Here is a 461,373-nt window from a genome sequence, read left to right on the forward strand (position 1 = left end):
GGAGCAAGGAGAATAGCATCAGCCCGATCGGCGAGATCAATATGTGTGACAACCTCCGGATTACGCTCCTCAAAGGTATCGATATGAACTGGATTTTTCGAGAGCGTTTGGAGCGTAAGCGGCGTAATAAATTTAGCCGCCGATTCCGTCATCATGACGTGAACCTCTGCACCTAAGCTAACGAGCCTGCTGCATATTGTCGCTGCCTTGTAAGCGGCAATACCACCGCTAATTCCAAGTATGATTGTCTTTCCGTTTAACACTATGCCATCTCCTGTCCTAACGTTAAATCCAGAGCGCGCTTACCAGTTCAAGCGCTCCTTCGCGTTTTGTAAATGTGCCAAGTGGTGATAAGCATGCCATCTCGTAAAGCTTAAAAATTGCTTCAAGGACATCTGAGTGCCCTTCTCCGGATGATAAAACTGACGTTCAAATTCAGCAATGCTCATCGATTTAAGTAAAGTAGTCATTCTTGCAAAGGTTCCTTCAATAATTGACAAGCTCGCTGTAATCGGCATGTCTTTCGTATCACTTAACAATGACCAACGATCCTCGAGAAAAGGCTTAATCGTAGGATTATTTTCTGTTAGCGCTAACTTAAAGCGGATTAGTGCATGCATAGAAAAATCAGCAACATGATGTACAACTTGACGTATTGTCCAGCCTCCGGTTCTATACGGTGTATCGAGCTGCTCCTCAGACAGCTGGGCAACGAGCCCACTAATCTGTGATGAGTATTGCTCTAATTGCTGAATCCACTCATCTTTTTGTGCAGCGGTCATGCCTTCAAACACAAATCTTCCAATCGGATAAGTTAAGTTTTCCATCATAATCCCTCCTAGAAAATAAGTTGTGTCATCGCCTAGAATGAAGTAATATGAAGCCTTTAGCAATTTTCCCTTTATCATATCATATTTTCTCGTAAGGTAAGTAATTCAACATATCGTATAAATTAACCTTCTTTTTGTGCAAATAAATTAAAAAAGATGTGTGCAGCCAGCTGCACACATCTTTTTATCGCAACAACAGTATATTACGCCTTTTCCTGTTGACGGGCATCCTTCTGCTCGTCTTTTTCCTTACCAGGAATATACTCAACCTTGATAAGGTCAGCATAAATTTCTTCTAGTGCAAAGCCTACCGCTTTATGTGAGCGAGCACCTGTCAGCTCTGACTTTTCACCGTTACGCAGCATTCTAGCTCGCTTTGATGCTGCAACAACTAATGTATACTTGCTATCTACCTTCTGTACTAATTCATCAATCGATGGGTATAACATCGCACATTCACCTCATTTATGCTTTCTCAGCAGCGGCAGCCATATTCAATATATGGTCTGGTAGACGCTCCCGGCGGCAGTTCTCTGCAATAATAATACTACGAATTTTGTCACACGCTACCTCGATATGATCATTCGTAACCGCATAATCATAATGATTAAGCAGACCCATTTCCTGAGCAGCAACATTCATACGTGTATTAATTGTATCCAATGTTTCCGTTCCTCGTCCGGTAATTCTTGCCTTTAGCTCATCAAACGATGGCGGCAACAGAAATACCATGATCGCTTCAGGGAATTTTTCCTTAACCTTTACAGCCCCCTGGACTTCAATCTCTAAGATGACATTTTTACCAGAGGCCAATGTCTCTTCAACGAAGCTGCGCGGTGTGCCGTAATAATTACCAACATACTCCGCATACTCTAGCATTGCGTCCGCTTTGATTAGCTCGACAAACTGCTCTTTTGTTTTGAAAAAGTAATTTACCCCATCAATTTCGCCTGGTCGCGGCTGTCTAGTCGTAGCAGACACGGAGTATACAAGCTCTGGCATACGTGCACGCAAAGCAGTGCATACGGTTCCTTTACCTACTCCGGCAGGACCCGACAAAACAATTAACAATCCCATTGTTCTAAACTCCTCGTACTATTCATCATTATCATCGTCCTTCGTGGACAATCGGTGTGCAACAGTTTCTGGCTGCACAGCAGATAAAATCACATGGTCGCTGTCGGTAATAATAACCGCACGAGTACGACGTCCATACGTAGCATCAATAAGCATATGGCGATCACGCGCCTCTTGAATAATACGCTTAATTGGAGCCGATTCAGGGCTTACGATCGAAATAATACGATTCGCAGAAACAATGTTACCGAACCCGATATTGATAAGCTTAATGGCCAAGCCAGATCCCCCTTTTGCATGCATCTTTCAATTGTAAGATACAAATGCAACACACCATATTCAGTAGTATAGAAAATGATTCCTATTGCTAGTGTTAACGAAAACACTATTCAACATACAATAATTCATAGCTATACAATAACATAAATTTCATTTTAATTGATTTTTGCAAGCAGAACAAGCTCTAACGACAATTTTCTCGCAATCTGTACGTTAGACGCGTGTTTTCTCATGAATATACTCAGTTAATTGCACAGCCATATTGTAGTGAAGGAATGGCGTCATAATATAAATTCCGTTGAAATGCTTAATCGCACAATCGATAAGCTCCTTAGCAATTTTAACCCCTTCAGCCCGTCCAGCTTCACCCTCTAGTCCAGACATTCGTGCACGAACCTCATCCGATAGCTGAATACCTGGTACTTCATTATGCAGATACTCTGCATTTCTACCGTTCGCAAGAGGCATAATCCCGATAAATATTGGAACAGAAAGGTGCTTCGTCGCTTCAGCAATTCGTTCAATTAGTGCAACGTCATATACCGGCTGAGTCATAATGTAATCTGCCCCAGCTGTAATTTTTCGTTCTAAGCGCTGCACCGCTTTATCCAAATGCTTAACATTCGGGTTGAATGCTCCGCCAACGATAAAATTCGCCTTTTGCTTTAATGGCTTACCGGAAAAAGCGATGCCGTCATTAAGCTGCTTCGTCATACGGATCAATTCAAAGCTGGTCAGATCATAAACTGAGCTTGAGTCTGGCAAATCTCCGAAGCGCGCTGGATCTCCAGTAACGGCCAACACATGATCGATACCTAGAGCGTCAAGACCCATGAGATGAGACTGAGTACCAATCAGATTACGGTCACGACATGCGATATGAATAAGTGGAGTCAATCCGATATGCTCCTGAACGAGCGCCGCTAGCGCCAGGTTACTCATACGCGTTACAGCTAAAGAGTTATCTGCCATCGTTACGGCATCAACGTTGCAATCTTTAAGTGCCTGAGCGCCTTGCATAAATTTCGTAATATCGAGATCACGTGGTGGATCAAGCTCTACAATAACGGTATGACGCTCCTTCACCTTCTTAAGAATATTTTCACTACTGCGACGAGCGCTGCCCCATTTCGCTTGAATAGTCGAAGGCTCGCTTGCTTCGATTGGCTTCTTCTTAGGTGCAATGACAGGTGCTGTAGGTATGTAGCCATGAAGCGCCTCTGCAATCGCAGCAATATGATCAGGTGTTGTACCACAGCAGCCACCAATTAAACGTGCTCCACGATCAGCAAATTGCTGTGACATCTTGGCAAAATAATCTGGACCAGCGGAATATTCATACTTCCCATCCTCAAAGCTGGCAGCACCAGCATTTGGAAAGACAGAATACGTCAGCTTGTCCGAATGGATACCATCAATCAGCTTCAATATCCCATTAGGTCCAGTTCGACAGTTGAAGCCGACAATGTCTGCTCCTTCACTAAGCAGCTGATCGAACGCTGTATCTAGCGCATAGCCATCCACTGTTCTCCCCGAATCCTCAGCTGCGAATTGACAAATAATAGGTACATTCGTCTCTTCACGCGCAATGCGCAAAGCGAGCATCATTTCATCTAGATCATAGAAGGTTTCAAAAAGCAGTCCATCTACACCTTCAGAGAGTAAAGCATGAATTTGACGATGAAGCGCATCAGTTAGCTGCAACGTTCGAACATTTCCTCGCTTGCCATCTCGTATAGAGCCTACCGTTCCAACAACATAGGCATTTTTTTCTGCTGCTTCACGGGCTAGTCGAACAGCCATGCGGTTAATTTCCTCAACTTGATCCTCTATGCCGTAGCGCGAAAACTTCACACTGTTGGCTTGGTACGTGTTCGTTTGGATCACTTGTGCACCTGCAGCAACATACTGACGATGAACATCTAGCACAGCTTCAGGCTTTGTAGTTACATACTGCTCATATGGAACACCAATAGGGAACCCCATCTTATACAGAAAGGTTCCCATTGCTCCGTCACCAACTAAGATGCGTGAATTTAGCGCATCTCTGAAATTCAATTCCATCCCTGCAACGCCACCTATATACTCTACTCGAACCTGCCGCGAAACACCTCTTCCGCAGATCCTGTCATATATACATGATTATCGCTTGAATTCCATTCAATGTAAAGGTCTCCGCCTTGCAAAGATATTTTCGCTTCACGGTCAGTCACGCCGCGAAGAGCAGAAGCGACCAATGTTGCACAAGCTCCAGTGCCGCACGCAAGCGTTGGTCCAGCTCCTCTTTCCCACACACGCATCTCAACATGGTTGCGATTATATACTGTAATAAATTCAACATTTATTTTTTTGGGAAATAGCTCATGCTTCTCCAGCATAGGTCCTATAACAGAATAATCAAAGTTAGCTGCATCCTCCACTGGAATAACACAGTGAGGATTACCCATTGAAACCGCTGTGAAGCTGTACTTCTGACCATTCACATCAATCGGATGCTCTACGATTTGCGGTGCATCGATTAATGTAGGAATTTTTGTACCATTTAGAATCGGTTGCCCCATATCAACGCGAACCTTTTCGACCTTTCCATTTTCAATGGTCAATTGTACCTTTTGTACACCAGCACCTAATGTTTCAATAGCAAGTTCTTCTCGATCAATGAGACCGTTATCGTACACGTACTTAGATACACAGCGAATCGCATTACCGCATTGCTCCGCTTCCGTTCCGTCTGAATTAATGATGCGCATAGAAAAGTCCGCGCGCTCGGAGGGCAGGATATACACTAAGCCATCCGCACCTATGCCATACCAACGATTGCATACGTCAATAGCAAGCTGTGACACATTACTTGGCAGTTCTCTCTCACCATATACAACAATAAAGTCATTACCTAGTCCATGCATTTTTGTAAATTCCATCTTCTCTCTCTCCTCGTCCGTCTAATAAATATCTGTGTAAATAAGCATAGAAAAAGACGAGGAGATTGAGAATAAAGCATTTGTATAAACATTTGCACAATTGTGTGATACGTTCATTGAAGCCGGACGTTGAAGCATCCTCTTCCAATTAAGCTTCATAAGTTCGGCTTTCAGGACCAAGAAGATGGCACGCTAGTAGAAAACGAGGAGCGCAGCGTACGGTGTTGGTACGTGAGCACCAAAGTTTTCGCTAGCGTGCCATATTCGCCGCCGACTACGCTCCAGAGCAACGCATCGTCATCAATGCCGGACGGTTGAAGCATCCTATTCCAATAAAGCTTCATAAGTTCGGCTTTCAGCGCTACACTCATTCCCTCTATCGCTCGAACCTTCCTGCGGAAGGAGGGTGGCTTATATAGCGAATGAGTTCCGCTGTTGCTATTACTAGAAAGCAAGGAGCGCAGCGTACGTACTTGGTACGTGAGCACCAAAGTTTTCGCTAGCGTGCCATATTCGCCGCCGAATCAACTACAACGCAATAACATCGTCATCAATGCCGAACGTTGAAGCATCCTCTTCCATAAAGGTTCATAAGTTCGGCTTTCAGGACCAAGAAGCTTGAGCGCTAGTAGAAAACGAGTAGCGCAGCGTACGGTGTTGGTACGTGAGCAACGGAATTTTCGCTAGCGCTCAAGATTCGCCGCCGACTATGCTACAACGCAATAGCATCGTCATCAAAGCCGAACGTTGAAGCATCCCCTAAGCAGCTTTCGCTGTGGAGCTCCACTTTTTGTTACTCTTCGTCTTCCCACCACTAAGCACGCTACCGACGCCAAAGAACAGCGTAGGGAATGCAGCAGCAACAATGACTAGACACCATTCACGCAGGCCAATAGACACCGTGTTAAATATCGGCTGTAGAGCCTCGATATACATAACGCCCAGCATGAGCACAAGCGATGAAACGACTGCAAGTACAAGATATTTGTTCTCTAAAATATTTCGGTGGAAGATGGAGCGTGAGCTGCGGCAATCAAACACATGAATGAGCTGAGCCATAACAAGTGTTGCAAAAGCTACGGTCTGCGCTCGTACAAGATCTCCCTCCAGCAATGTCACCCAAAATGCACCTAATGTACATAATCCAATTAATACGCCGCGGCTAATGATTTTCCAGCCTAAGCGTCTTGCAAATATATTTTCCTTTGCTTTTCTCGGCTTGTGCTGCATCAAATCATTTTCAGATTGATCCACACCTAAAGCCATAGCAGGCAAGCCATCCGTCACGAGATTGACCCATAGAATTTGAATTGGAACTAATGGTAGCGGCAATCCAGCCATCATCGCAAAGAACATCACTAATATTTCACCGACATTCGATGCAAGCAAGTATCGAATAAACTTACGTATGTTTTCATAGATGCCACGACCCTCTTCAATAGCTGCTACAATGGTTGAGAAGTTATCGTCACTTAGGATGAGAGAGGAAGCTTCTTTCGATACATCAGTACCGTTAATCCCCATTGCAATGCCAATATCTGCTGCTTTAATCGCTGGCGCATCATTCACGCCATCACCTGTCATAGCGACGACATGTCCTTTACGCTGCAAGGATCGTACAATTCGTAGCTTATGCTCTGGCGATACACGTGCATATACATAGATGTTTTCAACACGCTGATCGAGCTCCTCATCTGATAGCTGTTCAAGCTGCTTGCCAGATAATGTCTCGCCTCCGCGCGGGATAATGCCAAGTGAGCCAGCAATCGCCTCTGCAGTAAGCTGGTGATCTCCTGTTATCATCACTGTTTTTATTCCTGCTGCTCGGCAAGTGGCGATCGCATCCTTCACCTCTGCTCGAGGCGGGTCGATCATGCCGGTTAAGCCTACAAAAATTAAATTCCTTTCAGCATCTGCCGCATCAGCAAGACGATTCGATGAAGTAAGATCTCGGTAGGCAAAGGCAAGCACACGCAGTGCTGACTGTGCCATTTTTTCATTCGCCGCTTGACACTTCGCTTTAAGCGCAGGCGTCATGCTGATTACTTTTCCTTGCCACAAAATATGTGTACATTGATCAAGCAGCACATCAGGGGCACCCTTTACGTGCAATATACGGCCGCCCTGATGCTCTGACACCACCGACATGAGCTTGCGCTCTGAATCAAATGGAAACTCCTGAATTCTGCGGTATTGTGTTTCGAGCAGCTTGACGGGTGAGCCTAGCTTAGCGGCTAATACGGTAAGTGCTCCCTCCGTCGGGTCTCCATTCAGTACCCACTCCTCCTGCTCGACCATCGCTTTCCCTTTACGCTGTACCGTCTCTTGCTTTTCAATTCTTGCGTTGTTGCACAGAGCACTAATTTGCAGCAGACGTTTTACCGAATTATCGTGCCTAACATCAAGCTCCTGTTCGTTCTCCAGCACCTTGCCGACTGGTTCATAGCCGTCTCCTGTCACCTTTAAGGTGCGATCACTTAGCCACATTCTTGTTACGGTCATTTTGTTTTGTGTGAGCGTTCCTGTCTTATCGGAGCATATGACAGAAGCACAGCCAAGCGTCTCGACGGAAGGCAGCTTCCGAACAATTGCCTTACGTTTAATCATTCGCTGTACGCCAAGTGCAAGCGCAACTGTAACAATGGCAGGCAGCCCCTCTGGAATGGCTGCGACTGCAAGGCTGACCCCAGCTAAGAACATGCCATATACAGGCTGCCCATGCATAATACCCGCTACGATAACCATAATGGTTAGTGCGATAGCAATACCTATTAATAGCTTGCCCAGCTGCTCTAAACGGTGCTGCAGCGGAGTTTGCATTTCCTCTGTCGCTTGAATCAGGTTCGCGATATTGCCCATCTCTGTGGCCATTCCTGTCCGAATGACAATACCACGTGCTGTCCCGCGCGTTACCAACGTTCCCATAAAGCCGATATTCCGCTGATCACCTAAAGGCAGCTCTGCCTCACGCAGCGTGCTTTCATGCTTAGACACAGGAATCGATTCACCTGTTAGCGCTGACTCTTCTACATAGCAGTTGTTTGCCTCTAGAAAACGAATATCAGCAGGTACACGATCTCCGCTTTCTAGCAGGACAATATCGCCGATGACTAGCTCCTTCGTTGCTACCGTAAACTGCTTTCCTTCACGAATAACTTTAGCGGTTGGAGCCGACAGCTCTTTTAGTGCAACGAGAGAACGCTCCGCACGAAACTCTTGAATAAAGCCAAGAACAGCATTGATCACTAAGATTGCCAGTATCGTTATAGCATCCAAATACTCTCCAAGCAGACCAGAGATTAATGTCGCTCCCATAAGCACTAAAACCATGAAATCTTTAAACTGATTCAGAAACAATGTGAGCGGTGAAAGTTTTTTCGTCTCAGCTAGCTCATTCCAGCCATGCTCGGCAAGACGCTCATTAACAGCCTCTATGCTTAATCCAGACTCTTCCGAGCTATTCAGCGTATCAACGAGCTCCTTTCGATCCAATTGATGCCAAAATAGTTGACTCATCCTCTGCTTCCCTCCTGTTTTTGTCCAGTTTCCTAGACAACCTTTCTAACGTAAATGTATTCGGACAAACAATAAAATATCCCTAAAGCACTTAAGTTTTTACTTTAGTTATGGCATGATAGAATTATGAATTGAGGAAATGAGGACAAAGTCATGGCTTTAGACGGAATTGTAATAAAGAGTCTTGTAGACGAGCTGCAACAATGTATCGGAGCTCGCATCCATAAAATCCATCAGCCAACGAACCAAGAGCTTGTGTTCGGTATTCGCGGAAATGGAATGAGCGGTAAGCTGCTACTGTCTGCTAATCCTACTTATCCACGTGTACATTTTACGAATGCAACCTATATTAACCCTTTAGAGGCTCCAATGTTTTGCATGCTGATGCGAAAGTACTGTGAGGGCGGTGTCATTGAACGAATTACCCAGGTTGGCCGTGAACGGATTATCCATATCGATGTTCGCCACCGTGATGAGGTTGGCGATACATCGTTCAAGCGGATCATCGTTGAATTAATGGGTCGACATTCCAATATAATCCTTATCGATCCGGACACGAATACGGTGCATGATGGCATTCAACACGTAACGCCAGCAGTGAGCAGCTACCGTATTGTCATGCCAGGAAGCAGCTACACGCCGCCACCTGAGCAGAACAAGCTTGACCCGCTGGCAGTAAACACAAAAGAGCAATTTTCTGATGCCTTACATCGAGATGATGAACAAGCCAGTATTACAAGCAAGACGTTAGTAGGCAGCTTCAGCGGTTTCTCTCCACTGCTTGCAAATGAAATCATCTATCGCGCTATAACGAAGCAGCACGACCAATGGCTCGGTGCGACAGAACGTCCGCTTCAGCTTGATGGTCAGCTGCGAGTCGATCATATCGATGACCTATGGTCCAGCTTTAAGCATATGATGGAAACTGTGCAACAGCAGCAGTTCCGCCCAATGATCGTGAAGGAAACTGCTCGTGACAAGCAATATTTCTCTGTCGTTGCACTCACTCATATTGATGGTTCGTTCACAGAATATCGAGCCGTTAGTGAGGTGCTAGAAGCGTTCTATGGCGATAAGGCGGAGCGAGATACTGTCAAGCAGCGCGCTGGGGATTTGATCCGTTTTGTTACGAACGAAATTTCTAAAAATGAGCAAAAGCTTGTAAAGCTGCAGCATACATATGATGAAGCTCAGGATGCAGATCGCTATCGCATTATGGGTGAGCTAATCACGGCTTATATGCATCAGATCAAGCGCGGAGATGAGTCCGTCGATTTAGTTAACTATTACGATGAGAACGGCGCGATCCTCCACGTACTGCTTGATCCACAGCTTACTCCTTCTGAAAATGCTCAGCGGTATTTCAAGCGTTATACGAAGCAAAAAAATTCGCAGGTCAGCGTGATGGAGCAGATCGAGCTTACCAATCGTGAGCTGGAGTATTTTTCTACTCTGTTGCAGCAGCTTGAGCTTGCATCTCTAAGCGATATTGAAGAAATACGTGAGGAGCTCGTAGCTGGCGGTTATTTAAGAGAACGAGTAAAAAAAGGAGCCAAGCGCAAAAAGAGCAACAAGCCTCAGCTGCTATGCTACACTTCCTCAGAAGGTATTGACATCTATGTGGGCAAAAACAATTTGCAAAATGAGTATGTCACCAACCGACTTGCTAACAGTAATGATACTTGGCTGCATACAAAGGATATTCCAGGCTCCCATGTCGTCATTCGCAGCAATGAATTTGGCAATCCAACACTTGAGGAAGCAGCGATGCTTGCGGCATATTATTCTCAAGCTAAATCGTCCAGTATGGTACCAGTTGACTATACCTTGATCCGACATGTGAAAAAGCCAAGCGGTGCTAAGCCTGGCTTTGTCATCTATGATCAGCAAAAAACGGTTTATATTACGCCTGATGAGGAAAAGCTAAAGGCGCTTCCGCATACCGTTAAATAAAAGCAAACAGGCCGGCAGGGTGATCCTGCCGGCCTGTTTGCTTTTTATTCTAAAAAGCTAATTCATTTATTATCTTCTACTTAGCACTTATTTACAACGTAATTTCCTACTTCTCACTATTCTTCATCAGTGCTTTTCTTCTTAAAGCTTACTGCTCGCTGCTGATGGAGTGCAACCAATTGATCGTATACCGATAAATCAGCTGTAACAGAGCCTAGCCCACCATGAAAGCTACTGCCGTCATCACTCGCTCCATGAAAATCTGATCCAGCTGTTTTTATTAATCCAAAGCGATCCGCGAGCTCTATGTAGCGGGTGATCTGCTCAGGAGTGTGATCACTATGCATAACCTCAACGCCATCAGGCTTTGCGGCTAGCAGCTGTTCTACAAGTGTCTCATTATGATAGATACCTGGATGTGCAAGCACACATACGCCACCAGCATCACGGATCCATTGGAAAGCTTCAGTCGGGTGAATACGACGCGGCTGAACAAACGCTTTACCGCCCTCTCCGAGATATTCATCAAACGCCTGCTGCTTCGTCTCCACTATCCCTTTTGCGATAAGCACCTCGGCAACATGAGGACGGCCAATGGAGCCCTGATCTCCACTTACAGCCACAACCTCATCCAGCGTAACGGAAATGCCAAGCTCGTTCAATTTATTGATGAGCAGCTCATTCCTTGCCTCACGCGTTGCACCAAGCTTACCTAGCCGCTGCTGCCACTTTTCATCGTCATTTCTTGTAAAATATCCTAGCACATGAATATCGAGACCATCGGCAACCGTACTAATTTCTATTCCAGGTAAAAATCGAATATTATGCTTGATTGCCGCTGCCCGTGCCTCAGCAATACCTGCAGTCGTATCATGATCCGTTACAGCAACACCTCCAAGCCCGAGCTTTGCGGCCATTGCGACGATTTGCTCAGGCTTGTATTGCCCATCAGATGCCGTTGTATGGACATGCATATCGATGTACTGACTTAGAGCCATTGACTAAGATCCCTCTCTCTTAAAAAATTCAGAAATGTAACCGCACTAATAGGAAGCAGCGATGATTTTAAGTAAACGGAATAAAACTTCCGCTTAAACGTTACGTTTTTAATCGGTATTGTTCGAATAAGTCCTAATGCAATCTCGTGCTTTACGGATGAAACGGACAGAAAGGATATGCCTAGTCCAGCCTCAACAGCAGACTTGATTGCCCCGGTGCTGCCCAGTTCCATGACGATTTTAAGCGATTGTGGATTATGACCATGTGCAATGAGTATATCCTCTGCTACTTGGCGAGTGCCTGAGCCTTGCTCACGAAGGATGAACGGATACTTGAGTACGTCTTCTAGCTCTAGGTCGTCACGTTTCGTTAACGGATGATCTGCTGGGACAACGAGCATGAGCTCATCCTCCATGACGGCTTCAATCTGCAGGTCATGATGTTCAATGGGCGCTTCAATAATTGCAAAATTCAATTGATGATTTTCGATTTCCTCTATAAGATGCGTCGTATTCATAACCTTCATACTAATCCCGATATTCGGATATTCCTTACCGAATGGACCGAGCCAGCGCGGTAGAATAGATTCACCGATCGTTAAGCTAGCCCCGATCAGAAGCCGTCCTTTTTGCTGCTGTGTGAAGCTGGTCATGGCTTGATCGGTGTCACGGATCAGATCAATGCTCCGCTTCGCATAAGGAAGCAGTACCTTGCCTGCCTCGGTTAGCTCAATTTTTTTTGTGGAACGCATAAACAGCTTCGTACCGAAGTACTCCTCCAGAGACTGCACCTGCATCGTTACGGCAGGCTGTGTCATATATAAAGCTTGGGCGGCAGCGGAAAAGCTTCCTCGCTCAGCCACGGTATGGAAAATATGTAACTGATGAAAATTTAATGGCATTCTGATGTCACCTCTCTAATTGAAGCCATTATACATGAAATGGTTGGCTCAGACTATTTTAATTGAAAAAAAGGGGGTGCTCGAGGTCATTACAATGACCTCAAGACACCCCCGTTGTTAACTAAATGCTGTATGCTCTTGTCTTATCTTCTACATCTTTACTGTATTCCGTCTTAAGTTCATTGCGATAAGAACGTTCAATCTTGCGTACATAGGCTAACCTATGCAGCTGCTTCAGATTCTCCTCCACCTTATCTGCATTCATATATAAGACTACATAATGTAGCTTGCGAGACATATAATGCACCGTACCTAGTCGTTCTAAGCCGCGTGCCGCCTTTAGATCACTTACCCACACTATATAACCCGTGCGTTCTGGTAACATAACTGACTACTCCCTCCAGCCAATATGAACTTAACCGCAGCCTCCGCTGCCACAGCTGCATGAGCCTCCGCTGCCACAGCCTCCACCTGCTTTTTCATTGCTTGGAACCTTTATCGTCTCTGATACTGCTCTTGCGATTGTTGTCGCAACTTCATGAAGCAGCTCATCAAGCTGCTTTTCGTGCTCCTTAAACGCTCGCACACACGGAATGTCATTCAGCTTTGCTTCGATCGCTTTCACGCGATCCTTTGCTTCATGGTAGTTTGGATGAAATCTGCCAAAGCGCTGTGTTTCTTCAAACAGCTCCTTTGCTCGTTCAAACTCACGCTGAATAACTTTAACCTCTGTATTTTTAGCAACCTCAGCTTGCCAATATAAATAATTGGCAACGGAGTCAGATGCAATAATGGTATCCCCAAGCTCGTAGGCTTTAAGAAGTAAAGACGCCATATCAATTGACGCAGCTCCAGGTTCGGTGGCAATAGCTTGTCCTTGTTCGTACATTATACCACCTCTTTCTGCATACTACATTTATACGTTATCACACAACTCAGCGAATGCCAATACATTTATTTAATGCTATTGACCCATTGCTAGCTGGATGGCTTCAATCGCTTTTAGCTCGATTCGCAGCGGTGGACGCTTGCTTTCAGGCACTTTATACGATAAAGCTTGCAGAATGCTTTCCTCGCTGTCGTATTCCAGTAATAAAGGGACAAGCTTACAGCTGCCACTCGAAGTCGTAACATTCAAGCATAAGCCTTGCTCGATCGCCGCCTCGACGATTTGCTGCTTCGTGGACAAATGATAACTACGAAGCTCGCTTTGCCAGCTTCTCGGTATGGAAGCCCGTGCCTTAGCCTCTTGATTAAAATACTCCCGCAAAGCACTGTAATCCGCAAGTGGAGTATCCATTAATTGACCAAGCGGATGTCTGCAATACACCCCCCAGCTGCTGAAGGAGCACATCTCGAACCAACCGTCCTGTACTTCACTCATAGATAGCAAATCGATCTCTTCCTGATCAGCATTCGCATTGTTTCCACTCTCGTTGTTCAGTGTAGAATTAGATACAGATCTAGCATCATCTGCCATGAGGAGCAGCTGTTCAACCATTATCGGGAGCTGATTATTAGTATGCCCTTGAAGCCATTCACGAATTCGATCGGTGGAATGACGTGCTTGTTGCAGTGATTTTAATGTTAAACGAAGGCTAACCACCTCTTGTGCCGATACGACTTCAGCTATTTCTAACCCGCTCCACAATACGTACGGCATAATGCCGGGAAGCAAAAGCAGCTCACCATTTTGTTGAATATGAAGCTGGTGCTCTGGCTGAGCGACAGTTGAACGACGTATATATAGGATGCCCTTATCAGGACTGCTGCTGTATGAGAGGAAGCCACAATCAGCACATAGCTCCAGCAGCTCTAGCAAGGAGGATACTGCCTCAGCGGGCATCCTATAGGCATGCCAGTAATTATCCTGTTTGCTATCGAGCATTACAAGTATTGCATCGACAGGAAGGTCCGATAACACAAGCTGCTGGATGAGCCACTGCCAGAGGATGTCCTGCTGCCTTGATTGAGGTAAAGCGAGCCATTCCTTGAGCTTTCCGTAAACTAAACGAATCTGGTTCTCCTTCTGAATAGCAATACCAAGATTGAAGGCAAGCTCTAGAAAAAATTCCACAATTGCTCCAGAGCCTTGCATCAGATTTTTCCACGCAAGTTCAGTTTCTGTCCGCTCATCTAGCAGCTTCAACCGTTTTTGGAGCTGTTTAGTAGAAGCTTTACTTAACTGACCCTGCTTTGTAACCTGCAGCGGCATATTGTGAATTTGCTGTAAAAACATCGTAAGCTGAACAGGCAAAGACAGCTCGTGCTCATATCTGCAATGCTCTATGCTTATAGCGGTCGAATCATTAATCTGTTTATCTTGTAGTACTTCGTGCGGAATAGACAGTGGTACACACAGCTTTTTTCGCCAATTGTTTAATATGGGGAGCGGCATCCACAATATCAAGCCGCGCCATGGATCTTGAAAAGCTAGAACAATTCCCGCTTCTAATAAAAGCTGCAGCGCTTGCTTGCATTGCTGCAATGGGCGGCCTAAACGACGAATTAATATGTGAACAAGCGTGTCCAAGTGCTGCGGTTTTAGCAACAAGCCTTCCTTCAGCAGCTCCAGCAATATATCCTGCTCAAACTCATTGAGTTGCTCATATGTGCTTTCAACGATTTCTTCATCTACGACCGCAAGTCCCCAGATCCACTCGTCCATATAGCTTCGCCAAAGCTTGCTATGCATAAATTGCTCTCGCTGCTCACGAGGAACAACATGAAGCCAGCACTGCAACGTCATCATAGAAACACCTCTTGCTCATGTATGCAACGATATTGATAGCCCTGCTCGAGCATAAACAACCCTCTTTTTAACGCAAATTCAGTTTCCTTACTGCCTTCCGTTACGAGCGTATAGAACCAGGCCTCGTTGGCTCCACGTTTCGGTCTAAGCAATCTACCGATGCGCTGCGCCTCCTCTTGGCGCGAGCCAAAGCTGCCAGATACTTGAATGGCAACTGCTGCGTCTGGTAAATCTACTGCTAGGTTTGCAATTCGTGAGACAACCAAGGTTGAAATTTCTCGATTGCGAAATTTCTTAAATACCGCTTCTCTCTGTTCATAGTCCGTGCTTCCTGTTAGCAATGGGACACCTAGCTCGACTGACATCTCCTCCAGCTGCTCTATGTATTGACCAATAATTAGCGTTGGCAAGTCTGGATGAAGCCTCATAATTTGTTTAACTGTCGCAATCTTATTAGGATTAATAGCCGCGATCTTTAAGCGTAGTCTTGCAGATGCCGTGTTATACTGCTCTTCAGCATGAGCTGGAAGTTGAACTCGAACCTCTGTGCAGTGAACCTTTGCAATATAGGACTGTTCCTCCGCTTTTTTCCAGCTTAGATCGTACAGCTTGGGGCCGACAAGAGAGAATACATCATTCGCACAGCCATCCTCACGAATTAAAGTTGCGGTTAACCCCAGACGCCTTGTTGCTTGAATCATCGCGGTCATGCGAAATATCGGAGCGGGCAGCAACTGGACCTCATCATATATAATGAGTCCCCAATCTCGCTCGGAGAATAACTTCATATGATCATATTGATCAGTAGACTTGTTTCGATGGGTCAAAATTGTATAGGTCGCAATCGTTATCTTCTCTACGGAACGAGCTTTACCCCCGTACAAGCCAATATCCTCTGGACTAAGCGATGTCTTGTCCAGCAGCTCATCACGCCACTGCTTCGCTGAAGTTACACTCGATGTTACGATAAGCGTAGCAGTTTGAAGACTGGCCATGACTCCAATCCCAGTTACCGTTTTCCCGCTACCGCACGGAAGTACGATTACCCCACTACCGCCTACACGATCACGATGAAAAGCAGCGATGGCCTTGCGCTGATAATCCCTCAGATGAAAGCTAGCCCCAGATTGAGCTTGTTGTCTGAGCTCCATATGTACAGCTTCTCCATCGTGATAACCAACTAAATCCTGAACCGCATAGCCTGCTTTCGCAAGCTCCTGCTTAAGAAAGCCGCGACCCTCCTGCTTGATTATCCATCTATTGTTAGGATGCTTAGCTTCTATCCAGCTTGAACCAAGATTCAAGCTTTCCAGCTCTTGCATCATTGCCTCGTCTCCCTGCATAATAAGCTGCTGATCATCTAGCAATAGTGTTAAGCGACCAAAGCGAGAAGCCCAAAGCTTGATTTGACTTTCGCAGGCAGCAGGCAGTGCCCCCTTGGCATATGTATGTAATAAATCAATAATTTTTTCACACTTCAGTCCTTGAGCAAGTGCGTTCCAAACGGTGACTGGTGTACATTCATAGACCTCAAATTGACCAAGCACCTTTAGGAGCTCTGTAAAGCTCCCAATCGCTGAACGTGCCTCAGCGGCGTAATGAGCCTCTCGATCTAATAGTAATGTCATATCTCGCTGCACAATCAAAACGTTCCTACGCTGCATATATCTACCCTTCCTTACTGCATTCTCCTTACGTTCAGTATTGAGGTTTAACAGGTGTTTTATGCCTGTTTTACTTCATATTGCATGAAATCTATATGTAAATACGAAATCTATGGTATAATAGCTATAATTATCGTTCTTTTTTTACGATTTTCGACATTTCGGAGGATATTCTTTACATGAGGAATTTGATTTGTGTCGCCATTCTTGCAGCAGCTTTTATATTCATTAGCGCATGCTCTGGACTACCTTCTGCGACTTCAAATATGAAAGAGAATACCTGGTATCCTATTGGTAAAATTATTAATAACAACACCTTCGAAATCATTGTTGGTGATCATATTGAGCAAGTAACCTTTTTATCTATTGACGTTGTTAATATTAATCATGAAATACTTGGAGATCGGATTTATGAATTTATTTCCGATCAATTAACTAACTCGCAGGAGGTAATGCTTAGCTTTGATCAAGAAATGCGTAATGAAAACGGTCAGCTGCTTGCCATAGTCAAGCTTAGAGACGGTACGATTATGAATGAATTGCTTCTTGAGACAGGCTATGCAAAAGTGCTAGTTACAGAGCCAAATATTAAAATGGAAAACATTTATAAAAAGTTTGAACAGCTTGCGAAAACAAACAAAGTCGGGCTTTGGTTTGATGAGCAGGAAACGAGCAATGATGATGTCACATTAAAGGCTGCACCCTATACAGGTATTCGATTAACAGTTGTGAAGGATGATCAGAAGGCATTGGTTTCAAACTATACTTCTCAGGACTTAGATTTAAGCCAGTGGAAGCTTGTAAGTGTTACTGGGAATCAAATCTATATATTTGAGGACTTGGTGCTTGAACCAGGTGAAACAGCAGCAATCTATGCAAGGAGTATGGAACGTATACCTGAGAAAATCGCTTTCTACTGGGGTAATGATCTCGTATGGGATCTGAATGAAAAGGAAAGCGCTGAGCTGTATAACACAAATAACGAGCTTATCGCTGAGTGGAATGAATAATTCCACATCAGTGATAAGCTCGTTTTTTAGTTTGCTTTATTGAGCTTGAACTTGATTCGCATAATGCTCAGCAGCTTCAACCAGCATGCGAATAGCAAGCTTCATCGAACGCTCATCCAGATCAAAGCGCGGGTGATGATGCGCATATACAGCACCGGCTGCTTCGCTTCCTGCACCAACAAACATAAAACACCCTGGCACTTCCTTTAAGTAAAAAGCGAAATCCTCTGCAATCATAATCGGAGCTGCTTCCTCAGTGTTTTCATCCCCCACAATCGTGCGAGCGACCTCTAACACGCGATTCGCCTCAGCCTGGTCATTAACTACTGCCGGGTAGCCTTTTTTCAGCTCGTAACGATACGTTGCTCCATGCAGCTCACAAAGCTTTTGAATCGTTTTTTCGACCTTATTTTGAGCAATCTCGCGACTTCTCTCATCAAAGGTACGAATCGTCCCCTTCAGCAAGCAACGCTCAGCAATGACATTATTTGCTTGTCCAGCCTGAAAAGTTCCAATGGTAACAACTGCTGGTGAGATCGGATCTATATTTCTACTGACGACCGTTTGCAGGCTTTGTACAATTTGCGAGCCAATGACGATTGCATCAATTGTATGATGCGGTACTCCACCATGACCACCTAAGCCTTGAATTTCTACTGAGAAATCATCGACCGCGCTCATAAAGTTACCGCTTTTTGTTGCGACTTTACCATACGCTAGCGGTGTCCAAAGATGGACTCCATATATAACATCTACTCCACTAAGCGCACCTTCAGCAATCATTGACGCCGCACCGCCAGGTGCCAGCTCCTCTGCTGGCTGAAATATTAGCCTACGCTCGCCTTTGAGCTCATGCTTTCGATGTACATAAAATTGTGCAATAGCAAGCAATGAAGAGGTATGTGCGTCATGACCACATGCATGCATCACATTAGGTACTTTAGATGCATAATCTACAGACTTCTCATCCTGGATCGGCAGCGCGTCCATATCTGCACGTAAAGCAATTGTCGGCCCGGCCAGATCGCCTTTAATTGTAACGATGAGTCCATAATTATGTTGACAGCGTGTTACACTGCAGCCCATTTCCTCTAGACGCTGCTCAATCCATGCTGATGTACGTTTCTCGTGAAAAGAAAGCTCTGGATATTGATGAAGATAACGACGCCATGACACCGCCTGATCAAAAACTTCTTCGGTGTACCGCTCTAGCTGCTGTAATATCGTCATGCAGTTACCTCCTTATCCTTTAGATCAAAATTCTTATTATAGTGTAACAGAAAAATCGTAACAGCGGTAATGCTGTAATGGATGAATCTAGTAATGTTATATCGCGCTCGAGGTATTTTGTCTATCAGTAATGCTTGCACTAGCCAATGAAACATACTATCATTATGAAAGAATAGCTCGATACTAGATTTGTATAGATCATCCGTTCCATCGCATATTGCTTTGGACAGATTGCAGAGCAGCCTACTGCTATGAGAATCGAAACTCGTAGTTAGATGACACTTCACAACTAATGTTATAGGAGGAACAGGAATGATTATCGAAAATTCCGGACTTAACGGGCTCAAAAGTGAGCTTGGCTATCTTGATGAAGCAGCAGAAAAAGCTGGCTTTTTCCGTGGCCAATGGGAATACACTCGTGCTACATATGATTTGAAAATTGAAGACTCGCAATCTGAAGATGTATACTATCTTCGTGTGAACACACGTGCGATTGAAGGTAAGCTTGAAAATCCACATGCTGTGCTTATTATTGAGGACGTATACATTGGTCTTTCTACGTTTCCGCATGGTCTTGACTATGAAACACCTATTCCTAAGCATGTTATGGATGTTGCAAACAAAGGTATTCAAGCTTTATATTCTGCATTAAGCTAATAAAGAGGTAATATTATGAAAGCTCCGCAAAAAACTAGTAAAGGTAGACCAGATTTTCTACTTCTAATTATGACGCTAATACTTGTCGGTTTCGGTCTAGTAATGGTGTTTAGCGCGAGCTCAAGTGTTGCGGTTGTATCTGCAGGAATGAATTTTGATGCTCTTTACTTTACGAAGCGCCAGTTCATATTTGCTGGCCTTGGTGTGTTCATGATGTTTTTCATTATGAACATTCCGTTCCGCAGATTCAAAAAGCTGCAAATTCTTTTCTTTATTCCAGTCATTATTATGCTAATACTCGTACCGATTATCGCGCCGGAAATTAATGGTGCGCGAAGCTGGTTCGGATATGCAGGTCTCGGGATACAGCCTACAGAGTTCGCTAAAATTGCCCTTATAGTATATTTAGGAGCACTGATATCGAAGAAGGGAGAAAAGTTTCGTGACTTTAAGCGCGGACTACTCCCTGTTCTTATCATCATCGCATTTATATGCGGACTAATTATGTTACAGCCTGACCTTGGCGCCGTTATCGTAATTGCTGGTAGTGCGGGTATGATGATCTGGGCATCAGGCGCGAAGCTAAAGCATTTATTGTTAACATTGCTTGGCGGAACCGCTATTCTTACACCGATCGTCACCTATTCGATTCTAACGAATCCAACTGCCTGGAATTATCGAATCGCAAGGTTCACGGCTTTCCTTGATCCAATCGGGAATGCTCAGGACAGTGCATGGCAGCTTGTATCTTCACTGCAAGCCTTTGGGCATGGCGGCTTTATTGGAGCTGGTTTCGGAGAAAGTATTCAAAAGCTTCATTATTTGAAATATCCATACAGTGACTTTATTTTTGCTGTTATTGCTGAGGAGCTTGGCTTTATTGGAGCTGCATTGTTCCTTATCTTTATGATTATTTTCTTATGGAGAGGCTTTATCGTCGCTGTTCGCTGCCCGGATCAGTTCGGAATGTTAACAGGTATTGGCATCGTATCACTGATTGCTTTTCAAGCCTTTATTAATATTGGCGGTGTTTCCGGAGCAATTCCTCTAACAGGGGTTACGCTGCCATTCATAAGCTACGGGGGCTCCTCTATTCTTGCTATGCTCATGGGCATGGGAATATTGCTGAGCATCTCAAGAGAGTATTATCAGGTGATGGACAAGACGACAATTACATCTACGACAACGAAAAAAACGACTGTTCCTATCGATTAGGAGACAGTCGTTTTCTTGTCGTTCAGTTTATTATGTTCCGTTTATTTCAAACGCATTACTACTTCTTCTGGCTCTTCTTCTTTGAAGGCTACTCCTTCAACCTTGACGTTTACTTCAACAACTTGAAGTCCAGTCATGTTAGAAACCTGTTCTCGAACATTAAGCTGAAGCTGACGACAAACCTCTTGAATTGGGATTCCGTAGTGTACGATAATACGAAGATCAATTGCTGCTTCTAGCTGACCTACCTCAACCGATACACCTTTTTGTACGTTTTTTCCACTTAGTCGTTTAGCAAGCCCTTCTGATATGCCACCAGACATTGCTGCAATGCCAGGCGTTTCGAGTGCTGCAAGTCCCGCTATAGTTGCTACTACATCATCAGAAATACGAATTAAACCAGTTTGAAGTTCCTCGGTCATGTCATTCACTCCTCAATAGGCCATATATGTACATTGTATAGGATATCATTTCCTTAATCAAGTTGAAGCACACAAATAAACAAGCTCTTTCATATTTTCCACTTTATAGTAAAACATAAAAATGTTAATAAATAAAAAAAGACAATCTCTATTGAGACTGTCCCTTCTGATCCAACGCTTCATATAATACAGCCAGATTGCGTTCTAGTCGACTTAATATTTCTTTTCCCTCTATCTCGGAAACTAAGCCGATACGAATTGCAAAATCAACCTCACGTGAAAATCCATACATTTGTGTATCAAGTACTTCTTCGTATAATGGACATTGACGGGTAGTAAGATTCGCCATCTGGACTTCAATAAGCTTTTCTATTTTAGCTGCATCCTCCTGCAGAAGACGTAGTGCTCGTTCAGTTAATAATTCAGTGCGCTCTAGTGCAGACATCGAATCCCTCCTTCACTGCTTCTCCAACAACTTTACCTCTCTTTATATTAGACGAAAAACAAGATAAGTACAAGGATAAACTAGTGTGAACATGAATAAAAGCTTGATTCAATAGCTCTAGCCTTGATTACTGATTTACTGTTGTTGATCACATTAAAAAAGCACCTCTCCACTGGAGAAGTGCCCGATTCATCATTTACTCTGAAATAATCGTAACGTTCAAGCTATGCTTAGCAAAAACTTCAGACATTGCTTTTTTAGCTTCTTCTGCGTCTGGTCCATGAACATGCAGCTCATAAGCGTGACCGCCCACTAACGTTGTGAACAAGCCTAAAATACTTTTGACATCAATGTATTTGCTATCAGCCTGTAGCACGATAGACGAAGTAAATTTACTCGCCGCTTGTGAAATTTCGACAATTGCCGCGTTATTCGACATGGGAGATCCCTCCATAGAAAAATAAGTTTTATATAGTTACCATCATACATTGAAATAGAGTAACCTTCAAGCATTTTCCAAATAAAATATTAAGCTTTTAATTGCTCCGGATTCAATGCTTGCAAATCAGGAGTGACAAATTGTCCATCCTTGCGAATGAGCTCGCCATCAAAGTATATTTCGCCACCGCCGTAGTCTGCTCGCTGAATTAATACAAGGTCCCAATGAATCGCACTGTTGTTTCCATTGTCGCAAGTTTTATAGCATTGACCTGGTGTGAAGTGAAGGCTGCCTGCGATCTTTTCATCAAATAGTATGTCATTCATTGGGTGCAGAATATACGGATTAAAGCCGATAGCAAATTCTCCTATGTAACGTGATCCTTCATCCGTATCCAATATCTGATTTAATTTCTCCGTTTGATCTCCTGCTTCAGCATGAACGATTTTACCTTTTTCAAAGGTCAACTTCACATTTTGAAATGTAGTTCCACCATACACCGTAGGCGTATTATAGTGGATGGTGCCTTCCACCGAATCGCGAATTGGTGCAGAGTAAACTTCTCCGTCAGGAATATTGCGATGTCCGGAGCATTTTTTTGCTCCGATTCCTTTTATGGAGAACGAAAGCTCTGTTCCTGGAGCTGTAATGCGAACTTGATCAGCATTGCTCATTCGTTGATAGAGCGCCTCCATTGCCACTTCCATTTTCGCATAATCAAGATTGCATACATTGAAATAGAAATCCTCAAATGCTTCTGTGCTCATACCAGCTAGCTGGGCCATCGATGCATTTGGATAGCGTAGGATGACCCATTTTGTGTGATTCACTCTTTGCTCCATATGCACCTTTTTAAGATGAATCGATTCATACCATTTCATTTGCTGCTCAGGCACATCTTTTAGTTCGTTTACATTATCGCTTGCTCGGATGCCGATATATCCGTGCATTTTTTTCATTTTTGCAAGATCAAGCTCAGCCCATAATTCGATTTGTTCCTTAGACGCATGCTTCAACAAACTGCGAGTAACGGCGCGATGACTAAGCTCTACGAACGGCCGACCACCGCGATTACTCACCTCTTCAACAAGCGCCTTTACGAGCTCTATCTCTTCCCCAATCATTTCAATCAAAATGTTTTCACCCGGTTGTACATCGATCGAATATTGCACTAGATTACGAGCCAATTGATCAATTCTACTGTCACGCATGAATCATTCCCCCTATACGCTTCCTTCAACAAATTCTATCGTACCACTTGAGCTGGACTTAGATCAAACTTGATATTGCTTTTACGAAACTCCTTGATGTCTAAACCATCTTTTATATAATCCATGGAAACATGCTCGTTTAATTGAAGCGGAACGATACGAGTAGGATCAATCGTAATTTCCACATTCATAGCGACTTTCAATTCCTTTAGCATTTGCTCAAGCTCTTGTTGTGAACGATCTACTTCCTGTTGGACAAGTGTAAGATGCTTTTTTTGATCCTTAGCACGGGTTAAAGCGTCCAGTGTCACATTAGTTAACTCTTTTTTGAGCAGCTCCTTCCACCTTGTTGTAGCTGCCTCTGGATCTACGGTTACACCCAGCACTATAATATTACTTTGCTCTGACTCATCAAGTCCATTATACGTAACCTTTGCCTCTGTATAATTTTTCGCAATAAAATCAATTTCATTAACTGGATTACTTACAAAGCTGTTCGATTGCTCTGCAAACATAGCGATCTGTTTATGCTTCTCTATTTCACCTTCAAAGGCAAACGGCTGCAGTGCCACCCCATCCTCAAAACCCATTACAACCGTACCACTAAAGCGAAAGTCGTCCTCTGCAACCATTCCCGCGCGCAAAAGTTCTAGCCACTCATCACCCGTTCGATTATCCGTAATAATGCTGCAGGCTGCTATAATGATACAGCAAACAAACAAGCCAATCAGACTACTATTTTTACGCATAAGCCACCTCGATTATAACTTCATTCCGTTATAGCTTAACTCAAAGCTAGCTTAGTTATGCGCTGATATCTAACATCAATGGGTAGAATAACTCAATCCTCTTGACGTTTGTACGTATGACAAAACAATAAAGGGCAGCTAATTAGCTGCCCTTTATTGTTTACATTATATAATGGCTTAGAAGAAAGTTATTTACCCGATATTAATTCGATTACGGCCACTCTTTTTCGATTCGTAAAGCGCCATATCTGCACGATAGAACAATGATTCAACACTTATTTTTTCATGAGATTGATCCCATTCGCTTACTCCGCAAGAAACGGTTACCTTAGGATTGGTTTCATACTCCACACGCTTGCGAATTCGCTCAGCAATTTGTGCCGCTCGAATAGCAGTTACATTCGGCAAGTAAATCGCCAGCTCCTCACCGCCCCAACGAGCGGCGATATCACCATTACGTATGGAGCTCCGTATAATTGCGCAGACCTGAATGAGCACCCGATCTCCTACCTGATGACCAAACGTATCGTTGATTCCCTTGAAGAAATCAATATCTACAAGGATTAACGACCCTTGCGTATCACTTCGTTGCTTGCGCTGAATTTGTTCATCCAAGTAGTGTCGTACATGCAAATTTGTAAGCTGATCGGTAATGATCATTTTGTGCATCTCGGCGTGCAGTGAGGCATTCGTTACTGCAAGTCCGATATGCGTACTCACAACCTGCAGAAGCTTAAAGTTGTCATAGGAAAAGTAATTGGCTTGAGTATGTGTAACAAGAATGACTCCAACGACTTCCCCATCTATAAAAATCGGCGCACCAATCAATGATCTTGAATTCGTATCTTCCATCAGCTCAGAAGGAACCGTTTGCGTATTCCAATAATCAGATGTAAACAGCGCTTCCTTCGTACGGTAGACAATGCCAGTAAACCCATAATCGTTCGTATAGGTTTTACCAAGCAACGATTCCAAATTACTTGCTCTGACTTTAAATTCGTTGCGATTACGATCAAGCTGCAATACACAGCAGTAATCGGCTTTAAATATTTTAAGAAGCTCTACTGTCGCATATTGATATATTTCTCTTGAACGGAGTGACTGGTTAAGCCTCTTCGTCATTTCGTTAATAATTCTTAATTCGTTAATCAATAAATTTGATTGCTCATAGAGCTTAGCGTTTTCGAAGGCCGACCCTGCAGTATCTGCAATGAGCATAAAGGCTGGAAGATCAGATTCATCCCAATGCGTACGGTTGATTTCGATACAAAGCACACCATATGCCGCTTGCTTCCCATTCATTGGGATCGCCAAGCGAATATAGCCAGGATGATTACGATCTATACAGCATTTTCCTTCTAGGAAAGCTTCTGTTACGATGTCGTTTGAAGAGTTTCTAAACTCTAGAGGACGTACTCGATGATCTCCTTCAAGGTGATCCTGTGAAAGATACAAATAAATTTCAGAATCTTGATACAGCTCTTCAAGGCTATGCAGCATTTCCCGCACAACGCTTTCGGCATCGATTTGATCATAAAGCCGCTTCGATACTAAAAACAGCCGCTCTCGGTGCGTTGCTTCCTTATCCACTAACGTTTTCTGCAGCATAATCTCCTTAACGAAAACACTTTCAAATACACGGTAAAAATGAATACGAAAATGCTTCATATAAGCGCCAAGCTCAGCTTTACTAATCGCGTGCTTATGTTCCACTACATACATAAACACAGCAAATATTTTATTATCCTTCCGTCTTCTGACAGGAACCGCACTAAACTGGACGTCCTGCTCCGTAAAATCAATATATTCTTCTTGTTCAATACATTGAGCAGCCAGCCTGCTTATAGCCTCATTCAACTGTTCCTTGCTTCGCATCTGCAAAACATTCATCGGATCGGTAGGCTCAGTACGATAAAGGGAGGCTGATCGTGTATATAGGCAGAACATTCCATGTCGACATGCATCTATATCTCGAGCGTCTTCATACCATGCATAGAAGCTTTCATTATAAAGCTCTGGCATGTATGGCTCGTCTGCATCATGGAAATCTTCATCGGCAAACCAAATCATAGGCTTATAAATTCCATTCGTTCCGTCCTTCATCATGCACCCAACCCTTTCTTTCACTGCCCTAAGGAGATGAGCTTTCTATCTTATTATCATACTCTATTTTTAAGGATTTTGCACTACGGACGAATAAAATAATAGGACTTTAGACGGTATTTTTGTAAAATGATAGTAATATTGTTACTCTAGCATATCATTTCTTGACTTTTCAATTGGAGACTTTATAATATTAATGATGGTATTATGGGCGTACGGTTTTGTGTCACCCTCAGGATATGCAAGGACTGTCTAGCCTGCGGCTGATGTGCTTGACAGTGCAGTAATTGTGCTGCACCTTCATATCCGCGAAACACAACCCCATCCTCAATAATCTCATTTGATGAAGGAGTTAATCGACACATGTCACGTTATACTGGTCCTAAATTTAAACTAAGCCGCCGTCTTGGAATTTCACTAGCTGGAAACGGTAAAGATCTTAAGAGAGCTTTCCCTCCGGGACAACATGGCCCTAACTCTCGCCGCAAAATTAGCGGTTACGGCCTACAACTTATGGAGAAGCAAAAGCTTCGTCATATGTATGGTATGAGTGAAAAGCAATTCCACAACCTTTACGTTAAAGCTACGAAAATGAAAGGTATTGCCGGTGAAAACTTCATGGTGCTTCTTGAAAGCCGCCTTGATAACCTAGTATATCGTCTAGGTTTTGCTAATTCTCGTGCAGGTGCTCGTCAGCTTGTTGCTCACGGTCACATCACAGTTAATGGCAAAAAAGTAGACATCGCGTCTTATGCCGTTTCTCTTGGCGACGTAATTGGCTTGCGTGAGCGCAGCCGTGGAATGAAATCTGTGAAAGAAGCGATTGAAGGTCGCGTACACCTACCTGCTTACCTTGAGTTTAACGATCAAGCAGTTGAAGGTAAATACGTTCGTCTTCCTGAGCGTTCTGAGCTTTCACAAGAAATCGATGAGAAGCAAATCGTCGAGTTCTACAGCCGTTAATATCGGAACAAAAAGGACTGCAGCTTACTGCAGTCCTTTTTTATTTAGAATTGATTGATTAGTTGTCGCTATCCACTGGCTTATCCTTCGTTAATAGCTGCTGAACAACAGCTTCGACATTACCGTCTATTGGACTTTGCTGCTGTTGGATTCCTTTCCCACTAGCTAGACGGGAAATCAAACCATTCACATCAATCCCTGTAACATTTTCCAGCATTTCTGGTGCAGTTGCCATTAGTGAGGTTACATAATTACTAACTCTTGCCGCCCCTTCTCCATTGCCTGTATCAACAACAGATAGCTTTTCAATATTGCCCATCGGCTCAGCAATTTTTCCAGCTAGCTCAGGAAGCATCTTCAGTACGATGTCGAGAACAGCAGCCTCACCGAATTTCTCGAAGGCAAGGGCTAGCTTCTCTTTCGCTTCAGCTTCAGCCAAGCCCTTTAAGCGGATAACTTCTGCTGTAGCTGTACCCTGTGCTCGCTCAACGTCGGCAATCGCAATACCTTCCAACCGCTTCTGCTCGGCAACAGCCTTCGCCTCAGCTTCAATTCGATATTGTATCGCATCCGCTTCTCTAAGCTGCTTCGCTTTATTCGCTTCTGCCGCTTGTTCAACTGCGTAACGATCAGCATCTGCCTTCTTCTTAACCTCTGCATCATACTGCTTCTCTCGTCTTAGAATTTCTTTTGCTTCTAGATCAATTTCGCGTTCTTTACGTACTAGCTCTACTCGCATCTGCTCTTCAACAACGAGCTGCTTCGCTTTTGCCTCTTGAATCGCATACGCCTGATCAGCTTCCGCCTTCGCAGTATCCTGATCTCTTTTGAAGGATGCTATTTTCATTTCTTTATCGCGTTCAGCTTCAGAGATATTTGTATCTTTTAACAACTCAGCTTTTTGTGCTGCCTCCGTAGCGAGCGCCTTCTGAATCGTTGCATCACGATCTGCTTCAGCTTCAGCGATTTCAGCATCACGCTTTACAGCTGCAATTCTTGGCTTACCAAGGGCATCTAAGTATCCGTGCTTATCACGCACATCCTTAATCGTAAATGATACAATTTGAAGTCCCATCTTTTTAAGGTCACGTGCTGCAACCCCTTGAACTTCTTGAGCAAATTTATCACGATTTCGGTATATTTCCTCTACAGTCATAGTCCCTAATATCGCACGCAAATGCCCCTCCAGCACCTCTTGCGCTTCTACCTTTAACGCTTCAGTTGGCTTTCCAAGAAACTGCTCGGCTGCCGTTGCGATATCTTCTACAGACCCACCAATTTTAATAATCGCAACACCGTTCGAGAAGACAGGTACACCTTGCGCGGAATACACTTCAGGTGTAGCAATATCTAGCTTATGGGATAATAATGATAAAAATTGCGATTGCTGAAATATTGGAATAATAAATGAACCGCCACCACGAATAATTTTTACTTTTCGACCCGATTCATCGACCATCGTATTGCGCGTTCCAAGAAAAGAACCCGTCACTAGCATCGCTTCATCTGGACTAACCGTTTTATATCTTGCCCAAAAGGCAAGCCCCAGTACTACGATAACTCCAACGACAATAATAGGAATTGTTAACCATTCTTCCATTTCTCAGCCTCCTAATCTAAATTTAATTCAGATACTAATAACACACCATCCTGTACCTCAATGACTACTACGGACCGTTCACCATCGATCTCGACCTTTCCAAAGCTCGCTGCGGTGTGACTGACTACACCACCAACAGTTTTAACCATTACCTCGCCATAGCCCTCTGCGGGGATTGGTACAACAACCTGAGCCTCCTTTCCAACCAAGTCATAAATGGAATATCCGATTGAACTCTCTGCATTAGCCATCGGCTTAACGTACACGAAGTAGACGATAATAACACCGACGATTGCTAAACCGAGCGAGGCTAACACAACGATTGTCATAGTTAGTGCAGAAAACTGAAGGAGTACAATGCCTGAACCTCCAAAGATCGTTAATCCACTCATTAACGTCAACGGTTGTATGACTGGTAAATTATCGAGCTGCAGCCATTCTAATGATGCATCTAATGCACCTGCTAATACATCACCAAAGATGACAACGACAATCGTATAAATAACACCAATCAAAAAGCATATCCAAAATACGGCTTCCATGGCCCTCCCTCCTTTGATGTTAATTTCAATAAATGGTTCAATCTATTAGATTATACATCATTTCCCTTATTTAGGTTTCAAATTATTCATTTATTGCTGGCAGCGTGTGTATAGTATTGTTTTCCTTATTCACTAAAACAAGCAACTTTATAATAGTAATGTGCGTCAAAACTAGTGTGTTGTAAGCACTGACCTGTAATATACGCACATGTTGAATTGTGGTATAATACGAATGTTATGCTAGAGGAGGAATGTGAACATATGGAAGAGGAACAAAAATCACAGTCGAGGCCATATGGCGCTTTTCGGTGGTTTAGCCTTATTAGCTTCTTAACCATTAAATGGGTTTTATTATTCGTAGTTTTTGGAGGCTTACTTGCAGGCGGAGCAGTGGCAGGTTATGTTGCTGCTAATGTTAAAGACGAGGAAATTCGTCCTCAATCCTATATTCAAAGTAAAATAGAAGAATATTCTATGACAGGCTATGTTTACTTTAACGATGGAACACTAGTCGGTCAGCTTCGAACAGATGAGGATCGTATCGTTATTACATACGATGAAATCCCACAGAGTGTGTTAGACGCACTTACTGCGACAGAAGACCAAAACTTCTGGGAGCATCCAGGTGTCGATGCATACGGACTAGGTCGAGCAGTTAAAGAACGGCTATTTAACGAAGATACGCAGACTGGCGGAAGTACACTGACACAGCAGCTTGCCCGTCGTGTCTTTTTAAGTCTTGATCGTACAGAAAGCCGTAAAATCAAAGAGATTTTTCTCTCGCTTCGTATGGAGCGTTACTTGAAAAAAGAAGAAATCATAACTGCATATTTAAACAAAATGCCATTCGGTAACGGCTCAAATGGATACCAAGTATTCGGAATTAAAGCAGCAGCTAAAGGTATTTTCGGAATCGAAGACCTTAATAAGCTCAATATTGCACAGGCTGCATACCTTGCTGGTTTGCCTCAATTACCAAGCAGATACACCGCATTTACAGGTACCGGTCAATATAATGAACAAGGCATCGAAAATGCAATTAAACGTCAGAAGCTTGTATTGAGCAGAATGCGAGAGACGAATAAAATTACTGAAGCCGAGTATAACGAAGCATTGGCGTTTGATATACGCTCTTCGATTACAGAGCCTACTGAAAAAGCATATAACACTTATCCTTACCTTATGCTCGAAGCTGAGCGAGAAGCAGCAAAAATATTGCTGCTGCAGAACAACAAAGACTTAACGCTAGCTGACCTTAACAAAGATGAGAATTCCTATCTTGTTGAAGATGCTCGCGAGATGCTACTGCGTGGTGGATATCATGTTCATACGACGATTGACAAAGAAGTGTATGATATGATGCACGAAATCGGCAGTAATCCTGATAACTTTACTCCTGACCATCCAGAAAAAGGGATAGAGCAAGTCGGAGCAATACTCGTTGACCATTCCACTGGCGCAATTCTTGGTATGCTCGAAGGACGAGATTTCTACAAAGAGCAGCTAAATCATGCAACGCAAATGATCCGCCAGCCTGGTTCGACAATGAAGACACTTGCAGCTTATTTACCCGCTCTTGAGAAAGGGTTAATTCAGCCTGCGAGCATTATTGACGATGCACCTCTAATTCTTGAGGATGGCCAAAAGGGTTATCATATCCCGATGAACGCCAATCGAAGATTCGCTGGACTTGTTACAGCACGTACAGCACTGAATCGTTCGTTAAATATTCCGGCTCTAAAAATCTACAATGAGGAATTAACGATTCCAGTAGCTCTTGACTTTATTAAGGAGCTAGGAATTACAACATTAACTGAGTCAGATTATTACGCAAAAACTGGAGTTATCGGTGGCTTGGAACGTGGGGTAACTGTTGAGGAAATGACGAATGCCTACGGCTCCATCCCTAACAAAGGTCAAATCAACAAATCATACATGATCTCTAAAATTACAGATGCTAACGGTAAAGCGATTTATGAGCATGAGTTAAAGCCAAAGCGTGTATTTTCTGAGCAAACGGCATTTCTGATGTCAGATATGCTACGCACCACGATCGCTGACGGTGCAGGTACAGGGGCTGCGCTTCGAGGTCAATTAAAAGCCTATAATACGATTGACTTCGCAGGAAAGACCGGTTCTACACAAAGCTACGGAGATGTTTGGTTCGTTGGCTTTACACCAGATGTTACGCTCGGTGTATGGGCTGGTTATGAGAAGCAAATCCACACGCTTTCTAATAACGCACGAACACGTGCACGTACGATTTGGGCGACCATTATGAATGAATTAACAGAAAACCGGCCAGATCTATTCGAGAATAAGAAATTCGAACAGCCTGAAAACATCGTGAAGGCAACCGTATCCTCAACGAGCGGATTGCTTCCATCAAGCTTGAACAAATCAGCAGGCTTGGTTGTCACAGACTGGTTCAATAAAGAATATTTACCGAAAAAAACAGATGATTCACTCATCAATATGAAGGTCATTGAGTACAATGGCGTTAACTATAAGCCAAATGAGCTTACGCCAGAGGATATGCTGGTGGAAAAGCAAGTTATTGTACGAAAAGCACCACTCGATCAATTGATGCTTGATCTGCAGGCCGCTCAATCCAAGCTTCCTGCAAGCAGCAGACGAGATCTATCCACTTATGTTCCGGCAGATGCAGGTAGGGATGCCCCATCCGTCGTTGATCCTCGGGAGGATGACGGTGCAATTCCAGCTTATCCGCCAAACGTTAGATTAAGCAGTGACTTTGTATTAACATTCAGCAATAGCAGCTCACCTGATGTTGTTGGATATCGGATTTTCCGTTCCGTTAACGGGGGGCCATACGAGAAATATGGCGATTCTATTGTGTGGACGAAAGAAAGCTACGCTGTAAATGTAAATGTGAACCCTGCACAGCATACGAGCTTCTACGTCGTTGCAGTTGATGTCGTTGGTAAGCAATCTGAGCCAAGTCTTAAGGTAGAATACGGAAGTAATATCCAACCGCCAGATCTTGAGTTACCAGAGTTCCCTAATGACACTGATTCAGATTCAGGCAACGTTGAAGGCAATAGCAATGGTAACGGCAATAACGGCAACAGCAATAACGGTAACAGCAATAACGGAAACGGTGGCAATAACGGCAATAATCAGCCTGCGCTCAGCGCTCCATCAGCTCCAGTCGGTCTATATGGTGAATATGTAGGAATGAACCTACTCTTAAGCTGGTCCACTAATTCCGTATCAGAGCAAGTTACTGAATATAATGTTTACTATAGTGCTGATAATGATGGCAACTATACGAAGCTAGGCTCGACTAGCTCAGCATCCTATGAGCATAGCGGTGCGCAATCTGGCGGAGCCTATGTCATCACCGCTGTCAATGAACTAGGTGAATCGGGCCATTCAGCGAAGCTGGTCGCGCAATAGCACCTAACAATGTAACGTTCACGAAGAGTAATACTATGTAAGATCACCGTAATACAATAAAGGGATGGTACAGTGCTCCGGCATACTGTACCATCCCTTTAATTTTGGCTATGTTAAACCTCAATGTTGATATTTAATAATTCCGAACAAACGTTCTATAATAATGGTTATATATCACTTGTTCGAAGATGATTTACCTATGAATTTAAATGAACTGAAGAAGCTTGCCGATACTTTGGACGATAACGGTAAGCAGGAGCTTATCTATTTCTTGCAGTCACGAACCAAGGGCATGTCGGCTCCTGTAAGAGCAATTGATGAGATACAAGAGCAGAAGCACAAAGATGGGCTTGTTTGCCCACATTGCAAAAACCATTCTGTTGTGCGATTTGGGAAATACGCTGTAATAACCCGCACTGGAGAGGTTAAACGTCAACGTTACCGTTGTAAGTCCTGTCGCCAAACGTTCAATGACCTTACGAACACCCCTCTGCAACAAACGAGGCGACCTAATATGTGGGTTCGTTTTATTGAATGCATGATTGAGGGCTTTTCTCTGAGAAAATGTGCAGAGCAGTTAAACGATGAAGTCACGCATGTCACATTGTTTTACTGGCGGCATAAGATTCTCGCCGCTATTAAGCAAATACCAACTGAAGTGTTCCAAGGTATCGTCGAAATGGACGAAACCAATTTTCTATTCTCTGAAAAAGGCAAGCGTAATATAGTTGAACGTAAGCCTCGAAAACGTGGTGGTAAATCCAAATATCGTGACATAAGCAACGACCAGGTTTGCGTCCTCGTAGCCCGTGACCGTCAGAAGATGACCTACTCTGGCGTTCTTGGACGTGGGCGTATTCAGACAACGAAGTTGGATGAAGCAATTGGCGAACATCTTTCCGACTCAAATGTTCTTTGTACCGATTCGTGGAGAGCATTCAGTTCGTACGCAAATACGAAAGGCTTAGCTCATTACCGTTTCAAGTCCGATGGTAAACAGCGTGTGAAGGGCGTGTACCATATCCAAAACGTAAACAGCTATCACAGCCGCTTAAAGAAATGGATGGACCGCTTTAACGGTGTTGCAACCAAATATTTGCAACATTATTTGGCATGGTTTCGTTTTATAGACAGCAAGGAATACGAGAATACCGCATCGAATAAGAAAAATATGTTGGTCAAATCGTGCCTGTTTTCTGTGACCGATACGTACGCCAAACTTCGGCTTTCAGCTTATTCTTGTTAATCTAACGGGAGTTTAGTGAAATATCATTTGTAACATAAGAAAGGCGATTCTGCGTTTTAATACATAATCGCTATACAGGAGGGATTTCATTGAGATTCAAAATTATGACTTTGTTAATTTGTATATTAGCTTTATCCGCTTGTGCATCTAAAGCTGAGATATCAATAGATTCCGAAGTAAACAGTGGTTCGTCTTCGCAACCTGATTTAACTCAAGATAAAAGCTTTAATGATGGATTTGTAGGATTTGTGGTAAAGAAAGAAAATAATCAAGTTCTTGTCACAAACCCAAATGTTCAAGACTTCAGTGCGAACGGTGGGGAAAAACACTATTATTCGGCTTCTTGGTATTCGAATGTCCCCTCCAACATCGAGATTGGTCAGAAAGTGGAAGTATGGGTCGCTGATGGTGCTAAGACAACTCAATATCCAGGTAGTGATACAGCAGTGGGTTTTGCAGTTATTCAGACTCCACAACCAAATGGAGCCAATTTAACCGAAGAAGATGCTATCCGAAAAGCCCTTGCTTCAAAGGAAGTAGCGGCGGCAAATTATTCATATCCAGTTATAAAAGAAGTGAAATATGACGTATCTAAATCTCGTTGGACGATTTTTATAACACAGATGGGCGATGAAAAAGTATTGGAGATAATGGTTGAGGATAAGTAGAATCAATAAGGGCAATTTTTATTAACAGTAAACGATAGCTCAATTAACCGCCTTTTCACAAAGGCGGTTTTCTTATGGTCATAAATCAACATTAGAATTTAACATAGCCTAATTTTTAAATGAACCCCTCATTTATGAAATCGTAAGCTCCATTATATAATCGTCCATCACATAACCATTGCCAATATCCGCTACCTGCTCGTTCACAATGTCGAAGCCAATTCGCTCATACATGGCAATAGAGGATGCATTGTGACGATTCACAGTTAACCAGATCTTGCAAAGCTGGCGTTCAGCCGCCATTTTAGTAATGAGCTGCAGCGCTGCTTTACCGAAGCCTTGACCTCTCGCTTCCTTCTTAATATACAGCTTGCTTAAAAATAGAGACTCTCCCTCCTGCTTAACAGCTGCATATCCTACTATATTTCTTTCTTGCTGGATGAAAAAATAATGATAGCCTTGCTTAAGCTGCTCAGTTATCGCCTGTACCGATTGAAATCGATCAAGCATATAATCTATTTGCTGCTGGGATAATAAACGAATATAGTATTCATTCCAAATCTCATATGCGAGCCGCGCAAGCTTATGTATTTGTTCCTCCGTCTTTGTAGTTATTAGTTTAATATCCATGCACGATCACTCCTATTAACAGTTTATAGCATTATAACGAAATGCTAAAGGATCGACAATAGCACAACAATGCCTGCCGGCTACCCGACAGGCATTGTGTCTGTAAGTTATTATGATTGCTTGTTATTAATCCTCAATGGAGGAGAGATCACCTGTAGGCAGATTCAGCTCCCATGCTTTCAGCACTCGACGCATAATTTTTCCACTGCGCGTTTTAGGTAGCTTTTCCTTAAACTCAATCTCTCTAGGTGCAGCGTGAGCTGATAATCCCACCTTAACAAATTGCTTGATCTCCTTCTCTAGCTCTTCCGTAGGCTCATAGCCGTCACGAAGCGCAATAAAAGCTTTAATGATTTCCCCGCGTACTGGGTCAGGTTTACCGATGACACCCGCCTCAGCGACCGCAGGATGCTCGACAAGCTTAGATTCTACCTCGAATGGGCCTACGCGCTCTCCAGATGTGTTGATGACATCATCTACTCTACCCTGAAACCAGAAATATCCGTCCTCATCGTAGTAAGCCGAATCTCCGGATACATACCAGCCCTGAATTCTAAAGTACTCTGCATACTTCGCATCATTGTTCCATACTTTGCGCATCATCGATGGCCAGCCTGTTTTGATTGCGAGGTTACCCATACGATATGGAGGAAGCTCATTACCTTGATCATCAAGAATCGTTGCTTCTACTCCTGGTATTGGTTTACCCATCGAGCCAGGTTTAATATCCATGCTTGGATAGTTGCAAATTAATTGTGCTCCTGTCTCCGTCATCCACCACGTATCATGAATGCGCTGATTGTATACTTTCATTCCCCAGCGAACTACCTCTGGATTAAGCGGTTCACCAACACTTAGCACATGTCGCAGGCTGCTCAGATCATACTGCTTTACTACGTCGTCCCCTGCGCCCATCAGCATGCGAAAAGCAGTAGGTGCACTATACCATACGGTAACACCATACTTCTGTATCACACGATACCAATCATCAGGACTAAATCGTCCACCTCGTACAACATTGGTCGCACCGTTGAGCCATGGAGCGAAGATGCCATATGCGGTTCCAGTTACCCACCCAGGATCTGCCGTACACCAAAATACGTCATCCTTCTTCAAATCCAATACGATTTGTCCGGTATACAGCTGCTGCACCATGACATTGTGTACGTGGTAAATGCCTTTCGGCTTACCTGTAGAACCCGATGTATAATGGAGGATAAGGCCATCCTCACGATCTACCCACTCGATTGCAGCTTGATCACTATGCTCCTGCATCAGCTTGCTATAGCTGATCACACCTTCCTCTTCTACTACATCATCGCCATAAACGATAATATGCTTAAGCTGAGGCAACTCATCACGCTTAATACGTGAGAGCAAAGCAGGAGTCGTTACAATGGCGACAGCACCACTATCCTGTAATCGATCCTTTACGGCTGTTTCCATAAATGCTTCGAATAGCGGACCAACTATTGCACCTACTTTAATAATTCCAAGCACACTTGCATATAGCTCAGGAGTTCGCGGCATAAAAATAAAGACGCGGTCTCCCTTGCTGATCCCTAAATTACGGAGTCCATTGGCAAAACGATTGCTGGCTTGACTTAGCTGCTCATACGTATAACGCTCTTCACGCTGCTGATCACTGTATATAAGAGCAAGCTTATCACCATTTCCTTGCTCAACATGACGATCTATGGCTTCGTACGCGATATTTACTTTACCAGTCGTGGCCCAGCTAAACTGGGATTCAATTTGATCCCAAGAAAAGTTCTCACGTGCCGCTTCGTAATTTTGAAGATTTCCATTCTTAACTGTTGCTGGTATACGTTCTTGATGCAGGTCAATCATCGTTTCACTCTCCCATCTATTCAATAAAAATCCAAAGAATGCGCTTACAATAAAATTATTATATCATATAACTAATCTATTGCACTATATCTTTCCATATTACGTTGAATTATGTATAGTAGAAGGGAATAACGCCTTTTAAGAAAGAGGTACAACCTATGGAGCATAGAAAGCGGTTTCAATATAGGGAATACTTTATCTCTACACTTAACCAAACACTAGTTATTGAAGGACCGATCCCTCCTGAACGGCTCCGCGAGATGACATTAGATGGCACGCTTGATGCGTTCCGAAAGCCAAGAGATCAGCATGAAGCGCTTGTAGAGATCGCTGGTTTGCCTGAAGGCAGAATCATTGCTGCTCATCTCGAGGGGCACATAGTAGGCTATGTAACCTTTCATTATCCAGATGAGTATGAACGCTGGTCAGAAGGGAATATGCAGGATCTCGTTGAACTTGGTGCGATTGAGGTAGCCGATCACTATCGCGGCTGTGGGCTTGGTAAGCAGCTAATTATGACCGCATTCGCAGAGGGGCAGCTAGATAATGTAATTGTGTATACGACTGAATATTATTGGCATTGGGATTTAGAAGGAAGCGGACTTAACGTATGGGATTACCGAAAAATGATGGAAAAGCTAATGCAATCAGTGGATATGATTTGGTATGCAACGGATGATCCTGAGATTTGTGCACATCCCGCAAACTGTCTGATGGTGAAAATCGGCTCTGAGGTCCCGTTGTCGTCGGTGGAGCTGTTTGATCGGGTACGCTTCCGCAATCGCTTCATGTATTAGAGGAAGTTCAAAAATCTAACTTTGATCACGATGTGTCACTGTTAGGTTATTCGGCATCGAATTTTGAATTCAGCCGGGTCTTCCGGTACTCACGTACCAATAACGTACGCTGCGTTCCTCATTCCCTAGCTTCTTTCAAACTTCTTGGTGCTGAAAGCTAAATTTTTGAACCTTGATTTAACGAGGTAATTCAAAAAATTCAGCTTTGATCACGAAGTTAGACTGATAGCATACTCGACTGCAAATATTAATTTCATCGGGTTTTCCGGTGCTCACGTACAAATAACGTACGCTGCGCTCCTCAAATCCCTAACTTCATTTAATCTTCTTGGTGCTGAAAGCTAGATTTTGTACCTTGAATTAATGAGGTGGGTACAAAAATCTAACTTTGATCACGTAGTGTCATTGTATGGTAACTCGACGTCGAATTTTGAATTCAGCCGGGTCTTCCGGTACTCACGTACCAATAACGTACGCTGCGTTCCTCATTCCCTAGCTTCTTTCAAACTTCTTGGTGCTGAAAGCTAAATTTTTGAACCTTGATTTAACGAGGTAATTCAAAAAGTTCAGCTTTGATCACGAAGTTAGACTGATAGCATACTCGACTGCAAATATTAATTTCATCGGGTTTTCCGGTGCTCACGTACAAAATAGCGTACGCTGCGCTCCTCAAATCCCTAGCTTCATTTAATCTTCTTGGTGCTGAAAGCTAGATTTTTGTACCTTGATTTAATGAGGTAGGTTCAAAAAGTCCAGCTTTGATCACGAAGTATAACCGTTAGGTTATTCGGCATCGAATTTTGAATTCAGCCTAGCTTTCCGATGCTCACGTACCAATTACGTACGCTGCGCTTCTCAATCTCTAGCTTCTTTCAAACTTCTTGGTGCTGAAAGCTAGATTTTGTACCTTGATTTAATGTCGAATTTTGAATTCAGCTGGGATTGTGCTTCTAAAGCATGTTTTATTAGTATCTGTCCAAGCAGAAAGGATTGAATGTGAGGCTATGACGAATCCACAGATTCGCTTTATCCATTCCAAAGCAGCAAGCAGCTACCAATTTGAAAAAGATCATCCGTTCCATCCTATTCGCTATGATCTAACGATCTCGTTATTGGAGCATGTAGGCGCACTATCACAGACAGATATCTTTGAGCCACCTAAATATGATATGGAAGATTTGCTGCTGCTTGGACATCAAGAATCTTACATCGAGGCGATTAAATTGCTCAGCACGACACAGCCTCCAATTCATCTGAAGGAAAATGCTGAGCTATATGGGCTGCAAGCGGACGATACACCTTATTTTGCTGGGATGCATGAGGCTGCATGCAGTATCGTTGCTGGAACAGTATATGCGGTGGAGGAGGTCGTTCAAGGGCGACTACAGCACGCTTATCATATGGCTGGCGGGCTTCATCATGCTCTTCCTAACCGAGCAGCCGGCTTCTGCATCTATAACGATGCAGTTATTGCGATTCGTGCAGCACAACGACAGCACCAAATTAGAGTGCTCTATATTGACACAGACGTGCACCATGGGGACGGTGTTCAGCTTGCCTTCTATGCAGAGCCTTCCGTATGCACCTATTCCATTCATGAAACGGGTAAATTTCTGTTTCCTGGAACCGGTTATCATTATGAGCGCGGTATCGAGCAAGGCTATGGTACTAGCATCAATGTGCCACTAGAGCCTTATACAGAGGATGAGTCATGGCTTAACAGCTTCGAATATACATTGCGGAAAACGATACAGCATTATAAGCCTGATCTAATTGTTAGTCAGCATGGATGTGACGCGCATGCCTATGATCCACTCTCACACTTGCACTGCTCCATTGGCATCTATGAACGAATTCCTCAGCTCATTCACGAGCTAGCACATAGCTACTGCAACGGTAAATGGGTAGCGCTTGGCGGTGGTGGCTATGACCTGTTTCGAGTCGTACCCCGTGCGTGGTCATATGTATGGCTTGAGATGGCAGACCATGCATTCCTTCACCAGCTGCTTGAAGCTAAGCAAAAGCGAAACCTTACCCCTTTACCGAAGGACTGGCTTCAACAATGGAGCACCGTTACCACGCAGCAGCTGCCATTATATTGGCAGGATGAAGCTGGCAGTATCCAAGCGATACCACGTAGAGAAGAAATTACAGCACGCAACAAACATATCGCAGAATTAGCGGTTCAAGATATGTAAACGAGCACCGATCAAATGATTTGACGCAATAATTAAGGGATTACTACAGCAGTTTACTCGTATTAAAACAGCGAGGGCTGGATGAAAGTCATATCCAATGACTTTCATCCAGCCCTCAAATCAGTAATGATATTAGCGGATAGTAGATACGATTCGATCAATCATCGCATAGGAATTGTTTGCAGCAGTCACAACGAATTCCGTATACGTGACTTCTGCGGATCCATCTGCCTTATCCGACATCGAACGAATTATTAGAAAGGGAATATCATTCGCTGCACAGACCTGTGCAACGGCTGCCCCCTCCATCTCGGCGCACGCCCCTCCGAACTGCTCATATAGTTCTTTAACCTTATCAACACTAGCAATAAATTGGTCACCAGATACGATTCGGCCAATTAGCGTACGATTAGGAAACAGCTCATCTCCTGCAGATTTGGCAAGCTTCATTAATGACTCATCTGCTGGAAAATCAGAGATGTCCTGAAAAGGAATCATCCCTTTTGCAAAGCCCAATGGTGTTACGTCAATATCGTGCTGCATCGCGCTGCTCGATATAACAATGTCTCCTACGTTCAAGCTAGGATCTAATGCGCCCGCAACACCTGTGAATAGGACACAATCGACATCAAAGGATAGCAGCACCTGCGTGCACATTGCTGCATTGACCTTGCCTACTCCTGATTTACAATAAACAACGTCAACACCATGCAAGCTCCCTTCATAGTAAGTAACGCTTGCTATGTGCTTCTCTTTAATATTTTGAACATTTTGATGAAGCAATTCAATTTCTTCTGTCATTGCTCCAATAATACCGATACGGTTAAAGCCCATTATTGCTTTCCTCCTACAGATTGACGCACGACAAGCTCGTGAGGCAGCACTACTTGGGCTTGATCAACATTTTCCTTTTTCATCAGCTTTGTCAGTAGACGCATGGATACCGCACCAATATCATACATTGGCTGCGCAACCGTTGTAAGCTGAGGACGAACCATTGAAGCCATTCGGCTATTATCTACACTAATTACAGAAATATCGTTAGGCACTTGCAGTCCGCGGTCAAGGATGGCATGAATTGCCCCGATCGCCATTTCATCCGTTGCAGAGAACACTGCCGTTGGACGCTTGTCTAGATCAAGGAAATAGCGCATTGCGTCTGCCCCAGATTCATAGCGATAATTACCGATACGTACTAACGATTCATCGTATGTAATCCCTGCTTCATCTAATGCTTTTTTGTAGCCGCTAAAACGAGCAAACCCATTGGATGGATCCTCTAACGTGCCACTAATCATCGCAATCGACGTATGCCCTTCCTTAATCAAAGCTTGAACGGCATCATAAGCAGCAGCTTCATGATCGATATCTACGGAAGCTAGATTGCCAGTATCCTCTGATGTTGCACATAGGACGATAGGAACATTCGCAGTACGGAATGCTTGCTGATGATCCTCCGTAACCGCCCCGCCCATAAATAGCAAGCCATCAACCTGCTTCTCAAGAAGTGTGTTAATAACACGAATTTCCTTTTCCTTCTTCTTATCTGCATTACACAAAATAATATTGTAATGGTACATATTCGCAATATCTTCAATACCGCGAGCAACCTCTGCAAAGATCGCATTTGAAATATCAGGTATAACAACACCTACTGTTGTTGTTTTCTTGCTGGCAAGACCACGTGCAACAGCATTTGGTCGGTAGCCTAGACGCTCTATTGCTTCAAATACCTTTTTACGTGTAGCAGGCTTCACGTTAGGATTATTGTTCACTACGCGAGATACCGTGGCCATCGACACTCCTGCTTCTCTTGCTACATCATATATTGTTACCGTCACGTGCACTCTCTCCATTTACTATAAAATAATTGATACGTTCGACACATATTGGAATTATAATACTGTAAAATAACATTTTTCGCAATGTTTCTACGTTACCAAGCGTATTTTAAGCTATAAAATCCGCGTTATGTATACGAAACTTCATCAATATTTCATTTGCGCGCCGATTTGAAGCAGTCGTTTGCGAATAGATTCCAGCCAGACCTCATCCTTCAAATTTTGAGCAAGCAAATACAAATCAAGCAAGTCGTTGGTTCGCTGCTCAATCATTTGCTCCAGTTTATATTGTGCGGATTGAGCTGTTTTTTGAGCTAGCTTATATTCTACTAATATATTTGCCCACTCATTGCACTCGTTAAACAAGTAGCTCTGTTTTTCTGGACGAGCTCCCAGCTCTTGTATGAGTCCAGACAAATCTGCCTTAACCTCTGGAATTACCTCACTATGACTGCAAATCGCACATGTATAGATAGGAACGTTATCGATTTCGACCTTACCTGAAAAAATAACTGTCCTTAATTTCAAACTCATCAATTCTCCACAATTACACATCTTTTGCATGAGAATCCACTCCCTCACACGTTCTAACAACATCATGAATATATTCTTGTCATGTTGTAAGGGATTCGACATTTTTTGATTCATTTCCTGCTAGTCTTCATAACTAAATTTTTTCCAAATGCTTTGAACGAAAGATAGCTTTGACAACAACACCCATAGAGTCGCACCGATGCAGTCATTGCGGATATCGTATAGATCCATCATTCTTCCACCTACAAAATATTGGTGAATCTCATCTGTAACGCCATAAAACGTACAGACACATACGATGATAAGCTTGGTCGACCACCTGGATGCTTTAGAGCCAAATCCATAATCCACCGTCATAGCCAAAATAAAATAACTTACATAATGTCCCCAATTAAAATCTTCGATGAACGGGAAATATTTCTGGATAAATGGCAGCACGGTATTGATTTCATCACCCGTGCGGGATGACATAAAAAAAATAACGCCCATCCATACGATTGCCGGCAGCCATCGCAGTTTTTTCTGCCATTGCTTTCTATTTTCAACAAAAGTCTTGCTCGTCATTTTATGATTCATTTGCCTCTACCTTTCAGCTTCGATACAATGGACTAAGTCCACTTTACAAGGAGGGGTTAAGATGACATTAACAAATAAAACAGTCATTTGCTTATTAGATGATGAATTTGAGGATTTAGAGCTATGGTATCCGGTATACCGAACGCGTGAAGCAGGTGCCACCGTATTATTCGCTGGTCCGAAAAAGGGCGCTACACATATCGGTAAATATGGAGTACCTGCAGTCGCTGATCTATCCTTTGACGAACTTGACGCTAGCCAAATTGACGGATTGCTCGTACCGGGAGGCTGGGCACCAGATAAGCTAAGAAGATATCCTCAAGTGCTTGATCTTGTCAGACAGCTCAACGATGCTAACAAGCCAATTGGGCAAATCTGCCACGCTGGCTGGGTACTGATCTCTGCAAAAATTTTGCAGGGCAGAACCGTGACCTCAACACCAGGGATCCGTGATGATATGGAGAATGCAGGTGCAGTATGGCTAGATGAAGCAGTCGTCGTCGATGGAAATTTAATTTCAGCACGCCGCCCGCCAGATCTTCCACCCTATGCGCTTGCCTTCGTACAAGCACTAGAACAGCGAATGGGTTAACCATTCGCTGTTAGATCGTATATTTCCATATATTGATCAAGAGTCGCCTTAATTTCCTCTGTTGTTCCACATTCAAGCACTTCGGCAAAGATCTCCTTGCATTCCTCTTGCGATGCATAGATTAATCTAGATTTTAGTGGCAATATCGAATGCGCAGACATACTTAACGAATCTACTCCTAAGCTTAGCCATATAGGCAAAGCACGGATGTCGCCTGCTAGCTCCCCACACACACCGACTGGTAAATGATTGCGCTTCGCAGCCTCAACAATTAGGCTCAACATCTTGATTACTGCTGGATGATACGGTTCATACATCTGAGAGATGCGCTCATTCATACGATCGACAGCAAGTGTAAATTGAATAAGATCATTCGTACCGATGCTGAAAAAGTCAACTTCCTTCGCAAGCGCATCAGCAATCATCACTGCCGCTGGCACCTCAATCATACAGCCCACAGGGATCTGCTCATCGAACATAACGCCTTCCTCACGCAGCTCTTGCTTCGCTTCCTCAAGCGCAGCCTTTGCCGCTCTAACCTCATTAACCGATGTAATAAATGGAAACATGATTTTAATCTGGCCATGAATACTTGCGCGTAGAATCGCACGAAGCTGTGTCTTAAATAGCTGCTTTTGATCAAGCGAGATGCGAATGGCCCGATAGCCCATAAACGGGTTCTGCTCTTCATCAATCTCATAATAATCAAGATGCTTGTCTCCACCGATATCAAGGGTCCGAATAACAACAGAATGCTCCCGCAGCTTTTCAGCAACAGTGGAATAAACAGAATACTGCTCATCCTCCGTAGGGAATTGCATCCGGTCCATATATAAAAACTCGGTTCGGAACAATCCGACTCCTTGTGCTCCTCCTCTCAAAGCTATCTCGAGCTCCTTCAAGGAGCTGATATTCGCTTCAAGTCGAACGAACTTGCCATCAGCGGTTACAGAGCGGTAGCCTGCCAGATGCTGCAGCATCTCCTTGGCCTCTCGCTGCTGCTCCTGTAGCTGTCTATAAAGCTCTACAATATGCTCTGTTGGCTCAATGTAGATTGAACCATCACTTCCATCTATGATTACGCTTTGACCCGTTACAAGCGATTCTGTAAGCTTTCCTTCAACACCCACGATGAGTGGAATACCAAGCGCTCTAGCCATAATAGCAGAATGAGAGGTCGTACTTCCTGTAAGCGTGACGATGCCAAGTACGTTCTCAGGATTAAGATGGGCTAGCTGAGAAGGAGAAACCTCCTTCGCAATCAAGATAAAAGGCTGATTATCGCTAGGAAGCTGAATTTCCGGTACACCGAGCAAATGCTTAAGAAGTCGATTGCCGACATCACGAATATCGAGCGCTCGCTCCTTCATATACTCATCCTCCAGCAAATCGAACATCGTCACAAAGTGATCAACCGCTTCTTTCACTGCTACCTCAGCTGCCTTGTATTGGCGCTGGATGATGCCTTGAATCTCGTTCATAAAGATCGGATCATCCAAAATAGCGAGATGTGCATCAAAGATTTGAGTTTCCTCGAGCCCTACCGTATCCTTGAGCTCATCTTTGATTTGATTAATCTCATCCTTGGAGGTTCTTATGCCTTCATATACTCTCTCAAACTCTCTCGCAAAATCTGCAACATCGATACGCTGCTCTGGAACCTCCAGCTCCCAGTTTGGGAGTACAAAAGCTTTTCCAATCGCAATGCCTGATGACGCGCCAATTCCTTGAATCATCATACTTCCCCCTCGTTCTTGCTATCCTCTATAACGACCGACATAATGGAGGACTGGCCCTTTTTCACTGCCATAAACGGAGCGTAGCGCCATGCCTTAACTCGGTCTGAGTTTGTAATAACCATTGGTGTAGCAAGAGACTTACTATCTTTCTTTACTTTATGCAAATTAAAACGAATTAACAGCTGACCAGGCTCAACTTCTTCGCCTTCTTTGACAACAGCTGTGAAATAATCTTTTCCAACAAGCTTGGACGTATCAATACCGATATGCAGCAGTACCTCAAGTCCTTCCTCCGTCAAGAGACCTATCGCATGCATCGTTGGATATATATGCATGACCTTCCCTTTAACAGGCGATACAAGCTCGCCTCGATCAGGAATAAAAGCAACACCATTTCCGACAAGCTGCGCCGAAAAGATAGGATCTGGAACTTCAGACAGCGGAATCATTTTCCCTTGCATCGGGGAATGGAATGAAAGCTGCTGCTGATCCCGATGCATGGTCTTTAACATTTCCTCCCGAATCAGCTCAGAATATGTGCCGAATACGACCTGAACATGTCCACCACCTAGGCGAATGACGCCTGCTGCACCCAAATTGCGAAGTGCATTAATGTCCATACTCTTCTCGGAATTAACCTTCAGTCTAAGCCTAGTTATGCAGGATTCCATTTGCACAATATTATTTTTTCCGCCGATCGCTTGCAAAATTAACGGTGCGCGGTATGGGATATCTCCTGCCCACTCGTCCAGCTGTGAGCCTTCCTCCCGCCCTGGCGTTGGAATTTGAAAGCGTCGTATAGCCCAGCGGAATAAAAAGTAGTACACGATCCCTGTCACGATACCTATCGGAATAATAAGCCAGCCCTTCGTGGCAAGGTGCATGTTGATCAAATAATCAATTGCGCCTGCTGAGAATGAAAAACCATGTAGAATGCCTAGCTCGCTCGTTATCCACATGATGATGCCAGATAGTAGGGCATGTACAACATAGAGATAAGGAGCTACGAATAAGAAGGCAAATTCTACTGGCTCGGTAACCCCCGTCAAAAAGGAGGATAAAGCAGCAAGCGTAAACGTTCTTCTTATTTTGGGCTTTAAGTCCTCACGTGCCTCATGAATAATAGCAATTGCAATCGCTGGCAATGCAAACATCATTGTCGGGTATAGTCCTGCCATGTATACACCCGCGGATGGATCTCCAGCAAAAAACCGCGGCAAGTCACCATATACCATGTAGCCTTGCTCGGTTTCATAGCCTCCGACTTGAAACCAAAACAGGTGACTAACAAGATGATGAAGCCCGAATATAACAAGAATGCGATGAATAAAGCCGTACAAGAACACCCCAAATCCGCCTGCTAATGAGACGACCTCACCTAGCTCGATAAGCAGCCATTCTAGATGCTCTGATAAATTTACAATAAACAAGGAAAACAGCAAAGTAATAAAGCTGACAAAAAGAGGTACGAAACGCGGCCCTCCGAAAAACTGTATATATTCTGGGAGACGTAGATCCTTAAATCGTAAATGGGACACACCTGCTAATATACCAATTAAGGTTCCAATAAGCACAGTTGGTTCTGTCCCTGGTGCATATTGCGTCGTAATACCTGTATAGATAAACATTCCGACTAATGCTGCCATTCCAGCAGCCAGTCCTGAGCTCGTTAAGCCTAGCGCGATTCCAATCGCAAATATATATGGTAGATATTGAAAGATTGCGTCCGATGCAATCTGCAAATAAGTAGTCATGCCTGGCAAGCCGATATGTTCCCACGGAAGCTGAGCCAAGCTTTGAAATACAGCTGCAGCAGGCAATATGATCATAGGCAGCATTACTGCCCGTCCAAGCTGCTGCATTTTCCCAATAAACGCCATCACTATCCCCCGTTCCGATGACTTAAGCGACGAACATGTTAAGCCTATGTAAACCCTATAACGATGTTAAAGCTATTCGTATTATTTGTCAAAACAAGCTTAACGCGAAGAAGCTGCTATTCTTTTGCTTTACAAAAGAATAGCAGCTCCATCATTTACATATAGCCTAGCATAACTCGTTTTTTATGCTTGCTTGCCGGTAGGTAATAGGATTGAATCCTCTACTTTAATACAACGATCCATGACAACCGTCATGCCCGCTGCTTCGGCAATATGTGCCGCTTCTTCGGAGAATATACCAAGCTGCAGCCATAATGCCTTTGCTCCAATCTTCACAGCTTCCTCTGCAACCTCTGGTGTATACTCACTTCTTCTGAATACATTAACGAGATCAACGGGGAAAGGAATATCTGATAACGAAGGGTAGCATGTCTCATCTAAAATTTCAGTCGCATTCGGATTAACGGGGATGATCCGATAGCCCTTTTTTTTCATCGCTTCCGACACCATATAAGACACTCGTTCGCGATTGTCGGACAATCCAACTACAGCAATCGTTTTCGTTTGCTGCAGCAGCTCTTTCAGCTGTTCACGGCTTGGATTACTAAAAGACATTTTTCTTCACCTCTTGTCATAGTATATTCGATTGTTGGATACATATGTAAGAAGGCCTATCCTTTAATTAGGATAAGCCCTCTTAGCTGTTTGTTGCAATATGCTCATTAGCCGATTAAGCTTCCACCCATTCGACCTTTGCACCAAGTGCTTGCAAATGCTCAAAGTAATTAGGATAGGATTTGGCTACATGGTGTGCATCCTTTATACGAATCGGTTCAGCTGAGCGCAAGCCTACGATCGTTAAAGCCATAATAACGCGATGATCGTAATGTGCATTAATTTCCACACCGCCAGGCAGCCCTTCCGGACGACCATGGACAATGATTTCAGCTTGACGCTCTTCCACATTTGCACCGGCTTTGCGCAGCTCATTCAAATAGTCAGTAATTCTGTCACATTCTTTGTAGCGCAAGTTTTCTACATTGTAAAAGCGAGATGTGCCTTCTGCAAATACAGCAGCTGCAACCATGGCAAGTACAGCATCTGTTGCGTGATCGCCATCGAATTCTACCGCTTTTAGCTTGCTATTGCCCTGAACATGAACGATGTTGTTTTCATGCGTTAGTGGTACCTGCATCATTTTCAAAACATCTACAATTGCACGTTCACCCTGCTTACTATTTTCCATTAATCGATGTACAATAACATTAGAGTTTGTTACTGCCGCTGCAGCTAAAATTGCCGCAGATCCAGGATAATCTCCTTGAACGGTATATTCACGTGCCTGATAGGATTGATTGCCCGGAACAGTAAAACGCATGTAATCTTCGCTGGCATGAATAACAATGCCCGCTTGCTCCAGCACTTCTAGCGTTTGACCGATCACAACTTTTGATTTGAGATCATGCAACACTTCAATTTCACTATCTTCTTCAAGCAGTGGGGTTAGGAATAATAGAGCACTTAAAAATTGCGAGCTAATATTTCCAGAGACTTTAATGTGACCACCACGAGGCTTTCCGCCTTTAATTCGAATAGGAAGCTTGCCTTCATTATGCTCGATTTCTACACCCATCGAAGTCAACGAATCAATTAAATCCATATGCGGACGCTTACCTAACGACTCCGGATAACGGTTAATAAACGTCACATCTGGACATAAAGAAGCTATTGCCATTAAAAAACGAAGAACTGCGCCTGCGTTACCAACATCTAGTTCCTTTATATCCTTCGGATTGCGGCCAAAGCCGGTAATAACGATTTTCTCATCATCCTCTTCTAGAGTAGCACCTAGATCGCGGATGCAGCGACGCATCGCGTCACTATCTTCACTATGAGCGGGATAATATATCGTGCTCTTGCCTTCAGCTAAAGCTGCAACAAGCAAATAACGCGTCGTATAGTTTTTCGAAGATAATGCTCCGATCTCACCTTGAAGTTTCGGAGTTGGGGTTACAATAACATCCATGTCTAAATCTCCTTTTCTAATCTATCTTGATTGGCTTTTATGCCAAGCATTAGCTATTTCATTTACGATTTGTGAGATGGATTGATCAGATGTATCGATCGTTAGATGTGCAAAATCGTATGCGTTTGCGCGTGCTTCAAGCAATGTATGCACTCGCTCTGCTACATCACCTTGTAATAGCGGACGGCCGCGATCGTTGGAAACACGAGAAATAATAACATCTGCACTTGCACTTAACTGGATAACAAGGCCACTTGCGAGCATGAGCTCTCGATTGACCGCCTTAAGCACAGCTCCTCCGCCAGTAGCAATAATCGCTGGATGCGGCAGCTCTAACAGCTGCTTAAGTACGTTAGTTTCGATTGTACGGAAGCCATCTTCACCTTCCTGTACGAATATATCAGGAATTACACGACCATCCGAAGCGACAATTTCTTTGTCAACATCGAGGTTTGGCAGCTGAAGCGCTTCAGCTAATGCTTCAGCAACACTTGACTTACCAGTACCCATAAAGCCAATTAAAATAATTTTGTTAAAATCACTCATGCTATCATCCTTTACCAATGCTCATCTTGTCTATCATAACACTTTAGCCCTGTGAAGGGTAGATGTATGTTGATAAAAGACAAACTTTCAACTCAAGGAGGAACAACCATGAAAGAACAAACCATCCGTATCTTTCAAGATCAAACGAAACAAAAAATTAATCAAATTCTTGATCCAACCTATCCCTTGTCACGCGATGATGTTGTCTGGATGCTCGGCTATATAACAAAAAAAGTGGCTGATGCAGACCCAGCTGTACTGGGACTGTCTCAGCCACGATTAATTAAAAATTTCCACGCCTATGCTGAAGCAGCAATGGCGTTGATTCACCGCCGTTCAAGCAGTGAACAAGAAGCCGAGCGGTTACGCGAATGGCTTCGCGAAGCGGTGCACGGACTTCAAACCGATTAAATTAGGACATCCAGTTGAAGTGGAACGAACCTTCTTTATCCACACGTTTAAACGTATGAGCACCGAAGTAATCACGTTGCGCTTGCAGCAGGTTAGCTGGCAGACGCTCAGAACGGTAGCTGTCGAAGTATGATAGTGCACTAGAGAACGCTGGCACTGGAACACCGTATTTAACAGCGATCGCAATAACTTCACGCCATGCTGCTTGATAGGATTCCACAATGTTTTTGAAGTATTCGTCAAGCAGAAGGTTACGAAGGTTAGGATCACGATCGTAAGCATCTTTAATATTTTGAAGGAAGCGTGCACGAATGATGCAGCCGCCGCGGAAGATCATAGCGATGTCACCGTAACGAAGATCCCAGCCGTATTCTTCAGATGCTGCGCGCATTTGAGCAAAGCCTTGTGCATAAGAGCAAATTTTACTTGCATAAAGCGCCTTACGGATTGCCTCGATGAACTCAGCTTTGTCGCCAGTGAATGCTGGACGCTCTGGTCCGCTAAGCACTTTGCTTGCAGCTACGCGTTCTTCCTTCATAGCAGACAAGAAGCGTGTAAATACAGACTCAGTGATGATGGACAATGGAACACCTAGGTCTAGTGAGCTTTGGCTCGTCCATTTTCCTGTTCCTTTTTGGCCAGCAGAGTCAAGGATAACGTCAACCATTGGCTTGCCAGTTTCAGGATCGTATTTAGAGAAGATATCACGAGTGATTTCAATTAGGTAGCTATCAAGCTCACCTTTATTCCACTCTGTGAAAATTTCATGAAGCTCTTCAGTTGATACGTTAAGTACATTTTTCAATAGGTCATACGCTTCACAAATAAGCTGCATATCACCATATTCAATTCCGTTATGAACCATTTTTACATAGTGTCCAGCACCATCTGGTCCAATATATGTGCAGCAAGCATCGTCGCCAACTTTTGCAGAGATTGCAGTTAGAATTGGCTCAACAAGCTCATAAGCTGATTTTTGTCCTCCTGGCATGATGGAAGGACCTTTTAGTGCGCCTTCTTCTCCGCCGGATACGCCCGTACCGATAAAACGGAATCCTTTTTCTTCAAGTTCTTTGCTACGACGCTGAGTATCAGGGAAGTATGCATTACCACCATCGATGATGATGTCACCTTCAGAAAGATGTGGAATTAGGGAGTTAATTGTCGCATCTGTACCCGCGCCTGCTTGTACCATAATTAAAATTTTGCGAGGAACTTCTAGTGATTGAACGAACTCTTCGATCGTATACGTAGGTACAAGATTTTTGCCTTGGCCTGAAATTTCTGCCATAAGCTCATCTGTTTTTTCTTTGGAGCGGTTAAATACTGATACAGTAAATCCACGGCTTTCAATATTAAGAGCTAGGTTACGGCCCATAACAGCCATGCCGATAACGCCAATTTGTTGTTTTGACATTTGGTTTATTCCATCCTTCTTCTTTATTTTTTTGCAATAGCTCTATTTTACTCCTTTTACTACAATAAGAAAACAGTTATCCGTGAATTTGTGATGAATTTCTCATCATAATTATCAATGAGACAGCTAAGTTATGTTTATAGTGTCCAAACATAGAACAAAAAAAACGAGGGTTAGCCCTCGTTTTTGTATATTTTCTATAATTTGATAGTTACATTTCCAGCTGCAACATTTCAAGTCTTAGTGTCTGCAGCTTCTTCGTGATTTGCTCGATTTGGTCTTCATTTTTCTCCAGAATGGCTTCATGCAAATTGCTTAGCTCGTAATCCAACTCCATGCGCAGTACACCGATTCTTTCCTCGGCCCGCTTCGACTGAAAAGCTTGAATCATGTCTTCAAAGGTAACAAAAGGCTTTTTCTGATAAATAATGCGATGCTCCATACCAGACACCTCCACCAATCGAATAATTTCACCAAACATAATGTTTTCAATGACGATTTGGCGATCCTTGATTCTTTTAACTACAGCATGACCACGTGAATCATTAATTAGCTTTTCAAGCAGCTCGGATAATCGTTCATCCTTTATAATGTAATCCCCAACTATACGGTAGCGCTGATTCACCTTTTCGAAGTGAAGCTTCACTAGCTTTCGCCCCGTTCGGATAGAAACAAGAAACTTACCATCTGTCTCACTCCAATATAGAGAGTAACCCTCCTGAATAAGCTCCCGTATTAGATTTTGGATTTGCCGCCGCTCGAAACGAAGCTCAAGGTTGCAATATTCTACTTCATAGTTTCTATTCACGGCAATCCCCCCTAATTTGACTGCTCAGCAAATCGCCTAAATGTTCTGACTATTTGCTGTTACCATTATCTTATACTTCATCTTATGTATTGGCAACTTGGTTTATTGACTATTTTTATCCGTTAAAGCATTTCCTAATCGTATTTACTATAACTTCTTTAGAAACTAATGATAATTTAAACGGTACAGCCTTCTATTATCCCTAACGAGACATGCGCTTATTTATATGTTATAATAATTATTAAATGATAAGACTTCTCAATAATTAAAACAATCTTGAAAGGACGCATGCTATGACAACAACTACAACTACTGGCTTTTCACCGAAAGATTTTGAAGTATTTCATATTCCTGGTCTTGAAGAACGCATGTCAGGCATTATTGAGCATATTAGACCAAAATTTCAGCGTATTGGCGAGCAGTTAGCTGCTGACATTAGTCCAGCTGTTGGCAACGAAATGTATCTTCATATCGCTAAGCATGCTCGGCGCACAGTAAATCCTCCAAACGATACTTGGCTTGCGCTATGTGCTTCAAAGCGTGGTTATAAAGCTCATCCTCATTTTCAGCTAGGACTTTTTGATGATCATTTATTCGTTTGGCTCGCTTTAATCTATGAAGTACCTGGAAAGCGCAATATTGCTGCTTCCTTCCTCAATGATTTAGATGAATTTATCGCTCAAATTCCAGAGCAGTACGTCGTCTCTGTCGATCATATGAAAAAGGAAGCTACTCGAGCTTCGGAGCTTGATACTGAGGGCTGGGAAAAATTATTGACAAGATTCCGTGATGTAGGTAAAGCAGAGCTTCTCATCGGTCAGCATCTAAAACCAAACGACCCGATCGTGCAGGATGAACAGTTGCTCATCGAGTTTGCAGCTAGCACCTATCATCAGCTTATGCCTTTATACAAGAAAGCATGTCTTGCTTATGCTTAATACGAATGAAAAGACTCACCTCATGCCACTTAGCTGCTAGGCATGAGGTGAGTCTTTTTTAATTGATGTGTATCCTCTATTGCTCTACAAGCTTATTCGCATTACGATCTGCTTGCTTATAGTAATAAACGAGCAGCAGTGCCAGTAGGCTCAGTACGCCAGCTACAGCGTAAGGCAGTGTAATGGAGAATGAGAACAGAAACGCTCCAATTAGTGGGCCTGCAATCCTTCCTAGGCTATCCATCGAATTGCTTAAACCTGATGCTACTCCAACGCTTACACGTGTCTTCAATGTAATTAATGACGTAATACACGGTCTTGTAATCGCATTACCAATTCCGAATACAACGATCGAGATCGTCGCCCAAGTAAAGCTATGTGCGCCAAGCAGCATAAAAAATCCTATGGCTGATATAATCAGTCCTGCAACGATAAACTTAGGCTCTTGTCCAGGCTTCACATAACGACGGATGACTCCGCCTTGTATAACGGCTCCGGCAAGTCCTGAATATAAGAACATAAGTCCAACTTGACCAGGAGTAACATCAAATCGCTCAATACCAAACAGCTGCAGTGTTGCTTCGATGAATGCGAGCGTAAAGGTAACGAAAAATGCAAGCACGTATAAATATTTGGACACACCCTCAAATGCCTTCCATCGTGACACTCTCGGCTCGTCCTTAGATACTCGTGCGTCGGTATCCTTTAAGATTGTAATCGCAAGCAGTGTAGTTAAAAGCGAAAGTGCTGCAGCTACGAAGAAAGGCGTTTGATAAGAGATCACACTTAGCATCCCACCAATAGCAGGGCCAATCATAAAGCCAAAGCCAATGGAGATCCCTACGAAGGCCATTCCTTTCGTACGCGTTTCAGCCGTTGTAATATCAGCTACATAAGCGACGATAACCGAGGTTACAGCACCTGAGAATAATCCTCCTAGCGCACGGGCCACATACATCAGTACAAGATTGCCGGCCACTAAGCCAAACATTAGAAAGCTAATACTGAAGCCGATTAAGCCCACAATTATTATTTTACGTCTGCCGATTCGATCAGACCATCCTCCCCAAACTGGAGATAGAATAAATGAAACTAACGAATAGATCGCAAGAATCGCACCATTATGTATTTCTGCATTGCTGGATGCTGTCTCTAATATGATCTCTGGCATAACTGGTATAATAATTCCAAATCCGATAAATGTAATCATTAGAATTGCCATGACGACAAGCATACGTTTATCCATATTTCTATATCCCTCCATCTTATAATCGTAACATAATCGCTCTGCTCTTAACTATGAACATTTCGTCACAACTTTTATCTTCAGTGCAGCTAGCTGTTATTTTTTGTTTTGAAATATATTGCATATCCTTTTGTTTTTGTTATACTCTATATGTTTGTACATCTGAAGAAAGGCAGGGATGTAAACGATGGATCATCATCGTACACCGCTCTTTACCGCGCTAACGAAACATGCAGCGCAGAACCCAGTACAGTTTCATATTCCGGGACATAAAAAAGGATTAGGGAGCGATCCCGAATTTCGTTCTTTTATTGGCGAAAATGCCCTGTCCATTGACTTAATTAACATTGCACCACTTGATGATCTACACCAGCCTACTGGAGTGATAGAAGAAGCTCAGCAGCTAGCTGCAGACGCATTCGGAGCTGATTACACCTATTTCTCCGTTCAAGGCACAAGCGGAGCAATTATGACGATGATCTTATCGGTATGCGCGCCTGGGGATAAAATTATTATTCCGCGCAATATTCATAAATCCGTGCTGTCTGCTATTATATTCGCCGGTGCTCGCCCAGTTTTTATTTCACCAGCTCAAGACAGTAAGCTTGGCATTGATCATGGGATTACGACTCGTTCGGTACGACGTGCGTTAGAGCGACATCCAGACGCAAAGGCTGTGCTTGTCATCAACCCAACCTATTTCGGCATTTGTGCCAATTTGAAGGAAATCGTTGAACTTGTTCACAGCTACCATATTCCCGTTCTTGTCGACGAGGCACATGGTGTGCTTATTCACTTCAATAAAAAGCTTCCAATGTCAGCTATGGAGGCTGGAGCAGATATGGCAGCTACAAGCGTGCATAAGCTTGGCGGTTCTATGACTCAAAGCTCCGTATTGAATGTGAAAAAAGGACTTATTAATCCACAGCGTGTGCAAACGATATTAAGCATGCTGACGACAACATCAACCTCCTATTTGCTGCTCGCTTCATTAGACACCTCTAGAAGACAGCTAGCGCTTTATGGTGAGAAAATTGCAGAACAAGCCATCGAGCTAGCTAATCAAGCACGTGAAGCGATTAACCAAATTCCAGGACTATACTGCTTCGGAGAAGAGATTCTAGGTGATGAAGCAACGTATGATTATGACCCTACAAAGGTGACGATACACGTTCGCCATCTAGGCATTACCGGTTATGATACAGAAAATTGGCTACGCGAGCATTTCAACCTTGAGATTGAGATGAGCGATATGTATAACATATTGTGCCTAGTTACACCAGGTGATAACTCAGAGTCAGTACAGAAGCTCATTATTGCCTTAAAAACATTATCTGAAACGTACTATGAAGGCGCAGAGGCTCGAGAGCTTGTCGTTAAAATTCCAGAGATTCCTCAGCTATCACTTACTCCTCGTGACGCTTTCTATGCAGAAACCGAGGTCATCCCATTCAAGGAATCGGCTGGACGTATTATTGCAGAGTTTATTTATGTGTATCCACCAGGCATTCCAATCTTACTGCCAGGTGAAGTTATTTCACAAAACAACATCGATTATATCATCGAGCATGTAGAGGTCGGCCTGCCAGTAAAGGGTCCTGAGGACCGCACAATCGAGCATGTTAAGGTGATCGTAGAGGAAACAGCGATCTTCTAGCAGCCCTCCTCCAATGTAATAGGAGTCCCTTCAGAGTGTATATAATCTGAAGGGACTCCTTTTTTATACATACCTCGATTTCCAATCTTCACCACATGCTGATCAGTTCTCAACTCTCCCCTAGCTTCCCTAATACAACACAACAATTATAACTAAAAAAATCCCGCTACAAATGCAGCGGGATACAGTGAGAATATTGATTTATCCTAAGATTAGAATACTGGAACCAGTGCTCCTTCATAGGTTTCCTCGATGAATTGCTTTACTTCTTCTGAAGTAAGAGCCTTAACAAGTTTTTGAATCGCCTCAGCGTCCTTATTATCTGGACGAGTTACAACGATATTTGTGTACGGCGAATCTTTATCCTCGATAAACAGTGCATCATTCATTGGATTCAATTGTGCTTCCAATGCGAAGTTCGTATTGATCAGCGCAAAATCAACCTCTTCCAATTGACGTGGAAGCATTGCTGCATCTAACTCAATAATGTCTAGATTTTTCGTATTCTCCGTAATATCTTTTTTCGTTGCAGTAATTCCTGCTTCTGGATTCAACTTAATGAAGCCTTGACTCTCAAGCAGCAACAACGCGCGTCCACCATTTGTTGGGTCATTCGGGATCGCAACTTTAGCGCCATCCTCGATTTCCTCTACAGATGTATATTTTTTAGAATAAGCGCCGAATGGCTCTACATGAATACCTGCTACAGCAACTAGCTCAAAGCCGTTTTGTGCATTTTGCTCATCAAGATAAGGCTGGTGCTGGAAGTAGTTTGCATCAAGCTGTTTTTCTTGCAGCTGAATGTTCGGTTGAACATAATCTGTAAACTCTTTTACCTCTAATTCGATGCCTTCCTCTTCAAGTGCTGGAGCTACAAACTTAAGAATATCAGCATGCGGTACTGTCGCACCAACAACAAGCTTTTCAAGCTGTGCAGGTGCTTCAGCTCCATTAGAGCCCGTTTCCTTATTTGTTGAGTTTGCCGAGTTGTTAGCTGCATCGTTTCCGTTTCCGCAAGCTGCTAAAACGAATACTAACGCTAAAGTAAGTACAGACAAAGACCATTTTTTCATACAGTTACCCCTCCAAAAAATCTTTTTTGTAAATAAGGCTTGATCTATATATATATTTCCTTATTTCCTCGAAAAATAAATCACTAGTCGGTCGCCAACCATTTGTAGTATTTGCACTAAAATGATCATAAACACAACGGAAATGAGCATAATCTCGGATTCATACCGATAGTAGCCATATCGAATTGCCAAGTCACCCAGCCCGCCGCCGCCAACCATACCTGACATTGCAGTATAGGAAACTAACGTAACGACTGTAATCGTCATACCGGCAATAAGACCTGGCAGTGATTCTGGTAGCAGAACTTTACGAATGACCTGCATCGTGGAAGCTCCCATTGCATAAGAGGCTTCAATGACGCCTTTGTCCACCTCTCGTAAAGACGTTTCTACGAGTCTTGCAAAAAACGGCGCAGCTGCAATAACAAGGGGCGGAATTGTCCCTTCTACGCCAGTAGATACTCCCATAATCATGCGAGTGAAAGGAATGAGAGCCAGAATCAATATAATAAAAGGAACGGAGCGGATGATGTTTACAACGAGTGACAATACTCTGTATATGGCTTGCAGCACGATGGAATTGGACTTTGAGAAAACAAATAGTATGATTCCAAGCGGCAGCCCGATAATAAACGTAAACAACGTTGCAAATCCCATCATTTGCAGGGTGTCTATTGTCGCTCCTCCCATTTCATTCCAATCGATTGAAGAGAAATCCATTATTCCATCACCTCCACATCAAGGTCATGCTCCTGCAGCTTTTGAATCGTTTGCTGAACCGCATCCTCTGTACCTTCAAGCGCAACGATCAGTTTACCATAAGGAGTATCCTTAATCGTTGAGATTGCCCCCTGTAAAATAGCAAAGTCTACACCGGTTTCTCTAACCACCTGTGATAGTGTCGACTCATAGGTTTTTGAACCTAAATACGTAATTTGAACGAGTCTTGTCCACTTCTGACCTGTCCGGTATACTGCATGCTCTCCGCTAAACGAATCACGATTGACAAATTCCTTCGTAATGAAATGCTTTGGCTTTAAGAATACCTCTGTAACGGGTCCTTCCTCAACGATGCCCCCAGCGTGAATAACAGCAACACGGTCACATATGCTTTGAATCACATGCATCTCATGTGTAATGAGCATAATCGTAAGGTTAAACTTTTTATTAATGTCTAGAAGCAAGCTAAGAATAGAATCAGTTGTTTGAGGATCCAGTGCAGAGGTTGCCTCGTCACATAGCAGCACGTCCGGATCACTGGCAAGCGCCCTTGCAATACCTACCCGCTGCTTTTGCCCACCAGATAGTTGTGCTGGATATTTATTACGATGCTCCTCAAGGCCAACTAAGCTTAGCAGTTCTTCTACTTTGCTTTTTATTTCAGCTTTTCCAGCTCCTCTTATCGTTAGCGGAAACGCAATATTGTCATATACAGTAGCAGAGGACAGTAGATTAAAGTGCTGAAAGATCATCCCTATCTTTCCTCTGTGCTGCTGCAGCTCTTTTTTTCCTAACCGCGTAAGCTCAACCCCGCCAACCCAAACCTCGCCAGATGTAGGTCGTTCAAGCAGATTAATGCATCTGATCAACGTACTTTTTCCTGCTCCCGAATGACCAATTACACCAAAAATCTCGCCCTTTTCCACAGTCAAATTTAGCCCAGAAAGTGCTGTAGTTTGATTTTTCTTTTTACCATAAACTTTTTTAATATTTTTTAGCTGAATCAAAGGTCTCCCCCCTACTTGCTTGAGGCTATTTTCGTTAACCAATTATTTTATATATATTAAGTCCGTTATATTCATTTATATCCGACTATTCCCATTTGCTTTATTGCAATAACATTACTATACAATAAAATTGTTCTGTTGTCTCTCACATTTTTTCACAAATTTCGAGACGATTCAACGGAAACTTTATGAAATATTCATGAAAACGAGATAGACGCACAAAAAAACGGCCATGCATCAGTATGCACAGCCGCATAGTACATTGTTACTCACCGTTTTCGCTACGAGCAATTTCTTCGTAGATCGCTTGAACACGATCCCATTCCTCATCATCTTCAATACCAACAAGGAATGTTTCCTCTTCTTCTTCCTCGATTCGGAAAATAACACCATCGCGCTCAGGATCTTGACGATCAAGCAGTACAGCATACAATTGATCCTCTGATTCAAAGGTGTATACCATCACCATTTCACGCTCTTCGCCTTCATCATCGGCTATTATAAAGACATGCTCCTCATGCTCATGGTCATGGTCATGTCCGCATCCACAGTCTGGTCCGTGTTCATGTTCACTCACAGTCGTACCCTCATTTCACTAGAAATTTTGATTATGTAAACCATTCTATCCTAACAGAATGTGTGAACACGGTCAAATGAATTTAAGTGGAGGATATGATCTTCTCCGATGTAACGACCCACTCATCGCTAAATTCAGTTTGCATATAACAGCGAATGACATAATTACCGGAGGAACTAAAGCGATAGCTCGTCTCATCAGTAACGAACCAATAATTGTCTCTTTCCTTATCGACAGCAATTTTTTGAATGAGCGTTTCCTTGCCGCTTGGATCAACAATCGCAAATTTTACTGAATTCAGCTTGAATTGTACATTATCTACTTGAGCAAAGATTTTTATTTTCCCGCTAAAGCCTTTTGATACTTCACCAAATGTAGTTTCCGCACCATTGCTGCTATTGTATACAAACATATGGACATTTGGATCATAGATCACTGCGGTTTTGCTGTTAGAGTTCCACTCAACGATTGCATTAAGTGATTCTCCAACTTTTCGCAGCGGTAAATACGTTGTATTTTCAAAGAGCACACCCACTTCGCCAATATTGATACCATTCACTAAAACCTTAATTTTCTGACTGGATGCATTTGCGAATATAATGGTTGAGCTCCATATCATCACTACGCAAACGAGCAGCAATAACTTTTTACCTTTCATGGTCTAACAACCTCCAGTATATGAGCTTCTAAATCGTTAGACTATATTCATATAAAAAAGTTGCGGTTAATGAAAGAAATTTAACGTTGAAAAATTTTACATTAATCATAATTACGCTACAATTTGTAATAATAACTACAATTCATGTTGAATATCCGCTATACTTCCGCTAAAATGCTAGCTATGGAAATATATTGTTCCAAATTTGACCAATTAGCTTCATATTTTGTGATGTACATTACTGAAGTTTTGATCATAAACGACTATCTTTATAGATGAATGTCATGTGAGGAGGCATCTGCTTGAAAATTACGATGATTGGTACGGGAAATGCTTTTGCAAAAGCCTACTTTAATAACAATGCACTCCTTGAATTGGATAATATGAAACTTTTAATCGACTGTGGTATTACCTTGCCACATGCTTTATATCAATCAGGGAGAACATTTGCAGAGTTAGATGGTGTTCTAATTAGCCATATTCACGCAGATCATATAGGCGGACTTGAAGAGCTCGCTTATCAGATGATGTATACTTACGCAAAAAAGCCTACCCTTTATATTGCCGAAACATTAATTGAACCACTATGGAACCACTCCTTACGTGGTGGCCTTGTACAAGGGGAGCTCGATCACATTGAATGCTTCTTCAATGTCGTTCCACTTCAGCCAAACACAGATATCCAGCTTGCAGAGGATTTAAAGATTAAGCTGCTGAAGACAGATCATATTAAAAACAAAGACAGCTACTCATTTATTATAAATGATACTTTCTTCTATTCTGCAGACATGACTTTTAATCCAAAGCTGCTAGAGGAACTACACCAGGCTGGTGTACAAACCTTCTATCATGATTGCCAGCTTGAAGGGCCGGGCCATGTTCATACAACCTTAAAAGAGCTGCTTACTCTTCCACTGGAACTTCAGCGGAAAATCAAGCTCATGCATTATGGCGACACAATAGGGAACTATATCGGTAAGACGGGTGCAATGGAAATTGTAGAGCAAGGCAAACCGTCAATTATCGAATAGGAGGGAGCTAATCTTATGCAGCACGAGGTTGTCGCGGTAAGAAGAAACAGTGAAGGAGATATTATTGAATTCAAGTTTTCCTCTGGAGAAGTTGTTGATTATCTACAAGCGCAGGAAATGGTGAAAAACGGAGAGATTAAAAACTTGCAGCTATTTAAGGGACGAGACCATGAGCAGCATATTCGGTCCATCCCTGACGATACCCCTGATAATAATCTCGATCAATTACCAACCTTTTAAATGAAAAAGGTAGGATGGGTGCATTTTATAACCCCATCCTACCTTTTCTTATTTCGTATGCTGGTTTATTAGCTCTTTACGCATATTCCAAACCTTATCGCTAAGCACAACATCATATTTTTCAGGATTTAACTTGCGCAGCGTCTCAGGCCAAAATAGATCCAACTGTGAACGGTGATAGTCAGCTATTTCCTTTACAGTTGGCAATTCATAAATGAGCTGTCCATTAACGAAAATCGGTGCAAGGATTGCCTGCACGCTGTAATTCTCCACTTTGCGTCTGATGTAGGGATGTGCAGGATCATATAGCATAAGCGGCTCTGCGCTACCCTCGAGCAGCTCATCATGCAGTACTATATAATCAGCCTCTGCCTTACCTGTTTCATTGCTTATAATCCGGTAAACATTTTTCTTACCAGGAGTCGTAATTTTCTCCGGATTACCTGATATTTTAATGACAGGCTCATACTCACCTTCATTCTCTTTGGCAACAAGCTTATAGACTCCACCTAAAGCGGGGTTATCAGCCGCTGTTATAAGCTTTGTACCTATCCCCCAGCTATCAATACGCGCACCCTGCGCCTTAAGCTCCACGATAATGTTTTCATCCAAATCATTAGATGCAACAATCTTCACATCCTCTAATCCCGCCTGATCTAGCATCGTACGTGCACGCTTGGACAAATAAGCAAGGTCACCGCTGTCCAGACGTATCGCCTTCATGCGTTTACCTTTCTCAGCTAATTTCTTCGCTGTTTCAATCGCATGTGGTACCCCATCACGAAGGGTATCGTACGTATCAACGAGCAGCGTTACATCATCAGGCAAAGCCTCAGCGTAACGATCAAACGCCTCCTGCTCACTATTATGAATTTGCACCCATGCATGGGCATGCGTTCCTTTGGCTGGGATATCAAACAACATTGCTGCCCGCATGTTACTCGTTGCATGGAAGCCTACGATACAAGCCGCTCTAGCTCCCCATATCGCTGCATCAGCCTCCTGAGCACGCCTACTTCCAAACTCCATTAGAATGTCATTCGGAGCCACCTGCTTAATTCTTGCTGCCTTTGTAGCAATGAGCGTTTGAAAATTCACGAAATTCAATAACGCAGTCTCAATAATTTGAGCTTCAAATATAGTAGCTTCGACCCGGATGATCGGTTCATTCGGAAAAACTAATGTCCCTTCGATCGCAGCATATAAATCACCGTGAAATTTGAATTGGCGCAGCTCCTCTAGAAATGCCAGATCATAATTTTCCTCTTGCTTTGCTAAAAACGCAATATCTTCATCGCTAAATCGTAAATTCTCGAGATAGCGAACAACTCGCTCTAACCCAGCAGCAACGGCAAAGCCATTGCCAAATGGCAGCTTGCGAAAATATACATCAAATACTGTTTTTTGATGATGCGTATGATGCTTCCAATGCGCGTACATCATATTAATTTGATATTTATCTGTATGCAGCATCAAATGCTGTTCTGTCATCACTTACACCTGCTCCTTCTTACAACCTTAGTCGCTGTAGATATATGTATGGTAATGGTTTTATTATGAAGTTTTTTTGTAAGATGTCAAATAAAACGAAAAGAAGATAGGATTCAATCCTACCTTCTTTTCGTTTTATTATGGAGTGATTAACTTCACTTTATAATGCGATGCAACATAGGTTTCAGCAATAGCTGTAGAGATAACCTGTGGATACATTTTATTTGGATCAGGATCGACTTGTTTAATCTTTACATATGCTGTATCTTGATCAAATGTAATTTCTGTAATAGCGATGCCGTAGCCTGGATGAGGCACAGTTGCACTTACCGTTACTTTATTTACTTGATCCGTAACTTTTTCTGTTTTGAAAGTAACATCCGTAAGTGCAGATGGCTTGTTCTCATCGTCTTTATTACCGAATGTTTCATCAACGAAGGTTAACGCTTTATCTAGCCAAATCGCAGCTTCTTCACGAGTGATCGGCTTAGTAGGATTGAAGTTACCATTTTTGCTTAATTCAGCGAATTTAAGCAATAATAGCTTTTGGATTTCATCCTTGTATTCATCCTTAGCTTTATCAATATCCTTATAGTCGATGTGCATCATAATTAATGCGTAGTCGCCTTTACGGTCAACTTGATTAATTAATAGTGCAGCGAATTCTTCGCGAGTAATGGAAGCGTTCGGATTAACATTTTTGTCTAGTTCAATTCCGTTATAGAACCCATGTAAAAATGCCTCTGAGTACCATTTTCCATCCTTCACTTTTTTGTAAATATCACTTACTTTAGGCTCTTTTACAAATTTAATATGAGATAAATCAAGCTCGAACGCCTCATCAAGCATGACAACTGCTTCCGCATAGCTTAGCTTAGCTTGAGGATGATATGAACCCTTACCCTTTCCTTTGGAATCACCCTTAATTACACCGCGCTCCTTCAAATGAGTAATGTGCTTCTCTCCTTTCAGCCCTTTAATGTCGCCGAAAGCAGACGCAACAGGAGTTAATGCCAGTACCATTAGCAATGATAATACAATAGCTGTTATTCGTTTTCCTTTCACATCAATTCCTCCTTGTAGTTATAATAGCTTCACTCGAATAAACGGTCATAACCGCTAATATGTTGCGCACTAGTACATAAATTAAGTCTAATGCACTATCCTATCAATTTGTAGCCTAACCAGCCTATGTACAATTACTCACAAATAATATGTTGCTAAATGTTGTATGCTATGTTAATATATCTATTGTCGCTATAAATATACAGGACGGTAACTCAGCGGGAGAGTGCTACCTTGACAGGGTAGAAGTCGCGGGTTCGATCCCCGCCCGTCCTACCAGTACATAAACGTTCAAACCCCTTGATAATCAAGGGGTTTTTCTTGTTTTCTTAACTTATGTAAATCTCACTAAACACACTCTAGTAAATTATTGTTGGGGACGAACTGGGGACGAGAATGCACCAAGGTGCAAAAACAAAAAATGGACGACCTTTATTATACCAATTAAAGAGTTCCCACCAATAAAGGTGAGAGCTATATTCACTGATTAACTTTCAAAAATTTGACAATAATATAAGTATTAAATTTAAGGGGGATGTTATATAAAATGAATAAGAATAATCCAAATCCGATGAACGAATGCGAGCAAATGGTTCAGATGTTGATTCAGCAAACGACTCACTCCTACCACGTTTATGAACAATTAAAACAACAAGAACAAAAAAGTGCTCAGCAATTTCAAAATTTAATTTCAAAAGAGCGTCAAGCTATACAAACTATACATACTGCTCTTCAATCTCACCAACAAGCTATTTCTGAAATGGAGCGAATAGTAGAAATGTATAAGCAAATTACACCCTCAGACAACAGTTCATCTTCAGACATTTACAGCTCATCTTCAGACAATCATTTCTCCAGTCAAAGTGGGCAACAGTTAACAAACTAAAATTTTATTGATTTTACCAACAAAAAAGCCCCTCCACCACTAAGGCAGAGGGGCTGTGCTGTAACTATTTAGTAAATTTAGCTATGTATGTTTAGTTGAACACCGTTAAGTTTGGTTAGATACTGAGGGAGGACTTAAATCCTCCTTCTGTAATTCCTATAACATTTGCAAAATCTTAACTAATGGAAGATAGAGTACATCGTCTGAGGTGCAAGCTATACTAGCAAGCGATTATTAGGATTGATTGGATAACCAATATTTTATAGAAGCATTAGAGGTCATGCGTAGTTTTGTTTCAACACCTACATATACATATTAATGGATAGTAGAATTTTACTCTCCTCTTTTTGTTCATTCTATAAATTGAAATTCGTCTTGATCATATTAGCTACTTCGCAGGCAGCTAGACGCGTATTGTTAATTCTTATGTAGTTCTCTCTTGTTATCTCGCCATCAAGGGAGTTCAAGCGATGCTGCTCTGCTGTCCTAATTAATTCCTGCTCCGAACGTGTGACATCTCGTTTGGTTGGTTTGTGCTCTAATCTATGAGGCGTTTTATTCCTTTCTATTCTCTCCTCTAGATCAGCTTCTAGCTCTACAAAATAAACCTCTCCGCCGTTGTTTTCGAATATTTTACAAACCTTATCGACATAGTCCCAGTCACTTTTTAGATCAAAGCCCCAAACATAGGTGAAAATCATTCCATACATATCGCTAGCAGCTGCTGCTTCAAAAACATCTTCACGGAATTTATTCACTAATCTCCACATTTCGTGGTTAAAGCCAAAATAGGGAGCTAATAACTCAATCGTCATATGATTGTGGAACAGCTTTAGATCTGTAATCCTCTCAAGCTCATGTCCTACAGTCATTTTCCCTACTGCTTGCGGTCCAAATATCATCACAAACTTCACCAGCATCGCCACCTTGTAAGATAATTCCTTATAATACCAGAATATACTTTTCAAAGATACGATAATTTCTTAAAATAAAAAATCCATTAAGCTAGGCTTAATGGATGGACATGACTCTATTCTATTAAATATACATTTTCAATCAATGGTGCCGAGGACCGGAATCGAACCGGTACGGTAGTCACCTACCGCAGGATTTTAAGTCCTGTGCGTCTGCCAGTTCCGCCACCCCGGCGTATAAGTATATTTGAATATGTAGAGTTATGTAAAGCAATGGTGCCGAGGACCGGAATCGAACCGGTACGGTAGTCACCTACCGCAGGATTTTAAGTCCTGTGCGTCTGCCAGTTCCGCCACCCCGGCAAAATAAATGGTGGGCCCTGAGGGACTCGAACCCCCGACAAATCGGTTATGAGCCGACTGCTCTAACCAACTGAGCTAAGGGCCCTCGATCATATAATGAATGCTATCATTACCGACTAGAGAATTTGGTTGCGGGGACAGGACTTGAACCTGTGACCTTCGGGTTATGAGCCCGACGAGCTGCCAACTGCTCCACCCCGCGTCATTGAAAATTTGTCCACTCGCAATGGCGACATGAATTAATATACTATAAACAAACATCTCACGTCAAGCATTTTTTACAACATTTTCTTCAGATTTTCGCATTCATGATTTTTCGAGCCCTTAGCATCGTTCTATTGGCGGTGTGCAGGCATATATCTTACACCGTATTTTCCTCGATTTGATTTGTAGATTTCAATTTCTTTGGGGCATTCCATACCATACATCCAGTAATCATGCTCCATACGCTGAACAACACAGCTTGCTTGAAATTTCGATTCATACAATCGAATCCAGTACACCCACATATTCCTTTTCACCTCCATTGATAAGGATAGCGTGCCCAATTTGTGCAGCTTCATTCAGCGCTACGTGAACATTGAGGCTTCAATTGCTGTTGTCCTCTGATTTTAGCGCTCCGTAAACAATGAGGCTCCATTTGCTGTTGTCCACTGATTTCAGCGCTCCGTAAACAATGAGGCTCCATTTGCTGTTGTCCACTGATTTCAGCGCTCCGTAAACAATGAGGCTCCATTTGCTGTTGTCCACTGATTTCAGCGCTCCGTAAACAATAAGGCTCCAATTGCTGTTGTCCACTGATTTCAGCGCTCCGTAAACAATAAGGCTCCAATTGCTGTTGTCCACTGATTTCAGCGCTCCGTAAACAATGAGGCTCCAATTGCTGTTGTCCACTGATTTCTTGAAGAATATTATATGTAGAAATCAGTGGACAAAGGCAAACGCTTCGCTTTTACGCTCTCATTGTTTACTCCGCTGGAGAGTTTGTTGGGGCTTGTGCTTCGTAGTTCTCTTCACCTTACTCCGCTGGAGCGTCTTTGTAGGTTGTATCTGCGTAGTCCTCTTCACCCTGACTCCGCTGGAGCGTCTTTGTAGGTTGTATCTGCTTAGTCCTCTTCACCTTATAATTCACTAGGGCTTAGTTTCTTCGATAACAGTCTCATCGTCCGTTGGAGTGCTTATCATAGACTCTAGCTTCCTTTCTCACACCTAACTAATGTTAGATAGGTATTTATGTTCAGAAGTCGTCGACGTGCCTTATACGGTCTGAGAACGTCAGGCTGACCTGTGCCTTTTCAATATAGTGTGCAACTATGTAAACTTTGCTAGCGTTATTATTAACAACTGGATAATTAAGGGAGGGTGAGTTTTGTGAGTACAAAAATACTCATTATATTGCTTTGTTGTAGTGTTACTCTATTAACTGGCTGTAATAAAGAAACCCCTGATGAATTATTAGATGTCCATATTCAATATTTAGAATCCTATGGATGGCACATTCAAGAGAAGCTTAGTGAGAATAGTGAAGTCATGAATTATTATCCTGAACGTATTGAATCGTTGCGTATTTCTTCAGGTTTAGATTTAGAGCCTTATAGAGGACAAGAACTTTATATTACGGGTTATGTGCTGGAGGAAAGACAGGCTTCTGGAGAGAAAGTGTATGCCTCCATTTATGAATTAGACGGTGAGATCATTGGAGGCAGTGGCGCCTTAGAAAGCTGGACACCAGGGAGATTCGCTCTTACTGATAAAGAAAGATTGATGAAAGAAGGGATTATTACACCATGAATTTCTTAGTGAAACGTTATGCCAACCGCGATATCTATTCCAAATGTGATTGTGTCTGCAAATAGCAATCAATAATTATTGGGCTACAATGTTCCACACAAAAAAGCAGGATGGAAAAAAATGCGTACATTTTTTCCATCCTGCTATGCATTTAGATATTATGATGATTAGTTAGCGCTTATGAGCTACCTCAGCGACGCTCACATCGCTTTCTGCTGTCTCAGCCTTACTATCATTTGCATCACTTGCTTCATCCTTAGGAGCTTCTTCCTCAGCCTGAGATTCAGCCTTTGCCGGCTGCTCTGGAGATGTGATCGTGAGCTTCTCGCCGTCAAACTCCATTAGCACCTTGTCCTTAATGTTCATTGCCTTCAGATACTCTTTAGGCACCTGTAGTCTTCCGACTCGGTCAACGACAACGTATGCGACATGCGCAGCATTGTCGCCACGATGAGATGAGAAGGAAACGAATCCATCCTTAGCTGCTCCAAGTTCTGGATTATGCTTTACGAATTCCGTACTCGTCAATCCATCCCGGATCGCAACGACACGATCAACCTGACTTGCTAGCTCCATATCATGCGTAACGATAACAATCGTAACGCCGATCTCTTTGTTAAGCTTACGGAATATGTTCATGATCATATCTGAGGTAGCCGTATCTACTGATCCCGTCGGCTCATCGGCAAGCAGAAGCTGTGGACGGTTAGATAAAGAGATGGCGATCGCTACACGCTGCTGCTCACCACCTGATAGCTGATGAAGCTTGTTGTTCATACGATGACCTAGTCCGACCCACTCGAGCAGCTGCTTCGCGTATTCGCGATCCAGCTTACCTGAGAGCATCATCGGCATTTCCACGTTCTCAAGTGCGGTTAGATAGGGTAGCAGGTTTCGTGCATTGTTTTGCCAGATGAACCCTACTGTGTCGCGTTTATACTCGACAAGCTGCTCTTCGGTCATTTTAAGCAGATCCCACTTCCCTACTCTTACCTGTCCCGCAGAGGGGCGGTCAAGACCGCCCAGCGTATTCAGAAGCGTTGACTTTCCGCTTCCGCTATTACCGATGATCGCCATAAGCTCGCCTTGCGAGACAGACAGATTCAAGCCCTGCAACGCGACAACCTCTAGATCATCTGTTTTGTATATTTTGACTAACCCTTCACAATGTATCATCCGTTAGCGCTCCTCTCCCATCTTCACTGCCTGATGTACCTTCAGCTTACGAATATGCAAGAACAAGAAGGTAGCACCTATTAGCATCATTACCGTTACGACCATAATTAATTGGTTCGTATCGCTTGCTTGGAAGATAACTCGGAATGGCGGTACCGTCTTCGTTGCAGAATCTGCTGTCTGTAGGAACGGCAGGAAGATATAACTGACTAGCTTACCGATCCCAAAGCCTAAGCCTATCGCAAGTCCAGCTGTAAAGAGCTGCTCAAGAAGCAGCATGCTCGTAAGCTGTGCCTTAGAAAGACCCATCGCTCGCAGCACACCGAACTGTACGACACGACCAGACAAGTTGAAGAACCAATATAACAGATAGCCTGCAAGCGTAATTGCAACAGTAACTAGGAAGCCTAGGCTTAGAATACCAAATACCCCGCCACGTGTAGGAAGCTTGGATTGGATAATAAGTTCATTTCGTACATCCTTCACGCTTGCTACTTCCATATTTGCTGCAATTAACGATTCATAGATCGGAGCAACTGGAGCATCAGGCTCCATCTTTAACCATACTTCATAAGGAATTAAAGGAAGCTGATCATAGATATAGTCCAAGTTGGCAATAAGGAAAGGTTCTTCATCAGGGTATAAGCTAGGCCAATAAGGCACGATACCCACCACCGAAAATTCAACTGAACCATCTGTAAAGTTAACTGTTACATAGTCGCCGACTTTCATCTGATATTTATCAGCAATATTTTGCGGAATAATGGCACCATGCTCGTATTCACCTAAATACGATAAGTAATATGCAGGATGAACGGGATACAATTCATCCCCGAACCAAGCGACCTCAGAAAAGTCTTTATTGTCAATCCCCATAATATTGCCTTTTCCTACTGTCTTACCCGAAACAACAATATTGCTTTGTGTTTGCAGCACTCGTGCTGCAGCAGTTACACCTGGACTGGAACGGAATAGCTCAAATGGCGGCTCACTATACAGTATTTTTGCAGGTGGCTGATTACCGTTGCCACCGCCACCACCAGGACCTCCGCCGGGGCCACCGCCGTTACCGCCACCACCAGGAGCACCACCACCACCGTTGCCGCCACCACCGTTGCCACCACCGCCGCCACCAGTCTGCTGTGTTGGTGTAGGCGTACGTTCTGGAACACCGTCCCATACCGTTTGAATAACGACATCCGTACCGTATTGGTAGAGCGTACGCTCGGTGGAGTTAAGATCAATCGTTCTGGCAGCTGAAGCGTTATATACACCTAGCCCGATCGTTAGAATAAGCAATGTCATTAATGGATAGTAGCCTTTAGAAGAACGAGAAAGCTGTGTAAGTGTTAAATACAACGATACTGGCAAGTATTTTTTACCCAGCCATTTGAACAGCGCTAATATCCAAGGGAATACTCGTAAGCAGACGAGACCAACTGCAAAGATTGCAATAGCTGGAATAAAGAATAAGAATGGCTGAACCTGCATCTCTTCTGCACCAAGTCCTGTATTTAGCGACAGTAATTGACGTTCATTAAATAAATACCATCCATACGCGGATAATAAAACAAGCAGCACATCAAGATACCATTTTTGCCAGAAAGGCTTTTTATCTGAACGAGCCAAATCTTGTTTATAGCTTACGATAGAAGCTCTTGCATATTGTATGGCAGGAACAATCGTAGCCAGCATCGCAATAAAGACTGCTACAAGACCAGCGATTACAGTCTCCACAGAAAAACCAATCGTTATCGATTTACGGTTTACAAGATGGAGAAATCCATCTGCTGAACCGATCGCTTTGGACATAAAGTATCCGAGTAACGGACCAACGATCAGCGCAACGAAGCCTAGCATCAAGCTTTCAATAATATACATCGAGACAATTTGCCTAGTACCGGCCCCCCGACTGCGCAGCACCGCGATATCGCTTCGCTGCTTATCAAGTGCCTGCTTCGCATTCATTGTAATAAAGTAGAACACCATGGCTAGCATAGGTGCAGCTAATGTGAACAATAGCGATTGCAGCTGCGTGCTTTGCTTACGGAATTGATCTAGCGTTTCAGCAAACGACTTATCGACACGCGTATCCTTTAATCGTTGGTACAGCTCAATGTCAAGTCTACTTAATGTAGAAGCAAGCGGGTTAATTTGACTGCTTTGAATTTGTGTAAGATCAAAATTATAATACCAAGCAGCGTTTTGAAGAACGATCTTTTGCTTTTCTAATATATGCTCCTTCATAACCTTCTCGGAGATAAACAACGTTGTAAAATTGCTCTCTAATCCGAGCATCCAGTACGAATCAGTCATGTCAGTCGGTGTAATAGCCCCTACTACTTTTACGAGCAGAGATTGAGAGCTGTTTCCAATCCGGTACTGATAGAGATCTCCTACATGTACATCGTTACGGAACATCCCTTCCTCAAGCATGACTGCCTCGATTACTCCACTGCCATCTACTGTGTCCTTAAACCATTGACCTTGCACAAGTTCATTATGCTCCTGCAGTCCACTCATGCTCTGAATCGCAAGCGTACGCGTACGACTTGCATCGATTAGAGAGGTATCTGTTGGAAGCACGTTACTGCTGCGAATTCCATATTGCTGAGCAAAGGTATGATGGTCAAAACCAATGATCTCTGGCAGGTCAACTTGTATATATTGCTCTACCGCCTTAAGTCCTTCTAAGTTCGTAGGTGTTGATGCGACCCCTTGATATTTCATAAGTAAAGAGCCAGCAGGCGAGTCTACACTGTCATTCTCAAGCTGCTTAGCAATTACACGCTTTAAAGCACCATCCGCATACATCGGTATACTCGTGGCAAATGCGACAGCAACGATAAGTCCAGCTAATGTACTAATCGTGAGCCAGCGAGTATTCCACATTTTACGGAATATAAAGCGAAAGAAAGGAAGTCTCATCGATTATCGACCTACTACTTTCTGACCAGCCTTCAGTCCCTGTAATATTTCGACATCTGTAGCGGTTTGCTGTCCAACCTCTACATCCACCTCACGTTTGTTGCCATTTTCATCAACGACCTGTACATACGTACGATTGCCGATGCTGCGAAGTGCAGAAGGTGGAATAACGATTGCATTTTCCGTACGTTTGGTCACCACTTTAATCGAAGCAGGAATTCCTCGTGTAGCACCTTCAGGCAAGCTGTCCACATCGATAATCATAAAGTCTTCTACTCTTTCAATGTCAGCATTGCCTCCACCTGGGCCTCCGTTACCGCCACCTGAAGATTCAGTTGTTTTTACTGGAAGCTGCTTAACCTTACCTTTAATTGAACCGCCATTAGAAATGGTGACTGTAGCCTCCATTCCAACTGCGATTTTTTCTTGCTCCGTTTTATTAAGCTTTGATGCAGGAACGAGCAGATTTGTATTAGCAACAATCGCGATCGGATCATACGCCTTTACAAGATCTCCCTTCTTCACAGACAAGGAAACGATCGTACCAGAAAATGGAGCTGTAATGGTTGCTTTCGCAATATCAGCTTCCATGTCCGCAAGCTTTTGACGTTTTTCTTCAAACGCTATACGCTGCTGCTCAAAGTCTGACTGATCCATCTCATCACGTGTTCGAAGCAGCTCCTTCATCGCAAGCTCATCACGTTGAAATGACAGCTTTTCCATACGCAGTGTTTTTTCCAGCTCAGTCATATCAAGCACGGCAATCGTATCACCTGCTTGTACTTGATCTCCCGTCTTCACATATACGTCCATCACATTATGATCGCCAGTTGTAAAATATACGGTCTCTTCTTCAAGCGAGATGACCTTACCCATCACGGACACAGTAGATTCTAATGTTTTAGATTGTACAGTATATTCAGGTTTTTGCGATATTTGAGGAGGCTTAATTTCTGGAAGCACCTCTTCTTCTTTTTCACTTGGAAGTAAACTGCAGCCACTTAAAAAAACTGCTGCGACTATTAGTACGATACTAGCTTTACGATATAAATTTTCCATCCACCATCTCATAAACATGGTCTGCAACCTCCAAAATTGTAGGATCATGAGTCGTCATACATATTGATATTTGTTCTGTTTTAATTATGTTTTGAAATAATGCCATCACTTGTGCAGACATCGCTGTATCAAGCTCTGCTGTTGGCTCATCGGCAAGCAAAAGAATGGGTCGATGAGCGATCGCTTTGGCAATGGCGACACGCTGCTGCTCACCACCTGACAGCTCGAACGGCCGATGATGCATTCTCTTTTCTAGGCCTACTAGCGTTAAACATTCTTCTATTCGCTCTTTCCATTCCTTTTTCGGCTTATTCGCCATACGCAAGGAGAGCTCAACATTCTCATACGCAGATAGCAAAGGCATAAGCGCAAATGCTTGAAAGATGAAGCCCATCTCATCTCGCCTAATTGCTGTACGTTGTTTGTCGCTTAATGTACTGAAAGGCTTGCCATTAAAGTAAATCATCCCTTTGCTTGGCGTATCCAGCCCACCCAAGCTGTTCAATAATGTAGTTTTTCCTGATCCAGAGCGACCCTTAAGCATAACGAGCTGCTGTCGCTGAACGACCATATTAATACCTTTCAGTACATGAAGCTCTTTACTGCCGACCTGAAAGCTGCGCTCCATATCCTTTACTTGTAGTAAAGGAGCGTTGCTTGCGGCATCATTATGTACTTCTTGTTCCTTCTTCATTAGATTTCACGACACTCCCCACACGTAATCTATTGTACAGACGTTAACCAAGCCAAAAAGGTTACAGCTTCTGCGATATTTCTGTAAAATTTTACGTATCTTTCATACACCGATGAATATTACATGGAGGCAAACAGCAAAGGCTACTTCATTCGATGCCTACGAATAGAAATAGCCTTTGCTGTATTATTCAGATGTGCTTAACGAAGCTGCTCATTTTCTATATATACTATGCATTTCCAAATGCTTTTGGATTTTCACGCCATGCTTGCAGCGCCGCAACATCTGACTCGGCTATTTTCCCGGAAGCAACGGCCTGCTCAATTAATGCTGTGTAATTAGATAATGTATGAAGTGGAATTCCAGCTTCCGAAAAAGCATCGATTGCTGATTGGAATTGATAAGTAAATATCGCAAGCACCGCGAGAGGCTCCGCTCCTGCTTCCCGTACAGCCAGTGCAGCCTTTATCGAGCTGCCGCCAGTTGAGATAAGATCCTCGATCACGACGACCTTTTGTCCAGGATGGATACGGCCCTCGATTTGATTTTGCTTGCCATGACCTTTCGCTTTATCACGAATGTACGCCATTGGCAGATTTAGCTTTTGAGCCACCCATGCAGCGTGAGGTATGCCGGCTGTTGATGTACCTGCAATAACCTCTGCATCAGGATAAAGCTGCTGGATGAGCGTGACAAAGCCTTCAGCGACTTTATTACGGATGTCAGGATAGGTCATCGTTAACCGATTGTCGCAATATATCGGTGATTTAATGCCAGATGTCCATGTAAATGGATCATTCGGTTTCAATGCTACAGCTTCAATGTCTAGCAATGATGTGGCAATGTCTTTTGCTATTTGCTCTAATACTGTGTTACTCATGTGCAACCAACTCCTCAATAATAGATTCTAATGCTTGGCGTGGATCACTGGCAGCAGTGATCGGTCGACCAATTACCATATAATCCGTGCCTTGTTGAAGTGCCTCACTTGGAGTCATAATGCGTGACTGATCATTGAGCGCAGCTCCTGTTGGACGAATCCCTGGTGTAATCGTCTGAAATTGCTGACCGCACACTTGTTTAATCGATAATACCTCTGAAGGAGAAGCAACGACCCCATCAAGACCTGCCTGCTTCGTCAATTGAGCATAACGAAGCACTGCTGCTTCAACTGTACCCGCGATACCGATCTGTTCATTCATCACTTGCTGAGATGTGCTTGTTAGCTGTGTTACCGCGATGACGACAGGACGTTGCTTCGAACCACAGACAGATTGCACGCCTTCCATCGCAGCTTCCATCATCGCTTGCCCACCTGCTGCATGCACATTGAACATATCTACTCCAAGGGATGCAATGCTAGCCGCTCCACCCTTTACGGTGTTAGGAATGTCATGCATTTTTAGATCTAGAAATACGTTAAAGCCGCGCTTTTTCAAGCCTTCCACGAAGGATGGTCCCGCTGCATAAAACAGCTGCATTCCTACTTTAATATAACAAGGAATGCCGCTAATTTGCTCCAGCAGCTGCTCAGCCTCGGAAGCCTGTGGGTAATCAAGCGCCACCATTACTTTTGCCGCTGCTTCAGCATTTGTTAATGCCATTGTTATTCCTCCTCGGTTTCGTTACAAGCCTTTCGTATAAAAAGCGCTATATAGTCCTCGATGCTACCTCACAAGTGAAGTAGCATCGAGCTTGTTACCTATTATTTTTGATGAGACACAGGCATTGAGCGTGAAGAGAAATTGATCGTTTGCATCATAGATAGCAGTGCGCGCACTGTATCTAGAGAAGTCATGACAACGACACCATTTTCTACTGCTTCACGACGAATGCGGAAGCCATCACGTTCAGGCGTTTTACCCTTTGTAAGTGTATTGATAACAAATTGTGCGCGACCTTCACGAATATGATCTAGAATATTCGGTGTGCCCTCGCTTAGCTTGTTCACACGTTCTACATAAAGCCCAGCTGCTTCAAGTGCATCCGCTGTTCCGCCTGTAGCCATTAGTTTATAGCCACAGTTAGAGAATCCGCGCATTAGCTCAACTGCTTCAGCCTTGTCCTTATCGCTCACCGTTACTAGAATTGTACCGGCATTAGGAATTTTCATTCCAGCACCGATCAACCCTTTGTACAATGCTTTCGCATATTGCTCATCTCGTCCCATTACCTCACCTGTAGATTTCATCTCAGGCGTCAATGTTGGGTCAACACGACGAAGCTTAGCGAAGGAGAATACAGGTACTTTTACCGATACATGATCGTCTTCCTTCCATAAGCCATCCACGTAACCAAGATCAGCAAGCTTCTCGTTCAAGATCGCGCGAGTCGCTACATTAGCCATCGGAATATTCGTTACCTTGCTCAGGAATGGCACGGTACGAGATGAACGAGGATTAACCTCAATCACATATACTTTTTCGTCATGGATTACGAATTGAATGTTTACTAGTCCAATAACCTTCAATGCTTTGGAAACTTTAATCGTAATATCGACAATTTGCTGCTTAATATCATCAGACAGAGATTGTGGAGGATACACGGCGATTGAGTCACCAGAGTGAACACCTGCACGCTCTACATGCTCCATAATACCTGGGATTAGTACAGTCTCGCCATCGCAAATCGCGTCAACTTCCGCTTCCTTGCCGAGCATATAGCGGTCAATCAATACTGGATGCTCCGGATTAATTTTTACTGCGACCTTCATGTAGCTAAGCAGATCAGCATCAGAATAGACGATTTCCATTGCACGTCCGCCTAGTACATAGGATGGACGAACGAGTACTGGATAACCAAGACGTTGCGCAGTTTCTACCGCTTCATCTACAGAGGTTACCGTGCTGCCTTCAGGCTGTGCTACATTCAAGCTGCGAAGTAGCGCCTCGAATTTTTTACGATCCTCGGCTGTGTCAATGCTTTCGAGGCTGGAGCCAAGAATGTTAACGCCTGCTTTTGCTAGTGGTGCAGCAAGGTTAATTGCTGTTTGTCCTCCGAACTGAACGATAACCCCAATCGGCTTCTCTTGCTCAATAACATTCATTACATCCTCGAAAAATAGCGGCTCAAAGTACAAGCGATCAGATGTGCTAAAGTCCGTCGATACTGTCTCAGGGTTGTTGTTAATAATAACCGCTTCATAGCCAGCATGCTGAATTGCCCATACCGCATGTACCGTTGAGTAGTCAAACTCAATACCTTGACCGATCCGGATAGGACCAGAGCCAAGCACTAAAATTTTCTGCTTAGCAGATTCAGTCACTTCATTTTCAACCTCATAGGTCGAGTAGTAGTACGGTGTAACAGCTTCGAACTCTGCTGCACAAGTGTCTACCATTTTATATACAGGCACCATTTGGAGTGATTTACGATACTCACGAATGTCATGCTCGTTCGTATATGCGCCTCCTGCGAAGCCTTCTTGACGAATTTCAGCAATAGAGCGGTCGGAGAAGCCCATACGCTTCGCTTCATACAACAGTTCCTCTGAAAGCTCAGCTGTCGTACGCAGCTTATCCTCAAACTTCACGATTCCTTCAATCTTATCAAGGAACCACCAGTCGATTTTCGTAATATCTTGAATTTCCTGCAATGCATAGCCGCGGCGGAATGCCTCAGCGACCAAGAACAGACGCTCATCGTCTGGTTTAAGCAAACGCGCACGCAGTACATCATCAGTCAGCTCAGTTGCTTCTTTCAAGTGAATACGATGCACACCAATTTCAAGTGAACGAACAGCTTTGTGCATAGATTCTTCAAAGGTACGACCGATAGCCATAACCTCGCCAGTTGCTTTCATTTGCGTTCCAAGCTTACGGTTCGCATCAACGAACTTGTCGAATGGCCAGCGTGGGATTTTTGATACGATATAGTCAAGTGCAGGCTCAAAGCATGCATAGGTTTGACCTGTTACTGGGTTAACAATCTCGTCCAGCGTATAACCGATCGCGATTTTCGCTGCCATCTTAGCAATTGGATAGCCTGTAGCTTTAGAAGCAAGTGCAGATGAGCGAGATACACGAGGGTTAACCTCGATCACATAATATTGGAAGCTATGTGGATCAAGTGCGAACTGTACGTTACATCCGCCCTCAATGTTCAATGCACGAATAATTTTCAATGATGCGCTGCGAAGCATTTGATATTCACGATCTGATAGTGTTTGAGATGGTGCTAATACGATGGAATCTCCCGTATGCACACCGACTGGGTCGAAGTTTTCCATATTACATACAACGATACAGTTGTCGTTCGCATCACGCATAACTTCATATTCAATTTCCTTCATGCCTGCAATTGATTTTTCAATTAGACATTGGTTAATTGGAGAGTAGCGAATACCAGATGCAACCGTCTCACGAAGCTCTTCTTCATTCGCACAAATCCCGCCGCCTGTACCACCAAGTGTGTAGGCAGGACGAACGATAATTGGATAGCCGATTGTGTTGGCGAAGCTTACTGCTTCTTCTACCGTTGTAACGATATCACTCTCTGGAACTGGCTGCTCCAATTCTCTCATAAGCTCACGGAAAAGGTCACGGTCCTCTGCTTTTTCAATTGCAGTCAGCTGTGTACCGAGCAGCTTCACATTTTCTTGCTCAAGCACTCCTGCGCGAGCAAGCTCAACCGCCATGTTAAGACCTGTTTGACCGCCTAGTGTAGGCAGCAAGCCGTCAGGGCGCTCTTGACGAATAATTTGTGATACAAAATCAAGTGTAATTGGCTCGATGTAAACTTTATCAGCCATGTTTGTATCCGTCATAATGGTAGCAGGGTTGCTGTTAATAAGTACAACCTCATAGCCTTCTTCTTTCAATGCTTGACATGCTTGAGTTCCTGCATAGTCGAACTCAGCCGCCTGCCCGATAACAATTGGACCAGAACCAATAACTAGAATCTTTTTAAGTTTCGTATTTTTAGGCATTTGTTAGTTCTCCTCTCAATTTTTCAGACAATACAGCTTGGCGAGGTTTTTGTGGATTCTCTTGTTTATGCTTGCGAATCATTTCGATAAATTGATCGAACAAGTGACTTGTATCATTAGGCCCAGGCGCTGCCTCTGGGTGATATTGCACAGAGAAAGCTGGGTAATTTTTATGTTTTATACCTTCGATTGTTTTATCGTTGTTGTTAATATGAGTAACAATTAAGTCCGTACCTTCAATTGATTGCTCGGTAACAGCATAGCTGTGATTTTGTGATGTAATGTAGCAGCGACCCGTTTCCAATTCTTTAACTGGGTGATTACCGCCACGATGACCGAATTTAAGCTTGTTCGTATCTGCGCCGCAAGCGAGTGCGAACAACTGATGACCTAGACAAATTCCGAAGATTGGGAATTCGCCAAGCAGCTGCTTAATCGTTTCAACGACATGCATATTGTCTTTCGGGTCCCCAGGGCCGTTAGACAGCTGAACACCATCTGGTGCTAGGCGACGAATTTCTTCTGCCGTTGTATTGTGCGGTACGACGATAATATCGCAATTACGTTGAGCCAGCTCATGTACGATACCATTTTTCGAACCACAATCTAGGACAACGATGCGCTCTTTTCTTCCAGGCACAGAGTATACGAATTCTGTAGATGTACGCGCAACTTGATCAGTAAGTACAGGTGTAGCTTTCATGCGCTCTAACAGCTCTTCTACATGCTCTTGACCAGTAGTAAGAATACCTTTCATAGAACCAAACTGACGAATTTTACGTGTAAGCATGCGTGTATCGATGCCAGCAATCGCAGGGATTTCATATTCCTTCAATAGCTCTCCAAGAGAGAACTGTGCGCGCCAGTTGCTTGGAATTGGCTCATAGCGACGAACAGCCATCCCAAATAGGTTAGGACGAATTGCTTCAAAGTCATCGCGTGTAATGCCATAGTTGCCAATTAGTGGGTAAGTCATCGTCACGATTTGCCCACAGTAGGAAGGGTCAGACAGCAGCTCTTGATAGCCTGTCATACCTGTATTAAAAACAACCTCTCCGACTTTCTCGGTTTCAGCTCCAAAGGATACTCCAGTAAATAACGTTCCATCTTCTAACAATAATCTAGCTTGCATCCGTTTCACTCCTCCAAAGTTGTTCTTTCTATTCAGTCCAGACGATATTGCCATCTACGATTGTCGCACAAGGCCAGCCCTTAAGCTCCCAGCCACCGAATGGTGTATTGTTGCTCTTGGATAAGAATGTGCTAGGGTCTACTTTTTTCGTTGTTTGCAAATCTACAATTGTTATATCCGCAGGCTTTCCAACTTCTAATGCCCCTTGCTCTAAGCGGAAAACGCGAGCAGGATCAGCAGTCATGCGCTGCAATAAGAAACCAAGAGTCCAACGACCCGTTTCTACGAATTTTGTATATAGCAATGGGAATGCTGTTTCCAATCCTACGATGCCGAATGGAGCCAAATCTACGCCCTTCGCTTTCTCTTCAGCGCTATGCGGAGCATGATCCGTAACGATCATATCAATCGTACCATCCTCAAGCGCTTCTAGAACTGCTTCTACATCTCTTGGTGTACGTAGTGGAGGATTCATCTTCCAATTCGCATCATCAAGACCTGGAATGTCTTCATCAGATAGGATCAAATGATGTGGGCAAACCTCAGCAGTGACACTCACACCTACCTGCTTCGCAAGACGAATCAATCGAACGGATTGCTCAGTGCTCACGTGGCATACATGATAATGAACCCCTGTTGCCTCTGCTAGCAATACATCTCTACCAACATGAATCGCTTCTGATTCGTTCGGAATTCCTTTGATGCCGTGTTTTCTAGAAAATTCACCTTCCGAAGCCCATGCACCCTTGACTAAGGTATCATCTTCACAGTGCGCAATAACGGGCATATCTAGCGACTTAGCGAGCGCCATTGCATCCTTCATCATCTGGGCATTCTGCACGCCAACACCATCATCTGTAAAGCCTATTGCTCCAGCCTCTTTTAATGCTGCAAAGTCTGTTAGCTCTCGTCCTAATTCATTTTTAGTGATGGATGCATATGGAAGCACCTTAACAAGCTTCGCTTCCTCTGCTTTGTTAATAATGTAGGAAACTGTCTCAGGAGTATCGGTTACAGGCCTTGTATTCGGCATGCAAGCGATCGTTGTAAACCCACCCTTTGCCGCTGAACGCGAGCCGGTTACGATATCCTCCTTATGTGTAAAGCCTGGATCACGCAAATGCACGTGCATATCGATAAAGCCTGGCGATACGAGTTTTCCTGCTGCGTCTACAACCTCGGAGCCTTCCGTCGAGATTTGTTCAGTACTTTCTACAATCGCTTTAATGATGCCATTTTCTACTTGGATATGCTTCGTCTCAAGTGCAGCTGTCGATTCATTCCAAACACTGCCGTTCAAAATCCATAAAGACATTTATATTCCTCCTCATTGTTACGATGTTTACTCTGAACTTAATAAATTCGTAAGTAGATCGTTAGTTACGACATCGATCGTTCTACAACTGCCATTCGAATTGGAACCCCATTAGCCATCTGAGGGAAAATTTTACTGTTTGGCGCTTCTACAAGCTCACTGTCAATTTCCACATTTCGATTCACAGGCGCTGGATGCATGATGATCGCATGCGGCTGCATACGTGATGCTCTTTCAGTCGTTAAGCCAAAGCTTTCACGGTACGATTCTGCTGATTTCAGCATACCGAGTGCATGTCTCTCTAACTGAACACGCAGCATCATGACTACATCTGCATTGATTGCTTGCTCCATACTTACATATTCAGCTTCAAGCTCAGGAGCCTTCATATTATCAGGTGCACAGAAAACAACATTCGCTCCGAACTTGCGTAGGGCATATAGATTACTGCGTGCTACTCGGCTATGGTAGATATCACCAATGATTGCAACATTCAGACCTTTTAATGAACCGAAATGCTTTTGCATCGTATACAGATCAAGCAGCGCCTGAGTTGGATGCTCATTGTTGCCGTCACCTGCATTAATTAACGGCACCTGAATCTTCTCAGCCATCTCCGCAAGCAGCCCTATTGGCTTCAATCGAATCACACCTGCATCGATACCCATTGATTCGAGCGTTCGTACCGTGTCGTAGATCGATTCACCCTTCTCCACGCTGGATGCTGCTGCACTGAAATTAATAACTTCCGCTCCAAGACGCTTTTCTGCTACCTCGAAGGATGTGCGAGTTCGCGTGCTGTTCTCAAAAAACATGTTCGCAATAAATTTCCCTTTAAGCAGCTCATGTGTTTTGCTTGGGTGCTGCTCCCAATAAGCTGCACGATCAAGTATGGATTGTATCTCTTGCTGGCTTAAGTCCTTCAAACCAAGTAAGCTTTTTGTTTGAATGGATATTGCATTCATATAAGGTTCCTCCTAGTCAAAAATCGTCACCTGATCGACCATATCAATCTCTGAAAGCTGTACCTGAATCACTTCATGTCTAGAGGTAGGAACGTTTTTGCCGATAAAATCTGGTCTGATCGGAAGCTCACGATGCCCTCGATCAACTAAAACTGCTAGCTGAATACTTTGCGGTCTCCCTTGATCCATAATCGCATCCATAGCCGCTCGTATCGTTCTCCCCGTATATAGAACATCATCAATTAAGATTACCTTTTTATTTTTCACATTAATTGCTGCTAGCTCAGCTTCACCAGGCTGCTCAGCTGCTTCAAGCGAAAGGTCAGCAGAAAGCTCATCACGATCATCACGGTACTTCGTTATGTCAAGCTCATAGGCGGGAACCTCAATGCCTTCGATATCAGATATTCGAGCTGCAATCCGATTAGCAAGGTAGACCCCTCTTGTTTTAATGCCTACAATGATGCAATCTTCAATTCCTTTATTTCGCTCAACAATTTCATGAGCTATTCTCGTTAATGCTCTGCGAATCGCCGTTTCATCCATTAAAATATGAAGTTCTGCTTCTGACATCTGCTTCACCACTTTCTGCACTTCGCATTATTGTGTTCACATGGCAACGAAAAAACTCCTTGCGAATTCGCAAGGAGTTATGACGATCCGGACAAGGAATACAATTATCCACAGCAGAAGACATTCTGCGTGAATTACGCAGAACTCTTCTAGGAAGAGACAACTATACCATATCCAAATATTCACGTTACCTTGCCAGCCTCACGGGACTGAATTAAAGGTACATCTGTATCGTAGAAATTATCGCATGTTCGACAGCTATTGTCAAGATCCGTTCTATGTTTTTTTGTTCGCGCCGCTTATTGATTCGCCATTCATCTCCACCCATTAACAGACTAATGTAAAAAATCATAAGCTCTAGGGAGAAGCCTCCCCTAGAGCTTATGATTTAATCCTTATCTGTTATCTATCTGTATACTAGTTCTATCTGTCAACCGTCAACTAGCTGTATTTAACTGCTTTAGCTGCAATTAGAAGCTCAGATTTTTAATACGAGCGATCGCCTGCTCTGTATTTTCTCGGCTGCCAAAGCTTGTTAACCGGAAATAGCCATCACCGCATGTGCCGAAGCCAACTCCTGGTGTACCTACAATATTTGCTTCTTTCAAGAGAAAATCGAAGAAATCCCATGATGACATATTATTTGGTGTTTTGAGCCAGATATACGGTGCATTTACTCCTCCATATACCGTGAAGCCCACCTCCTGTAAGCCATCACGTATCATTGCAGCATTTGCCATATAGTACTCGATCAACTCTTTCGTTTGCGCTTGACCTTCAGGTGTATAAATAGCGGCAGCCCCTTTTTGTGTGACATAGGACACACCATTAAACTTCGTCGTATGTCGGCGATTCCATAGCTCATTAATGCTAACGAGATTATCTCCGGAAGCACGTCCTCTTAGCTCCTTAGGTACTACCGTATAAGCACAACGCATGCCTGTAAAGCCAGCTGTTTTGGAGAAGCTTCGGAATTCAATCGCTACCTGACGAGCTCCTTCGATTTCATAGATGCTGTGAGGAACATCCTCCTCAGTAATAAAGGCTTCGTATGCAGAATCGAATAAAATTAAGCAATCGTTCTCAATCGCATAATCTACCCATACCTTCAGCTCATCCTTCGTTAAGGTCATGCCTGTCGGGTTGTTCGGGTAGCATAGGTAGATCAGGTCTACACGTTCTGTAGGCAATGCGGGCTTGAAGTCATTGTCTGCAGAGCAATCTAAGTAAACGATGTTTTTATAGCGACCAAGAGCTGTGTCGAAGCCCCCTGCACGTCCTGCCATTACATTCGTATCGACATAAACCGGATAGACAGGGTCCTGTACAGCTACGATACTGTCCTGACTAAATATTTCTTGAATGTTGCCTACATCACATTTCGAACCATCACTGACGAATACTTCGTCATTACTAAGCTCAATTCCGCGACGATGATAGTCGCCAGTAATAATGGCGTCTACCAGAAAGCTATAGCCTTGCTCTGGACCATAGCCTCTAAAGGAGGATGGATTGACCATGTCATCCACTGCTTGATGCATCGCTTCAATGACTGCCTGCGGCAATCCACGCGTCACGTCACCGATTCCTAGACTAATTACATTTGCATCTGGATGCTGCTCCATATATTTTGATCTACGCTTAGCGATTTCTGAAAATAAGTAGCTGCCCTGCAGCTCTAAAAAGTGTTGATTAACCATTGCCATATGTCTCACCAATCCTTCTACGTCTCTATTATCTACGTTAAAGAATATCGTACATCGCCCTGAAACATAATACAGAATCTAGCCAAATCTTTGTACATATTTACATGGAATAAAAAAATCTGCGACCTATCTTGATCGCAGATTTTTCAATATCGTAGTAAAATCATCAGGCAACGGCACTTCGAACTGATGCCTGTCTCCAGTACGAGGATGTGTAAAACCAAGTACTCCAGCATGCAAGGCTTGTCCAGCAAGTGGTACCGTTTTGTTGCGTCCATATACAGGATCACCAGCAAGCGGATAGCCGATATATTTCATATGCACGCGAATTTGATGTGTTCTACCTGTTTCTAGCTCAAGCTCGACAAGCGTAAAGTCATTGCCTATTCGCTCGATTACTCGAAAATGAGTGACCGCATCCTTCGCATTATGATCAGTAACGGTAAAGAGCTTACGATCATTAGGATCTCGACCAATTGGTGCATCGATCGTTCCTTCATCATGCGGCATATTGCCATGCACAAGCGCAGTATAGCGTCTCGTTACCGAGTGCTCCTTCAGCTGCTCTGCAAGCGATAGATGTGCGAGATCATTTTTGGCAACCATCAACAATCCCGTCGTATCACGGTCGATACGATGAACAATGCCTGGTCTAAGCACACCATTAATGCCGGATAGGTCGGTACAGTGATGCATGAGCGCATTCACTAGCGTACCGCTGGAGTGACCAGGAGCTGGATGCACAACCATACCTCTTGGCTTATTGACAACAATAACATCCTGATCTTCAAAAATAACGTCAAGCGGGATTGCTTCAGCAACGATCTCAAGCTCCGTTGCCTCAGGGATATGTATAACGACTACATCTTGCTCATTAAGCTTGTAGTTGCTTTTAATTGATTGATTATTGACCTGTACGTAATTATTTTTTATCCAATCCTGTACCTGGGTTCTAGATACGGCAGGATCATTGAGCTGATCGGTAATAAACTTATCTATCCTTACCCCTTTATGTACTGCTTCGGATTGAAATTGCAGCATATTGTCGTGCTGTTCCTCATTCTTCATGCTCAAGTGCAACCTTACCTTTCTGTTCACGTCTCATATCAAGAAGTGTATCCAGTAAAATTAATCCTACTCCAATGACGATCGCTGAATCAGCAATGTTGAAGATCGGAAAAGTATAGCTTCCGAAGTTAAACTTAAAGAAGTCAACCACTTCACCAAAACGTACACGATCAATAAAATTACCTAATGCTCCTCCAAGGACCAATGATAGCCCAACAAGCAATGTTTTGGAGCCCTTATCACGCATAATATGTGCGTACCACAGTATACCTACGACTATTGCGACGGTAATGATAATGAAAAAGGTCCGCTGCTCCTGTAATATTCCGAATGCTGCGCCTCGATTACGATGCGAGGTAATAAGAAAGAAATCTCCAATAACACTAAACTCATCACCAATCTTCATATTGGTGGCAATCCATTTTTTCGTTATGTAATCAATAACGAATGCGACTATCGCAATAATGAAAAACAATATTCTCATAACTTCACTCCTACATATGATGTAAGCTTATACCCCCGTTTAGTGTAGCATATCCACGTTTCACATTCTACCTTATCTCCCTGCGATGTCCTGTACACCCAAGCTTTGCCCTATTAGTTTTTCGAAAATCAACACACAATATAGTGCACGTATCAAGAAATGAGGTGATCGATTTGCAATCACACTTAAGCGATGGGCAGCTGAAGCAATTTAAGGAAGTGTTACTCGATGCACGAAAAGAACTGTTAGAACAGATAGATCGGCACTACAGAGAGTCATCCGTTGGCAGTGATCCTAACATAACCTCGGAGCTAGCCAATTATGATAATCATTTTGGTGATTATGGAACTGAGCTTTTCGAGCAGGAAAAAGAAATTGCCTTTCTGCGGAGAGAGCAGCGGCATTTATCAAAGCTCGAGGATGCGATCAAACGAATCGATGAGAATCAATATGGTGTATGCAATGTATGTCAGCAGCCAATTCCTATTGAACGCTTGGAAGCGATACCCGAAACCGCAACCTGTGAGCAGCACTCGCCTCGAATCGAGGAATATAGAGCCAACTATGAGTATGAGCCCATTAAGATGGAGCAAATCAGTATGGACGATATGGACTATGCCGCTTATGACGGTGAGGATACGCTACGCTCCGTACTCGATTACGGTAACTCCTCTTATGATGGCTCAATCATGATGCTCGATACCGAATTCGCAAGAGATCTTGAGGATGAATATGAGGGCTTCGTTGAACCCATTGAAAGCTTTATTGCAACTGATATTACAGGTAAAGATGTATTTGTTGTACGTAGTCAAGCATACCAACGCTATCTAAAAAATGATGAGGGCGATCATGACCTTGAAGATCTGTAACGTTTTCCTTTAATGTTACGGTTGGATATCGAGCTGATTTTGTACAATGCGTACAATATCTGCAATATAGTCTCCAATAATCGGCAAATTAAGTGCACCGAGCATTTGCAGTAAATAAAGGATGAGCGTTGCAAAAATGACTACACCGAGTGCTGAGCCGACTCCTCTAGCGATTCCGGCCATAAAATGGCGCCACATCAGCTTCATTGGTCGATTCATTAGATTGACATAATCAGCAATTTGCGTACGCTCTAAGTCATTCGTAACTTTTATTAGCCGTTCTTCAACAGCATCTAATGATTTTTTAAGCTGTGTAAGCTCCTTATCATCTTGTTCAGGCAACTGGAGTCATCCTTTCTTTATCTTTTATGTATAGGACAAGCCCGCTTGCCACTTTGGCAAGCGGGCTTGTATTAATATATCCCTATTTGCTAATGAAAATGCCAACCGTCTTGTCGCCTAGCTGTACATTTTCCATATGATCTACCTTCTGGTAGGATACTGATTGAAGCAGAACGTTATCACGAAGCACTTCTGAGAAGGCTTCAAGCGCAGCCTTAAGCTCATCATCAACGTCTAATACAAGCTCAATTCTCTTCTCGATTGGAAGATCGAGTTTCTTACGTGTATCTTGAACAGCACGAATCACTTCACGCACCCAGCCCTCTTGCTCAAGCTCAGGTGTAATATCCGTGTTCAGAGCCACCGTAACACCACTGCCAGATGCAGATGCAAAGCCCGATTTCGCTTTTTTCTCTACAAGCATTTCATCTAGTGTGATAACGAGCTGCTCGCCATCTTCTGTTGTGAACACATATTCCCCAGCATTTACAATCGCTCTTGTCTGATCAGCGGTCATATCCTTAAAGGACTGCTGAATTGGAGATACCTGCTTACCAAATTTCCGGCCGGCAACCTTTAGATTCAGCTTCAAGTTGAAATCAACAAAGCCGCTATCTGAATGCTGCACCGTAATATGCTTCACATTAATTTCATCTTTAATGATGTCTTCATAGGAAGAAAGATCAAACTCACGATCCAGTGAAACAATGAGCTCGCTAAGCGGCTGACGAGTTTTAATACCCGTTTCATTACGGACGTTACGAGCAAGCTCAACGATAACTTTGGAGCTTTCCATATCACGCTCTAGCTCAGCGTCGATAAGTGTCTCATCGGCAATTGGGAAGTCAGCAAGATGCACGCTTTCCCCTCCACCAAGATTCACATATACATCTTCAGCTACGAGAGGTGTATACGGCGCAATAATTTTCGCTAGCGAAATAAGCACGTTATGAAGCGTTTGATATGCAGCTACTTTATCCTCAGATAAGCCACTTCCCCAGAAGCGGTCACGTGAACGACGGATATACCAGTTGCTCAGTTCGTCAACGAACGTTTCAATCGCTTTTGCAGGATTTAAGAAGTCGTTAGCCTCGAGTCCTTTTGTTACTGTTACGATTAAGCTGTTCAATCGGCTAATGATCCAGCGATCCAGCTTATTGCTCGATGCCACTAGCTCATGCTCTTCATATTTAAATCCATCGATGGACGCATAAAGCGCATAGAATGCATGGGTATTTACAATCGTATCTACTACCTTGGATTTCGCCTCGGCCACAATGCCCTTCGAGAAGCGTTTGCTATTCCATGGCGCACTGTCCGCAAGCAAAGCCCAACGGAATGCATCCGTACCAAATTCATTAATGATATCCCAAGGGTCAATCACGTTGCCTTTTGACTTAGACATTTTTTGTCCATTTTCATCAAGAATATGGCCTGTGGACAATACCGCTTTATATGGTGCCTTGCCATTGAACAATGTAGATACAGCTAATAGACTGTAGAACCAACCACGTGTTTGGTCGATACCTTCACAAATGATATCCGCAGGATACTGATCAGCGAACTGCTCAGCGTTCTCGAACGGATAGTGCTGCTGTGCAAACGGCATAGAGCCACTATCAAACCATACATCAATAACTTCTGGCGTGCGGCGCATAACTGCCCCTTCAGCGAACGGACTCTTCAGTAGAATATCATCGACATAAGGCTTATGAAGCTCAATATCCTCTGGTACAAAATCAACGGCGCGCTCACGCAAATCAGCGATACTGCTTGGTGCATACTGTTTACCTGTCGCTTCACAGATCCATACATTCAGCGGTGTACCCCAGTAGCGATTACGGCTAATATTCCAATCCACAAGATCCTCAAGGAATTTACCGAAGCGACCTTCACGAATATGACCAGGGTACCAATCTACTTCACTGTTGTTTTTAATGAGCTGATCCTTAACAGCAGTTGTTTCAATAAACCAGCTTTCCGTTGCATAGTAGAGCAATGGTGACTTACAACGCCAGCAGAATGGGTAGCTGTGCTCGTAGCGCTCTTTCGAGAACAATAGTCCCTTTTCACTTAGCATCTTCACGATATCAACGTCGCAATCTTTAACGAAACGTCCCGCAAGATCGGTAACCTCATCAATGTATCGGCCAGCATTGTTCACAACAGCTAGCATGCTAATACCATTTTGACGAGCAACTCGGTAGTCATCCTCCCCGTGTGCAGGTGCGATATGAACAATACCTGTACCGCTCGTATCACTTACAAAGTCGCCTGAGATCACAACATGACCTTTTTCAATCGCTACATAACCGAACGGTGCGGTGTAGCTGCGGCCTACTAGCTCGCTTCCCTTAAGCGTACCAATAACCTCATACTCATCCTTCATAACAGATGTAACTAAATTTTCAGCAACGATATATACTTCGCCGTCCTTGCTCACACGTGCGTATACTAACTCTGGATTAACAGCAAGCGCCACGTTAGCAGGCAAAGTCCAAGGCGTCGTCGTCCAAGCAAGAATGAATTCGTTAGAATCATTCAGCTTGAATTTAACCGTAGCACTTAGATCCTTCACATCCTCATAGCCTTGCGCAACCTCATGTGAGCTAAGTGTCGTTTGACAGCATGGGCAGTATGGACTTACTCGATGTCCGCGATACAGCAATCCCTTCTCATGAATCTTCGAAAGAATATGCCATACACTCTCAATATAATTGTTGTCTAGCGTAATATATGGGTGATCCATATCTGTCCAATAGCCGATCGCTTCCGTAAGCTCACGCCATTGCTTCTCGTATTCAAATACACTTGCCTTACATTCCTTAACGAATTTTTCGATGCCATAGGCTTCGATTTCTTGCTTGCCTGAAATACCGAGCTGCTTCTCAACACCAAGCTCAACTGGCAAACCGTGTGTGTCCCATCCAGCTTTACGGATAACGCGGTACCCACTCATCGTACGATATCGACAAATAAAGTCTTTAATAACACGTCCTAGCACGTGACCGATATGCGGTTTACCATTCGCAGTTGGAGGCCCTTCATAAAATACAAAGTTTGGTTTACCTGCTCGGTTCTCAATCGATTTTTTAAATGTATCTTCCTTTTGCCACTTTTCCAGCACTCGCAATTCACGAGCTCGTGCACGTTCCTTTACGTCAACACGCTGCATGCTTCTATCCCCTCTCGTTCCTCAGAAAAAAAAATAAACCCCGTCCCAAAAAGGGACGAGGTTGCTCGCGTTACCACCCTTGTTCCGTGCAAGCAAAAACAAGCTCAAACGGCACCTTAGTCAGATGATCCTTGTCATCTGCATCCTGTTATCGGTGGACAGCCGTCTACACTTACTGAGCATTCCTGCTCTTGTTCAGCGCAGCTTCTCGGAGATGATGTTCCGTAGATGTCTAGCACCGATTCTCACCACGCATCGGCTCTCTGAGGCATGAACATCTATGTACTTGTTCTCGTCATCGAATTATCAAATATACAATAGTTATATCGAATTACGTTCGTGTTGTCAATTGAAAATGATCTCATATTCTGATACAGTATCGCCCAATTTGGTAGCTATTATTCTACGGCAGCTACTCGATTTTCTGGCTTATTAATATCAAGACTTTCCCATGCTTCCTCGGTCAAAAGCTCAAGCTGTGCTTCTACAAGCGTACGGAAACGAGCACGATAGATCGAAGCTTGCTTTTTAAGCTCATCAACTTCAAGAGAAATTTTACGAGACTTATTCAAAGCCTCGTTGACGATACGGTCAGCATTTTTCTCGGCTTCCTTCACAATAAGCTGAGCTTCCTTCTTCGCGTTGTTGCGTACCTCATCGGCAGCCTCTTGCGCAACAATGATCGTCTTGCTTAACGTATCTTCAATGTTGGAGAAATGATTAAGACGCTCTTGTAATGTAAGAATTTGATTCTGCATTTCCTTATTTTCACGGATCATCGCTTCATAATCCTTAATGATCAAATCAAGAAATTCATTAACCTCATCTTCATCGTAACCGCGAATTCTTCGTGAAAACTCCTTGTTATGTATGTCCAATGGTGTCAATGACATTGGAGCACCTCCTATGAATATAAAAAGCGATACTTTTTTGATCGTCGATTACATTTGTTATTCGACAGCGCTATTCATTTTCCTGCATAATCTTAAATATATTTACCTATTTTCACACGTGTTCGACCTTTTTTTGTGACGCCATCGACCTGAAGCAGCTTAAATCGACCCAAGCCCTTGATCGATACGACATCGCCTTCCTTCAGCTGTGCCGAAGGATCCTCCACCGTTTTCCAATTAAGACGACAGCGCCCCGCCTTAATCGGTTCAACGATTTTCGCACGGCTAATTCGATAAGCATCGCTAGCAATGCCATCGAGTCGCATCGAAGCAACGGTAAAGCTCATTTCCTCTAGCTTCTGCTCAACAGGCTGAAGCTTATCGATATCTAGAACATCAGTTAGCACTGCTAAGCGATGAACCTGTCTAAGATTTAGATCAAAATAACCGGACAATTCTTGCGCCACAACGATATGGCAAAACGTATCATGTAGATGAATATCACCAACTTTTTCACGCTTTATGCCTAATCCAAGCAATGCACCTAGCATATCTCCGTGGTCCAGCTCACTAAATTTTTCACTTTGACTCGTCACTTGAAGAATAGCAAGCTCGGCATTTTCATATTCCAGATCACGATAATCCGGAGCGATAATCGCTCTTCTGCGCTCAGCTGCTTCACTGCCGCCTTCAAATTTCACATTGACTGACCCATTCCGATTGCAAAGCGTCGTAATGACGAACTGCTGTCTTGGATCTAAAAAATCAGTCCGCCTCAGCTCATGAAGCTCGGCGGACCTCTCTATCCATTCTTGCGCTCGATCAACAAACGCCTTCTCCTCGGAATGAAAATGACTATAGAAGCCTGTATTCATCATACACTCACCTTAGAAAAGTAATTAACACGGTACTGCTATCCCCGACCGAACAACAAATCGATTAAGTAGAATACACCGGATTGAATAAATCGAAGTGCAATAAAGGCAACGATCGGTGAAATGTCCAGCATGCCGCCGATTGGCGGAATAAATTTTCTGAAAATCGCTAGATACGGATCTACCAGCTTGCCGATAAATTGACCTATGGAGCTCTCACGAGCATTTGGGAACCATGACATCAAAATATAGGCCAAAATGAGATAGTAATACAGCGTAAAAAGCGTTGATACAATGGAACTAATCGTCATATACAAAAGTGTGTCACCTCATTTGTGTAATTATTATTCGGTCGTTAACTCCGTTATTGAACCATGAACCTCAACGGATTCAGGTGCACACAAGTAAATGTTCGGTCCAAGCTTGGAAATCGACCCATTTAGCGCATAAACTGTACCTGATAAAAAGTCTACGATACGCAAGCCCAAATCTGAACGTACACGCTGCAAATTAACGACAACTGAACGGCGGTTGCGAATCTCGTCTGCAATCTGCTGAGCTTCATCATAGCTTTTTGGTTCACTCAGCACCATACGTGTATTTTTTTGTGTGTGCAAGCTAACAACATTGCCGCCAACGCTTGTTAGATGTGTATTTCTAGATTGTTTACGTTGTTCAAAGGGATTCGTTTCGACTTCTTGCTCGTCTTGTGCAGGAATTCGTTCACGCTCTACAATTTCTTCTTCCTCCTGCAACCCGAAATAATTCATGAATTTACCAAATACGCTCATTGTTCATCCTCCTCTGTTCCAATAAGTATTGTGCCAAGCCGCACGTAGGTTGCCCCTTCTTCAATGGCGACCTCAAAATCATTGGACATGCCCATCGAAAGCTCAGTTAATGTGCAAGCGTCGCCTAATTGCTCAAGCAGGTTATCTCGAAGCTGTCTTAACCCTGCAAATACAGGACGAGTCTCCTCGGCCTTCAGCTCGAATGGCGCCATCGTCATTAATCCAACGGGTATAATTCGATCAAAACGCTCTAATTGCTGTAAGAAGTCCAGTACTTCCTCTGGAGGAAGTCCTTGCTTTGATGCTTCTCCAGAAATATTAACCTGTACAAAGCATTTTACTGTAAGGTCTGCTTTTTCAGCTTGTCTCTGTATAGCCTCTGCCAGCGAAAGGCGATCCAACGAGTGAATGTAGTCGAAGCGACCGACTACCTCCTTGGCCTTATTGCTTTGCAGTGAACCGATATAATGCCAGATCGGATCTGGCAGCTCTGATTTATGCTCATGTATGTATTCCCATTTCGGCTTTGCCACCTGCCAGCGATTTTCTCCTAGCTCGTTAACACCTGCTTGCAAAGCTTCAATTGTACGCTCTGTCGATACATACTTTGTTACGCCCACAACATGAATATCTTCAACTGCTCGTCCAGAGCGAGCTGCAGCGGCTTCAATCCGCTTCTGCACGTTGTATATTCGCTCCTGTATGCTCATCTTGCCTCACCCTTTTCGAATTCCAATCCAGCTTGCCATGCGACCTGTTTTGCCATTCTCCATGCGATGACTATAAAACAATTGTCGAGAGCAGCCGGTACACCACTCACTTATTTCGATATGACTCGGCATTATTCCTGCTTTTATCATAATCTGTCGATTTATTTCTTTCAAGTTAATATGCGCGTGGCCTGCCTGTTTTTTTGTAAAAACAGATGCTAACGCTTCCCCAGGAAGCTCTAGCGTATGCCAAAGCTCCTCGATTCGGTCGATAACGACGTGATTCACTTCATAGCAGCATGCTCCGATTGCTGGTCCAATCGCACAGCGAATCTGCTCAGGCTTAGAATGATAGACCGTACTCATTGTGTCTATCATTTGCTTTCCGATAGCCGCTGTTGTACCCTTCCAGCCTGCATGAGCAAGACCAATGACCTGGTGCTCTGCATCCCAAAAATATAGCGGTACACAATCCGCATAGAAGGAGGTTAGCAATATATCAGGCTCATTCGTAAGTAGGCCATCCACTCCTTTTATCGCATCCTCCATACTGCTGCGGCCACTTCCCCGCTCCTTGCTTGTCACAATCGCGATTTGATTGCTATGAATTTGCTCACCATTGGTCCAAGCCTCAAAGCTCATGCCAACGCTATGTGCTAATTTTTGACGATTAAGCAGCACGTCTTCTGCATCGTCATTGACATGCAATCCAATATTAAATGTATCGAAAGGCGTCTTACTTACACCACCATTGCGAGTAGTAAAGCCTACGGTTAGTTGTTGATTATGCTCCATCCATTGCGAGAGCAGCAGCTGATGCTCCTCAGATTGATGCTTTACAAACGGTTCCAAGCCTCTCACCCCATGTGTGTTCATGTTTTTAGTGTATCCTGTTATGTTTGCACATGCAAATCATCGGTTTCATTTCGAAGATTTTTTGTTTCTTCTAGCCGCACAAGCACGACATCCTGCCCTATTTTTACAATGTTACGCCATGGAATCACAATTTCTGAGCCTGTAGAACCAAAAAAGCCAAACATTCGCTGAAGCTGTGGGACAACGATCGCATCAATCTTTCCTTGTCTAAGATCAAGCTCAATATCACTAACATTACCTAGTTTCTTCCCGTCCACAATATTAATCACATCCTTGGACTGAAAATCTGATATTTTCATGACCTCACGCTCCTTCATCGCTATGCCCTAGTATATGATGGGTAAAAGCAAAGTATTTCTGGAGTTGTACGATAAAAAAGCTGCCTAGGAATATTCCTAAGCAGCTTGACTGACGTTACCATGCTTCGTAATGCAATTAAATTTGTTTTAACTAGCCTCGTACATTGTGTCATCACATATAGTTTGCTCGTATACCATGGATGACAAGCGCTTTGCAGGCAAAGGATCAAGTGTTGACGTATTTTTGCATTTGTCCAATAGCTGACTTTTCCAAGCGCGACACTTGAGCCTGCGAAATCCCGATTTCTTCTGCTACCTCCATCTGCGTTTTACCTTCAAAAAATCGCATAGATAAGATCATTTTTTCCCGCTCATTTAATCGCTGCATCGCCTCACGTAGAGCGATCTCCTCGATCCATGTAATGTCCTTGTTTTTATCATCACTAATTTGATCAAGCACATAGATAGGGTCGCCTCCGTCATTGAAGATCGGCTCGTAAAGCGAAACCGGATCTTGTATCGCATCGAGAGCAAACACAACGTCTTCCTTTGGTACATTTAACAACTCTGATATTTCATGAACAGTTGGCTCACGTGAAAATTGATTCGTTAGGCTGTCACGTGCCTGCAGTGCTTTGTATGCAATGTCACGTAAGCTTCTCGATACTCGTATCGGATTGTTATCGCGCAAATATCTGCGAATCTCACCGATGATCATCGGAACAGCGTAAGTAGAAAACTTTACGTTTTGACCTAAATCAAAATTATCAATAGCTTTCATTAGGCCGATACAACCGACTTGAAATAAATCATCTACGAATTCGCCTCGATTGTTAAATCGCTGAATCACACTGAGAACTAATCTTAAATTCCCGTTAACTAATTTTTCTCTAGCCCCCCACTCATTTCGGGTTTGTAGAGCTGTGAACAATTCGCGCATTTCAACGTTAGTAAGCACTGGCAGTTTAGCGGTATCTACGCCACAAATCTCAACTTTATTACGGGTCATTCTCATTACCTCCCAAGGGGAAACATTAACATTCATTATCTCCTTGGGGGATGATTTTATTCCTATTTTGACATTTTGCGACAGAATGCAGGCTGCCTCTAACGAAGCAGCCTGCTCATAAAAAAGATAATTTTCACATAGGATAAAAATGTTTTATCGTATGTATGAATTGCCGATAAATCATTTTTAATGCAAATTGCTCTGAGCTGTTTACTCGAGGATAACGCATAATAATCGTGCATGCTTCACTTGGCTTTAGCCTTTTCCATGTCCATAGCATGCCTGGTCTGCCAGGCTCACTTAAGTAGCTGGCATGTGGACACACCTCTTGATCATTCGCAGCTAACACAAAATATTTACTGCTTAATACCTTCTCTACGGTTCCGCTATTCAAGATGTTCATTTTAACAATGACTGCCTGAGCATCGCGCTTTAGCTCCAGATTAGATATCGTAAGGTGATAACCGGCGTATTCAAGCGTCATCATGTCCTTGGACATTGTTGTGAACGGCATGACTTGCTACACTTCCTCTCGCATTGTACATCTCAAGTTACAATACCTGAACGTCAAAGCATTTTATTGAATTCTTTTCGAAGACGCTTAATGATACGTTTTTCTAAACGTGAAATATAGGACTGAGATATGCCTAGCATGTCTGCAACATCCTTTTGTGTTTTTTCCTCACCATCAGCTAGTCCAAACCGAAGCTCCATAATCACCCGCTCACGATCAGATAGCTTTTCCAATGCCTTTTGCAGCAGCTTGCGATCTACTTGCTCCTCAATATTTCGATAAATCGTATCGTTTTCTGTGCCTAGTACGTCAGAGAGCAACAGCTCATTGCCATCCCAATCTATGTTCAGCGGCTCGTCAAAGCTTACCTCTGTTCTTGTTTTATTGTTCCTTCGTAAATGCATAAGGATTTCATTCTCAATGCACCTGGAAGCATAGGTTGCAAGCTTAATTTTTTTCTCGGGGTCGAAGGTATTCACAGCTTTAATAAGACCAATCGCTCCAATGGATACAAGATCTTCAATGTTAATGCCTGTGTTTTCAAACTTTCTCGCAATGTACACGACAAGACGCAAATTTCTCTCAATAAGCATCGATCGAACCGCTTCGTCTCCTGTAGGCAAACGCTGCAGTAAATATTCCTCTTCTTCACGAGTAAGCGGAGGTGGAAGCGCTTCACTGCCTCCAATGTAGTAAATGGTCTCGGACTTTAACCCCAGCTTCAGCAATAACTTATAATAGGTAAGCTGCATACGTAATTTGTATTTAACTAGCATGTATCGATTCCTCCCTATCCTACGGATGATGTTTGATTAATCATTAACGATGGATGAACGATCGCTTGATAGGAGCCATCTGCGCTCAGCTGTCCACCATCAAATCCTATCAGTACTTTTGCGGCATCATAAACGATTTCGTTATGCTTAACTCTGACCAGATCAGGTCTAAGAGCAAGCATAAATTGAGCGTTTCGATTTACTCCTCGATAAGGAACGATTCGAATGCGGTCCTGCCATTTCTCCATGTCTTCATGCTCCGTGATCGTGCTTAGCACACGGTTCATGTCCCCTTGCTTGAGCTGCTCTACTAGCGCAAAAGGCAGCAGATGAGCGAGCTGGTTAACTTCAACAATCATGACAGGTGTCTTCGTTAATGGGTCATAGAGCTGATTGCCCGTATCGATAAGTCCATGGCAATGGGTGACCTGTCCAGCTAAGTGAAGCTCTACATCAGCAATATGCTGCTCCATAAGCTGCTGTTTACGTTTACTTCGAACAAAATTCATCCACAAATAGATAATAACCATACTGCATACAATGAGATAGAAGGTACCCATCTGCAGCTTCGTTGTCACTTCGCCACCAATAAAAATAAGATTAGCCCAAACCTGCTGCGAGCTGCTCATGAGCATATAATATATACCGAGCAGTCCTCCAGCTAATACGAAGCTTATGAGATAGAAGCTTATTAAATCTCTTAGGTAAGTTTGCAAGGAATAATAGCCAAAGCTGATATAGATCATCAAAAAGGATATAAAAAGCTTTATCAATATGTGATACATGCCGCCTAAGCTCGGGATGAGCATGGCAAGTGTGTACATGGCTCCTAGTGCGGATGCTGTCAGCAGTCTCCAAGGCTTCGGTCGTACACCGCGTACCCAGCCTGTTAGTAATAATATAATTCCGTCTACTAAAAGCTCTCTTAGAAAGATGATATCAGCATATATAGCCATTTACTTCAACTCCGATGCAGCTGTTGCGTACCTATGCTAGATCTAAACAATGTAAACAGTATAGGTTATATTTATTCCAAAGTCTGTCAGTTTATGTCACGCTATTCACTCTATTTTTGTCAAAGAAGAACGGTAAACTTTCGCATATGCTGTCAGTTGAAGTGTGCGATGATAGGGGATCATCCCCATGCAGTTAATCTTAAAAATGCATACAAAAAATCCCCTTAGCTTCCATTCGATTGTGTATCGAATAAAGCATAAGGGGATTCATCCTACTTATTATTTACGACGTAGAAACGCAGGGATTTCCAAATCGCTCGATAGATTTGTTCCAATAGGTTTAGAAGATTGAGATTTTCCAGCATCGCCAGCATCGCCGGTTGCTTGTGTCACTGGGCGACGTGGAGGTCCTTCCACTTGCTTCGCCTCAAAGCCAGTAGCAATGACCGTTACTTTAATCTCATCCTTCATATCCTCGTCAATAATCGCACCGAAAATCATATTTACATCTGGATCAGATGCTGAAATAACGATTTCAGCTGCTTCATTAACTTCATAAAGAGACAGATTGCTGCCGCCAGTGATGTTCATAATAACACCACGTGCACCATCAATCGATGTTTCAAGTAATGGGCTTTGAATGGCTTTGCGAGCCGCTTCAGCTGCACGGTTTTCACCAGTTGCTAGACCAATACCCATTAGTGCAGAGCCGCGCTCTGTCATAATTGTCTTCACGTCAGCAAAGTCTAGGTTGATTAGACCAGGAACTTGAATCAGGTCAGAAATGCCTTGCACCGCTTGACGGAGAACATTATCTGCCTCACGGAATGCTTCAAGCATTGGAGTTTTCTTATCTACGATTTCAAGAAGGCGATCATTCGGAATAACAATTAATGTATCAACCTTTTCTTTTAACGCTTCAATTCCTGATTCAGCTTGTCCAAAGCGTTTACGTCCTTCAAACGTAAACGGGCGAGTAACAACACCAACAGTTAGAGCACCGCATTCACGTGCAATTTCAGCAATAACAGGGGCAGCACCAGTACCTGTTCCTCCGCCCATACCTGCAGTTACGAACACCATGTCCGCACCCTTCAGCTGGTTAGCAATTAGATCACGAGATTCTTCTGCTGCTTTTTTACCTACCTCAGGATTCGCTCCTGCGCCAAGCCCGCGAGTTAGCTTATCACCAATTTGCAGCTTATGCTCTGATTTAGCTAGATTCAACGCTTGTGCGTCAGTATTTACTGTTATAAACTCTACACCTTTTACTCCGTTTTCAATCATGCGGTTTACTGCGTTACTACCACCGCCACCAACACCAATAACTTTAATTTGAGCTAGCTGCTCAAGTTCTAAGTCGAATTCCAACATCTATTCTCTTCCCCCTGTCAAATAAATTCCTGAAACATATTTTTTATTCGTTCTAACATACGGGGTTTGGACGAAGCTGGATTGTTTCCTTTGCGACTAACTGGCTTCTTCGTTGTAGTGCTAGCTCCTCGGACACCCATGTATTTTGAAACATATTGTATCATTCCAACTCCACTGCTATAAGAAGGGTCCTTTACACCGATAAAATCAGGCAAAGCAATTCTAACACTTGCATCTAGCTCCGCCTGTGCTAATGTTAGCGTACCAGGTAAGGAGACGGAGCCACCAGTCAACACATAGCTATCAACCTTATCACCGTAGCCAAGAGCAGTAACCTCTGCTTTAATAAGCTGGAATATTTCCTGCATACGAGGCTCGATAATACTCGCCAAATCCTTTTGTGAGAATTCTTTTTCTACATTGCTACCCATACGTGTCACTTTGAATCTTACTTCATCAGCTGCATCCTCGATATTCGCACAGCCAAACTTCAGTTTGATTTTCTCCGCGTGATCGCTTTGAGAGCGCAGTCCATAGGCAATATCATTCGTAACAAATTGTCCGCCGATTGGAAGCGATGAGATTGCGGTTATGCCGCCTTGCTCATAGATCGCAATCGTCGTTGAACCACCACCGATATCAACGAGCGCCGTTCCTGCTTCCTTTTCATCCTTAGATAAAGTCATAACGCCAGATGCAAGTGTTAGTAAAATGACACCATTAATTTTTAATCCAGCCTTGTCCACACATCTAACGAGATTATGTACGGCTGACTTTGCACCTGTAATCACTGTTGCTTCTACTTCTAATCTTACTCCTATCATGCCTCTTGGATCAGAGATTCCTTCCAATCCATCTACAATATACTGTTTCGGTACAAGGTTTATAATTTCACGGTCTGGCGGTAACGTAACGACTTTGGCAGCCTGTAGTACTCGTTCAATATCCTCTTCTCCGATCTCACGATCCTCATTCGACACTGCGACGACACCATGATTCGTCTGTACGCCTATATGGCTTCCTTGAATTCCTACATATACCTCTGAGATTTCGATATCTACCATACGCTCTGCATGCTCAATCGCATTTTTAATGGACAGGACGGTTTGATCAATATCTACAATTGCACCTTTCCGAATCCCTTCAGAGTCTGCTGTACCAACACCAATGATATTAATCGAATTATCGCTATTAATTTCACCGATAATCGCTCGAACCTTGGATGTACCGATGTCCAAACTGACAATAATGTCACCGTTGCTCACTGCGCGGCACCTCCGTTTCAAATATTTATAGTTTTAACGATGAATAGTTGATATTCGATCGCTTATACTTTTACTCGTGGAAAGCCCACTATCATCTATTCAACAAATATGTGGGTTTCCCTCTTTTTTCAACATTATTTTCGAAACTTTTAATAAGAAGTAGGAATAATTTCCTATATTTTGAGTTAATCCAAAATAGATAGGTATTAAGTTTCACTTAAAAGATTAGATAGATTCCCACATAAAATTTTACCATTGATTATAGCTGTTGAGTAGTGTCTTTTTGCTTACTTTACTCATTTCCAGATTCATCCTCTTCTGCTTCGATATCGAACGGAACAAATGTATCAGCTAGAAGCAGCGTAAGTCGACCTGGCGCTTGACTCTCGATCACGCCATTCATCGTACCTACCTTCTCACGCAGCAAACTAATTGCTGTAATCACCTCGAATTTTGTTCTTGTAAAAATTAAAATTCGATCGGGAAAAGCAGATGAAGGTATGGGAGATATCTCCGAAATATCGGAAAGCAATGCGTTGTCAATCGTTGAGAGCTGTTTCATCAGTTCTTTTTTATTCATATCGTCCGGCTGCCAGCCCGTTAATATGGGCTTGTCCATAATTTGCATACGCTCACTATTGGTAACGACACTCGCACCGCTTGCAAGTAATGCGATCAAATCACCATTTTCGGACAGTTCGAACGCAACGACCTTATATTCCTGCACATTGATTTTTACTATCCCCGGAAACTTTTTGGAGACATCGACATTTTGTATACTGCTATTTCGTAGCAATGACTCTTTTATCTTTTTACTTGAGCTGAACAGAAATGAATCGCCTACTTTAAGGTCAGCATCATTTATTATTTCAGCATTGCTAGTAAATTGCGCGCCGGTAACTTGGATTTCTGTTATTTTACTTAGCGAGGAGTTAAAAAACACGATGATTAATAATGCAATAAATAAGATGACAATTATCGTTATAAGCTTTTTGTTGCTTTTCTTTTTCGGTTCAGGTACCTTTAGCACTGGCAAATCGGTATTCATCGCTTGTCCACTCCTTAACACAACGCGGCCTCCTCACCAATGATGAGGAAGCCGATTATCATTCCAAAGTCTACTGCGCATAGGTCTCATTCTTAGAAAGTGCTGTTAATCTAGTAATTTTGGCACCTAGCAAGGAAAGCATATCTTCTATACGATCATAGCCTCGATCTATGTGATGTATGCGCTCTACTACAGTTTTTCCTTGTGCAGCTAACCCTGCAATAACTAGAGCTGCACCCGCACGCAAATCAGTCGCCTCTACCGTTGCACCATATAGCCGAGGAACACCTCGAATATAGGCTGTATTCATATCAACTCTTATATCTGCGCCCATCCTTGCCAGCTCATCTACATGCTTTAAGCGACCTTCAAAGATCGTTTCTTTAATGACGCTAACGCCATCCGCAAGAGCAAGCATAACCATCACCTGCGATTGCAGATCCGTTGGAAAGGCTGGGTATGGTGCTGTTACAATTTTCTCAACAGCCTTGCTGCGCAATCTGCTGTCAACTCTAATTATATCACCATCAACATGAATTTGAACACCTGCACGGCGCATCACATGAATAAGCGACGTGAGATGACTAGGCTGGGTTTTGTGTAGCGTAACTTGACCGCGAGTTGCAGCAGCTGCGATCATTAATGTCCCCGTTACGATTCGGTCTGGAATTACTCTATGCTCACAGGCTTTTAATGAGCTAACTCCGTCAATCGTAATCGTATCTGTTCCAGCACCGAGCACCTTGGCACCCATTGCATTAAGAAAATGCTGAAGATCTTGAATCTCCGGTTCACGTGCAGCATTAGTAATCGTTGTTCGACCTTCAGCTAAAACTGCCGCCATCATAATATTCTCCGTTGCACCTACACTAGGAAAATGCAAGTGAATATCGGAACCGATCAGTTTTTCTGCTCTGCAAAGAATCGTATTTCCTGTTTCTTCAATCGTTGCGCCTAGCGCCTTCAAACCATCCAGATGGATATCGATTTTCCGCTCCCCAATTGCACATCCACCTGGCTGATACACTTGAGTTTTGCCGTACTTCGCCAGCAATGGTCCCATCAAAAAGATGGAAGACCTCATCTGTTTCATTAGCCCTTCCGGAACATGTGAAGCAGATGCTCCTTTTGTGTCAATGATAATCGTACTTCCCTTATGCTCTACTCGACAACCAAGTTCTCGTAATATCGAGATCATCACTTCGATATCAAGCAAATGTGGAACATTTTCGAGTACGGTTGTTCCTTCAGCCAGCAGACTGGCAGCCATAATCGGCAGCACCGCGTTTTTGGCACCTTGGATTACAACAGTTCCTGACAAAGGCTTTCCGCCTTCAATCACCAATCTGTCCAATGTATCACCTCCGAATTACCGCTCGCCCACCACCAATACTTCAGGTATTAAGAGGATACCATTACGCTCCTTTATAACGCCTTGAATATGTGTAATAAGAGCGAGAACGTCATTAGCTGTCGCCTGTCCTGTGTTGACGATAAAATTGGCATGAAGCTCGGATACTTGTGCTCCTCCACATTGGAACCCTTTGAGGCCAGCCTCCTCAATTAACCGTGCCGAGTAATCTCCCGGCGGATTGCGAAACACACTCCCCGCACAAGCCATTTGTAGGGGCTGTGTTTGCAATCTGCGTTCCTTATGCCTTGCCATTTCTGCAGTAATATGTTGGCGATCGCCCTTCGCAAGCTCGAAGGTAGCCTCTATGACGAATCCCGATATTTCCTGCATAATGGAGTGGCGATAAGAGAAATTCATATCTTCGCTGTAATAGGTAACCAATTCTCCGTTTGACAGTACAATTTCAGCTGACTTAAAAATACGTGATACATCAGATCCATGCGCGCCAGCGTTCATATAGACAGCGCCGCCAACCGTGCCTGGAATGCCTCCGGCAAACTCCAGACCAGTTAAACCCTGTCTGCCAGCAGTAACGGCTAGCTTAATGAAGGAATACGCTGCACCAGCAGTAACTGTATTGCCTTCAAAATGAGCATAATCCAGGCCTTTACCAGGCTTTATCACTACGCCGCGCAATCCTTTATCACTAACAAGCATATTGGAGCCGCGTCCGATCGTCGTCCACGGCAGGTTATGCTTATTCAGCAATTGGATTAATTTGATGAGCTGTTCCTTGCCTTGAGGAAGGACCATCAGATCAGCGTTACCGCCAATCTTCCACGTTGTATGCTTCGATAGCGGCTCATTGAAGAGATATTCCCCGATTTGATGCTCTTCAAGCTCCTCTATAAATAGATTCATTATGTTCTCCTCCTTTTGAGAATCGCTGCACATCATTCTCAAGCAATCACAGTCCGACGAGTGGAAACACAGGCACCGCATAGCTCTGATCACGAATTATACGGTATCTTATGCCTTACCACTCATTTATGTGACAATCGCCTAAATCAATCTTATCGTTTGTTTTTTCTAATTCTATTTAATGCAAGTGCGATACGATTCGAAGAATCCGGCACCGCTAAAAATAAAGAGGCCTGTGACATTTTAGAAAGTCTGTGTTCATCAAGCAGCAAGGCAGCCATACGCTCCAGCAACGCTTTGCCACTTAGCTCGCGCTCAAGTATGATCTCCGCTGCGCCTACAGATTCTAAGCTTCTTGCATTAGCCTCCTGATGATTGTTCGTAACATTCGGTGACGGAATTAAGATGGATGGCTTACCAAGCGCGGTAATTTCCGCCAACGATGAGGCTCCAGATCGGCTCACGACGATTGAAGCGTCCGTCAGCACCTCAGCCATATTGTTGATATAGGGCATGAGCTTAATGCTGCCGCGTTCAAACGCAGCAGTTCCTCTTAATTTCTCCAAGGTGTTCTCATAGTACGTTTCACCTGTAGCGAAAACAATGACGAATGAGTCGAGCTTCTGCAACAGCTCCTCTTCCTCAGCAAAAGCGATCACAGCTTCGTTAAGTGCTTTTGCCCCACGGCTTCCACCAACGATGAGTGCATAGCGTTGGTTAGGCTCAAGTTCTAGTGATGCTCTGCCACGACCTGGATAGGCCTCCAGCACTTGAGAGGCACAAGGGTTTCCTGTAAAGCTTACCTGCTTAGCCTTAGCGAAGGCAGCTAAGGAATCCTCAAAGCTGACTCCAACGTGGGAAACATAGCGGGTAAGAAATTTATTCGTAAGACCAGGTATTGCATTTTGCTCATGAATAAAGGTGGGCACACCTAAGCGGGCAGCCGCATATACGACTGGCCCACACACATAACCACCAGTGCCTACAACGACATCTGGCTTAAACTGTTTAATTAGCTGCTTAGAACGCGATACTCCCCGTAAAAAACGGATAACTGTCCGTACATTATCGTAGGACAGTTTCCGCTTAAACCCCGTAATTTCTATACTTTCAAAAGGAATGCCTGTTCGTGGAACAATTTTACTTTCCATTCCTTTGTCTGTTCCTATATACAACAGCTCAGTTGCTGGGTCCTGCTGCTTCAAGTATTGCCCAATTGCCAAAGCAGGATAAATGTGGCCACCAGTACCTCCACCTGTTAACAATATTTTCATGTCAGTCACCTCGAATATCGAGAAATATTGAGCAGGATGCCAAATGCCGTTAGTAATAGCGTTAACGATGAACCTCCGTAGCTCACTAGCGGTAAGGTTATACCGGTTACTGGCATCATACCAATAACTACGCCTATATTAATAAGCACTTGTACTCCAATGATGCTCGTTATGCCGATGGCCAGCAAGCTGCCAAACGTATCTGGCGCTGAAATCGCTGTTCGGACACCTCGCCAAACGACGATTAAAAACAATAGGATAAGCGTCGCTCCACCGATGAAGCCGAGCTCCTCCGCTAATATGGAAAAAATAAAATCGGTTTGTGGCTCGGGCAAATAACTGAATTTCTGCCGGCTTGCTCCAAGCCCTAATCCTACTAAGCCTCCAGGTCCTATAGCAAATAATGATTGAATAATCTGATAGCCTCCACCAAGTGGATCTGCCCAAGGATCTAAAAAGGAGGTGATACGTTTCAGACGATAGGGAGCAGCAATAATTAGCCCAACAAAGCCGACAACCCCAATCATTGCAAGTCCACCTAGGTGAATGAGCCTTGCACCTGCGGTAAAGATCAGAATAATCGACGCACCGACCATGACTGCACCTGTACCTAGGTCAGGCTGAAGCATAATTAGGCCAAAAGCTACAAACACGAGAGCTAATGGAGGCATCAAGCCCTTCGTAAATTGCGTAATCTTCTGCTGCTCAATCGATAACCATTTTGCTAGAAAAATAACCATTGCTAGCTTCATAAATTCCGAAGGCTGTATGCCGAAGGAGCCTATGCCCAGCCAGCTGCGTGCTCCACCACGTACGACACCGATACCCGGGATCAATACGAGCAGGAGTAAGCCAAAGCAAACAAGCAGCAAAATTGGTGCTAATTTCTTCCATAATGTATAGTTTACACGTGATAAAAACAGCATCGATACAAGCCCTAAGCCAGCAAATATGGCTTGGCGCTTTAAAAAGTAAAATGGATCACCGAATTCATGAAAACCTTTTACTGCACTGGCGCTATACACCATCATTAGTCCAATTCCCAAAATTAGCAGAATGGATATTAAAAGCCAAATGTCTGGGGCAGAGCGAGCCTTAACCATATCTTACACACCTCTACATATACGAAGTAGGGACTAGCCCCCTACTTACAAGGTATGCACCGATTTCTTAAACATGCTTCCTCTTTGCTCATAAGATGAAAACATATCCCAGCTCGCACACGCAGGTGACAGCAGCACAATGTCTCCCTCGACCGCTAGTTGTGCTGCCAGCTTCACCGCCTCGTCAAGCGTTTCCTCGGCACTAGCTTTAGGTTCGACGAGTCTCACCTCTTCTAAACCTGCCTGACTAGCAACCGCTTCTAGCTTGCTTCTAGTTTCGCCTAAAGCAACAAGTCCCTTTACACGATCACGGAAGATAGGCTCCAGCTCAGCATAATCTGAGCCTCGATCTAATCCGCCTGCAATAAGAACAATAGGCGCTGATAAGGAACGGATCGACATAATTGTCGCCGTTGCATTTGTCGCCTTCGAATCATTATAAAATGTGATGCCATTAGCTTCGCTCACAAATTCCAAACGATGCTCTACACCTCTAAAGAGCTCAAGCGGCTTTACAAGCGCTTCTGGGGCAGCTCCTGCCATAAGACATGCAGCAATTGCCGCAAGCGCATTTGCCGCATTATGACGCCCTGGTATGCCTAGCATGTGCAAAGGCATAAGTGACTTAGGTTCAACGTCTGACGACATGCGATACATAATGTGACGCGCTGCAGCTTCCTCGGCTGCGTCAGGCAATGGCTCCCCTGCCTGAATTGGTTCATATGGCGGGTCGACATATACCCCCTTCTCAAGCGTCTCATAGATCGAGAACGGAAAGCTAATGCCTCGGCAATGAGTAATCATTTCTCGCGTAACGGGATCATCCCAATTCAGAATAGCAACATCATCTTTATTCTGATTGTCTAATATTTTCGCTTTCGAACGGATATAATCCTGCAAATCTCCATGATAATCGAGATGTGTCTCCGCAATATTTAGAATAAGAGCGATTTTAGGTGCGAACTTAGCAGTTCCTTTCAGCTGAAAGCTGCTAAGCTCGGCTACAATCCATTGATCCTTCGTTACTTCTCTTGCAATTTCACACAATGGCAAACCAATATTTCCGCCAACGACAGGCTGCAAGCGGGCTGCTTCTAGCAGCTTGCCAATGAGTGTCGTCGTTGTCGTCTTCCCATTCGAGCCCGTAATACCGATAATCGGAGCTTGACTAACCCAATATGCTACTTCTACTTCTGTAATGATTTCTACATTTAATTGCTGCGCACGTACTATAGGCGGCGCTGAATATGGAATTCCTGGATTTTTTACTAGTAATGCAGTATCTGCCTGAACCAAATCGTCAGGATGATATCCACATATCACTTCTATTCCTAATGCTTCAAGCTCTGCAGCCTCAGGAGACTGCTCACGTGTTTTTCGATCATTAACCGTGACAATTGCTCCAAGCTGATGAAACAGCTTGGCTACACTAACGCCACTTCTAGCTAAGCCTAATACTACTATTTTTTTATTTATATACTGTGACGGATGGTTCATATTAAGACCTCACTTTGACAATATGTACATTTGATGTGTTAATTGAAAATAATCCAATATAGATGTCGAAAATTCTTTCATTACTGCTTCGTGATCAAAGCCGAACTTTTTGACTTCCCTTCAAATAAGGTTCAAAAAGCTCGGCTTTCAGCACCAAGGCATCTGCATCCGATGTGCGTTTTTTTCAAAAACGCTGTAATTGGATGAAGCTAGGGATTTGAGGAGCGCAGCTAAACGTTTTCGAAGAAAACGACTTCGAAAGCATTAACTTGTTTTGGTACGTGAGCACCTACAATGTTTTCGTAGAAAACATACTTCGGAAGCATGTTCCACGATGAATTCAATATTCGTAGTCGAATAAACATTCAGTCCAGCTTCGTGATCAAAGCCGGACTTTTTGACTTCCCTTCAAATAAGGTTCAAAAAGCTCGGCTTTCAGCACCAAGGCATCTGCTTCCGATGTGCGTTTTTTTCAAAACGCTGTAATTGGAAGAAGCTAGAGTCTGAGGAGCGCAGCGTACGTTAGTTAGTACGTGAGCACCGGAAAATCCCGATGAATTCAATATTCGCAGTCGAATAAACATTCAGTCCAGCTTCGTGATCAAAGCCGGACTTTTTGACTTCCCTTCAAATAAGGTTCAAAAAGCTCGGCTTTCAGCACCAAGAAGATTGGATGAAGCTAGAGTCTGAGGAGCGCAGCGTACGTAGTTGGTACGTGAGCACTGGAAGACTCGGCTGAATTCAATATTCGCAGTCGAATAAACATTCAGTCCAGCTTCGTGATCAAAGCCGGACTTTTTGACTTCCTCTATAAAATGAACATTAATCCTATAACTGCTAACAATAATCCCACCGACCAAAACACCGTTACGACCTTCCATTCTGACCAGCCTGAAAGTTCAAAGTGGTGATGAATGGGACTCATCTTGAATACACGTTTTTTACGTAGCTTAAAGGAAGTAACCTGAATAATAACAGAAAGCATTTCTAGTACGAATACACCGCCAATAAGAATAAGCAGAAGCTCCGTTTTTGTCAGGATCGCTACTGCAGCAATACCACCGCCAATACCTAGCGAGCCCATATCCCCCATGAACACCTTCGCAGGATGCGCATTGTAAACGAGGAAGCCAAGCACCGCTCCAACCATCGAAGCTGAAAAGATTGCTGCATCATATTCCACAACCTTCAGCGCGATAATAGTGAAAGCACCAAACGCAATGGCGCTTGTACCAGCGAGCAGTCCGTCAACACCATCCGTAAAGTTCACTGAATTACTTGCCGCGAACATAATAATAACGACGAATGGATAATAGAACCAACCAAGATCTATGCCAGCAGTAGTTCCAGGTATAAGCAGCTCCGTGCTGTGGCCCATATTATATAACTGCCAGCAGACGATGACAGAGAATATAAGCTGACCGACTAGCTTTTGTCTAGCTGTTAAACCTAATGAACGCTTAAATACAATTTTAATATAATCATCTAAAAATCCGACGATACCAAAGCCAAGCGATGCGGTAAGCAACACCCAAAACTCACTACTAATCTCTGCGAACTTAATAAATGTAATAAGCAGCGCAAGCATAATGATGATGCCACCCATTGTAGGTGTTCCGCTTTTTTTCAAATGGCTTTGTGGACCGTCCGTACGAATTTGCTGTCCGAATTTTAATCGTCTTAATAACGGTATGAACAGTGGTCCGAATAAGACTGCTAGTATGAAGGAAACTCCTAATGATAATAAAATGACCATCATGTCCATACACTCACCCCTTTTCCAAAGCTTCGACAACCTGCTCCATCTTCATACCTCTAGAACCCTTGACAAGCACAAGGTCCTCAGGCTTTACACGGGGCAGAAGCCAAGCAATTAGCTCTTCCTTTGTATTAAAATGTTGTAGCTGCTCTTCCTCGTTAAAATGAGCGCGAGCACCCTCTACAATGTACTTACCTAACTCGCCACAAGCGATGACAGCATCGACCTTGGAGGCATCGGCATATTCTCCCATCTCACGATGAAGCTTCTCTTCATCTGGACCGAGCTCGAGCATATCTGCAAGCACTAGCCACTTCTTCCTAAAGCCAGTTAGACTGCCTACTAGCTCGATCGCCGCTCTAGTCGCTGTCGGATTGGCATTATAGGCGTCATTGAGCAGTGTAGCTCCGTTGAACGCTGTTGACGGTGCAATTCGCATGCCTGTAAGCTGCATCGATTGAAAGCCTTCGCTAATTTGTTCCGCAGGAACACCAAACAACCGAGCAACCGCAATAGCGGCAAGGGCGTTACTAACATTATGACGGCCTGGTATCATAATTTGTTGCTGTCCAACACTGCAGGACTTGCCCATATATTGCACCTCGAACGTGCTCTTCACAGGATCAAGTACAATATGATCAGCCGACCACTCATTGGCTTCGCCAAGTCCAAACGTTTTCTTCTCAATTGTGCTTGGCATGAACAGCTTCGCCATTTCTTCCTCTAGCAGCGGTTCATCACCATTGTATATGAATATTCCTTCCTCTCCCAAGCCGTGAATAATTTCAAGCTTCGCTTGGGCGATGCCTCTTCTGCTGCCAAGCTGTTGCATATGCGCATCCCCGATGTTCGTTATAATAGCCACATCAGGCTGCGCGATTTTTGATAGCAGCTCAATTTCGCCAAAACCACTCATACCAAGCTCAACGACAGCAACATCCGTATCCTCATCTAAAGCAAGAATTGTATGTGGCAATCCTATATGATTATTCAAATTACCTTCTGTTTTTCTTACGTTATAAGTCGTACTAAGCAGCGCTGCTGTCATATCCTTCGTAGTCGTCTTCCCGTTACTGCCTGTAATTGCCACAACACGAGTAAACAGCTCGCCACGATAGCTCATCGCTAGCTTTTGCATCGCAGCAAGTGGGTCACGAACGAATAGAAATGGGAAGTGCTCAAGATCGTCTGGAACAGGAACTCCTTTTTTCCACAGAGCAGCCTTTGCTCCATTCTCGATCGCTTGGTGTATAAACTGATGTCCGTCAAAGCGATCGCCTGTTAGTGGAATGAACAGCTCACCCTCTGTCGATCTTGAATCTCTTTTAATTCCCTCTACGATGAGCTCCTTCAGCTCTCCTTTATATATTGCACCACTCATGTCTGTGAGCTGCGCAATGGTTCTTCTTATCAATGTCATTAACTCCTTCATCATGATCTGCATGCAAAGACTAATGATTTCCTTCCACATATAGCCCGAACAATATACTACCGCGCATTAGCTTGCCAATTCAATAGCTTTTTTTAACAATTATGTTCAATAACGCTGAAACATGCTTTTTTATTATAGCATGTGAAAACGACAAGCGAGAGAATCAAATGAAAACTTCTAAGCTATTCTCTCGCTTATGCTTCCAACTGCCTAAAAACAATAGGTCATTAGTTGTGAGAATGAAGCGCTCCTTCCGGTAAATCCGATTCATCTCCAAGGTATATTCGAATCGTAGAGCCGCGCTCCACCCTCTCCCCTGCAGCAGGAGCTTGTTTAATGACCGTATTGCCCGTGCCTGAGCTCGTTAGGTTAAAATTCATATTCAAATCTTCATAAATTTCAGTTATCGTCTTGCCTACTAGATTTGGAACATTAACAACTGGCGTTTCACCGTAGCGGTATAAGCGATCAATTTGTGTTTCACGCTTTGGTACCTCTAAAATTTGTAGCGCATCCTCCATAATATTGCGGACAATCGGGGCTGCCACCACACCACCAAATTGTATCCCCTCTGGATTGTCTACCGCAACATAGACGACAATCTGTGGATCGTCTGCAGGGGCGAAGCCGATGAAGGAAACGATATGCTCCGATGTAGAATAGCGACCGTTTACAACCTTTTGCGCTGTACCTGTCTTCCCTCCAACACGATAGCCATCAATGAAGGCATTTCTACCGGTGCCTAGCGCGACAACGCTCTCTAATGCCTCTCTCACCTGCTTCGACGTAGCTTCTGAGATAACCTCTCTAACAGCTGTAGGCTCGATCTCCTGGACTACTTCACCGCTCTCTCGATTAATCCACGCCTTGGCGACATACGGCTTATACAATGTGCCTCCATTAATCGCTGCTGATACGGCAGTAATTTGCTGGATTGGTGTAACAGAAACCCCTTGTCCGAATGCGGTGGTAGCGAGCTCCACTGGACCGACCTGACTTAGCTTGAATAGTATGCCGTTTTCCTCACCGCCAATGTCTATGCCTGTTTTAGAGCCAAAGCCAAAGTTACGTATATATTCAAATAGCTTATCCTTGCCTAGACGATTACCTAGCTCTACGAAGCCAGGGTTACAGGAGTTTTCAACAACCTGCAAAAAGGTTTGACTACCATGTCCACCTTTTTTCCAGCAACGAAGCCTTGCCCCGCCTATTTCCACTGCACCACCATCATAGAACTTCTCGTTTTTGAGATTGACTTTATTTTCTTCAAGAGCAGCTGCGAGTGTAATAATTTTAAAGGTTGAACCAGGCTCGTAGGTCATCCAGATCGGAAGGTTGCGGTTGTACACGATCGGGTCCACCTCTTGATATTCGCTTGGGCTATAGGTTGGACGACTTGCCATTCCAAGTATTTCGCCGCTATTCGGATTCATAGCTATCGCTATTACCGCATCAGCATTGAGTCCCGTCATCGCTTGATCGAGCTCCCGCTCCATAACCGTCTGAATCTGCTGATCAATCGTTAATTGCAGCGTTAAGCCCTCTTGAGGCGCAACGTATGTATCGGAGGAATTAGGCATCTGCCGACCTGCTGCATCGGATAAGAAGCTCACCATGCCCCCTACACCTTTCAGCTTGTCATTATGCGTTAACTCAAGGCCCGTTAAGCCATCATTGTCGATCCCTGTAAAGCCTAGCAAATGTGCAGCCAACCGCTCATACGGATAATAGCGTTTGTTGTCCTCTGCTACGACGATACCAGGTAGATTCAATGCTCGAATCTCGGCTGCTCGTTCGGGCGACATCTTCCGGCCACCAGGACCGAGTTTTACATTCATTTCTCTTTTCGATATCTTTTCGAGGACGTCCTCTTCTTCCATTCCAAGCAGTGGAGCAAGAGCTTTGGCCGTACCTTCCTTATCCTTGACTTGTACTGGTACTGCCCAAATCGTAGGAGTACTTATACTATATGCCAACCGGACACCGTTGCGATCCCATATCTCACCTCGCTTAGCGACATATGGAATATCACGCCGCCATGAATCCTCTGCCTTCTCTGACAGCTCAGCTCCTTTAATAAGCTGGACATAGCTTAGTCGCACAATAAGTCCGATGAACGCGACGATGGCAATCATCAATATAATAAACAACCTTCTTCTTACCGTTACATTTGATACCTTCATCTCTATCCCCCTATCGCCTGAATCTGCATGATGATTTTAACAACTCTCTTTTCATGCGTATTCAACTGTAGGACAAGATAGAACACTCACGCTGCCAAATAAAATGAAGGAGAAGACTTCTTTCGCCTTCTCCTTCATTACACTGTTCCTTACTAGCCGGTTTCCGTCGTCGACGCTTCGGCTGTAGCCTCGTCTAATCCTTCTTTCTCTTGCTCTTGCTCGTTATCCGCTTCAGCATCAGTATCGAGCGCCTCTGACTCTGCTTCCTCGCCACTAGACTCAATGTCAGATTGCTCTTCAGTGCTTTCCTCAGTCGGCTGCACGAATTCAGAAGATGCGAGTGGCTCCAGCTTGATCGTAACCGTCCGAGAGCCTTTATCCTCGACAAGCTGCTGATCATAAACGTAGCCGCTGCCCTCAATCTTCAGCTTAACACCGAGCAGTGCAGTGATCTCCACTGCATCACGCAACGATGCACCAATCAGATCAGGTATAACCAGGTTTTCCTTTTGCTCGGTTACAAGATAGATCAATTGCGTCGGATGGACAAGCGAGCCTGCTGCAGGAATTTGCTGTTCAACAATAGCCCCATCCCCAATAAATTCATGCTTTAGGCCAGCAGCCTTTAGCTTCTCCTTCGCTAGAACACCCTTCAACCCTGTCACATCTGGCGCTTTAATCAACGCCACCACATTTTCTCCATCACCATTAGCCGAAGGATCTGGAGTGACGTCATAGCTCGGTGGAATTTCCAGCTTACGTAAGCTTTTTAACAATATTTCTCGAAACACCGGTGCTGCAACGGAACCACCACCAGCGTTCTTATCGTTAGGCTCATCAATGATGACAAATACAATTAATTGCGGATCCTCAACAGGCGCATAACCAATAAAGGAAATAACGTATTTATCGGTCGAGTACTCATTGTTTACTACCTTTTGTGCTGTACCCGTTTTACCTGCGACACGGTAGCCTTCAATATACGCATTACGACCTGTACCTCTTTCCCGATCGGCAACAACCTGCTCCAAATACTCATTGGCAAGCCTAGAGCTCTCCTCTGAAATCACTCTTCTCACGACAGTTGGCTCGACCACCGTCGTCGTTTTCGTTGCGGGATCGGTGATGCTCTTCACAATATAAGGCTTCATAAGCTTTCCGCCGTTAGCAACTGCTGCTACTGCGGCAATCTGTTGAATTGGCGTTACCAGGACAACCCCTTGCCCAAATGTAGCAGCAGCAACGTCACGCGGATATTGGAAGCGTATCGTTCCTGTTGCTTCATTAGGCACTTCGATTCCCGTTTTTTGACCAAAGCCAAAATTCGTTAAGTACTCTCTGAATTTTTGCTCACCTAGCCGCTCGTAGCCTAGCTTTACAAATGCAACGTTACTCGAGTATTTTAAGCCTTCTAGGAAGGTGATTTGTCCCCAACCTAAACGATTGTGGTCCCTAATTGGGGTAGGGTCATTAGCAATCTTAATGCTACCAGACTGAAAATACTCATCTGGGTCAAACACGCCTTGATCAATCGCAGCAGCAAGCGTTGCGATCTTAAATGTAGAGCCCGGCTCATAAAGCGAACCTACAGCGTGATTGTACATCGCAGAATAATCCGTATCCCAATACTCATTCGGATCGAATTCTGGCATATTCGCCATAGCTAATATTTCCATTGTATTCGGATTAGCTACAATTGCCGTTGCGCTTTTCGGCGAATATTTCTCTACTACGTCACGAAGTGCTTCCTCTGCATAGTTTTGGATGTCACGATCAAGCGTCAGCTGAATCTTCTGACCGTCCTTTGCTGGAACGTAGTCCACATCACTACCCATAATTTGAACACGTTGGCCGTCCTTCTGATAGGAGATATGACCGTCTTGCCCTTCGAGGATATCGTTGTAGGTCGACTCAAGGCCTATTTTATTCTCTCCATCTAAGCTTATATAGCCAATCACCTGTGAAGCGAACTTTTCATGTGGATAGAAGCGTTCGTATGTTTCTGCTAAGTAAATGCCCGTATCCGTGCCAAGCTTCTTTTTACGAAGCTCTTCCTTCAGCTCATCACTAAAGGCAACAAGCAGGTCTGCTACTTCTTTCTCAATATTCCAGCCTCCCTGGCGCAGCTCACGATTCGCATAATATGTACCATCTTTACGTGTAGCATTGAGGTGGTCTTCAATATATTTACGATCGACTTCTAGGATGGAGGCTAAGCCTTCCTTGATCTGCTCAGCAATTCCGAGATTATGTATAAGCTGCGGGTTGATCGATACATTGTAAGCTAGTGCATCCATCGCAAGCACATTTCCATCTCGATCAGTAATTGTGCCTCGCTTCGCTTGAAACGTTTCGGAGGTGGACCAGCGCTTTTCGGCAAGCTCTCGCCACATTGCTCCTTCTACGATTTGAGTTTTATAGATATGGAACATGAGAAACAGAAAAAGGAGGGTGATAAGCCCTCCAAGCGTTAATGTGCGTAATTTAATTCGCTTAATCATCGTAATCACTTCCTATTCTAGCTTTGCTGTCCCTTCTAGGACGGATGACTTCTTAACGACAATTCCAGATTCTAAGCTGCTTGACATCCCTTGCGCTTCAGCAAACTGACGGATGCGACTTGGATTACTTAACGCTTGCACCTGACGCTCTAGCTGCTGTATCTGAATCTCCATACTTTGCATTTCATTATTCACATTTTTTATATTTAAATTGATATCGTATATGTCTGCATATCTAAAAATAATGAAACTAGCAATCACAACCGCTACTAATACCGTCATTAAGTAGAGCATTTTTTCCGCAACTGGTATCGACTTTCTTCTTACAACTTTTTTTCTCGTTTCGCGTATGACATATTGGTCTTGTTCTCTACGCTTCGGTTTAACTGCTAGATTACCATAATAGGCCACGAATAATCCCCTCCTACAGCTTTTCAGCTATTCTTAATTTAGCCGATCTTGCACGAGGGTTCGCGTCCAACTCTGCGTTACTCGGTACGATTGGCTTTCGATTAACTAGCTTTAATATTCCATCATTTCCACAGACACACATTGGGAAGTCAGGTGGACATGTGCATTTCTCTACGTACTTCGCAAAAATTTGCTTGCAAATACGATCCTCCAACGAATGAAACGTAATGACAGATATTCTACCCTGCGGTGCAACGCAGCGCACCGATGCTTCAAGTGCCGTTTCCTCTGCACCTAATTCATCGTTGACAGCGATACGCAATGCTTGAAACGAACGCTTGGCAGGATGTCCACCCGTACGTCTCGTTGCAGCTGGAATTGCATTTTTAACGATTTCTGCAAGCTCAGCCGTCGTCGCAATTGGTTTTACTTGACGAAGCTTACCGATAGACCTGGCAATATTGCGAGCAAATTTTTCTTCGCCATAGCGATCTAGAATCCGTGCAATATCACGCTCGTCCCACTCATTAACAATATGGTGAGCAGTTAGCTCCTGCTCGCGGTCCATTCTCATATCAAGCGGCGCATCGTGGTTATAGCTAAAGCCTCGTTCCGCCTCATCTAGCTGTGGGCTCGAGACACCAAGGTCAAATAATATTCCGTCTACCTGTGGAACACCATCGACTATTGGAACATTGCAGTTCAGCAGCTCTTCTTCCAGATGACGAAAGTTGCTGCGAACAAGCGTGACCTTATCCATATAAGGAGCTAGTCGCTGCTTAGCATTTTCATGCGCCCAATCATCCTGGTCAAAAGCAATAAGACGACCAAATTCGCCTAGCTGCTCAGCAATGCGCAAGCTATGTCCTGCTCCTCCAAGCGTGCAGTCCACATAGATGCCATCCGGTTTTATATTTAAGCCTTCAACAGCTTCTTCCAATAATACAGTTGTGTGTGCGAACACCTTCATCCCTCAATTCTCGTTGTCATACTAAAAGTTAAAATCAAAATCTACAAGCTTTTCGGCTATTTCATTAAACGTTTCCTCAGATTGTTGATAATAGCCTTCCCAAGTTGATTTACTCCATACCTCAACACGGTTGGATACACCAAGCACCATGCAATCCTTCTCTAGCTTGGCATATTCGCGTAAATGCGGTGGAATATTCACTCGACCTTGCTTGTCTAGCTCACATTCAGTAGCACCCGAGAAGAAAAAGCGTGTAAACGCACGTGCATCTGATTTCATAAGTGGCAGTGCTTTCAGTTTCTGCTCCAATATCGCCCACTCACTGACTGGGTATACGAATAAGCAGTTGTCGAGTCCACGTGTAGCAATAAAGCCGGAACCGAGCTGATCACGAAATTTGGCAGGGATAATAAGCCGACCTTTTTCATCGATCGAATGCTGATATTCTCCCATAAACATAATTTCGCTCCACTCCTTCCCCTATATGCTCCACTTTCCCCCACTTTCCACCACCTAGTCAAACTAATTCGCCACATAAAACAAAAATCCTGCTTTTGTAAGCAGGATTTTAATAAAATATTTAATTGTATTTATTTCCAGCTGTCTAAATAATCAGCCTGTGTCTTCGTTAGTGTATCAAGCCCCATACCAAGCGCTTCAAGCTTATAGCTGGCAACTTGCTGATCAATATCATAAGGGACATTTGCTACCACTTTACCCATGGACTCATAATGGTCATTGACGTACTTTAAGCTTAACGCTTGCAACGCAAAGGTCATATCCATAATTTCTGCAGGATGCCCGTCTCCTGCCGCCAAGTTAACCAAACGACCCTCAGCTAGCAAATAAAACTTGCGTCCATCTTCCATTACATATTCTTCTATATTGCGTCGTACAACACGCTTACTAACACTCATCGCTTCGAGATCCACTTTATTGACCTCGACATCAAAGTGGCCTGCATTAGATAGAATAGCGCCATCCTTCATGACCTCGTAATGCTCCTTACGGATAATATCACGATTTCCCGTTACGGTTACGAAGTAGTCTCCATGCTTTGCCGCTTCAATCATTGGCATAACCGTGAAGCCATCCATATACGCTTCTACTGCCTTGATTGGGTCAATCTCAGTAACGATAACTTGAGCACCAAGTCCTTTGGCACGCATTGCTACACCTTTACCGCACCAGCCATAGCCAGCTACAACAACCGTTTTGCCCGCTACGACAAGATTAGTCGTACGGTTAATACCGTCGAACACGGATTGACCTGTTCCATAGCGATTATCGAATAAGTATTTGCAATACGCATCATTTACGGCAACCATCGGAAAGCTAAGTACCCCTTCCTTCTCAAGCGCCTTTAAACGGATGATTCCTGTCGTTGTCTCCTCGGCTCCTCCACGCAGATTAACGCCATATTGCCCATAATCTGTATGGAGCAAGGTTACTAGATCGCCGCCATCATCAATAATTAGATCAGGCTTGCTTTCCAGCGCCTTTACGTTAAGCTGCTTAAACTCTTCGGGTGACGGATTGTATTTACCGAATACGGTAATTCCATCTTCAACTAGCGCAGCACAAATATCATCCTGCGTAGACAATGGATTACTTCCTGTAATCGTCACCTCTGCACCACCCGCTTGAACAACCTTTGCCAAATAAGCTGTTTTTGCTTCCAGATGAAGTGAAATCGAAACCTTCAGCCCTTTAAACGGCTGCTCTTTCTCGAATTGCTCACGAACACGATTGAGCACAGGCATATGCGCGCTTGCCCAATCAATTTTCAAATGCCCCTCTGGTGCAAGAGACAAATCGGTAATGATACTGTTTTCAACTGAACTCATCTTATCTGTTCCTCCTAACGTCTTCCTTACAATTTTACAGCTTTACAATTTCATGTCCACCCGTTCTTGAGTACGGTGCATTCATAATAGCCTCCAGCCATACAGCATCGTATCGATTCCAATATGAAATCATTGAAAGCACTCTCTCCTGTGGCTTACCGGCTGGCTTAAGAGCAAGCTCTACACGGTCAAGCTGACGAATGGCTGCCTCGAATTGCTTTTCTTGGGCATCGATTGTTTTCGATTCCATAAATGATATCTGTTCAACGATCTTAGACATATTCGTCTCACCAAGCTTCGTCAGACCAGCCTGTATCGAACCCGCCAGCTCGATCAGAGGTTTGTACAGCTCTACAAACTGCTCCTTCACACCTTCGAAGCGATCCTTAATATGCAGCTCATCCTGCTCTTGCAGCCAAGCCTTTTTACGCTCCTGGAAATGCTCCATAACATCCCGGAAGCTTAGATCGTATTTATCCATATTTTTCGCGATAATGCCTTCGACTAATGTGTACGACATACGAGGAACGATAATCGGCATCTCCATATCTAACGTTTTGAACGCTTGTCCTGTTAGTGCCCAGTAAGATATTTCTCCAGGACCTAGTACAGTCGCTAGCACCGGGAACACATAATCCTGCATTAGCGGTCTTGTCAGTACATTGTTGCTAAAGCTAGCTGGATGCTCTTCAAGCAGCTGAAGAAGCTGCTCATAGCTCCATTGAACCTGACCTTTACGATCTTGGAACTTATCCCCTTGCTTATAGAGCAGTGTACGATCTCCGCCCAGCTCTTCAGCGAACAGAAACAGGTTGCTACTGCCTGCATTCACATCTGCCTGAAGGGTGTAGCTCAATTGGCGTACTTGCTCAGCTGCAGCCATATAAGCGGACTCGAGCTCATTATTACGCTGCAGCAGTTGTCTGAACATAGGCTTCTCCAGTGCACGCAGCTCGGCGTAGTCAGAATCAATATATAACAGGCCATACGATGCAAACAGTTTTTGTAGAATAGCTGCAAAAAATTGCGAAAGTGTCTTGCTGTTCTCTGCTATTTCCATTAGCTGCGCAACTAAGCCTTCCTTAAATTCAGAGCCAGGTAGCTGCTCACTAAGCTCTGCAATGGCTTCCTTCCACTGCTCACTGCTTACTTCGGTACGGCTAACGGACGTACGGCTATTATCCGACTTAGCTAAGATCAGCTTCTTTAAGCTTTGATCGGCACCAACAATATACGTATGGTTAACCTCGTCCCAGTCGTGATCTTCACCAGCGATCCAGAATACAGGTACTATAGGACGTTTCAGCTGTTTGCTTGCTGACTCAGCTGCTAATATGATCGATACAGCTTTATGAACAACAAGCAGTGGACCGCTCCATAAGCCAGCCTGCTGACCACCGATTACGACTTGTGCTCCCTGTTCGATATGTAGCAAGTTTTTTTGCTGCTGCTCAGTCCATTCCACATTCCCCATGTAGGAGCGCAGCACAGCTGCAAGCTCAGCGGATGATGCACGCTTTTCTGCATGCTCATCAAGCCGTTTCGAGCGAAGCGTCCAATCCTCCTCATTCCCACTGTAATAGCCATACAACGAGCGAACAACTTCTTCCTTACCATCTATATAATCAGCTGTTAATTGCTGAGCAATCGGCAGCTCATATTTTTGTAGATCAGTCACGCTATCTCTACCTCCTAATCTTTATAAAAGCTCACTCATTTAACGATACATGATCTTACTGTTAAAGTACAATATTTTATTTTAGTTGTAAAAAAACGTCTCCACCGTAGCGGAGACGTCTTTAATATATGTATTATACCGTAAACGCAAGCTTAAGCAGCACATAAATATTAAGTATTAGATATAAGAGTACCATTATGAAAAATGTAACGCGCCATATGACTCGAACAATGCGCTTCCACGGGATATTGCCGCTTTTACGATAATGAATATTCCCCAGCAAGCCCGCACCGATAATCATAACGAGTAGAATTCCATATATACCAAATCCGATATGGAACAATTGATTAAATAGCGCCCCGACATTCAATATAAAAAATATTGTAGAAACGTCCATCGCCATACGAATTGCTCGCTTACGATCTTTTATAAATATTTCATAGCCTATAAAGACAATAATAAATGGAAGAATAGGTATAGTTGCAATTGCTGAAATGATATCCCACATAAGCTCTGAATGCTCACTCCTTATTGTTCAGGATGTAGTGCTTCGATGATATGTACCATGCTTTCATTCAGAGGCGCTTGTTTATTACTGCGTGTCGCAATCCGAGCTACAGCACCATTAATGGAGGAGATCTCGGTCATGTGACCATTTAACACATCTGCACGCATCGAGGATGTATTGCTTGCTGTTGCGCGACAAACGTTAAGCACCTCGTCAAATGTACAATCTACAAGCGAATGTTCTTCAGCTTGTAGGATGCTTTTAGCTTCAGAAAACAGCTCTTTCATTAGCTTTAGGCGTTGCTTTGATTGTGGAAGCTCGCCGTTTGTTACATTAAACAATGCAGTTAGTGGATTAATAATCGAGTTGACCATTAATTTACGATAAATCTGCTCCTTGATGTTTTTCGACACAAATACTGTAAATCCTGCCTTTTGCATAGCATTCTCTAATATATTCTGGTAAATTTGTCCCGTATCCCGACCTAGTTCTTCACCAACCGCAGTTATCCCGCTTCCAGAATGAACAACCTGGTTTCTATTGATCCGTTTCGCCCCTTCGCTCGTTACCGCTGTAATGATTGGACAAGCCACCGTTTCAGCTAGTCTAGCAATATGTCCAACTCCATTCTGAATTGCAACAATCGATCGATAGCGTTTTAGCTCAGTGAGCTTCTTAAGCTGTAGTAGAAATGCTTCATCCATATGCGTTTGCTTTACAGCCACGATCGCATAGGTTTCATCTATAGATTCATTCTCAAGCTCAGGATCGAGCTGTCCGATAGCGTTACATGAGCAATTCAGTTTAATTTTCTCTTCACTGCCAAGCTCGTATAACTCAATGCCTAGGTCGTTAATTAATGCTGCAGTTTCATTAGTGCGTGACCATAGCTGAACTGAATATTGAGCCTGTAATAGTTTTGCAGCGAGCAGCAGCCCTATCGAACCGGTTCCAATGACTTCGAATCTCATTACAATCTCCTATCTAGAAGGTTTTTCCTTTATACAAGCATACATGAACAACAAAAAAAGCGCTACTGAGCAGCACTTTTTTTGTCATGCCTATTCAATTCTTTCTAAGTTTCCGTTCGCGTCCATCTTAAAGCGCGGTTTATTTTCCTCTTCCGTATTAAGAACAGTAAGACGGCGTGCACGGTCCATAATTTGAATCAATGTTTTGTAATCATCATTCACCGCATGATAATCGTTTTGAACCATATTTACTTCCTTCGTTAGCTTCTCATTTTCAATACGAAGCTGATGAAGCTCATCTTCTCTTTCCCTCAATGTTTTCTCATAGCTGCGAATCTGTCGAGTTAAATCTTGATACGTCATCTTCCATTCACGTAGAAAACGAATAACAGCATCGATCGATAGACTTTCTTCAAAAGATGTTTGCTCCGTTTTTAAAGTCCGCTCCTCTGTTTCATAGACGGAAACCGAAGAAACCTGTGGTAGGGAAGAAACCTGTTTTTTCATATAATTTCGTTTGTGACGCTGCTGCTTTGCTATTTGTATCGCTTCTTCATACTGTTTTCTTACAAAGCTGTTCCAACGAAAGCCGCAGGCTGCAGATGTGCGGCCAATGCGCTCTCCAACTTCCTCAAATGCAGAAAGCTGAGTACTGCCCTCTCTAATATGACGCAGAGTTACCTCTGCCAGCATGAGATCATCATCTGGTGTCCATGCGTCCTGTCTAATTGCTGTCATGCAATTTAACCTCCTAACGTAAAGGCGCTTACTTATCTCTATGTTCTTAGTAGAGTTCATAGAATCTATTGTTTACTATTTTGTATTACCATTTTCTAAAAATCTCATACATAGAACTTCATAATGTTGTCCATACTATGAACACGTTCACAATTCAGACGAAATAAATTCATTTTTTCGACATGGGGATAGTTTACACATTTAGTACCTAACGCTATAATGGGATTTAGGAATTTGGGTCGTTCAACAAGAAAGGGGGTAGCGATATGGCACGTATGTATCGTGTACTTGGCTTCTGGTGCCTTGTGATTGGTTTAATGGCATATGCTGGTCATATGTATGAATTTTCATTACTATTTCTAGCACAAGCAGCTGCATTCGTTTTTCTTGGCTATTTGAAATTCTCAGAAAAAACTTACATAGCGATGTTTTGGGGATACATGGTGATCTCATTCGTTGGATTTACGTATTGGTCTGTGTTCAAGATGAGTATACCGTTCTAAAACAATTGCCTTCAAAAGGTCGTACAAGTTCCACTTGTACGACCTTTTGCTATTCACAATAATGCCAAGATATATTAGGCCAACCTGTTGCATACAATGGAAGATAAGGAGGGTCGGTCGTTTTGAATATATGGAGACAACTATTATGCCTTATCTTGATCTCGTCGCTATTGCTAGGTTCTGAAGCATTAGTCATCGCTGAACCAGCAGCTTCATCCACCTCCCCTCTAGCAACAGAAGATGAGGAATTGCATGATATACTACAATCAAGCCTATCTATTGTAGAAATCGATAAAGAAATAGAACGTATTCAAGCAAGGCAGCTTACTCTTCAAGAACAGATTTTGGATACGGAGCTTAAGCTATATGAAGGCGAAGATGCGATAGAGAATAAAAGAAAGCAAGCAGGCAAAGTGCTTGCCGCTTACTATAAGGGTGAGCGTATCGATATTTATTTAAGCATTCTTAAATCAAAAAGCCTTGAGCAATTTTTATACTCTTTAGAGATGATTGAATATATTTTATCTCAAGACCGCCGCTTATTGGATGCATATATTGAAGATTACGAAGCGCTTAGCAGCCTTTATGAGCAATACGCCACGGAAAATGAGCAGCTAATTGCAATGGAGCAGGATCTACAGAATCAACGGCAGCGAATCGTTGAGCTTGAGCAACAAATCGATACTCAGCTAAACGGCCGTACAGACGCAGAACGTGTTACGCTGCTCATTGAGCAGCTCATCCAGTTTTGGGAGCAGCAAGGCATCGTACAGGTAAGAGCTTACTTTGAAGCACTAGCCTCTGCGATGAACGAGCTACCTGGCTGGCTGCAAAAAAACAGTCAATATTTTAGCTACAAAGGCTTCAATTACACGGTTACATTACCGGAAGACGTCCTTAACCAATATTTACAGGATTATGACCCTATGTTTGAATACTTTAAGTTTGATTTTAATGAAGGGTCCATTACAGCGTACGGGAAACGAGATGAAATCGAGATCGAAATTACCGGACAGTATACGGCAGTCGACGAGCCCTCCAACTATATTCAATTCTCAATGGATGAGCTAAAATTTAACGGCTTTGCCTTGCCTGATTCAACAAAGCAGGAGCTTGCCGAACAATTTGACCTAAACTTCTACCCGAACATGCTCATCAAGCTGCTTCGCGCAAAAAACGTAGAGGTGAAGGACGACCAGCTAATTATTGAATTGAAGCTAGCTCTATAGAAGCAATAAGTAATAAAAAATGGATAGAGGATTCAGATGGCGTTCTGAAAACTCTATCCATTCGTTTTGTTTGATAGGAGCTTGCTACTATTGGCTCCCATTAATAAACACCTCAAGCTTTTCTGACAACGAAGCACCCTCTCTCCATTGCTGCTCCAGCTGTTCATATCGATTAACCCAATGTAAATCGACAGCAAAATGCTGACTAGCTAATAGCTTCTGCTGCAATATATCTTTTATGAGCAGTTGCATCGAATCATTGCTATAGGAGGCGTAAATTTTACGATGAACAACTGTTCCCTCTGGCTGATAACGATTTAACGTTTCGAGCCATAGCATAGCAGCTTCAGCCTCCTTCGTGCCTGCACTGATCATAAAGCTTTTCCCATTAAGCCAAGGAAGTGGAATTTGCAGCTTGCTGGTTACATAGTTTGTATCGATTAACTCTTTTTGCTCATAATATTGCTTAAGCGTTACCAGGTATAAAAATGGAATCGAGGATTCATCTATCTCCATAGAGGGCTTCATTAGTTCCACATTTTGTTGTAAAAAATGCAATGCATCATACTGTGTTTCATTGAGCATACCTAGCTGCATAGGCTGGTCCTGATCCTTATACCACATGGATAGCCATACGAGGATGCCATTCATATGTTCCGAATCTATCGACATAAGAGGCCCCTCAAAAGACTTTGCCTGCTGATAACGGTCTAGCAAATACTCAAAGCTTAAATTCATCATCTCAGGTTGATCTTGTTGCTCGTCTTGCTCGGAACTGGGGTTGGTTGGAATCACTCCACCTTTTAATGCCAAGCTTTCATCTAGTACAAAGGGTATCGTTATTTCTGGGGTCAGGTCATTGCTCTCAGCTTCTTCAAATGCCTGTTTATGCATGAAAAGAATATAGGGATTCGTTTCGTAGGGGATGGCCCACATATATCCGTTCCATCTCAAGGCATCAACAACACTTGGAAACTGATCACTAAGCACATCATTATTCATTAAGCGATCTACAGGCTGAAATAGCCCTTGAATCGCAAGTGGGACAACCCACTCGTTATTCACAAGCTGTACGTCACCTAGTCCGCCAAGCTGTGCCAGCTTTTCCCACTCTTCAAAGGTTAAATGATCATCAAAAAAGTTTTTGATCTTTACACGAATATGCGGATGTAATTCGCTAACGCGCTGTGATAAGAGGACAAGCTCGTTATACTGCTCTTCTGGCAGCATAACTCCTAGCTCTAGCTCCACTGTTCGTACGGGCTCAGCATCGGGCACAACGACAACAGCTGGCTCATCTTTATACAATTCAGACACATAGGTCCAATCTAATGCACGCGTTAAAAATAGAAAAGCAACAGCTACTAGCAAAATAGAACCAATTATAAAGGGAATTGTTCTTCTAGTAAACACAGCTCGTCTCCTTTTCATAACGATACATTAAGTATAGCAAGATCTCGTCACTATGTATATCGCTTTCATTGCTTTAGTAACAAAGACTCTTGAGATGAGAGCTATTTTATCGTATAATATCGCGCTCCGTAGATGGTGAGGTTACAATTGCTGTTGCCCTTTGATTTCAGCGCTCCGTAAATAGTGAGGCTTCGATTGCTGTTGCCCTCTGGTTTCTTGAATACTGATCATTGTAGAAACCAGAGGACAAAGGCAACCGCTTCCGCTTCTACGCTCTCACTATTTACTCCGCTGGAGCTCTTCTTGGGTAGTGCTACGTGGTTAAAACCTCTCCATCTGCCTCCGCTGCGGCGTCTTTGTGGGCATCGCTTTGTGGGATCACCTCCATCTACTGACTGAGCCTTCGTGGGCTTCGCTTCCGGGTTATTGAATGAACTGGTAGAGTATGGTAATCTTTTATCGTAAACCCATCTATACTTCTGAAAGAAGGTTGATATCATGTTGTTCATATTGTGTTAATAATAGATAGCGGGTTCCGTTTTGCCTTATAGATATTATATATAAGGAGCGGTGCTGCGATGAAATATGTTAGGGGTAATGTCATTTTCCCTGAAAACTTGCTGAAGGAAATCCAAGAATACATTCAAGGTGAATTCGTATATATTCCACAAAAAGATGGAGCACGTAAACAATGGGGTGAAAAGTCGGGTCAACGAGAACAACTGGCCCGCAGAAATAAAGAGATTCGCGAGAAGTTCAAGATTGGCGAGTCCATTGATCGACTCTCGAAAAGTTATCATTTATCCCATGATACAATAAAGAAAATTGTCTATTCAAATAACTGATTTAAGAAGGCTCGGCAGCTCCTCACACTGTCGAGCCTTCTTATGTATAGGACTTATATAATTGTTCTGGTTATATCTTTAGGCCAAGATTTTTTCTATACTCCATTCAGAAGGTATTGAGTGGAGGGCGAAATATGGATATAAATGAAATAGTTAATATACATAATGAAGAAGAGAATCAACGAATTAAATTTTCAGGTGTAGTTTTATTTGGAGCAGAAAATGGAACAAAGTTTGAAGGTTGTTATGGGTTTGCCAACCGTAGTGACAAGATCAAGAATTCAATGAGTACAAGATTTGGGATAGCATCTGGTTGCAAAATATTTACTGCAATCTCTATTTGTCAGCTTGTTCAGAACGGAATATTAGAATTTGACACATTAATAAGTGATTTAGATATTAATCTAAATCAACTTGATCCAAGAATCACAGTGCACCATCTACTAACTCACACTTCTGGTATTCCTGATTACCACGATGAAGAATCTATGACTGATTATGAAAGTCTTTGGGAAACAGTGCCGATGTACAATATAACTTCACCAAAAAATTTCCTACCATTGTTCCACGGAAGACCAATGAAGTTTGAACCCGGAACGCAGTTTTCATACAGCAATGCTGGATTCATTGTACTTGGATTAATTGTTGAAAAAATAACTGGATTAAATTTTAACGATTATGTCGAAGAAAACATATTTCGAGCTTGTGGAATGAATGATTCAGGATACTTTTCGATGAATAAGTTACCTGAACGTACCGCTATTGGCTATGTGGGTAACGATGATCATTGGAAAACCAACATATTCTCAATTCCAATTGTAGGAGGACCTGATGGTGGGGCATATACTACGGCATATGATTTATCCAAATTTTGGAATGCTTTAATGAGCAACCAATTATTATCGAAAAGTTTAACTGAACGTTTATTATCTCCGCACGTTCAAGAAAGTGAATTTATCCATTATGGATATGGAGTATGGATTACAATAATAAACAACAAAATATTCAAATATTTTGTGATGGGTGGAGATCCCGGCGTTGTCATGCAATCCTCGTATTACCCAGCGTTGAAGGCGGAAGCACACATTTTAGCAAATGTCGAAAGAGGAGCAGGTTTAATTGCCTCCCAAATTGATGAAGTGCTTTTCAGCAAGTAAAAATAACAAACAGTGTAACAAGAAAACAAGCGCTGAGGATTAAGTTGACCCTCAACGCTTGTTATTGATTGCTTTGTTATGAGAAAAGACAACTTTCTTTCCTAGGATAGCTTATGGACAGCTATTATACACCTTACAACAAATCAGCGGCTAGCTGAGCTAGCTTGGAGCGTTCCCCCTTCTCTAATGCAATATGACCGCTTAAGCTTTCTTGCTTAAAGCGCTCCACGACGTATGTCAGCCCGTTGCTCATGGAGTCAAGGTACGGATGATCAATTTGTTCTGGATCGCCTACAAGCACAATTTTACTACCCTCACCTACGCGCGATACGATCGTTTTAATTTCATGGCTCGTTAAGTTCTGTGCCTCATCAATGATAATAAATTGTCCAGGTATCGATCGTCCTCTTATGTAGGTTAATGCCTCGACATGAATACTGCCGAGTCCCATTAGTATTTTATCTATATCGCCAGATTTTTTTGTGTCGAACAAAAATTCTAAATTATCATAGATAGGCTGCATCCACGGTCGGAGCTTTTCCTCTTTTTCTCCAGGCAAGTAACCGATATCTTTTCCCATCGGGACGACCGGCCGTGCAATGAGAAGTTTTTTATACTTGTGCTCATCCTCCACCTTCAAAAGACCCGCTGCAAGAGCTAGTAATGTTTTTCCTGTGCCAGCTTTTCCTGTTAACGTCACGAGAGGAATATCATCGTTCATGAGCAGCTCTAATGCCATTCGTTGCTGAGCATTGCGTGCAGTAATTCCCCATACAGGATCATTACTTAAAAACAGTGGCTCGAGCTTTGTTGCATTATGATTAACCTTGAGCAGAGCAGATTTTGTCGTTCCAAGCTCATCCTTCAATATGACAAATTCGTGAGGATTTAATCGATGCTGTAATCCTAGGCTGTTAATCATTAAATATCGGAACGAATAAAATTCATCAATAATCGCAGGGTGCACATGCAGCGTAAAGTATCCATTATATCGATCATCAGCATGCAGTCCAGGATCACTTATGTAGTCCTTAGCGGCAAGCCCAAGCACGTCTGCTTTAATTCGCATTAAAACATCCTTACTCACTAGCATGACCTGTTTACGCTCGGACTCTGGAAGCTCCTGCTGCTCGACATGATAATTCATTGCTACAGCTATAATGCGATGATCATTCGTGATCTCACCAAATAGCTCTTGCACCTGCGCAAAATTACGGTGATTCAGCTCAACGCGAATGCTCCCTCCACTCGGCAGCTTAATACCGCTGTGAAGCTTACCTTCCTCCTTGATTTTATCTAATGAACGAGAAACTGACCTCGCATTTCTTCCGAGCTCATCAGCAAGCCGCTTTTTCGAGTCAATTTCCTCCAATACAATCGCAGGAATGATCACTTCATCCTTTGGATAAGCAAAAATCGCTTGTGGGTCGTGCAACAGCACATTCGTATCAAGAACTACAATTTGGCTCATAGAGCTCCCTCCTCATTCTCGTCAATGCACATAGAATACGGCTGCTATGGTCATACTACAACTGAAATTAGTATGGTGACTACTCGAGGTGAAACATATGAAAAAGGAACTAGTTGTATTAACGATGATGATAACAATGCTTGTTGGCTGTAACTCGAATGCAACCCCACCCTCCAACAACAATAATAACGATCAGACGATGCAAACACAGCAAGTTAAGCCCCAGTCAATATCAGCTAATCAAGATGAAGCCATTGTGCATCTGGAAAAGCTTGCGAAAGGCATTGAAGGTGTAGAGGATGCTCATGTTGTCATTATGGGAAATAATGCAATCGTAGGTATTAATGTCGATCCAAATCTAGAACGCTCACGTGTAGGTACGATTAAATACTCTGTAGCCGAGGCATTTCGGAACGATCCACTAGGTATTAATGCAATTGTTACAGCAGACATTGATCTGCAGGAACGTATTGCAGAGGTCGGTAAAGATATGCGAGCAGGCAGACCATTTCAAGGGATAGCCGAAGAGCTTGCTGATATTGTTGGACGTATTGTACCGCAAGTCCCAGCGGACCTCATGCCTGCACAAAAGGAACATCAAATCGAAGCTACAGAAAGTAATGGTACGTATCAAACACCTGAGCAGCTAGTCGAGGAACATGAGCAAAACATGAAAGGGAAATAAAAACACAAAAAGCCTAGTCTCTTGTACTAGGCTTTACATGCGAGCTTATGATGCTCCATCCAATTCCAGTTCAATACCATCATAGCTCTGCCTCCTCACATTCTCTCGTGACTGTGGTTGCTTAACTACTTTAGTATATGACGGTACTGGATAACTCATTCTGATATTATCGATTGTAACAATTGCTTAACTTCCGCTAATGAGCTTTCATCTGCTTCAACATATGGACTTTTCCATTTGCCTTGAAGCGTCGTAAACGTAATATCATCAAGGTCAATATTGTAGTAGGTCGTCAGCATTCTTGTTAGCTCTTCACTCGGCATATCGGTATGAACGTCTTCCGTTATTTCATCGATAACCGATCCGATTTTTGTAACGCCGCCTAAAGAAATCATTTTGTTCATAATCGCTTTAATGACAATCGTCTGTCGTGAATTACGTTCAAAGTCGCTGGAAGCATTCGGATTACCTTTTGACTGACGGAAGCGTACAAAGTCTAACGCTTTCTTACCATCAAGTGTTTGCAATCCTGGGTGCAGATCAATATCAGTGCCATCGTGCGAATCTGTCCAGCGCATTCGCATATCTACGTCAACCTCAACGCCACCTAACACATCAACAACATCTTGGAAGCCCTGGAAGTTAGCAGAAACAGCATATTGCAACGGAATATCGTAAAAATCACCGAACAATTGCTTCGCAGCTTCCTTTGCTTTTCTCATCGCTTCTACTTTATCAGCGCCTTCACGCTGAGCAGCTACATAATAGTTCGCATAAAAAGCATTGGCTTTACGCGTTTTCCCATCATAGGTAATCTTTGTGTCACGCGACATTGCAACGACTGCACCTTTTTTAGTGTTTGGATTTAGAGCAGCAACCATCACAACGTCAGTGTTCAATCCGCCCGCTCCGCTGCGTTGATCAATGCCAAGCAGCAGCATCGTTACTGGTTTTTCTTTTACTGATTCCTTTACAGGTATAGAAATTTTCGCACCTGATTCATCCTTGTTCACCGCTATACTAATATTTTTAATTGCATCACTGCCCTTAATATATACATAAGTTCCTATTCCTGCAGCAGCTATTAATATAAAAATAAGTATAAATAATATTGCCTTTAGAAACGGGCGTTTTTTCTTCGCCTTTTTCTTCGACTTTTTAGTTTGAACACGGCTTGCAATCTGCTGCTCGCCAGTGTGCTGAGGCTTATTTGTAGCCATACCATCACCTTCATTCGTTATTCATTTGAAAAAAAGAATAAGACTTAAGTAAAAAAAAGCAGCACCTGTTCACCAACCATAAGGTTAGTAGGTGCTGCTTCACGTGTACACCTTAAAGCTTTACTTTGCTGTCGTAGATTTATCTTTCCACTTATCATACAACTGACGAGCTCTAAGCATAACCATCATAACGATGGCAACTGCCATACACTGAATAATTGGCAATCGGTCGATTTGCATAATGAGCAAAATACCTGCACCAATAATCATCGTCAAATACATGAAGATTGCCTTCAACAAAGGTAGCTTGACCCGTTGAGGTCTAAACACGTTTTGAAAAATGTAAAACGTCATCCCAAGAATGAAAAGATATGAAATGAGCGGATGCTCACTTAACCACGCTTGCATTCATATGCCTCCCTCAAGCAATTATGAATTTGCTTGTGCCATTTTACGATGTTTTTCCGCGCGCTCACGCTCACTTTTGTTTAAGATTTTTTTACGTAAGCGAACAGTTTTTGGAGTAATTTCACAATACTCATCATCATTCAAATACTCCAGCGCTTGCTCAAGTGAGAATAGTACCGGAGTTTTTAGCTTAACGGTATCATCTTTACCTGAAGATCGAACATTAGTAAGCTGCTTCTCTTTACAGATGTTAACGATAATATCGTTATCACGATTATGCTCTCCTACGATCATGCCCTCATAAACCTCAGAGCCTGGCTCTAGGAATAGCAAACCACGATCCTCTACACCTAGCATACCATAGAATGTGCTCACACCGTTTTCACTGCTGACCAGTACACCTTGATGGCGTCCACCAACAGTTGACGGAACGTATTCACCGTAGCTGTCAAAGGCATGGTTCATAATGCCGTAGCCTCTTGTCAATGTTAAGAACGCTGTGCGATAGCCGATAAGTCCACGTGCAGGAATAATGAACTCAAGACGAACTTGACCAGAGCCATCATTGATCATATTGACCATTTCCGCTTTACGCGTTCCTAATGATTCCATTACTGAGCCCATGCTTTCCTCCGGAATATCAATCAGCAATCTCTCATAAGGCTCGGATTTAACACCATCAATTTCTCTAACGATAACTTCTGGCTTAGATACTTGAAGCTCATAGCCTTCACGACGCATATTTTCAATCAAAATACTAAGATGCAGCTCACCACGACCAGATACGATAAATGCATCCGGAGATTCTGTTTCTTCAACCTTTAGTGCAACATCTGTCTCAAGCTCCTTGAATAAGCGTTCACGAAGCTTACGAGAAGTCACCCATTTTCCTTCACGACCTGCGAATGGAGAGTTGTTAACTAGGAATGTCATTTGCAGTGTAGGCTCGTCAATTTTCAGTACAGGCAATGCTTCTGGGTTTGCAGGATCAGCAATCGTTTCACCGATATTAATTTCTTTAATCCCGGCAATTGCAACGATATCTCCTGCGCCTGCTTCTTGAATTTCTTGACGCTTCAAGCCTTGGAAGCCGAAAAGCTTCTCAATTCTTGCTTGCTTTACAACACCTTCGCGGTTAATAACAGCAATAGGTTGACCTTGCTTAATCACACCACGGTTAACACGGCCAATCGCAATGCGTCCCAAGTACTCATTGTAATCAAGTAAAGTAACTAAAAATTGAAGCGGTAAATCTACACTCTCTTTAGGAGACGGAATATGTTCAATAATTGTTTCATATAACGTCTGCATATTATTATTTTGTTTCTCAGGTTCCGGTTCAAGACTAGACGTCCCCATTAGACCCGATGCATAAACGACTGGGAACTCAAGCTGTTCATCATTCGCTCCTAGCTCGATAAACAGATCAAGCACCTCATCGATAACCTCAGCTGGGCGAGCATTTGGACGGTCAATTTTATTAACTACAACAATTGGAGTCAGGTCAGATTCCAGCGCTTTACGCAAAACAAATTTTGTTTGCGGCATGCAGCCCTCAAAAGAATCAACGACAAGCAATACACCGTCGACCATTTTCATAATACGCTCTACCTCGCCACCGAAGTCAGCGTGTCCTGGTGTATCAACAATATTAATTAAATAATCCTTGTAATTAATTGCTGTATTTTTTGCAAGGATTGTAATTCCGCGTTCACGTTCAATGTCGCCGGAATCCATAACTCTTTCTTGAACACTTTCGTGTTCTTTAAACGTACCTGATTGCTGTAACAATTTATCAACCAGTGTCGTTTTACCATGGTCTACGTGTGCAATAATAGCGATGTTACGTAAATTTTCTCTTGCCTTCATTTAGATGTGTCCACTCCATTTGTTTAAATTACCAACGCACGCGAGATCCAAACATCATGTACAGCCCGATTAACATACAAATGATTGCTACGACATATATGCCCCAGCCCCAAAGTGCAATTAATAACAAGCAAACCAATGATGCAGCACCAAGCCCTATGGCAGTTGTCTTTATATAACGCTGCTTAGATGAACCGAATAGATAATATTCAAACAATCCAACGGCTACACCAAATATAAACAGCGGCCAAAGATAACGTAAGCTATCCCAACCAAAAATATTACAGAAAATAAAGAGAATAGCATAGACTACCAACATACCCGCTGGAACTAACGTTACTGCTGGGAGCACTCTGCCAAAATAAAGCACATGAATTAATATGCCAGGAATTAGAACCAGTAAAGGCCAAAACATCATTCCTAAAAAGCTGAATAATCCTGCTTTTCCTAACAAAATGACAGCACCAATAATCAGTAAGATAATTCCGGCGGAATATCTATTATTCATTCTGCATTCCGCTCCTTAAGCTTCTTACATTTTTTGATCTTTTTTAGTTTAACGGAATTGTTGTAAAAAAACTAGGCTTTAGACTATGTTTGCACAAAAAAACATATTCCCATTCATAAAATAATGGAAATATGCTTCTAATTTAATGCTGTCGCCTTTGCTGGCCTAATGCAGCAAAGATAACAAGAGGAATACATAATATTGGAATGATCGTATAATAGTTGTTTAATTTATGCAAGAGTAAGGCGTGCATTCCTACATCTTTTATAAACATTTCCCCTGCAGCATAGGCCAAGCATGCTGCACCCAAATAGCCGAGAATAACAAACTTCTTAAGCAGAGTGTCCAAAAGCTTACTCCCCCAAATGATCATAGGGATGCTTATTGCAATTCCGAGCATAATAAGTACCAGGTCACCTTTGGCAACGGCCGCAATAGCTAATACATTGTCTAAGCTCATAACAAAATCAGCCGTAAATATCGTCCAGATCGCCCCAGTCATCGTAAGCTGCTTCACAAGCTGTTGCTCTTGCTTGTTGCTTCTCAGATCAACTAAAAGCTTAAATGTGATGAATAACAAAGCGACACCACCTGCTGCTTGAATAAATGGAATGCTTAGCAATGGAAGTGCCAATAACACGAGCAGACAGCGCATAACAACCGCTGCAAGCGTTCCGAGCCATATCGCTTTATTACGCTGTTTCTCTGGCAGCTGACTGCTTACCATAGCGATAATAATGGCATTATCTCCGCTTAATAATAAATTGATAAGTACAATTTGCATAAACACTATAAGGCTGTCCACATCTTTCCCTCCCTGTACTGAGGGTATGATTTTGGTTGTCCAAATATGATTCGATCTAGTAAAATTTCACTTCACGTTTAGCATAAATTGGTGTAAGCTTCTATATGGACATTTTATTAAGGAGGAACCGACAGAATGGATATTACATCCGGAGAATGGTGGTTTGCACTGCTTAACATCATTTTTATCGATCTTGTGCTAGCAGGTGATAACGCCATCGTTATTGCACTGGCAGCGCGTAATTTACCAAAGGATAAACAAAAACAAGCAATTATTTGGGGAACAGTCGGTGCCATCACAATCAGAATATTAGCGACATTACTTGTCGTTAAGCTTTTAGATCTACCATGGCTTCATTTAGCAGGGGGACTTTTGCTCGTATGGATTGCATTTAAGCTGCTCGTTCAAGAGGATGAGCATGACGACATTAAGGCTGGCACCACACTTGGTCAAGCAATACGGACTATCATTATTGCCGATGCGGCCATGGGGCTAGATAATGTCATTGCAGTAGCTGGAGCGGCAAGCGGTCATATGATGCTTGTTGTAATTGGACTTATTATAAGTGTGCCAGTCGTTGTATGGGGAAGTACTTTATTTATTAAGCTTGTGAACAAATATAATTGGATTTTATATATTGGAGGAGCAGTTCTTGCTTATACTGCAGCAAATATGATCTCCAGTGAAAAAGCGAAATATTTTAACCTTAGCGCCTTCTTTGAGGACAAGCCCGTGTTGTATTGGGTGTTTATCGTCGCTGTCATGCTCATCGTTCTTGGCACAGGCTACACGTTAAACAAACGAAAACAGGCGAAATCGTCTCAATCTGCAGCTTAACTAATATAAAGAAGCACCTATCACAGCCATTAGTTGTTCTACAGCATAATGACTGGAATAGGTGCTTTTTTAGTACAATAAAGATTAGCAAGTTAATATTTTACAAGGCCTAGAACCAGTCCTCTTCTTCTTTACTCTCCGGCTTAGCTTGTTCGTTCCAGTTAAGCAGTACGGTTTCTGTACCTTCAACTGCCTGCCGAATAAGCTCGTCATAATTTTCCATGTTGCTTTCTACTCGTTCAACAACACGTAGATTAGGATTTGTACTCGGGGATTTTGGCAAAAATAATGTACAGCAATCCTCAAAAGGTAAAATTGACGTTTCATACGTCTCAATTTTTTTGGCAATTTCAATAATTTCCTGCTTGTCCATAACGATTAATGGCTTAATAAATGGCAACGAAGCGACGCGACCAATGACATTCATACTAGAAAGCGTCTGACTTGCTACCTGCCCCAAGCTCTCACCCGTAACAATTCCGTTAGCTTTAACCTGAGCAGCAAGCTGCTCTGTAATACGAAGCATTGCTCTGCGCATTAATGTAATGGTTAAATTTTCTTGATTGCCTTGTACAATTTTGGTTTGAATATCGGTAAATGGTACGAGATGTAGACGAATCGGTACACCACTATAGTAAGAAAGTCTTCTTGTTAGCGTTTTTACCTTCTCTGTAGCCTGTTCACTAGTAAATGGATAGCTGTGAAAATGCACAGCCTCAAGCTCTAAGCCCTTTCGCAAAGCCAACCATCCAGCGACAGGACTATCAATACCGCCTGATAGAAGAAGCATCGCCTTTCCACTCGTTCCATAAGGGAAGCCGCCAGCAGCAGGAATGCTCTCCCAATACAAATAAGTCGATTCCTCATGAATGTCGATTTTCAGCTTTAATTCTGGATTGTGAACATCAACCTTCAGCTCAGGGTATTTTGGCAGAATATGTCCACCTACAAGGTGATTTACTTCATGAGTGACATGAGGGAATCCCTTCCATCCTCGCTTCACGCTTACCTTAAATGTTTTAGGCATAGACTTTAATGAAGCCATAATATCTAAAGCAGCAGACTGAATTGCCTCTAATTCAGAAGGCACGGAAATAACCGGGCTTACCGATACAATACCGAATAAGTCCTTCAAACGATCAATGACAGGCTCGTGAGGCGTGCCGTTCAATATCACGTATAAGCGTCCATATGTTCTCCAATAGGTGACTTGCTCGAATGGCTTCATCGCTCTCTTGACTGATTTTAGCATTTTATCTTCAAATACTTTACGGTTACGACCTTTCATCGTTAGATCACCGTAACGCAAAACTATGCGGTCGAAATTCACTTCGTATTACCCCTCTCCAGCGGTTTCAATGTTTGTATTATATCCTTCATTGCATCAATTAGCCGATCAACATCGGTGATGGTATGCTCTTGCCCAAAGCTAATTCGAATACCACCAGACGCTTCACTTCTTGTCGCTCCGACAGCAAGTAATACTCGGCTAGGCTTGTCATCCTTAGAGGAGCAGGCTGATCGAGTTGAAGCTAAAATTCCACGCTGCTCTAGCATATGAATAACGACCTCGGGCTTCATGCCTGGATAAGAAAAGTGCACAATAAAAGGAGATTGAGGTGCTCCCCCGTTAAGCTTAAGCTCAGGCAGCTTCCCTATTTGCTCTTTTAAATAAGTAGAAAGCTCTTCTGCTTGCTTTGCAGATTGCTGCTGACTTGTTACAGCTAGTCGAAGCGCCTTAGCGCTTGCCACGATTGCTGCTATATTTTCTGTGCCTGCACGAATGCTATACTCCTGAGAGCCACCAGCCTGCAAAGGTGCAAGCTCAAGCCCGTTCCTAATATACAAAAACCCTACTCCGCGAGGTCCTCTTAATTTATGTGCAGAACCACTAAGCAGGTCAATTCCCCAGCCTTCAATATCAATAGGCAGCTTACCTAGGCTTTGTACTGCATCAACATGAAATTGCAGCTTTGGATAGCTTTTCAACAGCTGACCAATTTGAGCGATGGGCTGTATACTTCCAAGCTCATTATTAACATGCATGATGCTCACAAGAATCGTATCCTCGCGTAAAGCCGCTCGAACATCATCTACGGACACATGTCCTGTCGCATCGACTTCAAGCTCAGTGATCTCAAAGCCTTCTTCCTTAAGCTGCTGCATTACCTCATATACAGAGGCATGCTCTATGCTACTTGTAATAATATGCTTGCCACGATTGCTGAACGCACGCGCAACACCCTTTATAGCCAAATTATTCGATTCTGTACCGCCTGAAGTAAAGATCCAGCGGCCCTGCTTCGTGTTCAATAGCTGTGTAGCCTGCTCCCTTGCTTTCTCGATAAGTCGAGCAGCAGCAACACCACCACTGTGTAAGGAGGAGGGATTCGAATAATGCTTTGTCATTACCTCCATCATCGTCCGAACAACATCCTCATGCGGAGGTGTCGAAGCACAATGGTCAAAATAAAGCATAAGCTGTATACCTTCTTCCGTTCAAATTCGATTAACAACCTACAATATACAACAAAAACGGGAGCTACGAAACCCCCACTTCTGTGGAAATATCGTATTCCCGTTTCTAAGTTATGCCAATATAGCCTTGACCTTGCTAATATAGCGCTGAGTCTCTGTTGGCAATAGGTGAAGCTTTTGCTCAAGCTCAGAAGCATTTGAAATCCCTAGACGATCAACACGCCCAGGACCTGCATTATACGCTGCAAGTGCGATCGATTCGTTTCCATTATATTTCTTAAGAAGCATGGCCAAATATTTCGTACCGCCTTCAATATTTTCCAGCGGATCAAAGGAATTAGTCACGCCTAGACCTCTTGCGGTTCCATCCATCAATTGCATTAAACCCTTTGCTCCTGCTGACGACACAGCATTTGGATTAAAGTTGGATTCTGTCTGAATAACCGCTTGAATCAGATCTGCGCTTACTCCATACTTGCTCGCAGCATGCTCGATCAAAGCATCAAAGCTGCTAATCGCAGAGGCTTTAGCTAATGGCGCTGCTGTCTGTGCAGCCGCGGCAGTACCGATATGAACAGCACTTGCTTCGTATTCGCCGAATTTTTGCACATGACTTACTCCACTGGCTTGCAGATACCCCCAAATAACCCGTTCGTTATCATCTTGAGCCGTATCTGCTAGTTTTGGATCCCATACCTTCTGCTCAGACTGCTGCAATAGCTTATCAAATGCTGCATTGTCCTTTGTTTTAGCAACCTTTTTTCCTGTATAGTAATCGAGCTGTGAGGTTTGCTGCTGCTGCATTACAGCTCTAATATCGTTTGCTTCCACTAATATACCTCCATAATATAGTCTTCACTTCTAGAGGAGTTCAAGCGTTATTCAATATGAATAGACACTGTACATTATGTAATATATCGACCATTACATATAAAAAATGAATACTGATTATACATAATTATAACATACGTATAGTGGATCGCACGCACTTGGAATTTACAGTAAAATTTAACCAGTCAAATCTAGAAAACGAAGCTTTTGAACGAAAACTATAGGGTTTTAGGGCAAAATAGCGCCTTTAGCTTCTTCTAATCACCATTTGATGCTTTTTATAACGTAATATAAACCGTTTCACAAGCTTTCTCAGGTTGATAGATAACTCATATTTTCGATATAGTATAATATAAGCACCAAAATATATATAAAAAGGATAGTGAAAATTACAAATGGACATAGGTCTGAAGTTGTTCATGATTGCTTTACTAATTTTTTTGACTGGGTTTTTCGTCGCAGCGGAGTTCGCCATCGTAAGAATTCGTTCTAGTCGAATTGATCAACTTGTGCTAGAAGGAAAGAAGGGTGTCGCATCAGTTCAAAAAATTACAAGTAATCTGGATGCTTACTTATCTGCATGTCAGTTAGGTATCACTTGCACCGCTTTAGGTCTGGGCTTTTTAGGTGAACCAACAGTGAAAGCCATTCTCTCACCAGTATTTCATAACATGGGTATGCCTGATTCACTTAGTCATCCATTATCGATCGGGATTGCATTTATCATCATTACATTTCTTCATGTTGTTGTTGGTGAGTTAGCTCCAAAAACGTGGGCAATACAGAAAGCAGAGCAAATTTCATTCCTAATAGCAAAGCCGCTTATATGGTTCTATAAGCTGTTGTATCCTTTTATCTGGACATTGAATGGATCAGCAAACGGACTTGTCAGACTATTCGGACTTCAGCCAGTCAAGGAGCATGAGGATGCTCACTCAGAGGAAGAAATTCAAATTATTTTGAATGAGAGCTTTCAAAGCGGTAAAATCAATAATACCGAGTATGGGTATGTGAGCCGAATTTTCGCATTTGATGAGCTGTTAGCTAAAGAAATTATGGTGCCACGTACGGATATGATTTGTCTATATACAAATAATTCGATTGAGAAGAATTTGGACATCATTCGCCGTGAGCAATACACTCGCTTTCCTGTTGCAATGGAAAGCAAGGACAATATTGTAGGTATGATTAATACGAAGCAACTATTTTTAGAGTATACGAAAGGTAATAGCTTCGATATTAAATCGCTTATTCATCCTGTATTAAGCGTATCTGAGGTTACACCAGTTAAAACGTTGTTGAAGCGCATGCAGCAGGAGCGCGTTCATATCGCTATACTAGTCGATGAATATGGTGGAACTTCGGGATTAATTACAATTGAAGATATTATTGAAGAAATCGTCGGTGAAATTCGAGACGAATTCGATGCTGATGAACGTAAGGAAATCGAGCTGCTTGATGAAAACTGCTACCTTCTTGATGGTAAGGTTTTGCTCGATGAGATTAAAGAAATGACTGGAGTTTCCTTCGAGGAAGAAGAGGTTGAAACCATCGGGGGATGGGTGTATAGCAACCTTCAAGAACCAAAAGCGAATAAAACGCTAGAATATGAACACTTAACCTTTATCGTACGCGAAACAAGTAAAAACAGAATTCGTAAAATAGAAATGCAAATTAATGAGCGTGTTGAAGTAACAAACGAAGAAACAGCTTAATAACTATACAGACAACAGACTATGCCTGATCTCATGTGATCAGCATAGTCTTTTTTAATGCTCACTGATAGTGAATTTTCGGAAAATTTAATCTTTGAATAGAGGGGTTGATTATTTTATTTATTTATGTGATAATACTTTTTGTGTTCGACACGTGCCGCTTTAGCTCAATTGGTAGAGCAACTGACTTGTAATCAGTAGGTTGGGGGTTCAAGTCCTCTAGGCGGCACCATTGTAACACAATCCGATTCAACTTTATACCGAGCCGCTTTAGCTCAATTGGTAGAGCAACTGACTTGTAATCAGTAGGTTGGGGGTTCAAGTCCTCTAGGCGGCACCACTTTTAACATTGCTTCTTCTGCCGTCGGCGAGGAAGTTTTTTTGTTTAGTGAGTTTTTGTTTAGTGATATTAAATCTAGTTAAAAAAGTACCGTTTTCAGCACCAAGAAGTTTGGATAAAGCTAGGGGCTGAGGAGCGCAGCGTACGTAATATGTACGTGAGCACTGGAAGACCCGGCTGAATTCAAAATTCGATGTCGATTATGCGTTCAGTACTACATCGTGATCAAAGCGGGACTTTTATTAACTTCCGCTAAAATAAAATAACTGCTGCAGGTAGCAGCAGTTACTGTATCTCGTTCTTATCAGATTCATCCCATTTTTTTGAATAAGCCTTTTTTGTGACCCATAACGTGACCCAAGTAACGAGGGCAATAATTACAATGCTAAAAACCCATGCCGACGTTGGTATATCAGACATTTCTCCCCCTCCTTTCTTGTTTATAGTCAGTGTACACGAAAACGCTGTGTAAAATAAATTGAATTTTGAACATTTAATGAACGAAGGAGATTGTTTATGGAATTTCGCCTTGATTTATTAGAAACAAAAGTTGAATTCTACGAAGCCTTTTCATTAAAAGAGCTGGAAGCAAAGATCACCGAGCAGATTGATAACAATAAAGCACTGATGCTCGAGCCTGCAGCCATTCAGCATCAAGCGGTATTTCATCCACTTTTTGAAAAGATGCTGTATACTGCACATGTGCATTATAAGCTGCGTCAGAATCGTTAATTATCTTTATGACTAAAACTTAAAAAGCGCGCCGATTAGTCATCGTTAGTATGACCAATCAGTGCGCTTTTTACTGTTCCTCTAGCTAGATTCAGCCTAAAGTAATGTGATTTCCTTGCTCCACTTCACTTCATCGCCTTGCTCATTACTGAACGTAAAGGTAACCTCTCCTTTTTCTCCAGCTAAAGAGCTGTCATAGAAAAAGCCCATAAATTGTCCATTGCCACTAATGTAGAAGCCATCCTCTCCATCCGCACCATGCTGAATCGCTTCCTGTAAGCTATTCTCGACGTGATGATTAGCCGAGCTCCACTCCATCGTCGTCAAGGCATAGCCTTCAGGGCGTTTCTTAACAACAAAATCAAAGCTACCCTTCTCACCCTCAATCGGTTTTTCCGTCTGATCAATAATAATGAGCAGCTCCTCATTGCTAACGTCATCATGCTGTTCTAGTGCTGTAGGTGTTGGTGTTGGTTCCGAGCTAATTTTATTTGCTCCGTTATTAGCATTGCCGCATCCGCCAAGCACGAATGCTAGTACAGTTATTCCAATGAATACTTTAGTTTTTATCATCATCTTCTACACGTCCTTCTTTTAGTGTGAAATAAAATGCTACGCCATCTAACTGATTCACTGCACCAAACTCACTATGATGCAGAAGTAATATATGTTTGACGATTGTAAGACCTAGCCCAGTTCCTCCTGATCGTCGATCTCGTGCTTGCTCTACTCTGTAAAACTTATCCCATATCCGCTGCAGATTCGACTTTGAAATAGGCTGTCCTTCATTATAAATGGTTACTTTAACCCTTCCGGCATCGATAGGTTTAACGGTAATGGTTATTGTTGAACCTGAATCAGCATGACGAGCTGCGTTGCTTAGTAAATTGACAATTACTTGCTTCAACCGTTTATAATCACCTACAACATATGGCTCGGTTAGCATTGACGTTTCAATATTGGCCTTTAATGCTTTATTCGCTAGATGAATCGCTAAGGCTTGCACTTCAGCTTGCAACAGCTCTACAAGATTAATATTGGCTAACTTGAGCTTGATCGCATTGCCTTCATATTTGGATAGCTCCAATAAATCCATAATTAATTCATTCATCACATCGGTCTCGCGTACGATATGAGCAAGATATGCATCCTGCTTATGTGCTGCAATCCCATCTTGCAAGCCCTCAGCGTATCCTTTCACTACCGAAAGCGGAGTTTTTAACTCATGAGCAATATTTGCAACAAGCTCCTTACGCAGCTCCTCCTGCTGTATCTTATGATCGATTTCAACTTGGAGCTGTTCATTTCTTAGCTTAACTTCTTCAAGCGCTCGCTCCAAATTATGTGATAATGTGACAAGGTGACTCGAAAGCTCACCATACTCATCACGTGATTGAACAGGTGGTGTTCCAGAGAACTGCAGCTGTGCTAATTGAGCTGCAAAACCATTAATTTTAACTAAAGGTCTTGCAATATAACGTGAATACATTACTGCTAGTATAATAACGATCACGACAATGAAAGGAAACAGCACCATCACATACTTACGCAGCATCGCAATGGCTTCGTTGACTGGTTGAAGCGATTCCATCATCACAATACTTGTATTGGACGCCTCTAGTTTGCCTAATGTAGCAATATAGGTGACACCACTCCATGAATCTATCCATTCCGTAGTCACATATGGCTTCGGATTGCTGGTAGCAGCAGGTTCACTTGTGTTCCAATCTTGGATCATATCTGTAATAAGCAAATCCTGATACAGCGGGTTGTACGAGCGCTGCTCTGGCAATAGTAGTCTACTAATTGTTCCACTCACACGTACTAAGCCAGGCTCAGGCTGTGAGGCTTCAGGATTAAAATTAATAGGATGCATAACGGTATCGTGCTGATCCATAAAAATCCCGTCAACCACCAATGTTTGCCCTTGAGAGATACCGCTCGGTAACTCACCGTATCGCATACCCTCTTCATTGATCATCACCTTAATGATTTGCGTACCACTCTGCAAATGAATGAAGTAAACATCCAACGGCCTTACACTGAGATCTTCATTAAGTAGTGCAATACTAGCGTCGTATTCATTCATCGCCCTTCCAATCGTATAAGCAATCTCCTGTTCATTAGACTGCAGAGCTTCTACTTCATCTATCAGCTTCACTATCGCTGTCTCTTGCTCGTGCTGCTTAACTGATTTGTAGAATCGTTCAAAAAACAAGCTTTCTAACATAAGGACTATCGTAAGTAAACCAATAATAATGAACGAAGTAATAATAAAGAGCTTACGTACTACTGAATGACGTTTCATAACGACGAATCAAATTTATAGCCTGCACGAATGACGGTTTTGATGAAGCGTCCTTCGGTTCCTAATTTGGCTCTAAGTTTTTTAATATGGGTGTCAACCGTTCGCTCATCACCTTCATAGTCCATACCCCATATCGCAATTAGCAGCCGCTCTCGGCTTAGCACCTTAAGTTGATGTCTTATGAAATAGAGGAGCAGCTCATATTCCTTCGGAGACAAATGCACCTCTTCTCTATTGACCTTCACTTGGTGTGATCGAGGCCTAATCGATAGCTGTCCAAAGGTTAGCTGATCATCATCAGAACCAATCATTCCTTCTGCTCTTTTTATTAATGCATTTGCTCTGGCAACTAACACCTTGGGACTTAACGGCTTCGTGACATATTCATCAGCACCTAGCTCGTAGCCATAGACCTGATCATCATCAGCTACTCTTGCTGTTATCATAATGATTGGCACATCAGAATGCTTTCTTATATGACGACACACTGAAAAGCCATCAAGCAGCGGCATCATTATATCAAGAATGATGAGATCAAATACTTGCTCATCAAACCTCTCTATCGCAATAACTCCATGTTCAGCCTCCACAACAGACCATTGCTCGGCAATAAAATAATCACTAATAATTTCCCTTAAATGCACATCATCCTCTACAAGTAGCAGTGTGCGTTTCATCCTTCTCACCCCAGACCTCTCACGTATCGTTCGTTATTATTGTGTTCCTGTTACAAGATCATTATAAAAAAAAGATGTGTACGCTATGTGTACACATCTCCTCATATTAGTTTTGTTCAAGCTTAACAAGACTGTAGTTTTTCTTACCCTTGCGAATAATAATAAACTTCCCACCGATTGCAAGATCAGCTGTAACTGCAAAATCAAGCTCTGTAACTTTATCACCATTCAGCATGATCGCACCCTTAGTGATGTCTTCACGTGCTTGGCGCTTAGACGGTTCGATACCGAGCTCAACAAGCCAATCGACAAGATTACTTTCTTCACGGCTTGCCGTAAAAGTCGGCATTTCTTTAAAGCCCTGCTCAATCTCATCAGCGGTTAGGGATTTGATATCTCCACTGAACAATGCGGCAGTAATGCGCTTCGCTTGCTCAAGCATCTCCTCACCATGGACAAATCGAGTCATCTCTTCAGCAAGTGCTTTTTGAGCTTCGCGTTTATGCGGCTCTGTAGCTACCTTCTCAGCTAAAGCATCGATTTCCTCTTTGCCTAGGAAGGTGAAGTATTTCAAGTATTTAATAACATCACGATCATCTGTATTTGCCCAGAACTGGTAAAATTCAAATGGTGTCGTTTTATTTGGATCAAGCCAGATTGCACCGCCAGCTGTTTTACCAAATTTCGTTCCATCGGATTTCAGCATTAGTGGAATCGTTAAACCAAATGCTTTAGTCTCTGTATCTGCACCTTCTTTTTTACGAATCAGATCTAGACCAGCGGTAATATTCCCCCATTGATCAGAGCCACCGATTTGCAGCTGAACATCTTCATGCTGGTATAGATGCAAAAAGTCTAACGACTGAAGAATTTGGTACGAAAATTCAGTAAAGGAAATACCGCTTTCGAGCCTGCTGGATACAACGTCTTTGGCAAGCATCGTGTTGATGCTAAAGTTTTTACCGTAATCACGTAAAAACTCGATAACATTAATCTTCGAAATCCAATCGTAGTTATTCACGAGTCGCACCTGATTGTCTCCATCAGTTACGAACAGCTTCTTCATTTGCTCCGTTAAAGCTTTAACATTTTGCTCAATTTGCTCGAGTGACTGTAAGGAACGCTCAGAAGCACGACCGCTTGGGTCACCTATCGTTCCGGTTGCTCCGCCAATTAATATAACGGGACGGTGTCCTGCAAGCTGGAATCTTTTCAGCATCATAAATGGAATCAAGTGACCGATATGCATGCTGTCGCCGGTTGGGTCAACACCGCAGTATAAAGAAATTGATTTCTCGCTAGTTAGCTTACGTAACCCTTCCGCGTCTGTTTGCTGGTTAATCGCTTCACGCCATTCTAATTCATCGATAATGTTCATTCTTACCACTCCTCTTTCTTTTTATTGCAATAAAAAAGCCCCTTCATCTGCAGTGCAGACAAAGGGACGATGCTTACCGTGTTACCACCCAATTTGCATAGTATGTTACTATGCCACTCTGAGCGAGATATCGTTCGCTTCTTCCGCTTGGCGTTACCCAAGTACTCCAGAGTGTAATTCACAGTCTTTGCATGTATCAGGTTCCATCAACCCCTGACTTTCTATAACAGAGACAAAGCTGCTACTGCGCTCTTTCACAGTATGAATTATTTAGATTACAGACAGTATAGCTGAATCTCAAAAATGTTGTCAACTATTAACCGAAAAATGTTCAGTTAGCGTTTATGTCGATACTCCGTTGGCGTAATGCCTTGACAGCTTTTGAACAATTTATTAAAGTAGCTCGGATTATCATAGCCAAGCTGCTCGCATATTGCCGTGACAGATAGTGTCGTCTGATCAAGAAGCTCCTTAGCTCGCTTCATTTTAGTTCGGATGACATATTCAATAAAGGTTTCTCCTGTTTCTTTCTTAAATAATCTACTGAAATAACTGGCATTGAGATGCAAGTACTCCGCGATATCTTCCAGACCAATACGCTGATCCATATGAGCCTCTACAAATTGATATGCATCCATCACTTCCTTACGCTGTGATCTTGCTTGTTCCTCCTCGACATTCAGCATAAGCTCCATATGCTCTAACAGCCATTTGTGGATTTCTGTAAGCGAACCGAGCTCGTTAACCTCCTGGTGCAAATACTCTACCGTTTGAGCAGCTCGGAAATACGTTCTTGAATGCTGCTTTAAGCGAATATCTAATACGAGCTTTAACAGCCAGTCTTTAACGTTTTCCGGCTCATAACGCTCCGCTGCGATGTGATCGATCCACCATTGAATCAGCTGTAGCAATTGCCGATGATCACGCTTTATTATACATTCTGAAAACTGCTGACATGCTTTATCATAAACGGCAAAGATATCGTTAGGTTGAGTGGTCAGTGATCGCAGCGAGGCGATTGATGCTGGCTGCATATAAAAGTGACAATATCGGTCTTCCATTAGCTGGTTCAAGGACTGCTTGAGTCCAGTCGTATTCAGATCACATAGACTGCCTATTACAAAGTTTATCGACAGCTTAAGCGAGCCTTTTATTGCTTGCTGCAGCTGTAACAAACAATTTCGAAGCAGATCATACGCATTAACCTTCAAGCAAGATGAGCAGCTATATAGCAATACCCATTCATTTTGTCGACTCGGTATTAATAGTAGTTCGTTCGCGTAAGAGGTGACCTGCAACGCTTCCTCCAGCACATTCGTTACCGCAAAGCTAAGAGAATGCTCAGAATGGAAGCGTTGCTTTGCCGTGCGGTAATCAACCAGTCTGCCAATGGCAGCAATTACACCTTGTTTATCGTCTAATGCCAGTCCTAATGCGTTTAACTCACGTTTCCACTCATCTGCATTCCAGTAAGGCTGCTGCACTGCTGACTGCAGCCATTTTGTTTTAAGTGCGTCCCGCGAACGATTAATGAGCAATCTCATTTGCTTCTGCTCATCATGATAACGTTTTTCTTCAGCTAAGCTATAAGCAAAGCGCTGCATAATCCGCTGTAAATCGTCAGGGTCTAGTGTATCCTTCACAATATAATCCTGCACTTGCAGCTGCATCGCTTCTCTGGCGTAATGAAACTCACTGTGGCAAGATAGAATAACGACCTTGAGCTCTCTTCGCTCCCCCTTCAGCTCACGAATCAGCTCAAGTCCATTCATCTTAGGCATACCTATATCCGTCACTAATATATCAGGCATAGACTGCTGTGCAGCATTCCATGCATCGTATCCATTCTCATAAATGCCAGCCAGCTGAAGGCCAAGCTCTTCCCAAGCAATCATCTCCGATAGCAGCTCTAATACAGGATAATCGTCATCTACCAGCATGACACTGTACATCTATGCTTCATCCTCTCTGTATGGAATCAACATTGTAACGGTCGTGCCCTCTGCGGCGCTGCTGTCAATGCGAAATTCAAACTGCTCCGCAAAAAGTATCGATAAACGCTCGTAAACGTTTGCAAGTCCTAAGCTAGATAGGCCTTTCCCTTTATCTTCCTCACTAGGTGGTTCTGCTTGAGCAAGTCTTGAACGTAAGGCTGACAACGAATCCTCATCAATTCCGTGGCCATTATCCTGAATGAAAACTTTTACGAAGTGATGCTCAACGTTCGCGATAAGCGTGATCGTGCCTGCTCTTTGCTGTAAACCATGAATCATTGCATTCTCGATAACAGGCTGTAGCAAGAAACGCGGTACTCTAGCCATCATCGCTTCAGATGACACCTCAAGCTTCAGCTCTACCTTTTCCTTCTGACGCATATTCATCAGCTTCATATAATCGAGAATTGTTACAATTTCCTCATGCAATGTAATCATTTCATCCTTACGATCAATGGTCATTCGTAGTAAGCGCGATAAAGACGAGAGCATCTCTGCGCTTTCCTTATCTCCCTTATACAGCACCTTCATACGTATTGAGTTCAGTACATTGAATAAAAAGTGAGGATTGATCTGTGCCTGTAGCATCGCTAATTCGGCTTTTCTCTTGCGCATCTGTTCAGCTGTAATTTCCGTAATCATTTGCTTAATCCGATCTAGCATCTGATCGATGGAGTTGCCTAGGCGGCCAATCTCATCGCGTCCTCGAATATTAGATCGCACTTCTAGATTACCTCGCTCTACGATACGGGCTACTCTGCCTAGCCTAACTAAAGGCCTCGTAAACGTACGAATTAAGCCAATTAATAGAAGGAGAAAGATAATAAATACAATCACTTGAAGTAAAAAAACCGTCTTAAAATTACGATTAATTTCTCCAATTGCTGTTTCATATGGAATAAGAGACACAAGTCTCCACCCTGCGACCTCTGTATTAGTCTGAGTGACTAATACATCCTTTTGCGCTAGCTGGATAATGGTCGATTCTGCTCCAATATGCTCCAAATAATCTAGGCGCTCACCTAGTCTTTGTTGATCGATATGAGATATGATGGAATGCTGCTCATCAACTAGCATAACCTCTACCTCTGCATTGGTCTGCTCGAACATGCGATGAATATAATTTTCCGTTACCGTAACGACAACATAAGCATAAATCCTCATATTTGCGCTGCGTAATGTTCTTGCTACTGACAGCTGCGAGCGCTGCTTCGTCCGTTCGAATAGATAAGGAGAGGGATGAGTCTTTACCCAATAAAGCTCTGATCCCTTCAAATGCTCTAGCTGCTTAAACCATTCCTGCTGAAAAAGCAGCTTAGGATCATATTCTTCTACCGGATAATTCGTAAAATATCTTCCATTGGGCAGCAGTATCGTGACATACGCCTTTTCTCCAATCATCGAAATATTATCTATTTTATTCGTCACGGTATAGCGATCAGCAAATTCTCGATATTCCGCATTTTCCCCACTATATTGTTTCCCAGCAGCCTGTTCCTTCAAGATCGTATTCATCTCTGGATCAACGAGTATATAGTTAGATATGTAGAGCATATAGCGGAATACATTCGATAAATTGCTATTAATAAGCTGGAGCTGATCCTCTGCACTGGAAGAAACCTGCTGTCGCACCGTTTCTCGCGTAAGCGCATTCGATACGATTAACGTAATAAGGGTAGGAATAAGTAAACAGGCAATAGAAGCCGCAATTAATTTATAACGAAACGCTCCATCCGTTATCCATTGCATCCACTTCCCTTGCATGAACACTCCCCCTTCTACAATAAAAGAGGCGGATGAGCCGCCTCTTAAGGAACATAGTAATCCATTTATTGATTGTTGTCGATAATATTTTGCACTTCTGTAATCATATTCTGCAGCGTCGTATCTAGATCCTGCGAGCCTAGAATCATAAGCTCATATTCCTCATTGATTGCTTTATAAACTTCTGCCTGATACGTTACCGGCGGAATGATCTTTCCTGACTTGGATATCGACAATACATGGATAAGTGATTCTTTATCTACCTTCTCAGGGCTTAACGTGACGCTCAGTATATTATCAATAATCGTACCGAGCTGATCATCTGAGATTTGCTTCCAAGATGGAATATTCAAGCCATATTTACTTAGACCTTCTGTCGTATACCAGCGAATAAATTGATAAGCTTCCTTCTTATGCTTCGATTGTTCAGCTACAGCCATAAAATCAGTCGTCACCATCGTGTAGCCAATCTCATCAGCTGCATTGTTTTTTGGAATAGGGGCAATTGCTACTTGGTGATTAAGTGGGTTCTGCTCCGTACCACCAAGCTCACTGTTCATCCAGCTTCCGATCATAACCATACTTGCTGATTGATTGAAGAACTGTGTGCGATAATGCAATTTTTGCGACAGCATATCTGCATATGGTGTTGAAGAGCCATCTTCTCTTTCCATCTGTACACGCAGCTCTAATGTGCGCTTAAACATCGGATCATCCAAATTCGAGCTGCCATCTCCCTTAAGAAAATCAGTATTATCCGCTCGATTAGCAAGCGCTAAACGCATATATTCCATCCAGCCGCCATTTTGTGGACCGTGGAAATACGTCCCATAACGTTTAGCTGCTCCTTCACCCGTGGTAAGCTGCTTCGCATATTGTGCAAATTCATCCCAGGTCCAATCGGTAGGAACATCTAGTCCAGCTTCATCAAGATGATCCTTGTTAAGCATGACATACCATGGATTAAATTTACCTGGCAGTGCATAGTAGCTGCCATTCATCACTGTATCTACTTTATATTCATTCGTAACGGTATAGCCTTCCTCTGAGATAAAGGAATCAATGGAAGCAACCATTCCTAGTCCAACACGCTGTGCATACGATGCTGGATCACTAAACATTAAAATATCAAGCTGTTCACCCGAAGCAGCTGCTAGGTCTAGCTTCTGCGTTGCTTCCTGTGTGTCACCCTTTTCGCTTAATAGGATGAGGTCGATGCTGATATGTGGAAAAGCCTCCTCAAAAGCAGCTATCGTCTCTTCCCAGTTATATTGAGCCTCGGTACCATGTGTATGAAACTTTAACGTTACCTCCTCCTGCTGCTCCTCAGTAGCTGCAGGCTCAGGACTTGTCTCTGTAGTTGTAGCCGGCGTCTGTTCAGAATTGTTATTGTTTGTCTGATTATTGTTAGTCTGGTTATTATTTGCACTAGAGCAACCTGCCAGCAAACTAGCAATGAGTATAAGGACCATCAATAAACTAAACTTTCCTTGTTTCATCTTAACCCTCCTTGTAAACGCTTTAATATCATTACAGCTTCATTTTACCAATGATGCCCTGCAACTCGATTCATGTAAATTGACTTTTTGTAGCACTATTTTTACTTCTTGCTGCGCCAGCACTATCCTTTTATACCACCAAGAGCAATACCTTCAAGCACTCTTTTTTGTCCAATAACAAACAGAATAAGCAAAGGTACAATAGCCGAAACTGCGGCAGCCATAATTAGAGAATAGAACTCGCCATTAATCGAGGTGAACTTTTGCATCGCAAGTTGGATCGGATAAAGCGCATCTGTACGCAAGAAGATGAAGGGATTCTGGTAATCATTCCATGTCCATATAAATCGAAGAATGGCATAGGTTGCGACAGCCGGTGTAATGAGTGGCAATGCAATTTTAGCGAATATCCGAAAATGTCCCGCTCCATCGATTTTGGCAGATTCAATATAGTCATTAGGCAGCCCCATGAAAAATTGACGCAGCATAAACGTTCCTAATACACTGAAGCCGTTCAGTAGAATTAGCCCAGGATGGCTATCAAAAAGACCGATCATACGATACAGAATAAACTGCGGAACGAGTATCGCCTGCTGCGGCACCATAAAGGTTGCTAGCACGATAAAAAACAGCCATTTGCTCGCCTTAAAATTAATTTTAGAAAAACCATAGGCAGCAAGTGCAGATACTGTGCATGACAATATGGTTGTCGCTACACTTACCTTAATCGAATTCCAATAGTATTTATAGAATGGATGCTTCCCGAACCATACCTCCTCGTAGTTACGAAAGCCAATCCACTCTGATGGAATCCATTGAATAGGATACGTAAACACCTCACCCTCTAGCTTAAAGGATGCAGACAGCATCCAAGCAAAGGGTAGAAGAAATAGAATACCTACTACAGCCATCAACACTGTAATGATTCCTTTAAGTGCGACTTCTTTTTTTCTCATTAGTAGTTCACCCACTTTTTCTGACCAATCCACTGGATAATCGTAATGAGCAAAATACAGCCAAAGAGCACTAACGCCATCGAAGAGGCATAGCCGACCTCTAAGCTTACAAAAGCCGATTCATAAATGCTCCATACCATTACATTCGTCGAGCCTGCAGGTCCGCCCTGCGTCAAAACGGCGATGAGATCAAATACTTTGAATGTGTAAATAATGCCGGTAATGAGTAGAAAAAAGGTTGTTGGTGATAGCAATGGAATGGTGATCCGTGTAAGCCGGTACCAACCGCCTGCACCATCAATCTCAGCTGCCTCGTACAAATCCTTCGGGATCGACTGTAGTCCAGCCAAATAAACAATCATATTAAAGCCAATCGATATCCATACCGAAATCATCATAACGGAAATAAGTGCATATTGCGGATCAGCAATCCACTTCGGCGGGTCATCGATGCCTAACGTCATAAGAAACTGATTAACTGGACCTACAGATGGGTGAAATAAAACACGCCATACGGTTGCTACTGCAACAACACTTGAAATATACGGCAAGAAATAGATTACCTTAAACCACGATTTTGCGTAAACATAGCGGTTAATGATGATAGCTAAAAACAGCGAAATAATCATATATGCGGGGACAGTAAACAAAAACAGGAAATTGTTCTTCAGGGCACGAATAAACTTCTTGTCCTCCACCAGTCTCTCAAAATTATCTATGCCGATCCACTTAATTCCTTTAATTCCACTGATCATATTCCATTCGGTAAAGCTAATATAGAAAGCTGCTAATATCGGTAGCAAAACCATACAGCTGACGCCCAAAAGCATCGGCGTTACAAATATGAAGCCTGCGATTGTCTCTTTCGTCTGCATCGAGCTTCGTCGTCGCTTCACCTTTACTTGTTGGCTATTGTCCATTTAACCACCTCGCTTGACACTTGATGCTACCATTGTACAAAATATACTTTTGCTTGCTGTAACGCTATTTTGATCGAAATGAAACTATTTTGACTTTTATAAGGTTGAATGAAAAAAAGAAACAGCTGAGCAGTCACTCAGCTGTTAGGCTTGCAAGGTCGAATCTGTGCAAATCGTATGATCGTTAGAAGAATCGTGTCCAATATAAAAGTAAAATGGCTATTTACCAGAACAGCTCTGTGTGGCCATTTAGTTGTGCAATAGCCTCAGCAAAATAATAATCACCATAGATGAGCGGAACATCGACATTACGCTGCTCTGGAAAATGACTCGTACCGTGCAGCAGCAAGCCCTCCTCCGCTTCAAGATCCCATGTTCCATAATGCTTATAGAGTGAGTAGATGATTTTTTCAGCTGAATTGCGGTAAAGTGCCTGCTCTTCCACACTGACCATACGAGAGAGGAGCAGTAAGCCTGAAGCCGCGCATGCAGCTGCTGAAGAATCTCTCGGGTTAGCGATCTGCTCTGGCAGACGGAAGTCCCAATGTGGTACGTAATCATCAGGAAGATTAGCTATAAAGAAATGAGCGACACGTTTAGCAGCATCGAGATATCGTTCATCTTTCGTATATTGATAAGCAAGTGTCATCCCATACAGCGCCCATGCTGTGCCTCTAGACCAAGCAGAGTTTGGCGCATAGCCTTGACCGCCAAGCACTTCATGCTGCTCGCCCGTGCTTGGATCAAAACGAACGATATGATTAACCGAGCCGTCCGGTCTAATAAAATGCTGCAGTACCATATTCGCATGCGCTTCTGCGATATGCTTGTATCTAGGATCACCGCTTTCCTGTGTCGCCCAAAACAATAGTGGTAGATTCATCATGCAGTCAATTATGGCTAGACCAGAGTTATCCTCTCCAGGACTCCATGGATTCCAAGCTCGAATATAGTTTCCCTTATTATTAAATCTTGCGCTTAATAGATTGGCAGCAAGCAGCCCTTTTCGTTTTGCCGATGCTTCACCTAATAGCTTATAGCGAGCAACACTCGTCAACGTCCACATAAATCCGATATCATGATCAAGACGTTCATAATCTAAAATGACTTGATCGAGCTGTGATTCGCACGATTGTGCATAGCTGCGCAGTCGATCATCCTTCGTATCGCGATAAATCAGCCATAAAAGCCCTGGCCAAAAGCCTGCAGTCCACCACGAGGCAGGCTCCAATTGATAGACTCCCGCTACACTTGCATGTGGAAAGCGATCCTGAATTCTTTCACTCGTTTTCTCTACCTTCTTAACAATCTTCTCCCAAGCTTCAGCTTGCCATGCTTTCTGATTCATAATCCACACTCCTTTAATATGCTATTGAAATGATGAATCTGATTCTCGCCGTAATTCAAAGGTAAACGTTAGCGTCTTACTTGTTAGCGATGCCGTTGGCCGAAAATCTAATCGGTATAGCACTGTCCGCTTGCCGAAATGATCGATATATTCAAAGGCTTCGCTCTCAAAAGCTAGCTCAGCTGAATCAAAGCTAATGATAACGCTTGCAGATTGGTGTGAAATGATAAGTTGATTAGGATTAAGTGTCTCAGGCTTATGAGCTACAATAAAACGCTCGATCACCGACATGGATTGGGAATTAGATAGAAATTTATCATGCAGGACAAGCCTTCCTCGCGTTTTCTCCCATTGAAATTTGCGGGTGAAGCCTGATAAATGCTTGCTTGCATACGCCTCTCTTAAATCTAGCGTCATCGAATCGACATCATCGCTCGTCTCGCATTGCAGTAGCACTGCTCGGCTGTGTGAGCCCGGCTGTTGCAGCTCCCCATCAATGATTGGCACGGAGTGGCCTGCTGAGCTAGCACATATATACTCATAACGCTTCTCACCAAAATAATCTCGTGTATACAAACCGCTGCCTGCATCAACAAGCAGTGAGTGACCGTCTACTGCTAATATAAAATGACCCAGATCATTATGATTATGTGGCTCTGCATTATGTCCGCCTTTAGCTGCAAAAGCGAAGCTGCTACCAGCTCGTTCTGCTCTAGATACAAGCCATTGTGCTTGCTTCATTATATAGGTTTCAGTAGGCCAAGGAGCACCGTTATCTTCCATCGTCCATAGCAAATTCCTCACTGCAGGTGCCCAGCGTCCACAATGATCCTCATGAAAGGCCGCCGCTGCATTTTCTTCCGGTATATGTACCTCTTTATATTGTGCATGCAGATACTGTGTCAGCCCCATATATACCCCAACCTGGGGCAAGGAATCTGAAAAGTTCACGACTGATTTTCCAGACAGGAAGCATTTTTGCTGAAAAAGTGCGATCTGCTTCACCTTTTCTGTAGCAAGCAGTCTCGATTGACCGTTTCGATATGCTCTCAATAAATCCATAAAATAAATAAAATAGCCAAACCCGTACTGCCAGTAAGAATAGCCTTCCTTGCAAGCTCCGTCATCGTCAAATCCATCAAGATAATGAATCATCGCCTGCTCTGAGCGCTGAAGGATAGCTTCTAGCTTTTCTTGCTCATCCTTCAAGTAATATATTGCCGCTGCACCAATTGATCCAGCACATACTGATGCCCAGTTATGCTCGGCCTTCTCCCACCAGATAGACTCTTCTGCTAGAAATGGCTCAAGTACGCGATGGAGCACCTCCTGCCTCATTCGTTGTCTAAGTGACTCTGGCAAGCGTTCACCGATGAGTTCACTAAGCTCTGCCAGCGTAAATGCTGTCTCCGCTGCAAATAAATCGATGGAGCGAGCATCGTCATAATGAGCTGGTAAGCACCATGTGAATTCCTCACATATCGCCTCAATTATGTTTTGTAAGCCTTTAACATAACGCTCCTCGCATGGTTGGATAATCACCATTAGCGCTAATGCAGTCAGTCGCTTTCTTCTAGCAAAATAGAGCTGTTCATATTGCTGCCTTGAGCCTGTTTTCTTAAACAGATCAAACGTATCCATGTCCAGTGTCGGTATCTGCTCATGAAGTAATTTTTGCGCTTCATGTTCAATTTGCTGCACCATTTCTTTGTTGAGATTGGTTCTACTTTCGGGATTAGCACGTAAGGAATGGATTCCTCTTTTTAGCAGCAATAGGCCATTCGTAAAATGGTAATTGTTCATATCCCCCACCTTCCCACTTCCAAATCGTGAAATGTCTAATGGCAACCATCATCTTGATCATATCAGTAATGAACTATGCTGACATCCTATTTTTTTGACTTGATGGTGCATTATCTTTACATCAACAAGAGCAATGAAGCAAGTGGTCGGACATGTGCACCCTAGCACTTGTTCCGACCACTTGCCTGTTTAGCGTATTGAATGATCATCATGATTGTTCATTCTGTGCTTCAAATGATCTAGAAATGACTGTGGCTCATCCACACGTAATACAATTGCTGAAATGGTCTTACTTATGCCATAGGAGCCCTTTACGTTAATAGGTTCCTTTAGTTGAATATGAAACTGGGGAGTATCGAATCTTAGATGTGCGATGTAGAGGTCTTTTGGCTGCTTCTCACCTAAGCCTATTTCTTTAGCTTTATCAATGGATTGAATACTATGTAGGGGAATAGATATGTCACATTGAATACCTAGACGGATATGAAGTCTATCGTTATGTAATAGGTTAGGTAAATATCGAAATGAGTTACTTAAAGCGATTAGATACAGTATTGCGTAAGCATTCAGCACTAAAGCAATCCATGCAATAATGTCATTCCACATGCTTAACAAAAAGTGCAAGCCTACAGCTTCTAAAGTGATAATGATGATAAAGACAATGACGATGGGCTTAATTTGAGAATGCCTGTGGTATGTATAATAGCTGTCTTGTGGGAGCGAAGGCTTTCTAAACAGCACGCCTATCGAATAATACATGACTTTTATTTCTGTCATCACAATTTCAAGCAAAGCACCTTTACTTAATAGTGGAACTAGCGCTTCATGTAAGCTATCCATCGGTTGTGCTTCATTATTATTCCTCGCTAGCTTATAGCGTTTTATTATGAAGTATAATCGTATCGCGATATACAAAACAATAACGACCTCTAGAAGAGGTATGAGCCAGCGCAATAGCGTTTTAAGAAATTCTTTTTGCTCAACTGGCGTTATCCAATACGTACACGCGATTGACGCTATAAATATGATATAAGTGAACCCTGCCTTACCATTCTTAGGCTTAACAATCAACATATAATACAGTAATGGTAAGAGCACGATCCCCAAGACATTAAAGATGTTTACGGTCATATCATTCACTTTTAGCTGGTGAAATAACATGTACATGCAACCAAAAAACAGTGCCGACACAAATAAAAAGATCATGATCATTCTTCTGTTTACACGTCTATTAGACTGTTGATGCTGCATGATAGGATCTAGCTTGCTCATCATAACACCTCTGCATATGTTGTCAATTATGGTGTAATCCAAGCTTATTGTAACATAGATGAAACAGGTTTTTGACTTAGCTCGTCCTTATAATAGCCCAAAAGATTTTAAAGTTTTCAATCGATCAACTGTAATAAAGCCTCGCCATTCCAAGCCTACACCGGGACTAATCTCAGGCCAATTAATTGGCCATCCGCCATCCTCCATTTGCCCGTTCAACAGGTGAGACAGATGTACATCAAATTCACTCTCTGATATAAACTTCGCAGCATAGCTTTCTCTAGACGGAGCCCAATCTAGAACTTTGTGGGTATAGCCTTCGGCGTTAGGATCCCGTTCTATCGTTTCGGACTTTGATAATGCTGGGTCCAGCTTTGAGTTGATGATTATCTCTGCTCTTTGGCGATCCGGTACATGCTCCAGAAATGTAATCCATTGCACGCCATCATGATATTCTTCTGGATGCTTTTCCTCCATATAGCTCCACACGAATCGAAGAGATTGTTGAAACCATTCTTCATTATAAAAGTCATTAACTACTTGTTGCTTTAACAGAAGTCCCATCATTCGTCCAGTAGGGTTAATATTCGCTATAAGCTCCTTATGATTACTCCACCAAGGGGCATGAGGATACTCATGCAGTACGGGTAATGTAACTGGGAATCCACCAGTTTCAACTGTAATGGATCTGAGATAGTTAACAATTCCTCGGATTATATCTTGATCATAGTATCCGATCTCATCCATTATGAGAAGGGCGACCTCTGTTGCAATCGGTTGGCTATGCGGACATCGAATATCGGGCTCAAGTGAATTTCCAAACCCTCCATCTGGATTCTGATAAGCTGCAAGCGCAGATATGACAGCTTCCTTACTACCTCCTTCAAAAAAATATTCAAAGCGTCGTCTATCCAACAATCTAGCGTTCTTATACATAAATGTTTTCGCTTTATCTATAATCTTGATATCCATAACATCACCTCATAATAAATTTTACGTTCTGTACACTAGATCGCTGTATTTTTGGTTTCAATCATATGATGATGCTGAAGTGCTCTTAAAGCATCCATTGTCCAGATACTTTTCCATGCTACGGCTGACTCTTCAATCGCATGCCAATTCAATACAAAATGACCATCCTCAGCTTGCGTATCAATTTCGTTTTCTAAGCTTCGGATGACATCATGTTGTATACGTAAAAATAACGGACTATTCGGTGAGTGAGCGAAGAAAAACGGTTTTGCACAATAGGTTGTAGCCCACTTTTCACGATTCGTTTCAATGATTTCGGGTATATTATTGGCCAACATTTCCAATATCTTTGTTTGATGGGGCTCATCAATTCTTACTGCTAGACGAAGTAAACATAGAGCATCTAAAAAATAATATTCATCGTCTGAATCTTTGAAAGCAACCATACAACTTATAGCTTTTTCAGTGACATGGGTGAGAAAATCAACTGGGACAAGTTCTCTATACTCATATAAATAACCTACCAATTCAGCGCAAGGATTATCTAACCAACCACGATTCTGTTGGTAAGGTCTCCCCTGCCAACCCTCATGCTCATGATCATAGGCAGCTATTAAATAGTTAATACCTTTCTGAACGATCTCATCGTTGATCGTTGCACCAACCTCACTAAGGTATTGAAAGGCCATACTTGTATCCATTACATTCGTAATGACAGCATGTCCTTCTCCCAAATTCCTAAAGCCCCCATCTTCACCCTGATAATTTTTCAGTGCGTTTATAACATGACCTGAAGAACCATGTTCAAAATAGTAGCGGAATAAATGCTGCTCTATATCTCTACCGTGACTCATCAAGTAATCCTTTGCCCGCAGGAATTGCTCTAATGATAGCTTTTTCTTCACTTCAAGCCTCCTTTGAAGTAACAACTTTTTACATTAGTTGTATTCGATAGCAGGTGGTCATTTCCTTTTACTATGGCTAGACAGAAATATATGCGCCTAGCTATTGATAGAAATGAATTAGCCCCTAACTTGAAAAAACTACGCAATCGGAGCTTTCACACAAATAATTTAGATTTACATTATATATAAACTCTATTATATTTGCCTTCTTGAAGGCTAATTTAGGTTTCACTCGTTTTATGCTTCGAGGGAAATCTAAAGTCGAATATGATATTGGTCTAGCATTAATGGCTGTTAACTTGAGAAAGTATGCGGTGAAGACGTAAGTTTTCACCCATAAGTAACAAGCAATATGCAACAGGGATGAAATCTGAATCGATTTCATCCCTGTTTTGTTTATGAGAAGCTAGTTTTGTCTCAGCCTCTTTATGAGTTTTTATCTAAAGAGCTATTAAATTGCCTTTTAATCTGTCATATATTCGTTAACTAATTCATAACATCTTTCCTTTGTTGACTCGTATGTAGATATATAATAAGCAACATTTTCAAACGTTCCGCCTTCATACTTTTTTCTTTCCTCGTTCGCGGTATCTTCTTTTTGTTCTATCCACTTAATTTGCTCTGTTTTTAAAGTATCCATTGTCTCTGGAGATAACTTTTCTTTTAGCAAAGCATAAATTTCATTTAATGCTTTATCATACATTTCGTAAGAAATTCCATAATAGTTCTTCATAGCGTTTGTTACACCTTCATCGGAATCCTTCTTTTCTGGTAAAGCATCAAGTTCCTTTTGAATGTTATCCAATTTTTCTATAAACTCTTTTTTTCTTGCTTCTATTTTTGATACTGTATCTTCTATAGAGTCTTCCTGTAAGTTTTCATTCTCTGTCGAAACTTCTTTATCTGTGTTATTAGGTGGCTCACTTGAAAATGTATCCGTGCTCTCTGATATTTCATCGTCTTCAATCTGATTATCGATTGATACCTTGTCATCAGATGAATTCCCACAAGCTGACAAACCAATTATTAAGATAACTAACAGAAATGCTGTAATAAAAAATTTACTATTATTCATTGTAGACTCCAATCCTTATTCATAGGTTATTGCTATAGCACTCATTATAACAGAACTGACAATACCTTTTTAATACAAAGAAAGTGCATCTAAATTTAAGATGCACCCTCTTATTTTTATTTCATTATCTATTGTATAAAATTACACTTTACTTATCCACACTTACTATAGCCGCAAGAGCTGCATTGCTTACAACCTTCAATATTAATGAGACTTGCTGAGCCGCAGGATGGGCATAGATCAACGCCGTCTGCGCTCCCTTTGTGCGTGTGAGTTTCAACAGTTGGCGCTACAGTTGACGCCACAGTATCCTCAGCTAGGAAATGTCCTGGAAGGGAATGCTCAGCCGCTGAAGCATGCTCCTTATTCTGCAGGTGAAGCTCTAACGCCTTCGCAACAGCGTCAGCAATAGACTCCACACGATGCTGACCGAAGCCGATTGCACCAGTGCCTCCGATGCCTTTCAAATGCTTAATAAGCAGCTGTACCTTGTTGCCATGATCGCCGTAGCGAAGGAACAATGAGCACACGCGGCCAAGTGCTTCCGCCATAGCAAATACATCAGAGCCTGCTTTACCAACGATAAGGAATATTTCAGAAGGCACATCATCTAGATCATTGATCGTAATATATGCCATACCAAGCGGCGTGTTCATACGATACGTCGCTCCAAGCAATACCTGTGGACGACGCTTATATTGACGATCATCGCTGCTCGCAACGGAGCGAGTCTGACCAGCTACATCCATTGCACCTGTCGCTGGCTCAGTAATGCTTGCAGCAGCTTCTTGAGCAGGCTGCACCTCATCCTTCTTCTCTTCATCCTTTGAAGATGTGGACAGCACCTGTACATCACGGCTACCATCACGATAGATCGTTACACCTTTACAGCCAAGCTCATATGCAAGCTCGTATAGCTTTTCTGTTTCTTCGACAGTAAAGTCGTTCGGACAGTTCGCTGTTTTAGAGATTGAGCTATCCACCCAGCGCTGGATGGCTGCTTGAACACGAATATGATCCTCTGCTGTTAGACTCATTGCCGTAACAAAGTAATCCGGCAGCTCTTGGTTAGGATGTGCATCAAGCCACTGCTGCGCAATCGGAACGTATTGAGCATCGAAGCCTAGACGACTTTGACGATAATATTGGAATGCAAAATAAGGCTCAATTCCGGTAGAAGTACCAACCATCGTACCGGTAGATCCAGTAGGCGCCTGAGTAATAACTGTAACGTTGCGCATACCTGTCGCGCGAATCGCCTCTTCAACCTCAGGGAACTCCAAAATCATATTTTTCATAAATCCGCTTTGCAGGAATAGATCAGCGTCGAACGCTTCGAAGCTTCCTTTCTCACCAGCGATTTCTGCGGAAGCAAGATATGCCTCCTTCGCAATAAAGCCATACAGCTTATCAAGGAATTTCAAAGATTCCGGTGATCCATAGCGTACCTTCAGCTTAATCATCAGCTCAGCAAGCCCCATCGAACCAAGACCAATGCGTCGCTCCTTTTTCTGATTTTTCTCATTTTCTTCAAAATGATATGGTGTACGATCGATAACGTTATCGAGGAAGCGAACAGACCAGCGCGTCACTTTACCAAGCTCGTCCCACGCCACATCATCGTTAGCTTCATCATAAAACTTAGATAAATTGATGGCCGACAGGTTACATACGCCCCAAGCTGGAAGTCCCTGTTCACCACAAGGATTTGTACAAATAATCGGATTGAAGTACCAGCTGTTAGACATATTGTTGTAGCGCTCCATAAACACAACGCCTGGCTCAGCAGATTTCCATGCCGATTCAATTATCGTATGCCAGATCTCTCTTGCCTTCATTACAGAATGAACGTGTACCGGTTTACCAAGCTTACGCCAAGCGTCCAGGTCGCCATTCCACAGCTCATCGTATTCTGGATCTGTCGTATCTGGGAATACGAGCTCCCAATCTCCATCCTGCTTAACAGCCTCCATGAAGGCGTCACTTACACAAACTGAAAGGTTCGCATTTGTAATTTTACCCATTGATTGCTTAACGGTAATAAACTCCATCACGTCTGGATGCCAATCATTAATCATAAGCATCAACGCACCGCGCCGGCTTCCGCCCTGCTCAATCAAACCAGTAGTATAGCTGAATAATCCGCCCCACGAAACGGAACCACTTGAGGAGCCGTTAACTCCTGCAACAACGGTACGCTTTGGACGAAGAGATGACAAGTTAATGCCTACGCCTCCGCCTCGCGCCATAATCTCAGTCATTTCTGTCAATGTTGCCATAATTCCGCCACGGCTATCATGCGGAGATGGGATAACATAGCAGTTGAATAGTGTTAGCTCATCGCTTGCTCCAGCTCCAGCAGCAATCCGACCGCCTGGAACTAGCTTCCAATCATCTAAAATATAGCGAAAACGCTCCTGCCAAAGCTGCTGTTCCTTAGAAGCTTCAACACTGGACATTGCTGCGGCTAATCGATCCCACATTTCTGCTGGTGTTTTTTCCAATGTATGTGTAAGCTTGGCAATCGTTGTCGTAACCGTCTCACCACTTCGCATTAAGACATCTACCTCGTCTCCGCGACGAACGATTACTTCCCCCGCTTCCTTAACCGGAAACGCCAAGTCTTCCTTTAACAAAACAAGTACTGTATCCCCAGGCTGCGCTTGAGAAGCATCAGCATTTTTTCGTGCATAACGGTCTAGAAAAATCTTCTCACTCAAACCTTGCAACGTGCTCATCTAAGTCACTCCTCATCAAATTATCCAATATGTAGTGCCTAAATAATAATAACATACAATATATAGTTTTTATAGTCTTGCTTTTTGAACGTTTTAGTAACTAAGCTTTCCGATGCCCACTCAGATTATGTTTACCATCGTTTGGGGAATACTAGAGCTAAGCAATGATAGATAAAGGAGCAACTATGAATAATCGATTATTTACTACAAATTCTTCGAATGACGATACGCATCAAAAACCAATACATCCTGCTGTTAATGTAAACTTTCAGCGTGAGTGGTTTAAGGAACTGCAGCAGCGCATCGAGCATAATGGACCGTGGGATCAATGGAGCATGTTCCAGCTCGCAATGGAGGCGCGTGAAGCAACCGTCATCCATTCGTTTGATGAGCTGTTATGCCTTCGCAGCTTGCCTAGCATTGAGCCGATGCCTCATCAGCTGGAAACTGCAAAGCGAGTGCTGAATGAAATGGGTGGTCGTGCAATTCTCGCCGATGAGGTCGGCTTAGGTAAAACGATCGAAGCTGGCTTAATTCTTAAGGAATATTTATTGCGCGGGCTTGTAAAAAAAGCTTTAATTCTCGTGCCTGCCTCGCTTGTGCTGCAGTGGGTACGTGAATTGAATACGAAATTCGGCATTGCGGCGGTGGCACAAAAAAAATCCCATAGCTGGGGCTATGAGATTGTGGTTGCATCGATCGATACCGCAAAGCGCGATCCTCATAGAGAAGTAGTGCTAGCTACTGATTATGATCTAATCATTATTGACGAAGCACATAAATTAAAAAATAAAAAGACAACCAACTATCAATTTGCAACACAGCTTAGCAAAAAGTATTGCTTGCTGCTTACGGCTACACCGATTCAAAACAATCTTGAGGAGCTATTTAACTTGATTTCTTTACTGAAGCCTGGTCAGCTAGGCGCTCAAGGGGAATTTAATAGCAATTACGTGGCAGATAAGAGACTTCCAAAAAACGAAGAGCAGCTGCAGCACATCCTATCCTCCATTATGATTCGCAATCGTCGAGGTGACGGAGGGATTCATTTTACAAAACGTATCGTTCGCAATATAACACTGGAGCTCTCAAAGGAAGAGCAGGCACTCTATGACGCAGTGACGGATTTCGTCCAGCAGCAAGCTAATCAAGATGGAATTGATATAAGCAGCATTCTTTCGTTAGTGACGCTTCAACGAGAAGTGTGCAGCAGTCGAGATGCTGTTTTTTTAACCCTTGTCAATATGTTCAAAAAAACAGCTGAGGATTCTCCAGTTCGTGCTCGCGTATGGGAGCTCGTTGAAGTCATTCGTGCAATCACCTCCAACACGAAAGCAGAAAAAGCGCTTGAAATTATTAATGAGTGCGAAGGTAAGGTCATTCTATTCACAGAGTATCGAGCGACGCAGGAGTATTTGCTTCAATTCTTCGAGAAGCATAACATTCCAGCTGTTCCTTACCGTGGTGGCATGAATCGCGGTAAGAAGGATTGGATGATGGATATATTCCGCGGCAGAGCACGCGTGCTGATCGCTACAGAAGCCGGAGGTGAAGGTATCAATCTACAATTTTGCAACAATATGATTAACTTTGATCTTCCGTGGAATCCAATGCGTGTTGAGCAGCGTATTGGCCGTGTACATCGTCTTGGTCAGACCGAGGACGTAAACATTTTTAATTTGTGCACTAAAAATACAATCGAAGAACATATTCTTCATCTGCTGCACGAAAAAATAAACCTGTTCGAGCTAGTTATCGGCGAGCTTGATCATATTATCGAGCGGCTCGAATCTAAAGAAGGCTCGATCGAGCAGCGCTTAGCTAAAGCCATTCTTCGCTCTCGCAGCAGTCAGCAGTTGCATGAAGAGATTGATCATATCGGCGCAAGTATTACGACCTATCAAGAAGACAAAATTAATAATTAACCGAGGTGACTTATGAATACAAAACAAATTCATCGCTTCGTCTTAAAGTATTTAGAAGCCACTCAATGTGAGATATTAGATAAATCACCATACCATATTAAAGTAAAGCTTTCGCAAGCAGCAGATCGAGAGCTAACTAATCGGCCGTATTATTGGAGCTTCATCGATCGTCTGAATGAAACGCCTGAAACGATGAGCTTTTTGTTTGTAACGGACGAAGAAAAATACGAGGCGACAGTAGCACAGCAGCCTGTCGAGGAGCCTAAGCTGTTAACCCCGGAAGAAAAAGCGATGGAGCGAGCTTACGGAATCGTTCCAAAGCCTCTTCCACGTATACCAAGAGAGCATCTGCACTTTGGGTCTAGCAGGCTTAAACAGCTGTTTGAATCAGCGGAGAATAATGGCAGCTATGTTTGTCTATATCAGGAGCCACAGACTCGTACACTCCATCCTTATGACTCAAGACCATATACCGTATGGCTTGGCATTAACTATATGGTTGAATTCAGCTGTGATCTTAAGCGTGAGGAGATTCATAGCCTAGGCATTTCGTTAGTGACTGGTCATTGCCAGGAGCAGTTTTACGATCGACTCACTTCGATGCGCCTGTCGCCTCGGCTGCCAGCGAATGTACATATCGCGAAAAATGGAATTTCTTATACAAAGGCGTTGTCTATTGCAGAAAGTCATCTAGAAAAAAGACTAAAAAGCTACAATTACGAATGGGCTGAGAAAGCACAGGCACGGCTACAAGAGGAGCTAGAGCGACTAGAAGGATTTTATAAGCCTCTGCTTGCTCAAGCAACAGACGAGGAGCAAAAGCTCGAAATCGAGCAATTAAAGGAAAAAAGAGAAGAAGAAATTCGCTGGCAATATGAGCCTCGTGTTACGGTTTCCGTCATTAATAGCGGAATATTTCATCTTGATGGAATTGATTAATGCAGATATGACGAGATCCTCCCTAGCTCAACAAAAAAAGAAGATTTACACAGGCTAACGCGTGACAAGATGTAACACTCTTTTTTTGGCTTGTCCAGTACGATTGTAAAGAGGTGATTTGATGAAAAAAATGATGCTTCGAATCGTGATTGCTCCATTATTAACGTCTATACTGCTTTCTAGCTATCTGCCGCTAAATTCGTTACTAGCTTCACCAAAGGAAACTATTCAAAGCGATCAAACGGAAATAACTAAGGCTGCTAAGCAGTGGCATGAGCAATTAATGCAGCAGCCGAGCTTCTCGCACTGGAAGAATGCTTCCCTTACGATCTCTTCTTTAGGGCCAGGCACCCATGGCTGGCTTGTGCTATTAAAGCAAAAAAATGAAGTGGTCGGTTATATGATAATCCATGCCGTAGAGCAAGGCGGGTATGCACTTAGCGAATACGGTACAGGTGATCCAGCTTCGCTCCAATTTCTAGCTGAGCACTCGGACCAGTTGATCTATACAGGGCCATTCCACAGCATTATTCCCGTAAGTGAGGAGAATGATGCGATTGCATATATTGAACCTTTTTTATTAGAGGATTTTCCAATTCAGAAAAGTGATGTAGAGGCTGCTTCAAAACAACATACACAAATAGGGCAAGGCGCATCGAAGCAGCCTGCCCTAATTACTGGTATAGATTCTGTTACTTATTTTTCTCCTTATGACGTCATGCCTTGGCTGACAACTGAACCACTCAATTACAGCTTTGAGGACGATACATCAGTTGAAGTGATGATTGAGCTAGGCAGTCAGCTGCGCTATACAACAGAAAGCTGGAATGATCTTGTTTTTTCTGTCTACTCTATTACCGGCTATCATGAATGGAATGAATTTGATTTATATTTGGCGTTGCAAAGTGAAAATGATCAGCTAACACGTTATATCCCATACGACACCTTAATGGACCAAGGTTCATTTTATGATCGTGCACAATATGAGCTTTAACGTGACTCTCGCCTTTTATTAAGCCATAGCTGCAGAGATGCTCCACCAGCACCAAACCATCTAACTAGCCATTGCTCCTTCTGAGCTTTGGCTTGTTTTTTTGCCTCAATTTTCTGCTCGGATGGCTTTTCAATGTACTCAACAAACTGCTCTGTTAAATATTGTACATATTCCTGGCCAGAAATTTTTTTAGCCATGTCTGCACCCCCTTATAGGTGTAGTATTGCCCTGTATACTGTAATTCAATCGATGAATGAAATAACAAATCATCAGCCATTATAATCTAGACAACGGCATAGAAGCGAAAGGCAGTGAACTTATGACTTTGATGAAACATTACCGCATACTATACGTTATCGCATGGTTGTTTCTTCTCACATTATGTGGACCTATAAGTGATGCTGCTGATGCAAGGTCCCTAAATGCTTTACAGCCCTCACATGCAGACTCAGCGTTGCACTGGGATGAAACTAATCCTGATCACAACGTCAACAATGAGGTTCCTATCACCCCTTATTTACCAGCAACAGCCGTCATTATTGATGTTGGTCACGGTGGTGTCGATGGTGGTGCTTCACATGGCAGCCTTTATGAGAAAGACATTAATTTAGAGGTTGGAAAACGACTATACGCCCTATTGCAAAGTCGTGGAATTCCGGCCATTATGAATCGCACGCATGATTATGCATTAAGCGATGACAATCGGTGGCATCGCACGTCTTCTAGGCATTTAAGGGATCTGTCACAGCGTATGGGACTAACGAGAGAAATTAAGCATGTTATTTTTGTCAGCTTGCACGTTAATTCAGGCACTCCAAGAGCACATGGACCACTCGTGCTTCACCAAAAAAGCGGTGAAAGCTATTTACTAGCAAGCAGCATTCAAACTGAGATGAACAACCTGTACAATACTGCTAAACGTCCAATAGCTGTAAAAACCTTTTACGTGCTAAAGCATGTAAAGTCACCAGCAGTGCTCATCGAGCTAGGCTTCATTAGTAATAGCGAAGATCGTGCCCGACTAACCTCCCCGCCTGAACAAACTAACATTGCGCGGTCGATCGCAGACGGTATATCACAATACTTCTGGATCAATTAGGTTTGCTTTTATTAGCTCGCTTAAATAGACGAGCTTCCCAAACTGCTGCAGAGTTGGAATGGACTTAACCAGCTCTGCAGAGGTATATTTCCCCGGAGGACCGACATGTCCTATAATAACCGTCGATTCTCGTTCCTGTAATAGCTCGAATGCCTTCTGCATTTGTCTATGTACATGCAAAGCAGTATATTCATCATCTAGAAATAAAGAATTTTCCGCGTACGGAACCCCTAATTCTTCAGCGAGCTTTCCAGCTACTGTCTTAAATGACGTTTTACTATCCAAATAATATAGGTTCCGCTCTTTACAAACCTCAAGAATAATGCGCATCACTCGCTCATTCTCTGTCACTTTAGAGCCCATATGATTGTTCATGCCTACCGCATAAGGTACCTGATCGATGGCTGCTTCTACTCTGGCCCTTACTTCCTCATTGGAAAGATCAACCGTTATAGCACCGGGACCCAGCCATTTTTTCAAGCCTTTCTTTGGCTCCATGGGCATATGAACAATTACTTCATGACCAGCAGAATGTGCGGCCTCGGCGTCGCGTTTTGTTGTCGGTAAGAAGGGCATCACTGCAACGGTAACAGGCATTTCAATCGATAAAATTTCGTCTGTACCTTCCATCTTGTTCCCAAGATCATCAATTACAATAGCCATCCGGTGCTTATCTTGCTTCTCATTCTTCGTTGCTTGTCGTTCAGCCTCTTGTTCAGCATAAATCATATCGCTTTGACTCATATTGAAAAGTACTAGCACGATAGCTAGAGCAATTATGTTCTTCATTACATTACCCCTTTCATTCTAAAAGACATGAAATTAGGTTAACCAAATTGTTGCTCGCTATGTATTTATCGGAAAAACAAAAATGAGCGAGAGGCTATTTTGCCTCTCACCCATTCTTGTTAGTCAAATAGATCTTCAAGCATATTAAACACGGATTTCTTCTTGCGATATGGTCGTCCATATTTATCGTATTTGACATTCTTATTGTATTTGTAGTTATCCTTGTAATGAGGATGATACCCGTGACTCGTAGGCGGGTAAGGTGCCGCCTGATATGGCGGAGGGGATGGTTGACGATGTGACTGCCGCTGCTGGGAAGCAGCATAAGCCTGCAACTGATCATACTCCTGGTGGGCAGCATGTACATCCTGCATCAGCTTATCCAATTCTCCTCGATCAAGCCAGACTCCCTTGCACGACGGGCAGATATCAATCAAAACCCCATTCTTCTCAACTTCTCTTAAAGCAATTCCGTCACATATTGGACATAGCATATCATCATCTCTCCTTAATCAACAATGGTTGGTCTGTCTTCAGATGCCGCTATATATTGATACGCACGACTAAGCTTTACGACTCGTTTATTTGGTCTTCGTACCAAAACAATTTCATCATCCCATGCAACTACGATTCCTTTAACATCATTACTCTCTATATTATCTCGAACCACTCTTACGAGTTCACCGGATACACGAAACTCGTTCAGTTTATCCTCAGTTATCATAACTTCCTCCTTGGATTCATAAAGCGAATGAATAAAAAGTCTTAATGAATGAAGCATTCATTAAGACTTTCAACAACATTATTCATTAATTGCGTGTTCCTTCGAATCATTCGTTTCGTACCATTCATCTAGCACCTTTGAAGACATCACTCTGTCCTCGATATAAGAAGCCTGCTTTTCTGTAAATTGCTCTTTCCATGCGATGGACAGCTCTTCACATAGCTTTACAATCGTAAGTAATTCAGACCAAGCCACATAACGTTTGTACCAGAAAAATTGAGGATGCTCAATCATATACGGATATAAATCATCAAACTCAGTATGCTTGCAATCCAATGCACGCTCGAAGGCTACCTTTGCATCCGTAATTTTTTCGTTCATAAATTGATTCGTTAAATGTTCCATTACTTACGCCCCCCTTCGCTCTTCCTTTTATTATAAGGAAGATAAAGTGAACTCTCAACCATAATCCAATGGAAATTAATCTTTAAATACAACTTCTCCTGATTCAAGTGAAGCAATTTTCACTAGAGATTCGACACGATAGCCTTGCTCGCGGAAATAATTCGCACCTGCCTGGAACGACTTTTCAACGACGATACCCATTCCTACAAGCGTTGCCCCAGCCTGCTGAATGATCTTTACAACACCACGAGCACCATCACCATTAGCAATTATATCATCGATAAATAATATACGGTCATCTTCACTCAAAAACTGCTTTGTTATAACTAAATCAGAGACCATACCTTTTGTAAACGATGGAACTCGCTCCACATAGGAGTTAGGATCGTTAATAACGGTCTGCTTGCGTCTAGCAAACACTAGAGGAATATTGAGTTCATATGCAGCTGCGAAGGCAGCTGGAATCCCTGAGGACTCTATCGTTAATACTTTCGTTACACCTTCATTCTTAAATCGTTCAGCAAATTCTTTTCCAATCTCCATGATGAGCGAAGGATCTACCTGTTGATTAATGATTGAATCCATTCTTAGAATATCGTTCGAAACGATGTCCGCTTCCTGTAAAATACGTTGTTTTAATTGTTCCATTCCTATAACCTCCGCTTCATTCTCTTTTACGTAAAATAACATATGTCGCTTCTTCTAGCAAGCAGTAAGATTATAAGATTTTGGGACCATCCGATCTAAGCATATCGTAGACTGCTTGTCATGCTTGTCAGCACCTATACATATAATGGATATCAGTAAAGTAGAGGTGAGGGTCGGTATGAAACTTAGAGACTGGATGAAATCTTTGCAAATCGCTGCCATTTACATGGGGACGATCGTTGGTGCAGGCTTTGCAACTGGGCAAGAAATTTTGCAGTTTTTCACACGATTTGGCAACTGGGGAACCTACGCAATTATAGCTGCCACTTTCTTTTTTATTTGGCTTGGGAATAAGGTAATGCTGCTTGCACATCAGATTCAAGCCAAATCCTATGAGGACCTAAATATTGCTTTGTTCGGAAAAAAACTTGGCTCTCTAATCAGTTTATTTATGCTTGTCGTATTGCTCGGTGTATCTGCCGTTATGCTAGCTGGTGCTGGAACCGTTTTTGAAGAAAATTGGAATCTTCCCTATCAGCTCGGATTAATTGCTACGTGTGTGATCTGCTTCCTATTGCTTCGTCGTGGCATGCATGCCATCATTGCTGTTAATTCCATTGTTGTGCCGATTATGCTTCTGTTTACACTTATTATGTTTTTCCACACGCTCAAAATGCCTAATACGATGAGCTTTATGACCATAAAAACAGACTTTCCGCTTTGGACGGCACTAAGTACACCCTTTTTGTATACTGCGTTTAATCTTGCACTAGCACAGGCCGTACTTGTGCCTATCGGGGCTCAAACGACAAATCCAGCCGTTATTAAATACGGTTCCTTACTTGGTGGCTTAGGAATTGGTTTTATGCTTGGTGTCGGTCACATCGCCCTTTCTGCTCATATGCCTGGCATCCAACAATTCTCTATCCCTATGGGCGGCATTGCGCTGAATATGAGCTCCATTGTGTACTATATTTATATAGCGATCATATTCTCGGAAGTGTTTACGACGCTGCTTGCCGATATCTATGGACTTGCACTGCAAGTCCATGAGCGATCGAAGCTTTCTACGAACCTCATTATTTTTATCGCTCTCATATGCTGCTATTTTCTTAGTCAGCTTGGCTTTGGCAAACTGCTAGCTACGCTCTACCCGTTGTTCGGATTTATAAGTCTAGGCTGGTTTATACTTATTGCTAAAAAGCGACTATCACCGCTTAAGAAGCCTTAATGCGAAACAGAAAGAGCAGAACCGAGCTACTGTACCGTATCATTTTACTAAGCATGCGTAACGTTAGGTACACGAGTAGTTGGTGTTCTGCTCTTTTTTAGATTATGGATTATTGCTCGCAAGCTCCTCACGGTAAACCTTTTTTAGCTGAGCAATGACTCGCTCCAAGGAATAATCCTTTTTAGCTTTGTTCGATGCTGCAAGCGCAAGCTGATAACGAAAATCAGGATCGATAACGACAGACTCTAACGCTTCTGCTAATGCCTCATCATCCTCTACAGGTACGAGCAGTCCATTTACTCGATGTTGGATCTGCTCAGCAATACCTCCAACATCGGTACCTACTAACGCAAGCTGACATAATGCAGCTTCTGCAAATACAGAGCCGAATGCTTCAGCACGTGACGGCAGCACAAATACATCGAAAAATGGCATGAACTGCTCAGGGTGAAGCATATAGCCATAAAAAATAATATCATCATAAAGACCTAGGCTCTGTGCTAACGCTTCTAGCTCCTTGCGAATCGGACCATCCCCTATTATATGAAGCATAAACGGATGTCCCTTCGCCTTCAATCTTGCGCATGCCCTTAGCAGCACATCTAGCCCCTTCGCTGGAACAAGTCGACATACTGTAATAAACTGTGTGACTTCGTTCTCATGAGCCGTAGGACGGAATCTCTTTTCGTCAAAGCCATTATGAATGACTTTAATACGGTCTACATGCTCAACATAGTCGGCTAAGTAATTCTTAAATGCGTGCGACACCGTCAATATACGGTCTGCGACCACCTCAAGCTCCCGGTAGATTTTCGTTAAAAATTGCTGCTCCACACCATCAGGCTCAATCGCTTTATTCAAGATCAGCTCTCGCTCATAGCTTGAATGCAATGTTAAGACGAGCTTCGTATTAGGAAATACTTGCTTCATGACCATTGCGGCAATCGGATGATGAGCATGAATGAGATCATACGATTGATTAATTCTCATTTTTGTCCACCATAGATAATCACGATACGTTTGAATATACTTATCTACCAGCTTATTTCCGATATAAGGTGTATAGTCGAACGTTTTGAAGGATACCTGCTCGCTTCCCTTGTTACGAATTCGTTTTGGAAGAGAAAACAGCTCCATTTCATCATCGACATGATTAAAGCGCTCCTTAATGTAAGGTACCATAGAGGAAACGCCGCCTGGCTGCTCAGGTGGGAAAAACAATGCTTGTAAAATTTTCACTGATACCAGCTCCTTATATCTGTAATTAACGTTCTATCATACGACAATTTATGATATATTAGAACATATGTTTCTGTTACCATAAATATAATGCATAGAGGTTATACATATGAATCTAACAACTACGAACATGATAGCTTTACTCCCATTTATTAGCTCAATGATATGCTGTGTTATTCTCGCGATCACGCTTTTAACTTCGATTAAAATTATGGTCAGTTATCGCAACAAGCAAGTATTCATATTACTCATTAGCAGTCTTATTACGGCAGGGCTGCCACAGCTTTTGAATCTTTATCAAGTCTCGACACAACAGCAAATCCCAGATCTACTTTATATTATTTCGACAATGGCAGTCATCATTTCCTTTATTCTGATAAATTTTGTGCTGATGAAGATGTATGCAGTAGGAATAAAGCTGCGCATAGCACCGATGATAATGCTGTTACTTGGAGCAGCAGCTGCGTTTGCAGCAAGTTTTTTTGTCGCGCCATATGAAATTGGTACTGGACTTGCTTTTCCTATACTTGATTTCTATATGTTTATTCTCATCATTACGATGCTAGTCGTCACACGACAAATCGATATGCCAACATCTTATTACTATAGCTTGCTCGTTATGTTTATTTATCAGCTTGGTTTAATGCTGGATCGATATGTTTTTGAATGGTCACAAGCTTGGCTGCATACGTTGGTCGAGCTGCTTCCAATTATGTATTACGCTATACTATTTTATCTACTGCTTGATTGGGTAATGGATCGACTATTGTCCACTTACCAATCTGCGATTATTGATGGCTTAACAGGCTTGTATATCCGAAGACATTTTCAAAAAAAGCTGCAGTCGATGATGCAGCGAAAGCCTGTAGCCGTCATATTCTGTGATATCGATAACTTTAAGGCTTTAAATGACACGAAGGGTCATCAAGTGGCTGATGAAGCATTACAGCAAGTTGCCGCTATATTAAAGGAAGAAGTGGCTCCCTATGGAGTCGCAGGACGATATGGCGGTGAAGAGCTGCTCGGCGGTATTGCGATAGATAGTGTAAAGCCGATGGCGGTCGCTGAAAAAATACGGGCAAGAGTAGAGCTGGAAACCATCGTAACGATAAGCGTCGGATTTAGTACGAGCAAGGAAGCAACAGAGCTTATGCAGCTTGTGAAGCAAGCAGATGAAGCGATGTACTTCTCTAAAACGACAGGAAAAAACAAAGTAAGCAGCTACCGCTCACTCCCAGCCTCGATTAAACAAAAGATGTGACAAAAGTAAAAGCTGTCCTGTGTAGCAATTAGCTCACCCTCATCAAGGGTAAGCCGCCTACCAACTGGACAGCTTTTTATATGCACAACTTAATCATTAATCAGCAATAGGGATATATAAATCTACAACCTCTTCCTCCAAATGCGGACCTTCTATATAAAAGATTTCCATCGATACAGCATGCTCAAGCTTTTGATATCCTTGCTCATGAATCCAAGTATTCAATAGCTCATAGCCCTCTCCAATACGTTGCGAAGTACTGCTTACGACAGCATATCGATGTGGTGGTATCGTAATGGCTACCATTCCCTCTGGCAAAGTCTCATCGGATCGCTCCCATTCTACACATGTCCAATATGTAGCAAAAGACTCATTACCAAAGTAAGGGCAATACAAAATATTAGGTTGTATAGCATGAGTCAGCTCATGCCTTCTTGCCAAAAAATCTGATTGCAGTCGAATCGCTTCATCAGGAAAAGATGAATAAGGACCACAATACGGAATACCAACGAGGTGCAGGGTTGATTTATTCACAATCGAGCAAGCTTCCATACTATACTCCTCCTCCTATTCCACCTGTTCGTACATTCTTGTTAGTCTCGAACATTATTGTAGCATAAACTCCCATTAAAAGGATAGGTTGTGAGTTACCCATTAAGTTTTACCATCTCTTCTCGAATTCATTCATGAAAAGCACTAATTCATATCAAGTCGTTTCATGAAATCCTCCATCGCACTGTAACCTTGCTGCTTGAGATACCAGTTATTGCAAGCAGCTTCGATAAGTCCTGCAACATCACGTCCAGGCTGAAGCTGGATTTCGACGTGAGGGATGTTCACGCCCATATATTCAACAAACTGAGGCTCTAAATCAAGGTCGTTATTGAGATCATTATCGCGCCAACGCGTCAATTCAATATCAAGTGAAATTCTCGTTTCTTCTTGGAATGCTCTGCGTCCGTACAGCCGGACAACATTGACTAACCCAACACTGCGTAATGCAAGAAATTCCTTCGTCTTCTCATTATGCGTCCCAAGCAGCGTGTGCTGGCTTAGCTTCTTCAACACAATGATATCGTCTGCGACGAGCCGGTGCCCACGTCTAATAAGCGTATGCGCCGTTTCACTCTTACCAACACCTGATTTCCCACGTATTAGAATTCCAATTCCAGAAACATTCATGCAGACACCATGTATCGCTTGCTCTGGTGCTAATACTTTAAGCAGGTAATGATCAAGCTTGCCGATAAACGCTGCCGTATTCTCGGTTGTTCTCAGCAGTGGAATGCATTCTTCATCACAGTATTTTTTAAGATATTTTAATCCGTCCTGCCCTGCAGTAACAATAAAGCAAGGAGGATGGTACTTTACAATGTTGCCGATATGATGATTTCGTTCCTCTTCAGTTAAACCGTGTAAATATGTAATTTCTTTACGTCCCAAAATTTGTATATGCTGCTGTGGAAAAAAATCAAAGTAGCCTACAAACTCTAATCCTGGTCGATAAACGCGTGCCTTCATAATGCTGCGATCGAGCTGATTAGAGCCTGCCAGCACTTCAAGCTGAAACTGCTGCACAAGCTCTTGCACTTGTATCGTCTTCATAGCGGATCCTCCCCTTTGTCAAAAAACGCTCTCGTAGCTATGTACGAGAGCGAGTTGATAAAAGTCTTTAATTAAAAATTAAACACAAAATCTTCATCTGTCAATGGTTCAACATTTAGCGTGCGAATATAGCCATTTCCTTTTTTCGAGAAGAAGTCATGCTGCTTCGTATGTGTACTAATTCCGTTAAATACGATTGGATTAATCGGCTCTTCTGGGAAATGAGGCTCTAATCCTAGATTCATTAAAGCTTTGTTCGCATTATATCTTACGTATGCTTTGACTTCTTCCTCAAGACCGACAGAAGAGTAAAGGTCATCAGTGTAGATAACCTCATTTTCATATAGCTCAAGCAATAAATCAAGTACTTCTTGTGCAAGCTTCTCTTGTTCTTCCTGAGGGAAGGTTGCCATTAGCTCCTGTGCAAGCACACCTACGTACAGGCCATGAATACTTTCATCACGTAGAATGAGATCGATAATTTCACCGCTGCTCGTCATTCTTCCTTGACCAGCCAAATACAGCGGATAGAAGAATCCGCTATAGAACAAGTAGCTTTCTAGCATAACAGAGGCTGCCATCGCACGATACAGATTACGAGGTGTATCGATGCTGTTGTACCATTCTGCAATAACGCTTGCTTTCTTCTGAAGCTGAGGGTTTGTTTCAATCCAACGGAAGATCTCATCAATTTCCTCTGTAGAAGCAAGTGTGGTGAAGATACTACTATATGATTTTGCATGGATTTGTTCCATCATCGCCATAAAGCCAAGCACGGCTTTACGCTGCAACCCATCGACATGCTCTAAAATTTTCGGCATGCCTATACCGCCTTGAATCGTATCTAGCAGCGTAAGTCCACCTAAGACATGCTTATATAATTTGCGCTCTTCGGGCGTCATAAGCTCCCAGTCCATCTTATCATCAGATAACGGAATCTCTTCATCCGTCCAAAATTGCATTACATTTTGCTGCCAAAACGTTTGTGTAAAATCGTCATCAGGACGGTTCCAGTTAACTGCTTTCATAATTAGCATACTCCTCTTTGCAAGATGAAATATAGCTGCGCTTATACAGCGCAGCTTGTGCATTCCTCGACAGATAGTCGTTTCGTTCTTGTATAATATAGAGATTTCAAGCCCTTTTGCGCAGCATAAATATAGAATCGCGCAAGCTCACGAGTTGTAACATTACTGTTCACATGAAGAACCGTAGAAACCCCTTGATCAATATGCTGACCTAATTCTGCGATTAGATCGATAAGCTTAAATTGATCGATATTGTAAGCAGATTTGTAGAAGAAGAAATTATCCTGAGAAAGATAAGGCATTGGATAATATGTTGTAGAGTTCGCATACGTACGCGTCTCAATATGCTCTACGATCGGCATTACACTAGAGGTAGCGTTTTGAATGTAGCTAATGCTTTGAGTTGGAGCAATCGCCAAGCGATAGGCATGATATAGACCATGCTTTTGCACCTGCTCTTTAAGCTGAGCCCACTCTGAAGGTCCTGGAATTTCCATTCCCTCGAATAGCTCCTGTACACGAGCTAGCTGTGGACGAAAATCCTTCTCAAGGTAACGATCGAAGTAAGTGCCTTTCGCATACTCAGAACGTTCAAAATCTTTAAACGTTACTCCGCGTTCCTTCGCAATTTCCATACTTTTCTGTAGTGAATAGTAGTTCATCATCATGAAGAACACACCAGCAAATTCACGTGCTTCAGGGCTTTCATATGAAATTTTGTTTTTTGCCAAATAGCCATTCAAGTTCATTGCACCAAGACCGACGGAATGCAGCTCTTCGTTCGCTTTACGAACACCAGGAGCATTGTCAATTTGAGACAAGTCACTGACTGTTGTCAATGCTTCAATTCCGACAAGTACGGAATCTTTTACCGCTTTGCGCTCCATGACATTAACGATGTTTAGTGAAGCTAGATTACAGCTAATATCGCGGCGAATCATATCTTCATATCCATAATCGTTAATTTCAGATGTTTCCTGCAGCTGGAAGATTTCCGTGCATAGGTTGGACATTTTAACTGAGCCAATGTCCTTCAATGCATGCATACTATTCGCATTCGTTTTATTCATAATGTATGGGTAGCCTGACTCAAGCTGAATGGAAGCAATCTTAGTCAGCATGTCACGCGCACTCATCACAACTTTTTTCTTCACATTGTCATTAGCGAGCAACTCGTCATACATTGCATCGATATCCATATCGTCAAGATGTGTACCATATTCCTTATACACCGAGTATGGTCCAAATACATGCAATGGTTTATTTTGAGCAGCTAGCTCGTAAAATTTATTTGGAATAATAAGACCGATCGAAAGCGTCTTAATACGAGATTTTTCATCAGCATTAATTTTTTTACAATCAAGGAACTCTATAACGTCCCAGCCGAAGATGTTGTAATAGCCAGCTCCAGAGCCTTTTCGCTGTCCCATTTGATCAGCATAAGAGAATGCATCCTCCATCAGCTTAAGCACTGGCATAATTCCTTTTGCAGCGCCCTCTACACCTTTAATCGGCTCTCCGCGTCCACGTAGCTTAGACAGGTTAACGGCAACACCGCCGCCAATTTTAGAAAGCTGCATACAAGTTCCAATCACGTAGTTAATTGAGTTCAACGAATCGTCCATCTCAAGCAGGAAGCAGGAGACCATTTCACCGCGACGGCTTTTCCCTGCATTAAGGAATGTAGGTGTCGCTGGCTGAAGACGTTGCTCAATCATTGCTTGTGCAATTCTTGTAGCTCGTTCATAATCACCTTCACCTAGATGCAATGCAACAATTGCTACACGCTCATGATATTGCTCTAGATATTGCTTTTTATCATTTGTTTTCATGGCATAGTCTTTATAAAACTTTGAAGCAGCCATATACGATTGAAATTGGAAGTTTTCTTTTGCTGTTAGATCAAAGATAGCCTTTACTTGATCATATGTATATTGTTCATATACGTTAACATAGAAATCGTTGTCGATAAGATACTTCATTTTCTCCTCGAAGGAGTCAAACTTCATCGTTTTTTCTTCAACTTCCGTCATAAATGCGGCTACTGCTTCTTTATCTTTTTCAAGCTGATAGAATCCGTCAGCTCCACGCTGCATTAGTTCATTATTCAACTCAATATGATTCAATGGATTGCACCCTCTCGATAAATTGTAACGTGTCTTGCGTCGTTCCTGATAGCTCAAACTTTGAAATAACAGGCACATTGTAGGCTGAAGCGATCGTGTCAGCACTTTTGGCGAATCCTGTTCCCCAGTTTCGATTCCCGCTAGCTGATACCCCTCTCAACATCTTGTGGTTATGCTGTAGGAATTCAGTTACCTTTGGTGGGACTTGTCCGAAGCCAGTTGTATATGTAATTAATACGTAGGGTTCTTCCACCTTCGGCATTTCATCAATGGACACCGCATGCATATTAAGTTTTTTCACAAAACGCTTAACGTTTCCCGTTTTGGAATCATACACAACCAACATATCTCGATCTCCCTCTCTCATTTATCGCAATCAAAAAGCGCTCTACCTTACTATATGATTGGTAGATGCGCTTGCTTGTCCGCATACTAGATGATTGCTGTTTTGACTACAACTGCAACTAGATATAGTCGCTGAATAGAATAATACATCAATATATAGAAGGAGTCAATTCAAATTCATAGTTTTCTGCTATGAAAATATTTTCAAAGCGGCGAGCCCAATTACAGCAAGGCTTTACAAGAAACTCGACTAGTCTTGCAAAATTCGTTATGATAAATTCATGCTTTATTCGTCCGAAGGAGGGACCTCATGCAACCGATCAGAACCGCCCAAGAGGCTATATCAAGGCTTGAACATTTATTCCACACTAGCGGTATGAAGGATGAAGCCTTGCTTGCTTATATCGAGCAGCTTGCAAGTGAAAACAACAAATTAAAGCTTTCGCTTCACAAACTGCGTGCCAGCCAATCCAGCAAAGCACATACTACATCTAGTATGCATAGTAAGCTTACTGATGCATTGCGAGAATAGCTGAGAGTCTGAATATAATGCTCGACCATTGACGAAATTCGTCCCAACTACTGGAATATAATAGGCGATGACATAAGCTTCAGCTTTGTCATCGCCTTATCCATGTGCCAAGCCTCATATTATATTTACGAACCTTTATTATTTCAGTGCAACGAAAAAAAGCCGCTCTGCATCAGCTTCAGCCTGCTCAAGTGCAAAATTTTGATAGATATGTACCTCATGAAACCCGATCTCACGAAGTGCTCCAACTAGCCACATATGCGGATATGCGCGCTGAATGTGCTGTTCATCAATCCGGCTATATCTGCCGTCTTGTCCCAACACAAAAATAGTTAAATGGTGCTCGATGATATGCTCATCCTCGTCATAATCAGATATCCACTGATAAGCAATCCCATCCTCATCGTAAACAAAGGGCTGCTCCGCTGCATATTGCTCAAAACGCGACACCGGATGCACATCGAATATAAACGTTCCCCCAGGCTTCAGACCTTCATAGGTAGCCTGCAGTGCCGCTAGCAGTTCATCCTCGTCAACGATGTAATTTAAGCAATCACAGAAGGAAATGATAGAATCAGCTGAATTATCCACACTCCAGCTGCTTATATTCTGCTGCTCAAGCTTAAGGCTTCCACGTGCGGATTCACATTGCTCGTTCCACTTACTTAATGCAACCTCCAGCATATGAGCGGACAGATCAATGCCCGTCACGTCGAAGCCTTCACTAGCTAAAGGTATTGCTATCGCCCCAGTTCCGCAGCCTAGATCAACGACATGCTGTGGAACTCCGTAACGCTCCCATACAGCTTTAGCGAAGCTTAACCATCGATCATAGGGCATATCGGCCATAAGCCGGTCATAGACCGATGCAAATTGCTCATAGGATGACATTATTGATCATCCTCTCGCTCATCCGGCTTATTGAGCTTGTTAGGTGCATGCTCGGCAAGATAGGTCCAACTCCCGTGCTGCGAAACAAGACCATCTCGCATTAGCTTACCAAGCGCACGCTTAAAGGCACTCTTGCTAATACCAAAGCGATTACGGATAATCTCCGCTTCCGTCTCATCAGAGTATGGCATGCCACCGCTAGGACGCTCTTTTATAAAAGCTAAAATTCGATCTGCATCTTCAATTCGTCCATATTCCTTTTGCTGTGTCATAGACAAATTAACTCGTCCATCCTCACGCACGAACGTCACTCTAGCGTGCACTCGCTGTCCAAGGCGAAGCGTCTCCAGTCGCTCTGAGCTTGGAATTAAGCCATAAGCACCAAAGCCAACTACGCCTCCATCAATAACAACAAATGAGCCCATCTGCAGACTTTTCGTTACCCAGCCATCAACCCATTGATTTTTCCAAGCAGCTGGAGCAGGGAATGTTAACGGTGCAAGCTCTTGCTCTTGCGCAAGCTTAGCAATTTGTCTGCCGCTTTTATCATGCGTCAGAAATACAAATACTTCATCCCCTGGTACTGGACGATACTCAACCTTCTCTGGAAGTTCGCTCAGTGGCAGTAAAAGCTGTCTACCGAGACCCATCTCCAAGAAGCAGCCCAGTCTTGGGTGCACGTCAGCAACAGCTAAGCGAGCCATCTCGCCTAGTGTAATGAGCGGTTTATTCATCGTTGCACATATACGGTCCTCAGAATCGTAGAACAAAAATACGTCAACCATATCGTTGACATGAGGCTTCGAGCCAACTAGCTCTGTATAAGGCAACAAAACCTCATCCACGCCATCTGTTAGAAAATAACCATACGGAGATACTTCTCTCGCTACCTTCAGCGTATCCAGCGTTCCCGCTACAAAGCTCATCCTAAATCCACAACCTTCGCATCTGACCAAATTTTCTCGATATTATAATACTCTCGCTCTTCGCGATGGAAAATATGCACAACGACATCTCCAAGGTCAATTAGCACCCAGCGCGCTGTTTTCTCCCCTTCGATTCCGCGGATTGGAACACCTAGACGATCCGCCAGCTTGCGAATTTCAGTCGTGATGGCAAGCACTTGAGTATCAGAGTTTCCGCTGCAAATTACAAAATAATCTGCGACTAACGATACACCGCGTAGATCTAGCGCAATAATATCATGTGCTTTTTTATCCTCAGCTGCTTCTACTACAGCATCCATTACTTTTTCAATCGTTACGTTCATAAGATTCCTCCTAAAGATTCATTATGTGTATAAGGTCGTTTCGTGCAGCAAGCGTACCCGGGTAGATGATCCGCTGCTTCTCAACCAATAAAATAATGGTTGCATTAAGTCCAAATAATATAGCTTCCTCTAGGCTTTGATCTGCAAGCCTTCTTGCTTCTTCCACTCCAGGAAAATCACGATTGGGCTCGATATAATCAGCAAGCCATACGATCTTCTCAATGGTGCTCATGCCTGCACGTCCCGACGTATGATAACGGATCGCATCTCTAATTCCCGCGTCCTCTACCCCGTATTGTACCCACGCAACATGATAACCAATCTCGGCATGCCACAATTCCTTATTATACTGCAACAGCTCATTGTCCAGCTGATGGTCTATAATATACTGACGCTGCTGCTCAATGGGCCAATACTTGGCAACATCATGAATAATCGCTGCGAGCTCAGCTTTTTCCGGATCTTCTCCATACTTTTCTGCTAGCTTTCTGGAGGTGCTCATTACACCTTGCGTATGAATCCACCGACGTAGCGGCATCTGCTCTGACACCGAGGTCATAATCTGATTCTTATCCATACAAGCGAAACCTCCTTATATATTGCTCCACTTCATCCGTAACATAATAGCGCAGTGGCAGGCCTTCCTTCGCACGCTTTCTCAATTCCGTTGATGAAATGTCAATCAGCGGCATCGAAGCAAGGGTAAGCTTTTGTCTCCATCGCTCAGGCAGACGAAGAAGGTCTAACGGCTCAGAAGGTCGATTCAGCCCAACAAACCCGATCAGCTGAAGCAGCTCCTCTGCGCGATGCCACTGCGGCAAATCATGGATGCGGTCCGAACCTACAATATAATAAAAATAATGCCCAGCATACTGCTCTAATAAATCCATTACCGTATCAATGGAATAACTTATCCCACCGCGATTCAGCTCAATATCAAGCACTCGGAACCTTGGCTCGTGCTGTGTTGCAAGCTTGACCATCTCAAGCCGCTGCTGTTCTGTAGCAAGCGGGGAATTGGGCTTTAAGGGAGGAGAGGCAGCTGGTATAAACCAAACCTCGTCAAGTGACGCACTTTCCATTGCCCGTGATGCAGCAATTAAATGTCCAATATGAATTGGATCGAAGGTTCCTCCCATAATTCCAATCTTTCGCATCATGCCAGCTCCTTAGATGTATGCGTTGAACAGCCTACTATGGCAGTTCAATTGTTTTGTAATCCTTAGATTCCTTGTATAGGACGATCGTTTTCCCAATGACCTGAACAAGTTCACAGCCAGCCGCTTCTGCCACCTCTTGTCCAATTTCTTTTGGGTCCTCTGCACAATTGTTAAGCACAGACAGCTTAATAAGCTCTCGCTTTTCGATCGCTTCTACAATATGACGAATGAGCTGCTCGTTCGTTCCGCCCTTCCCAATCTGAAAGATTGGAGTTAAATGATGTGCTTCTGCACGCAAAAATCGTTTTTGTTTTCCTGTTAACATAATTATAAACCTCTTTCGTCTCTGTATGTGAAGCCGTAAATTGATATAACGTATTATGACTTGTTTAAGTCAACGCCTGTAGCACTGCTTTGCGCATGACGTCCACTGGAGCTTGTCTGCCCGTCCAATATTCAAAGGCATAAGCGCCCTGGTATATAAACATTCCTAAACCGCCATGCTTCAGACAGCCATGCTGCTCAGCGTCTAGAACAAAGCGAGTATATAAAGGGTTATAGATAAGATCACTTGCAACAGCGCCCGCTTTAAGCCATTCTCCTTGCGCTGGCTGCTCCTCTTCATTAGGATACATGCCTACAGAGGTTGTATTAATAACAACATCCGCGTCATTGCATACTTTCTGAAGCTCCTCAGAAGGATGTACAGCAATCGCTCCGTTATGCTTCAATGACGCTGCAAGCTGCTCGGCTCGATCAATCGAACGATTCACGATCAAGATGCGATCAGGCTTCTCCTTAAGTAAAGCATGAATAATACCTCTTGCAGCTCCTCCAGCACCAATGACCACAATACGCTTACCGTCAAGGGATTCTATCGCTTCCTCCTTCAAGGAGCGAACATAGCCAATGCCATCGGTATTGTAGCCTATAAGCTTGCCGTCACGATTTACAATCGTATTTACTGCTCCAAGCTCCTGTGCATCCTGATCGATCTCGTCCAAAAATCCCATCACATTGAGCTTATGCGGAATGGTTACATTTAAACCAGCTATACCGTACTCTCTTACCTTTTGCATAAAGTCGGCAAGCTCAGTATCCTTGACCTGAAAGGCACCGTAAACAGCGTTCAAGCCAAGCTCTTGAAAAGCATGATTGTGCATCAATGGTGATTTCGACTGAGAAATCGGATCACCGATAACACAATAGAGATCAGCGCCATTGTTTTCTTCCTGCCATCTTTTTAATTCCATTCAAGTCTCTCCCATAATTCATTAAATCATCGAGTCACGCGCCACAACCTTAATGCCTTTCGGTGCGTAAAGATCAATCAAAGCGCCGCGATCACTATTCACTTGTATCCAGCCTAGACCAGAAATATATACATCGTTAAAGCTACCGCGCTTGATGCGAATCGAATGGCGTGTCCATTCTGGCAGCTCCTCCAGCTGTTCTTTAGATGGGCCGCCAAGCAAGCCCCCTTGATGCTCTGCATATAGCTCATCCGCTCGCTCAATTTTAGTACGGTGGATATTCATCGCGTTCGACACATATAGAGTAAAGGATTGTCGCTCTCCTTCCACGAAGTCGAATCGAGCAATGCTTCCCATAAACAAGGTCTGTCCTTCATTCAGCTGATAAACTAGCGGTTTAATTGGCTTTTCAGGAAGCAACGTTCCTAGGAAGCTTCGCGGTACAATCTCTGTCATACGGCTGCTATACACAATGCCTGGCGTATCAATAATCGCTTTACCGTCATCCAGCGGAATGTGAACCGCATCCAATGTTGTACCCGGGTAGCGTGACGTTGTAAGCTCCTGTTCTAAATCACTGTAGTCATTGATTAGACGATTAATCAACGTTGATTTTCCAACGTTGGTAGCTCCAACCACGTAGACATCCTTGCCATCACGATATCGATCAATCTCTTCAATCACTCGTTCAAATCCAATGTTGCGCTTTGCGCTGCAGAGTACGACGTCAACCGTTCGCAAGCCTTCTTTTTTTGCTTGCTGCTGAACCCAATTGCGAATTCGGTTCGTATTAATTGATTTAGGCAATAGATCAATTTTATTAACGACTAACAGGACTGGATTATTACCTACAAATCGCTGCAAGCCAGAAATTAAACTGCCTTCAAAGTCGAAAATATCTACAATATGAACGACTAATGACTTCGTATTGCCTATTCCACCTAACAAACGTAAAAAGTCATCTTGATCAACCGCTACAGATGCAGCTTCATTGTAATGCTTAATTCGAAAGCAGCGCTGACAGATAAGCGGTTCCTTCTCAAGTGCTGCTTCAGGGACAAAGCCTGGCAGCTCTTTATTCTCTGTTTGTATACGAACACCACAGCCAGCGCAGCTAGCATGCTCTGTTTTTTGATTCACTAATTACTCCTCCTCTTGCCATAAGCCACGTTTACGCAGCTTTGCAATCGCAATACGTTCCATTCTGCGATTCACTTTAGTCATAAATCCTTCATCATTCGGTGAGATTGGTGCAACCAATACCGTATGTAGTCCCATACGATTGCCACCTAATACATCGGTCATTAGCTGATCGCCGACCATTAGCGTTTGACTTGCTTCCAGCTGTAGCAGCTCTAAAGCTCTACGGAATGCACGCTGTGCAGGCTTGCGTGCAGCATGAATATAACGCAAGCCTAGCGGAGCAGCAAAAGCCCCTACACGGCTATCGTTATTATTAGACACAATGACAACGTCAATTCCTCTTTGTTTTACGGTTGCTAGCCACTTCACTAGCTCATCAGTAGCAAGCGGAGCCTTCGCTCCAACTAACGTATTATCCAAGTCTGTAATCAATCCTCGAATTCCTTGAGCATACAGCTCATCCAACGGAATATCGTAAATGGATTTTACTCTTAGCTTTGGTAGAAAAACTTCAACCATTCAACGAACTCCTTCGCACTTTGTATCTTACGAATATACCATAAATTCACTTTGTTTCAAAACAAAATCCCGCCCGCATGCTAGGCTTGCGGACGGGTAAATTCGTTGCACACAATCTTCTCTATATATAATAGAAGAAAAAATTTAAATTAGCTACTAGTTTTTACTTCTCCACACCTTTTTCACGCGTTGAATATGTTCTCTTACTTGCTCTACATCCTTACTAGTCATCGAATTTTTACTGTATTGAGCTGCTTCAAACGATACGAGCAGCTGCTCCAGCGTCTGCTTCAGTTGTGGATAGTGCGCTTTCCAGTGCTCGATCATCTCTCGCATCGTCATAGATGTACCAACAGGCAGACCAATTCGCTTACCTTTGTTCAGTAGACGATTAATTTCTAATACAATGATCTGGTTGTCCGTATACGAGATATAGCGGAAGTTCCGCAGTTTAAGCACAACTTGCTTTCTGTAACGAATAAGTGCAAAAGCCGTAACAGCAATTAATAGAAGCGCGCAGCTCCACCAGATCAGATTTCTCTGTGCATCAGTTAAGCTCCAGCCTTCATCAGCCGCTAAAGTATCCTCACCCGATACTGGAGGTAATAACAAATCGCTAAGTAAGTCTACCTCTTCCTCCGCTCCGAACTGTAGCGGCATAGAGAAGCCAGGAGTTGGCTCAAAGCTTACCCAGCCATAGCCATCAAAATAAATCTCTACCCAGGAATGAGCATCTGAGTTGCGAATTGTAAACGTTCCACTCGTTTCCTGTAGCATCTGTTCAATCATATAAGGATTACTTTCGTACATCTCTTCAATATTATTAGAGCCTGCTGTGTACCCGATTACCCAACGAGCTGGCATACCTAATGTCCTTGCCATCATAACCATTGCTGTTGAAAAGTAATCACAATAGCCCTGCTGCAGCTCGAATAAAAATTGGTCAACGAAGTCTTCAGATTCTCCTGTTAGTAGCGAAAGATCCGGCTTATTTGTATATGAATAATTCATACGCAAATGCTGCTCGAGCAGCAACGCCCGTTCATAATCATTCTTTCCTGCCTCCGTCACTGTTACAGCTAGCTCATGGACACGTGCAGGAACGATATCGGGAACGGATAGATACGCCTGCCGCGCTTCCTCATCCTCCAAGCTGGACAGTTCTCCAAACTCAGCCTTCGCTTCCTTCAAGCCTTGCTGATCGATAATTAATGCTTTGGATGCTAAGGTGTAGCTTGTAATCGGAAGATATCGTTCTTGTTCAGCTGATACAAGCGAGGATGTCGTGTCGTTCCACGTATAATCATCAAGTGGATAGTTGTCTGGTAGTAGCTCTATCCGTTGTTCCTCATTCGGGTTGGATGCGTCATATTGCATCTCTGTCAGCATTTGCGGATCGCCGTTAGAAAACAGCGCAAGCTGCTGCTCCTCCCGATGCACGATCACCTTTTGTTCTACGATGGAGTAGTCCGCTAGCGGTTCTGACGGAGGGTCAATCGGGACTTGAAGCCGAATCGACCTCTCAGTGCCAAGCTTGTCATCAATCCAGCCCTTTCCATCATAGAATGCCTTCGTTTCACCCTTCAGGTAGCCTTTATGAGATGTCGTCACCGTTAATGCGGGAGAGTAGTCATAGTTAAATCCACCACCGAGCTGAGAGCTGTCTCTGCTATATCCTGAGCTAGTGTTCAGATCAGGCGTAGATCCCCCTCCATAACCTTTGTTTCCTAAAAAGGCTGGAACTGATTCTCCTTTTGATTTCTTCCATAATGCATAGGGGTCTTCGAGTAGTGGAGGACCATGTGGCAAACTAATCGCGATCATCGTAATGACGGCGAGTACAGTAACAAACGGTACAAAAATAGCATGTGGTCTTTTCATGAGCTTACTAAAAGTACTATGATCTAACGAGCGATAATGCAAAATCGTGTGCCAAAGTAAAAAAATCACAACAAGCAGGATAACATTCATCCAAAGCTTTAACGGTGAGAACGAATCCCGTATCGTAATGATCAGTAATCCAATTGCAAATACAATGATTAGTCTTCGTTTATTTACGACGAATCGTTCCAATAGCAATAAGATCAAAACGACAGCCATCGTTATTTCTATAAAAGGAGAAAGTGTCGGAATGCGCTCAATAAAGCGCTCAACAACTTCTGGTTGCCGGTGCCAGGTTACTCGGAACGTCAGGAATACCGCTATACACAGATCCATCGGAATTCGAAGCATCATCGGTCGTTTAGGAAAGATTAAATTAATCACCGTTATAACACTTAATGTCCAATAGATCGACCGATAAGTATCCTTCCACCAATAGCCTTGAAATACAGATAATATATCAACGATAAATAAAACTGCTAACAACGGAAGCAATCTTAAGAAGTGAGAACCTACGCGATTCATTAGCCCTCACCTCCCGCTGCTGCCGACCAATCCATATGAGCGGATAAGTCATAGAACGGGATGCCAGCATAAGCATACTGTGAAGCTATACGATGCTGCCCTGCGTTCTTGTTGGTGCTTTGTCCACTAAAGAAAACAATCGGCAAAAATCCTTTTTGCTTAAGAACATTAGCAGCTGCCAGCATATCCGTTGTAGCGTCTGAGGTAACAACCATCACCGTGCTTGCTAGCGGAAGCTCTACAACTGCTCGCTGCAGCAGTAAGCTGAGCGGACGCTCTCCATCTGGCTCAACCGTAACCAAATGCTTCATCGCTTGCCAATAGCCCGACGTTCCGTGAAATTGACTACTGCTCCAAAGCTCCTTGCCTGGCGACAGTAAAGTAAATAGCTGTTGCTGCTGCATGCCGTATTGAAGCAACGATGCGCTGATTGAAACTAATGCCTCAAAAGCATCGTCCTCTAATGAACTTGAGGGTTTTCCTGAGGGCTTTCCTAGATAACGATCCAGAATAACAATCCCTTTCGGCATCGCTTCTTTTTCAAAATCCTTGGATTTCCATTGACCTGTACGAGCTGTCGCGTTCCAATGCACGCGACTTAGACGGTCACCATGTACATAGTCTCGAATGCCACTCTGCTGATTACTCTCTTTCGCATATCGATCCTTGGAATGAAGGTGAAATTGCCCCTTTCTTCCGCTAAGAAGCTGCTCCCAATTTACATTATTTAGTATACGGGGCAGCACTTGAAGCTGATTCTCTTGCTTCAACGTACGCTTGAATTCAACCAAGCCGAACACATCAAAGGTCGAGCAGCTAAGCTGCTTAAAATGATATATGCCCCGCTTCATGTTTTTAATCTGATAGCCCCATTCCATCTCTCGAAATAAATTAGGAATTACAAGCCCTTCATGCGGAACAATATGACCGTTATGTCTAATTAACGTATCTTCAATCTTCATATATGGCATCGGTATAAAGCTACGATGCTCTAAACGTACAGTAATGTTAATCGTTTGTCCTGCCATAAACTGCTGGTCAATAGAGCCAATCGTTCTTGAACCTGACAGCTTTCGCATACCTAGTACACTAACGAGCAAGAGATATAGTAATAACGCGTTCAGTATACCGAACAATAGGACAGAGCTGCGCCCCCCTTGAAATAAATAAAATAACAAGCTTGAGCTATAACAGGTTAGCAGCATGAACCATTTTACTTTTGACATTTGCCTGCCCCCTATCTAAGCACAGATAGCGGAATGGGGGTTGATTCCAGCAGCTGCATTAGCACTTGTTCCGTAGTTACTCCTTGCATCCTTGCCTCCATACTAGGCAGCACACGATGACCAATAATATGCAGAAAGAGCTCCTTTACGTCATCTGGAATGACATATTCACGCTTATGCAAAAAAGCGCGAGCGCGAGCAGCCTTCGCAAGGGAAATGGAAGATCGTGGGCTTGCTCCTAGCCGTAAATGAATATGATCTCGTGTCGCCTGAATGAGCGACATCAAATAGGATGCAACAGAATGATCAAGGTGAATAGCATCAACGTATTCTCTTATTAATAGAAGCTCATTAATCTCAATACATGGGGTAATATGATCTGATGGATGAATGCGATCTATGTTTTGAACCATTGCCATTTCATCTTTGGCGGATGGATAGCCAAGCGACAGCTTCATCATAAAGCGGTCTAGCTGCGCTTCTGGAAGGGAATAGGTGCCTTCAAATTCGATTGGATTTTGCGTGGCCAATAAAATAAATGGCTCTGGAAGCTTATAGCCTTCTCCATCTACTGTTACATAGCCTTCCTCCATCGCTTCAAGCAGTGCGGATTGGGTTTTCGTGGTGGCTCGATTAATTTCATCGGCAAGCAGCACATTCGTATGCACTGGTCCGCTACGGAACACGAACCGCTGCTCGGCGGGATGAAAGATCGATACCCCCGTAATATCGGTTGGAAGTAAATCCGGATTACATTGAATTCGTCGGAATTGACCGCCTAAAACGGTTGCGAGTGATTTCACAAGCTGCGTCTTACCTGTGCCTGGAACATCTTCTAGCAGTACATGGCCTCCAGCTAGGACCGCTATCATTAATCGCTCAATTTCACTTTCTTTTCCGAGAATAGCTGTGCTTAATTGCTGCAACATTTGATTACAAGCCTGCATGGCAATTGAACGATTGTTCATAAGATTTCCTCCTACATCTAATCTTTCAAGGCGCTTATTCATGGCTGTATATTCCAATTATAGAGCAATTAAATAGCGATATATATCAAAAACATAGCAATTCTGATTTATTGTAATTAGTTACAATTTCCTTTGTTACTTTGTCTAAATGTAAACCCAGCAATATGTACAGACTAGGTAGATGCACAGATTTCAATTTATTTAATACTATGTAGTATTCCTCGAAATTTGAAAAGAAAGGTGTGTGAGCACTTGTCACAGCTACATTACTTTTTAACAGGCAATACAGCACAAGGACATATGAGTCTCATCCCTGAAGCATTAAAATCGATCCAATATTTATGCATTGTCGATGGACCTTATTTATCTGACAACAGTGTAATTATGCAGCGATTTTACGAGTCGTTAAAGGACGAAGGTGTGGAGCTCGAGCTGATACATCACCCCTCTGATCCCGATCATCTGCAAGGAATAATATTTCCTGCGATTAATTTAGCGATATTAAGCTCAACACCACCCAACCGAATATTGGCAGAAAAGCATCAGGAATCTGTTACTACGTTGAATGTGTATGACTTTTACAATATGGAAGTCATTGATGCACAGCGCGCTGCCCTTGATGACTTAACGGTTCGCATTACGGAATTGCATCAGGAAGCATACAAAGGCTATGCCCAGGCACTGAACATACATGATGAATGGGAAAAAATATATATTGATCAAAGCAGCTTTAAAGCGGCCAATGCTTTTGCTGAGCAGCTGATGCATAAGCTACTCCCAGATCGTGAACCACGTGGTCGCTCATCAGATACGAAGTACCGCTTTCTTGGAGCCGCGACGCCAAAAGGAGCTGTTGACTTTGTTCCAGAGCTAACGTTGGGGCTTAAAAGGTATTTAATTAAGGGTAGACCCGGCTCTGGAAAATCAACGCTGCTGCGCAAGCTTGTGGCACGCGGCACTGAGCTGGGCTATGATCTAGAAATTTATCAGTGCGGACTAGATCCAAAAAGCTTAGATATGGTCATATGTCGTGAGCTTGGTTTTGCTATTTTCGACAGCACCGCTCCGCATGAATATGAACCTACTTTTGATACGGATGAAATCATTGATATGTACGAAATTTCGATTAATCCAAGTACAGATGATCAATTCAAGGATGAGCTAGCGGAAATATCAGCACGCTATCGTGAGCAAATGAAGCAAAGCAATAAGCTGCTTAAAGAAGCAGAAGTGCTAGAGCATAAACGAGCAGAGCTGACACAATCAGCCTTAAACATGGATAGCCTTAACCAAGCTGAGAATTTGATCGTACAAAGCATTAAAGCCTTCATTAATAGGAGTAAATAATAAGAAAGGTCAGATCACCAATGAAGTGCTCTGACCTTTAATTATTTTTCAACTCGTCTGCATCATTAACCCTTTGGCTTAACAATTAGCGCTGCTAAAAACGAGAAGATAATGGCAGAGGAAATCCCCGCACTCGTTAGCTTAAATATTCCTGAGATGACACCAATCCATCCGGTTTCCTGCAGCTCAGTCAATGCGCCGTGCACCAAGGCATTCCCGAAGCTTGTAATAGGAACAGTTGCGCCTGCACCAGCAAAATCGACTAATGGCTCATACCAGCCTAATCCATCAATAATTGCTCCTGCAACAACAAGAATAGACATCGTATGACCGGGTGTTAGCTTTGCAACATCAAACATAAGCTGGCCAATGACACATATAAGCCCACCTATAATAAACGCCCACACATAGATTAGCATTTATTCCACCCCCTTGCCCTTTAATGCAACGGCATGAGCGATACAAGGGATGCTTTCGCCTTGCTGGAAAGATACTGGACTAAGCAATGCTCCGGTCGCAACGATAAGCACCCGACGCAGATGCCCTTTATTAAGCTCATCGATAATATGGCCATAAGTAACGACGGCTGAGCATGCACATCCACTACCACCTGCTTGTACGGGTTGGTTAGCAATGTCATAAATCATTAACCCGCAATCATTAAATTGAGTTGTTTGAATAGGCACCTGCTCTTTCATGAGTAGATCAGTTGCAATTGGATGTCCAACCGATGCTAGATCTCCCGTTACGATTAGATCATAATCCTTCGGTGTACGATTCATATCATTCAGATGTGCGATGATCGTATCAACAGCTGCTGGTGCCATGGCAGCGCCCATATTAAAGGGATCAGTGATCCCAAGGTCAATCACTTTACCAATTGTCGCAGCTTCAATTGCGGGGCCATCTCCATCTAAAGCTACAACGGCCGCACCTGCACCTGTAATCGTATATTGTGCAGTAGGAGGCTTTTGTGCACCATACTCTGTAGGATAGCGGAACTGCTTCTCAGCTGTACAGTTATGACTGCTCGTAGCAGCCATGCCTTTTTTAACTGCGCCTGTACTAACGAGCTGTGCAACGATTGCTAGAGATTCCATTGAGGTGGAGCATGCCCCGAATACACCTAAGTATGGAACGCTTAATTCTCTGGCAACGAAGGTGTTGCTAATAATTTGATTAAGTAAGTCTCCACCTACATAGATCTGCAGGTCATCCTTAGTAAGATTTTTTTTGGAGAGTGCTAAGGATGCAGCCTCTGATAGCAGCTGCCGCTCTGCCTTTTCCCATGTTTTTTCATTAATATCAAGTGAATCATAGCATTTATCGAAGGTATCCTTCAGCGGCCCTTTTGCCTCATCGGGACCAACAACGGTTGCAGTACTAATAATGTGAGGCTGCCTTTGAAATTTCCATGTTTGTTGACCCGTAAGCATGTCAATGTCCTCCTATTCCAAATACGAAATAAACGATCCCTACAAAAAACGCGGCAACGGTACCAAATACAATGACCGAGCCCGCTAATTTAAACATATTGCTGCCTACGCCAAGGACAAGCCCTTCACTTCGATGCTCAAGAGCAGCAGAGCATACAGAGTTTGCGAATCCAGTTACAGGAACTGCTGATCCTGCACCAGCAATCTGCGCAAATTTGTCGTAAATACCAAGCGACGTTAAAATAACCGAAATCAAGATTAAGGTAGCTACCGTTGGATCAGAAGCCTGCTCCTTTGTCATTTTGAACGCAAACATGTAAAATTCAGTAACGCCTTGGCCGAAGCAGCAAATAGCTCCACCAATGAGAAAAGCTCTGATGCAATTTTTCAGTAGGCTTCGAGGCGGTTCTTTTGTTTTAGCAAAGTTTTGGTATTCTACAGCACTTAAATTGGATTTTGAGTATTTTGTAGGTGGTTTTCGTTTTTGTTTACTCATATTTACCCTCCTTGCTTTCACTCTTATTGTTTACCACTTAAAAAAATCTATGTAAAAAAAGATGCTGCTCCGTGAGATGGAACAGCATCTAAATTAAAGGGTTGTATATAATTGCTACAAAAAAAGTTTTACACGATGGTATTGTTTCCAGTTTTTGGTTTTTCGTTCACTGCTTCGCTTGCGTCTGCTGTCATAATCTCTACTGGCTCAGTAACAAATATCGTGTACAGCTCGTCTCAACATATATAACAAATGTAAAGAGGTCACTTATGCCGATCAAAACCTTTATGTCTTATGTTTATCACCCATTTTTAAGTCTTCTGTGTATGTCCTTTTTATGTATGGCAACTGTTCTGATGCTTGATGATCTTAATTATTCATTGCAGTCTTTTTCTGTTAATGATTCAATTCTAATGTTGTTATACAGCGCTTTATTTATGCTTTATCCAATCCTTGTTACAGCCTTTGCACTACCTTCATTAATGGTGGATTACTTCCAGGTTAAATATTGGGCTCGCACCGTATGTTTTATTGTACTGGGAGTAGTATGCATGTTTCTCAATACGATTCTAAGCGACTACGGCTTCCTATATGTCGTCATTGCCATCAGCTTTTCGGTGGTTGATTATTTCGTCCATAAATACCAACGTCGTTCCGCGCGCAATAACCATCATCGCTGAACATTCAGCGTTCCGCACAAATACCTCCATCGCTGAACATTCAACGTTACACACGAATACCTCCATCGCTGAACATTCAACGTTACACACAAATACCTCCATCGCTGAACATTCCTGCGGAATGAGGCGCTGATAGAGGTATTGTGCTTCACTGAGGCTTTATTCTTCTTTCGCTTATACTGAGATGTTTTCTTGTTGGACGAATCAGGTTGTTGCTGAACATTCAGCGTTCCGCACGAATATCTCCATCGCTGAACATTCCTGCGGAATGAGGGGCGCTGATGGAGGTATTGTGCTTCACTGAGGCTTATCGACTAAACTGCAGCACGTTACTTCGTAATCAAAGTCGGATATTTGAACTCCCCCTTACAATGAAGGTTCAAATATTCGGCTTTCAGGACCAAGAAGATGGAGCGCTAGTAGAAAACAAGTAGCGCAGCGTACGTTTTTGGTACGTGAGCAACGGAGTTTTCGCTAGCGCTCCATATTCGACGTCGACTAAACTACACCGCGTTACTTCGTCATCAAAGTCGGATATTTGAACTACCTCTTACAATGAAGGTTCAAAACGTTCGGCTTTCAGGACCAAGAAGATGGGGTAAAACTAGAAAACGAGGAGCGCAGCGTACGTTTTTGGTACGTGAGCACCAGAGTTTTCGGTTGAACCCCATATTCGACGTCGACTAAACTACACCGCGTTACTTCGTCATCAAAGTCGTGCGTTTTGAACTTCCCCTTACAATGAAGGTTCAAAACGTTCGGCTTTCAGGACCAAGAAGATGGGGTAAAACTAGAAATCGAGGAGCGCAGCGTACGTTTTTGGTACGTGAGCACCAGAGTTTTCGGTTGAACCCCATATTCGACGTCGACTAAACTACACCGCGTTACATCGTCATCAAAGTCGTGCGTTTTGAACTTCTGCTAATACCTTTTAATGATCATTACGCCTTTTTGAGGTACTTGAACCTCCCCACTAACCTCCCGATCCGTTAGCAGATCGACACCTGCGATACTTCCCAAATTCACTTTAGCTTCTTCGGCATTATGATTAAGCACGAACAAGTAACGATGCTCGCCTTTTACTCGCTCAGTTACCTCTACTCCAGCTACAGGCTCAACAAGCGGCTTAATTCCACGCTGGTCGATGATTGTTTCTACGAGGTCAGAGAGGAATGCATCGTCTCCATTCGTAGCAACATACCATGCATCTCCTTTACCAAATGCATTGCGAGTCAGCGTCGGCATGCCTTTATAGAAATCTGTACCATACGTGGCAAGCACCTCTGCACCCTCACTATGGATGAGGTCACATAGGATGTTGCACGAATAAGTTCCGTTCAATTTTCCGTATTGCTCATTCATGACGATTTCATTGCTTTGCGATGGTAGCAGTGCATCGATTTCCTCTGCCCAAATGCCTAGCACCTTGCGCAGCTCACCTGGATATCCACCAATCGTTACAATATCATTCTCATTAACAATCCCGCTGAAGAAGGTTGTAATAAACGTCCCACCACCAGCAACAAATGCTTCAACCTTTTCTGCGAAGCCAGGCTTCACCATATACATGACCGGAGCAACGACGATTTCGTATTTATCGAATTGCTCTTCTACGCTTATCATGTCTGCTTGAATATTATGCTTGAAGAATGCATCATAATAGCGATGAACTTGATCAACATATTTCAAATCGATCGTTGGGCCGCTCGTTAGATCAAGTGCCCAACGGTTTTCCCAGTCGTACACGATACCAACCTTAGATTGATGGCGTGAATCTAGCAGCTCATCTCCTAGCTTAACAAGCTCATTGCCAAGCTCCGTCACTTCACGGAACACACGAGTATGCTCATGTCCAACATGCTCGATTACTGCTCCATGATACTTTTCGCAAGCACCGATCGAGCGTCTAAGCTGGAAGAACATTACCGTATCTGCACCATGCGCTACCGCCTGATAGCTCCACAGTCGCATAACTCCTGGACGCTTTAAGGAATTGTACGGCTGCCAGTTTTGCTGGCTCGGTGTTTGTTCCATTAGCATGAACGGCTGTCCGCCTTTTAGTCCACGCATAAGTGCATGGGACATTGCCGTAAAGCTAAACGGAGTATCTAAGGATGGGTAGTTATCCCAAGAAACAACATCCATTGCTTTCCCCCACTTGAAGTAGTCCAGCTCAGGGTACGTTCCCATCAAATTCGTTGTAATTTGAACATCCTTAGAATGCTGACGGATAGCATCATATTCGAGCTTAAAGCATACTAGCAAACTATCAGATTGGAATCTGCGGTAATCTAGTGAAATCGTTTGGAAATTCGTACGATTGCCTGCCCATTCCTCACTAATCGCGTTCGGTGGAACGATTTCTGCCCAATCATAGAATGTATGCCCCCAGAATGACGTGTACCATGCTTTGTTCAATGCTTCGATCGTTTGATAACGCTCTTTCAGCCAACCGCGGAACGCTTCAGCACAATTGTCACAATAGCAGTAACCGCCATATTCATTGGAGATATGCCAGACGACTAATCCCTCGTGCGAGCTATAGCGTTCTGCCAAGCGAGAAGCCAGCTCTACGGAATATTTACGATACGTTGGGCTATTCGGGCATGAATTATGCCTTCCGCCAAATTTACGCTTACGCCCTTCATAGTCAACACGTGTTACATCAGGGTAACGATGAGCCATCCATGCTGGATGGTGTGCTGTACTTGTTGCAAGACAAATATAGATATTATCATGAGTCAATCGCTCAATGATAGAGTCAAGGCGTGAAAAATCATACGTATCCTCCGAAGGCTGTATCGCAGCCCACGAAAAAACGTTCACCGTTGCAATATCAATATTCGCAAGCTTAAACATGCGAATATCTTCTTCCATAGTTGCAGCATCCCACTGCTCAGGGTTATAGTCGCCGCCATACCATAGCTTAGGCAATTTATCATTAATCATCTTATCTCTCCTCTTAATACAGCGAAGAGCCCATCGCTGGGCTCTTGCCTATAAACTATGCTATTACTTAGACCACATTTCAACGCGTTTCTTAATAAGCTCTGAATATTCAGCGTTCATTTTAGCTACGTTGATTTTATCTAGCTCAGCCATGAACTCATCATATACTTTATCAAAGTCAGCTGGATCAGCTAGAATCGCTTGTGGAATATATTTCTTCATAATGTCTTGAGATTTTTGGAAGATAACGTTAGCGTCAGAAGCAGTATCGAAGTTAATTGTCCAACCTGCACCGTATGCACGCTCTTTGAATGCATCATCTGCTGGCCAGAAATCTTTGTATACTGTTTTTCCGTATGCAGCAAGAGTTTTCTTATCTGCTTCGGAGTATTGAGCAACAATTTGGTCTGGGAAGTTTGTAGTGAAGTAGTTGCCTGTAGAATCAAGCACACCATCACCATAACGAGCAGACATAAAGTAGTTACCAATACCTGTTTGCTTTTTGAACGTGTTGTTGTCATTTACTTTCATATCTAGAACTTCAGGAATGATTACACGTTTACCGTCTTCCACAGTATAGTGTTGACCTTCAATACCCCAGTTTACAAGAATTTGACCTTCTTCAGAAGCTAGGTAGTCTAGGAATTTAATGATACGAACTGGATCTTTTGCATCAACTGTAATACCAATACCATAGCTCGCTAGGTAACCAGTACCCATGAACGAAGCATCTTGATAGCTTTCGTCAAGCGTTACAGGGAAGTTTGCATACGTTTGTTCGAACTTGCCTTCAGCTTTCAATGCGTTTTCAGCTTCAGCATAATCCCAGTCTTGGTCGATAATACCTAGTACGCGACCAGATGCAATTTTAGATTTATATTGATCGTATTTTTGAACGAAAGACTCTTTGTCAAGCAAGCCGATATCGTTCATATGGTTCAACCAACGGAAGTACTCTCTTTCTTCAGGACGTTGGTAGTGCATAATAACTTCATACGTGTCTTGGTTAACATAGAACTCACCATCATCTGGTGCACCTGTTGCATAGAACGCAGGGTTTGTAACAGAGATAAGGATCTGCCACTCACCACCATTTAGAGATAGACCAATACGAGGTTGACCATCCTCAGTTGTTGGGTTTTTCTCTAGGTATGTTTTAATTGCATTTTCGTAGTCTTTTACAGTTTTAATTTCTGGGTAACCAAGCTCTTCAAGCACTTGGTGCTGAATTTGGAAGCCGCCGCCAGCATCAAAGTATGTTTGACCAACACCATCAAGCGGAAGAACATAGATGGAATCGTCTTCTGCACTGTGAACAAGACGGTTGATATACTCACCATATACTTTCATGATGTTAGGTGCATGCTCTTCAAGCAATGGACGAAGATCGATTAATGCACCCGCATCAACTAGCTTGTTCACATTACCTTTAGGCATAACTAGATCTGGATACTCATCACTTGCAACCATAAGTGCGAACATATCTGCATCAGAGCCGCCAACAGGGAACTCCTGCTCGATCGTAATACCTGTTTTCTCTTTAATGAACTTACCGATATCACTTTGCATGTTATCCCATTGCGGGTTTGCATCTCCAGATGCAAGGCGAAGCGTCATTGGTTCAAGGCTAGCTTCTTCACCAGAATTGCTGCTGCCTGAGTTTGTTGAACCTGCATTGTTGCTGTTGTTGCCGCAAGCTGCCAAGAACAACATTGTCATAACTAGCAGCAAGCTTAGACCCAATTTTACTTTCTTCATGTTAGTGCCTCCCTTTTTATGTGTGTTTGTATATTATGAGATGCTTAGCTTTAGGTCAAGCATCTCAGTAATATCAATGAAGCTTGATTAGCTTTTTACTGCTCCAAGAGTCATCCCTTTAACAAAGTATTTTTGAAGGAATGGGTAAACGACTAAGATCGGAACAGTTACAACGATAGTAATCGCCATTTTAATGGACTCCGGAGAAACGGATGCAATGGCTTGCTGTGCATTCGGATCACGGTAGTTTGTACTCGATGAGGTAGATTGTAGAACCTTCATCAGCTCATACTGCAACGTCGTTAATTCTGGACTACGACTGTTGTACAGATACGTATCAAACCAAGCGTTCCAGTGTCCTACCGCAACGAACAGTGCGATAGTAGCCAATACTGGCGTACAGAGCGGAAGGATGACCTTCCAGAAGATTACGAAGTCATTGGCTCCATCCAGCTTAGCAGATTCTTGCAGCGCAAGCGGCAAGCCGTCAATGTAGGAGCGAACAATAAACACGTTCCATACACTTAATAGTGCAGGCAGTAGATAAACCTCGAATGTACCAATTAGGCCAAGGTGACGCATAAGCATGTAGCCTGGGATTAATCCGCCAGAGAAGTACATCGTTGTCGCGAATAACGGTGACATCCATTTACGAGCTTGGAAATCTACGCGGCTAAGCGTGTAGGCAAGCATCGAAGCCGTTAGTACACCGATCAAAGTACCTAATACGGTACGAATGACTGTGTTTTGTAAACCAGTTAATAATGTGTCATATGCAAAAATGGTTTTATAGTTTTCAAGTGTGAACTCACGCGGATAGATCGAGATCCCGCCGCGAACGGTATCAACGGAGTCATTAAATGAAATCGCTAATACGTTAAGGAATGGATAAAGCGTTACAATACCTACGACAATCATGAAGAGGATATTGAATACATCAAACGATTTATCCCCAAATGAGCGTTGATTCAACAGACCTTTTTGTGTACTCATCGTTATCTCCTCCTAGATGACAGATTCTTTCGTAACCTTTTTGTAAATAAAGTTGGCAAGGAATACGAGAATGATGCTGACTACCGAGTTGAAAATACCGATTGCCGTACCATAAGAATACCTACTTAAATTTATCCCGTAATTCAGTGCATAAAGGTCTAAGACTTCCGCATAATCGTTAACTAACGGATTACTTAGCAAGAATTGCTTTTCAAAACCGATACTGATTAAGTGACCAATTGAAAGAATGAACAATACCATAAACGTCGTGCGAATACCAGGAAGTGTGATATGCCACATTTTTCTGAAGCGTCCCGCTCCATCTACTGTTGAAGCTTCGTACAGCTCAGGATCTATTCCAGACATCGCCGCGAGGAAGATAATAGTGTTCCAGCCTGTTTCCTTCCATGCATCAGCGATTGTTACAATACCCCAGAACCATTCACCTTTGGCCATAAACTGAATTGGCTGATCAATAATATGCAGTGCCATTAAAAGTTCATTGACAGCGCCACCGTCTGTAGACAGCATTTTCGTAACGATCCCTGATACAACAACCCACGATACAAAGTGTGGCAAGTATGCAATGGTTTGAATCGTCCGTTTGAAAAATTGCTGACGGAGCTCATTTAGCAAGAGTGCAAATATTACGGGAACTGTAAAACTAACGATTAGTCCCATTGAGCTCATTGCTAGCGTATTGCGTAGAACTAGATAGAAACGCTCGTCCGAGAAAAGCTCAATAAAATGCTTAAATCCGACCCAATCCTGATTAAGTATATTGTTACGTGGTCGATAGTTTTGGAAGGCCATCAACCATCCCCAAATTGGTACGTAACTAAAAACAATAATCCAAATAACAAATGGTAGAGACATAAAATATAAATATTTCTGTTGTACCATTGTTCGAAAGAAACGCTTCGTACTGCTTATTTTCGCTACGCTGTTTTGATTTGATGTTTGCGATTTCATTCGATTTCCTCCTACCCTCAAGATGCTCAATCAATACGTATCATTTTCGTACCCTTAGTTTAGTACAAATGTAAGCGCTCAAATACCCAAATAATTTGTCATAAAATCATATAACTTTATCGATTTTCACTGCAAAAAACAAAAAAATAACGAGACACTCCTGAAAAATCACCTTATTTTCATATATTATTTGGACAACGGCAAAAAAAATATGCCCAAAACCAAACATGGATTAATTTGGCTTAAGGCATATGTAATAGAGTTTTAACAATAATTAACGTTAAACGTAATGCTTTATTTCGTTATATTTTGTTTTCCGCCTGGCTTATAAGCGGATGGAGAGACTCCTTTATATCTTTTGAATTTACTATGAAAATAATCTACATTCGCATATCCGACTAGCTCTGCAACCTGATGAACTTTTTTTCCTTCTTGTAAGAACTCAATCGCCCGATTAATACGAACTTGATCAAGATAGGTGTTAAAACTCTCCCCCGAATGGTTCTTGAACAGCTTGCCAAGGTAACCACTATTATAGTTAAAAATCTCAGCCATCGTCTCTAGACGCAATGGTTCCATATAATGTCGGTCAATGAAATCCATCATCTGCTTCATAACCGAGGTGTTACCGCTCTCGTTCTGATTTAACCGTTCAATGATGGAATAGATTTTTTCCTTCAATTGATCCAGCATAATATGGTTATGATGGGCTAGATAAAGCGTTGTAACAATTTTCAAGTCTTGCTCAAGCTGTAAACGAGGATGAATCGAGCTTAACCTGTTAATAACGAAGGTTAGCAGCTGTGCCCAGCCATTTTTTATTTGCTGCTCATACAATCCTAGTGCCTTAAACTGCTCGTCCGTTGAAATCAGCAGTTCATCTACTAGCTCCCTATTGCCAACATCAATGCTATATAAGAGACGCTGCGATGATTGATCGATGACCATCGCTGTCGTTATGTCTTTCTCAATCGTATCCCGAGTCAGCCTATCAACGATTGAATCTAATGAATACATGCTGTTCTCTTGCAGAAAAAATCGCTGCTTCAACAGCTCCTTCATCTCTTTTACTTGGTTGTAGAGCGTTGCGATTGATTGCTCTTCATTACTTGCTAATGCAACGAAATATATCTGTTCTCCACATGCACTTTCCAGCTGCTCAACGATACGCTCCTGCTTTGAGCTATTCATATGGATATTATAGGACAGAATGCCGATGTAGTTTTCATTGGCAAACACTTCCCCCCAGCCCTGCTCCTCTACAAAATCGCTAAGCTGTTGCTTAATCTGATTGCGAACGGTCAGTGAGTGCTCTCGACTATACGTATCGATCATAATGAGCGTAAGTTCTTGTTCTTGTGTAGAGAACAGTCGCTCCCAGTGCTCACTCGTTAGCTCCGCATCTGTTAAATCCATAGAGATAAAAGCTTTTAGCCATTCATCCTTCAATAAGCCAAGCGTTTGCTCGCTAATTTCTAGCTCATGCTGCTTATCTTGCAGCTCTCTGCTTATTTTTTCAATAAAATTAGTGAGCTCTACCTCATCAATCGGCTTAAGAATATAGCCATCAACGCGATACCGAATAGCTTGCTGTGCATATTGAAACTCACCATAGCCACTTAAAATAAGAATTCGACTCCTTGAACCAAGCTTGCGTAGCTCACTGATTGTTTGCAGCCCATCCATAATCGGCATTCTAATATCGATTAGAATAAGCTCCGGGCGATGCTCTTTATATTTTTCGAGCGCCTCCACTCCATTGCTCGCAACAGCACAAACCTCAAATTGATATTGCTCCCACTCTATAAGCGTTTGCAGGCCTTGTCTGATCATTGGTTCGTCATCAACAATCATTACCTTAAACATGTAGTTGACCTCCTGTATTTATTGAAAAAGAAACGAGCGTGCCTTTTCCTCGTTCCGAATGTATGCTTAAGCCAGCATCAGTGCCGTAAATCATCATCAGGCGTTGATGTACATTGCGAAGACCAATTCGGCCCCCTTCCTGCTCCTCTGACTGATTAATCGCTTGCATAACTTCCTCTAATCGCTCCGGTGACATCCCATCACCGTTATCAGACACAGAAACATGGAGCATTTGATCCTCGAGCTTAACGGTAATCGTTATTTTTCCTTCTTCTAATACTTGATCCATGCCGTGCACGACTGCATTTTCAACAATCGGTTGAATTAATAACGGCGGGAGCTTTACATCAACAGCTGTTTCATCGATGTGCAGGTCGAATGTTAATCTCTCCTGACCAAATCTAAATTGCTGAATGACCAAGTAGTATTGAATAACCTCGATCTCATCAGATAAATAGATTAAGCCACTGCCAACCTCCAAATTTTTGCGAATATATTTACCTAGCATGCGTACAATATTCGCTAACTCCTTATCACCTTTCATATGTGCATGCATTCTGATCGATTCCAATGCATTGAATAAGAAATGAGGGTTGATTTGACTGGCCATCATTTTCAGCTTAATTTCACCTTGCTTAAGCTCCAATTGGTTCCGTTGATTTTCAGTAACGCGAACCCTCTCCATCAAGTCACGAATGCTGCTGACCATATTATTAAACTGTTTAGATAATAAGCCCACTTCATCTGTACCTGATATCGTTGAGGTTACGGTTAAATCACCGGTGCTGAGCTTATGGATGTTTTTAACGAGCGACAATATTCGCTTCGATAGTAAGGAAGAGGTCATATAAATAAGTACCATAGATATAAAAATGCTGATCAACATAATCATTAAGCCATCTTTAGATATACGGTTCGCCCCATCCACGATGGAGTCAATTGTAAAGATCGACATAATCTTGAATCCGTTCTGACTATATTGCGGCTTCACTTCCTCGATAATGATGCGAGAAGGCTCACCATCAATATCCATCTCATATTGTCCTACTTCCCAGTGATGCCCAACAGAAAAATGCTGATCTGATAGCGGAGTTCCTACGAGCTTAGGATCTTTAGCCGCAACAATGATCTCTGAGCTATCGATGATATACGTATCGAACGTCTCTTGTCGGACAATGTTTTGCAGTGCCTCTGGATTAATATTCATCACGAGCACTCCGTTTGAACGATATAAAGGAAATTCAACCTTGCGTACTAGAGAAACAAAGGATTGATTCCTTTTCGTTTCATCAGGAATATAGCCCCAATAAATAAATCCACTCTGATCAGAATAATTATACCAATTTGTATCTGTAATATCCTTCGTCAGCTGGATAAACTCCCAGTTGTTTAATAAAGTAGGGTTGTTCATATAAAACCGAATATTGTAAATTTCACTGTACAATTTAATAAATTCTTTAAAGTCTTGATAGTTCTGATACGCTTCCACGACTTCATATGTGCTGGCATATTGCGTGTTCATTAAGGTAGAAAGCTGATTATCACTCATCAGTATACCTGATATATCAATCGGACGCTGCAATACATCCTCAAGCTGCGATTTGATCCGCTCGACGTTGTTATAGGATTGCTCTGTCGCTTGTTCAAGCACATGATCACGAAACTGCCCCGTTAAATACATACCGACAATAACGATAGGTACAAAAGCGACCGCAATAAAGGATATAAATAGCTTTTTCTTAAGCCTAATATTATCAAGCAGCGATAATATTTTCTGAATTTGCCTGTACAGCATCGTGTATACCTCATTTGGTGTTATTTTAGTAGTCCCATTAAAATATGATAACACATCCGTAAAAAAACGATAACCCACAGGGAGCATTCGCATGCCCTCTGCGGGTTATCATTATTTTCCACTATATATCTTTACACGACTTGGAATCCGCTTAGCTTGATCGAACCATGAAGTACTATAGTAAGGTCGTTCCCTAGCTTCTCTTGAAGCTCCGCAATAGCATCGCTCCACTCCTGCTCACCTGAAGCAGCGATGTTAAGCTCTGCAATAAGCTTCTGCGCAGAATACAGAATGAGCTTACCGCCTTCAATTCCACCTGCCACTCTAGCCTTGAACTGACTAGCAGCTTTAGAGCTGTCGACGTCTAGGAAAGTAATTTCCCCTTCTCCTTGCTCCTTAGCGATGACACAAGTTGTACCTTCCTTCGATTCATCCAAGTAAACTGATTCATACGTATCATAGTTCTCGGCACGAGTCCAAGCTGATAGATCACGAGCCGGTATCACTTCGCCCCCTAGCTGTAGCTCAAGCGAATGATGCAGCTGCTCGGAGGTTGAGCCTACGGCTAATGTGTACGTCGCTTGCTCCAGCACAAAGCGATCACGCGTAACGTCCCACATCATCAAATAGTCCTTTGCTATCGGCAGCGATACGACTTTAGTTTCCCCAGCAGCAACAGAGACGCGAGCAAAGCCGACTAATTTTTTACGAGGTCTTTGTACACGAGAATTTGTAACCGTGACATAAAGCTGAACAACCTCGTCAGCCGTAAGATCAGACGTATTCGTCACTTCTACAGAAGCGATGAGCTCATCTTGCTCGTTGAACGAATCAGCAACCGTAAAGTTACGATATTGGAAGGTAGCATAGCTTAAACCATGACCAAATGGATACAACGGTTTTTCGTCCAAGTACAAGTACGTACGCTTTGACGTCATAATATCATAATCCATGATATCAGTAAGATGCTGCTCGGATTGATACCATGTCATATTTAGACGACCTGCTGGCGAATAGTCTCCAAAGAGCACATCTGCGACAGCATGTCCCAGCTCTTGACCTGCATGCGAAATATAAAGTATTGCCGGAATTCGATCCGCAAGTTCTCCTAATACAAACGGATAGCCGCCAACGAGGACGACGACTGTATTTGGATTTACGGAAAGCACTTCTTCTATTAATTTGCGTTGATCCGCTGCAAGCTCAAGGCTTGGACGATCAATTTCCTCTTTACCATTAATTAATGGATTATTACCTACAACGACAATCGCTTGCTCTGCTGCAGCAGCTAATTCCTTCGCCTCAGCAATGCCATCCTTAACTTTATCAACCGTAATCAGATCCTGTTCTGTGGACTGACCGTTTTCATCGACCGTTACAAACTCATTTATAGCTGTTGGAAGCTTAATCGCCTTATGATTCCAAGATTGAATGGAGAACAAGTTATCCCGTTGCTGCTTAAGGCGAATAACCTCTTTAACGAACCATCCATAGGCTTCATCTGCGCTAGCTGCTAGGTGCTTGTCATCAGCTGTAGTAAGCAGCTTACCCGTTGCTACGTTCATAAACGTGTAGCTTCCGCAATCCCAATCTGTCAATTCGAATACCGTTGCCTGCTGTGAACTGTCAACAAGCTTAAGCTTTTGATCTTGGTCTTCGTCCACAGCAAAACTTCCACGAGCGCCTGACGACAGCTTTACATGGTCATTGCTCGAAGCAAACGAAACGGACGCATTGTCCAGCTTACTTTTCACAGCATCCAGCACAGATACTTTATATGGAAGAGTTCCAGCATACCAATCACGGTAAACGACATCCGCTAGAGGACCAACGACAGCAACAGAGCCTAGCTGCTTAGATAGTGGCAATTGCTGCTTCTCATTCTTAAGCAACACAATAGATTCTTTCGCAGCCTGCAGTGATAGCTCAGCATGCTCCGGTGCCATTAGCTTAGACTCTGGCGTATTGGCGTATGGATTCAATTCCTCAGGATCAAACTCTCCAAGCATAAAGCGAACTCGGAATGTGTTAAATAGCGCCTGATTGAGATCAGCTTCTGTTAACAAGCCTTCCGTTAATGCCTCACGAATCGCGGCACATGATTTTTCTTTATCATCCGTAATGCTGTCAATGCCCGCTTTAATAGAGTGAGCAACAGCATGCTTATATTCCTCGTAATAATGATGGTCGTTAACGATGCCGAGCAGATCGCCTGCATCACTTACTATAAAGCCATCCATATTCCATTCTTCTTTTACTACCTTTTTAACGTCATCCATTACAATTGTCGGGGTGCCGTTCACAGCATTATAGGAGGTCATCATCGACTTCGCTCCACCCTTAACGAAGGCTGGCTTGAACGCAGCTTGATAATATTCCTTCATATTACGAGGGTCAATGCTAGCTGAGCAGCTACCGCGATTCACCTCATTATTGTTTCCAATAAAGTGCTTAAGAGTTGCAATCGATTTATAGTAGGTAGGATGATCGCCCTGCATTCCTTTTACAAGACCAGCTGTCAACTCGCCAGTAAGCACAGGATCCTCACCATACGCTTCTTCTGTACGGCCCCAGCGCGGATCACGCTCCATATCGACAGTTGGCGCCCATAGTGTTAGTCCGTTAACTTCAGGGTTACGCTGATAAAACACACGAGCCTCATCACCAATGACTGATCCGATCTGCTGCATCAGCTTGTCATTCCATGTGCAGCCAAGTCCAATCGGCTGAGGAAAAGAGGTTGCCTCACCAAGCCAAGCCATACCGTGTGCCGCTTCTGTACCATGCTTATAGGCTGATACACCGAGACGCTCAATAGCTGGCTGATATTGCACCATGGATTCGATTTTTTCATCCAATGTAAAACGTGCGATTAAATCCTTCACTCGCTCATCTAGTGGAAGGGTATGATCTTGGAACGGATATTGCTTATTGTTAGTCATCTCATTCTCTCCTTTTCATGCCATGCATTTTCATTCTCATATACTAACCTATTGCTATGCCAACTGAACCCGATACGTATGTCCCGCAACAGTTTCAATGACTTCGTTACCGTTGTAGCTTATTCCCGACGTCGCATCAATAATGACGATGGAATGTTTATAGCTAAGCTGCAGTGGCTTTCCATAAAGCGATAAAATTGTCGCCTCAGTAAGCTTACTGTCCTCCCACTGAATGCTAAGCTTAAAGCCTCCTCTTGCCATCAAGCCACTCACTTCACCAGCCTCCCAAGGCTCAGGTAAAGTCGGCAATAATTCTATCGACTTACGATGACTTTGCACAAGTGCCTCCGCCATGCCAGCGATCCCGCCAAAATTTCCATCAATTTGAAATGGAGGGTGTGCATCGAACAGGTTCGTATATGTCGATCTTTCAAGCAGCGTACGAATAAATGTATACGTATCTTCCTTCATTCCAAGTCGTGCATAGAGGTTAATAAGCCATGCACAGCTCCAGCCTGTATGTCCGCCGCCATGTGAAATACGACTGCTTAAGGTTTGTCGTGCAGCCTCGATAAGTTCAGGCTGTTGAATTGTTGTACCTGGGTATAGGCCGTACAGATGGGAAACATGACGATGTCCAGGCTCATGCTCTTCAAAATCAACATCCCACTCCTGAAGCAGCCCTTTATCGTTAACCTTCAGCTTCACCATTTTTTCAAGTGCAGCGGAAAGTTCAGTTCGGAAAGGCTCGTCCTCATTAAGCAGCTCAGAAGCTTCAATGACATGCTCGAAAAGCTCTCGAATTAGTGTCATATCCATCGCTGATGCTTGAGCGACACTGCTCACTTTGCCCTGATCATATACGAATTTATTTTCCGGTGATGTAGAAGGCGATGTAATGAGTTGCCCTTGTTCATCCTCAATTAGCCAGTCCAAGCAGAACTGTGCAGCACCCTTCAATAGCGGATACGCTTTCTCTTTAAGATAGTCTAGATCTGGATGGAATAAGTATCGCTCCCATAAATGCTGTGTAAGCCAAACGCCGCCCATCGGCCAAAACGCCCAGCTTGGATGCCCGCCCGTTGGACTAGACATTCTCCAAATATCCACATTATGATGAGCGACCCAGCCCTCTGCCTTATAGTGAATTTTTGCCGTCCTTGCACCAGTTTCGGCCAGCTCCTCAATCATTTGAAGCAGCGGCTCATGACATTCACTTAACGACAAAAGCTCTGCAGGCCAGTAATTCATCTCCGTATTAATATTCGTTGTGTAATCACTATTCCAAGGCGGCTGAACCCGATGATTCCATATTCCTTGTAAATTTGCAGGCTGTGTTCCAGGTCGCGAGCTTGTAATTAGCAGGTAGCGCCCATAATTAAAATATAAGCTCTCCAAGCCTAAATCCATTGCGCCCTGCTTGTAGCGAGCCAATCGCTCGTCGGTTGGCAGCTCATGTCCCTCTTCTGCTCGTCCCAAAGTAAAGCTCATTCGTTTATACAATCGTTGATGCTCTAGCCTATGAGCATCCATAAGCTCTTCATACGTATAACCCTTGATCGCATCCAGCACCGCTAGGTTATCCTTCGACAGCAAGGAATAATGCTGATGCGGCTGTTCATCAAAGGCGGTAAAGCTCGTTGCAATACTGCCGATAAAATGGACGTAGGTTGCATCCTTGACCTTAATACCTTCAGCTGTGTATTCAACAGAACCATCACTTAACGCACGCAGCTTTGATTGGAAAATAATCCCTCGATCTTCCTCATATTGTACCGCGTATGGATGGTCGCCAAAATAATTGTCCGCAATATGAGTAGGGCAGCGACCTTCAATCGTATAATCCTGACTTGAAGAGCTGCTATTAGACGGATGTGGAAGCGAAAAGCTAGCCTCTAGATCCATCGCTTTGCCTTCACTGCGATAGGTCAGTGCAAATATTTGATGCGGAACGCTTACCCATGCTTGTCTTGTATATCGAGCACCATCAGCTTCAAGCTCCATAAAAGCAACGGCTGTTTCAAGATCTAATCCGCGCTTGTACCTTGCAGCTTGCTCCGGTGCATTAAGCCATGTTACGAACAAATCCCCAAACGGCTGGTATGCTTGACAATTAAGCGCTAACATTTTTTGTTCAATTAACGCCTCTGCTTCTGCATATTTCCCTGCTGCTATGAGCTCTCTTGATTGTTTAAGGTAGCGCAGCGCCTCATAATTATTCGTATCTCTTGGGAAGCCTGACCACAAGGTATCCTCATTTAGCTGTAGCCGTTCACATGAGATTGAGCCAAACACCATAGCACCAATTCTACCATTACCAATCGGCAACGCCTCTTCCCATTCGTTAGCCGGCTGGGTGTAATATAATTGCTGATCATTTCTGTTCATTATCCCAAGCTCCTCTAAAATGAATATTATGTTTATCTTACGTTACGTTTAAAACAAGTAACACCCATTACTTTCTCATAGTTTTCATATAGAAATTAGTCTTTCCGAGCGTTATCGCTTCGTTCCTTTATGTATACGCCTAATGCAATCGATATCCTGCTCTTCCATAAGAAAAGAAGAATGTCCTCACTCATGGACATTCTTCATATTGATATGGCTCATTCATAATACGTACAGTATGAGAAGACCGCTGTGATTGCCAGTAAAACATACAGCAGCAGGGACACCATTCTTATCGACTTTTTATTCATAGACACATACCCCTCTCACGTTGTTAGCCCATTTAGCCTATTATATGAAGCTTTTATGAGAATAGCGCCTGTTCGACCGTCAGAGAGCATAAATTTTCACTTTACGTTAAAATTATTTTGTGTGATAATATGAGATTATGCATACCGCTCATGTTATGTTAGCAGTTAGCGTCTTTATCCGTTACTTTCTTATTATTTTGTATCATTGAATACAGTTAATATCTACACTTAGCTAAGTTTTTGGAGGTCTTCATGTCTTTGCTGCTGCGTAACCGTGGATCTATCTTATTATTAATGATCAACATCTTTATTGTATTTGTCGGTATTGGCCTTGTTATCCCTATCCTTCCAAAGTATATGGATCTGCTTCATATTACGGGTGGAACAATTGGCTTGATGGTTGCGGCATTTTCACTATCACAGCTCGTTTTCTCACCACTTGCAGGACGGTTGTCCGATAAATTCGGTCGCAAGCCAATTATTATTATTGGCATGCTAGTCTTTGCAGTTTCAGAATGGATGTTCGGCGCAGCTAACACCGTATGGCTGCTGTTTCTAGCAAGGATTATTGGCGGAGTCGGAGCTGCCTTAATTATGCCAGCTGTGCTAGCCTATGCTGCTGACGTAACGACTCGTTATGAGCGTGGACAAGGTATGGGGTATATTAACGCAGCGATTACAACAGGCTTTATTATTGGGCCAGGTATTGGCGGTCTTATTGCTCAATTTGGTGTACGTGTTCCGTTCTATTGTGCAGCGGTTGCGGGCTTAATTGCTGCGATCATCACATTCTTTCTATTGCCACCTCCCGTTAAGGCAGAGGCCGAAGTGGAGAATCATGATCATGTAGAAGAGAAGGAAAGCATGCCATTGTGGCGACAGCTTGCTTTGTCCGTAAAGGAGCCTTATTTTGTAAGTCTGATTATTATTTTTATCGCTTCGTTTGGACTTGCAAATTTCGAAACGGTATTTACATTGTTTGTTGATGATAAATTTGGATTCAGTACCTTAGATATTGCATACATTATAACGTTCGGTTCCATCGCAGGTGCCGTCGTACAGGCAACGATATTCGGGCAACTGTTAAATAAATTTGGCGAATATCGCGTCATTACGATATGCTTGCTCGGTGCAGCACTTTTCATCGTATTAACCTTGTTTGTTCATAAATACTGGCTCATCTTCGCCGTAACGTTCCTCGTGTTTTTGGCAATGGATATATTACGTCCTGCGCTCGGAACTTTGATGTCGAAAATGACCACCCATCAGCAAGGCTACGTGGCAGGGTTGAACTCAGCCTATACAAGCCTTGGCAATATTCTCGGTCCTATTGTTGCGGGTGCCCTCTATGATGTAAATATCGATTATCCTTATTGGATGGCAGGAGCGATACTTTTTGTTTGTTTCCTGCTTGCGCTTGCAACAGGCAAAAAACATCTAACTGCACCACAGCAATCAGAGATCAATTAAAAGCGAGCTCGTTACCTTCACAGAGCATGAAGGATGCGAGCCCGCTTTTTTATTTATGTCGGAGTATCTATTTCTTTAATACTTGCTTACTATGTAGAAACGGAAGTATATCCTCACGCTGCTTTCCTTCAAGCCGCTTAGCCATCGCTTCACTCCAATTGAATTGCTGCTTGCCATTGCTCCGCTCTCGAACATAGCTTTCCATTACTTTATTATACTGCCCTATATATTCAAGCTGCTTATTCGAATCATAAACGTTTTCATGCAGCACGGCCTCCTGTGGAAGACGCGGCCTTAGCAGAGGCTCCTCCGCAGCATAGCCAATACACATGCCAAACAGCGGATAAACCAAATCAGGAAGCTGCAGCAGCTCAGCTGCCTTGGTTATATGATTGCGTATGCCGCCAACATATAGTATGCCGAGTCCGAGCGACTCGGCTGCAATGGCACTGTTTTGTGCCGCCAAAGCGGCGTCTACTGTAGCAATAATAAAGTGCTCCGACAATGCCAGATTATCGCTTACCGTTGTTGAAGGGATCATACCATCCACTGCTACGTGTATGCGGTTCAAGTCTCCACACCATACTAAAAATTCAGGTGCTTCTGCCACGTGGGGCTGAGGCCCGCTTAACTGAGCGAGCTGCTTTCTAATTTCCATATCTGTAATGCGCACCACACTGTAGGCTTGCATATTACTTGAGGTCGAGGAGCTTTGTCCAGCAGCAATAATAGTGTGAAGCTGCTCTGTCGTTACTGGTCGATCTGAGTACTTGCGAATCGAGCGATGATTATTTAGCAGCCTTATCGTTTCATTCATGTTGTCCCTCTCCTTTATATGTATTCCAATTACACTTCTTAGATACGACGTCGACTACGCTATAACACTTTACATCGTAATCAACTTTGGACTTTTTGATTACCTTATTATCTTACGATAAAAGTCAAAAAGTTCGTAGTTCAGTACCAAGAAGCTTGGACGATACTAGAAAACGAGGAGCGCAGCGTAGGGACTTACTACGTGAGCACCGGAGTTTTCGGTAGCGTTCAAGATTCGACGTCGACCATGCTATCACACTTTACATCGTAATCAACTTTGGACTTTTTGATTACCTTATTATCTTACGATTAAAGTCAAAAAGTTCGTAGTTCAGTACCAAGAAGCTTGGACGATACTAGAAAACGAGGAGCGCAGCGTAGGGACTTACTACGTGAGCACCGGAGTTTTCGGTAGCGTTCAAGATTCGACGTCGACCATGCTATAACACTTTACATCGTAATCAACTTTGGACTTTTTGATTACCTTATTATCTTACGATTAAGGTTACCGTAAGTAAAGGAACCCCATAGCAGCAGTAAAGCAAGGGACAGCCGTGGCAAGCATGGACTGTCCCTTGCTCTATTAAAACGAATTATTCAATATTCTTTTTACGCCACTGACTGTATAAATTGTGCGAGAGCGTTGTCATCGCGGAAACTAGTATACCTTGTATTATTCCATCAACGATTGTCGCTGCTAGAACGACACCACCTGCAATGGCAATTGCCGTATTTACATATGGGATTACCCAATTTGGAATGTTAGGAGTTCTTTTCATCATCCATCCGAAAAATAAAAGCACCGGAATTAAAATTAGCAGTTCTGGCTCCACATATTGCTTAACAAATAAATAAAGTTCGTCCTGCATAATAGCATCCATGTGATCACCCCTTCGCTAGCAGATACTAGCTAATAGCTTGCCACACTATACTATATGCGGGCTATCCATCGCCGTATAGTTCACCCGCCTATGCAATGACAATCTTGGCTTATGTTACACATCATATGGAGTATCACTGTCTGTTCTAGAGTACAAAAAAGAAGCGATGCATCCATCGCTCCTTCGTTCCCATGCTTCTATTGGTGAAGTATAAAACCAATATCTAATATAATATTGCCCTGTTCATCACGTTCATCGAATCTTGGCATCGCATAGCGCTCAAAGAACAGCATAGCTCCTTCTTTATTTCGATGAATCTGCATGCCTTCTTCAGCAAGCTTAGCCATGCAACGATCTTCCTTTGCATAGATATCTGGCTCTTTGCCCTTTAACCAGCAAATTCCTGCCTCTGTTGGTTGAATCATAATAAAGTCATACGTTTCAGGCACTTCCGTATCTGGAGGAGTGAACATCCCAATCCAGTACTGAAACGGTTCGCCTTCCTTATATCTCATAAACCCAAGTGCTGCTTCTCCATCTTCCATCAGCTGTTTACAGGCATCTATACCTCCAGCCGCTTGTTCAATCGGATCAAATAAGCGCTGCTCGATCCATTGCTGCCATTGGCTTGCAAAGCTGCCATTCACACGATCATCCTCGCCATATTTTCTACCAATAAATTTAACTGCTGGTATGCTCTGCTTATATACTTTTACGATCTCCGGCACGAACATTCCTCATTTCATATTGATTTGAAAATTTAACTACAATGGCAAATATTCGAGTTCACGCAAGCATTTCCTGCTATTTTTTAGAAAAAAAACAGAAGCAAGCATCATTTAATCTGATTCCATAAGCCTAAGCTGCTCCTGAATGCGAGTCGGTATCACTTGACGCAGCTGCTCCCAGCTCATTAGCAGTTCCTCTGGTATGGAATAGCTGCTGTAGCGCCCACTAGGACGAAACCGATAACGCTGTAGATTAGAGTGAACAACACTATTAATTTGTTCGCTCGTTTCTATTACACCTTGAAAAGGCGCTGTTATGATAAGCCCCGCTTCTCCAGCTTCTTCATACGTACAGGTGCTATAGTTAGGGATAAGCGGAAATATTTCCTTCAAGGGGGAGAAGGCATGCTTACCAGCTTGACAATATAGCTTTACCCGTTGCCCCTCAACGTTGCTACGATCTGGAAGAAGGCCCTTAAAGTATTTGCCGTGAAAGCTCGCTTCACAATCAGTGACTGAACCATCCTTACCTACATAGACCCATACATGCTCTAAATCATAGAGATGCTGGATATCGTAGTCCCAATAGATGGCGAACTCAATAACAAGCATCGTGAACTTAGGATCAAGTTTTATCTGTCTACGAAACGAAGGTGACGGCGCTGATTGATCCAGCACCGTCACCCCTACTGCCTGAGGCAGAAAGGGCTCATGCTCATCCAGCTCTAGAATCGGTATATACTGACTTGCAAGCTTTATCGCATCAACGCTCATTGTATACTAGCCTCCTAGCATGAATTACTCATCTATCGTCTATCTATGCAGTTGGTTTAGTTTCATTCACTTTCGCTGTTTACGTTAGCTATTTAATGTAATTTTCAATTCATGCTCAAAAGGCGTCACGAGATTAATCATCACTCTTTGTGCATCACCTTGCGCGATAGCATTGCGCATATGTGTTATGTTGTGCTGCTTTGCTCCTCCGATTAGCTGCATACTATAGGAGCCGCTATGTCCCAAAAGCTCACCATCACTCCAATGCCATAAACCTTCACCGGCCTTCTGCAGTCCGCTACCAGATAGCTGCATATCTCGAGGAAAGAGCAGCGACAGCTGAGTAATTACATCATGACGCTCGTCACTTTGAATCCGTATTAGCCATTCATTGTTTCCCTTTATAAGCTCTGCTGTAATCGTTAGCTGCTGCACATGGGTATGCGGTCTTAGATGATGTGGAAGCAGATACCAGGGACTAATCGCCGCCTGGGCAGAAGATGGCAAATAGTTAGATGGCACAGGTCCATAGTAGCCTTTTTCCTGCGTCGTACTAAATCTGCAGCCATCCTCCGTTTCTACAAAGTTCTCCATCTCTACAACACCCGGCGAAAACGTAGTAGCTAAGCTAACGGCAAGAAGCTTCGCATCTCCGTTACGCAATGAGAAGAAGGATGGTGTACCTGACATAATCAGCGCACTCCGCTTCCCTTCCTTATAGCGCATGACAGGTGCACCGAAGGAGGTATGCATACTACTATGGTGTATGATGCCATGATGTCCAGCTTGCTCCATCTGCTGTAGCTGATCGCTTATCGGATAATTAACATTTAGCACCTTCTTAAAGTTATCGGGTACATCGATACGTGCAATATGCTCAACATTCGGACACGGATAGCACATGCTGCCGAGCAGCGCATGATTGTTAACGGGCCCAAGATGCGTTAACGCTGCTGCTGCTAGGTCATACATCGCTGCAAACAACGGATTACGATCATGCTCGGCCATCCACTGATAGCACAAAAAGTATTCTGATAGATTGTGCCGTACGCCCCAGTCCTGTCTACCAGAATAGTCTGTAACGACCTCACCATCATCGAAGACCAAATAAGCCATCATCTCTAGATTCTTTCTTACGGGCTCAAGCAGCTCTGGCTTTTGGAAGCCTATGCTGCTGTAGATAAACATAATGTTGGTAACGGCATTATAAATCCCATTGCTTCGTTCGGTCCATTCCCCATCATCAGTGCAGTCCAATCCTTCAGCAAGCCATTCCTCCGCACGTGTCCGTAGTCGCTCATCGCCAAAAATACGATATAGGCTACTCAGTGCTGCGGTTAATACCCAGCGGTGATTCGGGGTATGACAACCTCCTGTAAGCATCGCAGGCATCGCACGTTCTAAAAATGTCTTAATCTGCTCTGCCAATGCTGTACCCCGCTCCCACGTCTCATCGCTTAACACCCAATAGATTTGCGCCATACCATTAACGACAAAAGCAGTGTCTGGCGGAGAATTGAAGTTCGTACCACCCAGCGAAATTGTCCCATCCTCATGCTGCCTATTGAGCATAAATTGAGCAGCCTTGTAGAGCGCTTCAGCCACCTCATTGTTGCGATAATATTTAGATTGTTTCGTATATAAAGCTGCTGTCATCGATGCAATATAGGCTGCTGTACCACCATGGCTTGCAAATGCCAGACCGCTATATTCATCGATCACTCCACCGTCATTGCGACTGCCATCTTTAATTTGATGCTGCAGTGCATATCGTACTTCTGCATCGTTTAGCGTAATGAGCTTTTGATAGATTGACTCCTCCATGCTTGTTCATCCCCTGTCCTTGTATTGCTGAACCATTGTAAGCTACCCTAGCCTATATCCTCTTCCCTGCTCATATTTTTTCGATAGTCACTCGGACTAACACCGACATGCTTCTTAAAAGCACGTCCGAAGGATAAAGGGATCTCATAGCCTACTTTTGATGAAATTTCATTAATGCTGCTACTGGTTACAAGCAGCAGCTGCTTGGCGTGCTCAATTCTTAGCTCCATTAGAAAGTCAGCAAAGTTAATTCCTAATTGCTCCTTAAAGAGCTGACTGACATATTTACTGCTTAGATTAAATTTCTCACTAATGAGATTCAAGGATAGCTCGGGATTTTTATAATTCTCCTCGATATACTCCCGAATGCTGTGCACCGTCTGTTTGCTGTCCTTTGATCTTACGTAGTCAAGGTATTCATTGTGCGATTGGAGCAGCAGCTCTGCGAGTCGAGGTGCAATTTCCTTCATTGATTCCTTATGCAGTAGTTCATTCCATTCTGGCAGGAGCACTTCTTGACATTGTGTCTTTAGCTCTTGTGGAAGCTTCTCGGCCATCTGCTCAAATAGACTTTTGAAGTATTGAAGCAGATGAACATTTTCTTCATTAGTCAGTACCTCACGTTCAAGATTCGCAAAAAAGCTTGTTACGCGTTCATCCCATCCTTGCTGTCCTAATCGATAATCATAGATCAGCGCATTGCATTCTTGATAGTAAAGGTGAATCTGACCGCTTTTGGAGGAAGCGATTTGCGTATAATGCAACGTTCGATTACAGCCATAGGACAGCTTATAGCGCAAGGCCTCCACGGCCTCATTATAGGAATGAGACAGCTCATCCCAGCTTCCAACATGCCGACCCACACCGATTGTTACCGTTACGCCAAGGTTAGCAGCGACCCATACTCGAAAGGTTTCAAGCTTATTCAGCCACTCATTGCTTTGCTGCTCATGTTCAAACAGATAGATCATCGGCATGCGGTTTAATCGCGTCCACTCAGACCATGTAAAGCCTTTTTCGTGCACATATTCCTGCAGCACATTGCTCATAGCAAATTTGATTAGCCCTTGATCATATGACTTTTTATACTTCTCCTCGAATGCTTGATAATGATCAATCTCAACGACAGCTACAAGTGCATGCCCAAATTGCTGTGGATAGCCTAGTCTTTCCAAGGTATCCTTCCATTTCTTTTTCCCTGCACCATCGCTCCGCTCCAAAAAATGTACGAAAGCCTGCATTCGCTTATGCTGGTTTGCTTCCTGCACTTGAGCTTCATATTGCATATTTTCATCATTTAATCGTTCAATAGCTTTTTGAATAAAGGAAAACTCATCCGTTGCATTGCCTTTTACCGTGCTTTGCTTCATCTGGAACGATTGAATTTGCTCCACAATGTTTTGAATTGGGCGATAGTTGCGCTTCGTAATAAATAACGTATAAATAAAGCTTCCGATGATGACCGCAATACCGACAGCAATCCAAATTCGCGACAATGTCTGCAACGAGGTAAAGGATAATTTGGATTGTATTCCGCTGGTGAAGTGCCATTGCAAGTACCCGGAGCTTAAAGCGTTCATAATCTCATGATTCTCGATACCGGTCTCTGATGAGGAATACACAATGATATCTTCACCTGCTGAAATCTGCAAAAACGTACGTTCAGGGTCAATCATTTTTTCAATATTTGACAGAAGAGCATCAATCGAAACATTAATCACTACAATTCCTTGACTGCCCATGGGCAGCTGTGTTCGCTGACTAAAGGATATAACATCGGTATACTGCGGCTCCTCACCCATACCATCCGTATAGCTGCGAGGTAAGGACCATCTACGGCTTCTGTCCGTGCGCTTAAGCTCGGACAGCACAAAGAGCTGATCTTCGAATTCACTTAAAGACTCATACTCGTTCATCGACAGCACCATCTCATCCTCGATTCGGTACAGATATGCGGATTGTATGATTGGATATTCTAGAACGAGCTGTCTAAGCTTCTTATTCGCTTCGTAGTTCAATAATCGATCATTCGTCGAACCATGAAACTCGAAATACTCATACAGTGCATCGCCAATACGCAGCTCCTCCAGCATGCGACGTTCTATCGTCATGAGGGAGGTCTCTAGCGTATCTGCGATATATTCTGTGGAATACTTATTTGTCCGCTCTGCTTCTTTCATCGATACTTCACTAACTACAAAAATAGCAATGAATACGATAATGGCTATCGTAAGATAGAGCGTCGGAACATAAGAGAGCACTGTTTTGGTATACCAGCTTTTTTTCATAGGCGCACAATCATCCCTTTACAGAACCAAGTGTTAATCCGCTTACAAAATATCGTTGCAGCCACGGATATACAATAAGAATCGGAACGGTAGCAAACATAATGCTGGCCGCTTTTAGACTCTCTGGCATATATTCGACTGCGGAGGCGTTTGCTCCTTCTGCTAATGTCACCTCCGATATCATATTGTTCATAACCATCTGATACAGCTTCAGCTGTAAAGGGTATAGATTTTGATCGGTAATATAGAATAGCGCATCTCGGAACCCATTCCATCTACCAACCGCGTAGAACAAGCTCAAGGTTGCAAGCACAGGCAGGGATAGTGGTAATACGATGCGGAATAGCTTACCAAAATCGCTGCAGCCATCAATTTCCGCTGCTTCGTTCAAACTCTCAGGAATAGTCGAACGGAAGAACGTCACCATAATAATCATATAAAACGGACTGACTAATCCTGGTAGGATCAATACAAGCATAGAATCTAGCAGCTTCAAATCCTTCATGAGCAAATACTCTGGAATTAATCCGCCGCTAAAAAACATCGTAAATACAATAATAAACATAAACAGCTGCTTGCCCTTCAGACTATTAACAGATAAGGAGTATGCAGCCATTGTCGTCATAATCATCGCTGAGCCTGTAAACATCACTGTTAATAGAATGGTAAATAGTAATGAACGTATCATCGTTATATCTGCAAATACGCGTTTGTACGCATCAAAATTCAAGTCAATTGGATAGATCGTAACCTTTCCTGAAACAATCGGTGCATTAGAGCTTAGAGAAACAGACATGATGTGCAGAAACGGTGCAAGACACAAGATGACGCAGCCGACAATAAATAATGTGTTAATAACATCGAATAACGAAAACTTACTCGTTTTTTGCATCTCAATCGCTCCTTTCTCGCTAGTAAGCTAGATAATGCCTTCATCCGTCGTCTTTTTCGACACATAGTTCGCCGTTAGAATAAATACAAGGCCTACGACTGCTTGGAATAAACCTACAGCGGTTGCAGTTGAGAACTGTCCACTCTGTAAGCCGATACGATAAATATAAGTGCTTAACACATCAGAATAATCTCTAACCATGACATTACCTATAATAAACGGACGATCGAAGCCGATATCGACCATGTCACCAATTTTTAGAATGAATAACACAATAATGGTGGTCCGAATACCAGGTATCGTAATATGCCATATTCTTCTTAGTCGACTAGCTCCATCAACCTCAGCAGCCTCATACAGCTCCTTGTTGATACCTGTAATCGCTGCAAGATAAATGATGCTGCCCCAGCCTACACTTTGCCAAATACCAACGCTCGTATACGTTGCGAGCCAAGCGTTTTTTTCTGATAGAAATGGAATCGGCCCAATTCCGAGATCCTCTAATAGCAGATTGATCATCCCATAATTCGTTGCAAACACCTGATACACGATACCGCCAATAATGACCCATGATATAAAGTGCGGCAAATAGAGCATCGTTTGTGCCACTTTTTTGAATTTTTGCAGTCGCAGCTCATTCAAGCAGATGGCCAAAATAATCGGTGCTGGAAATCCAAATACCAAATCCAGGCCGTTCAGCATAAACGTGTTTCTAAGCGCAACATAAAAGCTCTTCTGAGAAAAAATATCTTTGAATACTTCTAGTCCGACCCATTCACTAGCCGAAATCCCTTTGAAAACGTTGAAGTCTTTAAAGGCGATCGTCACACCATAGATGGGCAAATACTTAAAAACGAAAAAATACGCCAACGGTAGAATTAGCATAATATATAGCTGCCAGTGCTTAAGCACGTAACTTTTACGAACCATGACTCTCTCACTCCTCTAACGATGCTTTAAGACAAAGGAGGGCGGGAATAGACCTCCCGCCCATTGCACGAGCCAATATTTATTTCATTGCCTCATACATTGCAGTACGCTCCTGAATAACCTCATTACCTGCTGTATCCATGAAATCCTTTAGCGCTGCTTCATACGTTTGATCGAAGCTATCTGGCTTAGCCATAATAGATTTAACGAGCAATTCCTCGTACTTTTCTAGCATAACTACTGAATATTTAGCTTCTGAATCAAGTGGCTTCTCAAATTTGATTGGCTGACTTACTGCATCCTTATTCGCATATTCTCTTGAGATTGTCGCGATTTCACGATGTTTTTCTACTACGCTTAATGCGTTATATTCGTTATTTTTTTCAGGTGAACCGAAATCAATGCCGTTTGTAATAATGAGCATATCACCAGAGTTGAATAGCAGCTTTTGAGCTTCCTCACTTGAATTACCAACTGGGTAACCGTTTACAAGATCATGATGCAAGCCTTCTTCACCGAAAGCCATGTACTGAATCACTTCATCCTGTGCCATCCAGTTCAAATACTTAACTGCTTCTTCCGCACGCTCACTGAAGGAAGGCACCATAATATACATACCGCTTGGGTTATAAGCAGGCTGTCTATTCTTCCCTTCAAAATCAGTCCAAGGCAGCACTGGAACAACCTCAGCACCCTCAACGTTACCTTCAAGTGTCATAACAACGGAGTTTTCCCCGCCTCCAAATGCTGTACCTGTATCTGCCATATATAATCCTGTGTATCCATTAACGAAATTCTCTTCTTTTTTCTTCTTATCTTTATCTAAAGCAAAGTCTTGATCGAGCAAGCCTTCGTTGTACAGCTTATTCAGAAATTGCAGCGCATCCTTATGACCATCCATCAAAATCGGATACTCACGCGAACCAATCGTTACAGAACGCAAGTAACGCGCCTCGTCCGATTGCTCCTTAATGAAGGACCAAATCACTGGCTCATACGAGTCTGGAGCTAAAGCAAAGCTTAATGGAATCGTTCTTTGGCCACCCAAATTACTCTCCTTGAAGGCTTTTAGCGTCTCGTAGGTTTCTTCAGTAGTTGTCGGTACTGGCAGCTGCAGCTGGTCAAGCCAGTCTTTGCGAATTAAACTAGAATACTTTTGAAGATTTACACGTCTTGCCACAACCGCATACTGTGTTCCCTCAAATACACCGTATTGCAAGGAATCGGCAAGATAATTCTTTATATTTGGTCCATGTTCATCAATAATTGGCCCAAGATCCGTTAAGCCCCCTTGCTGCGCCCAGCTATATGCTGCACCTTCATTGTACGTAAAGATTAAGTCTGGGGCAGTTCCCGCAGCCATTTGCACGTTTAAGCTGTTGATCTCTTCACTGCGCGGGATAGCAACATATTCGATATCTATGTTGTTTGGATCTCCGAAGTTTTTCTGTACGTATTCTGTCATAAGATTATTTGTAACCGTTAATCCTTCGGGTGCATTACCGCGATCGAACACTTCTACTCTTAATTTCACTCGTTCCTTGCTTTCATTTTTATTGCTGTCTTGATTACTTCTAGGTGTTGTTGTAGACTTTGAACCTTCTGAATTGTTGTTACCTGTTCCTGTTGAGTTGCTGCTGCACCCTACAATCAAAGCGAAGCAAAGCGTTACAGTGAACAATAATGACCCCATTCTTTTAAGCGCTTTCATATTGCTACCCTCTCCTTTTCTAAAATAAAAAGTGAATATAGCTCAAGAAGCAACCTCGTGGTGTACCTGAATCATAATTGTGCTGCATCCAAAGGGTCAACATACATGATTCTGTCTACTATACAAATCTCTAGATCACGGCCCGCAAGCCCTGTAGTGACGCGGGTTATAGAAAATTAATAAAACTCCATTAAAGTAAGCGCTTAACCAAGTTTCATTAAAAATTGACTTCTTAATTTTATGTATTAACAACATCTTCTTCATCATTGTATGCAATTTATATCATTTTCTCAACAATAAATTAGGGTAAGAGCAGAGGAAATCGCTTGACCTATTTCCCTCTTTTTCTATACTCTTACCCTTAATTCTCTGTCATTCGATCACGATCCAACAATCTTGCTCATTACTCAAGTCGGCGAATCCTGTTTTTTTCTATTGAGTATTATTAGAAATAGTGCAGATGAAGCAAAGCTGTAAAGCATCGTCACACCGATTGGCATCCATTTCATGCCAAGGGCATGATTCTCATAATTATATAGCACATCCATCATAGCATTGACAGGTGGGAACAATATCGTCACATATTGAATCGCGCTCGGCAATAGATTGTTGATTGACTGGGCACTGAATGCAACAACGACAACCAAGGTCAACAGTAAAAATGACGTTAAGCGGGAACGGATGAATTTCGTACAGAACCAGCAAGTGATGGCTACTGCAAGCCATGATGCAGATAAATGATACAGCAGTGACATCAATAGCTCCGTTATGCTAGGAGCTCTATCGAATTTATAAGTTAGTGCGGGGTATAGCAGAGCAAAGATTGCAAAGGGGACAGTAAACAACCAGCTGTACAGCAGCTTCGCTATGTATAAAGTGCGTATATTCCCAGCATGCATAATCGATATCGCCTCTTGATTCATCGTTTCATTATCGATAATGGCATAGCTTAGCATCGTTGAAATAATAAATAAAAAGGATACTGAAAAGGAATAGCTCTCCATCACTGGATTAGGTACAACGCTATAAATAAAAACAATTCCCGCCAAAAATATAAAGCTAGGTGGGCCAAATCGGTAGGAACGGATAAAGCAAGTATGTAAATAGGATAACAAGGAAATCAATAACATCACCCTACCTTTCTCTGCAGCGAGAATAGTTCTATGCCATTCTTCAGCAGCTCCGTCATAAAGTCGTTATAATCCTTCTTCTGGATCGTAATGATGATTCGGTTCTCATCTGAAGATTGAAATACAGCTTCAGGAAATTGACTAGCAAGTTGCTCTTGCAGCTCTTCTTCTACATAACAAACAATCTCGAAGCTAATCTCGTTGAAGCTTGCTGCATCAGTCATTGGCTCCTCGCTTAGTTTCCCTTGTCGAATAAAATAGATCGTGCTGTCTAGTTGACTTGCGAGTAATGGATCATGCACAGCAGCAACGATGGAGGCTCCTTCTTCTTGAATAGCCTGAAGGGAAGACACCAGATGTTCAGCTGATGGTTTATCAAGTCCTGAGAATGGCTCGTCCAATACAACAAGATCAGGTCTATTAAGTGTTGCCTGCATAATGTTAACCTTTTGCAGCATTCCCTTAGAGAACTGTGTCATTTTAATCGTAGATTGCTCTAGCTGGAACAAGGAATGCAGCTCATCAATGCGCGCTTGCAGCTGCTGTTTCGAAATATGTGCAATTCTTCCCATATGAGTCAAATACTCCGTAGACGTCATTTTAAGCTTAGGCATACGGTCTGGCGCATAGCCTAGCACAATTCCAGTCGAATCTATCAATCTTTCTCCTGCAGTTACTGGAATAAGCCCGCTTATTAGACGAAGCAATGTACTTTTGCCCGAACCATTGCTTCCCATAATAATGATTGAATCGCCTCTTTTAATTTGCAGCGATATATCGGATAACACGGTACGATCATTGAATCCCTTCGTAACATGCTTAAGCGTAAGTAATGCATTAGACAAATCTTTCACCACCATCATTAATAAATTTTCCTATAAATAGAATAGCTGGAAAGCTACCCATTAATCAACTCAACATGCGCTATTGAAATATCATCTCAATAAAAAGGCCTACTCCACTTGGAGTAGGCTGCTATTCTGTTTATCAATCTGCCATTCAACTGCTATCATTCAGTTCGATGGTGTTGCAACGATGTGTTTATTACAAAACCTTCACGGATACATTCTTTGTTTTTTGCAGCTGTCTAATACAAACGATAATAATTATTGGGAATATGATCGTTAACAGCAAGCCCCCTCTTAAGCTAAACTCGGCAAGCTGACTGCTCGTTTGTATTTCTTCTATTAATGACCAACTAGAATGTGATACTGCTAGTGACACGATCCCTACCGCGCTTGGTCCAATCGCGCACCCAATATCTCCACCAAGTGCCAAAAGAGCAAACATGGAATTACCGCCTCTTGGATAGGTTTCAGAGGATAAGCTAATCGTAACCGGCCACATCACACCTATTGCTAAACCTGTAAGTGCGCATCCTATTAGTGCAACAATCGGGTCAAGCGCCAATGATGCAATAAGATAACTAAAAATACATAGAACAGATGACCACATTAGCAGCTTCTTCATATCCACTTTTCTCGCTAACTTGCTATAAAAAATCCGCGCTAACCCCATGAGCGCAGCAAATGCACAGGGCCCCAACAAATCACCAAAAGCTTTAGAAACACCGAGCCCACGCTCAGCATACAACGAGGACCATTTTGACATCGCCTGCTCAGCTGCTCCGGCACAAATCATAAGCACAAACAATAACCAAAACGTTTTTAATGTTAAGAGCCTTCTCATTGATGTCCGCTCATGCTGCTCCACAAGCTCTCTTACAGGAACTATTGTAAACAAGAAGGTATTAATTAAAGGAACGATACTCCAAATAATAGGCAAGTAAATCCAGTTACGCAGACCGAATATTGTAAAATACAAAGTAGTTAAGAAGATAACCCCAACTAGCCCCCAGCAATAAAAAGAATGCAGCACACTCATCGCACTAGCCTTTTCTTCACCAGGTAACGCTTCTACGATCGGGCTAATAACAACTTCAATAAAACCTCCACCCACTGAATTTAATGATATCGCAATGAGTAAAGCCCAAAACGGCTCCATATACTCGGGTAAAATACTCATGCATGCCAACCCGCCAACACAGCATAGGTTCGCAATAATGATAGAAGCTCTATATCCGATACGATCGACTACCTTACCAGCGATAATATCGATACAAATCTGAACAGAAAAACCTATCGTTATGAGTAAAGCTATTTTTTCTAAGGAGAGATTAAATTGTTCTTGAAATATTATTAGTAACAATGAAGGTAAATTCGAAACCACTGCTTGCGTAACATAACCGATAAAACATGCATACAATGTATGCTTAAAGCTAAAATTCATAAAGCCCTCCAACCTGATTGAAAAACTATCAGTAAATAATATAATTATACTAGTATACATATTAATTATTTCTAATTATTCCTTCTAAATCTATCATTAACTACCCTAATATGGAGGATTTATGCAAATTAATAAAATTAACGTTGATCATCGTAAAAAAGAATTAATACAGTACAGTAGCATTAAATTCCCAATACAGATTTACTTGGATGATCTCCATACATATGATTTAGACTATATTAATTCACATTGGCATAAAGAATTTCAATTCTCTGTTGTATTAGAAGGAGAAGTTGAGGTTAGAGCGAACGATGCATCTATTATTCTTCGGGCTGGTGAGGGTATTTTTATTAACTCTGAGGTTTTACATTCTATTAGCTCAACTAGCTCACAAAATGCAATTTTGTTTTCAATTATTGTTAGTCCGCAGATCGCCAATGTTGAACACAGTCTCATTTATGAAAATTATATTCATGCTCTAGTGAATAGTAAGGCCATCCCCTATATTGAATTACGTCATGCTGCATGGCAGAAGGAATGCATCCGTTTATTAACCTGTATTTATCAATTAGATCAGCAAAGGAAATTCGGCTATGAACTGTTAGTCATCAGTTATTTAGCTAAGATTTGGAATCACCTCGTCGTTAATTCTAAGGAGATACTTATCAGTCATAGCCAAATTGAATTGTCCATTAATCAGCAGCGCATTAATATGATGTTAAACTATATTCATACACATTTTCATGAATCAATTAAGCTTGTCGATATTGCAAACTCGGTAAATATAAGTACAAGTGAATGTAATCGTTGCTTTCAAAAATTGCTCGGTATAACACCCATTGAATATTTAATCCAAGTTCGACTGGAGCATGCTATCACACTATTAGTTGAAACGAATATGCCTGTAATCGATATCGCGTTCAGATGCGGCTTTAATCATTTAAGCTATTTTGGCAAAGTATTTAAGGATTATAAGGGCATGTCCCCGACTAGGTTCCGAGATGCTAATAAAAAAGCTAATGCATAACGATTAGTTGAACGTTCCTGTCATGAATGCTACATATGCTCGTACCTATTTTTAAGGTACAGGCACAACTGGGCAGCTACCCACATACATTAGAGAACAGACTGCAGCGGCCTTTTTTAGGCCCATGTAAAGTTCATCAGGAGGTGGAGCTATGCCTGGTTTTTTCACATCAATCGCCTTATTTATTAAGCAATTGACCTTATTAGTATCCTACGTCAAGAACAATGCTTTTCCACAGCCGTTGAAGGAAGAGGAAGAGCAGTATCATCTGACGCGAATGGCTGAGGGGGATGTAGATTCACGAAATACGTTAATCGAACATAACTTGCGTCTAGTCGCACATATCGTGAAGAAGTTCGACAATACGGGTGAGGATCAAGAGGATCTCATCTCAATCGGCACGATTGGGTTAATTAAAGCGATCGAAGGCTTTCAGCAAGGCAAAGGCACCAAGCTGGCTACGTTTGCTGCTCGTTGTATTGAGAACGAGATATTGATGCACCTTCGTTCCCTCAAAAAAACTCGCAAGGACGTTTCGCTTCATGACCCTATCGGCACTGACAAAGAGGGCAATGAAATAACTTTAATCGATATACTTGGCAATGAAGGGGACGATATTGCCGATCAAGTACAGCTAGAGATGGAAAAGAGTAAAATTTTCAAAAACCTCAGTATTCTTGATGATAGAGAGAAAGAGGTAATCATCACGCGATTTGGCTTACTTAGCGGCGGTGATGAGCGCACGCAGCGCGAAATTGCTAAGGATTTAGGGATTAGTCGCAGCTACGTCTCTCGGATCGAGAAACGGGCGCTGATGAAGCTGTATCATGAGTTTTATAAGGAAAAGGATAAGTCGAGTAGAAGATAATATAACGTTAAAGGCCAAGCAAGGTAGATGTGTCTACTTAGCTTGGCCTTTGTAATTGTTCCTGTTGTTTCTAATATATTATTTCCTTGGCCAGCGATGAGCAGGGACATGCTTCAGCATTGCATGAAATAGCGTCCCCCATTGCTGTAAATCCATATCTGCAACGACATGCTCGCGCTTAAGACCAGCTTGTGCCAATACAATTTTAAGCTGTGCTGGTGTAAAAATACCTCTGAGCACTTCAGATACCGGCGCCTTGTAGCCTCTAAGCACATAAGCTGCGAACGCAACAAATCTTTTCGCTTCTTGCATAGGAATTAAGGCCGTTTCTCTGCGCTTAATGATCATGATTGCAGCATCTACTCGCGGTGGCGGTGCAAAATCTGTTCTCGGAATGACGCTCTCGAGCTTGAACGTAAAGAACATTTTCCACATCAATAAACGTGAATCAAACGTAGTTTTTTGTGTAAATCTTTTTGCTGCACCCTTCTCTACAATTAATGTTGCTTTTTGCAGTGCTCTTCCTTCTGCTCCAAGCAGCCTCTCTAGAATCGGCGTCGTAATTGAAAACGGAATATTCGCCACGACTGAGAATGAACTTGTTGGCAAGCAATACGTTCTAATATCCGCATGAACGATTGAAATATGTGAACGCTCACTTGCAATGACTTTGCTTTTCAGTGCTTGGGCATAGGCAGCATCGATTTCCACAGCGATAACCTTCCTTACTTGCTCGCCAATCGGGAATGTAAGTCCTCCTTTCCCTGCCCCTATCTCAAGTACCGTATCATTAGTCTGCAGTCTCGCCGCTTCTAGCAATCTCTTAATCGTCTTCGGGTTATGAAGCAAATGTTGACCTGTAAAATTAGGACTAATTTTCGAACTGCTTCTCGCTCGGTTTTGTTTGCTATGCCTTTTCATATAAATCCCTTCCATTCTTGTTTTTTCAAAACAAAAACCGCTGTCTGCAGCGGTTTACTAGAAGGGAGCTTAACAATTTGCATACTCAAACAAGCCTATGCCACAACGATAAAATGGCAAAAGCTGAGCATGAATCATGTTCCATCTTAAGTAAATGATCTATTGCAAGCACAAAAAAGAGACAGCAATCACTACTGTCCCTAAATACTTTAAATAAGCGAGATATCCTAAAATGGGCAGACCGATTCCGTTTGCTCCGCACGCAGACAGAGCCTTTGTTCACTATTTAATTCGTAGGACAAAGTAAAAAACGCAATCTTCCGTAATTTATAACACCCATAGTTAGGACAACCCTCCATTCCTTAAGTTCCTCTTATTGTAACTTATACAACAGCTTATAACAACCACCTCAGTAAAAATTTGTAAAGCAGGCTTTTCTATTATGTGCTCCTAATATTCTGCCGCCTCATGGGCATACTATGGAAAATTCTGTAGGAGGTATTCCATGTCTAAAGATGGTTTTATGAATGAAAAACGAAGCGAGTCTACTGATCTTGCCACTGTAGAATCCCAGCGCAACGACCTTATTCCAGAAGAATTCGCGGATGGCCCATACGGTTCGCCTACGAATGCAGAACAACTAGGTAAGAGCACACCATGGCGCAAGGATCAACGTCCTCCCAATCGATTTGATTATGAAGATCGAGCACAGCATGCAGGAACCGAGCGTGAGTACCCTGGTGATCAAGGACAAGGGAATGCTGCTTTAGATACATTTAATGACGAAGACTAAAGCTATTAAACAGCGAAAATATACTTCCAACTGGCGGATTTTATATCGCCGGCTGGAAGTGACATTAACTAGCTGCGCCTTACGGCAAATGGGAGCTTGTACACTGAGCGTTATTCGATGTGTCATAAAGGAATTCTCACTCCGAACCACTTTGCCATCTCAAAATCTCAAATTCCCCTCCACATGACATAATGACATATTCCCACCCAACATCCATAACACTACCAAATAGTATTCAATGACGTTCTCCATCCTGCAAGACTTAACGTCTTGATCTTAGTCCTAACAACGTAGACGAAGTAATATGTTTGAATGTTGACAAGTCCAAGCGCATAAGGTTAAACACGCACTACACATTGTATTAAACGGCCCAAGCTTATTCTGCCGCATGCTTTACAGTATCCACATTTACTCCTGCTTGCTTATGTCTTTTGGAAAAATTATACTAAACCTATCCTAATGTAGAATGGAGAGTTGCTATGAAACGTATTGCTGTATACTGTGGCTCCAGTATTGGAGCTTCTTCTGACTATGAACAAGCTGCTATTGCATTAGGTAATGAGCTTGCTCAACGTGGCATCGGTCTCGTCTATGGTGGCTCGCGCACGGGCTTGATGGGGGCGGTTGCAGACGCTGTGTTACAAGCTGGCGGAGAGGTTATCGGCATAATCCCTCATCATCTGGCACATCGAGAAATTGCCCACGAGCAGCTTACCAAGCTTATTAAGGTTGATTCAATGCATGAGCGTAAGCATCAAATGATGGATCTATCCGACGGCTTTATTGCTATGCCTGGTGGTGCTGGGACAATGGAGGAGTACTTTGAAGTCATTACATGGAGTCAAATTGGGCTGCACAAAAAGCCATGCGGTCTATTGAATGTTAAAGGCTACTACAACCCGCTAATCCATCTGTTTGATCATATGGTACAGGAGCAATTCTTAAAAGGGCGCTACGCTGCACTTAATCTTGTCGCGGAGCAGCCTCACGAGCTGTTAGAGCAGATGGCTAATTTCCGCCATCCCGACGAGCTATAAACATTCCTCAACCTTTACAATTTCTTAATATACAGTTGTCAAGTTTGGAAATGTATAGTACATTAGATCACAGTTGCATATAAACCGTCCGGGTGCTTGTGGAAACAGGCTGAGATAGTAGCTATTACCCCGCTACTGACCGTTGATCTGAACTGGATAATACCAGCGTAGAGAATGGGTGTTTAGAAAAAGAGGGATTTTCTGACCGTCTGCGTATATCCAGACGGTTTTTTTGTGCATACAAAACAATGTTGGAGGAGTCAAAACATGAAAAAACTTAGTTTAGTAGACATCGTTGTCATTATAGTGATAGGTATCGTATTTGGAGTAATCATGAAGTTTTGGGACGATCTATACAGCGTAGTGAAGCCGTTAATGCCAACGCTGCGTCAATTAATTTATGGTATGTGGTTTATGGTCGGTCCATTTGCTGCTCTTCTTATTCGCAAGCCTGGGGCAGCGCTATTGGCAAGTGTTGCAGGTGCAAGTCTATCCGCGTTAGTCGGTAACGGCTTTGAGGTTCTAATGTACGGATTAATTCAAGGTCTTGGAGCTGAGCTCGTCTTCCTAGCATTCCGATATCGCAAATTTTCAATTGCAGTTGCAGGATTAGCAGGCATCATGTCCTGCGTTGGCGGCTTCCTGCTAGATCTAAGCTATGGTTACGCTGAATTGGAAACATGGGCATTAATCGTGAAGTACGGATTACGTGTCATTAGCGCCTTTATCTTTACAGGAATCTTCGCCTACTATATCGTGCTTGCGCTAGAAAAAACGAAGGTCACTTCGTTAATTCGACCAATTGACTATTCAGAAATTGACAACCTTAAGCAGTAAAGAAGGAGTTTAACGGATGACGAATAAAGCGATAGGTGTTACGAAGCTGAGAGCCAAGTACAGTGGGGAAAAGCAGCTTATATTCAACGATCTCACCCTTTCCATCCCTCATGGTCAAAAACTACTGCTGCTTGGACCTAGCGGCTGTGGCAAGTCTACGCTTTTACAAATTATTAGCGGCATTATACCAGGAGCAGTCCAAATCCCACTGCTGGCAGAGCAAATTACAAAGCCAGAGAGCTGGGGCTTTGTCTTTCAAGACCCAGACACGCAATTCTGCATGAGCTATGTCGATGAGGAGCTTGCGTTTGTCCTTGAAAATCAACAAATCCCACAAGAGCAGATGAAGCAGCTCATTGAGGAAGCTCTGGAGCATGTCCAGCTGCACTTGCCCAAGCTACATACTCCGATTGCAGAGCTGTCACAAGGGATGAAGCAGCGTCTTGCTCTTGCGGCGGTATTGCTTCTTAAGCCGGATGTTGTATTTCTTGATGAGCCTTCTGCCCTGCTAGATCCTGAGGGCAAGCAATATATATGGGAAACGATCCGTAGCACGTTAGCGCAGCATACCGTCATTGTCGTTGAGCATCATATTGACGGTATTCTTGACTGGTTTGATCGTGTCGTTGTGTTAAACCGTCAAGGTGACATTATTGCTGATGGCCACCCGTCTCATGTATTTGCAGAGCAGAAGTCATTTTTAATGCAGGAGGGGATATGGTATCCGAATATATGGGAGGAGTATTTTTCTTATCAATCGGACTCACCAAGCTTAGCATTCCGAGCTGAAGCTACTGCCGAGCTGCAAGCTCAACCAAACACTAGCGGTAGCCAACCATTGCTCGAGCTGCAAAACTTTAAGATTAAACGCGGAGCGTATTCACTCGATGTACCGTATGCCGCTGCTCAGCAAGGAGATTGGATTGCGATAAGAGGTAAAAATGGGGCTGGTAAAAGCACGCTGCTGTTCGCATTGGCACGCTTGCTAGCCTCTAATGGCAGCTATCGCATCCAAGGTGAGGACGTGGGCGAGGACATACCTCCTTCAATGAGCTATGTCTTTCAAAATCCTGAGCTGCAATTCATTACAGATCGAATCATTGATGAGGTTACGCATTCACTTATCGTCAAGTATGATAAGGAACGAACAGAGAAGGAGCAAGGCGAACATTGGATAAAAAGGCTATTTGCTCCTAAACAACGCAAGAGCAGAATCGATCTTCAGCAGCTAACGCTTGAAGCTTCAGCGGCACTCGAGCAGCTTCAATTAAGCGTACCGCCTGACCGACATCCTTATGAGCTAAGCATCGGACAGAAGCGTAGACTAAGCGTGCTGACAGCACTTGTCGAAAATCGTTCCATACTATTACTGGATGAACCTACCTTCGGTCAAGATGCACGCAGCACCTTTATTATGCTTGAGTGGCTGCAGCAGCTACAGGCTAGTGGCGTAACGATTATGATGATAACGCATGATGAGCAAATTATGAGGCGCTTTGCAACACAAATTTGGCATATTGAGCATGGTACGTTAACGACATGTTCACCAGCACAAGCGCTATATTCTAAGGAGGCAGACGATGAACAGCTTACTCAACTGGTTCACACCTAACAAACAAACCTGGCTACATCGCTGTAATCCTTCATTAAAATTTGTTGCCTTATTCGCTATCATGCTGTTTGTATTTTTCAGTCGCGCCATTGGATTATATGTTGGCTATATCATTTGCCTTAGTATCGTGCTCTGGTCTAGCAGTGGTTTCCCCGCGCGGAAGGTTGCCTTACTTCATATTCCGATCCTCATATCCAGCTTGTCCTCGGGTATCACCTTGACGTTATTCGGCAGAGGAAATGATATCATCTGGCAATGGTGGATCATAAAGATCTCCCATGAAAGTATTCATTCGGGTATGATGATCGGAACGAAGTCCTTACTAATCGGCATCATCAGCTTACTGCTGCTGCTTACCTCACCACCTGTAAAGCTGCTTTATTCATTTATGCAGCAGCTTCGCTTACCAGCTAAGTATGCGTATGCGTTTCTTGCAGGGCTGCGCCTCGTACCTTACATGATCGAAGAGGTTCAATTACGAAGACGAGCACTACGTATACGGCGAGTTCAAGCAGATCGCGGCTTTGCTAAAATCTATCAGATGATAAAGCTGTATAGCATTCCACTAATTGCACAGGCGATCCGCAGAGCCCATCGCATCGGTATTGCAATGGAAGCTAAGCAATTTCAACAAAAGCGAACCTATTATTATATCACTAGCTTCTCTGCCTACGATGGCATCTTTGTGTGCATCGTGCTAATATGTACCGCCGTCGCGCTTATCGTTCCTGAGCTCCCGGTATAATATTGAAAAGCTTCAGCTACATCCAACCTGATACATCTGCAACAACAACATGCCCATCACGTTTAGACTTCTAATCGTGATGGGCATTTCTAGTGTAATAAAAATGACTCGAGCGTGTATCCCTAACGCTAGTGATCAAACTGTACAAGCCATATATCTCTCTTGAAATGAGTTTTCTGCACCTGTCCAGCATCGATAATCGTAGCTCCAATCGCCTGCAGCTCATGCTCGATTGGCTCGACAGAGACGATCACTGCTCTTTTCGCTAATTTGCTCAAGGCCTGCAGCATCTCTTTACGCTCGGACTCCGGCAGCACGGAGCAATGATTGTACGGCAAATCCAGCACCGCGACATCGTAAACATCCTGCAGCTCTCTCATATCGGCAATGCCGATGCTGCAGCTAAACTCGAAGGCAGCCATATTCTCACGGGCACCAACGACTGCGAGTGGATTAATATCATAGCCTCTTGCAGAGACTCCTTGATCGCAGGCCTGTAGCAAGACCGTTCCGATGCCGCAGCAAGGATCAAGCAGTGTTACCGTTGAATCCAGCTGAGGCAGTAGTGTATTGACCACTGCACGTGCAACGCGTGTACTTAACGCAGTAGAGTAGTGTCTTGGCTTGCGATCATATTGCTGCCACTTGCCAGCATGTTGCTCGTATATGCCGAGCAGCCACTCTCCCTCGAGCTGTATGACGCCTAGCCAAACATCAGGGGACTTAAGATGAATGCTGCCGCCAATCGCGGTCCCAAGCTCCCGCTCCATCCTTCTCCTCAGCTCGTAAGGCAGCTTACTCGCGTTACCGTCTTGGATCACCTCAAGCGCAGTAATCTTATATACTTCCTGTAGCTGTAATTCCGCTGCTTCATGGAGCAAGTCTTCGTAGCTTTCAGCACTGAGCAACACTTCCAGTCGGTATTTTACATATGGGCTTCTTTGCGGAGAAACCTCTAGCTCGCTATCTATGACTGCCGTTGATTGATACCAGCTTGGCTCTACACGCAGCATTTGCCTAATTTCCAAGCTGCATAAGGCTAGCTCCTGCTCATGGCAGGTATATCGATATATATATCGCTTTCTATTCACACGAACCACCTTACTCATCATCTCGCCGCGCTTGCTTCGTTGGATGGTTCAGCTCGATATATTGGGGCTCAATCGTTGAATGCTCCTGAACGATAAAGCTTGCATTACAATGCACACACCCAATCGCATCAATCGGATTACTGCGATTGCAGCTCGGACACTGCTTGTCATCTGCTAAATTCAACATTTTCAATTGGTTTTGCTCTATTTCTGTTTTAAGTATTGATATTTGCTCAAGCTGGTGGCTAAAAAACGATAGCTGCAGCTCTTGACCTGCTTCTGCTGCAAGTGCTACCTTCTCCCCAATTTCCTTATACAATCCGCTAATTTCGTTTTGTTTGCCAACATTGATTAATTTTAGCCTATTAATTTCGACGAGTATTTTCGCTTTCGTACCTGCTTCCGATACACCGCTTTTTAATTTATCCAAAAAGCTCATATTGACGCCTCCTTTGCCTTCTTATAGGGTTGATTCTCCTAGCTACCTATAGTATTGTTCAATTAGATTTGTCAGGAGGGATTACAGCATATGCAGCTACCTAGCAATGAATGGGGAAAATTACTGCAGCAGGAGCAATTAAAGCCATACTATAAGCAATTACAACAATTTATTATAACAGAGTACAGTACATTGAACATATATCCAAAGCAAGATCATTTATTTCGCGCATTAGAGCTAACGGATTACTCTGATACAAGAGTCGTTATTTTGGGACAGGACCCGTATCATGGTGAAGGACAAGCACATGGACTTGCCTTCTCGGTTCAACCTAACGTAAAACTTCCTCCATCACTTAGAAATATGTTTAAGGAGCTGGAGAACGACCTCGGCATAGCTGCACCACAGCACGGTAACCTCGAGGGGTGGGCAAGACAAGGCGTGCTGCTGCTCAATACTGTACTGACCGTACGTGCTGGTGAAGCGAACTCGCATCAAGGAAAAGGATGGGAAGTTTTCACCGATGAAGTCATTCAGCTGCTTAGCAAAAGAGAAAACCCTGTCATCTTTGTGCTATGGGGCAAGCCTGCGCAAGCGAAGAAAAAGCTTATCGCCGCTCATCATATCATTATTGAATCGGTCCATCCTTCTCCGCTTGCTGCATACCGCGGATTTTTTGGAAGCAAGCCGTATTCAACGATTAATCGCCATCTCGCTGAGCTCGGACAGCAAGCTATAGCTTGGGACAATACTTAGAGCTGCACTAGACACACGTACACGCGCCTAGTTATATTTTTATGCTGTTGTTCAGCCATCATATGATTTTTATACTAATAGGGTCAAGAATTATTCTTCTCATTGTTAAATGAAACGACAGAAGCAACAGGTAAAGCTGCGGGCAGCAATTAGCCCGCAGCTTTACATTTATTATCGACACTTATTATTAGCTTACTTTACGCTGTACTTATGCTGCTCGTACGCTTCACTTGCTTCTCTCATTAGATGTATTCCACCCTGATTCATCCACTCTTCTACAAACTTATCAAAGCTGCTAATCGGCAGCTCTCCTGTAATCATCATTAGAAAATAGTTCATCTCTAGCTCAAGAAGCTGCTCCCAATAAGTCGAATAAGCCGGCAAATGCTCAATGCTGTAGCTCTCTAGCTTTATCATCGGCTGCTTCGATATTTCCCCTCCCTGCATATAGGCCTCAGCTACACTCCATGCCTCCATATCCTTCTTCGGCTGCTCCTCCTCCTGCACAACGTATTGGTACAGCCTTGACAGCTCAGGCGTCAGCTCTTCCTCGGTTAGTTCCTCTGCTAACAGCTGCTGCAGCATCTCATAACGCTTTACCACGCCATCTGGATCGTCCAGCAGCAGATCAAATGAATAGTAATTACGCAGCTGTACACCCTGCTGTGCTGCTATACTTCGTATTTCTTTACTAGCTTCATCCTCTATGTTGTCATAGCGCTCCAAGGCTGTGAACAGATTAAGAAGTGCCACTACGGCTTCGGGATACGGGTAGCCTTTACGAACGACTAGATAGCGGTCCGTTATCGGCGCAGACTTCGTTGTAAATTGACCCCCAGCATCTAACGGCGCCATATAAACCTTCCACTCTGCCTTCGTATCCAGTGATACCGATGCACTTAACGGCCAGAAGGGCGCCCACCACGGTGCAAAAATCATCCCCACTTGATTTTGCGTTACGAGCAAGCTCGCATCCTTACGCAGCATAAAATCACGATCAATAATTCCATGTTCATACCATTCCGCCAGCTTCTCAAGCGCTGCACGCGATTCAGCTTGAATCGATCCGTACACAAGATGTCCTTCTTGATTGACGATCCAATTTTGCGGGAAAGCGTGAAAGCTTGCGAAAAAAGAGTCTAGTCCCAACACTCCGGTTTTTTGCTGATAGACAAGCGATTTGTCAACGGGGAGTCCATAGGTGTCGTGCTCCTTATTACCATCGGGGTCACGATGCACGAACGCCATTGCAATATTCTCAATGTCTTGTAGTGTTCTAGGCGGTTCAAGCCTCAGCTTATCAAGCCAATCCTGTCTAACCCATAAGTACGTTGGCGCATCTGCCTCTATGCCAACATTGGGCAGTCCGAATAGCTTATCATCGATTTTCGCTTCCTCTAACGCTTTTCCACCTGTCGACTCATAGATCGACTTTACGAGAGGGGAGCCATGCTGTTCATAAACGTCATCCAGCTGCTCAATTAGTCCTCTTTCCGCCAACTGAAACAGCTGCTGCCGATTAACGATAAATGCATCAGGTAAGTCATTGCTGCGTATGGCTAGCTCTAGCATCGTATGATATTGCTCTTCTCCGCTTGCCTCCCAGCTATATTGAACCTCAATGCCTGTTTTCTCCAATATATAGCGTGTTACAAAATTATCATCACCAACATCACCCTCCGGAAGCTCGATATCAGAGTATGAATAAGGGACTCGAAGCAGAATTGGCTCATCATAAAGCAGTTCACTATTCTGTGCTATTTCTATGCTAGAGGCGCGAGTGCAGCCAGTACTACATACAGCGACATATATGATCGCTACAACAGCAAGCCATCTGCTCACCATAATCACTTCAACTCCTCCGCATGAAGTGAGCGATATTCTGTCGGATACACGCCTAGCTGCGCTTTAAATGCTCGACTAAAGTACTTGTGATCAACAAAGCCAACGCGATTGGCAATTTCTGAGATCGTTAGCTGAGTCGTGATTAGCAGCTGCTTGGCAGCATTCAGCCGGAGCGTCCGAAGTACGTCGCCAAAGGATACTCCAAAAAAGCGTTTAAAGCATTGGCTGAAGTAGCTGCGACTCATGCCAACTTGATAGGCAAGCTCACTTTGATTCAGCTCTAGAGATATTTGCTCATGCATATAACGAATTGCTTTAATCATGCAAAGCATAACCTCGTGCGAGAAGGATAGATCTCCCATTTTGCTGCGCAAAAAAATAGAAAATTGCTGAAGCCATCGTTCTGTACATTTCCAAGTCAACGCTTGCGGCTGATCTAATTGCTTCCCACCATACTCTGCATGACTCATCGTCATCGTAAGGAGCACCTGACGATAAAAGTAATGACACAGCTGCTGCATATAAGCTGGACTAGGCTTGAGCTGCAGCACCTCTTCGACCCATCTCGCCCACTCCTGTGGGTACAGCAGCCAACGATAGGTTTCCGTATCATGAAAAAAGCGTTGCTCCTGTTCCTTGCTTGATGCGCTAAGTTGCTGCATCCAGTGTGAAAGCTGAGCATCCGTCAGATGCAGATATTGATCTCTATCTCCACTATAGAATAACAATCGCTCTCCTTGCTCCATTAGCCAGCACTCGACTGCCTCCGTGTTCATTCGTTTACTAGCGCTTAGCTTTACAACCACAACATCCACATACTGAACTACATTGTCCAGCTTTTCTATTGAATAGCCAGGATGCAAACGAAACCAGTGTGGATCTAGCTTCTTTCCTTCCGTTTGCAATGAATGAGCATGCTGAGGATGATAGGCTGAATGTGATGTATAATAATATAGATAAATACCGCCTGGGTACAGCGTGGGTACATCCTGTTTTCGTTTAAGCTCCCGCTTAAGCCTTGAGACGATGCGCTTTGCCGTTTCCTCTACATTGTCACGATTCAGCAGTGTCTTCACAATATAATCAATAGCTCCTAGCTGCAGCGCTTCCTGCACATAGTCAAATTCGTGATGACAGGTCAAGATGACAAAATTCACATGTGGATGCCGCTCTTGTACATGCTTAATGAGCTCAAAGCCATTCATATTCGGCATCGTAATATCAACAAACATGACATCAACTTCTTGCTCTGATAAAAATTTCAACGCCTGCACGCCATCCTTCGCTTCACCGACAAATGAAATATCAAATGCTTGCCAGTTCATTAAGGATTGCAAGCCTTGTCGTACTAAGCGTTCATCATCTACAACAAGAGCATTAATCATGCCGCTCCTCCTCCAGCTTATTTGGAATAATGACAGTTAGACTTGTTCCAACGCCCTCCATGCTTTCTAGCTGTAGCACCCCACGTCCACCATAAAAGCGTTCCAGCAATCGTCGAACGTAACTAAGACCGATGCCCATGCCGCTAGAAGACGTTTTTGAAGCTGGAAGCAGCTGCTCTAATATTTTTCGATCAACACCTCGGCCATTGTCCTCCACTTTAAGCATTATTTCATGCTCCGAATGAGGTCTAATCGTAATGGCGATCACGCTATGCTCCTCGCCGCGACCATGATAGATAGCATTTTCAACGAGTGGCTGCAATAAAAACCTTGGAACGTTAACATCTAGCATCTGTTCATCTATGTCAAGCTTAAAGCTCAGCTCATCCTCGTAGCGAATTTTATGGAGATCGATATAATGCTGAAGTGCTTCCAGCTCCTGTCTAATTGTTACGATTAGGCTGCTTTTCCCCATATTATAGTGCAGCAGCTTTACTAGCAGTGTGACGATCCGGTCGATATCATCCTGTCCTTTAGCACGTGCAATCCATTGCACCGTATTAAGTGTATTATGTAAAAAATGTGGATTGATCTGGCTAAGCAGCTTTTCAATTTCCAGCTGTGATTTATTGCGCTCATTTTGCGATACCTCTGCAATCAGTTCATTGACAGTATGCTTCATCCCTTGAAAGTTATAAAGCAGTGTATCGAACTCCTCGATGCCGATCGGCTTAACAGGAGATTCACGTTCCCCTGTTAATTTAATTATTTCTAGGTTCATCCGTCTTAAAGATCCGTATACTTTTCGCCATATCATCATCGCAATAATCAATGCTAGAATGAGCGAGCCTAGAACTAAAGCTACCATTCTTAAAAACCAAGCATTGATCTCTCGATTATATTCATCCTTATTAACCGCAATAACAAGCTTCCAGCCTTGAATGCTCTCGTAGCCAAAGAGGTAGTGTCCTTGTATCTGCTTCACGCCACTAGAGACTAGCTCCCAGCTCAGCTCCTCTGCTGCAATAGGCGGGTCATTGGCATCGGCAAAGAGCACCTCCTTCTGATCCGAGATCAGATAATGATGGACAGGCATACCATACCAATGATTATTCATCATTTTGCGGAACATGTTGTAATTGGATTCTAAATAAATATAGAGGGAATCATTGCTGTCAGATCTCACTTCACGAATCGAGGAAAAAACGATATTCTCACTATTTTTATATTGTGTCTGATGTGGCCCATAGTAAGCGGTTCCATTGTAGCGTACAAATAAAGGCAGCTCATTAATATTAAAATCCTCCCTAACTGATAGATTGTTAAAAAGTATCGGCTGCTCAGTATTCTCATGATAGTAAACCATAAGTCCAACATTTGGATTCGTAAAATTTACAACGTTAAAAGTAGCCTCAATCTGCTCAATCATATCCACTTTTTCTGATAGGCTCGTCGTGCTCATATATTCGTTTACTCTAGCAGCGGTTTGTCCATCTAATGCGAACTGCTTCGAGACAAAATCAAGATTGCTCAATAAATTCTCAATCCCCATCGCTTCCTGCCTTAAACTCGCTTCAATTCCAGCAGATATTTTATGCTGGAGTATTGAATGCATCGAGCTGTACGTATATCCAGCTAGTATGGATGGAGGAATTAAGCATGCGATAAGCAAATAAATAATGAGCGTGCGCCTCAATGTCCCTTTTTTGAAAAACTGCTTGATACGCGAAACTGATTTCATCGAAGCAATCACTCCATATGTATATATTTACTACTATTGTAAACAACTTCTATTTGCTTGAAAATAGAGAAAAGAAAGTATGGTCATCGCCATACTTTCTTTATCTAACTTAAGAGTTTTTACGTAGTTCGAACACTACTTTATGCTGCTCTTTATTAAATTCAACAACATCATCATAGCCTAGACCCTTCGCTTTATTAATCATCTCATCCTTCAATTGATTAAATTGCGCTTCGTCCTTAGCATAAATGAGCTTCCATGAGTATTCCTTAATTACCGAAGCAACCTGACCTTGCTTCTGCTTAAGGTCATCGGTCATCTCTACATAAGGCTGACCCGTGTAGATCGATTTTTGAACGGCTATTTTATCGTTATTGACAAACCATTCCACCGCAGTCGATGCTCCCATGACCGATCTCCAGTTTTCCTCTAGCTTCGTTGGATCCTTAGCAAGCGTAGAAGTCCATAATGAGTAATCGTAAGGATCACCATTATCCGGATTAATCATCGTGCTCTTAAAGGTAGTGTTATTAATTTGATTACGGCCATCATCCCATACACCGCCACCGAATTCATCAGGTATTGGTGTTTTGTTAGCTGGAAATGCTTCTTCTCCAAGTGCAGTAAGAACAGGCTTTCCATCCTTAAGCTCCCAAGCCATACCCTCTGGACCATAGTTCGCTGTCATATTACCTTCAGGAGAATACAACCAATCAATGATCTCCATCACACGTTCTGGATGCTCGGCCTTCGAACCAATGGACCATACTCGATTCCCTCCGTACGGATCAAAGCCATAGGAATATGATCTTGCTTCGTTGAATGGAACGAGGTGGAAGCCCTTGCCTTCCTCCATGCGCTCAGGCGTATTATACGCGTCATCAAACCAGGAGAACCAAGAGAATAGCAGTTGGCCATCTCTCATTTTATTAACAGCCTCATCAAAGTTTTGCGTAATCGAGTCTGGATCAACGAGGCCCATTTGATTCGCGTCAAAATACAAGCGAAGACCGCGCATATAGTAGCTGTTCTCATCTAATATGCCTTGAACATCTTCCGTATCTGCTGATACAAGTGTAAAGCCGCCTGGGTTAAAGCCGTCGCTTTCCTCATAGCCATGCATACCTGCCCAAGCCTTTGTGTTCATCATCATATTGCCATCCCAGTCGCTCCACATCGAGAAAGCATACGTTGGCTTATCGCTGTCGCTCCTCGGCTGAAGCTCCTGCATCGCTTTCAGTACAGGTAAATAGTCTTCCATCGTATTAATCTCTGGACGACCAAGCTGCTCGTATAGATCCCAGCGCAGATTGGGATGATAATTTAACTCTAGTGCCTCGGACGGGCCATCTGACTCAGCTCCTACCTCATTGCCAATGCCATAAATGCTTGTTCCGCCGCCAAATTGTGCTTTATTCTTTTCTAGTGCCTTCGGTGCATATTGCTGCATGTTTTTTCCGTACGTATCCACGAGGCCATCCTTCGTCCAATCTAGCAGCATGCCGGCAGCAATGGCATCCAAATATTTGCTGTCTGTCGCCCCGAATACGACAAGATCACCCAAATCCCCAGCAGCCATCATCGATTGGAATTTAATATCACCGCCGCCTTCAAGGTTAGATGCGATAATATTTAGCTTTACATTAAACTTTTCCTTCAGTACATGAGCGAACCAGCCTGTTTGCTCACCAGAGAAGTTCGACAGCATAGAAAAGACGTCAATCGTTATTTCTTCACGCTGAGGCTTATCTGTGTCCCCTTCCGTAGTCGTGCCTGGGTTATTAGCTGAAGCAATTGGCTGCGGATCATTGTTTTTTGAGCTGCAGGCAGCCAGCATCGATAGCACAAGCATTGATGAAAGCAAGACAAGCCATGTTCTTCTAGTTTTTTTTCTCATACTCTATACTCCCTTCTTATTGAAAACCTAATGACATTACTTGGTGTGGGAATCACCCCCCTCTATTAAAGATTGGAGCCATCGCTATGGGCTGCTGACTAGCCTTTTACTGCGCCAATCATAATGCCTTTTACAAAAAAACGTTGAAAGAACGGATAAACGAGCAAGATCGGAGTAACCACAATCATCGCTACAGTCGTTCGAATCGAGGTTGACGTTTGCAGCTTAGAAAGATCGATATTTTCCATTCCCTGTCCTGAACGAATAATTGCAGCCAGTGAATTCGATTCATTTAAGTATTTATAAAGGACAAATTGCAATGTATATAGCTTGTCGTTGGTCATCAGGAACACCGTATCCATAAACGAATTCCATTGATTAACCGCTGAAAATATCGCAATGGTTGCTACAATCGGTACAATGAGTGGAAAGACAATGCGAGTAAATAAGAGAATCGTCCCTGCTCCATCCATCTCTGCTGATTCTTCAAGCGCCTCAGGCAATGATTCCACAAACGTTTTTACAAGAATGACGTTAAATGGTGAGACGATGGCTGGTAGAATGTACGCCCAGAAATTATTTGTTAGATTCAAATTCATCATAATGATGAACCACGGAATAATACCTGCATTAAAATACATTGTTACGATGACAAAGCGGTACCAAAATACTCGCCCAGCCATCTTTTTCTTTGTAAACAAATAACCGAGAAATGCAGAGCCAATGACAGTACCAATCGTACCGAGTACGGTTCGGGCAACCGACACGAGTGCTGCATTCGATAGCCCCTTTACCTTCAACACCTCTACATAATTATTAAAATGAATACCCTTGGGATAAAACGTGACTTGACCGCTTGCACTCAACGAATTATCACTAATCGTTTGGATGAATAGGTAATAGAATGGAAATATACAGATTAGCGTAAATATGCCAAACCCAATATAATTGCATACGTTAAACAATCGGTCACTAAAGCTTTGCTTCATGCTACCTGCTCCTTTCTAGCAGCTGCTAAATAATCGATTCGCCCCGCACCCATTTGGATAGCTGATTGGCAACAAATAATAGAAAGATACTGACGAGTGACTTCAGCATGCTTACGGCCGTAGCAAACGAGAAGTTGTAGCCCACTAATCCCGTGTTGTATACGTACAGGTCCAGCACTTCAATGGTGTCCTTGTTCAAGCTGTTCTGGAATACGAAGTACTGCTCAAGACCGTTGTTAATAAAGTTTGCAATCGATAGCAGCAATAAGACGAAGAATGTGGACATGACACCTGGCAGCGTAATATGCCACATTAACCGGAATCTCCCCGCCCCATCTACCTTCGCTGCATCGTATAGCTCCTGATCAATGGAGGTAATCGCAGCAATGTAGAGAATCGCACTCCAGCCAAGCCCCTTCCACAGTGACCATAGCGTCATCTTCAGCCATATATGCTCGGACGAGGCCAAATAATTGACGGGCTGTGATTGGAGTCCCAAGCTGATCATAAGCTTATTAATAATGCCGCTGTCGACGGAAAAAAGCATGAAGGCAATGGCATACACTAATACCCAGCTAATAAAATTCGGCAGCGTCGTTAACGTTTGCACCAAGCGCTTGTACCAGTTGGTGCGAATTTCAACGAGAAATATCGCAAAGATAACTGGAAATACAGACGTCAATAAGCCAAGTGTGCTAATTCCGAACGTGTTTTTCATTACACGAACAACCTCTTGCACCTGATACTCGTTGGATATAATCGAGGTAAACCATTTAAACCCTACAAATTCAGTTTCAAATAACGGAAATCCAACCCGATAATTAAAAAAGGCATACGTCCAACCGTACAACGGGAAGTAACTAAAAATGAGTACAAGCACTAAAAATGGCGCAGCATAAAGCAATAAGCGATATCGTAAGCTTATAGAAAAATTAATTCGTTTTCGTTTAGGTTCCACTACAGGATTCATCATCGGCCTCCTTCAACGTTGCACCGCATCGTAAGCGCTTACTTGTTATCGTAATTGTAGATTGTTTTCAACTTGATCAGGGAGAGAAAGCTGTTGCTTATACGTAGGAATCTGTTTGCTATCGAGCAACCATTTTCACCTATCTTCGAACCATTTTCTACCCTAGACGCACAACAGGCTAATAGCGAAGCTAATATGTGTTCGATCTAGCTATTTTTCATGCAACATCTCAAGCAAAAAATAGAGGCATTCATTAATCATTCTCATGACTAATGAATGCCTCTATTGCTTTGTGTATTTACTTCTTGTCGATAATAAGCGCTACCTGCTGCTTAACGGTATACGTATCCTTCAGATGCTCTTCCTTAAGTGCGCCAACCTTTATGAGACCTGTTATTTTACCTTGATCCGGCTTGGAAAGCATACGCCATAGCTCAGGATCAGGAAGAGCGTTATACAGTAAAGTTTCATGGTATTCCTTGCGTTCCGACTGTATGAGTCTCACTCGGTAAGCGCCTATCGTTTGTTCCGTTACTTCCTCATTATTCATCTGCTGAACAATTTGCTCCTTTAGCTCAGCAAGCTCTTGTTCGATTGACTTACTTCTCTGCTTCAATTGATAATAGCGGCTAATCAGCTTATTCATGTGATCCCTCCTCTATGGACAATCATATGAATAAACTTGGATGAACATTCCAATTGTCTACAATCCTGCTTCTGTTTTCTTCTAGCTACGACCAAGGAGCTCAAGCACCGGCTCATAGACACCATACAGTAAACCGTACAACAGCGCACCGATTACAGCTCCAATGAACGCTCCATTCACCCGAATCCGCTGCAAATCAACCTCTACCTTACTCTCGATAAATTGCACAAGTCTCTCTTCTGAGAATGTATCCAGTGTGCTGCGAACAATTTGACCAATCACTTTATGCTCCTTCTCGATCATATGCAGCATAAAGCTTTTCAGCTTTTGTTCTATCAGTTCCTTCGACAGCTCATCTGTTTTCATCCAGTTATAATATTGATGCAATAATCGTGCCAGCCATTTCTGCATCGTTGTCGCCTCTATATCCTGCGCTGCTGAAGCAGCTGGAGCAAGCTGTTCTACTAAGCCATTAACTAGCTGCTGTAGGAACGGTGCAATCGACAGCTCCTGTAGCAGCTGCTGCTTCCAAACCTCGAGTGCGTCTTCTATATCCTCTCTCTCAAGCAGTACAACTAGCTGCTTAAGCTGGCTGCGAAGCAATATTCTTAGCTCATGGTCATGATCCTTCAGCTGTGCAAGCAGTAATAGTAAATCACGATAGATGACGTCTACTGCATCATCAAAATTAACAGCATCTGCTGCTTGAGCAAATGAAAACAGCGCCCTCGTTAACCAGCTTCCACCGTCTTTACCAAGCATTTTATCTTTTTCGGATTCTAGCAATCGTTTGATTGCTGGCTTAACATCGCTTTGTAGCACCCGCTTCTGAGCAGTATTAATGAGCAGATCAAGCAGCTGATGATCATACCCCTTCTCCATCGCGTAGGCTAGCCCTTTGCTAACATGTGGTGCGAGCTTTGTTCGACTGACAGCATCTTTAAGCTGCTTTTCTAACACAGGTACAGCCGATTCAGTCTGCACATTACGCAGCACCAACGCCAGCAGCCTACGGATCGTCTGCTCTGCTAGCTTCACATTCCATCGTTTATCCAGCCACGAGATGAGCAGCTCTGTAAAATTCAGCTTAGCAAGCTGATCCTCAATCATCTTCTTATTCAGAAGCTGCTGTTCTACGAGAAGGACAACACCGTCTACGAGCTTATCTCGATTTCGCGGAACAATGGCAGTATGAGGAATCCAGCGCATACCTAAAGGATGTCTGAATAGTGCAGATACAGCAAACCAATCTGCCAGCGCTCCGACCATACCTGCTTCTGAGATAAACAGCATCGCTTTTGTCCACCACGGTTGATCCAGCCTCCAATGCAGGATCAGCGAGATAATAAATAAGCAGGCCAATGCAATTAAGCTATAATTCGCTCGTTGTCTCATCGTCATGCCAGCAGCCCTCCAATCAATGCTTGCACAAGAAAGAGCATGACTCCGATTAATGCTCCGACAAATGTCCCGTTTAAGCGAATATATTGCAAGTCCTTTCCTGCCTTTTCTTCGACCAGTTCTATGAGCTGCTGTTCATCAAATTGCTCTAGCTTTTCACGAACAAGCTTACCAATATAGTTATGATTGCGTTCAATAAACGCTGTTAATGTAGAAATCATATAATGGTTAATTTGCTCATGCATTTCACTTTGCTCACTTAGACGAGTGAGCAGCTTGTTAATCTGCTGATCGAGCCATTGCTTAACGATCGAAGCATCTGTTGACGAATCATCCGCATCATCCAACTGTGTAATAAGCAGCTGGATGGCATCCTCGATCATCTGCGGAGTCAGAATACCTCCAAGTACTGCTTCTCCAAGCTTTCTAATCCGTTCATTCCACAGGTCTGACTGCTTCTCATCCTCTTCCCAGCTCATTACAAGCTGTTGCAGCATTTGCCGAAGCTTGCTTAGCAAGGCATGCTCTCCATTCTCAACGCCTGTCAAAGTATCGGACGCCAGTGACATAATTTTGCTTGTTAGCTCCTCTGCATTCAGACCAGCAATGCCATTTACAAATTGTCGACCTTTTTTATTGTTTTCATATGAGCGCAGCGCCGTTGCAATAAACTCATAGACAAATTGCTTCACTGCATCCTGCTGAATAAACTGCTTTAGCTGCTTAGCTAGTACGCTTGCCACTTTTCTATCATATTGCTCACGGATTAACCACGTAATGAAACCGCCGACCACTACGGTTGGACGTGTTGCATGTAAGCCTTGCTTCACTAGCCGTTTTAACGACAGGCTAATCACGGCAGGACTGCTTACCTTTAGCAAGTCACTAAGCAGCCTTGTAGCGAGCTCTTTAAGTGCACGCTCTCCCTGCTCGCTTGTCATATAAGTAATAATTGCATGAGCTGGCTTGTAGCTTTTCAGCTGCTTAATTATCATGTCGGGTGACAGCAGCTCATGCTCTACCATATCAACGAGTTCTTTAATGAGCCGCTCTCGGTTACGAGCGATAATGTTCGTGCCCATCCAATGTGGCCAACGTATCTTCAGCGGCTGACCGAATAATGCCCTTACGGCAAAGGAATCCGCAAGACCTCCTATCGTAGCGGCACTGCAAGCAGCGAATAATAGCCCACCTATAAATGCGTCCTGGAAAGGGAAGCAAATCAGCATTCCGATAAATGCAATAACAATCGATCCGTTCACTACTTTTTTTAAGCTAATTTTCATGTAGATGCTCCTAAAATGAAGTATATTATGATATTATATTATCCTTTTTTATTTGAGTCATCCACTCTAAGCTCAATAATAGAAAGAGATTACATCAACAAGGAGACAAGCATGAGTCCTTTAGTAGGTATAAAAGTAATGTTGGTTGACGATGAGGAAAGCATACTGCAATTTTTAGAGCTTGGTTTAAGCAATGAAGGAGCTACCGTGCAATGTGCTAAGAATGGGCATGAAGCTTTGCAGCTTGCAGCTGAATTTAAGCCCCATATCGTAATATTAGATGTGATGATGCCGGAGCTTAACGGTTTTGATACATGTAAGCAGCTAAAGGAAGATGGGAGTGAGCTTGCAATTATAATGCTTACGGCAAAGGAGGATGTCAGTGACCGAATTCATGGGCTTATGCTCGGTGCAGATGATTATATCGTGAAGCCTTTCAGCTTTTCTGAGCTGCTAGCGAGAATTCATGCTCGTCTACGCAATCAATTCCCAATGCTGCTAAGTGCCGTTCACTATGGATCATTTACACTAGATGATCGCCGCAAAGAAATTGTGCACGAGCAAGAGGTTCTTGAGCTGTCACCAACTGAGTATGAGCTATTAAAGCTGCTATTAACGAATCACGGTGCAGTTCTTAGTAAGACAACGATATTGGATAAGGTGTGGGGCTATGATTTTGGCGGTGAGCATAATATTGTAGAGGTTTATATTCGCTCATTAAGAGAGAAGCTTGGTGATAAGGAGCACCGCATCATTCGTACGCTGCGCGGAGCTGGTTACAGACTGGATATCGTATGAACACTCTGCGTGGTAAAATCACCGCCATCACACTAATGGTTATCGCATTATTATTTATGCTGATCGGAGTGCTTCAGTATACATTTATGAAGGATTTTCTGTACAAGAACAAAGCAGAAGCTCTCCATGCTCAAATTCGAACATGGCCACCAGACTTAATCTTTTCACACCTGAAGGAGCCAATTGGCCCAAGACCTGGACGAGCCATTATCTTTCAACCAGGCATGATCGTTAGCTACGTCGATCAGACTGGACGGCAAACACTGCTATCAGATATAGATGTAGATTCACAGCTTGCCCCTATCATATCTGCTGCACAATATGAGGAGCTATTCGAGCAATTTCGCAATCGAAATCATAAGCTATTCTATCGATTTACTGATGCGGAAGGTAATGCTCACATGGTCGTCTTTCGAGATATGAGCGGACGAGACATGCCAAGTATGCTGCTGCAGGTTAGTATCGAGCTCCAGCCACTGCAAGCTCAGCTCTATACTCAGCTTGGAATCTATATCGCTGTTGCTCTCATTGCACTTGCCGCAGGTACTGTGCTTATGCTGCTCAGCCTTAGAAAAGCGCTTCGACCACTGAATGACATGATCCGAACGGTTGAGCGCACAAACGCACAAAATCTAACTGAGCAGCTGCCTATGATGCCACAGCAGGAGCTCCAACAGCTTGCAGCTGCCTACAATGATATGCTCGCACGATTAGAGGATTCGTTCGACTCCGAACGATTAATGAACGAACGTATGCGGCAATTCATTGCGGATGCTTCACATGAGCTGCGCACACCTATAACATCCATTCATGGCTTTATTGAGGTGCTGCAGCGAGGTGCGATGCATCATCCAAAGCAGCTTGAGCTGTCTCTTAAGGCGATGGAACAGGAATCTACTCGCATGAAAGCTTTAGTTGAGAGCTTGCTCCAGCTTGCAAAGCTTGACCATACGTATCAGAGCAGCCTGATTGAAGAATTTTCACTAGTCGAGCTCGACTCCTTAGTCATAAGTATGAAGCTGCAGCTCGACATGATGGCTGGGCAACGAACGGTTCAGTTTAATTTTACCGAAAAGGACACGTATACCATACTAGGCAGTAAAAACGGATTGAAGCAAGTCATGCTTAATCTAATAAACAATGCCATACAGCATACGGCACCCTCTAATGGCTTTATTACGATTACCTTAGAGAAAAATTTAGAGCATGTCATTCTATCTATCTCTGATAACGGAGTAGGCATTGCCAAAGAGCATCAGCAGCATTTGTTCGAGCGGTTCTTTCGTGTAGATAAAGCAAGAGCTCGTACCTCTGGAGGTGCAGGTTTAGGCTTATCCATTACTAAATCTATTATCGATGCCCACCATGGGCATATTCAGGTGAGCAGTGATATTGGCAAGGGAACAACCTTCGCGATTCATTTCCCAGTAGTAACAAACGATAACAATGATTGAAATAAAACGGCACTCAAGTCATCTACTAAGACTTGAGTGCCATTATTTAAATTAGTTTTTGTTTCCACTGCTCGCTATTCTAAATTGGTCTAGCAGCTTGCCGCTTATATCAAACGCGGAATAGATGAGCTCCTCTTGTGATACATCTACGACCGCATACATCGTCTTTCCATTCTGAAAAGCAACGGCTTGATAGTCTTTTTCCTTCTTCTCTTCATTAAGCTTAGTCCCTGAAGCATTTAACGTGACATAGATGGTTCCTTTCTCCTGCTCATTTACTATCTCACCATCTACGAGAGGAAAACTACGAGAATATTGATGATTATGCCCCTGCAGCACAAGATCAACACGATATTGATCGAATAATTTGACCCAGTCCTTTCCATCCTTAAAGCGGTTGGCTCCATAAACCCCTCGGTGCATAGATACAACAACCCATTGGTATTGTGCGCGATGCTCTTCTAGTACCTGCTCAAGCCATTCTGCTTGACCCTTTATGTTCCCTTCCGTGTTCAAACTAATAAACAGCATATTGCGATACCCAGTATAATAAGTAGTATTCTGTTGCGAGCCCGTGGCACCATTGTCTGGCATACTAAACCGAACAGAAAAGCCTGCTGCATTACCATCGATCTCCTCATGATTCCCTGTCGTCGGCATAAATGGAATTAACGAAAATGCTGGAGCATAGTGATAGAACCATTTCCACTGCTGCTCACTCGTAGGATCATCCGTCAAATCTCCGCTATGAACAATAAATCCAGCCTGTGGTGCTGCTTCTATTGCTGCTTGCAGCGTTCTCCCCCATTGCTTATAATCGTTCTCCACTTTCCCCTGACTATCTGTAATATGTATGAACTGAAAACTCTCCTCAGACATATCTGCTATGTGTAATGTATACTCCTCTGAAATAAGCTGACCACCAGCTATCATTCGGTAATGATATTGTTCACCAGATTGGAATTGCTCCGAGCTTGCTGTATATGCATAGATCTGCGTTCCTTCTCGATCAGTATACGAACGTTCATCCGCCTCTATCATTATTGCTTTTTCCCACGAATCATCAATTCTTTTCAGCTGCAGTACGCTTTGTTCTATACGTTTTTGAGAAAGCCAGGTTATCGCGCGCCCAGTATCGTTTAATAGCGACACCGATACACCGTATATAGCATACTCGTCTGCTGCTACACTTGTCTGCTGTGGCTGTGAGTTCACTCGCTCCCGATTCTGGTCCTCCTGCTCTTGTTGAACTTGCTCCTGTGTAACACCTTCACTCTCTTGCTGCTGTTGATTATTATCAGGCCATTGCAGCGCAATAATGACAAGTAAAATAACCGCAACGAAGCCTATTAACCATATATGATCCTTCATCCGATATGCATTGCCTCCTTTTACACTTTACAAAATTTTAACATATTTTCAGCTTGACAAGCATTCAGCTTTTCTTCAGTTTAGCTTCAGATTTATATAAGCATTGCCTCCTACAATAAAGCTATCCACTTGATCAACATGATCAACATTCTAACAGACAAGAGAGGTGTACGAATGAACGAGACTTTAAAGTATCGCAATGAACTCAAATACTACATCAGTCCGCAGCAACGCATTCTTATCACGCAAAAACTAAAAGGTCTATTAACATTGGATCAGCATGCAAGCGAGACTGGTGAGTATCATATCCGTTCTCTTTATTTTGATGATGCGGCCAATACAGCCCTTCACGAAAAGCTTGGTGGAGTACGTGATCGTGTAAAATATCGAATTCGCATGTACAACCAACGTGATAACGTTATTCATTTCGAGAAAAAAATTAAGTTTCGAGACTACATTGCAAAGGTCAAGGAGCCCCTTACACGTGCCATGGTCGAGCAAATACTTGCAGGCAACTATGAGGTACTCATAGCTGAACATAAGCCGCTATTACGAGAGATCTACAACCTCATTCACAATAAGCTGCTTAGACCAATCGTTATTGTAGATTATGTGCGTGAACCCTATGTATATCAATACGGTAATGTACGAATTACGTTTGATAAAGATTTACGTACGGCGCTCCATCATACGAACATTTTTGATCAGGAGCTTTGCTCCATACCCGCACTTGACGACAATAGGATCATTATGGAGATCAAATATGATGAATATATGCCTTCAGCTATCCAAGCAGCTTTACAGCTTGAAGGCTTGCATCGTACTTCAGCTTCTAAATACGTCATCTGTAGAAAATACAATAAACGCAACAACTGGGAGGATTATTAATGGATATGACAAATCAAGCAACAGTAGCTGCTGCTGCAACAGAAAATAGTACAAGCACTAATTTTACTGATATTATAAAAAACTCTGTACTTGAGAACTTCGGTACGGATATTGCATTAAGTGAAATCATTATCTCACTTAGCCTTTCATTTTTGATTGGACTTTTTATATATTTCCTTTATCGCCGGATTTTCAGCGGTATTCTCTATTCAAAAAGCTTTAATGTCGCATTAATTGGTATGACGATGATTACAGCTACAGTCATTATCGCAATTAACTCTAATCTCGTCCTTTCGCTCGGTATGGTTGGTGCTTTGTCGATCATCCGCTTTAGAACACCTATTAAGGACCCTACCGATCTTATCTTCCTGTTCTGGGCTGCTGTCGCTGGTATCGTCACGGGCGCTGGCTTTTATACATTAGCATTAATCGGCTCTCTTATTATCGGGTTAATTTTATTCTTCTTCATAAAAGGGAGCACTCCAGAAGCGCCTTATCTGCTCGTCGTTCATTGCGGGAATGATCAAGCAGAGCAACAGCTTGAACAGCAACTTGCCAAGGTCGTGAAAAAATTCAATGTAAAACAAAAATCTGTTACTGCTGGCAATATTGAAATAACCTTTGAGGTTCGCATGAAGGAGCAAACTGGTGCTTTTGTTAACGGAATTTCTGCAATTCCGGGCGTACAAAGTGCTGTGCTTATTAGCTATAACGGTGATTATGTTTCATAAGGAGGAATCGCAATGAAGCATTTAACCCGCATGCTTATATTTTCGTTGCTACTGCTCGCTGGACTGCTTAGCGGCTGCAGCGATACCTTAACAGAACCATCGTCACAGTCCATTGCAATGATAAGTGAAGCAACTTTAGACGAAGATATATTTCCGAAGGATCAAGTCATTGATATTAACATTACCGTTGATGAGGAGGCCTTTCAAAGCCTTTTAGACAATGCTACTTCAGAGGAGTATATCGAAGCAGCTGTTAACTACAATGGACATCTGCTTGAGCATATTGGCTTACGTACGAAAGGAAACTCTAGTTTGCGTTCTGTCGCGAGCATGAGTGATTCTGATCGCTATAGCTTTAAGCTGTCATTAGATGAGTATGTTACGCAAAGCATCGGCGGTATTACAAAAATCAACTTAAATAATGAATATAGCGATGCCAGCTATATAAGAGAATATATCGCTTACGAAATTGCTGAAGGCATAGGTATTCCTACTCCAAAATATTCCTTTGTCAACGTATACATTAATGACGAGCTGTGGGGACTGTATACAGCCGTTGAACAAATAAATACCGCGTTTATTGAGCGAGAATTTCCATCTGCATCAGGTACCTTGTATAAGTCTAACGGAGGTGATGGAGCTGATTTATCCGCGTTAGGCTCATTAGAGGTCTATACTGGCCTGGATGCGAAGCACGGTGAAGCGAATGATGCATTAGTAGAGATGACGGATCGGTTGAACAATGGCGATCCTGCTGAGCTTGATCAAGTGTTAGACGTCCAGGCTGCCTTACAATTTATCGCGTTCAATACCGTAACAGCAAATATGGACAGCTACGCAGGAAACTTTAAACACAACTATTATCTATACGAGCAAAACGGTGTATTCACGATCTTTCCTTGGGATCTCAATATGGCATTTGGCGGCTTTGGAGGTACAGGTATCCTAATTGATGAACCTACAGGCGTATCATTAAGCAGTCGGCCATTAATTGCTAAGCTTATCGCAGAAGACGCCTATCAAGAGGAGTATCATCATATCATTGAAGCTATCATAACAGATTATTTTAGTGGAGATACATTCGAAAATCGTGTACGTCAGCTTCAAGCATTAATTAGTGAATATGTTAAAAACGATCCAACTGCTTTCGTCACCTTCGAACAGTTTGAAGAAGGAATAGAATCGTTAATTAGCTTTGCAAAGACACAGGCAGAATCGATAACGAAGCAGCTCTCCGGAGAAATGGCCTCGTATGGCGATGGAACTGGTTCGGCGAGCAACGGAATGGGCGGTGGATTCGGGGGACAACGTGGCAATAGACAAATGCCAGATGGTATGCAAATGCCAAACGGCATGCAGATGCCTGACGGTATGCAAATACCTGAGGGCATGCAGATGCCTGACGGCATACAAGCACCTGACGACCTGCAAATACCTGAGGGCATGCCAATACCCGATGGTTTTCAATTGCCGGACGGAATGCAGGCCACTTCCTCTGGAGATATAAACATAAATGAAGCTGCTCAGACTACTGAAGAGCAAGAGATTGTAGGTCTAGAGATTACGATACCAAACGTTGAGGATGGGCAAAGACCGAATTTTCGTAACGGTGATCGTCAGCAAGGCGGCGGCTTTGGGGGATTTCCAGGTAATATGAATGGCCAAGCCTCGACTCAGCTCATCGATTCGGCAAAACAGCAGGAGCATTTTCAGCTTACATTAATCAGTGCTGGCTTTATGGCTATTGGTTGTTTGATCGTCATTTATTGGAGAAGAAGGAAGCTCTAGTTCCGTAACACAAAACCGCGATATGTAGTATCAATATCAATCTTTCAAGTTATCTAATCAACGATACGATACCATAAGAATCGGATAATCACGGTTGCTTCAAACTAAAAACAGGTGGAGAAATGTTCTCCACCTGTTAGCTTTTAATAGCCTATGCAGCCTATAGCTAATCTACTTAGCAACGGAATTACTTACTTCGGATGAAGCTGATTCAATTTTCTCTGGTCTGATAAGCAGCAAAATTAAAAACTGTGCAGCAGCCATTATAGCAATAACAATCGCCAACCACTTGGATTGTAGGTCACTTGCGAGCATAATAAGAATGAATATAGCAAACACGCGACCACCATTGAGAAATGCCTCCCGCATGACAACCGATTCTACCTTAAGCTGGCCCTTCAATGGAAGCCCGCTTATTAGACGATAAAAATACGAGGTCATGGAATTGACGGAAAGCGGATTACATATCGAAAATACAACCATAAATATGATGACTGACCAGAGCTTAATATCAATAAGTAACATGCATGATGCTGCAACAACACACATCGTAGCATACATAATATACTTTCTCGCTTGCTCCTTTTGTGCCTTTCGGGATATAACATAGCCAGTAGCTACCGTTATCCCTGAAAACAACACTCCGAAGTAACCTACGAGATCCTCACGCTCCAGCGCTTGAAAGAGAAGTATATTGGGCAAAAAAAGCATAATCCCTTGAAATAAGCCAAATATAAAAAAGCTATATAAACTATACAGCCAAAGCTTGTTCTTCTTCATCACAAGTCCAACATACTTCAAATAGTACTTCTTGTGATGACTAACGATTGCTTTAATTTTTGTACTAATGATTGCAGCTATGACAAACATTATAAATGCAATTAAGAAGATAATAAGGTAGCCTTCCAACCCTTCCATGCGTGCGATAATCGATCCAGCTAAGGCAGGACCCAAAAGACCAGCTGAGTTAAAGGTAACCATATTAATAGCTAGATAGCGAACACGATTGCGATCTGTTGAGACATCATATTGAAGGATCAAAAAACCTGTCCAATAGAAACCAGATGAAATGCCGTTAAGCAAGGCGAATATTATATAATAGTTCGGCACCGTTTCTCCTGCCAAAATAACGAGCAGATAGAAAACAGCACAAAGCATAATACCTAGTCGATACACGACCATTCGATCAAGCTTTTTTGCAATAAGTCCACCAATTGCAAATGCAAACGGGGTCATTCCAAAGTTCACAATGTTATAGACGGCATTAATGGTAAAGTCTTGTGTAAGTCTCCATAGATATAAGTTGAGAAACAAACCGGACATCGATGCACCAAACTGAAAGCATGCATGAATGATAAGTGAAATCATTGCTTCTCTGCCTAATCTTTGATCTGGAGGGATCGAATTTGAAGAAAAATTGCGACGTAATCTAGCGAAGTAATTCCACTGTGACAAATAGCTTCTCTCCCTTATGTAGGTTTTGACTCTCCAATCAATGAACAGTTTACCATACATAGCAAAAAAATAGACCGTTAAATGTTCAACTTACATATATAGATAATCGTTGATATCCGTCTCCATTTATCCCATTAAGAGAACAATAGCTAGATTCGAACTTTACCCTTATCGGATTCACCAGCATTACGATTCGCTTCTTGTTTGTCTAATGCCATTTCTTCGATTGATTTTACTTTTAATCTTGCAGCCCCTTTATAATCCCTTGTAGGAAGTAACGGCTCATTCGCGAGACGATGCTTTGCTTTCGCAATAGCATCCTTATATTGCGGCAGCCACTTCTCGCCTGCGACAAGCATTTCATCGACGAGCTGCCATATTTCTTTAGGGTTGCATACGGCTCCGATCAGTGGATCCATCATGAATGCTTGACGAAGCAGCTGGTCATCTCCACTCACAGCAGCCTCTACAGCAAGCCTTTGTACAGAGATACTGGCAGTACAAACGGCTGCTGGTCCAAGCGGTAAATCACCGACCATTGGCATCGATATTCCATTACGATCGACATATCCAGGAGCTTCAATAATGGCATCAGAAGGCAAGTTCGTAATAATACCTTCATTCTTCACATTAAAATGTCCACGATACACTCTACCTGTTTCAAGCGCTTCGATAATGTATGAGCCATGCTCTTCACCACGATTCTCCTCCGAAAAGATCATCGGATCATTTTTCATCCAATTCGGGAAATCAGTTTCGAACCAATTTCTCCCCTCGGTACATACGCGTAAATAGCCACCAGTTTCTCCATTGATCCACGAGCTGAGGTCAATCCAGTCGTTGATTTCCTCTTCGCGCTTGCGATACCAGGGCACATACTCACTAAGGTGCCCATTGGATTCTGTGCTGTAATAGCCGAATCGACGGAGCATATCAATTCTTACTTTTTCTGTTCTACTATAATCCGGATGCTTCTCGAACGCTTCAAGCAAATCTTTAGTTAAATCCTTACCATTGTGTTTAATCTGGATATACCATGTTTGATGATTAATTCCTGCACAAATAATATCTACATCTTTTTTCTCCAAGCCAAATACATCCGCAATTTGATGATGGCCACCTTGTACGCCATGACATAACCCAATCGTACGAACACCACCATATTGATTGCAGGCCCATGTCAGCATCGCCATAGGATTCGCATAATTAAGCAGCAATACATCCTGTCTAGCTACTTCACGTATATCGCTGCATATGCTAAGCATCTCTGCAATTCCACGTTGTCCGTACATAATACCACCTGCACATAATGTATCGCCAACGCATTGATCGATCCCGTATTTAAGCGGAATATCAATATCTGTAGAGAATGCCTCTAGTCCACCAACGCGAATCGTACATATGACGTTTTTAGCATTTTGCAGCGCTTCTCTTCGATCTGTCGTTGCGGAAATCGTTATGTTTAGTCCATTTTGATCAATGTCACGCTGACAAAGGGCGCGCACCATCTCTAGGTTATTCTCATTAATATCTGTAAATGCAATCTCAATCTGTGAAAATTCCTTCACTGCGAGTAGATCTCGAAGCAATCCGCGTGTAAATCCAATGGATCCTGCTCCGATAAATGTAATCTTGAATGTCGACATATAAAAACGCCTCCTTAAAGTGATGACGCTATCATTGTAGCAGTGCATCTTAAGGAAGCGTTAACAATATTGTTACCATTTTTCATATCATGTGTCCGTTATTCTAACCTTTTCTGACTTCTTCATTGTTATAATGCTGTCTGTTGCTTTTCTCTCTATACTGCATTGGCGTTAATGATGTATGCTTCTTAAATAAATCATGAAAGTATACTCTACTGTTTACTCCGACATATTCACAAATATGTGCAACAGGGATGTCCGTCTCCCGCAGCAGCATCATCGCCTTTTCCATGCGGTAACGATTTAAGTAGCTAACGATCGTCATGCCCGTTTCTGCTCGGAATATTCGATGCAAATAATTAGGGTGTACATTGACGGACCTGGCTAAGCTCGCAACGGTAATGTCACCATCATAATGCTGATGAATATCGTTTAGTACCTCACGCACATAGTGTAGTGCACCACTTGACTGCTCTGCTGAGCAAAGAGATGCTTTGAACAGCTTGGCAACAAGGACAATGAGTTGCGTGAATAATAACTCACGCTTCAAGCTGCGGCCTGACTGCTTATTATCAAGCTCCAATACTAATGCTTTCAAAGTTGAATAAACCTCATCAATATCTCGTAAAACAAAAAATGCTCCAGCATGCTGAAGAAGATATTGTAAATCCTCATCTTCATCAGCTAGTGAAGCAATTGCTGGTAATTGATACTCAGCTGGTTGAAAGGTGAACTCGATATTTAGCATTCGACAGCCTATCTCATCTCTCACAAGCAAGCGATGTGAGACACGTCCATCGAGCAATATGAATTCACCTTTCTTTAGCCTTTTTACGATTGGCTTTAGGGACCCAGATTCGAGCAATTCAATCTCGCAGTGACCATTAATAACATACATCATTTCGATGGAGTCATGCTTATGAAAATCCATCTCATAGTTTTTCCACTGTCTATAATAGTACGCGCTAAACGTTGGGTAGCTCGTTTTCTCTAGATGATGCGCATAAAACAAATTGCCCATCTTCCCACCTACTTTTTACTTAGCTAGTACGACCATCGCTTCTAGCGCTGCATTAATTTCGCGTTCAACAGCATCACTCACTACATTAGTATGAGGATCATAATCTGCAGCCAGATCTGAATCAGCATAGCCATCCATCGCTACAATTGCCCCAGCACGTACTCCGCGCAGCGCAGCAATAACATAGAGTGCAGCGATTTCCATCTCAACACCTAAAGCACCTGCTGCTTTGTATGTTTTATGCGGAATGTCTACAACACCGTTGAAGAATACATCAAGCGTAACGGTAATCCCTTTTTTCACAATACCGCCTTGTGTCTGTGCGGCTTCATAAAGTGCTGCTACAACCTCGCTATCGCCAATAGCTGGGAAGCCATCTGGAACAAGCTGCTTCGTTAATCCATCTGTACGAATCGCGCCTGTACTTACAACTAGGCTTCCAGCCGGGTGATCGGCGGAATAAGAGCCTGCCGTACCAACTCGGATTAGCGTATGTACACCGCCCTTAATAAGCTCCTCAAAGCAAACTGCTGCTCCTGGGCAGCCAACCCCATGGCTGACTACAGCAAGCTTAACACCTTTATAGGTTCCGACAAACGTACGATACTCACGAGCATAAGCTAGCTCGCGGGCATCCTCAAGCTTATCGGCTATTTTTTTCGCTCTCCGTGGATCGCCGCAAACGATAGCAAGTCCTGGAAGCTCCTCAGATTGAACCTCTAATATAGATAAAAACATTTAATCGAACTCCTTCTTATGCCATTCATCTTCAGGCAGATCAAATCCGTCGCCTGAGAAACGCTGCTCAGCAAAAGGCTCTGCATAGTTATGGAAGCCATTCTGTTCCCAGAAGCCGGGAGCATCCTCCGTCATAAACTCAAAGCCAGTAATCCATTTGCAGCTTTTCCAAAAATATAAATGAGGTACAATTAGTCGCATCGGACCGCCATGCTTTGCTGTTAAAGGCTCACCTTCATAGCTATGTGCCAGTAAAATATTGTCACGGAGCAAATCCTCAAGTGGAATATTTGCTGTATAGTCGTTATCACCATGAACCATAACATACTTTGCCTCAGGCTTCACACCGAGTTTTGGCAGCAAATCAGAAAATTTGATGCCTGTCCAGTTTGTATCAAGCTTCGACCAGCGTGTCACACAGTGTATATCACATGTAATATCTGTCTGAGGCATATTCATTAGTTCATCAAAGCTAAATGTCAGCTCCTTCTCGACCTCACCAAAAATCTTGATGCTCCAAGTAGACATATCATACTCAGGTACATCACCTTCATGTAAAATCGGAAAGCGATCCGTTACCGTTTGGCCAGGTGGCACCCGATGTGCCAGCTCAGGCGGAACATTTACAGCTAATGGTGCCTTTACTTTTTTCAAGCGCTCAGCTTTTTTATGCATGAAAAAACCTCCTCGTCTCTGCCTATGTTCTCTGCTTACTTATTGTACCATTAATCTTGATTGCTTCAACGCTCGTACAATAGTTATCTGGAGCTGCCGCTTGATTTCTTCGCTTCATTTTTATAGCCGGAGCTTTTAAAGAAGATCATAGCGATAATTGTGACGACAAACGGTAGCATAGCCGTTATATTGGACGGAACAGAGAAGTTCTGCAAGCGATAGCTCAATGCTTCCATAAATCCAAACAACATACTTGCTCCTGCAACACCAATTGGATTAGATTGTCCAAGCATCGTTGCTACTAGAGCAATAAAGCCACGACCATTGGTCATGCCTTCCGTAAACATCGTAACATTACCTAGTGACAGCTGTGCACCTGCCAAGCCACAAAGTGCGCCGGAAATCAGTACAGCAGCATATTGAATTTTTTTCACATTAAGTCCCAAGCTTCTTGATGCTACAGGATTTTCACCAGCAGCAAGCAATCGGAAGCCTGATACCGTTCTGAACAAGTAAAATTGCAGTACAATAACGATAACAATCGCCGCATAAACAAGAATTGATTGACCAGATAACACATCTCCAAGCCACGGAATATCTTTAAGAACGGGGATATCCAGCTTAGGCAGCCCCTTCATATCCTTGTCATAATAGGCGCCCTTCACATTAAAAATTGCACGAAGTGCAAAGGTAGTTAAACCTGCAGCAAGGAAATTAAGCGCAATCCCGACGATAATAACATTCGCTTGCAAATTTATACTCATATAAGCTAACAGCAGCGAAAACAGTAAGGAAAATCCCATTGCGAACAATATCGCCACAGCAATGCTGCCTGTTAGATAGTTCCCTAATATAGCTGAAAAAGCACCGATCAAGATCAAGCCTTCCAAGCCGACATTAAACAACCCTACTCGAGCACAGATTGCTCCGCCTAGCGCTGCCAGCAAAATAGGAGCAACCATACGTAATGCTGCAGCGAACAATGACACATCAAACAGCTGATCCATCTTTTGCCCCCGCTTTCTTACGTTTAATGAATGAAATCGTGAATTTTGCAGAAATAAATAGTATCAATACTGCTTGAATAATGCTTGAAATTTCAAGTGGTACGTCAGTATTACGCTCTACACCCATTCCGCCAGTTTGAAGAGCGGCCAGCAGTAATGACGCAATCGCCGTTCCAATAGGGTTAGAATTAGCAAGTAAAGTAGCCATAATACCGGACCAAGCATAGTTAGCCGAAGTTAGTGATCCATCAAGAAAGCGATACTGAGTACCTAAAACCTCGGATACACCCGCTAACCCAGCGAATGCTCCACTAATGAACATACTCATCACCATCAGCTTACCGCGACTTACACCACCATAGCTGGCGAATAAGGGATTGCCTCCCAGCATACGAATCTCATAGCCCTTTGTTGTCGAGTTAATGAAGAAATGCAGTGCTAATGTAGCAACAATCGCGATAATAAAGCCTACGTGAACCGTCATTCCTTGGAATAGCTTAGGTAACATGACGCTTGCGTCAATCATCTCTGTTTGGGATAAGGCCGCTGAACCTGAACGGTCCTTGAACGGATAAGCAACCATATATCCCGCAAACAACGTAGCAATGTAATTGAGAAGTAACGTTGTTATGAGCAGATTCATACCGAACTTTGAATCAAGCCAACCAGCTAATGCTGACCATAGCCCTGCTACAACAACCGCTGCTGCAAAAGCAGCAATTATCTTCACCCAGCCCGGTCCTGGAATGTACAATGCGGTTAAGGCTGCACTTAATGCACCTAACACCATCTGTCCTTCTGAACCCATATTGAAAAAACCAGCACGGAACGCCAGCGCTACACCCAAACCTACTAAAATAATTGGTGTTGCACGTGCTAAAGTATTCGTAAGGAAATAGAAGCTGCCAAAAGCACCCTTCCACATCTCACGATACGTTTCCAGTATGTCACCGCCAACAATTAATATCGCGATTGCACCTACGAGCAAGCCGACTAATACTGCAAGCAGAGGCTGTACAAGTGATTGTAGTGTACTTTTAAGCTTGTCCAACCGCTTTCCCTCCAGCCATTAATAAACTAATTTGTTCTTCTGTAGCTGTGGCTGCATCCAGCTCACCAACAACTTTTCCTTCATACATCACAAGAATTCGATCTGAAAGCTTCATAATTTCTGTAAGCTCGCTTGAAACGAGTAAAATCGCTGCGCCTTCGTCTCTACGTTTAAGCAGCTCGCCATGGATGATTTCCATTGCACCAACATCGACTCCCCGCGTTGGCTCAGCAGCAATTAAAAATGGAGTCTGCTGTGCAATCTCCCTTGCAACGATTAGCTTTTGCAGATTACCGCCTGATAAATATTGTGCTTTCGTATGAAGCGAGCCAGTCTTAATACCGAATCGTTCTACCCAGCCAGACACAAGTGTGCGAATCGCCTTGCCATCCAGCATTCCACGCTTACTCGTTCTAGACAGATGACCCATTATTCCATTATCTGAAACGGTCGCTTCCTTAGACACACCCCATAAATATCGATCCTCAGGTATGTGAGCCAGACCACTTTCGCGTATCATTTTTACTGAAGCGCCAGTAATATTCTTCTCCTGTAAAGCAATCGTACCACGATCTATTGGCATTAGCCCTGATATCGCCTGTAGCAGCTCAGATTGCCCATTACCAGAAATACCAGCAACACCAACAATTTCTCCCTCATGCACATTAAACTGTACATCTTCAAGCAAGGGCTTGGTTTTATTGCCGACAATAGTTACATCGTTCAACTCTAGTACTGGTTTGCCAATCTTGGCTTCACTACGTTCAAGCTTGATAAGCTCGCGGCCGACCATCATTCGTGATAACTGCTCTTCATTGGTTTCCGAAGCATTCACCGTACCTGTTACAACGCCATCGCGCAAGACAGTAATACGATCAGAAACCTCCATAATTTCACTTAACTTATGACTAATAATAATGAAGCTTTTTCCCTTTGCAGTTAACGCTTTAATAGATGCTAGAAGCTCTTTTACTTCAAGCGGAGTAAGTACACCAGTGGGCTCATCTAAAATAATTGTTTCTGCACCTTGATATAGCACTTTTAGTATTTCCACTCGCTGCTGCATACCGAGCGAGCAGTCTGCAACTTTCTTTTTGGGATCAACCGGCATCCCGTATTGCTCTGATAAAGCGATCGTTTGCTCAATCGCTTGCTTACGATCGAAAACAATTCCCTTTTTTGGCTCCCCACCAATGACGATGTTTTCTGCAATTGAAAAGGCTGGAAACAGCATAAAGTGCTGGTGCACCATGCCGATTTTATGTTTTATTGCGTCTGTTGGATCATGGAATGTAACAGGTTTTCCATCGATTTTTATCTGACCGCTTGTCGGACTCTCCATACCATACAAAATACGCATAAGCGTTGTTTTTCCAGCACCATTTTCTCCAATTAACGCATGAACCTCGCCTTTGCGCAGATTAAAGTTGACGTTTTGATTCGCTCTAACTAATCCGTACGACTTTGTAATACTGTCCATTTCAAGCAGCATACAAACGCTCCTTTCAAACAATTAAACCGGCTGCATAGGCTGCAGCCGGTAATGTAACTAGGCTAACACTTATTGTGCAGTAACAGAAGTGTCGATGGAACCGTCTTTAATACCCTCTGCAATTTCTTTAAGCTTAGCTAGGCTTTCTTCACCGATTGCATCGCTTAATGGAGATTCAGATTCTCTTGTTACAAAAGTAAGTCCCACGCCATCATCTGCAAGACCGTAGTAATTTTCACCGTATTCAAACGTATTGTTTACGAATTGTTTAACCGTATCGTAAGTTACAACGTCTACGTTTTTAATTTGAGAAAGTATAATGTGCTCTGGATCAATAACCGTACGATCGACGTCCTGACCAGATGTATAGAAGCCGTCTTCAGCAGCTGCTTCAAACACTCCGAAGTCACCAACAGCAGACATACCAGCAATAAAGTCAGCACCTTGTGAATTTTGAACCTTAGCAAGCTCTTTTGCTTTTGCTGAATCTGTGAAGCCACCAACGTAGCTTACAAGAACTTTTGCATCTGGATTCGTATGAGCAAGACCTTTTTCAAAGCCAATTGTGTATTTATCCATCAATGCGCCTTCAACAGCAACGATATTACCAACTACATTTGATTCAGTAATTAGTCCAGCCGCTGCGCCAAGAAGGAAAGAAGCTTCATTCTCGATAAATGCAACGCTACGTACATTTGGAACGTCTGGCATAACTGTGTCAATAATAGCAAATGCTTTGTCAGGATTTTCAGCCGCTACTTTTCTTAATACATCCTCTGCTTGGAAAGTAGCAGTAATAATTAAATCATAGCCTTCAGCTACTGTAGAACGGAAGTTTTGCTCAAAAGCATTTGGATCTGAAGATTGGATCGTTGAAACTTTTACACCGAACTCTTCACCTGCTTTTTGTAATCCTTGATCTGCTAGCTCGAAGAATGGGTTAACACCAATTTCTTCTGGAAGAACAAGAGCGATCTTCAGATCTTTTTTGTCGCTCTCCGATGCATTGGATCCTTCGTTCTTGCTGTTATTGCTGCCGCAAGCTGCAAGTAAAGCCATGACTAGAACTAGGGATAACATTAAAGTCAATCTCTTTTTCACAGTTTTTCTCTCCTTGTGTTGTAATTCGACAAAATACTTCTTCATATTACACAATATTCTTCGGTTTTTAAGCAAAATTTTATAAATTTCAAAATTTAGTCACAATTAAAAGCGATTACACGGCTAAAACACGAACATTATGCTTAATTTCATCTATTAATCTTAATGATATTAATGTGCTACAAAGCTTCTTTTTTCATTCTTCTTCAGAATCCAAATAATCAAATAAATTGCTTTTAATTTTCGTAAAGAGCTGTAAGCCTTGCTCCATTTCCTCTTCACTCAAACTTGCAAACATGTTTAGCATGAGGTTCTTTCTTATCATTTTAATTTCCTCCGCACGCTTTGCACCAAGCTCAGTTAAACTTAAAAGCACCACTCTGCGATCGGAATCATCCTTCAATCGTACGACAAGACCGTGCTCGATAAGCTTGTCAGCAATACCAGTTACCGCACCACATGTAATATGAAGTCGATCAGCCAAATACGATGCCTTTCGTGCTCCTTCATTGGCGAGTGTGGACAATAATCGTCCATGTGTAATACCAATTCCATGAACACTGTATTTACTCCAATATGTATTAATTGCGCTCCGTATTTCCCGGAATGATTCATCGAGCTGATACATAATTTCAATTTTGTGCTCGTTATTATCCGTCATTTGTCTTTTTCTCCTTTATCGACTTTTTACGTCGCTGAAGCTTATTCTATGATTAACTATTCATAGTATAGCAAAAAGTTCGACAGCCTGCTTTAATTCCTTACTTTATCCAGCATAACTTTCTAGCCATAACGTTTTCAGTATGCTAATATTATTTTTATAGACTTAATAGGATGTTCAAATAGAAATCGGTTTGAACTCGTAATTTAAGAGTGTAAACAATGAAAGTCATTATAGCGTAAAGGTATAAGGAGGAACTTCATATGGCAAGACAAAGAATGCGTTCTGATATGATCAAAAAGGGGTTTGACCGCGCGCCACATCGCAGCTTGCTTCGTGCTGCAGGCGTTCAGGAAGAAGACTTCGATAAGCCGTTTATTGCGGTATGTAACTCCTACATCGACATTGTTCCAGGTCATGTGCATTTACAGGAGTTCGGTAAAATTGTAAAGGAAGCCATCCGTGAAGCTGGCGGTGTTCCATTTGAATTCAATACGATCGGCGTAGACGATGGTATTGCCATGGGCCATATCGGTATGCGTTACTCCTTGGCAAGTCGTGAGATTATCGCAGATTCTGTAGAAACAGTAGTTAATGCTCACTGGTTCGACGGAATGATTTGCATACCGAACTGCGATAAAATTACACCTGGTATGATTCTAGGTGCATTGCGTGTTAACATTCCTACGATGCTCGTTAGTGGTGGACCGATGAAAGCGGGCAGAACTTCTGATGGCCGCGCAATCTCACTTTCCAGCGTTTTTGAAGGTGTCGGTGCTCACCAATCCGGAATTATCAATGACGATCAATTGCTAGAGCTAGAGCAATTTGGTTGCCCAACCTGCGGATCTTGTTCAGGTATGTTCACTGCGAACTCCATGAACTGTCTTGCAGAGGGCCTAGGACTTGCATTGCCGGGCAATGGTACGATTCTTGCTGTCTCTCCAGAGCGTAAAGAATTTGTTAAACAATCTGCACGTCAACTGATGGAACTTATTAAAATGGATCGCAAGCCTCGCGATATCGTAACAAAGGAAGCGATCGATAATGCTTTTGCGTTAGATATGGCAATGGGTGGTTCTACGAATACGGTTCTTCATACACTTGCTATTGCGCATGAAGCTGGTATCGAGTACTCCATCGAAAACATTAACGAGGTTGCTGAGCGTGTACCACATTTAGCGAAAATTGCTCCTGCTTCTGACTATCATATCGAAGATGTGCACAATGCTGGTGGCGTTAGTGCGATCATCAACGAGCTATTGAAAAAAGAAGGCGCATTTAACGGGGATTGCTTGTCCGTTTCTGGTACAACGATTCGTGAAAATGTTGAAGGCTGCGAGATTAAAGATACAGATGTCATTCATACAATCGATAACCCGCATACAGAGCGTGGTGGACTAGCTATTCTGTTCGGTAACATTGCTCCTAATGGCGCAGTTATTAAGACAGGTGCGGTAGATAAATCTGTTGGTGGCTATCACAAAGGTCCTGCTGTATGCTTTGACTCTCAAGATGACTGTCTTGCAGGTATTGCAAACGGAAAAATTAAAGAAGGCGACGTTGTCGTTATTCGTTATGAAGGTCCTCGTGGTGGTCCTGGTATGCCTGAGATGCTTGCTCCTACCTCCCAAATTGCGGGTATGGGACTTGGCGCTAAGGTTGCCTTAATTACAGATGGACGCTTCTCCGGTGCTTCTCGTGGTATCTCCATTGGCCACGTTTCACCTGAGGCAGCTGACGGTGGTCCAATCGCCTTCATCCAAGATGGTGACATCGTTGAGATCGATATGAACAATCGTACGATGAACCTACTGATTAGCGATGAGGAGCTTGAAGCTCGTAAAGCTGCATGGCCTGGCTTTGATCTTAAGATTAAACGCGGCTACTTGGCACGTTACGCTCATCTCGTAACAAGCGCTAACACAGGCGCTGTTATGAAAATGTAGCAGCATACAATAAATTTAAGGGGTTTGAAATGCAGCCGCATTTCGAACCCCTTTTTTTATAGGCTCTTTGAATGTAACGTGTCAATGCTAAAGTATAATACTACAGTAGATTTTATCTGAAAAATTAATAATAAGCGTATTCGATTTTAGTCGAATACGCTTATTATTTCTAATGTATGTGTTAACTCATGATAATTATCTATTAGTGCTGTGCGAAATTTTCATATAAATAGTTTGTCGACATTATGAGGATTTTAGGTTCTTCCACTGTCGCCTTTCTAGCGGCAGCATTGGATTGAACACTGTTTTGTTTCGGTGTTAATACCTTCATCAATACACTCAAATACATTTCCGTGCTTTTCTTGAACAAGCCCTCAGGCATACTATGAATGCTAAAACCAAGCTTGTCTGCCCCACGATTAATCATCGTTATTCCTTGAATGGCTTTAATATGCTTAGCTTGTTGCTCAGCAGCCAGCATCGTTGCAAGCTTAGGGAGTGCTCTTTCTACTTCACGAATCGTTTTAACAGCAACCACTAAAGGATTTTTTGATGTAAAAGCTATCTCAGATAATTTTCTATTATCAAAATGCAGCTCTGCAATGAGATCGCCATTCGATAGTACATCATCCTGATGCATGCTTATCTCCTCACCCTTGTAGGTAATTAGACGATAATGCAGCATGGAACCATCCTCTACCTTTACTGCCTTCAACTTCATCACCTTGTGAAACAATGTTTCCCAGCCAAGCCATAGCTTAATGAGCATTCGTTTACCAAGTGAACGTTTTTGCTTAAGCTTCCCTTCACTTAATACAATCAGCTCGTCAATCGTAACCATTTTCAACCCTTTTTCGGTCGCTGCCTTTAGGTAGGCCTCTAGCGCAATCAGCATATTACGAGGCGCATCCACATCAGCACCTAATGTTCTTCCGCAGTCATGAAGCAATAACACTTCTCCTGGCGCTACTTTTTTTAGCATACGTTTTTTTAATTTGTCAGCTGTAATCTTTTCTGACCAATCTCCAAACAATGAGGACCATAGCACAATATGAAGCTTCGATACATTTCGATAGTCAAATAGATTCATTATCCCCCATGGAGGACGGTAATAAATCGAACGCTCGCCTGTCACCTTTTCGATAATATCATTCGTTAATTCAATATGTTTTTTTACCGTTTTCGGCCGCATAAACCAATTCGTTTTATGCTCATAATTGTGTACACCAATCGTGTGGCCTTCTTCCTTCATACGTAACAACAGCTCAGGATACTGCTCGGCATGTACACCAACTACGAAAAAAGTACCCTTAGCATTGTATTTTTTCAACAGATTTAGTAGCTGCTCTGTATATATAGGGTCAGGCCCATCATCGAAGGTTAAGGCAAGTTCATTTCTTGCATCTCCCTTTTTGAATACGCGATAACCGAATACTCTGCTAAGCAATCCTGGAATAAATGCGTAGAAGGTCATAAAATAAAAGCCCCAAGTTAAGAGATTCTCCATGATTGTCTTCCTCACCCAAAAAATGATATAGTCAATATAGGCTTTATATCATTAAGAAATTATTAAAAGCACTAGCTAATATTGTATCATATTTTCTCATTTTCCTCACTAATATTTACTGTTGTAAACAATCTCAGATTTTGGTTGAAAGGATGAATGCTCTTGTTATCATTCTATAAAAAGTATTGGCGTACGATGTTCGATATCGGTCTGATTGTCGTTACAGTCATACTAGCAATGTGGCTGTTTAGCCTAATCTACAACATCGCTAAGCCGATATTCTTTTCCTTAGTTATTTTCGTATGTATTGAACCGTTAGCGAAGCGTCTACACAAGCTAGGCATGAAAAAAAGCATCGCTGCTGCGATCTCTGCTATTCTCTTTACGCTTATCATCCTTGGCTCTATTGGCGCAATCATCTTTATTGCTGCTATACAAGGGACAGAGCTTATCACTGATCTTCCTTATTATCAGAAGCTACTAACCGCGAATATCACGCAAGGAACGCTGTATGTCGAAGAACAGCTTTCACGTCTACCATTCGACATTAATATTGCCGATGAGCTCGCTGCGATATTGCAAAGCGCATCGGATAAAATTCAAACCTGGCTGATGGCTGCACTAACGGCTGTCATCAATTCGATTTCATCGTTTACTTCCTTTATATTTAATGCGGCTATCGGTCTTATATTAGCCTACTTCCTAAGTATTGAAATCGTAGATTGGAAAAGAATTGCCAATGAGAAAACACCGAATACGTTTAAGCAGGCATTTTTCTTTTTACGAGATAACGTGCTAAAAGGGATTTGGGTCTATATCAAGGCACAAAGTAAGCTCATTAGCATTACGTTTATCGTTATTCTAGCTTCACTCCTTCTATTAGGAGTGAAAAATGCTCTCATTATCTCTATCATTGCTGCTATCTTTGATGTACTGCCACTGCTTGGCGTAAGTACAATCTTCATACCGTGGATTACTTATCTTTTTATTGTTGGAGACGTCCAGCTAGGGATCTGGGTAACAGCGATTTGGCTTGTTGTGATTGTGGCAAGACAATTGCTTGAGCCTAAAATTACTGGTGATTCGCTTGGTGTTTCAGCATTTACAATGCTGGCATTTATGATTATTTCGCTTTCCTTGTTTGGTGTCGCAGGTATGATTATGTCGCCAATTTTACTTATTCTCGTGAAAGCATTATATGATCAAGGCTACTTCGAGCGTTGGATTCGTAAGCCGATCGGAGAATATGATAGTCTGGATAAGGTAGAAGAGCAATAAGTGCAGCATGTACTTAACAGAAGGAGTAAGCTATGGAGTAATACTCCAGCTTACTCCTTTTTTATCACAATTACTTCTTGCTATGCCCCTGCTCCTTTAATTCGTGCTCTGCAGCAAGCTCCATCACCTCTTGAAATAAGCTTGCCGCTTTGTTTTTGCTATCAGCTCTTGTCTTTCTCAATAGTACGGCTGCAGCATAACGAGGCTTGTCTGCAGGCGCATAACCAGTAAACCATTGATTATTGTAGCCATCAAGATTCCCGCTAAGTTGCGCTGTTCCCGTTTTTCCAGCTAAAGACCATGCTCCACCCTGCAAATAAGCAGCTGTTCCGCGCGCTGTAACTTGCTCCATATAATACCTTAAACGATGTGCTGTAGATGGATGGATACGATATTTATGTTCGTGTCCGATATGAACAGGAAGCTCGATGACTGGAATTCCATCTGCATAATTGATGCTTGATACAACTCTTGTCTCATACTGCAGTCCTCCGTTCAAGATCGTTACGATCATATTAGCAGCTTGCAGTGGTGTTAAGCGTACATCCCGCTGCCCAATGCCAGTCTGTGCCATAATTCCTCCATCTCTTGTCAAAACATCATGAACGGCAGTACCAGCCTCCTCCTCTTCAAGAAGACGCATTGGGCCAGGTAAAGGTGATATGCGCTGATCGTTATGCCAGCCTACAGGATGGATTACACCTAGTGCTGCAGCAGTATCATGAAGCTGCTGTGACGTTAATCGTTCAGCTAATGTTGCAAAAACGATATTGCAGGAATTGGCAAAAGCATCTGCTAATGTTTGCTTTCCATGGCCACCCTTTTTCCAGCAGGATAAGCCATATTTGCCATATTCACCACTACAATGAAATTGCTCATCCTCTGTTACTACACCATACTCCAATGCCGCTGCTGCAGTAACTATTTTATATATAGAGCCCGGCTCATAGGCAGTTAGCGCGTGGTTACGCCAGCTATTGTTATCGATATTTGCCCAAGACTCCGGCTGTAATCGTGGACGGGATACCATCGCTTTGATGTCACCGTTGCTTGCATCAAGCAGAACGACTGCTCCTTCTGCAACGTTTCGTTCATCCATTAGCTTCTCAATTGAGCTTTGTAGCTCTAAGTCTAATGTCGTTACGACATGTAAAGGGTAGTATGGATTGTTCGGTGCAATAAATCTAGCTCCAATACCAGCCATATATCTCGATTGACCGTCCAACGTGTATGATATGTAGGTTGGCCCTAAACCGTGCAATATTCGATCTAATGAATGCTCTAAGCCGCTTACTCCTACCTTAGAGTTACGATCCCAGTTTTTTAGTGTATCGATTTCTGAACGATAGCGCTGCTCTACCCACTCTGGATGCTCACCGATAAAACCAATCACATGTCTGTAGCTATCGTTGTGTCCATTTCTCGCTGTATAATCTACTACCTCAAACCCTTCCTGATCGAGCTGACTGAGCTGCCTAATTTGTTGTTCAGTCAATCGGACTGGTAAATGCTTATCATCGTAGATGAAATCAGCAAACTTTAGCTCCTTCACCCACGACATGAGCTCACTTGGTGCTCGGTCCAATATCGTGCCAAGCTTAGTCGCCTCAATTAAAGTCAATTCATCCCAGCGTTTTATCGGAAAGAATGCGATTGTCTTATACCGTTCCGTTTGCAGCGGCTGCTCATGCTGGTCTAGGAAAACAGCACGACCGTCATCGAGCTGAAGCTGCTTCGTTCGCTGCGTCACTGCAGTAGCCTTCCAATTGTGTTCTTTATATTTATTATTTACACTCGATCCATTGATCGCAGTTGGGATAATTTGAACAATCATTAATCGTGCTATATAGATGAACATCAAGCATGTAAAGCCTATACCAACGATAAGCGCTCTTTTATGCATAAATGTACTCCTCCTCGGCTGTACATTTAGTATTGCCTATTTATGACGTGCTAAAAACAAAAAATCAGGCTAATCCATAGGGATTAGCCTGAAAAAGAATGAACACTAGATCTTAAATTTTGATAGACTATCTTTTAAGCTATTTGATACTTGCTGCAGTTGATTGGATAGCTGCACAAGATTCTCACTAATGTTTAACTGCTCTGTGCTAAGTGATGCTACTTCTTCACTCGTAGCTGAAGATTGCTGTGCAACCGCGCTAACATTGTTCATAGAATCGCTAAGTACATGCTGAGATTGATTCAGATCATCAATCGATTCCTTTACTAGATTCATGCTATCCTTAAATCCGTCCATCTGAGCTTGTACAGATAAAAACAGCTGGTTCGCTTCCTTAACAGAGTTAATTTGATCCTGGAATAACGGATAGGCTTTATCTAGCTCGGCTACCGTTTCTTCAATCTCGGTCGTAATTTTTGTCGTAATGTCAGCAACAACCTCAATCGATTGACGGGATTGATCGGCAAGCTGTCTAATCTCATCCGCAACTACCATGAAGCCTTTACCCGCTGCTCCTGCTCGTGCAGCTTCAATCGTAGCATTTAGAGAAAGAATGTTCGTTTGCTTCGTTACTGCATTTAGAACATCTAAGATTTTGACAATCGATGTTGTGCTTTCCTTCAATTTATTAACCTTATCTACCATTGCACGTGTCATCTGTTCTGTCGTGCCGGTTTTATCGATTAATTCTGCCATATAGCTTGTTCCTTGCTGACTGGCACGTTCAACCTCTTGGGCAGACTGTGACATATTATTAGCATACTGATTCATTTGATCCATCTGCTCGTTAATCCGGCTCGTTAAATCAGTTCCTTTTTCTGCTTCCACCGCAAGACTTGATGCACCACCTGCGATTTCATCCGTTGCCACAGCAATCTCTCTAGATGCAATGGCTGTCTTATTGGACGTTTCGCTAAGCTCAGAGGCAGTTTTAAGAACCTCAGCCGCGGAGCTAGTCGTCTGCGTAGCTAATAGCGAGATCTGCTCCATCATCATATCAAAGCTTTTCGATAACGTACCGATTTCATCCTTACGTTCCTTTATCGATGCACGAACGGTCAAATCACCACCAGCGCCTTTTTCCATCTGACCGCTAAGCTTCGCAAGCGGAGCGCCAATATTGCGCATAATGAAGATTCCGACTGCAATCGCAATAAAGGCAGCAATAATACAAATGATAACGGTAATATTACCTATCGGTGCAGCCTGTGCTGCAAAAACCTCTACTGGGATGGCAGCAATAACACGCCACTGATCATAGTTATTCAAAGTCTGGAAAACGGCTAGGTAGCTTTTTTCGTCTGCACCTTTAACTGTTCGACTATCCGCAGTAAGCTCAGTCGTTGATTCTGAAATAACAATTTTAGGCTCTGTACCGTAAGCCTCTTCATTCTGACTAAAAACAAACTGATGTTGGTTATTCAGAATAACCACTTCACTATTTTTTCCTAAATCAACATCGTTTGCTGCTGAGAATAGGTTTTGAGCATCGAACTCTAACACGAGCATATAGGATTGATCAGGATTGCCTAAATCTCGAACGAGACGTGAAAGCGCAACTGATCGATATGGAGTAGGGTCTATTATTCCTTCAGCTTGAGGCTCAACCCACACAGCTGCCCCTGCTTCCTCAACTGCAGTTTGGAACCAATCAGTACTGCGATACTGTTCACCCTTTTTGCGTTGGACTGCTAAATTTGTCGCTGTACCATTGATATATGGCTCAATCTTTTCCGACATAGGTACAATTGCTATGTTACGAATCGTCGTATTCGTCACCATATAGTTTGATAGTTTTTCCGTTAAGTTACGGTTTGCTTCTAACTGCTCATATGTATTGTCTGTCGTAAGCAACGTTTTCATTGCGGTTATAATGGTATTATCAAACATAATTTGGAATGATACATCTATATAGCTTTTCAGAACTGTATCAATGCTATTACCAACCTGATTAATCGTCTGAACGTTGGCTGCTGATACGTTGCTTTCTAGTAAGCTCTTTGCTTTTTGGAACGAGATCGTACCAACTGCTGAAACACAGAGTACGATACTAACAAACATAATAATAAGCAGCTTAACGCCTATACTATGCGTTATCTTATTGCGATTTCCACTCTTCATCGTATTAATTTGTGATCTAAATGTTTTGCCTAATAGCTCGAAACTTTTTTTCATTTCGGCTTTAGCATCCTTGTTCTGTTGATTCGATGAAGAATTTTTTTGTCTGACTTTCTTCATGCTGTCTAGCACCACCTTAAATTATTGTACTGCTTTAGAACTAAATATTAAATCTCTCTAATCATACCATCATTACCCACCAAAATTCTACATATTTCGAAATTAAAATGTTTTATTTTATCGGAATATACCACAAACAGGAAGCATTTAGCTCTAATATATTAGTTCTATTAACCTACGTAAAGAAGCAGGCAATAGGGACTTCCTATCCCTATTGCCTGCTTCTACTCACTACAATTAATATCTAAACTTTGAACTGAGACAATGTTTCTTTCAGTGCATTAGACACTTCGCTTAGCTCAGTAGACAATATAACTAAATTATCACTAACACTTAGCTGCTCGGAGCTTAAGCTTGCAACCTCCTCGGAAGTAGCTGATGACTGCTGTGCAACTGCGCTAACATTGCTCATTGCTTCATTAAGGACATGCTGAGAAGCTTCTAGCTTTTGTACAGAGCGAGTAACCTCTTCAAGCTTCGTAATCAATCCACTCATTTGCCCTTGTACATTTTCAAAAATCACGTTTGCTTCCTTTACAGAATGTATTTGCTCTTGGAACATCGGATGTGCTTTTGATAGCACATCGACTGTTTCAACGATTTCATTTTGGATACGGTCTGTAATTTGTGCAACAACATCTATGGATTGCGTGGATTGGTCAGCAAGATTTCTAATCTCATTCGCAACAACCATAAAGCCTTTTCCTGCGTTGCCGGCTCTTGAAGCCTCGATTGTCGCATTTAGAGATAAGATATTCGTCTGCTTCGTTACAGCGTTAAGTACATCTAAAATTTGAACAATGGAACGGGTACTGTCCTTCAATGAGTCTACCTTCGTTACCATTTCTCTCGTCATAACTTCTGTCATTCCAGTTTTTTCAATGAGCTCAGCCATATAAGCCGTTCCTTTACCACTCGCTTGTTCAACGTCATAAGCAGATTGGACCATCTGCTCATTCGCATGTATGACTTGCTGCATTTGCTCATTAATCATATATGTAATGTCATTGCCACGCTCAGCTTCCACTGCAAGGCTCGTACTGCCATTTGCAATTTCTTCTGTTGCGACAGCTATTTCCTTTGCTGAGATTGCTGTTTTAGTCGATGCATCGGTTAACGTCGATGCCGTCATTAGAACGGCGTCAGCAGAATTTTTAGTTTGCTCTGCCAAGTACGTAATTTGCTCCATCATTTGGTCAAAGCTGCTGCTAAGCTGCCCAATCTCATCCTTACGCTTTTTAATCGTCGAACGAACCGTTAGATCTCCTTTTGCACCCTCCTGCATTAAATTACGGAGGTTAATGAGCGGACGACCAATCGTTATAATGACAATTGCTGCTATCCCAACCGCAATTAATGCTGCAATAATCGCTAGATTAATCGTGAGGTTTCTGATCACCTCGGCATCCTTAACCAGCTCTTCTACCGGAATATTCCCGACTAGGTACCATCCCGTGTATTCCAGTACATTGTGCATTAACAGCACATCGCCGATGCCCTCTAAAGTTGTGCTAACACTATTATGTTCAGATCCATCTAGCTTGAATACTGATTCTGTTGTTACTTTAGAAGCATCAGCATGCACCATATAATGGTTATTAGCATTGACAATAGATAGCTCGCTACCTTCACCAAGTGAAATTCTATCAAGCTCATTTAATATTCCTTTAGTCGAAATATCAAGCACCAGCACATAAACGGCTTGACTGCTCGTTGTATTTTTCAATAGACGAGCTACGCCAAAGCTAGCGCTAGAAGTATTGTTAGCGATAAGTCCACCTGCTCTTGCATCTATCCATACTGTTCGGCCATTTAGCTCTTTAACCTCTTCCAGCCATGGCTCCTCCTTCAGTTGTTCAACTTTACTATGCTGAGCACTACCTGCAGTAATGATATTCGCGCTTGAGTCAACGGGAATAAGAGCCATACCATTAATATTATCATTACCAAAGATCATGCTTTGCAGCTTACTGGAAATATCCTTTGTCGCTTCGAATTTTTCATATTCTCCTAATTGCTTATCCGTCACCGTGCCTACAAGCTCATGAAAAGCAGGATCGACCATGACCTGCAAAGTAAGGTCGTCGTATTTCTTTAATGTATTGTTTAAATTCACAGCAAGCTGACTAATCGTCTGCTGTCCTGATTCAGATACTTTATTCTCTATAATACTTTTTGATTGGTTATAAGCCATAATGCCCATCGTTAATACACAGGCCAATATACCACCGAAGATATAGAAGAACAGCTTTGTACCCACAGATTGAAACGGATTCATATTAATTGGAGCTTTTTTCTTCACTTTCTTTTGTTTTTTCGAAGCGTCATCCTTTTTTACTTTCACCTATAGCACCGCCCTTTGATTTGAGTTAAACGCTTTCATTTTTGGTTTATGTACAGCAGTCCTGTCTAGCTCTATTATTTGTTAAGCGGCGAAAATTGTCAATGTCTGCAGTAAAAAAGACCCATGCAAAATTAAATTTCACATGGGTCCAGCGTAATTGTTATTTAATTTTTTTGCGCATAATATCCATTGGTTGAACTGGCTTCAATGTACGAATACGCAGCTTTTGCAATGGATGACGTGCGACATCCAGCTTGTTACCTTCTAAATCCGTTAACTCAGAAACGGTTTGCTTAAAGAATCTTCCACCCGGCCCGACAAATTCGATTTCCTGGCCAACCGTAAAGTGACTACGTTGCTCAATCGTAGCAAACTGTGTCGATTCATCGTAGTCGTGAACAACTGCAGCGAAATCATAAGGTGCCGGTTTCTCTTCCGCTGTATAGATATGATCCTCTGTTCCAGGAACATCAAGGAAAAATCCTGTATTAAGCGGGCGATTAGCTGCCTTATTAATTTCATCAAGCCACTCCTGCTTCAGCTCGTAATGCTCGGGATCATCGAAATAAGCATCAATAGCTTGACGGTACGCATTCACGACCGATGCAACATAATGAATGCTCTTCATTCGACCCTCGATCTTAAAGCTGTCGATCCCCACCTCAATGAGATCAGGAATATGCTCAATCATGCACAAATCCTTGGAGCCCATTGTAAATGGGTCTTCACCCTCTTCATTAACTGGCGCACCCTCGAGAAACAGGTCATATTTCCAGCGACAGGATTGGCAGCAGCCACCACGATTGGAATCTCGATCTGTAAAGTGATTGGATAACACACAACGGCCAGAGAATGACGAGCACATTGCTCCATGAATAAATGCTTCGATCTCAATATCAACATGATTTTTAATCTCTTGAATTTCTTCAAAGCTTGTCTCACGTGCCAGCACCACGCGTGGCAGGCCTTCTTCCTTCCAGAATTGGACCGTCTTCCAGTTAAGCACCGATTGCTGTGTGCTGAGATGAACCTCCATGTTAGGAGCAACTCGCTGAGCTGTTTCAATAATGATGGGATCAGCCGCAATGATTGCTGCAATCCCTGCCTCTTGTAGGTTTTTCAAATATTGCTCAATGCCTTCTAAATCCTCATTATGGGCATAAATATTCGTTGCTACGAAGACTTTAGCGCCGTATTTCTTAGCAAACTCAACGCCTTCCCTCATCTCTTCGAAGCTAAAGTTATCCGCATTTGAGCGCAATCCGTATTGCTGCCCACCGATATAAACGGCATCCGCACCATAATGCACAGCAAATTTTAGTTTTTCAAGATTGCCGGCAGGGGCAAGCAGCTCTGGGCGAGCTAAACGATTGCGTTTACCGTTAAAGCGAGGAACTCTTTTCGTTGTCGTACTCATGTCTAACCTCCTACTGCACTTACAAATTAATATACTTGTTCCTTGAAGAAGAAGCCAAAGCTTAATTCACGTCCTGGATCCTGCAGCTCTCGAATAGGCTCCAGCTGGGATTCATCAAATTCATAGTTATCTGGATCTGCCAAGTACGCATCAATTACCGCTCGATATGCCTTTACGGCCGTTACATTATATTCTACTGACTTGAGTATTCCTTCAACTTTGAAGCTATCAACTCTAGCATCTAGCAGCTCATGCATATTTTCTAACATACAAATATCGTCAGAGCTCATAATATGAGTGCCGTATTCATCCTCAAATATTGGAAACCGCTCGTCTGGACGGTCATTTTCCATTAAATAAAGTCCTGCTGCTTGCTGTAGCTGCGCATAGCGATCACGTTGCTGATGGTGCTCAGCATAGCTTTGTACCAATGAACGCTTCGAATGATAGATCGCTGTCATGCCATGCACCTGCACTTGAATTTCAATTGCACTTTTTTGTTTTGTATCTACAATTTGCTCCATATTCAGCTCACGCGCCATAACGAACCGTGTAGCTCCGCGTCTAGCCCAATATTCTGCAGTGGCATAGTTTGTTGACGTCATCTCAGCATTCCAATGCAGCTTCATGCCCGGCGCATGCTCCTTTACGGCCATGAGGACGGCTGGATCTCCATAGACAATTGCATCTACCCCGAACGATTGTATCGATTGGATATATTGTGGAAGCTCATCAACCGTTGCGTTATCGATCAAATTGTTCATCGATACATACAGCTTAGCTTTCTTACTGTGCGCCAGCTCAGTCGCTTGTTTAATCATATCGAGATCAAATTGACCAGCTAGCCTGCTAGCAAATTTTGCTTCACCGACAACAATCGCTGTTACGCCTGCATCAATCAGCTTCTCCAGTTCATCCATGTGAGCAGCTGTTGCTAGTAATTCTGGATTATATGACATAAACACTCACCTCATCTAAGCAAGCGCCCCATTATTGGGTCGCTTGCTTACTTTTTTCTATATTCCGTTCATGCTGACTAAAGGTTTCAGCAAATAAATGTGTTTGAGTACCATCCTTCTTCGTAACATAATAGAAATAATTATGCTCATCAGGGTACAACGCTGCCTTGATAGATTCCAAGCTTGGATTAGCAATTGGTCCTGGCGGCAGTCCATCGATTTGATATGTGTTATACGGACTGTCAAGCTCCGTGTCCTCATAGGATAATACATCCTTTTGTTTCCCTAGTGCGTATTGTATCGTTGCATCGATTTGCAGTCTCATTGGTTTAGCTAAGCGATTGTAGATAACACCTGCTACAATTGGACGCTCCTCATCAACGACAACCTCACGCTCAATCAAGGAGGCAATCGTTAACAGCTCATGCATCGTTAAGCCGAGCACATCTAGCTGATCTACCCAGTCCTCAGGCAGTGTCGCTAGCTTACGATCCTGCTCTCTCAGCAATCTTATAATCATTTCTTCTTCGGATATCCCCTTCACAAATTCATAGGTGTCAGGGAACAAATAACCTTCTAAGCGATATTTTACGTTTTCAAGCTCATTCGGCAGCAGTAATACCGTTTCGGCGCCTGACCATGAGCGATCCTCGTTGGCCAGCGCTATAAACTTTTCGCGATCTCCAAGCCCTTCCGCAGAGAGCTTGTCAGCAATTTGTTCAACAGAATAGCCTTCTGGAATCGTAAACGTAACCGTTTCCTCGGCAATAACGTCACCAGCATTAAGCTTAGCAATTACTTCTGCCTTGTCCATACCAGGGTTCAGCTTATACTTGCCCGCTTGAAAATTAGCTCCTTCGTCCTTTAAGACAAGATAATATCCAAATATAAAGCTATTTTTTATAATACCGTTCTCTTCAAGCAGCTTAGATACAGAATTCGCAGACATCCCCTTCGTAATCGTTACTTCAATAGGAGCACCTGCTTTTGTAGGACTCAGCTGATTCCATACATAATACAAGCCGCTAACAGCAACGATGACCATTAGAAATAGCAAGGAGAAGCAAACCCAGAACGAAACTAACCAAATTCGTGGTTTTTTTCGCTTTGCTTTTTTTGCTTTTACTGGCTTAGATTCTAACATTTCATCATCTATATGATTCAAAAGCTTTGCACCTCTCTTATTAGCTATCGTGCTTTAACATCATCAAAAAGAGCGGTGTTATGCCGCTCTTTTTGATGAACGCTTTTCAATTAAGGTCTTTCCTCGTCGGTGAACATTAAATCGTCGTATGCCTCAGACACTGCTTCCCATTCATCCTCATCAGCGATGCTTTCAAGCTGTATATCGTCACCTTCAACGATCACTCTCATAAATTCAACCTCGTCCTCAGCAATCATTGCAGCTGATTGCAGAGCAACATAGGCAATATCGCCCCAGGTGAATTCCAGCTTGATCGTAAATGCTTCAGCAGCACCTTCGTCATTAAAGAGCTCTACCTCGCGTCCATAATGCTCATTTAAGCTTGATGAGAGCTTAGGAGATGATGTTGGATATTGAAAAGACATCCTTTACTCCTCCAGCTCACTTAGCAATGTGTTGAACGTTTCTTCAACGATGGCCCATTCATCTTCATCATCAATGGTGAATAGCTGAAGATCATCTCCGTCTTCTGTATAACGGAATGCATATACTTCGTCCTCTTCTTCGTTCTCAGAAATTAAAGGAACGACCATCATATATTTAGCGTCAGAATCATCTACCTCAAACTTCATAATGACTTCGAATTCTTCTTCATTGCCATCCTCATCTGGGATGTAGATAATTTCTGGTTCTTCATAGTTATGTTCATTGTTTGCCATGTTAACACTCACCTTTTCATTTAGAATCAAGATAGTTTTGCAAAATTAGCGTTGCCGCCATTTTGTCAACGACTTGCTTGCGTTTTTTCAGACCAATTTCGGCTTCCGCCAATGTTCGCTCTGCTGCAACTGTGGTTAATCTCTCATCCCAAAGGTGAACCGGCATGCCAAGCTTTTGCCTTACTTGCTCGGCAAAATCCTGGCATATCTCACCGCGAGGACCGATCGTACCGTTCATGTTCTTGGGCAGCCCAACCACGACCTCAGAAACATCATGCTCCTGTGCAAGTTCAGCGATCCTGTCGAGTTCACCACCGTCGCGTCTTTTCTCCACGACGGTTAGCCCCTGTGCCGTCCATCGTAGCTCATCACTAATGGCTACGCCAATGCGACGGTCACCATAATCCAACCCCATGACTCTCATCGTATACGGCCCCTTAAGCTATTGTTTCTTGTGCAAGAGATAGAAACGAACAAGCTCTTCAATTAGCTCATCGCGTTCCTTCTTGCCGATCATGCTTCTCGCATTATTGTGTCGTGGGATATATGCGGGGTCTCCTGACAACAGATAGCCGACGATCTGGTTAATCGGATTATAGTCTTTCTCAAGTAAGGCATCGTATACCTTAAGCAGAACATCTTCTGAAGATTGCTCTCCTTCACTCTTCACACTAAACTTCATCGTCTGATCCATTGAACTCATCAGCAACACCCCCTCTAACATAACCACGGTAAATGGCATATCTCTACTATATCACATTTGCTTGCTGCACAACTACTTGTTGTGTAAGTTTCAATGCATCTTCAAGTTTTTCGATATCCTTACCGCCTGCTTGTGCCATGTCTGGACGACCGCCACCATTACCACCACAATGCTGAGCTGCTTCTTTAATAATTTTGCCAGCATGGAAACCTTTCTTAACGAGATCAGCTGAAACAGCTGCTGCCAAATTCACTTTGTCATCTGCTGCTGCACCTAGTACGATTACGCTTGAAGGCAGCTTTGTTTTCAGCTCATCTACAATATTACGCAGAGCTTCCATATTGGATGCATTTACTTTTGCACATAATACAGAAATTTCTCCTACTTTTACAACGCCGTCTAGTAACGAGCCCGCTTCAATGTGACTTAGCTTGCTCTGCAGCGATTCATTTTCACGCTGTAGGTCCTTCACCTGACCATGAAGTCCATCGATGCGCTTAGGTACATCAGCTACATTGCTTTTTAGCTGCGCAGCCGCTTGCTTAAGCAAATCAAGCTGAGCTTCATAATATAGATACGCCTGCTTGCCCGTTACTGCTTCGATACGGCGCACACCTGATCCGATGCCGCTCTCGCCAAGCAGCTTAAAGATACCAATCTCAGATGTATTATTCACATGGCAGCCGCCGCATAGCTCGATCGAATACTTGCCAACCTGTACGACACGAACAACATCGCCGTACTTCTCACCGAATAACGCCATAGCGCCAAGAGCTTTAGCCTCATCAATCGGCATTTGCTCGATAACAACCGGTGTACCAAGCCAGATTTGCTCATTCACTTTACGTTCAATCTGCGCAAGCTCCTCTACCGTAATGGAACCAAAATGTGAGAAGTCAAAACGCAGACGCTCTCCTTCTACTAGAGAACCTGCTTGGTTGACATGATCGCCAAGCACTTCCTTCAAAGCCTTATGTAGAAGATGGGTTGCCGTATGATTTTTTACGATATCCTCACGAATAGCTTTATCTACCTTTGCAGTGACAGCTGCATTCACTTTAGCTACACCTTCAACAACAGTTGCTTGATGCAGATTTTGTCCATGCGGGGCCTTCGTTACTGTCTCTACCTCGATTACAAAACCATCGCCAGTAATTGTACCGCGGTCACCGATCTGGCCACCACTTTCTGCATAGAATGGTGTTGTGTCAAGGATAAGATGAACAGAATTACCCGCTGGCACTTCATCAACAAGCTGGTCATCAAACATAAGCGCAGTAATGACAGCTTTGCTCTCTAGCTCAGTATAGCCAACAAATTGACTGTTAACCGTTAGATCAGCAAGAGGTCCACCTTGAATCTTCATCGAGCCTGTATCTTGTCGAGCAGCACGAGCACGTGCGCGCTGAGCATCCATCGCAGCATTAAAGCCGTCTAGATCAACCGTCATGCCATGCTCCATCGCAAAGTCCTCTGTCAGATCGAACGGGAAGCCATACGTATCATACAGCTTAAAAGCATCCTCGCCGCCGATAACCGTTACGTTGCTTGCTTTTGCCTCATTAACAAGGTTAGAGAGCAACACTAAGCCGTCAGATAATGTTTCGTGGAAGCGTTCCTCTTCCGTACGAATCACTTTTTCTATAAATTCACGTTTCTCGACTACTGCTGGATAGTATTCACCCATAATTTGACCAACCACTTCTGTTAGACCGAATAAGAATGGCTTGTCTATCCCTAGTTTTTTTCCGTAGCGAACTGCGCGGCGCAGCAAGCGGCGAATGATGTAGCCTCGGCCTTCATTAGATGGCATAACTCCGTCACCAACGGCAAAAGCGACGGTACGAATATGATCCGCGATAACCTTTAATGCTACGTCTTGATCCTCGTTTTGCTTATAGGTTACACCTGCAAGCTCGCTTGTACGACGGATAATCGGCATAAATAAGTCGGTATCAAAGTTTGAATCAACATCCTGCAGAATCGATGCGATACGCTCCAGCCCCGCTCCTGTATCAATGTTTTTATTCGGAAGCGGTGTGTAGCTACCATCTTTATTATGATTAAATTGTGAGAATACGAGGTTCCAAACCTCTAGGAAGCGCTCATTCTCACCACCTGGCCAGCATTCCGGATCATTTAAGTCACCGTAACGATCACCGCGATCATAGAAAATTTCCGTACAAGGACCACACGGGCCTTCGCCAATGTCCCAGAAATTTTCCTCAAGCTTGTAAATTCGCTCAGCTGGCAAGCCAATTTTTTCATTCCAAAACTTAAATGCTTCTTCGTCCTCTGGATAAACGGTAACAGATAGACGCTCTGGATCAAAGCCAATCCATTTTTTATCGGTAAGGAACTCCCATGCCCACGTGATCGCTTCTTCCTTGAAGTAATCTCCAATAGAGAAGTTACCTAACATTTCGAAAAACGTATGGTGACGACGAGTTTTACCTACATTCTCAATATCATTGGTACGAATGCATTTTTGAGAGTTTGTAATCCGTGGATTCTCAGGCTTTACGCGGCCATCGAAATACGGCTTAAGCGGTGCCATACCCGCATTAATCCAAAGTAAGGATGGGTCGTTGTGCGGCACGAGTGATGCACTTGGCTCAATCGCATGTCCCTTGCTTTCAAAAAACGCTAACCATTTAGAGCGTATTTCACTTGCTTTCATTGCAAATTCCTCCTGATCCATAGCAATATTTGCTCATAATAATAAAAAAAGTCCCTGTTCAAGACAGGGACGAATCATCGTTCGCGGTACCACCCTGGTTATTGCTTCATACATCAAGCAATCGCCTCAAGGACGATAACGGGTCCAACCGATGAGCTTGACTCACACTCAGAAACAGCTTTCCATCATTCTTCATTAGTAGCGCTCTCTCAACCATTCCCTATAGGAATGAAGCACCTTCTCTGGCTAATGGGCTATGATGTACTTATTTTCATCAACGATTTTCATATACATCTTTTCAAATTATAGCTACAGCGAAAGATGCTGTCAAATGCTGCCGTTAAATTATTTTTCGACGTACATAATAGGCGAACATATGCTGAATAATGACCTTGCCGGAAGCGAAGATTGGCACGGCAAGAATCATTCCCCCTACACCGGCCACTTGGCCCCCAACTAGCACAGCTAATATTATAACCAGCGGGTGGAGGTGCAGCGTTCGACCAACAACCTGAGGGGATATAATATTGCTCTCTAGAATTTGACAGACCGTATTGACGATCACGACAAGCAGCATCATTTTTAATGAAATGGTAGATGCCATAAGCAGGGCAGGTGCTGCTCCGATGAACGGACCAAGATACGGAATGACATTCGTAATCGCCACTATGCTTGCCAGCAGCAATGCATAGGGCATCCCAACAAGGAGATAGCCGATATATGCGAAGGTTCCAATTATTAAGCAAACAAGCAGCTGTCCTCGAATATAGCTGCCAAGTGCAGTATCGACATCCTTTAACAATCGAATCGTATTTTTTCGATGTGATTTTGGTACGTATTTAATAATCGCTCGTTCGAACACTTCAAAGTCCTTCAATATATAAAACGCAAGAAACGGTACAACAAAAGCGACAAACAAAGCATTGACCATTCCACCAATATTGTCCACGAAGGTAAGCAACGTCTCTGATATTTTCCGTTCAAATTGTACGAGTGTTTTATTCAGTCCCTCACGGAAGCTTTCAGGTAGTGAGCTGTTGTTAATATCGACAACTAAGTTTTGTGCTCGCATGGATAGCTCCGGAAGATGCTTGTTCAGCTCCTGCATCTGATCGATAAACATCGGTATAATATTTACTAAAATAACCGTTAAGATCGTGCAAAAAACAGCATAAATGAGTAGAACAGCCATCGTCCTTGGAACCTTTCGATCGTGCAGCATACTGACAACAGGATTCAATATATAAGAAATAATCATCGCTACAATAAATGGACCTAAGACCGCCTTTAGAAACGAAAAGATGGACAAAATGATCGGTTTAAGCAATAGGAGAAAGTAGATAACAAACAATAATAAAATCGTATAGATTAAGACAACAAAAAGTCTATTCTTTGTAAACCTCTCCACATATTCACCACCTTCATTCTAGCTATTCTTTGCCATTATATGTACAAGTATTCCTATTCAGCACAAAAAACGGCAACCCTCACGCGGATTGCCGTTTTCTATATCGATAAATTTAACTGTTTAATTGTATGTCTACAGCTGCTGGCTGCTCCTCGAAAAATAAATCGTCGAGTGAGCTAAGCGTTCCATCCTCTTCTACCTGATAGACTGACATTTTATCGCCGTTAACTGTCAGTTCTATAAAGCAGCTCCAGCAATAAAATTGATGGGAACCAATTTTCCCGATATCTTTGGAATTACAGTTCGGACATCTCATACACATTCTCCTTACCCTCTAAAATTGGAAGCTGCGACTGGCTCCAATTCCGATTCACTAACAGCAGGAACGATGATTGCATTTTGTCCAAGTAATATATCATTCATATTTCTTGGAGCCTTTAGCCATTTACGACCTTCTATTAGATCTGAAACAAAACCATCGGTAAGCTCATAACCTACTATCTGTGTATCCTGTAATGGTTGAAAATATACATCTGACACACGCCCAAGCTGCGAACCTGTCACCGTAATGATAGGCATGTCCTTCAAATGAATGACGCCCGTACAAAAGCCACGTTGAAGCAGCTGTCTTTTTCCTGTAATGATTTGTGTCTCATCTTTAATAAAGACAGCATCCTCACCACAAGAACATACGCTGTTCCACGGTACAGTTCGCACCTTCATAGCAAACCATTTTGCATATTCAAGTACCAGCCCCTGCATGCGCCAATGCTCATCAAACCATGCGTCCTGAACGATTCCAATTTGCTTCCCATTATTCATCGCAATGACGGGTAAACCAATTAGCTGCTGTAATGAAATCAATATGTGCTACCTCCAACCTAAACTTGCTGCAGAAGTAAGAAATTTCTTGTTCGCACACCTCTATAAGTTGTCCACTTTAAGGCAAGTTTAAACGTAGCATATCCAATTATTGAAATGTTACTAATGTAACACGCTTTAATCCATTCATCTTTTCAATGTAGCCGCAACCTCAATTATGTAGATAAACGTTTTACGATGCCTGCAACGATCGGAGCAGCTTCCTGCAGCTGTTCAATCGTATTCCCCATCCCAAAACTAAAGCGTATCGCACTATTCAGTCGTTCATCACTTAAGCCCATCGCTTTCAGCACATGAGATCGTTCCAATGAACCAGACGTACAAGCAGAGCCGCTTGCAGCAGCAATTCCTGCCATATCTAAATTCATAAGCATGCTCTCCGTGTCTACGCCAATAAAGCTTATGTTAACAATGTTTGGCAGCGTATTTGTCGCATGTCCATTTATTATGAACGGGTGCTGGTCCAACTCCTGTTGTAACAGCTCTACCCATTTATTACGCAATTGAGCGACAAAAGGTTGCCAATTATTACGCTCGTTCACACAAATGTCAAGAGCTTTTGCAAAACCGACAATCGCTGCAACATTTTCAGTGCCTGCTCGACGTTTTCTTTCTTGGGAGCCGCCTTGAACAATGGCACTAATTGGTGTGCCTGTTGCAATGTATAATGCACCAATACCTTGAGGACCATTAATTTTATGGGAGGAGAAGCTCACGAGATCCACTGGCAGCTCATTGAGGTTCAGCGGAAGATGCCCGAGGGATTGTACAGCGTCAACGTGAAGCAGCGCGCCTGCCTCATGTGCAAGCTTACCAATCTGCTCAATCGGTTGAATCGTTCCAACCTCATTATTCGCGTGCATAATACTAATTACCCCAATGCTTTCATCTAATACATCAGCTAGCTGATCAAGCTTAACCATTCCCGTGTTATCAACTGGAACAATATGAAGCTCAAAGCCTTCGTGCTCTGCCAGCCACTGCATCGTATGCAATACAGCATGATGCTCAATAGATGAAGTAATTAGTCCTTTTCTACCCTTCGCCGCCTGTGCACGTGCAGCGCCTATTATGGCTAGGTTATCACTTTCTGTTCCGCCCGATGTAAAGGTAAGCTCACTAGGCTTGCACCCTAAATGACGTGCAAGCGTGTCGCGTGATCTGTTCAAATGTGCTTTTGCAGCACGGCCGTAATGATGCATGCTTGATGCATTTGCAGGCCCTTGCTGCATAACCGCGATCATCTCATGTGCAACTTCCGGATGAATCGGTGTAGTTGCTGCATGATCAAAATAAAAAGACTTCATAGCATTCGTTCACTCCACTGCTCGTTTAGATATAAAACATGTAGCTTCCTTCGCCGCTATTATTATCATCCTGCTCATAATTAATCATGTCACTAAGCGTTGTAGAATCTAACACATTCGCGATATTGTCACGAATGCGCAGCCACAAATTCCGCTTAGCCGGATCATCCTCCTCCGTAAAGTCAACCGGAGAGATCGGTCCTTCCAGTGTACGAATGACATCGCCAGTAGTAATGTCACCAGGCGACTTCGACAGCACATAACCGCCATAGGCACCGCGGATACTTTTGACGTACCCTGCATTTCTTAATGGTGCAATAAGCTGCTCCAAATAATGCTCAGACAAATTATTTTTCTCCGCAATGCTTTTCAGGGAGAGGGGGCCGTCTCCATATTTGGAAGCAAGCTCCATCATAATCGTCAGTCCATATCTTCCCTTAGTCGAAATCTTCATTTATTTGTACTCCTTTTGCATATCATTGTAATCCCATTAAACTTATAGGTTATTCTTATATGGTATCATATCTATTCTCAAGAGTCTTGCTTTTCAAACATGCCAAATGAAAAACTTTACGTTCTGTGTTACAATATGTTTTGCTTGAATGAACAAGGTGGTGACTTATATGTCTAATTCAAATAAACGGGTTGTTATAGGGATGTCCGGTGGGGTTGATTCCTCTGTTGCAGCTCTTCTACTAAAAGAGCAGGGCTATGAGGTCATCGGTATCTTCATGAAAAATTGGGATGATACTGATGAATTCGGTCATTGTACAGCGGAGGAAGATGCAGAGGATGTTCGCCGCGTATGTGAGCAGATCGGCATACCTTATTATACCGTCAATTTTGAAAAACAATATTATGATAAAGTGTTTACTTATTTTCTTGATGAATATAAGCGTGGACGTACGCCAAATCCAGATGTCATGTGCAACCGTGAGATCAAATTTGGTGATTTTCTAAAAAAAGCAGAAGAGCTGAATGCCGATTATTTGGCTACTGGTCATTATGCGAGAGTAGAACGTTCAGCCGATGGCACAACGAAGCTGCTTCGGGGCGTTGACAGCAACAAGGATCAAACGTATTTTCTTAATGCGCTGAACCAACAGCAGCTCGCAAAAGCAATGTTTCCAATTGGACATCTGCCGAAGCCTGAGGTAAGAAAAATTGCCGAGGCAGCCGGTTTATATACAGCGAAGAAAAAAGATAGCACTGGTATTTGCTTTATTGGGGAACGTGACTTTAAACAGTTCTTAAGTCATTACTTGCCTGCACAGCCAGGGAATATGGTGGATATCGTAAGTGGGGAAGTAAAAGGACGCCATGACGGCTTAATGTACTATACGCTTGGACAGCGCCAAGGTCTAGGTATTGGTGGCAGTGGTAACGGCGAACCGTGGTTTGTAGTTGATAAGGATTTGGAGAATAACATTCTCTATGTTGTCCAGGGTGATCATCCTAGTTTATATTCCGAAAGCTTGCTTGCTACGGACATGAACTGGATTACCAACGATGACACAGCAGATACTGTTCAATGCACGGCAAAATTCCGTTATCGTCAGCCTGATCAAGAAGTGACTGTTAAAAAGCTACCAAATAACGAAGCGCTTATTACGTTTGCAAAGCATCAAAAAGCGATAACACCAGGACAAGCTGTCGTATTATACGACGGCGATGTTTGTCTTGGAGGCGGCACGATACACAAGGTTAACAAAATTGCTAGTCAAGCATAACAAGTGTAGCTGCTTTCGTAACTTTTAGTTTTTCAAACGGCTAAATACGATGGTTGTTCAAGGATTACTCATTAATCCTTGAACAACATCGAATAAAACTTAAAGCTGGGGACTGCTCATACGAAGTTCCTTATTACAACGTTTTACCCCGACAGTCGTTATTCGAAGTTGCTCCATCCCAGTAATTGTAAATACGAACTGATGCTCTCCCTGTTCATAGACCACGCTTTGACCTATATGCGGAGGGAATAGTATATTTGCGTACATATAACCACCGATCGAGTCCATATCATCTGCTTCCAAGTGAATGTTGAAGAAGCTGTTCACTTCCTCGATGAGCAGCATTGCACTTAACCTATATTCATCCGTTTTTAGCTTTGTAATCTGAAGCTCCTCTTCATCAAATTCATCTTGAATATCACCAACAATCTCTTCAATAATATCTTCCATCGTTACCATTCCAGAAGTACCGCCGAATTCATCAATCAGCAGTGCAATCTGTGTTTTTTGAGCTTGCATCATCGTGAGCAGTTGGGATATTTCTATACTCTCAGGCACCGTAATAATGGGACGAATCCATCGTTTCCATTGCGCTCTAGAGTTGGCCTCATCATATATCGCTAGTAAATCCTTAATATGCATAAAGCCGATAACATCATCCTTATCCTCGTTCACTACTGGATATCGCGTACGCATATGTTGGATGGCAGTATTAATATTTTGCTCAAAGCTCAGATGCTGCTCCAAACAAATCATATCAATTCTTGGTGTCATCACCTCTCTAGCAAGCTTTTCTTGAAACTCCTCCAATTCCTTCGAAATCATTAAATGCTCTTGCTCCGTTTTAATAGATTTTCGTACCGTGCTGCTGTCCAACTGTAGCAATCGCAACAGCCACTCCTGCCACCTGTAACGATAACGAACCTCAAGCCATAGAGAAATAACGATAATAACGATCAATGCCGTAAGTATTGCGCCTTCACTATAATGCAGTTCATTCGAAACAAGCAGCTTGTGGACTTCATGTGACAGCCTAAAAACGCACATCCCAAGTACACATAAGCATAGTGCAGGGAATATCAGGATGATCTGTTCATGCTTTTTTAGCCACTGCAGCATTCGATGTCCATTAGTGACCGCTTGTATATTAGGTATGATGCAAAAGTAAGCGCTGTACATTGTAAGCAGTATGACTATACTTAGCATGAACCATCCAATCGATGCGGGATCCCCCAATCCGATTATGTCATCCAGAGACTGGATGACATGCACCTCCCTTCATTTTTTCATGGCTTAAAGAATCGCCATGATTACGACATATATATTCGTGACAGCTAGCACCATATTCCATCCTTTTTTAGGTTACTTTCTTTAAGTTTGTTCATAAGATGTTCGAACTCTATGCTGCCGAACTGATTTACCAAGTGCTAACATTTGATATAATGCATTTGAGAATGATGATTTGAGGGGGATTTACTGTTGAAAAAAATATTAATGTTATGTGTTATTCTTTTTGTTTTAATGCCTGTCCAAGCATTCGCTCATTCGAAATTAACCGAATCGATTCCAGCAGAGCAAGAGACGCTTAGCGAATCGCCTGCACAAATTTCATTGAAGTATAATACGAGCATCTCTTCCGTAAGTACATTTACACTTGTTAATGAAAGCGGCGAAGAGCAGCAGGTTGATAATATTTCAGTAAACGATAATGAATTGAGTGGCGAGGTGCAAGGTACACTTGCCAATGGCAACTACTCCATTGAGTGGAACATAATCGGCGCTGATGGCCATGCAATTAAAGGCACAACAGCCTTTACAGTGCAAGCTGCTGAGCCTGAACCAACCGAAACTGCAAGCAATACGGAGCAGGATACCGATGCGACAGAGCCAACTGAGGAGCCTATTGATGAGCAAACTGCAGAAGAACCAACTGCTGAACCATCACCTGAAGCTACCCCGGAAACAAGCACTGACACAAGCGCAACTGATGTGACTGAAGAAGCTGCACCTGCATCAGAGAAGAGCGCGGCCGTATGGCCATATGTCGTAATTGGTTTGATTATCATCGCAGTCGTTGCCTTTGCAATGCGTAAGCGCAAGTAGTATGCAGTATATATCAGAATTTTTACTATATATCTGCTTTTCCATCGTTATGGGAAATGCAGTTATGCAGGTTGTGCCGCAGCGTTATAAGCCTTCAATCGTTGTGCCAAAGGCGCTGCTCCTCTCTGCTATACTCGCCATTCCAATTCTATCGTATGTCCCGCTTCATCTGACCGCCTTAGAATTTAAACAGTCCTTCCAGCTTAGTTATGCTGCTATGATGAAAAGCATTCTGCTGGATCTGCAAATCGGCGAGGCATGGCTATGGACTGCAGTCGGAGCTGCTGGTCTCGCGATGATTGTGGGCATCCCTGTGTTTGCCAAGGATAGGCATATGCCTAAGATCGCACTTATGCTCACCTTGCTGCTTACCTTTTGGCTTGGCTACGGCAGCCACGTTGCCTCACTTGACGCTTTCAAAGGTCTCATCGTACATACGGGACACTTTGTAGCCGTAGCCGTCTGGCTTGGCATCTTGTTCGTCGTAAGCTGGTTTGCCACTGATGATAACCATTGGGCTTCCTTTCTGAAATGGTTCTCTCCGCTAGCGATAACTTGTGTTGTCGTAGCGCTCATTGCCGGCATTACATTAATGTCCTACACAACACCTCAGGCTACCAATGCACTTATGTTAAATTACGGCCAGCTAATGCTCATTAAGCATGCGAGCATTTTGCCGCTGCTATGGCTTGCGTATAGTAATGGCTTTGTATATCCGCGACTCGCTCGAGAAGGAAAACTACCATCACAGCTAAAGCTGCTTCGTATAGAGAGCATCATCGCTTTATTCGTGCTTGGCAGTACTGCCATCATGGGACAAACAGCACCGCCTCACAACGTGCTGGAAACGCTGCGGACAGAAACTCCCTCTTGGCTATTTACTACGATCTACCAAGGGTCCTTCAGTCCTGACTTACAGCTGATATGGCAATGGAATCTAAGTAGTGTGCTGCTGATTGCAGCTGCCCTGTTAGTGCTATATGCTATTCGAGCTGCTTTTCTACAGCGCAGCTTTATATGGATTGTCATTCTTAGTATTATATTCATTGTATTTGTATATTTAGCTGTTATGTTTGGTATCGAACAAGCCCCGACAGCATTAGATAGCATATAAAGATGTACTATTTAGCTGCACGACATGAGTCCGACTATGTCATGCAGCTTTTTACTATTCTTTTTCAAGTAACTTAACTTACTAACAAATAGTACCAAACGAGTACATTATGGGCTATCATGAAACCATAAGATATCGCTTGTTTGGAATGGAGGATTAACTTCAATGACTTTTGATGGACACGATGAATTAAGTGAACGCAGACGCAATAAGCTCAAATTGATGCGCTTTGATCAGGATCAGCAAGAGCTTGTCATAACTGAAAAACCACAGGAAACCTTCGAGGATGTCGGTGGCTTAGAGGACGTAAAGAAAAAAATCAATCTAAATTTTATTTTGCCGATCAAGCAGCCTGAGATTTTTGCGGCTTATGGTAAAGATGTCGGTGGCAGTATCTTACTATACGGACCGCCTGGCTGTGGTAAAACATTTTTAGCAAGATCGATTGCAGGTGAGATTGAAGCAAACTTTCTACATATCGAGCTGCAAGCGATCCTTTCTATGTATGTTGGCCAAAGTGAAGTCAATCTGCATGATATTTTTGAACGCGCACGTGAAAACAAGCCCTGCGTCATTTTCATAGACGAGCTTGACGCCATGGGAGGCAGCCGAAACCAAATGCGTCAGCATCACGACCGAATGCTGGTCAATCAGCTTTTGCTGGAGCTAGACGGAATTCAAGCGCTCAATAGCGGTGTATTCGTTATTGGCGCTACGAATACGCCGTGGTATCTCGATTCGGCTCTACGTCGTCCAGGTCGGTTTAATCATATGATGTTTGTACAGCCTCCTGCTGAACAAGAGCGCGAGCTAATCCTTAAGCTTAAGCTCGACAGTAAGCCTGTCGGTAAACTTGACCTACAGCAAATCGCCAAACAGACAAAGCATTTTTCTGGAGCAGACCTAGAACAGCTCGTACGTGATGCAGTTGAACGCGCACTGGAGAGGACACTGGAAACTGGCAGCATCCAACCAATCGAGCAGACTGACCTGCTGCAAGCTGCTAAACGTCGGAAAGCAACGACCGTAGAATGGTTCTCTACTGCTAAAAACTATGCTACCTTCAGTGATCCTAATGGTGATTATGAAGGCATCTTAGCCTATATGAAGAGCAACGGCTTAAAATAAGGGATATTTACGCAGGAGGAATCATCAATGGTAACTGAACTGGTCCATAATGTGACACGATCTAGAGCCTATCAGCTTATGGAGTGGAAGAGGTATAAGGAAGCATTAGATGAAGCAATGAAACTTCTTCAAGAGGATCCTGACGATTCCGAAGCCTATTCTTTGATCGCTCTTATTTATTTCCGTCAGGATGAACATGATCACGCACTTCATTGGTGCGATGAAGCGCTGCGTCGTGACCCAGAAAATTTGCAAGCCTGGTATGTTAAAACATTAAGCTATTACGATTCAGAGAACTGGAAGCAGTTTGATGCAACGATCGAACAAGCCATTCAGCTCGATCCAGATGAAGCAGTATATTACTTTTTACTTGCTAATCGAAAGCTCACTCGTAATCAATACGAGCCCGCCAAGCAGCAGCTATTAGTTGCCCTTGAGCTTGATCCTGATCAGGCGCTTTATTTAGCTAATTTAAGCTATATTGAAGCACTTCTCGGAGATATGGAAGCTTCGAAGCAGCTGGAAAAGGAAGCGCTGAAGCGTGATGCCGAATCCAAAACCGTTTATCTATATTTAAGCTGGTCTGCTGATCGCCGAGGTGATGATCAGGCTCAGCTTCTTTATCTAAAAAATGCAATTCAGCTGGACCCAGTTGACGAGCAAATCCGAAAGGAATATCTAGAAGGACTACAGAAGAATTATTTCTTCTATCGCATCCTTTTAGCGCCTAGCAAGTGGATTAGTCGTATGAAGCCATGGCAAGTATTTTTAAGCTGGATCGTGGCTTGGATTGTGTTTCGACCGCTCGTCGTTGTCTTTATTGTTTTATATATAATAGCCTTCTGGTTGAGCAAGCTGCTCGTGCACGTTAAAGTGTTCGGCTGGACGTTTAGACGGCATAAATAATCTGAAGTGAAGCGCCTACGGCTAGTACGTTGGCATCTATAGAAAAAGCTGCTCCATATTACTCGTCTGAGTGTTGGAGCAGCTTTTCGTTTACTTTAATTTAATGCTTAACTTGCTGACTGCGTGCTGCCGTTCCGGGATGAAGGTGTTCCCATCGCTGTTATTGTCGAATTTCTTTTAATCGAATACCACGGTAACCTAATTAGCAGCCTACTTCTGCCTTCTTCTCTTCTCTTGATTGATCGCAATTTTCGCTTCGGCTCCTTGCTCTGTCGCTTGGTAGAGCTCGACATGTGCGATTCGTTCAGGCAGGTACTGCTGCTTCACATAGTGGTTAGGGTAGTCGTGTGGATACTTGTAGCCTTTATGTCCAAGCTGCTCCGCTCCCTTATAGTGGGTATCACGCAAATGATGCGGAACTTCGTCTACACCAAACTGCTCGATCATGCTATACGCTTTGCCAATCGCAACCGCCGTTGCATTAGACTTCGGACTTTCTACAGAGAATAGAATCGCTTGTGCAATATTGTACTTCGCTTCCGGCCAGCCAATCTTATGATAGGCGTCCATAGCGGTAACCGCCTGTACCATCGCTTGCGGGTTTGCTAGACCAATATCTTCGCTGCAGGCTACGATTAGACGTCTTAGGAACGTCATCGGGTCCATTCCCAGCTTTTCCACTGCATAGAAAAACCAATAAAGCGCAGCATCGCTTGAACCGCGAACGCTTTTATGAAAAGCGGACAATACATCATACTGCATCGACGTATCTGCCCGAATCGTCCGTTTACGAATCGATTCCTGGGCAATTTCAAGTGTAACGTGAACGGTTCCATCACTGCTAGAGCTCGTCGTTACTGCTGCAAGCTCCAGCGCATTAAGCGCTCTACGAATGTCTCCACCTGCCATCAGTGCAAAATGCTCTAGCGCTTCCTGATCCACATTAAGCTTCATAAAGCCTAGACCGCGAACGGAATCAGACAGCGCTCGCTCCATCGCTAGCATTGTATGCTTAGGCTCTAATGGCTCCAGCTGAAACAGCGTTGAGCGTGACATTAAGGCTCCATTCACATGATGAAATGGATTTTCTGTCGTCGCTCCAATAAAGATAATGATCCCTTGCTCCACCGCAGGTAAAAGCGCATCCTGGCGTGACGTATTGAAGCGATGTACCTCATCAAGAAACAGAATCGTCTTTTTACCGTAGAGCGCTTTATTATTTTTAGCACGCTCTATCACTTCTCTGACGTCTTTAACGGATGCATCCACTGCATTCAGTCTTACAAATTCACCCTTCGTATGCTGTGAAATAATGTTCGCGAGCGTCGTTTTCCCGCAGCCTGGCGGTCCATACAGAAGGATTGAGCTGATCTGATCGCTTTCAATTGCTCTTCTTAGTAGCTTTCCAGGACCAACGATATGCTCCTGCCCAATATATTCATCTAATGTTTGAGGCCTAATTCGATCTGCAAGCAGCTTATGCTCAATATTAGGCTGCTGCTCATCTTCCAATGAAAATAAATCCATGCTAAACACAACCTATTCAAGTAATTATGTCTATTATAGCATAAACGTACATTTGTTCTTATCCCTTTAGTTCATATTCTATAAAGGTCTATCTCATCCTGCCCCAATATACATCTGTTCGATAGATCATCTTAACGACTCCTCCCTGCTCATGTCGCTTAAACAAAGCTTCAATATCATTCATAAACGCATCGTAGCGGACATCGTGCTCAGAGATGCTGAAAGAGGAGGATTGAATTCTGCCAACGAGCTGTTCATAGGTGAGCGGCTGCTCGTTGTAGTAGCTAACTAGCTGCGGCTCGCTGTCGTAAAAGGAGCTTAGCGCTTTAACGCTCATTTGCTTATGCTTTACTTGATCATACTGCTCACCATATCGTAAAAATAGCGACTCGTAATCACGAACAAATTCAGAGGCATCTACATCCCGCTGATTCCATAGCAGCACAACGTTCGCCTGCGGTTTTAGTACTCGTATAAACTCGGTACGAGCACGCTTTTGGTCAAACCAATGAAATGATTGCGCACATACAATACCATCCACACTTTGATCCTCAAGTTCTGTACTTTCAGCGGAACCGGCCGTTACAAGCAGCATGTTTGCGTGCACCTTTTGATCGCTAACGTATACATGCAGTTGCTCATTAAGCGCTTGTCGCATCTCTTCATTCGGCTCTACAGCAATTACGTTAACCCCTTCATCTAGCAGCAGCTTTGTAAATATCCCTGTCCCAGCCCCAATATCAGCAACACGCATTTGCTCTGTCCAGCCAACGGTATTCATTAAATGACTAATGACCTGTGGCGGATAGCTAGGACGGTACTTCACATATTGCTTGGAGCGTCCAGAAAATCGTTCGTTAGACTGCATATTAGAAACCTCCTTAAAATGATGTTATGTAGAATGATGCTAGATACCTTCTACTCCGTCAATCATCCAATGATAGCTGGAGTAGAAAAGGACTATTCAAGCTGAAGTTCCCTCGCTTAAATAGTCCTTTTTATTACATTCCATTCGTTCTTACGTTATTACTGTTACTGCTTAACTGCTCGCTGTTAATGACTTATTTCAATAAGTCATTAATTACTGCGCTTGCCATAACAAGTCCTGCTACACTCGGTACAAAGGCAGTACTCGCTGGCGGCTGCTGCGCTTTACGAATTTCTGGCGCATTCTCAGGCACGATGCGCTGCGTTACATCCTCGCGCGGTTTGATTGGATCTTCATCAGAAAACACAACCTTAACGCCCTTTTTAATGCCGTCCTTACGAAGCTTTGTACGTACCACACGTGCAATGGGATCCGTATGCGTTTTAGAAATATCCGCTATTCTAAAGCGAGTCGGGTCCATTTTATTAGCCGCACCCATGCTAGAAATAATCGGAATATTACGCTTCAAGCACTCTTTGATTAAGTGCACCTTATAAATGATCGTATCGGAAGCGTCAACGACGTAATCAAGCTTTTGTTCAAAGAACTTTTCGTACGTTTCTTCCGTATAGAACATGCGTAGTGCAATCGCGTCGCATTCTGGATTAATTAGCTTAATTCGGTCACGCATTAGATCCGCTTTAGGTTGACCAATTGTAGTCGTAAGAGCATGAATTTGACGATTAATATTCGTAATATCCACAACATCCTTATCCACCAATATGATGCGGCCAACTCCTGTTCTTGCTAATGCTTCAGCGGCAAAGGTACCTACGCCTCCAATGCCTAGAACCGCAACCGTGCTATTTTTCATCTTCTCCAGTCCTTCAGGACCGATCGCAAGCTCTGTTCGAGAAAATTGATGAAGCATGCTGCTGTACTGCCTCCTTTAGGTTCCAGTTATTATTGTTCCTGATTCGCTTCTACAGCTTGTGCTGCAACAGGCTTCGGTTTTACAACTGTGCGAATATGAAGCTGTTCAAGCTGAGATAGCTCAACCTCGGATGGAGCATCACATAGCAGATCCGTTGCGCTAGCTGTTTTAGGGAACGCAATCGTCTCACGAAGGTTTGTACGACCTGCAAGCAGCATAACTAGACGGTCAAAGCCGAATGCAATACCACCATGTGGAGGTGTACCGTAATCGAAGGCATCAAGTAGGAAGCCGAATTTCTCATGTGCTTCTTCCATTGTAAAGCCTAGTGCCTTAAACATTTTTTCCTGTACATCACGTTTATAGATACGCATCGATCCGCCGCCAACTTCGTAGCCATTTAACACTAAGTCATACGCTTGTGCACGAATTTGGCCTGGATCTGTATCAAAGTAAGCAATGTCATCCTCGTTAGGACGAGTGAACGGATGATGCTCTGCTACATAGCGTTTCGCTTCTTCATCATAGCCTAGCAATGGGAAGTCAACGACCCAAGCGAATTTGAATTCAGATTCATTAATAAGGTTTAGATCCTTGCCAAGCTTCAAGCGTAGGTTACCAAGCACGTCTGCAACGACTTTTGGCTTATCAGCAGAGAATGTAAGCAGGTCGCCTTCTTCAACATTCAGACGCTCAGTCAACGCTGCGATTTCCTCTTCCTTCAAGAACTTAACGATTGGACCTCTCCACTCGCCATCCTTCACTTGAATCCATGCAAGACCTTTACCGCCATAGCGTGCTGCAAACGGCTGAAGATCATCAAGCTCTTTACGGCTCCAGTTCGCACAGCCCTTCGCATTTAGCGCTTTAACGACGCCACCCTTAGAAGCAACCGTTGCGAACACTTTAACATCGCTTGAAGCTACGATATCCGTAATATCTTCAATTTCAAGACCGAAGCGAAGATCTGGCTTGTCAGAGCCGTACTTGTTCATCGCGTCTTTGTACGTGATACGTTGGAACGGAAGCTGAAGCTCTACACCAACAGTTTCACGAAGAAGCTTAGCCATAAGCTGCTCCATCATGCCTAGCAATTGATCCTGAGACAAGAAAGAAGTCTCGATATCGACTTGTGTAAATTCTGGCTGACGGTCAGCACGTAGATCCTCGTCACGGAAGCAGCGAGCGATTTGATAATAGCGCTCAACTCCACCAACCATGAGCAATTGCTTGAAGATTTGTGGTGATTGCGGTAGTGCGAAAAATTCACCTTCATGAACACGTGAAGGAACGAGATAATCACGAGCGCCTTCAGGTGTGCTCTTTGTCAAAATTGGTGTTTCTACGTCGATAAAGCCTTCACCATCTAGGAAATCGCGGAAAATTTTAGCCGCTTTTGAGCGAAGCAATAGCGTTTTGTGCATTTCCGGACGACGAAGATCCAAGTAACGGTATTTTAGACGAATAGACTCGTCAACATCAACACCATCCTCGATTGCGAACGGAGGCGTTTTAGCACTGTTCATAATCTCGATTTCTGTCACACGCACTTCTATTTTTCCTGTGAACAGGTTGTCGTTAAATGTTTCTGGATCACGCTCAACAACTGTACCTTTAACTGCCAACACATACTCATTACGTGCACGGTCTGCAATTTCAAGCGCTTGGCCAGAAAAATCAGGGTTAAATACGATCTGTACAATACCTGTGCGGTCGCGTAGATCGATAAACAATACGCCGCCAAGGTCACGGCGTCGTTGTACCCAGCCATTCAGTGTTACTTCTTTACCTACATCTGCAAGAGATAGTGTCCCACAGTTTGTGTTTCTCAACATCGTCGTCATTTGAAGTCCCTCTTTCTTATTCTCATTAATTTATGGATTCAGTCACTACTTAACATGAATAGCTGCTGCAACCTCTTGCAGCTTCACAGTACGCTGCTCACCAGTAGCCATTTCCTTCAGCGTGATTTCTCCGTTTGCAAGCTCGTCATCACCTAAAATAGCTGTATATTTTGCTTGCATGCGATCAGCTGATTTCATTTGTGCCTTCATCTTGCGTCCCTGATAATCTCGTTCCGCTCGAATTCCAGCAGAGCGAAGCTCATAGACAAGCTTTGTAATTTCGCGATCTGCAGCCTCACCAAGTGCAATGAGATATACATCAAGTGAAGTTAGATCTGGCAGCTCAGTCGCTTGATGCTCTAACAGCATAATTGTACGCTCCAAGCCTAGTCCAAAGCCGACCCCTGGCTGATCTGGTCCACCGATATCAGCGACTAGACCGTTATAGCGACCACCACCGCCTACAGTGTCAATTGCACCAATGCCTTCAGCTTTAAATTCGAACGCTGTGTGCGTGTAGTAATCCAAGCCGCGAACAAGTCGGTGATTAATCTCAAACGGAATGCCCATATCAGTTAAGTGCTGCTTCACTTTATTAAAATGCTGCTCGCACTCTTCATCCAAGCTATCAAGTATGGAAGGAGCATCTGTAAAGTGGTGCTGATCTACTTTACAATCAAGCACGCGCAATGGATTGCGATCGATACGACTTTGGCAATCCTTGCATAGCAGCTCACGCTTCGGCTCTAAAAAGCTTAGCAGCTTGCTGCGGAACGCTGCACGAACCTCGGTTGTCCCAACAGAGTTAATTTCTACACGTACGCCTTTAAGACCAACCTCTGTGTAAAACGTATAGCCTAGTGCAATGACCTCAGCATCAAGTGCTGGATCAACAGACCCAACAGCTTCTACACCAAACTGATTAAACTGACGATATCTTCCGGCCTGCGCACGCTCATAGCGGAACATTGAGCCAATATAGTACAGCTTAGACACGTCTGGTTCGCCATACAGCTTGTTTTCCACATAGGCACGCATAACTCCAGCAGTGCCTTCTGGTCTAAGTGTCAGCTTACGGTCACCGCGATCGATGAAATTATACGTTTCTTTCTCTACAATATCAGTCGTCTCACCGACTCCACGATGAAATAGCTCTGTTGATTCAAACATCGGCGTTCGAATTTCTCTAAAATTGTAGCGACGGCAAATCTCGCGAGCCTTTGACTCAACATATTGCCACTTTTCCACCATGCCTGGCAAAATATCCTGCGTACCAGGAGACCTTTGGAAAGACATAACATAACCTCCTAAAAACTTTACTAACTTCATTGATTAACTTCACTGAAAGTAAAGTTACATCGTAAGCATAAGCAAAACTTTTCAACTACTAAGAGCAACTTCTCTGCAAGAAAAGTTTAATTCGAAAGCAATTGTTCAGCTTAGCAATTAGACGGGCTTAAACAACAAAAAAACTCCCGCCTCTTTTGATCTTAATCAAAAGGGACGAGAGTGTATCTCCCGTGGTACCACCCACATTCCGAATTATGTATAACCATCATTCGCTCGATACGTATATCGCCCGTAACGCGCATAAAACTAATGGCACATCATTCGATGCCGTTCATTTTATGTTCTCAAGGATGTTATTCACTCAATCGCTGTTAGATGCTTGCAGCCTAAGGCATCTTTCTCTGGTAACATCGGTAGCTGAGTTACTTCTTCCCATCATCAAATAAACTATTCACTTGTATCTGATAACCTATTTTACTTCTCGTGTAATGGAAAGTCAAGTTATTGAGCAAACAAGCCAATCTCGAAAAATAGACAGAAAAAAACCTGCGGCATCTCCACAGGCTATTAATAATATATTATTAAAAAAGGGGGTCGACTATTATTATAGGCGTGTCATATTAATAGCATATTATCGTAATATTACAATTAGATTACAAAAAAGAAAACGCTCACGCGCCTTCATTCTAAGCTATCAATAATTAGCGTAACCGGTCCATCATTTGTTAGCTGCACATCCATCATTGCTCCAAACTGACCAGTTTCCACAACAAGACCTTTTGCACGCAGCAGTTCATTAAACTGATTGTAGAGCAGTTCTGCTTGCTCTGGTCTTGCCGCTTGCATAAAGTTAGGCCGGCGACCTTTACGACAATCCCCATATAATGTGAATTGCGAGACGGATAATATCGCACCGCCAACTTGCGTAATATCAAGGTTCATCTTGCCTGCTTCATCCTCGAAAATCCGCAAGCCTGCAAGCTTGTCCGCCATCCACGTAAGATCCTTCTCACTGTCAGTATGTGTAATGCCTACAAGCAAAACAAGTCCGTGGTCAATGCTGCCAACCACATTACCCTCAACCGTAACACTAGCTGCCTTGCTTCGTTGTACAACAACTCTCACTAATAAAACTCCTCTACTGCATAATGCGCTGAACGGAATATATATCTTTAATACGCTTTATCTTTTCTACTACGCTCGTCAAATGTTCCGTATTGTTAATAAGCACTGTCATATGAATGATCGCCATTTTGTTTTTGGCGGTACGTCCAGACACTGCACTGATATTGGTTTTTGTCTCAGACACTGCTTGCAGTACTTCATTCAACAGTCCACGGCGATCACTGCCTGTAACCTCAATATCGACGCTATAATTCGCGCTTATCGATTCCACCCATTCCACTTCAATAACACGATCCACCTCTTCATGATCGGTACCAAACGGAATATTCTGACAATCCATGCGATGAACTGAAACACCACGACCACGCGTAATGTAGCCGATGATTAAATCTCCTGGAACAGGGTTACAGCATCGTGCAAATCGAACAAGTAAATTATCTACGCCCTTCACTCGAATACCGTTATTGTTATTTTTACTATGCTTCGGTGCCGAGCTGCTCTTAATTGCTGTTACTTCGTTCGTCAGCTCAATTTGACTCGCTTCCTCTTGCTCACGGCGTAGCTTTTCCGTCAGCTTCGTAACGATTTGAGCTGCTGTTATCCCCTGGAAGCCAATAGCAGCGAGCATATCTTCGATATCATTGAAGGTGAATTTAGTTGCAGCCTCCTGCATCTTCTCGTCTGTCATCCAAACATACGGCTCTAAGCCAAGTCTCTTAAGCTCTCGTTCTATAAGATCCTTGCCCTTCGCAACATTTTCTTCTCGTTTCTCTTTCTTAAACCATTGCTTAATTTTACTTCTCGCATGAGAGGATTGAGCGATCTTCAACCAATCCGAGCTTGGACCATAAGAATGCTTCGATGTTAATATTTCTACTATATCGCCTGTTTTCAGCTTATGATCTAGAGGTACAATTCTACCATTCACCTTTGCACCAATCGTGCGATTACCAACCTCCGTATGAATGCGGTACGCGAAATCGAGTGGCACAGATCCAGCAGGAAGTTCGATCACCTCACCGCTAGGCGTAAATACAAACACTAAGTCAGAGAAGAAGTCCATCTTCAATGACTCCATAAATTCTGCCGCATCCTTCGTTTCCTGCTGCAGCTCCAAAATTTCACGGAACCACGTCATTTTGTCACCAAAGGTCCCATCTGGGACGAGATTACCTTCCTTGTAAGCCCAGTGTGCAGCAATCCCGTATTCGCTCGTGCGGTGCATTTCCCACGTACGAATCTGCACCTCTGTCGGCTCGCCATTCGGCCCGATCACTGTAGTGTGCAAGCTCTGGTACATATTAGGCTTTGGCATCGCAATATAGTCCTTGAACCGTCCTGGCATTGGCTTCCAAAGTGTATGGATAATCCCTAATGTTGCATAGCAATCTTTAATATTATCCACGATTACGCGAATCGCTAATAAGTCATAGATTTCGCTGAACTGTTTGTTTCGAGTTGTCATTTTTTGATAAACGCTATACAAGTGCTTTGGTCGGCCCGAGATATCACCCTCGATACCCATTTCAGCAAGCTTCTCGCGAATCATATTAATTACATCATCAATAAACGCCTCTCGCTCAGCCCGTTTTTTCTTCATTAAATTAGCAATTCGATAGTATTGCTGTGGATTAAGATAACGAAGAGCAATATCTTCCATTTCCCATTTGATCGCAGAAATACCTAGACGGTGCGCAATGGGACAGAAAATCTCCAGCGTTTCGTAAGCGATACGTCGCTGTGACTCCTCTGATTGGTATTTTAATGTTCGCATATTATGCAAGCGGTCAGCTAGCTTAATAATAATGACACGAATATCCTGAGCCATTGCTACAAACATTTTACGGTAGTTTTCGTTTTGTTGCTCTTCACGTGACTGGAAACGAATCTTTTCCAGCTTCGTCAAACCATCAACAAGCATGGCACACGTTTCGCCAAACTTCTCACGAATGGTTTGCAAATCTACCTTTGTATCCTCAACCACATCATGCAGCAGCGCAGTAACGATAGATAGCACATCCAAGTGCATATCAAGTACAATATCAGCTACGGCAAGCGGATGAAGAATATAAGGCTCACCTGATTTTCGTACCTGTCCTTTATGAGCTTGTTCAGCAAAATCATAGGCTTCTCTAATAAGCATGAGATCTTGCTCTTTCATATAAACGGATGCTTTATCAATTAATTGTTCAATGCCCATGATCGTTTTCCCTTTCCAAGCTAGACATTCCTCGTTCTCCGAGCTCAAAAGTTATTATCTCATTATTATGCCTTCTACGAGCATCCTACGTCAACGCTCGATTGAGAAATCCACTATCGAGACTTGTTATATTTAATGAATGTATTAGCTTAATGGTGTCAATGTGGTAAAAAAACAGACCGCGAAAGCCTGTACAATGAATATTTCAAAGTACAGGCTTTAATCGGTCTACCCTTTGCCGGTGCTAGTATGTTACAAGTGATTGAACCTCAATGCCTTCAAATTTCTTTCTTCCTTGCAGCTCTTCAAGCTCAATGAGAAAAGCCGCACCGACAACCTCTCCACCTAATTGCTTCACAAGATCTACAACGGTAGCAATCGTACCGCCAGTTGCCAACAAATCATCAGCAATTAGAACCCGTTGGCCAGGTTTAATAGCGTCCTTGTGCATAGCAAGCTGATCCGTACCGTATTCAAGTGAATAGCTAGCGCTAATCGTTTCACTTGGCAGCTTCCCGCTCTTTCTTACAGGAACAAATCCGACGCCGAGCTCTAGAGCAAGCGGTGCGCCGATGACAAATCCGCGAGCCTCTGGTCCTGCAATAACGTCAATATTGTAATGCTCCACTTTGTTACGCAGCGCATGAATGGCTGCCTTATAAGCTTGCCCATCCTGCAGTAGCGTCGTAATATCTTTGAAGGAAATACCAGGAGTTGGGAAATCCTCGATAACACGGATGTAGTCTTTAAAATTTATAGTTGAATATGTCAACAGATTCAATCCTTTCTTAATTCGCTTCAAAATCTTGCCATGCTAGATGGTACCGTGTAGAGCTCGTCAGCTCTCGCTTTTGTGGTTTTGAGACAGCTGTTATATGAGAAGCTTTACGAACGATAAAGTTTAGTTCTTCGAATACATCAATGATTAATTCGATTTCTGCTTGCCCTAGTCCACTAATCTTGCACAATTGCTTGACTAGTTCACTTTGGTGCATGGAGCCCTGTTTACGAATGTACTGATAAATAATACCAAATTGTTCTCGCGAAGGGAATACTTTTAATCGATCTTTTTCGACATGAAGATCATATAATTGCAATTGTGGTTTTCGTATCGAATTCCACTCATTTATATTAAGCTCGCCAACCACTTCAACGCGATCATACGGATGAAGAAGTCGTTCGTACTCGCCCTTACCAAAACCAATAACATCGAGGCTGCTTCCGTGATCCTTTAGCTGTAGCTTAAGATGCTTTCCTTCTTTGCCTATCGCCTTTCGCTCACTAATTGCTGCACCTTTAATGAGCACACGAGGAGAAGGGTTACTCATGCCGAAAGGCTCAAGCAAGGATAGCTGCGAGATTGTATCTAGTGTGACATCGGACAGCTTACATGATAAGTCAATCGTCAGCTTTGGAATCCAATCCTCCTCTGACAGCCACTGGTTTGCTAACCCGCTTAGCTTCTGCTCTAGCTGCTCTAACGCTTCAACCGCCACAGTCATCCCTGCCGCAGCCTGATGACCGCCGTAATGTAGCAATAGCTCTTCACACTCGCTTAACGCTGCGTGCAAATCGAAACCTTCAATCGAACGCGCAGAGCCTTTTGCTGTTTTTGTCTCCCCATCAATTCCGAACACGAGCACTGGCTTATAATAACGTTCAAGCAGCTTAGATGCGACGATACCGATTACACCTACATTCCAGCCTGTCTGTGCAACCACGATAACACTAGGCTCCTGCTCATTATGCTCTAACGCTAATTGTTTTTTTCTTTGCCATTGCTCTTCTGCTTCGACGACCATTTCCTCAACAATTTCCTGTCGCTCTTTGTTCAAGGCATCAAGCTGAGCAGCAATTTGTTCAGCCTTCTTCTTATCCATAGACGTAAGAAGCTGAACAGCGATACTCGCGTGATCGAGTCGTCCTGCAGCATTGATTCTAGGCGCAAGACCAAAGCCTACCTTAGTAGCCGTTAGCTCCTCTATCTGTGCTCCGCTTGCTTCTGCGAGAGCATTAAACCCTATATGCTCACCCTTGCGCAGCTCTGCAAGTCCATAAGAAACAAGAATTCGATTTTCATCCTCTAACGGCATCAAATCTGCGATGGTGCCTAAAGCGACGACACCGCTCCATTCCATTGGCGGCTTATCAAGTAATGCAGTTGCCAGCTTAAAGGCTACACCTACACCTGCAAGGCCTTTAAAAGGATACGGACAATGCTCCTGCTTAGGATTGACTACGGCATAGGCTTGCGGCAGCTGTTCTGGCGGCTCATGATGGTCAGTCACAACAACATCAATCCCTAGAGATGCGGCATAATTTACTTCATCATAAGCACTAATACCAGTATCGACCGTTACAATTAATTCCACACCTTCTTGCTTAGCCTTATCAATCGCTGCGCGGTTCATTCCATAGCCTTCTAACATTCGATGTGGAATATAGTAATCATATTGTAGACCTAACCGATCAAAGGTGTAGCAAAGCAACGTTGTGCTTGATACACCATCCGCATCATAATCTCCATAAATTCTTACTTTCTCATTTCGCTCTAGTGCCAGCATAATACGCTTCACCGCTTTTTCCATATCCGCTAGCTGAAACGGATCATGCAATGACGCTGTTGTTCCGTATAGGAATGCTTCAATGCTTGCTTCATCACGGTAGCCTCTCTGAATAAGAAGCTTCGTCACGAGAGTCGGAATGCTAAGCTGTTTGCTTAATCGTTTGGCTAATTGCTCAAATTCGTCAGACCATGATGCAAGCTGCCAGCGATTTCTTCGGTTTACCATATCGACAGCCCTTTCTATTTCACCACCAAGTTGCAGCTATTGTAATATTGTAGAAATCTCCTCCGAGGAGCTAGATTCATTGCTTTTGTAAGGATATTCAGGCGTGAAAGGCTTCACATGAATGACAGCATCACTTAAATGAGTGAAGCGATGCATCAGCAGCCAGCGAACTCGCTGTGCAATTTCATACCCTTCCTGTACTGTTATTTTCGGGTTAACATTAATCGTTAACGTAGCTATCACATAGTGACCCTGCTCTCGAGCTTCGCATGATTCAACTGCAATAACACCCATCATGCGCAGCACAACGTTTTTAATGTCTTCACTGTTCTCTAAGCGTCCTTGTTCATTTGGACCGATTTGCTTATTAAAGACACGTTGAATAAGACGCTGCAGCAGACCCTTTCCCTTGTCAACATCAGTAGACATAATAGCCTCCTAAACATATAATGCCGATTCAATCGTTATGAACGTTACAATAACTTATTATAGCATAGCCTCGAAAAAAAACTGCAATATTCAAAGTCAATCATGACGATGTTCTCGTCACAAAAAACTGGCTATGGTTATTCATACGTGACCATAGCCAGTTTTTATTTATTTTACGTTGTATAGCTTCAAGCTTAGACGATAGGTTGATCGGTAGGTCTAGCGTTACCGCCTGTCGTTTTTTTCTTTTTCTCTCTCTTTTTAAATTCAAACCATAATGGGCTTGCAATACAAAGAGTAGAATATGCACCGCTAATAAGACCAATCAGCATAGCTAGTGAGAACAATCGGATGGACTCACTTCCGAACAAGAAGATAAATAGAGTCACGATAAATACAGTTAATACAGTGTAAAGGTTACGTGCCATCGTTTGCCAGATACTCGCATTAACAAGCTCAGTAAGTTGCTTCTCATTTCTCGTTGGATTAAATCGTAAATTTTCACGAATACGGTCAAAAATAACGATTTTATCATTAATCGAATAACCAAGCGTCGTTAATACAGCTGCTATAAACGGTAGATCAACTTCAAGCCTGAAAATCGAAAATAATGCTACAACGACAAAGCAGTCGTATAGAATCGCTATATTCGCAGAAACTGCAAAACGCCATTCGAAGCGAACCATCACATATAGCATAATGAGTATCGAAGCAGCGAGAATCGCCCAAATCGTTTTCACAGCCAGCTCACGAGCTAATTCCGCAGAGACGACGTTAACCTCGAATGAAGCCCCTTCTCCGAATGAAGCTTTGAAAGCCGTTTGAATTTCTCTAGTTTGTTCATTGGTAAGCTCATCCCCAAATCGTACCGAGATACGATCATTGTTCGTGCCGCCTACCGTTGGCACTTCACTGTAGCCAAGTTCATTGAGTACGGAGATTACTTCTTGCTGCTTAACCGGTTGCTCTGTCACGGTGTCCATTGTCGTTCCTGATTTAAAGTCAATACCGAGATTAAGCTGGAAAAGCAGTAGCGACAATATTCCAATTATCGTAAGCGCAATAGAAAAGGTAAAAAACTTCTTACGATTTTTCACAAAGTCATAGCGTATTTTTGTATCAAAGCGCACGAACATCTTCCTCCTTTACGCCGTAAAATTTTGGCTTCATAAAAGCATTACTCTGTACGAGCATAGACAGCAGGAAGCGTGATAAATAAATATTAGTTATGACGCTGACAATAATACTGAAGATCATCGTAAGTGCAAAGCCTTTAATTGCACCGTCTCCGATGACATATAGTGCAATACTTGCAATAATACTTGTAATGTTGGCGTCCATAATAGTACGGAATGAGTTTTTGGAGCCTGCCTTCAAGCTTGAAATCATGCTCTTTCCGCTGCGAATTTCTTCTTTAATTCGTTCTGCCGTAATAATGTTCGCATCCACAGACATCCCGACACCAAGAACAAAAGCAGCAATACCTGGCAATGTCAGAGTGGCATTAAGCCAGTTATGAACGAGAATTAGGAGCCAAGCGTAAGTAATAATAGAAATCGATGCAACAAAGCCTGGAATACGGAACACTAGCATCATGAATACTAGTACAATAACTGAGCCAATTACGCCTGCAGTTACCGTATCCTTCATGGAGTCAAGACCTAGCTTCGCCCCAACACTTTGCGTATATTTCTCCGTCAGCTTAAGCGGCAATGAGCCCATATTAATGAGATCACGCAAATATTCAGCTTCTGCAACCTTTGCGTCACCTAGAGATATTTGTGCAGATGTTCCAGAAATTGGATAATTAACAACAGGATCAGATATCATTTCCTCATCCAAATAAATCGCTAATTTTTGTCCTACCAATGCACTGGTCACATCATATAACTTATTACCATCCTTTAATTCAATCGTAACAATAGGGCGATTAAAGTTATCATAAGCTACACCCGCACTATTTTCCTTAAAGTCTCTTCCATCAAGCATAATCGTTCCGTCTGGTGCTCTAAACGTTAAGTTAATAGGCTTAGCAAGCATCTCGCGAATTTCTTCTTCATTCTCTACGCCAGGTAAGCGTACACGAATACGATTCGATCCTTCTGGTAAAATCTCTGGCTCAGCTACACCAGATTCATCAATCCGTTTTTCTAATGCTTTTGCTGTTTGCTTTAGACTTTCTGGTGTTACTACTCCACCTTCATCATAAGGTGAGGCTTCATACAGCACTTCAAAGCCACCCTTAAGATCCAATCCTAATTTTACTTCTTTTAGTATTGAAGGGCTTGTCCATATGATTGCGCCAAACAGTACTACAACCACAACGGAAAAGGCTAGCAATCTTTTCATTACCATACTTTAGTTATCCCCCTTAAAATCTCAATATTCCCATTATACAGATCGAGTAATTTCACGTCAAAAAAAGAAACTCCTTCCGACAATTAGAAAGAGTCTCCCTTATATGCACTTAGCATGAGAAAATTCATAAATTGTGTTGGTTTCAAAGACAATATATCACTCACTAATTGATGGAGCTCCGGCTTGCCCTGCTTAGCATACTTCGCACTGACGCAGCGCCATATCTCGGATGCTTCAACATGATCATATCCAATCAGCCTAAATTCCTCCGCCTTACTGTTGCAAAGCTCTTCAATGACTGAATCCCACTCGATGCTGGTCAATCGCTTCACCTCCTCTAAGCTTAGGGAGCATAGCTCAACCTATATATTCGCTAATTATAACATATTTCCTGCTGATGCTTATCAATTTTGACATGGAATGGAGGATGACAAGCATAGGATGGAATGTACAGGCTTATTAAGAGAGGTGTAAGTAATGACAAAGCAAAGCTTTATCAAGGGTGCCATGATTTTATTGCTGGCAGGAATTATAAATCGTATCTTAGGTTTTATTCCAAGAATTACATTGCCACGTATTATCGGTGCTGAAGGAGTAGGGATTTATCAGCTTAGCTATCCGTTTCTTATTGTTTTATTAACCTTCATTACAGGCGGCATCCCTTTAGCTATCGCAAAATGGATTGCAGAAGCAGAGTCAGTCGGTGACACGGCCAGAGTGAAACGAATTTTCAGAACAGCTATGGTGCTAAGTGTGTCGATTGCCCTGGCGCTAACAAGCTTTATGCTTTTTTTTGCACCGCTTATCATTAAGTACATTATACCTGAGCCGCGAGTTTATCAGTCCTTTTTAGTCATGACACCACTACTCGTTATTATTGGTGTTAGTGCAGTTTATCGAGGATACTTCCAAGGTAAGCAGAATATGATTCCAAGTGCAGTTTCACAGACGATCGAAACACTCATTCGCATCATCTTCTCTTTAGTGCTCTCCTATATGCTTTTGCCTTACGGCTTGCAATGGGGAGCTGCTGGTGCAATGATGGGGGTCGTTATTGGGGAAGTGGCATCCTTGCTTACGATGCTGTTCTGTTATTACCGAGAGCGCAAACGCAAGCTCTCCGCATTAGTGAATACGACTTCTGTGGAAGTAAAGACGGAAATAACAAAGACTATAGAAACAAAGGATTCGTCGATACTTCGTAAGCTGCTCTCCCTATCTATTCCTGTAACAGGCAGCAGACTTGTAGGCTCAGTCAGCTATTTGTTAGAATCCATCTTTACAGCGAGAAGCCTTGCAGCAGCTGGCATTATTACAAGCTTAGCTACCGCACAGTATGGAGCTTTGCAGGGGATGATTATGCCGCTTATTCTACTGCCAACAGCATTGACCTATTCCTTAGCAGTGTCACTCGTACCGTCCTTATCCGAGGCAGCTGCACAAAAACAAAACAGTCTCATTCATAAACGTCTTCATCAATCGATGCGCATCTCACTCGTAGCAGGAGCACCGTTTACCATTATTATGTTTTTGTTTGCCGAACCGATTTGTGAGCTGCTCTATGCGCATAGAGAATATGCTCCTATGCTTCAGCTAATAGCTCCTATCGGTATATTTATTTATCTACAGGCTCCGCTTCAGGCAACGCTGCAAGCGTTAGAGAAGCCTGGTGTAGCGTTAGGAAACACCTTTATTGGTGCTGTGGTAAAAATCAGTCTGATCATTATTCTAGCATCTAATCCGGCACTTGGTATTCTTGGAGCGCTGATTGCGATTGCAGTTAACACTGTACTCGTTACCGTCCTCCATGCGTTTAGCGTGAAACGGTTTGTCGGCTTTCAAATGAATATACTTGATTTTGTAAAGGTAGGAGCAGCGATTGTTATCGCAGGGGCGTTTGCACATTATGTAAAGTCGCTGCTGTCAGCTCAACCAGAATGGCTTAGTCTGCTGATTGCATGTGCAACGACGATGATTCTTTACGTATATTTCATGTTTTTAATGAAAATTATAGATCGAGATGATTTAACACGTATCCCTTACATTGGTAAATGGTTTAACGTGCATTAATGATCCTTTTTCTCAATATCGATGTAGATGCGATTTTTGTGATCAATCGTGCAGAGCAGCACCTCTTTGAACTGTGTAGCACCTTTTTCTTGAATAACATTTTTAAGCCAAAATCTTGTTTTCTTTAGCTTCTCAAGGTTATTGTCCTGTACTTTACCGTCCATGATGAGTGGTATCGGTAAGGTCTCATAGCGAAAGCCTTGTGGTATGGTGCTCTCGTTTGTTGATGGTTGCTGTGCCTGTTGTTCATTATTCTGTTCATTCTGATCACTAGCTTGCTCAGCATTAGCATCTTCCTGCTGCTGACTAGGCTTAGGAATAACAGATAGTTTTCCGCTCGTTTCTAATATTGCGAACTCAACATCATCAATGGAAGCAATCCCTTGTTCACGTAATTGAGTCATCAGATCATCCAAATTATATCGTTGCTTCTTCAGCTCATCCTTATAAATCTGTCCTTGAGCCATAATCACTGATGGCTTGCCATCAAGAAATAAACGCAGCTTGCGGCTCTTTAAGGACATAAATGCAGTAACGAACTGAACCACTAACAATATCGCGATGGGGATTAGTCCATGCGTTAACTGACTATCCGGATCTTCGATCTCGATGACGGCTAATTCAGCAATCATAACAGAAATTACGAGATCAAATACGGACAGCTTACCTATTTCACGTTTGCCCATGAGGCGCAGCACAATGAATACGATGACGTACATCAATAACGTTCGCCATGATAGTCCAATCCAATCCATGAACCTACTTCCTCTCTAACTAACGTATGAGGTATTGTGACCGCATGAGTAACGGTTCATACAGATTAGAGTCACGTATTATATGGGAATTAACAAAAAGAAATATTGTATTGACAACTTGTACTAATTCCAGTGGGTTGACCATAAGGTAAATTATAATACATTAAGGAGGGTTATCATGAATACAGGTACTCGCAAGCTAATGGCGATGCCAATTCTGGCAGGAATTACATTCGCGCTTATTTGGCTCGCCGCCGGTGCACTGCTGCTCTCATTGTTACTGCATTTTACATCAGTGAAGGAAAGCAATCTGGGGATGATGGCTTTTATTGTACATAGCTTAGCTTCTTTTGTTGGAGGCTTTAGTGCGGGTAAGCGAGCTAGCTCTAAAGGTTGGTACTATGGCAGCAGCTTAGGAATTTTGTATGGACTTATTATTATCATTGTAAGCTTCCTCGCAACAGACGTATCACTCAGCCTTCACAGCTTTACATTACTGTTATCTGTGCTAGCAGCAGGAGCTTTCGGCGGCATGATTGGTGTTAATTTGCGTAAATAAAAATGTCCCAATAGACGACATGAATCCGTGTCGCTATTGGGACATTTTCATTGCTATAAAAGCTATGTAGCCTATTCCGCAGATGGTGCAGATTGAGATACAGTGCTGATCGCACTGCGGTCAAACGTAAGCTTAACTGTATCGTTTACACGAACAACAGCAGTATCATCAGTAAGCTCAACGATTGTTCCATGAAGGCCACCGATCGTTACGATCTTATCGCCCTTTTTCAATTGATGTAGCATTTGAGTACGCTGCTTTTGCTTCTTTTGTTGAGGACGAATAAGTAGGAAGTAAAATACAACAAACATAAGCACGAAAGGAAGTAATAATCCCCAAATACTTTGTGTTTGCGTTGCATCAGCTAGATAGATTGACATTTGTTATCACCCCTTTCAACGTTAGAATCCTTTATCATTATCGTGCAAGCCATATTGTTCAAAGAATTGATCTCTAAAATCAAGCAAGCTATCGTTCATAATGGCTTCACGCACGTTTTTCATTAAATTCACGAGAAAATGCAGATTATGATAGGTCGTTAGACGAATGCCAAACGTTTCATCTGCTTTAAGTAGGTGACGAATATATGCTCTAGAGTAATTCTTACAAGTATAGCAATCGCAATTAGGATCTAATGGTCCGAAATCCTCAGCGAATTTGGCATTACGAACAACGAGTCTTCCTTCGCTTGTCATCGTTGTCCCATTTCGTGCAATACGAGTAGGCAGAACACAATCGAACATATCGATACCACGTATTGAGCCTTCGATTAACGCATCAGGTGATCCTACACCCATGAGGTAACGAGGCTTATCCGTAGGTAAATGTGGAACTGTATAATCAAGCACCTCATACATCAGATGCTTAGGTTCTCCGACACTTAGTCCACCTATAGCATAACCCGGGAAATCCATGGAAGTCAAATCTTTTGCGCTCTGTACACGAAGATCCTCATACATGCCGCCCTGTACAATTGCGAACAATGCTTGATCATGTTTACGCTGGTGCGACGCTAGACAACGCTCAGCCCAGCGTGATGTACGCTCTGTCGATTGTTTTACATACTCATAGGTCGCAGGGTATGGTGGACATTCATCGAAAGCCATCATAATGTCAGGTCCAAGTGCATTTTGAATTTCCATAGCTTTCTCAGGGCTTAAGAACAATTTTTCGCCACTTAAATGCGAGCTGAATTGTACGCCTTCTTCGGTAATTTTACGACGATCGCTTAAGCTAAACACTTGAAAGCCGCCACTGTCAGTTAGAATTGGACGATCCCAATTCATAAACTTATGCAAGCCGCCTGCCTTTTTTACAATTTCATGCCCTGGTCGCAAAAACAAATGATACGTATTGCTGAGGATGATTTGCGCATCCATCGATTTAAGCTCCTCAGGGCTCATTGTTTTCACCGTAGCTTGTGTTCCTACTGGCATGAAGGTTGGTGTTTCAATGATGCCGTGTGGAGTATGGACTCTACCAAGACGTGCCCCTGATTGCTTACATTGTTTAATAAATTCGTATTTTATCGCCAAGTTGTTCACTCGTCCTATCTTTTAATATATAAACATTGCATCTCCAAAGCTGAAGAATCGATACTTCTTCCCAATAGCTTCTTCATAAGCTTGCATAATATGCTCACGGCCAGCAAGTGCGCTGACAAGCATAACTAGCGTTGACTTGGGAAGATGAAAGTTTGTCAGCAGTCCACTAACAAGCTGGAAGGTATAGCCTGGATAAATAAAAATCGACGTCCAGCCATTGCATGATTGAAGTGGTTCATCGCCAAAGCGCTGCCCAATTGTTTCTAATGTGCGTGCTGAAGTGGTGCCCACAGCTATTATTCTACGTTCTTCATCTCGAGCTCGTTGCAAAATTTTTGCCGTTTCTTCACTAATCTCATAATATTCCGCATGCATCTCATGCTCTTCTACTGTTTCAGAGGACATCGGGCGAAACGTACCTAAGCCAACATGCAGCGTGATATAGGCCAGCTCCACACCTTTAGCCTCAAGCTCTGCCAAAAATGCTTCTGTGAAATGCAAGCCTGCCGTAGGCGCAGCAGCTGAGCCTTCATGCTTCGAATATACCGTTTGATAACGTTCCTTCTCATCTAATCTTTCTTTAATATATGGAGGAAGCGGCATTTCTCCAAGCTGATCTAGCAGCTCGTTAAAAATACCTTCATAGGAAAATCGAACGATTCGCGCTCCCATCTCCCCTTCCTCTTCTACTGTTGCCCGAAGTAACGGCTCGCCAGATCCGTTGTCGCCAAAATCTACAACTGTACCAATTTTCATCCGCTTTGCAGGCTTGGCCAATACTTCCCAACGATCATCCTCAAGCTGCTTTAACAGCAGCAGCTCAATTTTCGCACCAGTATCCTGCTTCATTCCTAACAGCCTTGCTGGAATAACTCGTGTATCGTTCAACACAAGGACATCGCCCGCATGCAGCTTGCTCGATAAATCTATAAACGCTCCGTGCTCAATTGCTCCCGATTGCTTGTTAAGCATGAGCAATCTTGAAGCCGTTCTTTCCGCTAGAGGTGTTTGCGCTATAAGCTCCTCTGGAAGCTCAAAATCAAATAAATCTACATTCATCGTTTACTCAGTCCTTAGCAATTGTTGATCCTGCATAATAGTATTTCAGAATATACTGATAGTCATACCCTTCCTTAGCTAAGCCGTAGGCTCCATATTGGGATAGACCTACGCCGTGACCATTACCCGTACCATCAAACTGGAAGCCTGCTTCAGCTGTCGCTGCCCGAACATTGCCTTTTCCATCTAGTACAAACAAGTAGTCAGAGCTAGCCTTAGAAGATTGACCATTAGCACCAAGCACCTGCAAACCAGAGGCGCCATCCTGCTTCGTTCTTTTGTTGCTGCTCGCACCGAGTACGACAACCTGTCCCGTTTGTTCAATGGAAAAATACGTGCTTTGAAGCGAGCCATCTACACCAAGCACACCGCGTAAATCAACGGGCTTGGCTACGGCTAGCGGTTTACCATTGACGCTTACCTCCGTAGCTCTGCCCGATGGGCCCTTCTTCGTAACTTCCATCGTTGTAATCGGAGACGTAATCGATAGCTTTGCACCTATCGCCTTTAGCATTTCCTCGCTTGTATATGGTCCTCTGCGCCAGGTCATTGCATTAGACTGTATAATTTTTTCAAGTGCGACAAGCTGTACGCCGCTGTTAATGACCTCGATTGGTGTAACATTGCTCTGAATTAACGGGTTGCGGCGAATATTGGTACCATCCGTATTGGAATGCAATATCGGCTTGCCCGCCGCATTCTTCATTCCTGTATCCTTTACAAGATCCTCACGGATATAGCCTACCTTGCCGTTTGGCAGGACGACACGATACCAGTTGTGTAGTCCTGCCTCGGATATCGCATCGGGACTTACTACAGATTTTAGGTAAGCTACTTCATTACCCCATATCTCTTTCGCATCAGCGGTTCTTCCACCAGCACTTGAGCTGAATAGCGTTTCAACCAGTCTTCCATTGTACATCAGCACTTCGCCCTTAGTAGCATCGACTGCTGCAGTTGTATTCTGATGCTCTGAATGTACGCCATAATATGCTTGACTTGTCGTTGTATCGACAACGTGGGCAACCGTAAAGCCATTCCCTCCGTACAGTGCATACGTTCTAGCAGCCACCGCTTGAGCCTTTAATGCTTCAATCGGCCAAGATGGGAACATTTCAATAGCGACAACAGAATATAAATATTGCTCTAATGGCAGCTCATTAACGATGTACATTTGATTGTTGAGTGCTCCCGCTTCGATCGTTCCGCGATAGCTGCGCTCACTCCGCTCGGCTAAAGAGACATAACCATTCGCTTCTGCTTTTACGGAAACAACCATTCCAGGATTATAAAGGTAGAGCTCATCGGAGCTGTTCGCTGCGCCGTCAACACTGTGATCGACACGCATTACAAGCATATCCTCGTTACCTTTTACTGTGCTTAGCTTGCTAGACACCTTTGAAGCAGCTGTCTTTACGAGCTCAAGCTCAGCTTCAGTACCTGCCAAGCCTACGAGCACGGTAAACTCCAGCTTACCTGAGCTGTTAAGCTTCATGCCGACTGCTGTATCTAGCCCCTGTGCACCAAAGCTTGCGGCTGCTTTGAGTGCTTCGGATTTTGTTGCATAGCTGCCACTGCTAAGCGAGTGAGGACCTGCTACGATCATACTCGTTCCTGCAGCCTTTGATATTGTTGCATTACCTTTCCATTTGTTGAGTGCAGTAGTCGCTTCACTATGCGCACTATACCCACCTTCTAATACTTGATAGGTGGCGGTATTTTTTTTACTAAGCGAAATTAAAAACGGTGAGCCTCCCGCTGCTTTAACAGCATCGTATACCTGCTTCGCTTGATTAAACTGTGTAGCTTCAACAACCTTTACTTTATAATCATTCATTGCGAGTCTAAGCTGATCATTCTCAGGAAAGCTTAGCCACTGCGTCGTTTGCTTAGAAGCTGTTACCGATAAATTCATCGCACTGCTTGAGCTCAGTGTCGCAGTCTTAGTCAGACTAGTATATTTTCCTGGTAGATTTACAAACAACGCAACCCGAATATTATCAAGCGTTGGAACCGCTGCTTGAGCTGTCGGTGCCAGCTGTGACGTGCCAGCAGCGAGCAAAACCATGACGATAAGCAATGTGGACATTGCACGTCTAAATGACTTGTTCATATGATCACATCCTTATTTTTGATCTGGAAAAGGTAGCCCTAAATGTCGATAGGCACCTTCCGTTACGATTCGCCCGCGAGGTGTTCGCTGCAAAAATCCAATCTGCATCAAATACGGCTCGTAAACATCCTCAATCGTTTGTGGCTCCTCGCCGATCGTAGCTGCAATGGTATCCAGCCCTACCGGCCTTCCGGAAAAGGTTGTCACCATGGCATGCAGCATTTTATGATCGATATGGTCCAAGCCCTTAGGATCGACCTGAAGCAGCTCTAACGCTGACTTTGCAATCTCTTCTGTAATGATGCCGTCGCCCCGTACCTGCGCATAATCGCGAACGCGTTTAAGCAGACGATTAGCAATACGCGGAGTCCCACGAGATCGAAGTGCAATCTCATAGGGTGCTTCACCGATAATCGCAACGTCTAATATTTCTGCTGCCCTTGAGACGATAAAAGCAAGCTCATCAACTGTATAAAATTCTAACCGGCTAACGACCCCAAAGCGATCACGCAATGGAGCTGACAGCAGCCCTGCTCTTGTCGTTGCCCCGATTAATGTGAATGGAGGTAAATCTAGACGTACAGATCGTGCGCTTGGACCTTTTCCGATCATAATATCGAGTGCAAAATCCTCCATAGCCGGATATAGCACCTCTTCAACTGTACGATGGAGGCGATGAATCTCATCGATAAATAATACATCGCCTTCTTGCAGGTTCGTTAATAGCGCAGCAAGGTCTCCAGGACGCTCTATCGCTGGCCCTGACGTCGTACGTAAATTCACCCCAAGCTCGTTCGCTATAATGTTCGACAATGTCGTTTTACCAAGTCCTGGCGGGCCATATAGCAGAACATGGTCCAGTGCTTCCTTGCGCAGCTTAGCTGCTTCAATGTAAATCATCAAGTTTTCTTTTGCTTTTGTTTGCCCGATGTATTCGTTCAAATAACGAGGACGCAAGCTTAGTTCTGCCGCATGCTCTTCCATCATTAAATTTGCGGAAATTATCCGTTCATCCATGCTGCTCGAGCTCCTTTCCGTTATCCCTTAAATAGCTGTTGCAGCGCCTTCTTCATCAAAACATCCACACTGTCGTCAGAGGAAACACTTTGCTGAAGCTTCTGCCACGCTTGATCAAGCTCCGTTTCTGTATAGCCAAGCGCCTTGAGCGCTTCCTTCGCTTCCATCCACGCTTTGCCTTCTGGTATCGTTTCATGCGGTGCATCCTCATATTGTAATGAGAACCCAGTACCTGAACCAAACTGATCAAAGCCAAGATCTCCAAGCTTATCCTTCAAATCAAGCACAATACGTTGAGCAGTTTTTTTACCTATACCTGGAAGCTTCGTTAAATAAGTTAGATTATCCATTTGAATTGCTTGAACAAGTGATTCAGGAGAACCTGCAGATAGCATCCCTAGCGCAACCTTAGGACCTATGCCAGAAACATCTAACAATTTACGAAATAGCGCTTTTTGTTCTCTAGATTCAAATCCGTATAATAAGATTGCATCTTCACGCACATGATAATGAATATGTACGATCATCGGTTGCTGTGCTGCCTGCAACGCATAAGGATTCGGAGCAAATACACGGTAACCAATATCTTTAACTTCTATTACCGCGTAGTCTTGCTCAACATAGGTCACAATACCCTTCAAGTAATCGATCACGATGGTTTCACCTCATTAATTTTTTGTGTGAGCACTGCCGAGTGGGCATGACAGATCGCAACCGCTAAAGCATCAGCAACATCATCTGGCTTTGGAATGGCGCTAAGCTTAAGAAACATTTTAACCATTTCCTGAACTTGGCGTTTTTCCGCATTTCCATATCCAACGACCGCTTGCTTCACCTGTAGAGGTGTATATTCAGCTACAGGCAGCCCCCGCTGAGCGGCAGCAAGAATAATGACTCCTCTTGCTTGTCCTACAGCAAAAGCCGTCGTAACATTTCGATTAAAAAATAGTTTTTCAACGGCAACAGCATCAGGTTTATATCGTTCCATAAGTGCACATGCAGAATCATAAATTTGTATTAAACGTTGTTCTGGTGGTGTATGAGCTTCTGTCGTAATTGCTCCGTATTGGACAGGCGTTAACTTATGTCCTTGTTTATCAATGAATCCAAATCCAGCTATCGCAATGCCTGGATCGATTCCTAGCACTCTCATTGATCCATTCACCTCTAATCTTTTCACTGCTTAAGAGGCTATAAGATCATAAAGAAACAAGCTCTTTAAGCGTCTACCCACCATTATAACAAATCAACGTACGTATGAGAACAAATGTTTCACGTTTCATCACTGAACTAAAAATAAATAAGCCTGACAACTGAAAATAACTTCAGTCATCAGACTTTATGTTTGTTCTTTGTTATCATCGATACATAATTGATAACTATTGACTAATTCGATCAAGACGGAATTCATTAAAAGTAGATAACACACTGTCATATTCCTCTAGATCCCGAACTCTAATTCCATTCTGCAAATGCTCGAGCTCTTGCTTAGGCAATCTGCTCTCTAGGTAACGAATATTCAATTGAAAAAATGTTTTCATTATTTTTTCGCGTTCAGGAATTCCATCATATAGTGAAAATAACCCTTCATCATCTATCCCAAAAAATGCATTCGCTTTGCAATACGGTGACAAATCTTCAATTTTCTCTTCAAATCGAATCAATTGATGTGTCTGGTCAACAGAAAGCTGCCAATGTGGATTTTGTTCGGCAAGTATGACCGCATCCTCATAGGATAGCATGTCTAGGTTAACGATTTCTTCTCCACATACATATACTTTATGGAGTATTCCTCTCAGCTGCTTTCCATTGCCAAACCATGAAGATAGCTCTTCCGTTTCTGCAATAATTATCCGCTCCGCGGCGACCGTTCTGCCTCCGAAAGCAAGCACAATAATAGCTACAGCAGCAGATAATGCAAATGCTAGTCTAGCCGCACCCCAGACAAGCTTTTTTTGAGCTTTGAACCTGCGCCTTATGCGACCTTTTAATCTTTTCCACAATAGATTATGCATCATGCTGTCTCCTTCAACGTGTGTTATACATAGTGTGGACAATAATTTTATTTTCATTCTTATATATACCAACATCCAATATGAATACAAAAGCAGTATTCTGCATCCATGCACAGAATACTGCTTTGCTTAAGTTCTATTACATTAAATATTTAACCAAGGCTTTCCGCCTGTTTTCTTTTTTGTAGTTCTTTTCGTTGCTGTTTTTGTAGTCGACTGAATATTAACCTTTTTTCCGCCACGCTTCATTTTTGACGTTGCAGCAGGACTAACCTTCGTAGCTGCAGCTTGATTCATTGCTTCAAATTTGTTAGCCTGTGTTCCACCGCACCCACAGTCTGCTTGATAAGGATTAAAGTATCCGTTAGAATGACTTGCAATATTCATTGGTGGATACATAGCAGATTGAGCACTAATCGTGTTTGCCGCAGCAACATTACCGCTAACATTCATTGGCTGCATAAAGCCCCAGTTTGCCTGAGCAGGATACGTTGGGTACCCGTAACCATAATACGATGTTGGTTGCTGATAAGCCGTCGGATAAACCATTGGCTTTTGGTTCGCAGCAGTATAAGCTACCGCATTTGGAGCCTGGTATTGATAGAGCATATTAGAATTAGATGGTGTATTAGAAGCATAGCTCTGATATTCAAGATCAGATGGCAATGGCTTATAGCCTGCATAGTTTGCCATTGGTGCCATTTTATTGGCAGCCATTGGAGCGATTTTATTTGCTACTGGCGCTTCATATGACATGGGTGCCATCTTGTTTGCGGCCATCGGAGCGATTTTGTTTGCTACTGGCGCTTCATATGACATTGGTGCCATCTTGTTGGCAGCCATCGGAGCGATTTTATTTGCTACTGGCGCTTCATATGACATTGGTGCCATCTTGTTTGCGGCCATCGGAGCGATTTTGTTTGCTACTGGCGCTTCATATGACATGGGTGCCATCTTGTTTGCGGCCATCGGAGCGATTTTGTTTGCTACTGGCGCTTCATATGACATTGGTGCTACTTTGCTCGCATACGGCATCATATTCGGATATCCTGCATTTGAATTAGCTAAAGACTGTACCTTTGTAGTAGACAATGGTGCAATCGCGTTTGAATTTGCTAGCGGTGCTACCGCATTTGAGTTGCCATATGGCGACATTGCATTAGAGTTTGCTAGTGGCGCTACCGCGTTTGAATTGCCATATGGTGACATTGCATTCGAGTTCGCTAATGGCGCTACCGCGTTTGAATTTGCTAATGGCTGTACCTTTGTTGACATTGGCGCTATGGCATTCGAGTTCGCAAGTGGACTCATTTTATTCGACTGAGCCTCAACCTTTGTCGCTAGTGGAGCCACTGCATTTGAATTGCCATATGGCGACATTGCGTTCGAATTTGCTAGCGGAGCCACCGCATTTGAGTTGCCGTATGGCGACATCGCGTTAGAGTTCGCTAACGGCTGTACCTTTGTTGACATTGGCGCTATAGCATTCGAGTTTGCTAGTGGCGCTACTGCATTTGAGTTGCCGTATGGCGACATCGCATTCGAATTCGCTAATGGACTCACTTTATTCGATTGTGCCCCTACCTTTGTTGCAAGAGGTGCCACCGCATTCGCGTTGCCGTATGGCGACATTGCATTAGAGTTTGCTAGCGGACTCATTTTATTCGATTGTGCCCCTACCTTCGTTGCAAGAGGTGCCACCGCATTCGCGTTACCGTATGGTGACATTGCATTCGAATTCGCTAGTGGTGCGACAGCATTCGAGTTGCCATATGGTGACATTGCATTAGAGTTTGCTAGCGACTGTACCTTTGTCGATTGAGGTGCGATTGCGTTCGAATGTCCTAGCGGCATTACTGCATTGGAATTTGCCAGCGGTGCTACCGCATTTGAGTTGCCATATAGTGACATTGCATTAGAGTTTGCTAGTGGCTGTACCTTCGACGATTGAGGTGCTATTGCGTTCGAATGTCCTAGCGGCATTACTGCATTGGAGTTCGCTAGAGGCGCCACTTTATTTGATTGTGCTTCGATCTTCGTTCCAAGTGGAGCCACCGCATTCGAGTTCGCTAGTGGCTGCATCTTTGTTGAAAGTGGCGCTACTGCGTTCGAGTTACCTAACGGTGCTAATTTATTCGATTGAGCTTCAATCTTCGTTGCAAGTGGAGCAACCGCGTTCGAATTCGCTAGCGGCTGCATCTTTGTTGAAAGCGGCGCTACTGCGTTCGAGTTACCTAACGGTGCTAATTTATTCGATTGGGCTTCTACCTTCGTTGCTAATGGGGCCACCTTATTTGATTGGGCCTCAACTTTTGTAGCTAGTGGGGCCACCTTATTCGATTGGGCTTCTACCTTTGTTGCTAGTGGAGCCACCTTATTCGATTGAGCCTCAACTTTTGTAGCCTGCGGCATTACCTTTGCTGGCGCTTGTGCTTGCGGCATCACTTTCGCTGGCTTTTGAGCTTGAGGCATTACTTTTGCTGGCGCTTGAGGCACAACCTTCGCCGGCGCTTGTGCTTGAGGCGTTACTTTCGGTACTTCTTGAGGTGTATATTGTACATTTATCGGTGCTGTACCTTTAATATTCGTGTTGTTTTTTCCGATTACTCCAGTATTTTTCTTACCAGTCGATGCTCCCATCATCATCGGATTAGACGCTGATTGTGCCGTTATACCTGTCGTTAGATTTTTCGGAACATTAATCACTTGACCAGGTGATAGCTGATCCGGATTACTTAACTGACCGTTTGCCGCAACTAATGCGTCTAATGAAACATTCCATTGCTGTGACAATTTCCAAAGCGTGTCACCAGGCTGAATCGTATACGTTTGAACAGCATCAGGTGCAGGAGTAGAAGCAGCTGGTTTTGGAACAACGATTTTCGTTCCAATTAGCAGATTACTTCCATCACCTAAGCCCGGATTCAATGCCATTAAATATTCCAATGTAATGCCGTTTTGCTCAGCGATTTTATTTAATGTATCGCCTGCTACAACCGTATGGATATGGAATCCTGGCATAATTTGTTCGATCACAGAACCAACAGATGGAAGCGAATGTCCTTGCTCTGGATTAAACAATTGCGAAATTGGAACAGCTTGAGCTGAAACCATAGAAGCTGAAGCTGAGTGAGCATGGGCACCACTCGATTTCGGAATATTTACGATTTCGCCTGCCATCATCACATTCGGATTTTTGATATGCTGGTTAGCGGCGATGAGAGTGGAAAGAGGCACGCCCCATTCTTGAGAAAGCTTCCACATCGTATCGCCAGTTTTTACCACATGCTGATGTATAATATTATCGTGTGATTGTCCGCTATGACCTGAGGATGACGATGGAATCTTTATCTTCATGCCAATTTGTAAATTGTTCGGGTCTATTCCTGGATTAGCGTTGACGAGTTCGGCAACGGAAACATGATATTTTTGAGCGAGGTGATGCAGCGTGTCACCCTGCTTAATAATGTGTATCTTCACTACTTGATTCCTCCTATACAAGATGTACTCGCCTACGGGCTTTTGCCGTATTTTAGTCTATACATCCTATGCAGGAAGTGGGCAGTCGTCACCGAAATTAGCAAAAATTTTAGAGGTTATTCGCCCAATCTTCAATTTCTCATCTTTCAACATCTATTTTTAACGTACGTTTCCTATTCATGCTAATCCATAACAACCAAGTAAAATACCTATACAAATAAAAAAAGATATTTATTAATGAACGCGAAAGCTTCACTAATAAATATCTTCAAGATAGCGGCTGATACTAAGCGTTATACATGCTGCTTAGCAGTAAGTTGATCATACGTGTAGCTTGGATAGCAACCAAGTACTCGAACATGGCAACCAATAGCTTCTATTTCCTTAAGTGCCATTTGCAGGAGCAGCTCATTTAATGAGTATTTAATCTCAATGTAAAAATAATAGCTGCCTAGCTTCTTTTTCGTTGGTCTTGATTCAATTCTAGATAAATTAATCCGTCTCCAAGCAAATGCAGATAGAACTTGATGTAGCGCACCAGGAAAATCCTCTGGTAATGTAATTAATATACTCGTACGAATTTGCTCCGTCTCCAAGCCCTGATACGGTTTATTGCCTACTAAAAAAAAGCGAGTATAGTTATTTTGATGATCAGTGACAGATTCTGCAATGATATCTAAACCATTGTTGATCGCAGCTGTCTTAGTCCCTATTGCGAACATCCCCTCGTTCGGATGATCTTTAACAATACGTACTGATTCGGCAGTACTGCTTACATGCTCTGTCTCTGCATGTGGGAGATGCTTGCGAATAAAATTCAAACACTGAGACATTGCAACAGGATGACTGATTACTTTCTTTATACGAGAATAATCGATCTCTCCTCGCTCATCCTCAAGTTCTACACGGCGTCCGATCAGGTTTTGATTTGAAGGATATACCCATTCTGCTTGAATCGGCAAATCCACCTCATGAACAAGCCAATCCAAATGCAACGAAACAGACCCATCAATCGTGTTTTCAATAGGTATGACACTATATTGGCTTATATCATTAACTGTCGATAAAAACACGTCTGATATCATCCGATGATGCCGATACTGTACTTGATCATCTTCATCTTGAAAAAATAGCTTTGCCGCTTCATCAGAAACCGACCCTGCTGGTAATAGCGCTACCGTTTTCATCAGTAACCTTCCCCTTTGACAAGTTCCATAAATGGTAAATCATGCACTGCATTTACTGATTCGTAAATTACTCGAGCACCGAAATGATCGGGAGTAAGCCATAGCGTCTCTGCGCTAATTCCTTCACGCTTCATCGTCTCATTCATAAATTGTTCAAGCTGTTCCTTGCTATCACTATGACAATCGACAAATGCGATTAGCGTTGGTCCTGCACCGCTTAAAGCTGCGCCAAGCGCTCCATAATCAACTGCGTGCTCTAATATATAACTCATACCAGGGATGAGAGCTGCACGATAAGGCTGATGGATTCGGTCCTGCATAGCTTGACGAATAAGCTGCAGCTGTCCACTTGCCAGCGCCGCAACAAGCAGTGAGCTTCGTCCTATATTAAACACAACATCTTGCTTCGTATACTGCTCAGGTAAAGCATGTCTAGCCTTTTCCGTTGATAATTGAAAATTCGGTATGATAACAAGTGTTTCCAGCGCATTAGCTGGTGTGATTTTAACATAGGGAGCGTCGATGCCATCCCATGATGAAACGATAATTCCACCAAGCAAGGATGCCCCGACATTGTCGGGATGTCCTTCAAGCTCTGTTGCCATATGGAAAAGCTCTTGATCTGAAAATTTCTTCCCTAGCATCTCATTGGCAGCTACAAGAGCTCCAACTATTGCCGATGCACTGCTTCCTAGGCCTCTCGTTAATGGGATTTCACTATACATGCTAATCTTTAAGGGCTGTTCCTCTAAACCTGCTTTGGCAAACAGCTGCTGTGCTACCTTATATACAAGGTTTCTAGTATCGGTTGGCAGCTCCTCCATGCCATCTCCGTACAGGTGTACTTCTGTAGTCTCCGCTACTGACAGCTCAAGCCAGGCATACAATGATAAAGCCATGCCTAATGCATCAAAGCCTGGCCCTAGATTAGCTGTACTTGCAGGTATTTTCACGACTACTGTCTCATTTACTATATTATTCATCTGTTCCTATCCTTCTACTCGATATACGCTTTTCACTTGATGGATAACGTCCATGCCTTTGAATGAATTCAGCAAGCTTTGAATCGCTGCTTTGCTAGCGTCATGGGTAATAACTATAATTTCTGCTGTACTAGCATTTGGATTTGCCTGTTGAAGTACAGATTCTAGGCTGACTTCATTTTTCGCAAGCTCCTGAGTAATTTGTGCAAGCACCCCTGCACGATCGGCTACTTCAAGCAGTAAGAAATATTTCGAAGAAATCTGCTCATCTGTTTTTAATACCGTTTGCTTATAAGGAGCTACAACACGCTTGCCATTAATGCCAAGCTTCATATTTTTACCTATCGCTACCAAGTCAGCTACTACAGAGGTTGCGGTCGGTAATTCACCTGCTCCAGCTCCGTAAAACATCGTTTCGCCAACAGCTTCCCCTGTTACAAGCACAGCGTTAAACACTCCGTTAACGGACGCAATCGGATGCGCATTGCTTACCATTGTTGGCTGAACAGACACACTTACTTGATTCTCATCACATTCTGCGATGCCAAGCAGCTTAAGCTGGTATCCCAATCGCTTCGCATATTGAATATCTTCCTTCGTAACCGTTGATATACCTTCCACAGAAACATCCTTCAGCTCCACATTCGTATGGAAGCCTAAGCGTGCCAAAATCGTCATCTTGCGTGCAGCGTCGAGTCCCTCTACATCGCTTGTAGGATCTGCTTCTGCATAGCCTAGCTCCTGTGCTTCTTTCAATACATCAGCGTACGAGGCACCCTCCTGCGTCATCTTCGTTAAGATATAATTCGTTGTACCATTCACAATACCCATGATCTTCGTAATGCGATCTGAAGAAAAACCATCTACAAGTGTACGGATGATTGGTATACCACCTGCAACACTCGCTTCATAATAGATATCACAGCCATTGCGCTGTGCAAGCTCTAGAAGCTCCGCACCATATAGCGCCATTAGATCCTTATTGGCTGTTACAACATGTTTTCCTTGGTTAAGAGCTTCTACGATGTAATCCTTCGTCGCATCTGTGCCGCCCATCACCTCAATGATGACGTCAATTTCAGGATGACGAATGACATCATAAGCATCCTCTGTTAGCTTGCTTTGGTCGATTGCAATGCTACGTGGTTTGTTGACGTTGGATACTAATACTTTTACGATCTCAATCGCACTACCAACCTGCTTATTGAGATCCTCCTGATGATTCTCAAGAATGCGGACAACACCTGTTCCAACCGTACCCAATCCTAATAACCCTACTTTAACTGGCTTCATCTCTATCCCTCCACTTGTGGTTCGTTTTACTTTTCTATCCTTGCCCTATGACAGCTGCATGTCTAACGCCTGACTGTGTCTTAAGCAGCTCTATAAATGGATCCATGTCCATATTAAGCTTCGATACATCGACCGACAGCACGACATTCGCGTATCCCTGTAATGGAATGCTTTGATTCATCGTCAGCACATTCCCCTCGCTGGCTGCGATAATAGCTAATACATTAGACAATACACCAGATCGGTGCTCCAAGTCCATGGCTACCGTAATAATATGCTCCTTGGAAATCTCTGCTAGTGCATAAACGCCATCCTTGTACTTATAGTACGCACTTCGACTTAATCCGACGCGTTCAACAGCTTCATTGATTGTTTGAGCTTTGCCGCTTTTTAGAATGTCCTTTACCTGAATCGTTTTTACGATCGCTTCAGGTAAAATATCCTCTCGAACGACATAAAATCGAGCCGTCATCATCTGTCCTCCTAGCAAAGACATATGTTTTCTTATAGTGGACATTATATACAATTCCGTGTTCTATTTCAATAGGTATTAACAAAAAAGACGATAGCGGATATGTCCACGATCGTCTTTCGTCAGTATGTCATTAATCGTATGGATTGTAATCAGAGCCTTCAAAAAACTCAAATGCAAAATCACCTATCCGCACCGTATCGCCATCTCTTGCTCCACGTCTACGAAGCTCTTCATCAACACCCATACGGCGCAGCATGCGTGCAAAACGCATAACCGCATCGTAGCTGGTCATATTAAAGCGCTGCATATAGCGCTCAATTGCTTCACTTTCAACAACATAATCTTCATTATCACGCTTAACCGTGAAGTCCGCTTCTTTCTTACGCTCGTATTTGAACACCTTACGCTCTGATTGATCAGCAGTCGCAATATTCTGCTCTTCTTCTTCAGCAAGCTGCTTCTCTACTACTTCTAGAACATCTGCTGCCTTATAGATCAGATCATTGATCCCTTCCTTCGTTAGAGAAGAAATTGGCATAATGATGTGCTCCTTGTCGTCATACGCCTTTAGCTGCTCCATAAAGATTGGGAAATTCTCCTCTGCCTCAGGCATATCCATCTTATTCACAGCTATGATCTGCGGTCGTTCTGCAAGCTTCTCATTGTACAGTTTTAGCTCGTTATTAATTTTAATCCAATCCTCAAACGGATCACGTCCATCTGTCGCAGCCATATCGATGACATGAATAATAACCTTTGTACGCTCCACATGTCTTAGAAACTCATGACCAAGGCCTACGCCCTCATGAGCACCTTCAATTAGTCCTGGAAGATCAGCCATAACGAAGCTGCGTCCATCCCCAACATCGACAACGCCTAAGTTAGGAGATATCGTTGTAAAATGGTAAGCACCGATCTTCGGTCTCGCTCCCGATACAACGGATAGCAGTGTTGATTTCCCAACACTCGGAAATCCAACCAAGCCAACGTCCGCCATAACCTTCAATTCAAGAACTACCCAGCGCTCTTCACCAGGCTCACCGTTCTCCGAAATGTATGGAGCTGGATTCGATGGTGTTGCAAATCTCATATTGCCTCGGCCACCGCGACCACCCTTTGCAATAACAACCTCTTGTCCATGTCTTGTCAGGTCGGCCAAAACCTCACCTGTATCGTCATCTGTTACAACCGTTCCAGGCGGGATACGAACAACGGTATCTTCCGCAGATGCACCATGCATTCCTTTTACCTTACCGCGTTCACCACGGCTAGCCTTAAAGTGTTTTTGATAACGGAAATCCATTAGCGTTCTTAATCCTTCGTCCACACGAAAAATCAAATTACCGCCGTTACCACCGTCTCCACCGTACGGCCCGCCATTCTCTACATATTTTTCACGACGGAACGAGATTAAACCATCGCCACCGTCTCCGCCTTTTACAAATATCTTTGCTTTATCGACAAACATGACTTGCCTCCGTTCATACCTTAGTAATCTGCAAATCAAGCTGATCGGGTCTTAACGCTCCGATAATTTGTGCAGAACTATTCTCATTCAACTGATGCTCTATTTTTTCTTTCCACAATGACTCATTCATTATGCTTCCATGATATAGAAACTGTATATGTAGATCGTTTGATTTTTTTGCAAATGTTAATTTAAGCAGCTGATCCTCTCCAGCTTTACTAGCATAGAGACGATATATAGACAATATTTCAATAATAAGCTCACCTAGCTGCTGATCTTCTATATGAATCGATTCTCGATCATGTTCATATTCAAAGCTGATATCTAGCCTAATACTGCTTGGATAACTGCGGAAGCCAAGCAAATAGCTGACTAAATGTGGCTCCTGCAGTTTGGAGACGCTACTCTCAGCTAACATTTTAACCTTAATTCGTTCTACATATTCAGCTACTCGCTCCTGCTTTCCAAGCTTGACATAGCCGAATAGCACCTGAAGGTCGTTCATCCAATCATGTCGATGATGATTCATAACTGTGATCCATTGCTTGTGCGTTGAGCGAATCGTACTTGCCAGCTGCTCTTTATGCTGCTTCTGATGCACCCTTACATCCACTAATCCAAGCACTGCTACCCATATTACAGCAAGCAGATTAACTAGGCTGTGGCCTGGCCATACGATGATGAATAATGCAGGAATAATTGCAGTAAGCCAAAGCCACAGCCGCCACCTAAACCAACCTTTCATCTAAACCAACCTTTCGCACAAACGCTAAATGCCTATCACTGCTTTCAATTCCGACAACTCTAGCCGGTCACTGAATATGTCTTATATTAAAAATAGCCCCGACCATGCAATGCTGGAAGGGGCTATTTCCTTATTAAGCTTCTGCTGCGGCAACTGGTGCCATTTCAACTGGGTATACGCTCACTTTTTTGCGATCACGACCCCAACGCTCGAACTTAACTACGCCATCAATCTTAGCGTATAGTGTATCGTCTTTACCGATGCCTACGTTAGTTCCTGGGTGAATTTTTGTACCGCGTTGACGATACAAAATGCTTCCGCCTGAAACTACTTGACCATCAGCGCGTTTAGCGCCAAGACGCTTTGCGTGAGAATCACGACCGTTCTTAGTAGAACCTACACCTTTTTTGGATGCGAACAACTGAAGATTTAATTTCAACATCTCGTGTCCCTCCTTCTTTCGATGATTTTATTGTGGATCATGTACAGCTACATGATCACCGTATGATTGAGCGATTGTATCGAGACTAACAATCATAGACTCCAGCAACAGCTGTACCTTTGCCTCGACTTCCTTATCAGATAGATGCGGAATTTTAGAGGAAAGCCAACCATTCTTCATCTTGACTGGAAGTTCAACTCCCGCCAACGCTTCAATCGCATTTACTGTACCAACAGATACAGCAGATACACCAGCGCAGACAATGTCTTCGCCATGTCTCGCATAATTAGCATGTCCCTCGACAGCAAACGATACAATGCGATTGTTCTCTTCGTCGCGTACAATATTTATCGTAATCATCACAGCCTAATTAAGCTTCGATTTTTCCGATAGTTACTTTAGTGTACGGCTGACGATGACCTTGCTTGCGACGGTAGTTCTTTTTCGCTTTGTATTTGTAAACAGTGATTTTTTGACCTCTGCCTTGTTTTTCAACTGTTCCTGTCACTTTAGCGCCAGATACAATTGGAGAACCTGCTACAAAACCGTTGCTACCGGATACAGCTAGAACTCGGTCGAAAACAACGCTTTCGCCCTCGCTTACTTCAAGCTTTTCGATGTAAAGTACATCTCCTTCTTGAACTTTGTACTGTTTACCACCAGTTTCAATAATTGCGAACATTAATGGTGCACCTCCTTATTATTCGAAGACTCGCCTAAATCAGGTGACAGACAAGCTGTGCTTATACCCGTTTCGTGCGGTACCTGTAGTGTTGCTGTGAACAACATACCAAATGATTATAGCATAACACGCCTATCACTTCAACTCTATTTCCTGTAAATATTTCGCCGTATAGCTGTCCCGTGTTTTTTTGCGCGTCATCTCCATAAGCCCTAGCTTTGTCCAGCCAAACACGGCGCATTTCGCTGCATCGTCCTTCACCGCTTGATTAAGAAGCTTATAGATTTTTGAGCGGTTTTCCTCTTGCTCCATATCAATAAAATCAATAATGATCATACCGCCTGTATCCCTTATGCGTAGCAATCGAGCAATAAGTTCGGCAGCCTCTTTATTCGTTTGAAACAAAGTTTCCTCTAAATCATTTACGCCTACATATTTCCCTGTATTAACATCTATGACGGTTAGTGCCTCCGTCGTATCCCATATGATATAGCCTCCGCTTGCAAGAGGAATCCTTCGTTCAAAGGCTTCACGCAGCTGCTTATTGACTGAAAAATGTGAGATGATGGAATGCTCTGTTTGCATGTAACAGCGAATGTCTGGCATATGGCTTGGAGACATAAGCTTTAAGATCATCGTCACTTCCGCCTCAAGCTCCTTCGAGCTGACCCATACGGCATCAACCTCGTTGCTGTATAGATCGCGAAACACTCGTTTAAGAAGCTGTTCCTCGCTATGCAGCAGGCACGGTCCTGCATGAGCTTTAGCACGATCGAGAATATGCTGCCATTGCTCTCTTAGATGCTCAATATCACTTTTCAGTGCTTCCTCCGTCTCACCAATGGCCGCTGTGCGCATAATAATACCTTCTGGTGCCTTCATCATAGACTCTGCAATACGACGTAATCGCTCGCGCTCAGCTTCATCTAATAGCTTTTTAGAAACTCCGATATAATCAGCATTAGGCATATATACTAGCCAGCGACCTGCCAAATTATAATGAGTCGTTACACGTGCTCCCTTATTGCCCAAGGAGTCTTTTACGACTTGTACAATGAGCTGCTGCCCAGGCGTAACAAGTTGAGTAATAGCCGGCTTATGCTCTGGTTGCTTTTCCATGTTTGGGTCAAGCAAGTCATCAACATAGATAAAAGCATTTTTCGACAAGCCAATATCGATGAATGCTGCCTGCATACCAGGCAAAACATTTTTTACGATGCCTTTATAAATATTTCCGACCAAGCTCCGCTCCTTTGTTTGCTCGACAAAAAAATCAGTCAGCACCCCTTCTTTCACAACGGCCGCTTGTGTATGCAGCTGATCCATATGAATAAGCAATTGCTTCATTTCCTGCCACCACCTCTCCTTGTCTACTATTTTAACGCAAAAGCTCGCCAACTGCACGATGAACATCAAAGCCTTCTATACAATATTGTAAAGAGGTTTCTTCAGAGATGATATGGCAGGGCTGATCTATTCGATCGACAACACAGAGCATGTTCAGCTTCTCTCTATGATAGCTTTTCAATGCCTCATAGAGCTTTAAGGTAGAGGAGACAAGAATAGGATAGGCTTTTGCACGTTTCTTCTCCAGCTGCTTTAAGCGCGCCGTTCTGTGAAGAATAAAGCGGTAGAAGAGAAAGGGTATATGGCGCAATGCTGCTAGATTGGAAAAAAGCAAAAATGTACCGATCATCAGCTCGTTTAGCTTAATGCCGCGAGTCTCGCTAAATGCAAGTGGTGCTACGGAATATATGACTAGAATCGCACTAAAGCAAACGCTTAGTCGAATCGACCAAAGCAAAGTATTATAGTAACTGAAGCGATAGCTTAACAGTGCCTGTACAATTTTCCCACCATCTAAAGGGAGAACAGGCAATAAATTAAATAGTGCGATCCATAGATTTGCTTCTATAAAATAAGTCGACCATTCATAAGACCACCAGCCTAGCTCAGCCAAGCCTTTTGCGAGAAGCATCATCCACACATTTTGCAGCGGTCCTGCAATCGCAACAAGCAGTTCGTCCTTCGCAGAAGTGCCCCCTGCTTCCTCGACTTCAACAACCCCGCCAAAGGGCAATAGTCTAACCGCTTTTACTTTCCAGCCCACCTCATGAGCCATAAATAAATGTCCAAGTTCATGAACAAGAACGATAGCAAACAACGTCATGAGCTCAATAAAATAACCGGTTAATGCTGAGAAAAGCAATATGATTACAAATAGCGGATGCAAGCTCCATTTGATCCGACTCCATTTATTCAAGCGAAATCACGTCCAATGGATCAATATAGAGATCCTTCTGCTTCATCGCCAAAAATAGGACACTGTAGTCCTCGCCGGCAATCGGAGCAAGCTTCCCAATAACCTTGCCAGTTTCTACCCAATCGCTAACCTCAACGTTTACATCACTAAGTCTCGAGTAGATTGATACCCGTTCATTAGCATGCTGGATAATGACACTATCCTGCTTATCCGTTACTAAAATCACTCGTCCTTTATCTACGGCTCGTACTTCTGCTTTGGTAGTACCAGCTATTTCTACTCCATTTAACAGCTCAGCAAAGGAATGAAGCAAAACACCACCTGCCACAGGTGCTGCTGTTTCTGTCGAAATACTCGAATGCTCTGCTATCGCTAGTTCGCTCTTTGAGCCAAAGCTTGGAATAAAGGATGGCGAGCCTTCAAAGGTATGCTCATACCAAGCCGCAATTGCGATAAAGTCAAAGGAACGCCCCAGCTCCGTCTTTAGCCAACCTTTAGCCTCAGAGACGGTTGGATGCTCCAAGTAATTTAGACCAAATACAGCAGCAAATAAAACGATTGCTAAAATGAACTGAATTTTAACATGCTTAAAAAAACTATAGGAGCTATGAGCTTCCTCTTCTTGTGTCTCGTGTCCCTCTACCTCCATACGCTTCCAATAACTCCGATCCTTCTTCCATAGCTCTTCAGGATCACGCTCGATCTCATTCATCTCCATCACTCCATCATATCAACATTCTTATACTTATCCATATGTTGCATTCTGGACAAGTATGCTGATTGAAGCAGGCTGGCAATGATGGCTAGGTCTATGAAGTTTCAGTTCTAAGCTCAAAAAAGGAGCTTTCAAAATCATTGTACATGACTTTGAAAGCTCCCTTCTCTTAGCTACATCAATCCTCTAGCTCGTACTGGTGCTGATGTGCACGAATACTGAACACTATTCCAATTGAAAACATATTAATCATTAACGAAGTACCGCCATAGCTAATAAACGGCAACGTTATTCCTGTTATCGGCATAATCCCAATCATCATCCCGATGTTTTGAAAGATTTGGAATACATACATGGAGACAATGCCAATAATGATATAGCTCGCACGGCGATCCTTGCAGCTAAAGGCTACAATAATCATCCTGTAAATGAGCATGAAATACAGCAGCAGCAATAATGCTGAGCCTTGAAAACCAAACTCTTCACCAATAACGACAAATATCGAATCAGAGTAGGTATAAGGGATAAACCCGCCGTTCTTCATACTTCCTTGCAGATACCCCTGTCCGGACAGACCTCCAGATCCGATCGCTTGCTGTGCATTTTCAGACTGTAATCTGGCGTCGTAGCTTGCTTCCTCAGGGTGTACAAATGTATTAATTCGTTCATACCAATGTGGTTTGTTATGCTCTACAAAAAACTCTTTTATTTCATCATTGTAGCTTGTAAATAAAAACATGAAAAGCATAAGCGCGCCAACAATGATTCCGATGCCGATCAGGGCATGCCAATACTTCACATTCCCCATCCACAGCATACCAACAACGATAACAAAGTAGATAATCGCATTCCCTAAGTCAGGCTGTGCCATAACTAATGCAAAGGGAATAATCGAAAACAATCCAATTGGCAAAATATCTTGTCTAAATCGAAGCAATTCCCCTTGTCTGCGTCCTAGCAAATATGCGATTCCGATAATTAAGAAAATTTTCACGACCTCAGCAGGCTGCACCGATAGACGCCCAATTGAAAACCAGCCTTTTGCCCCATTGATCTCATCACCCAAGACAAATATGAGCACTAATGAAGCAACACCTATTAAATAAAACAGCCACCAAAGCTTTAAGAAAATTCGATAATCGATAAATAACATGGAGAACACGACGAAAAAGCCTAGTCCAAAATACATAAGCTGAGTTTTTTCAAACCCAGCGTAAAGAATCGTATACGATGTAGCACTGTGAATCACATAATAGCTGATAGCCATCAGTGCTAAGAGAATAAGCGTAATGATCCAGTCAATTTTTTTAATTTTGTTCAGCACTTATCTCAACTCATTCCGAAAAACTTACGAAGCTTCGTTAATGTCCCCGTCTTTTCATTCAGTGTCATGAGCGGAACCATATCTCCGAGCATGCGTCGTGCAATATTGCGATAAGCAAGTCCTGATTTAAAGGTTGGATTCATTGCTACAGGTTCACCAGCGTTCGATCCTGCGATAACCTTTTCATCCTCTGGAACTATTCCAAGCAAATCAATAGCAAGCACTTGGCATATATCATTAATCTCAAGCACTTCACCACGCTTCATCATTGCAGGACGAACCCGATTGACGATAAGCTTAGAAGGAATTTTATGCTGCTCCAGCAAGCCTATCACTCGATCGGCATCCCTAACTGCAGCCGTTTCTTGAGTCGTAACGATAATTGCGCGCTCTGCGCCAGCAATTGCATTTCTAAAGCCTTGCTCAATTCCCGCGGGACAGTCAATGATTACAAAATCATGCGTTTGCTTTAATTCCGTAATAATCTTAAGCATAGCATCTGTCGTAATATCATCTTTATCCTTTGTCTGTGCAGCAGGCAGCATATACAGCTCATCAAAGCGTTTATCCTTAATAAGCGCTTGCTCTAATCTGCAGCGTTGCTCAGCTACATCAACTAGATCATAAATTACTCGATTTTCTAGCCCCATAATGACATCTAAGTTACGCAAGCCAATATCCGTATCTACCAATACTACTTTTTTTCCTAATAATGCTAGTGCCGTACCAATATTAGCTGAAGTTGTTGTTTTTCCAACCCCGCCCTTACCTGATGTGACTACAATAGCCTCTCCCATTTGCTACACTCCCCTCATGATTACTGGCAGTCGATTCTCTCGATGTAAAAGCGTTAATTTTTGTATGCTTACCTGATCGTTATCTATGTACGCATACTCCATTACTCCATCACTATTCTCAAATTGGTCTAACGGTGGACATAAATAGTCAGCAATTTTCATATGCGAGGGCCTAAGCAATGAAGCCGCAATGATAGCTTCCTCTCGCCCATGAATTCCTGCGTACGCCACACCTCTTAATGAACCAAGCACATAGATATCCCCGGTACAACGTATCAAGCCACCTGGATGTACATCTCCCAGCAGCAGCAAATCACCATGATATTCGATTTCCTGACCCGCTCGTATGATTGCTGTCATTACCTTAAGCTCTGCATGCGCCTTAGGTACAGTCGGAACATCGCTTTCAATTGCATGTATAATTAAATTGCCCTGCGAACGAATAATTTCTGTTAATTGCTTTGACTGCTCCTCGCTAATCGTTCGATTACCCAGCTTTACGGTTATATGAATTAATGGACCTGTTAGTAGCTGTTGATGTGTTTTTTCGATTTTATGTTTTAGCTCATTCAATATGGCCTCGAAATCACATTGATCGTCGAGAAGGAAAAGCAGACCATCCTTAACACCTTTTATGATAATATGTTGTTTTACAGTCATCTAAGCCCCTCCCAACCTAATGTATTCTAGCTTAGCGTGCGACTTTCCTGCTTACGACCTATATTTCATCAGAGGATTCTGCGGCTCGCATTCGCTTCTCGAACATTTTACGGATTGGGACATAGATACATAGGGTAAAAACAAGCTGGAGGAACAAACTAGGTAAAATGTACTGAATGAGTGCCCATGGATACGAACCATTCGTAATTTTGAATGTTGAATATACAAAATAAAGAGCGGAATCATAAGCAAGGCTTGCAAATCCAACGACTGCGATCGCTAACAAAAGCGTAGCTTTTTTTCGTTCAAGCAGCACACCTACCGTATAACCAATTAATCCCATAAAGAAGAAATGAGGACCGATAACATGACCATAATAGATAATATCCTGCAGCAAACCAAAGCACATCCCTAGAATAAGGGCTTGATATCTGCTCTCGTATAATGCTGCAAATATAACAAGCACAAACGTAAAATGCGGAATAATTCGATCACTGTATTCAGCCGGAATGAGCCATGGCATAAGAGAGCCTTCCAGCACAAATATCGCAAGCATAAGCAATACGATACGATTCAAGCTCATGGCGTTGTCTCCTCTTTCTCAGTGGAATCAACCTCATCATCTAATTGCTGGGGAGCAGACACAACAAAAACCTCTGTCAATTTATTTAAATTAGCGTAAGGCTTAATCGTCGCTACATAGGTTAAACCAAAATCCCCAACCTTTAACGATTCTACTTCTCCTATGCGAAGTCCGCGCGGATAAATGTTTCCTAGTCCTGATGTAATGATGACATCCCCTTCAACCATTGGATCATTCTCACCAATTTTCGTCATGATGATTCGTTCCTGCTCAGTATCATAATCTGACAGTATTCCGAATGAGTCTGACTCCTTACCCATTGCAGTGGCAGAAATTGCGTTGAAGGTCGACGCGGTAGCACTTAGCTCGGTATATGGAGTAATGGAGGCGGTAAAGGGAGAAACCGAATTAACGATACCTACCAATCCATCCACCGTAACAACGGCCATATCCTTCTGGACGCCATGCTTGGAGCCAAGATTAATGTTGATGGTACGGTTATTTGCATCATTATTGATGGAAATAACCTGAGCGATCATATAGGTATAATCGTTCATGACCTTCTGATGCTCCCTAAAATTCAGATCTTCCATTAATCGTTCGTTTTCGCTTTTTATAAAATTGTATTCAACCTTGTCACGTGCATACGCGGCTGCTAGCATACGAAGTCTTTCGTTTTCCTCATAGATCTCATCTAGTTGTCTAATATCTTGAAAGAAGCCCGCAATTGCTCCTGCGGGCCGATAAATAACTTGCTGTACAAAGCCTACAGCATCCTTTAAAAACTTTTCTGGCCATGTTATTTTTTCACGGCCGCCAATTGTAAGACCTATCATTACAATTAGCACCAAAAAACCGACCATCAGCATAAATAAGCGTTTATTTTTCAGAAAATTAAACAAATGAGTCACCCGCCGTATGTCGGTTGGATAGCCTAACGCTTATACTTAGATGATTTGGTTTTAAACAGATCCATATGCTCAAGGGCGAGACCTGTCCCAATTGCAACACAATCTAGTGCGTTATCGGCTACCATAACCGGCATTCCTGTTTCCTTTACTAATAGTTGATCAATATTTTTAAGCAAAGCACCGCCGCCAGTAAGCACAATGCCGCGATCCATAATGTCAGCGGACAGCTCAGGCGGACTTTTTTCTAGCGTAATTTTCACTGCCTCTACAATGGCATTAATCGTATCTGCTAATGCATCTGTAATCTCATCAGATGAAATGGTCATCGTTTTAGGCAATCCCGATAATATGTCGCGTCCACGAATATCCATCGTCAACTTTTCTTCTAAATGCGTAGCTGAGCCAATTTCCATCTTTAACTGCTCCGCCGTACGTTCACCAATTAAAAGATTATATGCTTTTTTAATAAACTGAATGATGGATTCATCCATATTATCGCCAGCAACGCGAATGGAGCGGCTCGTTACAATGCCTCCAAGTGAAATAATCGCAACCTCAGTTGTACCACCGCCAATATCTACAACCATGCTACCTGTAGGCTCCCAAACGGGCAAGTCAGCGCCGATTGCAGCAGCAAAAGGCTCCTCAATCGTTTGTGCATCACGCGCACCTGCCTGCTTTGCAGCATCTTCAACAGCACGCTTTTCTACAGCTGTAATGCCTGATGGTACGCAGATCATAATATTCGGATGATTGCCGAATAAGGAGCGTTTTTTTTGCGCCTTCTTAATGAAATACTTGATCATAGCAGTCGTTATATCAAAATCCGCAATGACACCATCCTTCATCGGGCGGATCGCGCTAATATTACCTGGTGTACGACCAATCATTAATTTCGCGTGCTCCCCAACCTGCACGACTTCTCTCGTATCATTGCGAATAGCAACAACGGATGGTTCGCGTACAACCACACCTTTACCTTTAATATATACTAATGTGTTCGCTGTACCTAGATCAATTCCTAAATCTTTCGTAAAACTTCCAAACATGATGTAACTCCCTTCTAGTCGGTCAACCCTTAAACATTATATTACAGATTACCTTGCTCCTTCAAACTTACGAATTTTCCATCGCCTATGATTAAATGATCAAGTATCTCAATACCTAACAAGGATCCCGCTTCAGCCAATCGTTGTGTAATTTGTATATCCTCTGAACTCGGAGTCGGATCACCACTCGGATGATTATGCAGACAGATGATGGATGCACTGCTTATGCGTATTGCCGCTCGAAATACCTCTCTAGGATGTACGAGGGACGCATTGAGCGTTCCGATGGACAAAGTCTCCTTACCGATAATATGATTTTTTGTGTTCAAAAATAAGCATACAAAATGCTCTTTTTTTAAGTAACGCATTTCTTCCATGACGTACATTGCAGCATCATAGGGGCTTCGAACTGTTACAACATCTCCTAGACGGCTGCGTGCCACTCTTTTTCCTAGCTCAATGCCTGCTAATAGCTGCAATGCTTTAGCTTGTCCTATGCCTTTAATTGTCGTCAGCTCTTCAACACTCATATCAACTAGATCTCTTAATGATCCGCATTGCTGAAGTAAGCTCGTGGCAAGCTCTACTGCGGATTGATTTTTAGTTCCTGTCCGAATTAATATCGCTAATAATTCTGCATGACTTAAAGCATCAGCCCCATAAGAAATCATGCGCTCTCTAGGTCGTTGGTTATGGGGAAGCTGACGCAAGGTTTGATGTTGCATCCTGACTCCCACCTTCCTATTGAATTACATAAGCATCCGGTATAGTTTTTTATGTTTTTTTACTTACTAAAAAAGATTGACCTGAAAATTCTCCTCCAGCATTTGAGCTACGAGCGAGACAGGCAGTCCTACTACATTAAAGTAACAGCCATGAATCCCGTCTACAAAAATAGCCCCCTTACCTTGTATTCCATATGAGCCTGCTTTATCATCGCTTTCTCCGGTTGCAACATATTGTTCGATCCATGAATCAGACATATGCCGCATCTGCACTTCAGTTGCACGATGTGATACTCTCTGCTTTTCAGTAAGCGGATGAAGCAGCGTTACTCCAGTATACACTTGGTGCTCCCTGCCTCTTAGTCTTTTTAAGGTTTGAACAGCTTCTGCTCTTGAGCGTGGTTTTCCAATGATCTGCTCGTCCAAGACGACGACTGTATCCGCAGCTAAGATGAGCGCATGCTGATCGATATGACTAGGCGCTTTGTTGTCAGCAATGGCTTGCGCAACTGCTTTTGCCTTAGCCATACTAAGCTGCTCTACAGCTTCAGCAGGCTTCCAGTCTGCCTTAATACTCTCGTCAACCTCTACTGAAAAAACAGAAACCGGCAAGGAAAGGTCAAGTAAGGCGACCAGTTCCTTCCGGCGCGGTGAAGATGAAGCCAGTACAAGCTGGCTAACCGATATATATAGATTATTATGTGAAGATGCGTTCATCTAATTTTTCTCCCTTACATGCATGTACAACCTCTTCGAACAAGAGTACCTTCTACTTTAAGCTACAGCGTATTACATCGTGATCAAAGTTTAATCTATTTTAACCTCTACAGGGGTTAAAAAATTTTAACTTTCAGCACAAGGAAAATGCTTCCGATGTGCGTTTACGACGTCGGATACGCATCCAGTACTTGCTTCACGATCAAAGTTGAATCTTCTTAACTTCCACTTAAAATAAATGTTAAAAAAGTTTAACCTTCAGCACCGAGGCATATACTTCCGATGTGCGTTTTTCAAAACGCTGTAATTGAAAGAAGCTAGAGATTGAGAAGCGCAGCGTACATTATTTAGTACGTGAGCATCTACAATATTTTCGCAGAAAACATACCACGGAAGCATAATCCCTCGGCTGAATTCAAGATTCGATGCCGAATAAGCTACAACGAAAAACATCGTGATCAAAGTTGAATCTTTTTTAATTTCCTAATCCAATAAGGTTAAAAAAGTTCAGCTTTCAGCACCAAGAAGATGGAGGCCTAGTAGAAAATGAGTAGCGCAGCGTACATAATTGGTACGTGAGCAACGGAATTTTCGCTAGCACTTCATATTCGATGCCGAATAAGCTACAACGAAAAACATCGTGATCAAAGTTGAAACTTTTTTAACTACCTCTACCTCTATAGCTTACGATACCACCAAATGGCCACTACCATACCCACAATGCTAAGCAAGCTTACATTAACATGCAGTGACAAATCAAGTGAGATTACATGGAAATCAAAAGAAGGACTCCAATCTGTTGTAATCGCATTCGTTAAAAACGATAGGCCAGGGACGGATTCAAGCCAATAGGAAATAAGCGAACCTGCAAGCAGTCCAAGTAATATAAGTAGTAACAGTGTCCATTTGTTTTTCTTCATTGGTCCAATCCCTTTCTACATGCGTCTACTCCCTCTATTATACGCACCTAGATCAGGGATGACAATGAGTTTACTTACTCATACCATTCTTTCTGAAGGAGTACTGATTTCACAAGGGATGACTGTATGCTCCATAGGTATACAGACTTAGGCTCTGCTTGATAGTTTTGCAATTGCGCCTGAGCATTCATCAGCTCTTCCTTTAATGTAATGGCTTCCTGCTTATCAACGGAATCAACCCAATGTGCCTCAATCTCATTAGCGAGTGACAGCCAATTATTGTAGGAGATCTGGGCTGCGGAATAGGCAGCCTCACCAATCTTGCTGAAGCTTGTCTGTTCAAGCTGTATAGCTACAAGATCAGCATACATAGAAATTAACGCATTGCTATCCTTAAAATATTGATCAAGTTTCTCCGCCTCTCCATTGAAGGCAATCTGAGATGGCAATTGAAGCGTCATCTCCTTGCGATATGTCTCAATACCTTTTATTTTGCCTTGAATCGGTGCTGCATTCGTTGCAGTCGTTGCTAATCCAGCATATACAAAATATCGATCACTGCTATCTTTAATGTAATGTCCGTTAAACCCTCCTAGCTCCAGGCTAGCAAGTACTTCATCACGTGTTTTTTCTTGAGTGAATACGCCTGCTTGTAGCACATGATAATGGAAGCTTGCTTCACTAAGCTGTACAGCTGTTCCTGATGTAACTTCCTTTGCATCCCGCCCCTCGACTACAGGCACAGGCATATTATCATTTGACCCGACAGCTGCTGCTTGCTCAGCCTCGCTCGGCTTAGCCAGTGCGGAAAGCGGCCATACCGACACGCCAAAAACTAGTGATAGCATCAAATATCCAATACAAATACCCGTCACGATGGCACTAATGACAGAAACCGCGCTATTTAACCAAGGCAAAGGTTTTCGATCTAGCTCCTCGTGAGTTGCTTGCTCAAGGAACGTGGCTTCATCAATGCTACGAGCGCGCGTTGAATCCGCTGAAGCTTCCTCATACTGATCTAGCTCGTATAAGCGTTGCTTCTCATCATCACGTTCAACATAGTCGCTTACAGCATGAGAATAAACGTGTTCCTCGTAATGAGACCAATTCGCAGGAATCTGCTCTGCGTGAGTATCGTTATATGACTCCTGTTTTATCTTAACGTGCTTCACTTCTTCTTGCAGCTTGGCTTGGTTCACATCTTCTTGTAATAGGTTGGCTTGTTCAACGATTGCTTGCTGCTCCTGCTTATATTGTTCGATTTCAATATACTGCTCAGATACGTTACCCTTTTGCACCTGCTCATCATAAGTAGTTTGATTACTTTCTAAGCTGCTTTCACGAATTAGTTTTTCTAGCTTTTCTATATCAATCTCGTATTGATTCAAAGTCGTTGTTGCATCTATATTATGAGCTGGCTCGTCGAAGCTCCACTTTTGCTCGTTACTAAGTATAGGTTCTTCAACCTCTTCATGCAGTGCAGCTGGCTGCAGAACTTCCTGAGCTGGATGCGTTTCTTCTATCTTATTTCCTTGACGATCAAAACGATATGTAATGCGATTTGGTTTTGTCACAACAATCACTCCTCTCTTCTATCACTAGTATTCTATGAAATGCGAATTCATATTATGATAGACAAGAAAAGAAAATTGTTTTCGGTGATAGCTCATAGATTCTCAAGACCAAAACAAAAAAAGAACAAGCATGGAGGGCTAAATAGAACCCTCACCGATTGTTCTTTTCCTAATTTATGTTGTTGTACCGTGTAGTCTTTTATTGCTTGATGTAATCGCCAAGCTCGTGGGCAACCTTCCATATATCACCGGCACCCATCGTTATGACAATATCACCAGGGGTAATTGTTGTCTTAAGCTGAGCCAGCACCTGCTCCTTGGTCGGAATATACGTAGCATTATGCTGACCGCTTGCCTTTATTAATTCAACGAGCTTCTCAGAAGAAACCCCTTCTATTGCTGCTTCCCCAGCAGGTGAATAAATATCAGTGATGATCACACGATCCGCCTCTGGAAACGCTTTGCTAAATTCATCCAACAAAAAATAAGTTCGCGTAAATCGCTGCGGTTGGAAAACAGCTGTAATACGTTTTCCAGAAGCTTTAGCTGCACGAATAGTCGCTGTAATTTCTGTAGGATGATGTGCATAATCGTCAACCACAAGCATATCATTTACATCCGCCACGACTTGAAAACGTCGCTTGGCGCCTTCAAACTTAGTGATGGCAGTACGAATCTCCTCAATCGCTACACCTGCTTCAATGGCAGTAATAATGGTTGCCATTGCATTGTACACATTATGAAGTCCAGGTACAGACAGCTTGAAGCTGCCTAGAGACTGACCCTGATGGTGAAGCTCAAAGCTTACACAGCGATCTCCTTCTTCGATGTGACTCGCTTTATAATCCGCTTGCTCAGTAATTCCATAAGTAATCAGCTGCTTCTTCTGTAAGTCCTCTGAATCATACACGCGAGGCAGCAGCTCACGAACATTTGCGTCATCAATACAAACGATCGCTTTGCCATCTGATTTAACTTGCATTAGAAACTGTACATAAGCTTTTTTAATATTTTCGAAATCTCCATCGTAATTTTCAAGATGATCCGCTTCAATATTTGTGACAACAGCTATTGATGGGAAGTACTTAAGGAACGATCCATCACTTTCGTCTGCTTCTGCTACAAGATAGCTACCCTTGCCTGCTTTTGCATTGGTACCAAGATTAACAATTTCTCCGCCAATGATGTACGTAGGATCTTGATTCGTCAGTTCCATAACAAGAGCGATCATGGATGAAGTGGTTGTCTTACCATGTGCACCCGCAACTGCAATTCCTTCTGTAGCATTAAGCAATTTAGCTAGCATTTCTGAGCGGTGGAGCACCGGTATGCCTGCACGTTGTGCGGCAACAAGCTCTACATTATCAGAGCTGACAGCGGTTGAGTATACGACAAGTGTCGCCCCTTCCACATGAGAAGCATCATGACCAAGACTAACCTGAGCTCCTTGCTCTGCGAGCTTGCTCGAAAGTGCTGACTGTGCCAAATCAGAACCTGTTACTTTGTAGCCCATTTCCAATACAACCTTGGCAATCGCACTCATTCCGTAACCACCAATACCGATGAAATGAACTTGTTCATTTGCTTTCAAAGAGAATTCACCAGCCTTTTTCTGCATCCTTGTTGTGTAGCATATACGAGCGTACGTCTCCTATCAAATACAATGTCCCAGTAACTACTGCTAGATCTGATGGTTCGGTTATTTTAAGTAATAATGCCAGTGCCTTTTTCCAATCCTTCTCTACGATGACGTTAGGAGAAGTCTGCAGGCCTAGCTCATGACCAATATCCTCGACCACAGCACGCAGCTGCTCAGCATCTTTTGCCGATCGATAATTAGGCTCTGTAAGTATTAACGTATCCGCTATAGTTAATATATGCTTCAATGTGTCACGGTGATTCTTATTCTCGATCATTCCCATAACAAGATGTAACTTTTCATACTTAAATGTAGAGGTTAAGGAGTCAACAAGCACCTCAGCGCCTTCAGGATTATGTGCACCGTCAATTAGCAAGCGAGGCTGATCACTGATTTGCTCTAGACGCCCTGGCCAGGTCGTCATCTTCATTCCCTCAAGCAAATCCTCGTCCTCGATGACAAGCGCATAATATTGACGAAGCACTTCGATGGTCATAAGGGCAACTGCAGCATTCTGTCGTTGATGAGCGCCCTTCATCGTGATCGTAACATCTTCAAGATTACGGAACATTCCTTCAAATCTGAATTGCTGCTCCTGCTCATCCACATATAGTGGCATCTGATCGAATTGCTGCTGATACAAATATAGGGTGCTCTTCTTTTCTCGAGCAGTGTTCGTGATCACTTGGATGGCTTCTGGCTGAGTTACACCTGCAATAACTGGTGTACCCGGCTTAATAATTCCTGCCTTCTCAGCGGTAATTGCTTCAATGGTATCGCCAAGTCTATCCATATGATCATGACCGATATTTGTAATGACTGAAACGACAGGGTGAACGATATTCGTCACATCAAGTCTGCCGCCTAGCCCAGTCTCCCATACGACATAATCTGGATAGGTTACAGTCGCATAATATAAGATGGCGATCAGAACAGTAACCTCGAACATCGTTGGAGAACCAAGCTCAGTTTGTGCCATCTCTTCGACAAGCGGTCGGACCTTGTTAGCGAGCTGAAGCAGTGTCTCCTCTTCTATATCTTGACCATTATATTGCATGCGATTCGTAAATTTTGTAATATACGGCGAAGTAAACGTTCCAACATCATAGCCGCCTTTTATAAGAACATGGGTAAGGTAAGAGCATACAGAGCCCTTACCATTAGTTCCAGCGACATGAATAAAACGCAGACGTCGATGCGGGTTTTCAAGCGCATCGAGCAGCTGCTCAATACGCTCCAGTCCTGGACGTATTCCGAATGGAATCAGTCCGTTAATCCAATCGACAGCTTCTTGATAGGAATGCATCAAAACGTCATCATGAAGTTTGCTCATATCGATTCTCCTTTTTTCTGCGAATTAACCGCGAAGCTCAGCAATACGTTGAACAACCTTGTCACGCTTTTCCGCATAATCCTTCATTTTGCTGCGTTCTTCCTCAATCACTTTAGCTGGCGCTTTCGCTACAAAGCCTTCATTCGCAAGCTTTTTCTCTACGCGCTCAACCTCTTTATTCAAATGCTCGATTTCCTTCTCAAGTCGAGCAATTTCCTTATCAATATCAAGCAAACCAGCTAACGGTAAATATAGCTCTGCCCCAGTTACAATTGCAGACATCGCTTTATCAGGTGCGGCTTTGCCAATTGCTATCTCTAGCGTTGAAGTACCGCAGAAGCGCTCAATAAACTCTTCATTCGAAGCTAGAATTGCAAGCTCCGCTTCGCTTGAAGGCTTCACGATAAGATCTACCTTCTTACTCATCGGCACATTAACCTCTGCTCGAATATTACGAACAGCTCGAATCATATCCATGAGCAGCTCCATTTCCTTAACAGCCTGTGGAGCAGCTAGCTTTTCATCATATACCGGCCAAGGAGCAAGCGTAATCGTTTCACCCTGATGCGGTAGATGCTGCCAGATCTCCTCAGAGATAAACGGCATGAATGGATGGATTAAACGCTGCGTGCGATCCAGCACATAAGCCAGCACGGATTGCGTTGCTTTTTTAGCCGCTTCATCGGAACCATAAAGGCTAAGCTTCGAAAATTCGATATACCAGTCGCATAGATCATCCCAAATAAAGTTATAAAGCAAGCGACCCGTTTCACCGAAGTCATAGCTGTCCATTAAGCGAGTTACATCGCGAACCGTTTCATTCAGTCGATGCAAGATCCAGCGATCTGCAGTGCCAAGCTTCCCATCCAGCTGAATATCCTCATACGTAAAGCCTTCCAAGTTCATAAGAGCAAAACGTGAAGCATTCCAGATTTTATTGGCAAAGTTACGAGCTTGCTCTACCTTTTCGTAGCGGAAACGTAGATCCTGACCCGGAGTGCTGCCCGTAGAGATCATGAAGCGCATCGCATCCGCACCATATTGCTCGATTACTTCAAGTGGATCGACGCCATTGCCAAGAGATTTCGACATTTTTTGTCCATCTTTATCGCGAACAAGTCCATGCATGAGAACATCCTTGAACGGAATCTCATCTGTGAACTCAAGCGCTGTGAAGATCATGCGAGCGACCCAGAAATAAATGATATCGTAGCCAGTAACGAGCACATTTGTAGGGTAGTATCGCTTCAAGTCTTCGGTTTGCTCTGGCCATCCAAGTGTAGAGAACGGCCATAGCGCAGAGCTGAACCATGTATCAAGCACGTCATTGTCTTGACGCAGATTCGGATCCTGTTGGTCCTCGCGCGATACGATCATTTCACCTGTTTCATCGTTGTACCATGCAGGAATTCGATGCCCCCACCATAGCTGACGAGAAATACACCAGTCACGAACATTTTCAATCCAATTCAAATACGTTTTCTCGAAGCGCTCTGGAACAAATTGTACACCTTTACCAGACTTCTGTGCTGCGATAGCCGCTTCAGCAAGAGGCTTCATAGCAACGAACCATTGTGTGGATAGATAAGGCTCTACAACAGCACCACTGCGCTCACTGTGCCCAACCTGATGCACATGATCCTCAATCAACACGCATACGCCATGCTCCTGAAGATCAGCAACGAGCTGCTTGCGGCAATCAAAGCGATCCATTCCTTTATATGGTCCTGCCTCATCATTCATTGTACCTGTCTCATCCATAACGATGATTTGCGGCAGCTTATGACGCTCACCAACCTCAAAGTCGTTCGGATCATGTGCAGGAGTGATTTTTACTGCGCCAGATCCAAATTCCTTCTCTACATATTCATCAGCGATAATTGGAATTTCGCGGTTAACGACCGGAAGCACAATCATCTCACCGATTAAATGCTTGTAGCGCTCATCCTCAGGATGCACCGCAACCGCTGTATCTCCAAGCATTGTTTCTGGACGTGTTGTTGCTACGGTAATGTAGCCAGAGCCGTTTTTCAAAGGGTAGCGTAAATGGTACAGATGACCATTGAGCTCCTTATATTCAACCTCAATATCTGACAATGCTGTTCTAGCTGCAGGGTCCCAGTTAATAATTTTTTTACCGCGATAAATTAAGCCTTTTTCGTATAGACGTACAAAAACCTCGCGTACGGCCTTCGATAACCCTTCATCCAGCGTAAAGCGCTCGCGTGAGTAATCGAGAGACAGTCCCATTTTTGCCCATTGCTCGCGAATGGTGTTGGCATATTGATCCTTCCATGCCCATACCTGTTCAAGGAACTTTTCACGACCAAGATCATGACGGGAAATCCCTTGCTCACGCAGCTTTTGTTCTACCTTTGTTTGCGTTGCAATACCTGCATGGTCTGAACCAGGCAGCCATAGAGCGTCATAGCCCTGCATGCGCTTCGCACGGATAATAATGTCCTGAAGCGTAAAGTCTAGCGCATGGCCAATATGAAGCATTCCCGTCACGTTAGGCGGTGGAATAACAATTGTAAACGGCTCCGCATCTTTTCGTTGCCCCGCTTGAAAATAGTTGTTGTTCATCCAATATTCATACCATTTTTGTTCAGCAGCCTTCGGGTCATACGTTGTCGGCATGCTTAATTTAGACTGATTCTCTGACATTTCTTCATCCTCCATACGATAAATATGCAATAAAAAAGCCTTTCATCCTTATAAAAAGGACGAAAGGCTATTCTTCCGTGGTACCACCTTCATTCCATACGACTACGACCCTCGTATGGCTCTCAATACAGATAACGGCTGCAGCCGGCCATACCTATTAGTAGCGATCAGATCGCTATGTTCAGCTTGGCAATTCAGAGGCGACCCATATACTTATTATCCTGTAAAGCCTCACAGCGAACAGCTCTACTCTCTGAAGGTAATGTACGTATACTATTCCTCATCATCATTATTAGACATATATATGTATAATAACGTATGAAGAGGTTCTAGTCAATTTCAACGAGAGGTTATTCAAACAACTCATCAAAAACTTAAGACGGGATGTATAGCAGCTGGCCTGCTGTAATGGCTGATTCATGCAAGTTGTTACGCACTAATATATCTCGTGCACTAATGTTATACCGCGTAGCAATTTGCTCTAGGGTATCGTCTTTTTGCACAATAATCATGCGGATACGCTTAAATTCATTCTGCTCAGGTCGTTTGCTAATAAATAGCTGCTTCCACTGAACCTCATCATCCGCTGCTTGCTGCGCGGCTGCCTCAGCCTGTTGTCGATCTTCTTCCTGCTTCTGAAGGTTTGCAGCTTGCTGAGCGGCCTGTTCCCTTAAGCTAGAATTCAATATGGTGCGAATCCCCTGCGTTTCATTCTCCTCTTTGTTGCCGTTTAATGCGATGTGAAGCTCGCGTGTAGCAGGAGGCTCTGTTACTTGTTCACTTACTTGTTCGTTAGCTTCCTCTGCTTCCTCCGCCCGCTCCTCTTCTTGTTGTTCATTATCATTCTGCTCTTGATCGGCTTCGCTTTGCTCCTCGGATTCTTCTGCCTGATCTTCTTCTGCCTGTGCACGTTCCTCCGAAGCTACTGGCTCCCATGCACTCCATTGCTCTGCGCTGTCTTGCTTTTCGCTGTCCTGCGCTAGATCTGAGTTATTGGCAGTAATCTCCTCTTGCAGTGCAGTTTCCTCTTCACGTGCCTCACTGGCAGATTGCTCATTATGCGTAAACTGAGAAGCCTGTTCAGCTTGATAGGAGAACTGCTCCTCTGCTTCCTCCACCACCTGCTCTTCTGATGCTTGATTAGCGTTCGCTTCTTGCTGCTCCACCACTCGAGCAAAGCTCCAATGGTCCTCATTGGTTACAGCCTGCTCTGGAGCAGGTGCGTATTTTTGCTCAATAAACTGAACATAGCTCGACAGCTGATCTGCCGTGGACTGCTCCCAGTTATAGCTATTAAGGTCTGGACGTGACTGATCCTGCTGCGCTGCATCTATCTGTTCTTCGGGAGCCGCCTCTATCTGATTATGATATAAAGAGGCTTCCGGATAAGTATACTGCTCCTGCGGTGCTTCCTCTGTCTGTTCCTCTACACGATATGGCTGCTCGTATGGGTAGGTATAACGAGCTTCTTCCTGCTGTTCACCTTCATACTGCTGCATCCCTTCGCCTGAATGCTCTGCCGCTGCGTAATAAGCTTCAACCTGTTGCTCCGCAGACTCGTAGGGTGAAGCTGCCTCATATTGCTGTGCCGCTTCATAATAATTTTCTGCAGCATACTGTCTAGCATCCTCATTTTGGTCAGCTGCTTCATGCTGCTGAACCGCTTCGTATTGCTGGAATGTCTCGTACTGATGAGCTTCCGTATATTGCTCGGCTCCCTCAGTTTGCTGTGCTTCATATTCTCTTTCTTCTTGACTCTGCTCAGCCTCTCCATATTGCTGAGCTGCCTCGTATTGATGAACTGCCTCATACTGCTGGGCGTAATTGAACTGCTGCTCAGCTTCTTGTGCATTCTCTTCTCTGCCATCTTCCTCTTCGCCACGAGAGTGCGATGCAGTAAAGGCTTCCACATTCCAACTATCGCTTTCTTCTTCCTGCTCTAGCGTAATACCGCGCAGCGATAATATCCCTGTTAGATTAAGTGCACGTGATGACAGCAGCACGACGTCAAACGTATCAATATCTACCGTTATTTCATCAAGCTTCGTTACACGATTCATTGGCAGTGTAATTTCTACTGGAATCCAATGCTCAAGCGCAACTTGCTCGTCCCCTGCTCCTTGAGCTCGATAAATACCGTTCAATACAAGCTGGCCCTGTAAAACCGCATTTTCACCTTGATCTATCACTTGAATCCGAGGTACTAGCTCAATTTCCTCCAGCTCATCAATTGCTGCTACATTTTCAGGTAAATGTACACGCTCATAAATATCAAATCGAAGTCCATTAGACACGAAAAAGCCTCCCTTCACAATAATGAATGCTTGTTTTACAAAAGCTTTCACTATTTATCTATATGGTGAAGGAAGGCTACGCATGACTAACTTTTAGTTATATCCTGCTTAATTTGTGCATACCAATCCGGTAGTTTTGATTCGATGACAAGCTCCTCAGCTGTAACCGGGTGGACAAAGGTTAGGCTCGAACCGTGCAATGCCTGATGACTAAGCAGCTCCGTATTACCGCCGTATAGATAATCGCCGACGAGCGGGTGACGGATATGACTCATATGTACGCGAATTTGGTGAGTTCGTCCTGTTTCGAGCGATAGCTTAACAACGGAATACTTCTCGCCGCTCTCCAGCAGCTCATAATGGGTGACAGCGTGCTCACCCTTCGGATTCACAATTCTTCGCTTAGGCTGATGACGATCCTTGCCTATCGGCTCGCTAATTGTCCCTTTTTTTGATTTTAATTGACCGTGAACAATCGCTACATACTTACGATCTATCTCTTTATTTCTCATTTGCTCATCTAGTCGCTGCTGTGCCAGCTCATTCTTCGCATATAACACAGGTCCTGATGTATCATCATCCAAGCGATGAATGTGACGGACGATAATAGGATCATTGCTGCGCAGCATATGAACAGCGACAGCAACATCCAAGCTGTTACGCTGACCTTTGTTCGCACCGTGGACAGGCATCCCTGCAGGCTTGTTAGCGACTAGCAAATGATCATCCTCGTACAGCACTTCAATTTTTGGAGCGCCAACCTTTGCCTCTGTCTTAGCCGCACGGTAATCTGCATCCTGTTCTAGATCAGCATACGTATAGGCGAGCAGATGCAGATCCTCTCCGACAAATCGAATTCCACCTACAGAGAAAATCCGATTCAACCATTTTGCGGGAAAAACTGAACAGGCGAGCAGCCATTGCCGCACAAGATGCGGGTGACTGCCGACCTTAGGCTGATATTGTGCCTGCTCTGCTGTTAAGCGTTTTTTTAATTCCGTATAATTCAACACAAGCTCTGTTCCTTCTCGCGAGAGTAACCCCTCTAACATTGCATTCACCTCAACCGATTATTTTAGCTGTGACAGCGCATATTCATGAGCAGCAATCGTATGTTCAATATCCTCATCACTATGCACGATGGACAAAAATAATCCTTCAAATTGAGATGGCGGAACACTAACACCTTGATCAAGCATATGTCTGAAATAATTTGTAAAGTAGTCGATATTGGATGATTTTGCTGTTTCGAAGTTAATAACCTTCTCAGCGGTAAAGAATGGACATACCATCGATCCAACACGATTTACAGTAAGCGGTATGTCATACTTACGAGCATTGTCCTCGAAGCCCTGTTGCAGACGAGCAGCTTTGACGTCAAGCTGTTCGTAGGCTTCTTTGGTCATTAGCTTTAATGTGGTATAGCCTGCAGCCATCGCTAGTGGATTGCCTGACAATGTACCTGCTTGATAGATTGGTCCGCTTGGGGCAATTTGCTCCATAATTTCAGCTCGACCACCATAAGCGCCAACTGGTAGTCCGCCACCGATAACTTTACCGAAGCAAGTTAGATCAGGCGTTACGCCAAATTTACCTTGCGCGCACGAATAATCAACACGGAAGCCCGTCATAACCTCATCAAAAATAAGCAAGCTTCCATACTGTGTAGTAAGCTCTCTTAGACCCTCTAGGAAGCCTGGAAGCGGTGGCACTACGCCCATATTGCCCGCTATAGGCTCAACAATAACACAGGCAAGCTCTTCGCCGAAGCGCTCGAACGCAAGCTTCACACTTTCAATATCGTTATATGGTACCGTTATCGTGTTTTGCGCGACGGATTCCGGAACCCCTGGCGAGTCTGGCAAGCCAAGTGTAGCTACACCTGACCCAGCCTTAATGAGCAGGCTGTCTGCATGACCGTGATAGGAGCCTTCAAACTTCAATATTTTTGAACGCTTTGTATAGCCGCGAGCTAAGCGAAGCGCACTCATCGTAGCCTCTGTCCCAGAGTTCACCATACGTACAATATCAACAGACGGTACACGCTCAACAACGAGCTCCGCCATTAACGTTTCCAGCTCAGTCGGTGCACCGAAGCTCGTACCCTTTACAGCCGTCTCCTGCAGCGCTTTAACAACCTCAGGATGGGCATGTCCTGCAATTAATGGTCCCCACGACAATATGTAATCAATATAGCTATTACCATCGATGTCATAGATTCTGCTGCCTTCTCCTCGCTCCACATAAACAGGAGTTAAGCCCACAGATTTATAAGCGCGGACTGGACTGTTTACTCCACCAGGAATAACCTTCTTCGCACGCTCAAACGCTTGCTTAGACAAAGTATCAATACGTTTCGCCATATTAAGCATCCCCCTTCAGCCATCTTGCGGCATCCTTAGCATGATAAGTAATGAGAAGCGATGCTCCCGCACGCTTCATGCCGAGCAAGGTTTCCAGTACAATCGCCCGCTCATCTATCCAGCCATTCGCTGCTGCTGCCTTCACCATCGAATATTCAGCACTTACGTTGTAGGCAACAACCGGAAGGTCAAATTGATCAACCAGCGTACGCACGATGTCAAGATAAGCTAGTGCTGGCTTTACCATTAAGAAGTCGGCACCTTCCTCCACATCACTTTCTGCCTCGCGCAGCGCCTCTACAGCGTTAGCTGGGTCCATTTGATACGTTTTGCGGTCGCCGAACTGCGGCGCGGAGTGCGCAGCGTCACGGAACGGACCGTAATATGCCGACGCGTACTTCACAGAGTATGACATAATGGCAATATCTACAAAGCCCGCTTCATCAAGCCCTTGTCTGATCGCTGCTACAAATCCATCCATCATATTAGAGGGAGCGATAATGTCCGCACCCGCCTTCGCCTGCGAAACCGCAGTTTTTACAAGAAGCTGCAGTGACTCGTCATTAACAATCTCTGCAACGCCTGTCGCTTCGTCCACATGCACTACTCCACAATGACCGTGATCTGTAAATTGACATAGGCAAGTGTCTGCAATGACAACAAGCTGTGGTGCCCATTGCTTGATCGCGCGAATAGCCTGCTGAACGATTTCCTCGTCATCATACGCGGAGCTGCCTACTTCATCCTTATAATTAGGTACCCCGAAAATAAGGACGGACTGAATACCTAGCGCGACAACCTCTTCGATCTCCAGCTTTAATTGATCCATCGATAAATGATAAACACCTGGCATAGATGGAATAGGCTCTCTTACATTTTCGCCATGTGTAACAAAGATAGGATAGATAAAATCTTCAACCTGCAGCGTATGCTCTCGCAGCATGCTTCTTAATGCTGCAGAACGTCTTAATCTGCGGTTTCGAGTAATTGGAAATGCCATTTATTTTTCCTCCTGTTCAATTCGCTGTGCAGCATTATAGCCAACGAGAGCAGCCGTTAAAGATTCAATCGTCGCTTCCTCAGCTTCTATCGTAACCTTCAGTCCGAAGCTCTCAATAGTGGCCGTTGTAATTGGGCCAATGCTTGCAATTGGATATTGTGAGATCAAGGCAACAGGATCTTCGATCCCTGCTTGCTCCAACACCTTTATTAAATTTTTTACTGTAGAAGAGCTAGTAAAGGTCAGCATATGAATATGCTTTTCCTTTAACCAATCTATAATGATCGGCTCCTGCAGCGGAGCGATTACCGTTTCATATACACTAATCTCATCAGCATGAATGCCTTGTTGACGCAGCTGCTCCGGCAGCACTGCACGCGCTAAATCTCCGCGTGGCAAGAGCACGCGCTCACCAGGCTGTAAAACATGCTCAAATGCTTCTAATAATCCCTCTGCATCATAACGTGATGCTTGAAGGTCTACCTTTATTCCACGCTGCTCAAGCGCTTCAGCTGTCTTCGGACCGACAGCGGCAACGCGAGCTTTATAAAACTTTCGAATATCCAATCGATGCTCAATAAGGTATTGGAAAAAGTACTCTACGCCATTCACACTAGTAAAAGCAAGCCAGTCATAGCCTTCTGCTTGCTTTAAGCAGGCTTCAATATGCTGTAAATGCTGAGATTCCTGAGGCTTACGTACTTCAATAACAGGAAACTCACAGGGCTCTCCACCAAGCGCTTCAATCATTTCAGCGAAATCACTTGCTTGCGCTCGTGCTCGTGTTACAAGAATTCGCATTCCGAACAACGGCATCTTCTCGTACCACTGCAACGCTTCTCGTTGCTTCACTACATCCCCTACAATGATAATGGCTGGTGATTCAAACTTACGCGTCCTAACTAGCTCAGCAATGGTACCGAGCGTGCCAACTAACGTTTGCTGCTCTGGCGTCGTCCCCCAACGAACGAGCGCTACAGGGGTATCTGCGCTTCTCCCATGCTTCATAAGCTGCTTTGATATGTAATCTATTTTGGCTACACCCATTAAAAATAAAAGCGTACCCGTAGCATTCGTTACCTTATCCCAATATATGGACCGATCTAATTTCTCAGGGCTTTCATGTCCTGTAATAATCGATAACGACGATGCATGCTCACGATGTGTAACGGGAATTCCTGCATACGCAGGCACGGATATAGCCGACGTTATTCCGGGGATAATCTCAAAATCAATATTATGCTTTCTCAGCAAACCTGCTTCCTCGCCAACACGACCAAAAATTGTCGGATCTCCACCCTTTAATCGTGTTACCGTATGTCCTTCGAGTGCCAAATCTACGAGCAGCTGATTAATGTCCTCCTGCTTCATCGTATGTCGGTCAGGAAGCTTCCCAACATATACACGCTTTACATCTGGTCTAGCGTAGCGCAATAGTCTGGGACTTGCTAGCCGGTCATATACGATCGCAGTGCATTCTTTAATACACTGCATCCCACGTATCGTAATGAGTCTAGGATCGCCTGGACCGGCGCCTACCAAATAAACTTTACCCTTGTTCATCGTTATCCCTCAATCTTTGCTAGTATGTCGCGCGCTCCGTCATCCAGCAATTGACGCGCTACCTGTTCTCCTAGTTGAACCGCATCTGCTCCACGCTGAACTGACTTTAATAGGGTTACACCATCAGGAGAGCCTACAATTCCTGTTAACTCTAATACTTCTTCATCTCCATTGCGTTCAACGATCGTTGCGTGTGCACCGATTGGCACCTGACAGCCACCTTGAAGTGTACCGAGAAAGCTGCGTTCTGCCGCCACTGTAATCTCAGAATCATGATCGTTAAGCAGTGCTAACAGCTCCTTGACACTCTCGTCTGCGGTTCTGCATTGTACTCCTAGCGCACCTTGACCGACAGCTGGCACACATACATCAGCTGGCAATAACGTAGAAATTTTATGCTCCCAGCCCATACGCATTAAGCCTGCCGTAGCTAATACAATCGCATCAAAGCCCTCCGTCTCAAGCTTGCGTATACGAGAATCAATATTTCCTCTAATCCACTGAATATCTAGATCCGGACGTGCATATTTTAGCTGACTGCTGCGGCGCAAGCTGCTTGTTCCGACCTTTGCTCCTTGTGGAAGGTCCTCGAAGGAGTAGCCCTGCTTCAGCACAAGACAATCTTGTGGCGTAAGACGCTTTGGCACTGCACCAATCATTAATCCCTCTGGCAGCTCGTATGGCATATCCTTCATGCTGTGAATCGCTAAGTCGATATCGCTATTCAGCAGCGCTTGCTCGATCTCCTTTACAAAAAGCCCTTTACCGCCAACCTTAGAAAGTGTAACGTCAAGAATTTTATCGCCCTTTGTTACAATTTTATGTATCTCAAAACTGTAAGGCAGATCATGCTTTTGACATAGCTCTTCCAGCTGTTTAATCACTTGCCCTGTTTGCGTTAAAGCAAGCTGGCTCTGACGTGTTCCAACTTTAATTACTCTAGCTTCCATCTTCCGTATCCTCACCTTCGTCCAGTACATTTCTATCAACCAACGATGCATACCAAGCTTCAAATGGTATATCCATCACATGCATAGCTTCCTTCGCAGCATCGGATAGCAGTTTTTTTCGCTGCTCAGCGCTCAAATTGCTGCGGAGCACTTGAGCACGCAGCTGCTTCATAAGCTGCTGGGCATTCGCATAACGCGGCAAATAATGTTGCTCCAGCTCCTGCTTCATCATTTTCACCAAGCTTGGGCTGCTGCCAGCAGATGAGATCGCTGCAGTTAGCTCTCCAGACCTCGCAATGGCAGGCGTTATAAAGCTTCCTTGCTGTCCTTCACTCACATTACAAACCAGTATATCGTATTTCTTCGCATCATTGCTAATTTGTTCATTCAGCTGTGCATCATCGGTAGCGGCAAATACTAGTGTTGCCGCTTCCAGTAAATGCGGCTCATAACGCTGATCTAGCCACTGGATCTCCTTCCGATCAGCTAGCAGCTGCAAGGGAGCACTTAGCTGAGGAGAAACAACACGTACAAGCTCTGCCCCGCTCTCTAGCAGCCCAGCAATTTTTTTCGCTGCAATGCTTCCACCACCAATTACAACAATACGCTGAGCTTGAAGGTTGAGCATTATAGGATAATAAGCTGTCATGTAACCGCCTCACTAACAACCTTCACTAATGGAAGGAAGAATATTCACCAGAAAGCATATTCACAATCTGAATAGCGTAAGCAACTAAATACAGTCGTGCAATGTCATGGCCTGGCTTTTTATGTACTGCACGCTGATAAATGAAATAGCCATAAATTCCAATCGCGCATACACTCATAATGATCTGTATATCTAGGAGCATAATTGCTTTTCCTTCAATCATAATCGGCACTAGCGCGATGGCAAGCGACATAACAAGCAGTGGAAATCCGATGATGACCATACGCTCCATCGTACCTGCAATAACTTCGAGGCTGGGAAACCTGCGCAGCCATTTCATCCACTTTTTCTTTTTGAGCGCATAATGCACGATGAGATACATCACAGCAAGCAATGCACCAACGGTTAGAATCGCGTATGCACTAATAACGAGACTGATATGCACATATAGCAGCTCTCGTGTTGTTCGCCACATCTCTAGCGTATTACCTTCTTGCTTTCTGCTATATAGGTTAAGCGCGAACAAAGAAAATCCAATAATATTGACAAAAAACACAATAAGCTCAATTCGGTAGAAGCGCCTTACAATAAACGAGAGCGTAATCAATATCCAAGAAAACAGCTGCATAAGGTCAACATTCGTAAATGCGAAAACTGGCTCCTTCCACTCCGTTATGAGCCTTATGCATAAAAAGCCTCCTGAGAGCATCCATACAAAAACAAGAAGCCCTGTGCCTAGCTGCTTCGCTTTCCGATTTTCGTAAACAAAATCTGAAAAGTAAAACAGCAGACTCAGGGCATATATATAGACGACCGTGTCGTATATCCACAATTCCCAATTCATCTTTGCACCACCCTGCGTTCTACTTCAATATGCATGTTCGAAACCTGAGGGCACTAACATTAGAAAGGCTATGAACGCACTAAGGCAGCAAGCTTTTTAGCAGAGCGAACGATGCCTTTACGGTCAGAAGCAGCAACAACCGGCGTATCCGTTAAATCTTGTCCATTCTTATGCTCGGATAGCTCCTGCTCGAGATTAAACAGCTGCGTAATGACCTCAATCGCGTCATCTGCCTTTTTCTCCCCAGCCATTTCTTTTACCCGTTCAACTGGCTCCTGAATCATCTGATTGACCATGCTTTTCGTAAGCTTACGGATGACCTTTAGCTCCTGCTCGGACAAATTCGGTAATTTTTTTGTGAGACTATCCATTGTTGTCTCGTGAACTTGTGCAGCTTTGCTGTGTAGTGCACGAATAAGCGGCACAACACCTAACGTTTGATACCAGCTTGCAAATTCCTTCATTTCTTCAATGATCATCACGTCAATTTTGGCAGCTTCCATCTTGCGTTGTGCAAGATTGCTCTCAACGATATCCTTCAAATCATCAATATCATATAAGAATACATTATCAATCGATGCGATGCTCGGATCAAAATCACGAGGCACGGCAATATCTATCATAAACAATGGCTTATTACGGCGCTTCACCATAATCGCTTCCACATCAGACTTCGTCAGTATATACTGCTTAGCTGCCGTTGAACTGATCATAATATCTGCCTGCTCCAGCTCCGGTCTTGCCTGCTCATAGGTGTAGGCCACCCCATTAAACTGTGCAGCCACCTCTTGAGCCTTTTCAAGGGTACGATTTACAACTTGAATTCTCGAAGCACCATTGCTGTGTAAATGCTTTGCAGTCAGCTCGCCTGTTTCGCCAGCACCAAACACGAACACATTTTTCTCACTAAAGCTGCCGAATATATGCTTGCCTAGCTCTACTGCTGCATAGCTAACAGAAACAGCAAGCTCACCTATTTTTGTCTCGGAATGTGCTCGCTTGGCTAACGTGATCGCCTGCTTAAATAGCATATTAAAGATCTTGCCCGTTGTTTTCAAACGCTGCGCTTCTAGAAACGCATCACGAACCTGACCTAGAATTTGAGTTTCTCCAATAATCATCGAATCAAGACCACAAGCAACTTTAAAAAGATGTGAAATAGCTTGTTGGTCCTCGTACATATATAAATAGTTTGTGAACTGCTCTCTCGGCAACCCAAACCATTGCTCCATAAACCAGCGTACATCATGACCACAAATTTGTGGGCGCTCCACTACTGCATAAATTTCCGTACGATTGCAAGTAGCTACCATCACACACTCCATAATGCTCATTGTTGATTTTAATTTAGTTAGTGCGTCACTAAGCTGTTCCTCGGCAAGCGCAAAACGCTCACGAACCTCTACGGGTGCAGTACGATAGTTCAAGCCAACAACGACAATATGCATGGTGATCTCCTTTCTAAACGTTGCTCCCTAATTAATAATGATTCTTATTATAACATAAATCTAATTACTATAGTTTTGACTATTATTTGAAATATAATATGTACGACTTCGCGCAATTGACATGATTACGTAATATTTAAAAAGATAACCATAGACAGTTTGCCTATGGTTACCTCATTATATACTCTTCTTGTTCAATTAATTGTTAAACTAAAGATGTTTGCTTTAATTCTGGCTCAACCACTTGAAGCTCGCCCATACCACGAACTAGCTTTTTCGCATGCGCAGTTGTTGGCTTCAGTACAGCAAGCATGTAATCGATCGCAAGCTGAGGATCTACAGTTTCACCACACGTGTAACAATCAAGTGCTGCGAAACCTTTCTCAGGATACGTATGAATTGAGAGATGACTCTCTGACAACAGTACTAGTACTGTAGCGCCTTGAGGTTCGAACTGCTTAGATTGAACAGATAATACTGTAGCTCCACAAGCCTCTGCCGCCTCTACCATATGAGATTGCAGCGCCTCTGCACTATTTAGTAAATCAAAATCAACACCCCATGCATCAACAGCAACGTGTCTTCCGAAAGTAGAATATTCCATCCTTCGGTTCCCCCTTCCTAGGAATAAAATGTTTTTTAACAAATTTCATCCGCTAGGACCTACGTCATTCACTTCTCGAGGGATTAATCTCTCGTAACATTACTATGTCCTGAGTGAATCCTGGTTCCTAATTTTGAACAACCCAATGTGTATTCAACGAGAATAAAAATAACATCTTATGACGATAAATGCAACAGTTTTTTTACTGCTTTTTTTCATTAGCTTTTTACGAGCACAACTTCTCTTTAATTTACTCGCATTTCCACTACTTTGCTACCGATTACTCAATATTTATTTTTTCAATTTACCTTTATTTTCTTAATCTTACTAATGGTTCATATTGATAAAAAAAGAGCAGGCATATGCCTGCTCCAAGTTAATTAGCTTCAAGCTTAAACAGCTTGAAGGTAAGCTCTTTTAGCTTTTCATCAATTTGCGCAATTTCAGCTGCGCTCACGTTAGCATTGCGCTCATCTAAAAGGCTGTCAATCTCAAGCTGCACGAGCTTAATCTCTCTTTCGACTTGACGGCTTTCGAATACACGCTGTAGTTTCAGGGCTGTATTCTTCTTCTCGAACACAACGCGCTTGCCTTTATCGGTTACTTCAACGATAAGGTGAACGGTACCCTGCTTATAATGATATTGCATCGTATATTGGCTATAAATTCGATTAACGATTGCATTGCCGCGGAATACGGAAACCGCCTTGCGCATTGCGTTCGTCAGCTTTAGTTGGACAATGGTGCATGACATCTCACACACATATTGATCAATGTGACGCTCAAAGGTCATCTTAATCTTCTCATGTCCGGCTACGTCCTCTAGAACGAGTGACTGGCTCCCATTCTCAAGAATGAGCACCTGAAGGCGAAGCTGCTGCTCCTCCATAAATTGCATAAATGCTTGAAGCTCTGAACTGCTTAACTGAAATTTTGCACTGACATACTCTGTGGCTATCCGCTTAGCCATAAAAATCTCCTCAATTCTTCGCTTTCCAAGCTCCTTACTTTGCAAGGAAAGGCCGAATACACGCCTATATGTTATATTATACGAGATTTTCAATTGATATTCCTGCCAGAGATCTTTGATTTTTGAGCGTATTTTGCGAAAAAACGGTTTTATCTAAAAAAATATAAGACAATTACAACAATTCCTAGCTATCTTTCGAATCGATCTCACTATTGCTCATCAATTTGTTATCCGTTATTGAAATTGTTCTATTACTCCTGCTCAAGGGAAGCATCAGCTAATATAGGTTGCTCCTCTTGGTCTAACTGCTCAGTTTCACGATTCATGCCAGCATCATTAATCGCTTGCAGTATTTTGGCCCATAGCTCATCACGACCTAAACCTGTTTCCGAGGAGAATAATACGACTGGAATATCTTTTTCAGCACCTAATGACTCCTTAATCACTTTTAGATGCTTATCCCATTTTGAGCGTGGGATTTTATCTGCTTTCGTAGCTACGATGCAGGTTGGAATTTCGTAATATTTCAGCCATTCATACATCAACACATCATCCTTGGATGGCTCATGACGAATATCAATGACTAGAAGCTGGAGAACCAGCTGCTCACGATCACGCAAATATGTCTCGATCATAACACCGAACTCTTCTCGTTGCTTCTTAGAAACACGAGCATAGCCGTATCCCGGAAAATCTACTAAATAGATCTCTTCGTTTACACGGTAATAGTTCAGCTGCTGAGTCTTTCCTGGCTGAGAGCTCGTTCTTGCAAGGTTCTTACGTTGGATCATCCGATTGATCAGTGATGACTTACCAACATTCGAACGACCTGCCAGAGCAATCTCTGGCAAGCCGTCATCTGGGTATTGATTAGGTCGTACTGCACTTATAACGAATTCTGTTTGTTTAATTTTCATTGTTTATTTGCTCCTTCTGCTCAAGTAATGCATGCTTCAGCACTTCATCTAGATGAGCTACAGGAACAAAATCCATCTCTTGCTTAATGCTGTCCGGAATATCATCAAGATCACGCTGATTATCAATGGGCAGCAGCACTTTTTTGATTCCTGCACGATGAGCTGCCAGTGACTTTTCCTTCAAGCCGCCAATCGGCAGCACGCGACCACGCAATGTGATTTCACCGGTCATTGCAACATCCTTCGAGACGAGTCGGCCGCTAAGGGCTGATATGAGCGCCGTGGCCATCGTAATACCTGCGGACGGTCCATCCTTCGGAATAGCTCCTTCTGGAATATGAATATGGATATCCAGCTTCTCATGGAATGAAGGATCAATACTCAGCTCCTCCGCATGTGAGCGAATATAGCTATAGGCTGCCTGTGCAGATTCCTTCATTACATCACCAAGCTTACCTGTAAGGTTCAGCTTACCGCTGCCTGGCATAGTAGAAACCTCGATCACGAGCGTATCTCCTCCGACCTCAGTCCATGCTAGACCGGTCACAGCACCAACCTGATGATGTACATCTACCGTACCATAACGGAAGATCGGCTTGCCTAGCCATTCCTTGACCTTAGCTTCATCGATTCCAATATGAGTAAGCTCAGCATCAGAAACAAATGCCTTTGCTGCCTTTCGACATAGCGATGCGACCTGCTGCTCTAGATTACGTACCCCTGCTTCACGTGTATATTGTCTAATAATTAAGCTAATTGCATCATCCTCTAAAGATAGCTGCTCCTCCTCTAAGCCATGATCCTTGCGTTGCTTAGGGAATAGATAACGCTTTGCAATTTCCATCTTTTCAAGCTCGGTATAGCCAGCAACCTGAAGCACCTCCATCCGATCCAGCAGTGGACGTGGAATCGTATGTAGAGAGTTAGCTGTCGTTACAAACATAACGGAGGATAGATCAAACGGCACCTCTACGAAGTGATCGCTGAACGTACTGTTCTGTTCGGGGTCGAGCACCTCCAATAGTGCCGCTGATGGATCACCACGGAAGTCAGATGCCATCTTGTCTATTTCATCTAATAAAAACACTGGATTTTTTGTTCCTGCTGTTTTCATTCCTTGCATAATTCGACCAGGCATTGCGCCCACATACGTTCTGCGATGCCCACGAATTTCAGCCTCATCTCGTACACCGCCTAATGAGATGCGAACGAATTTACGATCTAGTGATTTTGCAATTGATTTGGCTAGCGAGGTTTTCCCTACGCCTGGAGGACCTACGAGGCAGAGAATCGGACCTTTAAGCTTTTTAACAAGCTTCTGAACTGCCAAATACTCAAGCACACGCTCCTTAGGCTTTTCAAGACCATAATGATCCTCATCAAGAATTTGCTCTGCTCTAGCAATATCAAGATCATCCTCAGTCAGCTTACTCCACGGAAGTGCAAGCAGCCAATCAATATAATTACGAATAATTCCACCTTCAGCCGAAGATTGTGGCATTTTCTCCAGACGATCAATCTCTTTATTCACTTTTTCAGCAACGGATTCTGGCAGCTGAGCCTCCTCCAGTTGATTGCGAAGCTCCTCTACCTCACCGAGCCGGCCTTCCTTCTCACCAAGCTCCTTTTGTATCGCTTTCATCTGCTCACGCAAATAGTATTCCTTTTGCGTCTTTTCCATCTGCTTCTTGACACGTGAATTAATTTGGCGCTCCATCTCAAGTACTTCTCGTTCGTTATTCAACAGCTCAAGAAGAGCTTCAAGACGTTTCTCCACATCTACCGTTTCAAGAATTAGCTGCTTATCTTTAATTTTAAGCGATAGGTGACTTGTAATTACATCAGCTAACCGTCCAGCATCATCAATATCAGATACAGCGGCATAGGTTTCAGCAGTGATTTTCTTGGATAAGGACACATAATTCTCAAACTGACTGAGCACCGAGCGCATCAATGCATCAATCGCAGACGATTGCTCTGTTGGCTCTGGCAGCTCCTTAACAAGAACCTCGTAGTATTCATCATTATTCACATAGTCAACAATTTCCGCTCTTAATAGACCTTCTGCCAGCACTCTTATCGTTCCATTAGGCAGCTTAAGCATTTGCTTCACTTTAGAAATTGTACCAACACGGAATATATCTTCCTCAAGCGGGGTCTCGATATTAACCTCCGCTTGAGAAACTAACAAAATATTTTGATCTTCGACCATCGCGCGCTCCAAGGCACGAATTGACTTTTCTCTACCCACATCTAAGTGGAGCACCATGCTGGGATAGACAAGCAAGCCCCTTAGCGGGAGCAGCGGAATACGACGAGTCTTCGTTTTGCTAGAACCCATTCCAGCACCTCCATTCCTTGTTCTTTCATATTATCTTATCATTCTAATGAATCAGCCTGCAAATATGGATAGGTTGGTTTGCTAAACAAATTTAATCGCCACTGTTCAGCTTGCTCTTCTTCCTTCCAATTAGCAAGCTCTGGAAACACCTGCTCGAGCACTTCCTCAATTCGTGAAACTGCAATAACTTGCAATCCATTCAAATCGGAAAATATTTCTTGCCAGTTTTCTTTAGGAATAATAACACGAACTGCGCCTGCTTGAAAGGCTGCCTCTACTTTTGCAAGCACTCCGCCTACTGGTTTTACATTGCCATGTATCCCGATTTCTCCTGTCATCGCTAATCTATTATCGATCGGCACCTGTAAGATCGCAGAAGTAATCGCTGTTGCCATCGCTATTCCCGCAGAAGGTCCATCCACTGGAGAGCCGCCAGGGAAATTAATATGTAGATCGTAATCCTGAGGGTTAAGTCCTTTTAAGCGCAATACGGTAAGTACATTCTCGATAGAGCCTTTAGCCATGCTCTTACGACGCAACGTCCGCGAGCCTCCGCCGAGCTCCTCCTCATCGACCACCCCAGTAATATTAAATTTGCCTGTACCCTTCGCAACTGGAATAGCGCTAACTTCGATTTCCAGCAATGCTCCCATACTTGGACCATATACTGCAAGGCCGTTAACATACCCGATCTGTGGTTTAGACGGTACTTTTCGTTCTGGACGAGGTGGAATCTGACTAGAGTTAACCACCCACTCAATGTCAGTAGCATGAATTTTATCACGCTTTTCCGATAAAGCAAGCCCAGCTGCTAGCTGTATAATATTTACCGCTTCGCGGCCATTGGTTGCATATTGCTTAACAACTTCAACGGCCTCAGGGCAAGGTGCGAAACCAATTTTTAACACAGCGTTATTCGCAATATCTCCTACTTCATCAGCCAGTAGCGGACGGAAATAAATTTCCATGCAGCGCGAGCGTATCGCAGGCGGAATGTCTTGTGGAGAACGAGTCGTTGCCCCAACGAGTCTAAAGTCAGCTGGCAATCCATTCTGGAAAATATCGTGAATATACGTAGGAATATTAGAATCCTCCGAATTATAATACGCACTTTCAAGAAATACCTTTCGATCCTCAAGCACCTTCAATAGTTTATTCATCTGCACATGATGTAATTCACCAATTTCATCGATAAACAATATACCACCATGCGCCTTGGTTACGGCACCAGGCTTAGGCTGAGGTATTCCAGCTACCCCCATCGCACCTGCGCCCTGATAGATCGGATCATGAACCGAACCAATAAGCGGGTCCGCTATTCCTCGCTCATCAAAACGAGCAGTCGTTGCATCGATTTCCGTAAATTTTGCACTAGGTAAAAATGGAGAAGCAGCATTACGCTTTGCTTCCTCTAATACGACACGTGCTGCAGCTGTTTTACCTACACCTGGCGGTCCGTAAATGATAACATGCTGCGGATTCGCGCTGCATAATGCTGCCTTCAGTGCCTTTAATCCGTCCTTTTGCCCGATGATATCATCCATAGATTGCGGTCTTGTTTTTTCTGCTAATGGCTTCGTCAATGAGATAGACCGAAGCTTACGAAGCTTCTCCATTTCTTTCTTTGATTCTCGGTCAACAGCCGCCTTGTTAAGCTTCTGATTACGCAGCAAATTGAAGAAATATAAACCGATTACTACAGCAAAAAACACTTGGATAACCATGAGTAGTATGCTCATATCCATGTTGTACCTCACTCCATTTCCAGTCTTTATTTCATTTGAATAGACATATTATTGCCCTTCCACGGGCATATTAATCTTTTAGACTGGAAATTGCTAAAACAGTGCTTTGCAGAATTACAGGATCAAATTGACTTTAATACTTTATTTTTGGGCTTTTCCATTGTAGAAATCAGTAGCACAGAGCATGACACTTCTCGTATGAGTAGGGAGCACAACAAAAACAGCAGATAAGCGTCATTTTGATATTAGCGCTTTTCTGCTGTTGCTGTTAGCTTTACTTATTTTTGAATTTTATTAGTGCTTAATATGCTCTTTGCGACCAGGTATTTCCCCTGTCTCCTCATAAATACGTACGATTTCATCAATTTCCTTCTTCAGCTCTGACAGTAGCTCTGCTTCTGGTACTTTGCGAATCATTTCCCCATAGCGGAACAGCATGCCTTCACCTCGAGCGCCTGCGATACCGATATCTGCCTCGCGAGCTTCACCAGGCCCGTTTACGGCGCAGCCTAGTACAGACACCTTTAATGGTACTTTAATATTGGAGATATACTCCTCTACTTCATTCGCTACAGCGAACAAATCAATATCTAAACGTCCGCAGGTTGGACAAGAAACTAGCGTTGCAGCGTTTGTAATAAGTCCAAACGTTTTTAGCAGCTCACGAGCAACCTTTACTTCCTCAACTGGATCTGCCGATAAGCTGATACGCACAGTGTTACCGATGCCTAACGATAGCAATGCACCGATACCCGCAGAGCTTTTAATTGTGCCGGCATGAAGCGTACCTGCTTCTGTAATGCCAAGGTGCAGTGGGTACTTGATGACTTCAGCAGCCATAGAATACGCCTTAATCGCCATCGGTACATCTGACGCCTTTAGGGAAACGATAATATCGTGGAAATCTAATTCCTCAAGAATTCCAATATGATAAAGCGCGCTTTCCACCATAGCTTCAGGTGTTGGATAACCATATTTCTCGAGTAAATGGTTTTCCAAAGAACCTGCGTTGACACCAATACGAATCGGTATTCCTTTTTCTTTACATGCTTTAACGACCGCTTCAACCTTCTCACGGCGGCCGATATTTCCTGGATTAATGCGTACTTTGTCGATTCCATTTTCAATCGCACGAAGCGCTAAACGGTAATCAAAGTGGATATCAGCAACTAATGGAATATGGATCCGCTTTTTAATTTCTTTAATTGCTTCTGCAGCCTCAATATTGTTCACTGTGACACGGACAAGCTGGCAGCCAGCCTCTTCAAGACGAAGAATTTCAGCAACTGTTGCATCAACATCGGCTGTTTTAGTCGTACACATACTTTGAATGAGAACCTCATTGCTGCCGCCAATCGTTAGATTGCCAACCTTGACAGGTACGGTGTTCTGACGTAAGTACATAGTGATCTCTCCCATAAATACCAAAGCCCACCCCTTGCTCAAGTATTCATTAAGCACGAGGTGGTCCTTTGGCTGTATTCAAGGTGCGTTAAGCACTTTCTTCTTTTTTACCGTCTTTATTGCCTTCGCCAGCATTGCTAAGCTCTGAGACGATCTTGTTAGTTACCGTCTCCTCTGTAATGACGCATGTCGTTACATCATCGCGAGAAGGAACTTCGTACATCAGATCTAGCATAATGCCTTCAATAATTGCTCGCAGGCCACGTGCACCTGTTTTGCGTTTAATGGCTTCCTGTGCAATCGCCTCAAGTGCCTCTTGCTTAAACTCGAGCTTCACATTGTCTAGTTCAAGCAGCTTTTGATATTGCTTAACTAGCGCATTTTTCGGCTCAGACAAAATACGAACAAGCGCAGCTTCGTCTAGCGGCTCAAGCGTAGAGATGACTGGCAGTCGGCCTACGAATTCAGGAATTAGACCGAATTTCAGTAGGTCTTCAGGAAGAACCATTCCTAAATATTCACCTGGCTTCAAATCCTTTTGTGTTTCGCCTGAGGAGTTGAACCCGATAATTTTCTTACCAATTCTGCGTTTGATAATTTGCTCTAGTCCGTCAAACGCACCACCGCAAATAAACAAAATATTTGTTGTGTCGATTTGAATAAACTCTTGATGAGGATGCTTGCGTCCACCTTGTGGAGGTACAGAAGCAACTGTTCCTTCAAGAATTTTAAGCAACGCCTGTTGTACGCCTTCACCAGACACATCACGTGTAATCGAAGGATTCTCAGACTTGCGAGCTACTTTATCAATTTCATCGATATAAATAATACCACGCTCAGCTTTTTCTACATCGTAGTCAGCAGCTTGGATCAGTTTAAGTAGAATGTTCTCGACATCCTCACCAACGTATCCTGCTTCAGTCAAGGACGTAGCGTCAGCGATCGCAAAAGGAACATTAAGGATTCTTGCCATCGTCTGTGCAAGCAATGTTTTACCTGAGCCCGTTGGGCCTAATAGTAAGATATTACTTTTTTGCAGCTCAACGTCCTCAATCTTGCTGCCAGTGTTGATACGTTTATAGTGGTTATAAACGGCAACGGCTAAAGATTTTTTAGCGAAATCCTGTCCAATTACGTAGGAATCCAGTGTTGAACGAATATCCATTGGCTTAGGGATATTTTTCAAATCCACTTCTTCCTCTTGACCTAGCTCTTCCTCTACAATTTCAGAGCAAAGATCAATACATTCGTCACATATATAAACGCTAGGGCCAGCTACAAGCTTGCGCACCTGCTCTTGTGATTTACCGCAGAAGGAACACTTTAACTGTGTCTTCTCATCATTGAACTTAAACATTTATTCACCCCTTCAGCTCTCTAGTTAACCTACAGGCGCAGTAATGACTTTATCAATCAAGCCATATTCAACAGCGTCTTGTGCCGTCATAAAATTATCACGATCTGTATCGCGATCGATTTTATCATACGGTTGACCTGTACGTTCTACATAGATATTGTTAAGCTTTTGTTTTGTTTTCAAAATCCAATCTGCATGGATTTTAATATCAGATGCTTGACCTCTTACTCCGCCAAGCGGCTGATGAATCATAACTTCTGCATTAGGCAGCGCAAAACGCTTGCCTGGAGCACCCGCTGTCAATAGCAAAGAGCCCATACTAGCTGCAAGCCCCATACAAATAGTGCTTACATCAGGTTTAATATACTGCATTGTATCGTATATTGCCATCCCCGCAGTTACAGAACCACCAGGTGAGTTAATATAAAGATGGATATCCTTTTCTGGATCCTCAGCTGCAAGAAACAGAAGCTGCGCAATGACAGCATTTGCCACATCATCATCAATCGCACTTCCGAGAAAAATAATACGATCCTTAAGCAAGCGAGAATAAATATCGTAAGATCTCTCTCCACGATTCGTCTGTTCAACAACGACTGGAACTAAATTCATGCGATCAACCTTCTTTCCAATTTAAACTAGAGTGAACACTTCTATTGTAACACGTTGCTGAGTTGATGTCATTTTTTCGACTATGTGATTGTTAAAACCAATGGGTGAAGCTATATGTATGTGTTCTTCATTACGTTATGTATGCTGAATACCAGCAAAATAGTTATCAAGCGAGCAAATCATATACCCTATAGTTTAAAATAAGGCACGTTTGGACACGTGCCTTATTTCGTCTGTATATGTTAGCTTCGCTTAAACTGCTACGCTGTTTTCAACAAGGAATTTGATTGCTTTACGAAGCAATAGATCTTCTGTAAGGTTTTCCATGTTTCCGTTTTGAGTAAAGATGCTGCGAATTTCTTCAGCTGGGCGGTTGTATGCTTTAGACAGATTCTCAAGCTCTTCTGTAATTTCTTCTTCAGAAACAACAAGAGATTCTGCTTTTGCAACAGCCTCAAGTACAAGGTTGTTAAGCACGCGTTTTTCTGCATCACCTTTCATTTGGTCAAGAAGCGCTTCCTCGTTTTGACCAGAGAATTGATAATACAGGTCTAGCGACATGCCTTGCATGCGAAGACGGTTTTCAAAGTCCTTAAGCATATAGTCTTGTTCAGTTTCTACCATAGCAGCTGGAACTTCAACCGTTGCAGCTTCTGCAACTTTAGAAATTACTTCAGCTTCTTGAGCTTGCTTCGCTTCTTGCTCTTTGTTTTCTTGAAGCTTGCTAGCAAGATCCTTTTTATACTCTTCAAGCGTATCGAATTCACTTACATCTTTAGCGAACTCATCGTCAAGAGCTGGCAAGGATTTGCGTTTTAGCTCATGAAGCTTCACTTTGAATACAGCTGGTTTACCAGCAAGGTTTTCAGCGTGGTAGCTTTCTGGGAATGTTACTTCAACATCTTTGAAGTCACCTAGCTGCATGCCAACCACTTGCTCTTCAAAGCCTGGAATGAAAGAGTTAGAGCCAAGCTCTAGTGAATAACGCTCACCTTTACCACCTTCAAAAGCTTCACCATCTACGAAGCCTTCAAAGTCGATTACAGCGATATCACCATCTTGAGCTGCACCTTCTTCAACTACAGAAAGCTCAGCGTGACGTTGCTGCAAACGCTCTAGCTCAGCAGCAATTTCTTCCTCTGTTACTTCTGCAGATACTTTTGCAACCTCAATGCCTTTGTAGTCACCTAGTGTTACTTCAGGCTTAACCGTTACTTTTGCTGTGAAGATAAATGCTTGTCCTTTAGCAAATTGTGTAACGTCAACCTCTGGGCGATCAACAGGCTGAATACCTGTTTCATTCACTGCTGCTGTGTAAGCTTCTGGCAGTAGAATGTCAATCGCATCTTGATAAAGGCTCTCTACTCCGAATTTTGCTTCAAAGATAGTGCGAGGTACTTTACCTTTACGGAATCCTGGTACGTTAATTTTTGCTACAACTTTTTTGAATGCTTGATCAAGAGCCTCTGAAACTTTATCTGCATCCACCTCAACATTTAATGATACAGTGTTCAGCTCTATTTTTTCCCAAGTTGCTTTCATTTTATGCTTTCCCCTCCAAAAATGCTCACGCATTACATGTTTTCACGTCTAATAAACCACTCTATTATATACAAGTTATAGCTATATTTCAAGGCATGAATTAGCTTAGCTCTTGAAGATAAAGTGTAATGTCTCTTATGATCCGACTAGCCTGCTCGTAGCGGAAGCGATACTCATCTGTTATGCCGTATATCTCACGAATGTCATCCTCCACTGCTTGTCCGTACACAATGAGCTGAATCGTCGTATGTAGTCCAGCGGCGAAGCAGTCTTCAATGTACTCATCCTCATGCAGCATCCAGCCGTAGCTACGCGTTCCGTATAAGCACTGTAAGCACTCCATCCACAATTCTGTAACAAGAATTGGCATCGTAACATCAATCGCCTCTAGCGCCATTACTGCCTTATCTAAAATAGCATTGACAGATTCAGGAAATTCATTCATAGAAAGTGGTGTTTTTTCTATTTCAAGTTCAACGACTTCACCTAAGCGAGTAAACGTAACCGTCCCTGAAGCGCCTCTTTTCTTTAACGTTTGCAGCGCCTTAAACTGCAGAGCAGGATGTAGTGCACTTGATTCAAGCCACTGGATTAATCGCTCATCTAAACCTTCAGCCTCGATAAATTCAGCACGCTCAAGAGCAACGATTTGCTGTTCCATCGGTACACCGCTCTCCAGCTGACTCATTAGCTTCTCACTTGCTTGAAATGAACTGATCGAGCCATAGTCACCTAAAGCTGCTTTTCTGAATTGCTGCTCCAAATCCTCCGCCTGATCCAATTCATCGACAATATCAGTGCTCGGAAATGCCTGCTCCAGCCAGTTCAGCAGGTTCCCCCACTCTATAGCATGCTGACGCTCATCACCTTGGCATTGCAATAGAAAACGAAGCAGCTCCTTCGCATCCTCATATTGCTCTTTTTCTAAATACTGTGTCAGTTGAATTTGGTATTGATCAAGCATGGTAGGAAATAAATAAACATTATCCTGTTGATTAAACTTCTTACTAGGTTGATCCGAGATAATAACACCGCCTAACCACTTATAAATTAAGGCATATTCTATTCACCGTCAAATTATAGCACGATGTATTGAAAATAAAAAATGCACTTTTTTTTATTTTTTTTGATCAGAGGTATTGTCAATTCGAAATTTATCTGCTATATTATTACTCATGCGTCTCAGTAGCTCAGTTGGATAGAGCACTCGCCTTCTAAGCGAGTTGTCGGGGGTTCGAATCCCTCCTGGGACGCCATGAGAAGAGTATACGTGAAGTTTAATACATATAGGAAAAGCCCGAAAGCCTTGATACATAAGGTTTTCGGGCTTTTTTGTTGCTTCGATGCGCTTTATGACAGCCATCTTCATCCAACCTTCACTTTACCCTCATCACATGTGAATCACGATACTCTTGCGGTGAGCAGCCGGTTGAGCTTTTGAAGAACCTTGTAAAGGAGGTGGCTGATTCATAGCCAACTTGTCTGGCAATCTCATGAATTTTTATATTTTCGTTCACCAACAATTCCTTCGCCTTTTGAATTCGAGCTGCATCGATAAATTCTGTTAAGTTTTTTTTCGTCTCTTGCTTAAATATTCTTGATAAATAGGATGGATTTAAATACACCTGCTCCGATAATCGAACAAGTGACAAATCCTCTCCAAGATGGTTAACGATAAAATTTTGAATAAATGATATAACATTATCCGCTCTTCTTTTTTGCTCTAGCTTCTGCAGCTCAAATACTGATAGTGATAGCTTCTTTATATAGGCAGCTGCATCGCCCCAGCTATAGAAATTAATGGTGTTTACAAGACGGATCTCACCTATTTTCGCGATCACCTTATCACGTAATCCCCAGCGGTTCATATACGATAATAAATACATCGATAGTGAGCAATACGCTTGCTGAGCGACCAAATTATTTTTATCATGTATCGCGCTTAGTGGCTGTAATATTTGCTCTAGCTCCTCGAAATACTTTTCCTTTTGTCCTGATTCCAAATATTGCTCTAAAAAAGTAAATATATTGGGAGTCGCAAGCGACAGCAATGTTTGCTCTGCCTCAAATTCTTCATCATAAGGGCTATTCACTTTAGCCTCTGATTCTTCGGCTTGATCTACTTCATTATCAACGAGCAGTATCGTGTTCTCGGTTCCAATGCGGTAATTCAACAATGAATGCAGGGCTGTATACTGCTGTGAGATCTCAGTCCATGTCGTCGGCTTGCTGCCTACTGTGAAGCTAATCGAATGCTCGAGCTTATCCTGACAGCTTTGCTGAATGGACTCCAGCATCCCTTTTATGTAGTGCAACGTATGCTCATAATTGTTAGATGCCTTAGAACTAGCCATTTCCTTCGGCTGTATAAGAATAGTAAACCTAAAATGATCATCTAAAATAATAACGCATTTTAAATTCGTCGTAAGATAGCGTTTAATAATTTGTCGAACGGAGTAAATTTGCTGCACGTTTTGTAAATAGTTATTGTCCTCGATCGTGATATCATCTAATTTGCCAACAACGAGAATAACAGGAGCTTCAACGTTAAGCGGCAAGGAAAGCTGATCAAATTGATCCTTGCTTGCCTTTACAATGGAGCTTCCCTTTAGCAAGCTAAGCAGGTAACCCTCCTGAAACAGCTCTAATGCCATATGGATTTTCTCTTTGGCTTCTCGAATGAGATCGCCCGTTTTGATTTCCTTGCGGATTTTGAGTACGGTTTCCTCGACAACCTGAATGACCTTATCAATATCCTCCAGCTTTAGAATATAGCTCACGTCGGGATGCTGGATCGCTTTATAGATATAGCTAAATTCACTATGTCCCGTTAAAAAAATAATTTTACACTGTGGCCACTGCTTAAATATCTCATCCATGAGCTGTAGGCCGTTTATATTCGGCATATCGATGTCAGTAAGCACGATATCCATACGCGTGCGATGCAGCCATTCTATCGCTTCCTCGCCGCTATAGGCCTTATACACATCTAGCCCTAGGTGCTCCATCCCTCTAAAAACTTCAAATAGATGATTAACTATAATTTCCTCGTTATCTACAATTAAAAGTCTTAACATGGCTACTCCCTCAGCTTGGCATTAATTTGTAATATGACTTTTAACCCGCCTAGCTCACTTCGATCAACCTGCAGTCCATAATCTTCACCGTATAATAAACGCACTCGTCGATGGATATTGTTCAGCCCTGATGACTCACTGCTCTGAATTTCATTGAATTGCTTTTGCAGCTCTAGCAATTTTTCATCGGTTAAATGCTTCCCATTATCCTCAACAACAATCGACAGCTTATCATTAACCATTTGAAAATAAACGAGAATGGTTACGGGCCCCTTTGTATGCTCAACTGCATATTTGAATGCATTTTCAATGATAGGCTGAACAATTAAGCGAGGTACGTTAATCTCCTTAAATGTAGACAGACTGTCTTCGAAATCAATCGTCAGCTTACTAGGATAACGCATCAATTGGATATCAGCATAGGTTCGTGCATGTTCAATTTCTTCATATAAAGAGATAAAGTCAGAATCATTTTTCGTAATAAATTGGAAATACTCACCTAATAGCTTAGTGAAAGGGATCAAATTCTCATCCTGTACCTTTGCCATCGTATTAATTAAGAAAAAACTATTGTATAAAAAGTGGGGGCTAATCTGAGACTGTAGATGCTTTAATTCAGCTTTCTGTTCGAGAATCTTGTGCTTATACACCTGATCAATGAGATTCGATACGTTTTGGACCATGGAGTTAAAGCCTTTGTTCAAATAATCGAATTCATTGTTTTGGTTCACTTCCACTTTGACGTTAAAGTTCCCCTTCTCAACACTGCGGAACGACTTTACAAGCTCCTTCATCGGACGCTGGATTAATTGATAGGTATAAGCATAGATGAATATGACAAGCACAAGTACTACACCTGTAAACACCCATAGCCAGACGTAAAAGCCTTTTGTCGGAACGAGTACAACATCCTTCGGTATGAATCGAAACAGTACCATGTTTAAATAGTCGGATTTCTCAGCAATAATGAACATATCGCCGTGGCTTATGACTTCACCTATTTTGATATCGCTTTCACCTTTTGCGAAGGATTGCACAACTTCATTAGATAACTGATCCTCTTCACTATAGATCGTTAATCCATTCGTTAGATCCAGTAAGATCGAACGGCTGTCTGGATAGGTATCGAACTGCTTTAGTGCTTCACGGAATACTGCCGTATTTAGTTCGATTTCAATCATATACAAGGGGCTCAACCCCATATGTCCATTTAAAAAAGTAGTTAGATGAAGGTTCCCATTATAAATTAATAATTGAGCGCCCTTCATCCCCACAGGTATTCGTAATGCTTCAAATTTATCGCTATTCAAATCGCCTACCGATTTCTTAGAGGAAATCGTTTTTCTTATCGGGTGGATATGCGCACTAACATTTGAAATATACGCATTACTGTTTTGAATCGATACTAGACGATGATGCAGCTTTCTCATACTCTCCATCGTTTCATAATCGTCCATAATCGAATGTCTTATCGCGAGCTTATTTAAATCCTCATCATTCAGCACATCATATTGTAATATTTTTATACGATCTATCTCTGCCTCTAGCCCCTCTAAGTAAAAGGTGACCTGGGCAGTCGTTGATTTAAATATTTCGTCCTTAACCGTTTTCAAGCTCCAGTTGTACATATAGATCCCTAGTGCGACTATAACTACGATTGCTGCTAAGAATGTAGCAATTAATCTAACAAAAATGCTAGATTTAATCGTCACCCCCTCCTTTATATTCTTTTACTACATTTTAACAAAAATTCTATCATAACACATTACTATTTTTTATATCGCAAACAACAGCTCATTGGCTAAACCATTAGCCCTTCACACTTCCTAAAACCATACCTTTTACAAAATATTTCTGTAAAAATGGATATACGCAAATGATTGGTAACGCACCCAAAAAGATTTGAGCGGACTTTAATGTTTTGTCGGAAATTTGAGCCATGACCTTGGCTTCTTCAGGTGTTAATGTCGCAAAGTTTTTCTGTACGACGACCGTCTGTATATAGCTTTGCAGTGGGTAATTACCTGGATTGTTCATATAAATTAAGCCATCAAACCAGCTGTTCCAATGCCCCACTAACGAAAACAATAGTATCGTTGCAATTGCCGGCATCGATATTGGAATATAGATGCTCCAAAGGGTTCTCCAATGACCTGCGCCATCCATAAATGCAGATTCACTTAATTCCTTCGGTGTGATTCTAAAGAAATTTAGCAGAATAATTACACTAAATACAGGTACAGCACCAGGTAATATTAATGCCCAGATCGTGTCAATCAGCCCTAATTCCTTCACGAGCATGTAGGTTGGGATTAATCCTGCGCCAAAAATCATCGTAATGAAAAAGGTCCACGCATAAAAGGTCCGAAAGCTAAATTCATTCTTTTCCTTAGATAGCGGATACGCAATCGTTGTAGCTAACAATACATTAATTGCTCCTCCAAGGGCGATGCGCTGCAGCGATACAATCATAGAGTCCCAGAACGCTTTACGCTGAGCTACAAACTCATAGGAGGTTAAAGAAAATTCTTTAGGCCAAAAGGTTACCGTACCCGTAGCTGCAATCGCACTTGATGATAATGAGATTGCTAAAATATGAATCATTGGAAGCACACAGACCGCCGCGACCAAAATGAGAAAGATATTGTTAATGACAATAAACCAGTCTAGCTTTTTTTTGATTCGCATTCCTATACCCCCTAAAAGATTCGATAATCAGCAAATCTATAAGCAAAATAGTATGATGATGAGACGAGTATTAGCGCAATGACAGATTTAAACAACCCGACTGCTGTCGCTACACCAAACTGTGCATCTAATAAACCAATCCGATAGACGAACGTATCCAGTATATCTCCACTCTCATATACCATTGGGCTGTACATGTTGAATATTTGATCGAATCCCGCATTCAAGAGATTACCTAAACTCAAGACCATCAATAAGACGATGACCATCCGAATTCCAGGTATACTAATGTGTATCGTCTGTTTCCATCGGTTAGCGCCATCAATTTGAGCCGCCTCATACAGATTTGGATTAATCCCGGTTAACGCTGCAAGATAGATAATCGTTCCGTAACCAAATTCCTTCCACGTATCTGTTATGATCATCGTATACGGGAACCACTTATTGTCGCCCAAAAAGAATATAGATTCTAGGCCAAGTTTGTTTAAAAATGTATTAATCAGGCCATCCGTTGGTGACAGCATGTCTATAAAGATACCACCTAATACGACCCATGATAGGAAGTGTGGTAAGTATATCGCTGTTTGAATGCTGCGTTTCAATAGAATATGCTTCATTTCGTTTAATAGTAATGCAATAGTGATCGGAACAACTAAGCCCAATATGACCTTCATCGACGCAATATAAAAAGTATTCCACAGAATATTATCGAAATTAGGTAGGCTCATTACATACTTAAAATTATCAAATCCTATCCATTTTTGATCACCAAAGAGCCGTTTAGCTGGAATAAATTTCTGAAACGCAATAATAATGCCAGCCATAGGGACATAGCTAAATATGAGAATGAATATAAACCCTGGTAAGATCATGAGATTTAACGGCAATTCCTTCTTTAACTTTTTTATATTCAGTTCAATCACCCTCTCCTATGGATTAAGAAGATGGAAAGCAAGGATATACCTTGCTTTCCATCATTTTTTTACTTGTTTGATGCATACCATTCATTGACTTCTTTGGTAATGTCGGATCCACCGACTTTATACCAGTCGTCTACGAATTTATCAAAATCATCCAAAGGAACTGCACCCATAATGATTTTTACAAATGTCTCTTTTTCCAAAGCCTCTAATGTAGATTTTCTTTCAGCCATTGTTTCTGTAGGTGAACCAGCAAACGCTTCATACATGAATAGGTTATCATTCATATAGTTAACCCCATGTCTGTAGACGCCTTCTGCTCCATAGATCTTAGGCCAACCCCATTGAGACGTATCCCCATTTTCGAATGCTGTAATATTGCGATAAATAGCTAGTGCTTCACCTGTTAAGCTGTCAAAGCTATTATTTTTCCTTGCCTCTTCAATCTCTTGGAAAGCTCGAATGTTTTTAAATGCTGATGCAGGCTGTACTGGAGAATACTTCCATACCCCTACACTACCATTCGCTTCTGGCATGTAATAGTAATCGAAATCTCCTGATTCACCCCAGTTAAGCTCAACGTGCAAATTGAACATTTTGACAAGTGCTTCAGGATTAGAATATCCCTTTCTTACTACCCAGTAGCCGCCGTCTGATTGGAATTTTTGTGGAGAAAGGGCTGGTTTGCCGTCAACAGATACGAGCGCATAGCCTACCCAGTTTGCATCAGGATCATTTTGGTAGTTGCTGATTAGCGGATACATAGGATTCCATTGTGCACCATAATCGATACCAATTTTACCAGCTGCAATACTTTCAGCTACTTTCCCGCCATCTTTAACACCGAACTCTTTATCAAGCTGACCACTTGCATACATCTCAGATAACGCTTTCAATCCTTCCTTAACTTCAGGAAGCGTACTTCCCCAAACTAAATTGCCTGCGCCGTCATCAATCCACATATTCGGATAAGCATGGTAGCCTGCAAAAAATCCTTCCAAGCCCATTGCACCGCCGTATAAATCCTTGGTTAAAGCTAAGCCATAAGTGTCATTCACATTGTTACCGTCTGGATCTTGTGTTGTAAATGCTTCAGAAATTTTCAATACATCCTGTAGAGAAGTTGGCTCAGGTAGGCTTAATTTGTCTAACCAATCCTTGCGAATCCACAGATATACACCATCACCGTAAACGTCTGCCTTACCAATCCCCATTATCTTTCCATTAACTGTGCCAGAATTAAGTACTGCAGTTCCTTGTTCAGCATACAGCTCCTTTAGATCATCAGATGCGTACTGCTCCCAATATGGTGTTAAATCTTCAATTAAATCTGCTTCAGCAAGCTGCTTCAATTGCGCTGGCGATACGCGAAGCATATCCGGTAAATCCCCAGACGTTAAGGTCACGTTCATTTTTTGTGTATAAGCATCGCCAGTACTAACGGTCCAGTCATAGACTACATTAATACCTAGTTTTTCGGAAAACGCTTTCAACCATCTGTTGTCTTCAATCGTCTCTCCTGGTGTTTTAGGAATAATATTATCTTGCGTGTCATTGTCAACATCTCTAGTAAAATGAATCGTAAGTGGTGTTTCGTACTTGCCGAATGGATCAGCATCTCCGATTGCGGCATCATTTGAATTGTTGCTGTTAGAACCATTGTTGCTTGAATTGTTGTTGTTTGCATTCGTTTGAGTTGGAGTGTTGTTTTGTTTTTCATTTGAGTTTGAGCTACATGCTGCTAGAGCTCCAGTGGTAACCATCAGCGAGATCAACAGAAGTATTGCCTTTGAATACTTTTTTTTCTTCACTTTAAAACCCCTCTCATTTAATATGAATACTTAACACAATTTAAATTTTAAGGTACTTACTACCATTCGTATATTTTCAATTTGTTACTTAATTATCATCTCTTTACACCATCTATAATTTCTATATTTTCACTTTTTGATAACGTTATCATTTCTTTACCTTCTCGTAAAAAGGCTTCTATAAGAAGCAAATGATAGTAATATTATGCATAGCACTAATTGTTCACTAGTAAAGCAACCCCAGTTACGAAAGGAAGTATGAAATGGCCAAACTACATATTAACGTCAATAAGAAATTGTCAGTTATTAACAAAAATATTTACGGACATTTTGCTGAACATTTGGGTAGAGGTATTTATGATGGGATCTTCGTTGGACAAGATAGCCCGATTCCAAATATCCGTGGGATTCGTACCGATGTGTTGAATGCATTAAAGCATATTAACGTACCTGTCATTCGTTGGCCCGGAGGTTGCTTTGCTGAATATTACAACTGGAAAGATGGCATTGGTCCTAAACGAAAAAAGATGGTGAATAGCGGCTGGGGCGGTGTTATCGAAAACAACGCCTTTGGTACTCATGAATATTTTGATCTATGTGAGCTGCTCGAATGCTCAACCTATATTGCGGCGAATGTCGGCTCCGGTACACCGAGAGAAGTGAGTGAGTGGGTAGAATATATTACATTCGATGGCGAATCGGAGCAATCAGATCTTCGACGCTCACATGGTAGAGATAAACCGTGGACGCTAGATTTTATCGGTATTGGAAACGAAAATTGGGGCTGTGGTGGCCATATGCGTCCGGAGTATTACTCTGACCTCTACCGACAATTTGAATCCTTCATTCGTCATTACGGTAATAAAAAAATTCAAAGAGTTGCTTGTGGTCCTGATGGTGATGATCAAAACTGGACCGAGACTGTTATGCAGCTAGCTGGCCATCGCATGGACGGAATCTCACTTCATTACTACACGATGCCAGGCTATTATTCTACTGATAAGTATAAATGGGAATCAAAATCGTCTGCTACAGCGTTTGATGAACATAATTATTATCGAACGCTAGATCGAGCTTATTTTATGGATGAATTAATCGTACGGCATAAACGAATAATGGACAAGTACGATCCAGATGGAAAGGTAGCCCTGATTGTTGATGAATGGGGCACCTGGCATCTTGCAGAGGAAGGCACCAATCCCGCCTTCTTATATCAACAAAACACGATGCGAGATGCGATCGTAGCTGGCTTGTCCTTGAACATATTTAATTTACATAGTGATCGCGTTACAATGGCTAATCTGGCTCAGATGATCAATGTTCTGCAGTCTCTTATTTTAACCGAGGGTGACCAGATCGTACTCACACCAACCTACCATGTGTTTGATCTGTATAAAGGGCATCACAATTCTACACTAGTAGACAGCTTACTAGAAGCAGATGACTTGCAAGTTAATGAAGCAAAGCTTCCTCATCTGCACGTGAGCGCCTCAGAAAAACAAGATGGCAGTATTCATCTTACGATCGTCAATTTATCCGCTCATGACGATGTCCAATTGCATACCCATTTAGAAGGAAGAAGCTTCTCAACAGCGAAACTTCGCTATATATCAGGAGCGATTACAGACCACAATACGTTCGAGCAGCCTGAACGAATTACAATTCAAACCGCTGAACCGTTAGAAATAAACAATAACGAATTAACGATAAAGATATCTCCTTGCTCTGTATATGAAGTCATTTTAACGTAAAATCTACGAAGCCGGATTCAACGTTCGAATCCGGCTTCGCTTTATATGCTATTACAACGTTATGATTGCCATACGTTCTTTACTTTTCTGTGCTTCCACTTGTCATCGCCTTTTCAGCTTCGAGCGTACGCATGCCCGCTTCAAGTGTTCGAATAATACGTTCCGTATCATAGACACAGCCCTTCCATGTCCCTCCGCTTGCTGCTTGTAAGGCAGCCCATAAACGAGTATCATCTGGGAGATGCATGTCTTCATGAATGTCTGATAGCATCGTTCGCTTCGATAATATGGCGCTGCCTGCCTCTGGTGATTCCGGATGCTCTCCACAGCCTACCATATTAATATTCCCCTCAAGCTTGTGGGTATCAATTCGAATGTCAATCCAATCACCTGTGCGGAGCTTTCCAATCGGACCGCCTGAAAGAGCCTCGGGACCAATATGACCAATACAAGCACCGGTGGAGACACCAGAGAAACGAGCATCTGTTAACAGAGAGACATACTTACCAAAAGACAAATGCTTAAGGGCAGAGGTAAGCTGATACGTCTCCTCCATGCCAGTACCTGAAGGACCACGACCAACTAAAGCTAATATATCTCCTTCGACGATGCCTCCTGTTTTAATTGCTTGGATGGCATCGCGCTCTGTTGTAAATACTTTAACTCTTCCTATGTGACGAAATACCCCCTGATCATCAAGCATCGATGGCTCAATAGCCGTTGACTTTATAACCGAGCCCTCAGGAGCGATATTACCGACAGGAAAGGTTAATGTCGAGGTTAAGCCTGCTTGCTTAGCTCGCTCAGGACTATAGATAACAGTATCTGGGTCAATTCCCTCCTGCTGCTCTAAATAATCCCGCATTCGCTTACGTCTCTCTGACGTTTCCCACCAGTCAAGTGTTTCACCGAGTGTAACACCTGCTACCGTAAGTACTTGCTCCTCTAATAACCCTAGCTTTCTTAGATGCAGCATCACCTCTGGAACACCGCCAGCTAAAAATAAACGGATCGTTGGGTGAGGAATTGGACCATTCGGCAGTACACTCACTAATCTCGGTACACTTCGATTAATACTCGCCCAATCTGCTACATCAGGTACGGACAAGCCTGCTGCTTGTGCAATAGCTGGAATGTGCAGCAGCAAATTCGTAGAGCCGCCGAACGCTGCATGAACGACCATCGCATTGCGAATCGAAGCATCAACTAGTACATCAGCTGTCGTGAGACCTTGACCGGCAAGCTGCATCGCTGCCCTCGAGGATTGACGTGCCATCTCTAGCCATACGGGCTGACCGGAAGGAGACAATGCAGCATGTGGGACGGTTAAGCCAAGTGCCTCTGCAACGACCTGTGCCGTACCTGCTGTACCAAGAAACTGACAGCCTCCACCTGGAGTTGCGCAGGCGCGACAGCCAAGATCTGCTGCTTCCTCTAGTGATAATTCTCCGTTTGCATACCTTGCTCCAATCGTTTGGATCTTGCCTGCATCTTCACCTTGTGTAGGTGGGAGCGTGACACCTCCAGGCACGATTACACCTGGAATGTTTTTCATGCCAGCGATGGCGAGCATCATAGCTGGCAATCCCTTATCACAGGTCGCAACACCTAGTACAGCTGCTCGATTGGGCAGTGAACGCATTAATCTTCGCATAACGATCGCTGCATCATTTCGGTAAGGCAACGAATCGAACATCCCTGTTGTCCCTTGTGAACGCCCATCGCAAGGATCACTTACGTAGCCTGCAAACGGAATATTTCCATGTTTGTTTATTTCGTCGGCTGCTTCTCGCATGAGCAGTCCAATCTCCCAATGACCGGTATGATACCCGAGAGCGATGGGATGACCATCATCCGAACGTATACCACCTTGAGTTCCTAGTAATAGAACTTCTTTTCCTTTGAGACGGCTTGGCTTCCAGCCCATCCCAACATTCTGACTCCAACCGAAAAGATCACCGCTTGGCGCATTTAGCAGCATGTCGTGTGTGAACGGTAAGCTTCCTTCTGGTCCGCGTGCATGTGTTTCAATTTTGAAGAACGTTTCATTCTCAGGTCCCATCACTTGACTGAGATGATCAGTCATTCCACATCGCTCCCTTTACTAAGGCTTAATAAACACAGTTTTAATCGACGTATAGAATTCAATGGCAGCTTGCCCCTGCTCCCGTGAGTGCGAGCTTGAGTTTTTCATACCTCCGAATGGTGCTTGCAGCTCAACTCCTGCAGTTTCGGCATTAACACGAACTAAACCTGCTTCTGTCTCATTAATAAAGGTCAATGCATTACCAATATTTTTTGTGTAGATCGAAGCGCTTAAGCCGTACTGTGTATCATTAGCTAAAGCAATCGCATCCTCAAAGCTATCTGCCTTAATTAAGGTGAGAACAGGACCGAAGATTTCTTCTTGCGCAATCGCCATATGTGAAGTGACATCATCAAAAACAACTGGTGCGATAAAGTAGCCTTCCATAGACTTATCGTCTTGTTGCTCTTGACCTACAACCATCTTAGCTCCCTCATCAAGACCTTTCTGAATGTAGTGCTTAACCGTCTCGTATTGTTTTTGATTGGCACAAGGACCTAGCCAAGTAGTTCCATCCAGTCCATCTCCTACCTTAAGCTGCTTTACCTTTTCGATTAAGAGCTCGCGGAATTTTTCATAAATATCCTTCACCACGATGACTCGGCTAGTTGCCGTACACTTCTGTCCCGTGGAGCGCAGGCCACCTGAGATCGTCGCTTCTACAGCTAGCTCCAGATCCGCATCTGCCGCAATAATGATCGGATTTTTCCCGCCCATTTCCAGCTGGTATTTTGCACCACGCGCAGCAGCGGTTTGACCGACTTGCTTGCCGACCGTATTAGAGCCTGTAAAGGTGATGCCATGGATATCTTTATGCTCAGCTATCGTCTGGCCGATGATTCTTCCTTCTCCAATGACCATATTTAGAACGCCCGCTGGAATCCCCGCTTCATGAAAGCAGATCATCACAAGTGATGCCGTGACAGATGTTTCACGCGCCGGCTTCCATACAACCGTATTGCCATAAATAAGTGCAGGTGCGATTTTCCAGATCGGGATTGCTACCGGAAAGTTCCAGGGTGATATAACGCCCACAACGCCTAAAGGTGCTCGCGTCGTGTACATTAATGCGGATGGGTCAGTAGCAGGAATAACATCGCCTACCGGTCTCATTCCCTCGCCAGCAAAGTATTTAAGAATTGCGATACCTCTCGTTACTTCACCTTTTGCTTCACCTAGCGTTTTCCCCATCTCTCTTGTCATCATTGTTCCGATCGCTTCCACTCTTTCTTCCATGATGCTTGCAACCTTGAACAATACATTGCCACGCTCCGCACCAGTCATGCTGCGCCACTTCTTACGAGCTTCGCTCGCGGCCACAACAGCAGCCTCTATATCTTCTTCATTAGAAAGCGGAACTGATCCAACTTCCTCATTTATGCGTGCTGGGTTTTTATTGACAACATAATTGTCTGACTTTGGTGCCAGCCAAGCTCCATTAATATAGTTTTGAACAGTTAATACTTTCGTTTCGATAGACATGTTTACATCCTCCTAAATATAGCGTTTTATCGCAGGGCTTCTGCAGCTAATTCATGCTCATAGACAGCAACGTTGACAAGCGTACCTAATCCTTCAATCTCGATCTCAATTCTGTCTCCCGATTGGAGTGTGAAATCATTAGGCGGCACGAGACATGTACCTGTTAACAGCACCGTTCCAGCAAATAGAACATTATCCTTCTTTAGGTAGCTAACTAATTCGTCAAATGTACGCTTTAGCTGCTTGGAATTTGCTTGTTCTTCAACGACGAGCTGACCATCTCGATATACTCGACATGCCATGGAGAGTGAATAGGGATCATCGATCGTTTCTGCCAAGCGAACAAACGGCCCGATCGCACAGGAACGTCTCCATATTTTAGCCTGAGGCAGATAAAGAGGGTTTTCACCTTCGATATCACGGCAGCTCATATCATTACCAATCGTATAACCAATAATGGCACCGCTTTCATCTAGAACAAGCCCAATTTCAGCTTCAGGAACCTGCCACTTTGAATCCGTGCGAAGACAAACCTCTTCATTAGGTCCTACTGTGCGCTGAGCAGTTGATTTCATAAATAGCTCTGGGCGATCCGCATCATACACCTTATCGTAAAAGGTTAGGCTATCTAGCTTACCTTCCGTTGCTTCATAATTTCTCGCCTCTCTGCTTCGTTGATAGGTCACTCCTGCAGCCCAAACCTCAGGAGCATCCACAGGTGTAAGGAGCTGCAGTTCATCTATCGTTGAGCTAATAGGTGTTGCTTGCTGCAAAATAGATTGGACATACGCTGCGGTTGTACTTCCATTATGACGTGCTGCAGCAACAAGGTCCATTAGATTCGATTCAGGTAAGCGGTAAAGCTCTCCCTTGTCAGTTACTACTCCCAGGTAAGTATGTAGCGCATCACGGTAACGAAAAATATTCATAAATATAATCCTCCATTCAATTGTTTTATAATGTAAAACAACGTTCTTGAAAATGGCGATAATAAAGAGGGAGAAGCGTAAATCTCCTACCCTTACGGCCTGTAGCCCAGTCCAGTTGAAATATATCTCGAGGTTTCACTCAAGCGTAGCAACAACGCTTCTAGCTCCTCATCGTTGACCGTTGTAATTAACGTTGAGAGACTGATAGCGGCAATAACCCGCCCACTATGATCGTAAATTGGAGCTGCGATGCAACGAACGCCTATTTCATTTTCCTCTCTGTCATAGGCTACTCCTCTTTCAATTACCTGTTGCAATTCTATTCCAAAGTCATCTGCATTATTAATTGTATGTGAGGTATGAATGGAATATTGATAATTTTCTAGCAGCTTCTCTCTTTCATTAACAGGCATGTATGCAGCAAGTATTTTTCCTACTGCACTACTATGGAGCGGTACTCTACGGCCAATCCATGAGTAACGAATAGCTGCTTTGCTTCCTTCAACCTTATCAATGTACACGCCTTCTGAGCCATCTCGGATGACGAGATGTACGGTCTGCCCTGTCTCTTCCGATAGCCTGCTGAGATACACGTTAGCAACTTCTCTGATATCCAGTCCTCTTAACATTAGCTGCCCTTTTTCTAATAGCTTCATGCCGAGTTTATACAGCCCATGCTCATCTTGTTCGATATAACCATGTAATTGCAGCGTCTTAAGCAATGAATGTACCGTGCTTTTATGAAGACCTAAGCGCAAGCTAATCTCAGTAATTTTCAATTCTTTGTTGTAGTCATCGAACAAATCTAGTATTTGAAGTGCTCTGTCTACCGACTGAATAATCGGCAAAAAACTCACCTCCCTCTCGTTTTATAATATAAAACAGCGTTTACATATATTGTAGCAAATCATGAGCGAATTCGTCTAGTTTTATTACCCATTTCCTGAATATTTTTTTACAACAGTGGTAAACATAAACAACATTATTATAGGGATTAGAACAGACGGCAGATTAATTTACGAGGAAAAAGAGGACGACAACATGCTCCAAGCAACTCAGACGCTTGAATGGTTAATTCAGCAATTAGGTCATACAACGGATATGGTCAATAAGCCTCTTAAGTCAAATCAGAAGGAAGCAACTCTTGTATTTATTAAAACGCTCGTTGACAGTGATAAAATTCAGCAAATGATCATTAAGCCATTCTTCGAGATCGAAACGCGAGGCAACTTTATAGATTACTTACATTCACTTCCAGATGGGCAAGAGATAACCTCGCAGGATCAGATGCTTTCAGAGTTGTCAAAGGGCAGTATAGTTGTCTCGATGAACAACTATCTCTTCATGTTCGACATCAAAAAAGTACATACAAATACAGTGCCGATTACGTCACTTGAGAATACAGTACTCGGGCCACAATCCTCTATGAGTGAGGATATTCATACGAACATTAACTTAATCAGAAATCGCTACCACCAACCAACACTCACCGTTGAAATGCTAGAGCTTGGCTCGAAGTCTATTCAAACCTTAGCTGTTATCTATGATCGTGAGCTGGTTGATCAAACTGCCCTTGAACAAATTAAATATAGACTGGAGCAATTGAATAGTAAGCCTCTTATCCAATCCACTGCAGAATTACAAAGATTAATTAACGGACGAAAGGTTTCGCTCTTCCCCTTCTTTATGATTACAGAGCGTGCTGACCGAATTGTATACAATCTCAGCGTTGGGAAAATTGTTCTGTCGCTAGACGGAGATCCTTCAACGATTGTTGCGCCTGCAATCTTTACAGACTTCATGGCGGCAATGGATGATAAATATCATTCTAAGATATATACAAAATTCGTTCAAATTCTAAGATATGTTGGGCTGTTCATCACTCTGCTGCTGCCAGGCTTTTATGTTGCTGCAACATCTTACAACCCTGAAATTTTACACACAGAGCTTGCATTGTCTGTTGCCGGCAGCCGTGTTGGCGTTCCATACCCATCCTATGTTGAAGTGACCTTTATGCTGATCATTATGGAGCTTTTAATTGAAGCCAGTATTAGACTTCCTAAAACGATAAGTGCCGCAGCTACAACTGTAGGTGGGTTAATATTAGGTACTGCCATTACTGAGGCTGCACTCGCCTCTAACATTATGATCATTGTCGTTTCTGCCGTCGCGATTAGTAACTTTGCCATCCCTATTGGCGAATTAAACTCAGCGATAAGAGTATTGAAATATGTGTTTATTCTTTTTGCTACTATAGCCGGGTTAGCCGGACTTACGTTTGGTCTGCTGGCAATTGTCATGTACTTAACAAATAGTGAAAGCTATGGCGAGCCTTATCTCAAAATAAATATAGATTTGAAATCGAAGGGTGAGCAGCAATGAGCCGATATTTTTATTACCTTGTAGTTGTTGAATTCGTGGGAAGCATTCTCTCCGTTATCCCTTCATTTTTATTCGAATCAAGCAAGAAAGGGACGATAATGTCTATGCTGCTCGCACTGCTTGCAGGCGTAGCTTTTATTTATTGGATCACAAAGTTTTTTAATCATTATCCAGGACGGGGATTACCCGAATTGCTGCAACAGCATATTCCTAAATGGATTGCATTCCCTATCCTTTTTTTGTTTAGCCTTGCCTGGTTTATATTCGGCTTAAAAACACTACTTAATTATTCTTTTTTGTTAAAGCGTTTTTTATTGCCGCATTTGCAAATCAACTGGATCATTGCGTTGCTCCTTTTATTTATAACGTATAGCTTTTTTATGAAAACTAAAAAGCTGCTTTATACATTGGAAATTGTATTGTTCATTAATATTCCACTTATGATTTATATTATCGGGATATTATATGTCAACACTGGCCTAGATTGGGATTATGTAAAGAAATCAATGATGTATGTCTATCACGCTCCTAATCTTCTCGCATTTTCAGCATCCTTTCTCATTTTTATCGGAGCTTCGAATTTGATCATCGTTAACCGTGAGTTCAAAAATAAACAGAAGCTAACTACCTTTCAAATCCTGCTTTTATGTGTATTAGGAGCCTGGATTTTGTTCACCAATTACTTCATTCCGATTGGATACAATGGCTTTGAACGAATCCAATATATCAATTTCCCTTGGATACTAGGCACAGACTCATTAAAGGTTGCGCTCGCATTTCTAGAGCGAATTATGTTTGTGTTTCTCTTCTTACATATATCTGTAACCTTTGTGAATATCATAATTTTTTGGCATGTAAGCTTGGAGCTTCTAAAGAGCACAGCTAAGCTAGTGAGACGTAAGCAGAAAGAAAGCAATATGATTACATACATCTTTGTACTTGTTGTGTGGAGCATTAGCCTCATCATCAGCATGAAAATAACTGAATCAAGTTATTTAATGTATGCAAGATCGTTGTTTGTTGCGTTTCCTCCTTTCTTCTTATTAGTGCTGATCGTGTGTTGGTTCATTAGCTGGAGGGATAAACATGATAACCGCAGCCTTAAAACAAACTAGATGGATTAGCTTACTATTAATACTCAGCCTTCTTGTTCCCATTGCCGCTGGATGCGGTACGAAGGATATTGATAAAAGAATGTTTGTTATTGGTGTTGGAGTCGATAAAAGTGATAATGAAGAAAAACCATATAAGGTTTCGTTGAAAGTCCCAGTCCCGATGAATAAAAAATCATCGGGAACATCACCCGGCTTTATCTTCTTAACAGAGGAAGCCGCGACCATAAGTGAAGCCCTTCACCTGTTAACAACCCATGTAGATAAGAACCTTGAATATGGACACGCCAAATTTATTGTTATTGGCGAAAGCATACTTGATGAAGACTTGCGGGTGGTCATGGACATCTTTCTAAGAAGAAGAGAGTTTCAGCAAACCGCTTGGATTACAGTCGGGAAGCCTTCAGCAGAAAGTGTACTTCAGACAACTCCGGCAAGTGATATCCCCGATATAAACATATTATTCAACAGATTCTCCGACATAGGAACGGAAAGCTCCTACATTGTATCTATATTTCTGTTTGATTTCCGAAGACAATTAGTCGAGACAGGGATTGATCCTATCGTGCCTGTTATTGAGACAAATGAAGAAAAGGACAAAATCATCGTAAACAAAGCGGTCGTCATTAATGATGGCAATAAAGGGAAACTAGAGCTTACAACAGAGCAAGTAGAAGACTATAATATAATCACGAATAGATTGGGCAGTGTAAAATTCGAATTAGGAGTTAAGTCTGAGGAATTGGATTTCACTGTGTACATCGATAAGGTCAAATCTAAATATAAGATCATTACGAATAACAATAAACCTGTAGTAAAGATGAACCTGGAGTTAACAGGAGTTGTTGAAGAATCAACGAAACGTTTGGTCCAACACAAGACAGAAGAATACAGCAGGCTTGCAGGCGCTGTTGTCAAGAAGCGTCTCGAAAAATTTTTAACGTTCCTGCAAAAAAACGAGGTCGATCCGATCGGTTTCGGTTTGCGCTATGAGGCGACGCGATTGCATACGGAACATATCGAAGATGAATGGAATAAGCTTTATCCTGAGCTAAGCTTTGATGTTACAGTACATGTAAAGATTACTAGCCTCGGATCTATTGAGTAATTGTCACGTCCCTCATGGAAGTTTTTCTCTTAGGAGCTCATGCCGGGATGCAAGAATGTCCTGCAAAAGTATAAAGCCTCGAAGCCGACAGCATGGCTCGGTTTCGAGGCTTATTCATTACTATTGCTGCTTGACGACAAGTACTATTTGCTTAGAGGTTGGTGATATGCTTCCTCCTTTTGGCTCCACCGTTAACATAATAAAGTCTGTCGGATGCAAATAAGACGTTGTCGTATATAGATGCCCAGCTGAGCCAACTCTTTGAATAATGCCCAAGCTGCTTGCTTGCTGTCCTGACATGGCCCATGCCTGATAATCTTTCATTTCGAGATCGGGCAAATTTTCTAGCCACAAAAAAACTTCCGTTAGATCATCCTTAAGCCATAAATAGCCGCTGCTTTTTTGTTCCTCAGCCATTTCAATTCTATATCTCGCACTATCAACAGCATTAACGAATGAAGCAGCGCTTGGCTCATAATGTCGTACATATTGATCTACGTGCACAGGAGTCGATTGTTGGTGATTAAAGAGCAGCATAGACATAACAAGCACGAAAGCTGCAGCAGCCGCTCCACCCATCATATATTTGTGCTCCTTAAGCTTACGCTTCCATCTTTTCAATCTGGCTTGTTTTTTCACAGCTCGCTGCAACAATAACAAATATTTCTCATCTGGCATTAACTGCTCTCGCCGCTCAACCGCCATAATAGTATTAACTGTATCAGCCTCACCAGAGTGTTGTTCTACTCCATTAGAGGCATAGATAAGGCTCCATTCCTCTACGTATCGCCTGCAAACTAAGCAGTCTTCCAAGTGAGCTTCAAGCTGCTGACGCTTGTCATGCGACAGCATCCCCATTACAAAATCTACCCATTCTTCCTCTACATAATGGCTATTGCAGTTATTGTATTTATGATCGCTGGTCATAGGAATCCTTCCTTTCCTCTAAATGATGCCAGCCCCTTTTCTCTAGCTGTTTTTTCAAGTTTCCAATCCCATAGCGGACCCATGATTTTACTGTACCCAATGGGACCTTCCAATCCGTCGCCATTTCATTTTGCGTTTTTTCTTGAAAATAAGCAGCATAAATCGCATTTCGTTGCGTTAAAGGCAACTCGCCAATTGCTTCTTGCAGCAACTCTCGATCGAGCTTACCCATCGTTATTGTTTCAGGTGTGGCAGTCGTTTCCTTGGCGTCCTCTATCGTTAGCGGCTCCAAACTCACAACAGCTGCCCTCCGCTTCTTTTTACGCATATAATCCATACTTCGGCTCCTTGCAATGACTGCAATCCACGCATCAAGTGAGCCTCTGCTGTCGTCATATTGCTCTGACTTCCGCAGCACCTCTAGAAATATATCGTGACATATTTCCTCGGCCTCCATTCGATCCTGAACACAGTGTAAAGTAATGTGCATAACGAGCGGAACATACCTGTTATACAACTCATTGAAAGCCTCGATCGAGCCTTCTCGAATGGCTAATAGCAGCTCAGCGCTTGAATGCTTATTCCCCATCGTATATCGGTCACGCAATCGAGCTAACCCCCTTACATCAAGATTAGACCTTATATATTGATATATATTCCACTTTAATAATAAAGCAAAAGTTGTCAATCTCTCAAATTTTGCGCAGCCACGGTAATTCAAAAAAATTTACTCACTTTAAATCCAATATACAAAATGATGTCGTATTGCTTAATGAATAAGAAAATGAATGGAGGGATCTGCATGCTTAAAGCATGCCGCCAAGCCATTGTGCTGGCAATGACATTAACATTGATTGGATTAGGTGTATTCTGGAATCCAAGCACCGCAAGAGCCGCGGGCGACCTTGAGTTGTACACCCCGTACAGGGAGCTGACAGCTGCCCCTGGCGAATCGATCTCGTATTCTATTGAATTGATCAATAACACGAGTTCAACTCAGCTAGCTGACCTAGCATTCGACACGAAGCATAGCGACTGGTCCTATGAACTAACGACAGGCGGAAAGAACGTACAACAGCTTGCTGTAAAGCCTCTTGATACACAGTCGCTCTCCTTGCGTCTAGACGTTCCGCTGCAGGTGGATGCTGGGAAATATAATTTTAATGTATCGGCAGGGGATGTTACATTAGCTCTTACCGTAACCGTTGCTGAAAAGGGAACCTTCAATTCAAACTTTGAGCTTGACCAATCCAATATGGAGGGCTATGCAGGCTCGAACTTCACCTTTTCTGCGACGCTCAGAAATCATACCGCTGAGGAGCAAACCTACGCGCTAGCAGCTTCACCGGCGAATGGCTGGGAGGTTCGTTTTCAAGCTAGCAGCAATTATGTTTCATCAGTGACACTTGAGCCTAACGCATCACAAACGATCAATGTGCAAGTGACCGCACCAGAAGGAGCGGAAGCTGGAGATTACAGCATTCCAATTGCTGCCTATAACAATGCGACAAAGGCTGAAGCCACCGTCGAGGTCGCTATTATCGGCTCCTACAACCTATCGATAACAACGAGCGATGAGCGTTTGAACACATCCATTCAAGCAGGTGGAAGTCGTACACTCGAATTTATCGTGAACAATACAGGAACTGCGCCGCTCGAAGAAATTAGCGTGTCATCTATTACACCGACCAATTGGGAGGTGCAATTCGAGCCTAAAACGATCGCGAGTTTAGAGCCTGGAAAATCAGCGACGGTGCAAGCGATTATTACATCAAGCGAGGACGCGCTTCCTGGTGACTATGCCATGAACGTTACAGCTCGCAGCGATCAAAAATCAGCAGACGCTTCGTTAAGAGTAACCGTTAAATCCTCCGTACTATGGGGCTGGATAGGCGTTACCATTATTGTAGCTGTCCTTATTGCGATTTATAGCTTGTTCCGTCGTTATGGGAGGAGATAATCGTGGAGCCAGTCATTGAGCTAACTCGTTTATCAAAAAAATACGATCATTACACAGCGGTTAATCAGCTTGATCTGACCATCTACCGTGGAGAAGTATTCGGCTTGCTTGGTCCTAACGGTGCAGGTAAAACAACGACGATTCTTATGATGCTCGGCTTGACTGAGCGTACTTCTGGCGATGTCAAGGTACTAGGACTTGATCCGAATCAGCATGCAATTACGATTAAGAGTAAGGTAGGTTATATGCCGGATGATATTGGCTTTTATGATGACCGCTCAGCGATCGATAATCTTATCTATACCGCAAGACTGAACGGAATAAAGGAAAAAGAAGCACGTATGCAGGCCGAACAGCTACTGCATCGAGTCGGCCTAGCCGATGCTGCAACCAAAAAAGTAAGCTCCTTTTCTCGTGGAATGCGGCAGCGATTAGGACTTGCAGATGTGCTCATTAAGCAGCCTGAGATCATTATTCTGGATGAGCCAACTCTTGGTATTGACCCAGAAGGGGTTCGAGAATTGCTTGAGCTCATCTCACAATTAAGCAAAGAGGAAGGCATAACCGTATTGCTATGCTCCCATCACTTGCATCAGGTACAACAGGTGTGTGATCGAGTCGGTTTATTCGTAAAGGGTGAGCTTGTTGCTTGCGGGAACATCCATCAGCTTTCGCAAGCGATTAATCAAGATAGCTTGACAACGATCGAGCTGGAGATTAAGCATTATCCAGCGTCCCTGCAAGCAGCGCTGCAGGAGCTAGAGCAAGTAGCATCTATTCAAGCTCAATCGCAGCCGAATGGTGAAGAAATGATGACCGCTTTGAGCATTAGCTGCACGGAGGACATTACGCCTGTTATCGCTAAGCTAGCAGCTGAGCATACTGAGCTCTATATGATTCGTCGAAAAGGCTACGGACTCGATGATATCTATCATCAATACTTTGAAGGAGGCGAGACTCGTGAAACAGCTCTTAAAGCTAAATGAAGCTCGCACCTCGCTTAAGCAATGGCTTCAACCAATTAGGAAATCAGAACGCAGCGATCGAATGCAATTAAGTGCTTCAAAGGCAGCGTTTCGGGTCATGGTGCAGAAGGAATTCAGTGACCATATCCGTTCGTGGAGATTTGCAATTCTACTTGCAATTATCGTATTAGCCTGTATCGGCTCCATCTATTCCGCCATTACTGCTCTTCAGGCTCAAGGGAGCGGCAGCAGTGCTAATAGCTTTTTGTTCTTAAAAATTTTTACGCTTTCCGATGGAACCATTCCTCAGTTTACTCAATTCGTTGCTTTTTTGGGTCCATTAATGGGGATTGCGCTTGGCTTCGACACCGTTAATACCGAACGCAGCAAAGGCACACTTAGCCGTCTCATCTCGCAGCCTATCTATCGCGATGATTTTTTGAAGGCGAAGTTTACTGCTTCACTCCTGCTTGTAAGCATCGTTATATTCTCTCTTGGCTTTCTCGTCATGGGACTAGGCTTAATCGTGATCGGCTTTCCCCCAACACCTGAGGAGTTTATTAGAGTGCTGTTGTTTTTGCTTATGGCGGTCGTCTACGTAGGTTTTTGGCTAAACTTATCGATCCTGCTTTCCGTTCGCTTCAAACAAGCGGCAACGAGCGCTCTGTTCGCGATTGCGATCTGGATATTTTTCACCGTCTTCTACAGCATCATTATAAATCTCGTTTCAAATGCAATCCTCCCGGATCAAAATGGAACGACCGAGGAAATTATGCGCTATTACAACCAGATGGATCTGCTATCACGTATTTCACCGGCAGAGCTGTTCGGCGATATTACAACGACGCTTCTTATGCCTAATGTTCGTTCACTTGGCGTGCTAACGATGGAGCAGGTGACGCTGGCTCTTGAGAGCCCATTAGCATTAGGCCAGAGCATCCTTCTCGTATGGCCGCAGCTTACTGCATTAGTTGCTTTAACGGTTATCTGCTTTGGCTTATCTTACTACTGGTTTATGCGTCAGGAAATTCGCGCAAGATCATAACGATTTCTATGACAACGTATACAAAAAAGCTCAACCGACTTAGGGTTGAGCTTTTTTGTATACTTTAAGAATTGTTCACCGAGGGCATGCTTACTCTGTTGAAGTCTACATTCATTTCCCCCTATGGAGTGTACAGCTATGTTAAGCTCTGTTTTGCTTCACACTTTCCCATGCTTGCCGCAGACGTAATATTCCTTCCGTAATTTGCTCCTCGTTCAAATGCGCATAGCCTAAGCAAAGCGCAGGCTGCTTAATATTCATCTGATAGCTTCTCGCATCAATGCCTTTAACCGCATATCGTCCGCATGCCTCTAAAAAAGCTTCGAATTGCTGCTCGCCCTTCCTCCAACCAGCGTAAATATGCAAGCCTGCTTGTGCTGGATAAAGCTGCAGCACCTCGTGCATATGCTCGGTCAGCAGCTGAATCATCAGCTCCACCCGTCTGCGATACAGCCGCTTCAGTCTCCTAATGTGACGATCATAATGACCCGATGCCATAAATGAAGCCAATGCTCGCTGCTGAATAATAGAATTAGGATGACGTTCATAGACGCGCTTCGCGCTTTGAAACGGCTTCTTTAGCTGCTGAGGCAAAATCGCATAGCCAATTCGAATGTCCTGAAGCATCGTTCTAGAGAAGGTGCCTATATAGATAACACGTCCTGACTTGTCCAATGATTTAAGTGGTTCAATCGCTCGACCGACATGACGAAATTCACTGTCATAATCATCCTCTATAATAAATGCGTTCGTTTTCTCAGCCCAGCTTAGCAGCTCAATTCTCCGTTCAAGGCTAAGCACTGCTCCGGTAGGAAATTGTCGACTTGGAGTAAGCAGCATCAGCTTATAGCTCGTTTGCTGTGGTTGAAAGCATATGCCATGCTCATCCACTGGGTAAGCATGTACAATCCCCCCAACAGATTGAATAGCCCGCCTTGCCCCCTCATAATGCGGGTCTTCTAATACCGCATAATCTCCTTCATTCATCAGCATCTGTACAAGCAATATAATGGCTTGCTGTGAGCCATTGACAATCATAATATCATCAGGCTGTACGACAATGCCTCGGTGACTTCTTATATGCTCAGCGATGCTATGCTTCAAGCCTATATGACCATCACTAGAATAAGCATCACGCATTTCCAGCTCATATTGCTGGCGAGTCTGCTCATACATGCAGCGATTCCATTCCTTGATCGGAAATTGCTGAAGCTCTACTTTTCCTAGACTGAATACAATCTGGGAGGTATGTCTAGACGCAGCACGAGTCTCCTTCACTTCTCTAGCAAGCTGTGATCGACTCTCTTCATACTGTAGTACCCGTTGTCCCCAGTCTGACAGCTGTACTGAAGTAGCAACCGTATCCGACGAACGATCGATGGTTGGCTGAAGCTCACATACAAACGTCCCCGCTCCACTCTTCGTATAGATATAGCTCTGTGCAAGCAGCATGTCATAAACCGTATTAACCGTGCCTCTTGATAAGTGATATCGCTGAGCTAGCTTCCTGCTAGACGGCAGCTTCCAATTCGCCTGCAGCTTTCCACTTAATATCGCTTCTCGCAAGGCGTGAAATAAAGCCGCCTGCTTAGTTTTATAGCTGGATACATATTCATCAAACGGGATGTACAGCTCCATCTGAACTCCCCCTTATCAACTGGTACAATAAAATCAATATAAAGTGGTGCTTTTTTCCTGTCAATATCTCTCTTACAATGAGTTTAAATATTTCAAGGGGTGAATGAGATGAGAAGAAAGGAATTTAAAGTAAACGAGACGCACGAGCAAGATGTTATATCATTTTTACATGAGATGAGCTATGGATTTCTTGCTACGAAAAACGATAATATTTATCCCGGTATTCTGCCTATTAATTACGTTTATTTTAATGGTGCAATATACTTTCACGGCAGTAGAATCGGCGAAAAAATGAAAACAATAAAGCAATATCCTACCGTCAGCTTTGCGGTTGCAAAGGAATATTCTCAGATACCTTCCTATATGAATGACCCTTTCTATGCTTGCCCTGCGACTGTCTTTTTTAAATCCGTTATCGCATATGGTAAAGCGGTCATTGTTGATGACTTAAAGGAAAAATGTGACGTATTAAACGCACTAATGCAGAAACTGCAGCCAGAGGGCGGTTACGAGCCCATTTCACTTGCAGATAAAGGCTACGCCGGTCAAGTCAAAGCAACGGCTATCGTTCGAATTGAGATCAATCGGCTAAATGCAAAGTTCAAATTCGGTCAAAACTGGAAGCAAGAGAAACTAGATAATGTGGGCAAGCAGCTATCCGAACGTGGACAGCAGCTCGATTACGAAACGACCCAGCTTATGCAGCGCTACTGTCCGCACGCACAGCCCAATGAAGATCTCACACAGCGTTAAGCGCCGAAATATTACGTTTACTAATAATTTGATAAATGGGGGGCTTAATATGAAGATCGTTTACAAAACAGATACTCTTCCTCATGTTCAACAAGTTTCTGAATTGTTTAGAAGCTCTGGGATCAAGCGTCCGTACGATGATCTTGAACGGCTTCAAAGGATGCTTGAACACGCTGATGTCACCATAACTGCTTGGGATGGTTATCAATTAGTTGGCCTTGCTAGAGCCATTACCGATTTTTCTTACTGCTGCTACCTGTCTGATTTGGCAGTACAAAAGGAATATCAGCAGAATGGAATTGGCAGGAATCTCATTCGGCATTTGCGAGATCTTCTAGGAGATGAAGTATCTTTATTGTTAATTTCTGCACCTAGTGCAATAGACTATTACCCGAAGCTCGACTTTGAACGCACAGAGAAAGCCTTCATAATCCCTAGACAAGCATAGCTTAAACTTACGTTCAGATAGCTTCAACATTAGCAATCTAACCTATGCAACACAAAAACACCGTGCCTAATATGTCAGGCACGGTGCTTGGCGTTGTATTAGTTCATTACGAAGTTAATGAGCGTTTGCTGCTTTTCTTCCGTTAGCTCACCGCTATTGTCGAAAACCAACACGGAGCCTTCTGGCAGCTCCCAGTTAATTTGCGGAACAAAATCAACACGCTTTTCGAAATCGCCCCAATTGTCCAGCTTCCAGCGATCACGCTCAGTACGACGATCAACGATACGCTGATGCTGAAGATCAATATCCTGAAGCGTAACGACAATTACCTTTACATCAACCTGCTCCTTTGTCAATCCAGCAGCAGAGATCACTTCCTCAATCCATTGCTTGTTTTTAAGCTCCGCCGTAAAAGGAGAGATCATAAATACATTCTGGCCCGCAGCCAAATTCTCGATGCAGATATCCTTCGTTGTATCGTATTCTAGGTCGCGTAAATTCTCCTTGTAGAATTGGGAATCACGGTCGTTTTTGTCTAAGCCTTTCATCTCAAGAATGGCTTCAACGAAACGTCCACCTACCGTATCACGATCTAAAAATGCAGCAGGCAGCTGTTTGCTAACAATTTTTGCTACTGTCGTCTTCCCTGTACCTGCTACTCCTACGAAAAACACTAATTTTTGCAACGTAAAGTCCCCCATCGTATGTAAAGTTTCATCTCTTTATACTATAGGAAATTGTGTTTCAAGTTGCAAGCTTTACAATATATTCATGCTTCGAATAAAATTTCGAGTTTCCTCTGTTCCGCGCTCATACAATATGCTGAACAATTCCTTCATCTCTCTGTCAGCCGAATCGTTGTTAGGGCCAACGGGATTTTCGTCATCAGCCCATGCGAACATCACCATATCCTGCAACGATTGTTCATCCCGAGCATTAAGCTTTCTAAATTTTTCCTGAATTTGACGAACTTCATAATCATTTGCAGTAATCACCAGATGATAAGCGGCAATATCTGGTTCAGTGTGCAAGCTTCTGGCTTGTACATCCACATAATATACCTGTCTATTTGATCTCTGCTGTTCTTGATGAAACTCATTCATAGCAAGCGTTCTCTCCTATTGTACACTTCATTATTGTCACTCTCTTGTATAGCATCTCATTCGGACAGACATTTTATTCCTGTTTGCACATATTGTTATAATATGTGACGCTTCAGCTATATAGAGAGGATTGATTATAATGTGTGGTATAACTGGATGGATCGATTGGCGATCTAATTTATTGCAGCATAGTGACACGCTTGAAGCAATGACGGAGACATTAATCGCTAGAGGACCTGACGCTGGCGGTACATGGCTTTCAGTGCATTGTGCACTCGGTCATCGACGCCTAGCGGTGATGGATCCTAGCAACGGCTCTCAGCCAATGGTACGCTACCGAGGTAACGATCAATATGTAATTGTCTATAATGGTGAGCTATACAACGCGATAGAGCTTCGCGAGGAGCTGCAACGCCATGATTGGAAGTTTTCTACGAGCTGTGATACGGAGGTACTTCTTATTGCTTACATGCATTGGGGAAAAGCATGCCTCGATCGTTTGAATGGTATATTCGCGTTTGCTGTATGGGATGTGCAAGCTGAGGAGCTTTTCGCAGCACGCGACCGATTAGGGGTTAAGCCGTTTTTCTTCTATGAAAACAACAGTCAATTTATTTTCGGATCAGAGCTGAAAGCTATTCTAGCCAACCCTAATGCGAGGCCAATCATTAGTGCGGACGGCCTTGCTGAAATATTTGCCATTGGCCCGGCGCGTACACCAGGACAGGGCATCTATGAAGGCTTCAGTGAGCTGAAGGCTGGGCAATGCATGACCGTTTCTCGAGCTGGTAAGCAGATTCGTACCTACTGGCAGCTCGAAGCTAAACCACATGAGCATTCACTTGAAAAAACGATTGAACAGGTACAATCGTTGCTTCTCGATACGATGAATCGCCAAATGATTAGTGATGTTCCAATCTGTACTCTTCTCTCTGGAGGACTAGACTCCAGTGCATTAACGGCAATGGCTGTTCAATACTATAGAGATTCTGCAGCACAGCCACTTCATACGTATTCCATTGATTATGTCGATAACGATAAGCACTTTCAATCACATGCCTTCCAGCCAAGCTCTGACGCTCCATTCATACAATTGATGACCAACAAGCTCTCCACCATCCATCATTATCTACAGTTCGATACACCCGAACTTATTGAAGCTCTCCACGATGCAACGCTTGCACGCGATCTGCCAGGTATGGCAGACATTGATTCCTCTTTACTCCTTTTTTGCCGTGAAATAAAAAATGATGCTACGGTAGCAATATCCGGTGAAGCTGCTGATGAAATATTTGGCGGCTATCCTTGGTTCCACAAGGAAGAAGCGCTTAATGCCAAGCAATTTCCTTGGTCGCTAGCGACGAAATTCCGTAGTGAGCTATTAACCGATGAGATGCGAAACTGGATAAAGCCTGAGCAATATGTAAGCAAGCGATTTGAAGAAGCGGCAGCAGAAGTACCACAGCTAAGCGGTGATGCCGCTGATCTTAAGGCCATTCGGCAAATGTCTTATCTTAATATCACACGTTTTATGCCGACGCTGCTAGATCGGAAGGATCGAATGAGTATGGCAGCCGGACTTGAGGTGCGTGTGCCATTCTGTGATCATCGCCTAGTCGAGTATGTGTTTAACATCCCTTGGGATTATAAGACGTCCGGTGATCGTGAGAAAGGCATTTTACGTCAAGCGTTAAAGGGGATTCTTCCAGATGAGATCATTCATCGTAAAAAAAGCCCGTATCCTAAAACACATAACCCTGCATATTTAGCAGCTGTTCGCGAGCTAATGAAGGAAGTGTTAGAGGATAGCAGCTCGCCCATCTTCCAAATCATCTCACGCAAAAAAATCGAGCAGCTACTCAGTTCGTCGGAATCGTCCTCGCTCGTTCCATGGTTCGGTCAGCTTATGTCAGGACCTCAGCTCTATGCTTATCTGTATCAAGTGCATGTCTGGCTCAAGCATTACCGGGTTACGATAGCCTAACGCCATTCGAAAGAAACAAAAAACAAGGCTGCTTACATCGAACGCTACAGCTTCGATATAAACAGCCCTTGTTACTGTCATTGTATTAAGTTGAAAATCATCTGCATTTATCGTGACCAGAAATATGTAATTAGCTTTGCTGCATGAGCTGCTCAACGATAGGAACAAGCTGCTTCAAAGCCTCACCACGGTGGCTGATCTTCCCTTTTTCCTCTTTAGTCAGCTCTGCCATGCTGCAGCCTAGCTGCGGCACATAAAAGTACGGATCATAGCCGAAGCCTTCCTCACCATGTGGGCGGTCTGTTACATATCCTTCCACCTTGCCCTCAGCAACAATAAATTGACGATTGCTTGGATTATATAAAGCTAGTGCGCAGCAAAATTGTGCAGGACTTAACAGCGTAGTTCCGTCAGCTAGCGGAGGCTCATTCGTATTCGCTCCAATGCTTTGCAGCTCAGATATTAGCTTATCATTGTTCCGTGCATCGTTAGCACCTTCTCCAGCATAACGAGCTGAATAGACACCCGGTGCACCTGCTAGTGCATCTACAGCCAGCCCACTATCATCAGCTAGCACAGGAACCTGTAAGGCGATGCCAGCTGTTTCTGCTTTTTGCTTAGCATTATCGATAAAAGTTTCGCCGTCCTCCGGAATGTCCGGAAGCTCCGGATAATCAAGCAAGCTCTTCACTTCAATGCCTAGCTTAGCAAATGCATGAGCAAACTCTTTTACCTTCCCTGCATTTTTTGTAGCTATGACAATCGTTTTCATCTACTCACCTCGTATACGTGCAGCTGCCTCACCTAGCGCTTGCTTTTGCGCCATAATGAGCTGTTGAATGCCTTGCTCTGAAAGGGCCAGCAACTCATCTAATTCATTTCTAGAGAATGGTGCCTCTTCACCGGTTCCTTGCACTTCAACAAACTTTCCGCTGCCCGTCATGACGACATTCATATCTACCTTGGCACTGGAGTCCTCTTCATAGTTCAGATCTAGCATCGCTGTATCATTAATAATGCCAACACTAACGGATGCCAAATAATCGATGATTGGATATTTTGCGAGCTTATGACTTTTTGCGATATGCTCAACTGCGAGTACGAGCGCCACAAAAGCTCCTGTTATCGAAGTCGTACGCGTTCCGCCATCAGCTTGAATAACATCACAGTCAAGTGTAATCGTGCGTTCACCTAGTGCTTGCAGATCAACAACTGAGCGAAGAGCCCGACCGATTAATCGCTGAATTTCCATCGTGCGTCCAGAAAGCTTGCCACGATTAGCTTCGCGCTGATTCCTTGAATGAGTTGCTCTTGGAAGCATAGAATACTCAGCTGTAACCCAGCCTTTGCCTTGTCCCTTCATGAAAGGTGGAACACGTTCCTCTACTGATGCTGTACATATCACCTTTGTATCACCAAATTGGATAAGTACAGAACCTTCTGCATGCTTGTTCACGTTCGTAGTTATGTTCACGTCACGAAGCTGATTGGGCTGGCGACTGTCATTTCTCATGTTTAGATTGCCTCCTGAAACTTGTCATTTAACGTTCCTATTGTATCAAAGCCACTATAGAATTGCATTATTTTATTGCATCCCTTTTCAGCGTTACCACAAATGCTAGCAATTACTCATCGTTTTTGATGCTATCGCTGTTATACTTCTACCCCTCGGTACTTACTATGATGTGGGAATAAGAAGGGGACTTCAAGTGAATATCACTTGAAATCCCCTAATACTTTTATGAAGCTTCTATGGAGCAGCTAGTCTACATTTTTAGTGCATTAACATGCATTGGCTTGCTGACCGGCTCACTATATGACAAATTATTTTCATCAAAGATGTTAATATCACCGTTCACTCGAACCTGTACGGAGGATGCTCCCGTATTTTCTGCCACTGATAGGATGACTGCATTTAACAGCTCAGAAGGAACGAAGAACCCTGGCTCATATGAATCGTCTTGCAAATCAATATGAACAACTCCGTCGTATTCATCAATGCCTGTTACCTTCACATTTGGCAGGATCACTGGGTTAAGAGACTTCGCATCGATTGGACCCTCAATAAGCTCCTCGATTGCTGCTACCGCTCGACCATCCGACGAACGCTCGATCATACGTGTAACCGGAACAAAATACTGCTCATTGTTCGATGTTTCAGAGGAGAAGTACAAGGTAACTGGTGCTGCATGCGAATAATTAACACCTTCAGCGATTTCTATATTTACCCCGATATCACGCGTTAATGCTTCATCCAGCGGATATTGAGCAATCGGCATCTCACCAAGCTTTTCACCCTCTACTTGGATTTCCACACCATTTACTCCCTCAAGCGAAGTAAGTGTCCACGTAATCGCTTCAACGATGCTGCGCTCATCCAGCATATTATAATCTACAAACTGCTCAGATAAGTTAACCGTTGCAATACCTGTTTCAGCGTTTAACTCATAACCTAAAACTTCAGTTCCTTGTGGGATCATCGCTCGGAAGTCCACTGGCAGCGATCCGGAGTATATCCCTTGATCAACCATAACCTCGAGCAGCTTCAATGCGACCTCCTCGCCTTCAGCAATAGCCATTGGCAAGCTGATCGGAGCTAGATATCCATTTTTATCCTTTAAGTACACCATATATTGCGCTGCGCCATCCATAACTCCCTCTGATGCTCCATCCAACCAACTGCTTGTCTGCTCCTCTTGCCCCTCAATAACCTCCGTTTGTGGAGGATCAATAGGCTCCGATACGGCTTTCGAGAAAAGTCCACATCCTGATATAATCATCGGAATTGCCACTACCCCTACTATTGCTGTGGAACGTAACCAAGTTTTTGCATTCATTGTTAAAATCCTCCCCTATATTCACTCAAAACTTTGTACAACTTGTCTTTTGTAGTAATATGTATACGAGCCCTTCTTATTTTTAGACCAGTTTTGACTAGAAAAATGTATGGAGGAATAACGATGACGCAAGCAGGGAAATATAGTTTGAACAGCAATGAGGTTGCACAAGCTACATATAGACTCCTAGAAGAGAGAGGCGTAACGACGAAGCATATTGCAGAGCTTGTCCATTTTCTGCAAGCGGATTACATCCCTCACTTAACCGTTGAGGATTGCATTGTACATGTAGAAGCCGTGCTGTCTAAGCGTGAGGTGCAAAATGCAGTGCTCACTGGAATTCAGCTAGATATACTGTCAGAGGAAGGTAAGCTAATTGAACCGCTGCAAGCGATGATCAAAAACGATGAAGGCTTATATGGCGTCGATGAAATATTAGCATTGTCGATTGTAAACGTGTATGGAAGCATTGGATTTACTAACTTTGGTTATATCGATAAAGTGAAGCCAGGTATACTTGTCCATCTGAATGATAAAAACGACAAGCATACCCATACCTTCCTTGATGACATTGTTGGAGCGATTGCTGCTTCTGCTGCAAGCCGATTAGCTCATCGTACACAAGCTGAGCGCGAAGGTGTAACGACACCTCCATTAGATTAAACCTATGACAAAAGGCGAGTGCAGCTCAATCTGCACTCGCCTTTTTTGAAAAAGCATAGATCAATATCAATATGTACACTCGTTTCGCTCGATCATTCATTTATGATATAACGTATTAGCCCTTCGCAGTCATTCTTCTTCTGTAAAAGACCTTTCTCCTGTAAATGATCCAAATGTGCGATCGTTTCCGTTAAAGCAAAGCGCATATTATGAGGCTGTTCACGCAAATGCTTGCCGAATAGCCACTCGCAGCACGTGAAGGAATCCACCGCGCGCTGCTCCTGTACATACTGAAGGATTGAAGCAAGACGTCGTTTATGATGCTGTATTATTGCAGTAATCCGCTCAGAGTAGCCTTCAAACGGCTCACGATGACCAGGAAGCACTAGCTTTACGTCTAGCTTGGAAATTTGCTGTAGATTGGCTAGAAACTGTGAGAGGACTGGTCGATCCTCGCCAGCTACTACCCCTACATGAGGCGTAATTCTTGGAAGCACCTGGTCACCACATAAAAGCTGCTTCGTCAACGAATCATATAGCATAATTCCGCCATAGGCATGGCCTTCCGTATGAATGAGCAGCCACTGCCTATCTCCAAGTCTGATCGTTTGTCCCGCTTCGATATACTCCACCACTGGCTGTGGCTCTACCTTCGCTACAAATCCCTGCATATTCGCTAGGATTGCTTCTACAATTTCGATTGGAGTCCCATGTGCGACAAGCAGCTTCTCCATGTCACGCTCGAATTGAGCTTGACCTGTACCCCAAAGCTTATCCGTATACGCTTTAGACTCTCTTGTCATATAGACAGGAGCATCGCAGTGCTGCTGCACATAGCCAGCAAGACCGTAATGATCTGGGTGTTGATGCGTCACAACAATAGCCGAGCAGTTACGCCATGTAAGCGAGAGCTCTTGAAGCGTCTCCTCCCACACTTGCTCTGCTTCAAGTGTACGCAGCCCTGGATCAATAATCGTATAGGTTCCGTTCTTCTCTAACAGCAAATAACTGTTGATCCATTTAAGCGAAAATGGCACTGGTACTCTTACCTGTATGACCGAGCTTGTAATATAGGTAAATCGTTTAGCAGAATTTCTTAAGTCACGGTTATCACTCACGCCCGAGTCTCCTTTACAATGTCCTATAGCATAACCCTTCGTTAAGGTTTGTAAAGCTTCCCCAGTATTTTAGCATAGTTTTACAGCTTTGGGTCATACTATCACTACTAAGTTTGACGGAGGGATCATATGCTCGATCGATTAAAAATAATCCTATCTCCCGCAGAGGATCTCATTCAGAACGAAATTCAGCATCCAATAACAGGACAAAAGCTAGAGCTTGCCTACTTTTTGCCACTAATTGATGAGCAAAAAATTCACGCGTTCATAACGGTTCCATTTTCTAAAAATGAATATCCTTTTATGAATTTACTAAAGTCTAACCCTAACTTTACAAAGGTTACTGATCCAGCGACATGGACTGACCTTTTGCTGCGTGGTCAAGCATTAATTGAATTCCAGGATCAAATTTTTTCTTTCGATGCAATGAAGTTCAGCTATACAGACTTATCGGAGGCTAAGCTTGAAACGTCCATCCTTGGTCCGCAAAACTCATTAAGTGAGGATCCCATCATCTCACTTAATATTATCCGTAATGCCTATGTGTCACCAGAACTCGTTATCGATAAAATGAATGTCGGAAATTTATCGAGAACGGGATTGTACATCATTTATGACCAAAGAAAGGTGAACAAGCATACATTAGATCTAGTGATGAACAAGCTAGCCAGCGTGCATTTGGATCTCATCCAATCCACCGGTCAGCTCGAACGCTTATTGAACGGTAAGAAATATCAGCTATTCCCTACTCTGCTCATTACGGAGCGCATAGATAGAATCGGACGGGCCCTGTCTTTCGGAAAGGTCGTTCTTGTACTGAAAGGCTCACAATATGCGATTATTCTACCTGTTACGTTCTTTGATTTTATGCATGCAGTTGAGGATCATTATGAATCGATCTGGATGACCAAGCTATTAATTTTTCTGCGTTATGTCGCCTTATTCATTACATCGACACTACCGGGACTATACGTCGCCATATTGTCCTATAATCCAGAGGTCTTTAGGCTGCAGCTCACCTTCTCATTAGTTGCTAGTCGTTCGATCGTACCTTACCCTTCGTTTATCGAGGTCATCATTATGCTCCTAATGATTGAAATGCTGCTAGAATCCAGTATTCGAATACCTAAGCTAATTGGCTCGACATCTACAACGGTAGGCGGGTTAATTTTAGGCTCAGCAATACAGCAAGCAGGATTAGTCAGTAGCGTTATGATTATTGTGACATCGCTAGTTGCGATCAGTAATTTCGTGCTGCCGATACATACGATGTCTCTTGCTATACGATTTCTGAAATATCCGATTATTGTATTTGCCATTTTCTTCGGACTCGCCGGAGTATTTCTAGGGTTATTTGTCTATATCATAAGTCTGTGCAGCACGCGCAGCTTTGGAGAATATTACTTCCGCTATCGCGGTGACGTAAGCACCAAGAAGGGTGATATTGGAGGGACAGGAACAGCATGAATCGTTATGTATCCTACCATTACTTTATTAACACCTTCTCGAATATCATGCTGCTTGTCCCTTATCACCTGACAGTGGCTAGATTCGATGGTGCTGTGTTGGCGATACTCCTAAGTCCTGTAATTGGTGGAATATTGCTATATATGTTCACGTCAGGTATGCAAGTTTTTCCGGAAAAAGGATTTCCGGAAATTTTTAGCCTATTCTATCCAAAATGGCTTGTGAGAATCCTTATGACCTTTAAGGCATTAATGATTGGAACGTCCACCGCAATCGTCGTCACGTCGTATGCGGTCATTATTACGAGGTTTCTCAATCCAGAGGGCAATCAGTATGCGATTATGGCCGTACTAATGCTTGTCTGTGCGTTTGGGGCAACACGTTCCACAGTGACTGTCAACTTCATACTGGAGATTATTTTAATTCTCAATATCCCACTCATTGGGTTTATTATTTACAAGTCGATTCATACTCCATTAATGAGCTGGGATGCCATAATTATTGTCGCTAAGCATTTTTATCAGCTGCCATCTCTGCTCGTTTTTGCTAGTGCGATGTTTATATTTACTGGTTTTATGAACCTAGCGATCTTCAATCGCGTGCTTCCGCCAAATTTTCGTTTTAAGCATCGATGGGCATTTCCGCTAGTGGCATTTCTTGTCTTAGTTGTAACTTTTTTTGTACCGATAGGTATTCACGGGACTGAAGCTGTTGTACACTACGTATTTTTATGGAGTGCAACGGCAGACTCCTTGAAAATGATGTATGGCTTTATTGAACGTATGCTATTAATCTTTCTCCTTGTGATTATTAACCTCTCGTTAACGTATACAGTGGTTGGTTGGCATATCGTTCTAGAATTTTTCAAGAGTCTATTTCCGAATAACAAGGTTGACTCGGATGAAGCAAAGCCGCCACTCAAAAGCTATGTCATCATGGCCGGTATGCTTGCTGCCACGTTTTTACTTATGTTTAGTATTAATGAGTTAACTGTCGTGTTTCTAGGCGCGGTGTTCCTAATTATACGAATGTGTTCAGAAGTAACCTTTACAATATGGGTGTATGTACTTAGTAAGAAAAAGGTGAGAAGGTATGAAAAGAAGGCTAATGCTTAGCTTTGTCGCCAGTATACTACTAGCTGGAGCCTTGCTTTCAGGCTGCGGGTTTAAAGATATAGACAAGCGGTATTTTGTAGTCGGTATGGGAATCGATAAGGGTGAAAATGAGGAAAAGCCTTATCGCATCACATTAAAGCTTGGTGTACCGTCTGTTCAAATCGATGCAGGTAAAAGCAAAACTCAGGTAGAAACGATCGAGGCTGTCTCAATTGCAGAAGGCGTGCGCATGCTGAAGTCTCATGTCGATAAAGAGATTGACTTTGGTCATTGCAAGACTATTCTTTTGGGCGAATCATTTGCGCAGGATAGTATCGTTGAAGCGGTAACCTGGATGTCCAGAAGGAGGGACATTCAAAATATTGCAGCTATCGGAATTGGCAGCCCAAATGCTGAGGATGTCATTAGAGTGCAGCCAGACGTAGAACGATTTCCCGGTAATACACTAAACTTATTTTTTAGCGAGGATGCGACTGAATCATCGTTTACATTTATTGAGCTGCTCACCGATCTGACGAGAAGAATTTATGAAAAGGGTCTCGATCCTTACCTGCCTGTTATTACGGTACAATCAGAGGATAACACCTACGTCATTAATAGAGTCGCATTGCTTAATAAGGAAAAGGTTGTCACGGTGCTGGAACCTAAGGAAACTCAGCTGCTTAGTCAGCTTACAGCTCATACAACCCATAGCCAGTTTGGCTCCTATCGGAGTGATCCCTTTGTTATATCAGTCAACGGTATAAAGATACACTATAAAATTAAAAAGTCTGATACTGCTCCAAAAGTTGAAATGAAAATTAAGCAGTCAGTTACATTTGAAGAAATGCCGATTAACTCCTATTATAGCAATCCTGAGGGAACGGTCGCACAGCTGGAACAGGCTTACACAGAGGATGTTCTTAAGCTACTTCAAAAAATCCAGAAAGCGGGAGTTGATCCTTACGGCTTCGGGCTACGCTACCGCGCAAGATTTCACCTGCCTAATTTCGATGAGGAGTGGCCTGACATTTATAGCCGTATGGAGTTTGATGTAAAGACAAAAGTAGAGGTAAGAGGAACAGGACTATTAAGGTAAGGAATAATGCTGCTCAAGCATTGCTTAAGGGATGCTTGAGCAGCATTGTTATGTAAAATATTTAGCTTGGCACGAGTCGACTATGATACTTAAGCTTGTCGATACGCTGAACACCGATACCGAACATCGCTGCTTTCAGCTCGTATTCAATCGTCGCTAGTCGTTCAACAATCGTTTGCTGTGGAGCGCTTGAATCAACCGCATGAGCTAATAGCGTACGGCCAAATCCTGCCGCATCAGCCCCTAGCGCAATGACTTTCGCAGCATCCACACCGTTATTCAGTCCCCCACTGCCGAATAGTGCACAATGCTCCATCCCATCACGAAGCTCTAATAGACAATCAGCTGTTGAATTTCCCCAATCTAGAAAGCTGCTCGAAGCATAATATTGGATAGTGGAAGGAGGTGTTCGATAGTGCTCCACCTGACTCCAAGACGTACCGCCTGCTCCTGCAACATCAATAAACTGAATACCTATCTGTATAAGTCGGTCGCGGACCTCCGCATCAATCCCCCATCCGACATCCTTCACTCCAATAGGAACAGAGGAACGTTTCACTACGGACTCAAGCTTTTGTAACAGCCCAGAGAAATTCGTATCCCCTTCAGGCTGAAACACCTCCTGCAGGCTGTTAAGATGAAATACAAGTGCATCCGCTTCTGCAAGCTCAACTGCACGCAGGCAATGCTCCTCCGTTAGCCCATAATTCAAGCTAACAAGTCCTAAATTTGCAATGATAGGAATCGTTGGAGCATACTTACGAAGCTGAAAGCTGTATGCTAAATCGGATTGATTGAGAGCTACCTTCATGGAGCCCAAAGCTAGCGCCCAGCCTCTTACCTCTGCTGCAGCTGCCAGCGCTTGATTGATTCTATAGGCTCGCTCTGTTCCACCGGTCATCGAGCTAATAAAAAGTGGCGCCTTAATCTGTTTACCAAACATCGTTGACGTCAAATCAATGGCTGCAAAATCCATCTCTGGTAGTGATAAATGCTTGAATCTCCATTTTTCTAGCCCTGTCGTAATCCCTTCACCCTGTACGGGCTTTTCTAGACAGATCGAGATATGCTCATCTTTACGCTTCTGTGTTACATCGTTGTTTAGATTATTCATATACCTCTCCTTTATGTATTAACGGCAGAACTAGAAAAACACACTTAACGCTCAATCCAAGCTTGGGCGGTTAAACGCTGCTGTAATTGCTCCCACTCTGGAAGTGCTTCCCAGTCCCCATAGGTTTGTACAGCCAAGGAGCCATTAATAGCTGCTATTCGTACAGCTTCATAGGTGTTCATCCCTTTGCATACCCCTGCTATAAACCCTGCACAGAAGCCATCGCCTGCACCTACCGTGTCAACAACCGTTTCAGCGGGATAGAATGGCACTTGTGTCTGAACTCCTTGCTCATAGATCACATTAAAATCGCCTTTGCCCTTGACTATACAAGTTGCTTTCAGCTCATTCAGCTTACTGTCAATTAGTGCTTCATCTTCCGTATCATATAGAAGCTTTAGCTCATCCCACCCAGGTAAGAAGTAATCTGCCTCTTGAGCAAGCTTCAATATGACTTCCCTTGCCTCTTCTAATGACCACAGCTTTAATCGTAAGTTCGGATCAAAGCATATTCGCACCCCATGTTTTTTTGCAATCTCAATGGCACGATATACCGTATTTTTGCAGCTTTCGCTTAATGCTGGCGTGATTCCTGTTATATGCAGCAACTCTGCATCTTTAATGTACTGCTCATCTAATTGCTCCGGGGTCATCGTACTAGCAGCCGAGCCCTTTCGAAAATAATGAACTGCATTTCTTCCACTTATTTGTTCACGAAACATCATGCCCGTTGGAGCTTCCTTACTATATAACACTCTTGATACATCAACGCCTTCACCGCGTATCGCCTTTACAATTCTTTTGCCTAGCGGGTCATCGCCCATTACACTGAACCAGCCGACGTCGACCCCTAATCTGGCAAGACCGATTGCAACATTGCTCTCAGCTCCTCCAAAACGATGCTGCAAGCTGTCTGCGCGCTCAATGGATTGCTGCTGCGAAGGTAAAAATAACGCCATGGATTCTCCAAATGTTACGATCTGAGGGGAATAGGGTTTCATACGATAGCCTCCGTTTTATTAATATAGACATGCAGTAACGTTTATAGACTTTGCTTAAGCAGAACTGCCTGAATTTGCAAATAAGTGATCGAGCTTGGCAGTGCCTCTTTTATGTTGCGTAGCAGGCTTGCATCTACAGAAGCTGTAGCTTCTTGTATCAGCTCTTCTTGCTCCGCATTAAACAATCTGGACCAATCCATTGGAAATCCTTCTTCAATTGCACGAAGGATGTGCTTTTCAACGGTTTGCTGGGAAAAGCCTCTTTGCTCTCGAATTTGTTCTATCGTTAGGCCTGACATAAAGGACTCATATGAAAGCAAATAGCTTGGCTTTTTATCTGGGTCAATTACAGCATGATCCTGCTCTATCGTCTTAGCAGATGAGACTTGAATATGCGCCTCCTTCGTCGCTGAGGAAGCTTGCTGCCTGAACGGTTGTACTATTGCGATAATATCATCACCGTATTTTGTCGCCTTCGCCTGACCAATTCCTTTTACATTCATCAGCTGCTCAAGCGACGCAGGTGCGGCTTCAGCTATTAAACGGAGCGTAGCATCAGAGCAAATCATAAATGGTGGAATTTGTTCGAGTGCTGCTTGCTGTCTGCGCCAATCCTTCAAAGCAGCAAAAATTGGGGATGCATCCTGCGATGAATTGCTTAGTAGCTGCTTCACTTTGCTGCGTCTACGTTGCCATACCTGCTCTTTCCCTTCAATGACATCGCGAGCTCGTTCTGCTAAGGAAACAACTGGATATTGCCCAGAGCTTAGCTGTAAATATTGCTCGGCTACAAGCCAGTTCAGCCATTCCACAATTTCCTTCTCTGGAGCTTGCTTCATTAAGCCATAGGTTGATAATTGCTGAAGATTTGCGCCAAGCAAACGCTTGTCTGATGACCCCTTGAGCACCTTGGCAACCATCGTTACACCGAATCTGCCTCGCATACGAGCAACGCAGGACATGGCCATGAGCGCATCCTGAGTACGGTCAACCTTCTCGCTAGTATCGAGACAGCTGCTGCATTTTCCACAAGGCTCAACCGACCGTTCACCAAAATAATCGACGATAAATTGTTGCAGGCATGAATCGGTACGACAATAGCTGGTCATCTCATGCAGCTTGCCCGCTTGAACCGCCTTACGATTGTCATCGCCCATACCCTGCTCTATTAAATAACGATGAATAAATAAGTCACTTGCATCAAAAAGCAAAATACATTCACTTTCATCACCATCACGTCCGGCTCTTCCAGCCTCTTGATAATAGGATTCCAGATCGCCCGGCACCTGCCAATGAAGCACATACCTTACGTTAGGCTTGTCAATGCCCATGCCGAATGCGTTCGTTGCGACGATTATTTTGCTCTGATCAAATCGAAACAGCTCTTGCGCCTCGGCTCGTGCAGCATCCGATAGTCCACCATGATAAAGCTCAACCCTGTACCCAAGCTCGTTGATCCGCTCATATACGGACTCCGCTTCTTTTCTCGTTGCTGTGTAGATAATACCAGACTGCTCCGTTCTTTCTCTAAGAAACTGAGTAAGAAAGCTCATCTTATTTACCCCAGTAACGACGGACAAGGATAAATTCGGTCTGGCAAACCCAGTAACGAATGATGACGGGCTCTGCAGCTTAAGCATCGCCACAATATCCTCTGCCACCTCCTGCGTCGCTGTTGCTGTAAAGGCAGCGACGACTGGCCGATTATCCATTCTACTAATGGCAAGCGCCAGCTGTCGGTAGCTTGGACGAAAATCATGCCCCCATTGTGACACACAGTGGGCCTCGTCAATAGCAATTAGCGGGATTCGCATATGCTCAGCAAGCTGCTGGAACATCGGTGCATCGAATCGTTCTGGAGCAATATATAACAGCTCATATTCACCGTTAAAAGCCTTAGCTAACGTTTCTCGGTACTGCTGCTGGGATAAAGAGCTGTTCAAGTACGCAGCGGAGACGCCTAATCGAGTTAACGCATCAACCTGATCCTTCATTAGAGAGATTAAAGGTGAAATAACGAGCGTTGTTCCTGGCAGCATAAGAGCAGGGATTTGATAGCAAACAGATTTTCCTCCACCTGTCGGCAAAATGGCAAGCGTATCTCTCCCATTCACGATGCTATCTATGATTTCTTCCTGACCTGGACGAAATTGGTCGTAGCCATATATTTTTTTCAGTACTGTATGTGCCGACATTGGCTATACCTCACTTTCATTAAAGCACAAGCTTGTAATAAAGAACCCTGTCTTCCGATTGTATGGGAGCAGCATTTGCGCTACTACGCATTGGAATGACAGGGTCTTCCCGATCAATTGGATTAGGTCGTGTCAGACAGCCTTAGATACCTAGACCAGCTTTAACAACCTCAATAACCTGAGCTACTGAAGCGGCAGACTTATCTAGCGCTGCTTTCTCCTCGGTTGTTAGTTCTAACTCAACCACTTTCCCTATGCCGTCGCCACCTAATATAACAGGCACACCCATAAAGAGCTCGTCATAGCCGAACTCACCCTCAAGATAAGCGATGACAGGGATAATACGCTTCTTATCCTTAAGGATCGCTTCTGTCATTTGCACGAGTGAAGCAGCAGGAGCATAATAAGCACTGCCGTTGCCAAGCAAATTAACAATCTCACCGCCGCCAACGCGGGCACGCTGTACGATTGCCTCAATTCGCTCTGCAGGGATGAGCTTCTCAATTGGAATGCCGGCTACATTAGAATAACGTACAAGCGGTACCATATCATCACCGTGTCCGCCAAGTACAAAGCCTCGGACATCCTCTACAGAAACATTCAGCTCCTGCGCAATAAATGTACAGTAACGAGCAGTGTCAAGCACACCCGATTGCCCGATTACACGATTCTTTGGAAATCCAAGCGTGTGGTAGGCTGCGAACGTCATCGCATCTACAGGATTACTCAAGATGATCACATATGCATCGGGACTAGTAGCTTTAATCTGCTCACAGACGGACCGGACAATACCTGCGTTCGTCATAACAAGATCGTCTCTACTCATACCAGGCTTTCGTGCAATGCCAGCCGTAATAATGACGATATCGGAATTTTTCGTATCCTCATAGCTGGATGTACCGATGATCCGTGAATCCACACCCATCACAGGCGTAGCCTCTAGCATATCGAGTGCTTTCCCCTTAGTCGGATTCTCAAGAGGTTCAATATCAACCAGCACAACATCGCCAAGCTCCTTTTGAGCTAGCATCAAGGCAGTTGTAGCCCCAGTGAATCCAGCGCCAACAACCGTAATTTTTTTACGTGTAATAGCCACTAATCATCCTCCTAAAGCTTTTTAGTTACTTCTGGTGGTACTTCATTGCAACTAAAAAGCCACATCGGAAGCATATGCTAAGCTTTTTAGTTACTTCTGGTGATACTTCTCTGCAACTAAAAAGCTGCTTCGAAAGCATATGCTAAGCTTTTTAGTTGATACATGTTAAAGAGAGCCTATATAGGCTCTCTTTTTGTGCAGATTCTAGCTGCTTCTTATGCTAAATGTTTAATGATTTCGTCTGCGAATTGAGAGCACTTCACTTCAGTAGCGCCTTCCATTAGACGAGCAAAATCATAAGTTACTGTTTTGTTATTAATTGCAGTTTCCATACCTTTGTAGATAAGATCTGCAGCTTCCTGCCAGCCTAAATGCTCAAGAAGCATAACGCCAGAAAGAATAACTGAACCTGGGTTAACAACGTCTTTATCAGCATACTTCGGAGCTGTACCATGCGTTGCCTCGAAGATTGCATGTCCTGTTAGATAGTTGATATTAGCACCTGGTGCGATACCAATTCCACCTACTTGTGCTGCAAGAGCATCGGATAGGTAGTCACCATTCAGGTTCAGAGTTGCAATAACGTCGAAGTCTGTTGGACGTGTAAGTACTTGTTGCAATGCGATATCAGCAATCGCATCTTTAACGATAATTTTACCTGCTGCTTCTGCTTCGGCTTGAGCTTTGTTAGCTGCCTCCACACCTTCAGCTTCTTTAATGCGGTCATATTGACCCCATGTAAATGTTTTATCAGCAAACTCTTGCTCTGCAACTTCGTAGCCCCAGTTTTTGAACGCGCCTTCTGTGAACTTCATGATGTTACCTTTGTGAACAAGTGTTACAGTTTTTCTGTTATGCTTAATTGCGTATTCAATCGCAGCACGAGCCAAACGCTTAGATCCTTCGGAAGATACAGGCTTAATTCCGATACCAGAAGTTTCAGGGAAACGAATTTTGTTAACCTTCATTTCTTTTTGAAGGAACTCGATTACCTTTTTCACTTCTTCAGAACCAGATTGATACTCAATACCTGCATAGATATCTTCAGTATTTTCACGGAAAATAACCATGTCTACTAGCTCAGGACGTTTAACTGGAGAAGGTACACCGTCAAAGTAACGTACTGGACGCAGGCAAGTGTATAGATCTAGCTCTTGACGAAGTGCAACGTTAAGAGAACGAATTCCTCCACCGATTGGCGTCGTAAGCGGACCTTTAATCGCAACAATGTACTCACGAATTGCAGTTAGTGTATCAGCAGGCAACCACTCGCCAAACTCGTTGAATGCTTTTTCTCCTGCGAACACTTCATACCATGCAATTTTCTTTTCGCCATTGTATGCTTTTTCAACTGCTGCATCTAGAACACGCTTTGAAGCTTTCCAAATATCGCGCCCAGTTCCATCACCCTCGATAAATGGGATAATTGGTTGATTTGGTACTTGCAATACCCCGTTATCAATTGTAATTTTTTCACCATCAGTAGGCATTGCGAATTTTTCAAATAGAGACATGAATCATTTTCCTCCTTTAAAGTAATTAAATCGATATACATTAGCTATTATAGCAGATTATCGCTCATCAACTGGAATGTAAGACGCTTGGATTGGTCCAACATATTCAGCACGAGGACGTATCAATCTATTGTTCTCATATTGCTCTAAAATATGAGATGTCCAACCTGATACGCGGCTAATTGCAAATAGCGGTGTAAACAAGTCACGCGGGATTTTTAGAGCAGTGTACACAGAAGCTGAATAGAAGTCAACATTCGGCTTCAAGCCTTTGCGGCTTGTTACAAGCTCTTCAATTTGCGTGGACATTTCATAGAGCTCAAGATTACCTATCAAATTACCAAGCTCGAAGGACATCTTCTGAAGATGCTTTGCACGTGGATCACCGTTTTTATAAACGCGATGACCGAAGCCCATAATTTTTACTTTATTGGCTAATGCATTTTCGATGTAAGCCGTTACATTATCTTTGGAGCCAATCTCCTCAAGCATAACCATAACCGCTTCATTCGCACCGCCATGCAATGGTCCTTTTAATGCGCCAATAGCAGAGGTAACCCCTGAATATATATCAGATAGAGTAGCAACTGTAACACGAGCAGCAAAGGTAGAAGCATTGAGCTCATGATCGGCATGTAGTACAAGTGCTTGATCCAATGCCTTTACAGCAATATCAGCCGGCTCTTCACCAGTTAGCATGTATAAGAAATTATGAGCAATGGAAACTCCTTTTTTCGGAGCAATCGGCTCTTTACCTTCACGGATACGAGCAAATGCTGCAACGACTGTTGGAAGCTGGGCTTGTAATTTAATCGCTTTCAGTTGGTTCGCTTCGGTAGACATATCTCCGCTTAGCGGATCATAAAGCGCCAGGCTTGATACTGCTGAACGAAGTGCTGCCATAGAATTTGTATTCGCAGGATATAGCTTAATCGCCTCAATGACTTCGTTCGGAATTGCAGCAAACTCATCCAGCTTTTGCTGTAATTCAGCGAGTTGATCGCGACTTGGCAATTTACCGTACCACAACAAATATGCTACTTCTTCATATGAAGCCTTTTCAGCAAGTTCGTCGATGTTAATACCACGGTATGTTAAAACCCCATCAATGATAGAACTGATAGAGGATTGCGCTGCTACAATACCTTCAAGACCTTTTGTTGCTGTCATCGTTCCCTCTCCTTTATTATTAAGAATGAATTAATAGAGCCTATTGTTCAACCTGAATCATCAAAATTAATCATATAGGATTTTGTCAAAAAAGTGAACATAAGCTAGGATAGAAATGCTTTATCGCCTTCATTGATAAAATATATCAGGTAATTTTTCCATAGCTTGTTTATTATAGCACACAAGTTCTTACGCGCAAAAGATTTCAGGACAATAAACAGCAGAATCCTTGAAAATGCTCATATCGAAAACTAATAACTTTTTAGATATTATGATAAACTATTGAACAAGTCACCGAACTGGAGGAATAAAATGTCACAACGCTATGGCATCATCGACATTGGATCAAACTCAATTCGACTCGTCATATATGAGAAAACGGAGCATGGTGCGCATCGGGTAGTCGATGGCAGCAAGCGCTCCGCACGTCTTAGCAGCTACATCAACGAGCAGGGTGAGTTAAGCCAAGAAGGCATTCATGTGCTGATTGACACACTTAAAATTTTTCAACTATTAGCCAAGCAGCATCAGCTAGAAGAGCTTGTGCCCATTGCGACAGCTGCTATTCGCAATGCTGCTAACCAAGCAGACATTGTCATGCAAGTAGAACAAGAAACCTCACTTCATATAAAGATACTATCTGGTCTTGAGGAAGCTGAATATGGTTTTTTAGGTATGATCAATTCTATTTCTGTTCAAAGTGGTTTTTTGCTAGATATAGGCGGGGGTTCATCTGAGCTTACACTATTTATTGATCGTAAAATTATTCATAGCTTTTCCTTTCCATTTGGTTGTGTAAGTCTAAATAAGCAATTTGACAGCAAGCAAGGACTAAATGACATTGAGCTCACTCAGCTTTACGAGGAAATCGAAAGAGAGCTCGCTAAGCATGATTGGATTGCAGGCTATAAGCATCTACCTCTAGTTGCTGTTGGCGGTACGGCGCGAGCAGTCGGCAAAATCCATCAAGCATCCATTGACTACCCGCTTGCTCAAACTCATAATTATCCAATGTCGGATGCAGATGTTATGGAGCTGTTCAATCAATTGAGGGCTTTGCCTCAGGACAAGCGAAAAAAGACTAACGGACTAAGCAAGGATCGAGCAGATGTTATCATTCCAGGTCTTGCAATCTTAACGAAAATATTTCAATATACTGATGCTGAGCGTTATGTCATTTGCGGGGCGGGACTCCGAGACGGAGTGTTTCATAAGCTGTTTTTCCCAGAGCAGCCGCTACACAATAACCCGCTTGAATACAGCATAGAAAACTTAATCGCGCTGCATACTGCCCTGCCGCGTGCTCATACGGATCACATTAGTGCACTAGCAGATCAGCTGCTGTCCATTCTTATGAAGGATGACCCAAGCAGGCAGAGCTACGCGCTATATTTGAATGCTGCAGCACGGCTTTATCGAATCGGCGCAACGATCGAATACTACCAGTTTGCAAAGCACACTTTTTACCTTATTGTGCATTCGCATCTAAATGGACTTTCGCATAAGGAGATATTACTCGTCGCTGCCATCGCTTCGTTTCGCAGTAAAGGCAAAGCGAAGTCAGAGCTTAAAGGCTACAGCAAGCTGATCTCTCAAGAGGATCTAGATACAATATCGCGGCTCGGATACGTGCTGCAGCTCGCTGCTGCCTTAGATCGCAGCGAAGCACAGAGTATTCAGAGCATGGAGCTTAGTCTGGATCAAGATACAATGCATATTACAATCACAGAAGCACAAACGGATATGGAGCTGGAAGCCCACAACGTTGAGGAATTGGCGTCAGACTTCAAAAAGCATTGGGGAGTAAGACCGATTTTATCGATAGAGCTTAAACAAAATTAGCCCAGCACCGCAGCTGCTTTCGCAGCCAATAACAAAGAAGCGTAAACCTCGGTGCATGAGGTTTACGCTTCTTAGCGTCGTTATTAGTATAGCTTGCACGTTGTATTTATTATTGCTGTCTCCATTAAACTTTTCTCTCGCAGGACCCGTATTATTGGACGTATTCCTTCCTGCCCTTCCAACGCTCTACTTGCTGGGACTCAAATTGACTTCGATATGGTATTGCTTCATCAATAGCAACTCTTTCGTATTGACCATTTACACCTAGCACTCTAGCCTTCACATTATCAGCTAAGTTAAGCTGCAGTATGACAATAAGTAAGTTTTTCAATTCACTATCAAACACGGGACAGAGCAGCTCCACACGTTTTTCCAAATTCCTTGTCATCCAATCAGCGCTGGATAAGTATACCTCTTCTTCCCCATCATTGTAGAAGTAAACTATACGAGAATGCTCAAGATAGCGGTCAACGATACTGATTACTCTAATATTTTCACTTATACTAGGTAACCCCGGCCTTAAACAGCAAACACCACGTACAATCAGATCGATATGTACGCCTGCTCTAGATGCTTCATATAGCTTATCGATCATCTCTTGATTCGATAAGCTGTTCATCTTGGCGATAATTTTTGCTTCTTTGCCTGCACGCGCATGCTCAATTTCTCGATCAATCAGCTTCAGTAGTCTAGCCTTTAAGCCTGCAGGAGCAACCGCAAAGGCTTCCCAGTCACGGGGCACCGAATACCCTGTGATTTCATTAAAAAGTGCAGAGGTATCAGATCCGATCACGTCGTTGCTCGTCATTAAGCCAATATCTGTGTATAGCTTTGCCGTGCTTTCATTATAGTTGCCTGTTCCGACATGGACATACCGCTTTAGCCCATGCTTCTCTCTTCGTACAACTAGAAGGAGCTTCGCATGTATTTTTAGTCCGACCAAGCCATATACAACGTGACAGCCTGCTTTTTCTAGCTGCTTAGCCCATGCAATATTGTTTTCTTCATCGAAACGAGCCTTAAGCTCCACGATGACGGTCACTTGCTTTCCTGCCGCTGCTGCATATTCAAGCGCCTTTACAAGTGAAGATTGACCGCTAACCCGATACATCGTCATTTTAATAGCTAGCACATCAGGGTCCTTTGCCGCTTGCCATACGAATTCATTGACAGGCTCAAAGGATTCAAAGGGATGATGCAATAATACATCTCGCTCTGCGATGACACTCATAATGTCCTTATCCTCATCAAATTCAAATGGGTAGATCGGATCAAATTTTTTGTAGCGCAGCTGATCGTGACCATTCACCATGCTGGAAAGCTTCATCATAAAGCTTAAATCAAGCGGCCCGTCGATCATATATAGTCCTTCCTCAATCTCAAGCTCTTCCTTAAGCACCTTCAATGCATAGGCATCAATGTCGCACTCTACTTCCAGTCGAACTGGATTCCCCCATTTTCTACGTCGCAGCTCCTTCTCAATCTCCTCAAGCAGGTCCTCGGCACCCTCCTCATCAAGTGATAGGTCCGAGTTACGAGTTAGACGGAACGGGCTAACAGACTCTACTTCATAGCCTGTAAACAACGAGTCAATGAAGGTCGTAATGATGTCCTCAAGCAATATAAATTCCTGTTTTTTACTATTGCTGCGGCTTGGAATGGCGAAGCAACGAGGAAGAATCGATGGAATCTGGATGATTGCAAACAATGGCTCACAGCCCTCTTCCTCTTCTCCCTCCATACGCAACGTAACTGCAAGGTACAGCTCCTTCGTGTGCACATGAGGAAAAGGCCTGCTTTGGTCAACTGCCATTGGCGTAATTACAGGAAAGACAATCTCATTATAATAGTCAGCAATTGCCCTTTGTGCAGTTATGGTGAGCTCTGAATACTCACGTATAAAAATACCTTCTTTACTTAAACACTTTACGATTTCTCGATACGTTCGATACTGCTCGGTAACCATGTCTTTGGTCCGCTTTTGCAACCTTTTCCACAATCCCGATGGAGAGTAGCCCGTGAAATCCATTTTCGTTAAACCCGCTCGAATCTGCTCATGAACACCAGCCACACGTACACTCATAAATTCATCTAAATTACTTGAAACAATGGATAAAAACTTTGCTCGCTCAAGAAGTGGATTTCGTTGATCCTGCGCCTCTTGCAGCACTCTGCGATTAAATTCTACCCAGCTTAGATCTCTATTTAAATAGGCTGATAATTGCTTCGTCATGAACGTTCCCCCTATGCAGTATTATTTCTAATCTCAAATATTAAACTGCATTAACAAAACTATATCGAACAATCGTTAATTATAATGCTTTGAAATGTAAAGGAATTGTTAAATTAGAAACGACGAAACATGAACCTTCCATTATTAATGCCTGCTTCAATCCATTTCAATATGATGCCTTCAAAGATTCGTCGTGTTAATGGAATGATAAGTAATACACCAGCAATATCGGATATAAAACCAGGTATAAGTAGAAGTAACGCTCCTGCAAGCACACATACACCATTAACTAAAGCACGCCCTGGAATTTGCCCAACATTCATTTGTCCTCTCGCAATCTGCATCACTTTACGTCCTTCGTAGATCGCTGCAGCCGCTCCAATTACACTTATCATGATCATTAGTGTGAAGGTGTTCCAGCCACCAATCCAATCTCCAACGAGCAGCATTCCCCATATTTCTATTAGTGGATATATGATTATTATTGCGGGCAGCCACTTTTTCATCCTCTTCCACCTCATTTACATCATTTGTAATTTTTCATAAAGCTCAGGCATGACCTTCGAAAGTCGAACGGGCTTGAACGTTTCATTCACCCATACATGCTTAGTACCACCATGTACTAAAAGCTCCCCAGGCAATTCCTCACTGGAAGCATAGCAACCTGCTTTATAATCAGCTTCCGTTACTTTCCTTACTTGAGATTCAAACTCCATACGCAGAGGAGTGAGATTTTTCATTCTTGTACAAATAATAACCATATCATCATATTTAGCAGGCAGCTCATAGCTGACCGACAAATCAATAACAGGAAACAGCAATCCATTTTCCTCAATATCTCGATAGGTTACCCCTAAAGCTCTTACCCATTCTGTACGGCCAATTTCAAACCAGGTTACATAATTGCCGTGAAATACGACTCCCATTTGATCTGTTTCTTGGTATCTAACACGTTGTGGATGAACTAGCCATTTACCAGCCATGTTGAATGCTCCTTTTTGCAACTCTTTTTATATCATTATAATAAAGGTTATGCTCGCCATGCAAAGCACAAACAGCAGCAGATAAACATAAGACCGCAATCTTCTGTAAAACAAGAAGATTGCGGTCTTTATTTACTGCCGAATATGCTACAAAGAATTACTTCGTAATCAAAGCCGAGAAGATGGGACGATACTAGAAACAGAGGAGCGCAGCGTACATTACTTGGTACGTGAGCTACAATGTTTTCGAAGAAAACATGCTTCGGAAGCTATTTCGGTAGCGTTCCATATTCGATGCCGAATATGCTACAAAAAATTACTTCGTAATCAAAGCCGAGCTTTTTGACTACCTTTATAAATTAAAGGACTTTGGATTGGCCCGAGTAGATATACCCCGTCTCCGCATAAATCGTAACTTCCATACCATCCTTAAGCAGTTCAGTTGCGTTCTTAACACCAAGAATAACAGGTGTGCTTAGGTTAATGCCGCATACTGCTGCATGGCTCGTAATGCCGCCTTGCTCAGTAATAACAGCGCCTGCGCGCTCGAATGCTGGGATGTGATCCTTGTCAGTAGCTACTGTTACAAGAATATCGCCTTGTTGTACCTTCGCATTTGCTTCTTCAGCTGTACGAGCTACAACAATTTTGCCTGTAACATTTTGACTGCCGATCCCTTGTCCAGTTGCAAGCATCTCGCCAATATGATGAATTTTCATTAGGTTCGTTGTACCAGCACGTCCAACAGGAACACCTGCAGTAATGACAACCGTATCACCAGCAGCTAGCCAGCCTGTATTCAAGGCTCCGTTCACTGCAGAGTCAAACATCTCGTCCGTTGTTTCAGCTTCAGGTCCTTGAACCGGGAATACCCCCCAGCATAAAGCTAGACCTCGCATAACTTGCTCAGTTGGTGTAACTGCAACAATTGGCGCTTTTGGACGGTATTTTGATACAACACGTGCAGTGAAACCACTGTGCGTTGATGTAACGATGGCCTTAGCATTAAGATCTAATGCTGAGTTCGCAACAGCTTGGCTGATCGCTTCTGTTACGGAGTTTTGCTGTGCACTCGCTTGCTTCATAAATATTTCGCGATATTCTAATGCTTCTTCAGCGCGCTGTGCAATGCGTGACATCGTCTGAACCGATTCCTCTGGGTACTTACCAGCAGCTGTTTCACCTGAAAGCATAATTGCATCTGTTCCATCAAAGATTGCATTCGCTACGTCACTCGCCTCTGCACGAGTAGGACGCGGATTACGCTGCATGGAATCCAGCATTTGAGTAGCTGTAATAACTGGCTTACCAGCAACATTACATTTTTTAATCATCATTTTTTGAACTAGAGGTACTTCCTCTGCTGGAATCTCAACGCCCAAGTCGCCGCGAGCTACCATCAAACCGTCTGACACCTCTAGAATTTCATCTAGATTGTCTACGCCCTCTTGGTTCTCTATTTTAGATATAATTTGAATATGGCCTGCATTGTGCTGCTCAAGAAGCTCGCGAATTTCTAATACGTCGCTTGCTTTACGTACGAATGAGGCAGCGATAAAATCAATGCCCTGCTCAATTCCGAATATGATATCATTTCTATCTTTTTCTGTAATACCTGGAAGAGAGATTTTTACACCAGGTACGTTAACGCCTTTTTTACCTTTAATCGGACCGCTATTTACGATGCGACAATGAACTTCTGTACCTTCGATGCCTTCAACCTTCAAGCCTATTAAACCATCATCGATAAGAACTGTTGAACCAACGGACAAATCGTTAGGAAGATTTTTGTAAGTAACAGGAACGCGATTACGATCACCAATAATATCTTCGGTAGTTAATGTAATTGCATCTCCTTGAGCAAGCTCAATCGGTTCTTCGTTGAGTTTGCCTAGACGAATTTCTGGACCTTTCGTATCTAGCAAAATTGCTACTGAAGTACCAAGCTCCTGATTCGCTGCACGAATATTTTTAATTCGATTACCGTGCTCTTCAAAATCTCCGTGTGAGAAATTTAAGCGAGCTACGTTCATTCCTGCATTGATCAATTTCTTCGTATTTTCCAACGATTCGCTGGATGGTCCAATTGTACAAACGATTTTAGTTTTACGCATGATAGGTTTCCTCCGTTTAATGCCTGAAATTCAAAACTATAGTATCATCATTGCATCATAATTTTATCGGTTTTATAGTGGATTGGCAAGTTATAACAGCAGTTTTCGACATACAATCTAAAACTTCTGCGATAGGCCGCTTGAACAGACTATTCTATAGCTTGGCCAGCTTCTGCCTCTGCCATACGATATTGTCCAATTTTTCTAAATTTATGGTAGCGATCCTCGATCAAATCGTTCTCATTCATCTCTAACAGCTCGTCCAAATGCTTTCCGAGAGATGCCTTAATAGATTCTGCTTGCTCTTCGAGATTACGATGCGCTCCACCCTGCGGCTCAGGAACGATTTCTTCTATGATTTCTAATTGAAGTAGATCTTTCGCTGTAATCTTCATCGCTTCAGCTGCTTCATCAGCTCGAGATGCATCCTTCCACAATATCGAAGCTGCACCGTTTGGTGAGATCGCCGAATAGATTGCATTTTCAAGCATGATGACACGGTTACCTACACCAAGCGCCAGCGCTCCACCGCTACCACCTTCACCAATAACGACACAGATGATTGGCACACCAAAGCCAGCCATCTCCCGTAAATTTCGAGCAATCGCCTCGGATTGTCCACGCTCTTCAGCAGTATCCCCAGGATAGGCACCCTTAGTGTCAATAAACGTAATGATTGGACGTTTAAATTTATTAGCCTGCTGCATTAAGCGCAGCGCTTTACGAAAGCCCTCCGGATGGGGGCTACCAAAAAAGCGAGCAATGTTGTCGCGTGTATCTTTTCCGCGTTGATGACCAATAACGGTTACTGGCAATCCGTTAAATTTAGCGATTCCGCCTACTATAGCAAGATCGTCAGCAAACAGTCGATCACCGTGCAGTTCTATAAAGTCTGTAAATATCGCGTTAATAAAGTCAAGCGATGTAGGACGCTGATGGTGGCGGGCTAGCTGCATTTTTTGAGCTGCAGTTAGCTCACGATACATCGTATCTTCCAGTTCCTTGCAGCGTTCCTCAAGTCTAGCGATTTCCTCAGAGAAATCTAGTCCAGTCCCATCACTTAGGCTTTTCAGTTCTTTAATTTTATTACGAAGCTCATTCAGTGGCTTTTCAAAAGGCAGCTCACTCACTCACAGAAACCTCCTTTACCATATGCATATCGAGAAGCTTTGTAAGCATCGTGCGCATATCCTTGCGATGCACAACCTTATCAAGCTGTCCATGCTGCATATTAAATTCTGCAGTTTGAAAATTATCAGGAAGCTTCTGACGAATCGTTTGTTCGATTACGATTCGACCAGCGAATCCGATAAGTGCACCCGGTTCTGCAAGATTGTAATCCCCTAAGCTTGCAAAGCTAGCTGATACACCACCGGTAGTAGGATCAGTAAACACAGAGATATACAAGCCGCCATCGCCTTGGAATTTTGCCAAAGCCGCGCTTGTTTTAGCCATCTGCATTAGACTTAATATACTTTCCTGCATCCTAGCACCGCTAGATGTAGAGAATATAATAAGAGGCAGCTTTTTAAGATGTGCGCTTTCAATTGCTCGCGTAATTTTCTCGCCAGCAACGGAGCCCATACTTCCAGTAAAGAAATCGAAGCTCATTACGGCAACGACAACCGGAAAGCCACCAATGGCCCCTTCACCAGACACGACAGAATCCATTAAGTTGGATTTAGCCTTTTGCTGCTCTAGCTTTGCTTTATAGCCTGGGAAGTTTAATGGGTCCACAGATTCCATCGTTTCATCGTATTCAACGAAACTGCCTTCATCAAGCGTCATTGCTATGCGCTCTCTAGCGCTTAAGCGACCATGATAACCGCATGATGAACAGACCTTAAGATTTTTCTCAAGCTCTTTACTATACTGTATATTGCCACATTTTGGACATTTGTTCATTAGTCCTTCCGGAACCTCACGTTTTGGACGCTCCGTAGGAATCGTGGCATATTTCTTCTTAGAAAACAGATCTTTTATTTGCAATTTTCACACCTCTTTGGGCGCAATCGAATTCTTAGCACTATGGGCGAATGATGCTGTCAAATATCTCTCGTATTTCTTCTACCTCACCTGAAGGAACTAGAATTTCGAATTGCTGTTTAGACAAATTGACAGGACGGATTTTTACGAGAAATCCTTCTTGTAATAGTTTATTTTTTATGTTTTCAGCAGCTCTCTCAGTCGGTGCAATATAAAATACCGTCCACATGGGTTTACCTCCTACAACACCACGTTAGCAATCGTAAATTAAATATACAGCTGCGATCCCGTCAATGGCCGTATGATGAACTCATGATAACATAACTATTGAGGATCGGGCAAATCATATTGCCGCGCCTTTTCATCCTGATGTGCGATTCTCGCTGAGGCTGCTGCAGCAAGCCCTGCGACCAAATCATCAAGGAAAACATGAATGCCTTTCCCTTTCTCATTTAACTTTTGCAGTATTCCAGGCTTCATCTTGTCCAAGTAGCCAAAGCTTGTCAAACCAATCATTCCGTATACGTTTGTAATTCCTAATGCCATCGTTTCATCTACTCCGTACAACGGCTCGTCTTTTTCCATAATGGCTTGAAGTGGCTGAGGCAGTTTTCCTTGCTCAGCGAGCTGATCTAGAGCAATGCCTGTGTATAGAGCATATTGCACCTCACGCTTCGACAATACGGCTCTCACACTCTCTACACATTGCTCTAATGTTAAGGCCGCATTATAGGGTAGCTGTAATTGATAAGCGATTTCTGCAACTTCTTGTAGGCTAACACCACGTTCCAATAACAACGCTTCTATCGTACTCATTGTCTTCACTCCCTACATACTAGTGTAGGAAAGCATATGCACGACTAACTGAAATTGTGCCTTAAAATTACTTTACAGCAATCGATCCCTCACCAAGTAGCTGATGGACTTGAATAGCAAGCTGCTCACTGTATCGGACGTGATACTGCTTACTTAATGCAACGATTTGACCGGTGCCTTCATAGAACAATACGGTCTCTTGCTCACCGCGATGAGCTCGCAGTACCCTCTGCAGCTGAGCAAGTATTTCCTGCTTTTGCATTTCGCTGCTCAGCTTAATATAAACTTTTTGTAAATTATTTTGAGTTGATGAAGTATCGGGCGATGAAACATGAGACTGCTCTGCATCTCGTCTAGCGTTAGAGTGCTTGCTAGTCCCTGTGCTTTGTGCGGCCTGTTGATGCAGCTGCCCATTACGTCGCTGCATAGCTTGCGTACGCCAATTTGCTTGAGAACGAAGACGATCGACAGCAGGGCGTAACGCAGCGTAATCTTCAGCCTCTGGAACGACAGCATCATGAACGATCAGCTTTAGCTCATCCTCCTGCTTTTGCAGCTCAACTAGCATTAAAGCAAGCTTGTCCTTGCTGAGCTGCTGGGAATGCTTACTCCACACTCTATTGAAGATCACAGCCTCAACTCGAACAAGCGCATCCTCAATCTCTGCAAAAGCCATCGCTTGACCATTTTTACTTACGAACGAGCGCAGCGAAGTGATGCGGACAGGGACAACTGCATAGCTTCCGTCTTCCTTCTCATATAGCTCAACTAGCTGATCTATAGAAGTACCGGCGATGCCTGCTAGAAGCTCATCAAGTGGGTGACCTGTTAAATACATGCCTAACAACTCGTACTCATGCTCTAATTGCTCATGCGTCGTAAAGGGTCTTATATCAGGCAGCTCAACATTCCAGTTTTGGATTTCCTCAAATCCAAATAGCTCAAGCTGAAGCTCATCACGCTGTTTCTTCCACTTCGTAACGGCTTCAAGGCAATCATCAAGAACGGCATAGAGCTGTGCACGATGTCCCTCAAGTCCGTCAAATGCACCCGCAAGAATTAGCGATTCTAATACGCGCTTGTTGACGACACGAAGATCGACACGCTTACAAAAATCTAGCAAGCTTTCATAAGGCCCATCTTGCCGTCCCTTTACTATCGATTCAATCGCCTGCGTGCCAACATTTTTTATGGCAGACAAGCCAAATCGAACCCCTTCCTCCACAGGAGCAAAGTTCAAATGACTTTCATTAACATTCGGTGGAAGCACCAGAATCCCCATACGGCGGCACTCGTCCACATATTGAGCCGTCTTCTGCAAATTGCCTGCTACCGAGGCTAGCATGGATGCCATAAATATAGAAGGATAATGTGTCTTATACCATGCAGTTCGGAAAGCGAGCACAGCATAAGCGACAGCATGTGCACGTGGAAAACCGTAATCAGCGAAGCGAACAATCATGTCATACACTTCATTAGCAGTTTGCTCGTCATAGCCCATGTGAAGACTGCCTTTAACAAAGTGAGTTCTTTCCTCGTCCAGCACTTCACGCTTTTTCTTTGATACTGCTCTTCGCAGCAGATCGGCTTCACCTAATGAAAAACCAGCCATATGTGAAGCAATCTGCATAATTTGTTCCTGATATACTATAATACCGTAAGTATCCTGCAAAATATGCCGAAGTTCGTCGTGCGGATATTCGACATTAATTTTCCCGTGTTTTCCTTCGATGTATTTTGGAATAAACTCCATTGGGCCTGGTCTATACAGAGCTAGTACGGAGACGATATCCTCAAAGTTAGAAGGCTTCATCTCCTTCAGCACTCTTCGCATGCCTGCAGATTCCAGCTGAAACACGCCTGTTGTTTCTCCTTTGCCTAGTAACTCATAAGTAGCAGGATCATCATCGGAGATCGAATGAAAATCTACCGATTTGCCGTGTAGCTTTTCTACCCAGCGATACGATCTTTCAAGAATGGATAACGTTCTTAATCCAAGAAAGTCCATTTTGAGCAAACCAATTGCTTCCAAGTGCTCCATCGCGTACTGAGTCAGTGGAAGCTGCTCACTTCCGTATTGAAGCGGTGTGAAGTCAGTAAGTGGCTGAGAGGCAATAACAACACCTGCTGCATGTGTTGATGAATGCCGCGGCATTCCCTCTACCTTCATAGCCATATCAATCAGCTGCCTAGTAGACTCACGCTGCTCATAAGCATTACGCAGCTGATCACTATGCTGAAGCGCACCTGCTATCGACATTCCAACGGCATTCGGTATTTGCTTAGCTGCACGGTCAACCTCTTGAAACGACACGTTCATAACACGTCCAACATCTCGAATAGCTGCCTTTGCTGCCATCGTTCCAAACGTAATGATCTGCGCCACATGCTCCTCACCGTACTTGGCTGCAACATAGTTTATGACCTCATCACGACGCTCATCATCAAAATCAATATCAATATCCGGCATGCTGACACGCTCTGGATTCAAGAAACGCTCAAATAATAGGTTGTATTTAATCGGATCAACGTCCGTAATATTCAAGGTGTAGGCAACTAAGCTTCCTGCGCTCGAGCCTCTACCGGGTCCAACCGCTATTTTTCTTTCCTTAGCAAAGCGAATAAAATCCCAAACAATCAGAAAATAATCGCTGTAGCCCATACGTTCAATGACGCCTAGCTCATAATCTAGTCTCTGCTCGATATGCTCGCGGTAAGAGACATCCTCCAGCCACTGCGACTGGTTTCCATAGCGAAGCAGCATGCCATCATGACATAACGACTTTAGAAAGCTTGTAGACGTAAATGCTTCCGGAATTGGCCAAAATTGAGGCAGCTTCGCTCGTCCAAAGGAGAGCTTAAGCTCACAGCGATCTGCAATTACCTTCGTGTTAGCAATCGCTTGCGGCACATGCTGGAATCGCTCGACCATCTCCTCCCCGCTTTTCAGATAGAGCTGATTCGTATCCATCTTCATACGATCTTCATCTTTTAATGTTTTACCTGTTCCGATGCAAATGAGCACATCTTGTACTTCAGCGTCTTGCTCCTTTACGTAATGTACGTCATTCGTTGCAACAAGTGGGATATCTAGCTGCTCAGCCAGCTCGATCATCATTTGGCTCGCTCGCTTCTGCTCAAGGATGCCGTGATCCTGTAATTCTAAGTAAAATCGATCACCGAATATGTCCTTGTAACGCTTTGCAGCAGCAACAGCATCTTCCCAGCTCCCGTGCAGCAGCTTCTGATTGACTTCTCCACCTAGACATGCGCTTAAGCAGATAATCCCTTCTGCGTGTGCACGAAGGGTTTCTTCATCCGCACGAGGTCGATAATGATTCCCTTCAAGCTGAGCTATGGAAACGATATTCATAAGATTGCGATATCCCTGCTCATTCATCGCAAGTAATATTAAATGATAGATTGGGTTGTCCTTGCGGTTCCCCTTTTCAAAGCGGGAACCCGCCGTATAATAAATCTCGCAGCCAATGATAGGCTTAATATCATGCTGCTCACATGCTTTATAAAAGGCAACTGTACCGTACATCACACCGTGATCCGTCAGTGCAAGTGATTTCATCCCTTTGCTTGCAGCCGCTTTAACGAGCTCCTGTATGCGTGCGGCTCCATCTAATAGACTATATTCACTATGGACATGCAAGTGGACAAAGTCCGCAGCCAGTGTATTGCTCATCAATCGTCACTCTCCTGTCTACAAGCAGATATTATTCCTATTATTTTATCATATTCCGTATGGACACGCCCATACAATGAAACATAAGGTTTGTCTACTTTGGGAGGGATGTACATGAACGAGTTTTTATCCAAGGCGGGGCTTGATTTTTTTATAGCATTTGGTGTGGTACTCGGAGGTTCACTTATTGCAGGGGTAGGCGCAGTGTTTATGCTAATGCCTCCTGCAACTGTCATATTGGACACAGCTGTACGATTAAAAATATGGGCAATCGTCGCAGCAATTGGCGGGTCCATTGATCCTGTGCGCGTAATAGAAAGCAATATTAGTGCAGGTCTTATCTCTCCTGCAATTCAGCAGGTATGCTTTATTATTTTTGCTTTCCTTGGGGCACATACCGCAACGGAGCTAATCAAGCTCCTGTGTAAGGGAGCGGTGGCATAATGCGACTGCCTCCCTTTGAACGCTTCATTCATTTGCTAGGAATGTCAGGAGCATTTATTACTGGAGCTATTGTTGGTGCCGTTGTGCTGAACTCACTACATATCGTGCAATTCGAAGCTTATTACGATGACCGAATGGAATTACAGGCTAAGCTGATTCAATATGAGCAGGATATTCACAATCTATCTCAATACAAATCACAGCACACCGTAATAAAAAGCTTGAAGCTCAGAATTGAAGAAGAGAGTAATGATTCCGCAAGACCAAAGCTAGATGCTATGGCACAAAGTGAGCTTATAAAGCTAGTAAGAGAGGATCTATCTATATTAATTGGACAAAGTATATATGATATTGATTCTAACGCACAATTTGCTCGAAAAATACTTGAGAAAAAAGTATATCGCGACATCTTAAATCACGATTACACGATTGAGCTTAAGACCGTCTTGCTGGTCGACAATACGTTGCAGGTATGGATGAGTGTTCGAAAATATGCCCCACCGCCTTCTTAATGCAAAGATCACTATAGGAATTGGTCTTTTATCTATGCTACAATATGATGCAGCATATGGAAAAAGTGAGGGTACATATCAATGGAAAGTTTTATCTTTACAGTGCTGGCTGTATTTATTTTTATTAGTTTGCTGTTTTCTATTTTTTACAGTGTGCGCTCAAGACAAATGAAAGAGCCTGTAAAAAAAGGAATAATCGGTGGCAAGCTTAACATTAGCATGGGTGCGATGCTAGTCTTTATCTCTGCTGTTCAGCTGCTGAACTCTAACGAATCAACACTCCGCATCATCCTAGGAGCAATCTTCTTGCTGCTTGGACTATTCAACCTATTCGCAGGCTTACGCAACTACAGCTTCTACCGCAATAAGGAGCAGCAGCATACACAATCGTAAGTTCAAGGGATCGTCTGCATCAGATGTAGCGTTACGCACAATAGCCTCCATCGCTCGAACATTCAGCGTTACGCACAATAGCCTCAAGCGCTCGAACATTCAGCGTTACGCATAATAGCCTCCATCGCTCGAACATTCCTACGGAATGAGGGTCGCGCTGGAGGCTATTATGCTTCACTGGGGTCTTTTTCAGAGCTTAAGCTTAATCCTGGAAGTTTCCTGCTTGAGCGCGCGCCATGTGGGTCTATTGCTGGACAGCGCTCCACTCGAATGTCTCCCTCGCTCGAACATTCCTGCGGAATGAGGGTCGCTCACGAGACATTGAGCTCCGCTGGGGTCATCTTGCAGCATAATCAACGTAGAACCCGGTACAATGCATAGCATCGTCATCAAAGTCGTGCTTTTTAATCTACCTCTTCCAATAAGGGTTAAAAACTCGGCTTTCAGGACCAAGAAGCTTGGACGATACTAGAAAACAAGGAGCGCAGCGTACAGTAATTGGTACGTGAGCACCGCAGTTTTCGGTAGCGTTCAAGATTCGACGTCGAGTAACCTGCCACGAAACAGCATCGTCATCAAAGTCGTGCTTTTTAAGCTTCCTCTTTCAATAAAGGCTCAATAAGCTTGGATTTCAGTACCAAGAAGATGGTGAGCTACTAGAAAACGAGGAGCGCAGCGTACGGTAATTGGTACGTGAGCACCGTAGTTTTCGGTAGTGCGCCATATTCGACGCCGAATCCACTACAACGCTTAACTTCGTAATCAAATTCGAGCTTATTGAGCTTCATCTTAGTAGGGGTCGATCATTTGTGCTGCTAGGATAGCCTTCCCCGCCAACCTCCCATTATCATAGATGGCAATTTCGATTTTAGTGACCATGCGACTAAGCTCGAGCGGCTTGGTGACAATAGAAACTTCACTTTCAATAGGTATCGGATGTAGAAAATAAGTATTGATATTGTCTAGTAGAAAATCTCGCTTACTCGTTTCACGAATCATATTGCGTGCAGCTTGCGCCATCAGCGTGCTGAGCATGCTTTCCGACGCCATACCAAGCGCACCGGACATCTGAGGCGTAATCTTCCCGGTATAGATCACACTCGCGTCTTCTGGCACAACCTCTGATTGAAGGACAAAGCCTGTCCATATGAGCTGCTCAAATGTTTCTCCACTTTCAGGCTGCTTTCCAGCAAAGCGCATCGCATCTAGCACCTCCTGACGGGTGACTACAGCCAATAGCTTACGATGACGATCGACGATTGGCAGCAGATCTATCCCTTCCAGCGCCATCGTATGAACGGCCGATGTTACGGTGATATTAGGTGCGGCTGTAATCGGGTGCTTGCTCATCACTTTATCTACGCCGATATGATCATTTGCCGCTGCTGCCGCATCCTTTGCTGTCATCATGCCCACCACTCTCCCCCGCTCGTCTAGCACTGGGAATCGAGCTGAGCCAGTCTCTCTGAACAACGCATGATATTCAGCAACTGTTTGTCCGACATGCATAACATCAGCCGGTTTAGTAAAGGTTACGATATCCTCAAGCAGTATAATTTTACGACGTATTAAACGATCATACATCGCTCGGTTAATCATAGAAGCGACGGTAAACGTATCGTGACGAGTTGAGAGCACCGGTAACTGCAGTTCATTCGCCAGCTCAATGACTTCACGCTCAGGTTCAAATCCTCCGGTAATCAGTATGCCTGCTCCTTGCTCGAGTGCTTTGCGATGTACATTTGTACGGTTACCAACGATTAACAAAGAGGATTGACCGATGTAGCGCAGCATAGCCTCCAGCTCCATTGCACCGATGACAAACTTCTGCAGCGTCTTCTCAATGCCTAATAAACCCCCATGCAATCGACCATCGACGATTTCTGCTACTTCACGAAACGTAAGCTGACCTAGCGCTTCTCTTCGCTTGCGATCGATACGAACTGTGCCGATCCTTTCTTTGGTTGACACAAGCCCTGCGGTCTCTGCATCCTTAAAGGCTTTATATACGGTCCCTTCGCTTACATTCAGCTCTTTCGCAACCGCTCGTACAGAGATACGCGTCCCAATCGCTAATTGTTGTATATATTGAATGATCATTTCATGCTTCGTCATGGTTTCCTCAGAAGCAGATGATGTAAATTCATGATCTGTTGACATTCCATATCCCCCTTCTCCTCGCGAGTTCCTTATAAGAACGTAATGCGCGAAACAAGCTTTATGATCATTATAGCAAGGATAATTATAGTTTACGTGATCACAACACAAAAAGGGAAATCCGAAAAGTGATAGCTTCGACTTTTTGGACATCCCCAAGACTGCATATAAGTGTATTAACATGCTTTCCGATACTACGCTGATTCGTTAACTCTTTCCTTTTTCTTGCGTGCTGTTGCTTTTGATCCTAGAGCTGCGAGCTTTCGTTCGAATCGCAATGCACGATGACGTTTAATCGCAAGCAAGCGCTCACGCTTTTCTTCACTCATTAAAATGGTATTGCCATTTGCTGCAATCGCTAATCCAGCCAGAGCAGTCCATGCTATCCAGAATGCATTTCCTAATGGTTCAGCGGCTGCACCTAGTTTCGGTAAGGCGAAAAATAACATCACGACAGCTAGTCCCAAATTAATAAACGGCAGTATTTTACGTTTCATCCCATTCATCCCCCATTCGTACAAGTTTAATTTTAGTTATACATATGCATGGAGCGTATGAGATATGTCTACTGCGTATCACCAACAATGCGAAGTCTTCATATGATACAGCATTCAAGCTCTTGAACACGGAGCTAGTCCGAAAGGAGCTCATATATGCTGAAATCCAAAACGATTGTACCAATTCATGTCGTAGACTCTCTCTCACCTGACACGATCGTCATTAGTGAAGAGCTGATGAAGCAGCAAGGGATACCTAGGGCACAGCATATCAGCCTTCAGTTTGGCGTTGCCAAGCAATCCGTTCATTTACTTCCTGATCATAAAAAGCAAGGCTTATCTATGCACTCAAGATTGGCCCAGCTGCTATCGATACCTCAATTAAAGAAAGAGTTAAAGCTCGCACTAAGCTATCAAGAGCAGCAAACGACACTAAAGCTTGGTCCATTGATCGCAGTTATGATCAATAAGGAAACTACAGATAATCTTGAGCAGCCATTCGGTAACATTAGCGCTTTCTGTCTTGAACTCGTCGAAGCTTGTGTAAAAAACGGGACATTCGTTTATTTTTTCACTCCTCAAGCAATAACAACGTACGGGACAGTGATGTCTGGCTGGGCATACGATGAGGAATGGAGAAAGCTTATACTCCCGCTACCTGAAGTCATTTACAATCGTTTACCGAACAGAAAGGCTGAAGGTCAGCTTCAAGTTCAAAAGTTGATAAATGAAACTTCTCGTTATTATGATATTTCAATTTTTAATGAACGTTTTCTTGATAAGCATGAAGTGTTTGATATCCTTGCTGATCACGAAGCAGTAAAACAATATTTACCTGAATCAGAGCTGCTAACGAGCTATGAGCAACTGGAGCAATTCATTAATAAGCACCGGGTTGCTTACGTTAAGCCGATTCAAGGTAGCTTAGGACGGGGAATTATTCGAATTACTGCCCAACCCAACAGCACTTTCAGCTTGGAACGAGCAATCACAACTAACCAAAAAGCTAACAACTTCACTTCACTCAAGCGACTATATCAGGTCTTAAAGCCGCAGCTTGCAAAACGAAAATATCAAATTCAGCAGGGCTTGTCTCTTATTCAACATGGACGAAGACCTGTTGATTTTCGTGCACTCGTTCAAAAAAATGGTCAAGGTCATTGGAGCATAACCTCCGTCGTTGCAAGAACAGCAGGCAATGATAATTTTGTAGCCAATCTTGCGAGAGGCGGTTCCATCGATTCAGTCTTGAATACGTTACCCCTTACAAATCTAGATAAGCATATTAGTTACGATACGATAAAGCATTCATTAAAAGCGATAGCCTTGACGATTGCTAACGCACTTGATGAGAGAGTAGATGGGCATTTTGCTGAATTTGGTGTAGATTTGGCGGTCGATGTACAAGGGGATATATGGCTAATTGAGGTCAATTCAAAGCCATCAAAAGTGAATCGATCCTCATTAAGCAAAAAAATACGACCATCTGTGCGTATGCTGGTTGCCTATGCGAATCATTTATCAGGCTTCCGGGAAAGGAGACATTCTCATGGGAAAGTTAAATCTAGGCGTAATCGTCGCAAAGATTGATGTACAGAATCAGGTTGAGGGTGTCCATATCGTGATGCCAGAGCCTATTTTTTATAAGGAACTGGCACGCTCGGCAGCTATGCAAAATATCGATGTATACATTTTTTCACCTTCAGAATGGACAGAGCAAGGCTTATATGGCTTTCGCCTCTACGGCAATGTATGGCGAAGAGAAATCGTGCAGCTTCCGGATATTGTATATGATCGTTGTTTTTTTACGAATGCTAGGCAGCGCCAAGCCTGTGAAGATACGCTCGACGCAATAAAACGAAAAAAAAATTACAAGCTTTTCAACAATAATCTGCCGAGCAAGCTAATGGTATACGAAGCATTGCGCACGGTTGAAGAGTTAATTCCATATTTACCACATACGGAGCAGCTTTCTAAGTTGTCTATCGTTCCAAGATGGCTCTCGATCTATACTGATGGTGTTGTCGTCAAGCCAGCAGCTGGGATGCATGGCAAGGGCGTACTGCACATTACGCATGATCGTACAACGATGCAATATGTGATTCGTGGTCGAAACCTCCGCAATGAACGGGTAGATGCCTGCTTTAGCAATGAACTGAACGCATTAAAATGGCTATACCGATTCAAAAAAGAGCTGGCGTATTTGATTCAACCATATTTGGTGCTACGGACGGAGGATCAAAAGCCTTTTGATATTCGAGTGCTGATGCAAAAGGACGCTGCTGGCGTATGGCAGCTAACAGGAAGTATGGCAAGAGTAGGCTTTTCTAATGGACTAACATCTAACATCCATGGTGGAGGAGAAGCAAGTGAGCCTTTGCCGCTGCTCGCAGCAAAAATGGGCGACTACAAAGCAGAACGTTTGCTTAATAAAATCCATATGATAAGTGGGCAAACTGTTTCTGCCATTGAAAGTCATTTTGGAAGATTTGGGGAACTAGCACTTGACTTCGGTATAACTCCACAAGGAAGCATATGGTTATTAGAGTGTAATAGCAAGCCGGGACGACAAGCATTTTCTGGCGTGAACAATAACCTCGAGAATGAACGTCCACTGCAATATGCTAAGCACTTACAGCAGCGAGTAACAGCTAATCAAATAGTAATATAGCATAAAAGTAACAGAGCAGCTGCTCATAAGCTGCTGCTCCCAAATTATCAGGAGGTACTTCGATGAGTCTTATTACGTGCAACATACACTTTTCACAGCAACCTGATCAGGTTGTTTATGTATCAAGACCACTCATCCAGGAGCTAAATCTGAATTCGTCTAAGCCGCTTCATATACGCCTTGGGCAAGAACAAATAAAAGCGATAATAAAACCTTTAAACCGCTCTGGTCGTCATATTTTTTTATCCACCGATGTTCGCAAGAAGATAAAAGTACCATCCAGCGGTGTCATACATGTTCTCCAGCATGGCGGCAATGATATTCAGCTCGGTCCATTAGTAGGTATATTAACGGACAGCTTAAAGCCGGGTGAATCACCTCCCTTTACCTCACGCTCTAACTTCGTGAAGCAGGTCATTAAGGCGGGACATAACAAAGCTTACACCTTTGGCTTCACCCCTTATGATATCGATTGGCAAGATAAGACAATTAATGGGTATTTTCTTAATGCACACGGCAGTTGGTTTAGAAAAAAGGTAGCCTTTCCCGATGTCATTTATAACCGTTTACCTAATCGCAGACTAGAAATCGGAGAAGAAATGACACAGCTTCGTGAAAGACTCGTGAATGAAGGAATTCCGATCTTCAACTGGAGCTTTCTTAACAAAGCGGATGTGTATGAGCTGCTTGGCAATGATTTAGAAGCATTAGCTCATTTGCCTGAATCTGTAAATAATCCATCTCCGGTAACGATGCGGGAGCTGCTTCATAAGCATTCATTCATCTACTTTAAACCTGGCACTGGCAGCCTCGGCTATGGTATTTATCGCATTACGTACCGTCCGGAAAAAGGCTACTTTGTTCGCTATAGAAAAAATGATTCGAACACCCTGCTGAAGTTCGCTACCTTCGATAAAATGTACGGTAGTTTATTGCTCAAGCACGGTGCAGAGCTAAAAAATTATGTTGCACAGCAAGGGATTCGATTAATTGAAATCGACAAATGCCCTGTTGATTTCCGCTTCCATATGCATAAGGATGGCAATAATCAGTGGAAGCCTGTTGGAATTGGTGCAAAAAAAGCAGGACGCGGCAGTGTTACGACACATATGAAAAACGGAGGTACACTTCTTACGCCTGAACAAGCGTTAAAGCAGACGTTTGGTCAACGCTCTGACAGAATATTAGAACGAGCGAAGACTGTGGCAATAAAGCTGTCTGAAGCCATTGAGCGAAACTATCCGCATAGAATCGGTGAGCTTGGATTAGATATTGGCATTGATAAGAAAGGGAAAGTGTGGATGTTCGAAGCAAATGCAAAGCCTGGCCGCTCCATCTTCAAGCATCCCGATTTAAAGAGAGAAGGCAAGCAATCTTTGAACTATATTTTGGACCACTGCCTCTACCTTAGCCGCTTTCAGGGAGGTGGTGCATAATGGAAACCGCCCTTGATACTCCAGCAGCATCCGTATACAGTCCGCAGCAACAAGACAAAGTATTTGCGATACTCACATCCTCTGATCATAATGGTCAAATAAGAGGAAATCGTAGGAACTTTATTGACCTTATCAATATGGGAACTCAGATGGGATTTATCGTTTATGTTTTGCCAGTTGAACGTTTATCGCTGCAAGGATCAAGACAGCGGGGATTTGTATACCAGCACGCCAGTAATAGATGGGTACAGCGGCTCATGCCGTTTCCTAATATCATTTACAATCGCATCCCTAATCGTGAAATTGAGCGCAGAAGCTATGTAAAACATAAGCTAAGAGCTTGTAAAAAAGACCCGCGCATTACGATTTTCAACCCTTATTTTTTTAACAAATGGGAGCTGTTTAAGTGGCTTAAGGCTTCTGCTTCAGCGAAAAAATATCTTCCTCATACTAGGAGATTTTCTGGACCGGGCACGCTAGAGAAAATGCTGAGTAAGCATTCATTTCTGTATCTGAAGCCAGAAAGCGGAAAAGCAGGAAAAGGGATTATGATGATATCCCATAAGCCTGATAGCACACTACCATATCGTTTGAATATCCAAGAAAAAACGAGCTCGACATCCTATAACTGTGTCAACTTCAATAAGCTATGGTCTAGGATCCTACTCCAAATGGAGAAGACGCCTTACATTGTACAGCAAGGAATCGATCTAGCTACCTACCGCAACCGGAAATTCGATCTACGCGTGCTCATCCAAAAAAATATACATGGGCAGTGGGAGATGACTGGACTCGGAGCTCGTGTCGCAGGAAGCACTAGCATTACGACTCATGTTCCTCGCGGTGGAAGAATTGATGAACCATCTAAATTACTCGCATACGCATTCAATACGAATGAATCACATAATATTGTAGAGAAGGTATCTATGGCTGCTGTAACCATCGCTTCACAAATCGAAAAGCATTCGAAGCATCGTCTAGGTGAAATGTCCATGGATATCGGTGTTGATACGAGCGGAGATGTATGGTTTTTTGAAGCAAATTCTAAGCCAATGAAATTTGATGAGCCACATATTCGCCAAAAATCACTGCAGCGTATTTTTCAATACAGTCAATACTTGCTTGAGAACTAATCTTGCGTTGTTAGAGGGATGCTTCCGAAATTATCTTTCTCACTGAGAAGCTGACCAATGATCTTACAAAAAGCTTGTAGGAGGTCAATGTATAATGCTTCGTCACCATACGTCTCAATCCTGGAAAAAGCATAGAGCTAGGATTCTTAATTTTATTACGCGCTACGGAGAGAAAAAAATTACTCTTGCCTCGCTTCATAGCTTGCGAGCATTATCCAATGAGCAATTAAATGTGCAGGTGGAGCATCTTCCACCTGCTTCCATTGTTACCTACACCGAACAAGGAGCCCTACTTGGCGTTGCATATGCAATAGCAGATGGAAGCGGGCACTGTATCGTCGTCGTTCATCCCGATGCAAGACGGCGAGGAATTGGCAGCAAGCTGATGGAGGCATTAATTCAATCTCTTCCTTCATTTTCGTGCCAGGTTGCAATTGATAATGTAGCTAGCCTTGCGCTATGCTTCAACAATGAGCTGCATGCTGTTGCAATGTTCAAGGGGCCTACTGGTAAATCTACCCTTCGGTTTGAAAGGAGATTCATGAATGCCTCGCCTAATATTAGGAATTCTAACCCTGTATCTTAATGATGCTGGTGTTCTGGAGGAGCGTAGAATTTATGAGCAAATGACAATAGAAGGCGACAAGCTCGATATTCAAGTGATTGTATTCACGCCCTCAGACGTGCTTACCAAACGAAAAAAAGTAAAAGCTCATATCTATGATCTAAAGAATATGAAATGGATTCGACAGTGGGTAGCTATTCCCAATCTAATATTTGATCGCTGCCGTATCCAAAAAAGTCATCGAATGAAAGAACTACGTGTTTTCAAGAGCAGTTTCTCTAACCTTCACTATTTGAACCGCCCTCTCGGTAATAAATGGACGATGCATCAAAAACTATTAACTTCACCCTTTATAAAGAAATACTTACCTCATACCATTAAATATGAAAAAAATAGTGATCTTATTCAAATGCTTAAGAAGTACAATGTCGTTTATGTAAAGCCTGTGAATGGAACTGGTGGTCGGGGAATTCTAAGAATCGAACGACATACTAGAAATAACGTAAAGGTTCAAGGTCGAGATCATAACCGGCGTATTATCTCGCCTCGAACAGTTTCGATTATTACGTTGAAGGACTTTATAAATAAATGGAATGTAACCGCCACGTCCTATCTCGTGCAAGAAGGAATTCCACTGACGCTAAGTAACGGTAGAGTGCATGACTATCGAATTCTCGTACAGAAGGATGGGAATGGCAGCTGGATGGTTACAGGTGGTGCAGGTCGAATTGGAGCAGCTCGCAGCATTACAGCTAACCTGCACGGCGGTGGATCTGCTGTCGCAATGACTAGGCTTATGCAGAGCTTCGTTAATGTTGAGGTAGATCTAAGCCGAGTACAGGAAGAAATCAATACACTTGCGATAGAGCTCGCTTCCTTTTTGGAAGGTGAAGGATATCAGTTGTGTGAGCTCGCGATTGATTTAGCTATCGATCGTGATGGCGGTATCTGGATCATCGAGCTTAATCCGAAGCCTTCACGCGAAGTTTTCCGCGAAATCGGTGAGTTGGAGCGTTACTTCGATTCCATAAGACGCCCACTAGAATATGCAAAGTATGAGTATCTATACCGACTCAATCAGTAATACGTTTGCTGCCAGCACAGTTGATGCTTGCTCTTAATTAGCTTTTACTAACTTAAGTGCAGCAACTATGCTGGCTAATTTACATTGAAATTAACGAGTAATTATGGCAGACTTAGTTCAAGAATGAAAGCGTTAGAAGGGATGTTTCTATGAAAATTTGGCTACTGCGCTCCATGACCGAGCTTACCTCTCGCAAATGGATCTCAAAACTGACAGGCGCCTTTGCGGAATCACGATTAAGCAGATACCTAATCCCAATGTTCGCCCGTACATATGGAATCAATATCGACGAAGCAGAAAAACCGATAAATCAGTACCGTACACTCAATGAATTTTTCACACGACGACTAAAGAACGGCATGCGCAGTATTGATCAAGAGCAATCAGCACTCATATCTCCTGTAGATGCGCTCATTACGAGCTGCGGACCAATTGACAAAGGATTACTGCTTAATGTAAAAGGACAAGACTATTCGATCTCAGAGCTGCTTGCCGATGAAAAGCAAAGCAAAAGCTATGAGCACGGCTATTATATGGTACTCTACTTAAGTCCAACAGATTATCACAGAATTCATGCTCCTGCTGCAGGGAGTATCGTAGGCAAGGTACACCTTCCCGGCAAAGTATATCCTGTTAACCACTTTGGGCTAACTCATATGAAGGCAGTGCTGAGCCGCAATGAGCGACTAATCACATATATTAAGACCGAGCAATGCACTGTAGCTGCAGTTAAGGTTGGAGCGATGAATGTAAGCAGTATATTTTATGTCGATCCGCATAAAGAGACCGTTGAACGCGGAGAAGAGCTTGCATACTTTGCCTTCGGTTCAACCGTTGTACTTTTGATGGAAACTGGAACATTTGAAGTTGACCACGCTATTAAACCTAATACGAAGGTTCGTATGGGACAAAGATTGGGCTTGCTGCAGCGAGCTGATTCACAGTAAAACATGTCACATGCTAAACGCTACAACATAACAAAATAAGCTTAAAACAAAAAGCTGCATGAACAGATTGTAATGAACAATTCTGCATGCAGCTTTTGTTATCTAATCTCTGATGGATTTTTTCCAGTGTATTGCTTAAATTGACGACTAAAGAAAAATATATCACGATAGCCAAGTGCATCAGCAACCTCAGTAACATTCATCCCTGCGTGAGTTAGCAAATATTGCGCTCGATCAATACGCGTGCGGATCATGTAGGTTTGTACTGACATGCCTAGCACCTCACGGAATTTCATGGAGAAATAGCGTGGTGACAGCTGGGCTCGCATCGCCAAATCCTCCACACGGTGCGCTACACTTGGATTCTGGCGGATAAAGTTTGCTACCTCATGAATGGCTTCCGTTAGTTGATTGCTCGCTTTTTTCTCTACTGGTGTCTGGAAGTCCGCGCGAAGCAAATGAATCATGATTTGCTTTAAAACAAGCTTCGCCTCTTCTTCTGCAGCAAAGGTTTGGATAAGAAACAATCGCACATAACGAGATAATAAAAATTCAAAATCCACCGTATCCTTCAATAAACGATAACGTTTCGGAATAACTTCTACTGGCTCATCGGTCGAAAAGTGGATATACGTTAAAACAAGTGGCTTCTGTGGATTATGCGTCGCACTTGTGTAATCTCCTGGACGGAATAGGAAACAGCTTCCTGGGCCTACTTCATGATGTACACCATTCACCTCGACTTCGCCTTCCCCGCTCCACACATAGAACAAATCAAAGTTCGGCATCGGCTTTTCACGTCGTGCCCACCTCCAGCCTGGTTCGCACACGATTTTAGCAAAAGCAGGCTTAAGCGTTAACTTCTCCGGCGAAATATCAAGCATCGCTGACCCCTCCTATATCTATTAGTATCTACATTGCCGCGTCATAATGCATACAGAGCTTAACAAACAGTATACAATTTGTGCAAAAGAAAATCTGTATATACTTTATTATAATTAATCTGAGTAAAGGTTCAACAGAAAAAAACTGCAAATTAACAATCTTAAAATATTTTTTTCATACAATGGTCTGGCAGACGGTTTAATGATATAATTATGGGCGACTGCACTAACCTATAAATATGATTGATTTCGGAAGGATGGAATGAAATCCATGAACCCATTAGCTCAACAACTTAATGAGACCCTGCAGCAAGAAAATCCTGCTGTCTATAACATGTTGTCTAGTCTTGGGAAAGCAATCTATTTCCCTAAAGAAGGTATTCTTAGCCAATCTGCGGAAGCGAAGGCAAAGGCAAATAAGTACAATGCGACTATTGGTATTGCTACTGAGGACGGCGTGCCGATGCATCTAAAGGTGATTCAGGATACATTGAGCGCTTATCATCCAAAAGATCTATATGAATATGCTCCGCCTGCCGGGAAGCCCGAGCTGCGTAGTGCATGGCGAGAAAAAATGGTGAAGGATAACCCTTCATTGGCATCGATAAAAGCTGAGTTCAGTAATCCGATTGTTACGAATGCATTGACGCATGGTCTTAGCATCGTAGCTGATTTGTTTGCTGACAATGGCGATGCGGTTATTATACCCGACAAAAACTGGGAAAACTATGAATTGACATTCGGCATTCGCCGTAATGCCAACATAGTTGAATACCCTTTGTATAACGACGAGCTGCGCTTCAATAGCGAAGGCTTGAAGAAAGCGTTACTTGCACAAAAGGATAATGGAAAAGCGATTGTCATCTTGAATTTCCCTAACAACCCTACAGGCTACACACCGGATGTACAGGACGGAAACGCAATCATAGCTGCCATTAAAGCAGCTGCAGAAGAAGGCATTAAAGTCGTTGCCGTAACGGATGATGCTTATTTCGGTCTATTCTTTGAAGATTCCATGCAGGAATCATTATTCGGCAAGCTAGCAGATCTACATGATAATGTGCTTGCTGTGAAGGTTGATGGAGCTACGAAGGAAGAGTATGTTTGGGGCTTTCGAGTAGGCTTTATTACTTATGCTTCTTCTTCAAAAGCAGCACTCGCTGCACTTGAGCAAAAAACAATGGGTGTCATACGTTCTACGATTTCCAGTGGACCGCATCCTTCTCAAACCTTTGTGCTGCATGCATTAAAATCACCAGAATTCGAACAGCAAAAAGCAGAGAAATTCGAAATTATGAAAAAGCGTGCAAACACAGTTAAAGATTTGCTGGATAGCGGACGCTATGGCGACACACTGCAGTACTATCCATTCAACTCGGGCTACTTTATGTGCTTAAAGCTTAGCCATGTTTCAGCAGATGCTGTTCGCAAGCACTTGCTTGACGAGTATGGAATTGGTACGATCGCCCTAGGTGAAACAGATCTTCGCGTTGCTTTCTCTTGTATCGAGACTGATCAGCTAGAGGAGCTGTTCGATTCGATTTATAAAGCAGTGCAAGAAGTAAGCCAGCAAGCCTAATTGATAAAAAGGGGATAGATATGACAGAATCAACTGTCTCATCTATCCCCTTTTTGCATGAATGATTCAGCTTTAATGGCTTGCTGGCAGCTAATGTACAATCAATCGAGCTCCTCTGCCTTTCGCAGTGCGGACTGAAGCTGCATTGCACGAATGAGCGGAAATACTAATACAATGGCCAGCATGACGATTAACTGGTAAGCATGCCCTCCCCACATTGGGAACGTTGGCAGCCACAATATAAAGATTAGAATATAGTTAATCAGGCACTCTACGTGCACGAGCTGTTTTTGCTGCAGTGTCACAGATAGTGGAAAAATATCCTTCCATATTGCGTGGCGATGAGCGCTTCTTAACGTTCCGCTTTGAATGGTAACCAGCATACTAAAAAAGAGCAAGCTTAGTACGGCACCCCAGCCCTGCAACCCCAAGCTATCTGCTACCATATAATTCACTAATCCCCCTAGTATAACGAGCCGTATACAGATGCCACCGATTTCTGTACGAACGAAGGTAATCAGATGCAGATACACAAAGGTTGAAGCTTTGCGGTACGGAACGAGTCGAATCAGCCAAGCTAAATAATATCGCTTTTTAACGATGGGAGGCACTGCCTGTACATCAGAGAACCAGTTAAAAAATGAATACAGTCTACGTATCGTGAACTTCTCCTCGTCGATCAATCGTCCCCATGGAAATGAAGACTTTCGCATCATTCGATAGCACGTATAAAGTAACGCAACTGCACATATCGAGTATACGATAGTCAGAGCAAACGAGAATGAGTCCTGTTTTAGCCATGCCAGCACAATGCCAAACATGAGTAACCAACGAATGATTCGAAATATAAAGCGGTGATTGTTCCAAATTAGCCTTCGCTCTTGCCATCCGCTATAAGCATTAAAGGCCTTTAGCACTAATAGAATAACAGCAAACCATATGCCGATATAGCCTTCACCTTGCCGATATAGCGGCCAAAAAACAAGCAATACGGCGAGCAGCAGCAGCGTGCTGTTGCGTAAGGAGCGAATCATTGACTGCTTTAAATAACCTGACAGCTTATGCTCCATTGGCATTAAATAAATTACATCCGCCTCTCGTAAAAACGTGCGCAGAGGGCTATAGCATAGCAGTGGTGTCAATACGATTGCACCTATCCAAGCGATTGGAAACTGTGGCGGAACATCCTTAAGCAGATTCACATACCGATAGACAAATAAAATGCCAAACAATGATAAAAAAACGGGCAAGCCACTCATCATCATGTATCGGATGTAAGGAATAATCTCCTTCGTAAAGCTTTGCTTCCGCTCAAACCATAGTTGAATCACGCCGGACGGTTCCTTCATTAGGCTTCTCCTCCATTTAACATCGCATAGAACGCATCCTCCAGTGTCGTAACGTTCTGCTGCGAATGCTGTGATGCTTGCTGTAGCATGTCCTGTAGCGTGCCTTGAGCAACGATTCGACCCTGATCGAGCATCATAAAACGATCACAATAATGCTCTACCGTCGATAAGATATGAGAGCTCATTAATATGGCGGACCCCGCGTGCTTCACCTCAACAAGATCCTCAAGTAACGATCTTATACCAAGTGGATCAAGCCCAAGGAATGGCTCATCAATAATAAATAAGGATGGCTTGGCTAGAAGCGCGCTCATAATCATAACCTTTTGCTTCATCCCTTTGGATAAATGCGCCGAGATAGCCTTGCGTTTCTTCGTCATATGGAAGCGTTCCAGTAATTGCTCTGCACGCTGGCTAAATTGCTCCTGCGGTACACCATAAGCCATGGCTGTCAGTCTTAAATGTTCTTCAACCGTCAGCTCATCGAACAAAATTGGTGTTTCGGGTACATAGGTGTAGCTGCTGCGATATAGCTCAACATCCTCCTCCAAGGTTGTTCCATTAATCGTAACCACACCTCGATGAGGCGTCATTAGGCCTAAAATATGCTTTATGGTTGTGCTTTTTCCAGCGCCGTTTACACCGATTAAACCAATCATTTCGCCTTCTTTAATATCCATGTTTAAATCATGAATGATCGCCCGCTTTGGACTATAGCCTCCGCTTAATTGCTCTACATGCAATACCGTTTTCATACACTCACCTCTAATCTTCAGTTTAACGAATTTTTGAGTCATTATCAAAAAGAGGCTTGTCCAAACCAATCTTGGGGACGAAGCCTCTAGGAATGATATAAATTATTGTTCTTCAGACTGTCTTTTTTGCTTCAGCCATTTTGGTGCACCTTTATTTTTGCCTTCATTTTTCTTCTTCTTGCTTTTTGAAGCAGTCGGAGCTTGATTGTTTTTGTCGGATTTCACACGACTTGGTTTATGCTGAAGCTCGGCATTGCTTACGTCTTGTTGTCTGGAAGCAACCTTGGATTTCGTTGTTGGTTTAGCTGAGCTAGTTGTTGTTGCTTTGGCTCTTGCAGGTCTTTCAGTACTAGAAGTCGCTGCACTACTGCTGCCTGACTTAGATGGTGTGTAACGCGTAGCCTCCGCAATTTGTGCTTCATTCAGCAGCTTACCTCTAAACAGCATCCGTTCTTCGATTGTAATATTAAGCTGCTTCATAAATTTATCCATAATAAACTTTTCTTTTGTCGTAATAATGGAGATGACTAATCCCTTTTTCCCCATACGCCCTGTACGACCTGCACGATGAACATAATGATCGGCATCAATCGCAGGCTCGATCTGAATAACGAGCGGTAGATCTACGATATCGATTCCTCTTGCTGTCACATCTGTGGATAGTATCGCTTCTAGCTTGCCTTCACGGAAAGCAGACAGTGTAGATGCACGGCGTTGTTTATCTGCTTCTCCATACAACGCTTCCACCTTAAAGCCTTCGAACCTCAGCTTCGTCTCCCAGTTTGAAATTTGATTCGTATCATTTACGAATAACAGTGCTGGGCTCGCCTCAATTGTTCGCAGCAACCGTCTCGCATAATCGAGCTTAGAGCGCTGATCACATACGATATAATAGTGCTCAATTGTGCTCGCCACCTTTTCAGCTGGAGAGATTACGATATGCTCAGGATTATTCATCCATCTGCCTTCGTAACGTTCCATAACTTCAGGATAGGTAGCAGAGAAAAATGCCGTTTGACGATGCTTGTTCATGCTAAACAGCAAATGCTCCATATCAGCAGGAGAACCTAGATCAAAGGTTTGGTCAGCTTCATCAATAATTAAAAACTTTACAGCATGCAGCTTTAGCCTTTTACTTTTCACAAGTTCATTCATCCGACCTGGTGTGCCCACAACAAGCTGTGGGTTTTGCTTCAGCTTTTCGATCTGACGTTTAACTGCAGCTCCACCAATCAGCTGCTGAATTTTTATTCCAAGCGGCTCTGCATATACTTCAGCTACTCTTACAATTTGCATAGCAAGCTCCTGAGTAGGCGCTAGAATAACTGCTTGTATTGATTTAGACGATGCGTCAATGCGCTGCAATACAGGCAATAAAAATGCTAGCGTCTTACCACTGCCCGTCTGTGATTTGACACCGATATCTTTCCCGGCAAGCAGCAAACGAATGGCTGATTGCTGCACCTCCGTTGGATTTTCTATCCCTTGCTCATTCAAAATATGTATCAGCTTCTCGTTTATACCGAGCTCAGCCCATGTATGACTAGACATAATAACTTCCTTCTTCCTTCCTTAGCTCTAACCTTTAAAGTAGAGCGACACTCTATTTTTTATTCAACCAGCCACCAGCTAACTTATCAATTAGCCTCGGGAATAATCCGTACAGCTTAAGACCAAAGCCTGCCATGTAAGGTAAATTAAGCTCCGATCTCCTCGTATGTAGCAGCTTTATTATTTTCTTTACTACGTATTCTGGCTCCATCATCAACCAGTTGATATTGTTAGCATACGTCCCATTAGGATCCGCCTTTTGAAAGAAAGGTGTCCGGATCGGCCCGGGATTTACCGCAGAAACGGCAATCGGCAGCTTACGCGCTCGCAGCTCCATTCGCAGGGAATTGGTAAAGCCAAGTACAGCATGCTTCGTTGCAGTGTAAGAGGTTGATTTGGCAGATCCAATGCGTCCGGCAAGTGAAGCAATATTAACAATATGCCCACCGCCAGCCTCCACCATATACGGTAATACTAGCTTCGTACATCGAACGATTCCCATATAATTCGTATCCATCATCTTCTCATACATCTCTAAGCTAAGCTCCTCAATGGAAGCAAACAAGCCATATCCTGCATTATTTACAATAATATCAATTTTTCCATAGCTATGTACAATATGATGAAAGGTCTGTATGATTTGATCAGCATCATTCACATCCATTACATAATAGGCACCTTGTTCACCAAGCTCAGACGCTACTAGCTTCAAACGTTCTTCGTTTCTGCCCGTAATGATCGTCTTCGCCCCTAGCTTTGCTGTCTCTCTTGCAAGCAATGCGCCAATACCACTCGTAGCACCAGTAATAACGATTACTTTGTTATTTAACATCAGCATCACCCTTCAACAGTGTACTTCATACGTTAATTTTACGCAAAAAAAAACAAAAAAAGCTCCTAAAAGGAGCTATTAACTATGAAACTAACACTTGAATATCTAGTTCGCCAATTCCATCAATAATCAATGGAACAGTTAATGCTTTTGAGGATTCAAAGCCGGCCGCCTGTGCCATCTCAACAATTCTAGGAGGAGTAATATCAACCGCCATTCCTTGATTGTACAATATTGTACTAGCATTACCGCTAATCATATTGCTTAGCTCAGATATCGCGCTTTTCCCCATCTCGTCAAGCTCTGAAATTGCGTAACCGCCCATCATTGCTGATATCATCTTTAGTGCAACATCCTCTTGCAGGCCAAAGATAATGTCTCCGTTCATCTGTCCGTTCACACCAATATGTATCCAGATATAACGCTCAACGAACTTAATATTTTTTACCGATACCGCCCCTGTCGAAGGACGAACTTGAACGACTTGCTCTATTACGGACTGAGCTGATTCCAAAAACGGGTTTATATATTCTGCCTTCAATTTCGTTACTCCCCTCTATTAGATCTACGACCAAGCCCTTAGCTACCATTATAACCGATCATGTAGGCCAAGTATACTAAATTTTAAGAGAATTGATTTTTTATTTCAGTACAGACATGACTTTATGAAGAACTAAATACCTAATTTCCCCGTTTTTTCTATAAAAAAAAAAAAAAAAGACTAATTTTTCTGTCGTTGTCATGACAAAAGAATTAGTCCAAAAATAGTATTAAATATATGATAGCTTTATATATTTACAAGCTCAAGTTTCTCTATTACTTTAACCAAGCTACCAAATTCCAGCTCTTCAAACTTCTGATGTACTTGGTCTCTGCTAAAGCACCAGCGACAATGCTCATCGTCAAGCTCATCTAGCGGTGCCTCACAATGGATCGTTGCCAGTTTACGAGACAGATGCAGCATATCCAGATCAGTTTCAATCTTCTTACGCACGGTCGGTGAGATTTGATCAAGATTATCAAGCAGACCTTCAATCGAAGCAAATTGCTGAATCAGCTTGTAGGCTGTTTTTTCTCCGATGCCTTTTACACCTGGATAATTATCAGCTGTATCTCCCATTAACCCTTTAACATCTATCACCTGTGCTGGCGTAAGTCCTTTTTCTTCGAATAATGTTTGCAGCGTATAAAGCTGATAGTTTCCGATACCTTTTTTCATAATGGCAACATGCACCTGCTCCTCGATGAGCTGAAGCATATCATGGTCGCCCGTTACGATGACAACCTCGTGCTCTTTGCCAAGGCGAGAAGCCAATGTTCCCATACAATCGTCTGCCTCGTAGCCTACAAGTCCGATATTCGGCACATCAAAGCTGCTAACGACTTCCTTTACGAGATCAAACTGCGGAATTAGATCCTCCGGTGCAGCTGGTCTGTTTCCTTTGTAATCACCGAATTGCTCTGTACGAAACGTTGTCGATCCCATATCCCAGCAGCATATGACATGCGTGGGCTGATAGGTTTGAATCGCATCAGCAAAATAACGAACAAAGCCATGCACGCCATTTACAGGGATGCCACTGCTTGTCCTTCTAATTTTCCCGGTAAACGATGTAGCAAAATAAGCTCTAAATAATATAGCCATTCCGTCTATTAATAAATAACGACGCTTGCTGCTCACTATCCATCTCTCCTTCAAGCGTACTTTTGAATAATTTGCCCTAAGCGATCCGCCGCCTCTATGAGACGAGTCTCACTTTCTACTAAAGCAATTCTAACATATCCTTCCCCTTGACTGCCAAAGGCATCTCCTGGAATTACGACAACTCCAGTCTCCTCAAGACAGCGCTTTGCGAACATACGAGAGCTCCAGCGACCATCTGGGCGATCCCCGCTGCTTAATGCAGGTAATCTACCCCATACGAACATCGTCGCCTGTGGCGGCGTAACTAGCCAGCCAGCATGATGCAGCCGTTCTATGAAAGCGTCACGTCTCCGCTGATAGATATCGCCAGCTCGTACGAATTGCTCATCGTGCATCGCCTCATCAAGGGCAACAATCCCCGCATCCTGTATCGGATCAAAAACGCCATAGTCGATGTTTGCCTTAAGCTCTGTTAACGCCGCTACCGCTGCCTGTTGACCAACTAAAAATCCGATACGGCAGCCAGCCATATTGAAGCTCTTCGACAATGAATGGAACTCGACGGCAATATCCTTGGCACCTTCAACCTGCAAAATACTTGGCGGCATAACGCCATCATACCCCATCTCTGAATAAGCAAGATCATGAACGATGAGTATGTTTTCCTGCTTGGCGAAGGCGATGAGCTGTTCATAGAAGGTAAGGTCTGCAACAGCTGTTATCGGATTGTTGGGGTAATTTAGCAGCATAAACGACGCACGCTGCCATATATCCTCAGGAATAGATTCCAGCTGCGGCAAATAACGATGCTCCTCTACTAGCGGTATAAAATACGGCTCAACTCCTGCAAGAGCGAGTGCTGCATTATAGATCGGGTAACCTGGATCTGGCACAATAGCTATTGTACCTCGCTCGGCTATAGCCATTGCGAGATGAGCTAGTCCATCCTGTGAACCTGCTAGTGTGCATATTTCCGTAGCTGGATCGACCGTTACACCGAATCGGTGGCTCATCCATTCTGCTGCTTTGCTACGAAATGGCAGCCCACTTTTCAATGCAGGATAAGCATACATGTCCTCTTGCAGCACGAGCTGTGACAACGCTTGTCTCACCTTTACCGAAGGCGCTTGATCAGGGCTGCCAATACCTAGATCAATAACATCTATGCCGTCAGCTACGGCCTGACGCTTCCACGCAGCTACCTCTGAAAATATTGAAGAGCCTAATTGCGATAATAGCTGAACCACATTATTCCCCCCATGCTTCCTTGTACAGCTCTTCCTTATAACCGATTGTGACCTTCTCTCCATCGGTTACAATCGGACGCTTAATTAGCATTCCGTTCGATGCAAGCAGCTCCAACTGCTCCTCCTCTGACATGGAAGCTAGCTTGTCCTTTAATCCCATTGAACGATATACATCACCAGATGTATTAAAGAACTTTTTCAGTTCAACGCCGCTTATTGCTAGCAGCTCCTTCAATTGTGCTACCGTAGGTGGAGCTTCGACAATATGTCTTTGATCAAGCTCTCGTCCAAGTCCCTTTAATGTTTTTACTGCACTGCGGCATGTTCCGCATTTAGGATATTCATAGATCGTTAGCTGTTTCATTTTTGAGTTCCTTCCTGCATCGTGTTCAATATATTTTGAAAATCCTCTGGAATCGGTGCATGACACTCCATGAGTTGCTTAGTTTTCGGGTGAATGAATCTAATACTCTGAGCATGCAAGGCATGTCTTGAAATGCTCGATTCCAGCTCCGCTATTCTGCGATTTCCATATAGCTTATCACCAATTAGTGGATGACCTATGCTCTGCATGTGGACGCGGATTTGATGCGTACGCCCTGTTATAAGCTTGAGCTTAACTAGGCTCACCTCTTCATCGTCCTTCCACATAAACGATTGCTTGACCGTATAGAGAGTCTGAGATGGGTATCCATCTGGCGTAACGACTCGCAAATGTGGGTTCAGCAGATCACGGTCGATTGGAGCATCAATCATGGTTTGTGTTGGTTTTGGCACACCATAAACGAGTGCCATGTAATATTTATCCACTTTCCCTTGCTGCATCTGCTCTGACAGCTGGTGATGAATATAAGCATTTTTCGCTATAACGACAAGTCCTGATGTCTCCTCATCCAAGCGATGAATGGGGCGAAATCGAAATCTTTCATTTTTCTCATTCCAATAAGCAACGACCCCGTTGGCTAGCGTATTCGTATAGTGGCCATGCGTTGGATGGACAATCATGCCAGCAGGCTTATTAACGACAAGCAGCTCATTATCCTCATACACAATAGAGAGCGGCATAGACTGTGGCAATATATCCTCCGACTGCTCTCTTAGCTGCCTAAGTCTAACCGCTTCTCCAGTTCGTACAGGTGCAGAGATATAGACTCTCTCTTCATTGATGGTCAAGCCATAATCTGTCGTTCTTGCAGCAGCAAGCAGCTTGCTGGACACACCGAAGGCTTTTTCCAGCACCTCACGAACAGTCTTCCCATCGTCATCACTTGTAGCAATGACCGTTAAAGGCTCATAATAATCTTCTAATAACTCCATGTTTTCTTCTATGCCATAATCCTGTTTTTCACCAGTTGTATCTGTATGCTTTTCAACTCGACCAGTCCATTTAATTGTCATGCTTCTTTCCTTTAAATACGTCAGCACTTCTAATATATTGTACATCTTCTATTTGCAGCAAAGCGTTCGCTCGTCTAGCAGCTGCAAAAAAGTAGTCAGATAATCGATTCAAATAGGCAAGCACCGCTTCGTTCATATCTTCCTGCTGCTGTGCAAGCGCCACCGTTTCTCTCTCAGCACGGCGACATACGGTACGACAAATATGCAGCACGGCAGACAGCTCAGAGCCCCCTGGCAATATAAATTTTGTTAGCTCTGGACTAGCTGCTGTATGTTCATCGATCCATTCCTCAAGTCGTGCGATGGATTCCTCTGTCAGCTTAAAAGGATGACCAGCCTGTGCATATGCTAAATCAGATCCGGCGTCAAACAGCTCATGCATAATATGTGCAAGCTGCTCTGCAATTCGTGCTGTCTCATTCATAGAATCCGCTTTAGCAGCCGCTAAGCCTACAAAGCTGTTCAGCTCATCAATCGTACCATAAGCCTCAACCTTTGCATTCGTTTTGAGCACTCTACCTCCGATTAAGCTAGTTAATCCTTTATCGCCGCCACGTGTATATAGCTTCATATTAAACCTCCTAAATAGATGTCGTTATAGCAACAGGCTCGACACTGATGTCGAGCCTGTTGCAGCTAATTAAAGCTATGAATTCTTTAGCTTGTATACAAATTGCCCCATTCGTTCGATCGCCTCAGATAAATTCGCTACGCTTGTTGCATATGAGCATCTTAGGTGGCCTTCGCCTCCAAGCCCGAATACATCGCCAGGCACTGCAGCAACATTCGCTTCTTCAAGAAGACGCTGAGCGAACTCCTCGCTCGTTAGGCCAGTTGATTGGATAGATGGAAACGCATAAAATGCTCCTTGAGGCTCGTGGCATTCTAGTCCAATCTCGCGGAAGCCTTGAACAACGATACGGCGTCGCTGATTATAGGACTCGATCATGCGATCCTTTTCCTCAAGCCCATTCGTCAATGCTTCTAGTGCAGCATACTGTGCCATTGTTGGCGCACACATAACCGTATACTGATGAATTTTGAGCATAGCAGCAATAATATCTGGATGACCACAAGCATAACCGAGTCTCCAGCCTGTCATTGCAAATGCCTTAGCGAAGCCGCTAACTAACACTGTACGATCCTTCATTCCTGGCAATGAAGCAAAGCTTACATGCTTTGTACCATAGGTGAGCTCTGCATAGATCTCATCACTAATGACGATTAGATCATTCTCTTCTACCAGCTTAGCTATTGGCAGCCAATCCTCATATGTCATAATGCCACCTGTCGGGTTGCTTGGGTAGCATAATATTAAAATTTTTGAACGCGGAGTAATCGCTTTTTTCAGCGATTCAGCCGTAAGCTTGAATTGATCCTTCGCATAGGTTTCAATTCCTACGGACACACCACCGCTTAATGTAGTAATTGGTGAATAGGATATATAACAAGGCTCTGGAATTAAAATCTCATCGCCCGGTGTAATTAACGATCTCAGCGCAAGATCTATAGCCTCGCTGCCGCCGATCGTTACGATAACTTCTTTATCAGCATCATATTGTACTTGAAAGCTATTATCTAAATAATTGCAAATCGCATCTCTAAGCTCTGGCATACCTGCATTGGATGTATACTGTGTTTTGCCTCGTTCTAAGGACATTACAGCCGCTTCACGAACATGCCAAGGTGTTACAAAGTCAGGCTCACCGACACCTAGCGTAATAACATCCTTGCGTGTGCTAACAAGATCGAAAAACCGTCTGATCCCTGAAGGTTTTATGTTACGAACCTCTGGATTAAGATAGTCAGCCATTTGTCGTTTTTGCACAGGTACGGATGATTGTTGCGATGCTTCGTTTACCATCACGCTTCACCCTTCTTATGGGGATACCATCATCCGATGATCACTTTCATGTTCCTCGAAGATAATGCCATCCTGTTTGTATTTTTTTAGAATAAAGTAGGTTTTAGTTGAAAGAACAGCTTCAATCGTTGAGAGCTTGTTGGAAACAAAAGAAGCGACTTCCTTTAAGCTCTTGCCTTCAATCTCAACTTGTAGATCATAAGCCCCTGACATTAAATACAGTGATTGTACTTCAGGGTATAAATAGATTTGTTCGGCAATTCTATCAAAGCCACGACCTCGTTCAGGTGTGATCTGCACCTCTATTAAGGCCGTAACCTTTTCATCATGCATCTTACTCCAATTGACGATCGTGGCATATTTTACGATAACGTTATTTTGCTCTAAGGCGGCGATTGCTTCCTTTACCTCTTCAACGGCGACATCAAGCATCGTCGCAATTAATTCTGGTTTCATTCTGGCGTCTTCCTGTAGAAGCGCTAGCACTTTTAATTGAAAATCAGAAATACCTGTCATGTTCAAACCCCTTCCCACCAATTGTGGTATAGCAAACGCTATGTACGTTATTTTACACCGAATACGTTAATCCTGCAAAGCTAAAAAAGACCCGAATGGGTCTTTTTTAGCTTTCAGGTGACTTAATGAGCAGAATCTAACAGATTATAGCTCATTAATGAAAGGATTGAGCGTTTGTTTGCGGAGCTTGTCCGCCCATACCTGCTTGAAAACCACCTTGCTGCAGCCAAGTCTGAGTTTTTTGCGCCATTTGCTGGTAGGATTGAATTTGCTTATCAAGCTCTTTCTTTGGCGCCACACTGGCAGCTTCGTACATATTGTTGTTTTTCATTACTGTAAACAGCTGCCCTTGCATAGATAATGTGCTGTTTAGTAAGTTCGTAAACATTTGACGCGTTTGTTCACATGTCGATTCCGTTGCAGCAGTCGCGTATTCTCGAACGACACGCTTCAAGTCGGATAACACTACTCCAGCTAAATCATCTTCAGTAAGTTGCAATTGGTTATTGGCCATGATGAGTACCTCCGAATCGTATTAATTCATTGGAGCAACAGATTGATGCTGCTGCAGTGCTTGTAATAGCGTGTTGTAATTCGTCTGATGCATCATTGTCATTTGCTCAAAACAACGTTTAACCTCTGGATTAGTGGAAACCGCTGCAGCTGCTGCACAGGATTTCATCAGCATATCCTCATTCGACATTGAATCAATCGCGTATTCAAGCTCTTTGTTAGTCATTGCCTGCATCGAAAGCCCCTCCTTACATGTTGTACATGATACTACCTCTTTAGAATGCACGGAGGGCAGTCTGACTATGCAAACAAAACTTAGGCATAACCAAGATGATTAACTGAAATTAAAAAACGTCGGAGCGCAGCGTACGTTCTTGGTACGTGAGCACCAAAGTTTTCGGTAGCGGTTCATATTCGATGTCGATTACACTTCTACGAAACACATCGTCATCAAGCCTGGACTTTTTGAACTTCGGCTTCCAATATGTGTTCAAAAAGTTCGCCTTTCAGCA

General features: G+C 43.1%; 411 protein-coding genes, 8 tRNA genes, 1 pseudogene, 1 riboswitch and 5 other annotated features (1 of these 426 only partly in view). Of the genes and pseudogenes, 90 read left to right on the plus strand and 330 right to left on the minus strand.

Annotation, left to right across the window (positions count from 1 at the left end; all coding sequences use genetic code 11):
* The 8 genes from coaBC to M3180_RS02210 form a co-directional block, all read right to left on the minus strand.
* A protein-coding gene (coaBC, locus tag M3180_RS02175; protein WP_251665583.1) for a bifunctional phosphopantothenoylcysteine decarboxylase/phosphopantothenate--cysteine ligase CoaBC crosses the window boundary here: on the minus strand, positions 1 to 263 show its 5' portion. It extends 961 nt beyond the left edge of the window; the window shows 263 of its 1,224 coding nt (coding positions 1–263); it begins with the start codon at positions 261 to 263; its stop codon lies beyond the left edge, outside the window.
* 39 nt (positions 264 to 302) lie between these two features.
* Entirely contained in the window at positions 303 to 830 is a 528-nt protein-coding gene (locus M3180_RS02180; protein ID WP_251665584.1) for a YfiT family bacillithiol transferase, read from the minus strand.
* A 203-nt stretch (positions 831 to 1,033) separates the two neighbouring features.
* On the minus strand, positions 1,034 to 1,279 hold the full coding sequence (gene rpoZ / locus M3180_RS02185; protein ID WP_251665585.1) for a DNA-directed RNA polymerase subunit omega: 246 nt from the start codon (positions 1,277 to 1,279) through the stop codon (positions 1,034 to 1,036).
* Between the two features lie 16 nt (positions 1,280 to 1,295).
* Positions 1,296 to 1,907, minus strand: a complete 612-nt coding sequence (gene gmk / locus M3180_RS02190) for a guanylate kinase (RefSeq protein ID WP_251665586.1) — start codon at positions 1,905 to 1,907, stop codon at positions 1,296 to 1,298.
* Between the two features lie 18 nt (positions 1,908 to 1,925).
* Positions 1,926 to 2,186 (minus strand): extracellular matrix/biofilm regulator RemA, encoded by a 261-nt coding sequence (remA, locus tag M3180_RS02195; protein ID WP_005548256.1) that lies wholly within the window; start codon positions 2,184 to 2,186, stop codon positions 1,926 to 1,928.
* A gap of 213 nt (positions 2,187 to 2,399) precedes the next feature.
* Positions 2,400 to 4,250 (minus strand): bifunctional homocysteine S-methyltransferase/methylenetetrahydrofolate reductase, encoded by a 1,851-nt coding sequence (locus M3180_RS02200; RefSeq protein WP_251665587.1) that lies wholly within the window; start codon positions 4,248 to 4,250, stop codon positions 2,400 to 2,402.
* A 23-nt stretch (positions 4,251 to 4,273) separates the two neighbouring features.
* Positions 4,274 to 5,107: a diaminopimelate epimerase gene (gene dapF / locus M3180_RS02205; RefSeq protein WP_251665588.1), complete on the minus strand. Its 834-nt coding sequence runs from the start codon at positions 5,105 to 5,107 to the stop codon at positions 4,274 to 4,276.
* 759 nt (positions 5,108 to 5,866) lie between these two features.
* Positions 5,867 to 8,623 (minus strand): calcium-translocating P-type ATPase, SERCA-type, encoded by a 2,757-nt coding sequence (locus M3180_RS02210; protein ID WP_251665589.1) that lies wholly within the window; start codon positions 8,621 to 8,623, stop codon positions 5,867 to 5,869.
* Positions 8,624 to 8,776: 153 nt separating this feature from the next.
* On the opposite strand from M3180_RS02210, the gene M3180_RS02215 reads away from it, so the two are divergent.
* Positions 8,777 to 10,576 (plus strand): Rqc2 family fibronectin-binding protein, encoded by a 1,800-nt coding sequence (locus M3180_RS02215; RefSeq protein ID WP_251665590.1) that lies wholly within the window; start codon positions 8,777 to 8,779, stop codon positions 10,574 to 10,576.
* A gap of 116 nt (positions 10,577 to 10,692) precedes the next feature.
* Here the strand turns inward: M3180_RS02215 and M3180_RS02220 are convergent, their stop codons facing one another.
* From M3180_RS02220 to M3180_RS02245, 6 genes are all read right to left on the minus strand, one after another.
* Positions 10,693 to 11,574 (minus strand): PHP domain-containing protein, encoded by an 882-nt coding sequence (locus tag M3180_RS02220; protein WP_251665591.1) that lies wholly within the window; start codon positions 11,572 to 11,574, stop codon positions 10,693 to 10,695.
* Complete coding sequence (locus M3180_RS02225; protein ID WP_251665592.1) at positions 11,565 to 12,476, minus strand: selenium metabolism-associated LysR family transcriptional regulator; 912 nt, start codon at positions 12,474 to 12,476, stop codon at positions 11,565 to 11,567. The genes M3180_RS02220 and M3180_RS02225 overlap by 10 nt, the downstream gene beginning before the upstream one ends.
* Before the next feature lie 121 nt (positions 12,477 to 12,597).
* A complete protein-coding gene (locus tag M3180_RS02230; RefSeq protein WP_251665593.1) occupies positions 12,598 to 12,861 on the minus strand; it encodes a YlbG family protein in 264 nt (87 codons plus the stop codon).
* 30 nt (positions 12,862 to 12,891) lie between these two features.
* A complete protein-coding gene (locus M3180_RS02235) occupies positions 12,892 to 13,365 on the minus strand; it encodes a YlbF/YmcA family competence regulator (RefSeq protein WP_251665594.1) in 474 nt (157 codons plus the stop codon).
* Positions 13,366 to 13,440: 75 nt separating this feature from the next.
* A complete protein-coding gene (locus tag M3180_RS02240; protein WP_251665595.1) occupies positions 13,441 to 15,228 on the minus strand; it encodes a hypothetical protein in 1,788 nt (595 codons plus the stop codon).
* Positions 15,225 to 16,892, minus strand: coding sequence for a DNA repair helicase XPB (locus M3180_RS02245; protein ID WP_251665596.1), 1,668 nt, complete (start codon positions 16,890 to 16,892; stop codon positions 15,225 to 15,227). Before M3180_RS02245 ends, M3180_RS02240 begins: the two co-directional genes overlap by 4 nt.
* Positions 16,893 to 17,071: 179 nt before the next feature.
* Between M3180_RS02245 and M3180_RS02250 the strand changes: the two genes are divergently transcribed.
* Entirely contained in the window at positions 17,072 to 17,902 is an 831-nt protein-coding gene (locus tag M3180_RS02250; protein WP_251665597.1) for a thermonuclease family protein, read from the plus strand.
* A gap of 36 nt (positions 17,903 to 17,938) precedes the next feature.
* Here M3180_RS02250 and M3180_RS02255 read toward each other — a convergent pair whose 3' ends face one another.
* Positions 17,939 to 19,132, minus strand: coding sequence for an amidohydrolase (locus tag M3180_RS02255; RefSeq protein WP_251665598.1), 1,194 nt, complete (start codon positions 19,130 to 19,132; stop codon positions 17,939 to 17,941).
* Positions 19,133 to 19,444: 312 nt separating this feature from the next.
* Between M3180_RS02255 and M3180_RS02260 the strand changes: the two genes are divergently transcribed.
* Positions 19,445 to 19,789, plus strand: a complete 345-nt coding sequence (locus tag M3180_RS02260; RefSeq protein ID WP_251665599.1) for a YugN family protein — start codon at positions 19,445 to 19,447, stop codon at positions 19,787 to 19,789.
* Between the two features lie 15 nt (positions 19,790 to 19,804).
* A complete protein-coding gene (gene ftsW, locus M3180_RS02265; RefSeq protein WP_251665600.1) occupies positions 19,805 to 21,004 on the plus strand; it encodes a putative lipid II flippase FtsW in 1,200 nt (399 codons plus the stop codon).
* Positions 21,005 to 21,045: 41 nt separating this feature from the next.
* Here ftsW and M3180_RS02270 read toward each other — a convergent pair whose 3' ends face one another.
* The 6 genes from M3180_RS02270 to M3180_RS02295 all read right to left on the minus strand — a co-directional run bounded on the left by M3180_RS02270 (position 21,046) and on the right by M3180_RS02295 (position 26,376).
* Positions 21,046 to 21,426: an Asp23/Gls24 family envelope stress response protein gene (locus tag M3180_RS02270; RefSeq protein WP_251665601.1), complete on the minus strand. Its 381-nt coding sequence runs from the start codon at positions 21,424 to 21,426 to the stop codon at positions 21,046 to 21,048.
* A gap of 148 nt (positions 21,427 to 21,574) precedes the next feature.
* Positions 21,575 to 21,871: an Fpa/YlaN family protein gene (locus M3180_RS02275; protein WP_251665602.1), complete on the minus strand. Its 297-nt coding sequence runs from the start codon at positions 21,869 to 21,871 to the stop codon at positions 21,575 to 21,577.
* A gap of 196 nt (positions 21,872 to 22,067) precedes the next feature.
* On the minus strand, positions 22,068 to 22,310 hold the full coding sequence (locus M3180_RS02280; RefSeq protein ID WP_251665603.1) for an HPr family phosphocarrier protein: 243 nt from the start codon (positions 22,308 to 22,310) through the stop codon (positions 22,068 to 22,070).
* An 89-nt stretch (positions 22,311 to 22,399) separates the two neighbouring features.
* Positions 22,400 to 23,521: an aminopeptidase gene (locus tag M3180_RS02285; RefSeq protein ID WP_251665604.1), complete on the minus strand. Its 1,122-nt coding sequence runs from the start codon at positions 23,519 to 23,521 to the stop codon at positions 22,400 to 22,402.
* A gap of 35 nt (positions 23,522 to 23,556) precedes the next feature.
* Positions 23,557 to 24,270, minus strand: a complete 714-nt coding sequence (locus tag M3180_RS02290) for a hypothetical protein (protein ID WP_251665605.1) — start codon at positions 24,268 to 24,270, stop codon at positions 23,557 to 23,559.
* Between the two features lie 192 nt (positions 24,271 to 24,462).
* On the minus strand, positions 24,463 to 26,376 hold the full coding sequence (locus M3180_RS02295) for a sensor domain-containing diguanylate cyclase (RefSeq protein WP_251665606.1): 1,914 nt from the start codon (positions 26,374 to 26,376) through the stop codon (positions 24,463 to 24,465).
* 360 nt (positions 26,377 to 26,736) lie between these two features.
* Here M3180_RS02295 and rpsD point away from each other — a divergent pair, with 360 nt between their 5' ends.
* The gene (gene rpsD / locus M3180_RS02300; RefSeq protein ID WP_251665607.1) at positions 26,737 to 27,336 is read left to right on the plus strand and encodes a 30S ribosomal protein S4; all 600 of its coding nucleotides are present in this window, start codon (positions 26,737 to 26,739) and stop codon (positions 27,334 to 27,336) included.
* Between the two features lie 58 nt (positions 27,337 to 27,394).
* Here the strand turns inward: rpsD and floT are convergent, their stop codons facing one another.
* Both floT and M3180_RS02310 read right to left on the minus strand, forming a co-directional pair.
* A complete protein-coding gene (gene floT / locus M3180_RS02305) occupies positions 27,395 to 28,936 on the minus strand; it encodes a flotillin lipid rafts scaffold protein FloT (RefSeq protein ID WP_251665608.1) in 1,542 nt (513 codons plus the stop codon).
* A gap of 11 nt (positions 28,937 to 28,947) precedes the next feature.
* Entirely contained in the window at positions 28,948 to 29,478 is a 531-nt protein-coding gene (locus M3180_RS02310) for an NfeD family membrane protein (protein ID WP_251665609.1), read from the minus strand.
* A 261-nt stretch (positions 29,479 to 29,739) separates the two neighbouring features.
* Between M3180_RS02310 and M3180_RS02315 the strand changes: the two genes are divergently transcribed.
* From M3180_RS02315 to M3180_RS02325, 3 genes are all read left to right on the plus strand, one after another.
* Positions 29,740 to 32,898, plus strand: coding sequence for a transglycosylase domain-containing protein (locus M3180_RS02315; protein WP_251665610.1), 3,159 nt, complete (start codon positions 29,740 to 29,742; stop codon positions 32,896 to 32,898).
* Positions 32,899 to 33,097: 199 nt separating this feature from the next.
* Complete coding sequence (locus M3180_RS02320; RefSeq protein ID WP_432806889.1) at positions 33,098 to 34,144, plus strand: IS1595 family transposase; 1,047 nt, start codon at positions 33,098 to 33,100, stop codon at positions 34,142 to 34,144.
* Between the two features lie 89 nt (positions 34,145 to 34,233).
* A complete protein-coding gene (locus M3180_RS02325) occupies positions 34,234 to 34,812 on the plus strand; it encodes a DUF3221 domain-containing protein (protein ID WP_251665611.1) in 579 nt (192 codons plus the stop codon).
* A 132-nt stretch (positions 34,813 to 34,944) separates the two neighbouring features.
* Here M3180_RS02325 and M3180_RS02330 read toward each other — a convergent pair whose 3' ends face one another.
* Both M3180_RS02330 and acsA read right to left on the minus strand, forming a co-directional pair.
* On the minus strand, positions 34,945 to 35,442 hold the full coding sequence (locus M3180_RS02330) for a GNAT family N-acetyltransferase (RefSeq protein WP_251665612.1): 498 nt from the start codon (positions 35,440 to 35,442) through the stop codon (positions 34,945 to 34,947).
* A 126-nt stretch (positions 35,443 to 35,568) separates the two neighbouring features.
* Positions 35,569 to 37,293: an acetate--CoA ligase gene (gene acsA / locus M3180_RS02335; protein ID WP_251665613.1), complete on the minus strand. Its 1,725-nt coding sequence runs from the start codon at positions 37,291 to 37,293 to the stop codon at positions 35,569 to 35,571.
* Between the two features lie 158 nt (positions 37,294 to 37,451).
* Here acsA and M3180_RS02340 point away from each other — a divergent pair, with 158 nt between their 5' ends.
* Positions 37,452 to 38,090, plus strand: a complete 639-nt coding sequence (locus M3180_RS02340) for a GNAT family N-acetyltransferase (protein WP_251665614.1) — start codon at positions 37,452 to 37,454, stop codon at positions 38,088 to 38,090.
* A gap of 1,004 nt (positions 38,091 to 39,094) precedes the next feature.
* Positions 39,095 to 40,288 (plus strand): acetoin utilization protein AcuC, encoded by a 1,194-nt coding sequence (locus M3180_RS02345; RefSeq protein WP_251665615.1) that lies wholly within the window; start codon positions 39,095 to 39,097, stop codon positions 40,286 to 40,288.
* Between the two features lie 132 nt (positions 40,289 to 40,420).
* Here the strand turns inward: M3180_RS02345 and M3180_RS02350 are convergent, their stop codons facing one another.
* The 4 genes from M3180_RS02350 to M3180_RS02365 all read right to left on the minus strand — a co-directional run bounded on the left by M3180_RS02350 (position 40,421) and on the right by M3180_RS02365 (position 43,239).
* Positions 40,421 to 41,122, minus strand: coding sequence for a 5'-methylthioadenosine/adenosylhomocysteine nucleosidase (locus M3180_RS02350; protein ID WP_251665616.1), 702 nt, complete (start codon positions 41,120 to 41,122; stop codon positions 40,421 to 40,423).
* Positions 41,122 to 42,129: a catabolite control protein A gene (ccpA, locus tag M3180_RS02355; RefSeq protein WP_251665617.1), complete on the minus strand. Its 1,008-nt coding sequence runs from the start codon at positions 42,127 to 42,129 to the stop codon at positions 41,122 to 41,124. The genes M3180_RS02350 and ccpA overlap by 1 nt, the downstream gene beginning before the upstream one ends.
* A gap of 147 nt (positions 42,130 to 42,276) precedes the next feature.
* Positions 42,277 to 42,663 (minus strand): hypothetical protein, encoded by a 387-nt coding sequence (locus M3180_RS02360; protein ID WP_251665618.1) that lies wholly within the window; start codon positions 42,661 to 42,663, stop codon positions 42,277 to 42,279.
* Between the two features lie 120 nt (positions 42,664 to 42,783).
* Positions 42,784 to 43,239: a VanZ family protein gene (locus M3180_RS02365; RefSeq protein ID WP_251665619.1), complete on the minus strand. Its 456-nt coding sequence runs from the start codon at positions 43,237 to 43,239 to the stop codon at positions 42,784 to 42,786.
* 61 nt (positions 43,240 to 43,300) lie between these two features.
* On the opposite strand from M3180_RS02365, the gene M3180_RS02370 reads away from it, so the two are divergent.
* The gene (locus M3180_RS02370; RefSeq protein WP_251665620.1) at positions 43,301 to 43,831 is read left to right on the plus strand and encodes a type 1 glutamine amidotransferase domain-containing protein; all 531 of its coding nucleotides are present in this window, start codon (positions 43,301 to 43,303) and stop codon (positions 43,829 to 43,831) included.
* On the opposite strand, the gene ptsP is transcribed toward M3180_RS02370, so the two are convergent.
* The 5 genes from ptsP to M3180_RS02395 form a co-directional block, all read right to left on the minus strand.
* Entirely contained in the window at positions 43,828 to 45,567 is a 1,740-nt protein-coding gene (ptsP, locus tag M3180_RS02375; protein ID WP_251666339.1) for a phosphoenolpyruvate--protein phosphotransferase, read from the minus strand. The two genes, M3180_RS02370 and ptsP, sit on opposite strands and share 4 nt — an antisense overlap.
* A complete protein-coding gene (locus M3180_RS02380) occupies positions 45,567 to 47,450 on the minus strand; it encodes a glucose PTS transporter subunit IIA (protein WP_251665621.1) in 1,884 nt (627 codons plus the stop codon). Before M3180_RS02380 ends, ptsP begins: the two co-directional genes overlap by 1 nt.
* Before the next feature lie 183 nt (positions 47,451 to 47,633).
* A complete protein-coding gene (locus tag M3180_RS02385) occupies positions 47,634 to 48,065 on the minus strand; it encodes a CoA-binding protein (protein ID WP_251665622.1) in 432 nt (143 codons plus the stop codon).
* A 115-nt stretch (positions 48,066 to 48,180) separates the two neighbouring features.
* Positions 48,181 to 49,476 (minus strand): 3-phosphoshikimate 1-carboxyvinyltransferase, encoded by a 1,296-nt coding sequence (aroA, locus tag M3180_RS02390; protein WP_251665623.1) that lies wholly within the window; start codon positions 49,474 to 49,476, stop codon positions 48,181 to 48,183.
* A gap of 21 nt (positions 49,477 to 49,497) precedes the next feature.
* Positions 49,498 to 50,022 carry a shikimate kinase gene (locus tag M3180_RS02395; RefSeq protein WP_251665624.1) on the minus strand — a complete coding sequence of 175 codons (525 nt, stop codon included), beginning with the start codon at positions 50,020 to 50,022 and terminating at the stop codon, positions 49,498 to 49,500.
* A 108-nt stretch (positions 50,023 to 50,130) separates the two neighbouring features.
* On the opposite strand from M3180_RS02395, the gene M3180_RS02400 reads away from it, so the two are divergent.
* Positions 50,131 to 50,433, plus strand: coding sequence for a hypothetical protein (locus tag M3180_RS02400; protein WP_251665625.1), 303 nt, complete (start codon positions 50,131 to 50,133; stop codon positions 50,431 to 50,433).
* Between the two features lies 1 nt (position 50,434).
* On the opposite strand, the gene gnd is transcribed toward M3180_RS02400, so the two are convergent.
* Both gnd and M3180_RS02410 read right to left on the minus strand, forming a co-directional pair.
* Positions 50,435 to 51,850 carry an NADP-dependent phosphogluconate dehydrogenase gene (gene gnd, locus M3180_RS02405; protein ID WP_251665626.1) on the minus strand — a complete coding sequence of 472 codons (1,416 nt, stop codon included), beginning with the start codon at positions 51,848 to 51,850 and terminating at the stop codon, positions 50,435 to 50,437.
* A 211-nt stretch (positions 51,851 to 52,061) separates the two neighbouring features.
* On the minus strand, positions 52,062 to 52,658 hold the full coding sequence (locus M3180_RS02410; protein WP_251665627.1) for a YkzI domain-containing protein: 597 nt from the start codon (positions 52,656 to 52,658) through the stop codon (positions 52,062 to 52,064).
* A 293-nt stretch (positions 52,659 to 52,951) separates the two neighbouring features.
* Here M3180_RS02410 and M3180_RS02415 point away from each other — a divergent pair, with 293 nt between their 5' ends.
* Positions 52,952 to 53,596 (plus strand): YktB family protein, encoded by a 645-nt coding sequence (locus tag M3180_RS02415; protein ID WP_251665628.1) that lies wholly within the window; start codon positions 52,952 to 52,954, stop codon positions 53,594 to 53,596.
* A 76-nt stretch (positions 53,597 to 53,672) separates the two neighbouring features.
* Here M3180_RS02415 and M3180_RS02420 read toward each other — a convergent pair whose 3' ends face one another.
* Positions 53,673 to 54,842, minus strand: coding sequence for an MFS transporter (locus M3180_RS02420; RefSeq protein ID WP_251665629.1), 1,170 nt, complete (start codon positions 54,840 to 54,842; stop codon positions 53,673 to 53,675).
* A gap of 187 nt (positions 54,843 to 55,029) precedes the next feature.
* On the opposite strand from M3180_RS02420, the gene M3180_RS02425 reads away from it, so the two are divergent.
* Complete coding sequence (locus M3180_RS02425; RefSeq protein ID WP_251665630.1) at positions 55,030 to 56,499, plus strand: aminotransferase class I/II-fold pyridoxal phosphate-dependent enzyme; 1,470 nt, start codon at positions 55,030 to 55,032, stop codon at positions 56,497 to 56,499.
* Between the two features lie 212 nt (positions 56,500 to 56,711).
* Here M3180_RS02425 and M3180_RS02430 read toward each other — a convergent pair whose 3' ends face one another.
* The 5 genes from M3180_RS02430 to M3180_RS02450 form a co-directional block, all read right to left on the minus strand.
* A complete protein-coding gene (locus M3180_RS02430; RefSeq protein ID WP_251665631.1) occupies positions 56,712 to 57,572 on the minus strand; it encodes a MetQ/NlpA family ABC transporter substrate-binding protein in 861 nt (286 codons plus the stop codon).
* Between the two features lie 60 nt (positions 57,573 to 57,632).
* Entirely contained in the window at positions 57,633 to 58,292 is a 660-nt protein-coding gene (locus M3180_RS02435) for a methionine ABC transporter permease (protein ID WP_251665632.1), read from the minus strand.
* The gene (locus M3180_RS02440; protein WP_251665633.1) at positions 58,292 to 59,299 is read right to left on the minus strand and encodes a methionine ABC transporter ATP-binding protein; all 1,008 of its coding nucleotides are present in this window, start codon (positions 59,297 to 59,299) and stop codon (positions 58,292 to 58,294) included. The genes M3180_RS02435 and M3180_RS02440 overlap by 1 nt, the downstream gene beginning before the upstream one ends.
* Before the next feature lie 265 nt (positions 59,300 to 59,564).
* Positions 59,565 to 59,876 (minus strand): DUF1292 domain-containing protein, encoded by a 312-nt coding sequence (locus M3180_RS02445; protein ID WP_251665634.1) that lies wholly within the window; start codon positions 59,874 to 59,876, stop codon positions 59,565 to 59,567.
* 82 nt (positions 59,877 to 59,958) lie between these two features.
* Positions 59,959 to 60,534 (minus strand): stalk domain-containing protein, encoded by a 576-nt coding sequence (locus tag M3180_RS02450; protein WP_251665635.1) that lies wholly within the window; start codon positions 60,532 to 60,534, stop codon positions 59,959 to 59,961.
* A 296-nt stretch (positions 60,535 to 60,830) separates the two neighbouring features.
* Between M3180_RS02450 and M3180_RS02455 the strand changes: the two genes are divergently transcribed.
* Complete coding sequence (locus M3180_RS02455; protein ID WP_251666340.1) at positions 60,831 to 61,565, plus strand: MBL fold metallo-hydrolase; 735 nt, start codon at positions 60,831 to 60,833, stop codon at positions 61,563 to 61,565.
* A gap of 15 nt (positions 61,566 to 61,580) precedes the next feature.
* Complete coding sequence (locus tag M3180_RS02460; RefSeq protein ID WP_251665636.1) at positions 61,581 to 61,805, plus strand: DUF3892 domain-containing protein; 225 nt, start codon at positions 61,581 to 61,583, stop codon at positions 61,803 to 61,805.
* Between the two features lie 48 nt (positions 61,806 to 61,853).
* On the opposite strand, the gene M3180_RS02465 is transcribed toward M3180_RS02460, so the two are convergent.
* Complete coding sequence (locus M3180_RS02465) at positions 61,854 to 63,296, minus strand: nicotinate phosphoribosyltransferase (RefSeq protein WP_251666341.1); 1,443 nt, start codon at positions 63,294 to 63,296, stop codon at positions 61,854 to 61,856.
* 138 nt (positions 63,297 to 63,434) lie between these two features.
* Positions 63,435 to 64,361: an S-layer homology domain-containing protein gene (locus M3180_RS02470; RefSeq protein ID WP_251665637.1), complete on the minus strand. Its 927-nt coding sequence runs from the start codon at positions 64,359 to 64,361 to the stop codon at positions 63,435 to 63,437.
* Positions 64,362 to 64,565: 204 nt separating this feature from the next.
* On the opposite strand from M3180_RS02470, the gene M3180_RS02475 reads away from it, so the two are divergent.
* Positions 64,566 to 64,640: transfer RNA gene (locus M3180_RS02475), tRNA-Val, on the plus strand.
* A gap of 268 nt (positions 64,641 to 64,908) precedes the next feature.
* Entirely contained in the window at positions 64,909 to 65,247 is a 339-nt protein-coding gene (locus tag M3180_RS02480) for a hypothetical protein (RefSeq protein ID WP_251665638.1), read from the plus strand.
* Between the two features lie 356 nt (positions 65,248 to 65,603).
* Here the strand turns inward: M3180_RS02480 and M3180_RS02485 are convergent, their stop codons facing one another.
* From M3180_RS02485 to M3180_RS02515, 7 genes are all read right to left on the minus strand, one after another.
* On the minus strand, positions 65,604 to 66,161 hold the full coding sequence (locus tag M3180_RS02485) for a DEAD/DEAH box helicase family protein (protein WP_251665639.1): 558 nt from the start codon (positions 66,159 to 66,161) through the stop codon (positions 65,604 to 65,606).
* 146 nt (positions 66,162 to 66,307) lie between these two features.
* Positions 66,308 to 66,396 (minus strand) — tRNA-Leu (locus tag M3180_RS02490).
* A 39-nt stretch (positions 66,397 to 66,435) separates the two neighbouring features.
* Positions 66,436 to 66,524: transfer RNA gene (locus M3180_RS02495), tRNA-Leu, on the minus strand.
* Positions 66,525 to 66,532: 8 nt separating this feature from the next.
* Positions 66,533 to 66,609 (minus strand) — tRNA-Ile (locus tag M3180_RS02500).
* Positions 66,610 to 66,650: 41 nt separating this feature from the next.
* Positions 66,651 to 66,726 (minus strand) — tRNA-Met (locus M3180_RS02505).
* A 133-nt stretch (positions 66,727 to 66,859) separates the two neighbouring features.
* Positions 66,860 to 67,033: a hypothetical protein gene (locus M3180_RS02510; RefSeq protein WP_251665640.1), complete on the minus strand. Its 174-nt coding sequence runs from the start codon at positions 67,031 to 67,033 to the stop codon at positions 66,860 to 66,862.
* A 79-nt stretch (positions 67,034 to 67,112) separates the two neighbouring features.
* Complete coding sequence (locus M3180_RS02515) at positions 67,113 to 67,370, minus strand: hypothetical protein (protein WP_251665641.1); 258 nt, start codon at positions 67,368 to 67,370, stop codon at positions 67,113 to 67,115.
* Between the two features lie 525 nt (positions 67,371 to 67,895).
* Between M3180_RS02515 and M3180_RS02520 the strand changes: the two genes are divergently transcribed.
* On the plus strand, positions 67,896 to 68,315 hold the full coding sequence (locus M3180_RS02520) for a DUF4830 domain-containing protein (protein ID WP_251665642.1): 420 nt from the start codon (positions 67,896 to 67,898) through the stop codon (positions 68,313 to 68,315).
* A gap of 171 nt (positions 68,316 to 68,486) precedes the next feature.
* Here M3180_RS02520 and M3180_RS02525 read toward each other — a convergent pair whose 3' ends face one another.
* The 14 genes from M3180_RS02525 to lspA all read right to left on the minus strand — a co-directional run bounded on the left by M3180_RS02525 (position 68,487) and on the right by lspA (position 86,342).
* Positions 68,487 to 69,491, minus strand: coding sequence for an ABC transporter ATP-binding protein (locus M3180_RS02525; protein ID WP_251665643.1), 1,005 nt, complete (start codon positions 69,489 to 69,491; stop codon positions 68,487 to 68,489).
* A gap of 3 nt (positions 69,492 to 69,494) precedes the next feature.
* Positions 69,495 to 72,419, minus strand: a complete 2,925-nt coding sequence (locus M3180_RS02530; protein WP_251665644.1) for an ABC transporter permease — start codon at positions 72,417 to 72,419, stop codon at positions 69,495 to 69,497.
* A 3-nt stretch (positions 72,420 to 72,422) separates the two neighbouring features.
* Positions 72,423 to 73,496, minus strand: a complete 1,074-nt coding sequence (locus tag M3180_RS02535) for an efflux RND transporter periplasmic adaptor subunit (RefSeq protein WP_251665645.1) — start codon at positions 73,494 to 73,496, stop codon at positions 72,423 to 72,425.
* The gene (locus tag M3180_RS02540; protein ID WP_251665646.1) at positions 73,459 to 74,172 is read right to left on the minus strand and encodes an ABC transporter ATP-binding protein; all 714 of its coding nucleotides are present in this window, start codon (positions 74,170 to 74,172) and stop codon (positions 73,459 to 73,461) included. The genes M3180_RS02535 and M3180_RS02540 overlap by 38 nt, the downstream gene beginning before the upstream one ends.
* A gap of 229 nt (positions 74,173 to 74,401) precedes the next feature.
* Positions 74,402 to 75,052, minus strand: coding sequence for an orotate phosphoribosyltransferase (gene pyrE, locus M3180_RS02545; RefSeq protein ID WP_285855555.1), 651 nt, complete (start codon positions 75,050 to 75,052; stop codon positions 74,402 to 74,404).
* On the minus strand, positions 75,045 to 75,776 hold the full coding sequence (gene pyrF, locus M3180_RS02550; protein WP_251665647.1) for an orotidine-5'-phosphate decarboxylase: 732 nt from the start codon (positions 75,774 to 75,776) through the stop codon (positions 75,045 to 75,047). The genes pyrE and pyrF overlap by 8 nt, the downstream gene beginning before the upstream one ends.
* A 101-nt stretch (positions 75,777 to 75,877) precedes the next feature.
* Positions 75,878 to 79,099 carry a carbamoyl-phosphate synthase large subunit gene (gene carB, locus M3180_RS02555; protein ID WP_251665648.1) on the minus strand — a complete coding sequence of 1,074 codons (3,222 nt, stop codon included), beginning with the start codon at positions 79,097 to 79,099 and terminating at the stop codon, positions 75,878 to 75,880.
* A complete protein-coding gene (carA, locus tag M3180_RS02560; RefSeq protein ID WP_251665649.1) occupies positions 79,092 to 80,231 on the minus strand; it encodes a glutamine-hydrolyzing carbamoyl-phosphate synthase small subunit in 1,140 nt (379 codons plus the stop codon). Before carA ends, carB begins: the two co-directional genes overlap by 8 nt.
* A gap of 28 nt (positions 80,232 to 80,259) precedes the next feature.
* On the minus strand, positions 80,260 to 81,546 hold the full coding sequence (pyrC, locus tag M3180_RS02565) for a dihydroorotase (protein ID WP_251665650.1): 1,287 nt from the start codon (positions 81,544 to 81,546) through the stop codon (positions 80,260 to 80,262).
* 65 nt (positions 81,547 to 81,611) lie between these two features.
* Complete coding sequence (locus M3180_RS02570) at positions 81,612 to 82,511, minus strand: aspartate carbamoyltransferase catalytic subunit (RefSeq protein ID WP_251665651.1); 900 nt, start codon at positions 82,509 to 82,511, stop codon at positions 81,612 to 81,614.
* Between the two features lie 12 nt (positions 82,512 to 82,523).
* On the minus strand, positions 82,524 to 83,084 hold the full coding sequence (pyrR, locus tag M3180_RS02575; protein WP_251665652.1) for a bifunctional pyr operon transcriptional regulator/uracil phosphoribosyltransferase PyrR: 561 nt from the start codon (positions 83,082 to 83,084) through the stop codon (positions 82,524 to 82,526).
* Between the two features lie 470 nt (positions 83,085 to 83,554).
* On the minus strand, positions 83,555 to 84,790 hold the full coding sequence (locus tag M3180_RS02580; protein WP_251665653.1) for an LL-diaminopimelate aminotransferase: 1,236 nt from the start codon (positions 84,788 to 84,790) through the stop codon (positions 83,555 to 83,557).
* Positions 84,791 to 84,916: 126 nt separating this feature from the next.
* Entirely contained in the window at positions 84,917 to 85,858 is a 942-nt protein-coding gene (locus M3180_RS02585; protein ID WP_251665654.1) for an RluA family pseudouridine synthase, read from the minus strand.
* Positions 85,848 to 86,342, minus strand: coding sequence for a signal peptidase II (gene lspA / locus M3180_RS02590; protein WP_251665655.1), 495 nt, complete (start codon positions 86,340 to 86,342; stop codon positions 85,848 to 85,850). Before lspA ends, M3180_RS02585 begins: the two co-directional genes overlap by 11 nt.
* A gap of 173 nt (positions 86,343 to 86,515) precedes the next feature.
* Here lspA and M3180_RS02595 point away from each other — a divergent pair, with 173 nt between their 5' ends.
* Positions 86,516 to 87,211, plus strand: a complete 696-nt coding sequence (locus tag M3180_RS02595) for a TraR/DksA C4-type zinc finger protein (protein WP_251665656.1) — start codon at positions 86,516 to 86,518, stop codon at positions 87,209 to 87,211.
* Positions 87,212 to 87,226: 15 nt separating this feature from the next.
* On the opposite strand, the gene M3180_RS02600 is transcribed toward M3180_RS02595, so the two are convergent.
* The 33 genes from M3180_RS02600 to M3180_RS02760 form a co-directional block, all read right to left on the minus strand.
* Entirely contained in the window at positions 87,227 to 87,553 is a 327-nt protein-coding gene (locus tag M3180_RS02600) for a DUF5665 domain-containing protein (RefSeq protein WP_251665657.1), read from the minus strand.
* Between the two features lie 82 nt (positions 87,554 to 87,635).
* Positions 87,636 to 90,728 (minus strand): isoleucine--tRNA ligase, encoded by a 3,093-nt coding sequence (gene ileS / locus M3180_RS02605; RefSeq protein ID WP_251665658.1) that lies wholly within the window; start codon positions 90,726 to 90,728, stop codon positions 87,636 to 87,638.
* 48 nt (positions 90,729 to 90,776) lie between these two features.
* Positions 90,777 to 91,036, minus strand: a binding site (T-box leader).
* 90 nt (positions 91,037 to 91,126) lie between these two features.
* Positions 91,127 to 91,621 (minus strand): DivIVA domain-containing protein, encoded by a 495-nt coding sequence (locus tag M3180_RS02610; RefSeq protein WP_251665659.1) that lies wholly within the window; start codon positions 91,619 to 91,621, stop codon positions 91,127 to 91,129.
* A 92-nt stretch (positions 91,622 to 91,713) separates the two neighbouring features.
* Positions 91,714 to 92,499, minus strand: a complete 786-nt coding sequence (locus tag M3180_RS02615; protein WP_432806890.1) for a YlmH family RNA-binding protein — start codon at positions 92,497 to 92,499, stop codon at positions 91,714 to 91,716.
* A 35-nt stretch (positions 92,500 to 92,534) separates the two neighbouring features.
* Positions 92,535 to 92,807 carry a YggT family protein gene (locus M3180_RS02620; protein WP_251665660.1) on the minus strand — a complete coding sequence of 91 codons (273 nt, stop codon included), beginning with the start codon at positions 92,805 to 92,807 and terminating at the stop codon, positions 92,535 to 92,537.
* Positions 92,808 to 92,840: 33 nt separating this feature from the next.
* A complete protein-coding gene (locus tag M3180_RS02625; RefSeq protein WP_251665661.1) occupies positions 92,841 to 93,287 on the minus strand; it encodes a cell division protein SepF in 447 nt (148 codons plus the stop codon).
* Positions 93,284 to 93,997, minus strand: coding sequence for a YggS family pyridoxal phosphate-dependent enzyme (locus tag M3180_RS02630; RefSeq protein ID WP_251665662.1), 714 nt, complete (start codon positions 93,995 to 93,997; stop codon positions 93,284 to 93,286). Before M3180_RS02630 ends, M3180_RS02625 begins: the two co-directional genes overlap by 4 nt.
* A gap of 6 nt (positions 93,998 to 94,003) precedes the next feature.
* Positions 94,004 to 94,849 (minus strand): peptidoglycan editing factor PgeF, encoded by an 846-nt coding sequence (gene pgeF, locus M3180_RS02635; RefSeq protein WP_251665663.1) that lies wholly within the window; start codon positions 94,847 to 94,849, stop codon positions 94,004 to 94,006.
* A gap of 41 nt (positions 94,850 to 94,890) precedes the next feature.
* A complete protein-coding gene (locus M3180_RS02640) occupies positions 94,891 to 95,172 on the minus strand; it encodes a PRC-barrel domain-containing protein (RefSeq protein WP_251665664.1) in 282 nt (93 codons plus the stop codon).
* A 226-nt stretch (positions 95,173 to 95,398) separates the two neighbouring features.
* Positions 95,399 to 96,181, minus strand: coding sequence for an RNA polymerase sporulation sigma factor SigG (sigG, locus tag M3180_RS02645; RefSeq protein WP_251665665.1), 783 nt, complete (start codon positions 96,179 to 96,181; stop codon positions 95,399 to 95,401).
* 133 nt (positions 96,182 to 96,314) lie between these two features.
* Entirely contained in the window at positions 96,315 to 96,695 is a 381-nt protein-coding gene (locus M3180_RS02650) for a hypothetical protein (protein WP_251665666.1), read from the minus strand.
* A gap of 53 nt (positions 96,696 to 96,748) precedes the next feature.
* On the minus strand, positions 96,749 to 97,471 hold the full coding sequence (gene sigE / locus M3180_RS02655) for an RNA polymerase sporulation sigma factor SigE (protein ID WP_251665667.1): 723 nt from the start codon (positions 97,469 to 97,471) through the stop codon (positions 96,749 to 96,751).
* A 14-nt stretch (positions 97,472 to 97,485) separates the two neighbouring features.
* Positions 97,486 to 98,427, minus strand: a complete 942-nt coding sequence (gene spoIIGA / locus M3180_RS02660; protein ID WP_251665668.1) for a sigma-E processing peptidase SpoIIGA — start codon at positions 98,425 to 98,427, stop codon at positions 97,486 to 97,488.
* A gap of 279 nt (positions 98,428 to 98,706) precedes the next feature.
* A complete protein-coding gene (gene ftsZ, locus M3180_RS02665) occupies positions 98,707 to 99,801 on the minus strand; it encodes a cell division protein FtsZ (RefSeq protein ID WP_251665669.1) in 1,095 nt (364 codons plus the stop codon).
* A 17-nt stretch (positions 99,802 to 99,818) separates the two neighbouring features.
* Complete coding sequence (ftsA, locus tag M3180_RS02670; RefSeq protein ID WP_251665670.1) at positions 99,819 to 101,066, minus strand: cell division protein FtsA; 1,248 nt, start codon at positions 101,064 to 101,066, stop codon at positions 99,819 to 99,821.
* 292 nt (positions 101,067 to 101,358) lie between these two features.
* Positions 101,359 to 102,135, minus strand: a complete 777-nt coding sequence (locus tag M3180_RS02675) for a cell division protein FtsQ/DivIB (protein ID WP_251665671.1) — start codon at positions 102,133 to 102,135, stop codon at positions 101,359 to 101,361.
* A 49-nt stretch (positions 102,136 to 102,184) separates the two neighbouring features.
* Positions 102,185 to 103,468: a UDP-N-acetylglucosamine 1-carboxyvinyltransferase gene (gene murA / locus M3180_RS02680; protein ID WP_251665672.1), complete on the minus strand. Its 1,284-nt coding sequence runs from the start codon at positions 103,466 to 103,468 to the stop codon at positions 102,185 to 102,187.
* Between the two features lie 15 nt (positions 103,469 to 103,483).
* A complete protein-coding gene (gene murB, locus M3180_RS02685) occupies positions 103,484 to 104,389 on the minus strand; it encodes a UDP-N-acetylmuramate dehydrogenase (RefSeq protein WP_251665673.1) in 906 nt (301 codons plus the stop codon).
* A 152-nt stretch (positions 104,390 to 104,541) separates the two neighbouring features.
* Complete coding sequence (gene murG, locus M3180_RS02690) at positions 104,542 to 105,663, minus strand: undecaprenyldiphospho-muramoylpentapeptide beta-N-acetylglucosaminyltransferase (protein ID WP_251665674.1); 1,122 nt, start codon at positions 105,661 to 105,663, stop codon at positions 104,542 to 104,544.
* A 5-nt stretch (positions 105,664 to 105,668) separates the two neighbouring features.
* Complete coding sequence (gene spoVE / locus M3180_RS02695) at positions 105,669 to 106,766, minus strand: stage V sporulation protein E (RefSeq protein ID WP_251665675.1); 1,098 nt, start codon at positions 106,764 to 106,766, stop codon at positions 105,669 to 105,671.
* Positions 106,767 to 106,811: 45 nt separating this feature from the next.
* Positions 106,812 to 108,263 (minus strand): UDP-N-acetylmuramoyl-L-alanine--D-glutamate ligase, encoded by a 1,452-nt coding sequence (gene murD / locus M3180_RS02700; protein WP_251665676.1) that lies wholly within the window; start codon positions 108,261 to 108,263, stop codon positions 106,812 to 106,814.
* Positions 108,264 to 109,071: 808 nt separating this feature from the next.
* On the minus strand, positions 109,072 to 110,028 hold the full coding sequence (gene mraY / locus M3180_RS02705; RefSeq protein WP_251665677.1) for a phospho-N-acetylmuramoyl-pentapeptide-transferase: 957 nt from the start codon (positions 110,026 to 110,028) through the stop codon (positions 109,072 to 109,074).
* Positions 110,029 to 110,032: 4 nt separating this feature from the next.
* Entirely contained in the window at positions 110,033 to 111,442 is a 1,410-nt protein-coding gene (locus M3180_RS02710) for a UDP-N-acetylmuramoyl-tripeptide--D-alanyl-D-alanine ligase (RefSeq protein ID WP_432806891.1), read from the minus strand.
* Between the two features lie 239 nt (positions 111,443 to 111,681).
* Positions 111,682 to 113,637, minus strand: a complete 1,956-nt coding sequence (locus tag M3180_RS02715) for a stage V sporulation protein D (RefSeq protein ID WP_251665679.1) — start codon at positions 113,635 to 113,637, stop codon at positions 111,682 to 111,684.
* 152 nt (positions 113,638 to 113,789) lie between these two features.
* The gene (locus M3180_RS02720; protein WP_251665680.1) at positions 113,790 to 116,138 is read right to left on the minus strand and encodes a penicillin-binding protein; all 2,349 of its coding nucleotides are present in this window, start codon (positions 116,136 to 116,138) and stop codon (positions 113,790 to 113,792) included.
* Between the two features lie 12 nt (positions 116,139 to 116,150).
* Positions 116,151 to 116,549: a septum formation initiator family protein gene (locus tag M3180_RS02725; RefSeq protein ID WP_251665681.1), complete on the minus strand. Its 399-nt coding sequence runs from the start codon at positions 116,547 to 116,549 to the stop codon at positions 116,151 to 116,153.
* A 13-nt stretch (positions 116,550 to 116,562) separates the two neighbouring features.
* Positions 116,563 to 117,513 carry a 16S rRNA (cytosine(1402)-N(4))-methyltransferase RsmH gene (gene rsmH / locus M3180_RS02730; protein WP_251666344.1) on the minus strand — a complete coding sequence of 317 codons (951 nt, stop codon included), beginning with the start codon at positions 117,511 to 117,513 and terminating at the stop codon, positions 116,563 to 116,565.
* Positions 117,514 to 117,540: 27 nt separating this feature from the next.
* The gene (gene mraZ, locus M3180_RS02735) at positions 117,541 to 117,978 is read right to left on the minus strand and encodes a division/cell wall cluster transcriptional repressor MraZ (RefSeq protein WP_251665682.1); all 438 of its coding nucleotides are present in this window, start codon (positions 117,976 to 117,978) and stop codon (positions 117,541 to 117,543) included.
* A 131-nt stretch (positions 117,979 to 118,109) separates the two neighbouring features.
* The gene (locus M3180_RS02740; protein WP_251665683.1) at positions 118,110 to 119,366 is read right to left on the minus strand and encodes an adenosylhomocysteinase; all 1,257 of its coding nucleotides are present in this window, start codon (positions 119,364 to 119,366) and stop codon (positions 118,110 to 118,112) included.
* Between the two features lie 34 nt (positions 119,367 to 119,400).
* Positions 119,401 to 121,044 carry a bacillithiol biosynthesis cysteine-adding enzyme BshC gene (gene bshC / locus M3180_RS02745; RefSeq protein ID WP_251665684.1) on the minus strand — a complete coding sequence of 548 codons (1,644 nt, stop codon included), beginning with the start codon at positions 121,042 to 121,044 and terminating at the stop codon, positions 119,401 to 119,403.
* Between the two features lie 133 nt (positions 121,045 to 121,177).
* Positions 121,178 to 121,552 carry a DUF3397 domain-containing protein gene (locus tag M3180_RS02750; protein ID WP_251665685.1) on the minus strand — a complete coding sequence of 125 codons (375 nt, stop codon included), beginning with the start codon at positions 121,550 to 121,552 and terminating at the stop codon, positions 121,178 to 121,180.
* Between the two features lie 20 nt (positions 121,553 to 121,572).
* Positions 121,573 to 122,523: a ketopantoate reductase family protein gene (locus M3180_RS02755; protein WP_251665686.1), complete on the minus strand. Its 951-nt coding sequence runs from the start codon at positions 122,521 to 122,523 to the stop codon at positions 121,573 to 121,575.
* Between the two features lie 90 nt (positions 122,524 to 122,613).
* Positions 122,614 to 123,261, minus strand: coding sequence for an RsfA family transcriptional regulator (locus M3180_RS02760; protein WP_251665687.1), 648 nt, complete (start codon positions 123,259 to 123,261; stop codon positions 122,614 to 122,616).
* 266 nt (positions 123,262 to 123,527) lie between these two features.
* Between M3180_RS02760 and M3180_RS02765 the strand changes: the two genes are divergently transcribed.
* Both M3180_RS02765 and M3180_RS02770 read left to right on the plus strand, forming a co-directional pair.
* Entirely contained in the window at positions 123,528 to 123,764 is a 237-nt protein-coding gene (locus M3180_RS02765; protein ID WP_251665688.1) for a DUF2626 domain-containing protein, read from the plus strand.
* Between the two features lie 122 nt (positions 123,765 to 123,886).
* Entirely contained in the window at positions 123,887 to 124,993 is a 1,107-nt protein-coding gene (locus M3180_RS02770) for a coiled-coil domain-containing protein (protein ID WP_251665689.1), read from the plus strand.
* Between the two features lie 87 nt (positions 124,994 to 125,080).
* Here the strand turns inward: M3180_RS02770 and M3180_RS02775 are convergent, their stop codons facing one another.
* Positions 125,081 to 126,406 (minus strand): extracellular solute-binding protein, encoded by a 1,326-nt coding sequence (locus tag M3180_RS02775; protein ID WP_251665690.1) that lies wholly within the window; start codon positions 126,404 to 126,406, stop codon positions 125,081 to 125,083.
* Between the two features lie 578 nt (positions 126,407 to 126,984).
* Between M3180_RS02775 and M3180_RS02780 the strand changes: the two genes are divergently transcribed.
* Together M3180_RS02780 and M3180_RS02785 are read left to right on the plus strand one after the other, a co-directional pair.
* Complete coding sequence (locus M3180_RS02780; protein ID WP_251665691.1) at positions 126,985 to 127,251, plus strand: CD3324 family protein; 267 nt, start codon at positions 126,985 to 126,987, stop codon at positions 127,249 to 127,251.
* Between the two features lie 134 nt (positions 127,252 to 127,385).
* On the plus strand, positions 127,386 to 128,408 hold the full coding sequence (locus M3180_RS02785) for a serine hydrolase domain-containing protein (RefSeq protein WP_251665692.1): 1,023 nt from the start codon (positions 127,386 to 127,388) through the stop codon (positions 128,406 to 128,408).
* A gap of 133 nt (positions 128,409 to 128,541) precedes the next feature.
* Here M3180_RS02785 and M3180_RS02790 read toward each other — a convergent pair whose 3' ends face one another.
* On the minus strand, positions 128,542 to 129,879 hold the full coding sequence (locus M3180_RS02790; RefSeq protein WP_251665693.1) for a PhoH family protein: 1,338 nt from the start codon (positions 129,877 to 129,879) through the stop codon (positions 128,542 to 128,544).
* A 97-nt stretch (positions 129,880 to 129,976) separates the two neighbouring features.
* Between M3180_RS02790 and M3180_RS02795 the strand changes: the two genes are divergently transcribed.
* A complete protein-coding gene (locus M3180_RS02795) occupies positions 129,977 to 130,564 on the plus strand; it encodes a YhcN/YlaJ family sporulation lipoprotein (RefSeq protein ID WP_251665694.1) in 588 nt (195 codons plus the stop codon).
* A gap of 155 nt (positions 130,565 to 130,719) precedes the next feature.
* Here the strand turns inward: M3180_RS02795 and M3180_RS02800 are convergent, their stop codons facing one another.
* The 5 genes from M3180_RS02800 to M3180_RS02820 form a co-directional block, all read right to left on the minus strand.
* Positions 130,720 to 131,784 (minus strand): LCP family protein, encoded by a 1,065-nt coding sequence (locus M3180_RS02800; RefSeq protein WP_251665695.1) that lies wholly within the window; start codon positions 131,782 to 131,784, stop codon positions 130,720 to 130,722.
* Positions 131,785 to 131,904: 120 nt separating this feature from the next.
* Positions 131,905 to 132,192, minus strand: a complete 288-nt coding sequence (locus M3180_RS02805; RefSeq protein ID WP_251665696.1) for a YlaH-like family protein — start codon at positions 132,190 to 132,192, stop codon at positions 131,905 to 131,907.
* Positions 132,193 to 132,213: 21 nt separating this feature from the next.
* Entirely contained in the window at positions 132,214 to 134,061 is a 1,848-nt protein-coding gene (typA, locus tag M3180_RS02810) for a translational GTPase TypA (protein ID WP_251665697.1), read from the minus strand.
* A gap of 28 nt (positions 134,062 to 134,089) precedes the next feature.
* Complete coding sequence (locus M3180_RS02815) at positions 134,090 to 134,569, minus strand: hypothetical protein (protein WP_251665698.1); 480 nt, start codon at positions 134,567 to 134,569, stop codon at positions 134,090 to 134,092.
* A 142-nt stretch (positions 134,570 to 134,711) separates the two neighbouring features.
* The gene (locus tag M3180_RS02820) at positions 134,712 to 135,374 is read right to left on the minus strand and encodes a TerC family protein (protein ID WP_251665699.1); all 663 of its coding nucleotides are present in this window, start codon (positions 135,372 to 135,374) and stop codon (positions 134,712 to 134,714) included.
* Positions 135,375 to 135,509: 135 nt separating this feature from the next.
* Between M3180_RS02820 and M3180_RS02825 the strand changes: the two genes are divergently transcribed.
* Positions 135,510 to 136,211: a TerC family protein gene (locus M3180_RS02825; protein WP_251665700.1), complete on the plus strand. Its 702-nt coding sequence runs from the start codon at positions 135,510 to 135,512 to the stop codon at positions 136,209 to 136,211.
* Between the two features lie 109 nt (positions 136,212 to 136,320).
* Here the strand turns inward: M3180_RS02825 and thiI are convergent, their stop codons facing one another.
* The 3 genes from thiI to M3180_RS22675 form a co-directional block, all read right to left on the minus strand.
* On the minus strand, positions 136,321 to 137,541 hold the full coding sequence (thiI, locus tag M3180_RS02830) for a tRNA uracil 4-sulfurtransferase ThiI (RefSeq protein WP_251665701.1): 1,221 nt from the start codon (positions 137,539 to 137,541) through the stop codon (positions 136,321 to 136,323).
* A complete protein-coding gene (locus M3180_RS02835; RefSeq protein ID WP_251665702.1) occupies positions 137,538 to 138,689 on the minus strand; it encodes a cysteine desulfurase family protein in 1,152 nt (383 codons plus the stop codon). Before M3180_RS02835 ends, thiI begins: the two co-directional genes overlap by 4 nt.
* Before the next feature lie 111 nt (positions 138,690 to 138,800).
* Entirely contained in the window at positions 138,801 to 139,520 is a 720-nt protein-coding gene (locus tag M3180_RS22675) for a lytic transglycosylase domain-containing protein (protein ID WP_340837083.1), read from the minus strand.
* Between the two features lie 395 nt (positions 139,521 to 139,915).
* On the opposite strand from M3180_RS22675, the gene M3180_RS02845 reads away from it, so the two are divergent.
* The 3 genes from M3180_RS02845 (at position 139,916) to M3180_RS02855 (ending at position 141,575) form a co-directional block, all read left to right on the plus strand.
* Positions 139,916 to 141,235 (plus strand): hemolysin family protein, encoded by a 1,320-nt coding sequence (locus M3180_RS02845; RefSeq protein ID WP_251665703.1) that lies wholly within the window; start codon positions 139,916 to 139,918, stop codon positions 141,233 to 141,235.
* A gap of 156 nt (positions 141,236 to 141,391) precedes the next feature.
* Positions 141,392 to 141,467: transfer RNA gene (locus M3180_RS02850), tRNA-Thr, on the plus strand.
* Between the two features lie 32 nt (positions 141,468 to 141,499).
* Positions 141,500 to 141,575: transfer RNA gene (locus tag M3180_RS02855), tRNA-Thr, on the plus strand.
* A gap of 285 nt (positions 141,576 to 141,860) precedes the next feature.
* Here the strand turns inward: M3180_RS02855 and M3180_RS22680 are convergent.
* On the minus strand, positions 141,861 to 141,995 hold the full coding sequence (locus M3180_RS22680; protein WP_285855558.1) for a hypothetical protein: 135 nt from the start codon (positions 141,993 to 141,995) through the stop codon (positions 141,861 to 141,863).
* A 96-nt stretch (positions 141,996 to 142,091) separates the two neighbouring features.
* Between M3180_RS22680 and M3180_RS02860 the strand changes: the two genes are divergently transcribed.
* Positions 142,092 to 142,307, plus strand: coding sequence for a DUF2536 family protein (locus tag M3180_RS02860; RefSeq protein WP_251665704.1), 216 nt, complete (start codon positions 142,092 to 142,094; stop codon positions 142,305 to 142,307).
* A gap of 96 nt (positions 142,308 to 142,403) precedes the next feature.
* Here the strand turns inward: M3180_RS02860 and M3180_RS02865 are convergent, their stop codons facing one another.
* The 14 genes from M3180_RS02865 to M3180_RS02930 all read right to left on the minus strand — a co-directional run bounded on the left by M3180_RS02865 (position 142,404) and on the right by M3180_RS02930 (position 160,103).
* Positions 142,404 to 142,883 carry a hypothetical protein gene (locus tag M3180_RS02865; RefSeq protein WP_251665705.1) on the minus strand — a complete coding sequence of 160 codons (480 nt, stop codon included), beginning with the start codon at positions 142,881 to 142,883 and terminating at the stop codon, positions 142,404 to 142,406.
* Positions 142,867 to 144,615, minus strand: a complete 1,749-nt coding sequence (locus tag M3180_RS02870) for a sensor histidine kinase (RefSeq protein WP_251665706.1) — start codon at positions 144,613 to 144,615, stop codon at positions 142,867 to 142,869. The genes M3180_RS02865 and M3180_RS02870 overlap by 17 nt, the downstream gene beginning before the upstream one ends.
* Entirely contained in the window at positions 144,612 to 145,292 is a 681-nt protein-coding gene (locus M3180_RS02875) for a response regulator transcription factor (RefSeq protein ID WP_251665707.1), read from the minus strand. Before M3180_RS02875 ends, M3180_RS02870 begins: the two co-directional genes overlap by 4 nt.
* Before the next feature lie 106 nt (positions 145,293 to 145,398).
* Positions 145,399 to 146,670 carry a tyrosine--tRNA ligase gene (tyrS, locus tag M3180_RS02880; protein ID WP_251665708.1) on the minus strand — a complete coding sequence of 424 codons (1,272 nt, stop codon included), beginning with the start codon at positions 146,668 to 146,670 and terminating at the stop codon, positions 145,399 to 145,401.
* Between the two features lie 59 nt (positions 146,671 to 146,729).
* Positions 146,730 to 146,937, minus strand: a binding site (T-box leader).
* A 68-nt stretch (positions 146,938 to 147,005) separates the two neighbouring features.
* Positions 147,006 to 148,622 (minus strand): helix-turn-helix domain-containing protein, encoded by a 1,617-nt coding sequence (locus M3180_RS02885; protein ID WP_251665709.1) that lies wholly within the window; start codon positions 148,620 to 148,622, stop codon positions 147,006 to 147,008.
* Complete coding sequence (locus tag M3180_RS02890; RefSeq protein WP_251665710.1) at positions 148,623 to 150,428, minus strand: cache domain-containing sensor histidine kinase; 1,806 nt, start codon at positions 150,426 to 150,428, stop codon at positions 148,623 to 148,625.
* A gap of 65 nt (positions 150,429 to 150,493) precedes the next feature.
* Positions 150,494 to 151,927 (minus strand): extracellular solute-binding protein, encoded by a 1,434-nt coding sequence (locus M3180_RS02895; protein ID WP_251665711.1) that lies wholly within the window; start codon positions 151,925 to 151,927, stop codon positions 150,494 to 150,496.
* Between the two features lie 122 nt (positions 151,928 to 152,049).
* On the minus strand, positions 152,050 to 152,883 hold the full coding sequence (locus M3180_RS02900; protein ID WP_251665712.1) for a carbohydrate ABC transporter permease: 834 nt from the start codon (positions 152,881 to 152,883) through the stop codon (positions 152,050 to 152,052).
* On the minus strand, positions 152,883 to 153,803 hold the full coding sequence (locus M3180_RS02905) for a carbohydrate ABC transporter permease (protein WP_251665713.1): 921 nt from the start codon (positions 153,801 to 153,803) through the stop codon (positions 152,883 to 152,885). Before M3180_RS02905 ends, M3180_RS02900 begins: the two co-directional genes overlap by 1 nt.
* A gap of 223 nt (positions 153,804 to 154,026) precedes the next feature.
* Positions 154,027 to 155,151, minus strand: a complete 1,125-nt coding sequence (locus M3180_RS02910; protein ID WP_251665714.1) for a glycoside hydrolase family 88 protein — start codon at positions 155,149 to 155,151, stop codon at positions 154,027 to 154,029.
* A gap of 21 nt (positions 155,152 to 155,172) precedes the next feature.
* On the minus strand, positions 155,173 to 156,954 hold the full coding sequence (locus M3180_RS02915) for a heparinase II/III domain-containing protein (protein ID WP_251665715.1): 1,782 nt from the start codon (positions 156,952 to 156,954) through the stop codon (positions 155,173 to 155,175).
* 189 nt (positions 156,955 to 157,143) lie between these two features.
* The gene (locus tag M3180_RS02920; protein ID WP_251665716.1) at positions 157,144 to 158,226 is read right to left on the minus strand and encodes a hypothetical protein; all 1,083 of its coding nucleotides are present in this window, start codon (positions 158,224 to 158,226) and stop codon (positions 157,144 to 157,146) included.
* Positions 158,227 to 158,313: 87 nt separating this feature from the next.
* Positions 158,314 to 159,198 carry a prenyltransferase/squalene oxidase repeat-containing protein gene (locus M3180_RS02925; protein WP_251665717.1) on the minus strand — a complete coding sequence of 295 codons (885 nt, stop codon included), beginning with the start codon at positions 159,196 to 159,198 and terminating at the stop codon, positions 158,314 to 158,316.
* Positions 159,199 to 159,233: 35 nt separating this feature from the next.
* On the minus strand, positions 159,234 to 160,103 hold the full coding sequence (locus M3180_RS02930; RefSeq protein ID WP_251665718.1) for a prenyltransferase/squalene oxidase repeat-containing protein: 870 nt from the start codon (positions 160,101 to 160,103) through the stop codon (positions 159,234 to 159,236).
* Between the two features lie 197 nt (positions 160,104 to 160,300).
* Between M3180_RS02930 and M3180_RS02935 the strand changes: the two are divergent.
* A pseudogene (locus M3180_RS02935) lies at positions 160,301 to 160,429 on the plus strand (transposase); the annotation flags it as partial.
* Between the two features lie 137 nt (positions 160,430 to 160,566).
* On the opposite strand, the gene M3180_RS02940 reads toward M3180_RS02935, so the two are convergent.
* Both M3180_RS02940 and M3180_RS02945 read right to left on the minus strand, forming a co-directional pair.
* Positions 160,567 to 161,178 (minus strand): lysozyme inhibitor LprI family protein, encoded by a 612-nt coding sequence (locus tag M3180_RS02940; protein ID WP_251665719.1) that lies wholly within the window; start codon positions 161,176 to 161,178, stop codon positions 160,567 to 160,569.
* 152 nt (positions 161,179 to 161,330) lie between these two features.
* Complete coding sequence (locus tag M3180_RS02945; protein WP_251665720.1) at positions 161,331 to 163,916, minus strand: adenosylcobalamin-dependent ribonucleoside-diphosphate reductase; 2,586 nt, start codon at positions 163,914 to 163,916, stop codon at positions 161,331 to 161,333.
* A 185-nt stretch (positions 163,917 to 164,101) separates the two neighbouring features.
* On the opposite strand from M3180_RS02945, the gene M3180_RS02950 reads away from it, so the two are divergent.
* The 3 genes from M3180_RS02950 (at position 164,102) to M3180_RS02960 (ending at position 167,774) form a co-directional block, all read left to right on the plus strand.
* On the plus strand, positions 164,102 to 165,841 hold the full coding sequence (locus M3180_RS02950; protein ID WP_251665721.1) for a DEAD/DEAH box helicase: 1,740 nt from the start codon (positions 164,102 to 164,104) through the stop codon (positions 165,839 to 165,841).
* 12 nt (positions 165,842 to 165,853) lie between these two features.
* Positions 165,854 to 166,780: a YqhG family protein gene (locus M3180_RS02955; protein WP_251665722.1), complete on the plus strand. Its 927-nt coding sequence runs from the start codon at positions 165,854 to 165,856 to the stop codon at positions 166,778 to 166,780.
* A 121-nt stretch (positions 166,781 to 166,901) separates the two neighbouring features.
* Entirely contained in the window at positions 166,902 to 167,774 is an 873-nt protein-coding gene (locus M3180_RS02960; RefSeq protein ID WP_251665723.1) for a hypothetical protein, read from the plus strand.
* Here the strand turns inward: M3180_RS02960 and M3180_RS02965 are convergent.
* Positions 167,771 to 167,971: a YqzE family protein gene (locus tag M3180_RS02965; RefSeq protein WP_251665724.1), complete on the minus strand. Its 201-nt coding sequence runs from the start codon at positions 167,969 to 167,971 to the stop codon at positions 167,771 to 167,773. The genes M3180_RS02960 and M3180_RS02965 overlap by 4 nt on opposite strands.
* Before the next feature lie 122 nt (positions 167,972 to 168,093).
* Here M3180_RS02965 and M3180_RS02970 point away from each other — a divergent pair, with 122 nt between their 5' ends.
* On the plus strand, positions 168,094 to 168,873 hold the full coding sequence (locus M3180_RS02970) for an N-acetylmuramoyl-L-alanine amidase family protein (RefSeq protein ID WP_251665725.1): 780 nt from the start codon (positions 168,094 to 168,096) through the stop codon (positions 168,871 to 168,873).
* On the opposite strand, the gene M3180_RS02975 is transcribed toward M3180_RS02970, so the two are convergent.
* The 5 genes from M3180_RS02975 to M3180_RS02995 form a co-directional block, all read right to left on the minus strand.
* Complete coding sequence (locus M3180_RS02975) at positions 168,850 to 169,662, minus strand: divergent polysaccharide deacetylase family protein (RefSeq protein WP_251665726.1); 813 nt, start codon at positions 169,660 to 169,662, stop codon at positions 168,850 to 168,852. The genes M3180_RS02970 and M3180_RS02975 overlap by 24 nt on opposite strands.
* Before the next feature lie 119 nt (positions 169,663 to 169,781).
* Positions 169,782 to 170,156, minus strand: a complete 375-nt coding sequence (locus M3180_RS02980; protein ID WP_251665727.1) for a TFIIB-type zinc ribbon-containing protein — start codon at positions 170,154 to 170,156, stop codon at positions 169,782 to 169,784.
* Positions 170,157 to 170,170: 14 nt separating this feature from the next.
* Positions 170,171 to 170,386: a hypothetical protein gene (locus tag M3180_RS02985; protein ID WP_251665728.1), complete on the minus strand. Its 216-nt coding sequence runs from the start codon at positions 170,384 to 170,386 to the stop codon at positions 170,171 to 170,173.
* A 78-nt stretch (positions 170,387 to 170,464) separates the two neighbouring features.
* A complete protein-coding gene (locus tag M3180_RS02990) occupies positions 170,465 to 170,791 on the minus strand; it encodes a hypothetical protein (RefSeq protein ID WP_251665729.1) in 327 nt (108 codons plus the stop codon).
* A 75-nt stretch (positions 170,792 to 170,866) separates the two neighbouring features.
* On the minus strand, positions 170,867 to 171,439 hold the full coding sequence (locus M3180_RS02995; protein WP_251665730.1) for a xanthine phosphoribosyltransferase: 573 nt from the start codon (positions 171,437 to 171,439) through the stop codon (positions 170,867 to 170,869).
* 178 nt (positions 171,440 to 171,617) lie between these two features.
* Here M3180_RS02995 and M3180_RS03000 point away from each other — a divergent pair, with 178 nt between their 5' ends.
* On the plus strand, positions 171,618 to 172,670 hold the full coding sequence (locus tag M3180_RS03000) for a YkvI family membrane protein (protein WP_251665731.1): 1,053 nt from the start codon (positions 171,618 to 171,620) through the stop codon (positions 172,668 to 172,670).
* Positions 172,671 to 172,772: 102 nt separating this feature from the next.
* Here the strand turns inward: M3180_RS03000 and M3180_RS03005 are convergent, their stop codons facing one another.
* A complete protein-coding gene (locus M3180_RS03005; RefSeq protein WP_251665732.1) occupies positions 172,773 to 173,909 on the minus strand; it encodes a glycosyltransferase family 4 protein in 1,137 nt (378 codons plus the stop codon).
* A gap of 109 nt (positions 173,910 to 174,018) precedes the next feature.
* Between M3180_RS03005 and M3180_RS03010 the strand changes: the two genes are divergently transcribed.
* Complete coding sequence (locus M3180_RS03010; RefSeq protein ID WP_251665733.1) at positions 174,019 to 175,170, plus strand: GGDEF domain-containing protein; 1,152 nt, start codon at positions 174,019 to 174,021, stop codon at positions 175,168 to 175,170.
* A gap of 96 nt (positions 175,171 to 175,266) precedes the next feature.
* On the opposite strand, the gene M3180_RS03015 is transcribed toward M3180_RS03010, so the two are convergent.
* From M3180_RS03015 to nrdI, 5 genes are all read right to left on the minus strand, one after another.
* Positions 175,267 to 175,722, minus strand: a complete 456-nt coding sequence (locus M3180_RS03015; protein WP_251665734.1) for an effector binding domain-containing protein — start codon at positions 175,720 to 175,722, stop codon at positions 175,267 to 175,269.
* Between the two features lie 144 nt (positions 175,723 to 175,866).
* Positions 175,867 to 176,775, minus strand: coding sequence for an HPr(Ser) kinase/phosphatase (gene hprK, locus M3180_RS03020; RefSeq protein ID WP_251665735.1), 909 nt, complete (start codon positions 176,773 to 176,775; stop codon positions 175,867 to 175,869).
* A 71-nt stretch (positions 176,776 to 176,846) separates the two neighbouring features.
* Entirely contained in the window at positions 176,847 to 177,803 is a 957-nt protein-coding gene (gene nrdF, locus M3180_RS03025) for a class 1b ribonucleoside-diphosphate reductase subunit beta (RefSeq protein ID WP_251665736.1), read from the minus strand.
* 41 nt (positions 177,804 to 177,844) lie between these two features.
* Positions 177,845 to 179,929: a class 1b ribonucleoside-diphosphate reductase subunit alpha gene (gene nrdE, locus M3180_RS03030; RefSeq protein WP_251665737.1), complete on the minus strand. Its 2,085-nt coding sequence runs from the start codon at positions 179,927 to 179,929 to the stop codon at positions 177,845 to 177,847.
* A complete protein-coding gene (gene nrdI, locus M3180_RS03035) occupies positions 179,916 to 180,275 on the minus strand; it encodes a class Ib ribonucleoside-diphosphate reductase assembly flavoprotein NrdI (RefSeq protein WP_251665738.1) in 360 nt (119 codons plus the stop codon). The genes nrdE and nrdI overlap by 14 nt, the downstream gene beginning before the upstream one ends.
* A 309-nt stretch (positions 180,276 to 180,584) precedes the next feature.
* On the opposite strand from nrdI, the gene M3180_RS03040 reads away from it, so the two are divergent.
* A complete protein-coding gene (locus tag M3180_RS03040) occupies positions 180,585 to 180,806 on the plus strand; it encodes a hypothetical protein (RefSeq protein WP_251665739.1) in 222 nt (73 codons plus the stop codon).
* Between the two features lie 138 nt (positions 180,807 to 180,944).
* Here M3180_RS03040 and M3180_RS03045 read toward each other — a convergent pair whose 3' ends face one another.
* From M3180_RS03045 to M3180_RS03100, 12 genes are all read right to left on the minus strand, one after another.
* Positions 180,945 to 181,697, minus strand: coding sequence for a class I SAM-dependent DNA methyltransferase (locus M3180_RS03045; protein WP_251665740.1), 753 nt, complete (start codon positions 181,695 to 181,697; stop codon positions 180,945 to 180,947).
* Positions 181,697 to 182,623: a CvfB family protein gene (locus M3180_RS03050; protein WP_251665741.1), complete on the minus strand. Its 927-nt coding sequence runs from the start codon at positions 182,621 to 182,623 to the stop codon at positions 181,697 to 181,699. The genes M3180_RS03045 and M3180_RS03050 overlap by 1 nt, the downstream gene beginning before the upstream one ends.
* Complete coding sequence (gene rsfS, locus M3180_RS03055; RefSeq protein ID WP_251665742.1) at positions 182,620 to 182,967, minus strand: ribosome silencing factor; 348 nt, start codon at positions 182,965 to 182,967, stop codon at positions 182,620 to 182,622. The genes M3180_RS03050 and rsfS overlap by 4 nt, the downstream gene beginning before the upstream one ends.
* 10 nt (positions 182,968 to 182,977) lie before the next feature.
* The gene (yqeK, locus tag M3180_RS03060; RefSeq protein WP_251665743.1) at positions 182,978 to 183,544 is read right to left on the minus strand and encodes a bis(5'-nucleosyl)-tetraphosphatase (symmetrical) YqeK; all 567 of its coding nucleotides are present in this window, start codon (positions 183,542 to 183,544) and stop codon (positions 182,978 to 182,980) included.
* Positions 183,537 to 184,127, minus strand: coding sequence for a nicotinate-nucleotide adenylyltransferase (nadD, locus tag M3180_RS03065; protein WP_340837178.1), 591 nt, complete (start codon positions 184,125 to 184,127; stop codon positions 183,537 to 183,539). Before nadD ends, yqeK begins: the two co-directional genes overlap by 8 nt.
* Before the next feature lie 34 nt (positions 184,128 to 184,161).
* Positions 184,162 to 184,452, minus strand: a complete 291-nt coding sequence (yhbY, locus tag M3180_RS03070; protein WP_251665744.1) for a ribosome assembly RNA-binding protein YhbY — start codon at positions 184,450 to 184,452, stop codon at positions 184,162 to 184,164.
* 64 nt (positions 184,453 to 184,516) lie between these two features.
* Entirely contained in the window at positions 184,517 to 185,380 is an 864-nt protein-coding gene (gene aroE / locus M3180_RS03075; protein WP_251665745.1) for a shikimate dehydrogenase, read from the minus strand.
* A gap of 21 nt (positions 185,381 to 185,401) precedes the next feature.
* Positions 185,402 to 186,520, minus strand: a complete 1,119-nt coding sequence (gene yqeH, locus M3180_RS03080) for a ribosome biogenesis GTPase YqeH (protein WP_251665746.1) — start codon at positions 186,518 to 186,520, stop codon at positions 185,402 to 185,404.
* A gap of 3 nt (positions 186,521 to 186,523) precedes the next feature.
* Positions 186,524 to 187,042 (minus strand): YqeG family HAD IIIA-type phosphatase, encoded by a 519-nt coding sequence (locus M3180_RS03085; RefSeq protein WP_251665747.1) that lies wholly within the window; start codon positions 187,040 to 187,042, stop codon positions 186,524 to 186,526.
* 156 nt (positions 187,043 to 187,198) lie between these two features.
* Complete coding sequence (locus tag M3180_RS03090) at positions 187,199 to 189,448, minus strand: transglutaminaseTgpA domain-containing protein (RefSeq protein ID WP_251665748.1); 2,250 nt, start codon at positions 189,446 to 189,448, stop codon at positions 187,199 to 187,201.
* Positions 189,448 to 190,674, minus strand: coding sequence for a DUF58 domain-containing protein (locus M3180_RS03095; protein WP_251665749.1), 1,227 nt, complete (start codon positions 190,672 to 190,674; stop codon positions 189,448 to 189,450). Before M3180_RS03095 ends, M3180_RS03090 begins: the two co-directional genes overlap by 1 nt.
* A gap of 11 nt (positions 190,675 to 190,685) precedes the next feature.
* Complete coding sequence (locus M3180_RS03100; RefSeq protein ID WP_432806892.1) at positions 190,686 to 191,642, minus strand: AAA family ATPase; 957 nt, start codon at positions 191,640 to 191,642, stop codon at positions 190,686 to 190,688.
* Positions 191,643 to 191,894: 252 nt separating this feature from the next.
* Here M3180_RS03100 and M3180_RS03105 point away from each other — a divergent pair, with 252 nt between their 5' ends.
* Positions 191,895 to 192,989, plus strand: coding sequence for a hypothetical protein (locus M3180_RS03105; protein ID WP_251665750.1), 1,095 nt, complete (start codon positions 191,895 to 191,897; stop codon positions 192,987 to 192,989).
* A 65-nt stretch (positions 192,990 to 193,054) separates the two neighbouring features.
* Here the strand turns inward: M3180_RS03105 and spoVAE are convergent, their stop codons facing one another.
* Genes spoVAE through spoVAC form a run of 3 tightly spaced genes read right to left on the minus strand, consistent with a single transcriptional unit; the run spans position 193,055 to position 194,921 of the window.
* Positions 193,055 to 193,408 carry a stage V sporulation protein AE gene (spoVAE, locus tag M3180_RS03110; RefSeq protein ID WP_251665751.1) on the minus strand — a complete coding sequence of 118 codons (354 nt, stop codon included), beginning with the start codon at positions 193,406 to 193,408 and terminating at the stop codon, positions 193,055 to 193,057.
* Positions 193,409 to 194,425: a stage V sporulation protein AD gene (gene spoVAD, locus M3180_RS03115; RefSeq protein ID WP_251665752.1), complete on the minus strand. Its 1,017-nt coding sequence runs from the start codon at positions 194,423 to 194,425 to the stop codon at positions 193,409 to 193,411. It abuts the gene before it with no gap.
* Position 194,426: 1 nt separating this feature from the next.
* A complete protein-coding gene (gene spoVAC, locus M3180_RS03120; protein WP_251665753.1) occupies positions 194,427 to 194,921 on the minus strand; it encodes a stage V sporulation protein AC in 495 nt (164 codons plus the stop codon).
* A gap of 269 nt (positions 194,922 to 195,190) precedes the next feature.
* Here spoVAC and M3180_RS03125 point away from each other — a divergent pair, with 269 nt between their 5' ends.
* On the plus strand, positions 195,191 to 195,601 hold the full coding sequence (locus tag M3180_RS03125; protein ID WP_251665754.1) for a hypothetical protein: 411 nt from the start codon (positions 195,191 to 195,193) through the stop codon (positions 195,599 to 195,601).
* 921 nt (positions 195,602 to 196,522) lie between these two features.
* On the opposite strand, the gene M3180_RS03130 is transcribed toward M3180_RS03125, so the two are convergent.
* The 8 genes from M3180_RS03130 to M3180_RS03165 all read right to left on the minus strand — a co-directional run bounded on the left by M3180_RS03130 (position 196,523) and on the right by M3180_RS03165 (position 211,264).
* Positions 196,523 to 198,550, minus strand: coding sequence for a beta-galactosidase (locus M3180_RS03130; protein ID WP_251665755.1), 2,028 nt, complete (start codon positions 198,548 to 198,550; stop codon positions 196,523 to 196,525).
* A 63-nt stretch (positions 198,551 to 198,613) separates the two neighbouring features.
* On the minus strand, positions 198,614 to 200,308 hold the full coding sequence (locus M3180_RS03135; protein ID WP_251665756.1) for an ABC transporter substrate-binding protein: 1,695 nt from the start codon (positions 200,306 to 200,308) through the stop codon (positions 198,614 to 198,616).
* A gap of 87 nt (positions 200,309 to 200,395) precedes the next feature.
* Positions 200,396 to 201,301 (minus strand): carbohydrate ABC transporter permease, encoded by a 906-nt coding sequence (locus tag M3180_RS03140; protein WP_432806893.1) that lies wholly within the window; start codon positions 201,299 to 201,301, stop codon positions 200,396 to 200,398.
* Positions 201,302 to 201,313: 12 nt separating this feature from the next.
* Positions 201,314 to 202,204, minus strand: coding sequence for an ABC transporter permease (locus M3180_RS03145; protein WP_432806902.1), 891 nt, complete (start codon positions 202,202 to 202,204; stop codon positions 201,314 to 201,316).
* A gap of 363 nt (positions 202,205 to 202,567) precedes the next feature.
* Positions 202,568 to 204,139: a response regulator transcription factor gene (locus M3180_RS03150; protein ID WP_251665758.1), complete on the minus strand. Its 1,572-nt coding sequence runs from the start codon at positions 204,137 to 204,139 to the stop codon at positions 202,568 to 202,570.
* Positions 204,132 to 205,934, minus strand: a complete 1,803-nt coding sequence (locus tag M3180_RS03155) for a sensor histidine kinase (RefSeq protein WP_251665759.1) — start codon at positions 205,932 to 205,934, stop codon at positions 204,132 to 204,134. The genes M3180_RS03150 and M3180_RS03155 overlap by 8 nt, the downstream gene beginning before the upstream one ends.
* A 131-nt stretch (positions 205,935 to 206,065) precedes the next feature.
* Positions 206,066 to 208,876, minus strand: coding sequence for a glycoside hydrolase family 3 C-terminal domain-containing protein (locus M3180_RS03160; RefSeq protein WP_251665760.1), 2,811 nt, complete (start codon positions 208,874 to 208,876; stop codon positions 206,066 to 206,068).
* Between the two features lie 54 nt (positions 208,877 to 208,930).
* On the minus strand, positions 208,931 to 211,264 hold the full coding sequence (locus M3180_RS03165; RefSeq protein WP_251665761.1) for a glycoside hydrolase family 95 protein: 2,334 nt from the start codon (positions 211,262 to 211,264) through the stop codon (positions 208,931 to 208,933).
* A gap of 563 nt (positions 211,265 to 211,827) precedes the next feature.
* On the opposite strand from M3180_RS03165, the gene M3180_RS03170 reads away from it, so the two are divergent.
* The gene (locus tag M3180_RS03170; RefSeq protein WP_251665762.1) at positions 211,828 to 213,045 is read left to right on the plus strand and encodes an MFS transporter; all 1,218 of its coding nucleotides are present in this window, start codon (positions 211,828 to 211,830) and stop codon (positions 213,043 to 213,045) included.
* Between the two features lie 67 nt (positions 213,046 to 213,112).
* Here the strand turns inward: M3180_RS03170 and nfsA are convergent, their stop codons facing one another.
* The 12 genes from nfsA to M3180_RS03230 form a co-directional block, all read right to left on the minus strand.
* Entirely contained in the window at positions 213,113 to 213,862 is a 750-nt protein-coding gene (gene nfsA / locus M3180_RS03175) for an oxygen-insensitive NADPH nitroreductase (protein ID WP_251665763.1), read from the minus strand.
* 592 nt (positions 213,863 to 214,454) lie between these two features.
* Complete coding sequence (locus M3180_RS03180; protein ID WP_251665764.1) at positions 214,455 to 214,742, minus strand: phage holin family protein; 288 nt, start codon at positions 214,740 to 214,742, stop codon at positions 214,455 to 214,457.
* A 197-nt stretch (positions 214,743 to 214,939) separates the two neighbouring features.
* Entirely contained in the window at positions 214,940 to 215,470 is a 531-nt protein-coding gene (locus tag M3180_RS03185; protein WP_251665765.1) for an AraC family transcriptional regulator, read from the minus strand.
* A 111-nt stretch (positions 215,471 to 215,581) separates the two neighbouring features.
* Positions 215,582 to 216,244 (minus strand): hypothetical protein, encoded by a 663-nt coding sequence (locus M3180_RS03190; protein WP_251665766.1) that lies wholly within the window; start codon positions 216,242 to 216,244, stop codon positions 215,582 to 215,584.
* Between the two features lie 84 nt (positions 216,245 to 216,328).
* Complete coding sequence (locus tag M3180_RS03195; protein WP_251665767.1) at positions 216,329 to 218,068, minus strand: prenyltransferase/squalene oxidase repeat-containing protein; 1,740 nt, start codon at positions 218,066 to 218,068, stop codon at positions 216,329 to 216,331.
* A 47-nt stretch (positions 218,069 to 218,115) separates the two neighbouring features.
* Positions 218,116 to 220,356 (minus strand): helix-turn-helix domain-containing protein, encoded by a 2,241-nt coding sequence (locus M3180_RS03200; protein WP_251665768.1) that lies wholly within the window; start codon positions 220,354 to 220,356, stop codon positions 218,116 to 218,118.
* Positions 220,357 to 220,366: 10 nt separating this feature from the next.
* Entirely contained in the window at positions 220,367 to 221,248 is an 882-nt protein-coding gene (locus tag M3180_RS03205) for a carbohydrate ABC transporter permease (RefSeq protein ID WP_251665769.1), read from the minus strand.
* A 27-nt stretch (positions 221,249 to 221,275) separates the two neighbouring features.
* The gene (locus tag M3180_RS03210) at positions 221,276 to 222,178 is read right to left on the minus strand and encodes an ABC transporter permease (RefSeq protein WP_251665770.1); all 903 of its coding nucleotides are present in this window, start codon (positions 222,176 to 222,178) and stop codon (positions 221,276 to 221,278) included.
* A gap of 79 nt (positions 222,179 to 222,257) precedes the next feature.
* Positions 222,258 to 223,889: an extracellular solute-binding protein gene (locus M3180_RS03215; protein ID WP_251665771.1), complete on the minus strand. Its 1,632-nt coding sequence runs from the start codon at positions 223,887 to 223,889 to the stop codon at positions 222,258 to 222,260.
* A gap of 407 nt (positions 223,890 to 224,296) precedes the next feature.
* Positions 224,297 to 225,019, minus strand: a complete 723-nt coding sequence (locus M3180_RS03220) for a hypothetical protein (protein ID WP_251666348.1) — start codon at positions 225,017 to 225,019, stop codon at positions 224,297 to 224,299.
* The gene (locus M3180_RS03225) at positions 225,019 to 225,882 is read right to left on the minus strand and encodes an ATP-binding cassette domain-containing protein (RefSeq protein WP_251665772.1); all 864 of its coding nucleotides are present in this window, start codon (positions 225,880 to 225,882) and stop codon (positions 225,019 to 225,021) included. Before M3180_RS03225 ends, M3180_RS03220 begins: the two co-directional genes overlap by 1 nt.
* 181 nt (positions 225,883 to 226,063) lie before the next feature.
* Positions 226,064 to 227,308, minus strand: coding sequence for an MFS transporter (locus M3180_RS03230; RefSeq protein ID WP_251665773.1), 1,245 nt, complete (start codon positions 227,306 to 227,308; stop codon positions 226,064 to 226,066).
* Positions 227,309 to 227,429: 121 nt separating this feature from the next.
* Here M3180_RS03230 and M3180_RS03235 point away from each other — a divergent pair, with 121 nt between their 5' ends.
* Both M3180_RS03235 and sigK read left to right on the plus strand, forming a co-directional pair.
* On the plus strand, positions 227,430 to 228,335 hold the full coding sequence (locus M3180_RS03235; protein ID WP_251665774.1) for an AraC family transcriptional regulator: 906 nt from the start codon (positions 227,430 to 227,432) through the stop codon (positions 228,333 to 228,335).
* Positions 228,336 to 228,486: 151 nt separating this feature from the next.
* On the plus strand, positions 228,487 to 229,203 hold the full coding sequence (gene sigK / locus M3180_RS03240; protein WP_251665775.1) for an RNA polymerase sporulation sigma factor SigK: 717 nt from the start codon (positions 228,487 to 228,489) through the stop codon (positions 229,201 to 229,203).
* Between the two features lie 78 nt (positions 229,204 to 229,281).
* Here sigK and erm read toward each other — a convergent pair whose 3' ends face one another.
* Positions 229,282 to 230,124, minus strand: coding sequence for a 23S ribosomal RNA methyltransferase Erm (erm, locus tag M3180_RS03245; RefSeq protein ID WP_251665776.1), 843 nt, complete (start codon positions 230,122 to 230,124; stop codon positions 229,282 to 229,284).
* A gap of 505 nt (positions 230,125 to 230,629) precedes the next feature.
* Between erm and M3180_RS03250 the strand changes: the two genes are divergently transcribed.
* The 5 genes from M3180_RS03250 to M3180_RS03270 all read left to right on the plus strand — a co-directional run bounded on the left by M3180_RS03250 (position 230,630) and on the right by M3180_RS03270 (position 235,148).
* The gene (locus M3180_RS03250; protein ID WP_251665777.1) at positions 230,630 to 230,917 is read left to right on the plus strand and encodes a hypothetical protein; all 288 of its coding nucleotides are present in this window, start codon (positions 230,630 to 230,632) and stop codon (positions 230,915 to 230,917) included.
* 479 nt (positions 230,918 to 231,396) lie between these two features.
* Complete coding sequence (locus M3180_RS03255; protein WP_251665779.1) at positions 231,397 to 231,954, plus strand: LOG family protein; 558 nt, start codon at positions 231,397 to 231,399, stop codon at positions 231,952 to 231,954.
* A gap of 78 nt (positions 231,955 to 232,032) precedes the next feature.
* A riboswitch (TPP riboswitch) is annotated at positions 232,033 to 232,145 on the plus strand.
* Positions 232,146 to 232,221: 76 nt separating this feature from the next.
* Positions 232,222 to 232,791 carry an ECF transporter S component gene (locus M3180_RS03260; RefSeq protein WP_251665781.1) on the plus strand — a complete coding sequence of 190 codons (570 nt, stop codon included), beginning with the start codon at positions 232,222 to 232,224 and terminating at the stop codon, positions 232,789 to 232,791.
* A 16-nt stretch (positions 232,792 to 232,807) separates the two neighbouring features.
* Positions 232,808 to 234,403, plus strand: coding sequence for an ABC transporter ATP-binding protein (locus M3180_RS03265; RefSeq protein WP_251665783.1), 1,596 nt, complete (start codon positions 232,808 to 232,810; stop codon positions 234,401 to 234,403).
* Positions 234,372 to 235,148, plus strand: coding sequence for an energy-coupling factor transporter transmembrane component T family protein (locus M3180_RS03270; protein WP_251665784.1), 777 nt, complete (start codon positions 234,372 to 234,374; stop codon positions 235,146 to 235,148). Before M3180_RS03265 ends, M3180_RS03270 begins: the two co-directional genes overlap by 32 nt.
* A gap of 128 nt (positions 235,149 to 235,276) precedes the next feature.
* Here M3180_RS03270 and M3180_RS03275 read toward each other — a convergent pair whose 3' ends face one another.
* Both M3180_RS03275 and M3180_RS03280 read right to left on the minus strand, forming a co-directional pair.
* The gene (locus M3180_RS03275; protein ID WP_251665785.1) at positions 235,277 to 236,239 is read right to left on the minus strand and encodes a TRM11 family SAM-dependent methyltransferase; all 963 of its coding nucleotides are present in this window, start codon (positions 236,237 to 236,239) and stop codon (positions 235,277 to 235,279) included.
* Positions 236,240 to 236,249: 10 nt separating this feature from the next.
* Entirely contained in the window at positions 236,250 to 236,678 is a 429-nt protein-coding gene (locus M3180_RS03280) for a zinc ribbon domain-containing protein (protein ID WP_251665787.1), read from the minus strand.
* A 90-nt stretch (positions 236,679 to 236,768) separates the two neighbouring features.
* On the opposite strand from M3180_RS03280, the gene M3180_RS03285 reads away from it, so the two are divergent.
* Complete coding sequence (locus M3180_RS03285; RefSeq protein ID WP_251665789.1) at positions 236,769 to 237,434, plus strand: uracil-DNA glycosylase; 666 nt, start codon at positions 236,769 to 236,771, stop codon at positions 237,432 to 237,434.
* A gap of 192 nt (positions 237,435 to 237,626) precedes the next feature.
* On the opposite strand, the gene M3180_RS03290 is transcribed toward M3180_RS03285, so the two are convergent.
* The 9 genes from M3180_RS03290 to M3180_RS03330 all read right to left on the minus strand — a co-directional run bounded on the left by M3180_RS03290 (position 237,627) and on the right by M3180_RS03330 (position 249,594).
* Positions 237,627 to 239,279, minus strand: a complete 1,653-nt coding sequence (locus tag M3180_RS03290; protein WP_251665790.1) for an extracellular solute-binding protein — start codon at positions 239,277 to 239,279, stop codon at positions 237,627 to 237,629.
* A 2-nt stretch (positions 239,280 to 239,281) separates the two neighbouring features.
* On the minus strand, positions 239,282 to 240,664 hold the full coding sequence (locus M3180_RS03295; protein WP_251665792.1) for a response regulator transcription factor: 1,383 nt from the start codon (positions 240,662 to 240,664) through the stop codon (positions 239,282 to 239,284).
* Positions 240,657 to 242,405 carry a sensor histidine kinase gene (locus tag M3180_RS03300; RefSeq protein WP_251665794.1) on the minus strand — a complete coding sequence of 583 codons (1,749 nt, stop codon included), beginning with the start codon at positions 242,403 to 242,405 and terminating at the stop codon, positions 240,657 to 240,659. The genes M3180_RS03295 and M3180_RS03300 overlap by 8 nt, the downstream gene beginning before the upstream one ends.
* Positions 242,406 to 242,514: 109 nt before the next feature.
* A complete protein-coding gene (locus M3180_RS03305) occupies positions 242,515 to 244,302 on the minus strand; it encodes a type 2 periplasmic-binding domain-containing protein (RefSeq protein ID WP_251665795.1) in 1,788 nt (595 codons plus the stop codon).
* A 98-nt stretch (positions 244,303 to 244,400) separates the two neighbouring features.
* The gene (locus M3180_RS03310; protein WP_251665796.1) at positions 244,401 to 245,291 is read right to left on the minus strand and encodes a carbohydrate ABC transporter permease; all 891 of its coding nucleotides are present in this window, start codon (positions 245,289 to 245,291) and stop codon (positions 244,401 to 244,403) included.
* A gap of 25 nt (positions 245,292 to 245,316) precedes the next feature.
* Positions 245,317 to 246,261, minus strand: coding sequence for an ABC transporter permease (locus M3180_RS03315; protein WP_251665797.1), 945 nt, complete (start codon positions 246,259 to 246,261; stop codon positions 245,317 to 245,319).
* Positions 246,262 to 246,559: 298 nt separating this feature from the next.
* Positions 246,560 to 246,907, minus strand: a complete 348-nt coding sequence (locus tag M3180_RS03320) for a hypothetical protein (RefSeq protein ID WP_251665799.1) — start codon at positions 246,905 to 246,907, stop codon at positions 246,560 to 246,562.
* A gap of 81 nt (positions 246,908 to 246,988) precedes the next feature.
* The gene (locus M3180_RS03325) at positions 246,989 to 248,308 is read right to left on the minus strand and encodes a DUF445 domain-containing protein (RefSeq protein ID WP_251665800.1); all 1,320 of its coding nucleotides are present in this window, start codon (positions 248,306 to 248,308) and stop codon (positions 246,989 to 246,991) included.
* Positions 248,305 to 249,594, minus strand: coding sequence for a DUF445 domain-containing protein (locus tag M3180_RS03330; RefSeq protein ID WP_251665802.1), 1,290 nt, complete (start codon positions 249,592 to 249,594; stop codon positions 248,305 to 248,307). Before M3180_RS03330 ends, M3180_RS03325 begins: the two co-directional genes overlap by 4 nt.
* A gap of 111 nt (positions 249,595 to 249,705) precedes the next feature.
* Here M3180_RS03330 and M3180_RS03335 point away from each other — a divergent pair, with 111 nt between their 5' ends.
* Both M3180_RS03335 and M3180_RS03340 read left to right on the plus strand, forming a co-directional pair.
* Complete coding sequence (locus M3180_RS03335; protein ID WP_251665803.1) at positions 249,706 to 250,392, plus strand: response regulator transcription factor; 687 nt, start codon at positions 249,706 to 249,708, stop codon at positions 250,390 to 250,392.
* Positions 250,389 to 251,846 carry a sensor histidine kinase gene (locus M3180_RS03340; protein WP_251665804.1) on the plus strand — a complete coding sequence of 486 codons (1,458 nt, stop codon included), beginning with the start codon at positions 250,389 to 250,391 and terminating at the stop codon, positions 251,844 to 251,846. Before M3180_RS03335 ends, M3180_RS03340 begins: the two co-directional genes overlap by 4 nt.
* Positions 251,847 to 251,897: 51 nt before the next feature.
* On the opposite strand, the gene M3180_RS03345 is transcribed toward M3180_RS03340, so the two are convergent.
* A complete protein-coding gene (locus M3180_RS03345; RefSeq protein ID WP_251665805.1) occupies positions 251,898 to 253,217 on the minus strand; it encodes a metallophosphoesterase family protein in 1,320 nt (439 codons plus the stop codon).
* A 174-nt stretch (positions 253,218 to 253,391) separates the two neighbouring features.
* Here M3180_RS03345 and M3180_RS03350 point away from each other — a divergent pair, with 174 nt between their 5' ends.
* From M3180_RS03350 to M3180_RS03360, 3 genes are read left to right on the plus strand one after another with little or no spacing between them, the layout of a single operon-like run.
* Positions 253,392 to 254,105: a polyphosphate polymerase domain-containing protein gene (locus M3180_RS03350; RefSeq protein ID WP_251665806.1), complete on the plus strand. Its 714-nt coding sequence runs from the start codon at positions 253,392 to 253,394 to the stop codon at positions 254,103 to 254,105.
* Positions 254,105 to 254,836, plus strand: a complete 732-nt coding sequence (locus tag M3180_RS03355; RefSeq protein ID WP_432806894.1) for a DUF4956 domain-containing protein — start codon at positions 254,105 to 254,107, stop codon at positions 254,834 to 254,836. Before M3180_RS03350 ends, M3180_RS03355 begins: the two co-directional genes overlap by 1 nt.
* A 12-nt stretch (positions 254,837 to 254,848) precedes the next feature.
* Positions 254,849 to 256,624, plus strand: a complete 1,776-nt coding sequence (locus tag M3180_RS03360) for a CotH kinase family protein (protein WP_251665807.1) — start codon at positions 254,849 to 254,851, stop codon at positions 256,622 to 256,624.
* Positions 256,625 to 256,795: 171 nt separating this feature from the next.
* Here the strand turns inward: M3180_RS03360 and M3180_RS03365 are convergent, their stop codons facing one another.
* From M3180_RS03365 to M3180_RS03410, 10 genes are all read right to left on the minus strand, one after another.
* Positions 256,796 to 258,079: an MFS transporter gene (locus tag M3180_RS03365; protein ID WP_251665808.1), complete on the minus strand. Its 1,284-nt coding sequence runs from the start codon at positions 258,077 to 258,079 to the stop codon at positions 256,796 to 256,798.
* Positions 258,080 to 258,228: 149 nt separating this feature from the next.
* Positions 258,229 to 259,725 carry an alpha-glucosidase/alpha-galactosidase gene (locus M3180_RS03370; RefSeq protein ID WP_251665810.1) on the minus strand — a complete coding sequence of 499 codons (1,497 nt, stop codon included), beginning with the start codon at positions 259,723 to 259,725 and terminating at the stop codon, positions 258,229 to 258,231.
* A 103-nt stretch (positions 259,726 to 259,828) separates the two neighbouring features.
* Positions 259,829 to 260,746, minus strand: a complete 918-nt coding sequence (locus M3180_RS03375; protein WP_251665812.1) for an AraC family transcriptional regulator — start codon at positions 260,744 to 260,746, stop codon at positions 259,829 to 259,831.
* 15 nt (positions 260,747 to 260,761) lie between these two features.
* Positions 260,762 to 261,484, minus strand: a complete 723-nt coding sequence (locus M3180_RS03380) for a nucleoside phosphorylase (RefSeq protein ID WP_251665813.1) — start codon at positions 261,482 to 261,484, stop codon at positions 260,762 to 260,764.
* Positions 261,485 to 262,159, minus strand: a complete 675-nt coding sequence (locus M3180_RS03385) for a sulfite oxidase-like oxidoreductase (RefSeq protein ID WP_251665815.1) — start codon at positions 262,157 to 262,159, stop codon at positions 261,485 to 261,487. It abuts the gene before it with no gap.
* An 83-nt stretch (positions 262,160 to 262,242) separates the two neighbouring features.
* The gene (locus M3180_RS03390) at positions 262,243 to 263,166 is read right to left on the minus strand and encodes an ABC transporter permease (protein ID WP_251665817.1); all 924 of its coding nucleotides are present in this window, start codon (positions 263,164 to 263,166) and stop codon (positions 262,243 to 262,245) included.
* On the minus strand, positions 263,150 to 264,217 hold the full coding sequence (locus M3180_RS03395; RefSeq protein ID WP_251665818.1) for an ABC transporter permease: 1,068 nt from the start codon (positions 264,215 to 264,217) through the stop codon (positions 263,150 to 263,152). Before M3180_RS03395 ends, M3180_RS03390 begins: the two co-directional genes overlap by 17 nt.
* Positions 264,204 to 265,709 carry an ABC transporter ATP-binding protein gene (locus M3180_RS03400; protein ID WP_251665820.1) on the minus strand — a complete coding sequence of 502 codons (1,506 nt, stop codon included), beginning with the start codon at positions 265,707 to 265,709 and terminating at the stop codon, positions 264,204 to 264,206. The genes M3180_RS03395 and M3180_RS03400 overlap by 14 nt, the downstream gene beginning before the upstream one ends.
* Before the next feature lie 69 nt (positions 265,710 to 265,778).
* On the minus strand, positions 265,779 to 266,810 hold the full coding sequence (locus M3180_RS03405; RefSeq protein ID WP_251665822.1) for a BMP family lipoprotein: 1,032 nt from the start codon (positions 266,808 to 266,810) through the stop codon (positions 265,779 to 265,781).
* Positions 266,811 to 267,006: 196 nt separating this feature from the next.
* Positions 267,007 to 267,471: a MarR family winged helix-turn-helix transcriptional regulator gene (locus M3180_RS03410; RefSeq protein WP_251665823.1), complete on the minus strand. Its 465-nt coding sequence runs from the start codon at positions 267,469 to 267,471 to the stop codon at positions 267,007 to 267,009.
* Between the two features lie 263 nt (positions 267,472 to 267,734).
* Here M3180_RS03410 and ilvD point away from each other — a divergent pair, with 263 nt between their 5' ends.
* Positions 267,735 to 269,420 (plus strand): dihydroxy-acid dehydratase, encoded by a 1,686-nt coding sequence (gene ilvD, locus M3180_RS03415; protein WP_251665825.1) that lies wholly within the window; start codon positions 267,735 to 267,737, stop codon positions 269,418 to 269,420.
* A gap of 202 nt (positions 269,421 to 269,622) precedes the next feature.
* Here the strand turns inward: ilvD and M3180_RS03420 are convergent, their stop codons facing one another.
* On the minus strand, positions 269,623 to 270,927 hold the full coding sequence (locus M3180_RS03420) for a polysaccharide deacetylase family protein (RefSeq protein ID WP_251665826.1): 1,305 nt from the start codon (positions 270,925 to 270,927) through the stop codon (positions 269,623 to 269,625).
* Positions 270,928 to 271,089: 162 nt separating this feature from the next.
* On the opposite strand from M3180_RS03420, the gene M3180_RS03425 reads away from it, so the two are divergent.
* Positions 271,090 to 272,205 carry an AI-2E family transporter gene (locus M3180_RS03425; protein WP_251665827.1) on the plus strand — a complete coding sequence of 372 codons (1,116 nt, stop codon included), beginning with the start codon at positions 271,090 to 271,092 and terminating at the stop codon, positions 272,203 to 272,205.
* Between the two features lie 70 nt (positions 272,206 to 272,275).
* Here M3180_RS03425 and M3180_RS03430 read toward each other — a convergent pair whose 3' ends face one another.
* From M3180_RS03430 to cymR, 16 genes are all read right to left on the minus strand, one after another.
* Entirely contained in the window at positions 272,276 to 274,108 is a 1,833-nt protein-coding gene (locus M3180_RS03430; RefSeq protein ID WP_251665828.1) for a peptidoglycan D,D-transpeptidase FtsI family protein, read from the minus strand.
* A 105-nt stretch (positions 274,109 to 274,213) separates the two neighbouring features.
* Entirely contained in the window at positions 274,214 to 276,406 is a 2,193-nt protein-coding gene (locus tag M3180_RS03435) for a methyl-accepting chemotaxis protein (protein ID WP_251665829.1), read from the minus strand.
* Positions 276,407 to 276,650: 244 nt separating this feature from the next.
* Complete coding sequence (locus M3180_RS03440; RefSeq protein ID WP_251665830.1) at positions 276,651 to 278,750, minus strand: methyl-accepting chemotaxis protein; 2,100 nt, start codon at positions 278,748 to 278,750, stop codon at positions 276,651 to 276,653.
* A 160-nt stretch (positions 278,751 to 278,910) separates the two neighbouring features.
* Complete coding sequence (locus tag M3180_RS03445; RefSeq protein ID WP_251665831.1) at positions 278,911 to 280,167, minus strand: peptidase U32 family protein; 1,257 nt, start codon at positions 280,165 to 280,167, stop codon at positions 278,911 to 278,913.
* A gap of 26 nt (positions 280,168 to 280,193) precedes the next feature.
* Entirely contained in the window at positions 280,194 to 281,126 is a 933-nt protein-coding gene (locus tag M3180_RS03450; RefSeq protein ID WP_251665832.1) for a peptidase U32 family protein, read from the minus strand.
* A 31-nt stretch (positions 281,127 to 281,157) separates the two neighbouring features.
* Positions 281,158 to 282,291 carry an endolytic transglycosylase MltG gene (gene mltG / locus M3180_RS03455; RefSeq protein WP_251665834.1) on the minus strand — a complete coding sequence of 378 codons (1,134 nt, stop codon included), beginning with the start codon at positions 282,289 to 282,291 and terminating at the stop codon, positions 281,158 to 281,160.
* Between the two features lie 89 nt (positions 282,292 to 282,380).
* On the minus strand, positions 282,381 to 282,695 hold the full coding sequence (locus M3180_RS03460) for a DUF1292 domain-containing protein (RefSeq protein WP_251665835.1): 315 nt from the start codon (positions 282,693 to 282,695) through the stop codon (positions 282,381 to 282,383).
* A gap of 3 nt (positions 282,696 to 282,698) precedes the next feature.
* Positions 282,699 to 282,989, minus strand: a complete 291-nt coding sequence (locus tag M3180_RS03465; protein WP_251665836.1) for a DUF1292 domain-containing protein — start codon at positions 282,987 to 282,989, stop codon at positions 282,699 to 282,701.
* 16 nt (positions 282,990 to 283,005) lie between these two features.
* Complete coding sequence (gene ruvX, locus M3180_RS03470) at positions 283,006 to 283,413, minus strand: Holliday junction resolvase RuvX (protein ID WP_251665837.1); 408 nt, start codon at positions 283,411 to 283,413, stop codon at positions 283,006 to 283,008.
* Between the two features lie 18 nt (positions 283,414 to 283,431).
* Positions 283,432 to 283,692, minus strand: coding sequence for an IreB family regulatory phosphoprotein (locus M3180_RS03475; RefSeq protein WP_251665838.1), 261 nt, complete (start codon positions 283,690 to 283,692; stop codon positions 283,432 to 283,434).
* Positions 283,693 to 283,738: 46 nt separating this feature from the next.
* Entirely contained in the window at positions 283,739 to 286,372 is a 2,634-nt protein-coding gene (gene alaS / locus M3180_RS03480) for an alanine--tRNA ligase (protein ID WP_251665840.1), read from the minus strand.
* A gap of 340 nt (positions 286,373 to 286,712) precedes the next feature.
* Positions 286,713 to 287,780: an AI-2E family transporter gene (locus M3180_RS03485; protein WP_251665842.1), complete on the minus strand. Its 1,068-nt coding sequence runs from the start codon at positions 287,778 to 287,780 to the stop codon at positions 286,713 to 286,715.
* Between the two features lie 112 nt (positions 287,781 to 287,892).
* Positions 287,893 to 288,096: a YrzR-like zinc ribbon domain gene (locus M3180_RS03490; protein WP_251665843.1), complete on the minus strand. Its 204-nt coding sequence runs from the start codon at positions 288,094 to 288,096 to the stop codon at positions 287,893 to 287,895.
* Positions 288,097 to 288,107: 11 nt separating this feature from the next.
* Positions 288,108 to 288,644 (minus strand): PRC-barrel domain-containing protein, encoded by a 537-nt coding sequence (locus M3180_RS03495; RefSeq protein WP_251665845.1) that lies wholly within the window; start codon positions 288,642 to 288,644, stop codon positions 288,108 to 288,110.
* Positions 288,645 to 288,817: 173 nt separating this feature from the next.
* Entirely contained in the window at positions 288,818 to 289,969 is a 1,152-nt protein-coding gene (locus M3180_RS03500) for a cysteine desulfurase family protein (protein ID WP_251665847.1), read from the minus strand.
* Positions 289,970 to 289,994: 25 nt separating this feature from the next.
* Complete coding sequence (cymR, locus tag M3180_RS03505) at positions 289,995 to 290,423, minus strand: cysteine metabolism transcriptional regulator CymR (protein WP_251665848.1); 429 nt, start codon at positions 290,421 to 290,423, stop codon at positions 289,995 to 289,997.
* A gap of 169 nt (positions 290,424 to 290,592) precedes the next feature.
* Between cymR and mnmA the strand changes: the two genes are divergently transcribed.
* Entirely contained in the window at positions 290,593 to 291,699 is a 1,107-nt protein-coding gene (gene mnmA, locus M3180_RS03510; RefSeq protein WP_251665850.1) for a tRNA 2-thiouridine(34) synthase MnmA, read from the plus strand.
* A 99-nt stretch (positions 291,700 to 291,798) separates the two neighbouring features.
* On the opposite strand, the gene M3180_RS03515 is transcribed toward mnmA, so the two are convergent.
* The gene (locus M3180_RS03515; protein WP_251665851.1) at positions 291,799 to 292,905 is read right to left on the minus strand and encodes a hemolysin family protein; all 1,107 of its coding nucleotides are present in this window, start codon (positions 292,903 to 292,905) and stop codon (positions 291,799 to 291,801) included.
* A 273-nt stretch (positions 292,906 to 293,178) separates the two neighbouring features.
* Between M3180_RS03515 and M3180_RS03520 the strand changes: the two genes are divergently transcribed.
* The 4 genes from M3180_RS03520 (at position 293,179) to M3180_RS03535 (ending at position 296,950) form a co-directional block, all read left to right on the plus strand.
* Positions 293,179 to 293,802 carry a copper resistance CopC family protein gene (locus M3180_RS03520; protein ID WP_251665853.1) on the plus strand — a complete coding sequence of 208 codons (624 nt, stop codon included), beginning with the start codon at positions 293,179 to 293,181 and terminating at the stop codon, positions 293,800 to 293,802.
* A gap of 1 nt (position 293,803) precedes the next feature.
* Positions 293,804 to 294,916, plus strand: coding sequence for a copper resistance D family protein (locus M3180_RS03525; RefSeq protein WP_251665855.1), 1,113 nt, complete (start codon positions 293,804 to 293,806; stop codon positions 294,914 to 294,916).
* Positions 294,917 to 295,081: 165 nt separating this feature from the next.
* The gene (locus M3180_RS03530; RefSeq protein WP_251665857.1) at positions 295,082 to 296,044 is read left to right on the plus strand and encodes an ATP-binding protein; all 963 of its coding nucleotides are present in this window, start codon (positions 295,082 to 295,084) and stop codon (positions 296,042 to 296,044) included.
* 27 nt (positions 296,045 to 296,071) lie between these two features.
* Positions 296,072 to 296,950, plus strand: a complete 879-nt coding sequence (locus M3180_RS03535; RefSeq protein WP_251665859.1) for a tetratricopeptide repeat protein — start codon at positions 296,072 to 296,074, stop codon at positions 296,948 to 296,950.
* Between the two features lie 210 nt (positions 296,951 to 297,160).
* On the opposite strand, the gene M3180_RS03540 is transcribed toward M3180_RS03535, so the two are convergent.
* The 13 genes from M3180_RS03540 to M3180_RS03600 form a co-directional block, all read right to left on the minus strand.
* A complete protein-coding gene (locus tag M3180_RS03540) occupies positions 297,161 to 298,477 on the minus strand; it encodes a replication-associated recombination protein A (RefSeq protein WP_251665860.1) in 1,317 nt (438 codons plus the stop codon).
* Between the two features lie 88 nt (positions 298,478 to 298,565).
* Positions 298,566 to 299,345 carry a class I SAM-dependent methyltransferase gene (locus M3180_RS03545; protein WP_251665862.1) on the minus strand — a complete coding sequence of 260 codons (780 nt, stop codon included), beginning with the start codon at positions 299,343 to 299,345 and terminating at the stop codon, positions 298,566 to 298,568.
* Between the two features lie 193 nt (positions 299,346 to 299,538).
* Complete coding sequence (locus M3180_RS03550) at positions 299,539 to 300,276, minus strand: tRNA threonylcarbamoyladenosine dehydratase (protein ID WP_251665863.1); 738 nt, start codon at positions 300,274 to 300,276, stop codon at positions 299,539 to 299,541.
* 32 nt (positions 300,277 to 300,308) lie between these two features.
* A complete protein-coding gene (aspS, locus tag M3180_RS03555; protein ID WP_251666350.1) occupies positions 300,309 to 302,114 on the minus strand; it encodes an aspartate--tRNA ligase in 1,806 nt (601 codons plus the stop codon).
* 54 nt (positions 302,115 to 302,168) lie between these two features.
* Entirely contained in the window at positions 302,169 to 303,419 is a 1,251-nt protein-coding gene (gene hisS, locus M3180_RS03560; protein ID WP_251665864.1) for a histidine--tRNA ligase, read from the minus strand.
* A 200-nt stretch (positions 303,420 to 303,619) separates the two neighbouring features.
* Positions 303,620 to 303,861, minus strand: a binding site (T-box leader).
* Positions 303,862 to 304,094: 233 nt separating this feature from the next.
* The gene (gene dtd, locus M3180_RS03565; protein ID WP_251665866.1) at positions 304,095 to 304,538 is read right to left on the minus strand and encodes a D-aminoacyl-tRNA deacylase; all 444 of its coding nucleotides are present in this window, start codon (positions 304,536 to 304,538) and stop codon (positions 304,095 to 304,097) included.
* 13 nt (positions 304,539 to 304,551) lie between these two features.
* Positions 304,552 to 306,738, minus strand: a complete 2,187-nt coding sequence (locus M3180_RS03570; RefSeq protein ID WP_251665867.1) for a RelA/SpoT family protein — start codon at positions 306,736 to 306,738, stop codon at positions 304,552 to 304,554.
* 244 nt (positions 306,739 to 306,982) lie between these two features.
* Positions 306,983 to 307,495, minus strand: coding sequence for an adenine phosphoribosyltransferase (locus tag M3180_RS03575; protein ID WP_251666351.1), 513 nt, complete (start codon positions 307,493 to 307,495; stop codon positions 306,983 to 306,985).
* 31 nt (positions 307,496 to 307,526) lie between these two features.
* Positions 307,527 to 309,530: a single-stranded-DNA-specific exonuclease RecJ gene (recJ, locus tag M3180_RS03580; protein ID WP_251665868.1), complete on the minus strand. Its 2,004-nt coding sequence runs from the start codon at positions 309,528 to 309,530 to the stop codon at positions 307,527 to 307,529.
* 36 nt (positions 309,531 to 309,566) lie between these two features.
* Entirely contained in the window at positions 309,567 to 309,959 is a 393-nt protein-coding gene (locus tag M3180_RS03585) for a cation transporter dimerization domain-containing protein (protein ID WP_251665869.1), read from the minus strand.
* 194 nt (positions 309,960 to 310,153) lie between these two features.
* The gene (gene secF / locus M3180_RS03590; RefSeq protein ID WP_251665870.1) at positions 310,154 to 311,089 is read right to left on the minus strand and encodes a protein translocase subunit SecF; all 936 of its coding nucleotides are present in this window, start codon (positions 311,087 to 311,089) and stop codon (positions 310,154 to 310,156) included.
* A complete protein-coding gene (secD, locus tag M3180_RS03595; RefSeq protein WP_251665872.1) occupies positions 311,079 to 312,314 on the minus strand; it encodes a protein translocase subunit SecD in 1,236 nt (411 codons plus the stop codon). Before secD ends, secF begins: the two co-directional genes overlap by 11 nt.
* 86 nt (positions 312,315 to 312,400) lie before the next feature.
* The gene (locus M3180_RS03600; RefSeq protein WP_285855561.1) at positions 312,401 to 312,640 is read right to left on the minus strand and encodes a post-transcriptional regulator; all 240 of its coding nucleotides are present in this window, start codon (positions 312,638 to 312,640) and stop codon (positions 312,401 to 312,403) included.
* A gap of 154 nt (positions 312,641 to 312,794) precedes the next feature.
* On the opposite strand from M3180_RS03600, the gene spoVB reads away from it, so the two are divergent.
* On the plus strand, positions 312,795 to 314,387 hold the full coding sequence (gene spoVB / locus M3180_RS03605; protein ID WP_251665874.1) for a stage V sporulation protein B: 1,593 nt from the start codon (positions 312,795 to 312,797) through the stop codon (positions 314,385 to 314,387).
* On the opposite strand, the gene M3180_RS03610 is transcribed toward spoVB, so the two are convergent.
* A complete protein-coding gene (locus M3180_RS03610; protein WP_251665876.1) occupies positions 314,384 to 315,142 on the minus strand; it encodes a YetF domain-containing protein in 759 nt (252 codons plus the stop codon). The two genes, spoVB and M3180_RS03610, sit on opposite strands and share 4 nt — an antisense overlap.
* A gap of 178 nt (positions 315,143 to 315,320) precedes the next feature.
* Here M3180_RS03610 and M3180_RS03615 point away from each other — a divergent pair, with 178 nt between their 5' ends.
* Complete coding sequence (locus tag M3180_RS03615; protein WP_251665878.1) at positions 315,321 to 315,701, plus strand: TIGR04086 family membrane protein; 381 nt, start codon at positions 315,321 to 315,323, stop codon at positions 315,699 to 315,701.
* Positions 315,702 to 315,772: 71 nt separating this feature from the next.
* On the opposite strand, the gene yajC is transcribed toward M3180_RS03615, so the two are convergent.
* The 53 genes from yajC to M3180_RS03880 all read right to left on the minus strand — a co-directional run bounded on the left by yajC (position 315,773) and on the right by M3180_RS03880 (position 375,648).
* Entirely contained in the window at positions 315,773 to 316,081 is a 309-nt protein-coding gene (yajC, locus tag M3180_RS03620; RefSeq protein WP_251665879.1) for a preprotein translocase subunit YajC, read from the minus strand.
* Between the two features lie 21 nt (positions 316,082 to 316,102).
* Positions 316,103 to 317,236, minus strand: coding sequence for a tRNA guanosine(34) transglycosylase Tgt (tgt, locus tag M3180_RS03625; protein WP_251665881.1), 1,134 nt, complete (start codon positions 317,234 to 317,236; stop codon positions 316,103 to 316,105).
* 21 nt (positions 317,237 to 317,257) lie between these two features.
* On the minus strand, positions 317,258 to 318,304 hold the full coding sequence (gene queA, locus M3180_RS03630) for a tRNA preQ1(34) S-adenosylmethionine ribosyltransferase-isomerase QueA (protein WP_251665883.1): 1,047 nt from the start codon (positions 318,302 to 318,304) through the stop codon (positions 317,258 to 317,260).
* Positions 318,305 to 318,311: 7 nt separating this feature from the next.
* A complete protein-coding gene (locus M3180_RS03635; RefSeq protein WP_251665884.1) occupies positions 318,312 to 320,417 on the minus strand; it encodes a SpoIID/LytB domain-containing protein in 2,106 nt (701 codons plus the stop codon).
* 12 nt (positions 320,418 to 320,429) lie between these two features.
* Positions 320,430 to 321,434, minus strand: a complete 1,005-nt coding sequence (ruvB, locus tag M3180_RS03640) for a Holliday junction branch migration DNA helicase RuvB (protein ID WP_251665885.1) — start codon at positions 321,432 to 321,434, stop codon at positions 320,430 to 320,432.
* Between the two features lie 20 nt (positions 321,435 to 321,454).
* On the minus strand, positions 321,455 to 322,087 hold the full coding sequence (ruvA, locus tag M3180_RS03645; protein WP_251665887.1) for a Holliday junction branch migration protein RuvA: 633 nt from the start codon (positions 322,085 to 322,087) through the stop codon (positions 321,455 to 321,457).
* Positions 322,084 to 322,587, minus strand: a complete 504-nt coding sequence (gene ruvC, locus M3180_RS03650) for a crossover junction endodeoxyribonuclease RuvC (RefSeq protein WP_251665889.1) — start codon at positions 322,585 to 322,587, stop codon at positions 322,084 to 322,086. The genes ruvA and ruvC overlap by 4 nt, the downstream gene beginning before the upstream one ends.
* A gap of 226 nt (positions 322,588 to 322,813) precedes the next feature.
* Complete coding sequence (locus M3180_RS03655) at positions 322,814 to 323,452, minus strand: BofC C-terminal domain-containing protein (protein ID WP_251665891.1); 639 nt, start codon at positions 323,450 to 323,452, stop codon at positions 322,814 to 322,816.
* Positions 323,453 to 323,593: 141 nt separating this feature from the next.
* Positions 323,594 to 326,929 (minus strand): LysM peptidoglycan-binding domain-containing protein, encoded by a 3,336-nt coding sequence (locus M3180_RS03660; RefSeq protein ID WP_251665893.1) that lies wholly within the window; start codon positions 326,927 to 326,929, stop codon positions 323,594 to 323,596.
* Between the two features lie 293 nt (positions 326,930 to 327,222).
* Positions 327,223 to 328,116: a prephenate dehydratase gene (pheA, locus tag M3180_RS03665; RefSeq protein ID WP_251665895.1), complete on the minus strand. Its 894-nt coding sequence runs from the start codon at positions 328,114 to 328,116 to the stop codon at positions 327,223 to 327,225.
* Positions 328,116 to 329,099, minus strand: coding sequence for a homoserine kinase (gene thrB, locus M3180_RS03670; RefSeq protein ID WP_251665896.1), 984 nt, complete (start codon positions 329,097 to 329,099; stop codon positions 328,116 to 328,118). The genes pheA and thrB overlap by 1 nt, the downstream gene beginning before the upstream one ends.
* A gap of 6 nt (positions 329,100 to 329,105) precedes the next feature.
* On the minus strand, positions 329,106 to 330,392 hold the full coding sequence (locus M3180_RS03675) for a homoserine dehydrogenase (protein WP_251665897.1): 1,287 nt from the start codon (positions 330,390 to 330,392) through the stop codon (positions 329,106 to 329,108).
* A 34-nt stretch (positions 330,393 to 330,426) separates the two neighbouring features.
* Positions 330,427 to 330,864, minus strand: coding sequence for an ACT domain-containing protein (locus M3180_RS03680; protein WP_251666352.1), 438 nt, complete (start codon positions 330,862 to 330,864; stop codon positions 330,427 to 330,429).
* Positions 330,865 to 330,997: 133 nt separating this feature from the next.
* On the minus strand, positions 330,998 to 332,335 hold the full coding sequence (gene obgE, locus M3180_RS03685; protein WP_251665898.1) for a GTPase ObgE: 1,338 nt from the start codon (positions 332,333 to 332,335) through the stop codon (positions 330,998 to 331,000).
* Positions 332,336 to 332,348: 13 nt separating this feature from the next.
* Positions 332,349 to 333,080 carry a Spo0B domain-containing protein gene (locus tag M3180_RS03690; protein ID WP_251665899.1) on the minus strand — a complete coding sequence of 244 codons (732 nt, stop codon included), beginning with the start codon at positions 333,078 to 333,080 and terminating at the stop codon, positions 332,349 to 332,351.
* A gap of 133 nt (positions 333,081 to 333,213) precedes the next feature.
* A complete protein-coding gene (gene rpmA / locus M3180_RS03695; protein ID WP_251665900.1) occupies positions 333,214 to 333,522 on the minus strand; it encodes a 50S ribosomal protein L27 in 309 nt (102 codons plus the stop codon).
* 27 nt (positions 333,523 to 333,549) lie between these two features.
* Positions 333,550 to 333,882: a ribosomal-processing cysteine protease Prp gene (locus tag M3180_RS03700; protein WP_251665901.1), complete on the minus strand. Its 333-nt coding sequence runs from the start codon at positions 333,880 to 333,882 to the stop codon at positions 333,550 to 333,552.
* Between the two features lie 10 nt (positions 333,883 to 333,892).
* Positions 333,893 to 334,204, minus strand: a complete 312-nt coding sequence (gene rplU / locus M3180_RS03705; RefSeq protein WP_251665902.1) for a 50S ribosomal protein L21 — start codon at positions 334,202 to 334,204, stop codon at positions 333,893 to 333,895.
* A gap of 16 nt (positions 334,205 to 334,220) precedes the next feature.
* Positions 334,221 to 334,299, minus strand: a sequence feature (ribosomal protein L21 leader region).
* Between the two features lie 40 nt (positions 334,300 to 334,339).
* A complete protein-coding gene (locus M3180_RS03710) occupies positions 334,340 to 335,551 on the minus strand; it encodes an Rne/Rng family ribonuclease (protein ID WP_251665903.1) in 1,212 nt (403 codons plus the stop codon).
* Between the two features lie 31 nt (positions 335,552 to 335,582).
* The gene (locus M3180_RS03715) at positions 335,583 to 336,467 is read right to left on the minus strand and encodes a M50 family metallopeptidase (RefSeq protein ID WP_251665904.1); all 885 of its coding nucleotides are present in this window, start codon (positions 336,465 to 336,467) and stop codon (positions 335,583 to 335,585) included.
* Complete coding sequence (locus tag M3180_RS03720) at positions 336,460 to 337,179, minus strand: M23 family metallopeptidase (RefSeq protein WP_251665905.1); 720 nt, start codon at positions 337,177 to 337,179, stop codon at positions 336,460 to 336,462. Before M3180_RS03720 ends, M3180_RS03715 begins: the two co-directional genes overlap by 8 nt.
* A gap of 181 nt (positions 337,180 to 337,360) precedes the next feature.
* Positions 337,361 to 338,506, minus strand: a complete 1,146-nt coding sequence (locus M3180_RS03725) for an FtsW/RodA/SpoVE family cell cycle protein (protein ID WP_251665906.1) — start codon at positions 338,504 to 338,506, stop codon at positions 337,361 to 337,363.
* Between the two features lie 5 nt (positions 338,507 to 338,511).
* Positions 338,512 to 339,303 (minus strand): septum site-determining protein MinD, encoded by a 792-nt coding sequence (gene minD / locus M3180_RS03730; protein WP_251665908.1) that lies wholly within the window; start codon positions 339,301 to 339,303, stop codon positions 338,512 to 338,514.
* 3 nt (positions 339,304 to 339,306) lie between these two features.
* Complete coding sequence (locus tag M3180_RS03735) at positions 339,307 to 339,963, minus strand: septum site-determining protein MinC (protein WP_251665909.1); 657 nt, start codon at positions 339,961 to 339,963, stop codon at positions 339,307 to 339,309.
* Positions 339,964 to 340,021: 58 nt separating this feature from the next.
* The gene (gene mreD / locus M3180_RS03740) at positions 340,022 to 340,546 is read right to left on the minus strand and encodes a rod shape-determining protein MreD (RefSeq protein WP_251665910.1); all 525 of its coding nucleotides are present in this window, start codon (positions 340,544 to 340,546) and stop codon (positions 340,022 to 340,024) included.
* The gene (mreC, locus tag M3180_RS03745) at positions 340,543 to 341,457 is read right to left on the minus strand and encodes a rod shape-determining protein MreC (RefSeq protein ID WP_251665911.1); all 915 of its coding nucleotides are present in this window, start codon (positions 341,455 to 341,457) and stop codon (positions 340,543 to 340,545) included. Before mreC ends, mreD begins: the two co-directional genes overlap by 4 nt.
* Positions 341,458 to 341,480: 23 nt before the next feature.
* Positions 341,481 to 342,506 (minus strand): rod shape-determining protein, encoded by a 1,026-nt coding sequence (locus M3180_RS03750; protein ID WP_251665913.1) that lies wholly within the window; start codon positions 342,504 to 342,506, stop codon positions 341,481 to 341,483.
* Between the two features lie 41 nt (positions 342,507 to 342,547).
* Positions 342,548 to 343,231, minus strand: coding sequence for a RadC family protein (gene radC / locus M3180_RS03755; protein WP_251665914.1), 684 nt, complete (start codon positions 343,229 to 343,231; stop codon positions 342,548 to 342,550).
* A 66-nt stretch (positions 343,232 to 343,297) separates the two neighbouring features.
* Positions 343,298 to 343,948, minus strand: coding sequence for a Maf family protein (locus tag M3180_RS03760; protein ID WP_251665916.1), 651 nt, complete (start codon positions 343,946 to 343,948; stop codon positions 343,298 to 343,300).
* 677 nt (positions 343,949 to 344,625) lie between these two features.
* On the minus strand, positions 344,626 to 344,868 hold the full coding sequence (locus M3180_RS03765) for a DUF4321 domain-containing protein (RefSeq protein WP_251665918.1): 243 nt from the start codon (positions 344,866 to 344,868) through the stop codon (positions 344,626 to 344,628).
* Between the two features lie 74 nt (positions 344,869 to 344,942).
* Positions 344,943 to 346,442, minus strand: coding sequence for a hypothetical protein (locus M3180_RS03770; RefSeq protein WP_251665919.1), 1,500 nt, complete (start codon positions 346,440 to 346,442; stop codon positions 344,943 to 344,945).
* A gap of 199 nt (positions 346,443 to 346,641) precedes the next feature.
* On the minus strand, positions 346,642 to 348,033 hold the full coding sequence (murC, locus tag M3180_RS03775) for a UDP-N-acetylmuramate--L-alanine ligase (protein ID WP_251665920.1): 1,392 nt from the start codon (positions 348,031 to 348,033) through the stop codon (positions 346,642 to 346,644).
* 7 nt (positions 348,034 to 348,040) lie between these two features.
* Positions 348,041 to 349,414 carry a bifunctional folylpolyglutamate synthase/dihydrofolate synthase gene (locus tag M3180_RS03780; RefSeq protein WP_251665922.1) on the minus strand — a complete coding sequence of 458 codons (1,374 nt, stop codon included), beginning with the start codon at positions 349,412 to 349,414 and terminating at the stop codon, positions 348,041 to 348,043.
* Positions 349,415 to 349,438: 24 nt separating this feature from the next.
* On the minus strand, positions 349,439 to 352,081 hold the full coding sequence (locus M3180_RS03785; protein WP_251665923.1) for a valine--tRNA ligase: 2,643 nt from the start codon (positions 352,079 to 352,081) through the stop codon (positions 349,439 to 349,441).
* A gap of 52 nt (positions 352,082 to 352,133) precedes the next feature.
* Positions 352,134 to 352,377: a binding site (T-box leader), on the minus strand.
* 78 nt (positions 352,378 to 352,455) lie between these two features.
* Positions 352,456 to 354,375, minus strand: coding sequence for a LysM peptidoglycan-binding domain-containing protein (locus tag M3180_RS22880; protein ID WP_251665925.1), 1,920 nt, complete (start codon positions 354,373 to 354,375; stop codon positions 352,456 to 352,458).
* 86 nt (positions 354,376 to 354,461) lie between these two features.
* Positions 354,462 to 355,427 (minus strand): RluA family pseudouridine synthase, encoded by a 966-nt coding sequence (locus M3180_RS03795; protein ID WP_251665926.1) that lies wholly within the window; start codon positions 355,425 to 355,427, stop codon positions 354,462 to 354,464.
* A gap of 18 nt (positions 355,428 to 355,445) precedes the next feature.
* Positions 355,446 to 356,747 carry a glutamate-1-semialdehyde 2,1-aminomutase gene (gene hemL, locus M3180_RS03800; protein ID WP_285855565.1) on the minus strand — a complete coding sequence of 434 codons (1,302 nt, stop codon included), beginning with the start codon at positions 356,745 to 356,747 and terminating at the stop codon, positions 355,446 to 355,448.
* Entirely contained in the window at positions 356,740 to 357,738 is a 999-nt protein-coding gene (hemB, locus tag M3180_RS03805; protein WP_251665930.1) for a porphobilinogen synthase, read from the minus strand. The genes hemL and hemB overlap by 8 nt, the downstream gene beginning before the upstream one ends.
* Complete coding sequence (cobA, locus tag M3180_RS03810; RefSeq protein WP_251665931.1) at positions 357,739 to 359,301, minus strand: uroporphyrinogen-III C-methyltransferase; 1,563 nt, start codon at positions 359,299 to 359,301, stop codon at positions 357,739 to 357,741. It lies immediately after the preceding gene.
* Between the two features lie 2 nt (positions 359,302 to 359,303).
* Complete coding sequence (gene hemC / locus M3180_RS03815; RefSeq protein WP_251665932.1) at positions 359,304 to 360,251, minus strand: hydroxymethylbilane synthase; 948 nt, start codon at positions 360,249 to 360,251, stop codon at positions 359,304 to 359,306.
* Positions 360,241 to 360,900 (minus strand): precorrin-2 dehydrogenase/sirohydrochlorin ferrochelatase family protein, encoded by a 660-nt coding sequence (locus M3180_RS03820; protein ID WP_251665933.1) that lies wholly within the window; start codon positions 360,898 to 360,900, stop codon positions 360,241 to 360,243. Before M3180_RS03820 ends, hemC begins: the two co-directional genes overlap by 11 nt.
* A gap of 25 nt (positions 360,901 to 360,925) precedes the next feature.
* Positions 360,926 to 361,744: a cytochrome c biogenesis protein CcsA gene (gene ccsA, locus M3180_RS03825; RefSeq protein WP_251665934.1), complete on the minus strand. Its 819-nt coding sequence runs from the start codon at positions 361,742 to 361,744 to the stop codon at positions 360,926 to 360,928.
* Positions 361,745 to 361,812: 68 nt separating this feature from the next.
* A complete protein-coding gene (gene hemA / locus M3180_RS03830) occupies positions 361,813 to 363,192 on the minus strand; it encodes a glutamyl-tRNA reductase (protein ID WP_251665935.1) in 1,380 nt (459 codons plus the stop codon).
* Positions 363,193 to 363,397: 205 nt separating this feature from the next.
* Positions 363,398 to 363,796 carry an adenosylmethionine decarboxylase gene (gene speD, locus M3180_RS03835; RefSeq protein ID WP_251665936.1) on the minus strand — a complete coding sequence of 133 codons (399 nt, stop codon included), beginning with the start codon at positions 363,794 to 363,796 and terminating at the stop codon, positions 363,398 to 363,400.
* Between the two features lie 376 nt (positions 363,797 to 364,172).
* A complete protein-coding gene (locus tag M3180_RS03840) occupies positions 364,173 to 364,766 on the minus strand; it encodes a non-ribosomal peptide synthetase module (protein WP_251665937.1) in 594 nt (197 codons plus the stop codon).
* A 251-nt stretch (positions 364,767 to 365,017) separates the two neighbouring features.
* Positions 365,018 to 365,683, minus strand: coding sequence for a ribosome biogenesis GTP-binding protein YihA/YsxC (yihA, locus tag M3180_RS03845; RefSeq protein ID WP_251665938.1), 666 nt, complete (start codon positions 365,681 to 365,683; stop codon positions 365,018 to 365,020).
* Positions 365,673 to 368,024 (minus strand): endopeptidase La, encoded by a 2,352-nt coding sequence (gene lon, locus M3180_RS03850; RefSeq protein WP_251665939.1) that lies wholly within the window; start codon positions 368,022 to 368,024, stop codon positions 365,673 to 365,675. The genes yihA and lon overlap by 11 nt, the downstream gene beginning before the upstream one ends.
* 38 nt (positions 368,025 to 368,062) lie before the next feature.
* Positions 368,063 to 369,769 carry an ATP-dependent protease LonB gene (gene lonB, locus M3180_RS03855; protein ID WP_251665941.1) on the minus strand — a complete coding sequence of 569 codons (1,707 nt, stop codon included), beginning with the start codon at positions 369,767 to 369,769 and terminating at the stop codon, positions 368,063 to 368,065.
* Between the two features lie 294 nt (positions 369,770 to 370,063).
* Positions 370,064 to 371,173, minus strand: coding sequence for a flavodoxin-dependent (E)-4-hydroxy-3-methylbut-2-enyl-diphosphate synthase (ispG, locus tag M3180_RS03860; protein WP_251665942.1), 1,110 nt, complete (start codon positions 371,171 to 371,173; stop codon positions 370,064 to 370,066).
* An 88-nt stretch (positions 371,174 to 371,261) separates the two neighbouring features.
* Complete coding sequence (clpX, locus tag M3180_RS03865) at positions 371,262 to 372,530, minus strand: ATP-dependent protease ATP-binding subunit ClpX (RefSeq protein ID WP_251665943.1); 1,269 nt, start codon at positions 372,528 to 372,530, stop codon at positions 371,262 to 371,264.
* A gap of 24 nt (positions 372,531 to 372,554) precedes the next feature.
* Complete coding sequence (gene clpP / locus M3180_RS03870) at positions 372,555 to 373,142, minus strand: ATP-dependent Clp endopeptidase proteolytic subunit ClpP (RefSeq protein ID WP_251665945.1); 588 nt, start codon at positions 373,140 to 373,142, stop codon at positions 372,555 to 372,557.
* Positions 373,143 to 373,394: 252 nt separating this feature from the next.
* A complete protein-coding gene (gene tig, locus M3180_RS03875) occupies positions 373,395 to 374,684 on the minus strand; it encodes a trigger factor (RefSeq protein ID WP_251665947.1) in 1,290 nt (429 codons plus the stop codon).
* Between the two features lie 100 nt (positions 374,685 to 374,784).
* Complete coding sequence (locus M3180_RS03880; RefSeq protein WP_251665949.1) at positions 374,785 to 375,648, minus strand: hypothetical protein; 864 nt, start codon at positions 375,646 to 375,648, stop codon at positions 374,785 to 374,787.
* A 215-nt stretch (positions 375,649 to 375,863) separates the two neighbouring features.
* Between M3180_RS03880 and M3180_RS03885 the strand changes: the two genes are divergently transcribed.
* Positions 375,864 to 375,940: transfer RNA gene (locus tag M3180_RS03885), tRNA-Arg, on the plus strand.
* A 120-nt stretch (positions 375,941 to 376,060) separates the two neighbouring features.
* Here M3180_RS03885 and M3180_RS03890 read toward each other — a convergent pair.
* The 5 genes from M3180_RS03890 to M3180_RS03910 form a co-directional block, all read right to left on the minus strand.
* Positions 376,061 to 377,761: a response regulator transcription factor gene (locus M3180_RS03890; protein WP_251665951.1), complete on the minus strand. Its 1,701-nt coding sequence runs from the start codon at positions 377,759 to 377,761 to the stop codon at positions 376,061 to 376,063.
* A 2-nt stretch (positions 377,762 to 377,763) separates the two neighbouring features.
* Entirely contained in the window at positions 377,764 to 379,473 is a 1,710-nt protein-coding gene (locus tag M3180_RS03895; protein WP_251665953.1) for a sensor histidine kinase, read from the minus strand.
* A 97-nt stretch (positions 379,474 to 379,570) separates the two neighbouring features.
* Positions 379,571 to 380,449 carry a carbohydrate ABC transporter permease gene (locus tag M3180_RS03900; protein WP_251665955.1) on the minus strand — a complete coding sequence of 293 codons (879 nt, stop codon included), beginning with the start codon at positions 380,447 to 380,449 and terminating at the stop codon, positions 379,571 to 379,573.
* A gap of 11 nt (positions 380,450 to 380,460) precedes the next feature.
* The gene (locus M3180_RS03905) at positions 380,461 to 381,321 is read right to left on the minus strand and encodes an ABC transporter permease (RefSeq protein ID WP_251666353.1); all 861 of its coding nucleotides are present in this window, start codon (positions 381,319 to 381,321) and stop codon (positions 380,461 to 380,463) included.
* 110 nt (positions 381,322 to 381,431) lie between these two features.
* Positions 381,432 to 383,180 carry an extracellular solute-binding protein gene (locus M3180_RS03910; RefSeq protein WP_251665957.1) on the minus strand — a complete coding sequence of 583 codons (1,749 nt, stop codon included), beginning with the start codon at positions 383,178 to 383,180 and terminating at the stop codon, positions 381,432 to 381,434.
* A gap of 263 nt (positions 383,181 to 383,443) precedes the next feature.
* On the opposite strand from M3180_RS03910, the gene M3180_RS03915 reads away from it, so the two are divergent.
* Positions 383,444 to 384,931 (plus strand): alpha-N-arabinofuranosidase, encoded by a 1,488-nt coding sequence (locus tag M3180_RS03915; protein WP_251665958.1) that lies wholly within the window; start codon positions 383,444 to 383,446, stop codon positions 384,929 to 384,931.
* A 79-nt stretch (positions 384,932 to 385,010) separates the two neighbouring features.
* Here M3180_RS03915 and M3180_RS03920 read toward each other — a convergent pair whose 3' ends face one another.
* The 4 genes from M3180_RS03920 to M3180_RS03935 form a co-directional block, all read right to left on the minus strand.
* A complete protein-coding gene (locus M3180_RS03920; RefSeq protein ID WP_251665960.1) occupies positions 385,011 to 387,017 on the minus strand; it encodes a YjhG/YagF family D-xylonate dehydratase in 2,007 nt (668 codons plus the stop codon).
* A gap of 18 nt (positions 387,018 to 387,035) precedes the next feature.
* Complete coding sequence (gene gucD, locus M3180_RS03925) at positions 387,036 to 388,499, minus strand: alpha-ketoglutaric semialdehyde dehydrogenase GucD (RefSeq protein ID WP_251665961.1); 1,464 nt, start codon at positions 388,497 to 388,499, stop codon at positions 387,036 to 387,038.
* A 26-nt stretch (positions 388,500 to 388,525) separates the two neighbouring features.
* Positions 388,526 to 389,428: a fumarylacetoacetate hydrolase family protein gene (locus M3180_RS03930; protein ID WP_251665962.1), complete on the minus strand. Its 903-nt coding sequence runs from the start codon at positions 389,426 to 389,428 to the stop codon at positions 388,526 to 388,528.
* Positions 389,429 to 389,520: 92 nt separating this feature from the next.
* Positions 389,521 to 390,276 carry an IclR family transcriptional regulator gene (locus M3180_RS03935; protein WP_251665963.1) on the minus strand — a complete coding sequence of 252 codons (756 nt, stop codon included), beginning with the start codon at positions 390,274 to 390,276 and terminating at the stop codon, positions 389,521 to 389,523.
* A gap of 193 nt (positions 390,277 to 390,469) precedes the next feature.
* Here M3180_RS03935 and M3180_RS03940 point away from each other — a divergent pair, with 193 nt between their 5' ends.
* The 3 genes from M3180_RS03940 to M3180_RS03950 are packed head-to-tail and all read left to right on the plus strand — an operon-like array spanning position 390,470 to position 394,030.
* Positions 390,470 to 391,810 carry a spore germination protein gene (locus M3180_RS03940; protein WP_251665964.1) on the plus strand — a complete coding sequence of 447 codons (1,341 nt, stop codon included), beginning with the start codon at positions 390,470 to 390,472 and terminating at the stop codon, positions 391,808 to 391,810.
* Positions 391,807 to 392,925, plus strand: coding sequence for a GerAB/ArcD/ProY family transporter (locus M3180_RS03945; RefSeq protein WP_251665965.1), 1,119 nt, complete (start codon positions 391,807 to 391,809; stop codon positions 392,923 to 392,925). The genes M3180_RS03940 and M3180_RS03945 overlap by 4 nt, the downstream gene beginning before the upstream one ends.
* Positions 392,897 to 394,030, plus strand: a complete 1,134-nt coding sequence (locus tag M3180_RS03950; protein WP_251665966.1) for a Ger(x)C family spore germination protein — start codon at positions 392,897 to 392,899, stop codon at positions 394,028 to 394,030. Before M3180_RS03945 ends, M3180_RS03950 begins: the two co-directional genes overlap by 29 nt.
* A 120-nt stretch (positions 394,031 to 394,150) precedes the next feature.
* Here M3180_RS03950 and M3180_RS03955 read toward each other — a convergent pair whose 3' ends face one another.
* Together M3180_RS03955 and M3180_RS03960 are read right to left on the minus strand one after the other, a co-directional pair.
* Positions 394,151 to 394,957: an anti-sigma factor domain-containing protein gene (locus M3180_RS03955; RefSeq protein ID WP_251665968.1), complete on the minus strand. Its 807-nt coding sequence runs from the start codon at positions 394,955 to 394,957 to the stop codon at positions 394,151 to 394,153.
* A complete protein-coding gene (locus M3180_RS03960; RefSeq protein WP_251665970.1) occupies positions 394,941 to 395,564 on the minus strand; it encodes an RNA polymerase sigma factor in 624 nt (207 codons plus the stop codon). The genes M3180_RS03955 and M3180_RS03960 overlap by 17 nt, the downstream gene beginning before the upstream one ends.
* A gap of 195 nt (positions 395,565 to 395,759) precedes the next feature.
* On the opposite strand from M3180_RS03960, the gene M3180_RS03965 reads away from it, so the two are divergent.
* From M3180_RS03965 to M3180_RS03975, 3 genes are read left to right on the plus strand one after another with little or no spacing between them, the layout of a single operon-like run.
* Positions 395,760 to 396,917: a COG1470 family protein gene (locus tag M3180_RS03965; RefSeq protein WP_251665971.1), complete on the plus strand. Its 1,158-nt coding sequence runs from the start codon at positions 395,760 to 395,762 to the stop codon at positions 396,915 to 396,917.
* Between the two features lie 2 nt (positions 396,918 to 396,919).
* Entirely contained in the window at positions 396,920 to 397,903 is a 984-nt protein-coding gene (locus M3180_RS03970; RefSeq protein WP_251665972.1) for an ABC transporter ATP-binding protein, read from the plus strand.
* Positions 397,878 to 398,927, plus strand: coding sequence for an ABC transporter permease (locus M3180_RS03975; protein ID WP_251665973.1), 1,050 nt, complete (start codon positions 397,878 to 397,880; stop codon positions 398,925 to 398,927). The genes M3180_RS03970 and M3180_RS03975 overlap by 26 nt, the downstream gene beginning before the upstream one ends.
* A 141-nt stretch (positions 398,928 to 399,068) precedes the next feature.
* On the opposite strand, the gene pdxR is transcribed toward M3180_RS03975, so the two are convergent.
* Positions 399,069 to 400,565, minus strand: coding sequence for a MocR-like pyridoxine biosynthesis transcription factor PdxR (pdxR, locus tag M3180_RS03980; protein ID WP_251665974.1), 1,497 nt, complete (start codon positions 400,563 to 400,565; stop codon positions 399,069 to 399,071).
* A gap of 108 nt (positions 400,566 to 400,673) precedes the next feature.
* On the opposite strand from pdxR, the gene M3180_RS03985 reads away from it, so the two are divergent.
* Entirely contained in the window at positions 400,674 to 401,318 is a 645-nt protein-coding gene (locus M3180_RS03985; protein WP_251665975.1) for a pyridoxamine 5'-phosphate oxidase family protein, read from the plus strand.
* 49 nt (positions 401,319 to 401,367) lie between these two features.
* On the plus strand, positions 401,368 to 401,766 hold the full coding sequence (locus M3180_RS03990; RefSeq protein WP_251665976.1) for a GNAT family N-acetyltransferase: 399 nt from the start codon (positions 401,368 to 401,370) through the stop codon (positions 401,764 to 401,766).
* Between the two features lie 98 nt (positions 401,767 to 401,864).
* Here the strand turns inward: M3180_RS03990 and M3180_RS03995 are convergent, their stop codons facing one another.
* Complete coding sequence (locus M3180_RS03995) at positions 401,865 to 402,452, minus strand: P-loop nucleotide/nucleoside kinase family protein (RefSeq protein ID WP_251665978.1); 588 nt, start codon at positions 402,450 to 402,452, stop codon at positions 401,865 to 401,867.
* A 72-nt stretch (positions 402,453 to 402,524) separates the two neighbouring features.
* Positions 402,525 to 402,869 carry a hypothetical protein gene (locus M3180_RS04000; RefSeq protein WP_251665979.1) on the minus strand — a complete coding sequence of 115 codons (345 nt, stop codon included), beginning with the start codon at positions 402,867 to 402,869 and terminating at the stop codon, positions 402,525 to 402,527.
* Positions 402,870 to 403,008: 139 nt separating this feature from the next.
* Here M3180_RS04000 and asnB point away from each other — a divergent pair, with 139 nt between their 5' ends.
* Complete coding sequence (gene asnB, locus M3180_RS04005) at positions 403,009 to 404,853, plus strand: asparagine synthase (glutamine-hydrolyzing) (RefSeq protein WP_251665980.1); 1,845 nt, start codon at positions 403,009 to 403,011, stop codon at positions 404,851 to 404,853.
* A 130-nt stretch (positions 404,854 to 404,983) separates the two neighbouring features.
* Here the strand turns inward: asnB and M3180_RS04010 are convergent, their stop codons facing one another.
* From M3180_RS04010 to M3180_RS04020, 3 genes are all read right to left on the minus strand, one after another.
* Positions 404,984 to 405,625, minus strand: a complete 642-nt coding sequence (locus tag M3180_RS04010; RefSeq protein WP_251665981.1) for an XTP/dITP diphosphatase — start codon at positions 405,623 to 405,625, stop codon at positions 404,984 to 404,986.
* Positions 405,626 to 406,366: a ribonuclease PH gene (rph, locus tag M3180_RS04015; RefSeq protein WP_251665982.1), complete on the minus strand. Its 741-nt coding sequence runs from the start codon at positions 406,364 to 406,366 to the stop codon at positions 405,626 to 405,628. It abuts the gene before it with no gap.
* Positions 406,367 to 406,619: 253 nt separating this feature from the next.
* Positions 406,620 to 407,690, minus strand: a complete 1,071-nt coding sequence (locus tag M3180_RS04020; protein ID WP_251665983.1) for a GerMN domain-containing protein — start codon at positions 407,688 to 407,690, stop codon at positions 406,620 to 406,622.
* A gap of 123 nt (positions 407,691 to 407,813) precedes the next feature.
* Between M3180_RS04020 and M3180_RS04025 the strand changes: the two genes are divergently transcribed.
* Positions 407,814 to 408,353, plus strand: coding sequence for a phosphatidylglycerophosphatase A family protein (locus M3180_RS04025; RefSeq protein WP_251665984.1), 540 nt, complete (start codon positions 407,814 to 407,816; stop codon positions 408,351 to 408,353).
* Positions 408,354 to 408,445: 92 nt separating this feature from the next.
* Here the strand turns inward: M3180_RS04025 and M3180_RS04030 are convergent, their stop codons facing one another.
* Positions 408,446 to 409,471 (minus strand): MBL fold metallo-hydrolase, encoded by a 1,026-nt coding sequence (locus M3180_RS04030; RefSeq protein WP_251665985.1) that lies wholly within the window; start codon positions 409,469 to 409,471, stop codon positions 408,446 to 408,448.
* A 129-nt stretch (positions 409,472 to 409,600) separates the two neighbouring features.
* Between M3180_RS04030 and M3180_RS04035 the strand changes: the two genes are divergently transcribed.
* The 3 genes from M3180_RS04035 to M3180_RS04045 are packed head-to-tail and all read left to right on the plus strand — an operon-like array spanning position 409,601 to position 413,131.
* The gene (locus M3180_RS04035; protein ID WP_251665987.1) at positions 409,601 to 410,938 is read left to right on the plus strand and encodes a spore germination protein; all 1,338 of its coding nucleotides are present in this window, start codon (positions 409,601 to 409,603) and stop codon (positions 410,936 to 410,938) included.
* The gene (locus M3180_RS04040) at positions 410,935 to 412,053 is read left to right on the plus strand and encodes a hypothetical protein (protein WP_251665989.1); all 1,119 of its coding nucleotides are present in this window, start codon (positions 410,935 to 410,937) and stop codon (positions 412,051 to 412,053) included. Before M3180_RS04035 ends, M3180_RS04040 begins: the two co-directional genes overlap by 4 nt.
* Positions 412,031 to 413,131: a Ger(x)C family spore germination protein gene (locus tag M3180_RS04045; protein ID WP_251665991.1), complete on the plus strand. Its 1,101-nt coding sequence runs from the start codon at positions 412,031 to 412,033 to the stop codon at positions 413,129 to 413,131. The genes M3180_RS04040 and M3180_RS04045 overlap by 23 nt, the downstream gene beginning before the upstream one ends.
* Before the next feature lie 61 nt (positions 413,132 to 413,192).
* Here M3180_RS04045 and fni read toward each other — a convergent pair whose 3' ends face one another.
* The 6 genes from fni to citZ all read right to left on the minus strand — a co-directional run bounded on the left by fni (position 413,193) and on the right by citZ (position 421,221).
* Positions 413,193 to 414,245, minus strand: a complete 1,053-nt coding sequence (gene fni, locus M3180_RS04050) for a type 2 isopentenyl-diphosphate Delta-isomerase (RefSeq protein ID WP_251665994.1) — start codon at positions 414,243 to 414,245, stop codon at positions 413,193 to 413,195.
* A gap of 44 nt (positions 414,246 to 414,289) precedes the next feature.
* Positions 414,290 to 415,246 (minus strand): sugar kinase, encoded by a 957-nt coding sequence (locus M3180_RS04055; RefSeq protein WP_251665995.1) that lies wholly within the window; start codon positions 415,244 to 415,246, stop codon positions 414,290 to 414,292.
* A gap of 41 nt (positions 415,247 to 415,287) precedes the next feature.
* Complete coding sequence (recQ, locus tag M3180_RS04060; RefSeq protein WP_251665997.1) at positions 415,288 to 417,441, minus strand: DNA helicase RecQ; 2,154 nt, start codon at positions 417,439 to 417,441, stop codon at positions 415,288 to 415,290.
* A 142-nt stretch (positions 417,442 to 417,583) separates the two neighbouring features.
* Positions 417,584 to 418,537 carry a malate dehydrogenase gene (gene mdh / locus M3180_RS04065; RefSeq protein WP_251665999.1) on the minus strand — a complete coding sequence of 318 codons (954 nt, stop codon included), beginning with the start codon at positions 418,535 to 418,537 and terminating at the stop codon, positions 417,584 to 417,586.
* 215 nt (positions 418,538 to 418,752) lie between these two features.
* Positions 418,753 to 420,051, minus strand: coding sequence for an NADP-dependent isocitrate dehydrogenase (icd, locus tag M3180_RS04070; protein WP_251666001.1), 1,299 nt, complete (start codon positions 420,049 to 420,051; stop codon positions 418,753 to 418,755).
* 57 nt (positions 420,052 to 420,108) lie between these two features.
* Entirely contained in the window at positions 420,109 to 421,221 is a 1,113-nt protein-coding gene (gene citZ, locus M3180_RS04075) for a citrate synthase (protein ID WP_251666003.1), read from the minus strand.
* 312 nt (positions 421,222 to 421,533) lie between these two features.
* On the opposite strand from citZ, the gene M3180_RS04080 reads away from it, so the two are divergent.
* Positions 421,534 to 423,063, plus strand: coding sequence for a Ppx/GppA phosphatase family protein (locus M3180_RS04080; RefSeq protein WP_251666005.1), 1,530 nt, complete (start codon positions 421,534 to 421,536; stop codon positions 423,061 to 423,063).
* Between the two features lie 151 nt (positions 423,064 to 423,214).
* Here the strand turns inward: M3180_RS04080 and M3180_RS04085 are convergent, their stop codons facing one another.
* The 9 genes from M3180_RS04085 to M3180_RS04125 form a co-directional block, all read right to left on the minus strand.
* On the minus strand, positions 423,215 to 425,296 hold the full coding sequence (locus M3180_RS04085) for an RNA degradosome polyphosphate kinase (protein ID WP_251666007.1): 2,082 nt from the start codon (positions 425,294 to 425,296) through the stop codon (positions 423,215 to 423,217).
* A gap of 113 nt (positions 425,297 to 425,409) precedes the next feature.
* On the minus strand, positions 425,410 to 425,802 hold the full coding sequence (locus M3180_RS04090) for an FxsA family protein (protein ID WP_251666009.1): 393 nt from the start codon (positions 425,800 to 425,802) through the stop codon (positions 425,410 to 425,412).
* A 15-nt stretch (positions 425,803 to 425,817) separates the two neighbouring features.
* On the minus strand, positions 425,818 to 426,279 hold the full coding sequence (locus M3180_RS04095) for an acyl-CoA thioesterase (RefSeq protein WP_251666010.1): 462 nt from the start codon (positions 426,277 to 426,279) through the stop codon (positions 425,818 to 425,820).
* Between the two features lie 359 nt (positions 426,280 to 426,638).
* The gene (pyk, locus tag M3180_RS04100; RefSeq protein WP_251666011.1) at positions 426,639 to 428,393 is read right to left on the minus strand and encodes a pyruvate kinase; all 1,755 of its coding nucleotides are present in this window, start codon (positions 428,391 to 428,393) and stop codon (positions 426,639 to 426,641) included.
* A 149-nt stretch (positions 428,394 to 428,542) separates the two neighbouring features.
* Complete coding sequence (locus M3180_RS04105; RefSeq protein WP_251666012.1) at positions 428,543 to 429,523, minus strand: acetyl-CoA carboxylase carboxyltransferase subunit alpha; 981 nt, start codon at positions 429,521 to 429,523, stop codon at positions 428,543 to 428,545.
* Positions 429,516 to 430,382 carry an acetyl-CoA carboxylase, carboxyltransferase subunit beta gene (gene accD / locus M3180_RS04110; protein WP_251666013.1) on the minus strand — a complete coding sequence of 289 codons (867 nt, stop codon included), beginning with the start codon at positions 430,380 to 430,382 and terminating at the stop codon, positions 429,516 to 429,518. The genes M3180_RS04105 and accD overlap by 8 nt, the downstream gene beginning before the upstream one ends.
* A gap of 37 nt (positions 430,383 to 430,419) precedes the next feature.
* Positions 430,420 to 430,608, minus strand: a complete 189-nt coding sequence (locus M3180_RS04115; RefSeq protein WP_251666014.1) for a glutamate decarboxylase — start codon at positions 430,606 to 430,608, stop codon at positions 430,420 to 430,422.
* 95 nt (positions 430,609 to 430,703) lie between these two features.
* Complete coding sequence (locus tag M3180_RS04120) at positions 430,704 to 431,195, minus strand: phosphatidylglycerophosphatase A family protein (RefSeq protein WP_251666015.1); 492 nt, start codon at positions 431,193 to 431,195, stop codon at positions 430,704 to 430,706.
* Between the two features lie 67 nt (positions 431,196 to 431,262).
* The gene (locus M3180_RS04125) at positions 431,263 to 434,889 is read right to left on the minus strand and encodes a DNA polymerase III subunit alpha (protein WP_251666016.1); all 3,627 of its coding nucleotides are present in this window, start codon (positions 434,887 to 434,889) and stop codon (positions 431,263 to 431,265) included.
* A gap of 114 nt (positions 434,890 to 435,003) precedes the next feature.
* Here M3180_RS04125 and M3180_RS04130 point away from each other — a divergent pair, with 114 nt between their 5' ends.
* The 3 genes from M3180_RS04130 (at position 435,004) to M3180_RS04140 (ending at position 436,238) form a co-directional block, all read left to right on the plus strand.
* The gene (locus M3180_RS04130) at positions 435,004 to 435,333 is read left to right on the plus strand and encodes a YtrH family sporulation protein (RefSeq protein ID WP_251666017.1); all 330 of its coding nucleotides are present in this window, start codon (positions 435,004 to 435,006) and stop codon (positions 435,331 to 435,333) included.
* Positions 435,333 to 435,845 carry a DUF3450 domain-containing protein gene (locus M3180_RS04135; protein WP_251666018.1) on the plus strand — a complete coding sequence of 171 codons (513 nt, stop codon included), beginning with the start codon at positions 435,333 to 435,335 and terminating at the stop codon, positions 435,843 to 435,845. Before M3180_RS04130 ends, M3180_RS04135 begins: the two co-directional genes overlap by 1 nt.
* An 81-nt stretch (positions 435,846 to 435,926) precedes the next feature.
* Positions 435,927 to 436,238, plus strand: a complete 312-nt coding sequence (locus tag M3180_RS04140) for a YtpI family protein (protein ID WP_251666019.1) — start codon at positions 435,927 to 435,929, stop codon at positions 436,236 to 436,238.
* 789 nt (positions 436,239 to 437,027) lie between these two features.
* On the opposite strand, the gene M3180_RS04145 is transcribed toward M3180_RS04140, so the two are convergent.
* Together M3180_RS04145 and M3180_RS04150 are read right to left on the minus strand one after the other, a co-directional pair.
* Positions 437,028 to 438,398: a DRTGG domain-containing protein gene (locus M3180_RS04145; protein WP_251666020.1), complete on the minus strand. Its 1,371-nt coding sequence runs from the start codon at positions 438,396 to 438,398 to the stop codon at positions 437,028 to 437,030.
* A gap of 191 nt (positions 438,399 to 438,589) precedes the next feature.
* Positions 438,590 to 438,892, minus strand: a complete 303-nt coding sequence (locus M3180_RS04150; protein WP_251666021.1) for a hypothetical protein — start codon at positions 438,890 to 438,892, stop codon at positions 438,590 to 438,592.
* A gap of 156 nt (positions 438,893 to 439,048) precedes the next feature.
* Between M3180_RS04150 and M3180_RS04155 the strand changes: the two genes are divergently transcribed.
* The 7 genes from M3180_RS04155 (at position 439,049) to M3180_RS04185 (ending at position 446,728) form a co-directional block, all read left to right on the plus strand.
* Positions 439,049 to 440,482, plus strand: coding sequence for a YheC/YheD family endospore coat-associated protein (locus tag M3180_RS04155; protein WP_251666022.1), 1,434 nt, complete (start codon positions 439,049 to 439,051; stop codon positions 440,480 to 440,482).
* Entirely contained in the window at positions 440,442 to 441,563 is a 1,122-nt protein-coding gene (locus tag M3180_RS04160; protein ID WP_251666023.1) for a YheC/YheD family endospore coat-associated protein, read from the plus strand. Before M3180_RS04155 ends, M3180_RS04160 begins: the two co-directional genes overlap by 41 nt.
* Positions 441,564 to 441,625: 62 nt before the next feature.
* On the plus strand, positions 441,626 to 442,999 hold the full coding sequence (locus tag M3180_RS04165) for a YheC/YheD family endospore coat-associated protein (protein ID WP_251666024.1): 1,374 nt from the start codon (positions 441,626 to 441,628) through the stop codon (positions 442,997 to 442,999).
* Complete coding sequence (locus tag M3180_RS04170) at positions 442,999 to 444,132, plus strand: YheC/YheD family endospore coat-associated protein (RefSeq protein ID WP_251666025.1); 1,134 nt, start codon at positions 442,999 to 443,001, stop codon at positions 444,130 to 444,132. The genes M3180_RS04165 and M3180_RS04170 overlap by 1 nt, the downstream gene beginning before the upstream one ends.
* Positions 444,133 to 444,226: 94 nt before the next feature.
* Complete coding sequence (locus M3180_RS04175; protein WP_251666026.1) at positions 444,227 to 444,718, plus strand: GNAT family N-acetyltransferase; 492 nt, start codon at positions 444,227 to 444,229, stop codon at positions 444,716 to 444,718.
* Positions 444,678 to 445,781 (plus strand): YheC/YheD family endospore coat-associated protein, encoded by a 1,104-nt coding sequence (locus M3180_RS04180; RefSeq protein WP_251666027.1) that lies wholly within the window; start codon positions 444,678 to 444,680, stop codon positions 445,779 to 445,781. Before M3180_RS04175 ends, M3180_RS04180 begins: the two co-directional genes overlap by 41 nt.
* Before the next feature lie 149 nt (positions 445,782 to 445,930).
* Positions 445,931 to 446,728 (plus strand): phosphatidylserine decarboxylase, encoded by a 798-nt coding sequence (locus tag M3180_RS04185; RefSeq protein WP_251666028.1) that lies wholly within the window; start codon positions 445,931 to 445,933, stop codon positions 446,726 to 446,728.
* Positions 446,729 to 446,826: 98 nt separating this feature from the next.
* Here the strand turns inward: M3180_RS04185 and M3180_RS04190 are convergent, their stop codons facing one another.
* Positions 446,827 to 447,612 carry a helix-turn-helix domain-containing protein gene (locus M3180_RS04190; protein WP_251666029.1) on the minus strand — a complete coding sequence of 262 codons (786 nt, stop codon included), beginning with the start codon at positions 447,610 to 447,612 and terminating at the stop codon, positions 446,827 to 446,829.
* 271 nt (positions 447,613 to 447,883) lie between these two features.
* On the opposite strand from M3180_RS04190, the gene M3180_RS04195 reads away from it, so the two are divergent.
* Positions 447,884 to 449,191, plus strand: a complete 1,308-nt coding sequence (locus M3180_RS04195) for an aminotransferase class I/II-fold pyridoxal phosphate-dependent enzyme (protein ID WP_251666030.1) — start codon at positions 447,884 to 447,886, stop codon at positions 449,189 to 449,191.
* A gap of 101 nt (positions 449,192 to 449,292) precedes the next feature.
* Here the strand turns inward: M3180_RS04195 and M3180_RS04200 are convergent, their stop codons facing one another.
* The 14 genes from M3180_RS04200 to M3180_RS04265 form a co-directional block, all read right to left on the minus strand.
* A complete protein-coding gene (locus M3180_RS04200; RefSeq protein WP_251666031.1) occupies positions 449,293 to 450,540 on the minus strand; it encodes an ABC transporter permease in 1,248 nt (415 codons plus the stop codon).
* Complete coding sequence (locus tag M3180_RS04205) at positions 450,540 to 451,295, minus strand: ABC transporter ATP-binding protein (RefSeq protein ID WP_251666032.1); 756 nt, start codon at positions 451,293 to 451,295, stop codon at positions 450,540 to 450,542. Before M3180_RS04205 ends, M3180_RS04200 begins: the two co-directional genes overlap by 1 nt.
* A gap of 102 nt (positions 451,296 to 451,397) precedes the next feature.
* Entirely contained in the window at positions 451,398 to 452,846 is a 1,449-nt protein-coding gene (locus tag M3180_RS04210; protein ID WP_251666033.1) for a DEAD/DEAH box helicase, read from the minus strand.
* Positions 452,847 to 452,898: 52 nt separating this feature from the next.
* Positions 452,899 to 453,678: an SDR family NAD(P)-dependent oxidoreductase gene (locus M3180_RS04215; RefSeq protein WP_251666034.1), complete on the minus strand. Its 780-nt coding sequence runs from the start codon at positions 453,676 to 453,678 to the stop codon at positions 452,899 to 452,901.
* Between the two features lie 82 nt (positions 453,679 to 453,760).
* Complete coding sequence (locus M3180_RS04220; protein WP_251666035.1) at positions 453,761 to 454,219, minus strand: chemotaxis protein CheX; 459 nt, start codon at positions 454,217 to 454,219, stop codon at positions 453,761 to 453,763.
* A 246-nt stretch (positions 454,220 to 454,465) separates the two neighbouring features.
* The gene (locus tag M3180_RS04225) at positions 454,466 to 455,362 is read right to left on the minus strand and encodes a 5'-3' exonuclease (RefSeq protein ID WP_349774462.1); all 897 of its coding nucleotides are present in this window, start codon (positions 455,360 to 455,362) and stop codon (positions 454,466 to 454,468) included.
* Between the two features lie 11 nt (positions 455,363 to 455,373).
* Positions 455,374 to 456,570, minus strand: a complete 1,197-nt coding sequence (locus tag M3180_RS04230; RefSeq protein WP_251666036.1) for an aminotransferase class I/II-fold pyridoxal phosphate-dependent enzyme — start codon at positions 456,568 to 456,570, stop codon at positions 455,374 to 455,376.
* A 1-nt stretch (position 456,571) separates the two neighbouring features.
* Positions 456,572 to 456,934: an arsenate reductase family protein gene (locus M3180_RS04235; protein WP_251666037.1), complete on the minus strand. Its 363-nt coding sequence runs from the start codon at positions 456,932 to 456,934 to the stop codon at positions 456,572 to 456,574.
* Positions 456,931 to 457,968, minus strand: a complete 1,038-nt coding sequence (locus M3180_RS04240) for an RluA family pseudouridine synthase (protein ID WP_349774461.1) — start codon at positions 457,966 to 457,968, stop codon at positions 456,931 to 456,933. Before M3180_RS04240 ends, M3180_RS04235 begins: the two co-directional genes overlap by 4 nt.
* A complete protein-coding gene (locus M3180_RS04245) occupies positions 457,958 to 458,539 on the minus strand; it encodes a cob(I)yrinic acid a,c-diamide adenosyltransferase (protein WP_251666038.1) in 582 nt (193 codons plus the stop codon). The genes M3180_RS04240 and M3180_RS04245 overlap by 11 nt, the downstream gene beginning before the upstream one ends.
* 75 nt (positions 458,540 to 458,614) lie before the next feature.
* Positions 458,615 to 459,832 carry an aminotransferase class I/II-fold pyridoxal phosphate-dependent enzyme gene (locus M3180_RS04250; protein WP_285855625.1) on the minus strand — a complete coding sequence of 406 codons (1,218 nt, stop codon included), beginning with the start codon at positions 459,830 to 459,832 and terminating at the stop codon, positions 458,615 to 458,617.
* Positions 459,833 to 459,847: 15 nt separating this feature from the next.
* On the minus strand, positions 459,848 to 460,348 hold the full coding sequence (locus M3180_RS04255) for an Lrp/AsnC family transcriptional regulator (protein ID WP_285855567.1): 501 nt from the start codon (positions 460,346 to 460,348) through the stop codon (positions 459,848 to 459,850).
* Positions 460,349 to 460,502: 154 nt separating this feature from the next.
* Complete coding sequence (locus M3180_RS04260) at positions 460,503 to 460,862, minus strand: spore coat protein (RefSeq protein ID WP_251666039.1); 360 nt, start codon at positions 460,860 to 460,862, stop codon at positions 460,503 to 460,505.
* A 21-nt stretch (positions 460,863 to 460,883) separates the two neighbouring features.
* Entirely contained in the window at positions 460,884 to 461,096 is a 213-nt protein-coding gene (locus tag M3180_RS04265; protein ID WP_251666040.1) for a hypothetical protein, read from the minus strand.
* Positions 461,097 to 461,373: the final 277 nt, after the last annotated feature.

The sequence above is a fragment of the Paenibacillus camelliae genome, assembly GCF_023715345.1.
GTDB classification, from domain to species: domain Bacteria; phylum Bacillota; class Bacilli; order Paenibacillales; family Paenibacillaceae; genus Pristimantibacillus; species Pristimantibacillus camelliae.

Bases quoted from the DNA above. Each gene is read 5' to 3' on its own strand.
- M3180_RS02895 (WP_251665711.1), bottom strand. From the start codon at position 151,927: ATGAAACAAGGAAAGTTTAGTTTATTGATGGTCCTTATACTCATTGCT.
- M3180_RS03720 (WP_251665905.1), bottom strand. From the start codon at position 337,179: ATGAATGAGATCGAGCGTGATCCTGAAGAGCTATGGAAGAAGGATCGG.
- citZ (WP_251666003.1), bottom strand. From the start codon at position 421,221: ATGACAGCAACAAAAGGTCTTGAAGGTATTGTAGCAGCGCAATCCTCT.
- M3180_RS03205 (WP_251665769.1), bottom strand. From the start codon at position 221,248: ATGCAAAAAACGAGTAAGTTTTCGTTATTCGATGTTATTAACACATTA.
- M3180_RS04055 (WP_251665995.1), bottom strand. From the start codon at position 415,246: ATGAAACCCTATTCCCCTCAGATCGTAACATTTGGAGAATCCATGGCG.
- M3180_RS03585 (WP_251665869.1), bottom strand. From the start codon at position 309,959: ATGTCTACTGATGTTGACAAGGGAAAGGGTCTGCTGCAGCGTCTTATT.
- ruvX (WP_251665837.1), bottom strand. From the start codon at position 283,413: ATGAGAGTCATGGGGTTGGATTATGGTGACCGTCGCATTGGCGTAGCC.
- M3180_RS03430 (WP_251665828.1), bottom strand. From the start codon at position 274,108: ATGCATAAAAGAGCGCTTATCGTTGGTATAGGCTTTACATGCTTGATG.
- M3180_RS03160 (WP_251665760.1), bottom strand. From the start codon at position 208,876: ATGACTAACAATAAGCAATATCCGTTCCAAGATCATACCCTTCCACTA.
- spoVAC (WP_251665753.1), bottom strand. From the start codon at position 194,921: ATGAGTAAACAAAAACGAAAACCACCTACAAAATACTCAAAATCCAAT.
- M3180_RS02510 (WP_251665640.1), bottom strand. From the start codon at position 67,033: ATGTGGGTGTACTGGATTCGATTGTATGAATCGAAATTTCAAGCAAGC.
- pyrC (WP_251665650.1), bottom strand. From the start codon at position 81,546: ATGTCTTTATGGATTTTGAACGGCAGTGTTTGGAATGAATCGACAGCT.
- M3180_RS02965 (WP_251665724.1), bottom strand. From the start codon at position 167,971: ATGGCTAAAAAAATTTCTGGCCAGGAATATGTACAATATTTAACAGAG.
- murB (WP_251665673.1), bottom strand. From the start codon at position 104,389: ATGAATCTATTTATAGAGGAGCTTGAAGAGCATCAAATCGGGGAATAT.
- yqeK (WP_251665743.1), bottom strand. From the start codon at position 183,544: ATGGATAAGAATCAGATTATGACCTCGGTGTCAGAGCAGATGCCGCTA.
- rplU (WP_251665902.1), bottom strand. From the start codon at position 334,204: ATGTTCGCAATTATTGAAACTGGTGGTAAACAGTACAAAGTTCAAGAA.
- M3180_RS02970 (WP_251665725.1), top strand. From the start codon at position 168,094: ATGACTTTGATGAAACATTACCGCATACTATACGTTATCGCATGGTTG.
- M3180_RS03000 (WP_251665731.1), top strand. From the start codon at position 171,618: ATGAAACTTAGAGACTGGATGAAATCTTTGCAAATCGCTGCCATTTAC.
- M3180_RS02790 (WP_251665693.1), bottom strand. From the start codon at position 129,879: ATGAGCCAAATTGTAGTTCTTGATACGAATGTGCTGTTGCACGACCCA.
- M3180_RS03045 (WP_251665740.1), bottom strand. From the start codon at position 181,697: ATGTCATCCTATGAGCAATTTGCATCGGTCTATGACCGGCTTATGGCC.
- tyrS (WP_251665708.1), bottom strand. From the start codon at position 146,670: ATGAACATTATCGATGAATTAGAATGGCGTGAAGCGATTAACCAGCAA.
- M3180_RS02825 (WP_251665700.1), top strand. From the start codon at position 135,510: ATGGATATTACATCCGGAGAATGGTGGTTTGCACTGCTTAACATCATT.
- hisS (WP_251665864.1), bottom strand. From the start codon at position 303,419: ATGTCTTTCCAAAGGTCTCCTGGTACGCAGGATATTTTGCCAGGCATG.
- M3180_RS03305 (WP_251665795.1), bottom strand. From the start codon at position 244,302: ATGAGAAAAAAAACTAGAAGAACATGGCTTGTCTTGCTTTCATCAATG.
- M3180_RS03655 (WP_251665891.1), bottom strand. From the start codon at position 323,452: ATGATGCATAATCTATTGTGGAAAAGATTAAAAGGTCGCATAAGGCGC.
- M3180_RS02350 (WP_251665616.1), bottom strand. From the start codon at position 41,122: ATGGGCTTTAACCGTATCGGTATTATTGGAGCAATGACAGAAGAAATT.
- M3180_RS03270 (WP_251665784.1), top strand. From the start codon at position 234,372: ATGAACAGCTTACTCAACTGGTTCACACCTAACAAACAAACCTGGCTA.
- M3180_RS04130 (WP_251666017.1), top strand. From the start codon at position 435,004: ATGAACGAGTTTTTATCCAAGGCGGGGCTTGATTTTTTTATAGCATTT.
- M3180_RS03700 (WP_251665901.1), bottom strand. From the start codon at position 333,882: ATGATTACGATAAATATTGTACGCGACGAAGAGAACAATCGCATTGTA.
- M3180_RS03840 (WP_251665937.1), bottom strand. From the start codon at position 364,766: ATGGCTAAGCGGATAGCCACAGAGTATGTCAGTGCAAAATTTCAGTTA.
- M3180_RS03610 (WP_251665876.1), bottom strand. From the start codon at position 315,142: ATGGATTGGATTGGACTATCATGGCGAACGTTATTGATGTACGTCATC.
- M3180_RS02815 (WP_251665698.1), bottom strand. From the start codon at position 134,569: ATGAATAATAGATATTCCGCCGGAATTATCTTACTGATTATTGGTGCT.
- queA (WP_251665883.1), bottom strand. From the start codon at position 318,304: ATGAATGTAGATTTATTTGATTTTGAGCTTCCAGAGGAGCTTATAGCG.
- secD (WP_251665872.1), bottom strand. From the start codon at position 312,314: ATGGTAATGAAAAGATTGCTAGCCTTTTCCGTTGTGGTTGTAGTACTG.
- spoVB (WP_251665874.1), top strand. From the start codon at position 312,795: ATGACAAAGCAAAGCTTTATCAAGGGTGCCATGATTTTATTGCTGGCA.
- M3180_RS03750 (WP_251665913.1), bottom strand. From the start codon at position 342,506: ATGTTTGGAAGTTTTACGAAAGATTTAGGAATTGATCTAGGTACAGCG.
- M3180_RS03385 (WP_251665815.1), bottom strand. From the start codon at position 262,159: ATGCATAAAAAAGCTGAGCGCTTGAAAAAAGTAAAGGCACCATTAGCT.
- M3180_RS02995 (WP_251665730.1), bottom strand. From the start codon at position 171,439: ATGGAACAATTAAAACAACGTATTTTACAGGAAGCGGACATCGTTTCG.
- M3180_RS03170 (WP_251665762.1), top strand. From the start codon at position 211,828: ATGTCTTTGCTGCTGCGTAACCGTGGATCTATCTTATTATTAATGATC.
- erm (WP_251665776.1), bottom strand. From the start codon at position 230,124: ATGAAAAGGCATAGCAAACAAAACCGAGCGAGAAGCAGTTCGAAAATT.
- floT (WP_251665608.1), bottom strand. From the start codon at position 28,936: ATGGAAGAATGGTTAACAATTCCTATTATTGTCGTTGGAGTTATCGTA.
- sigG (WP_251665665.1), bottom strand. From the start codon at position 96,181: ATGACCCGTAATAAAGTTGAGATTTGTGGCGTAGATACCGCTAAACTG.
- M3180_RS03320 (WP_251665799.1), bottom strand. From the start codon at position 246,907: ATGAATAAGCTGATTAGCCGCTATTATCAATTGAAGCAGAGAAGTAAG.
- M3180_RS03460 (WP_251665835.1), bottom strand. From the start codon at position 282,695: ATGTCTTTTCAATATCCAACATCATCTCCTAAGCTCTCATCAAGCTTA.
- M3180_RS03635 (WP_251665884.1), bottom strand. From the start codon at position 320,417: ATGAACAAGTCATTTAGACGTGCAATGTCCACATTGCTTATCGTCATG.
- M3180_RS03530 (WP_251665857.1), top strand. From the start codon at position 295,082: ATGACTTTTGATGGACACGATGAATTAAGTGAACGCAGACGCAATAAG.
- M3180_RS02920 (WP_251665716.1), bottom strand. From the start codon at position 158,226: ATGAGCAAGCTAGATCCTATCATGCAGCATCAACAGTCTAATAGACGT.
- murD (WP_251665676.1), bottom strand. From the start codon at position 108,263: ATGAACCATCCGTCACAGTATATAAATAAAAAAATAGTAGTATTAGGC.
- M3180_RS04080 (WP_251666005.1), top strand. From the start codon at position 421,534: ATGTCACAACGCTATGGCATCATCGACATTGGATCAAACTCAATTCGA.
- M3180_RS03570 (WP_251665867.1), bottom strand. From the start codon at position 306,738: ATGGGCATTGAACAATTAATTGATAAAGCATCCGTTTATATGAAAGAG.
- M3180_RS03335 (WP_251665803.1), top strand. From the start codon at position 249,706: ATGAGTCCTTTAGTAGGTATAAAAGTAATGTTGGTTGACGATGAGGAA.
- M3180_RS02795 (WP_251665694.1), top strand. From the start codon at position 129,977: ATGAAAAAGGAACTAGTTGTATTAACGATGATGATAACAATGCTTGTT.
- M3180_RS02360 (WP_251665618.1), bottom strand. From the start codon at position 42,663: ATGAGTTTGAAATTAAGGACAGTTATTTTTTCAGGTAAGGTCGAAATC.
- M3180_RS03350 (WP_251665806.1), top strand. From the start codon at position 253,392: ATGAACGAGACTTTAAAGTATCGCAATGAACTCAAATACTACATCAGT.
- M3180_RS03915 (WP_251665958.1), top strand. From the start codon at position 383,444: ATGGCCAAACTACATATTAACGTCAATAAGAAATTGTCAGTTATTAAC.
- M3180_RS02620 (WP_251665660.1), bottom strand. From the start codon at position 92,807: ATGACGATTAGTTCCATTGTATCAACGCTTTTTACGCTGTATTACTAT.
- M3180_RS03095 (WP_251665749.1), bottom strand. From the start codon at position 190,674: ATGTCAAAAGTAAAATGGTTCATGCTGCTAACCTGTTATAGCTCAAGC.
- M3180_RS02385 (WP_251665622.1), bottom strand. From the start codon at position 48,065: ATGTCTTTTAGTAATCCAAGCCGTGAACAGCTGAAAGAGCTGCTGCAG.
- M3180_RS03675 (WP_251665897.1), bottom strand. From the start codon at position 330,392: ATGAAGCCAGTTAAAGTAGGGTTATTAGGATTGGGTACGGTTGGAACA.
- M3180_RS02950 (WP_251665721.1), top strand. From the start codon at position 164,102: ATGAATAATCGATTATTTACTACAAATTCTTCGAATGACGATACGCAT.
- M3180_RS03315 (WP_251665797.1), bottom strand. From the start codon at position 246,261: ATGAATCCTGTAGTGGAACCTAAACGAAAACGAATTAATTTTTCTATA.
- M3180_RS04140 (WP_251666019.1), top strand. From the start codon at position 435,927: ATGGAAAGTTTTATCTTTACAGTGCTGGCTGTATTTATTTTTATTAGT.
- acsA (WP_251665613.1), bottom strand. From the start codon at position 37,293: ATGATTGACCTGCATCAAGAACGTATACCAGCAACAGTTAAGAATGGA.
- M3180_RS02395 (WP_251665624.1), bottom strand. From the start codon at position 50,022: ATGAGTGATTTTAACAAAATTATTTTAATTGGCTTTATGGGTACTGGT.
- speD (WP_251665936.1), bottom strand. From the start codon at position 363,796: ATGGAATATTCTACTTTCGGAAGACACGTTGCTGTTGATGCATGGGGT.
- gnd (WP_251665626.1), bottom strand. From the start codon at position 51,850: ATGTCAAAACAACAAATTGGCGTTATCGGCATGGCTGTTATGGGCCGT.
- hemB (WP_251665930.1), bottom strand. From the start codon at position 357,738: ATGGCATTTCCAATTACTCGAAACCGCAGATTAAGACGTTCTGCAGCA.
- M3180_RS04265 (WP_251666040.1), bottom strand. From the start codon at position 461,096: ATGCAGGCAATGACTAACAAAGAGCTTGAATACGCGATTGATTCAATG.
- M3180_RS02925 (WP_251665717.1), bottom strand. From the start codon at position 159,198: ATGGATATCAAGATTATAGATAAAGCGAAAACATTTATGTATAAGAAC.
- rph (WP_251665982.1), bottom strand. From the start codon at position 406,366: ATGAGAAATGACAGTCGCCAGCCCAATCAGCTTCGTGACGTGAACATA.
- spoVAE (WP_251665751.1), bottom strand. From the start codon at position 193,408: ATGCTAATCTATGTGTGGGCGTTTATTATAGGTGGGCTTATATGTGTC.
- M3180_RS02910 (WP_251665714.1), bottom strand. From the start codon at position 155,151: ATGAATCAGAAAGCATGGCAAGCTGAAGCTTGGGAGAAGATTGTTAAG.
- M3180_RS03195 (WP_251665767.1), bottom strand. From the start codon at position 218,068: ATGGAGGAGTCAATCTATCAAAAGCTCATTACGCTAAACGATGCAGAA.
- M3180_RS04240 (WP_349774461.1), bottom strand. From the start codon at position 457,968: ATGACAATTAAATGGACTGGTCGAGTTGAAAAGCATACAGATACAACT.
- M3180_RS04025 (WP_251665984.1), top strand. From the start codon at position 407,814: ATGACGCAAGCAGGGAAATATAGTTTGAACAGCAATGAGGTTGCACAA.
- M3180_RS03490 (WP_251665843.1), bottom strand. From the start codon at position 288,096: ATGAGATGTCCGAACTGTAATTCCAAAGATATCGGGAAAATTGGTTCC.
- mnmA (WP_251665850.1), top strand. From the start codon at position 290,593: ATGTCTAATTCAAATAAACGGGTTGTTATAGGGATGTCCGGTGGGGTT.
- M3180_RS04040 (WP_251665989.1), top strand. From the start codon at position 410,935: ATGAATCGTTATGTATCCTACCATTACTTTATTAACACCTTCTCGAAT.
- M3180_RS03100 (WP_432806892.1), bottom strand. From the start codon at position 191,642: ATGAACAATCGTTCAATTGCCATGCAGGCTTGTAATCAAATGTTGCAG.
- yajC (WP_251665879.1), bottom strand. From the start codon at position 316,081: ATGTCAATCTATCTAGCTGATGCAACGCAAACACAAAGTATTTGGGGA.
- fni (WP_251665994.1), bottom strand. From the start codon at position 414,245: ATGAATAATCTAAACAACGATGTAACACAGAAGCGTAAAGATGAGCAT.
- M3180_RS02955 (WP_251665722.1), top strand. From the start codon at position 165,854: ATGAATACAAAACAAATTCATCGCTTCGTCTTAAAGTATTTAGAAGCC.
- M3180_RS02225 (WP_251665592.1), bottom strand. From the start codon at position 12,476: ATGCCATTAAATTTTCATCAGTTACATATTTTCCATACCGTGGCTGAG.
- M3180_RS03370 (WP_251665810.1), bottom strand. From the start codon at position 259,725: ATGTCGACATTCAAGATTACATTTATCGGAGCAGGATCCATTGGATTT.
- M3180_RS04170 (WP_251666025.1), top strand. From the start codon at position 442,999: ATGGAAACCGCCCTTGATACTCCAGCAGCATCCGTATACAGTCCGCAG.
- M3180_RS03515 (WP_251665851.1), bottom strand. From the start codon at position 292,905: ATGCTAAGTATAGTCATACTGCTTACAATGTACAGCGCTTACTTTTGC.
- M3180_RS02940 (WP_251665719.1), bottom strand. From the start codon at position 161,178: ATGAATAATAGTAAATTTTTTATTACAGCATTTCTGTTAGTTATCTTA.
- hprK (WP_251665735.1), bottom strand. From the start codon at position 176,775: ATGAAGACGATACAAGTGCAAGAGCTTGTGCAGCAGTTTCAGCTTGAA.
- radC (WP_251665914.1), bottom strand. From the start codon at position 343,231: ATGCAACATCAAACCTTGCGTCAGCTTCCCCATAACCAACGACCTAGA.
- M3180_RS03905 (WP_251666353.1), bottom strand. From the start codon at position 381,321: ATGATCTTACCAGGGTTTATATTCATTCTCATATTTAGCTATGTCCCT.
- M3180_RS03540 (WP_251665860.1), bottom strand. From the start codon at position 298,477: ATGGATTTATTTTCATTGGAAGATGAGCAGCAGCCTAATATTGAGCAT.
- M3180_RS03210 (WP_251665770.1), bottom strand. From the start codon at position 222,178: ATGGTTCGTAAAAGTTACGTGCTTAAGCACTGGCAGCTATATATTATG.
- alaS (WP_251665840.1), bottom strand. From the start codon at position 286,372: ATGAAAGCAAGTGAAATACGCTCTAAATGGTTAGCGTTTTTTGAAAGC.
- M3180_RS04090 (WP_251666009.1), bottom strand. From the start codon at position 425,802: ATGAAAAAGTGGCTGCCCGCAATAATAATCATATATCCACTAATAGAA.
- M3180_RS04190 (WP_251666029.1), bottom strand. From the start codon at position 447,612: ATGCTTGATATTTCGCCGGAGAAGTTAACGCTTAAGCCTGCTTTTGCT.
- yhbY (WP_251665744.1), bottom strand. From the start codon at position 184,452: ATGTTAACAGGAAAACAAAAACGATTTTTGCGTGCAGAAGCACATCAT.
- M3180_RS03230 (WP_251665773.1), bottom strand. From the start codon at position 227,308: ATGAATTTTAGCTTTAAGCATACATTGTATGCATGTTTTATCGGTTAT.
- M3180_RS03345 (WP_251665805.1), bottom strand. From the start codon at position 253,217: ATGAAGGATCATATATGGTTAATAGGCTTCGTTGCGGTTATTTTACTT.
- M3180_RS04200 (WP_251666031.1), bottom strand. From the start codon at position 450,540: ATGAAGGAACCGTCCGGCGTGATTCAACTATGGTTTGAGCGGAAGCAA.
- ftsW (WP_251665600.1), top strand. From the start codon at position 19,805: ATGAAAGCTCCGCAAAAAACTAGTAAAGGTAGACCAGATTTTCTACTT.
- M3180_RS03920 (WP_251665960.1), bottom strand. From the start codon at position 387,017: ATGACTGATCATCTCAGTCAAGTGATGGGACCTGAGAATGAAACGTTC.
- M3180_RS03225 (WP_251665772.1), bottom strand. From the start codon at position 225,882: ATGATGGTGGTGAAAGATTTGTCTAATGCATTACTTACGCTTAAGCAT.
- pheA (WP_251665895.1), bottom strand. From the start codon at position 328,116: ATGAAAACGGTAGCGCTATTACCAGCAGGGTCGGTTTCTGATGAAGCG.
- M3180_RS02270 (WP_251665601.1), bottom strand. From the start codon at position 21,426: ATGACCGAGGAACTTCAAACTGGTTTAATTCGTATTTCTGATGATGTA.
- ileS (WP_251665658.1), bottom strand. From the start codon at position 90,728: ATGCAGCGTGTTGACGTAAAGGAACGTGCACGAGCTCGTGAATTGCGA.
- M3180_RS04010 (WP_251665981.1), bottom strand. From the start codon at position 405,625: ATGAAAACGATTGTCATAGCTACAAAAAATGCAGGGAAGGTAAAAGAG.
- M3180_RS04120 (WP_251666015.1), bottom strand. From the start codon at position 431,195: ATGAGTACGATAGAAGCGTTGTTATTGGAACGTGGTGTTAGCCTACAA.
- M3180_RS03040 (WP_251665739.1), top strand. From the start codon at position 180,585: ATGCAACCGATCAGAACCGCCCAAGAGGCTATATCAAGGCTTGAACAT.
- typA (WP_251665697.1), bottom strand. From the start codon at position 134,061: ATGAAGGCAAGAGAAAATTTACGTAACATCGCTATTATTGCACACGTA.
- M3180_RS04125 (WP_251666016.1), bottom strand. From the start codon at position 434,889: ATGAGCAATACACTGGCTGCGGACTTTGTCCACTTGCATGTCCATAGT.
- M3180_RS02990 (WP_251665729.1), bottom strand. From the start codon at position 170,791: ATGGAACATTTAACGAATCAATTTATGAACGAAAAAATTACGGATGCA.
- nadD (WP_340837178.1), bottom strand. From the start codon at position 184,127: ATGATGCGAAAGATTGGAATTATGGGAGGAACCTTCGATCCAATTCAT.
- M3180_RS03690 (WP_251665899.1), bottom strand. From the start codon at position 333,080: ATGAAAGGTTGGTTTAGGTGGCGGCTGTGGCTTTGGCTTACTGCAATT.
- M3180_RS02915 (WP_251665715.1), bottom strand. From the start codon at position 156,954: ATGAACAATTACCATTTTACGAATGGCCTATTGCTGCTAAAAAGAGGA.
- M3180_RS02285 (WP_251665604.1), bottom strand. From the start codon at position 23,521: ATGCGTGACAGTAGAATTGATCAATTGGCTCGTAATCTAGTGCAATAT.
- M3180_RS02365 (WP_251665619.1), bottom strand. From the start codon at position 43,239: ATGAATCATAAAATGACGAGCAAGACTTTTGTTGAAAATAGAAAGCAA.
- M3180_RS03465 (WP_251665836.1), bottom strand. From the start codon at position 282,989: ATGGCAAACAATGAACATAACTATGAAGAACCAGAAATTATCTACATC.
- M3180_RS02320 (WP_432806889.1), top strand. From the start codon at position 33,098: ATGAATTTAAATGAACTGAAGAAGCTTGCCGATACTTTGGACGATAAC.
- M3180_RS02330 (WP_251665612.1), bottom strand. From the start codon at position 35,442: ATGGATATTAAACTAATAACTACAAAGACGGAGGAACAAATACATAAG.
- gmk (WP_251665586.1), bottom strand. From the start codon at position 1,907: ATGGGATTGTTAATTGTTTTGTCGGGTCCTGCCGGAGTAGGTAAAGGA.
- M3180_RS02430 (WP_251665631.1), bottom strand. From the start codon at position 57,572: ATGAAAAAATGGTCTTTGTCTGTACTTACTTTAGCGTTAGTATTCGTT.
- M3180_RS03445 (WP_251665831.1), bottom strand. From the start codon at position 280,167: ATGAGTACGACAACGAAAAGAGTTCCTCGCTTTAACGGTAAACGCAAT.
- M3180_RS03820 (WP_251665933.1), bottom strand. From the start codon at position 360,900: ATGACAGCTTATTATCCTATAATGCTCAACCTTCAAGCTCAGCGTATT.
- M3180_RS03285 (WP_251665789.1), top strand. From the start codon at position 236,769: ATGCAGCTACCTAGCAATGAATGGGGAAAATTACTGCAGCAGGAGCAA.
- M3180_RS02180 (WP_251665584.1), bottom strand. From the start codon at position 830: ATGATGGAAAACTTAACTTATCCGATTGGAAGATTTGTGTTTGAAGGC.
- hemA (WP_251665935.1), bottom strand. From the start codon at position 363,192: ATGCATATTGTCGTTGTTGGCTTGAACTATCGTACTGCACCCGTAGAG.
- spoVAD (WP_251665752.1), bottom strand. From the start codon at position 194,425: ATGCTTACGGGTCAACAAACATGGAAATTTCAAAGGCAGCCTCACATT.
- M3180_RS04045 (WP_251665991.1), top strand. From the start codon at position 412,031: ATGAAAAGAAGGCTAATGCTTAGCTTTGTCGCCAGTATACTACTAGCT.
- murG (WP_251665674.1), bottom strand. From the start codon at position 105,663: ATGAAAATATTGTTAACAGGTGGAGGTACTGGTGGCCACATTTATCCT.
- M3180_RS04260 (WP_251666039.1), bottom strand. From the start codon at position 460,862: ATGGCCAATAACCAATTGCAACTTACTGAAGATGATTTAGCTGGAGTA.
- M3180_RS02870 (WP_251665706.1), bottom strand. From the start codon at position 144,615: ATGAAACGTCATTCAGTAGTACGTAAGCTCTTTATTATTACTTCGTTC.
- lonB (WP_251665941.1), bottom strand. From the start codon at position 369,769: ATGGATATGAGCATACTACTCATGGTTATCCAAGTGTTTTTTGCTGTA.
- M3180_RS02580 (WP_251665653.1), bottom strand. From the start codon at position 84,790: ATGGCAATGGTTAATCAACACTTTTTAGAGCTGCAGGGCAGCTACTTA.
- M3180_RS02800 (WP_251665695.1), bottom strand. From the start codon at position 131,784: ATGGCTACAAATAAGCCTCAGCACACTGGCGAGCAGCAGATTGCAAGC.
- M3180_RS02625 (WP_251665661.1), bottom strand. From the start codon at position 93,287: ATGAGCGTATTTGGTAAATTCATGAATTATTTCGGGTTGCAGGAGGAA.
- M3180_RS02400 (WP_251665625.1), top strand. From the start codon at position 50,131: ATGAAAGAACAAACCATCCGTATCTTTCAAGATCAAACGAAACAAAAA.
- M3180_RS03155 (WP_251665759.1), bottom strand. From the start codon at position 205,934: ATGCTGTACAGGCAAATTCAGAAAATATTATCGCTGCTTGATAATATT.
- M3180_RS04115 (WP_251666014.1), bottom strand. From the start codon at position 430,608: ATGTGGACGGTATTTTATATTGCACCGACTGAGAGAGCTGCTGAAAAC.
- M3180_RS03265 (WP_251665783.1), top strand. From the start codon at position 232,808: ATGACGAATAAAGCGATAGGTGTTACGAAGCTGAGAGCCAAGTACAGT.
- M3180_RS03880 (WP_251665949.1), bottom strand. From the start codon at position 375,648: ATGCTTGATCAATACCAAATTCAACTGACACAGTATTTAGAAAAAGAG.
- rpmA (WP_251665900.1), bottom strand. From the start codon at position 333,522: ATGTTGAAATTAAATCTTCAGTTGTTCGCATCCAAAAAAGGTGTAGGT.
- M3180_RS03420 (WP_251665826.1), bottom strand. From the start codon at position 270,927: ATGGAGAATCTCTTAACTTGGGGCTTTTATTTTATGACCTTCTACGCA.
- M3180_RS02230 (WP_251665593.1), bottom strand. From the start codon at position 12,861: ATGTTACCAGAACGCACGGGTTATATAGTGTGGGTAAGTGATCTAAAG.
- M3180_RS04020 (WP_251665983.1), bottom strand. From the start codon at position 407,690: ATGAATGCAAAAACTTGGTTACGTTCCACAGCAATAGTAGGGGTAGTG.
- M3180_RS02985 (WP_251665728.1), bottom strand. From the start codon at position 170,386: ATGATAACTGAGGATAAACTGAACGAGTTTCGTGTATCCGGTGAACTC.
- M3180_RS03310 (WP_251665796.1), bottom strand. From the start codon at position 245,291: ATGAAGCAAAGCTTTAGTGACCGATTGTTTAACGTATGCAATTATATT.
- M3180_RS02750 (WP_251665685.1), bottom strand. From the start codon at position 121,552: ATGTGGGATATCATTTCAGCAATTGCAACTATACCTATTCTTCCATTT.
- M3180_RS03215 (WP_251665771.1), bottom strand. From the start codon at position 223,889: ATGAAAGCGCTTAAAAGAATGGGGTCATTATTGTTCACTGTAACGCTT.
- M3180_RS03250 (WP_251665777.1), top strand. From the start codon at position 230,630: ATGTCTAAAGATGGTTTTATGAATGAAAAACGAAGCGAGTCTACTGAT.
- M3180_RS02465 (WP_251666341.1), bottom strand. From the start codon at position 63,296: ATGACAGAACAGCATTTGATGCTGCATACAGATAAATATCAAATTAAT.
- M3180_RS03900 (WP_251665955.1), bottom strand. From the start codon at position 380,449: ATGCGAATCAAAAAAAAGCTAGACTGGTTTATTGTCATTAACAATATC.
- carA (WP_251665649.1), bottom strand. From the start codon at position 80,231: ATGCAAGCTAGATTATTGTTAGAAGATGGAACGTTATTTACTGGAGTA.
- M3180_RS04210 (WP_251666033.1), bottom strand. From the start codon at position 452,846: ATGTCTAGTCATACATGGGCTGAGCTCGGTATAAACGAGAAGCTGATA.
- M3180_RS03965 (WP_251665971.1), top strand. From the start codon at position 395,760: ATGCTTAAAGCATGCCGCCAAGCCATTGTGCTGGCAATGACATTAACA.
- M3180_RS04250 (WP_285855625.1), bottom strand. From the start codon at position 459,832: ATGGTAAACGAAGCATCGCAACAATCATCCGTACCTGTGCAAAAACGA.
- M3180_RS02525 (WP_251665643.1), bottom strand. From the start codon at position 69,491: ATGATACATTGTGAAGGGTTAGTCAAAATATACAAAACAGATGATCTA.
- M3180_RS03950 (WP_251665966.1), top strand. From the start codon at position 392,897: ATGATAACCGCAGCCTTAAAACAAACTAGATGGATTAGCTTACTATTA.
- M3180_RS02755 (WP_251665686.1), bottom strand. From the start codon at position 122,523: ATGAGATTCGAAGTCATTGGAACCGGTTCGATAGGGCTGCTGCTCGCT.
- thrB (WP_251665896.1), bottom strand. From the start codon at position 329,099: ATGAATAATATAGTAAATGAGACAGTAGTCGTGAAAATACCTGCAAGT.
- M3180_RS02420 (WP_251665629.1), bottom strand. From the start codon at position 54,842: ATGGATAAACGTATGCTTGTCGTCATGGCAATTCTAATGATTACATTT.
- M3180_RS02250 (WP_251665597.1), top strand. From the start codon at position 17,072: ATGAGGAATTTGATTTGTGTCGCCATTCTTGCAGCAGCTTTTATATTC.
- M3180_RS03940 (WP_251665964.1), top strand. From the start codon at position 390,470: ATGCTCCAAGCAACTCAGACGCTTGAATGGTTAATTCAGCAATTAGGT.
- M3180_RS03435 (WP_251665829.1), bottom strand. From the start codon at position 276,406: ATGAAGAAAGTCAGACAAAAAAATTCTTCATCGAATCAACAGAACAAG.
- M3180_RS02905 (WP_251665713.1), bottom strand. From the start codon at position 153,803: ATGGACAATAGCCAACAAGTAAAGGTGAAGCGACGACGAAGCTCGATG.
- M3180_RS03410 (WP_251665823.1), bottom strand. From the start codon at position 267,471: ATGACGGATAATAACGAGCACAAAATTGAAATTATGTATCAGCTCGAT.
- M3180_RS04000 (WP_251665979.1), bottom strand. From the start codon at position 402,869: ATGAATGAGTTTCATCAAGAACAGCAGAGATCAAATAGACAGGTATAT.
- M3180_RS02835 (WP_251665702.1), bottom strand. From the start codon at position 138,689: ATGCTTTATTTTGACCATTGTGCTTCGACACCTCCGCATGAGGATGTT.
- M3180_RS03330 (WP_251665802.1), bottom strand. From the start codon at position 249,594: ATGAAAATTAGCTTAAAAAAAGTAGTGAACGGATCGATTGTTATTGCA.
- M3180_RS02740 (WP_251665683.1), bottom strand. From the start codon at position 119,366: ATGAGTTCAGTTGAAAACAGTATCATTACCGATTTGTCTCTTGCACCA.
- M3180_RS03145 (WP_432806902.1), bottom strand. From the start codon at position 202,204: ATGGTACAACAGAAATATTTATATTTTATGTCTCTACCATTTGTTATT.
- M3180_RS02295 (WP_251665606.1), bottom strand. From the start codon at position 26,376: ATGATGAAGGACGGAACGAATGGAATTTATAAGCCTATGATTTGGTTT.
- M3180_RS02630 (WP_251665662.1), bottom strand. From the start codon at position 93,997: ATGAGCATACAGGAGCGAATATACAACGTGCAGAAGCGGATTGAAGCC.
- M3180_RS03280 (WP_251665787.1), bottom strand. From the start codon at position 236,678: ATGAGCTTTTTGGATAAATTAAAAAGCGGTGTATCGGAAGCAGGTACG.
- M3180_RS03500 (WP_251665847.1), bottom strand. From the start codon at position 289,969: ATGAAGTCTTTTTATTTTGATCATGCAGCAACTACACCGATTCATCCG.
- M3180_RS03545 (WP_251665862.1), bottom strand. From the start codon at position 299,345: ATGCAGTCTAACGAACGATTTTCTGGACGCTCCAAGCAATATGTGAAG.
- sigK (WP_251665775.1), top strand. From the start codon at position 228,487: ATGCCTGGTTTTTTCACATCAATCGCCTTATTTATTAAGCAATTGACC.
- M3180_RS02215 (WP_251665590.1), top strand. From the start codon at position 8,777: ATGGCTTTAGACGGAATTGTAATAAAGAGTCTTGTAGACGAGCTGCAA.
- dapF (WP_251665588.1), bottom strand. From the start codon at position 5,107: ATGGAATTTACAAAAATGCATGGACTAGGTAATGACTTTATTGTTGTA.
- M3180_RS04245 (WP_251666038.1), bottom strand. From the start codon at position 458,539: ATGAAGCTATATACACGTGGCGGCGATAAAGGATTAACTAGCTTAATC.
- M3180_RS02980 (WP_251665727.1), bottom strand. From the start codon at position 170,156: ATGCTATGTCCAATATGTGACGGAATTGCTTTAAGAGAAGTTGAGAAG.
- M3180_RS02450 (WP_251665635.1), bottom strand. From the start codon at position 60,534: ATGAAAGGTAAAAAGTTATTGCTGCTCGTTTGCGTAGTGATGATATGG.
- M3180_RS02945 (WP_251665720.1), bottom strand. From the start codon at position 163,916: ATGAGCACGTTGCAAGGTTTGAGTGAGAAGATTTTTCTAGACCGTTAT.
- M3180_RS04180 (WP_251666027.1), top strand. From the start codon at position 444,678: ATGCCTCGCCTAATATTAGGAATTCTAACCCTGTATCTTAATGATGCT.
- M3180_RS02865 (WP_251665705.1), bottom strand. From the start codon at position 142,883: ATGATGATAAAAACTAAAGTATTCATTGGAATAACTGTACTAGCATTC.
- mraZ (WP_251665682.1), bottom strand. From the start codon at position 117,978: ATGTTTATGGGAGAATATCAGCATTCGATCGATGAAAAAGGTCGGCTT.
- M3180_RS02780 (WP_251665691.1), top strand. From the start codon at position 126,985: ATGAAATATGTTAGGGGTAATGTCATTTTCCCTGAAAACTTGCTGAAG.
- M3180_RS03400 (WP_251665820.1), bottom strand. From the start codon at position 265,709: ATGCTGCTTGAAATGGACAGTATTACAAAGTCGTACGGATTAGTTAGA.
- M3180_RS03355 (WP_432806894.1), top strand. From the start codon at position 254,105: ATGGATATGACAAATCAAGCAACAGTAGCTGCTGCTGCAACAGAAAAT.
- M3180_RS03295 (WP_251665792.1), bottom strand. From the start codon at position 240,664: ATGATTAATGCTCTTGTTGTAGATGATGAACGCTTAGTACGACAAGGC.
- lspA (WP_251665655.1), bottom strand. From the start codon at position 86,342: ATGAGAATATTGTTTTTCATTATTGCGATAGTCGCATTCGTTATTGAT.
- M3180_RS02345 (WP_251665615.1), top strand. From the start codon at position 39,095: ATGACGAATCCACAGATTCGCTTTATCCATTCCAAAGCAGCAAGCAGC.
- M3180_RS02245 (WP_251665596.1), bottom strand. From the start codon at position 16,892: ATGCAGCGTAGGAACGTTTTGATTGTGCAGCGAGATATGACATTACTA.
- M3180_RS03930 (WP_251665962.1), bottom strand. From the start codon at position 389,428: ATGAATATTTTTCGTTACCGTGATGCGCTACATACTTACCTGGGAGTA.
- clpP (WP_251665945.1), bottom strand. From the start codon at position 373,142: ATGAATTTAGTTCCAGTCGTTGTTGAACAGACGAATCGTGGAGAGAGA.
- M3180_RS02425 (WP_251665630.1), top strand. From the start codon at position 55,030: ATGGATCATCATCGTACACCGCTCTTTACCGCGCTAACGAAACATGCA.
- pdxR (WP_251665974.1), bottom strand. From the start codon at position 400,565: ATGGAGCTGTACATCCCGTTTGATGAATATGTATCCAGCTATAAAACT.
- M3180_RS02785 (WP_251665692.1), top strand. From the start codon at position 127,386: ATGGATATAAATGAAATAGTTAATATACATAATGAAGAAGAGAATCAA.
- aspS (WP_251666350.1), bottom strand. From the start codon at position 302,114: ATGTTGAGAAACACAAACTGTGGGACACTATCTCTTGCAGATGTAGGT.
- M3180_RS03290 (WP_251665790.1), bottom strand. From the start codon at position 239,279: ATGGTGAGCAGATGGCTTGCTGTTGTAGCGATCATATATGTCGCTGTA.
- mreD (WP_251665910.1), bottom strand. From the start codon at position 340,546: ATGAGCTTGAATCGTATCGTATTGCTTATGCTTGCGATATTTGTGCTG.
- clpX (WP_251665943.1), bottom strand. From the start codon at position 372,530: ATGTTTAAGTTCAATGATGAGAAGACACAGTTAAAGTGTTCCTTCTGC.
- M3180_RS04175 (WP_251666026.1), top strand. From the start codon at position 444,227: ATGCTTCGTCACCATACGTCTCAATCCTGGAAAAAGCATAGAGCTAGG.
- M3180_RS03550 (WP_251665863.1), bottom strand. From the start codon at position 300,276: ATGCTTCATCAATTTTCTCGAACAGAGCTTGCGATCGGTCCTGAAGGA.
- M3180_RS03090 (WP_251665748.1), bottom strand. From the start codon at position 189,448: ATGAATCGCGTAGGTTCTCACTTCTTAAGATTGCTTCCGTTGTTAGCA.
- M3180_RS03190 (WP_251665766.1), bottom strand. From the start codon at position 216,244: ATGAGCGTTGATGCGATAAAGCTTGCAAGTCAGTATATACCGATTCTA.
- cobA (WP_251665931.1), bottom strand. From the start codon at position 359,301: ATGAACAAGGGTAAAGTTTATTTGGTAGGCGCCGGTCCAGGCGATCCT.
- M3180_RS04205 (WP_251666032.1), bottom strand. From the start codon at position 451,295: ATGAAAACGGTATTGCATGTAGAGCAATTAAGCGGAGGCTATAGTCCA.
- M3180_RS02845 (WP_251665703.1), top strand. From the start codon at position 139,916: ATGGACATAGGTCTGAAGTTGTTCATGATTGCTTTACTAATTTTTTTG.
- M3180_RS02640 (WP_251665664.1), bottom strand. From the start codon at position 95,172: ATGAAAATATCAGATTTTCAGTCCAAGGATGTGATTAATATTGTGGAC.
- gucD (WP_251665961.1), bottom strand. From the start codon at position 388,499: ATGTCTATCGAAACGAAAGTATTAACTGTTCAAAACTATATTAATGGA.
- M3180_RS03765 (WP_251665918.1), bottom strand. From the start codon at position 344,868: ATGAAGAAAAACAAATGGACACTGTTACTACTTATATTACTTGGACTG.
- M3180_RS03450 (WP_251665832.1), bottom strand. From the start codon at position 281,126: ATGTCATATAATCCAGAATTACTAGCAACAGCTGCTCACATGGATGAA.
- M3180_RS02275 (WP_251665602.1), bottom strand. From the start codon at position 21,871: ATGTCTGCACTAGAGCGCACTGAATTATTAACTGAACGAGCACTACGT.
- M3180_RS03085 (WP_251665747.1), bottom strand. From the start codon at position 187,042: ATGGTTGAAGTTTTTCTACCAAAGCTAAGAGTAAAATCCATTTACGAT.
- M3180_RS03785 (WP_251665923.1), bottom strand. From the start codon at position 352,081: ATGTCAGAGAATCAGTCTAAATTAAGCATGCCGACAACGTATGACCCG.
- M3180_RS02200 (WP_251665587.1), bottom strand. From the start codon at position 4,250: ATGGAATTGAATTTCAGAGATGCGCTAAATTCACGCATCTTAGTTGGT.
- spoIIGA (WP_251665668.1), bottom strand. From the start codon at position 98,427: ATGGCTATATATGCTGATATCATCTTTCTAAGAGAGCTTTTAGTAGAC.
- M3180_RS02610 (WP_251665659.1), bottom strand. From the start codon at position 91,621: ATGTCATTGACACCATTGGACATACATAACAAGGAGTTTTCACGAAGA.
- spoVE (WP_251665675.1), bottom strand. From the start codon at position 106,766: ATGGTTAAGGCTCGCTCTGCCCCAGACATTTGGCTTTTAATATCCATT.
- M3180_RS04085 (WP_251666007.1), bottom strand. From the start codon at position 425,296: ATGACGAAGCAATTATCAGCCTATTTAAATAGAGATCTAAGCTGGGTA.
- M3180_RS02885 (WP_251665709.1), bottom strand. From the start codon at position 148,622: ATGTACAGTGTCATGCTGGTAGATGACGATTATCCTGTATTAGAGCTG.
- nrdF (WP_251665736.1), bottom strand. From the start codon at position 177,803: ATGAAAGCAGTTAACTGGAACCGTCCTGATGACGATTTTACACAAACG.
- M3180_RS03340 (WP_251665804.1), top strand. From the start codon at position 250,389: ATGAACACTCTGCGTGGTAAAATCACCGCCATCACACTAATGGTTATC.
- ruvB (WP_251665885.1), bottom strand. From the start codon at position 321,434: ATGGATGAACGGATAATTTCCGCAAATTTAATGATGGAAGAGCATGCG.
- M3180_RS03050 (WP_251665741.1), bottom strand. From the start codon at position 182,623: ATGAGCTTTGTAGCGGGAACGCTGGATACGCTGAAGGTAGCGAGAGAA.
- pyrF (WP_251665647.1), bottom strand. From the start codon at position 75,776: ATGGCATTAACAAATGCTGAAGCAGCGGCAAAAGTAATGGTGGCGCTT.
- M3180_RS02415 (WP_251665628.1), top strand. From the start codon at position 52,952: ATGACAACAACTACAACTACTGGCTTTTCACCGAAAGATTTTGAAGTA.
- M3180_RS03125 (WP_251665754.1), top strand. From the start codon at position 195,191: ATGCCGATCAAAACCTTTATGTCTTATGTTTATCACCCATTTTTAAGT.
- M3180_RS03475 (WP_251665838.1), bottom strand. From the start codon at position 283,692: ATGAGTTCAATGGATCAGACGATGAAGTTTAGTGTGAAGAGTGAAGGA.
- M3180_RS02720 (WP_251665680.1), bottom strand. From the start codon at position 116,138: ATGATTAAGCGAATTAAATTACGCACATTAACGCTTGGAGGGCTTATC.
- M3180_RS02585 (WP_251665654.1), bottom strand. From the start codon at position 85,858: ATGAAGAATGAGGAACAGCACGACAATATGCTGCAATTTCAATCCGAA.
- M3180_RS02240 (WP_251665595.1), bottom strand. From the start codon at position 15,228: ATGATGACGTTGCAGTGCTGGCTTCATGTTGTTCCTCGTGAGCAGCGA.
- ilvD (WP_251665825.1), top strand. From the start codon at position 267,735: ATGGCAAGACAAAGAATGCGTTCTGATATGATCAAAAAGGGGTTTGAC.
- icd (WP_251666001.1), bottom strand. From the start codon at position 420,051: ATGTCTCTATTTGAAAAATTCGCAATGCCTACTGATGGTGAAAAAATT.
- M3180_RS04255 (WP_285855567.1), bottom strand. From the start codon at position 460,348: ATGACAGGTATTTCTGATTTTCAATTAAAAGTGCTAGCGCTTCTACAG.
- M3180_RS03375 (WP_251665812.1), bottom strand. From the start codon at position 260,746: ATGGGCAATTTGTTTTATGCGCATCATCTAGAGAAAACGAGCTACCCA.
- recJ (WP_251665868.1), bottom strand. From the start codon at position 309,530: ATGGTAAACCGAAGAAATCGCTGGCAGCTTGCATCATGGTCTGACGAA.
- M3180_RS03780 (WP_251665922.1), bottom strand. From the start codon at position 349,414: ATGAGCAAACTTCATGATGACGTTTTGATGCATTCCTATCAAGAAGCT.
- carB (WP_251665648.1), bottom strand. From the start codon at position 79,099: ATGCCTAAAAATACGAAACTTAAAAAGATTCTAGTTATTGGTTCTGGT.
- minD (WP_251665908.1), bottom strand. From the start codon at position 339,303: ATGGGAGAGGCTATTGTAGTCACATCAGGTAAGGGCGGGGTTGGAAAA.
- M3180_RS03535 (WP_251665859.1), top strand. From the start codon at position 296,072: ATGGTAACTGAACTGGTCCATAATGTGACACGATCTAGAGCCTATCAG.
- M3180_RS03255 (WP_251665779.1), top strand. From the start codon at position 231,397: ATGAAACGTATTGCTGTATACTGTGGCTCCAGTATTGGAGCTTCTTCT.
- M3180_RS02900 (WP_251665712.1), bottom strand. From the start codon at position 152,883: ATGAGAAAAAAAGAAGTCGCACTTAAAGGAATCATTACAGTGTTGATG.
- M3180_RS04035 (WP_251665987.1), top strand. From the start codon at position 409,601: ATGCTCGATCGATTAAAAATAATCCTATCTCCCGCAGAGGATCTCATT.
- M3180_RS02290 (WP_251665605.1), bottom strand. From the start codon at position 24,270: ATGCGTAAAAATAGTAGTCTGATTGGCTTGTTTGTTTGCTGTATCATT.
- hemL (WP_285855565.1), bottom strand. From the start codon at position 356,747: ATGCTTAATATGGCGAAACGTATTGATACTTTGTCTAAGCAAGCGTTT.
- M3180_RS03990 (WP_251665976.1), top strand. From the start codon at position 401,368: ATGAAGATCGTTTACAAAACAGATACTCTTCCTCATGTTCAACAAGTT.
- M3180_RS02340 (WP_251665614.1), top strand. From the start codon at position 37,452: ATGGAGCATAGAAAGCGGTTTCAATATAGGGAATACTTTATCTCTACA.
- M3180_RS03300 (WP_251665794.1), bottom strand. From the start codon at position 242,405: ATGAAATCAGTTTCGCGTATCAAGCAGTTTTTCAAAAAAGGGACATTG.
- mraY (WP_251665677.1), bottom strand. From the start codon at position 110,028: ATGGACATGATGGTCATTTTATTATCATTAGGAGTTTCCTTCATACTA.
- aroE (WP_251665745.1), bottom strand. From the start codon at position 185,380: ATGGAATTAAAAAGATGGCAGGAAGAAAACAATGGCGCTGATCTCTAT.
- M3180_RS03010 (WP_251665733.1), top strand. From the start codon at position 174,019: ATGAATCTAACAACTACGAACATGATAGCTTTACTCCCATTTATTAGC.
- M3180_RS03380 (WP_251665813.1), bottom strand. From the start codon at position 261,484: ATGTTTTTATCTATATTAGAGGTTCAATCTGAGGAGCTTCCAGGACTT.
- M3180_RS02235 (WP_251665594.1), bottom strand. From the start codon at position 13,365: ATGTACGAACAAGGACAAGCTATTGCCACCGAACCTGGAGCTGCGTCA.
- ispG (WP_251665942.1), bottom strand. From the start codon at position 371,173: ATGTACTTACGTCAGAACACCGTACCTGTCAAGGTTGGCAATCTAACG.
- M3180_RS03140 (WP_432806893.1), bottom strand. From the start codon at position 201,301: ATGAGTACACAAAAAGGTCTGTTGAATCAACGCTCATTTGGGGATAAA.
- tig (WP_251665947.1), bottom strand. From the start codon at position 374,684: ATGAAAGCAACTTGGGAAAAAATAGAGCTGAACACTGTATCATTAAAT.
- yihA (WP_251665938.1), bottom strand. From the start codon at position 365,683: ATGAAAATTAAACAAACAGAATTCGTTATAAGTGCAGTACGACCTAAT.
- M3180_RS02480 (WP_251665638.1), top strand. From the start codon at position 64,909: ATGAATAAGAATAATCCAAATCCGATGAACGAATGCGAGCAAATGGTT.
- M3180_RS04165 (WP_251666024.1), top strand. From the start codon at position 441,626: ATGAGTCTTATTACGTGCAACATACACTTTTCACAGCAACCTGATCAG.
- M3180_RS03680 (WP_251666352.1), bottom strand. From the start codon at position 330,864: ATGACGGCTCGATTTTATGTCGTTCGAGAGGATATTTTACCTGAAGCG.
- ruvC (WP_251665889.1), bottom strand. From the start codon at position 322,587: ATGAGAGTGCTAGGAATCGATCCAGGCATTGCGATAGCTGGATTTGGA.
- M3180_RS03135 (WP_251665756.1), bottom strand. From the start codon at position 200,308: ATGAAGAAAGTAAAATTGGGTCTAAGCTTGCTGCTAGTTATGACAATG.
- M3180_RS03260 (WP_251665781.1), top strand. From the start codon at position 232,222: ATGAAAAAACTTAGTTTAGTAGACATCGTTGTCATTATAGTGATAGGT.
- M3180_RS03165 (WP_251665761.1), bottom strand. From the start codon at position 211,264: ATGAACAGAAATGATCAGCAATTATATTACACCCAGCCGGCTAACGAA.
- M3180_RS02310 (WP_251665609.1), bottom strand. From the start codon at position 29,478: ATGGAAGCCGTATTTTGGATATGCTTTTTGATTGGTGTTATTTATACG.
- M3180_RS03890 (WP_251665951.1), bottom strand. From the start codon at position 377,761: ATGTTAAGACTTTTAATTGTAGATAACGAGGAAATTATAGTTAATCAT.
- M3180_RS02535 (WP_251665645.1), bottom strand. From the start codon at position 73,496: ATGTTTATGAGATGGTGGATGGAAAATTTATATCGTAAAGCTAGTATC.
- M3180_RS02650 (WP_251665666.1), bottom strand. From the start codon at position 96,695: ATGCCGTTCACAACAATGTCCAAGGACATGATGACGCTTGAATACGCC.
- M3180_RS02315 (WP_251665610.1), top strand. From the start codon at position 29,740: ATGGAAGAGGAACAAAAATCACAGTCGAGGCCATATGGCGCTTTTCGG.
- ptsP (WP_251666339.1), bottom strand. From the start codon at position 45,567: ATGATTCAAGGAATTGGCGCGTCATCAGGCATTGCGATTGGAAAAGCT.
- M3180_RS02875 (WP_251665707.1), bottom strand. From the start codon at position 145,292: ATGAAACGCACACTGCTACTTGTAGAGGATGATGTGCATTTAAGGGAA.
- M3180_RS02540 (WP_251665646.1), bottom strand. From the start codon at position 74,172: ATGAAGAAGGAACAAGAAGTACATAATGATGCCGCAAGCAACGCTCCT.
- M3180_RS03710 (WP_251665903.1), bottom strand. From the start codon at position 335,551: ATGAAGCAATTGCTTATTCATATGGATCAGCTGCATACACAAGCGGCC.
- ccsA (WP_251665934.1), bottom strand. From the start codon at position 361,744: ATGAATTGGGAATTGTGGATATACGACACGGTCGTCTATATATATGCC.
- M3180_RS02570 (WP_251665651.1), bottom strand. From the start codon at position 82,511: ATGAATGCAATATCCATTCAAACAAAAAGCTTACTTGGTTTGAAGGAC.
- M3180_RS03015 (WP_251665734.1), bottom strand. From the start codon at position 175,722: ATGGAAGCTTGCTCGATTGTGAATAAATCAACCCTGCACCTCGTTGGT.
- M3180_RS02765 (WP_251665688.1), top strand. From the start codon at position 123,528: ATGGCACGTATGTATCGTGTACTTGGCTTCTGGTGCCTTGTGATTGGT.
- M3180_RS02435 (WP_251665632.1), bottom strand. From the start codon at position 58,292: ATGGATTTCTCTTCAATCGATTGGAATGAAATGGGAGGAGCGACAATA.
- M3180_RS02220 (WP_251665591.1), bottom strand. From the start codon at position 11,574: ATGGCTCTAAGTCAGTACATCGATATGCATGTCCATACAACGGCATCT.
- M3180_RS02715 (WP_251665679.1), bottom strand. From the start codon at position 113,637: ATGAAGGTATCAAATGTAACGGTAAGAAGAAGGTTGTTTATTATATTG.
- M3180_RS02460 (WP_251665636.1), top strand. From the start codon at position 61,581: ATGCAGCACGAGGTTGTCGCGGTAAGAAGAAACAGTGAAGGAGATATT.
- lon (WP_251665939.1), bottom strand. From the start codon at position 368,024: ATGGGTTCTAGCAAAACGAAGACTCGTCGTATTCCGCTGCTCCCGCTA.
- M3180_RS04160 (WP_251666023.1), top strand. From the start codon at position 440,442: ATGGGAAAGTTAAATCTAGGCGTAATCGTCGCAAAGATTGATGTACAG.
- M3180_RS03945 (WP_251665965.1), top strand. From the start codon at position 391,807: ATGAGCCGATATTTTTATTACCTTGTAGTTGTTGAATTCGTGGGAAGC.
- obgE (WP_251665898.1), bottom strand. From the start codon at position 332,335: ATGTTTGTCGATAAAGCAAAGATATTTGTAAAAGGCGGAGACGGTGGC.
- M3180_RS03200 (WP_251665768.1), bottom strand. From the start codon at position 220,356: ATGAAAAAAAGCTGGTATACCAAAACAGTGCTCTCTTATGTTCCGACG.
- M3180_RS03525 (WP_251665855.1), top strand. From the start codon at position 293,804: ATGCAGTATATATCAGAATTTTTACTATATATCTGCTTTTCCATCGTT.
- M3180_RS02760 (WP_251665687.1), bottom strand. From the start codon at position 123,261: ATGACAGCAATTAGACAGGACGCATGGACACCAGATGATGATCTCATG.
- M3180_RS02530 (WP_251665644.1), bottom strand. From the start codon at position 72,419: ATGAGACTTCCTTTCTTTCGCTTTATATTCCGTAAAATGTGGAATACT.
- M3180_RS03760 (WP_251665916.1), bottom strand. From the start codon at position 343,948: ATGAACGCATCTTCACATAATAATCTATATATATCGGTTAGCCAGCTT.
- M3180_RS22680 (WP_285855558.1), bottom strand. From the start codon at position 141,995: ATGTCTGATATACCAACGTCGGCATGGGTTTTTAGCATTGTAATTATT.
- M3180_RS04150 (WP_251666021.1), bottom strand. From the start codon at position 438,892: ATGAAACGTAAAATACTGCCGTTTATTAATTTGGGACTAGCTGTCGTG.
- pyk (WP_251666011.1), bottom strand. From the start codon at position 428,393: ATGCGTAAAACTAAAATCGTTTGTACAATTGGACCATCCAGCGAATCG.
- recQ (WP_251665997.1), bottom strand. From the start codon at position 417,441: ATGTCGGCACATACAGTACTGAAAAAAATATATGGCTACGACCAATTT.
- M3180_RS03150 (WP_251665758.1), bottom strand. From the start codon at position 204,139: ATGTTTAAGGTAATGATTGTTGATGACGAACCAATGATCAGACAAGGC.
- sigE (WP_251665667.1), bottom strand. From the start codon at position 97,471: ATGCTAGTTAAATACAAATTACGTATGCAGCTTACCTATTATAAGTTA.
- M3180_RS02615 (WP_432806890.1), bottom strand. From the start codon at position 92,499: ATGATGAATACAGGCTTCTATAGTCATTTTCATTCCGAGGAGAAGGCG.
- M3180_RS03985 (WP_251665975.1), top strand. From the start codon at position 400,674: ATGAGAAGAAAGGAATTTAAAGTAAACGAGACGCACGAGCAAGATGTT.
- M3180_RS04095 (WP_251666010.1), bottom strand. From the start codon at position 426,279: ATGGCTGGTAAATGGCTAGTTCATCCACAACGTGTTAGATACCAAGAA.
- M3180_RS02260 (WP_251665599.1), top strand. From the start codon at position 19,445: ATGATTATCGAAAATTCCGGACTTAACGGGCTCAAAAGTGAGCTTGGC.
- nfsA (WP_251665763.1), bottom strand. From the start codon at position 213,862: ATGAATGAAACGATAAGGCTGCTAAATAATCATCGCTCGATTCGCAAG.
- cymR (WP_251665848.1), bottom strand. From the start codon at position 290,423: ATGAAGATTTCGACTAAGGGAAGATATGGACTGACGATTATGATGGAG.
- M3180_RS02380 (WP_251665621.1), bottom strand. From the start codon at position 47,450: ATGGCGTTTATTGGGAAAATGCAGCAGCTTGGACGGGCAGTAATGCTG.
- M3180_RS03325 (WP_251665800.1), bottom strand. From the start codon at position 248,308: ATGACGATGAGACAACGAGCGAATTATAGCTTAATTGCATTGGCCTGC.
- M3180_RS02860 (WP_251665704.1), top strand. From the start codon at position 142,092: ATGGAATTTCGCCTTGATTTATTAGAAACAAAAGTTGAATTCTACGAA.
- ftsZ (WP_251665669.1), bottom strand. From the start codon at position 99,801: ATGTTGGAATTCGACTTAGAACTTGAGCAGCTAGCTCAAATTAAAGTT.
- M3180_RS04185 (WP_251666028.1), top strand. From the start codon at position 445,931: ATGAAAATTTGGCTACTGCGCTCCATGACCGAGCTTACCTCTCGCAAA.
- M3180_RS02210 (WP_251665589.1), bottom strand. From the start codon at position 8,623: ATGAGTCAACTATTTTGGCATCAATTGGATCGAAAGGAGCTCGTTGAT.
- hemC (WP_251665932.1), bottom strand. From the start codon at position 360,251: ATGGAAGCTAGAGTAATTAAAGTTGGAACACGTCAGAGCCAGCTTGCT.
- M3180_RS03795 (WP_251665926.1), bottom strand. From the start codon at position 355,427: ATGTTAGAGGGGTTACTCTCGCGAGAAGGAACAGAGCTTGTGTTGAAT.
- M3180_RS03180 (WP_251665764.1), bottom strand. From the start codon at position 214,742: ATGGATGCTATTATGCAGGACGAACTTTATTTATTTGTTAAGCAATAT.
- M3180_RS02975 (WP_251665726.1), bottom strand. From the start codon at position 169,662: ATGAAGAACATAATTGCTCTAGCTATCGTGCTAGTACTTTTCAATATG.
- pyrR (WP_251665652.1), bottom strand. From the start codon at position 83,084: ATGTCAGAAGCAGAACTTCATATTTTAATGGATGAAACGGCGATTCGC.
- rpsD (WP_251665607.1), top strand. From the start codon at position 26,737: ATGTCACGTTATACTGGTCCTAAATTTAAACTAAGCCGCCGTCTTGGA.
- rsfS (WP_251665742.1), bottom strand. From the start codon at position 182,967: ATGAACGTAACGATTGAAAAAGTAATGGATGCTGTAGTAGAAGCAGCT.
- M3180_RS02255 (WP_251665598.1), bottom strand. From the start codon at position 19,132: ATGACGATATTACAGCAGCTAGAGCGGTACACCGAAGAAGTTTTTGAT.
- M3180_RS02890 (WP_251665710.1), bottom strand. From the start codon at position 150,428: ATGCAAGGGAAGTGGATGCAATGGATAACGGATGGAGCGTTTCGTTAT.
- M3180_RS03955 (WP_251665968.1), bottom strand. From the start codon at position 394,957: ATGACCAGCGATCATAAATACAATAACTGCAATAGCCATTATGTAGAG.
- M3180_RS03360 (WP_251665807.1), top strand. From the start codon at position 254,849: ATGAAGCATTTAACCCGCATGCTTATATTTTCGTTGCTACTGCTCGCT.
- M3180_RS02805 (WP_251665696.1), bottom strand. From the start codon at position 132,192: ATGCAAGCGTGGTTAAGTGAGCATCCGCTCATTTCATATCTTTTCATT.
- M3180_RS04135 (WP_251666018.1), top strand. From the start codon at position 435,333: ATGCGACTGCCTCCCTTTGAACGCTTCATTCATTTGCTAGGAATGTCA.
- M3180_RS02370 (WP_251665620.1), top strand. From the start codon at position 43,301: ATGACATTAACAAATAAAACAGTCATTTGCTTATTAGATGATGAATTT.
- aroA (WP_251665623.1), bottom strand. From the start codon at position 49,476: ATGGATGTTATTGTAACCCCAACTCCGAAACTTCAAGGTGAGATCGGA.
- M3180_RS03735 (WP_251665909.1), bottom strand. From the start codon at position 339,963: ATGACTGTAAAACAACATATTATCATAAAAGGTGTTAAGGATGGTCTG.
- M3180_RS03390 (WP_251665817.1), bottom strand. From the start codon at position 263,166: ATGGATCAGCTGTTTGATGTGTCATTGTTCGCTGCAGCATTACGTATG.
- M3180_RS04155 (WP_251666022.1), top strand. From the start codon at position 439,049: ATGCTGAAATCCAAAACGATTGTACCAATTCATGTCGTAGACTCTCTC.
- M3180_RS03130 (WP_251665755.1), bottom strand. From the start codon at position 198,550: ATGATTAATGATAAATTGCCTAAGCTATGGTATGGCGGCGACTATAAC.
- M3180_RS02960 (WP_251665723.1), top strand. From the start codon at position 166,902: ATGAAAAAAATGATGCTTCGAATCGTGATTGCTCCATTATTAACGTCT.
- M3180_RS04235 (WP_251666037.1), bottom strand. From the start codon at position 456,934: ATGAAACAGCTAACGATCTATGAATATCCTAAATGCGGAACATGCCGC.
- asnB (WP_251665980.1), top strand. From the start codon at position 403,009: ATGTGTGGTATAACTGGATGGATCGATTGGCGATCTAATTTATTGCAG.
- M3180_RS02710 (WP_432806891.1), bottom strand. From the start codon at position 111,442: ATGACATTGATAAGAAGAACCATTGCGCAGCTCACAGACATGAGTGGT.
- M3180_RS03235 (WP_251665774.1), top strand. From the start codon at position 227,430: ATGCAAATTAATAAAATTAACGTTGATCATCGTAAAAAAGAATTAATA.
- rpoZ (WP_251665585.1), bottom strand. From the start codon at position 1,279: ATGTTATACCCATCGATTGATGAATTAGTACAGAAGGTAGATAGCAAG.
- M3180_RS04145 (WP_251666020.1), bottom strand. From the start codon at position 438,398: ATGTCAACAGATCATGAATTTACATCATCTGCTTCTGAGGAAACCATG.
- M3180_RS04195 (WP_251666030.1), top strand. From the start codon at position 447,884: ATGAACCCATTAGCTCAACAACTTAATGAGACCCTGCAGCAAGAAAAT.
- pyrE (WP_285855555.1), bottom strand. From the start codon at position 75,052: ATGAGTAACACAGTATTAGAGCAAATAGCAAAAGACATTGCCACATCA.
- M3180_RS04215 (WP_251666034.1), bottom strand. From the start codon at position 453,678: ATGTTAAATAACAAAGTAATCGTTATTACTGGTGCTACGAGTGGTATT.
- nrdI (WP_251665738.1), bottom strand. From the start codon at position 180,275: ATGTTGGTTGTGTATGATTCCAAAACGGGAAACGTTAAGCGTTTTGTG.
- M3180_RS02280 (WP_251665603.1), bottom strand. From the start codon at position 22,310: ATGTCGAATAACGCGGCAATTGTCGAAATTTCACAAGCGGCGAGTAAA.
- M3180_RS03615 (WP_251665878.1), top strand. From the start codon at position 315,321: ATGAATACAGGTACTCGCAAGCTAATGGCGATGCCAATTCTGGCAGGA.
- M3180_RS03220 (WP_251666348.1), bottom strand. From the start codon at position 225,019: ATGTTATTGATTTCCTTGTTATCCTATTTACATACTTGCTTTATCCGT.